The sequence below is a fragment of the Lentzea sp. NPDC042327 genome (genome assembly GCF_040647275.1).
Taxonomy (GTDB): Bacteria; Actinomycetota; Actinomycetes; order Mycobacteriales; family Pseudonocardiaceae; genus Lentzea.
Map to the genome: position 1 here is coordinate 1 of NZ_JBEZBX010000002.1, position 452,662 is coordinate 452,662.

A 452,662-nucleotide genomic window follows, 5' to 3' on the forward strand; every position below is an offset into this window, starting at 1 on the left:
CCGACCCCGCGTTCCCTTCCGGGGAACGCGGGGCCCCCGCGTGCCGTTTCGAGGGGCACGCGGGGACCTTTCGTGCTCCAGGAGAGTACGAAAGCTCCCCGCGTGCACTCGTTTCGAGGGGAGCGCGGGTGGGGCTTGAGGGGGGTCCGCTGTCGTGGGCGGATGGACAGTCGTGCGGCGATCCTGCTGAGAGCGGCGGAGATCGCGTCCGTCGACGGGCTCGAAGGAGTCACGATCGGGCGGCTCGCGGTCGAGCTCGGCATGAGCAAGAGCGGGGTGTTCTCGCACTTCGGCTCCAAGGAGGAGCTGCAGCTCGCGACCGTGCACACGGCGTCGGAGATCTTCGCGCACGAGGTCGTGGTCGCCGGCGGCTCGGTCCTCGACCTGTGCGGGCGCTGGCTCGACTACTCGAAGCGGCGCGTCTTCCCCGGCGGCTGCTTCTTCGTGGTCACGCGCTCGGAGTTCGCGGCCAGACCCGGCCGCGTGCGCGACGCGCTGATGCTGTTCCACCTGCGCTGGGTGTCACTGCTGGAACGGCTGTGCGGTGACGCGCAGCTGGCGTTCGAGGTCGACGCGCTGCTGACGGCCGCCGACCGGTTCGCGGTGCTCTACGACGACGCCTCGGCGTACGAGAGGGTGCGGTTGGCGTTGCGCGCACGCCACACCATGCCGATCGGCACGGAGATCAGCATCGCGACGCCCAGGGACAGCAGCATCGCGAGCCAGGCCTCATCGATGATCTGACCGCCGATGTAGCCCACGGTGGCGGGGTAGAGGCTCCACACCACGGACCCGACGGTCGCGACCGGCAGGAAGCGCCGCAGCGGCCACTTCAGGGCCCCGGCGAGCATCGCGCCGACGATGCCGCCCGCCGGCAGGAACCGCGCCACGACCAGGATCGTCTCGCCCCTGGTCGCCAGCTGGTCGGCGGTCCACACCACCATCGCCCGCGCCTTGGCGTTCTTGTTCACCTTGTCGAGGGCCCTCATGCCCATCCGGCGGCCTGCGGTAAAGTTGATCATGTCGCTGGCCAGGCAGCCCGCGGCGGCCACGGCGATCACCAGGTACAGCGGAACCTCACCGGACGCGGCCAGGACACCGGCGCCGATGAGCACGGCCTCCGTCGGTGCCAGCGGCACGACGGCGACCAGGAACAGCACGACGAGACTGGCGGCTGCGGTGCTCATGATCTGTGAACGTACGTGACGCGGCTGAACAATCCCGACCTGGGTGTTTCTTCAGCCCGCCCACAGGGTGGAAGTCGATCTACACTCTCGCGTGCCCTTCACCCTCGCCCATCCCGCCGCCGTCCTGCCGTTGCGCCGGTTCCTGTGGTTCCCGGGGCTGGTGGCGGGGGCGGTCGCGCCCGACCTGGGCTACTACCTGCCGGTGCTGCCGACGCACGACGTCCCGGGCGGCTCGCTGGCGGCGGTGGTGTTGCTGCTGGTCGGGCGGTTGCTGCTGCCGTCGGTGCTGGCGTTGTCGCCGGAGCCCGTGCGCACGAGGGTGCCGCACCCCGGCCCGTTGCGCCGGCCACTGCGGTGCGGGCTTTCCGTGGTGGCCGGTGTGCTGACGCACCTGGTGTGGGACGCGGTCACGCAGACCGACGGGTGGTTCGTGCAGCGGTGGGACTGGTTGACCACGTCGGTCGTCGGCCCCCATCGGCTCTACAACGTGATCGGCTACGTGTCCTCCGCAGGGGGCATGCTGCTGTTGGGCTGGATGGCCGCACGGTGTCCGAAGGGGCATGACTGGCGGGCATGGTCCGGGATTTCCCGGTCCATGTTCCGGGCGCTGATCGCCGTCGCAGTCGTGGTCGGCGCGGTCTGGTCGTTGTCCGATCCGGTCAGCCAGGTCAGCGCGTATGACTGGGTGCGCGCGCTGCTGGTGGGCGGTATGCAGGGGCTGGGCGCCGGTCTGCTGCTCAACGCCGTGGCGTGGCGGTTCGCCGAGTCATCGCATGACAGGCGATGACTGCTCGGTTCCGCCGGTGAAGCGCTGATCTGTCACGCGTTCATCCGGCACTTCTGCCGTTGACCTGTGTCTTCGAGCACGTCTAACCTCCGACCTTAATAGGAAAGCTTGTTTACCAATCCTTCGCCGCCACCCTTGCCCAGGAGGACGAAGTGATCAGAAAGCACACCAGAACAGGTGTCGCCGTCGCAGTGTTGGCGCTGGTGATTCCGCCTCTGGCGGCATCAGGACCGGCGCAGGCGGCCGACTCGCTGCTCTCGGCGAACAAACCCACCACCACCTCCTCCACCGAGGCCGAGACCTTCGGCGGAGCCAACGCCGTCGACGGAGATCCGACCACCCGGTGGGCGAGCCTCGAAGGCGTCGACCCGCAGTGGGTCGCCGTCGACCTGGGTGGCGCCGCCACCATCTCCAAGGTCAAGCTCACCTGGGAGGCCGCGTACGCCTCCGAGTACAAGATCCAGACGTCGAGCGACGGCTCGTCGTGGAGCACCAAGAAGACCCTGACCGGGCAGAACGGCGGCGTCGACGAGACGGCGCTGAGCGCGTCCGGCCGGTACGTGCGGATCTACGGCACGAAACGCGGCACGGCCTACGGCTACTCGCTGTTCGAGCTCGAGGTCTACGGCAGCTCGGCGAACGGCGACGTGACCGCGCCGACCGCGCCGTCCGGGCTGACCAGCACCGGCACCACGTCCAGCTCGGTCGGCCTGCAGTGGACCGCGGCGACCGACAACGTCGGTGTGACCGGCTACGAGGTGCTGCGCAACGGCAGCGTCGTCGGCACGCCCACCGGCACCACGTTCACCGACACCGGGCTGGCCTCCGGCACGGCGTTCACCTACACCGTCAAGGCGCGCGACGCCGCCGGCAACCTCAGTGCCGCGAGCAACGCGGTGCAGGCGACCACCCGGCCGCCGGCACCCGGCGACACCATCACGGTCGTCGCCGCCGGTGACATCGCGTCGCTGACGAACACCGAGCACTACGAGACCGCGAAGCTCATCGACCAGATCAAGCCGAACCACATCCTCACGGTCGGCGACAACCAGTACGACAGCGGCACGCTCACCGAGTTCCGCAACCACTACGACAAGTCGTGGGGCCGCTACAAGAGCATCACCCACCCGGCGACCGGCAACCACGAGTGGGAGGACAACCTCAACGGTTACAAGTCGTACTTCGGCGCTCAGGCCTACCCGGCCGGCAAGCCGTACTACAGCTGGGAGGCCGGCGACTTCCACTTCGTGTCGTTCGACTCCCAGAAGATGTACGACACCGGTGCCGACTCGACGCAGCTCGACTGGCTGAAGGCCGACCTCGCCGCGAACACCAAGGCGTGCGTCGTCGGGTACTGGCACCACCCGCGGTTCAACTCCGGCGAGTACGGCGACAAGTCCAAGATGTCGGCGCTGTGGAACGTCTTCGCCGACGCCAAGGCCGACCTGGTGCTCAGCGGGCACGACCACCACTACGAGCGGTTGAAGCCGCTCAACAAGAGCGGTGCGGTCGACGAGGCCAACGGCCTGCGCTCGGCGATCATCGGCATCGGCGGCGACTACCTGTACGACGCGGTCAAGCCGCGCACCGGGGTCGAGAAGTGGTTCGCCGACACCCACGGCGTCGTGAAGTTCACCCTGTCCGGTCGCTCCTACTCGTGGGAGGTCATCGACACGGCGGGCCGGGTGCGCGACAAGGCCGGTCCCTTCACCTGTCGCTAGTCGCACCTGGCTGTTGATCGGAGGCCGTCGTGTACATCGCAACCGCAAGACAAGCCCCGGCTTCGGGCGGCACCGGCAGGATCGCGGGGAACGTCCTCGCGCTGGGCGCGGTGTCCCTGCTCACGGACGTCTCGTCCGAGATGGTCACCGCGATCCTGCCGCTCTACCTCGTGCTGGGACTGGGGTTCTCCCCGCTGCAGTTCGGTGTGCTCGACGGCATCTACACCGGTGTGACCGCACTGGTGCGCGTCGTCGGCGGTCATGCGGCTGACCGCTGGCAACGCCGCAAGTTCGTCGCGGGCCTCGGCTACGGGATCTCGGCGCTGGGCAAGCTCGGCCTGCTCGCCGCCGGGACCTCGGCCACCGCGATGGGGCTCGTGCTCGCCGGTGACCGCACCGGCAAGGGCCTGCGCACCGCGCCGCGGGACGCGCTGATCACGTTGAGCAGCGAGCCCTCGGCGCTCGGCCGCGCCTTCGGCGTCCACCGCGCCATGGACACCGTCGGCGCGTTCCTCGGCCCGCTGGTCGCGTTCTGCCTGCTGTGGACGCTGCCCGCGCGCTACGACGTGGTGTTCGTCGTCAGCTTCTGCTTCGCCGCACTGGGTTTCCTGGTGCTCGTGCTCTTCGTCCGCGACCACCGCGACGTGCTGCCCCGCGTGGCGGTGTCGCTGCGGAACGCCTTCGGGCTGTTGCGGTCCAGGCCGTTCCGGCGGGTCTGCCTGGTCGCGTGCGGGCTCGGGTTCCTGACGCTCGGCGACGGTTTCGTCTACCTGTTGCTGCAGAAGAAGCTCGACGTCGAGCTCGCCTACATCGCGTTGCTGCCCCTCGGCACGGCCGGCGTGTACCTGCTCGCCGCCGTGCCACTGGGGTCGCTGGCCGACCGGGTCGGGCGGTGGCGGATCTTCCTCGCCGGCCACCTCGCCCTGCTCGGTGCGTACGCGCTGCTCGCGGGCGCGTCCGGGATCACCCTGCTGGTCGGCGTCCTGCTGCTGCACGGGGTGTTCTACGCGTGCACGGACGGGGTGCTGATGGCCGTCGCCGGGCCGATGGTCCCCGACGAGCTGCGCACCTCCGGTCTGGCCCTCCTGCAGACCGGCCAGGTCCTCGCCCGTGCCGCCTCCTCCGTCCTCTTCGGTGCACTGTGGACGTGGTTCGCGTGAGGAGGGTCCTGATCGTCATCGCCGCCGTGGTCGTGCTCGGCGCCGGTGCCACCGCCTACGCCCTGCGCACTCCCGGCGAGATCTCCGTTGCCGTGGAACGGGGTCCGGTCGAGCTCTCGTCCGGCCGGCTGCTGTTCGTGGACGAGGCGAGCGGCAAGGTGGCGTCCGTGCCGCTGACCGACCCGTCCGGTCCACGACGGGTCAGCTCGTTGTCCTGCAAGCGCTTCTACACCTCCGGCGGCCGGGGGCTGTGCCTCGCGGACGCCGCGGGCCCGTTGCCCGGTGCGACCGCGGTGTTCGTCGACCGCGGCCTGACCGAGCGCCGGCGCGTGGAGGTCGACGGCGTGCCCAACCGCGCCAAGCTGTCCGCGGACGGGCGGATGGCGTCGTGGACGACGTTCGTCACCGGCGACTCGTACGCGCAGGCCGGCACGTTCTCCACCCGCACCGCGATCTTCGACCAGGAGACCGAGGTGTACGCCAGCAACGTCGAGGGCACGAGCGTCGCCGGCATGAAGACGACCAACGACATGAACTGGTGGGGCGTCACGTTCGCCGCCGACGACCGCACCTACTTCGCCACGATGAGCACCGCCGGCAAGACCTACCTGGTGCGCGGCGACTCGACCGACGAGTCCGCGACAACGCTGCGGGAGAACGCGGAATGCCCGTCGCTGTCACCGGACGGCAAGAAGGTGGCGTTCAAGAAGCGCGTGCCCGGCGACGGCGCGCGACCGTGGCGCCAGCACGTGCTCGACCTGACCACGATGGTGGAGACACCGCTGGCCGAGACCCGCGGGATCGACGACCAGGTCGTGTGGCTCGACGACGACACCATCGCCTACGGCCTGCCCGGCGAGGGCATCTGGGCCGTGCCGGCGAACGGGGAGGGCGCGCCGCGGCAGCTGGTGCCGCACGCGTCCTCCCCGTCCGTCGCTACCGGTTAGCGCGGTTGACGGCGCTGACGATCGCGCGGAACGACGCCGCCACCGTCGACGAGTCGATGCCCACGCCCCACAGCACGCGGTCGCCCACGGCACACTCCACGTAGGCGGCCGCGCGGGCGTCGTCACCGGCGGACAGCGCGTGCTCGGCGTAGTCCATGACCCGCACGTCGTACCCGATGGACGCGAGCGCGTCGACGAACGCGGCGATCGGGCCGTTGCCGGCCCCGGTGATCTCGTGCTCCTCGCCGTCGATCAGCAGCACGGCGGTGATCTCCTCGCGCCCGCTGCCGTCCGACGACGCCCGGTGCCGCAGCAGGTGCAGCGGGACCTTGCCGTGCAGGTACTCCTCCGCGAAGGCGTCCCACATCTCCTTCGGGCCGATCTCGCCGCCCTGCGTGTCGGTGACCTCCTGGATCACCCGCGAGAACTCGATCTGCAGCCGGCGCGGCAGGTCCAGGTGGTGCTCCTGCTTCATCAGGTACGCCACACCGCCCTTGCCGGACTGCGAGTTGACCCGGATGACGGCCTCGTAGTTGCGGCCCACGTCCTTCGGGTCGATCGGCAGGTACGGGACCTCCCACGGGTACTCGTCGACGTGCTGGCCCGCGTCCTTCGCGTCGGCCTCCAGCGCCTCCAGGCCCTTCTTGATGGCGTCCTGGTGCGAGCCGGAGAACGCGGTGAACACCAGGTCACCGCCGTACGGGTGCCGCTCGGCCACCGGCAGCTGGTTGCAGTACTCGACGGTCCTGCGGACCTCGTCGATGTCGCTGAAGTCGAGCTGCGGGTCGATGCCCTGGCTGAACATGTTCATCGCCAGCGTCACCAGGCACACGTTGCCGGTCCGCTCGCCGTTGCCGAACAGGCAGCCCTCGATCCGGTCAGCACCGGCCAGGTATCCCAGCTCCGCAGCGGCGACGCCGGTGCCGCGGTCGTTGTGCGGGTGCAGGCTCAGGATGATCGAGTCGCGGCTGTCCAGGTTGCGCGACATCCACTCGATGCTGTCCGCGTAGACGTTCGGCGTGGCCATCTCGACGGTGGCGGGCAGGTTGATGATCAGCGGCCGCTCCGGCGTCGGCTGGATGACCGCGGTGACCGCGTTGCAGACCTCGAGCGCGTAGGACAGCTCGGTGCCGGTGTAGGACTCGGGCGAGTACTCGTAGCGGAAATCGGTCTCCGGGTAGCCCGCCTCCTGCGCCTTCGCGAACTTCGCGGCGTCCACGGCGATCTTCTTGATGCCCTCGCGGTCGCTGCGGAACACCACCCGCCGCTGCAGGATCGACGTCGAGTTGTAGAAGTGCACGATCGCCTTGCGAGCCCCGCGCAGCGACTCGAACGTCCGCGCGATCAGCTCCTCGCGGCACTGCGTCAGCACCTGGATCGTCACGTCGTCCGGCACCGCGCCGTCCTCGATGATCTCCCGGACGAAGTCGAAGTCGGTCTGGCTGGCCGCCGGGAACCCGACCTCGATCTCCTTGAAGCCCATCCGCACCAGCAGGTCGAACATCTTCCGCTTGCGCGCGGGCGACATGGGGTCGATCAGCGCCTGGTTGCCGTCGCGCAGGTCGACCGCGCACCACAGCGGCGCCTTCTCGACGCGCTTGGCCGGCCAGGTGCGGTCGGGTACGTCGACGACCTCCACCACCTCGTGGAACGGGCGGTAGCGGTGGAACGGCATGCTGCTGCCCAGCTGCGGGTTCCAGGGGGGCTGCGTCGACGGGGCCGGGCGCGCGGGCTGGCGGATGCGGCTCGAACCGGAGGTGTACGCGTCAGGTGAGGCAGACATTTCGGGGTAGCTCCTGCTGGTCGTGAATCAGACGACCGGCGGCAACGCTGAGTCCCGCGACGGGGGGCCGGTCTGGATCAGACCCCGTCACGGCAGCGAAGCAGGAGGGAACGCCACACGCCGAACAGAGTAGCCATAGGGGAGGGGGAGATGGAACTCGACGACCGGATCGTGGGACGTGGCTGTTCGGCGCGGCGTACTTCCAGCCTGGCGAGGCGGCTGTTCCCGGGGCTCCGGCTCGACCGAAGCCCGCGCCGGTCGGCCCGTGCGTCCGTCCAGCTCAGCGCAATGACCCTGTCGGTGCAAGCGAGTACGGTCGAACGCAGGGGCGCCGAAAACAAAGGGGACCCCTGCGCAAGCCTGCGGTTTGAAGCAACACAAACCCGGGAAGTTTTCAGGTATGTCCAGATTACGTACGACTAGTGGCCGCGGCACGGCTTCACGCGTGATCAGCGGCATCGGTGCGGTCTTCGCGATCATCGAGGTCCTGTACATCCTCATGATCGTGCTCGGCGCGAACCAGGCCAACGCGTTCTTCCGGTTTGTCGGCTCCCTCGCGGAACCGCTCGCCCTGTTCTTCCCCGGTCTGTTCGCCACGGGCAACTACAACGTCGATGTCCTGCTCAACTACGGACTCGCCGCCGTGTTCTGGCTGGTCGTCACCGGCCTGCTCGCCCGCGCGGTGTCACGCTACTGAAGAGTAGATTCCTGACCCATGCGTACGCGCGTGGTCGGAATCGTCGCAGGGATCTTGAGCTGGGTCGGCCTCGCGCTGGCGGTGGTGCTCGTCGTTCACGTCGTGCTCACCGTCGGCGGGGCCAACCCGGAAAATCCCATCACCAGCACCGTCAAGGCGATTGCCGAGCCGGTGTCCTTGGCGTTCAGGAACCTGTTCGAGCCGAGTGATGCGAAGCTGCGGACCATCGTCAACTTCGGGTTGGCGGCGATCTTCTGGCTGGCCGTTCGAGCGATCGTCCTCAAACTCGTGAGGCGTCTCGGCTAGCGTTTGGCCATGGCGCGCGACGACTTCTGCGACAACTGCGGCACCGCGTACGCGGACACGTCCGCATACCCCCGCAAGTGCCCCCGCTGTGCGCACATGGTGTGGGCGAACCCGTCGCCGGTCGTCGTGCTGCTCGTGCCGGTCAAGGACGGGCCCAGGACCGGGTTGCTCACGGTGCGGCGCGCCATCCCGCCGGTCGGGCAGCTGGCGTTCGTCAGCGGGTTCATGGAGCGCGGCGAGTCGTGGCAGTGCAGTGCGGCGCGCGAGCTCGAAGAGGAGGCCGGCGTCAGCGTCGACCCCGGTGAGCTGCGGCCGTTGCACTTCGTGTCCACGCCGGACGGCGGCACGGTGCTGTTGTTCGCCACCGCGCCCGCCATCAACGCCGAGGACATGCCGCCGTTCGTGCCGAACGAGGAGGCGTCCGAGCGGAAGGTCATCTTCGAGTGCGAGCCGTTGGCGTTCCCGCTGCACAACGAGGTCGCCACGAAGTACTTCTCAACCGAACAGTGACTCGCCCCAGGTGCCGGTGAACACCGTCTCGGACAACGGCAACCGCTGGCGTTCCCGCTGTTCGCGAGCCTGGAGGTCCTCCGGCAGGTCCGCGAGGTCCCCGATCCGGCCCACGGCCATCGCCACCAGCGGGCGCACGTCGGCGGGCATCGCGAACGCGGTGTGGGTGGCTTCCCTGTCGAAGCCGCCCATCATGTGCGTGACCAGGCCCAGGTCGACGGCCTGCAGGGCGATGTTCTCCATCGCGAGACCCAGGCCGAACTCGGCGTTCGGGATCGGTCCGCGGTCGTCGGTCGTGAGCACGCAGCCGACGAGCAGCACGGAGGCGCGCACCGCCCACGTCTGGTTGCCGGGGCGCAGGGTGTCGAAGACCTTGTCGAACGTCGGGGTGCCGCGGTGGCCCACGACGAACCGGGCGGGTTGGCTGTTGCCGTGCGACGGGGCCCAGCGGGCGGCCTCCAGCAGCACGCGCAGCTCGTCGTCGGACACGGTGGCGTCAGCGGAGAAGGCGCGAGGGCTCCAGCGCTGCGAGATCAGCTCGTTCATCAGATCGCATAGTCCCAAACGGCGAGCGCGTACGCACCGAACCAGGCGCTGAACAGGACGGTCACGCCGAGCACGGTCACGAGGGTGGACAGCCGGCGGCGCGCGAGGACCAGGGCCAGCGGCACCAGCAGCGTGAACGCCGGCAGCAGCAGGCGGGCCTTCGAGTTCATCAGGCCGTTCGAGCCGAGGTCCATGACCAGCACGCCGATGCCGTAGACGACCAGCGGCCACTCCAGGCGGCGCTGGAAGGCGTAGGCGACCAGGGCGATGGCCAGCACCAGCAGCCAGACCGTGCCGATCTCCAGGGCCGAGCGCGGTTCGCCGAGGTGTTGCAGGGCGAACGTCCAGGTCGCCTCGCCGCCGTCGAACTTCGAGCCCCAGCCGCGTTGCTGCACGCCGAACCAGCCGGCGAGGTCGCCGGTGCGGACGGCCACCCAGCCGAGGTAGCCCAGCAGGCCGACCGGGGCGACCAGGCCACCGGCCCACGCCCGCCAGTCGCGCCGGTCGCCGAGGACCGCGACCAGGGCGGCCAGGCAGACCGCCGCGATCAGCGCGCCCGCGGTCGGGCGGACCAGGCCCGCGGCCGCGCAGCAGACACCCGCCACGACCCACTGCCTGCGCACCACGCCGACCAGCGCCCACACGGCGAACGCGCAGAACGTGGCCTCGGAGTAGGTCATCGACAGCACGATGCCCATGGGGGAGGCGGCGAACAGCGTGACCAGCACCAGACCGGCACGCGAGGAGCCGGTGCGGACCGCGCGGCCGAGCACGAACAGGCCGTACGCGCAGAACAGGCCGCTGATCAGGCTCACCGCGAACGCCGCGCCCTGCACGCTCACGCCCGGCAGGCCGTCGACCCACCTGACCAGCGCCGGGTAGCCGGGGAAGAACGCGAGCGGGGTCTCCGCCGACCGCTTGCCCGCCGCGTCGACCAGGCGCATCGGCACGCCGTTGTAGCCGTGCTCGGCGATCGCCAGGAACCACTCGCCGTCCCACGAGCCCAGCTCGCCGGCCACGGTCATCCGCGTGCCGCCGCGGCTGTTCTGGTGGTCGACCATCCAGCCGAGCACGACCAGGCCGAGCTGGCGCACGAAGAGGTAGATGAGCGCCGGGGCGACCCACAGCGCGGCGGGGTGTCTCAGCAGTTCGCCGACGCGGGGTCGCGGAGCGCGTTCGGGCATCGAGGGAGAAGCCTCCACCACATCGACTGACGACACCCGGACAGAGTAGTCACGCGCATCACGGCTCCAGAGTCTCACCAGGTGGTCCGGGTAGGCTGCCTACGACGTGCGGTTTTAGTCGCGTGTGAGGGAGGTTGGGTCGGTGGCGCTCGTCGTCCAGAAGTACGGCGGTTCATCGGTGGGAAGTGCCGAGCGGATCAAACGCGTGGCCGAGCGCATCGTCGCGACCAAGAAGGCGGGCAACGACGTCGTTGTCGTCGTGTCGGCCATGGGCGACACGACCGACGAGCTGCTCGACCTCGCCCACCAGGTCGCCCCGGTGCCGCCGGTGCGCGAGCTCGACATGCTGCTCACCTCGGGTGAGCGGATCTCGATGTCGCTGCTCGCCATGGCGATCAACACGCTGGGTGCCGAGGCGCGGTCCTACACGGGCTCGCAGGCCGGCGTGATCACGACGTCCGTGCACGGCAAGGCCCGGATCATCGACGTGACGCCGAGCCGGATCCAGGACGCGCTCTCGGACGGGGCGATCGCGATCGTCGCCGGGTTCCAGGGCGTGAGCCAGGACTCCAAGGAGATCACCACGCTCGGTCGCGGCGGCAGCGACACCACGGCGGTGGCGCTCGCGGCGGCGACGAAGGCCGACGTGTGCGAGATCTACACCGACGTGGACGGCGTCTACACCGCCGACCCGCGCATCGTGCCGAACGCGAGGAAGCTCGACACGATCACCTACGAGGAAATGCTCGAGATGGCCGCCTGCGGCGCGAAGGTGCTGATGCTCCGCTGTGTGGAGTACGCCCGCCGCTACGGCGTCCCCGTGCACGTCCGTTCGTCGTTCAGCAACAAGACCGGAACCATCGTGTCCGGTTCAGTGGAGGACGCTTCCGTGGAACAGGCGATGATCACCGGCGTCGCGCACGACCGGTCCGAAGCCAAGATCACCGTTACCGCCGTCCCCGACCACCCCGGCATCGCGGCCAAGATCTTCCGGGTGGTGGCGCAGGCGGAGCTCGACATCGACATGGTCGTGCAGAACGTCTCGCAGGCCGCCTCCGGCCGCACCGACATCACGTTCACGCTGTCGAAGGACGACGGCCCGCGTGCGGTGGCCGCACTGGAGAAGGCCCGCGGCGAGATCGGGTTCGACCAGGTCCTCTACGACGAGCACGTCGGCAAGGTGTCGCTGATCGGCGCGGGCATGCGCTCGCACCCCGGTGTCACGGCCACGTTCTGCGAGGCGCTGGCCACGGCCGGCGTCAACATCGACATCATCTCCACCTCGGAGATCCGCATCTCGGTCATCTGCCGCGACACCCAGCTCGACGACGCCGTGCGCGCCCTGCACGACGCGTTCGACCTGGGCACCGACGAAGAGGCCGTCGTCTACGCAGGGACTGGCCGATGACCGCCCCCGTGCTCGCGCTGGTGGGCGCGACCGGTGCCGTGGGCACCGTGATGATCGACATCATGAACACCCGCTCCTCCGTGCCGTGGGGCGAGATCCGGCTGATCGCGTCCGCGCGCTCGGCGGGCAAGAAGATCAACGTGCGCGGCCAGGAGCTCACGGTCGTCGCGCTCTCGCCGGAGGCCTTCGACGGCGTCGACATCGCGATGTTCGACGTGCCGGACGAGGTCTCGGCCGAGTGGGCCCCGATCGCCGCCGAGCGCGGTGCCATCGCGATCGACAACTCCGGCGCGTTCCGCATGGACGCGGACGTGCCGCTGGTCGTGCCCGAGGTCAACGCGGACCAGATCGACAACCGCCCGCGCGGCATCATCGCGAACCCGAACTGCACGACGCTGTCGATGATGGCGGCGCTCGGTGCCCTGCACCGCGAGTTCGAGCTCAAGGAACTCGTCGTCGCCTCCTACCAGGCGGCGTCCGGTGCGGGCCAGTCCGGCATCGACCGCCTGTACGCCGAGATCAGCGCGCTGGCCGGCAAGGAGGCGGGGGTCGTCGCGGGTGACGTGGCGCAGGCGCTGTCCGCCGCCGGTCTGTCCGCCGAGGACTCGCCGTTCCCGGCCCCGCTGGTGCTGAACGTGGTGCCGTGGGCGGGTTCGGTGAAGGACGACGGCTGGTCGTCGGAGGAGCTGAAGGTCCGCAACGAGGCCCGCAAGATCCTCGGCATCCCCGACCTGAAGGTCTCCGCCACCTGCGTGCGCGTCCCCGTCGTGACCACGCACTCGCTGGCCGTCCACGCGACGTTCGCCCGTGAGGTCACCGTCGAGGCGGCGCACAAGATCTTCTCCGAGCAGCCGACCATCGTCCTCGTCGACGACCCGGCGGCGGGCAAGTTCCCGACGCCCGCCGAGGTCGTGGGCGGCGACCCCACGTACGTGGGCCGCGTGCGGCAAGCGCTGGACTTCCCGAACACGCTCGACTTCTTCGTGTGCGGCGACAACCTGCGCAAGGGCGCCGCGCTGAACACCTACGAGGTCGCGGAAGAGCTCGCGAAGCGCCTCTGAGCCGACGTGGAGGGCCCCTGTCACCCGAGCCGACTCCGGTGACAGGGGCCTTCTGCTGTCCGAACGGGACCTGAGCCGCTGCAACGACCCGGACCCACCGCGCAGGCGGCCGGGGAGTGGTTCCGCCGCCACCCGCCCACCTAGGGTGGTCGGCATGGCGGAGAGCGACGAGCAGTACGACGCGCTGGGGGCGGTCTACGAGCGCGCCAAGCACATCCCGACCGGACTGGCCGAACGCGCCACGCTGCTGTCGGCCGTCGGGGACGTGCGCGGCCGGAGCGTGCTGGACGTGGCCTGCGGCACCGGGTTCTACCCGCGGCTCTTCCACGACCTCGGTGCGACGCGGATCGTGGGCGTCGACTCGGCCGGTGAGATGGTCGGCTACGCCCGGTACGTCGAGGACCGCGAGCCGCGCGGCATCACCTACGCCCAGCACGACGCCACGAACCTGCCGGTGCTCGGCGAGTTCGACGTCGTCACGGCCGTGTGGCTGCTCGGGTACGCCGACGACGTGCGCGCGCTCGACGTCATGATCGACAACCTGACCGCGAACCTCGCGCCCGGCGGGCGGATCGTCGTCGTGGTGCCGAACCCGGACGGCGACTGGGACCTGTTCGCGCAGTACGGCCGCTACGGCTACGAGATCACCCGCACCGGGCCGATGGACGTCAAGCAGCCGGTCTGCGTGCACGTGCTGGGCGACCCGCCGTTCGACTTCGACTCCTTCTTCTGGGAGCGCGGCGTGTTCGACGAGGCGTTGCGGCGTGCTGGGCTCGCGGACGTGACGCGCCACCCCGTCGTGCTGCCGGACGACGACCGCGGCGCCGAGTTCTGGGAACCGCTGCGGACCTCGCCGAGCTTCGCGGTCTTCAGCGCGGCGAGGGGCGAGTCGTGATCGTCCTGGCGGTCGACCTGGGCACCACGGCCACGAAGGTGGTCGCGGTGGACGAGCAGGCGCGCGTGGTCGCCTCGACCGAGCGCAGATATCCCATGCGCACCAGCGGTCTTGAGGCGACGCACGACCCGCTGGTGGTGCTCGCGGCAGCGTTCGACGCGCTGCGCGAGCTGGCCTCCGACGACGTGCGCGCCATCGCGTTGACCGGCGCGATGCACACGATCATGGGGCTGGACGCGGACCTCAGGCCCGTCACCGAGTCGCTCAGCTGGGCCGACAACCGCGCGGTCGAGCAGACGGAACGGTTGCGCGGCACCGAGGAGGGGCGCGAGCTGCACCGGATGACCGGCGCGCCGATCCACTCGTTCACGCCGCTGATGAAGCTCGCCTGGTTCCACGAGAACGGCGTGCGGGCCGCGAAGTGGTGCGAGATCAAGGACTTCGTGCACCTGCACCTGACCGGCGTGCTGCTGAACGAGCACTCGTCCGGCTCCGGCACGGGCCTGATGGACATCCACTCGCTGCAGTGGCACGCGCCGTCGCTGGAGTTCGCCGGGGTCACCGCGGACCAGCTCCCGCCGCTCGTCGACCCCACGCACGCCACGCCGTTGACCGCGGAGATCCCGGGACTGCGCAAGGGGATTCCGGTCGTCGTCGGCGGTGGCGACGGGCCGTTGGGCAACCTCGGCGTCGGCGCGGCCACGCCCGGCGCGGGGGCGGTGTCGCTCGGCACCTCGGGTGCGCTGCGGGTGGCCCAGCTGGGACCGGGCATCGACGACCAGGGCCGCACGTTCAGCTACGCCATCGCCGAGGGGCTGTGGGTGCGGGGCGGGGCGATCAGCAACGGCGGCGTGGTCGCGCAGTGGGCGTCCGAGACGTTCGGCGTCCCGGTCGGCGACCTGCTCGACCAGGCGCTGCACGCCGACTCCGACGGGCTGGTGGCGCTGCCGTACCTGCTCGGCGAACGCGCGCCGTGGTGGGACCCGACCGCGCACGCCGCGTTGCTCGGCCTGCGCCGCGAACACACGCCGGCGCAGATCACCAAGGCCCTCGTCGAGGGCGCCTGCCAGCAGCTCGCGCTCGTGCTCGACGCCGTTCCGCTGGTCGAGTCGATCCGGATCACCGGCGGGGCGTTCCGCGCGCAGGTCTGGGCGCAGGTGCTGGCGAACGCGCTCGGGATGCCGTTGCACCTCACCGAGGACAGCGGCGGCTCGGCCGTGGGCGCCGCGCTGCTGGCGTGGCGGTCGCTGGACGTGATCGAGTCGCTGACCGTCGACCTCGTGCGGCCGATCAGGACGATCACGCCGGACCCGGACGCGATCACGCGGTACGCGATGGCCCGGCCGTTCGTGGCGAAGGCCTACCGGGCGCTGGAGGACCTCTACTCCGTGTGATCTTGAGTACATCAAGAAAACGCGCTGTTAAATCATTAGCCAGGCAAAGTAAGCATGGGGTGTGAACCTCGCCCCGTTCAAACACGTCCTCGCGCTGCCCAGGGTCCGCCCGCTGGTGCTGTTGATGTTGTTTGCGCGGATGCCGTCGGCGGCGACCGGCGTGATCCTCACGTTGCACGTCGCCGTCACGCTGGACAAGGGCTACGGCGCGGCCGGCCTGGTCGGCGCGGCCGGCACCGTCGGCATGGGGCTGGGCGCCCCGCTGATGGGCAAGCTGATCGACGAACGCGGCCTGCGCACGATGCTCGCGCTGAGCGTCACGGCGTCGGGCACGTTCTGGCTGGTCGCGCCGTTGATGTCGTACTGGGTGCTGCTGGCGGCGTCGTTCGCCGTGGGCCTGCTCAGCGTGCCGATGATGTCGGTCGGCCGGCAGATCGTCACCGCACTGGTGCCGGTGGCGCAGCGCCGGGTCGCGCTGTCGCTCGACTCGATCTCCGTCGAGCTGTCGTTCATGGCCGGTCCCGCGCTCGGGGTGTTCGTGGCGACCCGGTTCTCCACCAGCGCGGCGCTGGTCTCCATCGGCATCTCGATCCTGGTCGCGGGTGTCCTGCTGTACGCGGCGAACCCGCCGATGGTGCACCAGGACGAGGTCCTCGACGGCCCGAAGCCGCGGGTGCGGGAATGGCTGCGCGGTCCGGTCGTCGGGGTGTTCGTGGTGTGCGCGGGTGCGACGCTCTGCCTGGTGGGCATGGAGGTCTCGACGATCGCGAGCCTGGAGCACGCCGGCAAGCAGAGCTGGCTCGGGGTCGCGTTCTTCGCGATGTGCGCGTCGTCGATCACCGGCGGCCTGGTCTACGGCGGCGTGAAGCGGACGCCGAGCGTGCTCGTGCTGCTGGCGTTGATGGGGCTGTTCGAGATGCCGGTGGGACTGGGCGACGGCAGCGTGCTGTGGCTGTGCCTGCTGCTCATCCCGATGAACCTCATGTGCGCGCCGCTGATCGCGGCGTCCGGCGAGCACATCAGCCGGCTCGCCCCGGCCACGGCACGCGGGCTCGCCATGGGGTTGCAGGGCTCGGCGTTCACCATCGGCAGCGCGATCGGCTCACCGCTCGCCGGCGTGGCGATCGACCACGGCGGCGCACCGCTCGGGTACGTGGTGGTCGGCGCGGGCGGGCTGGCGGTGGCGGGGATCGGCTGGCTGCTCGCCCGGCGGCGCGACCGCGTGCCGGCCTGACGAAGGCCCCTCCGCGGAGGGGCCTTCGCGTTCTCAGGAGGTCAGCTTCGCCTTCACCGCGGCGGCCACCCGGCCACCCTCGGCGCGACCGGCCACCTCGGCGTTGACGGCCTTCATGACCTGACCCATCTGCTTCGGGCCGGGCGTCTCACCGGACTGCTCGGCCAGCGCGGCCACCGCCCTGTCCACAATGGACGCGATCTCGGCGTCGTCGAGCTGCTTCGGCAGGTACGCCTCCAGAACGGCGAGCTCGGCCCGCTCCAGCTCGGCCTTCTCCGCGCGCCCCGCACCCGCGAAGGCCTCCGCGGCCTCCTTGCGCTTCTTGGCCTCGCGCATCAGCACCTTCACGACCTCGTCGTCGCTGAGCACACGGGCCTGCTCGCCCGCGACCTCCTCGTTCGTCACCGCCGTGAGGGCCATGCGCAGAGCGCCGGCCGTGACCGTCTCCCTGGCCTTCATGGCCGCAGTCAGGTCGTTCTGCAGCCGCGTCTTCAACTCCGCCATGGCGCAGAACGGTACCGCCCGCCGGATGCGGCGCCGATCGAGTTATCCGTCTTCCGTACCCTTGACACGTGAACAAGCTCGGCCGCGCGCTCCTCGCCACGACCGCCCTCGGCACCGCGACCATCGCGTACGCGGCGGGAATCGAGAGAAGGCACTGGACCCTGCGCACCGCGACGGTCCCCGTTCTCGCCCCCGGCGCCAAGCCGATGAGGGTGTTGCACATCTCAGACCTGCACATGACCCCGAACCAGGTCTCCAAGCAGCGCTGGGTCGCCGCGCTGAACGACCTGGACCCGGACCTGGTCGTGAACACCGGCGACAACCTCGCCCACAAGGACGCCGTCCCCGCCGTCCTGCGCGCACTGGGCCCCCTGCTGGACCGCCCCGGCCTCTTCGTCTTCGGCAGCAACGACTACTACGCCCCGCGGATGAAGAACCCGGTCCGCTACCTGCTGCCCTCGGCCAAGACCAAGCGCATCCACGGCGTCACCCTCCCGTGGCGCGACCTGCGCGCCGGGATGATCGAACGCGGCTGGCACGACCTCACCCACGTCCGCCGCTCCATCGAGGTCGCAGGCCAGACCGTGTTCGCCGCGGGCCTCGACGACCCGCACCTCAAGCGCGACCGCTACGCCGACATCGCCGGCACCCCGGACCCCAGGGCCGCCCTGCGCCTCGGCGTCACGCACTCCCCGGAACCCCGCGTCCTCGACCCGTTCGCGGCCGACGGCTACGACTTCGTGATGGCGGGCCACACCCACGGCGGCCAGCTCCGCGTCCCGTTCTACGGCGCCCTGGTCACGAACTGCGAGCTCGACCGCGGCCGTGCCCGCGGCGTCTCCCGCTGGGGCTCCCACATGTGGATGAACGTGTCGGCCGGCATGGGCACCTCGCCCTACGCCCCGGTGCGTTTCTGCTGCCCTCCGGAGGCCTCGCTGCTGACCCTCGTTCCGAGGCCGGTCATGCCTGGTCAGGGCCGTAATGAGGGGGTCCGATTCGGAGCTGGGAAGAACATGATGTAGAGTTCTACTCGTTCCCACCGGGGTGTGGCGCAGCTTGGTAGCGCGCTTCGTTCGGGACGAAGAGGTCGCAGGTTCAAATCCTGTCACCCCGATGAAGATAGATACAGGTCAGCCCCTGTCCACAGCAGACGTGGACAGGGGCTGATTTGTGCTTCAGGGCCTCTCCTAAACGGTTTGGGAGAAATTTGGGAGAACAACTCTCCAAGAGGTCACTTCGGTGGGGCGCGGAAGCATCTTGAGAGGCGCTCAGTAAGCGTCGTGAACCGTAAGGCCCATCAGCCTGCTCATCGACGGGCCGTACGGCCGCACCTGGGCCCCACAGCGCGGGACCCAAGCTAGAAGATCGCTCCCTGACCGTGCGCTGGTGGCTGCTCGACCGAGAGCCCAGGAATCATGTCAGCGATCTTCAAAATCCCGCCGTCCCACGTGTAGAGCTTGGGACACTTCCACGCCAGAGCCACCGCAACAACGCAGGCGTCGGCGCCCTTCAGGTTGTGATCCGTCGCCAGACGTGCGGCCTGTCCTGCAACGCGTTCGGTGATGTCAGCGACGAGGTACTCGCTGTCTTTGATCCACTGCTGTGCGAGCGCGATCCTCCGCTTGCGCTCGGCCGCTCCGCCCTCATCACCTCGTATCTGGCCAGCGCCAGCGATCTCAGCGATCACCAGAGCTGGCAACAGAACGCGGTGCTGCTGGCCGTCGAGACGAAGGATCTGGACGGACCTGGCGTGCCGATCTGTGTCGGTGGGAGCAAGCACATCGACGATCACGCAGCTGTCGACCACCACGAGCGGTGGTGGTGGTTTAGCCACGCTGCCGCCCAACCCAATCCACGGCGTCCATTCCTTCTGTCCAGTCAGAACCGAACAAGCCGATCACGTCGTCCAGAGATACCCGCGACTCGGGAGTCTCTAGCGAGGTCAGACCTTCCAGGGCGATGGACTCGACCTGGTCGTGAATGTTTCGCGTGACTCGGCCCCAGGCTTCGACTTCCTGGTCCAACGCGCCCCGCACGTCGGCCGCTAGCGCACTCGGGAAGGTGACGGTCACGATCTTGCCGGTTCGGTAGTCGCGGAGCGCGGCTGTGTGCTGGTGGCCGTTGTACCGGTACAACTCGCCACGAACAGAGCCAAGCGAAGGCGCTGGAGGTTCGATGCTCTCTCGCGCGTGCAGCGCCAGCTGCTCATCGAGCGGCGCAAGCGCGTCATCGATCTGTAGCCAGATCCCTTCAACACCTGCACGTTTCCGTACCTGGTCGAGCTCCAAGAGGCCGGCCACAGTCTCGATCGACCAGCCTCGCGGAACCACGGCCTCATGGAACAGATCCCGAAGCCCATCGCGCATCACGCCAGCAACGCGCTCTGAAGCTCGGATTCCGATCTTGGCGCTACCTACGGAAAGGCTGCTGATAGCGAGCGGTGTCGGCTCATCCTGCGGAAGGCTCCGGAGGACCTTGTCCAACGCAACGATCGCTTCGGCGACTGCACGAGGGTCGATCTGTCCGTGCGGACCCTTCAATTCCAGATTGATCACAGCTCCGTCTTCTGCTGCCTCTGATCCCACGTTGACCTCCCCTCAGCTTCCGCATCCTCATGTCCAGGATGGCACCACTACAGGCCGGTGAACCTATCGATACGTGCACGCACGTTTGTTACTTCGGCCACCGGATCACTCAGACGGGCTATCTACTGCACGGTCCTGGCCACAGTGTCGTCCGCCCAGCCTGGTTGGACAACCTCCCTTTCATGATCGAAAAGCAAGCCCTACGGCAACAGCAGCGCGCCATAGGGAGCCAACGGCCCTGATCTTCAAAGTGAAGGTTCCAGCAGGTCAGGGTCGTCTTGTTGCGTCCGACGTCAGCACGCGCCCTACCGTCACAGAAATCCTGTCGATTCCCCCAAAGGCGTGAAGCGACGGCCTCAAGTGGTCCTGAGAAGCTTGCCAAGCGCCACAATCGGAGACCTAGGGTTCATCGCCCGTCGTAGCTCCAACGCCTCCTTCCAGACCTCTGTGAGGTCCGCCATGAGCCGATCCCGCATCGTCTGCGTCACGTGCGAGTGCGCCCCCGCACGGTGCTGTCCAGATGCCCCATGCGCTCGTCCTGGAGCGGCCTGGGCACTCCGAGCTCCACGAGCAGCGTCTTGTGCGTGTGGCAAAGACCGTGCGGCGTGAGGCTGGCCGCCACAGGCAGCCACCTTGCGTTCGCACGAGCTCTCGGCGCCGACCGCCGGCGGCTGCTGCGGGCCTCGCTGGGACACGGTCTGATGCGCAGAGTCGAAGGTCCCGCACTTCCCGGAAAAAAGTAGTGACTCCACGCTCAAACATCACACGATCGGGCGACACGTATCGACACGGACGGCCGCAGCAGTCACCGTGAGTTCACGGTCACAGCGCCATCGTTCCAGGTCAAACATGCGGAACGGCCACGTAGCGTTAGCCCCTACGAGTGAAGGTTGACGATTCAAGTCACGTTGCGTAACAGGCGCCAAGATCGACGCGACAAGCTGGACGACGTGTTCGGCACTTGTTGAACAAATCGGGAGACGCTCCATGAACTCCGCCACCGCTGCGAAACCCCTTCACAAGTCGTGGCTCGTCGTAGCCGCCAAGACCGTTGTCGTGCTGCAAGCGCTGGCGATCGTGTACCTGCTGACGTCGGTGTGGGTGACCGTCGCCGTCGTCGCCGCTGTCGTCGTCGTGTTCGCGGCGGTCAAGGCGCTCGGCCGGGCGTCGAAGCAGGTCGACCGGATCTTCGAGGAAGAGCTCGGCTGAGCCGTGGGACCGGCGCTAGCTGAGGAACCCCCGCGCGGGCAGTCCCTCGGGGAACCGCTCCAGCGCCACGCCCGCCGCGGCGGCCAGCGCCTCCAGTGTCGACGTCTCCGACTCGGACGCGGTGTGCGGCACCGCCCAGTAGCACCCGGTCGCCCCGATGGGCAGCGGCCGCAGGATCGGCGTCACGACCAGGCTCCGCACGAACGTCGGCCGGTACGCCTCCTGCGGGATGCGCGCGTCGAACCGGATGTCGGTGATCACGACGGTCTTGCGGTTCAGCATCGCCCAGCCGCTGATGCAGTTCGCGGCGGGGAAGCGCTGGCCCTTCCACAACGGGCTCATCGAGTCCTCGTCCGCGTAGTAGCAGAGGTCGCCGTCCAGCAGCACGAGGGTCGCGCCGTGGGAGCGCAGCAGCGAACGGGCCGTCGTGCGGACGATCCGCTGCACTTCCTCCAACGAGGTCGCCTGGTCGAGCAGCTCCGTCGTGTCGGGCATTCGTCAACGTTAACGCGCACGAAGCCGCGCAGCCAGGGATTCCGGTCCCGCCGGACCGCCCCTGACCTAGTGTTGGGTTGTGACGACGCACCCCGCTCCAGAGGTTCCGGACCAGCTCTTCGACGACCCCGCCGCGGAGACCACGTGGCGCGAACGGTTCACCGCACCCCGGATGAGCCTGCCCGGCTGGGCCGATGACGCACCCGACCGCGCGCTGTACCTGTCCAACGCGAGCGGGGTGTGGGAGATCTACTGCTGGGACCGCGCCACCGACGAGCACCGCAGGGTCACCGACCGCCCGAACGGCACGTCGCACGGCACGCTGAACCCGGACGGCACCGAGATCTGGTGGTTCGACGACCACGACGGCGACGAGTTCGGCGTCTGGGTGCGCGAGCCGTTCCACGCCGACGGCAGCAAGGCCGAGCCCGCCGTGGAGGGCGTGACCGCCGGCTACCCGGCGGGGCTGGAGATCGGCCGCGAGCTCACGGCCGTCGCCGCATCGACCGACGACGGCACCACCGTCTGGCTGGCCCGCGGCGACCGCACCGAGGTGGTCTACCGCAACGAGAACGACGCCGGTGTCACCGCGCTCGCCAAGGACGAGTCGCTGGTCGCCATCGCGCACTCCGAGCACGGCGACAACCGGCACATGGCGTTGCGCGTGCTCTCCACCGCGGACGGTTCCACCGCGGCCGAGAAGTGGGACGGCAAGGGCAAGGGCCTCGACGCCGTCTCGTTCAGCCCGGTCCGCGGCGACCAGCGCCTGCTCGTGCTGCACGAGCGCCGCGGTCGCGAGGAGCTGCTCGTGTGGGACGTCGCCGCCGACACCGAGCAGGAGATCGTCCTCGACCTGCCGGGCGAGGTCGCGGCCGACTGGTACCCGGACGCCTCGGCGTTGCTGATCGTCCACACGCACCACGCGCGCAACACCGTGCACCGCTACGACCTCACGACCGGTGAGCTGTCCACCCTGGACACCGCGCCCGGTGTGATCGGCTCGGCCGGCGTGCGCCCCGACGGCACCGTCGAGTACTCCTGGTCGTCCGCGTCGAACTCGACCGTGATCCGCGCGCTGTCGGCCGACGGCACCGAACGCGTCCTCGTCGAACCCGCCGGCTCCCGCCCGGCCACGTCGCAGCCGCTGGAGGACGTGTTCGTCGGCGACGTCCACGCGCTGGTCTCCCGCCCGGCGGGGGAGGGCCCGTTCCCGACCGTCTTCATGGTCCACGGCGGCCCGCACTCCTCCGACGAGGACCGCTTCTCCGCCTACCGGGCCGTGTGGCTCGACGCGGGCTTCGCGATCGTCCACGTGAACTACCGCGGCTCCACCGGGTACGGCTCGAAGTGGCGCGACGCCATCGAGGGCCGCCCCGGTCTCACCGAGCTGGAGGACATCGCCGCCGTCCACGACTGGGCCGTCGAGTCCGGTCTGGCCGACCCGGCGCGGGTCGTGCTGAACGGCGCCTCCTGGGGCGGCTACCTGACGCTGCTCGGCCTCGGCACCCAGCCGGAGCGCTGGGCCGTCGGCATCGCGGGCGTCCCGGTGGCCGACTACCTCGCCGCCTACGAGGACGAGATGGAACCGCTGCGCGCCTTCGACCGCGCGCTCTTCGGCGGCTCCCCGGAGGACCTGCCCGACCTGTACCGCGAGTGCTCGCCGCTCACCTACGTCGACCGGGTCACCGCACCGGTGCTGGTCCTCGCGGGCGAGAACGACCCCCGCTGTCCGATCAGGCAGATCGACAACTACCTCGACGCCCTCGCGGAGCGCGGCCACACCTACGAGATGTACCGCTACGACGCGGGCCACGGCTCGCTGGTGGTCGCCGAGACCATGCGCCAGACGGCCGCTGAGGTGGACTTCGCCCGCCGCCACCTGGCGGGGTAGCCGCGGAACGGGGCCCTCCCGCCACGGTGGGAGGGCCCCGCCCGGGCCGGGAAATCACCTTGCCCGCGGGGTGACGATGTGGGGGTGAACCTCGCCCCCTTCCGGACCGTCCTCGCGCTGCCCGGTGTGCGGTCGCTGATGCTGCTGGTGCTGCTCGCGCGGATCGCCCCGACGGCGGCGGGTGTCACGGTGACGCTGCACGTCGTGACCTCGCTCGACAAGGGGTACGCGGCGGCGGGTGCCGTCGGGTTCGCGACCATGGTCGGCATCGGGCTCGGGTCGCCGCTGATGGGGCGGTTGATCGACCTGAGGGGTCTGCGGACCACCCTGGCCGTCAGCGCGGTCGTCGAGGGCGCGTTCTGGCTGACCGCGCCGATGATGAGCTACTCCCTGCTGCTGCCGCTGGCGTTCGCCAACGGGTTGTTCTCGGTGCCGGTGATGTCGATCGGCCGGCAGGCCCTCACGGCACTGGTGCCGGAACCGCAGCGCAGGCCCGCGTTCTCCCTCGACTCGATCTCCGTCGAGCTGTCGTTCATGGTCGGGCCGGCGGCGGGCGTGCTGCTCGCGACGAAGTTCTCGACCGGCCTGGCGCTCGTCTCCGTCGGCGTGGCGATCGTGCTCGCCTGCGTGCTGCTGTACGTGGTGAACCCGCCGCTGGTGCACGAGGACGAGGTGAGCGCGGAGCCGGCGCCGCGCTGGCAGGAGTGGCTGCGCGGGCCGATGGTCGCGGCGCTGATCATCCCGTTCGGGGCGACGATGGTGCTGTCGGGCATGGAGCTCGCCGCCATCGCCAGCCTGGAGCACGCCGGCCGGCAGAGCTGGCTCGGCGTGCTCTTCGTGGTGATGTGCGCGGCGTCGGCGTTCGGCGGGCTCGTCTACGGCGGTCTGCGGCGCGTGCCGGGAGGCGTGGTCCTGCTCGCGGGCATGGCGGTGCTGGAGCTGCCGGTGGGTCTCGGCGACGGCAACGTGGCGCTGCTGGCCCTCGCGCTGGTCCCGATGAACCTGCTGTGCGCGCCCACGATCGCCGCGTCGAGCGAGCAGATCAGCAAGCTCGCGCCCCCGTCCGCGCGCGGCGTGGCACTCGGCCTGCAGGGCTCGGCGTTCACGTTCGGGGTCGCGGCGGGACAACCGCTCGCGGGCCTCGCCGTGGACCACAGCGGGCCCGCGCTCGGGTTCGTCGTCGCGGGGCTGGCCGGACTGGTGGTCGCCGGTGTCGGCTGGCTGCTGAGCAGGCAGCGGACCGGCGACCGCGGTCAGGCCGTCTCGGCCACGTCCTGAGCGGAGTTCGCGAGGGCCAGGCCGGTCCGCAGCGCTCCGACGGCCTCCGACACGGCCTCGCGGAAGATCCCGCCGACGCCGAGCACGTTCGCGAAGCCGTGGAACAACCCCTCGTGCCGGCGCAGGACCACCGGAACGCCCTCGGCGGCCAGTCGTTCGGCGAACGCCTCGCCCTCGTCGCGCAACGGGTCGTAGCCCGCGGTCGCGACGTAGGTCGGCGGCAGCCCGGACAGGTCGTCGGCCAGCATGATCGACAGGCGCGGGTCGTGCCGGTCGCGGCCGCCGGAGCTGTACTGGTCGAGGAACCAGTCCATCTTCTCGTCGGTCAGGAAGAACCCGTTGCCGAAGACCTCCCGCGACCGGCGCCGCACCGACGCGTCCACGCCGGGGTAGAAGAGCAGCAGGAACGCCACGTCGACCTCGGCGCCGTGCGCGGTCACCGCGGCCAGGTTGCCGCCCGCGCTGTCCCCGCCGAGCGCGATCCGGCGCGGGTCGACGCCCAGGTCCTCCGCCTTGGCCACGGCGTAGCGCAGCACCTCGGACGCGTCGTCGGCCGCCGCGGGGAACGGGTGCTCCGGCGCGAGCCGGTAGTCCGCGGCCAGCACCCGCACGCCCGCCTCCCGCGCGAGGAACCGGCACAGGTTGTCGTGGCTCTCCAGGCTGCCGGTCACCCAGCCGCCACCGTGGTAGAAGATCAACAACGCGGAGCCGGGAGCCAGCCCGGCTGGCGTGTAGAGCCGCCCGGCGAACTCCCCGATCGCGAGGTCGCGGGTATCCACACCGGTGATCTTCCGACCGGAGACGAGCTTCGAACTCAACTCCAGGTCTAGTCGGCTCTCCGATGCTGTCCTCGTGCGCCACCCGGTGCCGGACAGCTGCTGGAGGCGCAGCAGCAACTGGGCCTCGGGGTGCAGGTCCTGACCGTCCAGCCGGATCGGGCGGCCGGCGATCAGGCGGCGCACGGGAGCGGGCAGACCGAACGCGAAGCGCAGGGCGCCGGCCAGGACGCCGGCCCGGAAGTTCGACATGTGGTGCACGTTACTCGCGAGTAGTGCTGGATCTCCAGGTATCTGGAGGTGGAAGGATCGACGTCATGACGGTGACGGTGGTGGGCATCGGCGGCTCGATCAGGTCCGACTCGCAGTCCGAGCGGGCGCTGAGGGTCGCACTCGAGGGTGCCCGCGAGCTCGGCGCGCGGACCATCCAGTACAGCGGCCCCGAGCTGGTGCTGCCGTTCTACGACCCGTCCGTGCCGGAACGCACGGACATCGCGAGGAAGATGGTCGAGGACCTGCGCAGGGCCGACGGCGTGATCCTCGTGTCGCCCGGCTACCACGGCACGGTCTCCGGCCTGGTCAAGAACGCCCTCGACTACATCGAGGACCTGCGCGACGACGACCGCCCCTACCTCGACGGCCGCGCGGTCGGCACGATCACCGCCGCCTACGGCTGGCAGGCCGCGGTCAACACGCTCGCGGCGGTCCGCTCGATCGTGCATGCGCTGCGCGGGTGGCCCACGCCGCTGGGCGCCGCGATCAACTCCGCGCAGGTCAAGTTCGACGGCGACGGCTCCTGCTCGGACTCCGACGTCGACCGGAACCTGCGGGTCATCGGCCGCCAGGTCGTCGAGTTCGCGCTGCGCCACGCGTCACCCGTTGACGTGAACTGAGTCACCATCGGGCAGATAAGTCGTGCGCGATGCGTTCTCCCCGGTGGAAGCAACGTCCACTGACTCAAGGGAGAGCGGAATGGAAGCGCTGTACACGGCTGAGGCGACTGCTTACGGCGAAGGCCGCAACGGCGAGGTGCGCTCCTCCGACGGTGTGATCGACGAGGTCCTGTCGGTCCCGAAGGAGATGGGCGGCCCCGGCGGGGACGCGACCAACCCGGAGCAGCTCTTCGCGGCCGGGTACTCGGCGTGCTTCAACTCCGCCATCGCAGCCGTCGCGCGCGCCGGGAAGGTTCAAGTTGCGTCCTCCGAGGTAACCGCCAAGGTGGGTATCGGATCCAACGGGGCCGGCGGCTTCCAGCTCGCCGTCGAGCTCGCGGTGAAGATCCCCGGACTCGACCAGGCGGTCGCGGAGAAGCTCGTCGAGCAGGCCCACCAGGTCTGCCCGTACTCGAACGCGACGCGCGGCAACATCGAGGTGGCGCTCACCGTCACCGTCTGAGGAGGCGCGTTCAACAATGGCCAAGAACCCGATCACCAGCCCGCTCCCCGACGCCGACCGTGACGCCGTGGGGGCAGTGCTGCAGGCAACGCTCGTCGACCTCGTCGACCTGTCCCTGATCGGGAAGCAGGCGCACTGGAACGTGATCGGCAAGAACTTCCGCAGCGTCCACCTGCAGCTCGACGAGCTGGTCACCGCGGCGCGCACCGCCGCGGACCAGGTCGCCGAACGCGCGGCCGCTCTCGGCGTCACCCCGAACGGCACGGCGAGGACCATCGCCGAGTCGTCCGGCGTGCCCGAGATCGAGACCGGCTGGCTGAAGGAGGACCAGGTCGTCACGGCGATCACCAACTCCCTGGGCAAGCTCATCGCCCGCATGCGCTCCCGCATCGACGAGACCGACAAGCCGGACCTCGTCACCCAGGACCTGCTGATCGGCATCACGCAGGAGCTGGAGCAGGCGCACTGGATGTGGCAGGCCCAGTCCGCCTAGGACGCAGCCGGACGAAGACGACCAGGGCCCTCCCGCTCGAACGGCGGGAGGGCCCTGTCGGCTACCTGCGGGGTGGTCCACCCGGCTCGGTGGGCAGGGTGATCGGCGGCCCCGGGTTCGGGTCACCGGGACTCGGCGGCTGACCGCTCGTCGGTTCGGTCGGCACCGGCGGCGGCACGTAGCCGGACGAGACCGACAACGTGATCACCGTGCCGCGCAACGCGTTGCCGCGCGGCGACTGGCTGACGACGGTGCCCTTGGACTGCTCGGAGTTGACGGTCTGCTGGCTCGTCTTGTAGCCCGCCTGCTCCAGCACCCGCACCGCGTCGTTGACCTGGCGGCCGACGACGTCCGGGATCTGGATCTCGCGGCCGCCCTTGAGGTAGCGCTGCTCGACCGGCGCGAGCTGCGACACCGGCAGGTCGCCGTGGACCTTCGACATCGTGTCGAACCACGTGCGGGCCGGGACGGTGCCGCCGAAGATGTTGCCGTTGCCGCACAGGCGGGGTGCGCCGCCGACGCAGATCGGGCGCGGCGCGGTGCCGTCGTTGAACGTCTGCACCGCACCGGCGAAGTCCGGGGTCGCGCCGATGAACGCGGCCGACTTGTACTCCTCGGTGGTGCCGGTCTTGCCGATCATCGGGCGGGTCCACTTGAACGCGCGGGCGGCGGCCGCGGCCGTGCCGTTGCCCAGGTCGTCCTTGCTCATGCCCATCGCCAGGCCGTTGGCCAGGCCCTCGTTGACGACCTGCTCGCACGGCGCCTCGTTGACCGGCACGGGCTTGCCGTTGCGGTCGAGCACCTTCGCGAGCGGGGTCGGCGGGCACCACTTGCCGCCGGACACGATGGTCGCGGCGACGTTCGCGAGCTCCAGGGTGGACACCGGGGCGGGCGAGAGGGTGAACGAGGCGTTGCCGCCGTTCTGCTTGTAGAACTCGGTCTGCGAGATGCGGTTCTGCTTGTCCTTGGCCTTCGGGTCCGGCCGCATGCCCTGCAGGTTCGTCGCCATCGTGTCGCGCATGCCCAGCCGCGACGCCATGTCGACCACGGCGTCCATGCCGGTCTGCTCCTCGAGGATCACGAAGCCGGTGTTCGGCGAGGTCTGCAACGCCTGCTGCAACGACATCGACGACGGGTAGCTCGAGTCGAAGTTCGACAGGCAGTACCAGCGGGTGCTGGGCTCGCCGGTGCTCGGGCAGCGCTGGGCACCGCCCTTGAAGACCCGCGAGGTGTAGGACGTCGGCGTCGCGATGGTGTTCTCGATGCCCAGGCCCTTCTCCAGCGCCGCGGCGGCGGTGAAGACCTTGTAGACGGAGCCGGCGCCGAACTTGTTCTCCACGCCGCTGGGCAGGTCGAACGTCGTCTGGTTCAGGTCGGCCTTCAGGCCGTAGTCGCGGTTGGCCACCAGCGCGAGCACGTCGTGGCGCTCCTTGCCGGGCTTCACGACGGCCATGGTGTTCGCGATCCCGGGCGTGCCCTTGGCGACCCCCGCCTCCGCCGCCGCCTTGGCCTGCGCGGTGATCCCTCTGTCCAAAGTGGTCTGGACGGTGTAGCCGCCGGTGCGCAGCTGTTCTTCGCTGAAACCCGCGCGTTGCAGGTAGTTCACGACGTAGGAACAGAAGAAGCCGTTTTCCGGTCCGGCGCCCACACAACCGTTCGGCGGGGTGCGCACCGGGTTCGCCAGGCCGAGGCCTTCCTTCTTCGCCGCCTCACCCGCGTCGCGCGACAGCTTGTCGTTCTCGACCATCCTGTCGATCACTTTGTTGCGCCGCTCCAGCGCTTTGTCCGGATACGCTTCGGGGTCGAGCGCTGACGGGCTGTTGACCATTCCGGCGAGCATCGCGGCCTGGGGAACCGTCAACTTGTCGGGCGTGGTGTTGAAGTAGGCCTGGGCGGCCGCCGCGATCCCGTAAATGGTCGAACCAAATGGGACGACGTTGAGGTAGCGGGCGAGGATCTCCTCCTTGCCCAGCTTCCGCTCCAGCTGCAGGGAGATCCGGGCCTCGCGCATCTTGCGCGCGATGGTCTGCTCCTGCGCCTTGGCCTGCTCCAGCTTGTTGTTCCGCGCCACGACGTGGACCAGGTAGTTCTTGACGTACTGCTGGGTCAGCGTGGACGCGCCCTGCGTCACGGCGCCGCTGACCTGGTTCGTCAGACCGGCGCGGATGGTGCCCTTCCAGTCCACGCCCTGGTGCTCGTAGAACCGGCGGTCCTCGACCGAGATCAGCGCCGCCTTCATGGTCGGCGAGATCTTCTCGGGCGGTGTCAGGACTCTGTACTGGTCGTACAGGTAGGCGATCGGGGCGCCCTCCCTGTCGGTGACCGTCGTGATCAGCGGTGGGTCCGTGGTCACGAGGTCGGCGGAGATGCTGTCCACGGTGTCGCTGGCCCGGTTCGACACCAGACCGGTCGCGCCCACGACTGGGAACAGCATGCCGGCGAGGAGAACCCCAGCCAGCAGGCACAGGCCGAGCATCTTGAGCACGCCATTCCTGACTCGCACGCGCCTCAGCGTACGCCGTACACGAACGGGTGAAGGTGATCAGTAAGGGCCGTTACTCAGCATGAGTAGACATACGCAAGACAGGTAACAGTCGGGTGACCCAGGCTTGGAAGGGGAACCGAACGGCACTACAGTCCGTCAACGTCCAAGGAATGCAGTCGTAGCTCGAACGCTACGGCATCCGTGGCAGGGGTGTGGCGGATTTCCACATTTGGACAGCACTGAGGAGTGGGGGATATGAACCAGGGGGATTGGCGTATCAACGCTTCGTGTCGTGATGAGGAGCCGGATCAGCTCTTCGTGCGCGGTGCGGAGCAGCGCAAGGCGAAGCTCGTGTGCCTCGGTTGTCCGGTGCGCATGGAATGCCTGGCCGAAGCGCTCGACAACAGGATCGAGTTCGGTGTCTGGGGCGGCATGACGGAGCGTGAACGACGCGCTCTCCTGCGTCGCCGTCCCGACGTGACGTCCTGGTACGAATTGCTCGACAATGCGCGCCAGGAACACCACGAGGACACGCGGGTCGGCTAGTTCCGCGGCTCCGCACAAAAGATCAACGAGGCTCTACTCCCCGGCGAGCCGGCGGCCGATCTCGCGCAGGCCGTCGAGGTCGTGCACGTCCGCGGGCAACGCGGGCACGCCGACCAGGGCGACACCGGGGTGGGCACGCGTGAACCGGGCCAGCAGCCGCTTCTCCCGATCGGCGACCGCCACCCGGTCCGCGTGCAGCCGGAGCACCGCCGCCGCGAGCGGCGCCTCACCGGAACGGTCGAGGTCGTCCGCCGCGGCGTGGGCCTTCGCCGCGGGCAGGTCCGCCGCCAGCACGGGGTGGGTCCTGTTCGCGACGAGCCCGCACAACGGCATGTTCTCCGCGCTGAGCCGCTCCACGAAGTAGCTGGCCTCGCGCAGCGCGTCCGGCTCCGCCGCCGCCACCACCACGAAACCGGTGCCCGGCGAGCGGAGCAGCTCGTACGTGCGCTGGGCCCGTTCGCGGAACCCGCCGAACATGCTGTCGAAGGCCTGCACGAACGTCGACGCGTCCTGCAGCAGCTGGCCGCCGACGATCGTCGACACCGCGCGCGTGAACAGGCTGAAACCGGTGCCGACGATCTTCAACAGGCCCCGGCCGCTGGCGCGCGCCGGTGCCGAGAGCATGCGGATGAACCTGCCGTCGAGCACAGTGGACAGCCGCTGCGGCGCGTCCAGGAAGTCGAGCGCCGACCGGCTCGGCGGGGTGTCGACGACGATCAGGTCCCACTCGTCCGCGGCCACCAGCTGGCCCAGCTTCTCCATCGCCATGTACTCCTGCGTGCCGGAGAACGACGACGAGATGGTCTGGTAGAAGGGGTTCGACAGGATCTGGTCGGCCCGGTCGCGCCCGGCGTGGGTCAGCACCATGTCGTCGAACGTCCGGCGCATGTCCAGCATCATCGCGAACAGCTCGCCCTTGGGCTCGAAGCCGTCGACGACGACCTCGCGCGGGTGGTTGTCGAGCTCCCGCAGCCCGAGCGACTGGGCCAGCCGGCGTGCCGGGTCGATCGTCAGCACCACCACGCGCCGGCCCCGTTCGGCCGCCCGCAGCGCCAGCGCCGCCGCCGTCGTCGTCTTGCCGACACCACCCGACCCGCAGCACACGAGCACGCGCGTGGCCGGGTCGTCGAGCAGCGGGTCGAAGTCGAGCCTGTTCACCGCACACCCGCCGCGACCAGCACCTCGGCCAGCTCGTAGAGCGCGGCCACGTCCACCCCGTCGGTCAGCTCCGGCAGGTCGAGCGTCGGCAGGTCCGACTCGCGCAGCAGCTCCATCGCCTCCTGCTGCGAGCGCACCCGGATGGCGTGCTCGACGGTCTCGTCCACCAGGTCGTCCAGCGTCTCCTCCGCGAGGTCCAGCCCCGCCGCCACGAGCCCGGCGCGCACCCGTGCCGCGTCCACCCTGCCGTCCGCCGCCGCGGGCAGCGACCTGGCCGGCAGCCGCGTCGGCTGCACCCGGTTCACCAGCACCGCGCCGGGCCGCAGGTCCGCGGCGTCCAGCTCGGCGACCGCGTCGAGCGTCTCGCGCACCGGCATCTCCTCCAGCAGCGCGACCAGGTGCACCGCCGTGTCACCGGAGTGCAGCAGCCGCACCACGCCCTCGCTCTGCCCCTTGATCGGCCCGACCTTCGCGAGGTCGGCCATGGCCTTCGTGACGTCCAGGAACTTCACCACCCGGCCGGTCGGCGGCGCGTCCAGCACCACCGCGTCGTAGCAGTGCCTGCCGCCGTCGCCGGTGCGGTTGACCGTCTCCTTCACCTTGCCGGTGAGCAGCACGTCCCGCAGGCCGGGGGCGAGGGTGGTCGCGAACTCGATCGCGCCCATCTTGCGCAGCGTCCGGCCGGCGAAGCCGAGGTTGTAGAACATCGCCAGGTACTCCAGCAGCGCGGCCTCGGCGTCCACGGCGAGCGCGTGCACCTCACCGCCGCCCGGCGCGGACGCGATGCGCTCCTCGGAGTAGGGCAGCGGGGCCCGGTCGAAGAGCTGGGCGATGCCCTGCCTGCCCTCCACCTCCACCAGCAGCACCCGGCGGCCCCCGGTGGCGAGCGCGAGCGCCAGCGCGGCCGCGACCGTGGTCTTCCCGGTGCCGCCCTTGCCGGAGACCACGTGCAGACGGGCTCTGGTCAGCTCCTCGGTCCACGACGTCACCCGTCCAGACTATGTGTGAATCCGGCCGGACGTGGATCGGTCGGTCAATCGACCAGGGTGAGGAAGAGAACGGCCATGGCGGTCGCCGCGACCAACGCCCACGCCACGACCGACGGCAGGAAGAACGCGATGCCCAGCGTGACGAGGGCCACGACCACGAGCCCGATCAGCCCGGCCTGCCGGACCTGCACCCGCTGGCTGTGCTTGCGGTCCCGCACCTGGGCCATGGCGACGAGCACCAGCACCAGCCCGCCCACCGCGAACGCGCCGGTGGCGATGACGCGCCAGGTCTCCATGTGATCAAGGTAGCCCGATCGGCCGGAACCGCGCAGAGGTCGTTCGGGTGGCGGGTTAGGCTTCCGCGCATGACGAAGTGGGAGTACGCGACCGTTCCGCTGTTGATCCACGCCACCAAGCAGATCCTCGACCAGTGGGGCGAGGACGGCTGGGAGCTGGTCACCGTGCTGACCAACCCCACCGGTGAGCAGCACGTCGCGTACCTGAAGCGGGTGAAGGCATGACCTGGTCCGCTCGCCTCGACGAGCTCGGCATCGAGCTCCCCGGCGTCGCCGCCCCGCTCGCCGCCTACGTCCCGGCCGTGCAGAGCGGGTCCTGGGTGTTCACCTCCGGCCAGCTGCCGTTCGTCGACGGCCAGCTCCCGGCCACCGGCAAGGTCGGCGCCGACGTCTCCCCGGAGGAGGCCAAGGCCTACGCCCGGACGTGCGTCCTGAACGCGCTGGCGGCGGTCCACGACCTCGTGGGCGTTGACTCGATCAAGCGGATCGTGAAGGTTGTTGGCTTCGTCGCCTCCGCGGAGGGCTTCACCGGTCAGCCCGGTGTCGTGAACGGGGCGTCCGAGCTGCTGGGGGAGATCTTCGGTGACGCGGGCAAGCACGCCCGTTCCGCCGTGGGCGTCGCCGAGCTGCCGATCGGTGCGCCGGTCGAGGTCGAACTGGTCGTCGAGGTCTGAGTCTCCCGGTCCCCGTCCCGGGTTTCCGCTGAAGGGTGTGACATGTCGGACACGTGCCACGAACTGCTGCTGCGGCTCGCCGGACGCATTCCGGACGACCTGCTCTGGCGGTACCGGGACTGGGCGGCCTCGGACGCGTACGCGGTGCTCGCGCGGTCGTTGCCGCGCACGTTGCTGCACGGGCGCATCCCGCTGACCGACCACGAGATGCGCCTCCTTCAGGACGCGCTCGTGCCCTACGGGGCCGAGCCGGGAGCCGTCAGTTCGGTCAAAGGGCTGGACGAACTGCCCCCCACCGACTACACCTTCTCCCCGGAATCACCCGATCGGGTGCCGATGGGGGATTCCGCGACCGTCGTGCTCGGTGCCACGCTGCGAGGCCGCCACGGGGTCGGTGAGGTCCGTTCCTGCTGGCGCATCGGCCCCGAGGGGGTCAACCGCGTCCTGCTGGTGGCGGCCACCACCGGTCACGCGAGGCTGACCGGCGAGCTGCAGCGCGTGCTGCGGGCGCTGGGCGAGCCCGACCCGTGCGTCGAGGTCGTGCCGTCCGGTCTGGACCTGCCGCCCTACCACCGGGCGGCGCTGGCGGCATCGGAGCTGGTATGCGCCGGCGCCGAGTCCGAGGAGCACCTGGTGCTCAGCTAAGGAGAGTTGCCGTGACGAACGACGGTGTCGGCCTGCCGGTCCGTCTGCACGATCTCCTGCTGTCGATGGCCGGGCGCGTCGACGACGACGCCCTGTCGAAGGCGCGCGAGTTCCTCGCCGTCGGAGAGCTGGACCGCGCGGTCGAGCTCCTCGTCGGCACGCTCCTGGCAGGCGGCATCCCCGTGCTGCCCGACGAGCGGGCCGCCATCACGTGGGCGCTGCACGAGGTGCGTTCCGACGCGAGCCTGACCGACCGCATGCCGGTCGTCGAGGTGCTGCCGTTCATCCGGCACCGCTTCACCTCCGACTCCGACCCGGCGGCGGACCTCGGCCCGCTGCTGTCGCGCGCGGTGTCGGTGCTGCCGGACGTGCGCGCGGTGCGCTGCGTCTGGCGTTCCTCGCCGGCCGGGGCCACCCCCGGTCCGCTGCCGCAGCGGGTCGTGCTCGTGGACGTGGGTCCGCAGGGCTTCGCGCCCGCGACCGCGTACCGGGTCGACACGGTGCTGCGCAAGGCGGGCATCCGGGCCGCGGTCGAGGTGCTGGCCGTCGGCACGCAGCTGGGCGACTACCACGCCTCCGCCGTGACGTCCTCGCGTCCGGTGCCCATCTCCGGGGCGCAGGTGGCGTCGATGCCACCACCGGCACCCGCGGGCGTGGGGCACGAGCCCACCTGGTTCGACCAGTCGGAAGAACTTCCCGCTCCGGCGCCGGTGGCCGAGCCGACACCGGCGCCGGAGCCAGTGGTGGAGGAGTCCGGCTCACGTTTTGCCCGCACGCCGTCCCTGGAGGGGTCGCAGCCCTTCCCGCCCAAGCCCGTGAAGCGGATCTCCGTGGCCCCGGCCGAGCCGGAGCCCGAACCGGAGCCGGAACCGGTGGTGGAGCTGGAACCGGTGGTGGAGCTGGAGCCGGTGCCGGAGGCGTTGCCGGAGCCCACCCCGATCAACCGGGCCGAGGTCACCATGGAACTGCGCGGCGACGAGCTGGCGGCCCTGCAGGCCGCGCTGGCCGAACCGCCCGCGGAGTCGTCCGGTGTGGACGCGAACCTCAGCGAACGCGAACGCGCGTTGCTGCAGCAGCTGCACGAGGAGCTGGCGCAGCGCGAGCAGTCCGGCGCGAAGACGTCCGACGCCGGTCGCTGGCAGATCGACCGGTCATCGGCGCGTCAGTCGGCGTTCGGGGCCACGAACAACGGGCACCAGCAGCAGTGAGGGCGACTCGTGCTCCCGGGGCGGACGTCACGCCCCGGCCTTGCGCCGCGCCAGGTCGATGACCTTCTGCAGGTGCAGGCCGCGGCGCACGTCGCACTCGTGGGTGGTGGTGCCGCTGTGCACCATCGCCACGAAGTCGTCGAGCAGGTTCGTGTAGCAGTCGGAAGTGGACGTGTCGCGGCCGTTCAGCGTGCGGTGGCCGTTCGGCCCGAACACGGTGAAGTCCGTGAACGGCGGCTGCAACGGCAACGACAGGGTGAGCGTCAGCGTGCTCGTCGCACCGCCCGCGTGCTGCAGGATCAGCTGCCACAGCCCGGTCTCCGACACGTTCGCCGCGAGCACGTCGGTGATCTCGCCCAGTGCCGCGTCCAGCAGGTCGAACGCGTGCGGGCCGATGTCGTCGAGCGCGCCCCTCTCGTGCCGCCACGGCGAGTTCGAGAACGGCCCGTCGAGCAGCGCGCCGGTCAGCCAGCGGCCGTCCGCGCCGGTCCAGCCGCCGGTGCGGTGCAGCTGCCTGAGCAGCTCCTTGGTCTCCGGGGCGTAGCGGCGGGTCAGCACGACGAGCGACGCCACGTCCGCGTCGCTCACGGCCTGCGCGAGCCGCTCGGCCACGTCCGCGGACTCGGCGATCGGCTTCTCCAGGACGACGTGCTTGCCCGCGTTCGCCGCCGTGATCGCCATCGGCGCCTGCACGCCCGGCGGCACGCAGAACGCGACTGCGTCCACAGTGGACAACATGTCCTCGTAGGACTCGAACGCCTCGGTGCCGTGGGCGTTCGCGAGCCGGTGCGCCGCCTCGGGCCTGCGGGCCCAGACGCCGGCGAGCCGGGTGCCGGGGTGGTTGGCGAGACCGGGGGCGTGGACCATCTCCGCCCACGGTCCGGCACCGACGAGTCCTACGCGCAGCTGTTCGTCCACTTGCCCATCCTGCCTCAGAGGTAGCTGGCCCTGGGGACGAAGATCTCGCCCCCGTTGTCGAACTTGAGCCGCAGGCCGTCGGGCGTGCTCTCGCGGTCGGGGTCGTGTTCCCACCCGGCGGGAACGGTCACCACGTGACCGCGGTCGGGCGTGGGCCCGAGCCAGATCTCGTAGCCGGTGCCGCCGACCACGCGCTCGACCTTCTTCACGTACACGCCGGGGGACTCGGCGGTCGGGTCGACGCTGATCACGGTCGTGCGGTCGGGCAGGAACAGCAGGACGGCCGTCACCGCCGTCAACCCCGTTCCCACCACCACGCCGAACAGGACCAGCAGCATCTTCACCAGGCAGCCGGAGACCTTCGTCGCCATCACACCATCCTCACGTCAGCGCGGTCGTACGCTCGGAGGATGCCCGAGGACATGACCTTGCCGGGAAACCTGGTACCCGCGGCGCCGGTTGCCCAACCCGTCGAACCCCGTGACGCGGTCACCGTGGTGCTGCTGCGCGACGGTGCGGCCGGGGTGGAGGCGTTCCTGCTGCGGCGGGTGAAGGGGATGGCGTTCGCGGGCGGCATGACCGTGTTCCCCGGTGGTGGCGTGGACCCGCGCGACGCGGACACGTCGGTCGCGTGGGCCGGTCCGCCGCCGTCGTGGTGGGGGTCGGTGTTCGGGGTGGACGAGTCGCTCGCCCGCGCGTTCGTGTGCGCGGCGGTGCGGGAGACGTTCGAGGAGTCCGGTGTGCTGCTGGCGGGGCCGTCCCCGTCGACGGTCGTCGCGGACGCCTCGGTGTACGCGCAGGCCCGGCAGGACCTGGTCGACCGGAAGGTGTCGCTGGCGGAGTTCCTGGCGGCCGCCGGGCTGGTGCTGCGGGCGGACCTGCTGCGGCCGTGGGCCAACTGGGTGACTCCGCGCGAGGAGCCGCGCCGCTACGACACGCGGTTCTTCGTCGCGGCCCTGCCGACCGGTCAGCACGCCGACGGCGCCACGACCGAGGCGTCCGACGCGGCCTGGCAGACGCCCGCGGAGGCGGTCCAGGACGCCCAGGAGGGACGCCGCATGCTCATGCCGCCGACCTGGCGGACGCTGGACGAGGTCGGTGCGCTCGGCTCGGTCGCCGCGGTCATGGCCGAGGAGCGCAGCGTCGAGAAGATCATCCCCAAGCTGATCCGCGACGGTGACGTGGTCAGGGTGGTGCTCGGATGAGCGGGTCGCCGTTGATCGGGGCCCGTGCCGAGCACCCGCTGTACGGGCAGCTGCGCCAGGTCACCGCGCACGCGGCCGTGCTGCTGGCGGACAACCCGTCGCCGATGACGCTCGACGGCACCAACACGTGGCTGCTCAAGGCGCCGGACGCCGGGTCGTACGTCGTGGTCGACCCCGGTCCGCTCGACCCCGCGCACCTGGAGCGCATCGCGGCGGTCGGGCCGGTCTCCGAGGTCCTGCTGACCCACGGTCACCCCGACCACTCCGAGGGGGCGCGCTCGTTCGGAGAGCTCGTCGGGGCACCGGTGCGCGCGCTCGACCCGACGTTCGTCTTCGGGTCCGAGGGCCTGGTGGACGGTGACGTCGTCACCAGCTCCGGTCTGGAGCTGCGGGTGCTCGGCACACCGGGGCACACCAGCGACTCGCTGTGCTTCGTGCTCGACGGCGAGGCCGTGCTGACCGGGGACACGGTGCTGGGCCGCGGCACCACGATCGTCGCCCACCCCGACGGGAAGCTCGGCGACTACTTCGAGTCGCTGAAGGTGCTGGCGGACCTGCCGCCGGACACCGCGGTGCTGCCCGGCCACGGCCCCGAGCTCGCCGACGCCGGCGAGGCCGCGCGGGCCTACCTGGCGCACCGGACCCAGCGCCTGGAGCAGGTGCGCCGGGCCGTGGAGGCGCTGGGCGGCTCGCCCACGCCCCGGCAGGTCGTCGAGGTCGTCTACGCCGACGTCGACCGGGTGCTCTGGCCGGCCGCGGAGTGGTCGGTGCGGGCCCAGCTGGAGTACCTGCGCACCGGGTGAGACGCCGGTGCTCACGCGTCCTGGTCGCGCTCGTGCTCGCGAAAATTGTCAGGGGTGCTCGCTAACGTCCCTGCCATGGACCTCACCGCCACCACAGCCGAGCTCGCCGGCGCCGTCGCCGAGGTGGCGCGGCTGCTGCCCACCCGCGTGCTCGACCCCGTCCTCGCCGGCGTCCGGCTGCGGGCCTCCGCGACGGGGGTGGAGGTGGCGGGCAGCGACCACGAACACGCGGTGAGCCTGACGAAGCCCGCGTCCGCGCACACCGAGGGGGAGGTGCTGGTGCCCGCGAAGGCGCTCGCCGCCACCCTCCAGGCCCTCGACGAGCCGCAGGTCCGCCTGCGCGTCGAGGGTTCCCGGCTCGCGGTCCGCACCGGCCAGGCCCGCTTCGCCCTGCCGTTGCTCGACCTGCACGACCACCCCGGCATCCCGGCCCTGCCCCCGTTGCAGGGCACCGCGGCCGCCGAGCACCTGCGCGTCATCGCCGCCGTGGCCGGTGCCGCCTCGAAGGACGACGCACTGCCGATCTTCACCGGCATCCGCGTCCAGTCCGACGCCGAGCACCTGCACGTCATGGCCACCGACCGCTACCGCATGGCCTACGCCAAGCTCCCGTGGCAGTCCGCCGGCTCCGTCGACGTCCTGGTCCCCGCCAAGGCCCTCGCCGAAGCCACCCGCCAGGCGGAGGGCCCCGTCGCCCTGCACGCCGACGCGGACCGCATCGGCCTCGCCTGGCACCACAACTCCCTCTCCACCGCACTCCTGGCCGCCCCGTTCCCGGACGACCGAGCGCGCCGACTCCTGGAGACCACCATCGACAGCACCGTCCTGGTAGACGCCGACGCCCTGTCCCGCGCCGTGCGCCGCGCCACCCCCTACGGCGGCCCCCACCAGGCCGTCACCATCCAGGTCGAGGACAGCGAGCTGCGCGTCAAGAGCAGCGACCCGACCTCCGGCGAGGCCGAGGAGTTCGTCAAGGCCACCGTCGAGGGCGACCGCCTCACCAAGACCTTCCAGGCCCGCTACCTCGCCGACGCCCTGAAGGCCTTCGCGGGCCGCCGCATCGAACTCCGCATCCAGGACGGCCTCCGCTCCACCGTCCTGACCTCCCCGCCCGGCGAGGACGGCGTGGAGCTCACCTACCTGGTCGTGCCGATGCGCTCGGTGGCCTGACGGCGCCGTCAGGCCACCGAGCGCAGGGGCTTGAGCGCGGGCGCGGGGGCGCAGGCACGGGGACGCGAGCGCGGGGCGTGGAGGCGCGGGCGTAGGGGCAGGGCACGACGAGCCCGGTCCGTTGGCGGTCGTGCGACGCTGCGGGGCCGCGGTCCAGGGTCGGCGCCACTCAGCGCGTCCTGGGACGCGCTCTGCTCGTCCTGGGGGTGCGGCGCGCTCACCCTGGAGTGCGGCCTGCCCACCCTCGGTGGCGGCGGCCCGCCCGCCCTTCCCGCTCTGCCCCGCCCTGCCCCACCTCGCTCCGGCCTGCCTCGCTCCGGCCTGCCTCGCTCCGGCCTGCCTCGCTCCGGCCTGCCCGCCTGTTCCCGGCCTGCCCGTCCCCGTCCCCAGGCGTTCCCGGCCCGCCCGCCCCCGTCCCCAGGCGTTCCCGGCCTGCCCGTCCCCGGCCCGGGCGTCCCCGGCCTCGGCCTGCCCCGCCCCCGGCCCTGCCCGCCCCCGCGCAGCAGGCCCGCACCCTCACCCGGCCACCATCCGTCCCAACACCCCCCGAAATGCCGAAAGGCACGCCGTCCCCGGCGTGCCTCTCAACCACAACCTCCAGCCCCGCTCCGGGGACCCGTCCACCCCTCAGCGGGCCACGAGCTCCATTTCCGACCGCGCCGGCAGCGCATCCCCGGCCGGAACCCCGCGCCGCACGGTCTCGCGCAGCGCCCACACGGCCGCGGCGATCAGCAGACCGGCCACGCCGGAAGCGAGGAACGCGGGCCGCGTGCCGAAGTGCTCGATCAGCTGACCGGACAGGCCCTGTCCGATGGCGAGGCCGACGGTCACCGAGGTGATCACCCAGCCGAACGCCTCCGCAGCCATGCCGCTGGGCGTGACCTGCTCGATCGCGGCGGAGTGCGCGGTCGACTGGGGCGTGATCAGGGTGCCGACCACGAACAGCGCCAGGCCCAGCCCCACCAGCGACGCGGGGATCGCGAGCAGCAGCGACAGCAGGCCGAAGCCGCCGAGCAGCACCGGCAGGCGCAGGTGCATCGGGCGCGGCCACGGGCGCATGCCGTAGAGCACGCCGAAGATCACCGAGCTGATCGACCACAGCGACAGCATCAGGCCGCCCATCGCGGCGTGGCCCGTCGCCTTCGCGAAGGCCGGCACCGCCACCTCGACGAAACCGATGGTCACGCCGAAGCCGAGCGCGGCCAGCGCCACCGTGCGCATGCCGGGGTAGGCGAACGCACCGAGCAGCGGCCGCGGGGCCTGGACGACCGGGCCCCACTCGCGCACGACCGGGTTGGTCGCGAACCACAGCGCGCCGACGACCATCAGCACCGAGCCGACGACCACGCCGGTGCCCGCCCACGGCGCCGCCAGCAGCAGGCCCGCGAGACCCGGTCCGAGGATGAAGAAGACCTCCATCGAGATGGCCTCGTAGGCGTAGCCCGCCATCCGCGTCGGGCCGGCGGGGACCATCCGCTCCCACAGCGCCCGCGACGCCGAGCCCACCATCGGCTCGGTCGCGCCGACGCCGAGGGCCAGCGGGACCAGCAGGAGCACCGGCAGGCCGGCCTCGACAGCGATCACGGAGGCGGTCACGAAGAGGGTGAAGAGCGCGGTCACGGTCATCAGCGGGCGGGTGGGACCGAAGCGGTCCATCAACCGGCCCTGCACGACCGAGCCCATCGCCACGCCCACCAGCGCCGCCGCCGACACCAGACCGGCGACCGCGAACGAACCCGTGGCGCGCTCCACGTAGAGCAGCAGCGAGAGCCCGACCATCGCGATGGGGAGGCGGGCGAGCAGGGACGCGACCACGGGGCCGCGCATGCCGGGGGTCGTCAGGGCAGCACGGTAGTCGGACAGGCGGGCAGAGTGGGACATGTGTACCAGTATGACAAAGGTGGTACGGAAGTACCAGTTTGGGTGCGCGGTGTCACCACGGTTGCGGTTCGGTCACAGGAATGGGATGACCGGGTGAAAGATGCAGCCAAAACCACCCGGAAGAGGTCCCTGAGGGTGAAAAGGCTTGAGTCCCACGGTAGGGGCCGTGCGAAAGTTGACTCGTCGATCGAAAGACCAACCTCCGGCCAGAGGGTCGGGGCCTGCGCGCCGGAGGGTGGGAAGGCACGGTTCGTCGGGGGATGGGCCGTGCAGCACAAAGGACCGGTGCGCCACGTCGGGGGTGGCGCCCGGTCCTTTGTCCGTCGAACTGCTGAAGTCCTAGCGTGCGCGGCGCGCCAGGCGCTCCGGGTCCAGGATCAGCACGCTCTTGCCCTCCAGTCGCAGCCACCCGCGGTGCGCGAAGTCGGCCAGGGCCTTGTTCACGGTCTCGCGGGACGCGCCGACGAACTGGGCGATCTCCTCCTGCGTCAGGTCGTGCGTGACGCGGAGCAGACCGGCCTCCTGCGAGCCGAAGCGCTGCGCGAGCTGCAGCAACGCCTTGGCGACGCGGCCGGGCACGTCCGTGAAGATCAGGTCGGCCAGCATCGAGTTCGTCCTGCGCAGCCTGCGGGCCAGTGCCCTCAGCAGCTGCTCGGCGATCTCCGGCCGGTTGGTGATCCACTGACGGAGCGCGGGGCGGTCCATGGACACCGCGCGCACCTCGGTCACCGTCGTCGCGGTCGACGTGCGGGGGCCGGGGTCGAAAATGGACAGTTCACCGAACATGTCGGAGGGCCCGAAGATCCCCAACAGGTTCTCGCGGCCGTCCGGCGACTTGCGGCCGATCTTCACCTTGCCGGACTGGATGATGTACAGGCGGTCGCCCGGCTCACCCTCCGCGAAGATCACATGGCCACGCGGGAACTCCACCGTCTCCAGGGTCTGCGCCAGCGCCTCTGCGGCTGCCGGGTCAACTCCCTGGAAGATGCCCGCTCGCGCCAGGGTCTCGTCCACCTCGTCCCTCCTAATCGACGCGACGGCACGCCTACCACCATCTTTGGTGGAGTCAGCGCCGTGCCGCCGATCACTGCGTTGCAGTCTAAGGGCTGTGTAGTGGATCGCCGTTCGGCTCGCCGTCTCGCTGGGAACAACTCGACTGACTCGATCCAGAGCCCAACGAACCAGTCTACGCCATTCGGGTGCCTGGCCGGCACCCGCCCGCTAGCGGACGCGCTTGCGCACGCTGCCGCGACCGCGGCGGCGCAGGCGGAACAGCTCCAGCGCGCGACCGATGCCGTGTCCGTAGAGCGCCTTGACCTCGTCGGGCCGGGCGGACTCCAGGAACTCCTCGACCTCGTTCTCCTGCACGGCCACGTGCCGGAGCTTCGCTTCCACGCGCTCCATGAAGAGCGCGAAGAACATGATCACGATCGGGACGACGATCACAAACCAGGCAGTCATGATGCTCCGCAGTCTGGCGCATGGGGGATTCGAGCACGGATCTAGGGGGTGGTCGCGGCGTGTTGACTACTCTGGATCAGTGCCCGCAACCAAGAAACCGGAAACCAAACTCGGCCTGACCCGCAGGGCCCGCCGGATGGTGCGCACGCTTGCCGAGGGATATCCCGACGCCCACTGCGAGCTGGACTTCACCACGCCGCTCGAACTGGTCGTGGCAGTCGTGCTGTCCGCGCAGTGCACCGACAAGAAGGTCAACGAGGTCACTCCCGCGCTCTTCGCGAAGTACCCGACGGCCGCCGACTACGCCGGAGCCGACCGGGTGGAACTCGAGGAGATGATCCGCCCCACCGGCTTCTACCGGAACAAGGCGTCATCCCTCCTGGGTCTCGGTGCCGCTCTCGTGGAGCAGCACGACGGTGTGGTTCCCGGCAGCATGGAGGAGCTGGTCAAGCTCCCCGGTGTAGGACGCAAGACGGCCAACGTGGTTCTCGGCAACGCCTTCGATGTGCCGGGGCTCACAGTCGACACCCACTTCGGCCGGCTCGTGCGCCGCTGGGGGTGGACCGAGGAGGAGGACGCGGTCAAGGTCGAGTACGCGATCGGTGAGCTGATCGAGAAGCGCGACTGGACCATGGCCTCGCACTGGATCGTCTTCCACGGCCGCCGCGTGTGCCACGCCAAGACCCCCGCGTGCGGGGCCTGCCTGCTGATGAAGGACTGCCCGTCGTACGGCCTGGGTCCCGAGGACCCGGTGAAGGCCGCGAAGCTCGTGAAGGGCGACGAGAAGCCGCACCTGGTCGAGCTCGCCGAGCGGGTGCGGGCCGGTGAGAAGCTGGTGGGGTGAACAACCGCACCCGCTGGCTGGTCCTCGTGCTCGTCCTCGGCGTCGCCGGGGTCGTCGCGCTGTGGCCGCGCGATGACGCGCGGGAGCAGCCCGTCCGGTCGAACCGCCCGCCGCAGGACGTGGTGGCGTTGCGCGCGCAGGCCCAGCTGCGGCCGTGCGTGCCGGGCGGTGCGGGCGGCGTCGGCGTGACGTGCCTGCGCGACGGCACCCGGACGGACCTCGCGCTCAAGGGCCCGCTCCTGATCAACTTCTGGGCGACCTGGTGCCAGCCGTGCCAGAAGGAGCTTCCGGTGCTGGACGCCTACGCGGAGCAACCGAACGCCGTCCCGGTCGTCCCAGTTCTAGTGGAGAGCACCGAGGCCGACGGCCTGGAGCTGCTCGCCAAGCTGGGCGTGCGGCTGCCGTCGGTCCACGACGAGGCGGACGAGCTGCGCAAGCGGGTGAAGGCGCCGATCACGTTGCCGGCCACGTATTACATATCAGCGGACGGCGCGGTCCGGTTGATCACGGACCCGCCGGTGTTCACGGCGCCGGAACAGGTGGAGAAGGCGGTGCGATGAGCGAGGCGACCGAGCTGGGAGCAACCGGGCTGGGAGCGACCGAGCTGCCGGACTGGATGCAGCGGCTCGTCAAGGCGACCGAGGAGATCGACGCCACGGCGTTCACCCGGATCAAGCCCCCCGCGTCCGGCGGCAGGCCCGCGGCGGTGCTCATGCTCTTCGGCGACAACGCCGACCACGGCCCGGACGTCCTGCTGCTGCGCCGCTCGGACACGCTGGGCTCGCACCCCGGTCAGGTCGCGTTCCCCGGCGGGGCCGCCGACCCGACCGACGACGGACCCGTGGCCACCGCATTACGCGAGGCTTACGAGGAGACAGGTGTACTTGGGACAGGAGTGAGACCACTGGTCGTGATGCCGGAGCTGTACGTGCCGGTGTCCGGTTTCGTGGTCACCCCCGTGCTCGCCTACTGGGAACAGCCGAGCCCCGTCGCCCCCGTCGACCCGGCCGAGACCGCCGCCGTCGCACGGGTGCCGGTCGCACACCTCGCCGACCCTGCCAACAGGTTCCGGGTGCGCCACCCCGCGGGCTACGTCGGAGCGGCCTTCTCCGCGCCGGGCATGCTGGTGTGGGGCTTCACCGCGGGACTGCTGAACGGCCTGATCGCACTCGGTGGCTGGGAACAGCCGTGGGATGCGACCGATGTGCGCGACCTTGAACTAGCGTTGCGCGCTACACAGTGAGGCGGAGGTAGTCGGTTGAACTGGGTTGACCTGCTCGTGCTGGGCCTTGCCGCGATCGCCGCGGTGTCGGGGGCCAGGCAGGGCATGGTCGTCGCGCTGCCCGCGTTCGTCGGTGTGCTCGTCGGCCTGATCCTCGGCACCCAGATCGCACCGATGCTCGTGTCCCAGTTCGAGAACGTGGTGACCAAGGTCGTCTTCGCGGTGGGCATCGTCGTGCTGCTGGTGGCGCTCGGCGAGACGATCGGCGTCTACATCGGCCGGACGATCAAGGCGCGGGTCAACGCCTCCCCGTTGCGCGGCGCGGACAACGCGCTGGGCGCCATCGTGCAGGGCATCGTCGTCTTCGTCGTGGCCTGGATGATCGCCCTGCCGCTGACCTCGGTCGCGGGCCTGCCCGACCTGACCGCGTCGCTGCGCAACTCGGTGATCCTCGGCAAGGTCAACGAGACCATGCCGCAGGCCGCTCGCGTGCTGTCCGACGACCTGCAGAAGCTGTTCGACGTCTCCGGCTTCCCGCAGGCGATGGACCCGTTCAACCGCACCCCGCTGAAGGACGTCAGCCCACCCGACCAGGCGCTGGCGAGCTCCCCGGTGGTGAACCGGCTGAAGTCCTCGGTGCTGAAGGTCCGCGGCCGTGCCCCGTCCTGCTCCCGCGCGCTGGAGGGCACCGGTTTCGTGATCGCCCCCGAGCGCGTCATGACCAACGCCCACGTCGTCGCCGGCACCAACGAGGTGACGGTCGAGGTCGGCCGCGGCCAGTTCGACGCCACCGTCGTCCTCTACGACCCCAAGGTCGACGTCGCCATCCTCGCGGTCCCCGACCTGGAGGCCGCGCCGCTGCAGTTCCGCTCCGACGAAGTGCAGGCCGGTGAGGACGGCATCGTGCTGGGCTACCCCCTCGACGGCCCCTACCTCGCCAAGTCCGCCCGTGTCCGCGAACGCATCCCGCTGCTGCGCGGCCCGGACATCTACGACGCGCAGACCGTGACCCGCGACGTCTACACCGTCCGCGCCGAGGTCCGCTCCGGCAACTCCGGCGGCCCCCTGGTCGACCCGAACGGCCGGGTGATGGGCGTGGTGTTCGGCGCGGCGGTCGACGACCCGGAGACCGGGTTCGTGCTCACGGCGCAGCAGGTCAAGGAGATTGTGCAGAAGGCTCCGACGCTGACCCGGCGGGCCTCCACGCAAGGTTGTGCCTCGTAGCGATCCCGTCGAGCACGTAGCCGAGGCCGATCTCGAACCTGTGCGCGGGATCGGTGTCACTCGACTCGTGCATGACCCTGGCGAGCGTCGGGAACCGGCCGGTGGCGAGCATCCGCTGCATGTAGGGGCCGGACGCGCGCTGCCACTGCTCCTCGGTCATGCCGCTGGACCGTTCCGCGCGCAGTTCGGTGATCTCGCCGCGGACGGCCCCGAAGACGTACGCCATCACCGCGCCGACCGCGCCGAGCACCTGGTCGATGTCGTCGAACCGGACCGTGGCGAGCGTGGTCTCCAGGTGCGTGAGCGCGTTCGGGCCCTGGTGCGGGCGGTTGCTGAGCAGGTCGATGAACCACTCGTGCCGCTTCGTCGCGTCCCGGATGCCGTGCGCGACGTGCCGCAGACCCTCGCGCCAGCCGGCCGATGACGGCGGCGGCGTGATCTCGCCGTAGACCTCGTCGACCATGAGGTCGAGCAGCTCGTCCTTGGTCTCCACGTAGCCGTACAGCCGCATCGGGCCGGCGTTCAGGGCGGCGGCGACCTTGCGGAACGACACCTCGTCGAGCCCGCCCGCGTCGGCGAGCCTGATCGCGGCGCTCACGATCAGGTCCCTGCTCAACGGGGTCGGCGACGGCTTGCCGGACGGCTCCGGCCGCTCCCACACGGGTTCGTTCGACATCGGACTGGACAATACAGCGTCTCTTGCCGATACAGTGTATTGACAGATACGGCGTATCGGAGGGTGGGTGTGATGAGGACGCAGGTCGTGGTGGTCGGGGGCGGGCTGGCGGGTACCTCGGCCGCGTTGTTCCTGGCGTGGCGCGGGGTGGACGTGGTGCTCGTCGAGAAGCACCCCGGCAGCTCACCGCACCCGCGGGCGGTCGGTTTCAACGCGCGGGTCGGTGAGCTGCTGCGGGCGGTCGGCATGGGGGACGAGCTGCCGCGCAGCCGGATGACCAGGGGTTTCGGCGTGCGGCGGGTGCGGGCGGAGAGCCTGGTCGGGAAGAAGTACGACGAGACGTTCTGGACGCCACCGGCTCAGCTCACGGACGTCGAGCACTCGCCGGTCAGGGGCGTCGGCGCGGCGCAGGACGTGATGGAGCCGATCCTGCGCGACAAGGCGCGCGCGTTCGGCGCGGACATCCGGATGAGCACCCGGATGCTGGAGTTCTCCCAGGACGACGACGGCGTCACGGCGGTCGTGCAGGGTGACGGGGAGCCGTACGAGATCCGCGCCGACTACCTCGTCGCGGCCGACGGCCACCGCAGCCCGATCCGCGAACAGCTCGGCATCACCCGCACCGGTCGCGGATACATGCACACGTCGCGCAGCGTCTTGTTCCGCGCACCGCTGGACGAGTACCTGAAGGACGGCATCGGCCAGTTCGTGATTGACGACGTCGGCTTCCTCACGACCTACGGCGACGGCCGCTGGGTGCTGATGCTCGACGACCGCGAGTACACCGAGCCGGAGCTGCGGCAGAAGGTCTTCCAGGCCATCGGCCGCGACGACCTCGACGTCGAGGTCATCACCACCGGCCGGTGGACCATCAGCGCGAACGTCGCCGACCGGTTCAGCCGGGGCAGGGTCTTCCTCGCCGGCGACGCCGCGCACACGTTGCCGCCCAGCCGCGGCGGGTTCGGGGCGAACGTCGGCATCGAGGACGCGCACAACCTCGCCTGGAAGCTCGCCGCCGTGCTGGACGGCACGTCACGACCGTCCCTGCTGGACACCTACGACGCGGAACGGCGGCCCGTCGCGACCCTGTGCCACCAGCAGATCTTCGCGCGCAACGACGGCCACAACCGCGGCGGTGAGCCGGAGGACGCGCCGCTGTACGACAACGACGCCATGCACTTCGGCGTGCTCTACCGCTCGGCGGCGGTGCTCGGGGCGGGCGAGGAACTGCCGCCGGCCCGGCTCCCCGAGCAGTGGAACGGCCAGCCCGGCACGCGCGCCCCGCACCTGTGGATCGAGCCGGGGAAGTCCACGTTGGACCTGTTCCAACGCGGCTGGGTGCTGGTGGCGAACGACGCGCTGTGGGCGGACGCGGCCGAACCGCTGGGCGTGCGGTACGAACCCGTCGAGGCGCTCGACGCGTTCGGGCTGTCCGGCAAGGGTGCGTCGCTCGTCCGCCCGGACGGCTACATCGCCTGGCGCGCGACCGAGCTGCCGGACGACCCGGCGGCGGAGCTGGCGGCGGCGTTCAGGACGACCTCTGCAGGAACTCGGTGAGCAGGCGGCTCGTGGTGTGCGGCGCCTCCTGGTTCGGGAAGTGCCCCACCTCGGGCAGCGAGCGGAACTCCGAGCCGGGACCGAGCCACGGCAGGGACGCGCGGGCTGTGGACTCCAGCACCACCGCGTCCAGCTCGCCGTGGATCTGGAGCACCGGCACCGGCAACGGCTTGTCGACCGCCTCGGCGAAGCGGCGGCCGTCGCCGCGCAGCTGGGACCGCACGGCCCAGCGGTAGTACTCCATCGCGCTGTGCGCCACGCCCTGCACGAGCATCGCCTGCCGGCAGCGGCGGACGACCTCGTCGAACTCCGGTGCCGACCGGTACTTCGGGCCCGACCACGCCGACAGCAGCTTGGCCACCTGCAGGCCGTTCTCCCTGGTCAGCAGGCGTTCCGGGTAGAGCGGGAGCTGGAACTGCAGCACGTGCCGGTTCAGCCGGCCCGGTCGGCGGAACGTGCGGCGCAACGCCAGCGGGTGCGGGGCCGACAGCGCGGACACCGACGACACCAGCCGCGGGTGCATGGCGCCGGCCGTCCACGCCAGCAGGCCGCCCCACGCGTGGCCCACCAGGTGCGCGCGTGGGGCGCCGAGCGCCTTGACCAGACCCGCGATGTCACCCGCGAGGGTGAACCCGTCGTACCCGCGCGGGGGTTTGTCCGAGTCGCCGTAGCCGCGCAGGTCGACGGCCACGGCGCGGTAGCCGGCCTCGGCGAGCGCGGTCAGCTGGTGCCGCCACGACCACCAGAACTCGGGGAACCCGTGCAGCAGCAGCACGAGGGGTCCCTCGCCGAGCTCGGCGACGTGCAGGCGGATGCCGTTGGCCGAGACGTCGCGGTGCGTCCACGGCCCCGCGACCCGCACCACCGACGGGTCGGGTTTGCGGCTCAGTTGTCGTCGCCCCTGCCGTGAGAGTCACGGTTGCGCAGTGCGGCCACGGTGTCCTTGGCCGCCGCGATCGACCGCTCCGGCGCCCTGATCTTGCGGACCTTCCGGTAGCCGAGGAACGCGAACAGCCCCGCGGTGACGAGCATCAGCAGGAAGGTCAGCCCGAAGCCGGCCCAGGCGTACCAGCCGAACCACTCGGTGAACCCGAAGCCGAGCGCCATGAACAAGAAGAACAGGCTGAACAGCAGCACCGTCAGCGCGACGATGAAGAAAACACTGCCCCTGAGCGCCTTCTTGACCTCGGCGGCGAGCTCGCCCTTCGCGAGCTCGACCTCTGCTCTGACCAAAGTCGACACGTGCGCGGTCGCGTCGCGGACCAGGCCGCCGATCGAGGCCTCGGCCGCGGGGTCGTCAGCGGTCAGCGGAATCGACGCGATGTGCTCCCTGGTGGTCACCCGGACATGGTGCCATGCGCCCGGCTCCGGCGAATGAGCAACACCGCCGCGAGCAGCGACGCGATCATCGAGGCGAGCAGGACGGCGGCCTTCGCGGTCTCCGGTTCCGGCAGCGACAGCTCCGCGATCAGCAGGCTGACGGTGAACCCGACCCCGCCCAGCGTCGCCACCGCCACGATGTCGCGCGGCCCCGCCCCGGCCGGCCAGACCGCCGCCTTGAACCACACCGCGAGCGCCGACGCCCCCACGATCCCGATCACCTTGCCGACGACGAGCCCGACCACCACACCGATCGCGATCTTGTCCTCGAAGAGCTTGCCGAACGCCTCCGCGCCGACCGGCACACCCGCCGCGAACAGCGCGAACACCGGTACCGCCACGCCCGCCGACCACGGCTGCAACCGGTGTTCGAGGCGCACGGCCGGTGCGTGCTGCTCGTACGGGTCGCGCTTGACCCGCGTCAGCAGCGCGAGCGCGACACCGGCGATCGTGGCGTGGATGCCCGACTCGTGCATGAACCACCAGGTGGCCAGCGCGATCGGCACGTACAGCAACGGCGTGGTGATCCTCTTGTGCTGGAGGAACCAGTACAGCGCCAGCAGCGCCACCACGGCACCCGCCGCGAGCAGGTTGAACTGCGCCGTGAACAGGACAGCGATCACCACGATCGCGCCCAGGTCGTCGACCACCGCGAGCGAGAGCAGGAAGACCCGCAGGCTCGACGGCAGTCCCGACGCCGTCAGCGCGAGCACCCCGAGCGCGAACGCGATGTCCGTGGCCACCGGGATCGCCCAGGCCTTCTCGATCCCCGGCTGCCCCCACCCGATCGACAACGCGATCAGCGCCGGCACGACCATGCCGCCGACCGCCGCGATGATCGGCAGGGCCGCGGCCTTGATGTTCGAGAGCTCGCCGACGACGAGCTCGCGCTTGAGCTCAAGGCCGGCCACGAAGAAGAAGACGGCCAGCAGACCGTCCTTGGCCCAGTCGCCGACGGACAACGGCCCGAGGTGCAGGTCGCGCAGCCCGAAGTAGGCGGGTGCCCACGGCGAGTTGGCCCACAGCAGGGCGATCGCGGTGGCGCCGAGCAGAACGGTGCCACCGACGGTCTCGGTGCGGAGGTAACGGGCGAACTCGGCGACGACGGCCTTCTTGCGCGACACGGGGCTCCCAGGGCGGTCTGCGGGCACGACAAATCCTCGTGCCGACCAGACTTCCCGGCTCACCCTGCCGCAACCTTAACGCGAACGGGCGTCCCCCGAAGAGGACGCCCGTCACGTTTGCGCAGATCAGTATCAGTCCTCCGACTTGCCCGACTGCAGGCCCGCCGAGATCAGGTCCATCACCGACGAGTCCGCGAGCGTCGTCACGTCGCCGACCGCGCGGTTCTCCGCCACGTCGCGCAGCAGGCGGCGCATGATCTTGCCCGAGCGCGTCTTCGGCAGCTCCGGCACGACCATGATCTGCCGCGGCTTCGCGATCGGGCCGATCTCCTTGGCCACGTGGTCGCGCAGCGCCTTGATCGCCTCCGCGCCACCGGCGTCGGCACCCGCGCCACCGCGCAGGATCACGAACGCCACGATGCCCTGGCCGGTCGTGTCGTCGGACGCGCCGACGACCGCGGCCTCGGCCACGGTCGGGTGCGACACGAGCGCCGACTCGACCTCGGTGGTCGAGATGCGGTGGCCCGACACGTTCATCACGTCGTCGACGCGGCCGAGCAGCCACAGGTCGCCGTCGGCGTCGTACTTGGCACCGTCACCGGCGAAGTAGTAGCCCTGGTCCTTGAAGCGCGACCAGTACGTGTCGCGGTAGCGCTCGTCGTCGCCCCAGATGCCGCGCAGCATCGACGGCCACGGCTCGTCGAGCACCAGGTAGCCACCGCCGCCGTGCTCGACCTCGACACCCTCGTCGTTGACGACCTTCGCGCCGATGCCGGGCAGCGGGCGCTGCGCGGAACCGGGCTTGGTCGCGACGACACCGGGCAGCGGCGAGATCATGATCGCACCGGTCTCGGTCTGCCACCACGTGTCCACGATCGGCGCCTTGCCGCCACCGACGTTCTCGCGGTACCACATCCACGCCTCGGGGTTGATCGGCTCGCCGACCGAACCCAGCACCCGCAGCGACGACAGGTCGTACCTGGCCGGGATGTCCGCGCCCCACTTCATGAAGGTGCGGATCAGCGTCGGCGCCGTGTAGTAGATGGAGACGCCGTACTTCTGCACGATGTCCCAGTGCCGGCCCTCGTCCGGGGTGTTCGGCGTGCCCTCGTAGACGACCTGCGTCACGCGGTTCGACAGCGGTCCGTAGACGATGTAGCTGTGGCCGGTGACCCAGCCGATGTCCGCGGTGCACCAGTAGACGTCGGTGTCCGGCTTGAGGTCGAACACGTTGTGGTGCGTGTACGACGCCTGCGTGAGGTAGCCGCCGGACGTGTGCAGGATGCCCTTCGGCTTCCCCGTGGTGCCCGAGGTGTAGAGGATGAAGAGCGGGTGCTCGGAGTCGAACGCCTCCGGGGTGTGCTGGTCGGACTGCGCGTCCACCAGCTCGTGCCACCACACGTCCCTGTCGGTCCACGCGACCTCGGTGTCGGTGCGCTTGACGACGACGACCTTCTCCACCGACGGCGCGCCCGCGACGGCCTCGTCGACGGCCGGCTTGAGCGGGGCCGGGTTGCCGCGGCGGTACTGGCCGTCGGTCGTGATGACGAGCCGGGCCTCGGAGTCCTGGATGCGGGTGCGCAGCGCCTCGGCGGAGAAGCCGCCGAACACGACGTTGTGCAACGCGCCGACGCGGGCGCAGGCGAGCATCGCGAAGATCGCCTCGGGGATCATCGGCATGTAGATCGCGACGCGGTCCTGCGCGCCGATGCCCAGCGAGGTCAACGCGTTCGCGGCCTTGGAGACCTCGCGCTGCAGCTCGTCGTAGGTGATGGTGCGGGAGTCGCCGGGCTCGCCCTCCCAGTGGATCGCGACCTGCTCGCCGTGGCCGGACTCGACGTGGCGGTCGACGCAGTTGTAGGCGACGTTGAGCTTGCCGCCCACGAACCACTTCGCGAACGGCGCGTCCGACCAGTCGAGCACCTGGTCCCACTTCGTGTCCCAGTGCAGCCGTTCCGCCTGCTTCGCCCAGAACGCCTCGCGGTCGGCCTTCGCCTCCTCGTACAGCGCGGGCTGTGCGTTCGCCTGTGCCGCGAACTCGTCGGAAGGCGGGAACGTCCTGCTCTCCGTGAGCAGGTTGTCCAGGGCGTTGCCCTGGCCTGGCGACTGCGTCATGGTGCGAGACCTCCTGGAAAGTCCAGACCTGTTCGGGATGCGGGTACTGACCGTAGTGCGAGCCAGCTCACTCCAACAGGCTCCTCCCCTGAAAGGTTCAGACCAATCTTGGGAGGTTGGTTACACGGCTGTCACTGTGTAACCCGTTTTGTCTGGTCCAGGCACGTGTGGCGCGTTGAACGGGCGAAGTTGCGCGCTCAACGGTCGCCCAGTGAGCTGGGTCACGCGTTTCACCTGGTCAGGTACTCTGCGCGACCGTGACCGATCCCCTCGCCCCGCTGCTTTCCCTGCCCGGTGTCGCAGACGCCGCGAACGCGGCCAAGGACGCCGTTTTCCAGGTGCACCGCCATCGGGTGAACCTGCGCGGCTGGGCCACGACCGCGGCCGAGGCGTCCGTCCGCGCGGCACGGGCGTCGGCGGCGCTGGAGGGCGGCCCGACCGAGATCCCGGAGTCCGGCGAGGTCTCCGACCCGGTGCTCGCGGGCTCGCTGCGGATCGCGGAGGCGCTCGGCGGCCTGGTCGCCGTCTGGCAGCGCGCACCGCTGCAGGCGCTGGCGCGGCTGCACGTCCTCGCCGCGGCGGACCTGACCCCGGAGGTCGGCCGGCCGCGCGTCGCACAGGACGTGTCGCAGCGGCTCGACCTGCTCGGCTCGCTCGTCACCGGCGGCACCTCGGTGCCCGCGCCCGTGCTCGTCGCGGTCGTGCACGGCGAACTGCTCGGCCTGGCCCCGTTCGACGTCGCGAACGGCGTGGTGGCCCGCGCCGCCGCCCGGCTGACGTCGATCTCCACCGGCCTCGACCCCAAGGGCCTCGGCGTGCCGGAGGTGGCGTGCCTGCGCCGGTCGGCGGAGTACGAGGCGGCGTCCGTGGCGTTCGCGTCGGGCGAACTGGAGGGCCTGGCGCAGTGGATCCTGTTCGTGTGCTCGTCGCTGGAGGCGGGCGCCCGCGAGGCCAGGAGCATCGCGGACGCCGCGCTCACCGGATGACGTCGGCCAGGACCTCGGCGGCCCGCACCGCGTCCTCGTCGGTCACGTAGAGCGGCGCGAACCCGAACCGCAGGACGTCCGGCGGCCGGTGGTCGCCGATGACACCTCGCGCGATCAGCTCGTCCATCACGGCCTTGGCGTCCGGGCAGCGCACGGAGATCTGGTTGCCGCGCCGCTCCGGCGTGATCACCTCCAGGTCCGTGAGCTCCTCGACCCGCTCGCGGAACACCGCGGTGAGCCGGAGCCCGCGCTCGCGCAGCTCGGCGAGGTCCACGTCGTCCCACACGTCCAGTGCCGCGTCGAGCGCCAGCATCGACAGGATGTCCGGCGTGCCGACCCGTGCCCGCGCGATGCCCGGATCGGGCTCGTAGGACGACTTCATGCCGAACGGCTCGCGGTGCCCGTTCCACCCCGACAGCGGGTTCTCGAACGTGGCCTGCTTCGCGTGCGGCACGTAGATGAACGCCGGCGAGCCGGGCCCGCCGTTGAGGAACTTGTAGGTGCAGCCGACCGCGAAGTCGACTTGGAGCTCGTCCAAGGCGATCGGCAGCACGCCCGCGCTGTGGCAGAGGTCCCACACCACCTGCGCGCCGGCCGCGTGCACCTGCTCGGTGAGCGCCTTCATGTCGTGCAGCTCGCCGGTGCGGTAGTCGACCTGGTTGAGCAACACCACCGCGGTGTCCCCGGTGAGGTCCAAAGAGGACGGATGTGCGGCCCGGACCTTGAGGCCCGTCAACGAGGCCACGGACTCCGCGATGTAACCGTCGGTCGGGAACGTCGCCTCGTCGACCACGACCTCGCCGCGCTCGGTGCCCTTCACCGCACCCATCAACGCCTTGAACACGTTGACCGACGTGGAGTCGCCGACCACGACCTGCCCCGGTGCGGCCCCGACCAGCCGGCCGATCCGGTCACCGATCCGTTGCGGCGCCTCCCACCAGCCCTCGGACCACGACCGGATCAGCCGCGTTCCCCACTGGTGCGCAACGACCTCCTGCATCCGGGCGGCGACGTGCCTCGGCGGTGCGCCGAGGGAGTTGCCGTCGAGGTAGATGACGCCTTCGGGGAGGTCGAACAGCTCACGCTTCACTGAGGTCTCCAAAGCAGAAGCCCGATTGGTTCGGGAAAGTGGGGTCCGGGCAACCATCCGGATCGTCTCCCGCTGTGACGAATGCAGTACGCTGTGTTTCGTGCGAACGGCGTACAAGTGCCGGGCGTATCCGAGTGCAGAACAGATCACCGGGCTGGTCCGCACCTTCGGGTGTGTCCGCCTGGTGTGGAACAAGACTTTGAGCGAACGGCAGAGCCGTTACCGTCTGCATGGCGCTTCCACCTCGTATCGAGAAACCGATGCTGCTTTGACCCGGTGGAAACGCACTGAGGAGCTGGCCTTTCTGAGTGAGGTGTCCTCCGTTCCGTTGCAGCAAACCCTGCGTCACCAACATGCGGCATTCGCGAACTTCTTCGCGGGACGCGCCCGTCGTCCGAGGTTCAAGTCTCGAACCGGTCGTCAGAGTGCGCACTACACCCGGTCGGCGTTCCGCATGCGCGAAGGTGTCCTGACCCTGGCGAAGACCAACGCGTCCTTGGCATTCGTCTGGTCGTACGACGAGGTGGACTTGGCCACTCTCGATCCCACGACGGTGGTGGTCTCTCGAGATTCCGATGACCGCTGGTATGTGACATTCGCAGTCGAGGCGGATGTGCGCGCACCTGTCGCGTCGACGGTGTGCGAGGTCGGTGTTGATCTCGGCGTCACGAACTTCCTGGTGACCAGTGACGGCGAGCGGATCGCCAATCCGCGGCATTTCGCCCACAAGGCGCGGAACTTGGCCCGGTACCAACGCCGGATGGCTCGGTGTCGGCCCGGCAGCAACAACAGGCGCAAGGCGAAGGTCAAAGTCGCTCGTGCTCATGGCAAAGTCCGCGACAGTCGCAAAGATTTCCTGCACCGCACCACGACCGCACTTGTGCGCAAAGCCGCTCTGATCGCCATCGAGGACCTGTCGATCGGAAACCTGATGCGCAACCGCCGGCTTTCCCGCGCTATCGCCGACGCGGGCTGGGGCGAGTTTCGGAGACAGCTGGAGTACAAGTGCCAACGTGCCGGCCGCACGTTGGTGGTGATCAACCGTTGGTACCCGTCCAGCAAGACCTGTTCCACCTGTGGTCACCGGCTCGTCGAGCTGGAGCTTTCCACCCGGCACTGGACGTGCCCGACCTGTCGCACCCGGCACGACCGGGACCACAACGCGGCGAAGAACATCCTTGCGGCTGGTCGAGCCGTAGCCCGGGCAACGCCGGGCGATGCCTGCGGAGCTGATGTCAGACGGCAAGGGGTTTCCCCTCCGCGATCAGCGGTGAAACAGGAAGCCCGTGCCGCGAGGCACAGCGCTTGAGCGCTGTCCGCCTCACGGCGGGTGGGAGTCCGCGTCCCTGGGACGAGGGCGAAGTCAAACGTAGCTCCTCGCGGTCCACAGCTCCGGGAACACCGCTCGTTGGGTGCGCTTCTCCAGCCATGCAACACCGGCGGACCCACCCGTGCCCACCTTCGCGCCCATCGAACGGCGGGTCGCGAGCAGGTGGTCGTAGCGCCAGCGCGCGAACTCCTCCGCGATGTCGGTCAGCGCCTCGCCGAGCTCCAGCAGGTCGCGGTCGTCGCCGCGGTAGATCGCCGCCCACACCTGCTCCACCTCGGCGGACGGCTCGTAGGCCTTGGTGAGGTCGCGGTCGAGCACCTCGGCGGGGATGCCGAAACCACGGCGCTTCAAGGCCGCGAGCACGTCGTCGTAGAGCGACGGCTTCGACAGCGACTCCTCCAGCTGCGCGTGCATCGCGGGCACGGCGCGGTGCGGCACGAGCATCGACGCCGACTTCTCGCCGAGCAGGAACTCCACCTCGCGGTACATGCCGGACTGGAAGCCGGAGCCCTCGCCCAAGGCGTCGCGGAAGGAGTTGAACTCGGTCGGCGTCATCCGCGCGATCGGGCGCCACGCCGCGGACAGCGCCTGCAGGTGCAGGTCGGAGCGGCGCAGCGTGCGCACGGCAGCGCGCAGGTCGTCGGCGCGCAGCTCGGTCTGGGCCTGGCGCCACTCGAAGCAGAGCAGGCCGAAGTACAGCTCCATCACCTGCGTGATGACCAGGAACGACATCTCACGGGGATCTTTGGACCACTGCTGTTGAAGGGTGTGCAGCACCGACGCGTGCACGTAGTCCTCGTACGGCGTGGTGCCGCCGAAATCCAGCTTGGGGGACACGGGGCAGCTCATGCCCTCAATCCTGGCTCGAAGTGCGCGTCACCTGAATGGGCGTCGAAAGGCGTTCGACGCGAATCTCTGCCAATCGCAAAGCGGAGAGCCGAGTAGCTTTGCGTTCATGTTGGACGACGTGGACAAGGCCCTGTTGGAGGCGCTCCAAGAGGATGCGCGCCTGTCGTACAACGAGCTGGCGCGGCGGGTGCACGTGTCGCCGCCGACGGTCGCTCAGCGCGTGCGGCGGTTGGAGAACATGGGTGCGATCACCGGTTATCGCGCCGTGGTCGACCCGACTGTCGTGGGGCGTCCGGTCGTCGCGTTGGTGCGCATGAAGTGCTACGGGCCGCGGTGCATCACCGTGCACCCCGAGCTGCTGGACGACCTGCCGGAGGTCGTGGAGGTCGTGCGGCTCACCGGTGACATCTGCTCGGTGGTGAAGGTCGTCACCACGTCCATCCTTGAGCTGGAACGCCTGCTGGTCCGGTTGGCGTCGCACGGTGAGACGTCCAGCGCAATGGTGCTGTCCACGCCGATCCCGTGGCGTCCGGTGCTGCCGGGATAAGTGGAATCTCAGATTCAAATTAAGCTAGCCTCGGTCGGGTGAGGCTGACGAAGAGCACGGACATCGCGCTGCGGATCGTGATGAGGCTTGCCGTCGTGGACGGCTCGGAGCACCCGACCACACGGGACGTCGCCGCGGTCATGGGCGTGCAGTACACCCATGCGGCGAAGGTCGTGGCGCAGCTGCAGCACCTCGGTGTCGTGGAGGCGCGACGCGGCCGGGGCGGTGGCCTGACGCTCACCGCGCAGGGCCGGGCCGTGTCGATCGGCCGGCTGATGCGCGAGCTGGAAGGCGTCGGGGACGTCGTGGACTGCGAGGGCGAGCTGCGGTGCCCGCTCAGCTCGGCCTGCCGGTTGCGCCACGCCCTGCGCCAGGCGCAGGAGGCGTTCTACGCCTCGCTCGACCCGTTGTCCGTCGGAGACCTCGTCGCCCGGCCCACCGGTCCGGTTCTGCTCAGCCTGGGGCTGAAGTGAGGAGCACGTCGATGCTGTCGGAGAAGTCCGCCGAGCTGGTCGAGGCCACGTTGCCCGCGGTCGGCGCCGCCATCGGCGAGATCAGCACGCTCTTCTACCGGCGCATGTTCGCCGAGCACCCGATCCTGCTGCGGGACGTGTTCAACCGCGGCAACCAGGCCAACGGCACCCAGGCCCAGGCGCTCGCCGGGTCGGTCGCGGCCTTCGCGTCCGGCCTGCTCGCCGGGCAGCGGCCCGACGCGATGCTGCGCCGCATCGCCCACAAGCACGTCTCGGTCGGCGTCACGCCCGGTCAGTACGCGGTGGTGCACAAGCACCTCCTCGGTGCCGTCGCCGAGGTCCTGGCCGTGTCGGACGAGGTCGCCGCCGCCTGGAGCGAGGTCTACTGGCTGATGGCCGACACGCTGATCGGCCTGGAGCGGTTCCTGCCCACGGGCCAGCAGGACCACCGGGTGATCGCCCGCTTCCAGGAGACCGACGACGTGGTGACGTTCGTGGTCAGACCGGTCGACGGGCCGGTGCCGGCGAGCCAGCCCGGTCAGTACGTGTCGGTGCAGGTCCCGCTGCCCGACGGTGCCCGGCAGATCCGCCAGTACAGCCTTTCCGGGCGCACCGACGACGCGTTGCAGTTCTCCGTGAAGCGCGACGGCGAGGTGTCGAACCACCTGCACGACCACGCGCCGGTGGGCAGCACGCTGCGGCTGAGCCAGCCGGCCGGTGACGTGACGCTCCAGCCCGGCGACGGCCCGGTGCTGCTCGCCTCGGCCGGCATCGGCTGCACGCCCATGATCTCGATGCTCGCCGAGCTCGCGGCCACCGGCTCACCGCGGCGGGTCATCGCCGTGCACGGCGACCGCGACCAGCTCAGCCACCCGTTCCGCGCCGGTCTCGGCCAGCTCGTGGCGAAGCTCGCCGACGGGCAGGCGCACGTCTTCTACGAGCGGCCGATCGGGGAGTGGCCGGCCGAGCGGACCGGGTTCGTCGACCTGAGCGGCATCGAGGTCCCGCCGGACACGACCGCGTACCTGTGCGGGCCGGTGCCGTTCCTGCGCGCGGTGCGGGCCCAGCTCCTCGTCGCAGGTGTCACCGACGTCCACTACGAGGTGTTCGGGCCGGACCTCGTGTCAGCCGGCTAGCCGGTCCAGCGCGTCGCGGACGTGGCCCTTGCTGTCCTCCAGCGCGGCGGCCGCCCGTTCGGTCGGCACCCCGGACAGCAGGTGCACCAGCGCGACCTTGAGGTCACCGGACGAGTCCACGAGCGCCTTCTCGCAGGCGTTCTCGGGCAGTCCGGTGGCCTCGTGCAGAATCCGGATCGTCCGCCCGCGCAGCTTGGCGTTGGTGGCGCGCATGCTGACCATCAGGTTCGAGTAGGTGCGACCGAGCTTGACCATCACCGCCGTCGAGAACGAGGTCAGCACCAGCTTCTGCGCCGAACCCGCCTTCATCCGCGTCGACCCGGCGATCGCCTCCTGCCCGGTGTCGAGCGCGACCAGCACGTCCGGTGTGATCGGCACGGCGGCGTTGTTGGAGATCAGCACCGTGTGGGCGCCGAGCGCCTGCGCCTCCTGCAGCGCACCGATCACGAACGGCGTGCGCCCGGACGCCGTGATGCCCACGACCAGGTCCCCGGCGGTGGCGTGGCGGCGGATCTGGGCGGCGCCGGAGTGGTCCTCGACCTCCTCGACCGCGCGGACCAGCGCCTCCGATCCACCGGCGTGGTGGGCGACGAACCAGTCGGACGGCGCGTTGAACGTGGGCACCAGCTCGGCGGCGTCCAGCGTGGCCAGCCGCCCGGAGGTGCCGGCGCCGACGTAGTGCACCCGGCCGCCGGCCGAGATCGCGGCGACGCCGAGGTCGACCGCGCGCGCCAGCTCCGGCAGCACCGCGGCGACCGCGGCGGGGACCGTGCGGTCCTCGTCGTTGATCATCCGCAGCACGTCGATCGTGGGAACCCGGTCGATGTCGGCCGTGCGCGGGTTCCGCCCTTCGGTCGGAGACTCCACGTGCACCACCACACCGTTCCGGGGCGAGGTCATTTAGTCGTCTCCCGCGGCCGCCGGCGTCCGTCCGGTCTGGCTCCGAGCCGGTGGCCGGACACCGCCTCGTAGGTCGCCTCCAGCGCCGTCTTCGCCGTGTCCACGTGGTGCTGGGCGACGCCGATGAACAGGCAGTCGATCACGGTCAGCTGGGCGATGCGGCTCGCCATCGCACCCGAGCGGAACGTGGTCTCGCGCGCCGCCGTGGTCAGCACGTGGTCGGAGACCTCGGTGATCGGCGAGCGCGGGAAGTTCGTCAGCGCCACGGTGGTGGCCCCGGTCTCGCGGGCCACGCGCAGCGCCTCGACGGTCTCCGAGGTGGAGCCGGTGTGCGAGATGCCCACCGCCACGTCCGCCTCGGTCAGCACCGCGGCCGAGGTCAGCGCGATGTGCGTGTCGTTCCACGCGAAGCAGGTCAGCCCGATGCGGTGCAGCTTCTGCTGGAGGTCGAACGCCACGAACGCGCTGGCGCCGAAGCCGTAGACGTCCACGCGGCGTGCGCCCGCGACGGCCTCGACGACCTTCGCGAGCGACTCCACGTCCAGCTGTTCCGCCGTCTCCTCGACGGCGCGGGCATCGGCGAACGCGACCTTGCCGACGACCTGGCGGAGGTCGTCGCCGGGGCCGATGTCGCCGCCCATGTCGTGGTTGGCCCTGGCCTGGCTGCGGGCGGTGTCCGCGGCCAGCGCGATGCGCAGCTCCGGGTAGCCGCCGACGCCGATGGCCTTGCAGAACCGCGTCACCGTGGTCTCGCTGGTGCCCGCCTGCTCGGCGACCTCGGTGATGCTGCGGTGAGCGACCGTGGCCGGGTTCTCCAGCACCACCTTGGCGACGCGCTGCTCGGCGCGCGCGAGACCCGGCAGCAACGACCGGATCTTCACCAGCGGACTGGACTCGGCACTGCTCTCAGTGGACACGTGGGAAACTTACTAACCGCCACCCCCAGGGTCAACGGAGTGTGTCCGAAAGTCACCCTCTCGGCCAGCCGTTCAGCGGACGTCGGGCTTCTTCCTGGTCGACACCGCGATCCGGTTCCACGAGTTGATCGTGAAGATGAGGGCGATGAGCTGCGCCAGCTCCTCCTCGTCGAAGTGCTGCGCTGCCCGCTCGTAGACCTCGTCGCTGACGTACTCGTGGCTGCTCAGGACGGTGATGGCCTCGGTGAGCCTCAGCGCGGCCTGCTCTTTTTCGGTGTAGACGTCGCCCGCCTCCTCCCACGCGTTGAGCAGGTAGATGCGGGCCTCGGTCTCACCGCCCTTCCGTGCGTCGACGGTGTGCATGTTGAGGCAGTAGGCGCAGTGGTTGAGCTGCGAGGCGCGGATGCGGACCAGCTCGGCGAGCTGCTCGTCGAGGCCCTCGCGGGCAGCGGCGTCGAGGGCGATCATGGCGCGGTAGACCTTCGGCGCCTTCTTGGCGAGGTCGATTCGGTTCGTCATGTGGACAAAACTAGGGCGCTCATTGGCCCTCGACATGGTGCAATCTGGTCGTGGAATCGTGGGCCAATCTTGACTTCCACCTCGACCTGTCCGGTCCGGGTGGGGTGCGGCAGCGGTTGACGGCGTCGCTGCGGGACGCGGTCCGGTCCGCGCGCCTGCCACCGGGAACGCGGCTGCCGGCCTCCCGCTCGCTCGCCGCCGACCTGGGGATCGCGCGCAACACCGTGGCCGAGGCGTACGCCGAGCTGGTGGCCGAAGGCTGGCTGACCGCTCGGCAGGGCTCGGGAACCGTTGTCGCGCAACGGGTCGCGCCGCCGCCGCAGGTGGTGCGCCGGGTCGTCGCCGACGACGTGCGGTACGACCTGACCGTCAGCACGCCCGACATCACCGAGTTCCCGCGGGCGGAGTGGGTCCGCTCGACGCGGCGGGCGCTGATGGCGGCACCGGCGGAGGCGTTCGGGCCCGGCGACCCGCAGGGGCGGATCGAGCTGCGGACGGCGCTCGCGGAGTACCTGGCGCGGGCGCGGGGCGTGCGGGCCGACCCGGAGCGGATCGTGGTGTGCTCAGGCTTCGGCGGCGCCGTGCAGATCTTCGACCGGCTGCTGGCGCCGCCGGTGGTCGTGGAGGAGTACGGGCTGGGGTTCCACCGGTCGCTGTGGACGTCGACCGTGCCGTTGGCGGTGGATGACCACGGCGCGAACACCGAACAACTGCCCGACGAGCTGCGCACCTGCGTTCTGACGCCCGCGCACCAGTTCCCGTTGGGCGGCCCTTTGCACCCACGGCGGCGCGCGTCGGCGGTGGAGTGGGCACGGCGCGTGAACGGGCTTGTGCTGGAAGACGACTACGACGGCGAGTTCCGCTACGACCGGCAGCCCGTCGGGGCGGTGCAGGGCCTCGACCCCGAGCACGTGGTCTACCTGGGGACGTCCAGCAAGGCGCTCACGCCCGCGTTGCGGATCGCGTGGATGGTGCTGCCGGACCGGTTCGTCGACCCGGTGCTCGCGCTGAAGACCAGCCGCGAGCAGCACATCAGCATGCTGGACCAGCTGACGCTGGCCGACTTCCTGGCGTCCGGGTCGTACGACGGCCACGTGCGCCGGATGCGGTTGAAGTACCAGCGGCGGCGCGCCCGGCTCGTGGAGGCCGTCTCGCCGTACGTGGAGATCTCCGGCATCGCGGCCGGGATGCACGCCGTGCTGGACACCCCGCACGAGACGGCCATCGTGCAGAAGGCGCGCGACCTGGGCGTGAAGGTCAGTCCGCTGTCGTGGTTCCGGCATCCGTCGAGCACCGACGACCGGACCGGGGTGGTCATGAGCTTCGGAGCGCCCGCGTTCCCACGGGCGCTCGACACGTTCGCCTCGGCGCTAGCGGCGTGCTGCTGACCAGCCCTCGGCGGTGACGTTGCCGCGTGCGTGGACGTAGACGCCACGGCCGTTGTACTGACCGGCCTTGGTGTAGACGAACCTCGTCTTCTTCTGTTCTGTGGCAATCCATCGGCGCTCAGTGGTGGTGATCGTGCGGACGTCCTGCCACGCCGTGCCGTCCCAGTGCTGGACGGTCAGGCTGTCGCCCTCGTCGACGTCCACGAACACCTCGACCGGGCGGTCCGCGGTGAGCGTGCCGCCGGAAGTCGTTGCCCGCCACTGCTTCCCACCCGACTGCACGGCGAGCGCACCGGCCAGCCCGTCGGCGACGGCGCGGCGAGCGGGGTTGACGCTGCCCCAGTCGCGGGACGGGTGCACGCGGTTCGTCAGCAGGATCGCGATGCTGCGCGAGGCCTTGTCGATCACGAACGACGTGCCCGTGTACCCGGTGTGCCCCGCGGTGCCGGGACCGCTCAACGCGCCCATGTACCAGCGCTGGTCGAGCTCGAAGCCGAGGCCGTGGGCGTTGCCGGGGAACTGCGGGGTGAAGTTCGTGAGCATCAGCTCGACGGAGTGCTCGCTGAGGATGCGCCGGCCGTCGTACGTGCCGCCGTTGAGAACGGTCTGACCGAGGACGGCGAGGTCCCGGGCCGTGCTGAACACGCCGGCGTGACCGGCCACTCCGCCGAGGGACCACGCGTTCTCGTCGTGCACCTCACCGCGGACGATGCCGCGCGGCGGGGAGACCTGGAACTCCGTGGCGGCCGTGCGGTCCTTGTCCCGCGGGTTGTAGCCGGTGTCCGCCATGCCGAGCGGCCGGGTGATGCCGTCGCGCACGGCCTCGTCGAGCCTCTTGCCGCTGACCCGGTGGACCAGCTCGCCGAGCGTGATCAGGTTCAGGTCGGAGTACACGTACGTGCTGCCGGGCGTGGACTTCGGCTGCACGTCCATGACGCCCTTGATGCGGCTCGGGACGTCCGGGAACCGCGACCACAGCGGGATGAACGGCTCCAGGCCGCTCGTGTGGGTGAGCAGCTGCTTGACGGTGATGTCCTGCTTGCCGTTCACGCCGAACTCGGGCAGGTAGTGCGCCACCCGCTGGTCGATGTCGACCCGGCCCCGCTCGACCTGCTGGATCACCGCGATCGACGTGAAGAGCTTCGAGATCGAGGCCAGGTCGAAGATCGTGTCCTTGCGCATCGCGACCCGGTCGGCCTCCGGCAGCTCGGTCTGCTGGTCCCGGTACAGGACGGCGTACCCGGTGCGGTCGTGCGTGACGACCTTGCCGTCGTGCACGTACAGCGTGACGGCGCCGGGGAACAGCGGCTTGCCGTTCGCCTGCGGCCGGGTGAAGTCGCGGACCTGGCGCAGGGCGGTGTTGATCGGCTCCGGGTCGAGGTGCGCCCAGTACGGGTTGGACGGGCGCAGCGTCGTCCGCTCGTGCGCGAAACCGTCCTGCGGCTGGTCGAAGTGGCCGGGGATGGCGACCGTCACGAGTGCGACGGCCAGTGCGGGGATGAGCATGGCGTCCTCACCGGTAGCGCAGGTAGGGCAGGCGGGTGCGGCGGAACTGCTGGAGTTCCGGCTGCCAGGCGCCCACCACGTCGTCCGCGGTCGCCCCGGCGTCGATCATCGTGCGCAGCCGGTCGGAACCGCTGAGCTTGTCGATCCAGTTGTCCGGCCGCCACGCGAACACGCCCGGGTACAGCGACTTCGCGGTGACGAGCATGGCGACGGCCGCCCTGATGGCGTCGAACTCGCGCGGGTCGGTCACGGACACGGTGACGCCGCCGCAGGTCTGGCCCTGGAACTTCTGGAACGTGGGGGAGAAGTGGGTCTCGCGGAACCGGACACCCCTGAGGTCCATCGCGTTCAACGCCTCGGCCCAGCGCCAGTCGACGCCGGGAGCGCCGACCGTCTCGAACGGGCGGGTGGTGCCGCGACCCTCGGACAGCACGGTGCCCTCGAACAGGCAGGTACCGGGGTAGACCAGGGCGGTGTCCCGCGTGGGCATGTTCGGGCTGGGCGGCACCCACGGCAGGCCGGTGTCGAGCTGGTCGCGCCGCCAGTCGCGGACGTCGACCACCTCCAGGCGGGTCTTGACGCCGAACTCGCCCACGTAGAAGCGGCCCAGCTCGCCGACGGTCATGCCGTGCTGCTGCACGATCGGCTTCAGGCCGACACCGGTGGCGTACGCGGGGTCGAGCTGCGGGCCGTTCGCCCTGCCGCCGATCGGGTTCGGGCGGTCGAGGACGACGAAGTCCAGGCCCGACGCGGCCTGCATCGCCGTGTAGAGCGACCAGATGTAGGTGTAGAAGCGCGCGCCGACGTCCGCGATGTCGAAGACGACCGTGTCGATGCCGGCCTTGGCGAACATCGCCGCGAGCTTGGTGGCGTTCGCGCCGTACGCGTCGTAGACCGGGATGCCGGTGCGCGGGTCCTGGTAGTCGCCCTCGGAACCACCGGCCTGCGCGGTGCCGCGGAACCCGTGCTCCGGACCGAACACCGCCGTCGGCTTTGCGTCGTGCGCGACCATCGAGTCGACGATGTGCGTCTGGTCCGTGAGCACGCCCGTCGGGTTCGTCAGCACGCCGACCTTGCGGCCCTTGAGCTTGCGCCAGCCGTCCTGCGCCAGCCGCTGCGCGCCGGTCGTGAGCCTGCGGTCGGCGGCCGCGGACCCGGTGGTGGCGAGGGGGACGGACAGGGCCGCGCCGGCTGCGAGGAAGTGCCGTCGCCTCACCAGGGCACCCCGTGCCCGAACGGGTAGGGGGTCGGGCCGGGCACCGCGACGGGCAGCTTGCCCTGCGGCTTGGCCTCGCCGAGCAGGACCTTCGCGAGCGACTCCATCGACACCGCCGTGGTCGAGTAGGTGGCGAGCCACGTCTTCGCGTCGGTGTGCGCGACGTCGTACGGGTTGCCGGTGGCCACCGCGACGACCGGCTTGCCCGTGGCGACGAGCTTGGCCAGCAGGTCGAGCTGGGCAGGGCGGGTGCTCAGGTTGTTGGTCAGCACGACGATCTTGTCGGCGCTCGCGGCCGCCGTCAGCGCCTGCTGGGTCTGCGCCGGTGTCGGGCTCGTGGCGGTGACGACCTTGGCGGCTTTGAGCCTGGTCGCGAGGGCCGCGACCGGTGCGTCGCCGGTGCCGACGACCAGGGGAGCGGTGGCCTGCAGCGGGAGCGCCTGGCCGTCGTTGCGGACCGCGGTGATGGTGCGGTCGGTGATGAGCTGGGCCCTGGCGGCGTTGGAGCCGACGACCCGGTCGGCCGCGTCCGCGTCGACCTGGGCGTTGAGCATGACACCGCGCAGGAGCTTCATCTTCAGGATGCGCAGCACGCTCTGGTCGATGCGCCGCTCGGAGAGCTCACCGCTGCGCACGGCGGCGATGACGCTGTTGATCGCGAGACCGAGGTTCGGCGGCATCAGCAGCTGGTCGACGCCCGCCTTCAGCGCGAGCACCGGGATCTCGGCGTCGGAGTGCAGCTTGCGGACACCGGCCATCTCCAGCGAGTCGGTCACGACCACTCCGTCGTAACCGAGCTCCTCGCGCAGCAGACCGGTGATGACCCGCGGCGAGAGCGTGGCCGGGTTGCCGGACGGGTCGATCTGCGGCACCTGGATGTGCGCGGTCATGATCGAGTCGACCTTCGCGGCGATGGCGGCCTTGAACGGCGGCGCGTCGATCTCCCGCCACTGCTCCAGCGTGCGGTTCGAGACCGGCAGGCTGGTGTGGCTGTCCTCGGACGTGTCGCCGTGACCGGGGAAGTGCTTGGCCGTCGCGGTGACCGAGGTGGGGCTGAACCAGCGCTGCTCGTAGCCCTCGACCTGGGCCCTCGTCATCTCGGCCGCGAGCTTCGGGTCGCTGGAGAAGCTGCGCACGCCGATGATCGGGTTCGCCGGGTTGGAGTTGACGTCGGCGTCCGGCGCGAAGTTCTGGTTGATGCCCATCGAACGCAGCTCGGCCGCGGTGATCCGCGCGGCTTCCTCGGCGTCCTCCGCCGACCGGCCCGCGCCCAGGGCCATGTTGCCCGGCAGCTGGCTGAACGGCGGGCCGATGCGCGTGACGAGACCCATCTCCTGGTCCGTCGAGATGAGCAACGGGACGCTGCTCGCCTTCTGCAGGCCGTTGGAGAGCTGCGCGATCTGCCTGGGGGTGTCGATGTTGTCGCGCGAGGAGTTGTTGAAGTAGATGACGCCACCGGGGTGGTACTTGCGCACCACCTCCGCGGGCGTGTCGACGCCGAAGTCGGTCCGGTTCTTCGGGTGAGCGACGTCGGCTGCCTGGCCGTTCACGAACGTGACGAACAGCTGGCCGACCTTCTCCTCCAGCGACATGCCGCCCAGCGTGATCACCGAAGCGTCCGCTCGCGGTACCGGCACGAGCGTGAGCATCGCGGTGGCCAGGGTGAGCGCGGCGATTTTCCGCACGGTGTCGTGCCTCCCGGTGATCTTCCCACGAGATAACAGGCCTGTTATGCAAGTTAGTGACGCCAAGCCTATGGGTCAACGGGAGCGCATTCCGGCGACGCGCCGAGTTCTTCACAGGGTCCGCGCGGAGCTTTCACACAAAAGCAGACGGGGCACCCCACGAATGGGGCGCCCCGTCTTCAGCGCGGGCTTGCGAGTTACCAAGCGTGCAACTCGTGTCGTACAACCCTGGCCTCGGCGTCCGGCGTCCCGGTACGCAGGCCCTAGACGACAAGCCTCCCGCGGCGTGCTGCGCGTGGGTACTCGAAGTCCGCGCACGGAGCTCCGCCGGGGTGGAGTCTGGCTCCTCTTCGCCAGGTCCCTGGCCGACCCGAGGTCCGCACCACCTATTTAAGTGCGTGGGCCCGGTCACAGCAAGGGCTCGGAAGGGTGCACCGGTCAAGCCACGTTCAGTAGTGAAAGCACTGGCGTTCCAGCGTTTCCGCGGTCGTGCCGACGTCCGGGTACCGCTGTCGGGGCAGACGTGTGCACCCACGCGGGCACCACGTGTGCGCGCCGTTGCCGCTACTGCTCGGTACGCGTCCCGATGGCTGTTCTTCGGGTCGCGAGCCTTGACTAGTCGCCCTTGCGCTTGCGCCGGAGGCCGTACCAGGCGGCTCCCGCGGCGGCGACGGCACCGAGGCTGATGGCCGTGACCGCGACCGTCCTGCCCGACGGGGTGGGGATGCGCGAGCGCAGGCTCACCGGGTCCGAGAACACCTGCACCGGCCAGTCCTTCTGGACGGCGATCCGGCGCAGGCCGCGGTCCGGGTTCACCGCGTTCGGGTGACCGACGACCTCGAGCATCGGGATGTCGCTCACCGAGTCGGAGTAGGCGTAGCAGGTGGCGAGGTCGTACCCGCGTTCTGCGGCGAGCTGCTTGATGGCCACCGCCTTGTTCTCGCCGGCGCAGTAGAAGTCGACGTCACCGGTGTAGCGGCCCCCGTTCACGACCATCCGGGTGCCGACGGAGTGGTCCGCGCCGATCAGCTGTGCGATCGGGGCGACCAGTTCCTCGCCCGATGCGCTGACGATGACGACGTCGTGGCCCTCCGCCTTGTGGTCGGCGATGAGCTGCGTCGCCTCCTTGTAGACCAGCGGGTCGACGATGTCGTGCAGGGTCTCGCTCACGATGCTGCGGATCTGCTCGACGTCCCAGCCCGCCGCCAGCGCCGTGATGTGCGCGCGCATCCGGTCCATCTGGTCCGCGTCCGCACCGGCCAGCATGAACACGAACTGGGCGTACGCGCTCTTCAGCACCGCTCGGCGGTTGATCAGCCCCTCCTGGAAGAAGGGACGGCTGAACGCCAGCGTGCTCGACTTCGCGATCACGGTCTTGTCGAGGTCGAAGAAGGCGGCGGTCCGGCTCATGGGACTCAGCTTAGGTGTACTGGTCAGTAGGCCGTTCGGGCGGCATTTCGCCGGTGGACAAAACGGTGTTGCCGCACGGTTACCGAAACTTGCCCCACGGCTGTAGCGGAAGTTGCGCGCGGCACTGGCGCATGGGGATACAGTAGGAGAGTCCGGTTCGACGGACGGGTTCAGTCCGACCCCCCGGGACTGAACCATTGACGACCCCCGTCCCTCCCCCCTGGCGGGGGTCGTCCCATATCCCGGGCACGTTTCCCGGTGACCTCGACTGGACCTCTGCGGCCACCGCGGCCCGACCTCCCAGCGTCGCACACACCCCCGACAGTTCCGGGCCCGCCGACGCCTGAAGATCGCGACTTGTCCACATCCCGCGATTCGTCCACATCTCGATCTTCACCCCGTTGTGTCGTTCATCACGACCGACGACCGTTCATCCCATGACCCACCCCCTCGCCCTGCTCACCGACCCGCACCTGCTCGACGAGGTGCTCCGCCTCGCGGCAGCCGCCGACTGCCCGCTGTCCTGCGCGCCGGACGTCCCCGCGCTGCGCCTGTCCTGGCACTTCGCACCGCTGGTGGTCCTCGACGCCGCAGCACTGCCCGCCTGCGTGGCCGCCGACCTCCCGCGCCGCCCCGGCGTCGTGGTCGTGCACGGCGGCGACCCGCCATGGCCCCTGGTCGTGGCGGTCGGCGCCGCCGCGCTGCTGGAGCTCCCCACCGAGGCCGAGGCCCTCGTCACCCTGCTCACGGACGTCCGCGACGGCCCGCCCTCGGACGCCGGCCGCGTCCTGTCCGTCATCGGCGGCCGCGGCGGCGCCGGCGCCTCCGTCCTCGCCACCGCCTGCGCCCGCGAGTCCGCCACCACCGGCACCGAGACCCTGCTCGTCGACTGCGACCCGCTCGGCGGCGGCCTGGACCTGACCCTCGGCGCCGAGTCGGCCACCGGCGCCCGCTGGCCCTCCGTCCACTGCTCCGGCGGCCGCGTCCCCATGTCCTCCCTGCGCGCCGCCCTGCCCACCACCGGCGCACTGAGCGTCCTGTCCTGCGACCGCACCGCCGAACCCCCGGAACCACAGGCCGTGTCCGCGGTCCTCGACGCGGCCCGCCGCTCCGGCTGCACCACCGTCTGCGACCTCCCCCGCCACCCCACCCCGGCCGCGACAGCCGCCCTCTCCCGCACCGACCTCGCGGTCCTGGTCGTCCCCGCAGAGCTCCGCGCCACCGCCGCCGCCACCCGCGTCGCCACCCTGCTCCGCACCCACGGCACCCCCACCCGCCTGGTGGTCCGCGGCCCGTCCCCCTCGGGCCTGTCCGCCCCCGACATCGCCGCCGCCGTCGGCCTCCCCCTGCTCACCCAGATGCGCCCCGAACCAGGCCTCCCCGCCGCCCTGGACCGCGGCCACCTCCCCCGCAACCCCAAGGGCCCCCTCGCCACCACGGCCCGCCTGATCCTGCAGTCCCTCCACCCCTGAAAGGCCGTCCCCGATGCCCCGCCTCCACCTCTCCCTCCGCATCCGCACCTACGCCCGCATGCTGCTGAACCTCGCCCTGTACGGCCGCACCACCAAACCCCCGTACAAATTCGTGAAGCCCCCACCCTGACCCGCCCCCGCCGCGCCTTCGCGAACCGCCGCACACCAACGCTTCCGCGCCGCAGAGCGCCGCCCTGCCCGCGGCCGCCTCCCCGCGCGTGGGCGGCGCGCGACCAAGGCCGTTCTCGCACGCCACCAACCGCCTTTCCCGCGTTGGCAACGCATCCAGCCGCCAACCGCACCGGCCTACGCCACACCCACCGTCCCGGCACCGCACACCGCGCGCCAAACCCTCGCCCTGCACCGGCTCTCGCCCGCTGCCCGCCACCCGTCCTCGCGCCTCACCCCGCCCTCGTCTCACCCTGCGCCGCCGTCGACCTCCGCATCGCCCGCTCCCCGCCAGTCCGCTCCCCGCCACTCCGCCACTCCGCTTCCGCCACCCGACCTCCGCCCTCGCTCCGGCCCTCGCAACCCCGCCCCGCGCCCCTGCCCTCGTCTCACCCCGCGCTCCGCCGACCTCCGCGTCGCCCGCTCCGCGCCACCCACCCCGCCCTCTGCCACTCCGGCCCCCGTCACCCAGCCCGCCCCTGCCATCCGCCCCGGCTCCTGCCACCCAGCCCAGCCCTCGCCATCCCCGCCCACTCCCGCCGTCCCGCACCACCCACCCAGAAGGAGCTCCCCATGACCCGCTTCCTCGCCTGGTGCTCCGAAACCTGGCTCCGCCTCACCCACCGCGCGAACGAGATCCCGTACGGCCGCCACGCCCACCGCCCCGGACCGGCGACCCCGGCATGACCACCCTCATCGACCGCGTCCGCCACCGCCTCGCGGGCACCGACGCCGAGATGACCGCCGCGGTCGTCGCCCAGGCGGTCCGCTCGGAGGCGGGCGGCGTCCTCGCCGACGCGGATGTCCTGCAAGCGCTGCAGGTCCTGCGCCAGGAGTTCAGCGGCACCGGCCCCCTCGACCCGCTGCTGGCCGACCCCGGCACCACCGACGTCCTGGTCACCGCACCCGACCAGGTCTGGGTCGACGGCCCGGACGGCCTGCGCCGCACGGCCGTCGTCTTCCCCGACGAGGACGCCGTCCGCCGGCTCGCCCAGCGCCTCGCGGTTGCCGCAGGTCGGCGGCTGGACGACGCCTCGCCGTGCGTCGACGGCTGGTTGCCGGGCAGCGGGGTGCGCATGCACGCGGTGCTCCCGCCGATCGCCGACCACACCTGCCTGTCCCTGCGCGTCCTCCGCCCCGCGACCCACGACCTCCAAGCGCTGCAAGACCTCGGCACGTTCGACGCGGAGATCGCCGGGACGCTGAAGGCCGTCGTGCGCAGGCGGATGGCGTTCCTCGTGGTGGGCGGCACCGGCTCGGGCAAGACGTCGTTGCTGTCCGCGCTGCTCGGGTGCGTGCCGCCGAACGAACGGATCGTGTGCGTGGAAGACGCCGGCGAGCTGCGCCCGGATCACGAGCAGTTCGTGCGGCTCGTCGCACGCCCGCCGAACGTCGAGGGCGCGGGGGAGGTGACCGTTCGCGAGCTGGTGCGCGAGGCGTTGCGGATGCGGCCGGACCGGATCGTCGTCGGCGAGGTCAGGGGCGCGGAGGTGCGTGAGCTGCTCACCTCGCTCAACACCGGCCACGAGGGTGGCGCGGGGACCCTGCACGCCAACTCACCGGCCGAGGTGCCCGCCCGGCTCGAAGCGCTGGGAGCGCTGGCGGGGCTTGACCGCCAAGCGCTGCACAGCCAGGTCACCGCGGCGGTCCGGCTCGTGTTGCACATGCGCCGCTGCGACACCGGCGAACGACAACTGGCCGAGATCGGCGCCTTCAGCCGTACGGAGAACGGACTCGTCGTCCATCCACTGTGGACGAAGGAGCACGGGTGGAAGGAGAAGCCGTGGTAGGCCTGCTCCTGCTCGCGACGGCACTGCTGGTGTGGCCGCACGTCAAGCCCATCAGACGGCTGAGACCCGCTGCCGCCCGCGGAGTCCCGGTGCCGAAGTGGTTCTGGGTGCTCGCCGCAGCCGTGGCGGTCTACCTGACCACCGGCCTCGGTGGCCTGCTCGCCGCGGCGGTCGTCGCCGTCACCGTCGGGCGGATCGTCAGGCGCATCAGACGAGAGCGCTCCCAGAACGCCGCGACCGAGGCGTTGAGCAACGGACTCGGCGGCGTGGTCGACGAGCTCAGGGCCGGGGCCCACGCGGCAGCGGCAGCGGAGGGCGCCGCCCAGGACACGCCCGCGCCGGCGAACGAGGTGCTGCGGACCGCGGCTGCCGCGTCCAGGCGGGGCGGTGACGTCGAGAGGGCGTTGCGGGAGCTGGACCAGCCGCTGCTCAGAACCGCGGTGGACCAGCTCGCCAGGGCCTGGCGCGTCTCCGCCCGGCACGGGGTGGCGCTGGCCGACGTGCTGGACGCGACCAAGGCGGACCTGGACCGGCGCCTGGCCTTCGCACGGCAGGTGCGGGCCCGCATGGCAGGCCCGCGGGCGAGCGCGCTGGTCCTGGCCGGGCTCCCGGTGTTCGGAGTGCTGCTGGGCGAGCTCAGCGGAGCACGACCGCTCGGCGTCCTCACCGGCACCCCGGCCGGTCAGGTGCTGCTCGTCGCCGGCGCGGTGCTCCTGGCGACCGGCCTGTGGTGGACGAAACGGATCACCGAGCCATGACCTACCTGCTCCTGGCCCTCGCGGTGCTCGTCGCACCTCCGCCACGACGTCCCCTCGACCGCCTCCGGCCACGGGCCAACGACCCGCCACCCGCACCGCGCAAGGCCGACGGGCCGTTCGAACGGGCCGCCGCCTGGGACCTGCTGGCCGCGTGCCTCAAAGCCGGGTTGCCGGTACCGACGGCCATCGCGGCGGTCCGCGTCGACGGGCTCGGCCGGGTCGCGGAGCTGCTGCGGCTCGGTGCGGACCCGGTCACGGCGTGGGCGACGGCGCTCGACGACCCCGCGACCGCGGCGTTGGCCAGGGCCGCGCGCAGGACCGCGCGGTCAGGGGCGGCACTCGCGCAGCAGGCCGCCGAGCTGGCCGAACGGACGCGCGCCGATGCCGTCGACCAGGCCGAGGCGAAGGCGCAGCGGGCCGCGGTGGCCGTGGCCGCGCCGCTCGCACTGTGTTTCCTGCCGGCCTTCCTGTGCCTCGGCGTGCTGCCGGTGGTGCTGGGGCTGGCCGGCCAGATCCTCCACTAGAAGGGCGAACGAGATGGAACTGCTCAAGGACGACAGCGGCATGAGCACGGTCGAGTACGCGATCGGCACGCTCGCCGCGGCGGCGCTCGCGGGTGTGATCTACGCGGTCGTGACGAGCGACTTCGTGCAGGACCTGTTGCAAGGGCTGATACAGCGTGCGCTGTCGGCGGTCTGACGACCGGGGCATGGTCACGGTGGAAGCCGCGGTCGCGGTGTGCGCACTGCTCATCGCCATGGGACTCGCGGCCGCGAGCCTCACGGCGGTGATCGAGCAGATCCGGTGCACGGACGCGGCGCGCGAGGCGGCGCGGTTGTCGGCGCGCGGCGAACGGCAGCGCGGGGTCCAAGCCGTTGCGCAGATCGCACCCGGTGCCACGGCGGAGTTCCAGGACGAGGGCGATGCCGTGCGCGTCTTCGTGCGGCAGCGGGGACCGTTGGGCGTGCTGCTCACCGCGACCGCGTTCGCCGTCGTGGAGCCGCGGTGAACGGCGGGACGAGCGGCGAACCGCTTGGCGGTGAGCGCGGATCGGCTGCGGTGAGCGGTGTCATGGCGATGTTGCTGCTGGTCGTCGTCACAGCGGCGGGTGCGCAGTTCGGCGCGGCGGTCATCGCACGGCACCGGGTGACCGGCGCCGCCGATCTGGCCGCCCTCGCGGCTGCCGCTCGTCTTGCCGAAGGTGATCAGCACGCGTGTGAGCAGGCGGAACGCGTTGCGCGGCAGAACGGTGGCGAGCTCGGCTCGTGTGCGGTGAACGGGTGGGAGGTGGTCGTCGAGGTGTCGGCGGCTACGCCGTTCGGCCCGGTCAGTGCTCGGTCGAGAGCAGGTCCGGCTGAAGATCAGAGCGTTTGGAGCACGACGAGCGGTCGTTCATCGGCGGTGAGCGGACTCACACCCGTGCCTGGACATGCTGAACGGTGATCGAACCAATTGTTGACAGTTCGGTTCCCCGTTCAGCCGAAGCACGCTCGCCGTGCCGTACCGACCAGTTGTCGAGGCGGGGGTTACCAAGCCCGGCCCCGGTGTCGTTAGTTGTAGTGGCGGCACCGACGCGGTGTCCTACGAACACCGGCACCACGTCGATGTCGAGCCAAGAGCCTTGGAGGCGAAGGAAGATGGACTGGTCGGACAGCTGGCGCGGGGCCTTCCGCATCGAACTGCGTGCGGAGGCCGTGAGCCTGGCGTACCGCGGCTGGCCCGTCCTGCCCGGCACGTACCCGGCCGGTTCCGAGCAGGGTGTGACGCAGTGGGCGGGCCGCAGCGGGCTCGAGCTCCACGGACCCATCCCGGTCCACCGCGACTGGGTCGACCGCGTCGGCACCCGGTCCGACCAGGTCGCCACCTGGTGGGCGGGCCGTTCCTACAGCCTCCTCCTCGCCACCGGCCACGCGGTGGACGCGATCGAGGTCGGCACCGACCTCGGCCGCCGCGCGGCCGTCGCACTGCGGTCGATCAGCGTTCCCGTGCCGATCGCCGCGACCCCGTCCGGCCGGTGGATGTTCATGGTGAAGTCCGGCTCGAAGCTGAACGCCGAGCTGGCCAACAACTCGGACGTCCACCTGTACGGCCAGGGCGAGTACATCCCGCTGCCGCCCACCCCGATGGCGCACGGCGTCGTGCACTGGCGGGTCAAGCCGTCGATCTGCGGCTGGAACCTGCCGGACGCGCACGTCGTGCAGGACGCGCTCGCCGAGGCGCTGCACGCCCCGGCCCGCTTCCAGCTCGAAACCGTCTGACACACAACTACATGTAGAGCCCGGCCGTGCTGGGTGTCGTCGTGGACTCTCCCCGACAACCCCGAAGGCGATGCCCTGCACGGCCGTTCCACCAAGCCCGATCCGACGACCTGCCTCCGCACCCGCACTTCGGGGGAGGTCGCAGGAGAGGGCAGAAAAGCCGAACACGCACCCCGAAGGACAGCCTCCCGCAGCACGACCGGACCGAGGAACGTTAGTGGCAGAGCACCTGCACTGCCGCGATCGGCGAAGCCGGCTCCTCCCCGGAGTTCGTCCCACAGCAGTCGACACCGTCGCCTCCCGCGTGTCCTGCTCGGACGGACAACCAGATTCCGCCGATGTTCCACGGAATCCGGTCGAGATGCGGTAGCAGGCGGGAACACAGTGTTCGGCACGTGGAGAGCGCGCGCCGCGGGTACCCGTGAGCCCGCGGCGCGCGCCCACGAAGCAGGCAATGCTGCTCACCGCTGACGCGGTTTCGCCGCAGCTCGCAGTGCCTGTTGCGGGGGCGACCCCGCAGACCCCGCGGGAAGCACTACAACAGGAGCTCGCAGCAGGCCGCGAAGGCGAAGGTCTGCTCCAGGCTCCCCGGACGAGGAACCGCGTCGGCGTCCCAGCCGAGGTCCCGGTCCGCCAAGACCTGCTCGATCAGCGGGTGCCACCGCTGATCGAGCATTTTCAACCCCCACAGCAGCGCGCCGCGCTTCGACTCCACCTCCCCGGTGTGGATGGTGTAGAGCGTCCGGCAGTACGCGGCGACGATGTAGCGCTGTGTCCAGGCGTTGCCCATCGGGGCCCAGCCGCGGATCCCCTCCAGCACGTGCGGCAGCGCGGCGCGCATCGACGACCGCAGCGCCTCGGGCGGGACCTCGTCGACCAGCGACTCGATCGGCGGGCCGTCCAGCACGATGCCGTGGTTGCGCAGGATCCACCGCGCGTGCGGCGAGTTGCAGTGCAGGTCCCACTCCAGTGTGCGGCTGCCGTGGTCGTTGAACAGCCACGGAACGCCAAGACCGGCGACCGACCGCAGCGAGTCGACGTCGGCGTACGAGCCCTCGATCTCCGTCGACCAGCGGCCCGGCCGGGTGGGGATCTCGTCGTGGAGGACCCGCAGACCCTCCAGCGCGGCACCGGACGGCAGCTCGGTGCAGGCGATGATGAAGTCGCAGTCGGAGTGGACGTCCCCGGCGCCGAGGGCGAACGAGCCCTGGACGTAGGCGCCCACGTAGGTGGGGCCGAGGATGGTGCGCACCGACGCGACGAAGTCGTCGAGCAGTGCGTCGAGGTCGGCAAACGGCGTGAACAAGGCAGACTCCAAGGAACCCGTGGCGAGAAGGGGGACGGGCGCGGCAGAGCGTCGCGTCGGCCGCGCGGGAGGGCACGGCGGAGCGGCTCACCAGCCGCGCACGTGGAACGGTGGAGGTCCGGGTCGTCCGCGCCGGTGGGCACGGCAGCGGTCCACCCGCACGCGTGGCACGCAGAGCGTCGAGCTGTCCGCGCCGGAGAGCACGGTCAAATGGTCCGCCAGCCGCGAGTAGGACGGCGAAGCGTCGAGTCGGCCGCGCCAGAGGGCACGCCGGAGCGGTCCACCAGCCGCGAGTGGCACGGCGAAGCATCAAGTCGGCCGCGCCGGAAGGCACAGCGGAGCGTCGAACCGGCCGCGCCGGAAGGCACGGCGCAGCGATCCACCCGCGCATGGCACGGCGGAGGTCCGGACTCGGCCGCACCTAGAAGCGGCGGGTCCGATCAGTCGCGTTGCAGCTACCTGCGTTCACACCAACACCGTAGCCACGAGCGACGGCACCGGTCAGGTGATTTTCCCGAGCACCACGTCCAGCACCAGCACCGCTCCGGCCTTGTCCAGCGGGTCGTTGCCGTTGCCGCACTTGGGGGACTGGACGCACGACGGGCAGCCCATCGGGCACGTGCAGGCCTTGATCGCCGCGCGGGTCGCCGACAGCCAGGCCCGCAGCGCCGAGTGGCCGCGGTCGGCGAAGCCCGCGCCGCCGGGGTGGCCGTCGTGGACGAACACCGTCGGCATGCCGGTGTCCGGGTGCGCGGCCGTCGACACGCCGCCGATGTCCCACCGGTCGCAGGTCGCGAACAGCGGCAGCAGGCCGATCGCCGCGTGTTCGGCGGCGTGCAGTGCGCCGGGGGTCCGCTTCGCTTCCACGCCCGCGGCGAGCAGCAGCGACTCGTCGACGGTGTACCAGACCGCACGGGTTCGCAGGGTTTGCTCGGGCAGGTCGAGCGGGATCTGGTCGAGCACCACGCCCGAGGGCAGCCGGCGCAGGTAGCCGACGACCTGCGTGGTCACCTCCACCTCGCCCAGCGACACCGTCACACCGCCGAACTCCTGCCGCTCCACCTCCCGCACGACGGTGATGTCCACGCAGTCGCGCGGCTGGGTCGTCCACTCCGGGTCCTCGCGGTGCACCAGCGCGAGACCGCTGTCGAGGTCGAGCTCGTCGACCACGTACGAGCGGCCCTGGTGCAGGTAGACGGCGCCGGGGTGCACCTGCCAGCTGGCCGATCCCGGGTCGACGGTGCCGAGCATCCGGCCGGAGTCGGCCTCCACCACCGCCACCTGCTCGCCGCCGGAACCGCGGATGTCCACCCCGGCGTGCGGCCGGTCGTGCGAGGCCCAGTACCAGCCGGCGGGCCGTTTGCGCAGCAGCTTCTCCGCCACCAGCTCGGCCAGCACGGACTCCGCCAGCTCGCCGCCGAAGTCCGGCAGGCAGTCCCGCGTCAGCGGCATCTCGGAGGCCGCGCAGGCCAGCTGCGGCCCGAGCACGTACGGGTTCATCGGGTCCAGCACGGTCGCCTCGACCGGCCGGTCCAGCACCGCCGCCGGGTTGTGCACCAGGTACGTGTCCAGCGGGTCGTCCCGCGCCACGAACACGACCAGCGCGCTGTCACCGGACCGCCCGGCGCGACCGGCCTGCTGCCAGAACGACGCCAGGGTGCCCGGGAAACCCGCCACCACCACGGCGTCCAGCCCCGCGATGTCGACGCCCAGCTCCAGCGCGTTCGTCGTCGCCACGCCGAGCAGGTCGCCCGTGGACAGCGCCTTCTCCAGCGCCCGCCGCTCCTCCGGCAGGAACCCGCCCCGGTAGGCGGCCACCCGCGCGGGCAGCTCACCATCCACTTCGGACAGAATCCGCTGGGTGCCCAGCGCCGTCAGCTCGGCACCGCGCCGCGAGCGCACGAACGCGAGCGACCGCGCACCCTCCACCACCAGGTCCGCGAGGATCCGCGACGTCTCCGCGCCCGCCGACCGCCGCACCGGCGCGCCGTTCTCGCCCTCCAAAGAGGTCAGCGGCGGCTCCCACAACGCCACCGTGCGCGAGGCACGCGGTGAGAAGTCGTCCACGACAGCGGACACCGGCACGCCCAGCAGCCTTTCCGCCGAAGCGGAAGGATCAGCCACAGTGGCCGATGCCAAAACGAAGATCGGGTCCGCACCGTATTTGCGGGCCACCCGCCGCAGCCGCCGCATCAACAACGCCACGTGCGAACCGAAAACACCTCGGTAGGAATGGCACTCGTCGATCACCACGTACTTCAGCCTGCGGAAGAACCGCAACCATTTCGGGTGCTGCGGCAGGATTGAGCGGTGCAGCATGTCCGGGTTGGTGAAGACCCAGTTCGCGTGCGCCTTCACCCAGTCCCGTTCGGCCATCGGGGTGTCACCGTCGTAGGCCGACGCGCGCACCCCCTTGATCCCCAGCTCGTCGAGCGAGCGGAGCTGGTCCGCGCCAAGGGCTTTGGTGGGGGACAGGTACAGCGCGGTGGCCCTCGTGTCCGCCAAAAGAGTGGAAAGCACCGGCAGTTGGTAGGCGAGCGACTTGCCCGACGCGGTGCCCGTGGCGAGCACCACGTGCCGCCCGGACCACGCCAGCTCGGCCGCCTCGACCTGGTGCCGCCACGGCTCGCGCACCCCCGTCTCCGCGAACGCCTCGACCACCGCCGAGGCCGCCCACGACGGCCATTGCACGTGATCAGCCCGCCGCAACGGGAGATCGCGCGCGTGCGTGAGGGGCGACTCCCCGGCGGGCGTGCCCGCCAGCACCCGGTCCAGCAACCGGCGTCCCTGATCCACCACGACCCGAGCTTCGCATACACCACCGACAGTCCGGACCGGGTCGCGGTCGACTTCCAGCGCGGATAACGGTGTGTGCACGCTTCGGGACGGTTCGTTGCCTTGTTGCAACCAGCCCCTAGACTCCCCGCTCATCGCATCCAATGAGGGATGCGTCACGTCGCGCTGGGCGGCTGGTCTGCCTTGGCGCTGCACATGGCAACTCACCAGGAGGACGGATGTCCCGGCAATTCCTCGCGGAGGGCCTTGAGCTCTCCGGAGGTGATCGCGGCGTCGTAGCCGTGGTCGCCGTGGTCGCCCTGGCTGCTCTCGCCGTCGGGTACGTGCTGCTCAAGGAGGTGCTGGCCGCCGGCCAGGGCACCGACAAGATGCAGGACATCGCCAGGGCGGTTCAGGAGGGCGCAGCGGCCTACCTCAACCGGCAGTTCCGCACGCTCGGCATCTTTGTCGTGATCGTGTTCGTGCTGCTGTTCGCGCTACCGGCAGATGATTTGGCCGAACGAATCGGCCGATCTTTGTTCTTCATCGTCGGTGCCGCGTTCTCGGCGATCATCGGCTACCTGGGCATGTGGTTGTCCACGCGCGCCAACGTGCGTGTCGCCGCCGCCGCGAACGAAGAAGGCGGTCGTGAAAAGGCGACGCGCATCGCGTTCCGCACCGGCGGCGTGGTCGGCATGACCACGGTCGGCCTCGGCCTCTTCGGCGCGGCGCTCGTCGTGCTCGTGTACGCCGGTCAGGCCCCGAAGGTCCTGGAGGGCTTCGGTTTCGGTGCCGCGCTGCTCGCGATGTTCATGCGCGTCGGTGGCGGCATCTTCACCAAGGCCGCCGACGTCGGCGCCGACCTGGTCGGCAAGGTCGAGCAGGGCATCCCCGAGGACGACCCCCGCAACGCCGCGACCATCGCGGACAACGTGGGCGACAACGTCGGTGACTGCGCCGGCATGGCCGCGGACCTCTTCGAGTCCTACGCCGTCACCCTGGTCGCGTCGCTGATCCTCGGCACCGCCGCGTTCGGTGTGCAGGGCCTGCTGTTCCCGCTGATCGTCCCGGCGATCGGCGTGCTGACCGCGGTCATCGGCGTCTACACGACCAAGGCGAAGGTGGGCGAGAACGGCCTCTCGGCCATCAACCGCTCCTTCTACATCTCCGCGGTCATCTCCGCGGTGCTGTGCACGATCGCGGCCTTCACGTACCTGCCGAGCTCCTTCGCCGACCTCAACGGCATCTCCGACGCGATCAAGGGCACCAGCGGGAACCCGGCGCTGATCGCGTCCGTCGCGGTGATCATCGGCATCGTGCTGGCCGGCGTCATCCTCTGGCTGACCGGCTACTACACCGGCACCGAGCACAAGCCGGTGCAGGAGGTCGGCAAGACCTCGCTGACCGGTGCGGCCACCGTCATCCTGTCCGGCATCTCGGTCGGTTTCGAGTCGGCCGTCTACACCGCGCTGGTCATCGGTGCCGCCGTCTACGGCGCGTTCCTGCTGTCCGGTTCGGTCGTCGTCGCGCTGTTCGCGATCGCGCTGGCCGGTTGTGGTCTGCTGACCACCGTCGGCGTCATCGTCGCGATGGACACCTTCGGCCCGGTCTCGGACAACGCGCAGGGCATCGCCGAGATGTCCGGTGACGTGCACGGCGAGGGCGCGCAGATCCTCACCGAGCTCGACGCCGTCGGCAACACGACCAAGGCCATCACCAAGGGCATCGCGATCGCGACCGCCGTGCTCGCCGCGACGGCGCTGTTCGGCTCCTACAAGGACGCGATCGACCAGGCCGTGCTGAAGATCGGCAACGAGATCGGCTCGCTGCCCATCTCGTTCACCAACGTGGTGTTCAGCCCGAACGTCCTCGTCGGCGTCGCCATCGGCGCGGCCGTCGTGTTCATGTTCTCGGGCCTCGCGGTCAACGCCGTGACGCGCGCCGCCGGTGCCATCGTGTTCGAGGTGCGCCGCCAGTTCCGCGAGAACCCGGGCATCATGGACTACTCGGTCAAGCCGGAGTACGGCCGCGTCGTCGACATCTGCACCAGGGACTCGCTGCGCGAGCTCGCGACCCCCGGTCTGATGGCCGTGCTCGCCCCGATCGCCGTCGGCTTCGGCCTCGGCGTCGGCCCGCTGGCCGGCTACCTCGCCGGCGCCATCGCCACCGGCACGCTGATGGCGGTGTTCCTGGCCAACTCCGGTGGGGCGTGGGACAACGCGAAGAAGCTGGTCGAGGACGGCAACCACGGCGGCAAGGGCTCCGAGGCCCACGCCGCGACCGTCATCGGCGACACCGTCGGTGACCCGTTCAAGGACACCGCCGGCCCGGCCATCAACCCGCTGATCAAGGTCATGAACCTGGTCTCGGTGCTGATCGCCCCCGCCGTCGTGACGTTCTCCATCGGCCCGGACGCGTCCGCGCCGCTGCGCATCGCGATCGCGGTGGTCGCCACCGTCATCATCATCGGCGCGATCATCGTGTCGAAGCGCCGCGGAACGGCGATCGCCGACTCGCCCGCGGAGGCCGTCAGCAACGGCGCCGCGTAGTTCCACCGCCGGTCGGGGTACGTTCGGGTGTCCACCGACGTACCCCGACCGAGGAGTTACGACATGAGGCGCAGCCTCGTCGCCACTACCGCAGTTGCCGCCATCGCGCTGGCCGGGTGCACCAACGGCGGCAACTCCGGCACGTCCACGCCGACCAGCGGCCAGCCCGACGCCGCCGCCGTCACCTACATGGACAAGGTCTGCGGCGCGGCGTCCGCGTTCGCCAAGGTCGACAAGACGGCGCCGAAGCTCGACGCGGGCGACCCCGCCAAGCTCAAGGCCGAGATGGCCGCCTACATGGGCCAGCACGCCGACGCGTTCACCAAGTCCGCCGCCGACCTCAAGCAGGTCGGGCCGTCGCCCGTCGCGGGCGGTGACGAGGCCGTGACGAAGATGTCGGAGACCTTCACCGCGCTCGGCACGCTGTTCGCCGACGCCAAGGTGAAGATCGAGCAGGCGGACGCCAACGACGCCACCGGCGGCCTGCAGGCGGCGGGAGAGGCGATCTCCAAGCTCTCCGAGCTCGCCGACCCGCTGAGGGACCTCAAGGCCGTTCCCGAGCTGCAGAAGGCCGCCCAGAGCGCGCAGAAGTGCCAGGAGATGCAGCGGCTCGGCGCCGCCCCCACGGGCTGAGCCCGACCTGTGCGGCACCACCGCCCGGAGTAGCTTGCGGCCCATGACCCGCTCCACCGCACGCGCAGTCCTCGCCGTCGTCACGAGCCTGGCCCTGGCCTCCTGCACCGGCGGCACCCCCACGTCCACGCCCGCGGCGCCCACCGAGGCCGACGTCGTGGCGTGGCTGGACCAGGTCTGCGGCGCCGTCGGCGGCACGACGAAGGCCATGGCGGGGGAGCCGTCCATCGACCTGAGCGACCCCGCGAAGCTCAAGGCCGGGCTCTCGGGCTGGCTGACCACCCAGATCACCGCCGCCGACCGGTCGGTGAACGACCTGAAGGCGCTGGAGGACGGACCGCACCCGAAGGCGAAGGAGCTGGTCGGGGCGGTGGAGAACAGCACGGGGGAGTTCAAGGCGGTGCTCTCCGACACCAGGTCGAAGATCGACTCCTCGTCCGACGCGACCGCGGTGGTCACCGCGTTCACCGAACTGATGACCAAGGCCGCCGCGTTCGAGAACACCGGCGCCGACGTGCGCAAGCGCTTCGAGGACAGCGGGCTGGCCGAGCCGATGAAGAAGGCGGGCAAGTGCGAGGAGCTACCCCGGTGACCCGGACCAGGCTGGTCACGGCGGTGCTGGCCGCCGCGGCGCTGCTGACGGCGTGCGGTTCGGACGAGGACAAGCCCCTCACCGACGCCCAGGGCCGGTGGGTCGACGCGTTCTGCGGCGGTGTCCTGCCCGGTCTGAGGGCAGGGCAGGAGCTGCAGGCCCAGGACCCCGCCGACCCGGCCGCGGTCAAGGCCGCCTACCTCAAGCTCGTCACCGCGAACGCCGCCGCCCTCACCGACGCGGTGCGGGAGCTGACCGAGCTCGGCTCACCGTCGGATGAACTGCGGGACGTCCACGACGGCACGCTCAGGTACTTCACCGAGTCCGCGAAGTCCTACGAGGCGGCGAAGGACCCGATCACCGTGCTCGCCGCGGACGCCGGGTTCTGGGACGACGCCGAGCAGGTGCTGGCGAGGACGTCGCAGGTCAGCACGCCCGAACAGCTGCGGGCCACGTTCGACGCGCTGGAGCGGTCGCCCAAGTACGCGGCCGCCGTCGGCCGGTCGCGACCGTGCTCCGAGCTGAAGGCGAAGCAGTAGTCCAACCGGTGTGGCCACGCGTGCGCCACTGGTCACAGTCGAACGCCTGTTCTACTCTGTGGGCCGTGGTGGGGCAGCTGTCCTTCTTCTCGGCCGAGGCGCGCACGCCGGCCAAGGCGGACCTCGCCGGCTTCCTCTGCGGGCCGGGGCAGGCCGTCAGCTTCGCACGCGGCACAGCGGCCCGCGTGTACGTCGAACTGCGCGACGAGTGGCGCTACCGGCCCCTCAAGCAGGCCTGCGACGAGCGCGGCGTCACCTCCGAGCTGTGCGTCGACGACGAAGGCACGCGCTTCGTCCGCACGCCGTTCCGCACCGACCTCACCCCGCTGGCCGCCCACTGGCTGAACGGGACCGCGAAGACGGTGCCCGCCGGCTTCGAGCTGAACGGGGCGGTGCTCCGGGTCTGGGCACTGGCCGCCGGCAGCTGGTCGGAGTCGGCCTACCTGCTCGGTTTGGACCCCAACGCACCCCAGACACACGCACCGTTGCAAAATGCCCTGCTCCAGTCCGGACTTCCGTGCACCCTGGTAGGGGCACCGGCGCTGCGGGTAACCGGCCGCCGACGGCTCGCAAGGCTCGCTGAGCTGGTCGGAAGCCCTCCCCACGGGGTGGCGATGAGCACTTGGCCGGCGGCCTGAGCGGGGCAGTCCGGCGGGGTTGTGTCACTCTGTCTCGTCGAACAGGCGTCGCAGAAGACATGACGGATGGTGTGCTTTTCGGCCGGCGCTGGGCAACACTGGCGGGCCTGGGAACGGGTTTGGAAGAGAGCGGGACGGCGTGGCTGGATCGACACGGACGAGAAAGAGCAGCGGAGGAGCGGGTGGCACCCGACGACTTGTGATCGTCGAGTCGCCCACGAAGGCGCGCAAGATCGCGTCCTACCTCGGCGCCAACTTCGTCGTGGAGTCCTCCAGGGGACACATCCGGGACTTGCCGCGCGGTGCCGCCGACGTGCCCGCCAAGTTCAAGGGCCAGGCCTGGGCCCGGCTCGGCGTGGACGTCGACCACGACTTCGAGCCGCTCTACGTGGTGTCCGCCGACAAGAAGTCGCTGGTCACCGAGCTCAGGGAAGCCCTGAAGGAAGTCGACGAGCTCTACCTCGCGACAGACGGTGACCGCGAGGGCGAGGCCATCGCGTGGCACCTGCTGGAGACCCTGAAGCCCAAGGTCCCGGTGCGCAGGATGGTGTTCCACGAGATCACCGAGTCCGCGATCCAGGCCGCCGCCGCGAACCCCCGCGACCTGGACCAGGACCTGGTCGACGCGCAGGAGACCCGCCGCATCCTCGACCGCCTCTACGGCTACGAGGTCAGCCCCGTGCTGTGGAAGAAGGTCATGCCGAAGCTCTCGGCTGGCCGCGTGCAGTCGGTGGCGACGCGCCTGGTCGTGGAGCGCGAACGCGAACGGATGAAGTTCGTCTCCGCCGGCTACTGGGACATCTCGGCGGTCATGGACGCCGGTGCCGACGCCACGCCGCGTCAGTTCGGCGCCCGCATGGTGGCGCTCGACGGCACCCGCCTCGCGACCGGCCGCGACTTCGGCTCCGACGGCAAGCTCACCGGCAAGGCCGACGTGGTCGTGCTGGACGAGGCGCAGGCCCGTGCCATCGCCGCCGGCCTGGAGCAGGCCCCCGTCCGGGTCGCCTCGGTCGAGGAGAAGCCGTACACGCGCAAGCCGTACGCGCCGTTCATGACCTCGACGCTGCAGCAGGAGGCGGGCCGCAAGCTGCGGTTCTCCGCCGACCGCACGATGCGCACCGCGCAGAAGCTGTACGAGAACGGCTACATCACCTACATGCGCACCGACAGCACGACGCTGTCGGAGACCGCGATCAACGCGGCCCGCACGCAGGCCACGGACCTGTACGGCGCGCAGTACGTCGCCGACAAGCCGCGCCAGTACACCCGCAAGGTCAAGAACGCGCAGGAGGCCCACGAGGCGATCCGGCCCGCCGGTGAGGTGTTCCGCACGCCCGGCCAGGTGGCCTCCGAGCTGGACTCCGACGAGTTCAAGCTCTACGAGATGATCTGGCAGCGCACGATCGCCTCCCAGATGGCCGACGCGCGCGGCAACACGACCAGCGTGCGGATCGTCGGCAAGGCGGCGACCGGCCAGGAGGTCACCTTCGCCGCCTCCGGTCGCACGATCACGTTCGCCGGCTTCCTCAAGGCCTACGTCGAGACCGTCGACGCCGAGGCCGGTGGCGAGTCCGACGACGCCGAGTCGCGGCTGCCGCTGCTCGCCAAGGACCAGGCGCTGACGATCGCCGAGCTGTCCCCGGACGGCCACACGACCTCACCGCCGTCGCGCTACACCGAACCGTCGCTGATCAAGACGATGGAGGAGCTCGGCATCGGCCGCCCCTCCACCTACTCGTCGATCATCAGCACGGTCCAGGACCGCGGCTACGTGTGGAAGAAGGGCGCGGCGCTGGTCCCGTCCTGGGTGGCGTTCGCCGTGGTCGGGCTGCTGGAGGTGCACTTCGGCCGCCTGGTCGACTACGACTTCACCGCCGCGCTGGAGGACGAGCTCGACGGCATCGCCGCCGGTCGCCAGCAGCGCACGACGTGGCTGTCCGGGTTCTACTTCGGCGGCAGCGTCGGCCCCGACGGCTCGATCGGCCGCTCCGGTGGCCTGAAGAAGCTGGTCGGCACGGGCGTCGAGGACATCGACCCGCGCGAGGTCAACTCGATCCCGCTGTTCAGCGACTCCGAGGGCCGCACGGTCGTGGTCCGCGTCGGCCGGTTCGGGCCGTACCTGGAGCGCGAGGTCGACGGTGCCGCGCAGCGCGCGAACCTGCCAGACGACCTGCCGCCGGACGAGCTCACCGCGGAGATCGCCGAGAAGCTGTTCTCGACGCCGCAGGAGGGCCGCTCGCTGGGCACCGACCCGGTCTCGGGCAACGAGATCGTGGCCAAGGAGGGCCGCTTCGGCCCGTACGTGACCGAGGTGCTGCCCGAGCCGGAGGAGAGCACGCCGAAGTCGAAGCTGCCGAAGCCGCGCACCGGCTCGTTGTTCAAGTCGATGTCGCTGGACACGATCACGATCGACGACGCGCTGAAGCTGCTGTCGCTGCCGCGGGTGGTCGGCAAGGACCCGGAGACGGGCGCCGAGATCACCGCGCAGAACGGCCGCTACGGCCCGTACCTCAAGAAGGGCACCGACTCGCGGTCGCTGGCCGACGAGTCGCAGATCTTCACGGTCACGCTCGACGAGGCCCTGAAGATCTACGCCGAGCCGAAGAAGCGCGGCCGGGCCGCCGCCGCGCCGCCGTTGCGGGAGCTGGGCAACGACCCGGTGTCCGGCAAGCCGATGGTGATCAAGGAGGGCCGCTTCGGCCCGTACGTCACCGACGGCGAGGCGAACGCGTCGCTGCGCAAGACCGACAGCGTCGAGTCGATCACCGACGAGCGCGCGGCCGAGCTGCTGGCCGAGAAGCGCGCCAAGGGCCCGGTGAAGAAGAAGGCACCGGCCAAGAAGGCGACGACGGCGGCGAAGAAGCCGGCGGCCAAGAAGGCCCCGGCGAAGACGAAGAGCTGACGTGACGGGGGTGGCGGGTGCCGAGCTCTGACTTCGGTCCGGACGGGACGCAGGCCCCGCCGCCACCCCCGCTGTTCCCCGACCCGCTCGCCGGGCTGGTGACGGCCGACACGTGGGTGGCACCCCAGTGGTCCTCGCTGCGGACCGCGTCGTTCTCGTCACGTGTGGCGGTGCCGACACCTCCCGATCCCACCGAGCAGGTGCGGCAGGCCGTCCAGGCCCAGCTGGAACAGGAGCGGCGGCGCCCGCAGAGCCGCCGGCCACGACCGGGGCAGCAGGCCGCGCAGTGGCCGCAAGTGCCTGCCGCACAGGCGCAGCAGCCCGTGCAGAAGCCCAACACCGCCGCTACCGTGGTCGGCTGCATCGTCGTCCTCGGCTTCTTCGTGCTGGTGCTCGTGAGCGTCCTCGGCGCGATCTTCAGCGGATAGTGACCTTTCGACGCCGAGAGTCCGGCGTCGTCACCCACTACATCCGGTTACCCTGATCGCACCCGCACGGGCGAGCAGAGGTGACTGAGATTCAGGACGCGGACACACCAGCGACGCAGGCAGACCCGGCCGGGTCCGCCCAGTCCAGCGTGTCCACGGTCCACCGGCTGCGGTCGGTGCTCGCGATCCGGCCGTTCCGCCGGCTCTGGCTCGTCACCTACCTGTGCAGCGTCGGTGACTGGCTGTCACTGCTCGCGTTGACCGGTCTGGTCTCCGAGATGCTGAACAGCTACCAGTGGCAGTCGTTCGCGCTGTCGCTGGTCGTGCTGACCCAGCTGCTGCCCGGCATCCTGTTCGCCCCCGTCGGCGGGGTGCTCGCCGACCGCTTCGACCGCCGCAAGGTCATGGTCGTCTGCGACGTCCTGCGCGGGTCGCTGTTCATCTCGATCGCGCTGATCGGGTCGCCGATCTGGCTGTTCGTGGCGAACTTCCTGGTCGGCTGCTGCGCGATGCTGTGGATTCCGGCCAAGGAGTCGGCAGTGCCGAACCTGCTGCGCCGGCCCGACCAGGTCGAGTCGGCCAACCAGCTCGGCCTCGTGATGACCTACGGCATCTCGACCATCAGCGGGTTCGGCCTGTACTCGCTGATCGCGGGCGTGCCGGCGTACCTGAACCTGCAGGGCGGCGACCTCGAGTTCCGCATCGCGACCATCGCCGTGATCATCAACGGCCTGCTGTACTTCACCTCCGCCGTCCTGATCGCCACCCGGCTGCCGGAGCTGTCCGGCCGGGCCGCGCGGCAGAAGAAGGAGGTCGACGCCGACAAGCCGGGCTTCGTCGCGATGTTCCGCGAGGGGGTCAGGTTCGCCGCCGCGACGCCGCTGGTCCGCGGCCTGGTGATCGGCATGATCGGCGCGTTCGCCGCGGCCGGTGTCGTGATCGCGACGGCGAAGCTCTACGCGACCTCGCTCCTCGGTGGCGCGTCGACGTTCGGCCTGCTGTTCATGGCCGTGTTCCTCGGGCTCGCGGTCGGCATGGCGACGGCACCCCGGTTCGCGCGCAGGCTCGCCTACAACCGGCTGTTCGGCGTGACGATCGTCGGCGCGGGCGTCACGTTGACGCTGGTCGCGCTGGCCCCGAGCCTGTGGCTGGCGCTGCTGATGGTGTCGCTGGTCGGCCTGTGCGCCGGCGTGGCGTTCCTGACCGGTCTCACGATCGTGGGCTCGCAGGTCGAGGACGAGATGCGCGGCCGCACGGTGGCGTTGATCCAGTCGTTGCTCAAGGTCGTGCTGTTCGGTGCGTCGGCCGGTGCTCCGCTGCTGGTCGCGGTGCTGCAGAAGCGCACGGTCAGCATCTTCGGCCACCCGATGGAGGTCGACGCGACCCGTCCGGTGATGCTCGGTGGCGCGGTCATCGCGATCGTGCTCGGTCTCGTCGCCTACCGGCAGATGGACGACCGTCGCGAAGAGCGCGTGCTGTCGTCGTTGTTCGCCGCCATCCGCGGACGCTCGCGCACCAAGGGCCTGCTGATCGCCGTCGAGGGCGACACGCGTCAAGACACATCCGTGCAGGCCCGTCGGCTCGCGGCCGCTCTTCGCGTCGAGGGGTTCGAGGTACTGCTTGCCGCCGACCCCGAACACGACGAACGCCGTCTGCGCACGATGCTGTCGTCCGCCGAGCTGGCCGGCGTGCGCGCGCAAGCCCTCGTCGCCGCCGCCGTGCGCGCCGACGTCGTCGAACGGCAGGTGCGTCCCGCGCTGGACGAGGGGTCCATCGTCGTGATGGAGCGCTACGTCGACTCGCCCCTGGCGCACTTCAGCGCGACCGGCACCCTGGAGCACCAGGAGCTCGAAGGCCTGGTCGAGTGGGCCACCGGCCGCCTGCGCCCGGACCTGACGATCCTGCTCGACCGCCCGGTGTCCGACGGCAAGGCGATCGGCCTGGAACAGCACTGGCGGGTCCAGCGCCTGCTCAGCGAGATGGCCGCCGCGAACCCCGACCGCTACCTGGTGGTCGAGACCGACGGTGACGCCGACACGACCGCGCACCGCGTCCACACCGCCGTGCTCCCGCTGCTCGCGTCCCGCAAGAAGGTGCCCGCGGAAGCCCCCGCCCCGACGTCGTGACCGGCCCGGCCGCTGGGAGACTGCACCCATGAGCGTGTGGGACGAGGTGGTCGGCCAACCCGACGCGGTGGCAAGCCTGTCCGCGGCGGCCGAGGCAGCCGCCACGATCGTCGCCGGCGGCACCCCGGCACCCGGCGTGATGACCCACGCCTGGCTCTTCACCGGCCCACCCGGCTCCGGCCGTTCGTCCACGGCCCGTGCGTTCGCTGGCGCGTTGCAGTGCGTTGTCACCGATGACCGTCCAGGCTGCGGTGAGTGCACCGGCTGCCGCACGACCCTGCACGGCACCCATGCCGACGTGCGCGTCGTCATCACCGAAGGCCTCTCGATCTCCGTGGCCGAGATGCGTTCCCTCGTGCAGATCTCCGCCCGTCGCCCCACGTCCGGCCGTTGGCAGGTCGTCATCATCGAGGACGCCGACCGCCTCACCGAGGGCGCGGCGAACGCGCTGCTGAAGGCCGTCGAGGAACCCCCGGAGCGCACCGTCTTCCTGCTCTGCGCCCCCTCCGACCACCCGGAGGACGTCTCGATCACCATCCGCTCGCGCTGCCGCCTCGTCCCCCTCGGCTCCCCCCGCCCCCCGGCCATCGCCTCAGCACTGGAAGTCATCGACGGCGTGTCCCCTGAGATGGCCTCCTGGGCCGCCTCCGTGTGCGGCGGCCACGTGGGCCGCGCCCGCCGCCTGGCCGTCGACCCCGAAGCCCGCGAACGCCGCGAGGCCGTCCTGCGCATCCCCTTGGCCCTGCGCAAACCCGCCGACGTCTTCACCTGCGCCGACGAGCTCATCAAGGCGGCCGAGGAAGACGCCACCACCGCCAACGAGGCCCGCAACGAGGCCGAACGCACCGCCCTGGAAACCGCCATGGGCGCCGGCGGCACCGGCAAGGGCACCGCAGCCGCCACCCGCGGCGCGAAGGGCGCGTTGAAGGACCTCGAAAAGCGCCAGAAGTCCCGCGCCACCCGCACCCAGCGCGACTCCCTCGACCTCGCCCTGGTCGACCTCGCCGGCTTCTACCGCGACGCCCTGGTCACCAAAACCGGCTCCGAGGCGTCCCTGATGCATCCCGACCGCGCCACCGACTCGCGCACCGCCGCCGCCCAGTGGTCGCAGGAGTCGATCCTGCGCCGCCTGGAGGCCGTGCTGTCCTGCCGGGAGGCGATCGAGGTGAACGTGAAGCCGCGCATCGCGATCGAGGCGATGGTCACCACGCTGCACCGCGGCTGACGCGCGGTTCTGGGGTGCCGCTGGCCCGCCCCAGCAGGTGCACCCGACTCCGCCACGCCAGCGTCAGTTCGGAACACGACGCGGCCGGCGTCGGACCGGGAGCGCCGCCACCACCACGACCCCGACGAGCAACAACCCGGCCCCGGTCCAGAACAGCGGAACCGACTGGTACGCGGCGTTGGTGTAGGCGAGCGGCGGTGCCTTCTTGGGCGGCGCCGCCGCACCACCCGGCTCCTGCGGAGCGTTCGTCTGCGGCGGCTGTGACGTTCCGCACACCACGCCGCCCTGCGGTGCCGCGGCGCGGACGATCTGCTCGCCGAGCGAGATCTGCGCGAGCGCGGTGGGCAGGTTCGGGAGCTTCAGCTTGTCCGTCGGCAGGAGCTGCACGTCGAGCATCCGCGCGGTCGCGCCGAGCTGGTAGCCGGTGAAGCCGTTGCCGGAGAAGGCGGCCTTCTTCTCGGTCAGGCCCGCGATCTGCAGCTTCACCACGACCAGGTCGAGCAGCAGCGGCACGTCCAGCACCGGGTGGGCGGCGTCGAGGGTGCCGAGGTCCTTGCCGTTCTGGCTGACCTTGAGCACCGGCGCGGTGTAGCTGATCGTCGAGGTCTTCTCGTCGCCGGTCGCGGTGGCGGTGAGCGTCGGCGGGGTGACCACGTCGATCTTCAGACCGCCGGCGAGCTCGATGCTGACCGCCCGCATCGTCGACGTGGACGCGACGGCCTTGTTCTTGCTGCCCGGCAGGTCGACGAGCCGGACGGCGGAGCTCGCCTCGAACGTGTCCGGGATGCTCACCAGCCCGGTCTTGGGCGCCAGCGGCACCTCGGCGGGCAGCGCGCTCAGCACCTGCAACCCGGCCAGCGACGTCGTGGCCGTGGCGAGCGGGCTGATGCACGGCCCGACCTCCTCGTCCCACCGCGCCTGCACGCTGCCGTTGAGCACGCTCAGCTTCGCGAGCGGCGTCTCCGGGATCGGCAGGCCGCCCTTCGTGGGCTGCGGGTTGTCCGGAATCGCCGTCTGCACCAGCGTTCCCGGCGTCTGCGGCGCCCGACCGGCCACCGCGAACCCGAACGGGTTGGCCTGCGTGACCACGCGTTCCGTCGCCAGGAACGCCTCGGTGTTGACCTGCGCGCTCGACAGCCCCAGCCCGAGCTCGGTCACCGACTGCTTCGGCAGCTGCTCACCGAACCCCGGCAGGATCGTGCTCGTCGGAACGCCCTGCGGCCCGAGCCGCACCACCGCGAGCCCCGTGCCCGCGTCACCGACCGCGTGCGCCAACGGCTGCGGCCCGTTCGGCGACGACGCCGGCGGCTGGTTCGGGTCCCTCGGCCCCGGCACCGGTGTGGTCGGCGGCTGGGCGAGTGCCGGCCCTGCGGCGAGTGCCAGCAGCAGACCGGCCAGCGGCACGGAGAACGAGCGACGCATGAACCACTCCTCGACGCGGACTAGGAGACGGTGACCTCGGTCACGGTCAGTTCAACGATGCCGACCCCCGTGAGTGACGGGTCCACGGGTCAGCTATAGTTATCGCGTCTCGCCGCCTTAGCTCAGTCGGCCAGAGCGGCTCACTCGTAATGAGCAGGTCATCGGTTCGATTCCGATAGGCGGCTCGGTGAGACGGAAGGGCCAGGTCAGTTCGCTGACCTGGCCCTTCTGCTGTTCCAGTGCCTATCCCAGCACGTCCAGCACCCGGCACATGTCGTGAAACCCCTCCACGCACGCCTCCGCCACGGCCCGGTGCCGGTGTTCCGTCCGGGCGAACTCCAGCAGGAAGTACGGGTCGAGGTCGTCCGGACGGTCCACAAAGGCCTCCACGACCACCCCGGTCACCAGGTTCTCGAACCGGCAGTGCTCGCCGTGCTCGTGCACCGACCACGCCTCGTCCACGGCGTCGGAGGCCAGCGCCACGACCAAAGCCCGTGTGGTGGCGCGGAAGTCGGCGATCAACGCCTCCACGGCCGGCCGCAGCAGGGTGAGCTCGTCGTCGGAGATGAGCCGCAGCACCAGGAGTTGGCGTTGCCCGCCGATCACCGCGACGTCCGGTGGCAGCACGGCGCGCAACGCGGACGCCGCCTCGGTCGCCGCCTGCAGGCCCGCGGTGAGCGGGATGCGGAACGGGTGCCCGCGGGTCAGGTCCACGGGCGGCACCTTAACCGCAGGTCGCCAGCGCCTTCTCCAACGCCGATCGCTCCGCCGGTGCCACCGTCAGGGCGTAGGCGGTCTTCACCGTCACGTAGATCCGCCCGTACGAGCACGCGTAGGCCGCGTTGGGCGGCATCCACTCGTCGGGCGTCTTGTCGCTCTTCGACTGGTTGACCTTGCCCGAGGTCGCCACGAGGTTGCGCAGGTCGTTCGCCGCCGCCACGCGCTTCTCCGCGGGCCAGGCCGCTGCTCCGCTGCGCCACATCTCGGCGAGCGGCACCACGTGGTCGATCTGGATCGAGGACACCTTGGTCACCTGCGAGCCGGTGTAGGGGTCGTCCAGAGTGCCGGACTGCACGCCGCAGCGGCCCGGTTTGCGTTCCACGGCGGTCAGGTCGCGGGCGAGGACCTGGCTGCGCTGGTCGCAGCCGTCGCCGTCCACGTCGGACCAGGGCCGGCCGAACACGCAGGCGCCGGGGCAGTCGCGGTCGTAGCCGCGCAGCGTTCCCGGTGCGCCCGCCGGCAGCGAGGCGAGCGAGGTGCGGGCCGTGGCGGCGTCGAGCGTGCCCTCGGGCACTCGGTCGACCTGAGCCGAGGTGGGGAGCGCTGCACACCCGGTGAGCAGGAAGATGAGCAAGATCCACCGCATGGGGTGGGCATACCCGCCGCGCGTGGCGGTCATGGCGGCCCATCGGCCTAAATCCCGGGGACGAATGGGTCGCGACGACGCCCGGGCTGCTCGACGAAGTTGTGCGGAAGTGGGTAGAACGGCAGGCATGAGAACCGCCGTGGCGGCCGCCGCCCTGCTCCTGCTCGTCACCTCGTGCTCGAGCGAGCCGGAGCTGCCGCCGCGCGAGCTGCCCCCGGTGGGTGCCGTGTTCGACTACCAGATCGGCGGCGCCTACCAGCCGGACGTGCCGGTGAAGATCGTCGTGCGGGACCGCAGCAAGACGCCGGACGGGCGGCGCTACAACATCTGCTACCTCAACGCCTTGCAGACGCAGCCAGAGGGCATGGAGGGCGGGCTGGGGTGGTGGCGGCAGCACCACGCCGACCTGCTCGTCAAGAAGCAGGACGGTCAGCCCGCCATCGACGCGGAGTGGTCCGAGGGCATCCTCGACATCTCCACCGAGGACAAGCGCGCCCGCATCCTGGAGATCCAGAAGAAGTGGATCAAGGGCTGCAAGCAGTCGCTGTTCAAGGGGATCGAGCCGGACAACCTCGACTCGTACACGCGCTCGGACGGGGCGTTCGACCTCGGCGCCACCAAGGAGTTCATGAAGGGCTTCGTGCGGTACGCGCACGAGCAGGGGCTCGCGGTGGCGCAGAAGAACACCGCCGAGCTGGGGACCGCGGGCAGGCAGGAGATCGGCTTCGACTTCGCGATCACCGAGGAGTGCCAGGTCAACGACGAGTGCGGGCGCTACGCCGAGGCGTTCGGCGACAACTTCATCCAGATCGAGTACACCGACGACGGGTTCCGGAAGGCCTGCGCCGATCGCGGCGGACGGGTCTCCGTCATCCGCCGCGACCGGAACGTCGTGCCGTACGGGCACGGCGACTACGTCTACGAGCTCTGCCCGCCCGGGGTCTGAGCCAGGAACGCCTGCCACTTCTCCGCCTGGCCGGTCGCATCGCCGAACAGGTGGTGGCCGACCGCGTTGGTGCCGTGGAAGCGGTAGAGGCCGTCCTGCCCGCGCACGCCGAGGAACCTGTGCGCGTCGTGGCGCACCACGTAGTCCACGACGCCGTGCACGCCGAACGGTTCGAGGGAAACCTCGTCGCCGACCTCCGCGTTCTCCGGGATGCCGAGCGCGCGCATCAGCACCGGCCAGTTGTCGGCGCCCTCCGGCTGCGGCGGCCACTGCGCGAACACGTACGTGCCGGGCCGGCCCGCGAAGTGCCGCACGTACTGGGCCAGCGTGAACAGGTACATGTCCCAGCCCTTCGACTGCTGGTCCACGAACTCGTCGCCCCAGCCGTCGCCGAGGATGCCGCTGTGCACGAACCGCAGCACGGTCGAGCCCTGCTCACGGCCCTCGACCAGGAACTCCATCGCGTGGAACGTGCCGTCCTCGCCCTTGTCGCTGGAGTAGGCGAGGTGCTTGCCCGGCTCCCAGGCCGTGATCGTCGAGCTCTCCTGGAAGAAGCCCAGGTCGAGCGACATGCGGCCGCCGAGGCGCCCGTCGACGGTGTGCGGGCCCATGAACCACGAGTCGATGCCGGGTCCGGTCGCGATGGCGTCCCAGACCTGCTCGGGGGTTCCCCCGACCTCGACTTCCTTGCTGATCTCGAACTCGCGGGTCACGACTCCTCCTCCTTGGCGCTGACGCTCGGGTGCAGGGCGACCACGATCCGGTGTGGACGGCCCTCTTCTGCCTGCTCGTCGTGGTACTTGGCGACCAGGTGCGCCACGCAGCCCGCGAGCTCCTCCGCGAACGCCGCCCGGTCGGCCGCCGTGGCGAACCGGACCTCGCCGTCGAGCGCGAACGTGGCGAGCCGCTTCTTCGCCTTCGTCGCCCCGGTGAGCAGGGTTCCGACGTCGCGCACCAGCCTGGCCGCGACGGCGAGCAGCCACCGCGCGGACAACCGGTCGGGTGAGCGAGCTGGGTCGGGCTGCACGGCCGCGAGCGCGGTCGGGGAGATGACGTAGGACGCCGCGGTCGCCTGCAGCAGGCGTTCGTTGACGTTGCCCTTGCGCCGTTCCTCGACCAGCTCCACCAGGCCGTGCTGCTCCAGCGTGCGCAGGTGGTAGTTCACCTTCTGCCTGGGCAGACCCACCTTCGCGGCGAGCATGGTCGCCGATCCGGGTTCTGCCAGCTCCGCGAGCAGCCGCGCCCGCACGGGGTCCAGCGACACCTCGGCCGCGGACGGGTCCTCGATCACCGCCACATCGAACATGCACCCACGGTCGCACCGAAAACAAAATTAGTCAAGAACGGTCGTGCTGTCGGTGACTTTGCTCCAGCCGGGTGGCTTTGGGACCGGTGCCGTAAGCGATGTCTCGATTGGTCGTTGCTCGTTCACAACCTCCAGGGAGACAAGATGACCATGATGCTCGTCCTGACCGTGCTCGCCTTGCCGTTCGCCCTGAACGCCGCGAACGTGGGCAGGCGCAGGTGGATCCGCAAGCAGGGCGTGGCCAGGGTGCGCGCCGGGCTCACCGCGTTCCACGCCGAGCTGGCGCGCCAGGGCCTCAGCCACTCCTCAGGGCGCTGAGCACGTCCCCCGACGGGGACAGCCGGGTGACGACGTCGCCGTAGCGGTCCAGCAGCGCGGCCGCGACGCCCTCCGCGGACGACCCCACGACGGCGAACTCCGCCAGCACGTCGTCCGTGACCAACGCGCTCATCTCCGCCCACTGCTGCCGCCGCGACATCCGGTGCAGCTCCTCGTGCAGCTCGCCCCAGCCGTGCAGGTCCAGCACCGCCCTATACGCGGGCGTCGACCCGTAGAACGCGATCTGCCGCTTGACGTCGGCGATCTCCTCGTCGGTGGTCGCGGCGAACACCGGGCCGCTGATCTCGAAGCCCTCCAACGACTTCCCGGCCTTGGCGCGGCCGCGTTCGAGAGCGGGCAGCGTCACCTCGCGCAGGTAGCGCGGCGTCGTGAAGTTGTGGCACAGGAAGCCGTCGGCGACCTCGCCGGCCACCTCCGTCATCCGCTCGCCCACGCCCGCCAGGTAGATCGGCGCGGTGCCGTGCGGGTTCGGACCGGGGTTGAAGAACGGCGTCATCAGCGCGTGCGTGTAGAACTCGCCGCGGAACGCCAGCCGCTCGCCGGTCTCCCACGCGTGCCAGATCGCCCGCAGCGCCAGCACGAACTCCCGCATGCGCGCGGCGGGCCTGCTCCACGGCATGGAGAAGCGCTTCGTGATGTGCGCCTCGACCTGCGAGCCCAGACCGAGGTTGAACCGGCCGCCCGACAGCAGCCGCAGGTCGTTCGCCGTGGTCGCGACGGTCATCGGGTTGCGCGCGAACGCCACCGCGATGGCCGTGCCCAGCTCGACCCGCTCGGTGGCCGCGGCCGCGCCGGCGAGCGCGAGGAACGGGTCGTGCTTGGTCTCGGCGAGCCAGAACCCGTCGTAACCGCGGTCCTCCGCCCGCTTCGCGATCGTCCCCGCGTCGCCGGGGGTGTAGTCGACAGCGCTCCAGTCCAGCTTCATACCGGCGAGGTTATTGGCCGTGGGCCGCGGTGCGCGTTATCGGCGCGGTGCTTCGCAGGCGATGCCGTTGCGGTTGCCGTCGAGCTCGACCCGGTAGCCGGGCTGACCCCAGGGGATCGGCGCGGCACCGGCCCGCCAGGCGTCCTCGCAGGAGGCGAAGAACACCGGCTTCGGCTTGGGCGTTGTCGTCGTCGGCCCGGGAGCCGGCGCGGGCGGTGGCGGCGGTGGGGGAGGAGGCGGTGGCGCGGGCGTCTCGGTGACGTCCCTGCCGTTGCACGGCGGGCCCCAGAACCCGAGCGTGCCCTTCACGGCCGCCGCCTCGGCCTCCTTCATCGCCGCCGTCGCGGACGCCGTCGCGCGGCCGGCGCCGTTGCCCAGCGCGAGCAGGGCGTAGTCGGTGCCGTCGGAGAGGGTCAGCGCACGCGACTCGGGGTCGAAGCGCACCTGCTGATCCAGCAGCATGCGCGCGGCGAAGTCGCTCGCCGCCCTCGCCCAGCACGCGCCGGGCGAGGCGAGACCGCCGACCTCGACGGTCCTGCCGTCGGACAACGTCACCGCGTGCCCGTTGACCACGGTCTGGACCGTGAGCTCCAGCTTGGCCGGCGGGACCGACGCCGTGGTGGTGACCGGCACGTCGACCGGCACCGCCACCGGAACCGGACGCGCGTGCTGCGCGTTGCCCGTGCACCCCGCGCACAGGGCGGCAAGCAGCACTCCGCCCGCAGTTCTCCACCCCGACATGGGGGCGAATATGCACCCGGCCCGGAGTGTGGCCAAGGTTACGTATTCCGCCGCGATCGGTTCACGCGGAGACCGTTTCGAGACCTGGAACCGCGCAGGTCAGCTTGTGCGGACCGGCTTGAGCGTCCAGACGACGACCATCTCGCCGGTCGTGACGCCCTCGGCGTTGGTGATCGTGACGGTCACCGGGAACTCCGGGCGGGTGCCGCCGTCGAGCTCCGCGAGCACCTCGTCGGCGGAGCGGCCGAGCACCGCCTCGGCCTTGAGCGGGCCCATCGCGAGCTTCCTGTACGCGATGTCCGCGCGGGCGACCAGCGGCGTCGCCTTGGCCATGTGCTGGGCGAACGCGGCCATGACGACGGCACCGGAGGCCGTCTCACCGAGGCCGAACATCATCGCGGCGTGCGGGCCGCCGACGTGGTTGCGCAGCGTCTCGTCGTCGGGCAGCGACGCGACGACGCGCGTGGCGGAGACCTCGTCGAAGTCGATGCCGGTGGTCTTCACGTACGGCACGGCCTGCTTCATGGCGTCGGCGATGAACGAGACGTCTTGGCTCATGAGCACGGATGCTACTCGCGAGTAACCCACTCGGCTACCCGCCAGTAACCGGACATACCACACTTTCCTGGGGTGTGACTCGAAACTCGCTTGCACATCGGCGTACCGAGATGGATGCTTGTAGCGAGCAACTAGTTGGGTGATACAAGCAACGAGGTGGGCGATGTCAGATCCGGGCGGGTGCGTCAACGGCGTCACCGGTGTCGGCGTCGATCCCGAGCACGAGCTCGCGGACCGCGTCGGCATGGCGATGGTGCGGCTGAACAAGATGCACGCCCAGGTCTCCCACCAGATGGCGAAGCAGGGGATGGACAAGTCCGCCTTCGTGCTCCTCGCGACGCTCTCCGGTCTCGGTGAGTGCCGTTCGAGCGCGCTCGCGGAGGCGGTGCTCTCCGACCCGTCCACGGTCAGCAGGCAGGTCGCCGGGCTGGTCAAGGACGGGCTCGTCGAGAGGCGTGCTGACCCGGCTGACGGCCGGGCCAGTGTTCTCGCGGTCACCGGAGCGGGCCGCGAGCTGATCTTGAAGCGACGCCGGATGCGCAACGAGGCGCTCGAGCAGGTGTTCGCGGACTGGGCCGACGAGGACTTCAAGGGCTTCGCGGACCTGTTCGAACGCTTCGTCCACGACTACGAGCGCACGATTCCGGCGCTTATGACCGAACGCGGGACGGGGACCCGCGCAGGAGGGGAAGACCAGTAATGTCAACGACAACCGATGCGACACCCACGCCAGGGGTTTCCCTGACGCATCGCCAGATCATGACGATCCTGTCCGGTCTGCTGCTGGGCATGTTCCTCGCGGCGCTGGACCAGATGATCGTCTCCAGCGCCATGAAGACCATCGCGGACCAGCTGCACGGGCAGACGCTGCAGGCGTGGGCGACCACCGCCTACCTGATCACCGCGACCATCACGACCCCGTTGTACGGCAAGCTGTCCGACATCTACGGGCGCAAGCCGATGTACCTCGCGGCGATCTCGCTGTTCCTCGTCGGCTCGCTGCTGTCGGGCATCGCGACTTCGATGTACGAGCTGGCCGCGTTCCGCGCCGTGCAGGGCCTCGGCGCCGGCGGTCTGATGTCGCTCGCGTTCGCGATCATGGCGGACATCATCTCGCCGCGGGAGCGCAACAGGTACTCGGCGTACTTCATGGCCGTGTTCGGGTCGGCCAGCGTGCTCGGCCCGGTCATCGGCGGCGTGTTCGCCGGTCTCGACACCTTCATCGGCGTCACCGGGTGGCGCTGGGTGTTCCTCGTGAACGTGCCGATCGCGCTGCTCGCGCTGTTCGTCGTCGGCCGCGTGCTGAACATCCCGCACAAGCGCGTCGACCACCGCATCGACTTCGGTGGCGCGGCCGCGCTGACCGTCGGCCTGGTGCCGCTGCTGATCGTGGCCGAACAGGGCCGCGAGTGGGGCTGGGCGTCCGCCACGGCGATCACCATGTACGTGGTCGGCGTCCTGGGCCTGCTGGCGTTCGTGTGGGTCGAGAACCGCATGGGCGACGAGGCGCTGCTGCCGATCCGGATGTTCCGCAACCACACGTTCGCGCTGGGCAACACGATCAACTTCGTGCTCGGCGTCGGCATGTTCGGCGGCATGGTCTCCATCCCGCTGTACCTGCAGATCGTGAAGGGCGTCTCGCCGACCATGTCCGGTCTGATGCTGCTGCCGATGACGTTCGGCATCATGTCGGCCACCGCGACGGCCGGCCGGATCACCTCGAAGACCGGGCGCTACAAGATCTTCCCGATCATCGGTGCCGGCCTGATGTCGATCGCGCTGTTCCTGTTCAGCACCATCGGCACCGACACGCCGAACTGGCTCGTGATGGTCTACATGTTCATCATGGGCGCGGGCCTGGGCCAGTGCATGCAGACGCTGCTGCTGGCGATCCAGAACGACGCCGAGCCGCGTGACATGGGCGTGGCGACGGCCTCCGCGACGTTCTTCCGCCAGATCGGCGGCACCGTCGGCACCGCGGTGTTCCTGTCGATCCTGTTCAGCACGGTCGGCGACAAGATCGCGTCCGGACTGCGGTCGGCGATGCAGACCGAGGCGTTCAAGTCGGCGCTGGCGCACAACCCGGAGTTCGCGAAGTCGCTGCAGAACGCAGGCGGGTCCGGTGTGGACATCAACAACACCGAGTTCCTGAACAACCTCGACCCGGTGCTGGCGCGGCCGTTCCTCGACGGCTTCTCCGGTGCGATCGACACGGTCTTCATGACCGGCGGGATCGTGATGGTGGCGGCGTTCGTGCTCGTGTGGTTCCTGCGCGAGAAGCCGCTGTCGAACAGGTCGGGCCTGGAGCGCGTCGCCGACGCGGAGTCCGTGGCCGTCTAGGGACGCGAGAACGAGAAGAGGGGCCGCGCTGATCCAGCGCGGCCCCTCTCCCGTGCGTGCCTCAGTGGCCCTCGCCGTGCGCCTCGGCGTCCTTCAGACGCTGGTAGGAGCGCTTGATCTCGGCCTCGGCCTCGGTGCGGCCGACCCAGGTCGCGCCCTCGACGCTCTTGCCGGGCTCCAGGTCCTTGTAGACCTCGAAGAAGTGCTGGATCTCCAGGCGGTCGAACTCCGCCATGTGGTGGATGTCGCGCAGGTGCTCGTGCCGCGGGTCGTCGGCCGGCACGCACAGGACCTTGTCGTCGCCGCCCTTCTCGTCGGTCATGCGGAACATGCCGATGGCGCGGGCCTTGATCAGGCAGCCGGGGAACGTCGGCTCCTGGACGAGAACGAGGGCGTCCAGCGGGTCGCCGTCCTCACCCAGGGTGTCCTCGATGAACCCGTAGTCGGCCGGGTACTGCGTAGACGTGAACAACGTGCGGTCGAGGCGGATGCGACCAGTCTTGTGGTCCACCTCGTACTTGTTGCGCACGCCCTTGGGGATCTCGATCAGGACGTCGAACTCCACTGGTCCTCGCTCATGTAGCCCATTCGTGACGCCACTAGTGTGGACCACGACGCCCTGTCAACCCTCATCGGAGCCGCGGCTGGCGGGTGTGAGATTGCCCGTACCGAGCTGACGGAGGCCCTTGTGCCGGACGACCCCCAGTGGCCGACCGACGACGACGACACCATCCCGGAGTCGCCGGCCACCACCGTTCCGTCGCAGGTCACCACACCTTCACCCGAGCGCCCGACGCTCGCGCTCCCGGTGGCCCCGGTGCTCACGGCACCGTCCACTCCGGAGCCTCCGTCGTCCTCCCCGCTGCCCTCCGCGGACTCTGCCCCTGTCGAGGCGTCTTCTGCTGGTTCCGACCCGGCTGACGGGCCTGCGACCTCAGCGAACGGCGGTTCAGCGGAACCATCGGGTGAAAATCCGAGTGGTGATGCTCACGACGGGATTGGTCTGAACGGTCGCGAACCGGCTTCGACCTCGTCTTCCACGCCTGCCGACGCTGCTGCGGACGCCGTTCCCGAGCAGAGCACCACCGCGCTCCCGGTCCCCGTCGCGGAGGAGCCCTCCCCTCCGGAGCCGGACTCCCCGGAACCCCCGGAAGCCTCGGAACCCGAACCGCCCGCCGAGGCCGAGCCCGACACCGCCGCCGACCCGGACGCCGAGCCCGATCCCGCCTCGCAGGCCCCCACGACCCCGGAGCCGGAACCCGCTGCGCAGCCGGCCGCACCTGAGTCCGCCGAGCCAGAGCCCGCTCCCGCCGTTGACGCCGAGCCCCCGGCACTGCCCGACGGCGCGACGATCCAGGTCCCGCTCCCCACCCCGGACGGCGCGACGGTCCAGGTCCCCCTCTCCGTCATCCCGCCCGCACCTGCCGACCCACCGCGCGCAACCCCGGTGCGCGTCACCCCGTCCAAGGACGGCGACGGCGCACCCCGCGTCGAACCCGCGCCCACGGTCGAACCGCCCAGCGACCAGACCCGCGTGGTCCCCAAGCCGACCACCGCGGAACCGGAGCAGGACGAGCAGCTGTCCCGCTCCGGCCAGTTGGAGCTCGGCCCCCCGCCCCCGGCTGAGCCCTCGCCCGCCGAGTCCCCGCGCACCGAGCAGACCCGTCCGGAACAGCCCCGCACCGAGCAGCTGCGGTCGGAACCGGCGCGTCCGGAGCAGTCGCGTCAGGACCAGAACCAGCCGGATCAGCGCCGCCAAGACCAGCAACAGGGACAGGCACGGCCGGGCCAGGCCCGTCCTCAAGGCCGTCCGGACCAGGGCCGACCCGGTCAAGCCCGCCCAGGCCAGCCCCACGTCGGCAACCCCGCACCCGGCAACCCCGCACCTGGCCAATCCGCGCCCGGCCAGCCGCGCGGAGGCCAGTTCGGCCAGGGCCAGGGACGCCCTGACCAGCACCGGCCGGGTCAGCAGCCCCGCCCCGGCCAGTACCGCCCTGACCAGCGACCGGGCCAGCGCACCCCCGACCAGCCGTGGCCCTCCGCTCTGCGCCAGGAGCCTCAGCGTCAGGAGCCGCAGCACCAGGACCCGCCCACCCGGCAGAACCTGCGTCCGGTCAACCAGCGCCAACACCCGACGCCACCCCAGCAGCGCCACGACGCCGCCCACCCGGCGACCGTCCGCCTGGCCCCGGTGAAGCCGGCCGAACCGCGAGAAGAAGAGCCAGAAGCCCTCCCCGGCTACGACGAGGAACCCGAAGACCGCCTCAACGACACCAAGAACACCAAGAACACCCAGGACGACCAGCCGAAGAAGAGCCGCAAGCCCCTGGCCGTCGTCCTGGCCCTGGTGGTCGTGGCGGCCCTGGCCGGCGCCACCGTCTACGCGGTCAACGAGCTCGGCGGCACCGAGGCGGTCGAGACGAAGCCGCCGGCCGCGCCGGTCAACGTCCAGCCGCTGGTCAAGCCCATCAGCGCGCAGGGACCGGCACCGACTCCGCAGGGGATCAGGCAGGCACTGGCCGGTCCGGCGGCCAGTGGTGCGCTCAGCCCGCTGACGGGCAGCGTCGTCGACCCCTCCGCGGGCACCGTCCTGTGGCAGCAGGGGGACACGACCCCGGCGACGCCCGCGTCGAGCCTCAAGGTGCTGACCGCGGCGGCCGCGTTGCTGGAGCTGGACCGGACCGCCCAGCTCAGCACCAAGGTGGTGCAAGGGTCGGAGCCGGGCACGGTGGTCGTGGTCGGCGGGGGTGACCCGACGATCTCGGCGACGCCGGGCAGCAGCGTCTACCCCGGCGCGGCGTCGTTGGACGACCTGGTCAACCAGGTCAAGGCCAAGGGGCCGGTCACCAAGGTCCTCTACGACCTCGGGCGGTACGCGGGCGAGCCGATGGGGCCGCAGTGGGAGACCGCCGACATCGCGGGCGGGTCGGTCACGCCGATCGTGCCGTTCATGGTCGACGGTGGGCGGCTGGACCCGAAGAAGGTCGACGGGGCCCGCACGCCGACGCCCGCTCAGCAGGCGGCGGACGCGTTCGCGGCCAGGCTCGGGGTCACGGCGGCGGCGGGTGCGGCACCTCCGGGGGCGCAGACCGTCGCCGAGGTGAAGTCGGCGCCGGTGGAGCAGCTCGTCGACAACATGATGCAGATCTCCGACAACGTGCTCACCGAGGCCATCGCCAGGGAGCTCGCGATCAGGACGGGCAACGAGCCGTCGTTCGCGGGTGGGGTGAAGGCGGTCAGGGACGTGCTCACCAAGCACGGGTTCGACCTCACCGGGGCGAACTTCGTGGACGGCAGCGGGTTGTCGGCGACGAACAAGATCCCGGCGAAGCTGCTGACCGACGTCCTCACGGCGGCCGCGAAGCCCTCCATGGACGACAAGACCGCGAAGCTGCGGCCGTTGCTCACGGCGTTGCCGGTGGCCGGTGGCAGCGGCACGCTGGCCGGGCGGTACGACGGGGCCGCCGCGCGCGGCAAGGGCTGGGTGCGGGCCAAGACGGGCACGTTGACGGCCGTCAACGCGCTCGCCGGTGTCGTGGTCGACGTGGACGGGCGGGTGCTGGTGTTCGCGTTCATGTCCGGCAACCCGGGCAATCCGGACACCGAGGTGCGGCCGGCGCTGGACGTGCTGGCGGCGGCGTTGCGAGGCTGTGGCTGTTCGTAGCGGGGCGTGCGCAGGTAGCGTCGGCGGGGTGAACGGCGCGACGGAGGCAGAGCTCGGCCCGGTGGACTGGGAGCTGGCGGTGGCGACCGCGACCCGGCTGGTGCGGCCCGGTCCGGTGGTCGGCAGAGACGAGGCCGGGCACGTCGTCGGCCGGTTGCGCGAGCTCGCACCGCAGGCCGAGGTGCACGTCCGGGAGCTGACCGGGCTCGGTCAGGGGCTGCCGTTGCTGCCGGGTGAGGTCGTGGACCGGCCCGCCTGGGTCAAGGCGGCCGCGCAGGGCCTGGAGGCGCTCACGGCTCCGGCGATGCCGCGGCAGACGGGTGCGATGGCGGCGGTCCTCGCGGGCACCGCGGGCGTGCAGGCCGGTGTGGTGCTGTCGTTCCTCAGTTCGCGGGTGCTGGGCCAGTACGACCCGTTCAGCCCGAGCGACCAGCTGGCCGGGCGGCTGCTGCTGGTGGCGCCGAACATCGTGGGCGCGCAACAGGCGCTGGACGTCCCGGCGGACGACTTCCGGATGTGGGTCTGCCTGCACGAGTGCACGCACCGGCTGCAGTTCACCGGGGTGCCGTGGCTGCGCAGGTACTTCGCGGAGCAGGTCACGACGCTGCTGTCCACAATGGACGAGGACAGGGCGCCGCTGCCGGAGGTCATCCGCGACTTCCGCACGAAGCTGCGCGCGGGCGACGGTCCGATCGGGCTGATCGAGCTCGTCCAGTCACCGCAGCAGAAAGCGGTGCTGGACCGGCTGATCGCACTGTCCACTTTGCTCGAAGGCCACGCCGACCACGTGATGGACGCCGTGGGCGAGGCGGTCGTGCCGTCGGTGTCGACGATCCGCAGCCGCTTCACCGTGCGGCGCAAGGGCGGCGGCCTGCTCGACCGGGTCCTGCGCACGCTGCTCGGCGTCGAGGCGAAGGTGCGGCAGTACGCGGAGGGCGCGGCGTTCACCGAGTACGTCGTCGAACGCGTCGGCATGGACGGCTTCAACGCCGTCTGGACCAGCGCCGACACCCTCCCGACCCGCGCGGAGATCGCCGAGCCGATGACCTGGCTGCGCCGCGTCTCCCCGTGAGCGCGGCCTCGTGAACGGCCCGGTCTCCGAGGTCAGGGCCGCTGTCCGGCGGTTCCTCGACGAGGTGCGCCCGGACGGCGTGACCGTCGCCGTCTCCGGCGGCGCCGACTCGCTCGCACTGGCCGCCGCGACCGCGCGGCTGGTCCCCGGTGCGCGGGCCGTGGTCGTCGACCACCGGCTCCAGCCCGGCTCGGACGAGGTCGCGGCACGTGCGGCGGGCATCTGCGCCGACCTGGGGTTGACGGCACGCGTGGCGCCCGTCGACGTCACGGGTCCCGGCGGTCCCGAGGCGGCCGCGCGCAGGGCCCGGTACGCCGCCCTCAAGCCGGAGAACGGCGTCGTGCTGCTCGGCCACACGCTGGACGACCAGGCGGAGACGGTCCTGCTGGGCCTCGGCCGCGGCTCCGGTCCACGCTCGATCGCCGGCATGCGCGCCTATGACCCGCCATGGGGCCGACCGCTGCTGAACGTCTCCCGCGCGACGACGCGTGCCGCGTGTGTGGAGCAGGGCATCGAAGTGTGGGACGACCCACACAACAACGATCCGTCGTTCACCCGTGTGCGCCTGCGGGCGGAAGTGCTGCCACTGCTCGAAGACGTGCTGCAAGGCGGTGTCGCGGGGTCGTTGGCGCGCACTGCGGCGCAGCTCAGGGAGGACTGCGACGCCCTCGACGAGCTGGCGGAGGCCTTTGCGGGCGACTGCTGCGCCGTGGCCGACGTCGCGGAGCTGCCGGCGGCACTGCGACGCAGAGTGCTCAGGTCGTGGCTCCTCGACGAAGGCGTGCCGGAACTGTCCGATTCGCACCTGCGCCGGGTGGACGCACTGGTGAGTGAATGGCGTGGTCAGGGCGGTGTCTGGCTACCCGGCGGCTTTGTCGCGCGCCGTGCGCATGGCAGGCTCCAGGTGGAACCGGAGTCTTAACCAGAGGAGACCTCTCCGTGTACGACGGCGACATCGCATCCGTGCTCATCACCGAGCAGGAGATCAGCGACAAGGTCACCGAACTCGCCAAGCAGGTCGCTGACGATCACCCAGAAGGTGACTCCGACCTCGTGCTGATCACCGTTCTCAAGGGAGCGGTGATGTTCATGGCGGACCTTGCCCGCGCGCTGCCCGTCCCGGTGCAGCTGGAGTTCATGGCCGTGAGCTCCTACGGCTCGTCCACCTCGTCGTCCGGCGTGGTGCGCATCCTCAAGGACCTCGACCGCGACATCGCCGACCGCAACGTCGTGATCGTCGAGGACATCATCGACTCCGGTCTCACGCTGTCGTGGCTGCTCAAGAACCTCCAGTCGCGCCGCCCGCGCTCGCTCGAGGTGTGCACGCTGCTGCGCAAGCCCGACGCGGTCAAGGTCGAGGTGCCGGTGAAGTACGTCGGTTTCGACATCCCCAACGAGTTCGTCGTCGGCTACGGCCTCGACTACGCGGAGCGCTACCGCGACCTGCCCTACATCGGCACGCTGGACCCGAAGGTCTACTCCAGCTGAGCCGCAACGCACGCGGGGAGCCTTCGTACTCGTCTGGAGTACGAAAGCTCCCCGCGTGCGTTCAGCGGCTCAGCAGTTCGGGCGGCAGCGGCGCTGGGAGACGGCGTCCAGCAGCACGCCGCGGATGTCCTCGGGGTTGGGTGCCTGGTACGCCTTGCCGCCGGTCGCGGCCGCGATGGCCCGCAGCGCGTCCATGTCGGCCTCCTGGCCGAGCCCGACCATGATGATCGGCACCGGGCGCGCGGGGTCCGACTCGCGCTTCAGGGTCTCGATGAGCGAGGCCGTGCTGATGGACGAGATGTCGTCGTTGCGGCCGTCGGTCATCAGGACCACGGAGTTGACCTTCGACGGGTCGTAGCCCGCCAGCACGTGGCGGAACGCGGCGAGGGTGGTGTCGTTCAACGCCGTGCCGCCGCCGACCAGGCCGTTCAGCTGCGAGGCCCCGGCCTCCAGGCGTTTGCGGCGGGCGACGCCCTGCAGCGGTTCGCCGAGCGGGCCGACGGGGACCAGCTCGATCCAGTCCTGCGGCGGCTTCTTGTCCGTCGAGAACGCCCACAGGCCGATCTGCGTGGTGTCGGGCAGCATCGACAGCGCCGTCATCGACGCCTCGGTCGCCGCCTCCACGCGGGTCTTGCCGTTGGGACCTTTCTCGATCATCGAGCCGGACACGTCGACCACGGTCAGCATGCGCATGTCGAGGCTGATGGCGCCCCACGTGCGCAGCAGCTCGGAGACCTGGTCGGCGCCCGGCGTCTCGATCAGCTTCACGTCACCGGCCTGCACGCCCTCGACCTGCGTCGACCACTTCGCCGGCGCGGCACCGGAGGTGGTGCGGAAGCCGGCCTCGCCGAAGCGCTTGACCGTCTCCGCGGAGCGCAGCACCCGCTCGAACTCGGCGGCGGCCTCGCCGGTGCCGTCCTGCTCGTTCTGCCGCGACACGCGCACCAGCGGGTAGTCGAACGACAGCGTGCCCTCCCGGGGCGGTGCGCCCAGGACGGCGTTCTTCTTCACGGTGCGGTTGTTCGCGACGACCGACTGCTCGGTCGCGGCGAACAGCGGTGCCTTCTCGGCGTCGGTGGTGACCTTGCCGAACGCGTCGCGCACCGACGGGATGGCGGTGCGGCCCACCCTCAGCAGGGTGCTGACCAGCTCCGGCTTCGGCGTGCCGTCGGCGTTGCCGAGCAGGGTGCGGATGACGAAGAGGGTCGCGAGGCCCTCCGACGTCATCGTGGGGTCGCTCATCGAGACGGTGACCTTCGGGTCGATCACCTTGGTCCAGGAGACCGGGGAGATCGGGTAGCCGATCTTGCCCATCGTCGTCTCCGAACCGGCCACCACCAGCGGAGAGGACGCCAGCGAGGGCTTGATGTCCAGCTTCGGGGCCTCGGGACCGGTCTCGGCCGACTGGCGCTGGGCCTCGGCCGCCCACATCGAGGAGTCGGGAATCCACAGGGAGTGCGGGTTGATCTGCGCGGTCGGCAGCTCGTGCGCCACGTCGGCCGCGTTGCGCGACTCGACCTGGACCTGCACGCACCGGCCGTTCACGACCGGCTGGGACCGCTGGTAGTCCTGTGCGGCCGCGTTCACCACGTCGAGGGCCGCGGGCGTGACGGCGATCTTGAGCGGCAGGGCGCCCGCGCAGTCGGGGCCGCTGGTCACGCGCAGTGCCACGACCGTGACGCCGGCCGCCGCGATCACACCGAGCAGGGCGCCCACGGGGAGGGCGACCCTCCGGAACAACCCGGGGGACGTATGGCGAGCTGACATACGGTTACTTACCTTCGGTCACGTGTTCACTCTTTCGAGTGGCGGGGGAACACTCGGGGGATGCATGAGGATGACATGTGACCCCTAAACGTAATGAGATGGCGTGACCTGCGTCACTCGTCTGGTCGGCCGCACTTGTTCCGGGTGAACCAAACAGCGTGAACATGCGTGGCAGCGGTCACGCGCGGGAACCCAGCGGCGGGCAAGACCGTTGGTTGTCCAGTACCCGACCAGCGGGCGGTAGGCTGGTCGGACGCGGTATGTGGGTCTTCCACTGCCCGACGCGCAAGTCAGGGAGGGTCGAGGCCGCCCGCCGGCCGTAAGTGCATGGACCGCAAGCGCCTGCTTCGCAACCCGCTGCTGTGGATCGCTGCGGTGTTGCTGCTCTACTTCGTCTTCACCGTGCTCTTCGACGACTCACGGGGCTACCACCAGGTCAAGACGTCTCAGGCACTGCAACAGGTGCGTGAGGGCAACGTCAAGGAAGCCACGATCGAGGACAAGGAGCAGCGTCTCCGGCTGACCCTCAAGGACGGCTCGACGTTCGAGAACAGCAACCGCCTGATCACGCAGTTCCCGGCGAGCTCGACGGACGAGATCTTCACCATCCTCGACCAGGCCGGCAACAAGCCCGTGGTGGAGACCAAGGTCAGCCAGGAGTCCATCCTGATGCAGATCTTGATCTACCTGGTGCCACTGGGTCTGCTGCTGCTCCTCCTGATGTGGATGATGAACAACGCCCAGGGCGGCGGGAACCGCGTCCTGAACTTCGGCAAGTCCAAGGCCAAGCAGCTCTCCAAGGACATGCCGAAGACGACGTTCGCGGACGTCGCCGGCGCCCAGGAGGCCGTCGAGGAGCTCGAGGAGATCAAGGACTTCCTCCAGAACCCCGGCCGCTACCAGGCGCTGGGCGCCAAGATCCCCAAGGGCGTGCTGCTCTACGGCCCGCCGGGAACCGGCAAGACGCTGCTCGCACGGGCCGTCGCCGGTGAGGCGGGCGTCCCGTTCTACTCGATCTCCGGTTCGGACTTCGTCGAGATGTTCGTCGGTGTCGGTGCCTCGCGTGTGCGCGACCTGTTCGAGCAGGCCAAGCAGAACGCGCCGTGCATCATCTTCGTCGACGAGATCGACGCGGTGGGCCGCCACCGCGGTGCCGGTCTCGGCGGCGGGCACGACGAGCGCGAGCAGACCCTGAACCAGCTGCTCGTCGAGATGGACGGCTTCGACTCGCGCGGCGGGATCATCCTGATCGCGGCGACGAACCGCCCCGACATCCTCGACCCCGCCCTGCTGCGCCCCGGTCGCTTCGACCGCCAGATCCCGGTCTCCGCGCCGGACCTGAAGGGCCGCAAGCAGATCCTGCGGGTCCACTCCAAGGGCAAGCCGCTCGCCGACGACGCCGACCTCGACGGGCTCGCGAAGCGCACCGTCGGGTTCTCCGGCGCCGACCTGGCGAACGTGATCAACGAGGCGGCACTGCTCACCGCGCGCCAGAACGGCACCACCATCACCGGTGCCGCGCTGGAGGAGTCCGTCGACCGCGTGATCGGCGGTCCGGCCCGCAAGAGCCGGATCATCTCCGAGAAGGAGAAGAAGATCACCGCGTACCACGAGGCCGGGCACGCCCTGGCCGCGTGGGCCATGCCGGACATCGACCCGGTCTACAAGGTCACGATCCTCGCCCGCGGCCGCACGGGTGGCCACACCCTCTCGGTGCCGGAAGAGGACAAGGACCTGATGACCAGGTCCGAGATGATCGCGCGGCTGGTGTTCGCACTGGGTGGCCGCTCCGCGGAGGAGCTCGTCTTCCACGAGCCCACGACGGGTGCGTCCAACGACATCGAGCAGGCGACGAAGATCGCCCGCGCGATGGTCACCGAGTACGGCATGAGCGCGAAGCTCGGCGCCGTGAAGTACGGGCAGGAGCAGGGCGAGCCGTTCCTCGGGCGCTCGGCCGGCCGCCAGGCGGACTACTCGCTGGAGGTCGCGCACGAGATCGACGAGGAGGTGCGCAAGCTCATCGAGGCCGCGCACACCGAGGCGTACGAGGTGCTCAACACCTACCGCGACGTCCTCGACGACCTCACGCTCGAACTGATCGACAAGGAGACCCTGCACCAGAAGGACCTGGAGCGGATCTTCGCCCGCGTCGAGAAGCGGCCGCGCATCACCCAGTTCAACGACTTCGGTGACCGCACGCCGTCCGACATCCCGCCGGTCAAGACCCCCGGCGAGCTCGCCAAGGAACGCGGCGAGCCGTGGCCGCCGGTCGTCGAGGACGTCATCGAGGAGGAGCTGCAGCAGGAGGAGCCCGCCGCTGCGGCGCCGACCGAGGAACTGCCCTCGCCGAACGGTGCCAACGGTGCGAACGGCGTGCACCAGCCGGGTCAGCCGGCCGGGTCGGGCCCGCCGCACTACGGCGCCCCGCCCGGGTGGACACCGGCGACCGTCCCCGGCCAGCCGCACAACGTCTGGGAGCCGCGCAAGCCGCAGCCAGACCAGGACGAGCGGCAGTGACCGAGCACCACCGGCTCGACGCAGACGCCGGCCTCACCCACGACGGGGAGGCCGGCGTCTCCGCGCGGCGGGCCTTCGACCAGGCCCGTGCCGAGGCCGCGGTGCGTGAGCTGCTGATCGCGTGCGGTGAGGACCCGGAGCGCGAAGGCCTCCGCGAGACCCCCGCTCGGGTGGCGCGTGCCTACCGGGAGTTGTTCGCCGGGCTCTACACCGACGCGGACAGCGTGCTCGCGAAGACGTTCGACGAGAGCCACGAGGAGCTCGTCCTCGTCACGGACATCCCGATGTTCAGCTTCTGCGAGCACCACCTGCTGCCGTTCCACGGCGTCGCGCACGTCGGGTACATCCCGAACGAGCACGGCCGCGTGACCGGGCTGTCGAAGCTCGCCCGGCTCGTCGACCTCTACTCGAAGCGCCCGCAGGTGCAGGAGCGGCTGACCTCGCAGGTCGCGGACGCGTTGGTGCGCAAGCTCGAACCGCGCGGCGTGATCGTGGTCGTCGAGGCCGAGCACCTGTGCATGGGCATGCGCGGTGTGCGCAAGCCCGGCTCGCGCACGACGACGTCGGCGGTGCGCGGGCTGCTGCGCACGTCGGCCTCGACCCGCGCGGAGGCGATCGAGCTGATCAGGGGCCGGTTGCGGTGAGCGGTCTGCCCCGCCCGGACCGATGTGTCGTGATGGGCGTCCTCAACGTCACGCCCGACTCGTTCTCCGACGGCGGCCGCTACCTCGACCGCTCGGACGCGGTGAAGCACGGGGTCGCGCTGCACCAGCGCGGCGCCGACCTCGTCGACGTCGGCGGCGAGTCGACCCGGCCGGGCGCCGCGCGCGTCGAGCCGGCCGAGGAGATCGCCCGCGTGGTGCCGGTGATCCGGTCGCTCGTCGCGGAGGGCGTGCCGGTCAGCGTGGACACGATGTGGGCCTCCGTCGCCTCGGCGGCGCTGGAGGCGGGCGCCTCGATCGTCAACGACGTCTCCGGCGGCCTGGCCGACCCGGAGATGGTCGAGGTCGTCGCCGACGCTGGAGTGCCGTACGTGCTGATGCACTGGCGTGGGCACAGCACGGAGATGGACTCGTTGGCGCGCTACGACGACGTGGTCACCGACGTGCGCTCGGAACTGCTTGAGCGCGTGGAGGCGGCGTTGGCGGCGGGTGTCGCCGAGTCGTCGATCGTGCTCGACCCCGGTCTCGGGTTCGCGAAGCTCGGCGACCACAACTGGGAGCTGCTGCACCGCCTCGACGAGCTGGTGGACCTGGGGTTCCCGGTGCTGGTGGGCGCGTCGCGCAAGCGGTTCCTCGGCACGTTGCTGGACAACCGCCCGCCGGACGGCAGGGAGGACGCGACCGCGGCGGTGTCCGCGCTGGCCGCGTTCAACGGGGCGTGGGGAGTGCGGGTGCACGACGTCGACCGGACGCTGGACGCGGTCGCCGTCGCCGGAGCGTGGAGGCGGGGACATGGCTGACCGGATCGCGTTGACGGGCCTGCGGGTCCGCGGCAACCACGGCGTCTTCGAGCACGAGAAGCGCGAGGGCCAGGAGTTCGTCGTCGACATCACGCTGTGGCTCGACCTCAGCACGGCGTCGAGGACCGACGACCTCAAGGAGACCTACCACTACGGCGAGCTCGCCGAGATGGCCGCGGCGATCGTCGGCGGCGAGCCGCACGACCTCATCGAGACGGTCGCCGGCAAGATCGCCGACGCCGCGATGACCGACACCCGGCTGCACGCGGTCGAGGTGACGGTGCACAAGCCGTCCGCGCCGATCCCGCTGACCTTCGACGACGTGTCGGTGACGATCCGCAGGTCACGCCGGCTCGCCGCGCCGCTCAAGAAAGACGCGCAATGACCCGCGCGGTCCTGTCGATCGGCTCGAACCTGGGCGACCGGTTCGCGTTCCTCAGGTCGGTGGTGGACGGCCTGCGCGAGCACGTCGTCGCGGTGTCGCCGGTGTACGAGACGGCCGCGTGGGGCGTGGAGGACCAGCCGGACTTCCTCAACGCCGTCGTGGTCGTCGAGGCGGACGACGTCGACGAGTGGGGCTGGCTGCGCCGCGGCCAGGCGCTGGAGAACGCCGCGGGGCGCGTGCGGGAGCAGCGCTGGGGACCGCGCACGCTCGACGTGGACGTGGTCACGGTGGACGGCGTGACCTCCGGCCACCCGGACCTCCTCCTGCCGCACCCCGGCGCGTTCGAACGCGCCACGGTCCTCGTGCCGTGGCTCGACGTCGAACCCGGCGCGGTGCTGCCGGGGCACGGACCCGTTGCGGCGCTGGAGTTCTCGACCGAGGGCGTGCGCCGCCGCGACGACCTGGTGCTGACTTCCGGTTGGATGGACGCGTGAGGTTCACCCGTCCCCGCGACCTGGCGACCGTCGTGGTCATCGCCGGTCTGCTGGCGCACCTGTTCCTGCGACTCGCCTACGACACCCTGCCGCCGCTGCCGCGCGCGGCCGGGTCGACGTTGCTCGCGCTCGCCGCCGTCGAGGTGTGGTTCGCGTTCTCGCTGCGGGCCCGGATCGAACGCCGCCAGGGCGCGCGCCCGGTCCAGCCGCTCACCGCCGCCCGCGCGGTCGCGCTGGCGAAGGCGTCCTCGGTCCTCGGCGCGTTGATGTTCGGCGTCTGGACCGCCTTGCTGATCTACGTGATCCCCGTCCAGGACTCGTTCGCCGCTGCCGGGAATGACCTGTTCGCGGCGGTTGTCGGGATGGTCAGCGCGGCCGCTCTGACCGCTGCGGCGCTGTGGCTGGAGCACTGCTGCAAGACGCCGACGGAGGGTTCCGGGAACGATTAGACACCGGTGCGCAGGTCTCAGTCGGATAACTAGGCGGTACCGTAGTGCGCATGACCGGACGCGGCGCGTCGATCGACGACGAGCAAGAAGATCACGGTCGTGGCTCCGGGCGGTTGCTGTTGGTCGCAGCGCTGGCGCTCGCCCTCGTGGCCGCGGCGGTGCTCGTCCTGAGCGACAGCGCCCGGATGCTGCGCCTCGCCGTGGTGGCCGCGCTGTGGGCCGCACTGGTCGGTGCGTTCCTCGCGGCCAAGTACCGCAAGCAGGTCAGCGAGCGCGACGACGAGGTGGCCGACCTCCAGAGCGTGTACGAGCTGGAGCTCGAACGCGAGGTGGCCGCCCGCCGCGAGTACGAGCTGGAGATCGAGGCCGAGACCCGCAAGCGGATCGAGGAGGAGTCGCGCGCCGACATCGAGGCGCTGCGCGCGGACCTCAGGGCGTTGCGGGAGAACCTCGAAGGCCTGCTGGGCGGTGGTGACGTCCTGGTCGAGCGCGTGGCGTTGCGCGCGGAGTCGACCCGCCTGCGCGCGCTGGCCGGTGACGGTTCCCGGCTGAGCTCCGGTTCGGAGAAGCGGATCATCAACGCGATCAACGCCGCCAAGCCCGCGGTGACCGCGTCGGCGGAGAAGCCGTCGGAGCGCACCGAGCTGATCGAACGCGTGGCGCACGACGCCAAGGTCCAGCCGCCGCGCCGCGAACCCGCCCGCCCGGAACCGGCCAGGCCGGAGCCCACCCGCACCTCGCCGCGCCCGCAGCCGGCCGCCGCCCGCCGTGAGCCGGCCAAGGCCGTGAAGCAGGAAGCCGGCCGCTCGGCCCCGCAACGCGCCGGCAGCGCCGCCGCCGCGGTGTCGGCCCGGCTCGGCGCCCAGCAGCAGCCCCCCAAGCCGACCGCGCAGCCGGTCCAGCGCACCGAACGGGTGCCGCGCCCCCAGCCGCAGCCGGCCCAGGCGCAGGCGCAGCGCACGGAAGCGTTGCAGCGCCCGGAGAAGCCGCCGGTGAAGAAGACCCCCGCCGCGGAGCCGCGCACCCCGGAGGCACCGCGGTCGCGGGTCGCCGAGCGCACCGAGATCGTCGACCCGAAGTCGCTGACCGGCCGCCGCCGCGCCGACGAACGCGCACCCGAGCAGGACAGCGGCTCGTGGGAGACGCTGCAGCCGGACGAGCCGCCGAGCGGCAAGCGCCGCGCGGCGTCCGCGTCCGCCTCCGCGTCCGCCTCCGCCTCCGAGGAGTCCTCCGCGTCGCTCCCGCCGGCACGTGGTCAGTCCAGCCGTCGCACGGCCTCCGAGGACTCGTTCGTGTCGCTGCCGCCGGTGACCCGGCGCGGACCGGAGGAGCCGGCCACCCGCACGCCGGCGCCGACGGGTCGTCGTGCCGCCGAGGAGTCGTCCGCGCGGCTGCCCGCGGTGGCCACGGGCCGTCGTGCCGCGTCCGAGGAGTCGTCGGCCAGCCTGCCCGCGGTCTCCGGTGGCCGCAGGGCCGCGCCGGAGGACCCGTCGGGAGCGCACGCCGACGGCAAGTCGGTCAGCGAGCTGCTGGCGTCACTCGGCGGCGGGGACGCCCCGCGCCGCCGCCGTCGCCGCGACGACTAGGCAGGTCGCCGGAACCGCCGTGCCAGGGCCGTCTACTTGTCGATGTCCCCGACGATCACGGCGAACGAGCTCAGCACGGCCGGCAGGTCGTCGACCGACGTGCCCGGCAGCAGCGCGGACAGCGCCTGGACGTTGTTGAACGACGGCGTGCGCAGCTTGAGCCGCCACGGTGTCTTCTCGCCGCGGGACGACAGGTGCACGCCGGACGTGCCCAGCGGCGCCTCGACGCGGGTGTAGACCGAACCCTCCGGTGCCTTGATCGCCTTGGGCAGCCGCAGGTTCACCGGTCCGGCCGGCAGTGCGTCCAGGCAGGACCGCGCCAGCCGCAGGGAGAGCCGCACCTCGTCGAGCAGGCACCGCACGCGCGCCGCGGCGTCGCCCTCGGTGCGCACCACCGGCGTGACCGCCAGCGAGCGGTACGCGGGCAGCGGGTCGTCGCGGCGCAGGTCGAGGTCGACCCCGCTGGCCCGGCCGATCGGCCCGGTCACGCCGTACTGCAGCGCGTCGGCGAGCGGCAGGACGCCGAGTCCCTCCAGCGCGGAGAGGTCGACCTCCAGGTCCTCCACTGTGGACAGGAAGTCGGCCACCCTGCCGGTCCAGCCGGCCGGCACGTCCTCGCGCAGGCCGCCGATCCGGTTGAACATGAAGTGGATGCGCCCGCCCGACGCCTCCTCCATCAACGCCTGCACGCCCTCGCGGTACGCGGCAGCAGCCGGGCACAACGGCGTCAGGAACACCATGTGCGCCATCAGCCTGTTGAGCTCGCACAACAACACGCGCAGCCATTGGGCTCGTGCGGGGACGTCCATTCCGGTCATCCGCTCCACGGCCAGCGCGACCGCGAGCTCGTTGCAGAACGCCGACAGCCAGTCGTGCCGGTTCGCGAGCGTGAGGACCTGGCGGTAGTCGCGGACCTCGAACAGCTTCTCGGCGCCGCGGTGCAGGTGGCCGACGAGCGGGGTCGCGGCGGTGATCACCAGGTCCGGCGTGACCGTGAGCCGCAACCGGTAGGCGCCGTGGGCGGACGGGTGCAGTGGGCCCAGGTCGACCACGCGGTCCACGCCCAGGTACTGCGCGCCCGCGCCGACGCCGACGGTGATCTGCTCGCTCACACCGGCAATGGTTTCACGACCGCGTGACCGCGAAGAGGAAGCACCCGTGCGACAGGCTGCGCACCTGCACCGCCTCGACCGAGGGAGTGTTCAGCAGCCCCTCCACCGCGCTGTCGAACCCGCCCGGCTCGACCAGGACACCGTCCTCGATCTGCCCGGCCGCGTTGTACGCCCGCAGCACCCGGGAGTTGTTCAGCAACCCGGCGGGCAGCCGGTCCGGCGCAGCGCCGCCGGGGCAGTCGACGTGCGTGAAGACCGGCCCGACCTCCTCGTACGGGCCCTTGCCCGCGGCGGGGGAGTAGCGGAACAGCCAGACCGGCTCGTCCGGCGCCGACTTGCGCAGGCAGCACCGCAGCGGAACGCCGGGTTCGGAGGCGCGGTACTCGCGGCCGGGATCGGACAGGGCAGCTGCTGGGGCGACGGTGTGGATTCGCATTCCCGCAACGATCGTCGTCAGACGTCGGCGGTGCTGGCGGGTATCGGACGCCAGGGCGGCAGTTCCGGCAGCAGGTCCGCCACCGCGACACCGCGGCCGTGCAGCAGCCACCCGAACGCGCCCAGCCCCGCCGGGTCGCGCAGCTCCGCGATCCGGCCCGCCCGCGCCACCGACTCCAGCCACTCCCAGCCCGACCCGGTGACCTCACCGGTCAGCCCCAGTGCGGCAAGCGCGTCCCGTTGCGACACCAGCACCCGGTCACCGCCGGCCGCCTCCGCGCACGCGTCGAGCGCCACGTGCGCGGTGATGTCGCAGGAGCCGTCGAACACCGGTGGCACCTGCCGGCCGGCGCGGTAACCCGTCAGCGTGAACCGGCGGGACGACACCAGGTGCCCGTAGTCGACCGCCAGCGCCGCACCGCGCACCCGCGAGACCGCCGCGGCCCAGGCGGCGTCGCGGGGCGCCCCGACCTCCGCCTGCTCACCGTCGGCCAACGGCCACCACCGCGCGATCCACGGGTCGTCGCTCGGCCCGGTCACCACGGGGCACGGGATCGCGTCCAGCCACTCGTGCCCGACCAGCAACCCGGTGCACGACGGCACCTCCGCCGTCCACCGCACCCCCGGCAGCTCCACCGGCGGACCGAGCTCGACCGCCGTCACCCGCAGCCGCGCGGCCAGCGACCCGGCCGCCAGCCGCCGGACGGCGAACGCGAGCTCGCCGCCGCCCGCACCGACGTCCACGAAGTCCACGACCGGGGGAAATCCGAGCGCCGCGTCCACGCGTGCGAGCAGCACCAGCAGCGCCTCCGCCAGCTCCGGCCCGACCAGCACAGACGTGCGGAAGTGCGCGGACGGCTTCTCACCGCGGGTGAAGAAGCCATCGGGGCCGTACAGCGCGGCGTGCCAAGCGGCTTCCGGATCGAACACCGGACAAGTGTGCATCTAAGGTCATTTCTCGTGAACGACGCCGACCTCTCGCCGACGCCGGGCCGCAAGCGCATCGAACAGCGCCGCTGGACCGTCCTGTTCCCCGTCGTCGGGCTGATCGCCCTGGCCGCGGCGGGTCTCGTGCTGTTCGCGCTCGGGTCGACGAGCATCGGGCTGGAGCCGATCCTCGTCGGTGCCGCCGCCGCGCTGATCCCGGTCGCGTTCGTGGTCAGCGCGTTCCTGTGGATCGACCGGTGGGAGCCGGAACCGGCGAAGATGCTGCTCTTCGCGTTCTTCTGGGGCGCGTGCGGCGCGACGATCAGCTCGCTGGTGTTCAACCAGACCTCGCGCGTGGTCGGCGACATCCTCACCCACGGCGGTGGCGGCGACTTCACGCTGCTCATCGGCGCGCCGGTGGTGGAGGAGGCGACCAAGGCGGCCTTCCTGATCGCCGTCTACCTGCGGCGCAGGCACGAGTTCGACGGCGTCGTCGACGGCATGGTCTACGCGGGCATCACCGCGGCGGGCTTCGCGTTCACCGAGAACATCTGGTACTTCGGCCGGATCTTCGCCCAGCAGGGCTTCGGCGACCTGGAGGGCGGTGTGGTCGCGCTGTTCCTGCTGCGCGGCGTGCTCTCGCCGTTCGCGCACCCGCTGTTCACGTCGATGACCGGCATCGGCGTCGGCATCGCGGCGAGCTCCAGCAGGGCCGCGACCCGCGTCGTCGCGCCGATCGCCGGGTACCTGGCCGCGGTCGGCCTGCACGCGGGCTGGAACGCGATGACCAAGGTCGAGACCGGGTCGGCGTTCATCAACCTGTACTTCCTGGTCATGGTGCCGCTGTTCGCGGGCGCGGTCGCGATCGTCGTGTGGCAGCGCCGCCGGGAGCAGCGGATCGTGGCGGGCCAGCTCGCGGCGATGGCGCAGAACCGGTGGATCGCGAACAGCGAGGTCGCGTTGCTGGCGAGTCTCAACGGCCGCAGGAACTGGCTGCGGGCGGTCAAGCGCAAGTCCGGTGACGCCGCGGCCAGGTCCGTGCGGAACTACCAGGTGGCCGTCACGGAGCTGGCGTTCCTGCGGCACCGCATCGAGCAGGGCACCGCCGGACAGAGCGCCGAGAGCCGGCACGGCGTGCTGCTCGACACGCTGCACGCGGCCAGGTCCGCCGCCCGCGGGTGAGTCCGGTCACCGCCCGGCCACGCGCCGGGACGTGCGGGATTACCCTCGGCGGCGTCGTCTGGTACCCGAACCGGGACTGGAACGTCAGAAGGAGTTAGTCGCATGGACGCGACCCCTCGTCCGGCCAGGCTCGCCGTCGGCGTCATCTCGGCCGGCCGGGTCGGCTCGGTGCTGGGCGCCGCGCTGGCCAGGACCGGTCACGTGGTCGTCGGCGCCGCCGCCGTCTCCCGGGCCTCCCTCGCCCGCGCGGAGGAGCTGCTGCCCGGCGTCGCCATCGCCGACCCCACCGAGGTCGCTCAGCGCGCCGACCTGGTGCTGCTGGCCGTCCCGGACGACGAGCTGGCGGGCTTGGTGCGCGGACTGGTCGCCACCGGCTCGTTGCGCGCGGGGCAGATCGTCGTGCACACCAGCGGCGCCCAGGGCGTGGCCGTGCTCGAACCCGCCGCCGAGCTGGGCGCGCTGACGCTCGCGCTGCACCCCGTCATGACCTTCACCGGCCGGTCGGAGGACCTCCAGCGGATGAGCTCGGCGTGCGTCGGCGTGACCGCTGCGGACGGCGACGAGGTGGCGTGGAGCGTCGGCGAGGCGCTGGTCGTGGAGATGGACGCCGAACCGGTGCGCGTGCCGGAGGCCGTCCGCCCGCTCTACCACGCCGCGCTGGCCCACGGCGCGAACCACCTGATCACGCTGGTCCGCGACGCCGCGGACCTGCTCACCAACGCGGGCGTCGCCAACGCCGAGCGCCTGCTCGGGCCGTTGCTGTCGGCCGCGCTCGACAACTCGCTGCGCCACGGCGACCGGGCCCTCACCGGTCCGGTCGCCCGCGGCGACACAGGTACCTTGCGCAAGCACCTCACCGTGCTGGCCGAGCAGGCACCCGACACCCTGCCCAGCTACCGCGTGCTCGCCCGGCGCACCGCCGAGCGGGCCGAACGCTCCGGGCTGCTCAAGCCCGACGCGGCCGACGACGTTCGCACCACTCTCGAGGACTGACGTGACCAAGCCCCTGACCAAGGACGACTTCCGCCCCGACGACGTCACGGTGCACCGCGACCCCGCGCGGCTGAACCGGGTCGTGCGCGCGCTGCGCAACGCCGGACGCAACGTGGCACTGGTGCCCACCATGGGCGCCTTGCACGCCGGGCACCGGCAGCTGATCCGCGAGGCCCAGGTCATGCAGAACACGGTGGTCGTGGTGTCGATCTTCGTGAACCCGCTGCAGTTCGGCGCGAACGAGGACCTCGACAAGTACCCGCGGCAGTTCGAGTCCGACGTGGACATCTGCCGCGCGGAGCGGGTCGGGCTGGTCTTCGCGCCGTCCGTCGAGGACATGTACCCAGAAGGTGCCCAGGTCACCGTGCACCCCGGTCCGCTCGGCGACGAGCTGGAGGGCGCGGTCCGCCCCGGTCACTTCGCGGGCGTGCTCACGGTCGTCGGGAAGCTGTTCAACATCGTGCAGCCCACGTACGCGGTGTTCGGGCAGAAGGACTACCAGCAGCTCCAGCTGATCCACAAGATGGCGCGCGACCTGAACTTCCCGCTCGACGTCGTCGGCGTGCCGACGGTGCGCGAGCACGACGGTCTCGCCCTGTCGTCGCGCAACGCCTACCTGAGCCCCGAGCAGCGCCAGCACGCCGTGACGCTGTCGGCCGCCCTGACCGCGGGCGCGCACGTGTCGGCGCAGGGCGCGGACGCCGTGCTCAAGGCCGCGCACGACGTGCTGGCGCAGGTGCCGGAGGTCGAGCTCGACTACCTGGAGCTGCGCGGGGTCGACCTCGGTCCCGCGCCGGAGAACGGCGACGCGCGGCTGCTCGTGGCGGCCCGCGTCGGCACCACCCGCCTGATCGACAACATCGCGGTGTTGCTCGGCGAAGGCGACGAGTAGGGGGATGGCCATGTTCCGCACGATGCTGAAGTCCAAGATCCACCGCGCCACGGTGACGCAGGCCGACCTGCACTACGTGGGTTCGGTGACGGTCGACGAGGACCTGATGGAGGCCGCCGACCTGCTCGCCGGCGAACAGGTTGCGATCGTCGACGTCACCAATGGCGCGCGCCTGGAGACCTACGTCATCCCCGGTGAGCGCGGCACGGGCGTGCTGGGCATCAACGGTGCCGCCGCGCACCTGGTGCACCCCGGTGACATCGTCATCCTCATCGCCTACGGGCAGATGGACGACGCCGAGTCCCGCACCTACAAGCCGCGCGTCGTGTTCGTGGACGCGGACAACAAGGTCGTGGACCTCGGCACCGACCCGGCGCACGCCCCCGAGGGCTCCGGACTGGTGAACGGCTCCACGAGCGCCCCGTCATCTGAGACCGTTGAGGCGACCGCGCTGGACGCGTTGATCCAGGCCGAGAACCTGAAGCAGGAGATCTCCTAGTGCTGCTCGCCATCGACGTCGGCAACACCAACATCGTGCTCGGTCTCTACGACGGCGTGGGCGACTCCGCGCCGCTCGTGCGCGACTGGCGGATGCGCACCGACGCCCGCATGACCGCCGACGAGCTCGCGCTGACCATGCGCGGCCTGCTCGGCGAGTACGCCGACAAGATCACCGGCATCTCCGCGCTGTCCACCGTGCCCGCGGTGCTGCGCGAGCTGCGGGTGATGCTCGGCCGCTACTACGACACCGTGCCGAAGGTGCTGGTGGAGCCGGGCGTGAAGACCGGCGTGCCGCTGCTCGTGGACAACCCGAAGGAGGTGGGCTCCGACCGCGTGATCAACACGCTGGCCGCGCACCACCTCTACGCGACCTCGTGCGTCGTGGTCGACTTCGGCACGTCCACGAACCTCGACGTGATCTCCTCGCGCGGCGAGTTCCTGGGCGGCGCGCTGGCGCCCGGCATCGAGATCTCCGTCGACGCCCTCGCCGCGCGCGCGGCCCAGCTCCGCAAGGTGGAGCTGGTCCGCCCGCGCAACGTCATCGGCAAGAACACCGTGGAGTGCCTGCAGTCCGGCATCGTCTACGGGTTCGTCGGCCAGGTCGACGGCCTGGTGCGGCTGATCACCCAGGAGCTCCAGCAGACCGACCCCGGACCGGTCACGGTGATCGCGACCGGTGGCCTGGCCCCGCTGGTCGTGGCGGAGTCCTCGACGATCGCGCACCACGTGCCCGACCTGACCCTGCTGGGGCTGCGCCTGGTGTTCGAGCGCAACCTCGTCAGCCGCTGACGACCATCCGTGTCACGTCCGTGAGCATGGGGACGTCGAACGGCCCATTCGACGTCTCCGGCCGCGAACGCAGGAACGCGAGCATCTTCTCGTTGACCGCTTCGCGTTCCTCGGCGCTGACGACCAGCATCCGCGAATGGGTGTTCATGGTGGCGATGAGCGCCTCCGGTGAGTCGCGGTGCTGTGCGTGCTGGAACACCTGCCGCTCGGGCGTGCCGAACAACGGGTGCGCCAGGAGGCCCGTGGGCTCCTGGCGGTTCATCTCGATGCTGTTCGCCGACACCTGCTCGAACTCCGCCACCCATTCGACCGACGTGTCCGGCTCGTTCCACATCGCCGCCACCACACCGCCGGGCCGCAGCACGCGGGCGATCTCCGGCATCGCCTTCGCGTGGTCGAACCAGTGGAACGCGGTCCCGACCAGCACCGCGTCGACCGTCTGGTCCGGCACCGGGATGTGCTCGGCATGGCCGGGCAACGCGCGCACGTCGTGCACCCGGCGCACGAGCTCCGACAGCATCTGCTCGTTGGGCTCGACCGCGGTGACGCAGTGGCCCTCCGCGACCAGTCCCGCGGTGAGCTTGCCGGTGCCGGCGGCCAGGTCCAGGACGTCCAGGCGCCTGTCCTGTGCCAGCGGCTCCAAAGCCCACCGGATCGCCGCCAAGGGGTAGTCCGGCCGGTGTTCGGCGTAGGCCTCCGCCTGCGCGCCGAACGAGTCAGCTCGCCTCGCGTGTAGATCCATCCGTCCAACTTAGTGACCGGCCCGGTGCCCGAAATGGTCCGGTCGGGTTCCCCGCGTCACGCCATCCCGCCGCACGCCCGCCCTCTCGCGCTCCACGCTGGTCACGCGGGAGTCCTGCGTTCCCCTCACAGGCACGCGGGAGTCCTGCGTTCCCCTCTCCGGTCACGCGGGGGCCCTACGTACCCCTTTCCGGTCACGCGGGGGCCCTGCGTACCCTCAGAGCGCACGAAAGCTCCCCGCGTGCACTTCGCAGGTTCCGGGATGCGGAAAGCGCGGCTCAGCGAGCAGAGACGTGGGGGTGAGGCCTCTGCGGTTGCATTCCCCGTGGGGGCAGAGCTCGCGCGTCGGTTCCTCGTCGATCTCGGGATCGGTGGCGAGCTGGTGCAACGGGTATCCGGTTCGCCCTGACCTCCCGCCCTTCCGTACCCTTCTCGGCGTGAGTGAGCAGCCGAAGCAAAACCCCGTGACCAGCGAAGAAGACCTGCCCGAGCAGATGCGCGTGCGCCGGGAGAAGCGTGCGCGGCTGCTCGCTTCCGGCAAGGAGCCGTATCCGGTCGAAGTCGGGCGCACGCACACGTTGCGCGAGATTCGCGAGACGCACCCGGAACTGGAGCCCGACACGCAGACCGGTCAGGTCGTCGGTGTGACCGGCCGGGTGATGTTCCTGCGCAACACCGGAAAGCTGTGCTTCGCCACCCTGAGGGAAGGTGACGGCACCGAACTGCAGGCGATGCTGAGCCTCGCCGGTGTGGGTGAAGAAGCGCTTTCCGAGTGGAAGAGCGACGTGGACCTCGGCGACCACGTTTTCGTGCACGGCGAGGTCATCAGCTCGCGCCGCGGTGAGCTTTCCGTGATGGCCGACGCGTGGCAGCTGACGTCGAAGTCGTTGCGCCCGCTCCCGGTCGCGCACAAGGAACTCGGCGAGGAAACCCGCATTCGCCAGCGTTACGTCGACCTGATCCTGCGGCCCCTCGCGCGTGACACCGTTCGGACCCGCGCGAACGTCGTCCGTTCCTTGCGGGAGTCGTTCCACCGGCGTGGTTTCCTCGAAGTCGAGACGCCGATGTTGCAGACGCTGCAGGGCGGTGCGTCGGCGCGTCCGTTCATCACGCACTCGAACGCGCTCGACATCGACCTGTTCCTGCGCATCGCGCCGGAGCTGTACTTGAAGCGCTGCGTGGTGGGCGGGATCGAGAAGGTCTTCGAGATCAACCGCAACTTCCGCAACGAGGGTGTCGACTCGTCTCATTCGCCCGAGTTCTCGATGCTGGAGTACTACGAGGCGTACGCGACCTACGACACGAACGCCGTGCTGACCCGCGAGCTGATCCAGGAAGCCGCGGAAGCGGTGACGGGCTCGCAGATTGTCACCCTCGCCGACGGCACGGAGTACGACCTGTCAGGCGAATGGCGGACGATCAGCATCTACGAGTCGTTGTCCGAAGCCGTCGGTGAGGAAATCACCCCCGAGACGCCGGCCGAGGTGCTCCGCAAGCTTTGTGACCGCCACGAACTGGAGGTCAACCCGAAGTTCGGGCACGGCAAGCTGGTCGAGGAGCTGTGGGAGCACCTGGTGTGCGACTCGCTCTACCTGCCCACGTTCGTGCGCGACTACCCGGTGGAGACGTCGCCGCTGACCAGGCAGCACCGCACCAAGCCGGGTGTCGCCGAAAAGTGGGACCTCTACGTCCGCGGATTCGAACTCGGCACCGGTTACTCCGAACTGGTGGACCCGGTGATCGAGCGGGAACGCCTCGAAGCGCAGGCCCGCCTTGCCGCGGCCGGCGACAACGAGGCCATGCCGGTCGACGAAGACTTTCTGCGATCACTGGAGTACGGAATGCCACCGAGTGGTGGTGTCGGAATGGGGATCGATCGGCTGCTGATGGCACTGACCGGGCTGGGTATCCGAGAGACCATCTTGTTCCCGCTCGTTCGCCCTGAATGAGTAACTTTTCGCGAGTCGATAGGTGCAATGCGGCACCTGTGCGCTAACCTGCGTCCGCAGGGCATTAGTTGGCGTGCGGGTGACCGCGCATTCGGGGTCCAGGAGGATACGCATGGCGCAGAAGGTCACGGTGACCCTCGTCGACGACCTGGACGGCTCCACTGCGGAGGAGACCGTCGAGTTCGGGCTGGACGGTGTCAGCTACACGATCGACCTTTCCTCGGGCAATGCGGGCAAACTGCGGGACGCCTTGTCCGACTACGTGGCGGGTGCCCGCCGCGCGGGTGGTCGCAAGCGCACCGGCACTGGACCCGGCCGTCCGGCGAGCGTGAAGGCGCGTCCGGCATCGGCTGACCGCGAGCAGAACCAGGCCATTCGCGAGTGGGCCCGCAAGCAGGGCATGAAGGTGTCGGACCGGGGTCGCATCCCGGCCGAGGTGCTCGACGCCTACCACCAGCAGGGCTGAAATTCGGTAAAGCACGAAGGGGTTCCGGGGCGCATTCCCGGAACCCCTTCGTGCTATTTGAGTGACCACTCAACTACTTCCGGGGGACGCTGGTGTGACCCGTCCGGGAACCGGTGCTGTCCAAACGACTTTCTCGGTTCACGTTCGGATGAGCCGAGAACGTTTCCGTGGAATATTCTTCCTCGATCGTCCGACGGCCGTTGTTCCGCTGTTCTCGCCTGGGCGTTCTGCGGGGCGTGCGTCCGCGTGACGAGGGCAACGGGACTGCGCGGCCGACCGCCCGGTCGGTTCGGTTAGGCTTACCTCTCCTTGAGGAGTACAGGAGGGTGGGCCTTGGGTCGTAGGTCGTCGGGCCTGCTCTTCCTGCTGGTCGTGCTGGTCGCCGTGGCGCTGGTGAGCATCGCGGTCGGCTCGAAGGACATCCCGCTCTCCGCCGTGTGGCACGGGCTGTTCACACCGACCGGCGTCGAGGACGACGTGATCGTCCGCGAGCTCCGCGTCCCGCGCACCCTGATCGGCATCGCCGTCGGGATCGCGCTGGGCGTCGGCGGCGCGTTGATGCAGGGCCACACGCGCAACCCGCTGGCGGACCCCGGCATCCTCGGCGTCACGCACGGCGCCGCGCTGGCCGTGGTGCTGTCGATCTTCCTGTTCGGCGTCTCGTCGCTGTACGGCTACATCTGGTTCGCCTTCGCCGGTGCCATGGTCGCGAGCGTGCTGGTCTTCGTGCTCGGTTCGGCCGGGCGTGCGGGTCCATCGCCCGTGACGCTGGCGTTGGCCGGTGCCGCCGTATCGGCGCTGATGAACGGTCTGGTGTCGGCGATCGTGCTGCTCGACCAGCAGTCGCTCGACGCGTTCCGGTTCTGGCAGCTCGGCGGGATCGCCGGCCGCGACCTGTCGGTGCTGACGCAGGTGCTGCCGTTCCTGCTGGCCGGTCTGGTCGTGGCGGCGTTCAACGCGCCGGGGCTCAACGCGCTCTCGCTCGGTGAGGACGTGGCGCGGTCGCTCGGCGTGAACGTCAGCCGCACCCGGTCGCTGGGCATCCTCGCGATCACGCTGCTGGTGGGCGCCGCCGTCGCCGCGTGCGGGCCCATCGGGTTCGTGGGACTCGTCGTGCCGCACATCGCGCGTGCGTTCACCGGGCCGGACTACCGCTGGATCCTGCCGTTCTCGGCGGTGCTCGGCGCGGTCCTGGTCTTAGTGGCCGACGTCGTCGGCCGCGTCGTCGCCCGTCCGTCCGAGGTGGAGGTCGGTGTGGTGCTGGCGCTGCTCGGCGCCCCGTTCTTCATCTTCCTGGTGCGCCGCAAGAGGCTGGTGAAGATTTGACCGCCACCGCGCTGAGGGTCGGGGCCACCTCGTTCAAGCTCCGCCGCCGCCCGCTGCTGGTGGTGGCGTGCGCCCTGGTCGTGCTCGCGGCCCTGTTCGTCGCCGACATCATGATCGGCGACTTCCCGCTGACCGCCGCGCAGGTCGTGGACACCCTGCTGGGCGGTGGCTCGCGCCGCGACCAGTTCGTGGTCTTCGAGCTGCGCATGCCCCGCGCGCTGACCGGCCTGCTCGTCGGCGCCGCGCTCGGCCTGTCCGGCGCGATCTTCCAGGCGATCGTGCGCAACCCGCTGGCCTCACCCGACATCCTCGGCGTCACCTGGGGTGCGGGTGCCGGCGCGGTCTCGGTGATCACGTTCGCTGGCTCGCTCGGCGTGGTGACCGGCAGCGCCGCGTCGATCGGCGTGCCGCTGGCGGGTCTGCTCGGCGGCCTGACCGCGGGCCTGCTCGTCTACGCGCTGGCGTGGCGCAAGGGCATCGAGGGCTTCCGGATGGTGCTCGTCGGCATCGGCGTCACCGCCGTGGCCGGCAACTTCACCCACTACCTGCTGACCGTCGGCGACGTCCAGGACGCCGGCCGCGCGATGGTGTGGATCACCGGCTCGCTGAACGGCCGCGGCTGGGAGCACGTCGTCCCGGTGGCGCTGGCGCTGGCCGTGCTGGTCCCCGTCGCCCTGGTCGGCGGCCACGTCCTCGGCGCGCTGCAGTTCGGCGACGAGACCACCCGCGGCCTGGGCATCCGCGTGAACCCGGCCCGCTCGTTCCTGATCGTCGTCGCGATCGTCCTGGCCTCCGTCGCCACCGCCGCCGCGGGCCCGATCACGTTCGTCGCGCTGGCCACGCCCCAGATCGCCCTGCGCCTGGCCGGCACCGCCCAGCCCCCGTTGTTCGGCTCGGTCGTCATCGGCGGCGCCCTGGTCATGCTCTCCGACCTGGTCGCACGCACGATCTACCGCACCGAGCTGCCCGTCGGCGTCGTGACGGCGGTGCTCGGCGCCCCCTATCTGATGTACCTGCTGGTTCGGAGCCGCCGGGAGGCGCGGGTATGAGTGTGCGTCTTGAGGCCACGTCGCTGTCGGTCGGTTACGGCGAACGGCTGGTCGTCGACTCGTTGGACCTGGCGGTGCTCGGCGGCACCGTGACGGCCGTGATCGGCCCGAACGGCTGCGGCAAGTCCACGCTGCTGCGCGCACTCGGCCGGTTGCTGCCCGCCCGGTCCGGCGCGGTGCTGCTGGACGGCAAGGCGATCGACTCGATGCCCACGCGCGAGGTGGCGCGGGTGCTCGGCATGCTGCCCCAGGCGCCGTCCGCCCCCGAGGGCCTGACCGTCGCGGACCTGGTCGCCCGCGGCCGGCACCCGCACCAGTCCTGGTACCGGCAGTGGTCCTCGGACGACGCGGCCGCCGTCGACGCGGCCCTGGAGATGACCGGCATCTCCGACCTGGCCGACCGCACCGTGGACGAGCTGTCCGGCGGCCAGCGGCAGCGGGCGTGGATCTCGATGGCGCTCGCCCAGGGCACGGACCTGCTGCTGCTCGACGAACCCACCACGTACCTGGACCTGGCGCACCAGATCGACGTGCTCGACCTCGTGCAGGAGCTGCACGCGTCGATGGGGCGGACCATCGTGATGGTGCTGCACGACCTCAACCTGGCGGCGCGGTACGCGGACCACGTCGTCGCCATGCGCGGTGGGCGGATCGTGGCGCAGGGAACGCCCGCGGAGGTGCTGACCGAGGAGATGCTGCTGGAGGTGTTCGGGCTGGACGCGCGGGTCGTCGAGGACCCGGTGGCCGGAACGCCGCTGGTGGTGCCGGTCGGGTCACGTCACCGCCTGCCGTAGCGCCTGCGGCGGTGCCTCAGGCCGTAGCGCCGCCCATCGGGTGGGGGCGGCGCTCAGCTCAGCTCGTGCGCGGGCAGGCCGTGCACGGCTCGGCGTCCGGCAGCACGTAGTGGAAGCAGCAGGAACGGCGGCGGCGCTTCCAGCCCTCGTCCGTCAGGTGCAGCGTCGACGCGGAGATGAACGGGTCGAGCTTCTCCGGCAGGAGCAGGGCCGCGTCGGTGACGCCCGCGGTCTCGTCGCCGCACACCCGGCCCGCGGCCCAGGGGCCGTACTCCAGCATGTCCGTCGCCGCCGCCCACAGGGTGCGGCGGCCGAAGCGGACCACCTGGCCGAACGACGTCACGAACTGCGCGGCGTGCGCGGCGTAGCGGGCGCGGAACAGGGCGGCGAGCGCCGCCTCGTTCGCCACGACGGTCGCGGCCGGGTGGTTCGAGGCCGGGTCGTCGGGCAGGCAGGCGAACTCGTCGGAGAGCAGCGCGATGCCGTCGGGGTGCGGGCGGCCTTCCTGGGCGATCCGGAACGCGACGTCCGCGGGCTTGAGGGACGGGATGCGGCGGACGGTGTGGAAGAGCAGGCTCGCGAGGTAGGCGGGGACGTGCAGGTACCAGCCCATCACGTAGCCGGCGGTCGCGCGGTCGTCCGACTCGCCGTGCTGCTCGACCATCCACTCGGCGAGGTCCTTGCGCCAGAGGTCGAAGCGCGACGGCTCGGCCACCAGCTCCGAGCAGATCGTCCAGTCCGACGGGGGGACTCCGAAGCGGATCTCGGTTCCCACGTCCAGGCGGGCGACGGATTCGGCCAGTGGCGTGAACGCACGCGGGTTCTGCTGTGAGACCCTCGCAGGTACGGTCAACGCGCAAGTCCAATCTCAGCGAATGAGGCTTGCCTAACCTTACCTAAAAGGTACCCGATCGCGCCCCCTGAGGTGGGCCCGGTCACAGCAGCGTCGCTCAACGGGGGGTTGTTCGCGCTCAGCGGACATCGCCCGATCTGTGGAATCCGCTGGGCCCGACCTGCGTTGATGCTGATGTCAGAGTTCCACGGACGCGACTGTCCGCTGACGGGAACCACAGGCCTCGGTACCGCCCACTACAGTGGAGCCACGGTGCCGCGCTCACCAGGGTAGATCGGTGGAGCCGAGGACCGCCGACGCAGCAGTCAGGGAGTGCGAATGTTCGAAAGGTTCACCGACCGCGCGAGGCGGGTGGTTGTCCTTGCCCAAGAAGAGGCACGGATGCTCAACCACAACTACATCGGCACCGAGCACATCCTCCTGGGTCTGATCCACGAGGGTGAAGGTGTCGCCGCCAAGGCGCTCGAGTCGTTGGGGATCGCGCTGGAGGGCGTCCGCCAGCAGGTCGAGGAGATCATCGGCCAGGGCCAGCAGGCCCCGAGTGGACACATCCCCTTCACCCCACGCGCGAAGAAGGTCCTGGAGCTGTCGCTGCGCGAGGCGCTGCAGCTCGGACACAACTACATCGGCACCGAGCACATCCTGCTCGGCCTGATCCGCGAGGGCGAGGGCGTTGCTGCGCAGGTCCTCGTGAAGCTGGGCGCCGACCTCAACAGGGTGCGGCAGCAGGTGCTGCAGCTGCTGTCCGGCTACTCGACGGAGAAGGGCTCGTCGGAGGCCCCTGGCCGCGGCGAGGGCACCCCGTCGTCGTCCCTGGTCCTCGACCAGTTCGGGCGCAACCTCACGGCTTCGGCCCGTGAGGGCAAGCTCGACCCGGTGATCGGGCGCACCAAGGAGATCGAGCGGGTCATGCAGGTGCTGTCCCGCCGCACCAAGAACAACCCGGTCCTCATCGGCGAGCCCGGCGTCGGCAAGACGGCCGTCGTCGAGGGCCTGGCGCAGATGGTCGTCAAGGGCGAGGTGCCCGAGACGCTCAAGGACAAGCAGCTCTACACGCTCGACCTCGGCTCGCTGGTCGCGGGCTCGCGCTACCGCGGTGACTTCGAAGAGCGCCTGAAGAAGGTCCTCAAGGAGATCCGCACGCGCGGCGACATCATCCTGTTCATCGACGAGATCCACACGCTCGTCGGCGCGGGTGCCGCCGAGGGCGCGATCGACGCGGCGAGCATCCTCAAGCCGATGCTGGCCCGCGGTGAGCTGCAGACGATCGGTGCCACCACGCTCGACGAGTACCGCAAGCACGTCGAGAAGGACCCCGCGCTGGAGCGCCGCTTCCAGCCGATCCAGGTGGGCGAGCCGTCGCTCGAGCACACCATCGAGATCCTCAAGGGCCTGCGCGACCGGTACGAGGCGCACCACCGCGTCTCCATCACCGACTCCGCGCTCGTCGCCGCCGCCACGCTGGCCGACCGGTACATCAACGACCGGTTCCTGCCGGACAAGGCGATCGACCTCATCGACGAGGCGGGCGCCCGCATGCGCATCCGCCGGATGACCGCGCCGCCGGACCTGCGCGAGTTCGACGAGAAGATCGCGGACGTGCGTCGCGACAAGGAGTCCGCGATCGACGCGCAGGACTTCGAGCGCGCCGCCAAGCTGCGGGACGCGGAGAAGCAGCTCCTGGGCCAGAAGGCCGAGCGGGAGAAGCAGTGGAAGGACGGTGACCTGGACGTCGTCGCGGAGGTCGACGACGAGCAGATCGCCGAGGTCCTCGCCAACTGGACCGGCATCCCGGTGTTCAAGCTCACCGAGGAGGAGACCACGCGTCTGCTCCGCATGGAGGACGAGCTGCACAAGCGGATCATCGGCCAGGTCGACGCGGTCAAGGCCGTGTCGCAGGCGATCCGCCGCACCCGCGCCGGCCTGAAGGACCCGAAGCGCCCCTCCGGCTCGTTCATCTTCGCCGGCCCGTCCGGTGTCGGTAAGACCGAGCTCTCGAAGGCGCTCGCGAACTTCCTGTTCGGCGAGGACGACGCGCTCATCCAGATCGACATGGGCGAGTTCCACGACCGGTACACCGCGTCGCGGCTCTTCGGTGCCCCTCCCGGTTACGTCGGCTACGAAGAGGGCGGCCAGCTCACCGAGAAGGTGCGCCGCAAGCCGTTCTCCGTCGTGCTCTTCGACGAGATCGAGAAGGCCCACCAGGAGGTCTACAACACGCTGCTCCAGGTGCTGGAGGACGGCCGCCTGACCGACGGTCAGGGCCGGACGGTGGACTTCAAGAACACCGTCATCATCTTCACGTCGAACCTGGGCACGTCGGACATCAGCAAGGCCGTCGGCCTCGGCTTCACCTCGGGTCAGGACACCGCGTCCAACTACGAGCGCATGAAGAACAAGGTCAACGACGAGCTGAAGAAGCACTTCCGGCCCGAGTTCCTCAACCGCATCGACGACATCATCGTCTTCCACCAGCTGACTCAGGACGAGATCATCAAGATGGTGGACCTGATGATCGCCCGCGTCGAGACGCAGCTGAAGAACAAGGACATGGCGATCGAGCTGACCGACAGGGCCAAGTCCCTGCTGGCCAAGCGCGGCTTCGACCCGGTGCTGGGCGCCCGCCCGCTGCGCAGGACGATCCAGCGCGAGATCGAGGACACCCTGTCGGAGAAGATCCTGTTCGGCGAGATCCAGCCGGGCCAGATCATCATCACCGACGTCGAGGGCTGGGACGGCGAGTCGGACCAGCACGACAAGGCGAAGTTCGTGTTCCGCGGCGAGGCCAAGCCCACCCGCGTGCCGGACTCGCCCCCGGTCGACCTGACCGCCTCCGCCGCTGCCACCGAGCAGCAGGACGCGCCGGCCGCCGAGAACGAGTGACCTAGCACCACTAGCACCACCGGCACGACCCGAACCGGCCCCCAGGCACACCGCCTGGGGGCCGGTTCGCGTTCGGAGCCGGTGGCCGCGGTCACTCGACCGCGTGGATTTGCCCGTTTCGCCGCCTCGGTGTGCGGCCGCTGCCAGACTGCTGAGCACCGCTGACCCGAGAGTGTTGAGGAGCGTCACGGCAGTGTCGGCCGAGTTTGATCAGCTTGTCGCTCAGTTCGAGCGGTTCCAGGCCCAGATGCACCGCGTGGACCAGCAGTTCGCCGGCATCGGCGAGATGCAGCAGCAGCTCACCGAGCTGGAAGCCGTCGCCACCTCGGCGGACAGGGCGGTCACCGTCGTGGCCGGCCCGTCGGGGTCCATCAGGGACATCCGCCTCACCGACCTGGCCATGCGCCGCCCACCGCACGCACTGGCCGCCGAACTGATGTCCACGCTGCAGAAGGCCGTCGCCGAGGCAGCCCGTCGGCAGGCGGGCATCGTCGAAGGCGCGCTGGGCGATGACATGCACCTCAAGGACCAGGTGCTGGAAACCCAGGCGCAGCTCTTCGGCATGTTCAAGGAGGACCTCGTCCGCGCCACCGCCGAGCAGGACGCGGCTGCGGCCCAGCAGCCGCCCCAGCCGACTCCTCCCGCACCGCCCGTGCCGCCGCGCGCGCCGGTTCCGCCGCCCGTGCCGCAGGCGGGACAGGTCCGGCAGCCGCCACCACCGCCACAACGCCGGCCTGCGCAGGAGTCCCCGGAGGACTTCTCCGACCAGAACGTGCTGCGCGAGGACTCGTGGCAGTCCCGCTCGCAGCAACCACCTTCGCCGGCGCCACCGAAGCAGGGCGGCGGCTACCTCAACCTGTACGACGATGAGGACGGACGATGAGCGGCTTCGACGTCAACCCGGCCGAGCTGACCGCGTTCGCCGGGAAGCTCGACGGTTACCGCAGCGCCGCGAGCGAGCTCGCCGGTCTGGTCGGCCAGTCGGACGTGGGCGGCAAGTCGTGGGGCGTGATCGGCCTGTTCGTCAAGGACGAGTACACGCAGATGCTGAACGACCTGAACGAGCTGTTCAAGGACATGCAGAACGGTTTGCAGTCGGGCGCCGACAAGTTCCGCGGCACCGCGCAGGGCTACCAGGACCAGGAGGACGCGTTGATGCAGATCTTCGACGGGCTCCAGGTCGAGATCGACAGGGGGTAGGCGCGGCATGGCGGAAGAAACCTCGAACGTCAGCGAGGGCGCGCAGAACCTGACCGGCAGCGTCGAGATCACCGTCGGCGAGAAGACCACGGGTGAGAAAGCACTCGAGGCGACGCCGTTCGTCGGCAGCTACCTCAAGACGTCCGAGGCGTTCGAGAAGCGTGGCGAGGCCGGTGGCGCGAGCACGCTGGCGTCCGAGGGCAGCGCGCTGCTCAGCTCGGTCGGCTCGGCGGCGCAGGGCATTGCGATGGACCCGATCGGCTGGCTGGTCGGTCAGGGGTTGAACTTCCTCATCAGCGTGGTCCAGCCGCTGGAGGATGCGATCCACTTCGTCAGCGGCGACGGCCCGGCGCTGTCGCAGGCCGCCGACAACTTCGGTGCCATCGCCCAGGGTGTCGCCACCCTGCGGGAGAACTTCGACGAGGACCTGTCCAGCTCCGTGCAGACCTGGGGCGGGGAAACGGCCGACATGGCCGCGACCAGGCTGGGTGAGTTCGCGAGTGGCATCAGCGGTGTCGCGGGCCAAGCCGGCGAGCTCGCCCAGATGCTGACGATTTCCAGCATGATCATGCAGATCATCGAGGACATCATCAAGGCGATCCTCACCGAGCTGATCACCTGGTTGATCCTCATCTGGGTCCCGGCGCTCGCCGCCGCCGCACCCAGCTTCGGTGCCTCCACCGCGGCGGCAGGTGCGGCCACCGGTGTGCGTGTCGCGTCCACCGCCGGGCGGGTGTCGCGCATCGTGGCCAAGCTGCGCCAGTTCCTGCAGAAGATCATGGAGTTCCTGCGCAACGTGGGCAGCCGCCTCAAGAACGTGCGGACCGCGTTCCAGAAGTCCATGGCGGACAAGAAGGCCGGTGTCGCGACCGCCGACAAGAACCTGGAGCGCCTCAGCCCGTTCGCGGTGCACCGGCAGTGGGGCGACAAGCTCAACAGCTCCAAGGGCGACGTGGGGGAGCGGATGAAGCACGGTTTCGGCAAGTCGATGGTGGAGGCCGTGGGTGGTGAGGCGCTGGCCCAGGTCAACCCGTCGCACGAGAAGGGCCTGCGCAACATCGCCGCGGTGGAGAAGGCAGCCGAGAACGACCAGATCGGCACAGACGAACCGAAGCACCGGATCCAGGGTTACCTGGACCTCTGACCACGCTGGGGGAGCTGGACGCATGAAACCGTGGGAGCTCAAGCTCGGGCTGTTCGTCCTGATCTTGGTGGTGCTGCTGGCGCTGATGTTCTGGTGGAGGTGGCGGGTCGCCAGGAGGGAAGCCGCCGACCACGCCGCCGACCTGGCCAGGTTCGCGGCGATGATGGGCGGGACCGCGTCGGGTCCTGGCGAGGACGTGAGCGCCTGGTCCGCCGGGCTCCTCCGCCCGTTCGCCCACGAGTACGGCAGCGTGATCGCCTGGCTGGGACGCGTTTCCGACTCGCGGTTCGAGCACGCGTTGGACTTCGAACGACACGGGTGGCGCATCCGGGTGACCGAGGCGTCGATCGAGCTGCAGGACCCGACCAACGCCGACGTCGCGAACACCCATCACGAACGCCGTGTCGAGGTGGCCACGTCCGAGCTCCCGCCGCTGAAGCTGGTGGTCCGCTCCCCGGGTGGGGGCGGAGGGGCGCGGAACTGGGCTGGTGAGGCGCCTCGACCGGTCGCGGACGGTGGGTCTCGGGAATGGCGTGAACTGACGCTTCCCGCGGGCCTGGACCGGGCTTTCGCAGCCCTCACCGGTGACCCGCACCGAGCGGCCGCGATGTTCGTCCCGGAGGTGGTGCAGCGGTTGCTCGCCGAGGCCGGTGCGGACGACTTCCACAACCTGACGCTGGAGGGCGGCATCGCCTACTCGGTGCTGCCCGGCCAGATCGACCCCGAGCGCCTGCTGCAGGAGGTCGACGCGATAACCGGTCTGCTGCAGCGTTTTCCGGGTGTGAGACCGAGGAACCCCGCTTCTGCCGCATGAGCACACCGACGTCGTCGGATGCGCAGAAGAGCATCCAGTCCTCGGCTCCCGTTCGTCCCCCTGAGAGTTGGTGTTGAGATCAGGATGCACGAGGGGCCTGACAGTTCCGCGAGGCAACGCAACCGTGCCACCGGCCGTCCCCCGAACGTGGACACCCGGATCGAGCTCAGGCAGCCCAGGAACGGCTTCACCACGTTCGTGCTGGTCATCTGCGCCGTCGCGTTCGTGGCGGCGGCGTTGGTGCGGCTGCTGGGCATCGACGGCACCCGGTACATGATCGCCACGACGGCGCTGACGCCGTACATCACGGTGGCGGGGTTGGTCATCGGGTTGTTCGCGTTGTTCCGCAAGCGGTGGGTCGTGGGGCTGACGATGACGTTGGTGGCCGTCGTGCTGGTCGCGAACGTGGTGCCGCGGGCGTTCTCGGACCCGCGGCCGAACGTGGTCGGGCAGGAGGTCCGGCTGATGACGTCGAACCTCCTGGTGGGCCAGGCGGACGCCGAGTTCGTGGTCGCGCAGGTCAAGGCCCGCCGGATCGACGTGCTCGCGATGCAGGAGCTGTCGCCCGCGATGGTGCGGGACCTCCAACGCGCCGGGCTCGACCAGGTGCTGCCGAACCAGATCCTCATCCCGGAACCGGGCGGGTCGGGCTCCGGCATCGCGTCCCGGTTCCCGCTCACCCGGCGCGACCTCACGCCGCCGGGCACGTTGCGGCAGGCAGGGGCACTGGTCGACCTGCCGGGTGCGCAGGACATCGAGGTGGTGTCGGTGCACCCGCTGCCACCGGTGGTCGACGAGGGGCCGGAGCCGTGGCAGCGCGAGCTGGCCGGGCTGCCGAGCCCCGACTCCACCGGCTCGATGCGGGTGCTCGCGGGCGACTTCAACGCCACGCTGGACCACGTCGGCATGACGCGGTTGCTCAACAAGGGCTACGTCGACGCCGCCGACCAGGTCGGCAAGGGGCTGGTGCACACGTGGCCCAGCCAGAGCGGCATCTGGCCACCGCCGGTCACGATCGACCACGTCCTGGTGGACCCGCGGTGTCCCGTCGACACCGTGGACGTGTTCGACGTCCCGGGCAGCGACCACCGCGCCCTGGTTGCACAGTTCGTTGTACCGCGCTAGCGGGTTGTCGGTACAACGACGGCATGAAGATCCTCGCCACCGCGGCTCTGCTGGGGGGCTTGCTCGCGCCCGCTCAGGCCGAGGAGACCGTCAGCTGCCAGGCTCCCGACCCGTTCGACATGCGCGTCCAGGAGCACTACGACTTCGCGTTGCTCTACAAGACGCAGTGCGCGTCCAAGCAGAACTGGGACCGCACCTTCGCCGACGTCACCATCGCGACGGACCGGGTGTCCGTCACGGCCTCGACGGCGCTGGCCGGTGCCATCGCCTCGGTGCGCCACGGCGGCCGGGAGTACATCGGCAGCGGCGGCCACGGGTCGGCGTTGCAGTGGGCCGTTCGCCCGTCGGTCGCGAAGCTCGGCCAGAACGACGGCCGGCCGCACACCACCGAGTGCTACAACCCGACCCAGGCCGGCAGCCAGAAGGACGACCACGACGAGCCGCCGCCGTTCCACGGCCCCTCCACCAGCGCGCTCACCCGGTTCGAGAAGACCGGACCCACCAGCTACGCCGCCGCGAGCCGGCTGGCGATGTACGTGCCGCTGGGGGAGCGCAGCAAGTTCGACTCGTGCGACCCGGCGCACTACCAGGACCCCGCTCCCGTCGCCGGTGAGGCGGTCAACCCGATGCCGCTCGGGCTGTCGCGGTACTGGCTCAACCCGGACGTGGACGTGCGGGACAACGTCATCCGGCTCGGCGCCGGCCTGCACGTCGAGGACGCGGAACCGGCGGCGCACCTCGGCGAGGTCTACACGACGGTCGTCGCGTACACGCTGAAGGACTTCACCCGCCAGTACACCTACGTCGACGGCGGGGCGGTGCCGTTCGTGGACGACTGGGACCACAAGAACCGCCCGCTGCTGCGCTGCACCGAGGGCGGTGAGCACTGCCTGGGCCTGTACTGGCAGCGCAGCCGGTTCCCGCAGGGCACGGCCTACGCCTACCAGGCGAGCGTCGAGCCGAACGAGTACACCGCGTGGGGCGGCTCGTACACGGTCGAGGTGACGTTCAAGACCACCGGGCAGCGGCACGCCGCACTGGAGGCCTACGCGGCCGTGGGCACCCAGCAGGAGGTCATCGCGACCCTCGACCGATTGAGTCGCGAACTGCCGTGAGGGCTTCGAGGGCGTTCATCGGCAACGAGACGCCCCGGCCGTGCCTGACCTCCGGCTCGCGCGGGTTGATCCTGACCAGCGCACCGGAGGCGGCACTGGCCAGCTCGGCCTGCCGCCGCACGGTCGGCACCGCGGTGCCCGCACCGATCTCGACCACCACCAGCCGCCGCTGCTCCCGCCGCCACCGCGCGAGCGCGTCGAGCTGCGCCTGGCTGCGGTGCGGCACCCAGCCCCAGTCGCCGAACATCAGGATGTTCGGCCTGGCCAGCCCGCCGCAGTTCGGGCACGTCGGCAACGGGTCGAGCGCGCGCATCGACTCCGGGTCGACCTCGACGTCGAACGAGCACTCCCAGACGTCGTCGCAGCACGGTTCCACGCACTGCGCGTGGTGGATCGACCCGTGCACCTCGGCGACGTCGGTGAACCCGGCCCGCTGGAACTGGCCGTCCACATTGGACGTGAAGACGCGCGCACCCCACGACCGCAGGATCGCGAAACCCTCGTGCGGCACGGTGTCGCGGTACAGCGCGAGCCGGTGGCCGTAGAACCCCCACGCGAGCGCGGGGTCGTCGGCGAAGTGCGCCGGGTCGGCGAGCTCCTCGAACCGCAGCCCGAGCCGCTCGTACGGCGGGTAGGCCCGCCAGAACCCCTCGGTGCCGCGGAAGTCGGGCAGCCCGGAGTCCACGCCGATGCCGGCACCGGCGCAGACGAGCACCGCGTCCGCGCCGGCGACCAGCTCAGCGGCTCTCTCGACGGAGGCGCTGTCCACCGCGGTCACTGCTTGGGCTTGCTCCCGAGCACGACCTCGAACTCCAGCAGGTCGGCACCGGACGACACGGGACGCGCGCGCTCACCGGAGTGCGCGGCGGCACCGGCCTGCCCGTCGCGCCACGCGACGAAGTCCTCGTGCGTCTCCCAGTGCGTGACGACGAAGTAGCGGTCCTCGCCCGCGACCGGCCGCAGCAGCTCGAAGCCGAGGAACCCCGGCTGCTCGTCGACCGCGCCGAGACGGGCGGCGAAGCGCTTCTCGAGCTCGGGGCCGTTGCCCTCGGGAACCTTGATCGCGTTGATCTTCACGACTGCCATGCCACCCACACTAGCGGCGGAGTACGCCGGGCAGCAGGTACTGATCACCCGGAATGCCCGAGTCGTGGAACCACGCCTGGAAGAACCCGTCGAGCTGCTGCCCGGACGCCTTCGCGACGTGGTCCTCGAACTGCGGCCAGGACGCGTTGCCGTCGCGGTGCTGCGCGGTCCACGAGCGCAGCGCCGGGAAGAACACGTCGTCACCGACCTGCCTGCGCAGTGCGTGCAGCGCGAAGATGCCCTTGTCGTAGACGCCGCGGAACTCGTTGCCCTGGCCCATGTCGTAGAGCTTCGGCGACCAGAACCGGGTGCTGCCGCGCTTCTGCTCCAGCTCGCGGCGGTAGCGGTCGTCGAGGTCCTCGCCCTCGTGCTCGGCCCACAGCCACTGCGAGTACGACGCCAGGCACTCGTTCAGGCAGATGTCCGCCCAGCTCCGCAACGTCACCGAGTCGCCGAACCACTGGTGGGCGTTCTCGTGCACGACGGTCTCCAGGTCCGCCCAGGCCGCGTAGATCGGCCGGGTCTGGGTCTCCAGCGAGAACCCGATCTGGTCGGCGACCCAGATGCTGCCGGCCGCGCGCTGCGGGTACGGGCCGAACTTCGACTCCAGCAGCGCGAGGACCTCCGGCAGCCGCGCCTGGACCGGCTTCTTCTGCGCGGACGTGCCGGGTGCGTAGGCGTCGACCACCGGCGTGCCGCCGGGCAGCTGCGAGCGGACGATCTCCCACCTGTCGATGGCCACCGTGACCAGGTACGTCGCCAGCGGCGTGTCCTCCTGCCAGCGGAACGTGGACCAGCCGCCGTCCTTCGTCACCTCGCCCTCCAGGCCGTTCGACACGACCGACCAGCCGTCCGGCACGCGGGCGGCGACCTTCAGCGCGGCCTTGTCGCGCGGGGTGTCGTTGGCGGGGAACCACGTCGTCGCCGAGTGCGGCTGGCCCGCGGCGAACGCGCCACCGGTGGACGAGACCTGCCAGCCGCTGCGGCCCAGGGAAGCGTCGTTGATCGTGGTCGGCTTGCCGCCGTAGGTGACGGCGGTGACGAACTGCCCGCCCTTCGCGACCGGGGCGGACGGCGTGATCACGAGCTCGTGGTCGCCCTCCCGCGCGAACTTCGCGGGCCGACCGCCGACCTCGACCCCGCTGACGTCGAGGCCCTCCAGGTCGAGGTTGAACCTGGCCAGGTCGTCCGTCGCGGTCGCGGTGATCGTCGCGACGCCGTCGAGCCGCTGCGAGCCGGGGTCGTAGGTGATCGCGAGGTTGTAGAGCCGCACGTCGTAGCCGCTGTTGCCGTCCGCCGGGTAGTAGGGGTCGCCCGCACCGGCGCCCGCCTCCACCGCGGCCTGCGGTGACGTGTCCTGGCGCTGCTGCTGCTGCGCGGGGTCACCGCCGGGTGTGCGGAACACGACCAGCAGACCGGCGACGAGCACGACCAGCACGAGGGCGACGAGGTACGGACGGGCCTTCATGCGTTAATCATCCCTGTGTCGGTGGTGGAGTTCGGCGGAACGGGGCGGGGCGTCCTGCTGTTGCACGGCCTGATGAGCAGGGCCACGGCCTGGTGGCCGGTCGCGCAGTGGCTCACACCGCACGGCCGCGTGGTCGGGATCGACGCGCGGGGGCACGGCCGAAACCCGCAGCGGGGCCCCTACCGCACCGAGGACTTCGTCGCCGACGCCGCGGCGGCGATCGAGCGGCTCGATCTCGCACCCGCCGTCGTGATCGGGCACTCCATGGGCGGGCTGCACGCGTGGTGTCTCGCGGCGGCCCGTCCTGACCTGGTCAGCGCGATTGTGGTCGAGGACTTCGCCCCGGACAACAGGGGCCGCACGACCGACGAGTGGAAGTGGTTCTTCGACGCCTGGCCGGTGCCGTTCCAGTCGCTCGCGCACGTGACGTCGTTCTTCGGCGCGCCGGTGTTCGCCGAGTACTTCGAGGAACGCGAGGACGGCTGGCACCTGATCGCGGCGATGGACGACCTCTACGAGATCGCCGCCGAGTGGGGCACGCGGGCGTACTGGGACCAGATCGCGGCCGTCCGCTGCCCGTCGCTCGTCATCGAGGCGGGCCAGGGCGGGCAGCTGCCAGGGCAGATGGCGGCGGCGGCGCGGTCGTGCGGCGGGCAGTACCTCCACGTCCCCGAAGCGGGGCACCTGGTGCACGCCACCGCTCCGTGGGTCTACCGCGGTGCCGTGGAAGCCTTCTTGAGCACGTCGACCTCACCGGTCTGAGTGTCCACGACCGACACCTCGCGGACCTTCGCGCGGATCGGCTCGACCGGGAACACCTCGGCGAACGCCGACCGGATCGCCGCCTCGCCGACACCGTGCACGAGCGTGCAGTGGGGGACCCAGTTGCCCGGCAGGTAGTAGGCGCTGGGGTTCTTCACGTTGCCGGCCAGCACGTCGTGGATCGCCGAGTGGACGGCCAGCAGCTCGGCGTCGACGACGGCGGCGAGCATCAGCACGTTGTCGACCGCGGCGAACGTGCCCAGGTGGTGCAGCCACAGGTCCGGCAGCCAGAGCCGTTCGAGGTCCTCGCGCAGCTCCTTGCGCACCTTCTGGCCGATGGTCGTCGCCGCCGCGTAAGTGAGGTGCGGTGGGAAGCCGGGTGTTACGCCGATGCGTCGTTGCAGGTCGCGAACCTTCTTGTCCGCGTCGTCGTCGAAGAACGCCACCAGCGCGTGCATCAGTGCTCTCCCGGCAGCGCGAACAGGCCGTCGCGGGTCTGCTCGACCAGGCCGTCGTCCAGCAGCGAGACCAGGCACTTCTCCCGCTGCGTGACGTCGTTCCAGACGAGGTCGAGCTGGATCTTGGGCACCGGGCCGGGTGCGCCGCGCAGCACGTCGAGCAGCTTGCCCCGCACCTGCCGGTCGGTGCCGGCGAACTTCTGCACCTTCTTCTCCGGCCCGGCGTAGGCGGGCCGCCCGGCCAGCTGCCACGCGCACTCCGCGTACAGCGGGCAGTCGGCGCACTTCTGGTTCTTCGCCGTGCAGATCAACGCGCCGAGCTCCATCAGGGCGGCGCTGAACACGGCGGCGTCGTCCCGGTCCTCGGGCAGGATCGCCTCGACGTCCCGCAGGTCTCGCTTGGTCGACGGCGGCCCCGCGTCACCGGCACCGTGCACAGCGCGCGCGACGACCCGGCGGACGTTCGTGTCCACGACGGCGCACTTCTGCCCGTACGCGAACGTCGCCACCGCACGGGCCGTGTAGCTGCCGATGCCCGGCAACGACTCCAGCGTCTCGATGTCCGACGGCACCACGTCGCCGTGGTCGCGCGCGATGGCCGTGGCCGCCTCGTGCAACCGCAGCGCGCGCCTCGGGTAGCCGAGCTTGCCCCACATCCGCAGCACCTCGCCCTGCGACGACGCGGCCATCGCACTCGGGACCGGCCACTTCGCCAGCCACTCGTGCCAGATCGGTTCCACGCGGCTCACCGGCGTCTGCTGCAGCATGATCTCGCTGATCAGCACACCCCAGGCGGTGCAGTCGGGTCGGCGCCACGGCAGGTCGCGGGCGGCGGTGTCCCACCAGCCCAGCAGCAACTCGTGATTCATCGCCCGCCATTGTCGCAAACGCACGCGGGGAGCTTTCGTACTCTCGTGGTGCACGAAGGCTCCCCGCGTGCCCCTGGATGTCACGCGGGGGCCCCGCGTTCCCCTGGATGTCACGCGGGAGTCCCGCGTTCCCCTCAGGGAAACGCGGGGGCCCCGCGTGGCACGGGGTCAGGCGGCGGCGGTCTCCGTGGCGTCGACCTCGCGCAGCTCACCGGTGTGCACGTCGTAGACGAACCCGCGGACCTTGTCGGTGTGCGGGATGAACGGGCTGCGCCGCAGGCGGGCCATCGACCCGCGCACGCTCTGCTCGACGACCTTGAACGCCTCCACGGCCCAGGTCGGCCGCAGGCCGGTGTCGGACTCCAGCTCGTCCTTGAAGTCGTCCTCGGTGACCATTTCGAGGCCGCAGTTCGTGTGGTGCACCAGCAGCACCTCACGCGTGCCGAGTTTGCGCTGGCTCAGCGCCAGCGAGCGGATCATGTCGTCGGTGACGACGCCGCCCGCGTTGCGCAGCACGTGCGCCTCGCCCTGCTTCAACCCGAAGATCTCGAACACCCGGATGCGCGAGTCCATGCAGGTCAGGATCGCCACCTGCAGGGACGGCCGCGCGGAGGAACGGTCTCCGGGAACCACGTTCCCGAGCTCGTAGTTCCGCTTGAGCAGTTCGTCGATCGCGGTCATGACTACCCTCCATGGCCTACCGGCGGACCCCCGCTCGATGGAACTTCAGCGAGCGCGCGTTCACAAGGGCTTTCCGGCAATATCACGTTCACCGGATCGAGCGACGCTCGCCTACGCCTGGATTCCACGTCACCCCGCTACGTTCGGGCCGTGATCGAGCCCACAGCACCACTCTCGTCCTCGGTGTACTGGCGCCGCCGCATCGCCGCGATCGGCGCGGCGCTGGTCACGCTGCTGCTCGTGATCTGGATCGTCGGCCTCTTCGGCTCCGGCCCCGACCAGCCGGCTCAGCCCACCAACGCCGCGGCCGCCTCGGCCTCCACGCCACCGCCGACGATGTCGGAGGCCGGTGCGGCGTCCTCCTCGACGACCCCGCCGCCCGCGGTGAGCACCCCAACAGCCGCGCCGCCTCCGCCGCCCGGCCCGCCGCAGCCGTGTCCCGACGACGCGGTCGTGGTGGTCGCGAAGGTCGACAAGCCGGTCTACAGCGGCGGTGACCAGCCGGAACTGTCGATGGACGTGGTCAACAACGGTCCGGCGCCGTGCATCAAGGACATCGGCCGCGAGCACCGCGAGCTGACCGTGCTGACCGCCGACGGGCACACGGTGCTGTGGTCGAGCAACCACTGCCTCGCCGCGACGGGCAGGGAGGTGCGGGTGCTGGCACCGAAGGAGGTCTTCAACTTCGGCACGAAGTGGGCCGCCTCGACCTCGCAGCCGGGGTGCGGACCGCACACCCGGCTGGGCGCCGGCGACTACCTGCTGGTGGCGAAGCTGGCCGGGAAGGCCAGCCAGCCCACCGTGTTCCGGCTGGGGAACTAGGCCCGGCTCACGGGCCGAACCAGCGCTCCTCCGCCCCGCCCCGCGGCGGGCCCGACGTGTTGCCGATCATCAGCTCGGTCGCGAGGTTCACCGACCGCGGCCGGGACCGCTCGTTGGCGTCGAGCAGCAGCTTGCCCGCCGCCCGCCCCTTCTCCAGCACCGGCTGGCGCACGGTCGTCAGCCCGGCCTCCTCGGCCCCGCGAATCCCGTCGAACCCGGTGACCGTGAGGTCGTGCGGCACCCGCAGCCCGCGCCGGGCCGCCTCGGTCATGGCACCCAGCGCCAGCACGTCCGAGGTGCAGATCAACGCCGTGACCTGCGGGTCCCGGTCGAGCACCTGGGCGGCACCGGAGGCACCGGACGAGGGGTTGTGGTCGAACCGCTCGACCACCGGCACCTGCGACCAGTCGACACCGGCCTCGCTGAACGCCTCGGCGAGACCGGAGAGGCGGTTGCGCTGCACGTGGAAGTGCGCGGCGTGCTGGCGGTCCGGCGTCACGAACCCGTCGTTGCGGTCGCGGGCCAGGCGCATGCACACGACGCCGATCCTGCGGTGCCCCAACGAGATCAGGTGCTGCGCGAGCTCGTACATCGCCCCGCGGTCGTCGATGCCGACGCGGTCGACGGTGCCGAGGTCGGGCTGGTCGCAGACCACCGTGGGCACCGGCCGCTCCAGCACGGCCGCGAGGTGCGGGTCGTCGTCGGGCACCGAGTAGACGACGAAGCCGTCGACGCCGGCGCGGTGGACGGACGCGACGTCCTCGCGTTCGGGGTTGGCGGGCACCAGCAGAAGGCCCGTGCCCGCGTCCTCGCACGCCAGCGCGAGGCCTTCGAGGAAGCCGATCGCCGCGGGGTCGCGGAAGGCGTAGGAGAGGTTCTCGGTGAGCAGCAGGCCCACCGCCCCCGCCTTGCGGGTGCGCAACGAGCGCGCCACAGGATCCGGGCCGGGGTAACCCAGCCTTCGGGCCGTGTCCAACACCCGGCGACGCAGCTCGGGGGAGAGCTGGTCGGGACGGTTGTACGCGTTGGACACCGTTGTCCGGGAAACGCCCAGCTCAGCGGCCAGGGAGGCCAGCGTCGCAGGACGTCGCACATGCATAGACCGCGCCATGAAAGGACCGTAACGGTTCAGAACCAATTCGTGAAGTCAGGGTGACCGGCGTCCCTCAAATGACGCATCCGCGCTGGTCGTCCCATCTGGCTTGTTCAGAATTTGGTCCAGACCAATATCCCCCGCCGGGTGTCTCACCTCGGGGCCGCTGACGACTCCCGCACGACCAGCCGCGGCCGGAACACGCGCGTGTAGTTGTCGTTGCCCTGCCTGCGCCGATCCGGGTCCAGGCGCTGCACGAGCTCGTCGATCGCGGCCGCCGCCATCTCCTCGATCGGCTGCGCCAGCGTCGTCAAAGCGGGCGAGGAGTAGGCAGCCAGCGGGATGTCGTCGAACCCGACGACGGACAGCCGATCGGGTACCGCGATCCCCCGCTGGTGTGCCTCGCGCATGACGCCCAGCGCCATGTGGTCCGACGAGCAGATCACCGCGGTCGGCGCCACCGTGTCGAGCAGCTGCGCCACCGCCTCGCCACCGCCCTCGGCGCTGAACGGCCCGTGCGCCACGTACTCCGAGCCCGCCGGCAGGTGGTTCTCCTCCAGGGCGGCGGCCCACCCGGCGCGCTTGAGCCGTGACGGCAGCGACCGCGCCGGCCCCGACACGAACCCGATCCGCTCGTGCCCGAGGTCGATCAGGTGCTTGGTGGCCAGGTAACCGGCCATCTGCTCGTCCACCGTCACGTCGGGCACGTCCAGCGCGGGCGTGGCGCCGTTCAGGAACACCATGTGCACGCCGTCGGCCAGCAGCTTCGCGTAGTAGCTCGGCCGCGGGGCCTGCCCGAGCGGGACCTCGACGTTGGTGATCTCCGGTGACACGAACACCATGCCCTCGACCCCGCGGGCGAGCAGCATCCGGACGTACTCCTCCTCGCCCATCGGCGCGCCGCTGCGGGTGTTGCACAGCAGCGAGGAGTAGCCCAGCCGCGCGGCGCGGGTCTCCAGCGCCTCCGCGAACGCCGGGAACACCGGGTTCGACAGCTCCGGCACCAGCAGGCCGATCACGCCCGTGCGCTGCAACGCGCCGAGTCCGCGCGGGGTGTACGGCATCTCCGCGAGCACCGACAGCACCCGCTGGCGGGTCTCGTCGTTGACGCCCGCCCGCCGGTTCAGCACTCGGCTGACGGTCGAGATGGACACCCCGGCTGCCCTGGCGATCTCGGACAGTCCGGACACGTTGCCTCCCTGCTCAGCTTGGGTCGGCGCAAGCCTGCCGTGTCCAGAAAAATTTTGCAATGACGGTTCACGGGACGGGGCCGTTACGGCTTGGTTACGGTCGACGTCTTGACCTGACCATGGTTCGGGTAGTGAAATCGCCCGCAACATTCTCGCAAAACCTTGCAACACCTCGTCTCGCTCGGAGTCGAGGCCCCAGCTGGAGGGAACGGCAGCAACGATGCGACGGACAACCCTCGTGACCGCCATGGCGACGGGTGTCGCCCTCGTGCTCACCGCCTGCGGAAGCGGCGGATCGAGCAGCAACAGCGGATCCGACTCGGGCGAAGTGACGTTCTGGGACACCAGTGGCCCCAACGAGAGCCCCGCGTTCGCCAAGATCGCGAACGACTGCGCCTCGAAGGGCGGCTACAAGGTCAAGGTCGAGACGCAGGCGTTCGACACGGCGCTCGCGAACTACAAGACCGCAGCCCAGGGCGGCCAGGGCCCCGACGTCTTCCGCGCCGAGGTCGCCTGGGTGCCGCAGCTCGCCAAGCTGGGCTACGTCGCCGACCTCTCCGACACCGACCTCGCGAAGGACACCGGCGACTTCCTGGAGGCCCCGCTGGGCTCCACGAAGTTCGAGGGCAAGACCTACGCGGTGCCGCAGGTGACCGACTCCCTCGCGCTGCTCTACAACAAGAAGAAGCTCGCCGACGCGGGCGTCGAACCGCCGAAGACGTGGGACGAGCTCAAGGCAGCGGCCGCCAAGCTGGGCGGCGAGAAGGCGTTCTTCCTCAACAACGACGCGTACTACGCGCTGCCGTTCATCTACGGCGAGGGCGGTGACCTGGTCGACGCCTCCGCGAAGAAGATCGTGGTCAACTCCGAGAAGAACGTGAAGGCGCTGCAGACCGCGAAGGGCCTGCTCGACTCGAAGGCCGCGTTCACCTCGCTCGACGCCGGCAACTCCTACACCACGATGCAGGCCGCGTTCTCCAGCGGCGACGCCGCCATGGTGATCAACGGCCCGTGGGCGGTGGCCGACTACCTCAAGGGCACCGCGTTCACCGACCCGGCCAACCTCGGCATCGCGCCGGTCCCCGGCCCGACCGCGGGCAAGGGCAGCGCCCCGGTCGGCGGCCACGACTACACGATCCGCCAGGGCACCAAGGCGAAGCAGTCGTCGATCAAGTTCGTCCAGTGCATGGCGTCGGCCGAGTCGCAGGCCGCCATCGCCAAGGAGCTGGGCCTGCTGCCGACCCGCAAGTCGGCCTACCAGAACGCCGACGTCAAGGCCAACGCCGTCGTCTCCGCGTTCGAGCCGGTCACCAAGGTCGCGCACGAGCGCGCCTGGATCCCCGAGGGCGGCCAGCTGTTCGACCCGCTGAAGATCGCCTACGCCGACGTCCTCGCCGGCAAGAAGGAGCCGAAGGCCGCTCTCGACGACGTCGCCAAGGCGTACAAGGAGCAGGTCGTCACCGAGTACTCGATCGGCTGATTGGTGTTGGACGGCCGGGGCCTGCCGCCCCGGCCGTCCGCCTGGGGTTCGGAGGAGATCGGTGCGTCGGTTCCTGGACCGGTACTGGTACGCGTATGCGATGGTGCTGCCGGTCGTGGTGGTCATCGCGGTGTTGGTGCTCTACCCGCTCGCGCAGGGCGTGTTCTTCACCTTCACGAACATCAACGAGGGCAACATCGCCAACCCGGTCCTGGACCGGCCCGCGTCCTACGACGTGGTGGGCTTCAAGAACTACCTCAACGTCCTGTCCGGCGGCGACTCCTACGGCGCCTTCTGGGGCACGCTGGTCCGCACGCTGATCTGGACGTTCGCCTGCGTGTTCTTCCACTACACCATCGGCCTGGGCCTGGCGATGCTGCTCAACCGCCAGGTGAAGGGCCGCTCGCTCTACCGCGTGCTGCTGATCCTGCCGTGGGCCGTGCCCGCGTTCATCAGCGCGTTCGCCTGGAAGTACATGTTCAACGCGCAGTACGGGATCATCAACCAGGTCCTGCGCGCCGTCGGCCTGCCCGACCCGGTCTGGCTCGGCCAGTCCGACTGGGCCCTCGTGTCCGTGATCATGGTCAACGTCTGGCTGGGCACGCCGTTCATGATGGTGGCGCTCCTGGGCGGCCTGCAGTCGATCCCCGGCGACCTCTACGAGGCGGCGGAGATGGACGGCGCGACGCCGTGGCAGCGCTTCCGCCACGTGACCCTGCCCGGCCTGCGCTCGGTGTCGTCCACGGTGATCCTGCTCGGCATCATCTGGACGTTCAACATGTTCCCGGTGATCTACCTGGTGGCGGGCCCCAACCCGAACACCCGCATCCTGGTGACCTACGCGTTCGAGCGCTTCTTCTCCGGCGCGTCCCGCGACTACGCCATCGCGTCGACCTACGGCGTGCTGATCCTTTCGGTGTTGTTGGTGTTCGCCGCCGTCTACCGGCGGGCACTGCGCAAGCAGGGCGAGGTGTGGTGACGTGACGCTCGATGCTTCGTCCCTCCAGGTGGTCAAGGCCCCCGAACGCCGCCTGAGCCGGTCGGACCGCTCCGCCGGGTCCTCGATCCTGTTGCACGCCACGCTGATCACCGCGTCGGTCATCTCGGTGTTCCCGATCTTCTGGGTGTTCGTCACCTCGTTGAAGCCCGACGCCCGCGCCGTCGAACCGACGCCGAAGCTGTGGAACGAGTCCTCGTTCGACAACTACAGCCGCGTGCTGGCCGGCGAGAAGGGCGACTTCCTCGCCTGGTTCGGCAACTCCGTGGTGATCGCACTGCTGACCACCGTGCTCGGCGTGTTCATCTCGGCCACCGCCGGCTACGCGGCCTCGCGCTTCCGGTTCCCCGGCAAGCGCGGCCTGATGATGTCGTTCCTGCTGGTGCAGATGTTCCCGTTCGCGGTCCTGATCGTGCCGCTCTACAACATCCTGATCGCGTTGGGGCTCAACGGTTCCACCATCGGCCTGGTGCTCGTTTACTGCACCACCGCGGTGCCGTTCTGCACGTACATGCTCAAGGGCTACTTCGACACGGTCCCCGCCGACATCGACGAGGCCGGCCGCGTGGACGGCTTGTCGCCGTTCGGCGTGTTCTGGCGGCTGATCATGCCGCTGGCCAAGCCGGGCCTCGCGGTGACGTCGTTCTACGCGTTCCTCACGGCGTGGGGCGAGGTGGCGTTCGCGTCGGCGTTCCTGTCGGCGGCGGACGAGTCGAAGACCCTGGCCGTCGGGTTGCAGGTGTTCGTGCAGCAGAACCGCACCGAGTGGGGCCACCTCGCGGCCGCGTCCATCCTGGTCGCCATCCCGGCGATCGTCGTGTTCTACCTGGTGCAGCGGTTCCTGGTGACCGGGCTCGCGTCCGGTGCCGTGAAGGGCTGACCGCGGGCGGCGCGTGAGAGCGCGCTCATCCATGCTGTCGGACGTAAGCGCTTGCGTTGCGAACTCGCGCAACGCAAGCGCTTACGGCCATTCCCGTAAGCGCTTGCAATGCATAACGTCGCGCCCAGACAAGCGGTGAAAGGTGCGTCACATGGCAGAGGTGTCCTACGTCAAGGCGTCGAGGGTGTTCTCCGGCAACCCGCCGGTGCGCGCGGTCGACGAGCTGTCGCTCGAGGTCGCTGACGGCGAGTTCCTGGTGCTCGTCGGCCCGTCCGGTTCCGGCAAGTCGACGGCGCTGCGCATGCTCGCCGGCCTCGAGGACATCGACGAGGGCGCCATCCACATCGGCGGCAAGGACGTCACGAACGTCCCGCCGAAGGGCCGCGACATCGCCATGGTGTTCCAGTCCTACGCGCTCTACCCGCACATGACCGTCGCCGAGAACATGGGCTTCGCGCTCAAGCTCCGCGGCGTCAACAAGACCGAGATCAAGGCGAAGGTCGAAGAGGCCGCCAAGATGCTCGACCTCACCAAGTACCTGGAGCGCAAGCCGAAGGCGCTCTCCGGTGGTCAGCGCCAGCGCGTCGCCATGGGCCGCGCCATCGTCCGCGAGCCCTCCGTGTTCCTCATGGACGAGCCGCTGTCCAACCTGGACGCCAAGCTCCGCGTCGAGACCCGCGCCAACATCGCCGCCCTCCAGCAGCGCCTCGGCACCACCACGATCTACGTCACGCACGACCAGGTCGAGGCCATGACGATGGGTCACCGCGTCGCCGTGCTCAAGGACGGCCTGCTGCAGCAGTGCGACACCCCGCGCGCGCTGTACGACCGCCCGGCCAACGCGTTCGTCGCGGGCTTCATCGGCTCGCCGGCCATGAACCTCAAGACCGTGCCGATCACGTCCGAGGGCGCGAAGCTCGACGGCGTCATCGTGCCGCTCTCGCGTGACGCGATCGCCGCCGCCGGTGGCCTGGACGAGGTCACCTTCGGCATCCGCCCCGAGGCCCTCGGCATCGTGCCGTCGGGCGAGGAGGGCATGGAGATGACCGTCGAGCTGGTCGAGGAGCTCGGCGCCGACGCGCTCGTGCACGGCGCCGTGAAGATCGGCGACTCGTCGCAGCGCTTCGTCGTCCGCGTCGACGGCCGCACGCCGCCCACCCTGGGCCAGCACGTCAAGGTCGCCGTGCGCGACCACAGCGAGATCCACCTGTTCCACCCCGAGACGGGCGACCGTCTGGAGGCGTGAGTCACACGCGAAGGCCCCCGGCGTGACCGCCGGGGGCTTTTTCATGTCGTAAGCTGAACTCGACAACGGTTTCCATTACCTGATCGAGGGACGGCGTGATGACTCTCCGCAACGCTCTGGTCGGCACTCTCGCCGTCGTGAGCCTGGCAGCCTGCGGCACGACCACGCCGGCCGCGGACAACGGCAAGATCAAGGTGGTCACCTCCACCAACGTCTGGGGCAGCGTCGTCGCCGCCGTCGGTGGTGACGCGGTCGAGGTCAAGGCGCTGCTGGAGGACCCCGGCGCCGACCCGCACTCCTACGAGAGCAAGCCCGCCGACGCCGCACTGGTCAAGGACGCCAAGCTCGTCGTGTTCAACGGCGGCGGCTACGACGACTTCTTCGCGAAGCTGATCACCAGCGACGCCACCAAGAAGGTCGAGGCGTTCCCGCTGCGCGAGCACAGCCACGCCGAGGAGCCGGCCACCTCCACCGCCACCACGACCTCCGAGGCGCCCGCCGCGGACGACCACGGCCACGAGCACGGCGAGAACGAGCACGTCTGGTACGACCTGCACACCGTCCAGGCCGTGGCCGAGGCCGCGGCGAACGAGCTGAGCGCGCTCGCACCGGACAAGAAGGCGACGTTCGAGAGCAACACCCAGAAGTTCACCGCCGCGCTGGAGGACCTGGAGAAGAAGGTCACGGGCGTCGGCGCCGGCAAGAAGGTCGCCGCCACCGAACCGATCGCCCACTACCTGCTCGACGAGGCCGGCGCCGAGGACGCGACCCCCGAGGCGTTCAGCAAGGCCGTCGAGGAGGAGTCCGACGTCCCCGCAGCCGCGCTGGCCGAGATGAACCAGCTGGTCGAGGGCAAGAAGGTCAACGTGCTGGTCAACAACACCCAGACCGAGAACAACGTCACCAAGCAGCTCGTCGAGAAGGCCAAGGCGGCCGGTGTGCCCGTCGTCGAGGTCACCGAGACGTTGCCCGCGGGAACGACCGGCTACCTTGACTGGATGAGCAAGCAGGTGGACGCCCTTTCGCAGGCGCTCAAGGCATGACCGCGATCTCGCTGCGCGGCGCCCGGCTGTCCTACGGGGACAGAGTGCTGTGGGACTCCCTCGACCTCGACGTCGAACCCGGTGAGTTCCTCGCGGTGCTCGGCCCGAACGGCTCCGGCAAGACGAGCCTGATGCGCGTGCTGCTGGGCCTGCAACCGCTGTCCTCGGGCACGGTCGAGGTCAACGGCGGCAACCGCGCCATCGGCTACATCCCGCAGCAGCGAGCGCTCGACCAATCCATGACGCTGCGCGGCCGCGACCTCGTCGGCCTGGGTCTCGACGGCTACCGCTGGGGCCTGGGCGTACGAGGTCGCGCCGCCCGCCGCATCCGCGTCGACGCGGCCATCGAGTCCGTGGGCGCCACCCGCTACGCCGACTCCCCGATCGGCCTGCTGTCCGGCGGCGAACAACAACGCCTGCGCGTCGCCCAAGCCCTCGTCGGCGACCCCACCGTGATGCTCTGCGACGAGCCACTCCTCTCACTCGACCTCGCCAACCAGCGCGTGGTGAGCGAGCTGATCGACAAACGCCGCCGCGAAGCCGCCACCGCCGTCCTCTTCGTGACGCACGAGCTGAACCCGGTCCTGCCACTCGTGGACCGGGTCCTGTACCTGGTCGGCGGCCGCTTCCGCATCGGCACCCCGGAAGAGGTCATGACCTCCGCGACCCTGTCCGAGCTGTACCGCACACCGGTCGAGGTCGTGCGCGTGCGCGACCAGATCCTGGTCGTCGGCGCCGGCGCCTGCGAGGAACAGACCCACCACCTGTCGGCGGGGGCCGCGTCGTGACCGCCTCCTCGTCCTCCACCCGTTCGTCGGCGGGAGCCGCGTCGTGACCTTCTTCGACCTCCTCGCCCTGGACTTCGTGCAGACCGCCCTGATCGCCGCCGCGGTCCTCGGCCTGGTCGCGGGCGCACTGGGCCCGTTCATCGTGACCCGCAAGATGGCCTTCGCCGTCCACGGCACCTCCGAACTCGCCTTCACCGGCGGCGCAGCGGCCCTGCTGCTCGGCGTCGGCGTCGGCTACGGCGCACTGGCCGGCTCGATCATCGCCGCGGTGCTCCTCGGTGTGCTGTCCCGCCGCGAGAGCGACCGCGACTCGGTGATCGGCGCGATCCTCGCCTTCGGCCTCGGCATGGGCATCCTCATGCTGGCCCTCTACAAAGGACGTTCGTCGAACAAGTTCGGCCTGCTGGTGGGCCAGATCGTCGGCGTCGACTCGACCGACCTGCAACTGCTGGTGATCTCCTCCGCAGCCGTCCTCGCCGTGCTGGCGGTGATCTACCGCCCCCTGTTCTTCGCTTCGGTCGACCCCGACGTGGCCGTCGCACGCGGCGTGCCGGTCCGCGGCCTGTCGATCGTGTTCGCGGTGCTCATAGGCGTCGCGACGGCGCTGTCGGTGCAGGTCGTGGGCGCTCTGCTGGTGCTGGCCCTCATGATCACCCCCGCCGCGGCGGCCATGCGGCTGACCGCGTCACCGGTGCGGGCGATCGTGCTGTCCGTCGTGTTCGCCGAGGTCGCCGCGGTGGGCGGAATCCTGCTGTCGCTGCAGCCCGGGCTGCCGGTGTCGGCGCTCGTCACGGCGGTGAGCTTCGTGATCTACCTGGTCTGTCGTGGGATCGGGGCTGTGCGGACCGGGGCTTCGCGGGCTGCGTGACAGGCCGCGGGCTGTCGCTCGGACGGGTGAATCCTGTCCGGATTTGCCTCGATCGTCGTCTGGTAGATGTCCGGAAAGCATGGTCGTCTTCGCCCCGTGAGGAAGGAAGCGCGGGGGAGGCGGCAGGGGAACGTGGGGTTCTCATGGGAACGAGAATCAGCGAGTGCTGAGGGTTCGGCGGGCAGGGCAAGGGTGATCGGGTCGCGCGGTCCGGGGCCGTGGGCATGAGGTCGCGGGCATGGGGTCGCGGGCGTGAGGGCGTGCCACTGGGCACGAGGCGCCATGGGTGTGAGACGCCACGGGCATGACGGCTGCCCCGAGCTCAGGCGGTCTCGGCCCAGACCGTGGTTGCTCGGACCGTGGTGTGCTCGGACCGTGCCTCGCCCGGAGCGCGCAGGCACCCGGCGAAGCGGCGACCCAGCCCGAACGCGGCTCAGGCCGAACGTGACGTGATGGGCTTCGTGACGTCGTCCGCCCGAGGAGCCGGCATCAACCGCGGCGGAATGTCCAGCCCGGCCACCCGGACCTGGTTGCGCCCGTTCTCCTTGGCCTTGTACAGGGCGGCGTCCGCGGAGTGCTGCGCGGTCGCCATGTCCGGGCCGTTGTCCGGGATGACGGCCACGCCGATGGACGCGGAGATGGCGCGCAGCGAGTCGCCGTCGGGTTCCGAGGGCTGGATCTCGCGGCCGTAGAGGGTCACCACGTTGCGGTGCTTGTCGGTGGTCGGGACGGCGAGACGGCCGATGGCCTCGCGGATGCGTTCGGCGATCGTCACGCCCTGGGCGACCGGGGTGTCCTTCAGGGCCACGACGAACTCCTCGCCGCCGTCGCGGCCGGCCACGTCGCCGGGGCGGAGCTTTTCGCGCAGGATGCGGCCGACCTCGGCCAGGACCGCGTTGCCCGCGGGGTGGCCCCAGGTGTCGTTGATGCGCTTGAAGTGGTCGAGGTCGATGACGAGGACGGTCATCGGGACGCCGTCGAGGCGGCAGCGTTCGGCGAGGCGGCCGGCGTACTCGGCGAGGCCGTTCGTGTTCAGCAGGCCCGTGCGGTAGTCGGTGTGCGCGTCGGCGGCGAGGCGTTGGTGGAGCTGTTCCTGTTCGCGCAGGAGTCGTTCGAGATGCGTGCGGCGCTCAGCCGCCCGGGACAACAGTGCGTTCACCAAGATCACGGGGACCACCAGCAGCAGGGGGCCGACCCAGTGGGAGGTCATGAGCATGCCGAGCATCGCGCCCGCGCCGAGCGTGCTCATCTCCAGCATGTTGTCGACGCGGGAGCCGAGGAACTCGAAGACCTTCGAGTTCGGGGTCACGATCTTGAACGCGACCGCCACGGTCATCACCTGGACGAACCAGTACACGAGGGCGGCTATCGCGAGGACCAGGACCAGGCCGAGGTCGGTGGGCACGTTTCCGGTCGCGGCCAGCGAGACACCCGAGAGGTGCACGAGCGCCCACGACAGCAGGGTGGAGGCCAGCATGGAGGCGGTGCCGAAGACGAAGCGGTACGGCTGGCGGCGGGCGATCGGCTGGATCAGGATGCGCATCCAGATCGTGGCGACCACCGCGAGGCCACCGGGCAGGGCGACCGCGGCTGCGAAGGTCCAGACCGATGTCAGGTCGATGTGGGGACCGGAGGCCTCGTTGCGGCGGGCCTCCTCGGCTCTGCGGACGATCGTCAGGTGGATCGTGATCGCGGCGATCAGCGCGCCGAAGCGCAGCCAGTCCGTGGTGGCGACCGGGGTGAGATTCGTCAGCAGCCAGATGGCGGCGCCGGTGACCGCGGCTTCGAGCACGAAGAAGTACGCGATCGCGCTGGGCGCAACGGTCCAAAGGTCCCAGTTGCGAATCGGAGTCAAGCCGAGTGCCCGCGATCGCCCGCGATCAGTCAAACTGTTCTTCACCACGACCCCCTACGCTCATGACACATCATGAGCAAGCCGCTGCTGACCCGGTCGTAGACCACCGCGCTGCTGCTCGTCGCAACGAGGAGGTGTCTTGCCATGAGCAACCGTGACTTCTGAACACCACCCTCCTCAATGCTTCCGCCCGGAACCTCCGCGTTTGAGGTGCCTCCTCGATCGGGATATCGCTATTGGTGACCGTTCTGTTTCAGATTGCCACCGTCTTGCTGTCCGCGCGACGCCGCGCCCGGCGCCAGGCGAAGGTGGCCTGTGTCGCCAGCAGCAACCCGATGCCCCCCGCGCCCGCGATCGTTGCTGTGATCGAACCGACCGAATGGGCGACGACACCGGCCAGTGCCATTCCGCCGCCCTGGCTCGAACGCAGTGCCGCGCGCCCAATGCCATAGGCCCTTCCGCGGTACTGGTCGGGAAGTAGTCGCATCCACGCCGAACGAGCGGGTGTGTGATAAGCCCCGCCTATACCGGCGATGACCAACAAAACGATCGTCCACGTCAGGTTCGGGTTGAACGCGAACATGATCAACGGCGCCAGCGACAGGATCGCGAGCGGGCCGATCAGGCGTTCCCGCTTGGCCGGGTCCCGCACGATGCGGAACAGCAACGCCACGCCGAGCACGTTCGCGGCCGGCTCGATCGCGAGGATCAGGCCCACCGCCCACACCGCGTCCAGGCTGGCCGCCAGCGGCACCGCCAGGCCTTCGGGGACCATCGCGAGCCCGGCCAGCAGCCGGACGCCCAGCAGGGTCCTCAGCCGCGGCTCCGTCACCATCAACGTGAGCACGCCGCGCGGCTCTTCGTCGTCCTTCTTCTTGCGTCCCAGCGGGTCCGCGGCAGGGCGGTGCTCGACCGACACCTGCACCAGGATCGCCAGGGCGGCGAACGTCACGGCGTTGATCGCCAGCGCGATGCCGGGGTTCGTGTGGGCGACGAGGAAACCTGCGGCGGCGAGCCCGGCCATCTGAGCGATGTCCACGGACGTGCCGAAGAGCGCCACACCGTCGTCGTAGCGCTTGGCCGGCAGCACGTGCGGGAGGCTCGCCTCCTGGGCCGCCAGGTACGGCGAGGAAATCGCCAGCACCACGACCAGCAGCACGATCATCGCCCACAGCGGCATGCCGGGAATCGCCATCGCGGCCATGAGCACGGCCTGCATCCAGGCCGTCGTCACCATTACCGTGCGTCGCGGGAACCGGTCGGCGACCCAGCCGAGCAACGGACCCGAAATCAGCGGCGGGAAGAGCGTCAACGACCAGGTGAGCGCGGTCCACGCTGCGGATTGTGTTCGTTCGAACACGAGCAGCGACAATGCGACCGCGGCGAGTTGGTCACCGGCAGTCGAAGCGGTGGAGCCGATCCACATGGCGCGGAACTCACGCAAACCCACGAGCTCGCGGAGCGCGCCTCGGGTCGTCATGCGTGTCCTCGGCGCGTCGCGGCCCGGCCGTGGCGAATCAGCTCGTCCTGATTCGTTCTACGCCGAGTCACGTCGCCCCCGCCGGTGGTAATCAATTCCTATCGACAATCACGGTAGAAGCTGCCTGACCGTTCAACGTCTGTCCTACCACAGTGTGTACCTAAACGGAGCAGGCCAGTTACCTAAAGTAGTTACAATAGCGAAACGCAGGCCTGATCTTCTTCACAGTTGACCTCGGATTCGCCTGGTTGGAGCCCAAATGGTCACGCAACGTGTCGCGTGGTGCCAATCGGTCCTCACCGGCTCGGCCAACCGGTGCAATCAGCTCCAACCGTCGTCCGCCGACTCCCGGCGGGTGCGGCAACAAAGGAACAGATGCGAAGGTACCCGCGCTCGGGAGTACCCGCGTAATAGGCCACGCCGATTGTCATCGCGGTCACCCGCAAGTGGCTGGCAACAGTTAAACGAGAACGTTTTCCCGCTCGCGGTCCGGCGTGGGTCCGCGAGCGGGAAAATGATCATTGACGTCGACTGCCGAGCCGTCTTTTCGTGACGTGGCAGGGACTTGCGTCAGCCCTTGGCCGCGACCCGGCGACGGCGCGCCACTTCCGCGAGCACCACTCCGGCGGCGACGGAGGCGTTCAGCGACTCCACACCCGTGGCCATCGGAATGGACACCGTCTGGTCGCAGGTCTCCTTCACGAGACGCCCGAGACCGCGACCCTCCGAGCCCACGACGACCACCAGCGGACCGGTCGCCAGTTCGAGGCCGTCGACGTCCACGTCGCCGTCCGCGTCGAGCCCGACGATCATCAGACCGGCCTCAGCCCAGTCACGCAGGGTGCGCGTCAGGTTGGTGGCCATCGCGATCGGCAGCTTCGCCGCCGTGCCCGCGCTGGTGCGCCAGGCAACCGCGGTCATCGACGCGCTGCGCCGCTGCGGCAGCACCACGCCGTGGGCACCGAACGCCGCCGCGGACCGCACGACCGCACCCAGGTTCCGCGGGTCCGTCACACCGTCCAGCGCCACCAGCAACGGCGGCTGGGTGGAGCGCTGCGCCTGCTCCAGCAGCTCGTTCGGCGTGGCGTACTCGAACGGCGGCACCTGCAGGCCGAGGCCCTGGTGCATCGCGCCACCGGTGATCCGGTCGAGCTCACCGCGGGCCACCTCCAGCACGGAGATGCCCCGGTCGGCGGCCAGGCGCACGGCCTCGGCCACGCGGTCGTCCGCGTCGATGCCCAGCGCCACGTACAGCGCCGTCGCGGGCGTGCCCGCACGCAGGCACTCCACGACGGGGTTGCGGCCGGCCACGGTCTCGGCCTGGGCCTTCTCGGTCTTCTGGCGGCGCTGCGTCTTCACCGCGTCGCTCTTCGCGACCGCCTTGGCCCGCTTGTAGGCGGGGTGGTTCGGGCGGTCCGTCGCCTTCGGGGTCGGACCCTTGCCCTGCAGCCCCTTGGACTTCTGCCCGCCGGAACCGACGACCGCGCCCTTCTTCGAGCCCGGATTGCGCATCGCGCCCTTGCGCTTGGAGTTGCCAGCCACGGAAGTCAGTCGTCCTTCAAAGTCCACTGCGGACCGTCGGGGGTGTCCTCGACGGCGATGCCCGCCTCGTCCAGCTGTTCGCGCAACGCGTCAGCGCGCGCGAAGTCCCTGGTCTTGCGGGCTTCCTGGCGCTCGACGAGCAGTCGATCCACCAGCGTGGTCAACGCCTGCCGCATGCCGGTGTCGGCGGACGACGCGTTGTTCCACTTCGGCGACAACGGGTCGACGCCGAGGATGTCGGCCATCCGGCGGACGCACTCGGCGGCCTCGCGGGCCGTGGTGTCGTCGCCGTCGGCGAGCGCGGTGTTGCCCTGGCGCACCTTGTTGTGCAGCGCGGCGAGCGCCTGCGGGGTGCCCAGGTCGTTGTCCATGGCCGCCACGAAGTCGGGGCACAGGGGACCCGCGAGGTCGATCGGGCCGAGCCTCTCCACCGCGCGGCGCAGGAACGACTCGACGCGCCGGTACCCGGTCACCGCGTCCTGCAGCGCGTCCCCGGAGTACTCGATGTTCGACCGGTAGTGCGGGCCGACCAGGTAGTAGCGCAGCTCGGCCGCGCTGACGAGCTTCAGCATCTCCGGGATCGACACCACGTTGCCGAGCGACTTCGACATCTTCTCGCCCGACATCGTCACCCAGGCGTTGTGCATCCAGTAGTTCGCGAAGCCGTCACCGGCCGCGCGCGACTGCGCCTGCTCGTTCTCGTGGTGCGGGAAGATCAGGTCCAGCCCGCCGCCGTGGACGTCGAAGGTGCTGCCCAGGTACGTCGTGGCCATCGCGGAGCACTCGAGGTGCCAGCCGGGCCTGCCGTTGCCCCACGGCGTCGGCCAGGACGGCTCACCGGGCTTCGCGGCCTTCCACAGCGTGAAGTCGCGCGGGTCGCGCTTGCCGCGGACCTCGGTCTCGCCCTGCTGCTGGTCGTCGATCTTGCGCCCGGACAGCGCCCCGTACTCGGGGAACGAGCGCACGTCGAAGTAGACGTCGCCGTCGACGTCGTAGGCGTGGTTCTTGTCGATCAGCCGCTGCATCAGGTCGACCATCTGCGTGACGTGCCCGGTCGCGCGCGGCGCGTACGACGGCGGCAGGCAGCCCAGCGCGTCGTAGGCGCTCTCGAACGCGAGCTCGTGCGTGTACGCCCACTCCCACCAGGGCCGGTCGTTCGCCGCGGCCTTGGTGAGGATCTTGTCGTCGATGTCGGTGACGTTGCGGACCAGCGTGACGTCGGCGCCGTCGCGCCCCAGCCAGCGCCGCAGCACGTCGAAGTTCAGGCCGCTGCGGACGTGCCCGATGTGCGGGACGCCCTGCACGGTCGCCCCACACACGTAGATCGACGCCGTTCCGTTGACCTGCGGGTGGAACTCCCGCATGCTCCGGCTCGCGCTGTCGTAGATGTGGAGGCTCACACGGGAATGGTACGGGCCACATCCAGGAGCGCAGTGGGCCGGTCACTCGTCGGAACCGGATTGACGAGCCGGAAGGAGCAACCGACGGCTTCCGCTCCGCCGTCCGCCTCAGCGCTGTCGCCGACCATCACGGCGTTCGCCGGCGCGACGCCGAGCCGTTCGCAGGCGGTGGTGAAGATCTTCGGGTCCGGCTTGACCACGCCCTCCTCGTAGGAGAGCACGAACTCGTCCACCAGGTGCGTCAGCCCGTGCAGCTCGAACACGGACCGGATGTCCCACCCGATGTTGCTGACGACCGCGACCGGCACGTCGACCAGGTGCTCCAGCGTCGCCTTCACGTCCGGGTAGGGCCGCCACGACTCGGGCGAGATGAGCTGCTCGTAGAACGCCTCGGCGTCCGGCACGAGCGCGTCGCGCAGCACCTTCACGTGGACCCAGCGGTGGACCTCGGGGTCGAGGTCGCGGCGGAACCAGGCGTCGGCCAGCTCGGGGTCCACGCCGTCGGCGATCCCGACCGGTGCGGTGAGCGCCCGCATCAGGTCGCCGTTGGACTCCAGCCCGGGGTGCTCGAGCCGGAAGAGCGTGCCGGAGAAGTCGAAGAGAGCGGCGCGGATCGTCACGCCGCGACTCTACGTGCCGCCGGGCTAGTTGGTCTGGACCTTTGTGAGCTCTGCCTCGACCTCGGCCGGGTCGTAGTCGATGGTCAGCCGCAGCTCACCGGACCCGCGCGCGTCCGCGAACCGGCGCACGAACTCGTCGATCTGCGCCAGCGGCTGGTCGGCGAGCCGCGCGGTCGCGGCGTAGAGAGGGCGGAACTTCTCCGGCGTGGCGGTGCCGCGCAGCTCGGCGGCCCAGGTCAGCAGGTTGTCGTAGACCTCGACGAACATCGTGGCCAGCCGGGTGATCTTCTCCTCGTCGCCCCTGTGGCCGTTCGCTCCGAACGCCAGCAGCTGCCGCTGCGGGGACAGGACCTCGGCGATGGCGTTGATGATGTTGTCGAACGCGCGCGTGCGGGCCGCGAAGTAGTCGAGCGCCTCGGTGTCCGTGGTGAACGTGCGGACGTTCCTCGCGAACGCCATGTCGTGGTCGACCCGCTTGCTCTGCAACCCGCGCAGACCCGCGCGCACGGTGTCCGCGAACAGGGCGTACTCCCAGCCCTCCGCCCGCTGCGGCGGGGTGGCGGTGCCGAGCTTCCTCGCCACCATCTCGGCGAGCCGCCGGGGGGTGACCCTGGCGGCGTCGAGGTAGCCGACACCCGTGCGCAGGCCGGGCAGCTCCGTGGCGTCGAAGCGCACCGGCAGCACGTACTCGTCGTCCTGGGTCATGGCCCGGTCGAACGCGCTCTGGCGCTCGTGCTTGGTCCACATCTTCGCCGCGTAGTGCCGCGAGACGAACATGACGCAGAAGCGGGACTCCTTGCGGTAGACCTCGTCGAGGTACTCGGTGAGGTTCTTGCCCCACAGGTCGACCTGCTCGTCGTCGTCGTAGAAGACCTTGACGCCCAGCTCCTTGAGGTGGCGGGCCACCTCGTCGACGTAGGTGCGGTCCTCGCCGGCGAACGACAGGCAGACGTCGTACTTGGTCACCGCGCGAACTCTAGTGGTGGGAACCATCACGTCCGGCGGGAAGTTCTCCGTTCATGAGCCCGGGCTACCTCTTCGCGCTGTCCCTGCCGGCGTTGGTCGCGGCCCTGTTCGTGTTGGCGGTGGTCGAACGGGTGGTGCGCCGCAGGAAGGGCACGCCGATGGCCACCGCGGGCATCGGGGAGCTGGGCGCGACGTTCGAGCCGGGCAAGCGCGACGAGGTCGAGTTCCGCAAGGAGGAGCGGCAGCTGCGCGACGAGGAAGGCGACGCGGCGCCGCCGAGGAGCCGGGTCGACCTGGACGGCGGCACGGCCGTGCTCAGGCTGCCGGACTAGGGGACGGGCACCAGCAGTGCCGTGGCGATCGCCGCGATGCCCTCGCCGCGGCCCGTGAGGCCCAGGCCGTCCGTCGTGGTGCCGGCCACCGACACCGGGCCGCCGACGGCCGCGGACAGCGCGTCCTGCGCCTCCTCGCGGCGCTTGCCGATGCGCGGCGCGTTGCCGATCACCTGCACTGTGGCGTTTCCCACACGGTATCCGGCCTCCTCGACGAGCCGGCGGACCTCGGTGAGCAGCACCACACCGTGGGCGCCCGACCAGCGCGGGTCCGACGTGCCGAAGACCGCGCCCAGGTCGCCCAGGCCAGCGGCGGAGAGCAGCGCGTCGCACAGCGCGTGGGAGGCGACGTCACCGTCGGAGTGGCCCGCGCAGCCGTCCACGCCCTCCCACAGCAGCCCGGCGACCCAGCACTCACGGCCTGCCTCGATCGGGTGGACGTCGACGCCCTGGCCGATTCTCACTCTCGTTCCCCCGCGAACAGTGCCGCCGCGACCGCGAGGTCGAACGGCGTGGTGATCTTCATGGCGTGCGCGTGGCCGGGAACCGTGTGGACCTCGCCACCGTTCTTCTCCACAAGACCTGCGTCATCAGTCGCGGCGACACCGGAGCCATAGGCAGCTTTGAGAACGTCGACGCGGAAACCCTGCGGGGTCTGCACGACCCGCAGGCCGGCACGGTCGGGCGTGGAGACGACCACTCCGACCTCGTCCACCTGTTTGATCGTGTCGGCGACGGGCAACACCGGGACGACGGCGTCGTGACCGTCGCGCACAGCGGCCACGACCCCGGCGATGACCTCGGGAGGGGTGAACGCACGAGCGGCGTCGTGGACGAGCACGATGGAGGTGTCGGGCACCACGCGGAGCGCGTGGTCGAGGGCGAGGCGCACCGAGTCGGTGCGTTCGGAGCCCCCTGAAAGCACGTGCACCGCCCCGCCGGCCGGGGCCAGCGAGGCGGTAGCGGTGTGCACTTGGTCCACATCGGACGGTGGAGCTGCGATGACGACGTGCTGGACCTGACCCGACGCGAACAGGCCCTGAACGGCACGGGTCAACAGCGGTGTTCCGTTGACCGGTACCAGCGCCTTGGGCATTCCGTAGCCCAGGCGCTCACCTCGCCCTGCCGCAGGCACGAGCGCGACAACACTCATGTGCGGCGTTATCCGATGCTCAGTGTGTTCTGCCGAGAACTACGAGGCCGTGGCGAGAACTTCGTCGAGGAGGACCTCGGCCTTGTCCTCGTCGGTGCCCTCGGCCAGCGCCAGCTCGCTGACCAGTATCTGCCGCGCCTTCGCCAGCATCCGCTTCTCGCCGGCGGACAAACCGCGATCCTTCTCGCGCCGCCAGAGGTCGCGCACCACTTCCGCAACCTTGTTCACGTCGCCGGAGGCGAGCTTCTCAAGGTTGGCCTTGTACCGCCGAGACCAGTTGGTCGGCTCCTCGGTGTGGGGAGCGCGCAAGACCTCGAAGACCCGGTCGAGTCCCTCCTGGCCGACAACGTCACGCACGCCGACGATCTCGGCGTTGTCAGCGGGAACCCGAACGGTGAGGTCGCCCTGCGCCACCTTGAGGACGAGGTACTTCTTCTCCTCGCCCTTGATAACGCGGGTCTCGATTGCTTCGATGAGAGCGGCACCGTGGTGCGGGTAGACGACGGTCTCTCCGACCTTGAAAACCATGTGTCCTCTGCCCCTTTCGCTTCCTCCATCCTAACACGTCCGGCAACCCTTCCCACGCCGCTCGATGATCCGTTAGCGCTGGTCAGGGCCGCGCGGGGGGTTGACAAACCACCTGTTCGCGTGCAACGTAGCGGCCACACAAGATCGATTGGCACCACGTCGAGTCGGCTTTCCGGGCCCCGGTTAGGCTCTTTGCCTGGTGGTTGTTCCCTAGGAAGGACGCTGGAGCCGTGAACTCAGGAGTGTCTCGCCGGATGATCGTGACGGCAGCGCTGGCCGCGGGCCTCGGCCTGGTGGCGGTCGGCTGCAGCGCCGGTCAGATCACCCAGACCGACACCCAGGTCGCCGCCGTCGACGGTGCGAGCGGCAACGCGGGCCCGATGGCGGTCCGCAACGCCATGCTGGCCTTCCCGCCGGACGGCAACCGGTACCGCGAGGGCGAGGACGTGCCGCTGACGTTCGTCATCGCGAACACCGGCAACGACCCGGACAAGCTGCTGTCGATCAAGTCAGAGGCCTCCGGGTCCGAGCTGGAGATCGTCGGCAGCAAGGACGTCCCGGCCCAGTACGCGCTGCGCGCCGAGTACGACGCGTCCCACGCGCCGTCCAAGACCTCGTCGCCGTCCTCGTCGTCGCAGTCGTCCTCGTCGGTGTCGCTGACCCCGTCGTCGGGTGCGCCGTCCTCGGGTGCGCCGTCGACCACCGGCTCGCCGTCCTCGGGTGCCCCGACCTCCGGTTCGGTCGCGTCCTCGTCGGTCGCGTCGTCCTCCGGCAGCCCGTCGGGCTCGTCGTCCGTGTCGCCGACCTCGTCGTCGGCCGCGCACGACCAGTCGCTCGAGGTGCTGCAGATCCGCTGCACGCTCAAGAAGCTGAACAGGGACGTGACCGCCGCGCAGACGGTGAAGCTGACGTTCCTGTTCGAGAAGGCCGGTTCCGTGACGCTGGAGGTGCCGGTGGCGCCTTCGGACCACAAGCGCGTCAGCGAAGGCCACGACGGCGGCCATTGAGTCGCTGCTGAACGCCGAAACGCCGCTCCGGGCCTGCCCGGGGCGGCGTTCGCGTTCCGGGGGCTCTCAGCGCGCCTGGAGCATCGGGCGGAACCGGTCGCGGTAGGCCCACGCCAGCCCGATCTCCGCGGCGACGACGACGAGCGCCGTCACGAGGCCGCTGGGCTCCAGGAACACGTGGAACAGGAAGATGTTCACCACGACCGGAGCGAGCAGCGCGAGCGCCAGCGGCACGAACCGGCCGACGACGAGCAGCAGGCCCGCCACGAGCTGCGTGGCCGAGGTCAGCTGCAGCATGTAGCCCGTCTCGTAGAGCGCCCCGCTGAACTTCACCCCCGCCTCCGCGAGCGTGCTGGGATCGGGTGCGGGCATGAAGTTCAGGAACCCGTTCAAGCCGGTCGTGGTGTAGAGCAGGCCGATCAGCACGCGGGTGACGGCGGTGGCGTAGCGGCCGGCGTTCACCTTGGTGGCGGGGCGGGTCGCGGTGGTGGTGGTCATTGCGGTCTCCTCGGTGGCTGTCGGGTCCTTCCACTGATGCGTCGAACGGCCACCACTCAGGATCGACAAGCCTGCAGAAGAATCTTGGAAGTTTCTTCTGCAACCCCCTCTGAGCTGGGTCTTCCGGTTTCTGTCGGTGCCGTGCTCTACCGTTCGACCCGTGGCGAAGACAGCGCGGCCGATCTTCCGTTGTGCCGAGTGCGGGCACGAGGTGGCGAAGTGGTTCGGCCGCTGCCCCGAGTGCCAGGCGTGGGGCAGCATCGAGGAACGCGGCACCGCGTCGGTGACCCGCGTGGTGGCCGGCGCCCCGACGTCGACGGCCCGCCCGATCGGCGAGGTGGACATCGAGTCCGCCCGCGCCCTGTCGACGGGCGTGAGCGAGTTCGACCGGGTCCTGGGCGGCGGCCTGGTGCCCGGCGCGGTCGTGCTGCTGGCGGGTGAACCGGGCGTCGGCAAGTCGACCCTGCTGCTGGAGACCGCGCACCGCTGGGCCGAGTCCCACGGCCGCTGCCTCTACGTGACCGGTGAGGAGTCCGCGGGCCAGGTCCGCCTGCGCGCCGAACGCACCGGCAACCTCCACCCCGAGATGTACCTGGCCGCCGAGTCGGAGCTGAGCGCGCTCCTGGGCCAGGTCGACGCGGTGAAACCGGCGATGCTGATCGTCGACTCCATCCAGACCATGTCGACGGTGAGCGTGGAGGGCGTGCCCGGCGGCGTGACCCAGGTCCGCACCGTCGCGTCCGGCCTGATCGCCATGGCCAAGGAACGCGGCCTGCCCGTGGTCCTGGTGGGCCACGTGACGAAGGACGGCTCGGTGGCCGGCCCCCGCGTCCTCGAACACCTCGTGGACGTGGTCCTGCAGTTCGAAGGCGACCGCCACTCGTCCCTGCGCCTGCTGCGCGGCATCAAGAACCGCTACGGCGCCGCCGACGAGGTCGGCTGCTTCGAGCTGCGCGACGACGGCATCGTCGGCGTCCCCGACCCCTCCGGCCTCTTCCTGACCCGCCGCGAGAAGGCCGTGGAGGGCACCTGCGTCACCGTCATCGTCGAGGGCAAGCGCCCCATGCTCGGCGAGGTGCAGGCCTTGGTCGCCAAGACGAACCTCCCCGCACCCCGCCGCGCGGTGAGCGGCCTCGACTCGGCGCGCATCTCCATGGCCCTCGCGGTCCTGGAGAAGCGCGGCAAGGTCAACCTGTTCCAGAAGGACGTGTTCACGGCGACCGTCGGCGGCATGCGCCTGGTAGAACCCGCGGCCGACCTGGCCGTCGTCCTGGCCGTGGCCTCCGCGGAACGCGAGATCGCCCTCCCCGCGGACCTGGTGGTCCTCGGCGAGGTCGGCCTGGCCGGCGAGATCCGCCGCGTGAACGGCGTCGGCAAACGCCTCCAGGAGGCCGCGCGCCTCGGCTTCAAGAAGGCCCTCGTCCCCCCGGACCACGGCCCCCTGCCCGACGGCGTGCGCGCGCTGGTGGCCAACGACCTGGTGTCGGCGCTGGAGGTGCTGGGCCTGAACCGCCGTCGCAGCGGCGGTGGCGGTGGCGGCAAGGACAAGCCGGAGGACGACGACTAGCCCCGCAGCCAACCGCACCGCTGAGCGTTTCGCGGGCGCGGCGTTCAGGGTTCCTCGGGCGGGGCCGCGCAGGAGGCGGGGTTGTCCACTGCAACACGACCACCCACCGCAACCACCGGCCTACGCCGAACCGGCATCCGTCACCGCAACCGGGGGACGCCATCACCCCCACCCACCCGGGGTGATCGAATACCCCCGTGCTGGGGAGACACGACCACGAGGTCGGCGAGCTGCTGCGCCTGGCCGCCGCGCAGGTGCCCGCCGACGTGCGGTCCGAGGACCTGCTCGACTACCTCGACCACGAGGAGTGGGACCTGGTCCTCGACCTCCTGGGGGACCACCCCGGCAACACCTGGCAGACGCCGCGCTTCTGGGCCCTCCTCGCGGAGGCGGCGACGGAGCTGGACCAGGACGAGGCCTGGTTCCAGTGGCGGTGCGTGGAGTCGATCCAAGGCCTGTTGCGGGTGCAGCTGACGCTCGCGCACGACGCGGAGCCCCTGGAAGCGCGCAACCAGCGCCCGACCTGGGACCTGACCGGCGACGAACGGGTCGCCGCGCTGTGGATCGAGTCCAAGCCGACGTTGTACGCCGGGGAACGTGCCACGGCCCGCCTGCGCCCGTTCGTCCCCACGGCCTGGGCGCACCTGGCGAAGGGGGACCGGATCTCGCTGCTGGGCCGGTCACCGGGGACGGCGACGGTCATCGAAAAAGTGCCGCCGCGGCCGTAGGAGCACGACCGCGGCGGCACTTGCGAAGAAGATCCCCTACTGCGACAGCAGCTGCGCGCACCTGATCAGGCCGAGGTGCGAGTACGCCTGCGGGTGGTTGCCCAGCGAGCGTTCCGCGATCGGGTCGTACTCCTCCGGCAGCAGACCGGTCGGGCCGGCCGCGGCGACGATCTGGCCGAACAGCTCCTCGGCCTCGGTGCGCCTGCCGGTGAGCAGGTACGCCTCGATCATCCAGGCGGCGCAGAGGTGGAAGCCGCCCTCGTCGCCCGGCAGGCCGTCGTCGCGGTGGTAGCGGTACACCGTCGAGCCGGAGCGCAGCTCTGCCTCGATGGCGGTCACCGTCGACTGGAACCGCTCGTCGGCCGGGTCGATCAGGCCGGACAGGCCGACGAACAGCGAGGCCGCGTCGAGGTCGTCGCCGTCGTAGGCCGTGGTGAACGACTGGACCTCGTCGTTCCAGCCGTTCTTCAGCACGTCGGTGGCGATCGTGTCGCGCAGCGGCACCCAGGACGGGTCCAGCTCGCGGCCGAACTGCTCGCCGAGCTTGATCGCGCGGTCGATGGTCAGCCAGCACATGACCTTCGAGTACACGTGGTGGCGCGGCGCGTGCCGTTCCTCCCAGATGCCGTGGTCGGGCTCGTGCCAGCGCCGCGACACCGCTTCGGCCATGGCCTGGACCATCGTCCAGTCAGCGTCCGACAACGACCCGCGGGCCGAGGCCAGCTGCACCACCAGGTCGACGACCGGGCCGAACACGTCGAGCTGCACCTGCTGGTTCGCGAGGTTGCCGACGCGCACCGGGCGGGAGCCCGCATAGCCGGGCAGTGTGTCGATCACGGCCTCGGCGCCGAGTTGCGTGCCGTGCAGCGTGTAGAGCGGGTGCAGGCGCTCCGGGCCCGGGATGGTCTCCAGGACGCCGTGCAGCCAGCCCAGGAAGCCGTCGGCCTCCGCGAACGAGCCGACCGACACCAGCGCGGCGGCGGTCATCGCGCCGTCGCGCAGCCAGCAGTAGCGGTAGTCCCAGTTGCGGACGCCGCCGAGCTCCTCCGGCAGCGACGTGGTCGCCGCGGCCATGATCGAGCCGGAGTCCTTGTGCACCAGACCGCGCAGCGTCAGCGCCGAGCGCAGCACGAGGTCCGTCTGCACCTTCGGCAGGTTCAGGCCCGCCGCCCAGTCCGACCAGTAACCGGCCGCGCGGTCGCGGCGGACCGACTCGCCCAGCGCGTGCTCGGAGATGTCGTCGGTGCCGCAGCGCAGCTCCAGCAGCACCGGGGCGCCCTCGCGGGGGCGGACCACGGCGCGTGCGGTCTCCTGCACGCCGTCCGAGGTGATTTCCCAGTCGACGCCGGGGGAGCGCAGCACCATCGGGTCGGAGGTGCCGACCACGCGCAGGCCGTCGCGTTCGCGGATGAACCTGACCGGCACCTGGCCGAACTCCGGGCGCGGGGCGAACGTGATCACCGCGTTCGTCGAGCCGGAGATGCGCCGCACCAGGTCGGTGCGGTGCGAGGCGAGGTCGTGCTCCAGGTAGTCCGTGACCAGCAGGCGCGACCAGCGGGTCTCCACGATCATCGTGCCCGGCAGGTAGCGCTGGCCCAGCGGCAGCGACCCGTGCTCCGGCTTGATCGAGAAGTGGCCCGCGGCCGGTCCGCCGAGCAGGTCCGCGAAGATCGCGGCCGAGTCGGGCTCCGGGTGGCACAACCAGTTGATCTTGGCGTCCGGGGTCACGAGGGCCACGGAACGCTCGTTGGCGAGCATGGTCAGGCGCTCGATCGGCACGGCCTGGTCGCCGTGCAGCCACGCGCGCCGTTCCTCCAGCAGGAACGCCAGCACCGTGGCCACGTCGGACGGGTCGTCGACCAGGTACTGGGCGAGCGACTCGCCGGCGCCGACGCGGATGCCCACGTCAGGGCCGGTCAGGCGGGCGAACGCCTTCTCGTCGGTGACGTCGTCACCGAGGAAGATCGCGGCGGTCGCACCGACCTGGTGGCGCAGGATGTCGAGGGCGTGGCCCTTGTTGGTCTCGACGACGGCCAGCTCGATGACGGCCTTGCCCTCGGTCACCTGCACGCCGTCCCACGTGCACGGGCCGGAGCGCACGGCGTCGAGGACGGCCTCGCCGATCTCCTCGGACGCGGCACGGCGGACGTGCACGGCGACGGAGGCCGGTTTGACCTCCAGCTGCACGCCCTCGTGACCGTCGACGATCTCGTCGAGCTCGGCCTCGATGCGCCGCAGCAACGCCTTGGCGTCGGCGTCGAGCGCGTGCACGAAGCCGACGTCGAACTCGGAGCCGTGGGACCCGACGAGGTGGACCTCGCCGGGCAGGCGGGACAGGGTGGCCAGGTCGCGCAGTGCGCGACCGGAGATCACGGCCGACGTCGTCTCGTGCAGCGACGCGAGTGAACGCAGCGCGTTCACCGACTCCGGCAGCGGACGGGCCGCCTCCGGGTCGCTCACGATCGGCGCGAGTGTTCCGTCGTAGTCGCTTGCGACCAGCAGTCGCGGGGTACGGGCCAGCTGCACGATGGCGCGGCGCAGGTCGGCGGGGAGGGCCTCGGCGGTCAACGCCCCTCCTGGAGCACTCGATGGGTCAAGGGGATCTGAAAGGATTCAGACCGAGGTCTGCGTGCCCAGCGCCTCCAGGAACGACCTTGCCCAGCGGTCAACGTCGTGGGTGAGGACTTGGCGGCGCAGCGCGCGCATCCTACGGCGGCCTTCGGCGGGATCGATGTCGAGGGCGGCCTGCAATGCGTTCTTGACACCGTCCAGATCATGGGGGTTCACCAGGAACGCACTGGTCAGTTCAGCGGCTGCACCGGCGAACTCGCTGAGCACCAGAGCTCCACCAAGATCATATCGGCAGGCCACGTACTCCTTGCAGACGAGGTTCATGCCGTCCCGAACGGGCGTGACGACCATGACGTCCGCCGCGCTCATGAACGCGACGAGCTCCTCGCGGTTCACCGACTGGTGCAGGTAGTGCACGACGGGCTTGCCGACCCGCCCGAACTCGCCGTTGATCCGGCCGACCGACTGCTCGATGTCCTTGCGCATCGTCACGTAGTGGTCGACCCGCTCCCGGCTGGGCGTGGCCAGCTGGACCATCGCGACGTCCTCCGGGTCGACCCGGCCGTCCGCGATGAGCTCGTAGAGGGCCCTGATCCGGACGTCGATGCCCTTGGTGTAGTCGAGCCGGTCCACGCCCAGCAGGATGCGCTTCGGGTTGCCGAGGTCCTCGCGGATCTGCTTCGCGCGGGCCTGGGTCTCCTTCTTGCGCGCGACCGCGTCGAGGCCGGCGCTGTCGATGGAGATCGGGAACGCGCCCACGCGCACCGTGCGGTCACCGACCTGGACCACACCCGGCCGGGTGCGCACGCCGACGGTGCCGCGGCTCGGCTCCAGGCCCACCAGGCGCCGGGCCAGCCACAGGAAGTTCTGCGCGCCGCCGGGCCGGTGGAAACCGACCAGGTCGGCGCCGAGCAGTCCGCGGATGATCTCCGTGCGCCACGGGAGCTGCATGAACAGCTCGACCGGCGGGAACGGGATGTGCAGGAAGAAGCCGATCTTCAGGTCGGGCCGCTGCTCGCGCAGCATCGCCGGGACCAGCTGCAGCTGGTAGTCCTGCACCCACACCGTCGCGCCCTGGGCGGCCACCTTCGCGGTCGCGTCGGCGAACCGCTGGTTGACCTTCACGTAGGCGTTCCACCAGTGCCGGTGGAACGCCGGCTGCGCCACGACGTCGTGGTAGAGCGGCCAGAGGGTGCCGTTCGAGAACCCCTCGTAGTAGTCCTCGACCTCCTTGGCCGACAGCGACACCGGGTGCAGCAGCAGGCCGTCGTCCTCGAAGGGCGACACGTCGGCGTCGGCGACCCCCGGCCAGCCGACCCAGGCGCCGCTGTGTGAGCGGAGGAACGGTTCGAGCGCGCTGACCAGCCCGCCGGGGCTGTGCTTCCACCGTTCGGTTCCGTCGGGCAAGCGCTCCAGGTCAACCGGCAGCCGGTTGGCCACGACTACGAATTCCGCCCCGTTCTCGCCAATGTCCATGCTCACATTTCTGAGGCTAGTGCGGCCGCGCTCCCTCGGCGTGTCGTGTAACCCCCGTCACAGCGGGTTTCACTCCAACCGACGCTTCGTGGGTTTGAGCGGACCGGACATGCGCGGACCAGCGAACTTGCGCTCCAAACGGCCCAGTCCGGTGCGCACCGGCTGCGCCAGGTACTCGCCGAACACCACCCCACCGGCCAGGGCGAGAGCAATGCCACTCGCGAAGACGAGCGTGCTCAGCCCGGCCGGGTCGCCCTCCGCGGTCAGCTGGAACAGGCCGCGGTAGGTGGTCCAGCCCGGCAGCAGCGGCACCACGCCCGCCTGCACCACGACCAGCGTCGGAATGCGCAGCCTGCGGGTCATCGTCGCGCCGCCGAACCCGGTGATCGCGGCCGCCACCGCCGACGCGAGCAGCGCGTCCACCCCGAAGCTCGTGGCGAGGCCGTAGGAGGCCGTGCCGATCGCACCGGACACCGCGGCGGCCACCAGCGCACGCGGCCGGGCATAGCAGGCGAGCGCGAAGAACGCACTGGTCGCCGCGCCTGCCGCGAACTGCATCGGCACCGCCGAGATCAACGCGGGCAGCGGGTCGCTGAGCCGGATGGGCAGCCCGAAGTGGACGGCCGTGCGGATGGCCAGCGCGACACCCGCGATCAGACCGGCGCTGAGCAGCACGGTCTCGACGGTGCGCCCGGCGGCCGTGACGTTGTAGCCGGAGATCGCGTCCTGCACGGTGCTGACCAGCGCCAGCCCGGACAGCAGCACCACGATCCCGACCGCGACCAGCAGACTCGGCCGCACCGCGGGCAGCAACCCGGTCCAGTACACGGTCAGCGCGGCACCCGTGGCGAGCGCGCCGCCGACCAGCTGCTGGAAGAAGAACGGCAGCGCGCGCCGGTTCAGCACCCGGCCGACCCGGTCGATCACGGCCGTGACAACGGCCGCGGTGATCACGAGCGACAGCCCGCCGCCGACCAGGAACGCGACCGAGGCCGCCATGCCGGCCCACGCGGCCGTGGCGACCCAGCGCGGGTACGGGTGCGGGGCGTTGGTGATCTGCTCGAGCTCCGAGTGCGCCTCCTCGATCGGCCCGAGGTTGCGCACCAGGTGCTCGACGGCGGCGAGCCGGGTGTAGTCAAGGCTGCGCTGCCGCACGACGCGGACGGCGGTGATCGGTGGTGCGGCCGTTCCCCGGTGGCACGACACGCTGATGGAGGTGTAGATCACGTCGACCTCGGTGTGCGGGAGCCCATAGCTCTCCGTGACCGAGAGGATCGTGGCTGTCACGTCCGCCGCGCCGGCTCCGCTGGCCATCTGGACCTCGCCGATCTTGAGAGCGAGATCGAGTACCAGGTGAACCGTGGTGTCGTCGGGCAATGAGGGACCGTGCAGGTTGTTCGGGTAAATCGCGCGCACCTCCGTCGTGTGATCGTGGGAAGTTCTCGTGCCGTTGCTGTGGCGTCGGCCACCTCCGATCGGGCGACCCGAAAAGGAGGACATGATCACTGTCCGTTGGTTACCCTCCTGACCTGGTCAAGGCGAGCGGTTCGGCGCTTTGCGCCACTCAGTTGGTTGGTCCGCCTCCGGTCGGAGCAATCCGATCACACTGAGAGCAGACCGTTCGCCGCAGGTAGCTCCCGCAACGGGCGCTTACGATGTTCGCGAACACGAGCCAGGCCGGCGTAGCTCAATCGGCAGAGCACTCGCCTTGTAAGCGAAAGGTTAGGGGTTCGATTCCCCTCGCCGGCTCTTCGACAACGGGGGTTCGCCCAGGTGGGCGGGCCCCTGTCGCATTCACGGGAGGCACTTCACCGGCTATTGCGAGCGGGTTCGGTAATGGCTCCGGCACACAGCGTGGCGAACCGCCGATTGCGGTTCCGCATGCCGCCGACGGCCTGGTCCGTTCGCCAGTTCGGCGCCCGGTGTGCCTTCGGGGCGCGGGACGGGAATGGCGAGATCGGCCGCAAGACTGATCCTGTTCACCGGTGAACAGGCCGTGACCGCCCATTCATGTCCTGCTCCGTCCTACTGGGACGTGACATTGTGAGCATCATGTCCTACCTCGCGGATAGCGCGCGCTACGACCAGATGACCTACCGGCGCACGGGACGCAGCGGCCTCAAGCTGCCCGCCATCTCCCTCGGCCTGTGGCACAACTTCGGCGGCGACCGGCCGTACGAGTCCGGCCGGGGCATCGCGCGCAGGGCGTTCGACCTCGGTGTCACGCACTTCGACCTCGCCAACAACTACGGACCTCCCTACGGCTCCGCGGAGATCACGTTCGGGCAGATCCTGAAGGACGACCTCCGGCCGTACCGCGACGAGCTCGTCATCTCCACGAAGGCCGGCTACGACATGTGGCCCGGCCCTTACGGCGAGTGGGGCAGCCGCAAGTACCTGCTGAGCTCGCTCGACCAGTCGCTGACCCGCATGGGACTGGATTACGTCGACATCTTCTACTCGCACCGGTTCGACCCGGAGACGCCGCTGGAAGAGACCATGGGCGCGCTCGTGTCCGCGGTGCAGCAGGGCAAGGCGCTCTACGTCGGCATCTCGTCGTACTCGCCGGCCAAGACCCGCGAGGCGGCCGAGCTGCTGCGCAGCGCGGGTGTGCCGCTGCTGATCCACCAGCCGAGCTACTCGATGCTCAACCGCTGGATCGAGCCGGAGCTGCTGGACACCCTGGAGGAGGTCGGCGCCGGCTGCATCGCGTTCTCACCGCTCGCCCAGGGCATGCTGACCGACCGCTACCTCGACGGCATCCCCGAGGGCTCGCGCGCCACGCAGGGCAAGTCGCTGTCCACGGACCTGCTCTCCGAGGAGAACCTCGGCCGCATCCGGTCGCTCAACGAGATCGCGAAGTCGCGCGGCCAGTCGCTGGCGCAGCTCGCGCTGACGTGGACGATCCGCGACCCGCGGGTCACCTCGGCGTTGATCGGCGCTTCGTCGGTCGAGCAGCTGGAGCAGAACCTCGCCGCCCTGCAGGCCCCGCCGCTGACCGACGACGAGCTCGCCGAGATCGACAGGTACGCCGTCGAATCGGGCATCGACCTCTGGGCCCCTTCGTCACAAGCCGAATGATCCCCCGGCACGCGGGACTCCCGCGTTCCCCTCTGGGGCACGCGGGACTCCCGCGTGCCCCTCTGGGCCCCGAGCTCCCAGGCCGAGTGACCGAACCGCACGCGGGGAGCTTTCGTACTCTCTGAGAGTGCGAAAGGGCCCCGCGTGCCGTCAGCGGTGGCGGGGGAGGCGGATTGTGAAGATGGTCGAGCCGGGGCGGCTGGCGAGGGTGATGGTGCCGCCGTGGGCGTGCACGAGCGACTGGACCACGGCGAGGCCGAGGCCGGAGCCGCCGCGCTGGCGGGTGCGGGAGTCGTCGACGCGGTAGAACCGGTCGAAGATCCGCGCCTGGTCCGCCTCCGGAATTCCGGGGCCGGTGTCGGAGACCCTGATCACCGCCGAGCCGCCCTCCGCCGTCACCCGCAACGACACCAGCGTGCCGGGCGGGGTGTGCACGGCCGCGTTGGTCAGCAGGTTGTCGAGCACCTGCCGCAACCGGGTCGGGTCGGCGGCCATGGTCACCGTGTCCGCGTCGACCTCCAGCCCGTGCGTCGGACGGGCCGCCCGGAACGCGTCGGCGGCCGCGTCCGCCACGACCGCCAGGTCCAGCTCCTCGACGCGCAACGGCGGTTCGGTCGCCGCGGAGTCCAGGCGGGCCAGCAGCAGCAGGTCGTCGAGCAGCACGCTCATCCGCGCCGCCTCCGACCGCAGCTTCTCCAGGTGCTGCTCGCGTTCGCCCGGCTCGTTGGCCGCCGCGTACCGGAAGAGGTCCGCGTAGCCGCGCAACGACGTCAGCGGCGTGCGCAGCTCGTGCGAGGCGTCGGCGATGAACCGGCGCAGCCGCTGCTCGGCGGCCGTGCGCGCGGCCAGCGACGAGTCGATGTGCGCCAGCATGGTGTTGAACGCCTCGCGCAGCTCCTCGACCTCGACCCCGCCGCCGGCGCCGTTCACCCGCACCGCCAGGCGGTTCGAGTCGGTCAGGTCGTGCGAGGAGATGTCGTGCGCGGTGTCGGCCATGTCCGACAACGGCCGCATGCCCTTGCGGATCAACGCCTGACCGCCCACGACCAGCGCCACCAGCGCGGCCAGGAACGCGATCACGCCGACCGTGATGAGCTGCGACAGCGTGCCGTCCCTGTCGTCCATCGGGGCACCGCTGACCAGCACGATCTCGTCCTTGACGATCTGGCACGCGCGCAGCCGGAACTTGCCGTCGCCGCGCAGGTACTCGGTCTCGAACGTGTCCCCGTTCAGGGCCTTCCTCGCGAGCGCGTCGAACTCCGCGCGGTCGGCGGGCTGCTGGTCACCGGGCTGGGGCCGCAGCTCGCCGTCCTGCTTCACGTAGACGACCGCGTACCAGTCCGGCGGGATCTTGCCGACCCGCCAGTGCGCCTTGACCTCGTTGGCAGCGCCCTGCTGGCTGATCGCCATCTGGTCGTCGAGCCGCCGGTCGAGGAACGTCTGCATCGAGGCGACCATGACCCAGCCGACGATCACGAACACCGTGAGCGCCAGCGCGCCGAGTGCGAGTGCGAGGCGGGTGCCCAGCCGCCACCGGCTCAGCGGCTTCATTCCGCTGCTCGGCGCAGCACGTACCCCACGCCGCGCACGGTGTGGATCAACGGTTCGCGGCCGTCGTCGAGCTTGCGGCGCAGGTGTGAGATGACCAGCTCGACCACGTTGGACCGGCCGCCGAAGTCGTACTCCCACACGTGGTCGAGGATCTGCGCCTTGGTCAGCACGGCGGGGGAGCGCCGCATCAGGTACCGCAGCAGCTCGTACTCGGTCGGCGTCAGCGTGACGAGCTTGCCGCCGCGGCGGACCTCGCGGGTGTCCTCGTCCAGCACCAGGTCGGCGACCTTCAGCACCGACCGCTTCCACGACGGCCCGGTGGAGCGCCGCAGCACCGCCCGCAGCCGGGCCATCAGCTCCTCGACCGAGAACGGCTTCACGAGGTAGTCGTCGCCACCGCGGGTGAGGCCCGCGACCCGGTCCGCGGTGCCGTCGCGCGCGGTCAGGAACACCACCGGCACCATCGCACCGGCCGACCGCATCCGGTCCAGGACCGTGAAGCCGTCGAGGTCGGGGAGCATCAGGTCGAGCACGACGATGTCCGGCTGGAACTCGGCTGCCGTTCTGAGCGCGTCCTCGCCGTTGTGCGCCGTCGAGGCCGTCCAGCCCTCGTAGCGCGCGACCGTCGCGACCAGGTCAGCGATGTGCGGCTCGTCGTCCACGACGAGCAGTCGAACCGAGTTGCCCTTGTCCACGTGCTCATGGTGCGTCACCTGGTGCCCCGCCCGCTCGATCGACAGGAAGTCGACAGCCCGGGCAAAGCGGGGCCACAGCTCGGACGCTGAGGATCGAGGAAGACCACCGAGATCGACGAGACCGCCCGACCGAGGAGCCCACCGTGACGACCACCCTGCAGCCTCCCGCGCGGCCGGCCGCTGCCGGGCGTGCGACGCCGCACAAGGCGCTGGCCAAAGCCGGCCTCTACGTCTTCCTCCTGGCCAACGCGGCGTTCGTCACCTACCTGTTCAACGCGGCCGGTGTCGGCTCGAACAAGCTGGTCAACCTCGGCCGGCTGACCGGGCTGTACGGCGCGCTCGCGATGGCGTTCCAGCTGCTGCTGATCGCACGGCTGCCGTGGCTCGACCGGCGGCTCGGCATGGACAAGCTCACCTCGTGGCACCGCTGGGTGGGCTTCACGATCTTCTGGATGCTCGTCGGGCACCTGACGTTCATCGCCTTCGGCAACGCGGGCCCGGACGGCCCGGTCGCGGAGGTCGTCCGGCAGGCCACCGAGCTCGAAGGCATCCTCCGCGCGCTGGTCGCGTGGGTGGTCATCATGGTCGTCGGCGTGGTGTCCGCCCGGTTCGCCCGGCGCCGGATGGCCTACGAGACCTGGCACTTCATCCACCTCTACACCTACGTCGCGATCTTCCTCGCGTTCACGCACCAGGTCGCGGTCGGCAGCACGTTCCGCAAGTCCGAGCTCGCCACCGCCTACTGGTGGGCGCTGTGGACGTTCGCGATCGGCGCCGTGGTCGCCGGCCGGCTCGTGCTCCCGCTCTGGCGCAACCGGCGCCACCGGTTCCGCGTCGCCGCCGTGGTGCCCGAGGCGCACAACGTCGTCTCCGTCTACGTCGAGGGCAGGGACCTCGACCGGCTCGGTGCGAAGGCGGGCCAGTTCTTCCTGTGGCGCTTCCTGACCAAGGACCGCTGGTGGCAGGCCAACCCGTTCTCGCTGTCCGCGGCACCGAACGGCAAGTACCTGCGCCTCACCGCGAAGGCGCTGGGCACCGGCAGCGCCGACCTCCGCAACGTCCGGGTCGGCACCCGCGTGTTCGCCGAGGGCCCGTACGGCGCCTTCACGACCATGCACCAGACCAGGCCGAACGCGCTGCTCGTCGCCGGTGGCGTCGGCGTCACGCCGATCCGCGCGCTGCTGGAGGAGATCAGGGGCCACGTCGTGGTGCTGTACCGGGTGAGCGACCCGCGCGAGGCCGTGCTGCTGCGCGAGCTCGAAGGCCTCGCCCGCTCCAGGGGCGCGGTGCTGCGGCTGGTCACCGGTTCCTCCGGGACCACCACCGCCAACGGGCCGCTGCTCGGCCCGGAGAACATCGCCGCGCTGGTCCCCGACGTGGCCGACCGCGACGTGTTCATCTGCGGCCCGAACGGCATGACCGACGCCGTCGTCCGCAGCCTCGACGAGCTGGGAGTGCCGTCGGGTCAGGTCCACGCCGAGCGCTTCGCGCTGGCCGACTGAGAGGGTTGGACGTGAAGAGGGCGATCCCCGCACTGGTGCTCAGCGTCGCCGGACTCGTGCCGGTGTGGCTGTACCAACCCGGCGCGGCGCACGAGGGTGAGATCAACGAGGCCGCCGCCGCACCGGAGACCCCGGCGCAGGGCCAGGCCCCGCCGACGACGACCGCACCCCGGTCGACCGCGCCGCAGACCGGGGCGCCCAGGACCTCCGCCGCCGCCGCGCCGACGACCCAGCCGCAGCAGCAGGACCAGGTCAAGACCGTCTCCGGGCCCGCGGTGCAGACCGACGAGGGCACCGTGCAGGTCCAGGTCACGTTCCAGGGCACGAGGATCACCGACGTGAAGGCGGTGCGGGCACCCAACTCCAACCCGACCAGGACGGCGCTGCCGATCCTGCGCCAGGAGGCGTTGAAGGCCCAGAGCGCCGACATCGACACGGTCTCCGGTGCCACCGCGACCTCCGAGGGCTACAAGCGGTCGCTGCAGGCCGCGCTCGACTCGGCGAGGTAGGGGTGCGAACCCTGCGACGCGTCGAGCAGATCATGGGCCTGCCGATCTCGGTGGACCTGCGCGACGGTGACGACGAGCTGGCCGAGCTGGTGTTCGCCTCACTGCGGGATGCGGACGCGCGGTTCTCGCCGTTCAAGCCGGACAGCGAGGTCTCGCGGCTCGACCGGGGCGAGCTCACCGCGCGGGAGCTCACCCCCGACCTCGTCGAGGTGCTCGACCTGTGCGACTGGTATGAGACCTCGACCGGCGGCGCGTTCACGGCGCGGGTGCCGGGCCGCGGCCTCGACCCGTGCGCGGTCGTGAAGGGCTGGGCCGTGCAGCGCGCCGCCGACCTGCTGCGGGCCGCCGGGGCCGGGCGGTTCTGCATCAACGCGGGCGGCGACGTCGTGGTCGCCGGCGAGCCGGAACCCGGAAAGCCTTGGCGCGTCGGCGTTCGGCACCCCGACCAGGCCGACGCGCTGTGCGCTGTGCTCGGCGTGCGCGACGGAGCCGTTGCCACGTCGGCGTTGTACGAGCGCGGGCAGCACATCCTCGACGGCCGCACCGGCGAGCCGGTGCGCGGGTTGCTTTCGGTCACAGTCGTCGCGGCCGACCTGGCGATCGCGGACACCACCGCCACCGCGGCGTTCTCCCTTGGGAGAGAAGGGATCGAGTGGGCTGCCGCGCAGCCGGACTGCGAGGTGCTCGTCGTCGACGAAGATCGGCGGGTGCACCGGAGTCCTGGACTTCCGGTACACATCTGTTAACATCCCGGCACAACGGGGCTTTGATCTCCGGGGCACATTTCGTTGATCAAGAGCTGACGCGGGGCTCGCGCTCGGGGTGAGACCAGGCCAGCTGTCGACCAACACTCGTGCGAAACGGTCTTGGGTACGCGCTATTCGGGAGCGCGCACCCAAGACCTTTTCTGTGTTCGTCGGCGCTCGCTCGCTCGCGCGGCGAGTTCGTCGAGAAGCCGGTCGTCCGCCCGACTCGCTCGCACCGAAATGGGCTTCGCCGATTCCGGCACGAGCGGGTGACCGGACGACCGGCACGAACTCGCACAACGTTTCCGGTCAGACGTAGCGGTGTTCGTCGAACTCGGCGTTCACCGCGGACCGGCCGAGGTCGCGGCCCATCGCGTCCAGCACGTCCACCAGCTCCAGCCCGACCAGCCAGTCCCGCGGCAGCGCGTCGGTGCCGTGCAGCGCGCCGAGGACGTTCCCGGTCAGCGCCGCCGTCGCGTCACTGCCGCCGGAGTGGTTGGCCGCGGCCCGCATCGCGTCGACGAACTGCACCGGCTTCGGGTGCGTCAGCACGGTGTAGACGGCGATGGCCAGCGCCTCGGGGCCGGTCCAGCCGCTGCCGAGCCGGTCGACCCGCACCGGGGTGGCGCCGTCGTGTTCCTCGGCCAGCACGACCGCGCGGGTCAGCACCGTCGCCGTGTACGTGTCGTCGCGCAGCACCCGGCCGATGACCTGGTCGATCGCCTCGCGCAACGGGCGGCCCTTCACCGCGAGCAGGTGCACCAGCAGCGCCAGCGCGCCACCGGAGACCCAGCCGCCGGTGCCGCCGTGGGTGAGCGCCGCGAACCGGCAGCCCAGGTCGTAGGCGATGGCCGCGGACGGCGCGAAACCGGCGGGCGCGGTGCGGGTGACGCCGTTGCAGCCGGAGGACTCGTTGTGCGGGTTCTCCGGAGTGGACGGTGTCTCGGCGGCCAGCGCGCGCAGGCACGTCAGACCGGGCGAGCGGCTCTCGTAGAGCCGTTCGTCCGCCAGCAGCCCCACCGCGTTGTGCTCGGGGGCAGGTTGCTGCTGGGTGACCAGCCAGCGCCGGTAGCTGTGCCAGACCATGTCCGACGGCTGCCACTCGCCGGTGTGCTTCCCGCGCACCCAGGCGCGCAGGTACCCGTCGGCGGTGAAGAGCGTCAGCTGGGTGTCGTCGGTGACCAGGGCGGGCTTCGGCGGCGCCAGTACGCCCTCGGTGCCGTGTTCGCGCTGGATGTCCGCCCAGCCCAGGTACTGCACCGGTGCGCCGAGCGCATCGCCGAGAGCGCCGCCGAGCAGGCACCCGGCGCCGCGGTCAACCACGGAGTTCGGATCTCGCGGCACGGGTGAACAGTAGCGTCCCGCCGACTCGGGCCGCACTTGTATCTGAGACCAGCGGCGGCCCACCTGTACAAGCAACGAGGTCAGGAGCACTTGAGGGAGGGGCATGCGGAGCAAAACCGGACTCGAGTTCGGCGTGCTCGGTCCACTCCAGGTGCTCGCGGACGGCCGGGTGGTCACGCTCGGCCGCCGCGGCATGCGCGGTCTGCTCGCGATGCTGGTGGTCGAGGCGAACCGACCTGTCTCGATCGACCAGATCGTGGACGCGCTGTGGACGGACGCGCCGCCGGCCACGGCCCGCACGATCGTGCACGGCTACGTGTCACGGCTGCGCAGGGTGCTGGAGGAGGCCGACCCGTCGGGCTCCGCGAAGATCCGCACCACGCCGACCGGGTACCAGCTGACCGTCGACCCGTGGCGCCTCGACCTGCACCGCGCCCGGCAGCTCGTGGCGTCGTCGCGCGGCAAGCCCGCCGCCATCAGGGCGGGCTTGCTGCGCGAGGCCCTCGGGTTGTGGCGCGGGCCGGTGCTGGCGGACGTGCCGGGCGACCCGCTGACCTCCGACCTGGAGGAGCTGCGGCTCTCGGCGCTGGAGGAGCGCATCGAGGCCGAGCTGGAGCTGGGCCGCCACCTGGAGCTCGTCGGCGAGCTGCGCGGGCTGTGCACGGAGTTCCCGTTCCGCGAACGGCTCGTCGCGCACAGCATGCGCGCCCTCTACCGGTCCGGGCAGCGGGCCGACGCGCTGGAGGCCTACCAGCGGTTCCAGCGCCGCGCGGTGGACGAGCTCGGCCTCGACCCCGGACCAGAGCTGCGGCTGCTGCAGGAGCAGGTGCTGCGCGACGACCCGGCGCTCAGCCTCCTCGGCGCGGTCGACAGCCGGCCGGTGGCGCCCCGCGCGGGCATCGTCGCACCGGCGCTGCTGCCCGCGTCCGCGTCGCGCCTGTTCGGCCGGGACGACGACCGCAGGTGGCTCGACAACGTCTGCGCGACCAGGAACCTGCTCGCGACGACGGTGGCCGTGCTGACCGGCCCGCCCGGCGTCGGCAAGAGCGCCCTCGCGATCACATGGGGGCACGAGAACAGCGAGATGTTCCCGCACGGCGTGCTGTTCGCCTCGCTCGGCGACGCCGAACCCGGCGAGGTGCTGACCCGGTTCCTGGTGGCGCTGGGCGTGCCCGCCGACGGCGTTCCCGTCGCCGTGGAGGACCGCATCGGGCTCTACCGCTCCCTGCTCAACCGCCGCCGCGTGCTCGTGGTCCTCGACGACGCGACCGGGTTCGACCAGGTCCTGCCGCTGCTGCCGCCGGGCTCCGGCTCGGTGGTGCTGGTGACCTCCCGCAGCCGGATGGAACGGCTCGTCGTCACCAACAGCGCGCGGGTGCGCAAGCTCGGGCCGTTGGCCGAGGAGGCCGCACGCGCACTGCTCGACGACGTGCTCGGCCGGCCGCTGTCGACGGAGGACCCGGTCGCCGCGCGCAAGCTCGCCGAGCTGTGCGGCGGTCTGCCGCTGGCGCTGCGGGTGGCCGCGGCCAAGCTGGTGATCAGTCCTGGGTGGACGGTCGAGGAGCTGGTGGGGGAGCTGGCCGACGACGGCCACCGGATGCGCGGCCTGGACCTGCCGGAAGCGGGCGTGGGGGTGTCGCGGGCGCTCGACCTGTCGACCCGCGACCTGCCCTCCGAGCTGAGCCAGGTGTTCACCTCCGTCGGCCTCGCGCCCGGCCGCTGGATGTCCTCGCACGCCGTCGCCGCGCTCACCCGCATCCGGGTCGAGTCGGCGCGGGACCGGCTGGAGCGGCTGGTCGAGGTCAACCTGCTGGTCGAACCGTGGCCGGACGGCTTCACGATGCACGAGCTGGTGCGCCTGTACGTGCGCGGCTCCGGCCGCGCGGACGTGGACTCGTTGCGGCGCCTGGTGAACTACTACCTCGTCGCCTGCGACCACGTCCGCCGCGCCATCCGGCCGGCCCGCGACGGCCTGGACTTCGCGCTGGGGGACAACGGGTCCACGTCGCTGCCCGGCTACGACGACCCGGTCGCGTGGTTCGACCGGGAGTGGCCGAACATCGTCGCGGTCGTGCACGCCGCCGCCGAGTCCGGCCTGCACGACCAGGTCTGGCAGCTGGTCCGGATGCTGCACCCCTACGCGACCGTGCGCGCGTTGACCGGCGAGTGGCTCGCGCTGGTCGGTTTCGGCACGGCCGCCGCCGAGGTCACCGGCAGCCGGCTCGGCCAGGTCCTCATGCTCGACACCACCTACGTCACGAACGCCCGGCTGGGCCGCCCGGTGCTGCTGCCCGACGCCCGCCGCGCCCACCGCCTGGCCACCGAGCTGGGTGAACGCCAGTACCTCGTGCTGACGCTCGCGCAGCTCGCGGACGTGCTGTTCCGGCTCAAGCAGCACGACGAGGCACTGCTGCACTTCTGGGAGTCCGTGCAGCTCGCGCAGCAGTCCGGTGACCTGGTCGGCGAGGGCCACGGCCTCAACAACGTCGCCCAGGTCGAACAGGCCCGCGGCCGCGTCGACGTCGCCCTGCGGCACCAGGCGCACGCCGTGGACGTCTACCGCCGCTCCGGCGACCAGCCCGCACTCGTCGACGGCCTCGCGAACCTCGCGGAGCTGCACCTGCAGGCGGGCCACCTCGACGACGCGGAGGCACTGGCCCGGCAGGCCGTTGACCTCGCCGCCGCCGCGGCGATGACCTACACCGAGGGCTTCGCCAGGCAGGTGCTGTCCGGGGTGCTGCTCCAGCGCTCGGAATGGGGTGCGGCCTCAGCGGAGCTGACCGCGGCGCTGCGGCTGTTCGCGCAGGTCAACTCGGCCCGCGTGGTGGAGGTGCGGGCCGCCCTGGACGCGTTGTCGTCCGAGGTTTAGCGGGCGTTTAGTCGACTGGTCCCAAAAAATGGGATGTTGGACGTGCAGGCCGCCGAGTGGGGGAATCACCGAGGGGGCGGCGCCTGCACCGAAGAGGGCCGACCGGCATTCGGGGGAGAGTGCCGGTCGGCCCTCGACGTCACTGCAGGTTCTCCTCGGAGCAGCGGACCAGCGGCAGCAGCTCCGGCCGCTTCGGCGCCAGACCGTCCCCCATGGACTCCCCGCGCAGCTGCCGCCCGATCCACGGCACGACGTGCTCCCGCGCCCACTTCAGGTCGGCCTTGCGCTGGGTCACCCAGTCCGCCTGCTCCAGCACCGGCCACGGCACGTTCCACGCGTGGTCGTCCGCGAGCCCCAGCACCTCGTACGCCTTGAGCGCCACCCGCTGGTGCCCCTCCGGTGACAGGTGCAGCCGGTCCGCGCTCCACGCGCGACGGTCGTGCAGCACGTGCATCGCCCACAGGTCCACCATCCGGCAGTGGTACCGCTCGGCGATCGACCACAGGTGCGTGTTGTAGATCGCGATCTTGCCCCGGATGCTGCGCAGCAGCGGGGTCGACCGCGTGTCGAACCCGGTGAAGATGACGACGTCGCTCCCGGCGGCCCGCAGGTCGGCGACGGCCACCTCGTACACCTCGGCCAGCGCGTCCGGGTCGCTGTTCGGCACGAGGATGTCGTTGCCGCCCCCGCAGAACGTCACCAGGTCCGGCTTGAGCGAGATCGCGAGCGGCACCTGCTCGTCCACGATCTCCTGCAGCATCTTGCCCCTGATCGCGAGGTTGGCGTACCGGAACTCCGGTGCCCGACGGGCGATCATCCCCGCCAACCGGTCCGCCCACCCGAGATAGGTGTCCCCTGGACCGGGATCGTCCATCCCCTCGGTGAAACTGTCCCCCAGGGACACCAGACTGTTCCAGCGCAGCACAACAACCCCCTTTCACCCGCGGCTCCCGTTCGCGGCGACTGGTCAGCATGCACAACCGGCCACCGGTTACGCCACCGTCGGTTGCGGCAGCCCGGGACTCGACGCAGTGGGTGAAGATCCTTTTACCACTCGATCGAGCGAAGCTTGAGGCGGTTCAGGGGGATTCGTCTCTTCCGGTCGCTAGCTTCTGCCGGGTGCGTTCGGTTTTGCCGCTTCCGTCCGTCTCCCTGGGTGTCGCACTCATCACAGCCGCGATCTTCGCCGCAGCGGTGCTGAACCCGGCCCAGGAGACCGCCACACCCCCGTCCGCCCCGGAGGCCGCCGCACCGACCGAGGGCGGCACCCGGCCGCCGATGGAGTTCACGCCCTCACCGGCCGCGACCACGCGGCCCGCTCCCGCACAGCCCACCACCGCCCGGCGTGCCCCCGCGCGGCCCGTGACGCCGCCACCGCACTCCAACCCCGTGGTGCGTCCCGTGGCCCCCACCGCGCGCAGGGCCGTGCCCACCGTGCTGCCGTCGGTGGTGCTGCCGCCGCTGACCTCCCCGCCCGTCGCGCCTTGGCGGCGGACACCGGCTCCGTCGCGGCGCTGACCGTTCCCGCGGCCGGAGCCGGGAACGACGACGGCCCCCGCGGCGACATCGGCGCGTGACGCCGCTGCGAGGGCCGTGGGCCTTCCCGAGGAGAAGCGCCGCCGCCGTTGTCAGCTCCCCCTCGGGAAGGGGTCTTGGGACCGTCTCAGGGGGCGCCGCCGCCGGTCCGCCCCCTGAGACGGGGTCTAGTGGCCGCCCACCGCGACCGCGGAGTCCACCGCGGGCAGGTGGTCGTCGTACGCCGACCGCAGCCGCAGCTCCGCACCCGGTGAGGCGCCGATGGTGTCCAGTCCGAGCAACGCCGCCCCGACGACCGGCGGCAGGTCCACGACCCGCACCTGCGCGAGCGGCGCCACCTCCAGCACCCGCGACCGCACCGGCCCGAGCACCGCCTCACCGGTGCCGGTCATCACGCCGCCGCCGAGCACGACGTCGACGGGTTCGCCGAGCAGGTCGAGCTTGCGCAGCGACACCGTCGAGAGCAGCACGATCTCCTCGACCAGGCGGTCCACCACGGCCTGCGCCACGGCGTCACCGCCGCCCGCCACCTCGAACAGGATCGGGCAGAGGACGTGCGGGTCGAACTCGACCTCCTGGAAGTGCAGCTTCTCGACCACGGCGGCGATCGACCGCTCGCCGTAGTGCGCGAGCAGCGCGGGCAGCAGCTCCGTGCCGGCACCGCGACCGTCCTCTGCGCGCACCGCCAGCCACAGCGCCTGCTCACCCAGGTGACCGCCACCGCCCCAGTCACCGGAGATCTGGCCCAGCGCGGGGAACCGGTGCGTGCGGCCGTCGGCCGCGACGCCCACCGCGTTGATGCCGGCACCGCACACGACCGCGACACCGACACCGGAGGCCGTGCCGGAACGCAGCAGCGCGAACGTGTCGTTGCCGACGACGACGGACTGCGACCAGCCCCGCTCGGTGATCGCGCGGGTCAGGTCCTCCTCCTCGCGCGGCAGGTCCGCGCCCGCCAGGTAGGCGGCTGTGTGCGTGGCGATCGGTTCGTCGGGGTCGAGGCCCGCCAGGGCCGCGGCCTCGCGTGCCAGACCTTCGAACACGTCGAGTCCGCGTTTCATGCCGACGGTCTGCGGCGGCGCACCCGGCCCGCGCACCTGCGCGAGCACCCTGCCGTCCGCGTCGACCAGCAGCACAGCGGTCTTGCTGTTGCCGCCGTCGATCGCGAGCACCCGGTCCGTCATCGTCGTCAGGCTCCCTTCACCCACGGGAGCAGATCGCGGTTCTGCGCGATCAGCTCGTCGGCCAGCCGGTCCGCGATGGCGTGCTGGCCGATCAGCGGGTGGGCGAGCAGTGCGTTCGCCACGCGGTCGCGGCCACCGCGGACCGCGGCCTCCAGCGCCAGGTGCTCGTAGGCGGTCACGTGCGAGATCAGGCCGGAGATCGAAGGCTCCACCGGCCGCACCGGCAACGGCGTGCCACCACTGCCGTCCACAGTGGACGACACCTCGATCACGGCGTCGTCGGGCAGGAACGGCAGCGTGCCGCGGTTCTGCACGTTCACCACGTGCCTCTCGGCACCCGCGCCACCGGTCAGGGCGTGCACGAGCTGCACGGCGGCCTCCGAGTAGTACGCGCCACCGCGCTGCGACAGCTGCTCCGGCTTCGTCACCACCGACGGGTCGCCGTAGACGTCGAGCAGCTCCTTCTCCACCGCGGCAACGACCTCCGCACGCGGCGGCGAGTCGAGCTGCTTCTTCACCACCGCGTCGTGGTTGTAGAAGTAGTTCAGGTAGTACGACGGCACCATGTTCAGCCGCCGCATCAGCGCACCGTCGATGCCGATGTGCTCGGCCAGCCCGTCGACGTGGTCGGCGAGCAGCTCCGGCAGCCGGTCCACACCGTCGACGAAGACGCCGCGTTCCCACGTGAGGTGGTTCAGGCCGACGTGCTCCAGCTCCACGGTGGCCGGGTCCACGCCGAGCAGCGCGGACGTCCAGCGCTGGAACGTGATCGCCACGTTGCACAGGCCGATCGCCTTGTGACCCTCCTGCAGCAGCGCGCGCGTCACGATCCCGACCGGGTTCGTGAAGTTCACGATCCACGTGTCGGGCCCGGCGATGCGCCGCACCCTGTCCGCGATGTCCAGGACCACCGGCACGGTCCGCAGGGCCTTCGCGAGGCCTCCCGCGCCGGTGGTCTCCTGGCCGACGCACCCGCAGGTCAGCGGGAACGTCTCGTCCGAGGCCCGCGCCGTCTGCCCGCCCACCCGCAGTTGCAGGAGGACAGCCGACGCGCCCTCGACGCCTTCTTCGAGCGACGAGGTGGTGCGCACCTTCGCCGGGTGTCCCGCGTGCTCCAGCAGCCGCTGGCTGAACGGGCCGACGAGGCCGAGGCGGTGCTGGTCCGGGTCGACGAGGACGATCTCGTCCACCGCCAGGCTGGTGCGACGGCCGGCGATGCCGTCGATCAGCTCCGGTGTGTAGGTGGACCCGCCACCGACGACGGTGAGTTTCATCCCTTGACCCCCGTGAACGTGATTCCCTTGACGAAAGACTTCTGGGCGAAGACGAAGAGGACGACGGCCGGGACCATCGTCAGGAACGTCACCGCCATCGACGAGTTCCACTGCACGATGTGCATGCCCTTGAACGTGGCCAGCGCCAGCGACAACGTCCACTGGTCCTTCACCTCGCCCGTGTAGAGCAACGGGCCGAAGTAGTCGTTCCAGGTGAAGAGGAAGCAGAACAGCGCGGTGGCCGCGATGCCCGGCTTCGCCATCGGCACGATGATCCGCACCAGCGCCTGGAACTCCGAGCAGCCGTCCACCCGTGCCGCGTCCACGTAGGACTGCGGGATCGTGAGCATGAACTGGCGCAGCAGGAAGATGCTGAACGCGTCGAACAGGAAGTACGGCACGATCAACGGCCACAGCGTGCCCGTCAGGCCCAGCGACGACCACGTGTCGTACAGCGGCACGGCCACGACCTGCGGTGGCAGCATCATCGCGCCGATGACCAGGATGAACGCGACGTTCCGGCCGCGCCACTGCAGCTTCGCCAGCGCGTAGGCGGCGGGGATCGACGAGATCAGCATGCCCGCGGTCGCGAGCAGGGAGTACGTGAGGCTGTTGACCAGGTACTCCAGCAGCGGTGCCTTGTCGAAGACCTCGACGAAGTTCTCCCAGTGCCACTCGCGCGGCCACAGGTTCGAGGTGAACGCCTGGTCGTCCGACATCACGGCGGTGAGGAAGACGAACACGACGGGCGTGGCGAACATCAGGCCGAGCGCGAGACCGATCGCGTGGGTCGCGACCCAGTTGAGGAAGCCCCCGACGTCGCGCTTGCGGCGCGGCTGCTCCGGTTCCGCGGTGACGTCGACCGGCGGTGTGGCCAGTGTGGCGGTCATGCTCCCGGACCCCCTTCCTCAGCCGTGGAGTTCTTGCGCATCCGCTGGACCAGCACGATGGTCACGGCGAACGAGATGATGAACAGGACCGTGGCCATCGCGGCCGCGTAGCCCATGTCGAAGTAGCGGAAGCCCTGCGTGTACAGGTAGACCGGGAACGTCAGCGTGGAGTTGTCCGGGAACCCGAGGTACTTGGTCGACCCCGTCGCGTCCGCAGCGCCCGAGCCGGCCGACCCCGCGACGACCGCCTGCGTGAAGAGCTGCAGCGCGAGGATCACCGAGTTCACGATGCCGAAGAGCAGCACGGGGGAGATCGTCGGCAGCGTGACGTGCCACCAGCGCCGGACCGGGCCCGCGCCGTCGAGCTCGGCGGCCTCGTACTGCTCCTGCGGCACGTCGAGGATCGCGGCCAGGATGATGATCATCAGGTCGCCGGAGATCCACAGCATGATCGCGGTGATGCCGGGCTTGGCCCACGCCGGGTCCGAGAACCACAGCGGCGAGTCCAGGCCGAACCAGCCGAGGACGCTGTCCACCGGGCCGCCGTTGGGGCGCAGCACCATGAAGAACACGAGTGTCGCGGCCACCGGCGGCGCCAGCGAGGGCAGGTAGCAGAGCGTGCGGATCAACCCGACGCCCGACTTCAAGCGAGCGATGACCGACGCCACGCCCAGCGCGAACACGGTCCGCGCGACCGTGAGCACCACGACGAACCACAGCGTGTTCGTGATCGCCTTGACCAGCAAGGGGTCCTTGAACATGAACGCGTAGTTGTCGAGGCCGTTGAACTCCGGCGGGTTGATCAGGTCGTACTTCGTGAACGAGAACACGACCGTGGCGATCAGCGGGTAGCCGAAGAACAGGACGAAGCCGATGAGGGCCGGGGCCATGAACCCGAGCACGGCCAGACGGTGGCGGGCACGGGCCCGCCCCTTGCCGGGGGCGGGCCGGGCGCCGAGCGTGGCGGTCATCTCGTGGACCCCTACTTGCCGCTCTTGGCGATCTGGTCGTCGATGTTCTTGTCGACCTCCTTGAGGCCCGCCGCCAGGTCCGCGACCTTGCCGGACTGGTAGGAGACCGAGAAGTCGGTGACGGCCTTGATGTGCGCGTCACCGATGGGGGTGACGGGGTTGCCCTTGAGCTTGTCGCTCCTGGCGAGCTCGATGAACGTCTTGAACTGCTCGTCCACCTGGAGCTTCGGGCTCTCCATGGCGGCCTTGGTGCTCGGCACGTTCTTGATGGCGTTGGACAGGTCGACGATCGTGTCGGTGTCGAACGTCAGGTGCTTGATCAGCTCCCACGCGGCGCCGGGGTTCTTGGCGCCCTTGGGGATGCCCATGATCGTGCCGGTGGTGAACGCCGTGCCGTAGTCGGCGGGCTTCCACGTCGGGAACGGGGCGGTGCCGAACTTGATCTGCGGTGCCTGCGCCTTGAGGAACGCGGTGCGGTACTCACCGTCGATCATGATCGCGATCTTGCCCTGGTGGAACGCGTGGTCGGCCGAGTACTCCTGGCCCAGGCCCGCGCGGAAGCGCTCGAGCGCGTCGTAGCCGTAGAAGTCGACGAGCTTCTTCTGGAACGTCATCATCTCGGTGAAGCCGGGCGAGGTCGAGAGCGCGGACTTGCCGTCCTTCTCCCACTCCGCGCCGAACGACGGCGCGAGGATGGTCGGGCGGTTGGCGTAGAAGCCCATGGTGGGCAGGTAGCCCGCGACCTCGATGTCGCCGTTGGGCGCCTTCTTGGTCGCCTTGACGGCCGCGTCGTAGAGCTCGTCGAGCGTCTTCGGCGGGTTCGTGACGCCGGCGTTCGCCAGCAGGTCCTTGTTGAAGTACATGGCGTACACGTCGGTGAGCATGGGCATCGCGCAGCGGTTGCCCTTGTACTCGGTGTACTCCTGGACCGCGGGGGAGAGCTGGTTCAGGTCGACCTTGTCGCGGTCGATGTAGGCCTTCAGCGGCTGGAACGCGCCGGAGGAGCAGAACTGGCCGATGTTGTCGGTGGTGAACGACAGCGCGACGTCCGGCGTGTTGCCCGACCGGATGCCCGCGGTGATCTTGTCGTCGTCCTGCGAGCCCTCGTGCTTGATCTCGATGTTCGGGAACTTCTTGTTGAACGTCTTGAGGGCCTTCGTGACTTCTTCGAGCTCGCGGTCGGAGTAGTTGCTCCAGACCGTGAGCGTCAGCTTGTCGTCCTTGCCGGGAGCAGCTGCGGCGTCGGAACCGGCGCCGCCACCCTTGCCCGCCGCACATGCGGTGAGGGTCAGCGCTGCGGCGACACAGAGCAAGGCAGCACGGGTGTGCTTGCGCATGTGCACTCCTTCTCGATCAACGTGGGGACCCGGCGACCACGGGGCCGCGGAATGGTGCGGTGGTGGCTGCCGGCAGGCCGAACACCTGCTCGCGCGCGACGGCCAGCGCCGAGTGCAGTGCGCCGGAGCGCACCGGCTTCCCGGTCACCAGCGCCAGCTGCACAGGGGTCCTGGGCACCACCAGTTGCCGCAGCTCCGCGGCAACGAGGTCGTTCAACGTGGTTCCGCCTGCCTGGGCGATGTCGCCGGACAGCAGGACGAGCTCGGGGTCGAGCACCGCGACGACACCGGCCACACCCGTGGCGATGCGCCTGGCGAGGTCGGCCAGGAACTCACGGCCCGCGGGACCGGCGGCCAGCGCCTTGCGCACGGCACCGTGACCGTTGCGCGCGGCGAGCCCGTGGGCCTTGGCGAGCTTGCAGATCGAAGCACTGCTGAGCAGTTCGCCGTACGTGCCGCCGGAGCGGTCGGTGTCGGTGTCGGCGGTCGCGCGGTCGGGGATCATCAACCCGTCGATCTCGCCGGCGCCACCGGAGGCGCCGCGCAGCAGCACCCCGTTGATCACGACGGCGGCACCGACGAGGTCGGCCGGCCAGATGACGACGAAGTCGCGCACCTCCGTGGCCCGCCCGGCGACCATCTCCTCCAGTGCGACGAGGTTGACGTCGTTCTCGACGCTCACCGACGTCCCGAGCCGCTCGCGCAGCCGGCCGGGCACGTCGAAGCCGTTCCAGCCGGGCAGGTGCGGTGCGTGGGCGAGCTCGCCGGTCGCGGGGTTCACCGCACCCGGACAGCCCACCACGACGTGCAGCAGCTCCTCGGGACCCAGACCGGCCTGCGCGCACGCGGTGCCGACCGCGTGCGCGAACGCCTCCACGACGCCGTGCTTGGCGGGCATCGGCGCTTTGTGCTCGGTGAGCACGGCACCGGAGATGTCCGCGATGGCGACGTCGACCGACTCGGGGGTGAGGTCGACGGCGGCGATGTGCGCGAGGGTCCCGTTGACCGACCACAGTTGGGCCCGCGGCCCCCGCCCGCCCCCGCGCAGTCCGTTGCGGACGACGGTGTCGGCGGTTTCGAGCCGGGTGAGCAGCTGTGCGGTCGCCGGCTTGGAGAGACCGATGAGGCCCTCCAACTCCGACCGGGTCAGCGACCCGTTGCGCAGCAGAGCCTCGATGGCTGCGCGGTCGTTGATCTCCCGCAGCAGTCGTGGGCTTCCGGCACGCATTGGGGCAGCTCCTGTCTGTTAACTTTCCAGACGATTTCGTGGAGACGGTAGTGACCTGGTTCACCGCGGTCAATCCCCGATACAGCTCCGTTACCTGACTTAGGCTGACCTAAGGCAGTCTGGGAACATGACCGACGTGCGCCAGGAGTCGCTCGCATCACTGCTCGGAGGCCGAGGCGGCGCCCTCGACGCCTCCCTGCCCCCACTGGCGTTCGTCGCGGGCTGGCTCGTCTGGGGCCACTCGATCGGAGCAGGCGCTGTCGCCGCGGTGCTGTGCGGCGTCGTCATCGGCGTCATCCGCTTCGTGCGCGGCGAGAAACCCCGCGCCGTGGTGCTCTCCGTGCTGCTGGTCGTGGCCGCGGCCCTGATCGCCCTGTACACGGGCCGCGTCGAGGACTTCTTCCTGATCCAGCTGCTGTCGAACGTCGCGTCGGCGCTGGCGTGGGCCGGGTCGACAGCGGTGCGCTGGCCGTTGCTCGGCGTGGTGGTCGGCACCCTGCTGGGGCAGAAGACCCGGTGGCGGCGCGATCCTGCCCTTTTGCGCGCCTACTCGATCGCCTCCTGGCCGTGGGTCGCCCAGTACGTGCTGCGCGTGGCGGTGTTCACGCCGCTGTGGCTCGACGCCCAGGTGTTCTGGCTCGCCACGCTGCGCGCGGCGCTGTCGTGGCCGTTGCAGGTCGTGTGCATCCTGGTGTCGGGGTGGGTGCTGCGGAAGGCGCTGCCTTCGGGGCATCCGGGGTTCCGGCACCCGCAGGTGCCGGAACCGGGTGCTCAGCCGGGGTCGGGCAGTGACCGCGCCCGCAGGTAGGACGCGTGGAGCGGCTCCGCGCTCCGCACGACCTTCCCGGTGGGGGTGCGCGGGAGCGCGTCCATCACGTGGATGTGCCGGGGCAGCTTGAACTCGGCGAGCCTCTCCGCGCACCACTCCGACAGGGCGCGCGCGGTGAGCGTCGTGCTCCGGGTGCTCACGTAGGCGCGGATCTCCGGCTGGCCCAGCGCGATGGCCTCGGTCACCTGCGGGTGCCCGCACAGGACCTTCTCCACCTCGGTCAGGTCGACGTTGAAACCGCGCACCACGACCAGCGAGTCGGAGCGGCCGAGCAGGCGCAGTTCGCCGTCGGGCGTGAACTCGCCCCGGTCGCCCGTGCGGAACCAGCCGCCGGAGAAGCGCGACGGGCCGTCCTCGGACAGGTAGGGGGTGGCGGGCAGCGCCACCTCGACCAGGCCGTCGCGGACCCGTGCGGTGACGCCCGGCATCAGCGGGCCGACAGACGGGCGGACCGTACCGCCGACGGCCATGGTCAGCGCGCCGGTCTCGGTGGTGCCGAAGCACTCGCCGACCGGGATGCCGTAGGTGGCCTGGAAGCGGGAGGCGACGTCCTGCGGCATGAGCTCGCCGCCGGCGAACGCCCCGCGGGCCGTGCGCAGCGCGGAAGGATCGGGGGAGGCGGCGAGCAGGTCGAAGTGGAACGGCTGGCCGGTGACGAAGTCGACCTCGAAGTCCCGCGCCTGCCGGAGGATCGCCGCCGCGGTGGGCCTTTCCGCGAAGACGAGGTGCACGCCCGCCGCCAGCGAGTGCAGCAGGCCGCCGACCATGCCGAAGCTGTGAGCGGGGGAGTTCAGCAGCAGCAGGCGTTCACCGCGGCGCACCATGCCCTCGGCGGCCTCGAACCGCGCGACCTCGTCCGCCAGCGACGACGTGCTGCGCCCGATCACCTTCGGCCGGCCCGTCGAGCCGGAGCTGAACTGGACCAGCGGGTGGTCGGTGGCGGCGGGCAGGCCGTCCGCGCGGGTGGTCACCAGGTCGTACCGCTCCTGGAAGCCGGAGGCGGCCGCACCGCTCGGGTGCACGAGGAACTCCGGGCGGGTCAACGAGTGCAGGACGTCGGTCTCGGCCGGCGTCAGGCGGTGGTCGATCGAGATCACCTGCGCACCGGTGCTCCACAACGCGAGCACGGCTTCGAGCTGGCTGAAGCTCGGCGGCACCTGGACGGCGACCGCGCTGCCCTCCCCGATTCCCGCAGCGGCGAAACGACGGGCCTGAGCGGTGACATCGGCGCGCAACAACCCGTGCGTGACCGTGCTGCGGTGGCTGAGGAACGGCACCTCGTCGCCGTGGCGGTGCAGCAGGTCGGTGATGAACGCGCGCATGTCAGGACTCCTTGCAGAACTCGCCGATCGGCAGGCCCACGTGCCGTTGCTCGGTGGCGACGTGGCCGAGGAGCTCGTCACCGGGTCGGAGCTCGGTCACGTTCAGCACCTTGCCACCGGGGCCGAGGACGCGGACGTGCCAGTCGTCCTGGACCATCAGGTCGACCACGACGCCCTCCGGTGAGCGTGCGGTGATCGTGAGCATCGGGCGGGACTCCAGCTTGGCGCGGCCCACGGTCAGCTCGCGGGTGCGGCCGTCGGCGTTGACGGCGAGGACCTTGCTGCCGGACCGCAGCTCGGACAGGTAGTTCGTGCGGTTCGCCGGCCCGAGGACGTACGAGTGCAGCGCGCCCGCGTTGACGCGGAACGGCCGCGTCGGCATGTACGGCAACGGGTGCGTCTCGCTGCAGCACAGCACGAAGCCGGACGAGAAGGAGCCGACGAGGATGCCCTCGTCCTCGGCGAAGTGCGAGGCGGTGTCGACGCAGACGCGGTCGCCCAGACCGTTGTGGGTCAACGCCTCCACGGTGAGCGTGGTCAGCGTCAGCGGCGGGGACGTGGCTTCGAGCAGCCGGGCGAGCTTGAACACGTCGGTGGCGTCGGCGGGGGCCATCAGGACGCCGTCGGAGCCGTGTTCCAGGCATTCGAGGACGATCGCGGCCTCCACGAGGTCGGAGACCACCGTGACCAGCTTGCCGGGGGCGCCGTGCGCGGCCGCGATCACGATCTCCAGGGGGATCTTGGTCGGGTCGGTGAACGTGACGACGGTGTGGTCCAGGCGCTCCGCCGCGGCGCAGGCGAGCTTGAGCGTGCGGTCGTCGCCGACCGTGACGGACGCCGACCGCGTGGGCAGCCGGTCGAGCTCGTCCTGCTCGTCCACCGGCACGACCACGAGGTGCGGGCTCTCGACGGGCTCGTTCGCCAGCAGCACCCGCGTGATCGTGGGAGGGAGGTCGTCGAGCAGCGCGGGATCGTCCGCGACGACTCCGGCCACGCGGCTGTGCACGGCGGCGTCGACCACCGCGGTGCGCTGCGCTTCCGGGACGGTTCTGAGGTCGATCCAGGCGAACTTCACCGGTTCTCCAAGGCTGTCAGTGCGTCGATGAGGCTGGTGTCGGTGGGCGTGTGCACGATCGCCGCGAGCTCCGCGACGAGCTGCATCGGCGTCGGTGAGGCGAAGACCCGCCGTCCCACCGCGAGGCCCGCGCAGCCGGCGGCCATCGCGGCGCGCGCGTGTCCGGCGAGGCTGTGCGAGGAGGCGGCGCCGCCCGCGACGAGCACGGGGAGCGGGCAGTTCGCGACGACGTCCGCCATGTTCTCCGCCGGGTGCGCGAGGTTGGTCTTGACGATGTCCGCGCCCAGGTCCGTCGCGATGTTGACGACGTGCGCCAGCAGGGCCGGGTCGCGCGGGTCTCCGATGCGCGGTCCCCTGGCGTAGATCATCACGACCAGCGGGACGTTCCAGGCGTCGCACGCCGCCGCGACCGTGCCCAGGTCGGCCAGCTGACGCGCCTCCGTGTCGGAGCCGATGTTGACGTGCACGCTCACCCCGTCGGCACCGAGCCGCAACGCCTCGTCGACCTCACCGACGAGCACCTTGGCGTTGACGTCGGCCATGTGCGCGGTGCCCGCGCTGAGGTGCACGATCAACCCGCAACCGCCGAGCACGGCCGGGTCGATGGTGCGCACGCGTCCTTTGTGGACTATGACCGCGTCGGCGCCGCCCTGCACGACGGCGCTGATCAGGTCGTGCCACCGGTCCCTCGGCACGACCGGGCCGTCCGAGACGCTGTGGTCCAGCGGTACGAAGAGGTACCTGTCGTCTTGCTGACGGGAAAGGCGTCGCAGCCGCAACGCTTTCCTCATGGCCTCACCCCTGGTGTCATCCGGTGGTCGACAGCAGCCTGAGGCAGCCGGTGCGCGCAGCGGTAGGTGTGAGGTTCCGATAACTCCCGGTTTATCGGCCGAACGGAGCAATCCGAGGGTCGGCGCGGGCCGCAGAAAGGTCATTTGGTGACACCCGCGTGGCCGTGTTTGTCGCTCCTCCACTGCCCTAGGCTTCGTCAGTGCGAATGGAGCTCAGACATCTGCACGTGGTGCTCGCCGTGGCGAGTGCGGGCAGCATCACCAGGGCCGCCACGCAGCTGAAGATCGCGCAGGCCGGACTGACAGCCCAGGTGCGCAGGATCGAGGCGAGCCTCGGCGGGCCGTTGTTCCTGCGTCGCACCGACGGCGTCGAGCTGACCGAACTGGGCCGCCACGTCGTGCTGCGGGCTCAGGACCTGGTCGAACGCTTCGACGACCTGATCGTCACCTCGCACCGGCTGGTGCGGCGGGGTGACTCGGGCATCCGGCTCGGTGGCGTGGCGGGGTCGCCCACCGGGCTGCTCGTCGGGGCCGTGCGCGAGGTGCTGCCCGGCTTGCCGCAGACCACGCACGTCGAACGCGGCGGCGACACCGTGCTCGAGCTCGTGTGCACGGGCGAGCTGGACCTGGCCCTGGTGGTGGAGTTCCCGCGCAGCCCACTGCGGTTTCCCGAAGCGATCGGCCTGCGCGGTGTCGTGACGGAACGCATGTTGATCGGCGTCCCGGTGGGCCACCGGCTGTCGGGCCGCAGCGAGGTGCGGCTGTCCGAGCTGGCAGGGGAGGAGTGGGTCGTGCCGGACGAGAACCACGGCGGTCGGCTCAACCTCGAACAGGCCTGCGAGGCCGTCGGGTTCACGCCCCGGTGCGCGCACTTCGGTGCCGATGCCGCGGTGGCCGCCGACCTGGTGCGGTCGACCGGTGCCGTGGCGGGGTTCTTCCCCGGCCAGGACGCGCCGGGCGTGCTGCTCAAACCGATCACCGGCAACCCGCTGTACCGCCGGATCACGCTGGTGTGGAACGACGACGCCGCCGAGCACGTGGACGACGTGCACGCCGGGCTGCTCCGGGCCTACCGCGAGCGGACACCGCACTCGGGCAGGCTGCTGGCCTCATGACCGGCTGGGTCGCGGCGCGTCCGGGCCCAGCACGTCCACCGCCGCCAGCCAGGCCGCCCCCACGGCCCCTTCCGTCGCCATGATCACCTGCGCACCGCACCGCCCCTGCAGCTCCTGCTTCAGGTGCACCCCCACCGGTGTCTTGATCAACGAACCCACCAGCACGATCGGCGACGTGTCCTCCGGCGCGCGCACCGCCGAGGCCATGTCCGCCAGCAACCGCGCCGCCGACGCCACGATCGACAGCGCCGCCGGGTCCCCGTGGTGGTAGGCGGCCGACACCAGCGGGGCGAAGCGCGCGAGGGCGATCGGTGGCGAGGAGTTCACCGCGGTGATCAACGCACCGCGCCCGCGCACCCCCGCCGTCGTCAGCACCGCGGTGGCCAGCCCCTCCAGCGGCGCGTCCAGGTCCAGCAGGCGCACCGTGGCGCGGACGGCCTCGCGGCCCAACCAGAACGCGGAGCCGTCGTCGCCGAGCAGCCAGCCGTAGCCGCCGGACTGGCCGACCATGCGGTGGTCCACGATGCGGCCCGCGATGGAGCCCGTGCCGGCGACCAGCACGGTGCCGTCGGCGGAGGAGGTGCCCGTGGCGAACGCCGCCTCGCAGTCGGTGACCACGCGCATCGGGCAGTGCAGGCCCGCGCGTTCCCAGGCCTCCTCGAACAGGGCCGACACCGCCGGGTCCGACATCCGGGAGGCGCCTGCCATGCCCAGGACGCCGGAGCGGACGCGGCGGGTGTCGAGGCCGTCGAGGGCCTCCTTCAGGGCCTCGCCGATGTGGGCCGCGGCGAGGGCGGGTGGGTGCGAGTTCGGGTTCGCGCCGCCGGCGAGGCCCTGGCCCAGCCGGGCGCCGCCGAGGTCGAGCACCACTGCCCTGGTGGACGTGCCACCGGCGTCCAGACCGACCACGAGATCCATGACGAACGAGTATGCCGAGGTCAGGCCACCGGTGGCACGCCCAACCGGGTGTCACCCGGCCAGTGCGCGGTCACCCGTCGCGTTGTGGTGGAAGAACACCAGGGTGCCCGGCGGAACTCGATCACCCGGATGGACCACAGTGGACAGTGAAGGGACCTCGGTCCCGTAGGCGAAGACGGCAGGCTCGGTCACGTCCACGAGCTCGTCGGCGTCGGCGGGCGCGGGGTAGCGGCTGGCCACCGCCACCGTGTACGTCACCGGGCCGGTCGGCAGCACCGAGCGCGACACCGGCAGCACCACCACGTCGCTGTCGAAGAGGTTGGTGTCGGTGGAACCGGCCAGGCCGTTGAGGGGCTGTTCGTCCACCACCTCGTCAGAGGCGACGTCGGTCGTGCGCGCGAGCCACACGTCCGCCGTCACGGTGCCGTCCGCGCCCTCCTGCTTGACCGCCTCGGTCAGGAACTCCTTGCCGCCCACCGTGAACCGCACCCGCGGCCGGGTGTTGCCGCCCTGGTTCTGCCACGTGTCCCAGGTCGCGACGCCGAACGCCAGCAGCTCCGGCGTCGCGGTCGCGCCGGCGTACCGCAGGTCGGCGCCGCGGGCCGTCCGGTTCGCGGTGCAGCCGTCGCGCACCTCCGGGGTGCACGCGGGCAGCCGCGGTGAGCGCGCACCCAGTTCCAGCACGGTCATGCGCGCGACGAACTCGCCCTGGTCCAGGCCCTGCCCGGTGACCCGGCCGGACGACACCGACAGCCGCGACACCGGCTTCGGCGCCGCGTAGACCGGGACCTGCAACGACCGGTCGCCGGTGAACCGCACGAGCCCGGACGCCTCCGCCAGGAACTGCCGGCCGTCGGCCAGCGACACGCTCGGGTCCGGTGTCTTGCGCAGCGCCGCCGGGTTCGTGATCCGCAGCTGCACCCGCACGGGCGCCGACCCGCCTGCGGGCACCACCACGAACGGCGACACGGAGAACGCCACCCCCGGCACCTTCGTGATCGGCTCGTAGAACGGGTTCAGCCGCACCGGTTCCGTGCCCTTGTTGACCACCCGCAACGTCCGCGTGGCCTGCACCGGCCCGTCCACCTCGACCGTGCCGAACGACGCGTCGCCCAGCACCAGCACGTCCGCGCCGAGCGCCGCCAGCCCGTCCACCCGGCCGGAACCGACCCGCATCGGCGCCTCCCGCACGCCGGACGCGGACCGGACCACCCCGGAGGCCGTGTTCACCAGCGCGGCGCGGATCTCCTCGACCGTCCACCGCGGATGCGCCTCGCGCAGCAGGGCCGCGATGCCCGCCACGTGCGGCGACGCCATCGACGTGCCACCCATCGACACACCGTCCGAGGCGGTTCCCGAGGCCGCGGAGAAGATCGTGTCACCGGGGGCGGCCACCGAGATCGCCGACCGCGACCGCGACGACGAGGGCGTGATCGTGTCCTCGATCTCCGGCGTCACCGACGGCACCGCGCGCTTCAGCGACGACGCCAGGCGCACCGTCAGCGTCCCGGCCTCCAGCGCGGGCCGCAGCGCCGTGGCCGCGGCCGCCGTCAGCTGGAACGCCGGGATGTGCGCGTTGCCCGCGATGCCGGCCGCGAACGCCGGCAACGTCGTCGGCAGCAGCACCCCGGCCGCGCCGGCCTGCCACGCGTTGTCCGTGCGCGGACCGGAACCGCAGGCGCGCGTCGCGTCGTCGTCGTCCCACTCCAGCCAGACGAGCTTGCCGGCCAACGGCTCGCTGATCGGCTCGCAACCGTCCACACCGGACTTCAGCCGCACCACCGGCAGCGTCAGGTCGATCGGGTCCTTGTAACCGATGCTGTACTGGCCCGGCCACCGCTGTCCCAGCGCCTCGACGCCGTCGAGCACCTCGCCCGCGTCCCTGCTGTTCGCCACGGAGATCACGCCCGGTGCGTTGCCCGGCGACCCGGACACGTCGTAGAGGTCGCCGCCGTTGCCCGCCGCCGCCACCACGACCACGCCGTGCTCGACCAGCTTGCGCACGAACAGCGAGTCGGGGTCGTCCGGTGCGCCGAAGTTGCTGCCCAGCGACAGGTTCACCACGTCGAGCTTGTCGGAGAAGTCGCCGTCACCGTTCGGGTCGAGCGCCCAGTCCAGCGCCTTCGCGGTCAGCTCGGTGGAACCCCGGCAGCCGAACACCTTCAGCGCGTACAGCAACGCCCGCGGTGCCGTTCCCGGCCCGATCCGCATCGAGTCGAGGTCGACCGACGAGTACGAGCCGCGGTAGGTCGAGCCGTCGGCGTTCACGCCGAACCCGGCCGCCGTGCCGGCCACGTGCGTGCCGTGGCCCTGGCAGTCCAGCGGGTCCGCGTCCGGCACCGGCGGGGCCTTGCCCGCGGTGTAGGCGTCGCCCGCGAAGTCGTACCCGCCGACCACCTTGGCCGTCGGGAACGTGCCGCCGCCGAAGTCCGCGTGCCGGTAGTCGATGCCCGTGTCGATCACGCCGATCCGGACGCCCTCGCCGAGGCGGCCGAGCGACCGCCAGACGTCGGAGGTGCGGGTGAGCCGGACGGCGGAGGCGTTGGACGGCTCCTTCGGGACCATCCGGTGGACCGCGCGGACCTCGGGCATCCGCGCCAGTTCCGACAGGTGGGAACGGCCGACCGCGAGGACGACGCCGGGCACCGCGTTGGTCGTTCGCGCAACCTCCTTCCCGCCGGACCGGGACACGACCCGCGACACGTGCTCCGAGATCCGCTCCCGTGCGGAACGCGCCTGAGAAGCGTCCCTCGACTCGACCGCCGGGGCCGAGGTCAGCTCGACGAAAACGGTTACATCCGGCGGCGAAGCAATGGGTGTCAGCAGCGCGCCCACCAGGAGTGACGCGATGGCCAAATTCATGATCAACCTCTCCTAGTCATCGGACGACTTCACGTCAGGGCCTAGACGCGAGTGCCTCGGCAGGGCTATACATCCGATGTATTCGTGCGGTGTGAGCAGAGGAGGAACCGCCGTGCAGCTTCTGCGGCTCGGACCGGTCGGCGCTGAACGTCCCGCGGTGAGGACCGGCGACGGGACGACGTACGACCTCCTGCCGATCACCCCCGACATCGACGGCGGCTTCCTCGCCGACGGCGGTGTCGCCCGCGTCCGCGCCGCCCTCGACGCGGGCGAGCTCCAGGCGCTCGACACCGAGGGGGTGCGGGTCGGAGCGCCGCTCGCGCACCCCGGCAAGATCATCTGCATCGGCCTCAACTACCGCGACCACGCGGAGGAGACCGGCGCCGACATCCCCGGCGAACCCGTGGTGTTCCTCAAGACGCCGGACACGGTCGTCGGACCGTACGACGAGGTGCTCGTGCCCCGCCGGTCGGTGAAGACCGACTGGGAGGTCGAGCTCGGCGTCGTCATCGGGCGCACCGCCCGCTACCTGGAGTCCGAAGAGGACGGCCTGGCGTGCGTCGGCGCGTACGTGCTCTCGCACGACGTCTCGGAACGCGAGTTCCAGATCGAGCGCGGCGGCACCTGGGACAAGGGCAAGAACTGCGAGACGTTCAACCCGCTCGGCCCCTTCCTCGTGCCCGCAGACGAGATCGCCGACCCGCAGGACCTCGCGATGCGGCTCTGGGTGAACGGCGAGCTGAAGCAGAACTCCACCACCAAGAACATGATCTTCCCGATCGCGGAGGTCGTGCGCTACCTCAGCCAGTTCCTCGTCCTTCGTCCGGGTGACGTCATCAACACAGGTACACCCGCTGGGGTGGCGCTCGGCCAGCCCGAGCCCAAGCCGTACCTGCGCGCCGGCGACGTGGTCGAGCTGGAGATCGAGGGCCTCGGCAAGCAGCGGCAGACCCTCGGGCAGGCCTGAGCCCATGCCCACGATCACCGCACTGGACGTGCTCGACATCCGCTTCCCGACCTCGCGCGAGCTCGACGGCTCCGACGCGATGAACCCCGACCCCGACTACTCCGCCGCCTACGTCGTGCTGCGCACCGACGACGGACCGGAGGGCCACGGCCTCGCGTTCACCATCGGCCGCGGCAACGACGTGCAGGCCGCCGCGATCAAGGCACTGGCCCCGCACGTCGTCGGCAAGGCCGTGCCGGAGACCGCACAGGCGCTGGGCGAGCTGTACTTCGAGCTGATCGGCGACTCGCAGCTGCGCTGGCTCGGCCCGGAGAAGGGCGTGGCGCACATGGCGATCGGCGCGGTCGTCAACGCCGCGTGGGACCTCGCCGCCCGCCGCGCCGGGCTGCCGGTCTGGCGGTTCCTCGCCCGCATGACACCCGAGGAGGTCGTCGGGCTCGTCGACTTCCGCTACCTCTCCGACGCGCTGACACCGGACGAGGCGCTGCGGCTGCTGCGCGCGGTCGAGCCCGGCAAGGCCGAACGCGCGGAGTCCGTTGCCCGCGACGGATACCCGGCCTACACGACGTCACCGGGCTGGCTCGGCTACTCCGACGAGAAGCTCGCGACGCTCGCCCGCCAGGCCCTCGCCGACGGCTTCGACATGATCAAGCTCAAGGTCGGCGGCAGCCTCGACGACGACGTGCGGCGGATGAAGCTCGCCCGCGAGGTCGTCGGCGACGAGGTGCGGGTCGCGGTCGACGCGAACCAGCGCTGGGACGTCGGCACCGCGGTCAGGTGGATGCGCGAGCTGGCACCGTACGACCCGTACTGGATCGAGGAGCCCACCTCACCGGACGACGTGCTGGCCCACCGCGCCATCGGCGAGGCGCTCGCCCCGATGAGGATCGCCACCGGCGAGCACGTGCAGAACCGCGTGGTGTTCAAGCAGCTGCTGCAGGCCGGTGCGATCGACGTGCTGCAGCTCGACGCCTGCCGGGTCGCCGGTGTGAACGAGAACATCGCGATCTTGTTGCTGGCCAAGAAGTTCGGTGTGCCGGTGTGCCCGCACGCCGGCGGTGTCGGCCTGTGCGAGCTGGTCAGGCACCTGTCGTTCTTCGACTACGTCGCCGTCTCCGGTGAGGTCGGCGAGCGGGTGATCGAGTGGGTCGACCACCTGCACGAGCACTTCCTCGACCCCGCCGTCGTCGAGAACGGCCGCTACCTGGCACCCACGGCGCCGGGGTTCTCCGCGCAGCTCAAGGACGAGACGCTCGTCGACTACGCGTACCCCGGAGGTCCCGTGTGGACGGAACTGGAGCACGCGGATGACTGACTTCGAAGGCCTCGTCGCCGTAGTCACGGGCGGTGCGTCCGGCATCGGCCTCGCCACGGCGACCCTGCTGAGCAGCAGGGGAGCGACCGTCGCGGCGCTGGACCTCAACCCGGACGTGCCCGAGCCGCTCACCGGCATCCGCGCGGACGTCTCCGACGACGAGAGCGTGCGGGCCGCCGTCGACGAGGTCGTGCGGCGGTTCGGGCGCCTCGACGTGGTCGTGAACAACGCCGGCATCGGCGCCCAGGGCGACGTGGCCGGCAACTCCGACGAGGAGTGGCTGAAGGTCCTGAACGTCAACGTCCTCGGCATCGTCCGCGTCACCAGGGCCGCGCTGCCGCACCTGCGGAACTCGCCGGCAGCGGCGGTCGTGAACACCGGCTCGATCGCCGGGTGGTCGGGGCTGCCGCAGCGCGCCCTCTACTCGGCCAGCAAGGGGGCGGTGCACGCGGTGACCCTCGCGATGGCCGCCGACCACCTCCGCGAGGGCATCCGCGTCAACGCGGTCGCCCCCGGCACCGCGGACACCCCGTGGGTGGGCCGCCTGCTCGACTCGGCACCGGACCCGGCCGCCGAACGGGCCGCGCTGGAGGCCCGCCAGCCGCACGGCCGGCTCGTCTCCGCCGACGAGGTCGCGGGTGCGATCGCCTACCTGGCGAGCCCGCTGTCGGGTTCCACCGCCGGCACGGTCCTCGCCGTCGACGGCGGCATGTACGGCTTGCGCCTGCGTCCCCAGCAGCAATGAAAGGCAGCTCAACGATGAAGCGTCGCAACCTCACCGCCGCGGTGTGCCTCGCCCTCGCCGGTGCCCTGACACTGTCCGCCTGCGGCGGTGGCGGCGCCGGCGGTGCGGGAGCCGGTGGCGTCGGCCCGATCGGCGCCGACCACCCGCGCGCCGACACCGACTTCTGGAACTCCTACATCAAGTACTTCCCGGAGAAGGCCAAGGACCTCGGCGTCAACCTGCTCAACCCCACCAACTCGCAGAACAAGGTCGAGAACCTCGTCGCCAACGCCCAGTCACTGCAGTCGCAGGGCGCCAAGGCGATCATCATGGCCCCGCAGGACACCGGTGCCATCGCGTCCACCCTGGACCGGCTGGAGAAGGCGAACATCCCCGTCGTCACCGTCGACACCCGCCCGGACAAGGGCAAGACCTACATGGTCGTGCGCGCGGACAACAAGGCCTACGGCGAGAAGGCCTGCAAGTTCCTCGGCGAGAAGCTGGGCGGCAAGGGCAAGGTCGTCGAGTTCCAGGGCGCGCTGTCGTCGGTCAACGGCCGCGACCGCTCCGAGGCGTTCGCCGCCTGCATGAAGGAGGACTTCCCCGGCATCACCGTGTTCGAGGAGCCGACCGACTGGGAGGGCGCCAAGGCGTCCGCGGCCCTGCAGACCCGGCTGAACCAGCACCCGGACATCAACGGCATCTACCTGCAGGCCGGCGGCGCGTTCCTCACCCCGACGCTGCAGGTGTTGCGGCAGAAGAACCTCATCGTCCCGCCGACGGACCCCAAGCACATCTTCATCGTCTCCAACGACGGCATCCCGCAGGAGCTGGAGGCGATCCGCAAGGGCGAGATCGACGCGACCGTCTCCCAGCCGGCCGACCTCTACGCGCAGTGGGCGCTCTTCTACGCCAAGGCCGCGGTCGAGGGCAAGACGTTCCAGCCGGGCAAGACCGACCACGACTCGACGATCGTCGACACCGGCGGCGGCCGCATGGAGGACCAGCTCGCGGCACCGCTGATCACCAAGGACAACGTCGACGACAAGGCCTTCTGGGGCAACCAGATCGGCGGATGAGCGAGCTCGCAGCCACCGCGCGTGGCGTCACCAAGCGGTTCGGCCGCACCCTCGCCTTGGACGACGTGGGCATCGAGGTCCGCGCCGGTGAGTCGCACGCGCTCGTCGGGCGCAACGGCGCCGGCAAGTCGACGCTGGTCTCCGTCCTGACCGGCATGCAGGTACCGGACGCGGGCGAGGTCGCGTTCTTCGGCGAACCAGCGCCCCCGGTCGCCGACCGGGCGGCCTGGCGGCGGCACGTCGCGTGCGTGTACCAGAGGTCGACGGTCGTGCCGGAGCTGTCGGTCGCCGAGAACCTGTTCATCAACCGGCAGGACCTCGGCGGCGGGCTGATCAGCTGGAAGAGGCTGCGCCGCGAGGCGGCCGAGCTGCTGGAGACCTACGACGTGGCGGTCCACCCGGACGCGCTGGTCTCGGCACTGACCGTCGAGCAGCGGCAGCTCGTCGAGATCGCACGGGCGCTGTCGATCGGCTCGCGGTTCGTGATCCTCGACGAACCGACCGCGCAGCTCGACGGCCCGGCGATCGAGCGGCTGTTCGCGCGGATGCGGTCGTTGCAGGCCAAGGGGGTGACGTTCCTGTTCATCTCCCACCACCTGCAGGAGGTCTACGAGGTCTGCCAGACGGTGACGGTCTACCGCGACGCGCGGCACGTCGTCACCGCACCGGTCGCGGAGATGTCGAAACCCGCCCTCATCGAGGCGATGACCGGTGAGGCGGGCGGGCTGAACGTGCCCAGCGGCGCCGACCGGCCGTCGTCGGCCGAAGCCGTGCTGACCGTGTCGGCGCTGAGCGGTGACGCGTTCTCGGACGTCACGCTGTCGGCGGCGCGCGGCGAGGTGATCGGCTTGGCCGGCAGCGCGTCGTCGGGCAAGCACGAGTTCGCCGAGACCGTGTACGGGCTGCGCAAGCCGTCCGGGGGAGCGATCTCGGTGGACGGAACCGCGGTGCGCGGCGGTGACGTGCCGTCGGCCCTGAAAGCCGGAATCGGTTGCGTGCCACGGGACCGGCACCACCAGGGGCTCGTGCTCGACCTGTCGATCGCGGAGAACGCGACGCTGAGCACCGCCGGCGCGTTCGTGTGGCCGCGGGCCCAGCGGGCGGCGGGGGCGACGGCGATCGCCTCCTACGACGTGAAGGCCGCGGGACCGGACCAGCCGGTGTCGGACCTGTCCGGCGGCAACCAGCAGAAGGTCGTGATGGCGCGGGCCCTCGCGGGCGACCCGGCTGTGCTGGTGCTGATCAACCCCACCGCGGGGGTCGACGTGAAGTCCAAGGAGTCGCTGCTCGGCGTCGTCGACGCACAGGCACGCCGGGGCAAGGCGGCGATCGTCGTGTCCGACGAGCTCGACGACCTGCGGGTCTGCGACCGTGTTCTGGTGATGTTCCACGGCCGGGTGGTGCGGGAGTTCGCCCGCGGCTGGCGCGACCAGGAGCTCATCTCTGCCATTGAAGGAATGAGTGCGGAATGACCAAGGCCATGACTCCGCCCGTCCCGGCGCCCACACCGCCGGGGAAGCAGAAGTTCCAGTTCGCGCGGTACCAGGACCTGGCGCTGGTCCCGGTGATCGTGCTGCTGCTGGTCGTCGGCTCTGTCCTGTCGCCGATCTTCCTCACCTCCGGCAACCTGATCGCCGTGCTGACCCAGCAGAGCGAGCTCTCGCTGCTGGTGCTGGGCCAGGCGATGATCCTGGTCGTCGGCAAGATGGACCTGTCGCTCGAGTCGACCGTCGGCCTCGCGCCCGCGCTGGCCGTCGCGTTGATCATTCCGGCGTCGTCCGGCGGCCTCGGCGTCGGCCTGGCGGCCTGGCTGGCACTGCCGCTGTGCCTGCTGATCGGGGTCGTGATCGGCGGCCTGAACGGGTTCCTCATCCTCAAGGTCGGTCTGTCCGGGTTCATGGTGACCCTGGGCATGCTGACCATGCTGCGCGGCCTGCAGCTCGCGATCACCGAGGGCAAGTCGCTGATCGACGTGCCGGAGTCGTTCCTGTACCTGGGTTCCACGACGTGGCTCGGGCTGCCGGCGGCGGTGTGGATCTGCATCGTCTGCTACGCCGCGGGGATCTTCGTGCTGAAGTACCTGCGCGCCGGGCGGTCGCTGTACGCCATCGGCGGCAACTCCGAGGCGGCACGCGCGGCCGGCATCCGGGTCGACCGGGTGGTGTGGCTGGTGCTGGTCATCGGCTCGGTGCTCGCGGTGGTCGCGGGCATCCTGATGACCGGGCGCCTCGGTTCCGTCGCCGCGACGCAGGGCGAGGGCATGATCTTCCAGGTCTTCGCGGCCGCGGTGATCGGCGGGATCTCGTTGCAGGGCGGCAAGGGCACGCTGTTCGGCGCGCTGTCGGGCGTGCTGATGCTGGGGCTCGTGGAGCAGATCCTGCGGCTGCAGGGCGTGTCCGGGTTCTACATCAAGGCCTCGTACGGCGCGGTGATCATCCTCGCGCTGATCGTGACCAGGTTCGCCACCGGCCAGAAGCAGGAGTGACGCCCGTGAAGGTGCCCGTTTCCCGTCTCGGCTTCGGTGCCGCGCCGATCGGCAACCTCTACCGTGAGGTGTCCGACGCCGAGGCCTTCGGCGCGGTCGAAGCCGCCTGGCAGACCGGTGTCCGCTACTTCGACACAGCGCCGCACTACGGCCTCGGCCTGTCCGAACGCCGCCTCGGCGTGGCGCTGTCCGGCCGCCCGCGTGACGGGTACGTGCTCTCCACGAAGGTCGGGCGGGTGCTGGAACCGTTCGACGGCACCGGGATGGACGACGAGGGTTTCGCGGTGCCGCGCCACTTCCGGCGGATTCGCGACTACTCGGCCGACGGTGTCCTGCGGTCTCTTGAGTCCTCTTTGGAGCGTCTGGGGACCGACCGGGTGGAGATCGTCTACATCCACGATCCCGACGAGCACTGGGACGCGGCGTTCGGCGAGGCGTACCCGGCGCTGGAGTCGTTGCGGTCGCAGGGGGTCGTGGGTGCCATCGGCGTCGGCATGAACCAGTGGGAGATGCCGGAGCGGTTCGTCCGCGAGACCGACATCGACGTGGTGATGCTGGCCGGCCGGTACACGCTGCTGGAACAGCACTCGCTGCCCACGTTCCTGCCGCTGTGCCTTGAACGCGGCGTGTCCGTGGTGGCGTGCGGTGTCTTCAACTCCGGCTTGCTGTCGAAGCCGGTCGTGCCGGCGGACGCCAGGTACAACTACGAGGAGGCGCCGCCGGAGCTCGTGGCCCGCGCCCGCGCCATCGCCGAGGTGTGCGGGCGGCACGGCGTGACGCTGCCCGAGGCGGCGATCCAGTTCGCCCTCGGCCACCCCGCCGTCGTGTCGGTCGTGATCGGCGCGCGCACGGCCGAGCAGATGACCGCGAACAGCGCGTACTTCTCGGCGTCGATCCCGGCCGGGGTGTGGGAGGAGCTGAAGTCCGCGGGCCTGCTCGGTGCCGAGGTGCCCACGCCGTGACCGGGTCCGCGCCCCCTAGGCGAACAACGCCTTCAGCTCGTCGACCAGCCGCGGCGTGGCCTCGGCGAGCGGCTCCCGCACCGGACCCGCGGGCAGCCCGAGCAGGGTGAGCGCCGCCTTGACCGCCACGGCACCCGGCTCGCGCGTCATGATCGCGGTGATCACCGGCAGCAGCGCCTGGTGCCGGCGCAGCGCCTCCTTGTTGTCACCCTCGTCGTAGGCGTCGAGCATCGCCTTGATCTCGTTGCCGACGACGTGCCCGACGGTGCTGACCGTGCCGACGCCACCGATCGAGTACAGCGGCAGGATCAGCTCGTCGTTGCCCGAGTAGTAGTCGAGCCCGGTCTCGGCGATGACCCTCGCGGTCGCCAGCAGGTCGACCTTGCAGTCCTTCACGCCCACGATCCGCGGGTGCTCGGCCAGCCGCAGCAGCGTCTCGGTGTCGATCGCGGTGGCCGTGCGACCGGGGATGTCGTAGAGCAGCGCCGGCAGCCCGGACGCGTCCGCCACCCGCCGGAAGTGGTTCTCGACGCCCTCCTGCGTGGGCTTGCTGTAGTAGGGCGTCACGACCAGCAGCCCGTGCGCGCCGTTCTCCTCAGCCTGCCGCGCGAGCTCAATGGTGTGGCGGGTGGAGTTGGTCCCCACACCCGCGATGACGTGCGTCCGGTCACCGACCGCCTCGCTGACGGCCCTGATGACCCGCGCCTTCTCGCTGTCGGTGGTGGTCGGCGCCTCACCGGTCGTCCCGTTGACGACCAGCCCGTCCGCACCACCCCTGTCGACGAGGTGCGCCGCCAGCTCCTGCGCACCCCCGAGGTCCAGGTCACCGTCAGGGGTGAACGGGGTGACCATCGCTACCAGCACTCGTCCGAACATGCCTCCAGCGTGGCTCTAGTTTTCGCGAAGTTCCAGTTAGAAGTTCTGCCCGGAACGTTAAGCTGAGCTTTGTGTTGGACGTACGGCGCTTGAGATTGCTCCACGCCCTGTCGGTCCACGGCACGGTCACCGCGGCCGCCGAGGCCCTGCACGTGACCTCGCCCGCGGTCTCCCAGCAGCTCGCCGCACTGGAACGCGAGGCCGGCGTGGCCCTGGTCGAACGGGCGGGCCGCCGGCTGACGCTGACCCGCGCCGGCCACGTGCTCGCCGCGCACACCCAGCTCGTCCTCGACCAGCTGGCAGCGGCCGAAGCCGACCTCGCCTCCCTGCGCACCTCGGTCTCCGGCGTGGTCCGCATCGGCGCGTTCGTGTCGGTGGCCGCGTTGCTCCCACGCGTGATCCAGCTGCTGCGCTCGGCACACGGGTCCGATGTGGACCTGTTCGTGCACGAGATGGAACCCGAGTCGTCACTGCCCGCGTTGCGGCGCGGCGACGTCGACATCGCCGTCATCCACTCGTACAACATCATGCCGCGCACGCTGCCCGAGTCCTGCGAGTCGCACGAGATGTTCGTGGAACCGGTGAACGTGGCCCTGCCGCTGTCAGACCCGTTGGTGCAGCAGGATTCTGTGGACCTCGCACTGCTGGCGGACCGCCCGTGGATCATGCCGCGCACCGACGCGTCGTGCCACGAGCTGACCCAGCGGGCCTGCGGTGCGGCCGGGTTCGTGCCGCGGGCACAGGCCTACTGCGACGACTTCGGTGTCATGTGCGGGTTGGTCGAAGCCGGTCTCGGGGTGGCGTTGGTGCCCTCGGTGGCGCGGCGGCCCGGGGTGGCGTTGCGGCCGTTGAAGCAGCAGGTGTTCCGCACGGTGTCGGCGGTGGTGCGCAAGCGGGCGGACGGGCAACCGGCGGTGCGGGTGGTGCTGGAGCAGCTACGCCAGGTCTGACAGCCACTGCTCGACGCCGGCCACGTGCACCGTCGACCAGCTGCGCGCCAGCTCCGGCTGGTGTGCCGCGAGCGCGTCCACGATCGCGCGGTGCTCGGCGACCGTGCGGTCCACGGCGTTCGACTGGGTGATGCCGCGCCAGATCCGCACCCGGACCGTGGGACCGGCGAGGGTGTCGAGGAGCTGCGCGAGGTAGGCGTTGCCGGAGCACTGGGCGATGGCGCGGTGGAACTCCAGGTCGTGCTCGACCAGCTCCTCGACGGACTTCGCCTGCTCCGCGGCGTCGCACAGGGTCCGCAGCTTCACGACCTCGTCCGGGTCGATGCGCTGGGCGGCCATCGCGGCCGCGGCGGGTTCGAGGATGCGGCGGACCTGGAGGACCTCCAGCACCGAATCTTCGCCGCGGTGCAGGTCGAGCACGAACGAGAGCGCGCCCAGCAGGTCGTCCGCGCGCAGCGACGAGACGTAGGTGCCGTCGCCCTGGCGGACGTCGAGCACCCGGACGAGCGACAGCGCCTTCACGGCCTCGCGCAGCGAGTTGCGCGAGAGACCGAGGCGTTCGGCCAGGTCAGCCTCCCGCGGGAGACGGTCGCCCGGCTTCAGCTCGCCGGACACGATCATCTCCTTGACGCGCAGGATCGCATCGTCAGTGACTGCCACAGCACCCTCAACTCGTCGTAGACCTCGGATGTCTGACACCAGTATGCGTCACCTCCGATCACCCACACGGGTCCCGGTAAACATGACGCTCATTCACTCACTGTTTTGTGGGATGGTTATCTACTAACGACACGTGACGCGGACCCCCGTTGTCGCCATAATGGTCTGGACCATTCAAGGAGGGATCTTGGACGCCGTTGTCGCAGCACCGCGCGCTTTGCTCGGTCGCACGATCGTCGGTCCTGCCTCGGTGCGGATCAGGGACGGCCGCATCGTCGAGGTGACCACCGGTGAAGCTCCACCCGGCGCGGAGGTCCTATCCGACGGCCTGCTCACACCGGGTCTGGTCGACGTCCAGGTGAACGGCGCCGTCGGCGTCGACTTCGCCGAGGTGGACGCCGCCGGCATGCGCTCGGTCGCAGCAGCACTGCCAGCCACGGGTGTGACCCGCTTCCTGCCCACGTTGATCACCGCACCGGTCGACGTGGTCATCCGCCAGGCCCGCGCCGTGCTGGCCGCCTCGGCCGCACTGCCCGACGGGGTGGGCGCACGTCCCCTCGGCGTGCACCTCGAGGGGCCGTTCCTGTCACCGAAACGGGCGGGCGTGCACGACCCGTCGTTCATGGTCGAGCCCGGTCCCGACCAGATCGACGCGCTCCTGAACGACGACGCCCTGCGCAGGGCGCTGCGCATGGTGACCCTGGCACCCGAACAGCCCGGCGGCTTCGAGGCGATCCGCCGCCTGGTCGACGCCGGGGTGCTCGTGGCCGTCGGCCACTCCGATGCCACCGGCGAACAGACCCGCGCCGCCGCCGACGCGGGTGCCCGCATGGTGACGCACCTGTTCAACGCCCAGCGCCCCCTCGGCCACCGCGAACCCGGCGTACCCGGCGTCGCCCTGGTCGACGACCGCTTCACGCTGGGCCTGATCGCCGACCTGGCCCACGTGGGCCCGGACGTGTGCCGCCTCGTGTTCAACGCGGCCGGCGCACGGGTGGCCCTGGTGACCGACGCCGTGGCCGCGGCGGGCATGCCCCCTGGCCGCTACCACCTCGGCGGCGCGGACGTCCTCCTCACCGAGGACGGCGTGCCCCGCTCCCCCGAGGGCACGATCGCGGGCTCGGCGCTGACGCTGGACCGCGCCGTGCGCAACATCGTGTCCGTCGGCGTACCCGCGGCGGACGCGCTGGCCTCGGCGACGATCGTGCCGGCCGAGGCGATCGGCGAGTCCGGGCTCGGGCGGCTGGCGCCGGGGGCCGTGGCCGACCTCGTGTGGTGGGACGACGAGCTGCGGCCCAGGAAGGTGTGGGTCGACGGGGAGGTCGTGTTCGACGCCGCGGTGCCGGTTGCGCCTGTTGCTCCCGTCGGGGCGGTGGGGTACGCGACCGCTGGACAGTAGGCCCGGTTCGTAGCGGCTGGGTTCGTGGGGCTGAGGGGGATCGTCTGCTGAGGCGGCGGTCCCCCTGGCCGTTTTCCGGGCCGGTTTCGAGGCGTGGAGCTCCGGCGCTTCTCACCTCCGGCGCTCCTCACCTCCGGCTCGACCCACGGGCAACGCCCCCTCCGCGCGCTTCCATACCTGCGGGCGCAGGAACGGGTGTGTTTCGGACACCTACAAGACGAGCCCAGGCGTGGATCAGGACAAGCTTCACCCGTTCGAGTGGCGCCGACCAGGTCCCAAGCACGAAAAGGCCGCCCGGAGCGAAAGCCCCGGACGGCCGATCGAGCCAGCAGAACGAAGAACCCCTAGAGGGTGCGCGTCACCTTGTTCAGCCCCCGCGGGCTGTCCGGGTCACCACCGCGCGCCAGGGCCAGGCCGTGGGCCAGGCGCTGCACCGGCAGGATCTCCAGGACCGGTGCGACCTCCTCGGCCGTCTCCGGGATGGCGATCGACAGGGTCGCGCCGACCTTCTCGGAGGCGGAGCCCACGGCGACCACGTCGGCGCCGCGCTGGTGGACCACGTCCAGGGCGTCGCGCAGTGAGTCGCCGCCCTTGCCCAGCGAGGTGATCGCGAGGACGGCGGTCTCGCCGTCGACGGCGGCCACCGGGCCGTGCAGGAGGTCGGCGCCGGAGTAGGCGCGGGCGGCCAGGTAGGAGGTCTCCGCCAGCTTCAGGGAGGCTTCCAGGGCCGTGGCGTAGGAGTAGCCGCGGCCCGTGGTGAGCACGCGGTCGACGAAGCGGTAGCGGCGGACCGCCTCATCCACGGTCGGGGTGGAGGCGTCCAGCGTCACCTGGGCCAGGTCGCCCAGGGGGGCCGCTGCCGCGCCGTTGCCGCCGCGGACGGCGTCGATCAGCAGGTACAGGGCCAGCAGGGTGGCCGAGTAGGTCTTGGTGGCCGCCACCGCGTGTTCGACGCCGGCCGAGACGTCCACCGAGAGCTCGGCGGCCGCGTTCAGCGGGGAGGTGGCGGTGTTCGTCACCGCCACGGTGAGGGCGCCGCGGCGGCGTGCGGAGGCGGTGACCTCCAGCAGGTCGGGGGAGCCGCCCGACTGCGACACCGTCACCAGCAGCACGTCGCGCAGGTCGGGCTCCGCGCCGTACAGGGTCGTGGTGGACGCGGAGACCAGGCCCGCTGGCAGCTGCAGCAGGATCTCGGTCAGGTACTTCGCGTAGATGGCCGCGTGGTCGCTCGAACCGCGCGCCGCGAACAGCACGAAACGAGGTGCGCGCTCCCGGATGACGGCGGCCACCTCAGCCACTGACGACCGGGACGCGTAGAGGGACGAGAAGATCGACGGCTGGGCCGCGATCTCCGCGGCCATGTGCTGGCCGGGCTGGGGCGTGGTCATGTCGTGCCTTTCAGGATCAGCTCGGCCGCGGCCCGGAGGCTCACCCGAGAACCGCCGTGGGTGTCGATGCGGGCGACGCTGCCCAGGTCGGGACCCGGCACGCCGGTTTCGACGTGCACCACGTCCAGGCCCAGATTAGTTAAGTTAGTTACCAGTTGTCGAGCGCTGGTGTGGCGGTGGGCGTCGCGCGTCACCACCACGATCGTGCGCTTGCCGGCGGCGCTCGCAACTTCTTCGGCCGAGATGTCGCGGGCCGCGATCACCTCGGTGCCCGGCAGGACCTCGCTCAGGTACGGACCGAGGCCCCACGGGACGTCGCCGACCGCGATCGACGGGTCCACCACCAGGTCGACGACGACCGGGTCCGCACCGACACCAACGCGACCGCGGACCGAGACAGCGCGTCGAGCGGCCGTGAGGCCGATCTCGGCGTCGTGCGCGTCCACGGTCGACGGCGGCAGGCCGAGTGCCAGCGACCGGGCCGCTGCCTGGGTCAGGCGCTCCTCCGACAGCTCACCGGACCGCACCGCGGCGACGATCGAGTCGATCAGCCACTGGATCTCCGCGTCGTCGAGCGGGATGCCGCCCAGGCACAGCGCGTCGACGCCCGCGGCCAGTGCCTTCACCGCACCCACCGCCAGGTCGCCGCCGACGGCCTTCATGTCCAGGCCGTCGGTGATCACCGCGCCAGTGAAGCCGAGCTCGCGGCGCAGCAGGTCGATCGCGTGCTTGTTCAACGTCACCGGCGCGCTGCCCCACTCGGGGATCACGAGGTGGCCGGTCATGATCGACCGCACCCCCGCGTTCACCGCCGCGCGGAACGGCACCAGCTCGACCTCGCGCAGCTGCTGCTCGGTGCGCGGCAGCACCGGGAGCTGCTCGTGCGAGTCCTCAGTGGACGCACCGTGACCGGGGAAGTGCTTGGCGCACGCCGCGACACCGACGGCCTGCAGGCCCTCCACCCACGCGGCGACGTGCCGTGCGGCGAGCACCGGGTCCGAGCCGAACGCCCGCACGCCGATGATCGGGTCGTCGAGCGTCAGCACCAGGTCCGCCGACGGCGCCAGGTTCAGCGAGATGCCGCACCGGGCCAGCCGCGCGCCGATCGAGGCGGCCACGGACCGGGTCAGGTCGAGGTCGTCCGCCACGCCCAGGGCGTAGTTGCCGGGCACCTCGGACCCGTGGCCCGCGTCGAGGCGGGTGACGTCGCCGCCCTCCTCGTCGATGCCGATCACCACGTCCGGCCGCGCCGAGCGCAGCTGCGCGCACAGCGAGGTCACCTGGTCGTCGGAGACGACGTTGCGGCCGAACAGGACCACCCCGCCGAGACCGTCAGCGACCCGCCGCACCAACCAGTCGGGGGCGGTCGTTCCGTGAAAACCGGGCAGCAGAACGGCAGCGGCCAACTGATCCACGCGTCATCCCTTCACTGCACCGGCGGTGACGCCGGCGACCATCTTGCGCTGGACGATGAGGAAGAACACCAGCGCGGGCACCGTGAACAGCACGGAGGCGGCCATCGCGCCACCCCAGTCGGTGCCGAACGCCGTCTGGAAACCGGACAGCCACACGGGCAGCGTCTCGCTGTCCTGGCTGCGGATCAGCACCTTGGCGAACAGGAACTCGTTCCACGCCGTGATGAACGCGAACACCGAGGTCGCCACGAGACCGGGGCCGAGCAGCGGCAGCGTCACCTTCTGGAACGCCTTCCACCGGCCGCAGCCGTCGACCATGGCGGCTTCTTCGAGCTCGATCGGGATGCCGTTGACGAACCCGCGCAACGTCCACGCGCAGAACGGCAGCGTCACCGCGAAGTACACGAGGACCAGCGACGACAGGTGTTCGTAGAGCTGCAGGTCCCGCATCATCAGGAACATCGGGATCAGCAACGCCTCGAACGGCGCCATCTGCGCGACCAGCATCAGCAGCACGAAGCCCTTGCGGCCGCGGAACGCGAACCGCGACATGGCGACCGCCGCGGTGATGCCGACGACGATCGCGGCGAGCACCGCGGTCAGCGTCACCAGGAGGCTGTTGCCCAGCGACGACAGGAACCCCGGCTTCGTCCACGCGGTGACGAAGTTCGTGAACGTCACCGAGAGCGGGATCAGGTCGTAGTCCGACGTGATCGTCGAGCCCTTGGGCTTCAACGCCGTCGTGATCATCCAGTACGTCGGGAAGAGGAAGAACAGGGCCAGCACGAGGCCGACGACGTTGGCCGCGGACTTCTTGAGCATCAGATCTTCCCCTCCTCGGTCTGCAGCAGCTTGCGCAGGTACTGGAACGTGATCAGGCCCAGGATGACCATCATCAGCACGGAGATCGCGGCCGCGACGCCGAAGTGGCTCTTCGCGATGCCCTCCAGGTACTGCAGCACCGGCAGCGTCGTGCTCTGCCCGCTGGGACCGCCCTCGCGGAACACCCAGATCTGGGCGAAGACCTTGAAGTCCCACAGCGTCGACAGGAACGTCACCATCATCAGCAGCGACTTGATCTCCGGCCACGTCACCGCGCGGAACGTCTGCCACGGGGAGGCGCCGTCGATGCCCGCCGCCTCGTAGAGGTCGCGCGGGATGCCGATGAGCCCGGCGTACAGGGAGAAGGCGAGGAAGGGGATCGCCTGCCAGACGATCAGCAAGCCGACGACGGACAGCGTCGACGAGCCGGAGGAGAACCACGAGTAGCCGGCGAACGAGTCGAACCCGAGCTGCACCAGCGTCTTGTTCAGGATGCCGTAGTTCTGGTCGAACATCCACTGGTACACCGTGGTGGACGCCAGGATCGGCATCGCCCACGCGCAGAGCATCGCGATCTGCAGCGCGATCCGCACCCACGGCGTCAGCACGCGCATCAGCAGGGCGATGCCCAGGGCCGCGCCCACCGACGTCACGACGACGGACACGGTGAACACGACGGTGCGCAGCGAGACTTCCCAGAAGCGCTCGTCCTGCAGCACGGTCGCGTAGTTGTCGAGGCCGGTCCACACGATCTCGCCGCGGACCAGCTCACCGAGGTTGAGCTGGCGGAAGCTCGTCACGAACACCGAGACGACCGGCCAGCCGATCAGCCAGAGGATCGCGAGGAGTGCGGGGGCCAGCAGCAGGTAGGGCAGCGCCCGGTCGAAGGCGCCGCCCCGGTGGCGGCGCTTGCGCGCCCCACCCGTCACGGCAGGCGGCAGCGCCGGCGGGATGTTCCCGGCCGGCGCTGCCGTTTCGGTCGTCTTGACGGCCGTCATCTCGGCTGGGCTATCCCATGGCCTTGGTGACGGCGTCGCTCGCGTCCTTCGTCGCCTGGTCGAGCGACTTCGCACCCGTCAGGTACGCGGTGAGCGCGTCCTTCAGCGGGTTCTGGCCCGCCTCGACGGCCGCCCACTTCGGCGTCACCGGGGTGACCTTGCCGTTGGGGGACGAGGCCGCCATGGCCTTGCCGATCGCGTTGGTCTCGAGCTTCGCGGTGTCCTTCGAGGTACCGGGGACCGCGCCGCCCTCGGCGAGCATGTCCTGGTACTTCTTCGACGACAGCAGCGCCAGGTACTTCTTCGCCGCGTCCGCGTTCTTGCTGGACGCCGGGATCGCGAGGTTCGAGCCGCCGAGGAACACGGGCGCGGCGGAGCCGGCCTTCTTCGACGGGATCGGGAACGCCGAGGTCTTGTCCTTCAGCTCCGGCTTGGCCTTGACGGCACCGGCGAGCTCCCACGGGAGACCGACCATCATGCCGACGTTGCCCGTGCCGAAGACCTCCATCTGCTGGGGCTTCGCCTCGTCGATGTCAGCCGGGACCTTCTTGACGGCCGAGGCGTCGTACAGCGCCTTGTAGGCCTCGAAGCCCGCCTTGGCCTGCGCGGAGTCGAGCGTGCTCGTCCACTTGCCGCCGTCCTGCTTGGCGACGTCGCCGCCCTCGTCCCAGATGAGCGAGAGCAGGAAGTACCAGGACTGACCCGGCAGGTACAGGGCCTGGAAGTCCGGGTTGGCCGCGTTCGCGGCCTTCAGCTTGGTGATCGCGTCGATCCACTCGGCCCGCGAGGTCGGCGGCTGCGCGATGCCGGCCGCCTGGAACAGGTCCGTGCGGTAGATGACGGTGCGGTTCGCAGCGTAGAACGGCACACCGTACTGCTTGCCGTTCATCGTGAGCGAGTCCTTGAGACCGCCGAGCCACTCGGCGTCGTTGAACTGCTTCGCGTCCGCGGTGAGGTCGGCCAGCGTGCCCTGGTCGGCGAAGCTCGCCGTCTGGGTGTTGCCGAGCTCGATGACGTCCGGGGGCGTGCTGCTGGCCAGTGCCGTGGTCAGCTTCTCCTGGATGCCGGTCCACTTCTGGACCTCGTACTTGACCTTGACGCCGTTCGCGCTCTCGAACTCCTTGTTCAAGGCGTCGGTCAGAGTTGCCGGCGCGGAGCCGTCCATGAGCCACACGGTGATCTCTTTGGACTCCGTGCCGCTACCGCTGTTCGTGCTCGTGCCACATCCGGACACGGCCACTGCCAGTGCGGCGGCACCAGCAGCGAGTCCTCTCCAGCCCTTCACAGTCGCGCCCTTTCAGCAAGCCCGGCCCCTCGGCCGGAACGCCCAAGTGGTGTAGACCAATGCGGAACAGCGTGTGCCGCGTCACCCCTCCTGTCAAGCGCGTTGCCAAAGCGTTGCGGAGTCCTCGGACCTTTTTTGAGTCGAATGGCGGGGGTTCGGACGCGCAGGAGGACCCGGACAGGGCATCCTTGTGGGGCGTGACATGGAGTGCGAGGAGGAGGCCATGCTGGAGACGACGCCTGCATCAGGCGTGGACGCCAGGACGCGTGCGCAACGCGAACCCAAGTACTGGGGTCTCAAGCGGCACCTGCTCGACCTGCTGAGGGCGCTGCCGCCCGGTTCACCCATCCCCACGGAACGGTCGCTGGCCGCGGAGTTCGACGTCTCCAGGACCACGGTCCGCCAGGCGCTCGCCGAGCTGACGGTCGAGGGGCGGCTGCTCCGGGTGCAGGGCAAGGGCACCTTCGCGGCCGAACCGAAGGTCGCCCAGAGGTTGCAGCTGTCTTCGTACACAGAGGACATGCGCGCCCAGGGCCGCGTGCCGTCGTCCAAGCTCATCGAGGCCTCGGAGATGCCGGCGGAGGCGGAGCTCGCCCGGTACCTGGGCGTGCGTCCCGGTGCCAAGGTGCTGCGCCTGCACCGGCTGCGCCTGGCCGACAACGAGCCGATGGCCATCGAGACGACCCACCTCGCGCTGGGCCGGTTCCGCGGCCTGCGCCGCTACCTGGCGCCCGGTGCCTCGCTGTACCAGGTGCTGTCCGACCGGTTCGGCGTCGAGATGGGCCACGCGGAGGAGACGATCGAGACGGCGCTCGCCTCGCCCGAAGAGGCAGAGTTGCTCGGGGCGGACATCGGCCTGCCGATGCTGCTGCTGTCGCGGCACTCGTTCGACACCGAGGGCAACCCGATCGAATGGGTGCGCTCGGTCTACCGGGGCGACCGCTACAAGTTCGTGGCCACGCTGAACAGGCCGTCTTGATCGGCGGGGCATGATCGCCTGGGGCACGCCGCGCGCCCGCGCGGTGCTGGCCACGACGATCCTCGGCTCCGGCATGGCGATGCTCGACGGCACGATCGTCAACGTCGCCCTGCCCCGCATCGGCGCCGAGCTCGACGCGTCCGTGACCGACCTGCAGTGGATCCTCAACGGCTACCTGCTGGCGCTGGCCTCGCTGATCCTCGTCGCCGGCTCGCTCGGCGACCGCTTCGGCCGCCGCCGCGTCTACGTGACCGGCGTCGTCTGGTTCGGCGTGGCGTCACTGCTGTGCGGCGTCGCCTGGAACGTCCCGGTGCTGGTCGCGGCCCGTGTGCTGCAGGGCGTGGGCGCAGCGCTGCTCACGCCCGGCGCGCTCGCGATCCTGCAGTCGTCGTTCAACCGGGAGGACCGCTCGCGTGCGATCGGCGCCTGGTCGGGCCTGTCCGGCGTGGCCACGGCGATCGGCCCGTTCGTCGGCGGGCTGCTGGTGCAGGCCTGGTCGTGGCGGCTCGCGTTCCTGGTCAACCTGCCGGTGGCGGCACTGTGCGTGTACCTCGCGCTGCGGTCGGTGCCGGAGTCGCGCGACGAGACGGCGGGGCACCCCCACTACCTCAGCGCGGTCGTCGGAGCCGCGGGGCTCGCGCTGCTGACCGGCGGCCTGGTCGAGCAGTCCTACCCGGTCGCGGCCCTCGGGCTGGTGGCCATGATCGCGTTCGGCGTGGTCCAGGCGCGCTCGCACGACCCGCTGGTGCCGCCGGAGCTGTTCCGCGACCGCACGTTCCTGGTCGCGAACCTGCTGACGTTCCTGGTCTACGCGGCACTGGGCGGCGTGATGGTGCTGCTCGTGCTCCAGCTGCAGGTGTCGCTGGGCTACTCGCCGACGGCGTCGGGCCTGGCCAGCGTGCCGATCACGATCATCATGCTGCTGGCGTCGTCGACCTCGGGCAAGATCGCCCAGCGCTTCGGCCCGCGCGTGCAGCTCGTCGCAGGCCCGATCGTCGTGGGCCTCGGCATGCTGCTGCTGCGGGGCGCCCAGCCCGGCGCGGGCTACCTCACCGGCGTGCTGCCCGGCGTGCTGGTGTTCGGCCTCGGCCTGGCCGCCGTGGTCGCGCCGGTCACCGCGACCGTGCTGGCCTCGGCACCCGACCACCACGCGGGCGTCGCGTCGGGCGTGAACAACGCCGTGGCGCGCACCGGCAGCCTGCTCGCGATGGCCGTGCTGCCGGCCGCCGTGGGCATCACGGGCGAGGGCTACGCGGACCCCGCGGTCATGACCTCGGGCTGGCGGATGGCGCTCGTGCTGTGCGCGGTGGCGGCCATCGTCGGCGGCCTGCTCGCGCTCGGCGTGGACAACCGGGTGCTGGCCACCGACCACGAGCAGCCGGACAACCCGCACCCCGGCGACTGCCTGCACTGCGGCGTCGAGGGACCGCCGACGCACATCCGCTCAGGTGGCGAGAAAGCGAGCCAGTAGCGCGGGGTCGACGTTGCCGCCGGACACGACGGCGACCCCGCCCCCGCCCCCGCCCAGCCTGGCCTGGGCGGCCACGGCGACCGCACCGCTCGGCTCCGCGACCAGCCTGGCCCGCCTGGCCAGGTCCGCCACCGCCGCGAGGATCTCGTCCTCGGTCACCGTCACCACGTCGTCGACGTACCGGCTGATGTGCGCCCAGGTGAGCTCGGACGGCTCGTCGCGCAACGCGTCGGCGATCGTCTCCGCACGGGCCACGGGGTCCCAGCGCACCAGCTCACCGGCCCTGAACGAGTCCGCGACGTCCGCCGCGAGCGCCGGCTCAGCGCCGACCACCCGGACGTCCGGCTTGATCGCCTTCACGGCCGTCGCCACACCGGAGATCAGCCCGCCACCGGACATCGGCACCACCACGGTGTCCACCGACGGCAGGTCGGCGAGGACCTCCAGCCCGATCGTGCCCTGACCGGCGATCACGTCGGGGTGGTCGAACGGCGGGATCAGCACCGCACCGCGTTCGGCGACGAGCTCCCGCGCCCGCTGCACCCGCTCGGTGATCCCGACGATGAACACCTCCGCGCCCAGCGCCCGCGTCGCCGCGACCTTCACCTCGGGCGTGTTCGACGGCATCACGATCGCCGCGGGCACCCCGTGCAGCCGGGCGGCGTAGGCGACGGCCTGCGCGTGGTTGCCGCTGGAGTAGGCCACCACGCCGCGCGAGCGGTCCTCCAGCAGCGCCAGCGCGTTGAGCGCACCGCGCAGCTTGAAGGCGCCGATCGGCTGCAACGACTCCGGTTTCAGCCACCCCCGGCCGAACGGCAGCAGGGGCGTGCGCACCACGTGCGGTGCGATCCGCTCCGCCGCCGCCAGGACGTCTGGGAGCGCGATCATCCGAGGATCGACGCGAGCAGGGCCGGTTCGACGTTGCCGCCCGACACCACCGCGACGGTCTTGCCCTCCGGCAGCGACCGGTTCAGGTGGGCCGCGACGACGGTGGCACCGGACGGCTCCGCCACGGTCCGGGTGCGGCGCGCGATCTGCCGCACGGCGTCGCGGATCTCGTCCTCGGACACCGTGACGATGTCGTCCACGTACTCCTTGATGTGCGCCCACGTCAGCTCCGACGGCTCCGCGCGCAGGCCGTCCGCCGACGTGCGGGCGCGGTCGTGCGCGTCCCACCGCACCAGCTCGCCCGCCTTGAGCGACGCGGCCGAGTCACCGGCCAGCTCCGGCTCGACACCGATCACGCGGGCGTTGGGGCACAACGCTTTCACGGCCACCGCGACACCGGAGACCAGCCCGCCGCCGCTCACCGGCACCAGCACCGTCGCCACGTCCGGCAGGTCCTCGCAGATCTCCAGGCCGACCGTGCCCTGCCCGGCGATCACGTCGAAGTGGTCGAACGGCGGGATCAGCGTGGCCCCGCGCTCCTCGACCAGCTCCGCCGCGCGCGACTCCCGTTCGGTGATGCCGACGACGAACACCTCGGCGCCGTGCGCGCGCGTCGCGTCGATCTTGAGCTGTGGCGTGTTCTCCGGCACCACGATCGCCGCCGTCATGCCGAGCGTCTTCGCCGCGTAGGCGACCGCTTGCGCGTGGTTACCGCTGGAGTACGCCACGACACCGCGCGCACGTTCCTCAGAAGGTATGCGGGACAACGCGTTCACCGCGCCGCGCTGCTTGAACGCGCCGATCGGCTGGAGGTTCTCCGGCTTGATCCACAGCGAGGAGTCGAAGGCCAGCAACGGGGTGCGGACGACGTGGGGGGCGATCGCGGCGGCGGCCGCGCGGATGTCCTCGATGGTCACCAGGCGCATGTGTCGATGATGCACGTCACCGGCGCACAACCGGTGAACTGTGCCCAACGTCCCACGTGTGTCATGGCTGATAAGGAGAAGATCACCCCCGTCAAGCTCGTCGCGAGCGTGCTCGCCGCCGTCACCGCGGCCGTGCTGAGCCTGCGCCTCAACGTGGTCGGCACGATCATCGGCGCGGTCCTCGCGAGTGTCGTCACCACCGTGGGAGCGGTGCTCTACCAACGGTCCATGGAGCGCGAGAAGCGCTGGCAGGTCGTCGCCGTCGGCGGTCTGCTCGCGTTCGTCGTCGCGGTCCTCGCCGTCACGAGCGTCCAGCTCGTCTCCGGCACATCCGGCGGCACCGGTCCGGCGGAGCAGAAGGTCGAGCCGTCGACGTCCGCGGAACCGCAGAAATCGGTCAACCGCACCGAAAACAACCCGCCGCCGGCCACCGAGACGGTCACCGTCTCACCGCCTCCGGGCACGTCCGGACGGTCGTCCGCCGAAAGCACCACGACCACTGCGCCGACCACCACGACGACAGGCTCGCCACCGCCCGCTGACGGCTCGACGCCTGTTCCAACGGGCGACCCCATTCGGTGATCACGTCACTACGTTGAGCGATAGTTAACTGTCAATTGCTACGCACCGCAGTTGATCTGTCGTGAGCTGTGACACACTTCGTCCACAGTCGGGTTCGGGCGTCATAGATAACAGGCCCGTAACGTCACTCGAACGGGCGAAAGTTTAGCTCCGAAAGAGACCGAAGGAGGGCGCGATGAGGCTCGTGGAAGGACCACTGGAGCGCAGTGCCCTCGGCCGAGAGGCCACGCGGAAGGAAGTGGGAGGGGTGGGGCGACCCCTGCCGCCGCCCCACCACCCGTCCCCCTAGAGCCCCCGAGAGAAGGTCCCTGCAACCGATCTCTCGGGTTCCCCTGCACCCGAAAGTGAGGGAGACGTCTTGATGAACCGCACGAGTGCGGCCCGTGTAACCGGTGCCGTTCTGCTCGCCACCGGAGTCGTGACTGCTCTCAGCGTACCGGCGTTTGGTGCGCCTGCCGCGCCGGTTGGCGGAACTGGTTCCGATACGGAGAGCTACCCGGCCGAGTTGCTCCAAGCGGTCGAGCGTGATTTGGGCCTGAACGCTGACCAGGCACGCGTCCGGTTGGCCTCTGACCTCAAGTCGAGCGAGATCGCCGAGCAGGCGAAGAGCTCGCTGGGCGACGCGTTCGGCGGAGCGTGGATCGACCAGGCGACCGGCAGGCTGACCGTTGCCGTGACCAAGTCCGGACTCTCCGTGACCGGCGCGGACACCAAGGTCGTGAAGAACTCGCTCACGCAGCTCAACGGGACCAAGTCGGTCCTCGACCTGATGAGCGCTCCCCAGTCGATCGCCAGCTGGCGCGTCGACGAGAAGTCCAACAGCGTCGTGGTCGAGGTCAACAAGACCAAGCGCGACGCCGCAGCGGAGCAGTTCATCGCCACCGCGAAGTCCGTCGGCTCGACCGTCACGGTCGAGGAGGTGACCGAGAACGCGACCCCGCTGTACGACCTGCGCGGTGGCGACGCCATCTACATGGGCAGCGGCGGCCGCTGCTCCCTGGGCTTCTCGGTGACCGGCGGCTTCGTGACGGCCGGCCACTGCGGCACCACCGGCACCTCGGTGTCCGGCTACAACCGCGTCGCGGCCGGTTCGTTCGCCGGCTCGGTCTTCCCCGGCAACGACATGGCGTGGGTCCGCACCAACTCCAACTGGACCCCGCGTCCGTGGGTGAACCGCTACAACGGCACCAACGTGACGGTGCAGGGCTCGACGGTGGCGGCCATCGGCGCGCAGATCTGCCGTTCGGGCTCCACGACCGGCTGGCGCTGCGGCACGGTCCAGGCCTACAACTCGACCGTGAACTACCCGCAGGGCACCGTCCGCGGCCTCACCCGCACCAACGCGTGCGCGGAGCCCGGTGACTCCGGTGGCTCGTGGGTGGCGGGTTCCGGCTTCGGCCAGGCCCAGGGCGTGACCTCCGGCGGTTCCGGCAACTGCACCTCCGGCGGCACGACCTACTTCCAGCCGGTCAACCCGATCCTGTCGCGCTGGGGCCTGACCCTGACCCGCGGCTAGGAGCTGCTCGCTAGCTGAACTGGACAGACCGTTTCGAGAGCCCGTACCAGAAGCCTTCAACGCTGGTACGGGCTTTCTCGTCGCTCGCGGCGCCCAGCGCGACGAAGAGCGGCGCGAAGTGCTCGGTCCGCGGGTGCGCGATGCCGGCCGCGGGCGCCTTCACCTGGAAGTCGAGCAATGCGTCCACGTCACCGCTCGCGAGCTGCCGGTGCGCCCAGTCGTCGAACTCCCGCGACCACGACGGCGGCGCGTAGTCCGGTCCGGCCGGGAAGTTCACGCAGCTCAGGTTGTGCGTCATGAACCCGCTTCCGACGATCAGCACGTTCTGCTCGCGCAACGGCGCCAGCTTCCGGCCGATCCCGTGCAGCGCGCGCGGGTCCAGCGTCGGCATCGACAGCTGCAGCACGGGCACGTCCGCGTCCGGGAACATCTCCTTGAGCGGCACGTAGGCGCCGTGGTCCAGCCCGCGCCGCTCGTCCTGCTCGACGTGGCCGCCGAGCAGCTTGCGCACGTCCTCGGCCAGCTCCGGCGCGCCCGGTGCCGCGTAGGTGACCTCGTAGTAGCGCTGCGGGAAGCCCCAGAAGTCGTAGACCAGCGGGACGGTCGTGGTGGCGCCGATCGTCGTCGGTGCCTCCTCCCAGTGCGCGGAGACCACGAGCACGGCCTCCGGGCGCGGGAGCGTGGCGGACCAGTCCCTCAGCTCTCTGGTCCACGTGGCGTCGTCGGCCAGCGGGGGAGCCCCGTGGCTCAGGTACAGCACAGGTGCGCTCACGCCGTCGAGCGTACGCCGTTTTGTTCAAATTTCAACGATCAAGTTCAATTTTGAACGACCTGGCGGCGGCGCGCGGGTCCTCGGCGTCGGTGATGGCCCTGACCACGACCACCCGCGTGGCACCCGCGGCCATGACCTCGTGCAGGTTCCCCAGGTCGATGCCGCCGATCGCGAACCACGGCCGCCGCGAGCGGGTGGCGCGGACGAGGTCCAGCCCCGGAGCCGGGCGACCGGGCTTCGTCGGCGTCGGCCAGCACGGACCGGTGCAGAAGTAGTCGACGCCCGGCTCGCCGGCCGCCGCCCGCATCTGGTCCACGTCGTGCGTCGAGCGGCCGATCACCGGGCCGTCGCCGATGATCCGGCGGGCCAGCGGCACCGGCAGGTCGTCCTGGCCGAGGTGCAGCACGTCGGCGTCCACGGCGTGCGCGATGTCCGCGCGGTCGTTGACGGCCAGCAGCTTCCCGTGGCGTTCAGCGGCTTCGGCGAGCACCTCGATCGCCGCGAGCTCCTGCCTGGCCTCCAGCGACTTGTCCCGCAGCTGGATGACGTCGACACCGCCGGAGAGGGCGGCGTCCGCGAACTCGGCCAGGTCGGGCCGGTCCGGGGTGCAGAGGTAGAGCGTCGCGTCGGCGAGTCGTTGCCTGATCAGGTTTCCGTCGAGTCCTGGCACGCACGCACGTTAACCGTTATGTTGAAGGCGGTCCGCACGGGAGCCTGGAGAAGACCGGGCTGAGAGGGAGCGTGGTTCGCTCCGACCGTCGAACCTGATCCGGGTCATGCCGGCGCAGGGAGCGTGAATGCCTTGAGCACTGTGGAAGTGACCGTCGTGGGCGGCGGTGTCATCGGCCTGTCCGTCGCGCTGTTCGCGGCACGGGCCGGCTACTCGGTCTCCGTGTCCGACCGCGGTTCCCCGCACGCGGGTTCGCGGGTCGCGGGCGGCATGCTCGCACCGCTCACCGAGGCGTGGCCGGGCGAGGAAGCCGTGGTGGCGCAGGGGGTCGAGGCGCTCGTGCTGTGGCCGGAGTTCGCCGCGTCGATCGGCGTGGAGCTGTTCACCGCGGGCACGCTGGCGGTCGGCACGTCCCCCGGCGACCTCACCGACCTGCGGCACGCGGGGGAGCTGCTGACCTCGCGCGAGATCCGCGCGTTCGAACCGTCGCTGGGCCCCGCCGTGCGCGGTGGGGTGCACACGAGCGACCTCGCCGTCGACAACCGGGCGCTGCTCTCCGCGCTGGAGAAGGCGTGCGCCGAGGCCGGGGTGCGGTCCGATGTGGACGGCCGGGTCCGCGTGATCGCGGCCGGTGCGTGGAGCGCGGGGCTGCACCCGGCGCTGCGGGACGTGGTCCGGCCGGTCAAGGGCGAGATCCTGCGGCTCACCCACCGCCCCGGCGCGCTGCCACCGCCCCGGCACACGATCCGCGCGCTCGTGCAGGGCCGAGCCGTGTACCTGGTGCCGCGCACCGACGGTGTGGTCGTCGGCGCCACCCAGTACGAGGCCGGTTTCGACACCGACGTGACCGTGGCGGGCGTGCGGGACCTGTTGCGCGACGCGGAGGTCGTGCTGCCCGGCCTCGCCGAGTACGCGCTGACCGAGACCGCCGTCGGGTTCCGCGCGGGCAGCCCCGACAACGTGCCGGTCGTGCGGTGGCTCGAACCCGGCGTGATCGCCGCGACCGGCCACCACCGCAACGGCCTGCTGCTCGCCCCCCACACCGCACGCGAAGTGCTGCGGTTGCTCGAAGGAGGAACGTCGTGAAGGCGAAGGTGAACGGCACCTTCCGCGAGCTGTCCGACGGCACGTCGGTGGCCGCGGTGGTGTCGCTGGTGGGAGCGCCGGCCGCGGGCGTGGCCGTGGCGCTCGACGGTGTCGTGGTGCCCAAGGCGTTGTGGGACAGGACGATCGTGCCGGACGGCGGCGTGGTCGAGGTGCTGACCGCGGTCCAGGGAGGCTGACGTGGACGACCCGCTCGTCATCGCGGGCAAGGAGTTCCGCTCCCGCCTCATCACCGGCACCGGCGGTGCCGCGAACCTGTCCGTGCTCGAACGCGCCCTGGTGGCGTCCGGCACCGAGCTGACCACCGTGGCGATGCGCCGGGTCGACGCCGCCGGCCAGACCGGTGTGCTGGAGCTGTTGCGGCGCCTGGGCATCGAGGTGCTGCCGAACACCGCCGGCTGCCGCACCGCCGCCGAGGCCGTGCTGACCGCGCAGCTCGCCCGCGAGGCACTGGAGACGAACTGGGTCAAGCTGGAGGTCGTGCACGACGAGGAGACCCTGCTGCCCGACCCGGTCGAGCTGCTCGACGCCGCCGAACGGTTGGTGAACGACGGTTTCGTCGTGCTGCCCTACACCAACGACGACCCGGTGCTGGCGTTGAAGCTCCAGGACATCGGCTGCGCGACCGTGATGCCGCTGGGTTCGCCGATCGGCACCGGCCTCGGCATCCGCAACCCGCACAACATCGAGCTGATCACCGCCCGCGCCACCGTTCCGGTCGTGCTGGACGCGGGCATCGGCACCGCCTCCGACGCCGCGCTGGCCATGGAGCTCGGCTGTTCGGCGGTGCTCCTCGCCACCGCCGTCACCCGTGCCGGTGACCCGGAGCTGATGGGCGCCGCGATGCGCTGTGCCGTCGAGGGCGGCCGGCTCGCCCGGCTGGCCGGTCGCATCCCGCAGCGCTTCTGGGCGCAGGCCTCGTCACCGGGAATCTGAACGGCCCAGGCAGTCGGTACCTCTCCTCCTCGGCGTTCGGGAACGGGGCCGTTCCCGAGGTCGTCTCCCTTCGCACGCGATAAAGCCGCGGTGGTGAACGCGCAGCCGCTACCGTGGGTGCACACGTGTTGGGGGATGATTGACCATTGCTGATTTCCGTCGAGGAGGACGACTAGCCGTGACGGCCCCCATTGACGCCGAGGTCGAGGACGCGACCGCGCGCCTGTACCTGGCGATCGGCCGGCTGGCCCGGTTGCTGCGCCGCACCGGATCGCCCGGACTCGGCCCCGGCGCGGTCTCCGCGCTGGCGACCCTCGCCCGCTGCGGCCCCATGCGCCTCGGTGACCTGGCGACGAAGGAGGGCGTGGCCCCGCCCACGCTGTCCCGCATCGTCGCCGCGCTGGTCGAGGCCGGGTACGTGAAGCGCGAACCCGACCCGCAGGACGGCCGCGCCTGGCTCGCCACCCCCACGCCCGAGGGCGAGACGATGGTGTCCGGTGTGCGCTCCGCACGCGTGCGCGAGCTGCAACGCCGCATCGAGCAGCTCACGCCCGAACACGTCTCGGCCCTGGTCAACGCGCTGGACGCGCTGGAAACACTGGTCGGCGAAGAGTCGAAGTAGCGCCGTCGGTCCGCAACTCGACGAAATCGATCGTCACCGAGCCCGTTTTCGGTGCCCTCGCCGGGATAACCTCGCGGAGATCCTTCCGGCGAACATTGGGGCCACCGCATGAGTCGCCCGGTCGCGGTGCTGGACATCGACGGAACCGTCGCTGACGTCCAGCACCGCCTTCACCTGCTCAGTTCGGACTCGCCCGTCAGGTGGGCGAACTTCTTCGACGCGGCGGGAGGCGACGGGCTGCTGCGGCAGGGCGCGGCGCTGGCCCACAGACTGGCGGTGGACCACGACATCGTGTGGCTCACCGGCAGACCCGTCCGGATCGCGGAGCTCACCCGGCGCTGGCTCGCCGAGTACGGGCTGCCGGCCGGCACGCTGCTGATGCAGCGGGAGGGGGACCGGCGACCCGCCCAGGTGGTCAAGCTCGAACGGCTCCAGGAGATCCGGCACCGCCGCACGGTCGTCATGGTCGTGGACGACGACCCGCGCGTGGTGAGCCACCTCCGCGAGGCCGGCCTGCCCGTCCACCACGCGTCGTGGTCGCACTGGACTCCGACGCAGGCCAACGAGGGCTGAGTCCCCACCCGGTCACCGGGACGGGTCGGCCGAGGCGGCGAACAGGTCGTGCAACGCCCGGTTGAAGGCGTCGAACTCCGCGACCAGCACCTCGCGCGTCTGCGCCGGCACGTCCGCGGCCATCGCCACCAAGGCGGGGGTTGGCCACCCTGCACACCGTGCTGCAGGCGGAGCACCTGGCCCGCGACGACGAGATCACCGAACGGTTCCGCCGCCGCAACCGGCTCCTGCGCGGCCACTTCGCCAAGACGCTGGGCGAAGCGGCCGCGACGGAGCTCATCGCGTTCCTCGAAGGAGCGCTCACGGTCTGGTTGCTCGACCCCGAGCAGACCGACCTGCGGGCGATGTGCGCCCGCTACCTGTCCAACCTCCACAGCGGCGACACCGGCCCGACCCCCGAACCCAGGGGGTAGGCCGCCGCCACGGACCTCACGATGAAGTCCTTGCCGAACCGCACCGCGTCCGGCACCGAGGCCCCGTGCGCCAGCGCCGAGCTGATCGACGACGCCAGCGTGTCACCGCTGCCGTGCGTGTTCTCGGTGTCGTAGCGCGGGCCGGGCAGCTCCACGAACTCGCGGCCGTCGTACAGCAGGTCCAGGCACTCCGGGTCGTCCCACATGTGGCCGCCCTTGACCAGCACCCACTCCGGTCCCAGCTCGTGCAGCGCTTCCGCCGCAAGACGCTGGTCCGCGCGGTCCTTCACCGCGATACCGGTGATCAACCGCACCTCGTCGAGGTTCGGCGTCACCAGCGTCGCCCGCGGGAACAGCAGGCCCTTCAACGCCTCCAGCGCCGAGTCCGCCAGCAGCTGGTCGCCGTGCATCGACGCCGACACCGGGTCGACGACGAACGGCACACCACCGCGGCCGATCCCGGCCGCGTCCAGCGCCGGCGTGATCGCCTCGATGATCGCCGCCGACGCCAGCATCCCGGTCTTCGCCGCCTGCACCCCGATGTCGGAGGCCACCGACGCGATCTGCGCAGCCACGACGTCGGGCGGGATCTCGTGCACCCCCGTGACGCCGAGGGAGTTCTGCACGGTCGCGGCCGTCAGCGCCACGCACCCGTGCACCCCGCACGCGAACATCGTGCGCAGGTCCGCCTGGATGCCCGCACCACCGCCGGAGTCGCTCCCGGCGATGGTGAGGGCCCTCGGAGGTGTCACGAAGTCTCCACCACGGGCAGGTAGACCTTGTTGCCGGTGCCGGCGAACTCACCGGACTTCTCCGCCATGCCGGCCTCGATGGCCTCCACAGTGGACAGCCCGCGTTCCTCGGCGTAGCGCCGCACGTCCTGCGTGATCTTCATCGAGCAGAACTTCGGCCCGCACATCGAGCAGAAGTGCGCCGTCTTCGCCGGTTCGGCGGGCAGCGTCTCGTCGTGGAACGAGCGGGCCGTGTCCGGGTCCAGCGAGAGGTTGAACTGGTCCTCCCACCGGAACTCGAACCGCGCCTTCGACAGCGCGTCGTCCCAGTCCTGCGCGCCGGGGTGGCCCTTGGCCAGGTCCGCGGAGTGCGCCGCGATCTTGTACGTGATCACGCCGGTCTTCACGTCGTCCCGGTTGGGCAGGCCCAGGTGCTCCTTGGGCGTGACGTAGCAGAGCATCGCGGTGCCCAGCCAGCCGATCTGCGCCGCACCGATCGCCGACGTGATGTGGTCGTAGGCCGGTGCGATGTCCGTGGCCAGCGGCCCGAGGGTGTAGAACGGCGCCTCACCGCACCACTCCTCCTCCAGCCGCACGTTCTCGGCGATCTTGTGCATCGGCACGTGGCCGGGGCCCTCGATCATCACCTGGACGTCCTTGGCGCGGGCGATGTGCGTCAGCTCGCCCAGGGTGCGCAGCTCCGCGAACTGCGCCTCGTCGTTGGCGTCCGCGATCGAGCCCGGCCGCAGGCCGTCACCCAGCGAGAACGTCACGTCGTAGGCCCGCAGGATGTCGCACAGCTCCTCGAAGTGCGTGTAGAGGAACGACTCCCGGTGGTGCGCGAGGCACCACGCGGCCATGATCGACCCGCCGCGCGACACGATGCCGGTGACGCGCTTGGCCGTGAGCGGCACGTACCGCAGCAGCACGCCCGCGTGCACGGTCATGTAGTCGACGCCCTGCTCGCACTGCTCGACCACGGTGTCGCGGTAGATCTCCCAGGTCAGCGCCGCTGGGTCGCCGTTGACCTTCTCCAGCGCCTGGTAGATCGGCACCGTGCCGACCGGGACGGGGGAGTTGCGCAGGATCCACTCGCGGGTCTCGTGGATGCGCTTGCCCGTGGAGAGGTCCATGATCGTGTCGGCGCCCCAGCGGGTCGCCCACACCATCTTCTCCACCTCGTCCTCGATCGACGACGACACCGCGGAGTTGCCGATGTTCGCGTTGATCTTCACGAGGAACTTCTTGCCGATGATCATCGGCTCGGCCTCGGGGTGCTTGCGGTTCAACGGGATGACCGCGCGCCCGATGGCCACCTCGGCGCGCACGAACTCCGCGTCGAGGTTCTCCCGCGCCGCCACGTAGCGCATCTCCGGGGTGATGATCCCGGCCTTCGCGTACGCGAGCTGGCTGACGGCTCCGTTGATCGGTTCCCGTGCGGCGACCCACCCCGACCTCAGGTCGGGTAGTCCACTGTGGACGTCGATGGTCGCGTTGTCGTCGGTATACGGACCGGAAGTGTCGTACAGATCGACATGCTCGCCGTTGGTCAGCTCGACCCTGCGGTGGGGCACGCGGATGTCCGGGGACACCTCGCGGTACACCTTGCGCGAGCCCGAGATCGGGCCGGTGGTCACACTGGGCTTGACCGAACGGTCGTCAAGTGCCGTCACGACATTCCTCCCTACGCCGGCATTACCCGGTCAGGTTCAGGCGGTCGGTGACACCGGCACGACGGCCAGTCACCCTCTCAGCCCGCTCAGGCGCGAGCTCCCGCGTTGTGTTCAGTTGTCGAGACCCGACCATAGTCACGGTGCGCCGCGGCTGCCAAGGCCGCCTTTTGCCCCTAATCTTCTCCCCGTGGCTGATCACCAGCCGTTCCCGCCCGGCGCGCGGCGCGGTCAACGTCCCGCTGTCGTCTCCGCATGCCCTTCGTGCGGTGAGCTCGCGGGTCGCGGCTACCCCGACTGCGGGTTCTGCGCCGAGCTGCTCGACCAGTTCTGGCTCGCGGACTGGGAGGAGCTGCGGACGTCCTCGCAGCTCGCCGACCGGGAGCTGGCCGAGCTGGTCACCTCCGCCGACGTCGGCGTGTACCCCTGGACCTGCGTCGACTGGGCGATGACCCTGCTCGCGTGCTCCCGCTGCGGTGCCGAGCTCGGCACCGGGCCGGTCGAGTGCGTGCGCTGCGCGGTCACCGAGGAGCGCCGGTGGAACTGGGACCACACGGCGCACCCGGCGACCATGAGCGCGAACGAGCACCTGCTGCGCGTCGCGCGGTCGGTCCTGCGCGCCCCGCACCGCAAGCGCTCGGCCGTCGTGCAGGCGTGGAAGCTCGTCCTGCCGTTCCTCATCGTGGGCGAGGTGATCGACTTCGGCCGGCTCGACCGCGTCCGCGCCCACGTCCTGGCGGGTGGCTACGAGCCGCTGGCCCGCTGCCACACCCTCGCTGAGCTGGCCGGACTCCCCGAGCTGTTCTGGCGCCGCGGCGGCCCGACGTCAACGCGGGTCGAGTACCAGCCGGACTCCGAGCGCCAGCAGCACGCCGCCCGACAGCTTCTCCAGAGCCGTGCGCACCCGCGGCCGGGCGAGCCAGCCGCGGACGGCGTGCAGGACCGCGACGACGACCAGGTACCAGACGGTGTCGACCACGACCCAGCCGGCGGCCAGGAGGAGCAGAACCCCCTGGCCGGACTCCCCGGCCGGCGCGAACTGCGGTAGGAACGAGATCGCGAACACGCCCAGCTTCGGGTTCGCCAGGTTGACGACCAGCCCGCTGCGGAACGCGCGGCCGGGCGGTGGCGCCTCGGTCGGCAGGCTCCTGCTGACCAGCGCTTTCACGCCCAGGTAGACCAGGAACACCGCGCCGCCGATCCGCAGCGCGTGGTAGGCGATCTCCGACGCCGTGAGCAGCACCGACAGGCCGAGCGCCGCGGCGACGGCCCAGCACGCCACCCCGACCTCCATGCCGAACACCGTCGCCAGTGCGGCCCGCCGCCCGTGCACCGACTGTCGCAGGACCACGGCCGTACCGGGTCCTGGCGACAGTGCGATGAGGAACGAGGCCGCGACGAAGGCGACGATGTTTTCCAGTGGCATGCCCCTGATGGTCGCCGACGGCCGCAAGCCGGTTTCTTGACCTGGAGCGCGCTCCAGGTTGTTCGCTGACCGGCATGACGGATCTGGGGAAGCTGGGTTTCGGGACGTGGGCCATGGGTGGCCCGTACTCCTTCGACGGCGAGCCGGTCGGCTGGGGACCGTCCGACGACGCGGAGTCGGTCAGGGCGCTGCGGCGGGCGCTGGACCTGGGCGTGACGCTCTTCGACACCGCCGACACCTACGGCTGCGGCCACTCGGAGACACTGGTGGGGCAAGCGTTTGCGGGCGTCCGCGACCAGGTCGTGATCGCCACCAAGTGGGGGTTCACGTTCGACGCGGAGACCCGCCGGATGACGGGGACGGACGGATCGGTCGGGCACCTGCGCCGTGCCGTCGAGGGGTCGCTGCGGCGCCTGGGCACCGACCGGATCGACCTGTACCAGCTGCACATCGGCGACCTGCCGCTCGACCAGGCGGCGCTGCTGCGCGACGAGTGCGAGGCGCTGGTCGCGCAGGGCAAGATCCGGTCCTACGGCTGGAGCACCGACGACCCGGAACGGGCCAGGTTCTTCACCGAGAAGCCGCACGGCATCGCCGCGCAGGCCGACGTCAACGTGCTGTTCGACAACCCGGAGATGTACGCGGGGGAGTACGCGGTCCTGTGCCGCCGTCCGCTCGCGATGGGTCTGCTGGCACGCGAGACGTTCGACGTGCTGCCGGCGGACGACGTGCGCGTCACCAACCCGGCGTGGCTGCGGTTCTTCGTCGACGGCCGCCCGTCACCGGAGTACTTCCGGGCCCGCGAGGCGGTCAGGGACGTGCTGACCTCCGGCGGCCGGACGCTGGTCCAGGGCGCGCTGGCGTGGTTCTGGGCGCGTTCTCCCCGGCTCGTCCCCATCCCGGGGGTGCGCACGGTGGCGCAGGTCGAGGAGAACGCGGCCGCACTGCGGTTCGGCCCGCTGACACCGGACGAGCTCGCCCAGGTCGAGTCCGTCCTGCGCTAGTCCGTCCTGCGTCAGTCGGTTTCTTCGTCGTCGAAGTAGTCGGGGTCGGCGGGGTCCCAGGACAGGCCCGGCTGGCCCCACTCGTTGTCGCGCAGCATCCGCTTCGACTCCCTCTTGTACCGGCCGACGAGGCGGTCGATGTAGAGGAAGCCGTCGAGGTGGTCGGTCTCGTGCTGGAGGCAGCGCGCGAAGAACCCGGTGCCCTCGACCTCGAACGGCTGCCCGTCGAGGTCCTGGCCCGTGCACTTCGCCCACCGGGCGCGTCCGGTCGGGTACGCCTCGCCGGGCACCGACAGGCAGCCCTCGAAGTCGTCGTCCGGGTCCGGCATGGTCTCGGGGACCTCGGAGGTCTCGATCCGCGGGTTCACGATCACCCCGCGGTGCTGCACGCCCTCGTCGTCCGGGCAGTCGTACACGAAGACCCGCAGGTCGACACCGATCTGGTTGGCGGCGAGCCCGACTCCGCGAGCTGCTGCCATCGTCTCGAACATGTCGTCGACGAGCGTCTTCAGCTCGGTGTCGAACTCGGTGACCTCACGCGTGGGGTTGTGAAGTACGGGGTCACCAGCGATCACGATGCGGTGCACGGCCATGGTCAGACTTTAAGCCGTCCAAAACTGTCGGTGTCGCGCGGTAGGTTGGAACGATCACGTGATTAGATTGCCCGCACCTGATTGGTGTGGCGACCGTGGGGAGCCAGATGGATCACGCCGAGACGCTTTCCTCCGCTGACGGGCTGACCAGCCGCGAGCGCACCATGCTCGCGTTCGAAAGCCAGTGGTGGAAGTACTCGGGGTCCAAGGAACAGGCCATCAGGGAACTGTTCGACATGTCCGCCACCCGCTACTACCAGCTGCTGAACGGCCTGATCGAGTCCGAAGCCGCGTTGGCTGCCGACCCGATGCTGGTCAAGCGGCTGCGGGGCGTCCGGACAGGCCGCCAAAGGGTTCGCGCCCGCGCCAGGAGCACCGAGGACTGATGACCTCCCCCGAGTCCGCAAGCCCGTCGCGCCCGGCCAAGGCCGCCGGGTTCGCCCTCCTCGGCGTCGCCGCCGTGGCCGCCGTGATCGGAGTCGTGAGCCTCTTCGGCGGCTCCGACGACACACCACCGGCCGCCGCCTCCGGCACGCCGACACCCCCGCCCTCCTCCGCCCCGTCGGAGCCCCAGTCGAGCGCCCCGGCCCAGTCGTCGTCGGCGACACCCCCGTCGTCGTCCGCACCCGCGGTCACGACGACCGCGGCACCGACAGCGCCCCCGATCACCACGTCCGCCGCGGCGCCGCCACCCCCGGTCACCCCGCCCGGCGTCGCCAAGTCCCCGGTGCGCGTCTACAACAACAGCACCGTCGCCGGCCTCGCCGCCCGCGCCTCCGACGAGGTGCGCGCGAACGGCTGGCAGGTCGCCGAGACCGGCAACTACTCGGGCGGCACCATCCCCACCACGACCGTGTACTTCCGGCCGGGCACCGACGAGGAGGCCTCGGCCAAGGAGCTCGCCGCCGTGCTCAAGGCCCGCGTCGAACCCCGGTTCACCGGCATCGACCACGCGGCGCCCGGCATCATCCTGATCGTGACGAACGACTACCGGGGGCCGTCCGGCAGCAAGTAGAGCAGCCGGCGCCAGGCTTCGGCGGAGAACGCGAGCACGTCACCGCTCGCGTTCTTCGAGTCACGCACCAACGCTTCCTGGGCCAGCGAGACCTCCACACAGTCACCGTTGATGTCGGTGTTGCTGTAGGAACTCTTACGCCAGGTCCGTTCGGTGGTCATCGCGGTCCTCTCGAAGTGCACTGACGTACTCCGCCAGCTTGCGCTTCGATTGTTCCGCATCCAAGGCCACGGTCTCCAGCCGCTTGAAGAGCTGCTTCGCGTGCGCGACAGCCGTCTGGCTCTGCGCGAACACGTTGGCCACATCGCTCTCGGTGTAGACGACGGGTGATGCCTTCTCAAACTCATACAGGGCGCACTTCGTCGAGAAAGCCAGATCCTTGGCCTCGGCCGGCACGACGCGAAGCATGTGGGTGTTGAAGAGCAAGCGCAGGTACTGATCTTCCCTGGTGCGGATGTCGCCCACCAGCATCTGCAACGCAAGCTCGTGGATGTAGAACATGAACTCCGCATGGAGTGGGCGGCGCAGGATGGTCTGTCGTTCGATTCGCAATCGCGCGAATTTCTCGACGATCTCCTTCGTGTGCAGCCCGTTCACCGAAAGGAGGGCTTGCGCCGTGCCTTCCGTCTGGACGAGACCGTGCGGCGTCAAGACGTCGTACGCCGTGATCTTCGTGGCCAGCGCCTCCGTCATCACCAGCGTCCGGAGGTTGTCCGAGACCTGGGCGAAGTAGGGGTCGAAGGCGTTGTGGTACCGACTCCTGAACTCTTGCAGGTACTCCAGGTTCTTCCCGCACGCCGTCATGATCTGTGCGAGGTCGACGTCGCTCGCCCGCGCCTTCCCGTGCTCGATGTTGGACACCTTGCTCGGGTCCCACCCGAGATGAACGGCGAACTGGCGGCCGTTCATCTTGGTCGTGGTCTCACGCAACAGCCGCAGCTCGTCGCCCAGGTCTCGGCTGAGCGCGGTGGAAGTGGTCGCAGACATGCTTCTGGACGCTATGACGTGCAATTAGTCCATGCCACTGGCTCGTTCGGGTGAAAACGTCAGCGTGCCGCCGCGTACGCCGCCAGCCCGGCGAGCTGTACCGGGTCGAGCGACGGCCGCACGACCTGGCGGGCCTTGGCCAGGTGCGCCTGCGTGACCTCCGCGGCCTCCAGGGACTCGCGCATGGCGGTCAGCGCCGCCTCGCGCACCAAGCCCGCGCAGTCGGCCGCGGAGTACATCTCCAGCTCCTTCGCCAGCTCGGCGAGGTCGACGTCGGCGGCGAAGGGCGTGTTCTTGGAAGCCGCCTTGAGGATCTCCGTGCGCGCGTCCGCGTCGGGAGGCGACACGTACACCAGCCGCTCCAGCCGGCCGGGGCGCAGCAGGGCCGGGTCGATCAGCTCAGGCCGGTTCGTCGCGCCGATGACCACGACGTCGCGCAGGGGTTCCACCCCGTCCAGCTCGGTGAGCAGGGCCGCCACCACCCGGTCGGCCACGCCCGCGTCCGAGGACTGGCCGCGGCGCGGTGCCAGTGCGTCGACCTCGTCGAGGAAGATCAGTGCCGGTGCGGCGTCCGCGGCGCGGCGGAACAGCTCGCGCACGGCGCGTTCGGACTCGCCGACGAACTTGTCCATCAGCTCGGCGCCCTTGACCGTCAGCACGTTCAGCTGGCCGGAGCCCGCCAGCGCGCGCACCAGGAACGTCTTGCCGCAACCGGGCGGCCCGTACAGCAGGATGCCGCGCGGCGGCGACACGCCGAGGCGCGCGAAGGAGTCCGGGTAGCGCAACGGCCACAGCGCCGCTTCCGTCAGCGCCTGCTTGGTCTCGACCATGTCGCCGACGTCGTCGAGGGTCAGGCCGCCGGTCTGGATGGTGTCGGAGGCGGACATGGAGATCGGCCGCACCGTGCCGAGCGCGCCGAGCAGGTCCTCCTGCCCGACCCGCGGCTCGTCGACGTTGCGCTGCCGCAGCGCCGCCCGCACCGCCGCCTCCCTGCGCAACGCGCACAGGTCGGCCGCCACGAACCCCGGCGTCTTCTCCGCCACCGCGCGGAAGTCCACATCGGACTCCACCGGCACGTCCTTCATGAGCACCCGCAACAGTTCCGCGCGGGTGGCCCCGTCGGGCAGCGGCAGGCTCAGCTCGCGGTCCACCAGGTCGGGCACCCGCAGCCGCGCGTCCACCGACTCGGCGCGCGCCGACGTGACGACCAGCGCCAGGTTCGGCCGCGACACCGCCGTCCTCAACATCTCCAGCACGACCGTCGCCACCGGCGGTGCCACCGCGGGCAGCAGCGCGTCGATGTCCGTGATCAGCAGCACCGTCGGGTGCTCCGGCACCGCCGAGATGGCGTCACCGAGCTGCTTGGCCATCGCCCCGGGCTCCAGCACCGCGATGCTGGGCGCGGCCAGCTCCACCAGCTCCGCCTCGACACCGGCCGCGACCGCCCGCACGAGCGTCGCCTTGCCGACGCCCTCCGGCCCGCTGACCATGGCCGCGAGCCGCGCCTGCGCCCCGAGCCTGGTGAGCAGCTCCGGCTGCCGGAACATCAGCTCCAGCCACTCGGTCAGCGTCCTGGCCTGCTCCTTCTGCCCGACGAGGTTCGCGACGGGCAACGCCTCGTGCTTCTCCTGCACCACCACCGGCGTCACCTCCTGCGCCGGCGCCTGCGCGGACCGCCACCCGACGACGCTCGACGGCCGCACCGCCACGGGCCCCGCCGGGTCGGTGGACGTGATGGTGATCAGCTCGTTGGTCCACGTCATACCGATGGCGTTGCTGAGCTTGCGGCGCGTCTCGGACACGTTCGCCTCGGGCGGCGGCGCGAGGTCCTGGGGGAGCAGCGACACGTTGTCCCCGACCGTCAACACCTTGCCCGTCAACGCCATCCGCACGTGCTCGGGCGTCAGCGCCGTCGTCGCCAGCCGCGACCCCGCCACCGTGATGCTGCGCGCCGCCTCGACCTTCACCGGCGCGACCACGATCTCCGCACCTTCGACCACGCCGAGGTTGGTGAGCGTGACGTCGTCGACCAGCACCACACCCGGCGGCTGCTCACCGGCCGCCGCCAGCGCCGCGCTGACCCGCGCACCGGTCAGCCTGACCGCGTCCCAGGCCCGCAACCCGAGCGCGTCGAGCACCTCCGGGTGCAGCCTCACGACACCGCGACGGGTGTCCAGTGCGGACGGGGACAGACGAGCCGTCAGCGTGATCACGCCCCGACTCTAATGCGCCCGCCGACCGTCCACGGGGCGAAGCGCCTCGACCTCGCGGTCAGAACAGCGGAAAGCCCCGCGGGCGCGAACTCCCGCGGGGCTTCCCCGAACTCCTCACCCGGCGATCACGGCTTCTGCTGCCGCCGCAACCCCAGCCGCCGCCACGACCGCCGCCGTCCCGCCGGCGACGCCCCGTCGGCCACACCGGAGTCACGCCGAGGCCGCCGCACAGCCCGCATCGCGGCCCCGGCCACCCGGCCGCGCAACGGCTGCCGCAACCCGAGCCGCCGCGCCGCCACCCCGTGCGCCCGCCGGATCGCCCGGCGCTCCACACCGGTCACGGTCCACGCCTCGGGGTGCTTCGACAGCCACAGGTACCGCCGCACCGAGTACGGCAGGTGCGCCAGGTACACGACCATCGCGATGATCAGCGCCACCAGCGGGAACGTGATCACCGCGGCCGCCAGCAACGCGATCAGCACCAACGACGGCGCCACGAACCGAGGCGGCACCTTCACGGTCTTCACGGACAGGGTGGGAATCCGCGACACCAGCAGCAAGGCCACCACCACGGTCCACACCCCGACCGCGACCGGCGAGTTCCACCAGCCGTCGGTGCGGACCTGCTCCTCGATGATCAACGGGAGCAGCAGCAACAGGCCACCGGCGGGCGCCGGCACGCCCACGAAGAACTCCTTCGCGAACGGCGGCTGTTCCTTCTCCAGCAACGTGTTGAAGCGGGCCAGGCGGACCACCATGCACACCGCGAAGATCAGCGCGATGACCCAGCCGGCCCGGTTGCCCTCGAACTTCCACAGGTAGATGGCCAGCGCCGGCGCCACCCCGAAGGAGATGGCGTCGGCCAACGAGTCCAGCTCCGCGCCCATCTTCGACGTGGCGTCGAGCATGCGCGCGATGCGGCCGTCGAGCCCGTCGAAGACCGCGGCGGCCGCGATGGAGGCGATGGCTGCGCCCCACATGCCGACGTTCGCGAAGTGCACCGAGGACAGGCCGGCGCACATGGCGAGGACCGTGATCGCGTTCGGCAGGAGGCGAACGCCGGGCCCGCTGGGAGCCATCAGGCCTCCGGGAGCTCGGCGAGGACGGTCTCCCCGCCGATGGTGCGCTGACCGGCCTCGACCAGGACGCGGGAGCCGCGCGGCACGTAGGTGTCGACGCGCGAGCCGAAGCGGATGAGGCCGTAGGTCTGGCCGCGCTCGACCTTCTCACCGTCGGCGACGTGGCAGACGATGCGGCGGGCGACCAGGCCGGCGATCTGCACGAAGATCAGGTCGTGGCCCTCGGTCGTGCGCATCCACACCGTGTTGCGCTCGTTCTCCTCGGAGGCCTTGTCGAGGTCGGCCGAGAGGAACTTGCCGGGGTGGTAGGAGACCTGGACGACCTCACCGTCGGCGGGGATGCGCTGCACGTGCACGTCGAACACCGACAGGAACACGCTGACGCGGGTCATCGGCTGGTCACCGAGCCCGAGCTCCTTGGGCGGCACGGTGTCGACGACGTGCGAGACGGTGCCGTCCGCGGGCGCGATCGCGATGTTCGACCGGGCCGGCGTGACGCGCTTCGGCTCGCGGAAGAACCAGGCCACCCACGCCGTGAGCACGGCGCCGACGACGCCGAGGCGCTTGTTGAAGCGACGCAGGACGAACGTGAGGACCGCCGCGCCGGCCACGAACGGACGTCCGGCCGGGTTCATCGGCGGAACGATCCCGCGCGCGAGTTCGAGGAAGTGGGAGACGGGCTTTTCGCTGCTCATCGTGGTGTGGGATTCCGTAGCTTCCGTGGATGTCGGGCGGCAACACGCTACGCCAACACGCCAAACCGCCCACATGGACTGCCGAGAAAACAAGTGGCCGGTAGCCCCGTGCATCCCCCGACGAATGCACGGGCCCACCGGCGCCTCAAGCCAGTGTAATCCCGGTCACAGGGCGTCAACAACGCCGTGCGGTGAGCGTTCCGTCACAGTCCGTCGACGCCGAGCGCCCGCAGCCGCGCCCGCAACTCGCCCACCCGCGCCGGGTCCCGCACCGCCGGTGCGACCAGGTCTTCGGAGTGCACCGCAGCTCCGTCCGCCATCCGCACGACGGGGATGCCGCCCCAGTTGAGTTCCAGCACGCCCCGCCCGGTCGTCACGAGCTGGTCCGCGACCGCGCAGGCGAGCAGTTCCGTCACGCTCTCCACGGCCGCCTCGTGCACCTGCTCCTCGCTGAGCGAGCCGTCCACCGGCCGCCCGGTCAGCCGGTGCAGCTCGGCGCGTTCCAGGCACGCCAGCACGTCCCGCAGCGTCTCGCCGACCCCGCTGACCCGCCCCGCGTGCCGCAGCGCGTCCGCGTACCGCCTGACCAGCGCCGGACCGGTCAGCGGCGCCAGCTCCTCCCACGAGATCGGCGGCCCCTGCACGTCGAGCAGCGCCGCGAACGCCTCCAGCGGCGTCCCGTCGAGCAGCTCCCAGGCGGGCCGTTCGTCGACCGGCACCGAGTCGGCGGCCGTCATCGCCGCGACCCGCTCGCGCACCGGCGGGTGGCTGTCGAACACCGACGTCGGCTCCTGCTCGGCCAGCACCGCCTCCAGCGCCCGCAGCTGGTGCACCCGCCGCGGGTGCCCCAGGTAGGCGCGGAAGCCCTCCAGCAACGGCGGCGTCCGCCCCGCGAGCCCCGCGAGCACCACGTACCAGCGCAGGTAGTCGCCCCAGCCCGCGCCGACCGGCCCGATCCGCAGCAACGCCCGCCGCGCCGCCGCCACCCCGGCCGCGGCCACCGACACCTCGTCGGCGAACCGCTCGTGCCGCCGGCTCTCCGAGGCCACCACCAGCGAGTACAGCCGCGCCCACCCGTACAGCAGCCGCATGAAGTCGCCCTGCTCGACGGCCAGCTCCAGCGCGAGCTTCGCCCGGAACCGCACCGCCGACACCCGCGTGTGCCCGCCGCCGTAGTGGCCCAGCTCGTGCGCCAGCACCGACCGCAGCTCACCGACCGACAGCCCGGCCACCAGCGGCACCCCGAGCTGCAGGTACCGCGTGCCACGCCGTTCCCACACGCCCGCGTTCGGCTCCGGCACCAACCGGACGTCGTCGGGCGAGCGCGTCCCGGCGAGCGCAGCCAGCTCGTCCACGTGCCGCCACAGCTCCGGGTGCGCGGCCCGGCCCAGCGGCACACCGGTCGGCTCCGGCCGCGCGTACACGGCCCGCACCACCGCCCACAGCAACGGGAACCCCACCGCGGCCGCGATGAACCCGACCCAGCCGCCGCCCTGGAAGTCCCCGATCCGGAACCGCCACACCGACAGCGCGACCAGCCCCGCCGTGACCGCCGCGCCGAGCACGAAGAACCCGGCGAGCAGCACCAACGCCAGCACAGACCGCACAACCGCCACCGGATCGCCCGCTACCGCAGGTGCCGGACGGTGACCTCGTCGCCGGCCGCCAGCTCCGTGACGTCCTCCGGCACCTCGATCAGGCAGTTCGACAACGCCAGCGCCGACAGCAGGTGCGAACCCGGCCCCCCGACCGGCGTGACCACCTCGCCCGACGCCGGGTCGTACGCGCCCCGCCGGAACTGCGTCTTCCCGGCCGGTGACGTGAGCGGCGACGAGATCCGCGCGCGTGCGGTCAGCCGGTCGGTGCGGGTGTGGCCCATGGACGCCAGCAGCGCGGGCCGCACGAACACCTCGAACGACACCTGCGCGCTCACCGGGTTGCCCGGCAGCGTCAGCACCGGCACGCCCTCGTACCGGCCGGAGCCCTGCGGGCCGCCCGGCTGCATCGCGACCCTCGTGAACTCGACGTCGTGGCTCGCGAAGGCGTCCTTGACCACCTCGTACGCGCCCGCGCTGACCCCGCCGGACGTCATGATCACGTCCACCGACCCGAGGTGGGGCGCGAGCGCCCGGTGGAACGCCTCCACGTCGTCGGGCACGAACCGCAGCCGCACCGCCACGCCGCCCGCGTCGCGCACCGACGCGGCCAGCATCATGCCGTTCGACTCGTAGATCTGCCCCGGCCGCAACGGGGTGCCCGGCTCCACCAGCTCCGTGCCCGTGGACAGCACCAGCACCCGCGGCCGCCGCCGCACCGGCAGCTCGGGCAGGCCCAGCGCGGAGGCCAGCCCCAGCTGGGCAGGGCCCAGCACCGTTCCGGCGACCAGGACCGGATCGCCCTCGCGCACGTCGTCGCCCGCCACCCGGATGTTCGTGCCGGGTGCGACGGTCGCGTTCACCTGCACGTGCTCGGTGCCCGCGTCGGTCCACTCCACCTGGACCACCGCGTCCGCTCCCGGCGGCACCGGCGCGCCCGTCATGATCCGGTGGACGGTGCCGGGCTCCACCGGCCGCACGTCCACCTTGCCCGCCGGGATGTCGTCGGAGACCGGCAGGCGGACCGGGACCTGAGCCAGGTCACCGGAGCGGACGGCGTACCCGTCCATCGCGGAGTTGTCGAACGGCGGCAGGGACACCGGCGCGATCACGTCCGCGGCGAGGACCAGCCCGAGACACTCCTCGAGCGGCAGCTGCAGGACCGGCATCTGCCCGACGAGCGAGGCGACGCGCTGGCGGTGTGCGGCGACAGAGGTGGGGGACACGACTGCATACTGCCAAGGTCGCGGAGGCCGTGACGATCTCCCGGCCCACTCGTGGACCGGTTCAACCCCTGGGGGTGCACAGCGTGCAGGTCCGGACCCGGCACACACCGAGCTTCGGCGTGGCGAGACTCGTGCTCGCACCCGCGGAGATGGTGCTGGTCGAGCCGCAGTCGGTGCTCGCCACGAGCTACGGGCTCGCGGTCGAGCCGAAGGGCGGCGCCGTCACGCTGTGCACCGCCGGCGCCGAGGGCGGCTGGGTCGACGTCGCACCGGCGCTGCCCGGCGAGCTGCACACCGTCGACCTCGACGGCAGCAGCGGCTGGTGCATCTCCCGGCTCGGCTGGATCGCGTCCGGCAGCGCCGTGGTGATGAACCCGCAGGCGCCCCCGTTGCAGGCGCTCTTCGGCGGCGTCGAAGGATTCCTGAACTACGCACGTGGACAGGGGACGGTGCTGCTCGGCTGTTCTGGCGCACTCGACCTCGTGACCCTCGGCGAGGGTGAGGCGGTCACCGTGGACACCGATCACGTGCTCGCTTTCTCCGACACCGTGCAATGCCGGCTCCGCGCGTTGCCACCCGAGGGCACGCAGAACGTCCGTTCCGGTGAGGGCCTGGTGTTCGACTTCGCCGGTCCCGGTGCCGTCCTCACCCAGACGCGCGGACCCCGCCGGCTCGCCACCTGGTTGCGCGCCAACGGAGTCAGCTCGCGTTCATGACTCCGTAAGGAGGTATCCGAGTGAGTTTTCTTCTCCTAGCGTTGCGTTCTGCGCTTTGCGTGATCTGAAGGAGGACGCCTTGGCTCTCGGTACCGTCAAGTGGTTCAACTCCGAAAAGGGATACGGCTTCATCGCAACCGACGACGGGCCCGACGTGTTCGTGCACTACTCGGCGATCCAGATGGACGGCTTCCGGACGCTCTCCGAGGGCGACCGGGTGGAGTTCGAGGTGCAGGCCGGCCGGGACGGGCGCAGCCAGGCCTCGGACGTGCGCAAGGCGTAGAAGTCACTGTTTGAGCAACCCCGAGCAGCGCGATCCCGGCGGGCGTTAGGCTGCCTCGCGTGTCTGAGGACCTGAGCGGGCGGCGGATCGCGCACTACCGGATCGACGGTGTGCTCGGTCGCGGTGGCATGAGCGTGACCTACAAGGCCACGGACGTGAGACTGGGCCGGAAAGTCGCGCTCAAGGTCATCGGTGAGCACCTCGCACCCGACGCGGAGTTCCGCGAGCGGTTCGTCGACGAGGCGCGCAACACCTCCGCCATCGACCACGCGAACATCGTGCCGCTGTACGACTTCGACGAGGTCGACGGCCTGCTCTACATCGCGATGCGGCTGGTCGACGGCCAGGACCTCGCGGGCCACGTCAAGGAGGGGCCGCTCACCCCAGCCCGCACCCTGACGCTGCTGGCCCAGGTCGCCGAGGCGCTCGACATGCTGCACGGCAAGGGCCTCGTGCACCTCGACGTGAAGCCGGCGAACGTCCTCGTGACCACCAAGGAAGGCGTCCGCGAGCACGTCTACGTCGCCGACTTCGGCCTCACCCGCCGCGGCGCCACCGGCCACCGCACCCGAACAGGTGATTTCCTCGGCTCGCCGACCTACGCGGCGCCGGAGCACCTGCGCGGCGAGCCCGTCGACGGCCGCACCGACCAGTACGCGCTCGCGTGCATGCTCTTCGCCTGCCTGTCCGGGCGCCCGCCGTTCCAGGGCGGTGTGCAGGAGGTCATCCAGGGCCACCTCGCCCAGACCGTGCCCCCGCTCTCGCAGCTCGTCGCGCTGCCGCCCGCCATCGACGACGTCATCCGCCGCGGCACCGCGAAGGAGCCGGCCCAGCGCTACTCCAGCTGCGCCGAGCTGATCGCGGCCGCACGCGTCGCGCTCGCCGGGGTCGCGCAGGGATCGAGCCCCGCTCAACTCGGGCCGCACTCCGGCTCGATCCCCGTGCAGTCGCCGCTGTCCGGTCCGACGCCGGTGCAGCAGCAGGGCGGCTACCAGGGCGGGTACCCGCAGCAGCAGCAGCAGCAGCAGCTGTCCGACCCGGTCCGCCTGCGGCCGCCGAACCAGGTGGGCGTGAGTGCGTTCAACGCCACGTCCAAGGAACGTCCCACCTGGCTGGCGCCGGTCATCGCGGCCGCGGTCGCGATCGTGGCGATCGTCATCGTGGTGATCATCCTGTCGCCCGGTGACGAACCGGCACGTCAGCCCAAGACCAACTCCTCGCCCACGCTCAACGTCGGCGACGACCCGACCTCGCGCAAGCCGCTGCCGACCTCCGTGCCGGTGCGCACGACGGGCTGACGCTCCACCCCGGCTGCTTGCACTCGCCGTGCCCGAGTGCTAAACACGTCTTAGCACTCGGCTCAGTCGAGTGCCAAAGAAGTGAGGCTGGGAAGGTGAGGCCCCCTTCGCGGGGTCGTCCGTCGCGGGCACCGAACCTGGCCAAGCGAACCGTGTTCCGCTGTGGGCTTTGCCGGCCCGCAGTGGCCCAGAATCCACAAAGGCGGAGGAACACACCGCAATGGCCAAGATGATTGCGTTCGACGAGGACGCCCGCCGCGGTCTCGAGCGGGGTATGAACACCCTCGCTGACGCCGTCAAGGTGACGCTCGGCCCGAAGGGCCGCAACGTCGTGCTCGAGAAGAAGTGGGGTGCGCCGACGATCACGAACGACGGCGTCTCCATCGCGAAGGAGATCGAGCTCGAGGACCCGTGGGAGAAGATCGGGGCCGAGCTCGTCAAGGAAGTTGCGAAGAAGACGGACGACGTCGCTGGTGACGGCACCACGACCGCGACCGTTCTCGCCCAGGCCCTGGTTCGCGAGGGTCTGCGCAACGTGGCCGCCGGCGCCAACCCGCTCGGCCTCAAGCGCGGCATCGAGCAGGCCGTCGAGGCCATCGCCGAGCAGCTCCTGAAGAACGCCAAGGAGATCGAGACGAAGGAGCAGATCGCTGCTACCGCGTCCATCTCCGCCGCTGACCCCACGATCGGCGAGCTCATCGCCGAGGCGATGGACAAGGTCGGCAAGGAAGGCGTCATCACCGTCGAGGAGAGCAACACCCTCGGTCTCGAGCTCGAGCTCACCGAGGGCATGCGCTTCGACAAGGGCTACATCTCCGGTTACTTCGTGACCGACCCCGAGCGCCAGGAAGCGGTCCTCGAGGACCCGTACATCCTGCTGTTCGGCTCCAAGATCTCCACGGTCAAGGACCTGCTCCCGCTCCTGGAGAAGGTCATGCAGGGCGGCAAGCCGCTGCTGATCATCTCCGAGGACGTCGAGGGCGAGGCCCTGGCCACGCTGGTCGTCAACAAGATCCGCGGCACCTTCAAGTCCGTCGCCGTCAAGGCCCCGGGCTTCGGTGACCGCCGCAAGGCCATCCTCCAGGACATCGCCACCCTCACCGGTGGCCAGGTCATCACCGAGGACGTCGGCCTGAAGCTGGAGAACGCCGACATCTCGCTGCTGGGCAAGGCCCGCAAGGTCGTCGTCACCAAGGACGAGACCACCATCGTCGAGGGCTCGGGCGACGCCGACCAGATCCAGGGTCGCGTCAACCAGATCCGCGCCGAGATCGAGAAGTCGGACTCCGACTACGACCGCGAGAAGCTCCAGGAGCGCCTCGCCAAGCTCGCCGGCGGCGTCGCCGTCATCAAGGCGGGCGCGGCCACCGAGGTCGAGCTCAAGGAGCGCAAGCACCGCATCGAGGACGCCGTCCGCAACGCGAAGGCCGCCGTCGAGGAGGGCATCGTCGCCGGTGGTGGCGTCGCGCTCCTGCAGGCCGCCGAGGCCGCGTTCGAGGGCCTGAAGCTCACGGGCGACGAGGCCACCGGTGCGAACATCGTCAAGGTCGCCGTCGAGGCGCCCCTGAAGCAGATCGCCGTCAACGCCGGCCTCGAAGGCGGCGTCGTGGTCGAGCGCGTCAAGTCCCTGCCCGCGGGCGAGGGCCTCGACGCCGCGACCGGCGAGTACAAGGACCTGGTCGCCGCCGGCATCATCGACCCGGCCAAGGTCACGCGCTCCGCGCTGCAGAACGCCGCGTCCATCGCCGCGCTGTTCCTGACGACCGAGGCCGTCGTCGCGGACAAGCCGGAGAAGAACGCCGCTCCGGCCGCGCCGGACGCCGGTGGCATGGACTTCTGAGTCCAGCCGCTGCTGTTCCACCTCGGAAGGCCCGGTCCCGCTTCGGCGGGGCCGGGCCTTCCGGCATTCCGGGGAGTCGGTGGTCAGTAGACCGGTTCGGTGACCTGCCACTCGACGCACGTCGGCCGGGAACCGGTCCGCTGGAACTCCAGGAGGGCGTCCCGGACCTGGTCGAGCCGGATCGCGGCGTTCCGGGGGAACTCCGTCTTGTTGTCCTTGTCGACATAGAGGGTCGGTACGGCTGCCGGAGGTTCAGCACCCCGAGTCACCCAGTAGCCGATCTCGTCAGTGGTGCTCTCGGGGTCCGGGCCGACGAAGTGCAACGCGCCGAACCCGTGCCGCGCGTCCAGCTTGAACATCCGGTCCGGGATCTCGAGGACCCCGAACTTCGGCAGCTCCCTCGCGGCGATCTGTGCCGGGTGCGGTTGCGGGTGGTTCGCGACGTGGGTCAGGACTTCGTCCAACTCCGCCGCGGTGGCGACGGCGACGGGCTCGTCGGCGCGGTTGTCGCCGTGGTAGTACCAGAATTCGAGCGTGTAACTCACCGCACGTCCTTTCCGCGGAACTCCCGCGACCGTACTGGGTCGTGCACGGTCAACGTCTGCCCCGGCCCGAGCACGTGGGGGAGCAGCCGGGAGCAGGACAGGACTCCGTTGCAGAGTTCGTTGTTGACCACCAGTTCGACGCGGTTCATGCCGCTCTGCCGCATCCGCCAGGCGACCTTCACCTCGACGTGCTTGGACGCCTCCACGCTCGCACCAGGGCGTCCGATGCCGAGATCGACCAGGTGGTCGTTGATGCGGTCGTGCTCCCCATCCGGTTCACGCCCGCTCTGCACCAGGTCGGTGCGGCCGTCAGAGGACCGGTAGACGCCGCTCGTCCGGTACCAGGGCAACCCGGCTCGCGTGCCCGCAACCCACGACTGCACGGCTGCCGGCGAGGCCGGTTCAGGACGGCTGTGGACCTCGAACCGGGCTCGGATTCGCGCGAGTCCCTCCAGAGCTGCTCGCAGCTCGCGAACTCGTTCGGCGACACCGTCCTGGACGGCTTGGAAGGACGCGATGACAGCGGCGGCATCGTCTTCGGCCGTGGTTCCGGCCAGCGCGGCCAGCAACTGAGACCGGCATTCGTCGACGAGGGCGGACGCCCGCGACAACGTGCTGATCGCGGCTTCGCTCTTCTGCACGGCCTGGGTGAGAAGTGCGGCGACTTCACCGAACGTGCTCGGCACGCCGCCACCTCCCGCCGCGCGGGTCAGGGCCGCGAGTCACCGCCCCAGTTCAGCACCCCGGTGCGGGCGCGGCACGCCCCCGAAACCCCCTACCGCGCCAATCCCTGCAAAACCGTTCCCCGCACCGAAAACGGCTCAAAGCATGATCGTCGGCGTGACCACGGTCCGCCCCGGTTCCCCGTGCGAGTTCACCAGGTGCACGAGGATCTGCGTGGTCCCGGCCGGAACGTCCGGCAGCACGAACCGCCCGCCGTCGTCGGCACGGGTGCACGACGACTTGTGGTCGGCGACGCGCACCTCGACCGTGTGTTCGCCGGCGGGGACGAGCCAGCCGTCGATGCGGTGGCGGGAGCCGGTCGACGTGAAGTTCACCATCAGCGTCAGGTTGTCGACGGTGAACGTGATGGTGCCGGTCTGGCCGCCGCGCACGCCCGCGAAGGAGCCTGCGCGTTCCCAGCGGGCCACCTCCACGTCGAGGTCCTCCAAAGCGATCGCGAACTTCACGCGGTCGACGAGGTCTGCGGGAGGTGGATCGAGTTCGTCGACCAGCCTGTTCAGCTCGGAGAGGACTGCGGTGTCCTCAAGGCCCCTGCGGTCGTCGCGCGGGTCGATCTCGTTCACCGCGATCCTCCTTCCGTTTCCAGGTAGTTGCGCAGCAGGTTCAGGCACCGTCCCCTGGTCGGACCGATGCTGCCGTGGGGCATGGCGAGTGCTTCGGCGACTGCTCGGTACTCGGCGCGACCCGCGAGCACGGTGAGCCGGAGCAGTTCCTGGCACTTGGTGGTGAGCCGGCCGAACGCGAGCCACAGCCTGCGGTCGCGGTCGTCCATCAACGTCACGTCCTCTGGCAGGCCGGTGTCGGACTCCAGCTGTTCGGCGTACTCGTCGGACAGGTGGGTCTCGCGCTTGTTCGGCGTCCAGGTGCGGCGTGCTTCACGCCTGGTCGTCACGACCAGGTAGCCGACCAGGGCGCGCGGTTCCTTGATGGTGTCGATCTTGCGGAGGAAGGCGAGCCACACCGTTTGCACGACGTCCTCCGCCGCGGTGCGGTCGAGGCCTTGGCCGCGGGCGACGTGCCACACCAGCGGGGTCAGCTCGGCCACGAGGACGTCGAGTGCGTTGCGGTTGCCTTCGCGTGCGGCGGCGACGCAGACCGCATGCCGTTCGGTGCCTTCCAGCCCGTCCCACGGCGTTCGGTCATCCGCCGTGTGCAGCTCGTCCACGCAGCACCTCCGATCGGCCGCCACGTCAGCGCCGTTCGCCAGGTCAGGAGGCGTCGACTGGGCGGTAGATACAAAATTCACTCAATTGGAGCAGTCTCGCCCATCGTCCGCCCTCATCTTCCCCTGGGTGCACCAGCGGCCCGTGATTCCCCCTCCGCATCACGGGCCGCCCTGGTGGGAGCCGCGCCGGCCGGCACCCCTCGAACCGGCTGACGCTCGCTCCACGTCCTGTCGCTCACTGAACAAGAGCGGCGAACCAGGACCCAGATACGCACTCCGACGCGGGGATGCGAGAAATCGCTCCCGGATTTCCGAAAGCACATCGACTTGCGCACTATGGTCTAGACCATGCCGATTCTCGAAGTCATCGCACTCGACGCAAGGGACGCCGTTGCTGCTCAGGAGGGCGGCGCGCACCGCCTGGAGCTGGTCGCCGACATGGCCGCGGACGGGCTCACGCCGTCTGTCGCCACCTTCACGGAGGTGCGGAAGGCGTGCGACCTGCCCATCAGGGTGATGCTGCGCGACCGGAACGGGTTCGCGCCCGGCGACCTGAGGCAGCTGCGCCGGACCGCCGCCGAGCTGCGGGAGGCGGGTGCGACCGAGTTCGTCCTCGGGTTCCTCGACGCGGAGGGCGAGATCGACGAGGGCGTCACGCTCAACCTCGCCGCCGAGCTGGAGGGCTGCGCGTGGACGTTCCACCGCGCGCTCGACAACTCGAACGACGTGCGCAAGGGCTGGCAGACCGTCGCCGGCCTCGGCTGCGACACCGTGCTCGCCGCCGGTCACCGCAAGGGTGTCGAAGCGGGCAGGGAGGTCCTGAAAGAGCTGGTCAACGCCCAGCCGCCCACGCTGCTGGTCGGCGGCGGCCTCCAGCCCCACCACGTCGCGGAGCTCCTCGAAGCGGGCATCACCGCGTTCCACGTCGGCAGCGCCGTGCGGCCGGGCGGGTGGGACGAACCGGTCGACCCGGCATCAGTTCGGCAATGGATCAACCGTCTGGTCTAGACCCTTAGCGCGGACCGTTCTAGTCTCACGTTGCTTCCTGTGAAATGGCTGTTGCACTATATGCAATGCGGAGGGCGCGATGAGGCTGAAGGCACTCGTGGCCGTGCTGGGCGTGGGCGCGGTGGTCGCCTGCGCTCCGGTGCAGTCCGGACCGGCGAACACGACGGGGGACGAGAAGACCGGGCAGCTGCGGGTGTGGCTGTTCGACGAGGTCAACCGCGGGCCCAAGGAGGCGGTGGTCAAGGAGGCCGTCACCGAGTTCCAGGGCAAGCACAGCGGCGTGACCGTCGACGTGCAGTACATCCAGGTGTCCAGCCGGGCGGAACGGTTCAAGGCCGCCTTCAGCGACCCCAAGAGCGCGCCGGACGTGGCGGAGTTCGGCAACACCGACCTCGCCGGCTACGTCTCCGCGGGCGGCTTCTCCGAGCTGGACCTCAGCGCGTGGAGCGAGTCCAAGGACCTGGTGCCGACGATCCTCGACACCGCCAAGGTCGACGGCAAGACCTACGGCGTGCCGTGGTTCGTCGGCGTCCGCGCGCTCTACTACCGCACGGACGTCTTCTCCGAGCTCGGCCTCAAGCCGCCGGCGACGCTCGACGAGATCGCGACCACGGCCCGTGAGATCCGGCAGCGCAAGCCCGAGCTGATCGGCATCTCCGCCGGCGGCAAGTACCTGTTCGCCGCCCTGCCGTTCATCTGGGCCAGCGGCGGCGAGATCGCCAAGTCCGACGGCGGCAAGTTCACCGCCGCCGTCGACAGCGCGGAGGCCAGGGCCGGTGTCGCGAAGTACACCGAGCTGATCAAGGACGACATCTGCCCGCCGGCCACCTGCGCGGGCAACGGCGGTGACGCGAGCGTCGAGGCGTTCCGCGCGGGCAAGGCGGCCATGACCATCGGCGGCGACTTCAACCGCAAGTCGGTCGACGCCTCCAGCGCGGCCGGCAAGTACGCCGTCGTGCCGCTGCCCGGCAAGACCGCGGGCTCGATCGCGCCCGCGTTCGCCGGCGGCAACCTGCTCGGCGTCATGAAGGGCACCCAGCGCAAGACGCTCGCGACCGAGTTCACGCAGCTGCTCGCGTCGAAGGAGTACCAGCAGAAGATGTACGCGGCGATGGGCAACCTGCCGACGTTCACCGACGTGCAGAAGCAGGTCGCGGACTCGGACAAGTTCCTGGAGCCGTTCACCAAGACCCTGCAGGCCGGCACGAAGTTCGTCCCCGTCACCCCGGCGTGGGCGAAGATCGAGGCGCAGACCGTGCTGCCGACGATGATCCAGGAGGTCGTCACCGGCGCGAAGAACGTCGACACGGCCACCGCCGACGCCGCCAAGACGATGAACGCGGCCTTCACGTCGTGAGCATGACCGCCAAGGGCCAGGGGCGGACCGCGTTCGCCTACCTGGCCCCAGCGCTGCTGGTGCTGGGCGGCCTGCTGGCCTACCCGATCTACCAGCTCGTGCTCATCTCGCTCTTCGACTACGGCCAGGAGCAGGTGAGCGGTGGTGCGCCGCTGGAGTTCCTGGGCCTCGGGAACTACCAGAGGCTGCTGGGCGACCAGCAGTTCTGGACCGTGCTCGGGCAGACCGTCGCCTTCGCGGCGGTCTGCGTGGTCGGCACCCTGCTCGTGGGCGCCTTCCTCGCGATCCTGGCCACGCGGGTCAGGACGTGGGTCCGCATGACGTTGTTCCTGGCGGCGCTCGGCGCGTGGTCCACGCCCGCCGTCGCCGGCTCGACGATCTGGCTGTTCCTGTTCGACGCGAACTTCGGGTTCGTCAACGAGGTCCTCGGCATCCAGGGCTTCTCCTGGACGTTCGACAGGTGGACCGCGTTCGGGCTCGTCGCCGCCCAGGTGATCTGGTGCTCGTTCCCGTTCGTCATGGTCACGCTCTACGCGGGCATCAAGGCGATCCCCGGTGAGGTGCTGGAGGCCGCGGCGCTCGACGGCGCCTCGGCGTTCCGCACGGCGTGGAGCGTCATCCTGCCGCTGCTGCGGCCGATCATCCTCGTGGTGACGATCCAGTCGATCATCTGGGACTTCAAGATCTTCACGCAGATCTACGTGATGACCAACGGCGGCGGCATCGCCGGGCGCAACCTCGTGCTCAACGTCTACGCCTACCAGCAGGCGTTCGCGGCGTCGGAGTACGGGCTGGGCGCCGCCATCGGCGTCGTGACGACCGTGCTGCTGCTGGTGGTCACGCTGTTCTACCTGCGCGCACTGCGCCGTTCCGGGGAGGCCCTGTGAAGCGCTGGCTGACCGAGGGCTTCGTCCTCGTCATCGCCGCAGTCGTGGCGTTCCCGCTGTTCTGGATGGTGCTGAGCGCGTTCAAGCCGGAGGACGAGATCATCTCGGCCGACCCGGTGCCGTGGACGACGCGGCCGACGCTCGACAGCTTCACGCGGGCGCTCACGGTCGCGAACTTCGGGCGCTACTTCGTGAACAGCATCGTCGTGGCGCTGATCGTGGTGGCGCTGAGCATCCTGATCTCGTTCCTCGCGGCGACCGCGCTGACCCGCTTCCGGTTCCGCAGCCGCACCACGCTGCTGATCATGCTGCTGGTCGTGCAGATGGTGCCGGTCGAGGCGCTGACCGTGCCGCTGTTCTTCCTGATGCGGTCGGTCGGCGACACCGTGCCGGTGTTCGGCCTGAACCACCTGGGCTCGCTCGTGCTGGTGCACCTGGCGTTCAGCCTGCCGTTCGCGATCTGGATGCTGCGCGGCTTCGTCGCCGCGGTGCCGGTGGAGCTGGAGGAGGCCGCCACCCTGGACGGCGCCTCGCGGTTCCGGTTCCTCTGGCAGGTGCTGTTCCCGCTCGTCGCACCCGGACTGGTGGCGACGTCCGTGCTGTCGTTCATCCACGCCTGGAACGACTTCCTGTTCGCCAAGACGTTCATCATCTCCGCTGTGGAGAACCAGACCCTGCCACTGGCTCTCCAGGTCTTCGTCAAACCCGACCAGAACGATTGGGGCGCGATCATGGCGGGCTCCACCCTGATGACCATCCCTGTGCTCGTCTTCTTCATCTTCGTCCAGCGCCGGCTCGTGTCCGGTCTCGCCGGGGCGGTGAAGGGATGAACCTGCTGCCACGTCCGGTGTCCTATGTGGATGGCGGAAGACTCGTCGACTACAAGGGCTGGGAGACCGTGCTCGTCGACGGTCCGCCCGGCGGCTACCGGTTGCTCTCCTCCGACGACGGCGTGCTGATCGAGGCGCACGACGCGGCGGGCGAGATGAACGCGCTGCAGACGTTGCGGCAGCTGCTCGGCCCCGGCGCGTTCCGCGCGGCGGGCGACAAGCCGCGGGTCATCCCGGCCTGCGAGGTCGTCGACTTCCCGCGGTTCGCGTGGCGGGGCGTCATGCTCGACGTCGCCCGGCACTTCCTGCCCAAGCGGGAGGTGCTGCGGTGGGTCGAGCTGCTGTCCGTGCACAAGCTCAACGTCCTGCACCTGCACCTCACCGACGACCAGGGCTGGCGCTTCGAGGTGAAGGCCTTCCCGAAGCTCACCGAGGTCGGCTCGTGGCGGGAGGACTCGCGGTTCGGCGACCGGCGCTCGGGCGGGCTGACAGGCCGTCCGCACGGCGGTTTCTACACCCAGGACGACCTGCGCGAGATCGTCGCGTACGCGGCGGCCCGGCACGTCACGGTGGTCCCGGAGATCGACATCCCCGGCCACTCGCAGGCGGCGATCGCGGCCTACCCGGAACTGGGGGTGCACGGCGGTGGCGTGTGGACCGACTGGGGCATCAACGAACGCGTGCTCAACACCGAGGAGTCCACAGCGGACTTCTACCGGGTGGTCTTCGACGAGCTGATGGACGTGTTCCCCGCGGAGGTCATCGGGCTCGGCGGCGACGAGGCACCCGGCCACGACGGCGAGCTGGTCCGCGAGATCGCGCGGCACCTGGTGCGCAGCGGGCGGCGGCCCTACGGCTGGGACGAGGTCCTCGACTCCGCCCCGCTGCCGGCGGGCACGGTCGTGGCGTCCTGGCGCGGCGTGGAAGGCGGTGTCACGGCGGCCCGCGAGGGCCACGACGTGGTGATGTGCCCCGAGGAGTTCGTCTACCTCGACTACCGGCAGTCCGGCTCGGACGACGAGCCCATCCCGGTGGGCACGGTGACGACGCTGGAGGACGTCTACGCGTGGGAGCCGGTCCCGGCCGAGCTCACCGGTGACGAACCGGGGCGCGTGCTGGGGGCGCAGGCGAACATCTGGACCGAGCACCTCGACTCGGCCCGGCGCGTGGACTACGCGGCGTTCCCGCGCCTGGCGGCGTTCGCCGAGGTCGTGTGGTCACCGGCGGAGAAGGACCCGGAGTTCGTGCGGCGGCTGCGCGAGCACCACCTGCCGCGGCTCGACGCCCTGGGGGTGGAGTACCGGCCCCTCAACGGTCCCCACCCCTGGCAACGGCTACCCGGCGTTCCCGGTTTTCCACGGTGATCACATCGCGGCGTCTTCCTCGGGCATGAGGATCCACGCGGCGACGTAGAGGACGGCGCCGGTGCCGAAGCCGAGCAGCGTGGCGGCGACCAGGACGATCCGCAGCAGCGCGGCGTCCACGCCGATCATCTTGGCCACGCCGCCGCAGACACCGGCGACCATCTTGTCGCTTCGGCTGCGCCGGAGCTTCTTGACCTTCGTCGTCGCTTCGTCGAGCACGTTGTTGTTCATGGCTCAAGAATCGTCGGTTCCGGGCGGTCGCACATCGGTGACCACCCGGAACCTGACCCTGAGTCGTACTCTGGGGGTCATGGACTCCCCGGAGGCGGTACGCCGTGCGTGATGTCCTGTTCGAGCTGGCCGACCGGGTCGCGAACGGCGAGACCGTCGGCGTCGGGACGGTGGTCGCGACGTTCAGCTCGGCACCCCGGCCGGCCGGTGCGGCGATGCTCGTGACCGGGGACGGCCAGGCGATCGGCAGCGTGTCCGGCGGGTGCGTCGAAGGGGCCGTCTACGACCTCGCGCAGACGACCGGCGAGCCGGTGCTGCAGCGCTACGGCGTCAGCGACGACGACGCGTTCGCCGTCGGCCTGACGTGCGGCGGGATCATCGACGTCTACGTCGAGAAGATCAACGCGGAGACGTTCCCGCAGCTCGGCGAGGTCGTGGACACCGTTCGCGCCGGGGAACCCGTGGCCGTCGCGACCGTCGTCGAGCACCCGGACCGCATCGGGCAGCGGATGGTCATCTGGCCCGATCGCCGCTCGGGCACGCTCGGGTCGTCCCGCGCCGACGACGCCGTCACGGACGACGCGCGCGGCATGCTCGCGAGCGGGCGGTCCGGCGTGCTCCGGTACGGCCCGGACGGCCAGCGCCGCGGCGAGGGCATGAGCGTGTTCGTGAACTCGTTCGAGCCGCCGCCGCGGATGCTCGTGTTCGGTGCCATCGACTTCGCCGCCGCCATGGCGAGGCTCGGCGCGTTCCTCGGCTACCGGGTGACCGTGTGCGACGCACGGCCCGTGTTCGCGACCCGCACCCGTTTCCCCGAGGCCGACGAGGTCGTCGTCGCGTGGCCGCACAGGTACCTGCGGGCCGAGGCGCCCAAGCTCGACGAGCGGACGGTGATCGCCGTCCTCACGCACGACCCGAAGTTCGACGTGCCGCTGCTGGAGGTCGCGTTGCGGCTCAAGGTCGGCTACGTCGGCGCGATGGGTTCCCGCCGCACGCACGAAGACCGCCTGCGGCGGTTGCGGGAGGCGGGGCTGACCGAGGGCGAGCTCGGCGCGCTGGCCTCGCCGATCGGCCTGGACCTGGGCGCCAGGACACCGGAGGAGACCGCGGTGTCGATCGCCGCCGAGGTCATCGCCCTGCGGTGGAGGGGAACCGGCCGCCGGCTCGTGGACCTCGGTGCACCGATCCACCACTGAACGGCCCGGCGATCGCCGAGGTCAGCGGCGAACTCGCCGGCCAGTTCGCGGAACACCTGGCGAGCACGGCGGCTTCCGGGGATGCTGACGAGGTGGCGCAACAGCAGCATCTCCGAGTGGTTCCCGACGAGCCGATCGACCTGATCGACACGGCAGGCGTTCCGGCGTTGAAGCGCGTGCTCCCCGTCGCGGCCGGTGTACTGGCCGTCGTGCTGTTACTGGCCCTGCGACGCAGGCGGCAGCGCTGAAGCGTGCTCACCGGTGGCCGGCCCTCGTGCTGGCCGCCGGTGTCGCGCTGTCCGGGTGCACCGGCTCACCGGTCGTGCTCACCTCGGCCCCGGTGCCACCGTCGTCCCCCTCACCGGTCCCGCCGCCGGCCCGCTCGTTCACCCTCACCGCCGGCGGCGACGTGCTGGTCCACCCGGCGCTGACCGACCAGGCGGTCGCCGACGGCGGTGCCGCGGGCCGCGACTTCCTGCCGTTGTTCTCCGGCATCCGCGACACGCTCAAGGCCGACCTGTCGCTGTGCCACCTGGAGGTGCCGCTGGGCAAGAAGGAGGGCCCGTTCTTCGGCTACCCGTCCTTCCTCGCCCCGCCGGAGGTCGCGAAGGGCCTGGTCGACGTGGGCTACGACGCGTGCTCGACCGCCTCGAACCACACCCTCGACCGCGGCGTCTCCGCGATCACGACGACGCTGGACGCGATGGACGCGGTGGGGCTCAAGCACACCGGCTCGTACCGCACGCAGCAGGAGTCGGCCACACCCCTGATCCTCGACGCGAACGGCGTGAAGGTCGCCCAGCTGTCGTTCACCTACGGCTTCAACGGCATCCCGCTGCCCCAGCCGTGGCGCGCGAACCAGATCGACGCCGACAAGATCCTCGCCGACGCGCGGGCCGCCCGCGCCGCCGGAGCCGAGGTCGTCGTGCTGTCCGTGCAGTGGGGCAACGAGTACCAGCACGCCGTCACCGCCGAGCAGAAGGCACTGGCCCGCCGGCTGCTGGCCGACCCGGCACTCGACCTGATCATCGGCACGCACGTGCACGTCGTGCAGCCGTTCGAGAAGATCGGCACCAAGTGGGTCGCCTACGGCCTGGGCAACGAGGTCGCCCGGCACGCGGAACCCCGCGGCGTCACCGAGGAGGGCGTGGTCGCCCGCTTCCGCTTCGAGCAGGGCCCGGCCGGCTGGTCCGTCACCGAGGCCTCCTACACCCCGACCCTGGTGGAGCTCGGCCCGCCGATCCGGCTGGTGGACCTGACGCGGGTGCCCGCGACGGAACGGCGGACGCAGGCGGTCAGCCGCACCGAGGAGATCGTGTTCAGCCTCGGCGCCAACCAGCACGGGCTGGTCAGAGGGAAGCCCTGACCCGTTCGAACCGCTCGGTCCAGCGCTAAGATCCGAATGTCGGTTCGGGAGGAGGTGCGGTTGTGGTCGACAAGCTCCACGATCCGTTGTTGACGCCGAAAGAGACCGCGAGGCACCTGCAGATTCCTCGATCGACGCTTGACCGGTGGTTGCGTGAAGAAGCAGATGGCGCTCCACTGGTCCACCGAGTCGATCCTGATCGGCGTGGCTGGCCGTCAGTGCCTTTCGTGGCCGTGGTGGAGGCATACGTCCTCCGGTCGCTGCGTGATCTCGGGCTTCGAATGAACAAGATCCGAGACGCGGCCGAGGCCGTGCGCCGGGAGTTCGACACCCCGTACGCGCTGGCAACTCGCAAGATCGCGACCGAGGGTGTCGACATCTTCTTGGAGTACGCCGACGGAGACATCGCACGCGTCGGTGATCAGCAGAGACCGATTCGCGATTTGTTGAAAGCACACATGAAATACATCGGGTGGGACACCGGCGACGGGTTGGCGGCGTCGCTCAGGTTGAGGCAATATCCCGATGTCGCTCCTGTGATCATCGATCCCCGCTTCGGCTGGGGAGCCCCGGTGATCGAGGCCAACCACGTGCCGGTCAACGCGATTGTCGACATGTGGCTCGCCGGCGACTCCCTGAAGGAAGTCGGATACGAATACGACCTCACTCCGGAACAAGTCGAATCGATCTGCCGAGCCGCCCAACGTGTCGTCGCCTGAATTCTTCCTGGACAGAAGCCTTGGCCGAGGGGTCGCCGAAGGTCTTGCTCGTCTCGGGTGGACCGTGCACCGCATCACCGATCACTTCCCCGATGACGCGCAGTTCACCGCGGACGACGAGTGGTTGGAGTACGGACTGGACCGGGGCTGGGTCCCGTTGTGCAAAGACGGGCGGATCAAGGGGCGGCCACCTGAGCGGCGGCCTGTCGAGGACAGGCTGGCGGTGCTCTTCTACCTCGACAACCAGCAGCTCCGCCGAGACGAGATGATCAGCAGGTTCCACAACGCGCAGGCCGCGATCCACCGCGCCGTGACGCGGGGCGGCCCGGCGATCTACGCGGTGAAGGAGGACGGCATCAGGCGCACCTGGCCGTGAGGTGCGCAGCCCGTGGAGTCAGAGGGAAGCCCTGACCCGGTCGAACCGCTCGGTCCAACGCCGGTCCACGACCTCGAACTCGCCGATCCGGTCCGGCACCGGCGCCTTCGCCGGCACGCGCAGGTAGCCGTTCTCCGGCTTCAGCGACTCGCTCGTCACGTCGCCCTGGAACAGCTCCACCGTGGCGAGCCCGCACGCGTGGTCGAGCTCGGGCAGTGCCGCGGCCAGCGCGATCCCCGCGGCCATGCCGACCGACGTCTCCAGCGCCGACGACACCACGCACGGCAGCCCGCACGCCTCGGCGATCTCCAGCGCCCTGCGGACGCCGCCGAGCGGCGCCACCTTGATCACCGCGATGTCCGCGGCGCCCGCGACGGCCACCTTGAGCGGGTCCTCTGCCTTGCGGATCGACTCGTCGGCGGCGATCGGGACGGTCGTCCTCCTGCGCACCTCGGCCAGCTCGTCGAGCGTGCGGCACGGCTGCTCCACGTACTGCAGGCCGCCGGCCGCGCGGTCCATCGCCTTGATCGCCCTGACCGCCGTGTCGACGTCCCACAGCATGTTCGCGTCGACCCGGACGTGGCCCTGCGGCCCCAGCGCGTCCCGGACCGCCTCAAGCCGCGCGCAGTCCTCTTCGAGCGTGCTCTCGGCGACCTTCACCTTGGCCGTCGCGCACCCCGACCTCGTCACGATCTCGTGCGCCCGCTCCGGACCGACGACCGGCACGGTGCAGTTGACCGGCACCCTGTCCCTGAGCGGCCGCGGCCACCCCTCGTACGCCGCCTCCAGCGCGCACCGCAGCCACGGCGCCGCCTCCTCGTCGTCGTACTCCTCGAACGGGCAGAACTCACCCCACCCCGCCGGCCCTTCGACCAGCACGCCGGTGCGGGTGGTGATGCCGCGGAACCGGACGTTCATCGGGATCGAATAGACGTGCACCGCCCGATTCAACCGCACCGGCGCCCCTCCAGCGAATGCCCGCCGCCGCGCAGGTGCACCGTCCCCACCGCCTGCACGGCGAGCAACGTGCACACGATCTGCCTGACCGCGTTCCGGCTCAGCAACGACACGTCCGTCGACACCGTGACGTCCAGCCCGCTCTCCACCCGGTCGACCGTCGCGGGCGCCGCGTCGAACGGCACCTCCGTGCTCAGCCCGCGCTGCTGCTCGTCGCCGCTGGGCCCCTGCGCGAGCAACGCCACGACGTCGCGGCCGGTGAGGCTGCCCTGGTCGCGGGCGACGGGCACGACCTGGCCGGCCGCGACCCAGTAGACGGACGGGGAGGGGTTCTCGACGGGACCGCTCGGGGCCTGCAGGCCCGGGATGACGCCGGTGGGGCGGATGCCGCAGGAGGCGAGGACCGCGACCGCGAGCACGGCCAGGATCGTCGGCGCGAGCTTGCGCAGGCGTCCCCTCGCAGGGGACCCCCGTTTTCCATTCTTCCAGCCGGCACCGACAGTTTTCGGGCTCACACCGGACTCCCAGTCGGCGGCTCCCCGGCTCACGCCGCACCCCCGGCCCGCAACGGCTCCCCGACCGGCAGCCGCAGCGTGAACACCGCACCCCCACCGGGCCGGTTCGCCGCCGTCAGCGTGCCACCGTGCAACCGCGCGTTCTCCCATGCAATCGCGAGCCCCAGCCCGCTGCCCTCCGACCGCCCCCGAGCCGAGTCGGCCTTGTAGAACCGCGCGAACACGTGCGGCAGCACCTCCTCCGCCAGTCCGGGCCCGGAGTCCGCCACCTCGATCACCAGCCACGACCCGTCGACCGCCAGCCGCACGGTGACGGGCGGGGCGCCGTGCCGCACCGCGTTGCCCACCAGGTTCGCCACGACCACGTCCAGCCGCCGCGGGTCGAGCCGGGCGCGCACCCCGTCGGGCAGGGTGGCGGTCACCTCGAAGCCGCGCAGCCGCAGCGTCGCCCGCACGACCTCGGCCACGTCCACGTCGTCGAGTGCCAGCGCGGCGGTGCCCGAGTCGAAGCGGGTGACCTCGATCAGGTCGTTCACCAGCCGCGTCAGGTTCTGCGTCTCCCGGTTCACCAAGCGCGCCGCCTGCCCGGCCACGCCCGGCAGTGCCGCGGTCTCCGCGTCCAGCACGTCCGTCACCGCCGTCATCGCGGCCAGCGGCGTCCGCAGCTCGTGCGACACGTCGGCCACGAACCGGCGGGCGTCGGCCTCCATCCGCCGCAGCTCGCCGACGTGGTGCTCCAGGGAGGCGGCGGTGCTGTTGAACGTCGAGGCCACGTCCGTCAGCTCGTCCCTGCCGCGCACCGGCACCCGTGCCGACAGGTCGCCCTGGCCGAGCTGGAACGCCGCCATCCGCAGCGCCCGCACCGGCCGCAGCACGCCCTGCGCGGCCAGCAGGCCCAGCGCCAGCGCCAGCACGAGGCCCGCGCCGCCGATCAGCCACGCGTTGCGGGCCAGCTCGTCGATCACCTCGGCCTCGCTGGTGAACGGGCGCAGCGCGTAGACCTCGATGCCGGACTCGCCACCGCCGGACACCCGCAGCTGCATCCCGATGACCAGCCACACCCGGCCCGCGTGCGACACGCGCTGCCAGCCGACGTAGCCGAACGACACGTGCCTGCGCAGCTCCGGCGTGATCACCGAGGGGTTCATCGAGCCCGCCGTGACGCCGTGCGCCGTGGCCAGCGCGTCGCCCTCCCGGCCGGACACGCGGGCCGCGATGCGCTCCAGGACCAGCGCGTCCACCGGGCGGGCGGGCAGCGGGTAGAGCTGCTCGACCCGGTTCGTGGTCTCGGTGACGGCCCGGTCCTGCGCGCGTTGCACGATCGCGTCGCGGGCCCGCACGTACCCGGCGCCCGCGACCGCCACTGCGGTGAAGACGCTGATGAACGCGAACGAGAGCAACAACCGCAGGCGCAGCGTCACAGCGGTCCGAACCGGTACCCGAAGCCGCGCACGGTCTGCACGTACACCGGTGCCGCCGGGTCGTCCTCGACCTTCGAGCGCAACCGCTGCACGCACGCGTCGACCAGCCGCGAGTCACCGAGGTAGCCCTGGTCCCACACGCTCTCCAGCAGCTGCTGCCGCGACATCACCCGGCCCGGCGCCGCCGACAGCTCCAGCAGCAGCCGCAGCTCCGTCGGCGCCAGCGCCACGGGCCGGCCGAGCCGGGTGACCACGAGGCCGTCGCGGTCGATCGTCAGGTCGCCGTACCGCTCGGTCTGCACGCTGGGCTGGCTGACCGCGAACCGCCGCAGCACCGCCCTGATCCGCGCCTCCAGCACGCGGGCCTGCGCCGGCTTGGCCACGTAGTCGTCCGCGCCCGCCTCCAGCCCCGCGACCACGTCGATGTCGTCGTTGCGGGCGGTCAGCATGATGATCGGCAGGTCGCCCGCGGCCCGGATGCGGCGGCACACCTCGAACCCGTCCACGCCCGGCAGCATCAGGTCGAGCACGACCACGTCCGGGTTGTCGCCCCTGGCCAGGAGGTCGAGGCCCTCCTCGCCGGTGCGCACCGCCGTCACCGCGTGGCCCTGGTAGGTCAGGGCCAGCGACAGTCCTTCCCGGACCGCCTCGTCGTCCTCGATCAGCAGTACGCGCGGCATGTCCTCCAGCCTTCCGGACGGGTCTCATGAGGACGTCCGTGCGACGTCATCGTTGCGCAACGACCGCACGGGCGCAGCGGGCGCAGTGGGCGCCGATCAGTCCAGTGCGGCGGTGTGGCGCAGCTGTTCGGGGGTCGGGTCGGCCCGCAGCACGGCGAGCGCCGCCGCGAACCGGTCGAAGCGCCGGTCCAGGTCGGCGAGCTCGCGGGTCGGTTCCGCGACCAGCGCGGCCCGGCCCGGCTTCGCGGGTGCCAGTGCGAGCGCGGCGCGGACCGGCACCGAGCGGCGCAGTGCCACCAGCAGCGTCCACAGCCGCCGCTCGACCAGCGCCACCCGCACCGGGTCACCGGTCACGGCGAGGAAGTCGGTGCGGGCGGCGGTGGCGCGGCGGAGCTGTTCGGGGCACGTGAAGTCGGTGGACCGGACGACCTGGGCCTCGGGTGCGGCGGCGGCGAGCGACCGCTCCGACCGGAACCGGCCGCGGGGCGGGGGTGCGGCCGGGTTCCACATCCACCAGGTCGTCATCCGACCAGGTCGTCCGCGTCGACGATCTTGTACGCGTACCCCTGCTCGGCCAGGAACCGCTGCCGGTGCGCCGCGTACTCGGTGTCGAGGGTGTCCCGCGCGACCACCGAGTAGAAGTGCGCCTGCCGTCCGTCGCCCTTGGGCCGCAGCAGCCGGCCGAGGCGCTGGGCCTCCTCCTGGCGCGACCCGAAGGTGCCGCTGACCTGCACCGCCACCGACGCCTCCGGCAGGTCGATGGAGAAGTTGGCGACCTTGGACACGACCAGCGTGCGCAGCTCGCCCCGGCGGAACCGGTCGAACAGCTCCTCGCGCTCCTTGTTCTTCGTCGACCCCTTGATCACCGGTGCGTCGAGCTCCTCGCCCAGCTCGTCGAGCTGGTCCAGGTAGGCGCCGATCACCAGGGCGGGCTCGCCGGGGTGCCGCTCCAGCACCCGCCGGACCACCGGGATCTTCGTCCGCGCCGTCGAGCAGAGCTTGTACCGCTCCTCCGGCTCGGCCGTCGCGTACAGCAGCCGCTCGTTGTCCGTGAGCGTCACCCGCACCTCGGTGCACTCCGCGGGGGCGATCCAGCCCTGCGCCTCGATGTCGCGCCACGGCACGTCGTACCGCTTCGGCCCGATCAGCGAGAAGACGTCGCCCTCCTGCCCGTCCTCCCGGACGAGGGTGGCGGTGAGCCCGAGCCTGCGCCGCGACTGCAGGTCCGCGGTCATCCGGAACACCGGCGCCGGCAGCAGGTGCACCTCGTCGTAGACGATCAGGCCCCAGTCGCGCGAGTCGAACAGCTCCAGGTGCTTGTACTCGCCCTTCGACCTGCGCGTGATCACCTGGTAGGTCGCGATGGTGACCGGCCGGATCTCCTTGCGCTCACCGGAGTACTCGCCGATCTCCTCCTCGGTGAGGCTCGTGCGCGCGATCAGCTCCCGCTTCCACTGCCGCCCAGCCACGGTGTTCGTGACCAGGATCAGCGTGGTGGCCTGCGCCTCGGCCATCGCCGCCGCGCCGACCAGCGTCTTGCCCGCGCCGCACGGCAGCACCACGACCCCGGAGCCACCGGCCCAGAACGCCTGCGCCGCGAGCCGCTGGTAGTCGCGCAGCTTCCACCCGTCCTCGGCGAGCTCGATCGGGTGCGCCTCCCCGTCGACGTAGCCCGCCTGGTCCTCGGCCGGCCAGCCGACCTTGAGCAGCAGCTGCTTGAGCCGGCCGCGCTCGCTGGGGTGCACGATCACGGTGTCGTCGTCGATGCGCGCCCCGAACATCGGCGCGACCTTCTTGTTCCGCAGCACCTCTTCGAGCACCGCGCGGTCGGTGGTGGCGAGCACCAGGCCGTGCGCCGGGCTGTTGCTCAGCACGAGCCGCCCGAAGCGCCCCATCGTGTCCACCACGTCCACCAGCAGCGGCTGTGGCACCGGGTACCGGCTGAACCGCACGAGCGCGTCCACCACCTGCTCCGCGTCGTGCCCGGCCGCGCGGGCGTTCCACAACGCCAGCGGCGTCACGCGGTACGTGTGCACGTGCTCCGGCGCCCGCTCCAGCTCGGCGAACGGCGCGATGGCCGTTCGCGCCTCATCGGCCAGCGGGTGGTCTACCTCAAGCAGCAGCGTCTTGTCCGACTGCACGATCAGGGGGCCATCGGTCACCTGCCCAGTCTCCCTGACGGTGCCAAATGCGCTGCTGTCGCCATCACGGCGGACGCGGGAGCGGGCAACTGTGAGCCGACACACCGAGCCAACACCCCGTGTCGTACGTTCTCGCGCATGAGCACCGAGTCGACTGATCCCGTCGAGCCCAGCGCGCAGCCACCCGCGGCCGAGGCGGAGTCCGACGAGTCGCCCAAGGGCAAGAACAGCTGGCTGAAGTTCGTCATCGTCGGCGTGCTGGCGGTGGTGCTGGTCGGCGGTGGCGTGTTCGTGTTCACGCAGATGGGCGGCCTGAACGCAGGCGACTGCGTGAGCGCGTCGCCGCAGGACGTGGACAAGCCGGACGGCGAGTGGAACGTCAGCTCGCAGGGCTGCGGTGACCAGGAGGCCACGCACAAGGTGGCGAAGGTGCTGGGCAACGCGGACGACCCGTGCCCGGACGAGGGCATCTACGAGCCGGTCAAGTCGGGCGGGGACTCGCTGTGCCTCATGCCGAACCTGGCCGAGGGCAACTGCTACACCTCCAGCGACGACGGCGCCTTCAAGAAGGAGGCGTGCACCGTCGAGTCGCCGGTGAAGATCGTGAAGAAGGTCGACGGGCTGCCCGAGGAGGGCACGGTGTGCCCGGAGGGCTCCAGCGAGCTGCGGTTCAGCGAGCCCGCGTCGGTCTACTGCATGGGTGTGCACGAGAACGCCTGATCCGGTGATCAGCCGGCTCGGACGGCTGCCGATACCCAGGCCATGAAGAAGGTCGGCCTGGGTGTCGCTGCCGTCGTCCTGCTCGCGTTCGGCGGCCTGCTGGTCGTCGACCAGCTCCAGTCCGGCCCGAGCGCGCACGTCGGCGACTGCGCGCGGATCTCCGGCGGTCAGGACGACCCGGTCTACCAGGCGCTGGCGTGCGACGAGGGCGGCGCGACCGTCAAGATCGCCAAGATCCTGCCGCGCGACGACGACAGCTGCCCGTCCGGCGGCATGGACTACTCGACGTTCACGGGCGAGTCGACCTTCTGCCTGATGCCCAACTTCCACGAGGGCGCCTGCTACGGGCAGGACCGCGAGACCGGCATCGCCCAGGTCGACTGCGCCACCAGGGACTCGGTCCGGGTCGTCAAGGTGCTCACCGGCAGGACCGACCGCTCTGCCTGCGGGGATGCGCGCGCGGCGGTGTTCCCGGAGCCCGCCACGACGTTCTGCCTCGAACGCGGCGACAAGCAGCCGTAACGTTTTCGCAAAGCGCCAGCGGTGTCCGCTTCCGCCTGGCAGCCTCTGCTCCGGCCTTGTCGGGGGGCACGGGCCGCCCGAGGTTGAGCGGAAGCGAGAGAACAGCACATGAGCACGGAGCAGGTTGCGCCCATCGCAGGGCCGCAGCCCGAGGCGAAGAAGCCGAGCGTTCTGAAGAAGATCCTCGGTTACGTCGTCGGTCTGGTCGTCGCGGCCGTCGCGATCTACGCGTTCAACTACTTCACGAACGACGACGCGCAGGCGAAGGTGGGGGACTGCGCCCACATCACCGGCACGACGAACAACCCGGACTACAAGGCGGTCGACTGCGCGTCCGCCGAGTCCAACTACGTCGTCGGCCAGGTGTCCGGGGTCTGCAAGGGCGACTACGTCGAGTACAGCCACTCGCAGCGCCGCGGCCCCAAGACCAAGCTGTGCCTGGCGCCGGTGCTCGTCGAGGGCACCTGCTACGCCGACGACGGCGACAACGTGAACCCCAAGGTCGTCGGGTGCGCGGAGACCGCCACGTTCAAGGTCACCAAGGCGGTCAAGGACGCCGCCGCACCGGAGTGCGCGGAGGGGGAGAAGGCCTACGCCTTCCCCGAGGCCAAGCTGAACTACTGCATCGGCACGCCCGCGTAGCAGCAGGCCGGACCACGGGGGAGACCGGAGTCGCGACCGCGCGGCTCCGGTTTCCCTTTTGCGCGCCCCCGTCGGAGAGGAACCCAGTGACGACGCCCCACCACCCGCAGCAGCCGGGCCCGTACGGCCCGCCTCCCGGCGGCCAGCCCCCGCAGCCCTACGGCCAGCAGCCGTACGGGCAGCAGCAGCCCTACGGTCAGCAGCCCTACGGCCAGCCCGTCCACGGTCAGCAGCCGCCGCCGGGCTACGGAGCCGGCCCCTACGCGCAGCCCGGTCCGTACGGCCCGACCTCCGGTCAGATGCCACCCGGTCAGATGCCGCCCGGCATGCCCGGCCAGCCGATGCCGTACGCCCCGCCGCCCAAGTCCGGCGGTGCCGCGGGCAAGGTCATCGGCGCCGTGTTCGTGGTGCTCGTGCTGGTCGGCGGGTTCATGGTGCTGCGCGGCGTGTTCGGCAGCAGCGAGCCGTCGGCCAAGCCGGGCGACTGCGCGAACATGACCGGCACGACGATCAGCCCGAACTACAAGAAGGTCGACTGCGGGTCGCCCGAGGCGAACTACATCATCGCCAAGGCCTCGAAGGACACCTCCGACGCGTGCCCGAGCAAGGAGTACGCGTCCTACCACCAGTCCGGCCGGCGCAAGGAGACGCTGAAGCTGTGCCTGGTGGAGAAGCTCGAAGAGGGCCGGTGCTACGAGGACCCGATGGCGGGCATCAGCCTCGCGGGTCCGAAGGCGATCGACTGCTCCAAGGGGCAGAACAGGTACTCGACCCAGAAGTCCTACAAGGTCGACAAGGTGGTCAGGCAGGCCTCCGCGGACTGCGGCGAGAGCACGCCCGTGTCCTACGCCGAGCCGGCGCCGGGCCTGACCTACTGCCTGAGCGCACTCGCGGAGAAGTGACCGAACGACGGAGGGCGGGTCACCGGGGGTGACCCGCCCTCCGCCGCTGGGAGAAGCGCTAGTTGATCGTGCCCGGTGGCAGCAGCTGCTGCACGTCCAGACGACCGGACAGCACGTCCTCGGTGTCCATCATGTCCGCCACCCGCTGGAGCCGGACGGGGTTCAGCGACAGCGGGAACGTGCCCACCGACACGAGCGCCGCGGTCGGCGCGTCCACGTCGGCGTAGGTGGTCAGCGAGTCCTGCACGGCCAGCTTGTTGGCCTGCGCGCGCTGCTGCGCCTCGCGGAGCACCTCGCGGAACGCCTTGAGCGTCTTCGGGTTCGCCTCGGCGAACTTCTTGGTGGACGCGTACCCGGACATCGGGAAGTCCAGTGTCGGGCCGCGCGCGGTGTCGGTGAGGATCTTCGCGCCGATGTTGCGCTGCGCCTTCGTGATGAACGGCTCGATCATGAACGCCGCGTCGACCTTGCCCGACTTCAGCGCCTCCTCCATCGCGCCGAAGGGCATCGGGCGGAACTGGATCTTGCCCCGCTCGACCGCGGCGGTGCCGAGCACGGCCTTCGTGGTCAGCGAGCCGATGTCGGTCTCGCTGTTCACCGCGATGATCGGCGACGGCCGCTTGCCGGGGTCGTCGTAGTCCGAGTTGGCGGGCGTGACCAGCGCCATCGAGTTCGGGCCCGCCTGGTAGGCCTCGCCCTGCAGCTGCAGCTCGCGGTTCTTCTCCGTGGTCGAGGCGACGGCCGAGAAGAAGCTGACGTGCGTCGCCCACGTGAGGTCGAGCGTCGTGTCGAGCTGGCCGATGGCCTCGGACTCGTTGGTCTGCGGGACCAGCGTGACCTGCAGGCCGTACTTCTCGAACAGCTTGTCGGTCAGCGCGATCCGCAGCGGGGCCACGTCGACCACCTGCGCGACGCCGATGCGCAGCGCGGTGCGTTCCAGGTCCGCGCCACTGCCGCTCGACGAACTTCCGAAGAGGCTGCAGCTCGCGGTCAGAACGCATGTCATGAGCACTGCGACAAGCCGCAGAGCGTTGGCTCGGGTAGCCATGGCACCTCTCGCCGGTTGGCCTTGAGTAGCATCAAGTTGATCAGTGAGTGTCGCCACAGGCCGGCCGTCCGCAGTCCCAACAGGGCGTTCGGACGGTCATGAGGCATGCCGACAACCGGGGATGTTAACCACCTGAACGTATGAAACGACACCCCGTCTCGACACGGTGAGTGCTTCTGGAGACTTCCCCCGAGCGGGGGCTGACCATTACGCTCCCGGCCGGGTGGCACAGGTCGTGTAGACCGGGGTGTCTGTGGACGGGGTAGGGCGCCTCAGCGGGCGAACGACCTCTGTGCTGCAATTCCGCCCGTTTGACGAGTCCATGCTCGGTCCTGGGGAGAGACCGGGACACTGCTGCTGGAAGAGGAAGCCCAGAGTGGCCCGACGTGAGAGAGGTCCCAGCCAGTTTGGCGTGGGTGACACCACACGCTCCGAAAGGCCCGAATCGGGTGACGGACTGGCTGCACAGGGTGACGGCCTGCTGACTGCGACACCCGCCGTGGTGAAGCGGGACGTCGGAACCGGCCCCGGACCTGCCCGATCCGCGGGCTGGCGCCTGCGCAACTGGCGGCTGCGCACGAAGCTGCTCGCCGTCCTGCTCATCCCGACGATCTGTGCACTCGCCCTGGGTGGCTTGCGCGTCCGCACAGACCTCCAGGACGCGACGGAGTTCAACAACCTCGCGAACCAGATCCGCCTCGAGACGGCGGTCGCCGACCTGGTGCAGCAGCTCCAGCGCGAGCGCGACCTCTCGGTCAGCTACGTCGCCTCGAACAGGAAGCTCGACCGGGTCGTCCTGGACCGCCAGCTCCGCAGGGTGAACGACACCAGCCAGACGTTCAACAACCGGATCTCGGAGCTCGGCTCCGACATGAACCCGGCCGCCGTCGAGCGCTTCCAGGTCGCCTTCAAGCAGCTCGACCGCCTCAACAGCCTCCGCAACTCGGTGCGGGAGACGCTCTACCCCGCCGAAGCCGTCCAGCGGACCTACTCGGAGTCCATCGAGACGCTGATCAGCCTCGGTGAGCAGACGATCTCCGAGATCAACGACCCCGAGCTGGTGCGCCTGCACCTGACGACGAACGCCATCGCGCGCATCAAGGAGCAGGAGTCGCTCAAGCGGGCCATCCTCCTCGACGTCTTCCAGCGCAAGGCGTTCACGCCGTCCCAGCTGCGCTCCCTGCAGGCCGCGGACGCCGAGCTCGAAGCCGCCCGCAACGACTTCCGCAAGGCGGCGACGCCGGAGCAGGCCAAGATCTACGACGACACCGTCACCGGCCTGATCGTCGACACCGCGAACGACATGCAGGAATCGGCCATCAACCAGCAGGCCGGCACCAAGGACTTCACGACGCTGACGTCGGAGAAGTGGGACATCGCCGCCACGCTGACGGTCAACCTGACCCGCGACGTCGAGAACCTGCTCCTCGAACAGCTGCAGGACCGGACCGACGAGCTCACGGGCGCCGCACGCACCCGTGCCTACGTCGAGTCCGGCGTCGTGCTGGCGGTCCTCGCGCTCGCACTGCTGATGGCGTTGTTCGTCGCCCGCTCGATCCTCAGCCCGCTGCGCACGCTGCGCCGCACCGCCCTCGACGTCGCCGACCACGGGCTCCCCGACGCGGTCGAGCGCATCCTCGCCGACCCGAACCCGGAGAACGCGGCGAAGACCGCCGTCGAGCCGGTGCCGGTGCACACCCGTGAAGAGGTCGGCCAGGTGGCGCGCGCGTTCGACGCGGTGCACGGTGAAGCGGTGCGGCTGGCCGCCCAGCAGGCCCTCCTGCGCGACAACGTCAACGCGATGTTCGTCAACCTCTCCCGCCGCTCTCAGGCCCTGGTCGAGCGCCAGCTGAACCTGATCGACCGGCTGGAGCAGGACGAGCAGGACCCCGACCAGCTGGCCTCGCTGTTCGAGCTCGACCACCTCGCCACCCGCATGCGGCGCAACTCGGAGAACCTGCTGGTCCTCTCGGGCACCGACCTCTCGCGGCGGCTCACCCGCCCGGTCCCCGCGGCCGAGGTGCTCGGTGCGGCGGTCTCCGAGGTCGAGCAGTACGCCCGCGTGCAGGTCGGCCAGACCCCGGACCTCACGGTCCAGGGCCGCGCCGTCAACGACCTCGTGCACCTCATCGCCGAGCTGCTGGACAACGCCACGGCGTTCTCCGACCCGGTCACCAAGGTCACCGTCCGCACGGCGAAGACCCGCAAGGGCGAGCTGGCGATCGAGATCCAGGACCGCGGCGTCGGCATGGGCGACCAGGAGATCATCGACGCGAACGAGCGCCTGGCGGACCCGCCGGACGTCGACGTCGCCGTCTCCCGCCGGATGGGCCTGTACGTGGTCGCGCGGCTCGCCAAGCGCCACGACATCAAGGTCCGCCTGCGCGGCAACGAGGACATCGAGGGCGGCACGACCGCGCTCGTGATCGTGCCGGAGACGCTCATCGCGACGCCGGGCCAGCCGATGCCCGCCGCCCCGCCGTCGGGCTCCGGTGGCCTCGCCTCCGCGTTCGGCATGCAGCCGCAGGCGGAGCTCACCACCGAGTTCGGCGGCACGGCCCACACCGGTCCGACCGACTTCGGCCACACCGCGGCCCCCGCCACGACGACCACGGCCAGCAGGGCCAGCGGCATCGCGGGTGCGTTCGGCGGTGCCACCGGGGCCGTGCCGCGCATCGATGACTCGAGCCCGAGCATCCCGGTCAGCTTCGTGCCCAGCTCGCTCACCGACACCGGTGCGGGCGCCACGGCGGTGCCGGTCTACCAGGACCCGCCCCCTGCGGAGGACGTCACGCCGTCGGAGCGCTGGCGCCGCGACCAGCTCGCCGCGGTGGAGCCGGAGGGCTCGTTCGGCGAGCCGACGCTCTTCACGGCCTACGAGGACCGCGACGAGGAAGACGGCGAGATCTCCTTCGAGCCGGGCTACGAGACGACGCAGTTCGTCCCGATCCCGCCGGTGGACGAGCCGCCGTCGACCAACGGCGTCTCCCGCGCCCCCGTCGAGCCCGAGCTCGCGCACCGCAACGGCACCTCGGAGCCGTCGCGCAGGGCGATCGAGCACGACCTGGACGCCCCGACCGAGCGGCTGCCGATCTACGAGGCGGTCCTCTCGCAGTGGTTCCAGGCCATCGGCAGCGAGACGTCGGCGTCCACCGCCCAGCCGGTTCCGCCCGCGGCGGCCGGCGGGCCCGCGGCACCCGCGGGCAAGGTCGAGGCGAAGCTCAACGGCTCCAGCGCCGGCGGCGTCGAGTACATCGACGAGCCGCCGACGACCCCGCCTCTCTCGGACGGACCGGAACCGGAGCTCCCGACCCGTACCCGCAAGCCCGTCCCGGCGGTGGCACCCACCACCACGTCGGCAGCCGGTCTGCCCGTGCGCAAACCGCGCGCGAAGGTGCAGCCGCCGGTCGAGGAAGCAGTAGTCGCCCCCGCCGAGCAGGAGCGAGTTGTGGAACCGGAGCCCGTTGTGGAGGAGACTCCAGCGGCGGTACCCACTTCCGAGTCGGCTTGGCAGTCGCCTGCCGACGAGGGATGGCAGGCGGCTCAGGCGTTGTTGAACAAGACGCCGGAGTCGAAGACAGCGGCAGGATTGCCGAAACGGACACCGAAGGCTCAGCTCGTGCCAGGATCTGCGGCACCCACGCCGCAGGCCGCGTCACAGACAGCGCAGCGCCCGCCGCTGCCGCCCCGTTCCGCCGATGCGGTGCGCGGGCGCATGTCGAGCCTGCAAAGTGGTGTCCGGCGAGGCCGGCACGCATTGATCGAGGCATACGCTGGTGACCAGTCGAGCCGGCAGAACGAGGAGCAGGAGTGACGACCGCAGCGCAGCCAGGCAGCTTTGGTTGGCTTATCACCGACTTCGTGCGGAGGGTGCCCGGCGTGGCACATTCCGTCGTGGTGTCCGCGGACGGGCTGTTGCTCGCGGGGTCCCAGGGGCTGCCCCGGGACCGTGCAGAGCAGCTCTCCGCCGTCGCGTCCGGGCTGGTCAGCCTCACACAGGGTGCTGCCCGCTGCTTCGAGGCAGGCGGGGTCAACCAGACCGTCGTCGAGATGGAGCGGGGATACCTGTTCCTCATGTCGATCAGTGACGGCTCATGCCTTGCCGTCCTGGCGGCACCCAACTGCGACATCGGCCTCGTGGCCTACGAGATGACGCTTTTGGTCGAGAGAGTCGGTCAACAACTCACCCCGGAGCTGCGCGCGCAGCTCCAGGGTGTGGTCCGCCGCTAGACCTCACTGGTAGTACAGGGGTGAGATGAGATGGCTCGGAGACCTGGCGCCGGTGGTCGCCGCTTGGGTAGGAACTTCAACTACCAGGAGTGGGCGGCTGGTGGCTTTCAGTTCGAGGAGCCCGACGCGCCTCCCCCAGACCCAGAGGAAGCCGAGGACGCACCCCACGATGAGCGGGTTACAGGGCAAGGGCTAGGCGATATGTCTCAGCGTGAGGTGGATGACTCGTCGTCGTACCCGTACGACGACGTGCCGAACCGGTTCGACATAGACGGCGGGTACGGCACCGGGTTGTTCGGTGGCCCCGGCGCGGACCTGTTCGGCCAGCACGAGATGCCGGAAGCGGTGCCCGAACAGCTGCCGTACACCACCGGGCCGCAGCCGGTGTACAGCACCGGCGCACAACCGGCGTACAGCACCGGTGCACAGCCCGCTGTGCGGCCGGAGGAGAATGCGTCTGCGGACTCGGGTTCACTGGTGCGGCCTTACACGCGCACCGGTGGACGCACACGACCCGACTACGACCTCGCGATCGAGGCGCTGATCTCGACCAGCGAGCGTGGCCTCGAACGGGATGCCGCAGTACTTCCCGAGCACAGGTCGATCTGCGGGCTGTGTGTGGACACGCGGTCGGTGGCCGAGGTCGCGGCACTCCTACGCTTGCCTCTTGGCGTCGTGCGGGTGTTGATCGGCGACATGGCAAGCATGGGATTGGTTTTGATTCACCAGGGCGGTCTGGTCGTGGGGGACCGGCCTTCCATGGAATTCCTGGAGAGGGTGCTCAGTGGGCTTCGCAGGCTCTAGTCCCCAGGGCGCCGAGGGCGCACGGAAGCCGACTACGTCCGCCAAGATCGTCGTGGCGGGTGGCTTCGGTGTTGGCAAGACGACGTTCGTCGGCTCGGTGTCCGAGATCGTCCCGTTGACCACCGAGGCGGTGATGACCGAGGCCAGCGCGGGGGTGGACGACCTCTCCGCCACGCCGAACAAGGTCACCACGACGGTCGCGATGGACTTCGGCCGCGTGTCGCTCGACAGCGACCTGATCCTGTACCTCTTCGGTACACCGGGTCAGCACCGGTTCTGGTTCATGTGGGACGACCTGGTGCGGGGTGCCATCGGCGCCATCGTGCTGGTCGACACCCGCAGGCTCGCGGACGCGTTCGCCTCGATCGACTTCTTCGACGACCGGCAGCTGCCGTACGTCGTGGGCGTCAACTGCTTCGACGGCCTCCTGCACCACAGGCTGGAGGACGTGCGCGAGGCGTTGACGATCGACGAGTCGGTGCCGATCGTGACGTGCGACGCGCGGAACCGGCAGTCGACCAAGCAGACGCTCATCACGCTGGTGGAGCACGCGATGCGCCAGTGGATGTCCGTCCGCGCCGGCTGATCCCCGCAGCCTGAACGACTCGAACGAGGCGGGCCCCACCTCCGGGTGCGGCGCTCGCCTCGTCGTCGTGTCCGGGATCAGTCAGTCCTCGTCCACCAGGGCGGCGGACGTGACGCGGTGCAGGGGGAACCGGAGCACCTCGCCGTAGCTGTGGTCGTAGCCCTCCAGCACGCCGCCGCCGACGACGTGCGGTTCGATCACGCGCTGCGCCGCCGTGCCGTGCGAGTCGACGAACCCGACCAGCACGCTGCGCCGCGCCCGTGCCGCCTCCTGCAGCAACGACAGCGTCGCCGACGGCCCGGCACCCAGGTTCCCGGGAACGGCGACGCGCTGACCCCGTGGCGTCGCCGCCGCGCGGTCACCGGCGCGGACCAGCTTCACGAGCTCGCCCAGCCGTTCGTCGGCGGGCACGGCCGGTGTCGCCGGTTTGCGCGCCGAACGCTGCCTCGGCGTGGTGCGCCGTCCACCCGGCCGCAGGTCCAGCACCTGCCCGTCGGGGCCCTCCGCCGCCGGGGCGAACCCGGCCGAGCGCAGCCCGTCCAGCACGTCCGCCAGCGGCAGCGGGCTCACGAGCACGGTCGGTGCGATCCGGCGCAGCTCAAGCCTCCCCGCCTCCGGGTGCGCCAGGACCTCGCTGACCAGCACCGGGTCGTCGCAGCGCAGGAACGACCCCGCGGCACCGCCGCGCAGCCGCCCGTGCCGGCGTGCGGCGTCGTCGACCAGGTAGGTCAGCGACTGCGGCACCGGGGTGCGCGAGCGGAGCTTGAACAGCTCGTGCAGGTCGTCGGCGGTGCGGCCCGCGTCGAGCGCGCGGCGGACCGTGGTCTCGCTGATCCGGTAGACAGTGGCGCTGCCCGCCGACTCGACGTCCGCGACCAGGGCCAGCTCGTCGGCCAGCTCCGGTTCGAGCCGGCCGGGCGCGACCACGGTGAGGTCGGCCTGCACCAGCACGTGGTCGAGCGGGTCCGGCAACGCCTCGGCGAGCGCCTTCGCTGCGGGCCCGGCGCCCTCGTCGAGCAGCACGCGGCCCGCACTGGTGACCGCACCGAGCGCGAGCACGCCCACGGCGGTGCCCTCCTCGACGGTCCAGCGCACCAGCTCGTCGCGTTGCCGTCCGCCCCGGCGCGGTGCCCGCCAGGCGAGCAGCGCGGCGAGCTCCGCGGCACCGCCGATCGCGGTGCCCTTCGGCAGCGCGGCGAGGCTGTCGAGCACCCAGCGGCGGTCGCGGGGCGCCTGGGCGCGGCGGATCTCGTCGGCGAGCGGGGTGAAGAGCTTGTCCTTCTCGTCGCGGCGGCCGACGAGCGCGGGCAGCCGCGGCAGCTCCAGCCAGGCGTGCGCGAGCGTGGCCCAGCGGACCTCGGTGGTCGCCGCGAGCCACACGTCGGCCTTGGTCGTCGGCACCCACTCCGGTTCGGTGGACTCGGTGTTCGCGGCCAGGTCGGCGCCGACCACCAGCTCGATCAGCAGGGCGGCGCGCTGTTCGTCGACACCCAGGTCCTTGGCGGCCCTGCGCAGGTCCCGCACGCCCAGCCCACCCGTGCGCAGCACCGCGGGCGGTTCGACCGACCAGCTCGCGAGCAGGTTCTCGACGTGCCGCACGAGCTCCAGCGCCTCACCGCCGCCGGTGGCGTCGACGTTCGCCGGGGCGACGGTGCCGGTGCGCGGCTTCGGCTCGGTCACCTGGACCGGCCCGAGTGGACGGTCGCCGCGCAGCCGCAGCGCGATCTCGCGGGGCAGCTCCACCGTGCCGGGGTCGCGGCGCAGCAGCAGGCCGCGGGCGAGCAGCCGCTGGACCGGTGTCTCCGCCTTCTCCAGCGGCACGACCCGTGACGCGTCCTTCGTGTCGCCGATGGGCGGACCGGCGGCGAGCTTCTGCAGCACCCGCTGCTCGCCCTCGGTGATGCCGTCCAGGTCGTAGGTCTGCCCGGTGGCCCGGCCGAGCCCCGCCGGGTACGTGCCGAACGCCTCCCGCGTGACCGGGGGCAGCGACAGCGCCTCGTCGTCGCCCCAGACCAGCGCCAGCGACCGCAGCCGGGCGAGCGCCTGCTTGAGCGGCTTCGGCTTCACGTCCGGCCCGAGCACCCCCGCGAGTGTGGGCAACGCCACGGGCGCCGTGTCCGCGCCCACGACGACCAGGCCCTCCAGCACCGCGAGCGTGAACGTGTCGAGGTCCTCGCAGGCGCGCGCGATCGACGCCCTGGTGCCGACCCTCGTCGCGAGCACGGACATGTCGGCTGGTGGGGGCGTTGCCAGGTCGGGACGGGCGCGCAGCAGTGCGACGAGCGCGTTGTCGTCCTGGCCGCGCAGCCAGTCGGCCAGAGTGATGCCGGACATTCTCACCACGGTATATGGGCCGCTGGAGATCTCCTCGTCCTCTGTCACACTTGTGGCGTCATCTGGCACCACCGAGGAGGAGAACGTGGCGAAAGGACGCCCTGAACGGGTCGACCCGCACTGGCCGGAGGGCCCGGAAGGCGGTCACCCCGTCACCGAGCTGACCAGCGACCTGCAGGGCGCGCTGTCGCCGTTCGGCACGGTCACGTTCCCGCTGCCGGTCGAGGACCTCCCGTACACGCACCCGGTGACCGAGATCAACAAGTCCTGAGTGGATTGTCAGACCGGTCTTAAAACTCGCCGAGTCGGGTGAGTACCGCAAAGGGGCCGGGGATAGGCTCGTTTCCCGCTTGAGCAGCACTTCGTGGGAGGAATGACGATGCCGGTCCCCGGCCCTGGTTACTCGATCACCGTTCGACTGGAGGCGCCGCCGTCAGCGAGCGCCGCGGGTGACCTCACCTCGGCCGTCGGCCGCGCGGGCGGCGTCATCACGGCGTTCGACGTCGTGGAGTCGCACAACGACCGCGTCGTCATCGACCTCACCTGCAACGCCCTGTCGGCCAATCACGCCAAGGACATCACCGACACGCTGGAGACGTTGCCCGGCATCGTCGTCCGCAAGGTGTCGGACCGCACGTTCCTCGTGCACCTCGGTGGCAAGATCGAGATCTCGTCGAAGGTCCCGCTGCGCAACCGCGACGACCTGTCCCGCGCGTACACCCCCGGCGTGGCCCGCGTGTGCGAGGCGATCGCGAAGAACCCGGACGACGCGCGCCGCCTGACCATCAAGCGCAACACCGTCGCCGTGGTCACCGACGGCTCCGCCGTGCTGGGTCTGGGCAACCTCGGCCCCGCCGCCGCCCTGCCCGTGATGGAGGGCAAGGCCGCGCTGTTCAAGAAGTTCGCCGGCGTCGACGCGTGGCCGGTCTGCCTGGACACCCAGGACACCGAGGAGATCATCCGCGCGGTCGAGCTCATCGCCCCCGTGTACGGCGGCATCAACCTCGAGGACATCTCCGCACCGCGCTGCTTCGAGATCGAGGCCCGGCTGCGCGAGAAGCTCGACATCCCGGTCTTCCACGACGACCAGCACGGCACCGCGATCGTGGTCGTCGCCGCGCTGCGCAACGCCCTGCGCGTGGTGAACAAGGACATCAAGGACTGCCGCATCACCGTCTGCGGCGTCGGTGCGGCCGGGTCGGCGATCATCCGCCTGCTGCTCGCGCAGGAGCCCGGCGACATCATCGCCGTGGACGTCGACGGCATCGTGCACCGCGACCGCCCCGGCCTGGACGCGAACCTGAAGTCCATCGCCGCCTCGACGAACAAGGGCAACCAGTCCGGCCGCCTGCACGACGCGCTGGTCGGCTCGGACGTGTTCATCGGCGTGTCGGCCCCGAACCTCTTCGGCGCCGACCAGGTCGCGACGATGGCCAAGGACGCCATCGTGTTCGCGCTGGCCAACCCGGACCCGGAGATCGACCCGATGGAGGCCCAGCAGCACGCCGCCGTCGTCGCGACCGGCCGCTCGGACTTCCCGAACCAGATCAACAACGTCCTGGCGTTCCCCGGCGTCTTCCGCGGCCTGCTCGACGCCCACGCGAAGACCATCACCGACGCGATGCTGCTGGCCGCCGCCCAGGCCATCGCCGACGTGGTCGACGGCGACCGCCTGAACGCGTCGTTCATCGTCCCGTCGGTCTTCGACAACACCGTGGCCCCCGCGGTGGCCGAAGCCGTCCGCAAGGCCGCCAACGCCTGACCCCGCCCCTCTTTCCGGTCACGCGGGAGTCCTACGTTCCCCTCTGGGGCACGCGGGGCCCCCGCGTGCCCGGCGTGCCGGGCGTGGCGGGCGGGGCGGGGCGGGCGGAGGGGCCTTGGGCAGGGGGCGCGCACTTCGTGCGGGCTTACGATCGCGGTATGACCAAGCAGTTCACCCACCTGGACTCCCACGGCGCGGCCCGCATGGTCGACGTCTCCGGCAAGGAGCAGACCACCCGCACGGCCGTGGCCACGGGCGTGCTGCAGACGACCGCCGAGGTGGTGGCACTGCTGGGCGCGGACGGCCTCCCCAAGGGCGACGCGCTGGCCACCGCCCGCATCGCCGGCATCATGGCCGCGAAGCGCACCTCGGAGCTCGTTCCGCTGTGCCACCCGATCGCCCTGTCGTCCGTGGCGGTGGACCTGGCGCTGGCCGACAACTCGGTCCTCATCACCGCCACGGTCCGCACCACCGACCGCACCGGCGTGGAGATGGAAGCGCTGACCGCGGTCTCGGTGGCCGGCCTGACCCTGCACGACATGGTGAAGTCCGTGGACCCGGCCGCGACCATGAACGCGGTCCGGGTGGAACGCAAGGAAGGCGGCAAGACCGGCCTGTGGGAGCGCCCGTGAGGAAAGCAGTGGTCATCACCGCCTCGAACCGGGCGGCCGCCGGCGTCTACGCCGACCGCAGCGGCCCCCTGATCACCGCCTGGCTCACCGACCGCGGTTTCACCGCCGGTGACCCGGTGGTCGTCCCGGACGGCGACCCGGTCCGCGACGCCCTGGCCGCGGCCGTGGCCGACGGCGCCGACCTCGTCATCACGACCGGCGGCACCGGCATCAACCCCACCGACCGCACCCCGGAGGCCACCCGCGCGGTCCTCGACCACGAGATCCCGGGCCTGGCCGACGCCATCCGCATGGCGGGCTGGCCGGAGGTCCCCGGCTCGGTCCTGTCCCGCGGGGTGGCCGGGGTCGCCGGCCGCACCCTGGTCGTCAACCTGCCCGGCTCCACCGGCGGCGTCCGCGACGGCCTGGAGGTCCTCGCCGAGGTCGTCGACCACGCCCTGGACCAACTCCGCGGAGGAGACCACAGATGAGCGTCGTGCTGCGCGCCACCGTGACCGAGGAACCGCTGTCGGTGGAGGAACACGCCGCCCTGGTGACCTCCGACCGCGCCGGTGCGGTCGTCACCTTCTCCGGCGTGGTCCGCGACCACGACGGCGGCCGCTCCGTCCTGGAGCTGGAGTACCACTCCCACCCGTCCGCCGCGGACGTGGTCGCCGAGGTCGTCGCGTCACTGGCGGACCGCTACGAGGGCGTCCACGGCATCGCCGTCTCCCACCGGGTCGGGCCGCTGAAGATCGGCGACGTGGCCCTCGCGTGCGCCGTGGCGGCGGAGCACCGCAAGGAGGCCTTCTCGCTGTGCGCGGACCTCGTGGACGAGGTCAAGGCGCGGTTGCCGGTGTGGAAGCGGCAGGTGTTCTCGGACAACACCGATGAGTGGGTCAACTGCCCCTGATCGGGTGCAGATTTCCGCAACGCACGTGAGCCGCTCGGAGGGCGGTCGGCGCTCGCAATGAGGCTGCCGGGGCCGAGCGAGGCTGCCGCTCGGGCGCGGTCGGCGGGATGGGCGCGGCTGCCGCTCGGAGTGTGGTGGGCGAGGCCGCCGGAGCCGAGCGAGGCGTCTCTCGCCGGACAACGCGTGGGTCCGTGCCCGTCCATCTCACGCCCGTGCCCGTCCGACGCGAACAGGGACCTCACCGCCGGGGGGTCGCGGTGAGGTCCCTGTTCTTGCATCAGCCCGTCACGGGCCAACGACGTTCGACGCTCAGAGCGCCAGCTTGTGACCGGGGAAGATCAGGTCGGGGTTCGTCAGGAACCCCTTGTTCTTCTCCACGATCGCCTGCCACCCGCCGCTGACCTTCTGCTCGTCAGCGATCTTCGACAGCGTGTCGCCCGCCTTGATCTCGTAGGTGCCGTTCGGGTTCGACTTCGAACCCGCGACGACGACCGGGGCGACCGGCGTGGCGGCCTGGCGCTGCTGGGGCTGCACCTGGCGCTGCTGCTGCTGCTGCGGGGCGGGCGCGGCTTGGCGGGCCGGAGCCGGGGCGGTCTGGCCGCCGAGGCCCTTCACGCCGCAGGTCGGCCAGGCCTTGTAGCCCTGGGTCTGCAGGACGCGCTCCGCGATGCGGATCTGCTCCTCGCGCGACGCCTGGGCGGGGTTGCCCTGGCCTCCGTGGCCTTGCCACGTCTGCATCGAGAACTGGAGGCCACCGTAGTAGCCGTTTCCGGTGTTGATGGACCAGTTGTTGCCGCTTTCGCACTTGGCGACGGCGTCCCAGTCCATCGAGGGGGCGGCGTTGGCGGTGCCAACGGCCAGGCCCAGAGGGGCACCGGCGATGATGCCGGCGACCGCGACCTTGGCGATGGTGCGAGCTGCGGAACCCTGCTTGCCCTGCGTGCCACGGTTGAAAGCCATGTGCCTCTCGGTCCACCACACCTGCGTCAGCAGCTCGGGTTCGGGGCCCGGTGTGCTCCTGCGTCCCAGTCCAGCGGTGTCTCTCGCTCGGGGTATGTCCGGGGAACCGTGTGGACTGGGTTCGGTGCTCGGTTCTCCGGTGGTGCTCTCGGCCGGTTCGGGGCCAGCCGAGATGTGACCGTACGTAGCCCATGGCGGCACCGCCAAACGGAACCGACCGTGATGCGCGTCACAGTAACGGTTCGGTTTATTGTCTGAAATCTATAAAACCGCAGCTCAGGAGCGCCGTTATCGGTCTGTTTCCAATCCGAGATCGACCGAGATCTTTCACGGAAAGTGAGTCGTGGCTCACGACCACTAGGCCATCGGAGACGTCCTCCTCACGGTGGGAGGACGCCCCTGCGATCAAGTGGGCGGTGGAGGCGAGCAGACTGCGCGCACTCCTCGATGCACCCGTTCGGCTTACAGCTCGTCCGCCGCCCGAGGCGCTCGCCGGCCGGGCCGCCGTGTTCCCGGTCTCGACTCGCACGCCCGACTCGCGCTCGTGCGCGGACGCCTCGACGATGCACTGGTGACCGAGATCAAGTCCGTCGAGCTCGCGCAGGAGGCGCACAGCGCCGAGGACGAGGCGGAGCGCGCGGGCCCCGCGCTCGTGGCCGAGACCGGGTGCCGTTCCCGGGAGGAGGACCTCGACCGCGCATGACCAGGCTCGACCTGCTCCGCTCCGCACTCGCCGCCCGTCCCGGCCAGCCCGTCCCGTTCGACGAGCTGGTCGTCACCGTCTGGCCCGATGACCGGCCGGCGAACCCGAAGGCGGCGCTGCGCAACCTCGTCCGGCGCCTGCGCGCCACCGAGGCCGTGGTCACCGAACCGCACGGCTACCGCCTGGTCGTGCGCAGGCCCGGTCCGCGCCAGCTGCCCGCCGACCTGCCCGACTTCGTCGGCCGCGCACCGCAGATCGCCGCCGCGCTGGCCGCCACGGCCCCCGTCCTCGCGATCACCGGCCCGCCCGGTGTCGGCAAGACCTCGCTCGCCGTCCACGTCGCGCACCGGCTGCGGGCCGGCTTCCCCGACGGGCAGCTGCACGTGAACCTCCGCGCGTTCTCCGCGAGCGAGCCGGTGACGGTCGAGCAGGCGCTCGCCCGGTTCCTGCGCGCGCTCGGCGCCGAACAGGTCCCCCTCGCGCCGGACGCGCAGCTCGCGCTCTACCGGGAGCTGACCGCGGGGCTGCGGCTGTTGGTGGTGGTCGACAACGCCACCGCCGACCTGGTCACCCCGCTGCTGCCCGCCGGCGCGGGTAGCCGGGTGATCGTCACGAGCCGCACCGACCTGCCGGAGCACGAGCAGATCCGGCTCGACGTGTTCGACGACGCCGAGGCCGACGCGCTGCTCACCAACATGCGCGTCGACGGCGCTTCACCCGACCGCGCCGAGCTCGTCGGCTGGTGCGCCCACCTGCCGCTCGCGCTGCGCATCGCCGCCGCGCACCTGACCGACCGCCACCTCGCCGACTACCTGGTCGACCTGCGCGGCGAGGGACGGCTGGACGCGCTGGAGATCGAGGGCGACGCCGCGGTGCGCGCCACGTTCGAGCTGTCCTACCTGGCGCTGCCCGACCGCGCCCAGCGGCTGTTCCGGCTGCTCGGCCAGGTCCCCGGCCCCGACTTCGGCGTCGAGGCCGCGACCGCGTTGCTCGGCTCGCCCGCCGCCGAACCGCTGGACCAGCTCGTGGCGGCGAACCTGGTGCAACGCGCGCAAGACCGCCACAGCCTCCACGACCTGCTGCGCGCCTACGCACTGCGTCTGGGCGATGCCTCGCCGACCCGGCTGTTCGCGTACTACCTGCTCAACGCCGACCGCGCGGGCCGCACGCTGAACCCGGAGCTGCACCGCCTGCCGCTGCCCGAGCTGCCCGCCGACCTGCCCGCCCACGACCTGGGCACCATGGCCGACGCGCTGGCCTGGCTCGACACCGAACGCCAGAACGTCGTCGCCGCCGTCCTCGCCGCCGCCGACCGGCCCGTCGCCTGGCAGCTCACGGACGCGATGCGCGCCCACTTCCTGCACCACTCGGCGGACGTCGTCGACTGGCGCACCAGCGCCCGCGCCGGCCTGCGCGCCGCCCGCACCCTCGGTGACCAGCGCGCGGAGGCGACCATGCACGGTTCGCTCGGTCTCGCGCACTGGCGGTCCGGCGAGTTCGCCGAGGCACTGCCGCAGTACACCCGCGCCGTCGCGCTGGCCCGTTCCCACGGCGACCACGCGGCGCTGAGCTCGCTGCTGACCAACCTCGGCATCATCCACTGGGAGCTCGGCCACCTCGCGGAGGCGGTGGCGGCGATGGAGGAGTCCCTGACCCTCGACCGCAGCCCGAACGCCCTCTACAACCTCAGCAGCATCCTCGTGGACCTCGGCCCGCTGGACCTGGCCGTCGCCTACGGCGAGGAGGCGCTGGAGATCTCCCGCGCCTCCGGGCTCACCGCGGGCGTCGCCTACTGCCTGCAGGGCCTCGCCTCCGTCTACCTCTTCCCCGGCGACCTGGAGACCTCCGAGCGGTACCTCGCCGAGGTCGCCACCCTCACGACCCCGGAGCTGGGCCCGCACTTCCCGAGCCGCAGCCGGGAGACCCACGCGTTCCTGCGCCTCGAACAGGGCCGCTACGCCGAGGCGGAACGCGACGCGCGCGCCGCCGTCGACCTGGCCGTGGCCGGTGCCGACGACACGAACGAGGCCGACGGCCGCATCACCCTCGGCATGGCGCTGCAACGGCAGGGCCGCGTCGAGGAGGCCCTCGCCGAGCACGAGCAGGCCCTCGCCATCGCCCGCAAGGCGGGCTTCGCCAGGGGAGAGGTGCAGGCGCTCGCGGGCCTGGCCGCCGACCACCGCGCCGCCGGCGACCTGGCGTCGGCACTGCGCTGCGCCACCGAGGCCGACGACCGCGCCGAACGCGCCCAGCTGCGGGTGCGGCAGGTGCAGGTCGTGGCCGAGCTGGTGGAGGTCCACCGGGAGCTCGGGGACTTCGAGGAGGCCGAACGCCAGCGGCTGCGCGGGCTGGAGCTGGCGCGGGTGACCGGGCGGAGGTCGTGGGAACGGCGGCTGACGCAGCCGGTGGACCCCCGCGGCTCGGGCGACGACGCGGGTCAGCCGCCCGCGAACGGCGGCAGCACGTCCAGCTGAGCCCCGGCCCGCACCGGCACCGACGTGTCCCGCACGGCCACCCCGTCCAGCAGGAAGCTCGACGCCGCCAGCACCTTGCCGAGCCGTTCGCCGTGGCGTTCCCCGATCGCGCTGACGACCACGGCCACGCTCGGCGAGCCTTCGAGCACGAGGTCCTCGTCCGAGACACCGGCCGCAGCGCGCGCACCCGCGAAGTAGCGGACCTTCACCGCGGTGGTCACCGTCATCCTCCGATAGCGCTCATGGGCCGGTCGGGCTGGCTGAAGCCCGCGTCGTTGATGCCGTGACCGGCCGCCTTGCCCCACATGGTGGCGCGCCAGGCGTCGGCGACGGCGGAGTCGGGGGAGCCGTCGCGCAGCAACGCGCGCAGGTCCGTTTCCGACCGGCTGAACAGGCAGTTGCGGACCTGGCCGTCCGAGGTGAGCCGGGTGCGGTCGCAGGCGGCGCAGAACGGCCTGGTCACGGACGCGATCACGCCGACGGTCGCGGGGCCGCCGTCGACCAGCCAGCGCTCGGCGGGGGCGCCGCCGCGCGGGACCTCGGACGGGGTCAGGGTGAAGGCCTGCGACAGCATCGCCAGGATCTCGTCGGCCGTGACCATGTTCGTGCGGGTCCAGCCGTGCTGCGGGTCGAGCGGCATCTGCTCGATGAACCGCAGCTGGTAGCCGTTCTCGACGCAGAACCGCAGCAGCGGGACGGCCTCGTCCTCGTTCATGCCGCGCAGCAGCACGGAGTTGACCTTCACCGGTTCCAGGCCTGCCTCGCGGGCGGCGTCGAGGCCGTCGAGCACGTCGGTGATGCGGTCGCGCCTGGTCAGCGTGGCGAACCGGTCGGGGTCGAGGGTGTCGAGCGAGACGTTGATGCGGTTCAGGCCCGCGTCCTTCAGCGACTTCGCGCGGCGGGAGAGCCCGATGCCGTTCGTGGTCATCGACATCCGCGGCCGGGGCTCCAGAGCGGCGGTCGACGCGATCACGTGCTCCAGCCCGCGGCGCAGCAACGGCTCGCCGCCGGTGAACCGGATGTCGGTCACGCCCAGGTCGACCACGGCGATCCGGATGAGCCGGACCAGCTCGTCGTCGGTGAGCAGCTCGTCCTTCTGCAGCCAGTCGAGGCCCTCGGCCGGCATGCAGTAGGTGCAGCGCAGGTTGCAGCGGTCGGTGAGCGAGACCCGCAGGTCCTTGGCCACCCGCCCGAACCGGTCGACGAGCAGCGGCGTGTCCGGACGTGCGGACACGTCGGGGGTGCCGCGCACCACGGGTAGTCCCAACTCCACTGCTGTCACCTCATTCAGCTTAATGAACAACCTCTTGTAGGTACCTCCACAACGGAGGTTTCTCACGTTCCGCCCGGTTGGAGCACATCCACGACCAATTGTCTTAGCGGCTAAGATGTTCCACATGGAACCTGAAGTGCTGGAGAGGTTCACCTGGTACATGCGGGAGCAGAGCGCGCTCACCGTCATGTTCCACACGAAGGTCGCCGAGCAGATGGGCCTGTCGGCGACCGACGAGAAGTGCATCGACCTGGCGATGCGGGCCGAGGGGCCGCTGACAGCCGGTCGGCTCGCCGAGCTCTCCGGCCTGTCCACCGGCGCCGTCACCGGTGTCATCGACCGCCTCGAACGCGCCGGGTACGTCCGCCGGGTCCGCGACCCGCACGACCGGCGCAAGGTCCTCGTCGAGGTCACGGTGGGCGACGTGGAGAAGTTCGGCGAGCTCTTCGCCAACGCCTACCACAGCCTCATCGAGGTGCTCGGCCACTTCGACGACGCCGAGCTCGCGGTCATCGAGCGTTATCTCAAGCTCCAGATCGAGACGTTCCGCAAGCGCGTGATCGATACTTAGACCATGTGGCACTACTTGATGGACATGGACGGCGTTCTGGTGCACGAAGAGCACCTGATCCCCGGCGCTGACGAGTTCGTCGGAGAGCTGCGCGCCTCCGGCACCCCGTTCCTCGTGCTCACGAACAACTCCATCTACACGCCACGCGACCTGCGCGCCCGGCTGCAGCGGACCGGCCTCGACATCCCCGAGTCGTCCATCTGGACCTCGGCGCTGGCCACCGCGCGGTTCCTCGACTCGCAGCGCCCGAACGGCTCGGCGTTCGTCATCGGCGAGGCCGGTCTCACGACCGCGCTGCACGAGATCGGGTACGTGCTGACCGACCGCGACCCGGACTACGTCGTGCTCGGCGAGACCCGCACCTACAGCTTCACCGCGATCACCAAGGCCATCCGCCTGGTCGAGGAGGGCGCGAAGTTCATCGCGACCAACCCCGACGCGACCGGCCCGTCACGCGAGGGCTCGCTGCCCGCGACCGGTGCCGTGGCGGCGTTGATCGAGCGCGCCACCGGGCGTGAGCCGTACTACGTCGGCAAGCCGAACCCGCTGATGATGCGGTCCGCCCTGCGCGCGCTGGGCTCGCACAGCGAGAACGCCCTCATGATCGGCGACCGGATGGACACCGACGTCCGCTCCGGCCTGGAGGCGGGCCTGTCGACGATCCTGGTGCTCTCCGGGATCTTCACCGCCGAGCACGCCGAGATGTACCCGTACCGCCCGACGCGGGTGCTCAAGTCGATCGCGGAGCTCGTCGGTCACTCCCAGGACCCGTTCGGCGACTGGACTGACCACTGACGCGCGAGGGTTCATCACCTATCGTCGCGGAGGTGGACACGGATCGCCGTCCGATGCACGTCGTGGGTGACGTGCACGGGCACCTCGCCGAACTGATCAGGGCACTGCACGTCGCCGGGCTGTGCGACGAGGAGGGGCACTGGACCGGCGGTGCGGCCGAGCTGTGGTTCCTCGGCGACTTCGTGGACCGCGGTCCCGACGGCGTGGGCGTGATCGACCTGGTCATGCGCCTGGGCGAGGAGGCGGCCGAGGCGGGTGGCTCGGTCAACTCGCTGATCGGCAACCACGAGGTGCTGCTGCTGGGCATGCACCGGTTCGGTGACGAGCAGGTGCCCGACAGCCTCGGGCCGCGGTCGTTCGCGCGCAGCTGGCTGCTCAACGGCGGGCTGCGCAGCGACCAGGACCGGCTGACCGAGGCGCACCTCGAGTGGCTCACGACCCGGCCGGTGCTCAAGCTGCGCGCCGACCACCTGCTGATGCACTCCGACACGGTCGCCTACCTCGAATGGGGGTCCTCGATCGAGGAGGTCAACGAGGCCGTCCGCCAGGTGCTCAAGGGCGACGACCTCGTCGAGTGGTGGGAGTGCTGGCGCAAGATGACGACCAGGTACGCCTTCCGCGGGCCGCAGGGCCCGGAGATCGCCGACGAGCTGCTGGCCACGTTGGGCGGCAACAGGATCGTGCACGGGCACAGCGTCATCGCCGACCAGCTCGGGGTCATGCCCGAGCAGATCGACGGGCCGCTGGTCTACGCCGACGACAAGGTGCTGGCGATCGACGCCGGCCTCTACAGCGGCGGGCCGTGCCTCGTCGTCCCCTTGCCGTACACCGGGGCCTGACTACGGTGGGCGGATGACCGCCAGCTACTCCTCGGGCACGTCCACCGCCCCGCTGCTGGGCGACACCATCGGCGCGAACCTCGCCGCGACCGTCGAGCGCTTCGGCGACCGCGAGGCACTCGTCGACAGGGCGACGCGCCGCCGGTGGACCTACGCGGAGCTGGCGGCCGAGGTCGAGCGGGTCGCCGCCGGTCTCACGGCGCTGGGCGTGCGCAAGGGCGACCGGGTCGGCATCTGGGCACCGAACTGCGCGGAGTGGGTCTTCGTGCAGTACGCCACCGCCCGGATCGGCGCGGTCCTGGTCAACGTCAACCCGGCCTACCGGGTGCACGAGCTGGAGTACGTGCTGAACCAGGCGGGCATCCACACGCTGGTGTCCGCGCGGTCGTTCAAGACCTCCGACTACGCCGGGATGGTCGACGAGGTGCGGCCGCGCTGCCCGCAGCTGCGGCACGTCGTGTTCCTGGACGATCCGCGGTGGAGCGCGGCGGAGCTGCCCGAGGTCGAGCTGGACCGCGACGACCCGATCAACATCCAGTACACGTCCGGCACGACCGGGTTCCCCAAGGGCGCGACCCTGTCGCACCACAACATCCTCAACAACGGCTACTTCGTCGGCGAGCTGCTCGGCTACACCGAGCAGGACCGCATCTGCGTGGTGCCGCCGTTCTACCACTGCTTCGGCATGGTCATGGGCAACCTCGCGGCGACCAGCCACGGCGCGTGCGTCGTGATCCCGGCACCCGCGTTCGACCCGGCGGCGACCCTCGCGGCGGTGCAGGAGGAGCGCTGCACCTCGCTCTACGGCGTGCCGACGATGTTCATCGCGATGCTCGACCTGGTCGACGGCTACGACCTCTCGTCGTTGCGCACCGGGATCATGGCCGGCTCACCGTGCCCGGTCGAGGTGATGAAGCAGGTCGTCGAGCGCATGGGCATGGGCGAGGTGTCCATCTGCTACGGCATGACCGAGACCTCGCCGGTGTCGACGCAGACCCGCGCCGACGACTCGCTCGACCGCCGCGTCGGCACCGTCGGCCGCGTCGGGCCGCACCTGGAGGTCAAGATCGTCGACCCGGTCACCGGTGCCACGGTCCCGCGCGGCACGCCGGGCGAGCTCTGCACCCGTGGCTACTCGGTGATGCTCGGCTACTGGAACGAGCCGGAGAAGACCGCGGAGGCCGTCGACGCCGCCGGTTGGATGCACACCGGCGACCTCGCCGTGATGGACGACGACTCGTACGTCACCATCACCGGCCGCATCAAGGACATGGTCATCCGCGGCGGCGAGAACGTCTACCCGCGCGAGGTCGAGGAGTTCCTCCACGCGCACCCGGACGTGCTCGACGCCCAGGTGGTCGGCGTGCCGGACGCGAAGTACGGCGAGGAGCTCGTGGCGTGGGTGCGCCTGCGCGAGGGCGCCGCGCCGCTGACCGCCGAGGCGGTGCGGGAGTTCTGCGCCGGCAAGCTCGCCCACTACAAGATCCCGCGCTACGTGCACGTCGTCGACGAGTTCCCGATGACGGTCACCGGCAAGGTGCGCAAGGTGGAGATGCGCGCGAGGTCGGTGGAGCTGCTCGGGCTGAACGACGGCGCCCGGCACGCCTGAGGCCGTCCGCGGGTCACGGGACCTCGACGATCTCCTTGCCCAGCGGCACCAGCGAGACCTTGACCAGCTTGAAGTTGGCCACGCCCAGCGGGATGCCGATGACCGTGATGCACAGCGCGATGCCGGTGACGACGTGGCCGATGGCGAGCCACAGCCCGGCGACGAGGATCCAGATGACGTTGCCCAGCAGCGAGCCCGTGCCCGCTCCCGGCTTCTCGACGACCTCGCGGCCGAACGGCCACAGGGCGTAGTTCGCGATGCGGAACGACGCGATGCCCCACGGGATCGTGATGATCAGGATGCAGCAGATCAGACCGGCGACCGCGTAGCCGACGGCCATCCAGAAACCGGCGAGCACCAGCCAGATCACGTTCAGGATGAGGCGCATGACTCCAATCTAAGCTGATCGGCATGACGTGGGGTGTGATCGCAACGGGCGGCATCGCGCATGCAGTGACCGCTGACATGCTCAAGGCGGGTGTCCAGGTGGGTGCCGTGTCCTCTCGGGACGTCGCGAAGGCCGAGCAGTTCGCGGAGAAGTTCGGGATTCCGCGCGCCTACGGCGACTACCACGAGCTGCTCGCCGACCCGGACGTCACCGTCGTCTACGTGGCCACCCCGCACGGCCAGCACCACGAGGTCGTGCTCGCCGCCCTCGACGCCGGCAAGAACGTGCTGTGCGAGAAGGCCCTCGCGCTGACGGTCGCGCAGGTCGAGGAGATGGTCGACCGGGCGAGGACCACGCAGTTGTTCCTCATGGAAGCGATGTGGACGCGCTTCAACCCGTTGATCCGCAAGGTCGTGGAGGCCGTCGGCGCCGGTGAGATCGGTGAGGTGCGGCTGGTCCGCGCCGACTTCGGGTTCCGGCACGCCTTCGACGCGAACGACCGGCTGTGGGCCAAGGAGGCGGGCGGCGGCTCCGTCCTCGACCTCGGCGTCTACCCGGTCTCCCTCGCGCACCTGCTCCTGGGCGTTCCCGGCACGGTCCACGCGCACGGCGGCCTCGCACCGAGCGGCGTGGACGCCGACGCGGGCATCCTGCTGGGCTACGAGAACGGCGCGCACGCGTTGCTGGGTTGCTCGCTGACCGCCGACACCGGCGCCGGCGCCGCCATCATCGGCACCGAGGGGCGCATCGACATCCCCGAGGCCTTCTACAACCCCACCAGGGTGCTCATCAACGGCGTCGAGCACACGGCCGAGGACGGCGGCTACACGCACCAGATCCGGTCGGTCGACGACTGGGTCGCGATGGGGTTCGTCGAGCACGCGGACATGACGTGGAACGACTCGGTGGAGATCATGCGCATCATGGAGACCGCGCTCGGTCAGCTCGGTGTGTCCTATGCGGACGTCGTCAGGTAGATCAGCGCCGCGTTCAGCACGACGACGGCGAAGGCGACCGCCCACGCCGCGACGGTGACCGCCCGCCGGTTCGTGAACCCGCCCATCACGGACCGGCGCCCGGTCAGCCACACCAGCGGCACCAGTGCGAACGGGATGCCGAACGACAGCACCACCTGCGACAGCACCAACGCGAACGTCGGGTCCACTCCGGACGCCAGGACCACCAGCGCCGGCACCAGCGTGACGAGTCGCCTGGTCAGCAACGGGACCCGCACGCGCAGCAGCCCGTCCATCACCACCGCACCGGCGTAGCACCCGACCGCGGTGGAGGCGAACCCGGACGCCAGCAACCCGAGCGCGAACAGCAACGCGACCCCGCCGCCCAGCGCGGCACCGACCGCCGCGTGCGCGCCTTCGAGCGTGCCGACGTCCTCCCCGCCCTGCAACGCGGACGCCGCCAGCAGCAGCATCGCCATGTTCACCGCACCGGCCAGCACCATCGCGACGACCACGTCGACCTTCGTGGTGCCGAGCAGCGCCGGGTTCTTGCCGTGCCGGTCCCGTGCCAGCGCCGAGTGCAGGTACACCGCGTGCGGCATCACGGTCGCGCCGAGCATGCCCGCCGCCAGCAGCACGCTGTCCGCGCCGGCGAACCGCGGCACCAGGCCGGTGACCGCGTCCGGCACCGACGGCGGTGCCACGAACAGCCCCGCCACGAACCCGACGGCGATCACGACCAGCATCGTCGTGACGACCCGTTCGAACGGCTTCTGCCCGCGCCGGTCCCGCACCAGCAGCAGCACCGTCGACACCACGCCGGTGATCACGCCGCCGAGCAGCAGCGGCAGGTCGAACAGCAGGCGCAGCGCGATGGCACCGCCCAGGACCTCGGCCAGGTCGGTCGCCATCGCGACCACCTCGGCCTGCCCCCAGTAGGCGAGCCGCGCCGGCCGCGGCAGGTGGTCCCGCACGGCCTCCGGCAACGACTTCCCGGTGACCAGGCCGAGCTTCGCCGACAGGTACTGCACGAGCCCGGCCATGACGTTCGCGACGACGAGCACCCACACCAGCAGGTACCCGTACGTCGCGCCCGCCGCGGTGTTCGTGGCCACGTTGCCGGGGTCGACGTACGCGACCGCGGCGACGAACGCCGGACCGAGCAACGCCGCGCCCGCACGCAGGCGCGCCCCGACAGCGACCACCGGACACCTCCCCTTGTTGCCAGATTATGGCAACAAGGGGAGTCAGGCCTCCAGGGTCAGGCGCGCGACCGTGATCACGGCGTCCATCGCGCCGTCGAGGTCCCCGCTGGGCATCAGCAGGTGGCTCAGCGCGAGCCGCACGGTCGTCTCCGCCGTGAACCGCACGTGCTTGCCGGGGAAGTGCTCGGTGAGGTGCCGCTCGACCACCTCGGTGGCCTGGAACAGCACGGGGTGGCCGCGGATCGTGAGGAACGGCAACAGGTCCTCGGCGTCCTGCCCGGTGAGCACCGCCGAGGCCAGCCGGTCCTTCTCGGTCTGCTCGAACGTGAACCGGAACGCCAGCCGCATGGCCCGCCACGGGTCGGGGTCCTGCCGCAGCCGCTGCGCGATGCCCGCCAGGTACTCCTCCGTGCGGTGCGCGGCAACGGCCTGGACGAGCCCCTCCTTGTTGCCGAACTCGTTGTAGACGGTCTGCCTGCTCACCCCCGCGCGACTGGCCACCTCGATCATGCGCAACCCGTGGAACCCGTGTGCCGCCAACAGGTCGGCGGCCGACTCGATCAGGAGCTCGGTGATGTCGCTCACACGGACAGCTTTACACAGTTACGGATTTTGTAAAGACGTAGAGTCGAGTTCTGTGCCTCTCACCGTGGGTTTCGACCTGGACATGACGCTCATCGACCCCAGACCGGGCATGGCCGCGGTGCTGAACGAGGTCGGCGCCCGCACCGGCCACGACCTCGACGGCGAGCACTTCGCGGCGAACCTCGGCCCGCCCCTCGACATGATCTACCGCGACATGGGCGTGCCGGAGGAGGAGATCCCGGAGCTGATCACGTTGTTCCGCGCGCTCTACCCGGACGTCGTGATCCCCGCGACCGTCGCGCTGCCGGGGGCCTCCGCCGCGCTGGCGTGCGTGCGCGAGCTCGGCGGCGAGACCATGGTCGTCACCGGCAAGTACCGCAAGAACGCCGCACTGCACCTGGAGGCGCTGGGCTGGGAGGTCGACCACCTCTACGGCGAGCTGTGGTCCACCGGCAAGGCCGAGTCGCTGAAGCTGCACGGCGCCGCCGTCTACGTGGGCGACCACGTCGGCGACATGCGCGGTGCGGCCGCGGCGGGCGCGGTGGGCGTGGGCGTGGTGACCGGGCCGTGCAGCCGGCAGGAGCTCGTCGAGGCGGGCGCCGCCGTCGTGCTGGCGGACCTGCGCGAGTTCCCGGAGTGGCTCAGGACCTCCGGCGTGACTTCCTGATCACCGCGACGATCCCCAGCCCGAGCCCGATCGCGGGCAGGTAGGTGGCGGCGACGTTCAGCCACACGGGCAGGTCGCCGTGGCCGGTGAGGAACAGCGCGAAGACCACCACGATCGCCAGTACGCCCACGGCGAACAGGCCGATGGCCAGCGGCATCAACTTCGGAGCGGTCATACCGCCAGCGTAGTCGCGCTAACGGAGGTGCCTTCCCCAAGGTCTTCTGGCTACTCTGGTGGGACGCGTCCTGGGTACGCCCCCGGGGCGCGTTCGTTGTGCAAGAGCAAGGGAATGGTGAGCGCGGTGCCGACCGGCAAGGTCAAGTGGTACGACACGGAGAAGGGCTTCGGGTTCGTCACCCAGGACGGTGGCGAGGACGTCTACGTCCGCAAGTCCGCACTGCCACCCGGCGTCGAAGGCCTGAAAGCCGGCCAGCGCATCGAGTTCGGCATGGCCGAGGGCCGCAGAGGACCCCAGGCGCTGTCCGTGCGCCTGGTCGACCCCGCGCCGTCCGTCGCCGAGGCCCGTCGCCGCCCTGCCGAGGAGCTGCACGGCCTGATCGAGGACATGATCAAGCTGCTGGAGAACAAGGTCCAGCCCGACCTGCGCCGCGGCCGCTACCCGTCGGACAAGAAGAGCATGAAGCTCGTCGCCGAGGTCGTGCGGGCGGTGGCGCGGGACCTCGATCCGTAAAAGGATCGGCGTCATGTCTGACGCGGATCGGATCGTCGAGTTCCTCTACGAGGTCGGCCAGCTGAAGCGCCTGCCCAGGGCGGGGTGGTTGTTCGCCGGGGTCCAGCACCCCGAGTCGGTCGCCGCCCACTCGTTCCGGGTGGGCGTTCTGGCGTACGCGCTCGCCGTGCAGGAGGGCGCGAACGCCGACCGGGCGGCGACGCTGGGCCTGTTCCACGACGTGCCCGAGGCGCGCACCGGCGACATCCCGTACGTCGGCAAGCTGTACCTGGGCGTGAAGGTGCCGCCGGAAGCCGTTGCGCGCGACCAGGTCCAGCACCTGCCCGCGCCGCTGGCCGCGCACGTCGAGGCGCTGGTCGCCGAGCACGAGGCCGCGAAGGACATCGACCACACGCCCGAGGCGCGCTGCTCCCGTGACGCCGACAAGCTCGAACTGCTGCTGCAGGCCCGCGAGTACCAGGCCGCCGGTGTCGCCAAGATGGAGCGCTTCATCCAGACCATGCAGGAGTCGGTGGTCACCGACACCGGCAAGGCGCTGCTGGACAGCGCTCTCCGCATCGCTCCCAGCGAGTGGTGGGAGGCGTTCGGCCGCCGTTAGGGCACGGCAGGGGTCAGGACGTCACCTCGACTGCCCAGTAGCCGCGCAGCAGCGGCTGACCGGTCTCCAGCACCGCGGCGGCCGCCTCGTGGATCTCGATGCCGAGCAGCTGGTCGGTCTTGTCCGGCAACGACAGCGTGTACGTGAAGTTCTCGCCCTTGCCCAGCAGGCCGGTGCCGGTGGTCTGCTCCTTGCCCGCCGCGTCGCGGTACAGGAACACGGCCTCCCACAGCCCGTCGGCGAGCTGGCCGTCGACCGAGATCTGCACGACCTTGCCCGCGGGGACCTTCAGCTTCGCGGGCTGGCTGCGCTCCGCGCAGTTGTCGCCGCCGAGGTCGCAGTACACCGCCGGCTCGACCTGGATGGTCTTGCCGTTCGCGTGGAACGTCACCTCGGGGTAGTGGCGGGGGAGCGAGCACCCCGTCAGCGCGAGCAGTCCAACGACCAGGGCAGCAGCAAGTCGACGCACGTCAGGCAGCCTACGGGGTGGCTCCGGCCGGCCTGCGGACGAGCCGGTGCAACGAGGTCCCGTTGCGGTACATCCAGGTCTGCGCCAACCCCAGCGCCAGCAGCACCGCCACCACCAGGAACCCGATCCAGAACGTCGGCGGCAACAGCACGCCCAGCGCACCGCCGAACACCCACGCCAGCTGCAGGATCGTCTCCGACCTGCCGAACGCCGACGCGCGCGACTCCTCCGGCAGGTCGTCCTGGATCACCGCGTCCAGGCTGATCTTGGCCAGCGACGAGGCCGTGGCGCCCAGCAGGCCCACGATCGCGGCGGTCACCAGGCCCGGCAGCGCGGCGGCGACGACCGTGGCGGCCAGCGCCGTGCCGACGCAGCCCAGCACCACCTCGTCGGGCTTGCCGAACTGCTGGCGCGCGCCGATCGCGTTGCCCAGGAAGCTGCCGATTCCGGCGGCACCGGCGATCACGCCCAGCAGCAGCAACTGCCGGACCGCGTCACCCTCGGTCTGCTCGCGCACCACGAACGCGGCGAACAACGTCAGGAACCCGGTCAGCACCCGGATGGAACCGTTGCCCCACAACGACACCACGATGTGCCGCGACATCGGCCGCCGCGCCGGGTTGCGGGAGCGCAGCGCCGCGGGCACCTCGCCCTCGGTCACCTCGACCCACGACGGGATGCGCATGCACAGCACCGCGTTCGCCAGGCACAGCACCGCCGTGAACCACAGCGCCCCGGGCGAGCCGAAGATGTTCGCGAAGCCCGCCGCGAACGCACCGAACACCGCGCCCGCCGCGAGCCCGAAGACGGTCATGCGCGCGTTGGTCTTCGACAGCGTGATGTCCGGCGGCAGCACTCGCGGCGTGATCGCGGACTTGAGCACCGTGAACGACTTGGACAGCACCATGCTGCCCAGCGCCGCCGGGTACAGCAGCCAGTTGTCGAAGTTCAGCGCCATCACGACCGACAGGCCGATCCGCAGCACGCAGGACGCCGCCAGCGCGAGCCGCCGACCACGCTGGACCTTGTCCAGCAACGGACCGATCACCGGCGCGACCAGCGCGAACGGCGCGACGGTGATCAGCAGGTACAGCGCGACCTTCGTCTTGGACTCCGCGCTCGCCGCGGAGAAGAACAGCGTGTTCGCGAGCGCCACGGCCATCGCCGCGTCGGCCGCGTAGTTCATCATCACCGCGTAGGTGACCGACGACATGCCGGACTTCCCGGCACCGTCGGCGTGGGCCGCGCGCCGGAACGCCGCGACCGCCTGCTGCGACAGCTGCTTGGAGCGGAACCACGCGACGCGGGTGACCGTGAGCTTCTTCGGCGGCTTGGGCGTCGGGGTGGTCTGCTGGTCGGAGTTCGGCAGCGGCCGGGTGCTCTGCGGGCGCGGCGGGGGCTCGAACCCGTGCCCGGACCCCTGCCCGGACGGCGTTGCGCCGCGCGACCGCGGCCGGTACTCGTCGTCCTGCCACGGGTAGCGCTTCGGAGCCGGCTCGTCACTCCACCCGCGGTCGCCCGTCACACCGTCAATCCTGCCCCATTCAGTGGAAGCGCACCCGGAAGACGGTGGGCCAGTTCTTGCCTGTGACCAGGAACTCGTCAGTGCCCGGGACGTGCGCGATGCCGTTCAGGACGTCGACGTCACCCTGCGGCTTCAACGAGGACAGGTCGTAGGTCTTCGTCACCTTCCCGTCGGCCGGGTCGATGCGCACGATCTCGTCGGTCTTCCACACGTTCGCCCACACCTCGCCGCCGACGCACTCCAGCTCGTTGAGCTGCGCGAGCGGTTTGCCGTCCCGCGTGACCCGCACGCTGCCGGTCTCGGCGAACGTCTTCGGGTCGCGGAAGGTGAGCTGCGCGCTGCCGTCGCTCATGACCAGCCGGGACTGGTCGTGGCAGATGCCCCACCCCTCGCCGTCGTAGGACACGCGGCGGATCTCGTCGAACGTCTTCCGGTCGCGTTCGATCGCCACGCCGTTGCGCCAGGTGATCTGCCAGATGGTGTCGCCGACGACCGTGATGCCCTCGCCGAAGAGCTCCTGCGGCAGGTCGACCTCCTTGCGCACCTCGCCGGTCGCCGGGTCGAGCGCCCGCATCGACGACTCGCCCTCCAGACCGGTGCCCTCGTAGAGGACGCCGTCGACGAGTTCCAACCCCTGGGTGAACGCGGTTGTGTCGTGCGGAATCTTTTGCAGGACTTCTACCTGCGGTTTTGTTTCCTGCTGGGCCGAACAGGCGGCGAGAACCGCGACGAGGACCAGCCAGACGGGTGAGCGCACCCCACGGAGGGTGGCACGAGTTTTCGTCCCCGCGAAGTCCTGCGGCACAATTCAGCTCGTGAACGCCACGCAACTGCTCGCCGACGCCGTTGACCTCGCCCGCGCCGCCGCGCAGGAGGAAGCCGGGTTGGACCGCGTCGGTGCTCATGTGGGGGTGTCCGCCGAGGACGAGTTCTCGGTGACGCACCTCTTCGAGGCCGAGCACGCGGGCTACCGCGGCTGGAACTGGGCCGTGACCGTCGCCTGCGCGGGCGAGGGTTCCCCGGTGTCGGTCAGCGAGGTCGTGCTGCTGCCCGGCCAGGACGCGCTGGTCGCCCCGGAGTGGGTGCCCTGGAGTGAACGGGTCCGCGCCGGTGACCTCGGCGTCGGCGACCTGTTCCCGGCCCGCGAGGACGATCCGCGACTGGTCTCCGGCCACGTCCAGTCCGACGACCCGGCCGTCGAGGAGGTCGCGCTGGAGATCGGCCTCGGCCGTGAGCGCGTGCTGTCCCGCGAGGGCCGGCTCGACGCCGCCGACCGCTGGCTCGCCTCCGACTTCGGCCCCCGCTCTGACATGGCCCGCTCGGCGCCCGCGCACTGCGGCACCTGCGGCTTCTACACCCGCGTGGCCGGTGCGTTCGGCGCCGCGTTCGGCGTGTGCGCGAACGAGATCGCGCCGGCCGACGGCCACGTCGTGCACGTCGAGTACGGCTGCGGCGCGCACTCGCAGGTCGAGGTCGACATGAGCCCCATGGTCCCGGTCGCCGACCTGGTCTACGACGACGCGCAGCTGGACGTCTCGGAGTGACCGACCCGTTCGGCACCGAGGCCCTGCGCACCTCGGTCCTCGCGGCCTGGCGCGGCTCGCCCACCCGGTTCCGCGAGGACGCGAACGCGGAGGAGGACCTCCGCATCGGCGGCTACCGCGACCGCCTGCTGGTCGAGCTGGCCCAGAACGCCGCCGACGCCGCGGGCGAGACGCCGGGTGTGCTGAGGATCACCCTCGTCGACGGGGAGCTGCGCGCGGCCAACACCGGTGCGCCGCTGACCGCCGCGGGCGTGGCGGCACTGGCCTCGCTGCGGGCCTCGGCCAAGGAGTCGGGCGTCGGGCAGTTCGGCGTCGGGTTCGCGGCCGTGCTGGCCGTCACGGACGCGCCGCGCGTGGTCTCGGTGTCCGGTGGTGTCGAGTTCTCCGCCGCCCGCACCCGCACGGAGGTCCCGGAGCTGGCCGCCGAACGCGGCGGTGACGTGCCGGTGCTGCGGCTGGTGTGGCCGTGCGACGAGCCGGTGCCGGACGGGTTCACGACCGAGGTCCGGCTGCCGCTGACCGTCGAGCTGTCGCTCGACGACCTCGCCGCCGAGGTGCCGGACCTGCTGCTGGCGCTACCGGGGCTGCGCCGCGTCGAGATCGGCTCCCAGTCGTGGGAGCGCTTCGTCACCGCCGACGGCGTGGTGACCGTCGGGACGGCGCGCTGGCTGGTCGAGCAGGTCTCCGGTGAGCTGCCCGCCGAGCTCGTGCAGGGCGTGGAGCACCGTCCGCAGTGGACCGCCACGTGGGCGTACCCGCTGGACGAGCCGCTGGGCGAGGACGTGCTGCACGCGCCGACCCCGACCGACGAGCGCCTGTCGCTGCCCGCCCGCCTGATCGCGACCGTGCCGGTCGAGCCCTCGCGCCGCCGGGTGCTGCCCGGTGCCGCCGCGTGGGCGGTGCTGGAGTCGGCCGCGGCCCTGTACCCGCGGCTGGTCGCCCGCGTTCCCGCCGTCGAGCGCACGGCACTGGTGCCGCTGCCCGGTTTCCCGCTGTCCGAAGTGGACGACCGGCTGCGCGCGGCGGTGCTGCGGGCGTTGCGCTCGGCCGAATGGCTGCCGCTGGCGTCGGGCGAGTGGATCGCCCCGGCCCGCGCCCGCGTCCTGGACGTCGGCTCCGAGGAGCTCGTCGAGCTGGTCGAGGACGCCCTGCCCGGCCTGCTGGACGCCGAGCTGTCCGCTCCCGTGCACGCGAAGGCGCTGGCCGCGCTGGAGGTCCCGCGCGTCTCGATCGCCGAGGTGGTCGCCGCGCTGGCGGGCATCGATGGCGACCCCGGCTGGTGGCACGACGTCTACGCCGCCCTCGCACCGCTGGCCGAGGTCGACCCGGACGTGCGCGAGGCCCTGCAGTCGCTGCCGGTGCCGCTGGCCGACGGCCGCACCGTGACCGGCCCGCGCACCACCCTGATCGCCGACGAACCGCTGCCCGGCCTGCGCGTCGTGCACCCGGACGCCGTGCACCCGCTGCTGGTCCGCCTGGGCGCCGTCGAGGCGGGTGCCACCGAGCTGCTGGCCGACCCGTCGCTGCGCGAGAACGTGGCGCGGTCGCTGGAGGACGCCGAAGCGGGCCTCGACGCCGACGACCTGATCGACACCGTGCTGCGCCTCGTCGACCGCGCCGCCCTGCGCGCCGGTGAGGAACCGTGGCTCGGCGCACTGGCCCTGCCCGACGCCGCCGGCGAGTGGCACCGCGCCGACGAGCTGCTGCTGCCCGACTCGCCGCTGGTCGGCGTGCTGGAGTCGGACGCGTTCCCGGTGCTGTCGAAGGAGGTCGCCGACACCTACCCGCGCACCGCGCTGGTGGCCCTCGGCGTCGTCGACGGCTTCACCCTGGTGGTCGACGACGAACCGGCCGGCCCAGACCACGACCTGGCCGACGAACAGGCCTGGTGGACCGCCGGCCCCGACGAACCGGCACGCGTCGTCGCCGTCCGCGACCTCGACCTGGTCGCCGACTGGCCTGCGGCACTGCGCCTGCTCGCCGCCGACCCGGTGACCTGGCGCGCCGTCACCGAACCCGACGGCTACACGGGCTGGTGGATCGCCCGCCACGCCACGCTCGCGGGCCGCGCCCCGCAGGAGTACCGCCTGCCCGGCGCCACGGCCCTGGAGGGCCTGTTCGACGTCGTGCCGGACCTGGAGCTCCCCGACCACGTGCTGCGCGCCGCCGGCGTCCGCTCCCGCCTGGAGATCCTCGACGACGACGATGCCGAGCTGGTCCTGAGCCGCCTCGCCGACCCCGGCCGCACCATCGCGGACGCCGTGGTGCTCCGCGCCCACGCGGCACTGCCCGACGGCGACTTCGCACCCCCCGCACGCGTCCGCGTGCTGTCCGGCGAGGTCGTCCCGGCCGACGACGTGGTGGTCCTGGACCACCCGTGGCTCCTGGGCGTCGTACCCGCGTCCCGCGTCCTGCTCGCCGAGGGCTCGGAGGAGCTCGCCGACCTGCTGGACCTGGCACTGGCCTCCGAGGAGTTCGACGGCTCCCCCGACCACGTCGGCGAGATCGTGCAGTGGCACGACCTGGCGGCCGTGCGGATGGCCTGCGAACTGCTCGAAGTGCCGTTGCCCGACGGTGTCGTGGTGGTGCACGAGCAGCTGCTGGTCGACGGTCAGCGGGTGGACTGGTGGATGGCGGACGTCCCGCACGCGGCCGACACCCCGGAGGGCCTGGCACGGGCGCTGGCGTGGGTGACGCAGCGGTGGGAGGACCGGCACACGTTCGCGGCGCTGATCACCGAACCGACGGCGGCGACCCTGCTGGGCTGAGCTGGCCGGGCTGAGCAGCTGGGTGGGCTGAGCTGAGCTGGGTGGAGCTGACGCGGCTGGAGCTGACCGGCCGGGTTCGACCCGGCCGCCTCAGGCCGCCACGTCGGCCGCTTCCGCCGCCGGAGTTCCCTCCCGGGCCGGTCCGCGCCGCCGCAGCCGCGGTCGGCCGATGTCCCCGCGGCGCACCAGGATCACCCACGCGGTCACCGTCACCAGCACCGACAGGACCCCGCCGACGATGATCGGCGCGCGGCCGTTGACCTCCCCGAGCCACCCCATCAACGGCCCGCCCACGGGGTTGCCGCCCAGGAACACCAGCATGTAGATGCCCATGACCCGCCCGCGCATCTCCGGTTCGACGGCGAGCTGGACGGTGGCGTTCGCGGTGGTGTTGAAGGTCATCATCGCCACGCCGACCGGGATCATCATCAGGCCGGTCAGCAGCATCGTCGGCATCAGGCCGGACACGACCTCCAGCGCGCCGAACACCACACCGGACCCGATGAACACCGACATCCGCGGGGTCTTGCGCCGGGCGGCGACCGTCGCGCCGGCCAGGGTGCCCACCGCGATCAGGGTCGACAGCAGGCCGTAGGCGTCGGCGTCGCCGCCGAAGACGTTGCGGGCCATGATCGCCAGGGTCAGGTAGAAGTTGAAGCCGAACGTCGAGATGAAGAACACCAGCAGCATCACGGTCATCAGGTCCGGCCGGCTGCGCACGTACCGCAGCCCGGACAGCAGCTGGCCCTTGGCCCGCGGCACCGGGTCGGAGCGCAGCAGCTCGGAGGTCCGCATCAGCCACACGCCGAGCACCACGCCGACGAAGCTGACGGCGTTCGCGACGAACACCCAGCCGGTGCCGATCGCGACGATCGCGAGGCCCGCGACCGCCGGGCCGATGATCCGGGCCAGGTTGAACATCATCGAGTTCAGCGCGACGGCGTTGGTCAGCGACTCGCGGCCGACCATCTCCACGACGAACGACTGCCGCACCGGCGTCTCCACGGCGGAGAAGCAGCCGAGCAGGAAGCACAGCACGTACACGTGCCACAGGGCCACGACACCGGTCACGTCCAGCAGGCCCAGCGCCAGCGCGCACAGGCCGAGCGCCGACTCCAGCCACAGCAGCAGCTTCCGCTTGTCCATGCGGTCGGCCAGCACACCGCCCCACATGGACAGCAGCAGGACGGGCAGGAACTGCAGGGACGCGGCGATGCCGAGCGCGACGGCCGACCCGTCGGTCAGCTCCAGGACCAGCCAGTCCTGGGCGACGCGCTGCATCCACACGCCGACCAGCGAGATGATCTGCCCGGAGGCGTACAGGCGGTAGTTGTGGATGCGAAGTGAGGAGAACATCCCGGTACGCCGAGGTGACGAGGTCTCCGCTCCACCACCCGCGTAACCCGACACGTCCTTACTGCCCCGCCATCCTGTCGATGATCTCGGCCGCCCTGGAGAGCAGCTCGCGTTCCTCCGGCCGCAGCTCGGCCAGCCGCTTGTCCAGCCACGCCTCGCGCGCGGTGATCTCGTCCTGGAGGTAGGACAAGCCTTCGCCGGTCAGCTCGACGATCGCTTGACGGCCGTCGGTGGGGTGCGGGCTGCGCGTGGCGAAGCCGAACTCCTCCAGCGCCGCGATCACCCGCGTCATCGACGGCGGTTGCACGCCTTCCTTGGCCGCGAGCTCACCGGGCGTCAGCGGTCCGCACTTGTGCAGTGTGGACAGCGCGGACACCTGGGTCAGCGACACCGCCGAGTTGGTGCGCTGCGCGCGCAGCCGGCGGTTGAGGCGGACGACGGCAAGCCGGAGCCTGCTCGCCAGACCGTGCTCTTCGTTCGCCACGTAGTTAGCATACCTCACGAAAATGGTTTCTCGCCGAACGTCAGGACAGCAGGGCCTGGATCGGGCCCAGTGCGAAGTAGACGACGAACGCCGCCGACACGACCCACATCAGCGGGTGGACGCTGCGGACCCGGCCGGTCAGCGCCTTGAGCAGCACGTAGCTGACGAAGCCCGCGCCGATGCCGTTCGCGATCGAGTAGGTGAACGGCATGACCACGATCGTGAGGAACGCGGGCAGCGCCACGGTGAAGTCGCTGAAGTCGATCTCGCGGATCTGCATCATCATCAGCGCGCCGACGACCACCAGCGCCGGTGCGGCCGCCTCGATCGGCACGACCTCGTAGAGCGGCGTGAAGAACATCGCCAGCAGGAACAGCACGCCGGTCACGACGTTCGCGAGACCCGTCCGCGCGCCCTCCGCGATGCCCGACGCCGACTCGATGTAGACGGTGTTCGACGAGCTCGACGCCGCACCACCGGCGACCGCGCCCAGACCGTCCACGAACAGCGCCTTGCTCACGTTCGGCAGCTGGCCGTCCTCGTCGATGAGGTCGGCTTCCTTGCCGAGGCCGGTCATCGTGCCGACGGTGTCGAAGAAGTCGGTCAGCACCAGCGTGAACACGATCAACGCCGCGGCCAGCGCGGGCAGCCGCGTCCACGCGCCGAACGACACGTCACCGAGCAGCGACAGGTCGGGGACGCCGAAGACCTGGTCGGGCAGCGCCGGGTAGCCGAGGTTCCAGCCCTTGGCGTTGGTGCCGGCCGACGGTCCCGCCTTGACGACCGCCTCCAGGACGATCGCGAAGATCGCCGTGCCGACGATGCCGATGAGGATCGCGCCCTTCACCTTGCGCGCGAACAGCACGCCCGTGACCACCAGGCCGACCACGAACACCAGCGTCGGCCAGCTCGCGATCGACCCGTTGATGCCCAGCCCGACCGGCACCGTCGTGTTCGCCGCGTCCGGCAGCCTGCGCACGAACCCGGCGTCGACCAGGCCGATGAAGGTGATGAACAGGCCGATGCCCACCGCGATGGCGGCCTTGAGCTCGTTCGGCACGGCGTTGAACACGGCCGTCCGCACGCCCGTGAGCACGAGCAGCAGCACCACCAGGCCGTTGACGAGGACGAGTCCCATCGCCTCCGGCCAGCTGACCTTCGCCGCGACGCTGACCGCCACGAACGAGTTGATGCCGAGCCCCGTGGCCAACGCGAACGGGTAGTTCGCGACCAGTCCGAAGAGGATGGTCATCACACCGGCGACCAGCGCCGTCACCGCCGCGACCTGCCCGACCGGCAGGATGTTGCCCAGCACGTCCGGGTGCGCGCCGGGTCCCGTCGGGGCGAAGCTGCCGATGATCAGCGGGTTCAGCACCACGATGTACGCCATCGTGAAGAACGTCACGACACCGCCGCGCACCTCCCGCGCCACGGTGGACCCGCGCTCGGAAATCTTGAAGAACCCGTCCAGCATCTGGTCTCCTAACCCCGTGTCCGAACGCGACCCCGCCCCCAGCCCGCCGCCGCTGCCGCACCGGCTGGCCGATCCCGTGCCCGTGGTGCTCGGGGGGACGGCGCTGTGGTTCCTCGGTTTTCTCGTGGTGCTCGTCGTCGACCGCTCGAACAGCACCCTGCTCTGGACGACCCTGTGCGGCGGTCTGCTCGGGATCATCGGGTACGGAGTCTTCTACTGGCAACGCGGGGCGGCGAGGCGCGGATCACGCGGGGCGCAGCAGGGCCTCGACGACGCCTAGTCCGGGACTAGCTCGCGCCCAGCGACCGCAGCAGGAACTCGGTCAGCCCGTCGAGGTACCCGTCGTCCACCGGCGCGTGCCGCACCACCAGCCGCCAGTAGATCGGCCCCGCCAGCACGTCCAGCGCCACGTCGACGTCGAGGTCGGCTGGCAGCTCCCCGCGGTCCACCGCCCGCGTCAGCGTCACCGACGCGATGTCGCGCCGCGGCTGTCCCACGCCGACGGCGATGGCGTCCGCCAGCACCGGGTTGCGCCCGCCCTCGGCGATCAGGTCCGGCAGGATCGCCGAGATCCGGTGGTGCGCCAGCCAGTCGTGCACGGCCTGCAGCATCGCGCGCAGGTCAGCTCGCAACGTGCCGGTCTGCGGCACCTCGGCCGCGGGCACGCTCAGCTCCGCCAGTACGGCGATCACCATGTCCTGCTTGGACGGCCAGCGCCGGTACAGCGCGCTCTTGCCGACGCCTGCGCGTTTGGCGACGGCCTCCATGGACAGCCGGCCGTAGCCGGACGCGGCCAGCTCGTCGAGCACCGCCTCGGAGATCGCGGCGGTGACGTGCGGTTGCAGGACGGCTGCTCCGGTGGGGGCGCGTTTGGTCACGCCCTCAGTGTGGACGATACGGTCCCGTCCCGTCTAATGTAGGACGAGACGAAACCGTATCGTCCTATCCGGAGGGGCGTCGTGCTGGACCGAGCGCTTGACCTGTTGATCAAGAAGGACATGGCCGGGTTCGCCGGGCTGTGGGCCGAGGACGGGCGGATGGAGTTCCCGTTCGCGCCGGAGGGCTGGCCGAGGGAGGTCACCGGCCGGGCGGGCGTCCGCCACTACATGCGCGACTACCCGAAGATGATCGACGTCAGGGAGGTGCTCTGGCAGCGGGTGCACCGGACGGCCGACCCGGCGGTGACCGTGGCGGAGTTCGACCTCGGGGGAGAGCTCGTGGCCTCCGGCAAGCCGTTCCGCAACCGCTACGTCGTGGTGATCACCGAGCGGGACGGGCAGATCGCCGAGTGGCGCGACTACTGGAACCCGCTGGCCGTCGAGGAGCTCTCGTGACCGTCCTCGTCATCGGCGGCACCGGCACGACCGGCAGCCGCGTCGCACAACGGCTCGAAGACCCGCGCATCGCCTCGCGCCGCACCGGGTTCGACTGGTACCGGCCGGAGACGTTCGCGCCCGCGCTGGAGGGCACCGACGCCGTCTACCTCGTCCCGCCCGTCGGCGAGATCGACCCCGCGCCGCACGTCGAGCGGTTCCTCGCCGCATCTGGTGACCGCAGGGTCGTGCTCCTCAGCTCGTCCGCGCTGCCGGACGACCCGAACGCCCGGCTGGTGCGGCAGCTCCCGGAGTGGACGGTCCTGCGCCCCTCGTGGTTCATGCAGAACTTCCTCGGCGACCACGCGGTCGCGCAGGGCGTGCGGCAGGGCGAGATCGTCACCGCCACGGGTGACGGGCGGGTCGCCTTCGTCGACGCCGGCGACATCGCCGCCGTGGCCGTCGCGGCGCTCACCGGAGACGCGCACAACACCGAGCACGTGCTGACCGGTCCGCAGGCGCTCGGGTACGCCGAGGCGGCCGCGATCATCACCGAGCAGACCGGTGTCCGGGTTCGCCACCGCTCGATCCCCGCGGCCGAGCTGGCCGAGCGGCTCGGGCAGCACCTGCCACCGGAGTTCGCCGCGTTGCTCGCCGCGCTGGACGAGGCCATCGCGGGCGGCGCGGAGGACCGGGTGACCAGTGCGGTCGAGGACGTCACCGGGCATCCGCCCAGGTCGTTCGGGGCGTTCGTGGCCGCGCACCGCGACCGGTGGTAAATCCCGTGCATGGTCATCACCACTGACTGGGTCCGGCTGCTGGTCGTCTGCCTCGTGTTCACGGCCGCGGCCGCCGGCGTCGCGTGGGCGACGGGGCTCACCAGGCCCGCGCCGTTCGTCAAGGCCGCCGTCCGCGCCGTGCTCCAGCTCGCCGCCGTCAGCGCGGTCATCACGGTCGTCCTGACCCACCTGGGGCTCACCGCCGCGTTCCTCGTCGTGATGGCCACGGTGGCGACCGCGACGGCCGCCGCGCGCACCAAGACCGGCTGGCAGGGCGCCTGGGTCGGGGTGGCCGTCCTGATCGGCACGGTTCCCGCGCTGGGCCTGCTGGTCGGGCTGGGGCTCGTGCCGGTGAAGGGCATCGCCCTGATCCCGATCGGCGGCATCCTCATCGGTGGCGCCATGACCACCACGATCCTGGCGGTCAGGAGAGCGCTCGACACGCTCAGGGACCGGCACGGCGAGTACGAGGCGGCGCTGGCGCTCGGGTTCGCCGAGCCGGTGGCGGTCCGGTTCCTCGTCCGCCAGCCCGCCGCCGAGGCGCTGCTGCCGCCGCTCGACCAGACCAGGACGGTCGGGCTGGTCACCCTCCCCGGCGCGTTCGTCGGCATGCTGCTGGGCGGGGCACCGGTGTGGCAGGCGGGCGCGTTGCAGCTGCTCGTGCTGCTCGCCCTGCTCGCGGTCGAGGTGGCAGCCGTCGCGACCGTGGTCGAGCTGGTCGCGCGGGGTCTGGTGCGGAGGACTTCCCAAGAAGGAGAAGTTAGGCTAACCTAACTATCGTCGCTTCGTGGTGGGAGCGGCAGTCAGTTCGGGAACGGACGAGGCCCCCGCTCTGGGCAGAGCGGGGGCCTCGTCGTGTTCGGCAGCGGGGGCTTGTCGGAGCATCCACCGCCGAAGCGTCAGGGCAGCAGCAGGCCGTTGCGGCCGGTGCGCGCCGCCTCGAAGCGCGCGGAGACGTCCTCCCAGTTGACGACGTTCCACAGCGCGCTGATGTAGTCGGCCTTGAGGTTGCGGTACTGCAGGTAGTACGCGTGCTCCCAGATGTCGAACGCGAGCAGCGGCGTGACCGCGATCGACAGGTTCGAGTGGTGGTCCTTGAGCTGCAACGTGATCAGCTTCTGGGCGATCGGCTCCCACGCGAGGACGCCCCAGCCGGAACCCTGGATGGACGACGCGGCGGCGTTGAGCTGCGCGCGGAACTTGTCGAACGAGCCGAAGTGCTCGTCGATGGCGGCGGCGAGCTCGCCGACCGGCTTGTCGCCGCCGTTCGGGCTCAGGTTCTTCCACCACACCTGGTGCAGCGCGTGGCCGGCCAGGTGGAACGCGAGCGTCGTCTCCAGTCCGACGATCGACCCGAAGGCCTCCTTGTCGCGGGCCTCCTCGATCTGCTCCAGCGTGTCGTTCGCGCCCTTCACGTAGGCCGCGTGGTGCTTGCCGTGGTGCAGCTCGTTGATCTCGCCGATGATCGCCGGCTCCAGGTCGCCGTAGTCGTAGTCGAGATCCGGCAGCACGTACTGGGCCATGTCATCTCTCCAATTGCAATCTCTTGGTTCTTGCAATCTACTAGCAACAAGGTCCAGTTAACCAGTTGCCGCGGCCGGTAGCGTCGTGAGCGTGTCCGTGCTGACAGCCAGGAAGATTTCGCTGTCGTTCGGTCCGAGGACCGTGATCTCGGAGGTTGATCTCGATGTTTCGCCTGGTGACCGCGTCGGCCTGATCGCACCCAACGGTGTCGGCAAGTCCACGCTGCTCCGCCTGCTCGCGGGGGAGCTCCCGCCGGAGACCGGAACCGTCTCGGCCACCGGGACGGTCGCGCACCTGACGCAGGAGACCCTCCCCGTGGCCGGGGAGTCCCTGCGCGACCACCTCGCCCGCCGCACCGGCGTCGCGCCCGCGGAGGCGTGGCTGCAGCGCGCGGCCGAGCAGCTGGCCGCGGGCGGCGGCGCGGACTACCCGGACGCGCTCGACCACTGGACCGCCATCGGTGCCGGTGACTTCGACGACCGCGCGGAGGCCGTGTGCCAGCGCCTCGGCCTGCCCGCCGACCTGCTCGACGGCCGTGCGCCGGACGAGCTGTCCGGTGGCCAGCAGGCGCGGCTGCGGCTGGCGGCGGTGCTGCTCACGCGCGCCGACGTGCTGCTGCTCGACGAACCGACCAACGACCTGGACGCCGACGGGCTCGACCTCCTGGAGGCGCACGTGAACGGCCATCCGGGCGCGGTCGTGCTCGTCAGCCACGACCGGGAGTTCCTGGCGCGCACCACGACCGAGATCGCCGAGCTCGACGAGTTCACCCACGGCCTCACCGTGTTCGGCGGCGGCTGGGACGCCTACGTCGAGGAGAGGGCGAACGCGGAACGGCGTGCGCACGAGGAGTACGAGAGCTACACGGCCCAGCGCGACTCGCTCGTGCAGCGGTCGCGGCAGACCAGGGAGTGGTCGCGCAAGGGCGCCCGCCGGGCCACGAACGCCAAGGCGCTGAACGACGAACCGGACCGCAACGTCCGGGCCGGCCGCAAGCGCGCCGCGGAGTCGCTCGGCGCGAAGGCGTCCGTTGTGGACCGGCGGCTCGCGAGGCTGGAGGAGGTCGAGGAACCCCGCGAGGCCTGGGAGCTGCGCCTCACCCTGCCGAGCGCGGGACGGGGCAGCTCGGTCGCGTTCACGCTGCGCCAGGCCGTCGTGAGCCGCGGCGACGTGACGCTCGGACCGGTCGACCTCACGATCGGCGCGGGGGAGCGGTGGCGGATCACCGGCCCGAACGGCACGGGCAAGTCGACGTTGCTGGGCGCCCTGCTCGGCCGCATCCCGCTCGTGAGCGGCGAACGCTCGATCGGGCCGGGCGTCGTCGTCGGCGAGGTGGACCAGCTGCGCGCCGAGTTCAGCTCCGGCACGCCCGTGCTGCGGATCGTCGCCGACGCGACGGGCCTGGAGGACGTCGAGGTGCGCACGCTGCTGGCGAAGTTCCGGGTGGGCGCGGACGCCGTGCTGCGCCCCGCCCGTGAGCTCTCACCGGGCGAACGCACCCGCGCGGGCCTGGCGCTGCTGCAGGCGCGCGGGACGAACTGCCTGGTGCTCGACGAGCCGACCAACCACCTGGACCTGCCGGCCATCCAGCAGCTCGAACAGGCCCTGGACACCTACGAGGGGACGTTGCTGCTGGTGACCCACGACCGGCGGCTCGCTTCGGCCGTGCGGGTGGACCGCGAGATCAACGTGCGTGACCTCCTCACGTTTCCACGCGCTAAGGGTGGAAGATAGGAGCATGACCACCGAGGAGGACTGGCCGGTCGAACAGACCTGGTCGATGCGCAACACCCACTGGCACGCCTATGTGGAGCACACTTCGCTCGACCACGCCTCTCCTCGCCAGGTCCGCCTGGAGCGCACGCCGGAGGAGGTGCTGACCTCGCCCGCCGAGGTGGCCGCCTGGCTCGAGGTCAACCTGCGCAGCGCGACGCGCCCGGAGGAGACCGGCAAGAAGCGGGTGAAGGACGAGCGCGACTTCACCGACTCCAACCGCGTGCACGCCTCGCTGGCCTCGCGCGGCGAGTCGATCTACACGGGGGTGAAGGGCGAGCTGACCCTGGCCGTCGAGGCCGTGACGCCGGAGGAGTGCCGGATCTCGCACGACGGCGCCGACGTCGCGCCGCTGAAGGCGGGCCGCCGCCGCTAGTCGATGCGGTGCTCGTGGCCGGCGGCGCCGTTGACGCCGGCCACAGGGGACGACCGGTGCGGACCTACCCGACGTGCCACGAGTGCACGGGCTCGCCCGCGTGCATCAGCTCCATGTACCGCTTGAGCATCCCGGACAGCGCGGCCTCCCGCGACATGCCGCGTTCCTCCAGCAGCGCAACGGTTTCCCGCTGCCACGACGACCCGGTGCGGCGGGCGAGGCAACGCTGCTCGATCACGCCGAGGTAGCGTTCGCGAGCTTCGTCGGAGACACCGCAGTCGCGCAGCCCCTCGTGCGCCATCGGCAGCAGCCGGCGCAGCACCAGCTCGTCCGGCGGGATCCAGCCGATGCCCGGCCAGTACAGCTGGGCGTTCATGCCGTGGCGTGCGCCGGTGTAGAGGTTCTCCTCGGCCGCCTGGAACGACATCTGCGTCCACAGTGGACGTTCCTGTGCGGTGAGCGCGCGCTGGGTCCCGTAGAAGAACGCGGCGTTCGCCATCGTGTCGAGGACCGTCGGGCCCGCCGGCAGCACCCGGTTCTCCACGCGCAGGTGCGGCACGCCGTCGACGACGTCGTAGACGGGCCGGTTCCAGCGCCAGATCGTGCCGTTGTGCAGGCGCAGCTCGGAAAGCCGTGGCGCACCACCGGCTTCGAGGCTCTCGATCGGGTCCTCGTCGTCGGTTTCCGGCAGCAGGCTGGGGAAGTAGCGCACGTTCTCCTCGAACAGGTCGAAGATCGACGTGATCCACCGTTCACCGAACCACACGCGCGGGCGGACGCCCTGGTTCTTGAGCTCGTCCGGGCGCGTGTCGGTGGCCTGCTGGAAGAGCGGGATGCGCGTCTCGTGCCAGAGCGCCTTGCCCAGCAGGAACGCGGAGTTCGCCGCGATGGCGACCTGCACCCCGGCCAGGCACTGCGCCGCGTTCCAGTGCGCGGCGAAGTCGGTCGGTTCCACCTGCAGGTGCAGCTGCACCGACGTGCACGCCGCCTCGGGCAGGATCGACTCCGCGTAGGTCAGGAGCTTCTCCGGGCCCTTGCCCGGCATCGCCGGGCCTTCCATGTGCAGCACCATCTCCTCGCCGCGTGCGGCGAAGATGGTGTCGTTGAGCAGCGCGTACCTCGGGCTCTCCGAGAGCCACTTCCGGTCGAAGTGCCGTTCCCTCAGCGTGGGCAGCACACCGATCATGGCGAGGTTGGCGCCGACGTCGTTGGCCTTGGCGTCGGCGTTGTCGAGCGAGGTGCGCAGCTCCTCCTCCAGGCCGAGCATCTCACCGCCGGCCAGCTCGCGCGGCGGGACGTTGATCTCCAGGTTCTGCTGCCCCAGCTCCAAGGTGTAGGAGGGGTCGTCGATCTTCTCGAGCACCTCGGAGTTCGTCATCGCCGGCCGCATCGCGTCGTCGACGAGGTTCAGCTCGATCTCGAGACCCATCTGCTGACGGGGAAAGGAGAACGTGTCTTCTGCGAGCATCGTCGCCAAGGCGTCCAGACTCCGCTGCATCTTCGAGCGGTAACGCTGACGATCGTCTCTGGTGAACGTGCGGCTGGACACTTCACTTCCCATGCCGCTACCCCTTCGCTCGGCGCCGGTGGGCGCGGGCCAGGCGGAACGCCCAACTTGACACAGCGGTAACCTCGTTGACATCGCCCAAATCGGTGCTCTCTGTCACGTCGGGGTAACAACCAGCGATCATCCCCTGGTCGGGCGTGCGGCGTTCCGCCCTCCGGACTACCCGGCCTGTTCCACGACGAGCCGGGTGCAAAACTTCCCGCGTGGCAACAGTGATCGAGATCAACGACCCCGCGGACCCCCGGCTGGACGACTTCCGCGACCTGTCGACGGCCGACCGCAGGCCCGACCGGCCGGGTGGGCGCGGTCTCGTGATCGCCGAGGGCGTGGTCGTGGTGGAACGTCTGCTGGCCTCCCCGTACCCCGTGCGCGGACTGCTCGGCGTGCGCCGCCGCGTTGAGGCGCTCGACCTCTCTGAGCTGGACGTTCCTGCTTACGTGACGTCAGCGGAGGTTATGGCGTCGGTCGTCGGTTTCCACTTGAACCGCGGTGTGCTGGCCGCCGCCGACCGCGCTCCCGCCGTGGACCTGGACACCCTGACCGACGGCGCCCAGCGCCTCGCCGTCCTGGAGGGCGTCGGCGACCACGAGAACCTCGGCTCGATCTTCCGCAACGCCGCCGCGCTCGGCATCGACGGCGTCGTCCTCGGCCCCGGCTGCAGCGATCCCCTCTACCGCCGCAGCGTGCGCGTCTCGATGGGCCACGTCCTGCGCGTCCCGTTCGCTACCACGGATCAGTGGCCCGTGACGCTGAACATGTTGAGGCAAAAGGGTTATACAGTTGCCGCCCTCACGCCACGCCCCGCTGCCCTGCATCTTGCAGACGCCAATTTGCGCGGCCGCCGCGTCGCCGTCCTCCTCGGCTCGGAGGGCCCGGGCCTCACCGACGAGGCCATCGCTGCGGCCGACCTCGCCGTCCGCATCCCGATGTCGTCCGGCGTGGACTCCCTGAACGTGGCCACCGCCGGCGCCGTCGCCTTCTACGCGCTCCTCTAGAGCAGCGTCAGGATCAGCACGACCCAGGCCACCAGCACCCCGGTGACCACGCCGTAGGACACCCACCGCCACACCGGCACCTTGCGGCCGAGCCACACACTCGGCGCCAAGCCACCCACCACCAGCACGTTGGCGATGAGCGCCAGCCACCGGCTCGTCTCACCCAGCCCGAGCGACAACGACACGACCGTGACCGTGACGATGGCGGCCGTGATGAAGCTGACCGTCAGCCCCGTCCCCCACGGCGTCGGCTCCGGCTCTTCCTCCCGGTCCTCCACCACCGTCTGCACGGTCTGCTCCGCCACCGCCTCCTCGGGCGCGTCGACGCTGACCTGCTCGCCGCTCACCGGGTCCGTGTACCGCACCGGCGTGTTCATGACCGCCGCGAGTCTGCCCGCGAGCTGCTTGCCCCGCCGCGCGACCAGCGCACTGGCCACCCCGTCCGCAGGCGTCTCGGTCCGCACGACGGCATCGGCGACCTTCGCCCACTCGTGCAGTGCCTCGGCCAGATCAGCGCCGAGGGGCAGGCTGTGCGGGTCGACCTCACGCTCGCCGGTCTCGTCCTCCCCGGCGAGCACGGCGCGGCCGTCCCGAACTCGCAACTCCACGAACCCCTCCTCCGGTGGTTACGTCGCAGAACCTATCGGACGGGGGAGGGCGGGGAGAACGATCGACCGCGCTGTTCGATGGAAGCCGGCCGCTTTCCGCCTGGTGACACCGGCGGAGCCGGTTGAGCGAAGCGAGACGGACCGGCATGGTCCGGGCTCAGCCCAGTCCTGGTGGCAACGCGGCAGGCGACGGGCCCACCCCGGCCCTGCTCTCAAGGCGACAGCCGGGGGCTCCTGGCCCACCGCAGGCGACCGCCAAGGCCTTCGAACGCCGCCCGCCAGGCGGCCCAGCCGCCGTCGTGGGATCGCGTTCGCGCCAGATCCCCATTGGCGCGAACGCGACCCAGGCCGCTACGCGAGCGAGTCGCGCCAGGCCGTGTGCAGGGCCGCGAACCGGCCCCGCTCACCGATCAGCTCCGCGGGGGAGCCGTCTTCCACCACAATGCCACCGTCCACGACCAGGACGCGGTCGGCGATCAGGACCGTGGACAGGCGGTGGGCGATGATGAACGCGGTCCGGTCGGCCAGGACGGTTTCCAGGGCGGCCTGGACGGCGCGTTCGGTCGGGACGTCCAGCGACGATGTTGCCTCATCGAGGACCAGGACCGCGGGATTTGCCAGGAAGGCGCGCGCGAAGGCGACCATCTGGCGTTGGCCCGCGGAGAGGCGGCCGCCGCGTTTGCGCACGTCGGTGTCGTAGCCGCCGGGGAGGGCTGCGATGAACTCGTGTGCGCCCACCTCCGCTGCCGCTGCCTCGATCTCGGCGCGGGAGGCCTCGGGGCGGCCGAGGGCGATGTTGTCGGCGACCGAGCCGGAGAACAGGAAGTTCTCCTGGGTCACCATCGTCACCGCGCGGCGCAGGTCCTCGTCCGCCAGGGAGCGCAGGTCCACGCCGTCGAGCTGCACGGCGCCCGCCGACGGGTCGTAGAAGCGGGCCACGAGCTTGGCCAGGGTGGTCTTGCCGGCACCGGTCGCGCCGACCAGTGCCACGGTCTGGCCGGCCGGCACGTCCAGCGTTAACTTCGGCAGCACCATCCGCGCGGAACCGGGGTAGGTGAACTCCACGTCGGCGAACCGGATCGCGCCGCGTGCGTGCGGCAGGGCCACCGGGGACGCGGGTTCCGGCACCGACGGTTCCTCCTCCAGGACACCGGAGATCTTCTCCAGCGCGGCCGCGGCCGCGGAGTAGGAGTTCGCGAACATCGCCAGCTCGTCGAACGGGTCGTAGAAGCGGCGCAGGTACAGGGTGAACGCGGCGAGCACGCCCAGCTCCAGCGAACCGGACGTCACCCGGTACGCGCCCCACGCCAGCACCACGGCCAGCGACACGTTGCCGATGACGCGGATCGTCGCGGTGAACGCGGCCATCACGCCCAGCGCGTCGGTGTTCGCGTCGCGGTACCGGGCGTTCAGGCCCGTCATGATCTGCTCGTTGCGCGGCTGGCGGCGGAACGCCTGCACCGCGCGGATGCCGTTCATCGACTCGACGATCTGCACGATGATCTTGGCGATGGCACCGCGGGTGCCGCGGTAGGCCTCCATCGAACGGCGGCGGAACCAGCGCCAGATCAGGTACGCGGGCAGGAAGCCCGCCAGCACGACCGCGGCCAGCGGTGCGTCGAGCCACAGCAGGACGACCGCGATGCCCACCACGGACAGCGCCGCGTTGAACAGGCTGTCGAGGCCCTCTTCGAGCAGGTCCTGCATCGCGTCGACGTCGCTGGTCAGGCGGGAGATGACCTTGCCGGACGTGTACGACTCGTGGAAGCTGACCGACAGCCGCTGCGAGTGCCGGAAGATCCGTCCGCGCAGGTCGAGCAGCAGGTCCTGGCCGACCCGGCCGGACACCCGCAGGAACGCCCAGCGCAGGAACGTCATCAGCACCGCGCACATCGCGTACCCGGCGACGCACCACACCAGGATCGACGTGCCGCCGTCGACGGCGGCCGGGATGCCCTTGTCGATCGCCGCGGCGATCAGCAGCGGGCCCGCGAGGTTCGCGAGGTTGCCGCCGACGACCGCCGCGACCGCGACCGAGGCGCGGCCGACGTGCGGGCGCAGCAGCGAGCCGAGCAGCCGCCGCGACCGGGCCTGCAACCGCAGCCCCGTCGAGTGCGACAGCTCCTCGATCTCCTCGGCGGCGACGCCGCGCCACTCTTCTTCCCGCTGTTGCTGCACGACCACGTCGCTCACGACGCCACCTCCTCTTCCACCAGTTCGTCGTCCGTGCTGGACAGCAGGCGCCGGTACTCGTCGTTCGTCTCCAGCAGCTCCCGGTGCGACCCGACCGCGGCGATCCGGCCGTCGACCAGCAACGCCACCCGGTCGGCCAGCTGCACCGTGGACGGGCGGTGGGCGACCACCAGCGCCGTCACGCCGTGCAGCACCCGCCGCAGCGCCGCCTCGACCTCGGCCTCGGTGTGCACGTCCAGCGCCGACAGCGGGTCGTCCAGCACCAGCACCGCCGGCCTGCCGACGACCGCGCGGGCCAGCGCCAGCCGCTGCCGCTGCCCACCGGACAACGACAGCCCCTGCTCACCGATCCGCGTCGCGAGCCCCCACGGCAGCGCGTCCACGAACTCCTCGGCCTTCGCCACCCGCAACGCCTCGCGCACCCGGTCCTCGTCGACGTCCGGCACGCCCAGCGCCACGTTCTCGGTCACCGACGCGGAGAACAGCACCGGCTCCTCGAACGCCGTGCCGACCACTCGCCGCAGCTCCTCCAGCGACAGGTCCCGCACGTCCACGCCGTCGATCGTCACGCGGCCACCGGTCACGTCCGCCAGCCGCGGCACGAGCGCCGTCAGCGTCGTCTTGCCCGACCCGGTCGCGCCGACCAGCGCCAGCGTCTCGCCCGGCCGCAGGTCGAGGTCGACACCGGCGAGCACCTCGCGGCCGTCCTCGAACGCGAAGCGCACGTCCTCGAACCGCACGTGCCCGCGCACCGGTTCCGGCAGCGACACCGGCCGCTCCGGCCCGCTGATCGTCACCTCGACGTCGCGGACCTCCCAGTAGCGCTCGGCGGCGGCCGCCGCCTGGTTCGTCTCGGCGAGCAGCCAGCCGATCGAGTCGATCGGCCACCGCAGGTACGCGCTGACCGCCACCGCCGCCACCAGCGCACCGACGGTCAGCCAGCCGTTCACGATGCCGACCGCGCCGACCGCGAGCATGCCCGCGATGGAAAGCTCCGGCAGCACGATCAGCACCGACCACAGCGCGGCCAGGATCGAGATCTTGTTCAGCTCGGTCCCGCGCAGCTCACGGGCCTGCGCCAGGAACCGCTTCGAGAGCTCCGGGCCGCGCCCGAAGGCCTTCAGCACCCGGATGCCGAGCACCGACTCCTCGACCGTCGTGGTCAGGTCGCCCGCCTGGTCCTGCGCCTTGCGCGCGACGACCTTGAACTTCGCCTCGAAGAAGTACGAGATGACGATCAACGGCAGCGCGCCGCACAACGACACGACGACCAGCCACGGCGACAGGAACGCGATGATCCCCATGCCAATGACGATGACCACGGAGTTGACGATCAGGAACACGATCGCGAACGCCACGAACCGCCTGATGGTGCTCAGGTCGTTCGTGGCGCGGGACAGCAGCTGACCGGACTGCCACCGGTCGTGGAACGAGACCTGCAACCGCTGCAGGTGCCGGTAGAGGTCGGCGCGCATGGCGGCCTCGACCTCGGCGGCGGGTCGCGCCGCGAGCTTGCGCCGCACGTAGAACAGGCCCGCCTCGCCGAGCCCGAGCACCAGCACGCCCAGGATCAGCCACGGCAGGACCGCGGTCTCCTTGTTCTGGATGGGTCCGTCGACGATGCGCTGGGTGAGCAACGGGATGCCGAGCCCACACAGCATCGCGAGCATCGTCGCCGTCAGCACGACGGTCATCCGCGCGCGGTACGGCCGCACGTACGGCCACAACCTCCGCAACGTCCTGATCGTCGTGTTTCGTTGATCGCTCACGCGATGAGCCCCCTCTTGGTGTTCCTCGACAGTACGAAGGAGCACCGACACTCAGCATCCGGTTTTTCGCTGCCCCGACCCTCCCGGCTCGACATAGGTCGAGGTCAAGGGCACGATGACCACCATGACGCGGTTTCTGCGCACCCAGCAGACGATGGCGTTTCCACACGGACGGCTCATCGCATCACGCGATGGGGTGAACTACGTCCTGGCGCCCGACGGCTGGGACCACCTCGGCGGCCAGCGCCCGAAGCACGCGGCGGTCCTCTCCCGCGAGGAGGCGGAGGACTGGTGCGAGCGCGAGGGCTGGGACCTGCACCTGCTGGACGAGGTGCCTACGCCTTCTTGAACGTGAACAACGCCACGAGCCCGTAGGCCACGGCCGCGAGCAGCGCCTCGGCGTGGTGCCGGTTCGAGAACCACGCGAGCAGCGGCTCGTGCACCTTGAGGTACAGCCCGATGCCGAGCAGCACCGGCCCGAGCAGGATGACCGGCCACACCGGCCGCACCCCGAACACCCACAGCACCGGGCCGGCGAGCACGAGCGACGACACCAGCGCGAGCGGCAGCCCGACCAGCACCAGCAGCAGGAACTCCGACATCGACTGGCTGTCGAGCCACGACTTGAGCACGCCGCCCTCGTAGGCCCACGTCCAGCCGAGCACCAGCCCGGCGCCGACGGCCATCGACAGGACGACGCGCAGCAACAACCGGCGCCCCGCCTTGCCCGTCTTGCCCGCGGTGCTCTGTTCTGTCACGCCTGCCACCGTAATCGCTCGTGGGGACCCGAAAAACCTGCCGACGGGTACCCCTGGCAGTGGCCGTCCCACACCTTTCAGCTGTGTGACTCCACGGGACGTCTCGATGTGAAGAGCGCCGCGAGCGCGTAGGCCACACACGGCACGAGGATCAACGCGGTCTCGGCGTACTGCGGGTAGGCGTGCTTCGAGAACGTCCGCGCCATCACCAGCGACACGACCACCACGACCCACAGCCCGCTGCCGATCCCGGTCGCCCACCAGCCGCGCTCCTGCCGCCCCAGCCGGAACCCGCCGGCGATCAGCACACCGGCCACGAACGTCCAGAACGCGAACAGCACCGGGATCGCCGCGAACACCAGGTAGGCCGGACCCCTGGACGGAAGCTGGTGCAGCGTCACCAGAAAACCCGCGCCGACGACCGCTCCGGTCACCGCCCCACGACCACGCGCACCACCATGCGCCCAGGACTACCTGATCAAGCACCTGGTCAGGCCGTTGTGCACGGAACCTCCACAACACCTTCACGACCGCGGCGGGGTGGTGAGCACCGCGGCCAGCGCGAAGAACACGGCGAAGATCGGCACGGCCGCCCAGAAGAACCCGAGCGCGAAGAACACCGTCGTCGCCACGGCCATGACCACCGCAGGCACGGCCAGCCACGGCCGGGCCAGCTTCACCGCGCGCAGCGCGAGCCACCCCAGCACCGACGCCACGACCGTGAACACCGGCACGGTCATGACGGCGGTGCCGAGGCACCCGTAGTCGTCCTTCGTGCAGACGGCGCCGGACGCGATGAGTCCGAACACCCCCCACCAGACCAGCCCGAGGAGTGCACCCACTCCGGCAGCCAGCGCGACACGACGTCCCATGACGGCGTCGGCCCTTCAGTCAGCGGTTCGACCGCACGCCGAGTAAAACGTCTTCCCACGACGGCACGATGGGGTGGTTCTTCTTCCCCCTCTTGGGCGGAGCGTCCTTGCGGACCGGCTTCTCCGCCGCGGGTGCCTCTGGTTCCGCCACCGCGGTGGCGGGGGAGTCCGTCGCCTGGGCCGGAACGGGCTCCGGCTCGGGCAGGTCCTCCTGCGCGGGCTTCTCCACCACCGGTGCCGGCGGTGCGGGTGCGACCGGCTCGTCCACCACGGGACCGGGGCCGATGATCACCGGAGCCGCCTCCAGCGCCTGCCGGGCCAGCTGCGTCACCGGCCGCACCGTGCGCAGCGTGCGGTTCGGGTTCGGGTCCATCAGGTCGACCGCGGCCTCGTCCAGCGCCGTGACCGTGCCGCCCTGCGCACCGGGGTGGAACGCCCAGTGCGCGCGGTTGTCCGAACGACCGGTCTTCCAGTGCAGCTGCACGATCCAGCGGCCGTCGTCACCACGCCACGAGTCCCACGACGTGTCGCTCAGGTCGTGGCCGCGCAGCCCGAAGGAGTGCGCGACGACCTCGCCCAGCGTCTGGACGTCCGGCCCGTCCTCGCGCACCGGGTGCGCGCGCTGGGCCATGTCGGCCGTGCGCGACCGCTCCAGGAGCACGGGGTAGGCGAAGCGCTCGACGCGGTGCGTGGGCAGCCCGGCGGCAGCGGCGACCTGCTCGATCGACTCGCCGGCGCGGATGCGGGCCTGGATCTCGCGCGGCCGCATCTGGGCCTCGCCCGACTCGATCTGCATCTGGCCGAGACGGGCCAGGTCACCGCGCAGTGCCGCCCGCAGGCGCTCGTCGGCGGGGAGCTTGAAGCGCTCGCCGCGGTTTTCGGGGTCCTCGAGGATGACGGACTTGCCGTCCTCGTCGAGCCCGATGACTCGCAGCGCTCGCATCGTGGCCTCCCTGAATCTGCACCTCGCCAGCGAAGAACGTTAAGACAACGAGCCGCCAAGAGGTGGGAGACTCGCCGATATCTTTACGTGATCTTGCCAGTTCACGGGCCCTGCCGCACGCCGGTTTCCGGAAGGTTCACCTGGACCACCAGCCCTCCTCCCCCGTTCGGACGAGCTTTCGCCGAGCCGCCGTGCGCCTTCGCCACGGACTGCACGATCGACAGCCCGAGGCCCGATCCGGCCGTGCCCGTGCGGTCGCGCAGACGTCGAAAGGGCTCGAACAAACCGGGTACCGCCTGCGCAGGCACGGTGGGACCGGTGTTCGCGACGACGAGGTCTTGATCAAGCTCTACCGTGACGGACCCGCCCGGCTCGTTGTAGAGCACCGCGTTGCGCACCAGGTTGCCGACGAGCTGGGCAAGTAGGACGGGGTCGCCGTCGACCAGATACCTGCGTGTCCGAACCGCAAACGTGACCTTTTTCTCGGCGGAAAGTGCCGCGCACGCCTCGATTTCGTCCTCCACGACCTCGTCGAGCCACACCAGCTCACGCGTGGTGAGCCCGCGGTCGCTCCGCGCGAGCACCAGCAGCCCGTCGATGAGCTTCTCGCTCCGCTCGTTCGTGTCGAGCAGGTGCGCGCCGAGCCTGCGCGTCTCCTCGGTGACGTCCGGGTCGGCCAGCGCCACCTCGATCAGGGTCCGCTGCACGGCCAGCGGGGTGCGCAGCTCGTGCGAGGCGTTCGCGACGAACCGCTTCTGGCTGTCGAACGACGAGGCGAGCCGGTCGAGCATGCCGTCGAAGGTGTCCGCGAGCTCCTTGAGCTCGTCCGGCGGGCCCTCCAGCTCGATCCGCTGGTCGAGCCGGGTCGCCTCCAGCCGGTGCGCGGTCGTGGTGATCTCGTGCAACGGCGCCAGCACCCGCCCGGCCACCACCCAGCCCAGCCCGGCGGCCAGCACGGCGGCGACCACCAGCGCGATGGCGGACTGCCACAGCACGGTGCCCATGACGTCGGTCTTGACCGCCGCGGCCGTCATGACCACGGCGTCCGCGGGCAGCCTGGTCACGTCCACCGTCTGCTGCACCGGCTCCACCTCCAGTGGCCGCGTCACCATCCCCTGCGTGGCCAGCGCGACCCCGTCGGCGGGCAGGAACCAGTCCGCGAGCAGCCAGTAGTTCAGCCCGACCAGCGCGACGCCCGCGATCAGGAACACCCCCGCGTACCAGGCCGTCAGCCTGGTCCGCAGCGTCACGGGCCGAACCGGTAGCCGGCACCGGGCACGGTCTCGATGACCTGCGGTGCGCCCAGCTTGCGGCGCAGCGTCATCACCGCCACCCGCACGGCGTTGGTGAACGGGTCGGCGTGCTCGTCCCACGCCTTCTCCAGCAGCTCCTCCGCGCTCACGACGGTGCCCTCCGCCCGCATCAGCACCTCCAGCACCGCGAACTCCTTGGGTGAGAGCGGCAGGAACCGCCCGTCCCGCGACGCCTGGTGCCGCGGCAGGTCCAGCGTCACGCCCGCGCGTTCGAGCACCGGCGGCAACGCGGGCCGCGCCCGCCGTCCCAGCGCCTGCACCCGTGCCACCAGCTCGGCGAACGCGAACGGCTTGGTCAGGTAGTCGTCGGCACCGAGCCCCAGTCCGGCGACCCGGTCGTCCACCTCGGCCGCCGCGGTCAGCATCAGCACCCGCGCCTCACCACCGCGGGCGTGCACGGCCCCGCACACCTGGTCGCCGTGCACCAGCGGCAGGTCCCGGTCGAGCACCACCACGTCGTAGGCGTGCACGCCCACGCGTTCGAGGGCCGCCTCCCCGTCGTAGCAGACGTCGACCGCCATCGAGAACCGGCGCAGGCCCTCGGCGACCGTGTCCGCGAGCAGCCGTTCGTCCTCGACCACCAGCACACGCATGCCGCACAGTCTCCGCGAACGGGGCATAAGCACTGGATAAAGCCTTTCGCTTAACGCCGTCGAATGACGTCCTCCGTAGACCTGTCGCCATGAAGACCACCACCGCTGTGCTGCTGGGGCTGCTCCTCGCGTTGAGCGCCTGCGGGACGGAAGAACAACCGGCCGCCCAGAACGACCAGAAGAGGGGCGACATGGTCGAGTTCGCCCAGTGCATGCGGGAGAACGGCATCAACATGCCGGACCCGCAGGACGACGGCCGCGTCGGCATCGCGATCGGCGGCGAGGACGGCGTCGCACTCGACCAGGACAAGATGAAGACCGCCCACGAGGCCTGCAAGCAGCACCTGCCCAACGGCGGCGAGCTCAAGCCGCCGTCGCCCGAGGAGCAGGACAAGCTGCGCCAGCAGGCGAAGTGCATGCGCGACAGGGGCTACAACTGGCCGGACCCGCAGTTCGAGGGCGGCGGCCCCACCGACACGATCGAGCTCCCCGACCTGGAGAACGACAAGGTCAAGCAGGACATGAAGGACTGCGGCCTCGGTGAGGGCATGGTCGCGGCGAGGCCCGTCGGATGACCCGCCGCATCAACAGGAAGGTCGTCGTCGCCGCGCTCGTCGCCGCGGTGGTGCTCGGCACCGGCGGGGTCGTGGTCCTCACGAGGGTCGCGGCCGACCAGGCAGGCGCCGCACCGCTGCGGAACGACCCGGCGAAGACGGTGCCGGTGAAGCGGACGGACCTCGCCGACCAGCAGCAGCTGACCGGCCAGCTCGGCTTCGGTGCCGAGCGCGGTCTGGCGAGCCGGAAGGGCGGCACCGTCACCGGGCTGCCGAACCAGGGTGCCGTCATCGAGCAGGGCAAGCCGGTGTTCCACGCGGACGCCAAGCCGGTGCCGCTGTTCTACGGTTCGTTGCCGCTCTACCGCGACCTCGAACAGGGCATGTCGAACGGACCCGACGTCAAGGTGGTGGAGGAGAACCTCGCCGCGTTGGGGTACAAGGACTTCGGCACTCCGGATGAGAAGTTCACCTACTACACCGCCACGGCGTTGAAGAAGTGGCAGAAGGCCAACGGCCTGGAGCAGACCGGGAAGCTCGGCACCGGCGACGTCGTCGTCCAGCCGGGCGCCATCCGGGTCGCGGCGCTGACCGCCCAGCTCGGCGCCCCCGCCGGCGGTGACCTGATGAAGGTCACCGGCACCGAACGCGCGGTCACCGTCGAGCTGGACACGGCCAAGCAGCGCCTCGCCAAGCAGGGCGAGAAGGTCGAGCTGTCGATCACCGGCGGCAAGCCCACCACCGGCACGATCACCGGCATCACCCGCACGGCGGGCGACCCCAACCAGGGTCAGAAGGCCAAGATCGTGCTGACGATCTCCGTCGACGACCCCGCTGCCGCGGAAGGCGTCGAGACCGCCAACGTCACGGCGCTGTTCACCGTGGCGAAGAAGCAGGACGTCCTGGCGGTGCCGATCGGCGCGCTGCTCGCGTCGGCCGAGGGCGGCTACGGCGTCGTCACCGACGACGGCAGGACCATCCCGGTCACCGTCGGCATCTTCGCCAAGGGCCAGGTCGAGGTCCAGGGCGACGGCCTGCGCGAGGGTGTGAAGGTGGTGACCACCGAGTGATCACCGTCGACCGCGCGAGCCGCACCTACCCCGGTGGCGTGCAGGCGCTGCGCGACGTCTCCCTGACCGTCGGGGGCGGGGAGATGCTCGCCATCGTGGGACCGTCCGGTTCGGGGAAGTCGACGCTGCTGCACCTGATGGGCACGCTCGACAAGCCCACGACGGGCCGGGTCGAGATCGACGGCCACGACATCTCGTCGTTGTCGGACAACGCGCTCTCGGCGCTGCGGGCCCGCACGATCGGGTTCGTGTTCCAGCAGTTCTTCCTCACGGACGGCTTGTCCGCCATCGAGAACGTGGCCTCCGGCCTCGTCTACGCCGGCGTGCCGCGCTCGAAGCGGCGTTCGATGGCGATGTCCGCACTGGACCGGGTCGGGCTGATCCACCGGGCGCTGCACAAGCCGCACGAGCTCTCCGGTGGTGAACGCCAGCGGGTCGCGATCGCGCGGGCCGTGGTGAACACGCCGAGAATCCTGCTGGCCGACGAACCGACCGGCAACCTGGACACGAAGAACGGCGCGGGCGTGCTGGAGCTGCTGGACAGCCTCAACTCCGACGGCACGACGATCGTGATGATCACCCACGACCGGGACATCGCGGCGTGGGCACCGCGCCGGGTCGAGGTCCGCGACGGGGTGGTCGTGTGATCGACCTGCTGCGCCTCGGGTTCTTCGGCATGAGGACCCGCCCGGTCCGCGCCGTGCTGTCGGCACTGGGCATCGCGATCGGCATCGCCGCCGTCGTCGCGGTCGTCGGCATCCCCGCTTCCAGCGCCGCCGCGTTGCGGGAGGAGATGTCCAGGCTGGGCACCAACCTGCTCACCGCCGCACCCGGCCAGGACTTCTTCGGCCAGGACGCGAAGCTGCCGGAGACCGCGGTGCCGATGGCCAGGCGGATCGGCGCGGTGTCGGCGGCGAGCGCGACGGGCAAGATCTCCGCGAGCGTCCGCAAGAACGACCTGGTGCCCGCCAGCGACACGCTCGGGTTGCAGGTGCAGGCCGCCGAACAGGACCTGCTCGCGGTGCTGCACGCCGAGGTCCGCGCCGGCCGGTGGCTGTCGCCGGGGGAGAAGTCGGTGGTGCTCGGGGGCACCGCGGCCGCGCGCCTGGGCGTGCAGGAGCCCGGTGTGCAGCTGTGGATCGACGGCCAGTGGTTCACCGTGGTCGGCATTCTCGGCCCGCTGCCGCTCTCGCCGGAGATCGACCGTTCGGCGCTGGTCGGCTGGGAAGCGGCCAAGGAGGCGTTCGGGTTCGAGGGCAACGCCGGCACGGTCTACGTGCGCACCACACCCGACCAGGTGGACGACGTCCGCAGGCTGCTCGGCCCGACGCTGAACCCGAAGCAGGCCAACGAGGTCAAGGTGTCGCGGCCCTCGGAGGCGCTGGAGGCGCAGAAGCTCGCGGAGAGCTCCTACAACGCCCTGTTCCTCGGTCTGGGCGGGGTCGCGCTGCTCGTCGGCGGTGTCGGCGTGGCGAACACGATGGTGATCTCGGTGCTGGAACGGCGCAGGGAGATCGGGCTGCGGCGGGCGCTCGGGGCGACCCGGCGGCAGATCCGGTGGCAGTTCCTCACCGAGTCGGTGCTGCTGTCCGGCCTCGGCGGGCTGGTCGGCGTGATCGTGGGTGTCGCGGTCACGGCCGGGTACTCGATCAGCCAGCGGTGGCCGGCGGCACTGCCGTGGCCCGCCCTGCTCGGCGGAGTGGGCGCCGCGATCCTCATCGGCGCGATCTCCGGGCTCTACCCGGCGGTGCGGGCCGCCCGCCAATCCCCCACCGAGGCCCTCGCCTGAACGCACGCGGGGACCTTTCGTACTCTCCGAGAGTACGAAAGCTCCCCGCGTGCGCTGTCAGAGCTGGCCGACGACCCAGTCGATCGCCTGGGTCAGGGTCGTGACATCGCTCGGCTCGATGGCCGGGAACATCGCCACCCGCAGCTGGTTCTTGCCGAGCTTGCGGTACGGCTCCACGTCCACGATCCCGTTGGCGCGCAACACCTTCGCCACGGTGGCGGCGTCGACGTCGTCGGAGAAGTTGATCGTGCCGACGACCTGCGAGCGGTCAGCGGCCTTCTCGACGTACGGCGTGGTGTACGCGGTCTTCTCGGCCCACGAGTAGAGCCGGTCCGACGAGTCCTTGGTGCGCGCGACGGCCCAGTCGAGGCCGCCGTTGCCGTTGATCCAGTCGATCTGGTGCGCCAGCAGGAACAGCGTGGCCACCGACGGCGTGTTGTAAGTCTGGTCCTTCGTGGAGTTGTCGAGCGCGGTCGGCAGCGACAGGAACTCCGGCACCCAGCGGTCCTTGAGCTCCTCGACGCGCTCCAGGGCCTTCGGCGACATCAGCGCGAGCCACAGGCCGCCGTCGCTCGCGAAGGACTTCTGCGGCGCGAAGTAGTAGACGTCGAAGTCCTCTGCCTTGACCGGCAGGCCACCCGCGCCCGACGTGGCGTCGATGGCGATCAGCGCCTGCTCGGAGCCCTCGATGCGGGTGACGGGCATGGCCACACCGGTCGAGGTCTCGTTCTGCGCCCATCCGACCAGGTCGGCGCCCTCGGCGTAGAACAGCTCCGGCGCCGTGCCCGGCTCGGCCTTGGTGACGAGCGAGTCCTTCAGGAACGGCGCCGTCTGCGTGACCTTCGCGAACTTCGACGAGAACTCACCGTTGGTGAAGTGCTGCGCCGTCTCGCGGACCAGCCCGAAGGACGCCGCGTCCCAGAACGCCGTCGTGCCACCGTTGCCGAGCACGACCTCGTACCCGTCGGGCAGCGCGAACAGCTCGCGCAGACCGGACCGCACCCGGCCCACGAGGTTCTTGACGGGCTTCTGCCGGTGCGACGTCCCGAGCAGGGCCGCACCCTCGGTGGCCAGGGCCTGCACGGCCTCCGGGCGCACCTTGGACGGTCCACAGCCGAAGCGGCCGTCGGACGGCTTGAGGTCGGCGGGCAGCACCAACGAGGTCGGATCGGCGGTCTGGGTCATGTGGTCACGCCTCCGGGGCGGTGAGTCTTCTAACGGACCTGACCGGCGCCGTTGCCGGAGTTCACAGTGTTGCAGGCCGGTGGCCGGCAGGTGACAGGCGGGTGTCCTGGGTCACTGCCGGAAGCCGCCCGGCGTGCGGTGGGGCCGGGGAGCTCGGCGCGTCACCGCAGCATCCCGCGCTCCATCGCCGTGGTGACCGCCGCGGTCCGGTCGGACACCCCGAGCTTGTTGAACACGCGCAGCAGGTGCGTCTTGACCGTGGCCTCGGAGATGAACAGCGCCCGTCCGATCTCGACGTTCGACAGGCCCTTCGCGACCAGCCGCAGCACCTCGGCCTCCCGCGCCGACAGCGGCGGGGTCCGGACCTGGCCGACGACCTTGGCGACCATCGACGGCGCCAGCACCGTCTCCCCGCGCGCGGCGGCGCGGATGGCGGCGATCAGGTCCTCGGTCGTCGAGTCCTTCAGCAGGTAGCCCGACGCGCCCGCCTCCACCGCGCGGAGGATGTCCGAGTCGGTCTCGTAGGTGGTCAGCACGAGCACGCGCGGGCCCGTCCCGACGATCCGGGCGGTCGCGGCCACACCGTCCATCTCCGGCATGCGCAGGTCCATCAGCACGACGTCCGGGAGCAGCGCCGCGGCCTGGGAGATCGCCTCGGCACCGGAACCGGCCTCACCGACCACCTCCAGGTCCGCGGCCACGAGCATGCCGCGCAGGCCCTGCCGCACCACCGGGTGGTCGTCCACCAGCAGTATCCTGATCACAGCGGCACCTCCACGAGCACCGAGGCCCCCTCGTCCGACGACAGGGACAGCCTGCCACCCACCTGCTCCAGCCGGGCGCGCATGCCCCGCAGGCCGAAGCCCTCCGGTGCGTCGCCGAAGCCGCGGCCGTCGTCGCGGACCTCCAGCGACACGCCGTCGGCGTCGAACCGCAGCACGACGTCCACCCGGGACGCACCGGAGTGCCGCAGCACGTTGGTCAGCGCCTCCTGGGCCGTCCGCAGCAGCACCACCTCCACCGACGTCGGCAGCGCCACCGAGTCGCCGATCACCCGGAACGCCGACGGCAGCGCCGCACCGGTCACCAGGCGCCGCAACGCGTCCTCCAGCGACGAACCGTCCAAAGGCGACGGTGCGGTGGAGGCGACCAGTGCCCGTGCCTCGCGCAGGTTCTCCCGTGCCGTGGCCAGTGCCAGCTCCACGTTCGGCTGCGCGCCCTGCAGCAGCGTGATGATCGACGTGAAGCCCTGCGCCAGCGTGTCGTGGATCTCCGCCGACCACCGGGCCCGCTCGGCCTCGATGGTCAGCGCCTCGATGCGGTGCAGCAGCTCACCGCGTTGCGCGTTCTGCCGCGAGATCTGGCTGATCGCCCACCCGAAGGCCTGCGAGAAGCCGATGATCAGCAGCGCGGCCGGCCAGGGCAGCGCGGGCACGGCGCCCGCGGCCCAGGTCAGGATCTGCGGCGTGAACACGAACACCGCCATCGGCAGGAACGCCCACGCGGTCGGCAGCACCATGTAGATCTGCGGCACCAGGCCGAACAGCGCGAAGGTCGCGTTGCCGCTGAACCACACCGCCGGCGCGAACGTGGCGAGCGAGCCGGCGGCGTAGACGAACCCGTGCCAGTCCTCGTGCCCGCGCCGGACCAGCTTGCGGCCGTAGAACAGGAACCACAGCGCGTTCAGTCCCAGCAACCCCGCCGCCGTCAGGCGGTCGGCGAGGGTGTTGTTGTCGATCAGGATGAGGACGAGCGCGGTGGCCTGGGTGACCGCGAAGAGCACGTACCAGGTGATCAGCGACTGCCGTTCGTCCACCTGAAGGTCCGGCTGACCCCCACCAGGCCCACCAGCGTCCACGCCCCGAGCACCAGGGCGGTCCTGCCGAGCTCCCATGATCCCGCCGCCTCCATGACCGCGTAGTTCTCGTCCAGAGCGAACACCGAGCGGAAACCCTGGCACACCCACTTGAGCGGGAAGAACGACCCCACCGTGCGCAGCGACTCTGGCAGCGCCGACTGCATGATGAACACGCCGCTGAGGAACTGCAGCACGATGTAGGGCAGGTTCAGCACGCCCGCCGCGCTGCGGGTCGAGGTCGCGATCGAGCTGAGCGCGACACCGATCAGCGAGCACGAGACGACGCCGAGCACGAACACCCACGCGAACGTGCCCCACTTCGCCGCGGTCGACGGCAGCTCCAGGTCGAACCGCAGCACGCCCACCGCGACCAGCAGCACCGCCTCGAACAGGCTCGTCACGAAGACCAGGACGATCTTGCCGATGAAGTAGGACGTGAACGGCATCGGCGTGCCGCGCAGGCGCTTGAGGGTGCCGTCCTCGCGGTCGGCCACGACGCTCATGCCGAGCCCGACGAACGAGGTCGAGATGATGCCCGCGCCGATCATGCTGGCGGCGAACATCTGCGCGGCGGCCGGTTCCTTCACGTAGACGGTGCCGAGCAGCAGCATCAGCAGTGCCGGCAACGACACCGTGAAGATGAGGTTCTCCTTCTGCCGGAAGAAGTCCCTCAGCTCGGCCGCACCCCTCGCGAGGCCGAGCCGCAGGGTTCCGGGAAGCACGGCGGTGGTCATTTGATCAGCTCCAGGTAGACGTCCTCCAGCGACGGCCGGGTGACGGTGAGTTCGGCGAGCTCGCCGTGGCGGGACAGCTCGGCGACGGCCTTGGTGGGTTCGGAGGTGCGGATCTCGGTGTAGCCGCTGTCGGACAGCCACCGCACGGTGGCGTCGGCGTGTGCGCGGCCGCCGAGCGTCCGCGGCGTGCCCTCGGCGACGATCCGGCCGCCGGCGAGCACGGCCACGCGGTCGGCGAGCGCCTCTGCCTCGTCGAGGTAGTGCGTGGTCAGCAGGATCGTGGTGCCCTCGGCGGCCAGCAGCCGGACCAGGTCCCAGAACTGGCGGCGCGCCTCCGGGTCGAACCCGGTGGTCGGCTCGTCCAGGAACACGAGCTCCGGCCGCCCGATGATGCCGAGCGCCACGTCCAGCCGGCGCCGCTGACCCCCCGACAGCGTGCCGGCGCGGGCCTTGGCCTTCTCGGTGAGCCCGACGAGGTCGATGACCTCCTCCGGGTCACGCGGGTTCGCGTAGAACCCCGAGTAGTGCCGCACGGCCTCGCGGACGGTGAGGTTCGCGGCGTCGCTCGCGCTCTGCAGGACGATGCCGAGCTTCGAGCGCCACACCCGCCCCGCCTTCGCCGGGTCGCCGCCGAGCACGCTCACCTCCCCGGCGTCCCGGTCGCGGTGCCCCTCCAGGATCTCCACGGTCGTCGTCTTGCCGGCGCCGTTCGGCCCGAGGACCGCGAACACCTCACCGCGGGCGACGTCGAGGTCCACCCCGGCCACCGCCCGGTGCCCCCCGTAGGCCTTCTCCAGCCCTCGCACTCGAATCGCGTTCATGCCACAAATCCTGCTTCTCCACCCCCTCCGGCCGGGACGACCGCCCCGCCGACCCCGGTTGTCCACCGGTCGGTGGACACGGCGGCACGCGGGGCCCTTTCGTGCGCTCCTGGTGAACGAAAGCTCCCCGCGTGCGTTCATGTTTCGGCGAGGTTTCCACTGTGCGGTAAACGGCTTTCGAGTGGTAGAACGAAGCTGTGCACCTGACGCCGCATGAACGGGACAAGCTCCTCGTGCACGTCGCTGCCGACGTGGCGCGGCGGAGGCTCGAACGCGGAGTGCTGCTGAACTACCCCGAGGCCGTCGCGCTGGTCACCGACCACGTGCTGGAGGGCGCGCGGGACGGGCGGACGGTCAGCGAGCTGATGGAGAGCGGCCGCACGGTGCTCGCACCGGAGCAGGTCATGCGCGGGGTGCCGGAGATGATCGACTCGGTGCAGGTAGAGGCGACGTTCCCGGACGGCACGAAGCTCGTCACGGTGCACCACCCGATCGCGCCGTCCGCCGGTCCCGCCCCGGGCGAGGTCGTCGTCGGCAGCGAACCGGTCGAGCTCAACCCGGGCCGGCCGCGGGTCGCGCTCACCGTCGTCAACGCCGCCGACCGGCCCGTGCAGGTCGGTTCGCACTTCCACTTCGCGTCGGTCAACGCCGGGCTGGAGTTCGACCGGGAGGCCGCTTTCGGCTACCGGCTGGACATCCCGGCGGGCACGGCGACGCGCTTCGAACCCGGCGTCGAGCGCGAGGTGTCGCTCGTTCCGCTGGCCGGCCTGCGGATCGTCAGGGGGTTGCAGCGGTGATCGACCGGGAGCGCTACGCCGAGCTGCTCGGCCCGACCGTCGGCGACAAGATCCGGCTGGCCGACACCGACCTGTTCATCGAGGTCACCGAGGACCTGAGCCGCGGCACCGGCTCCGGCGACGAGGTGATCTTCGGTGGTGGCAAGGTGGTCCGCGAGTCGATGGGGCAGGGGATCGCCACCCGTGCCGAGGGCGCGCCGGACCTGGTGATCACCGGTGCCGTCGTGCTCGACCACTGGGGTGTGGTCAAGGCCGACGTCGGCGTGCGGGACGGCCGGATCGTCGCGATCGGCAAGGCGGGCAACCCGGACACGATGGACGGCGTCCACCCCGACCTGGTCATCGGCCCGTCGACGGAGATCCTGTCCGGCAACGGGAAGATCCTCACCGCGGGCGGCATCGACTGCCACGTGCACTTCATCTGCCCGCAGATCGTGGACGAGGCGCTGGCGTCCGGCCTGACCACGCTGGTCGGCGGCGGCACCGGCCCTGCGGAGGGCACGAAGGCCACCACGGTCACGCCGGGCGCCTGGTACCTCGACCGGATGCTGACGTCGATGGACCACATGCCGGTCAACGTCCTGTTGCTGGGCAAGGGGAACACGGTCTCCGAGGAAGCGCTGCGCGAACAGCTCAGGGGCGGCGCCGGCGGGTTCAAGCTGCACGAGGACTGGGGCACCACGCCCGCCGCGATCGACGCGTGCCTGCGCATCGCCGACGAGTCCGGCGTCCAGGTCGCCATCCACACGGACACGTTGAACGAGGCCGGCTTCCTGGAGTCCACAGTGGACGCCATCGGTGGCAGGTCGATCAACGCCTACCACTCCGAGGGCGCGGGCGGCGGGCACGCACCGGACATCATCCGGGTCGTCTCGCTGCCGAACGTGCTGCCGTCGTCGACCAACCCGACCCGCCCGCACACCGTCAACACGCTCGAAGAACACCTCGACATGCTGATGGTCTGCCACCACCTCAACCCGTCGGTGCCCGAGGACCTGGCGTTCGCCGAGTCGCGCATCCGCCCGACCACGATCGCCGCCGAGGACCTGCTGCACGACCTGGGCGCCATCTCGATGATCAGCTCCGACTCCCAGGCCATGGGCCGGGTCGGCGAGGTCGTCATCCGCACCTGGCAGACCGCGCACGTGATGTCGAAGCGCCACACCCTCGACCCGAACCTGCGGGCCCGGCGGTACGTCGCGAAGTACACGATCAACCCGGCCATCGCGCACGGCATCGCCGACGAGGTCGGCTCGGTCGAACCCGGCAAGCTCGCCGACCTCGTGCTGTGGGAACCGAAGTTCTTCGGCGTGCGGCCGTCAGTCGTGCTGAAGGGCGGCTTCATCGCGTGGGGTGCCATGGGTGACGCGAACGCCTCGATCCCGACGCCGCAACCGGTGTGGGCGCGGCCGATGTTCGGTGCCACGGCCGGTGCCGCGTCGAGCGTCTTCTTCGTCGCACCGGAGGCGGTCGAGGCCGGTATCGGCGACCGGTACGCCCGGCGGGTGCTGCCGGTGGAGAACACCCGCTCGGTGTCCAAGGCGGACATGGTGCTGAACGACGCGCTGCCGGACGTGCGGGTCGACCCGGACAGCTTCGCCGTGCACGTGGACGGCGAGCTGGTGGAACCGGCACCGGTCGCCGAGCTGCCGATGGCCCAGCGGTACTTCCTGTTCTGATGCTGACCGCGCTGATCCTCGCCGACTCCCGCTTCCCCGGCGGCGGGCACGTGCACTCCGGTGGCCTGGAGGAGGCGGCCACCCGGCGGCTCGTGCACGACGAGCCGTCGCTGGAGTCGTTCCTGCGCGGGCGGTTGCAGACCGCGGGGCTGCTCGCGGCCGGGTTCGCCGCCGCCGCGGCCCGCGGTGAGGACCTCCCGACGCTGGACGCCGAGCTCGACGCCCGCACGCCCTCGCCCGCCCAGCGCGCGGCGTCGCGGGCGCAGGGCCGCGGCATGCTGCGGGCGGCCCGGCGGGCGTGGCCGTCCGCGCGCCTGCGCGACCTGCCGCCGGACCCGCACCAGCCGCTGGTCATCGGCGTGCTGGTCGACGACCCGGTCGAGGCCGCGCTGACCTGCGCCTACCTCGCCGTCAGCGGACCGGCGTCCGCGGCGGTGCGGCTGCTGGGACTCGACCCGTTCGGGGTCAACGCGATCGTGGCGGCGCTTCCGGTGGAAGAGGTCGCCGCGCGGGCCGCGAAGGAGCTGCCCGCGCTCGGTTCACCCGCCTTGGACCTCTTGGCGGAGGCTCATGTTCGACGTGAAGGGGTGCGTCTCTTTGGGAGCTGACCACGGTCCTGACCCGCACGACCACCACCACGGCAAGGCGCCGCGCATCGGCATCGGCGGCCCCGTCGGCAGCGGCAAGACCGCGCTGACCGCCGCGCTGTGCCGTGCTCTCGGCGCGCAGCTGGAGCTCGCGGTGGTCACCAACGACATCTACACGACCGAGGACGCCGACTTCCTGCGCCGCGCGGGCGTGCTGGACCCGGCGCGCATCGAGGCCGTGCAGACCGGGTGCTGTCCGCACACCGCGATCCGCGACGACATCACCGCGAACCTCGACGCCGTCGAACGCCTGGAACACCGGTTCACCGGCCTCGACCTGGTGATCATCGAAAGCGGCGGCGACAACCTGACCGCCGTGTTCTCCCGCGGCCTCGTCGACAGGCAGATCTTCGTCGTGGACGTGGCCGGCGGCGACAAGGTGCCGCGCAAGGGCGGCCCCGGCGTCACGACCGCCGACCTGCTGGTGATCAACAAGACCGACCTCGCCCCGCTGGTCGGCGCCGACCTGGACGTGATGACCTCCGACGCGCACCGGATGCGCGGCGAGCTGCCGGTGATCGCGCAGTCGCTGGTGGAGACACCGGACGCGCCCGAGGTCGCGAAGTGGGTGCTGGCGCAGCTGTGAGGGCGTCCGCGCGGTTGGTCGTCGAGCTCGACCGGCACGGCAACAGCGTCGTGCGCGTCCTGCGCTCCCAGGCGCCCCTGACGCTGGTGCCGCACCGCCGCGCCGGTCCGGTCGCGCTGGTGCACCTCGTCAGCTCCGTGACGTCCCCGCTCGGCGGGGACGCCCTGGAGCTGGACGTCGCGGTCGGTCCCGGTGCCGCGCTGGACCTGCGGGGCGTGGCGGCGACGCTGGCGCTGCCCGGCCCGTCCGGTGCGGAGTCGTCCTCGGTCGTGCGGTTCACGATCGAGGGCATTGCCCGGTACCTGCCGGAGCCCACGGTCGTGACGGGCCGCGCGCGTCACACCGCAGTGGTGGAGGCCGAATTGGACGGTCACGCGGTGTTGTCGTTGCGCGAGGTGCTGGTGCTCGGCCGCGTCGGCGAGAAAGCCGGTGTGCTCTCCACGTCGGTGCGCGCGACCCGGTGCGGCACGCCGTTGTTGCACCAGCAGCTCGTCGTCGGCGACCCGGCGGTCGACGCGTCCGCGGCCGGGCTCGCCGGCAAGCGCGTCCTGGGCAGCCAGGTGCACCTGGACGCCGTCGAGCGCCCCGCTGACGGCGGTGAGTGGTGGAACGTCGTGCCGTTGGCGGCGGGCGGATCCCTTGCCACCGCACTGGGTGAAGACGTGGTCACCGTCACACGTGTGCTCGACGCCATCTGACTCGATCACGTATTCGATCCAGATCCGTTCAAACCACGGACAGTCACTGTTCAGGTGGTGGTCATCACCGCGCAGGCGGTTTCGGGATCGGGTCGCCGTGCGTATGGTCGCGGGTCCAAGGACCACGAGTTCTGCGCTGTGCTGGGAGGTTCGCCGATGACGGAGACCACGAACATCGCTCTGCCCGCGATGCGCGTGTCTTATGAGCAGGGCTCGCTCGCCGAGTCGGAGCTTGCCGCCACCTGGCACGAACAGCTCCAGCTGTGGCTCGACCACGCTTCCCGCGCCGGTCTGGCGGAACCGAACGCCATGGTCCTCGCGACCACCGACACGCAGGGCCGCCCGTCCTCGCGCACGGTGCTGCTCAAGGGCCTCGACGAGCGCGGCGTGGTGTTCTTCACCAACTACACCTCGAACAAGTCGCACGACCTGATGGCGACCCGCTACGCCTCCGCCACGTTCCCGTGGTTCGCGATGCAGCGCCAGGCGCACGTCCGCGGCACGGTCGAGAAGGTCGGGCCCGTCGAGACCGCCGAGTACTGGAACTCGCGGCCGCGCGGGTCGCAGATCGGTGCCTGGGCCTCGCCGCAGTCGCGCGTGGTGGCCGGCCGTTCCACTTTGGACTCGGCGCTGCACAAGATCGAGCGGCAGTTCGCCGACACCGAGCAGATCCCGGTCCCCCCGCACTGGGGCGGCTGGCGGGTCCGGCCGGAGGAGGTCGAGTTCTGGCAGGGCCGCCGCGACCGGATGCACGACCGGCTGCGGTTCCGCCTGGGCCGCGACGGCTGGCAGGTCGAGCGAGTAGCGCCGTAGTCCGCGGCGCGAGGCTTTCGCGAGGGGGCGTCTCCTGTGGGCGGGAGGCGCCCTTTCGCATGGCCTTGACACACTGTCGCGGAACCTGGTGGCGGCCTCACACGTCCTCAGGCTGACCTAAGCGCCCAAACCACCCCTCGGCATACTGGGCGCTCAGCCACAGCGAACTACGAGGTGTGACTTCACGTGTGCGGAGTGCTCGGACTCATCTGCCCCACCGAAGCCGGCGCCGGCTCGGCGCGCGGCTCAGTGGCCGCCGCACTGCGCTGCCAGCGGCACCGCGGTCCTGACGAGAGCGACACCTGGGCCGACGCGGAGGTCGTCTACGGGTTCAACCGGCTCGGCTTCATCGACCTCGACCACTCGCACCAGCCGCTGGTCTGGGGCCCGCCGGAGAACCCGGCGCGGTACACGCTGAACTTCAACGGCGAGATCTACAACTACAAGGAGCTGCGGGCCGAGCTGGCCCTGCGGTTCGGCGCGCAGTTCCGCACCCAGGGCGACGGCGAGTCGATCGTCGCCGCCTACCACTACCTGGGCGCCGACTCGGTCAAGCGGCTGCGCGGCATGTTCGCGTTCATGATCTGGGACGCGCAGGAGCGGGTGGTCTTCGGCGCGCGCGACCCGTTCGGCATCAAGCCGCTGTACTGGGCGTCCGGGCCCGGCGGGGTGGCGTTCTCGTCGGAGAAGAAGAGCCTGCTGCAGCTCACCGGCACCCTCGGCATCAGCCAGGAGCTCGACCAGACCGCGCTGCAGCACTACCTGGTCCTGCAGTACGTGCCGGAGCCCGAGTCGCTGCACAGGGCGATTCGCCGCGTCGAGTCCGGCACCTCGTTCCGCGTCACGCCGGGCGGGCCGGTCCTGTTCAACCGGTACTTCAAGCCGGTGTTCGCGCCGCGGCCGGTCAACGGCGAGCACGAGGCCGAGGCACTGCACGAGCGGATCGCCGAGGTCATGCGCGACTCGGTGGCCAAGCACATGATCTCCGACCCGGACGTCACGGTCGGCGCGTTCCTGTCCGGCGGCATCGACTCGACGGCCACGGCGACGCTCGCGAAGCTGCACAACCCGAACCTCATCGCGTTCACCAGCGGCTTCGACCGCCAGGGCTACTCGGAGGTGGACGTCGCGGCCGAGACGGCGGCGGCCATCGGCGTGCGGCACGTGGTCCGCACGGTGTCGCCGGACGAGATGATGAACGAGCTGCCGCTGATCCTCTGGTACCTCGACGACCCGGTCGCGGACCCGGCGCTGGTGCCGCTGTGGTTCATCGCGCGGGAGGCCCGCAAGTACGTCAAGGCGGTGCTGTCCGGCGAGGGCGCGGACGAGCTGTTCGGCGGGTACGTGATCTACCACGAGCCGCTGTCGCTGTCGCCGTTCGAGAAGGTGCCCGGCGGTGTGCGCAAGCTGATGGGCGCGGTGTCGAAGTCCATTCCGGAGGGTGTGCGGGGCAAGGACCTGCTGCGGCGCGGCTCGCTGCGGCTGGAGGAGCGCTACTACGGCAACGCCCGCAACTTCAGCGACGCGCAGGTCCGCGCCGTGTTCCCCGGCTACGTCGAGGGCGTCGGCTTCCAGGACGTGACCGCGCCCTGGTACCGCGAGTCGGAGGGCTGGGACCCGGTCGCGCGCATGCAGCACATCGACCTGTTCACGTGGCTGCGCGGCGACATCCTGGTCAAGGCCGACAAGGTGACCATGGCCAACTCGATCGAGCTGCGGGTGCCGTTCCTCGACCCCGAGGTCTTCCGGGTGGCCGCCGAGGTGCCGCTGGAGCAAAAGCTCACCGAGGGCACGACCAAGTACGCGCTGCGCAAGGCGCTGGCCAAGATCATCCCTCCGCACGTGCTGAACCGGCCGAAGCTGGGCTTCCCGGTGCCGATCCGGCACTGGCTGCGCGCCGAGATGTACGACTGGGCGCGTGGGATCATCGCCGACTCGCAGACCGGCCACCTGCTCGACAAGAACGCCGTGCTCGACCTGCTGGCCGAGCATAGGTCGGAGCAGTTCGACCGGTCGCGCCAGCTGTGGTCCGTGCTGTGCTTCATGATCTGGCACGGGATCTTCGTCGAGGGCCGGATCAGTCCGAAGGTGCCGGAGCCGGTGTACCCGGTCCGCCTCTGACGAGTGGTCTTGGTGACACCTCACGTGAAGTGCTTGTTAGTTGTCATAGGCTAACGAAGTGGCCACTGTGGGGAGAAGCGCGCGCTCGACGTTCGTGATCGACACGCGACCGTTGAAGATCGTCGCGTACCGCCGGTTGTGGCTCTCCACGATCGTCACGGCGGTGGGCTCCCAGCTCACCGCCGTCGCCGTGCCCAAGCAGGTCTACGACCTCACCGGCTCGTCCGCGTGGGTCGGCATCGCCGCGGGCGTGGCGCTGGTGCCGCTGCTGGTCTTCGGGCTGTGGGGCGGCGCGATCGCGGACACCGTCGACCGGCGCAAGCTGCTGCTCGTCACCAACACCGGCATCGCGGTCTCCTCCGTGCTGCTGTGGGTGCAGGCCGCGCTCGACGTCCGATCAGTGTGGCTCGTCATCGCGCTGCTCGGCCTGCAACAGGTGTTCTTCGCGGCCAACGCGCCCGCCCGGTCGGCCTCCATCGCCCGGCTCGTGCCGGCGGAGCTGCTGCCGTCGGCGGGCGCGCTCGGCTCGACGGTCATGCAGTTCGGCGCCGTGCTCGGGCCGTTGCTCGCCGGCGCCCTGATGCCCGTCGTCGGACTGCCCACGCTGTACCTCGTGGACGCGATCGCGCTCGTCGTCACCGTCTACGCGGTGTGGAAGCTGCCGCCGATGCCCCCGCTCGACGGCGTGGTGCGGCGGGCCGGGCTGAAGGACGTGCTGGCCGGCTTCGTCTACCTGTGGGCGCAGAAGGTGCTGCTCGCGTCGATGCTGCTGGACATCATCGCGATGGTGTTCGGCATGCCGCGGGCGCTGTTCCCGGAGATGGCGCAGCACACGTTCGGCGACCCGCCCGGCGGTGGGTTCGCCCTCGGCGTGCTGTTCGCCGCCATCCCGATCGGTGCCGTGCTGTGCGGGCTGACGTCCGGGTGGATCGCGAACGTCGGCAGGCACGGCGTCGCGGTCACCGTGTCGGTGGTCGCCTGGGGCGTGGCCATCGCCGGGTTCGGGCTCTCCGGCAACCTGTGGGTGGCGGCGGCGTTCCTCGCGTTGGCGGGCGCGGCGGACATGGTGTCGATGGCGTTCCGCGGCGCGATCCTGCAATCGGCGGCCACGGACGAGATGCGCGGCCGCATGCAGGGCGTGTTCATCGTCGTCGTGGCGGGCGGCCCGCGGATCGCCGACCTGCTGCACGGCACGGGCGGTGCGGCGTTCGGCACGGCCGCGGCGGTCACGGCCGGCGGCGTGCTGGTGGTCGTGGCGACCGTCGTCGCGGTGCTGCTGCTGCCCGCGATCTGGCGCTACCGCGTCAGTTCCGCTGGCTGACCACGGCCGGCACCGGGTCCACGACCCGCGCCGACGTGCCCCAGTCGGTGAACCTGGCGTCGTCGACGATCGTCGCCTGGCCGAACTGCCGGGAGACCTTCAACCGGGTCGGCAGACCGGCCCGGTCGAAGTCCAGCTCGGCGACCGACGCCTGCACGCCCTGGTCGAGAGCGATCTTGACCTCGTTCTTCAGGAAACCGTCCGGCAGCGCGTCGTAGGCCTTCCGGTGGTCGATGTCCACCGTGTACAGCGTGCGGTCGCCGAACTGGCCGGACAACCGCACCACACCGCCGGCCGCGATGATCGGCAGGTGGTACCGGGTGAACACGGCCTCCTGGTGGACCAGGTCGTAGAAGCCCAGCATGGTGTCCGTGAACTCGTCGGTGTCGGCGCGGGTGAGCTTCACCCACGGCTTGTCCGCGGGCAGCCCGAACACCGGGGGCAGCTCGACGTACGCGTTGTCCTCGCTCGTGGACACGTAGTGCAGCTTCTGCGGCGCCCCACCGGTCTGCACCGGTCGCTCGGTCGTGGCCTCGACGTCCGCGCCGTCACCCGCCGTGAGCCGCACGACCCCCGACGCCGACGCGACGGCGCCACCGCCCACCGGCGCGGTCACCGTGAAGCGGTAGGAGGTCTTCTCCGACACGGCACGGGTGGTCGCCGACACCAGCGAGGCGATGTCCTCGTGCACCACGGCGGTGGGCCCCGGAGCGGCCGGCGGCGGGGAGGAACAGGCCGCCAGCACCGCGGTCGAGATCAGCAGGACCGCGCGCTTCATCGCGACACCCCCAGGTCGGAACGAGTCCGGTCGATTACACCATACGGGTGAGGAAAGCAGTCATCAGTGCTGGTCGTCACACCGAACCGGCACAATTCCACGGCATGGCTGAAGCGACTCCACAAACGGAACAACCGGGGCTGCACCGGGCGATCGGGCCCAAGCTGCTGTTGTTCTTCGTCGTCGGCGACATCCTCGGCACCGGGATCTACGCGCTGACCGGCAACGTCGCCGGCAAGATCGGCGGCGCGCTCTGGTTGCCCTTCCTGCTCGCGTTCGTCGTCGCGTTCCTGACCGCGTTCAGCTACCTGGAGCTGGTCGGGAAGTACCCGAGAGCCGCGGGCGCCGCGCTCTACACCAACAAGGCCTTCAAGATCCACTTCCTGACGTTCATGGTCGCGTTCGCGGTCATGTGCTCGGGCATCACGTCCGCCTCCAGCGCCGCCCTCGCGTTCGGCCGCACCTACCTGCGGCAGCTGCTCGTGGAGTTCTTCGACATCGCGCTCAGCCCGGAGTCGCTGGTCATCACCGGCATCGCGATCGTGTTCATCGCGGCGCTCGCGATCATCAACTTCCGCGGCGTGTCCGAGTCCGTCAAGGCCAACGTGGTCCTGACCTGCATCGAGCTGTCCGGCCTGATCATCATCATCGCGATCGGCGCCTACGCGGTCATGGTCGGCGACGGCGACCCCTCGCGGCTCACCGAGATCCACACGCCGTCCGGCTCCAACGTCCTGCTCGCGGTCACCTCGGCGACGGCACTCGCGTTCTTCGCCATGGTCGGCTTCGAGGACTCGGTGAACATGGCGGAGGAGTGCCGCGACCCGGTCCGGATCTTCCCGCGCGCGATGCTGTGGGGCATGGGCATCGCCGCCCTGATCTACGTCCTGGTCGCGATCACGTCGTCGCTGCTGATCCCGTCCGACGAGCTCGCCAAAGCCGGCTCCGGCGCGTTGCTGAAGGTCGTCACCGTCGGCGCACCCGGCTTCCCGCTGTGGGTCTTCGCCCTCATCGGCCTGCTCGCCGTCATCAACTCGGCGCTGATCAACATGCTGATGGCGTCCCGCCTGCTCTACGGCATGGCCAACGAGAAGATCATCCCGAAGTTCTTCAGCGCCGTGCACCCGTTCCGCCGCACGCCGTGGATCTCCATCGTCTTCACCACCGGCATCGCGGTGATCCTGGTGTCCACGGCCGACATCGGCAAGCTCGGCGGCACGACCTCGTTGCTGCTGCTCGTCGTCTTCACCATCGTCAACATCGCGTGCCTGGTGCTGCGCAAGGAGAAGTCCGAGCACAAGCACTTCCGCGCACCCACCTGGGCGCCGGTGCTGGGCGCCATCACCTGCGCGTACCTGGCGCTGCCGTTCACGTCCGGCCGGCCGTGGGACGACTACAAGATCGCCGGCTACCTGCTGCTCGCCGGCCTGGTGCTCTGGGGCATCAACCGGGTGCTGCACGGCAAGGTCGACATCAGCCCGGAGAACCTGTCGAAGTGACCGGTTCGGCACGAGGAACCGGTCGGGCCCGCCCGACCGGTTCCGCTGCCTTTGTCGCACCCGAGCGCGCGGACGGCCGTCATCCCAGCCTGGCCAGCTCGACCGGGTCGTGCGCGCAGAACACCTCGACCTCACCGGTCGCCTTCAGCTCCCGCAACCGCTCCACATTGGACAGCCGCTGCACCCGGATCGTCTCCGTCTGCCTGGCGGTCATCTTGAGCGCGAAGATGCTGCTCGGCGGCGTCTCGACCTCACCGCGGTAGAAGTAGGCGTCCCCGGCGTGCAGCAGCCAGCCGTCGTCCGACCTGACCGCGATGCCGCTGTGGCCGCGGGTGTGCCCGACCAACGGCACGATGAGGACGTCCGCGGGCAGCCCCGGGATGTCGCGGACCGCCTCGAACCCGAACCACTCCTCGCCGGTCGCGTGGTGCGTCCGGAACGTGACCCCCTCGCGCTGCGCCTTCGGGAACCGCATCTTCTCCTTGGTCGTGCGCGGGTTGGTCGCGGCCTCCAGTTCGGTGTCGAGCACGTGCACCGTCGCACCGGGGAAGTCCCGCAGCCCACCCGCGTGGTCCATGTCGAGGTGCGTGAGCAGCACGTGCCGCACGTCGCTCGCCCGAAACCCGCGCTTCTCGACCTGGCTGACCGCGGTCTCGTTGACGTCGAGCAGCGGCCGCAGCAACCGCCGGCTGAGCCCGTCGATGGTCTGCGCCGGGTCCTTCACCTCGTGCGTGCCGAAGCCCGTGTCGACCAGCACCAGCCCGTCGTCGGCCTCGATCAGCAGGCAGTGCGCCACGAGCCCGCCGGGCACCAGCGGCGGCCGCATCGAACCGCAGTTGAGGTGATGGACCTTCATGGGCAATTCCTTCCGTTGGCCCCGTAGGCTTCAGCCTCATGTTGGGGATCTCGTACGAGGGTGCCACCGCTGTGATCACGACTGTAGGCGCGGGCCTGCGGTCCTTCGAGGTGAACGGCGTCCCGTACGTGGAGACGTTCGGCCCGGACGAGAAACCACCGATGTCCGCCGGCGCAGTCCTCGTGCCCTGGCCCAACCGCACAGCCGGCGCCTGCTGGACCCTCGACGGCGAGGTCCAGCACCTGGAGGTCACCGAACCGGCCCGCGGCAACGCCATCCACGGCCTGGTCCGCCGCCGCCCCTGGTCCGTCCTCGAACACACCGGCTCCCTGGTGACCCTCGAAACGGTCATCGACCCCCAGCCCGGCTGGCCCGCGGCCCTGCGCACCACCATCTCCTACGCCTTGGACGACAACGGCCTGACCATCGCCCACCACGTGACGAACGTCGGCGAGCTCGCCACCCCCTTCGGCGTCGGCACCCACCCCTACCCCCGCGCTGGGAACGCTTCCACGGACTCCTGCACGCTCACCCTGGCGGCCACGACGGTCCTCCCCCTGGACCTCGAGCGGATGGTGCCCTCCGGCCCCGCCGTACCCGTCGAGGGAACCTCCTACGACTTCCGCGCCGGCCGCCCACTGGCCGGGGTCCAGCTCGACACGCCGTTCGGCGGCTGCGAACCGGGCCGCGACGGGCTGGTGCGGCACTCGCTCGCCGGTGACGGCTGGGGGGTCGAGCTGTGGGCCGATCCGGACTTCCGGTGGGTGCAGGTGTACACGCCGGAGGCCTATCCGGGGCGGGGACGGGCGGTGGCCGTTGAGCCGATGACCTGTCCGCCGGATGCGTTGAACTCCGGGGTGGATTTGATCTGGGTGGCTCCGGGGGAGTCCTGGGGGGCTCGGTGGGGGATTCGGCCGCTGTGACTCGCTGAGGGTGGCTGTTCCTGGGGCTCCGCCCCAGACCCCGGCACTCCCGAAGAAGCCGCCGGCGCCGTTCGCAGGTTGATGACACGCCTGTTGCTTTGTGCGGCTGCCGGTTGCGTTGCGGTGTGCGTCTTCCCCGTCGAGCGCTTCGGAGCGCGCCAGACCTGGGCAGGACGATCGGAGCGCTAGACGGGGAAGCCACCCACCGCGGAACCGCCCGAGGAAAGCCCTTCACGCCTCGCCTCCGGCTCGATCACAAGCCGATCCCCTGACGCTTCCCGCTATGCGGCTCTTACCCGGCGGCTCCCGCCGTGCGGCTCACGCCTGGCCCCTCACCCCACCATCCCCCGGCGCACCCCAGCCCGTTCCCCGGCCGCGAGTCCCGCGCACCCCCGCCACGGCTCCCCACCCGATCCCCACGCACCCCCCGACGCGCCTCCCCAGCGCGCCCCAACCCCCTCCTTCCATCGCACCCTCACCTCCACCCCTCGACGCGATCCCCGACAACGTGCCGTGCGCCCCTCCCGCGCTTCCTTGTCTGCGGGCGAACGAACCACCTGCATCCGGACATCCCAACAGACGCCCAGGCGTGCAAATCAGGACAACCTTCACCCGATCAGGTCACTGCACGCGAAACGCAAGCAAAGCGGGAGCGAGCCACGAGGGCGGACTGGCCCGAGCGGCGTCCAACCGTTAGCGTTGCTAACCATGAACATCGCGATCACCGGGGGCTACGTCGTGCCGGTCGACGGGGAGCCCGTCGAAGGCGGCACTGTTCTGATCCAGGACGGGAAGATCGTCGCCGTCGGCGCCGACGTCGACATCCCGGACGGGGTGCGGGTCGTCGACGCGGACGGGGCCTGGGTGTTGCCGGGCTTCGTCGAGGCGCACGGGCACATCGGCGTCCACGAGGAGGCCGAGGGGTGGGCCGGGCAGGACACCAACGAGATGACCGACCCCGTCGGGGCGCGGATGCGGGCGCTCGACGCGATCAACCCCGCCGACATCGGGTTCGCCGACGCGCTCAGCGGGGGTGTCACCACCGCGGTGATCAAGCCGGGGTCGGGCAACCCCATCGGCGGGCAGACGGTCGCGATCAAGTGCTGGGGGCGCACGGTCGACGAGATGCTCGTCAAGGAACCGGTCAGCGTGAAGAGCGCGCTCGGGGAGAACCCGAAGCGGGTCTACGGCGACAAGGGGAAGCTGCCGTCCACGCGGCAGGGGGTCGCGGCGGTCATCCGCGACGAGCTCACCAGGGCGCAGGACTACCTGGCGAAGAAGGCGGAGGCGGAAGCGGACGGCAAGGCGTTCGACCGCAACACCACGCTGGAGGTCCTCGGCAAGGTGCTCACCGGCGAGCTGCCGTGGTGCCAGCACGCGCACCGGGCCGACGACATCGCCACGGCCATCCGGCTGGCGGACGAGTTCGGCTACCGGCTGATCCTCAACCACGGCACCGAAGGCCACCTGATCGCGGACCTCATCGCCGAGAAGCAGATCCCCGTGATCATCGGTCCGCTGTTCACCACCCGGTCCAAAGTGGAGCTGCGCAACCGCGGGCTGCGCAACCCGGGCATCCTCGCGCGGGCCGGGGTCGAGCTCGCCATCACGACCGACCACCCCGTCATCCCCATCCACTTCCTGGTGCACCAGGCCACGCTGGCGGTGAAGGAGGGGCTCGACAGCGACGTCGCGCTGCGGTCGATCACCACCAACCCCGCGCGGATCATGGGGCTGGACGACCGGGTCGGGGCGCTCAAGCCCGGTCTCGACGGTGACGTCGTCATCTGGTCGGGGGACCCGCTCGACGTGATGAGCCGCGCGCTGCACGTCTACATCCAGGGACGCGAGGTCTACGCGTTCGACGAGCGCAAGGGCGAAGGGACCGTCGCCGATCCCTTCTACCGGGAGAACCAGGGCTAACGCAGGCCGCGGCCGATCACGAGGCGCTGGATCTGGTTGGTGCCCTCGAAGATCTGCAGCACCTTGGCCTCGCGCATGTAGCGCTCGACCGGGAAGTCGCGGGTGTAGCCGGCGCCGCCGAGGACCTGCACGGCGTCGGTCGTCACCTTCATCGCCGCGTCCGTGGCGACGAGCTTGGCGATCGACGCCTGCTGGCGGAACGGCAGACCGGCGTCGCGGCGGCGGGCGGCCATCAGGTACGTCGCCCGCGCCGACTCGACGGCGGCGGCCATGTCGGCGAGCAGGAACTCCAGGCCCTGGAACTCGATGATCGGGCGGCCGAACTGGGTGCGGGACTTGGCGTACGCCACCGCCTCGTCCAGTGCCGCCTGGGCCAGGCCGACCGCGCAGGCCGCGATGCCGAGCCGGCCGGAGTCCAAAGCGGACAGAGCGATCTTCAGGCCGTCGCCCTCGGCGCCGATCAGGCGGTCGGTGCCGAAGCGCACGCCGTCGAACGACAGCTGCGCGGTGATCGAACCGGTGAGACCCATCTTGCGCTCGGCGGGCGCGGCGGACAGACCGGGCGCCTCACCGGGGGCCAGGAAGCAGGAGATGCCGCGGCCGGCGTCGGGGGACGTGCGGGCCATCAGCGTGTAGAAGTCGGCGGCGCCGGCGTGCGTGATCCACGCCTTGGTGCCGTTCACGACGTACTCCGAGCCCTGGCGCACCGCGCGGGTCGACATCGCGGCCGGGTCGGACCCTGCCTGCGTCTCCGACAGCGCGTAACCGCCGAGCAGCTCGCCTTCGAGCATCTCCGGCAACCAGCGGTCCTGCTGCTCGCGGGTGCCGAACGTGGCCAGGCCGTAGCAGGACATCACGTGCACGGAGAGGCCGACGGCGACCGTCATCCACGCGGAGGCGACCTCCTCCAGCGCCTGCAGGTACACCTCGTAGGGCTGCGCGCCGCCACCGAACTCCTCGGGGTACGGCAGGCCCAGCAGACCGCTGCGGCCCAGCAGCCGGAACGCCTCGCGGGGGAACTTCTCGTTCTCCTCCGCGTCCGCCGCGTGCGGCTTCAGCTCGTCCCGCGCGATCTCCTTGACCAGCGCGATCAGGTCTTCGGCCTCTTGGGTGGGGAGCAGCCGCTCGGCGGGCATCGTCGACCTCCGGTGTGTACTGGTAGCTGTACTGTAGGACGTACCGCAGTACACCTGCCAGTCAGTGTGGCAAGGTCGTCACATGACGCGGGCTCTCACGCAGCGGCAGGCCGAGCTGCTCTCCCGGTTGGAGGTCCTCTTCCTCGACGAGGGCTTCGGTCACCTCACGCTGGACGACATCGCGGGCAGGCTGCACTGCTCGAAATCCACCCTCTACGCGCTCGCCGGCAGCAAGGAACAGCTCGCCGTGCGGGTCGTCGGCCGGTACTTCAAAGGCGCGGCCGAACGCATCGAGAAGCGCATCGCGGGCCTCCACGACGTGCGCAAACGCATCGGCAGCTACCTCGCTGCCGCCGCGGAGGAGCTGAACAGGGCCTCGGCCGCGTTCATCGCCGACGTGTCCGACTTCCCGCCCACGCGCGCCACCTACGAGCGCAACGCCCGTGCCGCCGCCGAGCGCATCAAGGCGTTCATCCAGGACGGCGTCGAGCTGCACGTGTTCCGCGAGGTGCACGCCACGTTGTTCGCCGAGATGGCCGGTCTGCTCATCGAGAGCATCCAGACGGGGGTCCTCACGAAACGGGCGGGTGTTTCGGATGCCGAGGCGTTCACCGCACTGGGGGAACTGCTGTTGGATGGTCTGCAGAGGACCGGGGCCGGCCAGAGGGAGTAGGACGCTGTGATCGTGGTTGCTGGTGAGGCACTGGTCGACATGGTGCCGGTGGGGGACGACGAGCTGGCGCCGCTCGCGCCCAAGCTGGGGGGCGGCCCGTACAACGTCGCCGTCGCGCTCGGGCGGCTCGGTGTGCCGACGGGTTTCCTGTCGCGGGTGTCGGCCGATCACTTCGGCGAGCAGCTCGTGAAACGGCTGCACGCGTCGAACGTGGGCACGGACCTCGTCCAGCGCGGGCAGGAGAACACCACCCTCGCGGTCGTCGGTCTCGCGGACGACGGCAGCGCGCGCTACTCGTTCTACGTCGACGGCACGGCCGACCGGCTCGTCGAGGACCCCGGCCCGCTGCCGGAGGGCGTGAAGGCCGTGTCGTTCGGCACGCTGAGCCTCGTCCTGGAACCCGGTGCGAGCGTCTACGAGACGGTGCTGCGGCGGGAGAGCAAGCGGCTGCTGACCGTTCTCGACCCCAACATCCGGGCAGGCCTGATCGACGATCCGGGCGCCTACCGCACGCGGTTCACGTCGTGGCTGCCCGATGTCGGGCTGCTGAAGGTGTCCGTCGAGGACGCTCAGTGGCTCGCCGAGGACGGCGACGTGATCGAGATCGCACGCACCTGGATTTCACAGGGACCCGCCGCCGTCGTGCTCACCAGGGGTGGTGACGGTCTCTCCGTGATCACCGCCACGGACCGGGTCGACGTGCCGCCGGTGGAGGTCGACGTCGTCGACACCATCGGTGCCGGCGACACCGTGCAAGGCGCCCTGATCGCGTGGCTGCACGACCACGACGCGTTGTCCGCCGAGAAGGTCCGCGCGCTGTCCGCGGAGGAGTGGACCAGCGCGTTGACCTACGCCGGTGCGGCCGCCGCGATCACATGTTCGCGTGCGGGCGCCGAGCCGCCCTTTGCGAGCGAACTCACCGCCGCGTTGGGTGGATAAAGCGCCGAACCGGACTACCGTGGGGGAGCCGCGCTAGAAACCTGCATCGCGGATGTGATGCCGGTCCCATCTCACAGAATCGGTTCACACCGCTGCTGCGAGGCGGGCCTTCCGCCGACTAGCGTGGATGAACTTGAAGACTCAGATCCCAACGGGGTGGTCCGAGACGACGGCAGTCCGCGCGGGCTGCCGCCACCCCGTCCGAGCGTTGAGAGGGACTTGAATGCCCGACGCGACGACTGCGCCGAACGACACCCAGACCGTCGCGCTGCGCCACGGGGGCGGAGAGCTCGAGATGAAGGTGGTGCCGGCGACCGAAGGCGCGTCCGGCATCGAACTCGGCAAACTGCTGTCGACGACCGGTCTGGTGACCCTGGACACCGGTTTCGTCAACACGGCCTCCTGCTCCTCCGAGATCACCTACATCGACGGTGACGCGGGCATTCTGCGTTACCGCGGGTACCCGATCGAGCAGCTGGCCCAGCGTTCGAACTTCGCCGAGGTCTCCTACCTCCTGATCTACGGCGAGCTTCCGACCGCCGCGCAGCTCGAGGACTTCACCTCCAAGATCAGCCGCCACACGCTGCTGCACGAGGACCTCAAGCGCTTCTTCGACGGCTTCCCGCGTGACGCGCACCCGATGCCGGTGCTGTCCTCCGCGGTCTCGGCCCTGTCGACCTTCTACCAGGACTCGCTGTCGCCGTTCGACGCCAACCAGGTCGAGATCTCCACGATCCGCCTGCTGGCGAAGCTCCCGACGATCGCGGCCTACGCCTACAAGAAGTCGGTCGGCCAGCCGTTCCTCTACCCGGACAACTCGCTTGGCCTGGTGGAGAACTTCCTGCGGATGACCTTCGGGTTCCCGGCGGAGGCCTACGACCTCGACCCGGACCTGGTCCGCGCGCTCGACCTGCTGTTCATCCTGCACGCCGACCACGAGCAGAACTGCTCCACGTCGACCGTGCGCCTGGTCGGCTCCTCCGAGGCGAACCTCTTCGCGTCCATCTCCGCGGGCATCAACGCCCTCTTCGGCCCGCTGCACGGCGGCGCGAACAGCGCGGTGCTGGAGATGCTGGAGAAGATCAAGGCCGACGGCGGCGACGTGGCGTCGTTCGTCAACAAGGTCAAGAACAAGGAGGACGGCGTCCGCCTGATGGGCTTCGGCCACCGGGTCTACAAGAACTACGACCCGCGCGCCGCGATCATCAAGAAGACCGCCGACGAGATCCTCAACAAGCTCGGCGCCGACGACCAGCTGCTCGACATCGCGAAGCAGCTGGAGGAGACCGCTCTCGCGGACGACTACTTCATCTCCCGCAAGCTCTACCCGAACGTGGACTTCTACACGGGTCTGATCTACCGGGCGATGGGCTTCCCGACGAAGTTCTTCACCGTGCTGTTCGCGCTCGGCCGGCTCCCCGGCTGGATCGCGCACTGGCGCGAGATGATCAACGACCCGGCCACGAAGATCGGCCGCCCGCGGCAGATCTACACCGGGCCGACCGAGCGCGACTTCATCCCGATGGAGAACCGCTAGTCACCCACCGCTTCACCCGTGCGGGGTGCGCCTGTCATGCAGGCGCGCCCCGTTCGCCTTAGCGTCGGCTGGTGAGCTCTTCCCCCTCGATCGTCTGGTTCCGCCGCGACCTGCGGACGGCCGACCACCCGGCCCTCCTCGCCGCCGCCGGGCGTTCTCCCCGCGCGCTCGGGTTGTTCGTCCTGGACGACCGGTTGCTGAAGCCGTCGGGGCAGCCGCGGATCGAGTTCCTGCACCGCTGCCTGCACGCGCTGAACGACCAGCTGGGCGGCCGGCTGATGGTCGTGCACGGCGACCCGGTGAAGACGGTCCCGCGCATCGCACAGGAGATCGGCGCGGGCAGCGTCCACGTCTCCGCGGACTACGGGCCGTACGGGCGGCGCCGCGACGAGGCCGTCGAGGAGGCGCTGGGCGACGTCGAGCTCGTCCGCTCCGGCTCGCCCTACGCCGTCGCACCCGGCCGGGTGCTCAAGGGCGACGGCACGCCGTTCAAGGTCTTCACGCCGTTCCGCAACGCCTGGCTCGACCACGGCTGGCGCGCGCCCGCCGACACCGGCGCCTCCACTGTGGACTGGCTTGAACCGCCGCACAGCACCGCGATCCCGAAGACCACCGAGAAGCTGCCGGACGCCATGCGGTTGTGGGAGGAGTTCCGCGACGAACGACTGCCGGACTACGACAAGACCCGCGACCGGCCCGACCTCGACGCCACGAGCCGGCTGTCGGCGTTCCTGCGGTGGGGCGTGCTGCACCCCCGCACGCTCCTGCGGGACTGCGACGGCACGTACCGCAGCGAGCTCGCGTGGCGCGAGTTCTACGCGGACGTGTTGTGGCACAAGCCGGAGACCGCGCGGCAGAACCTCGACCGCAAGTTCGACCGGATGGTGCACGACGACGACCGGGAGCTGTTCGAGGCCTGGAAGCAGGGGCGCACCGGCTACCCGATCGTCGACGCCGGCATGCGCCAGCTGCTCGCGGAAGGCTTCATGCACAACCGGGTGCGCATGATCGTCGCCAGCTTCCTCGTGAAGGACCTGCACCTGCCGTGGTGGTGGGGTGCGCGGCACTTCATGGAGCACCTCGTCGACGGCGACCTCGCGTCGAACCAGCACAACTGGCAGTGGGTTGCCGGCTGCGGCACGGACGCGGCGCCGTTCTTCCGGATCTTCAACCCGATCACGCAGGCCAAGAAGTTCGACCCGGACGGCGCGTACGTCCGCAGGTACGCGCCCGACTCGGCGGACCTCACGCCGATCGTCGACCACGCGGTCGAACGCCAGGTCGCGCTCGACCGCTACCAGGCCATCAAGTCCTGAACGCCTCGCGGAGCTTGACGCGAGCGCCGGTCCGCAGCACGGCGTTCGCGTAGACCTTGCCGCCCAGCCACGTGATCACCGCGATGGCCACCAGCGCCAGCACCACGGCCAGCACCACCTGCCAGGCGGGGGCGACGCCCAATGCCATCCGGCCCGGCATCAGGATCGGGGCGAACGGCGGCAGCAGCGACAGAACCGTCACGGTCACCCCGGACGGGCTGCCGATCATCAGGTTGATGCCGGCCACGAACGCCACGATGATCGTCATGCTGATCGGCGTCAGCACCGACTGCAGCTCCTCCTGCCGCGACACCAGCGACGCGGCGGCCGCGAACACCGTGGCGTACAGGAAGAACCCGAGCAGGTACCAGAGCACGCCGGTCGCCAGCGCCGTCACGCCCACCGCGCCGACGTCGACCACGTCGAACCCCGACGACAGCGCGAGCCCGACCGTGGAGATCACCAGCAGCTGCAGCAACCCGACCGCGCCGAGACCGATCACCTTGCCCAGCAACAACTGCCACGGCCGCACGGTCGCGAGCAGGATCTCCACGACCCGGCTCGACTTCTCCTCGACCACGCCCTGCGCGACCATGGTTCCGTAGACCAGCAACGAGTAGTACAGCAGCGCGGCCACTACCAGCCCGATGGCGAGGCGCTGACCTTGTTGCGAGTCAACGGGTTCCAGCGCTGTCACGCCCACCCGCACGTTGGCGAGGTTCTCCGCGACCTGCTGCGGGGTGATGCCCGCCTCCGCGAGCTGCGCGACCAGGACCTGTTGGCGCAGCACGTCGTTGAGCGCCGTGGTCAGCACCGAGTCGCCGGAGCCCTTGACGATCATCTTCAGCTCCGGTGGCGCACCGGTCACCAGCGCGTCGAGCGCGCCGTCGCGGACCAGCTGCTCGGCGTTGGCGTCGGTGGTGACGTCGCGCGTCTCCAGCTCGACGCCGAACGACATCGCCTTGTCCCGCAGCGGTTCCGCGAGCTGCGTGGCCTGGCCGGACAACCCGACGACGCTGCGCTGGTGGTCGTCGAACAGCACCGACTGCAGCACCACGTACCCGGCGAGCACCGCGATGATCACCGCGGTGCCGATGAGGAACGACCTCGTGCGCACCTTCGTGACGAACTCGCGCCGCGCCACCAGTCCGACCGCCCTGGCGGATGTCATGCGGTCCTCTCCCCGGTGGTCACGACGTTGCGGAAGAGCTCGGTCAGCGCCGGGCGCTGCCGGGAGAACTCGTGCACCGGACCGGCCGACAGGGCCGCGTGCAGCACGGCCTGGTCGTCGGTGCCGTCCACGAGCTCCAGCACGCAGCGCGTCCCGTTCTCCTCGATCACCCGCACGCCGTCCAGCGTGGCAGCCCAGTCGGTCGTCGGCGATTCGACGACCAGGCGCGGCACCCCGCCCGAACGCAGCTCGTCCACGGTGCCGACGGCGACCATCGCACCCTCGCTCACGATGCCGACCCGGTCGCACAGCCGTTCCACCAGGTCGAGCTGGTGGCTGGAGAACACCACGGGCACCCCGGCGGAGGCCTTCTCGCGCAGCACACCGCTCATCACGTCCACCGCGACCGGGTCGAGCCCGGAGAACGGCTCGTCGAGCACCAGGACGTCCGGGTCGTGCACCAGGGCCGCGGCGAGCTGCACGCGCTGCTGGTTGCCGAGGCTGAGCCGCTGCACCTCGTCGGTGCGCCGGTCGCGCAGCCCGAGCCGGGCGATCCAGTTCTCGGCGTTGCGGTGCGCCTCGTTCGTGCCCAGGCCGTGCAGCTCGGCCAGGTAGACGAGCTGGTCGAGGACCTTCATCCGCGGGTAGAGCCCGCGTTCCTCCGGCATGTAGCCGATCCGCCGCCGGGTGTCGAGGTCGACGGCTCTGCCGTTCCACCGCACCTCGCCGGAGTCGGCGGCGAGCACGCCCAGCGCGATCCGCATGGTCGTGGTCTTCCCGGCGCCGTTGCTGCCGACGAACCCGAAGAGCTCGCCCGCACGCACGTCGAACGACATGTCCCGCAGGGCGACGACCTCTCCGTAGCGCTTGGAGACCGCGTCGATCTCCAGCACCCCCTCAGGCACGGTGCACCCCTTCGTTAGCCCGGATGGCGGTAATCGGACTCAAAGTATCGATGAGCAGGGAACGGGTGAAACGATACGGGCGTCTACGGCGAATCGAACGAACGACTGATTCACTCAACGGGGGTGACCATGCAGCCCATCGAGCCCGACCAGTGGCTCGCCCAGTACGGGGCGAAGATCGAGCAGGCCAAGCAGCAGGCCGAGCAGGCCCGCGACCAGCTCGGAGGCGTGGGCGGGAGCGCCAGCTCGCCGGACGGGATGATCACGGTGACCGTCAACGCCACCGGCGTGTTGACAGATCTCCGCATCAAGCCGGAAGCCCGCGGCATGGACCCCGGTCAGATCGCGTCCGAGATCCTCACCGCCTCGGCGAAGGCCCAGCGTGAGGCGTCCGGGCGGGTGGTGCAGATCATGACCGACTTCGTCGGCGAGAGCCCGGCCCTGGACTTCGTGAAGCAACAGATGCCGAACGGATACAAGGGCGACGGAACCGACGAGGACGAACCGAAGTCGGAGTTGGAGCGCAAGGACACGCGGCCCGACGACGAGTACTTCACGAACCCGCCCGACGTCATGGCCTGAGTGCAGGAGGGGGTTAAGGCATGAGCCAGTTCAATCTCGATCTCGACGAGCTCAGACGCCACGCCGCGAGCGTGGAACGGCTGACCGATCGGATGCGCAAGGCCACCGAGACGTGTGATCCGGGTGCTCTCACGACCGAGGCGTTCGGCGTGTTCGCGGGCTTCCTGGCCTCGCACATCCTCAAGACCGCCGGACTGTCGCAGGACGGTCTCGGCAAGGCCGCCAACTCGCTGATGGACATGGGCATCGGGCTCAAGGAGACCATCGAGCAGTACGAGCAGGTCGACCTCGACAACATGTTCGGCTTCACCGGAAAGGGCCGAGGATGAACGCGCCCGCCACCCAGGCCGCGGGAACCGACCCGCAGCAGCTGATCAGCACCATTTCGAGCACCTACTCCGCGATCGAGCGCGGTGACTGGGTGCAGGGCGGTCTCGGCATCGCCAACACCGCGATGGGCATCGTCGGCATGGCGTCGAACCCGCTCAGCGGCTTCCTCTCCGCCGGTTTCAGCTGGGCCATCCAGCACGTCGACTTCCTGCGCGAGCCGTTCGACGTCCTGCTCGGCAACCCGGAGGCCATCGGCAAGATGGCCGGGTCGTTCCGGTCGGCCGGCAAGCAGGTCCACGACATCGCGGCCGAGTACAAGAAGATCTGCGTCGAGCAGACCCGCGAGTGGGAGGGCAAGGCCGCCGACGGCTACCGCGCGGCCGCCCAGAAGCACGCGGGCGGCCTGGAGTCGCTGGCCAAGGCCGCCGACGGCATCGCGGGTGCCGTCGAGGGCGCGGGCCAGCTGGTCGGCACCGTCCGCAAGATGATCATGGACATGATCAGCCAGGCCGTGTCCGACATGGTCATGAAGATCATCCAGTGGCTCGCGGCCTCGTTCCTCACCTTCGGCGCGGCCATCGCGGGCGCGATCTCCGACATCGTGACCACCGCGGTGAAGTACGCGAAGAAGCTGGCCGACTTCCTGCAGAAGCTCTCCGGTTCGCTGCAGAAGCTGATGAAGCTGGTCCAGAGCGTGCAGAAGATCGCCCAGACGGCCGAGCAGGTCATCAACGCGATCTCCGCGATGGCGCACAAGGGCGCCGGCGGTGGCGGCGGTGGCGTGACCCGCCCGTCCTCCGGCGGCCTGGGCATCGACGCGGGCCACCTCGACCGGGTGTCCGGCGGCGCGAACGGCCAGTACTCGCACGACCAGGGCGGCTACCGCGGCGGCCCCGGTGGCGGCAGCGGCGGTCCGCAGGTCCAGCCGGTCTACAACCCCGGTGGCGTCCCCGTCGGCGCGGGCGGCGGCAACACCGGCACGTCCGGCACCGGCGGCCCGGTGGTCCGCCCGCCGTACACGCCGCCCGGCCAGGGATCGGGCGGCGGTCAGTGGGTGCCCGGTCCCGGCGGTGGTTCCGGCGGTTCCGGCGGTCAGTGGGTGCCCGGACCCGGTGGCGGCTCCGGCGGCTACCCCGGTTACCCCCAGGGACCGGGTGGCGGCTCCGGCGGCTACCCCGGTTACCCCCAGGGACCCGGTGGCGGCTCCGGTGGCACCGGCAGCCAGGGTCCCGGCCGCTGGGTCCCCGGTCACTGGGAGTACGACCAGACGACCACGGCCGGTGGCAACACCGGGACGAGGCCGCCGTCGATCGGCACCCCGAGCACGGGTGACTGGTACCGGCCGGCCGTCGAGCACCCGGCGTCGCCCGCATCGTCCACGTCGGCGCACTCGGCCACGTCCGCGGCGGGCGGTGGCGGCGGTGGCGGCGGCATCCCCAAGGGCATGGGTGGCGGAGGCGGCGGCATCCCCGCCGGTGCCTTCGGTGGCGGCCCGGGCGGTGGCGGTGGCACGGGTGCGACCGCGATGCAGCACGGTGGCGCGGCCGGTGTCATGCCGACCGCCACGGGTGGCGTCGGTGGCGCTGTTCCCGCCGGTGGTGGCGGTGGCGGCGGTGGTGGTGCCGCGGGCGGCATGATGGGTGGCGCTCCGATGGCCGGTGCCGCCGGTCAGCAGGGCGGCTCCAACGAGCACAAGCGGAAGGTGCGGATCGAGGGCGACGCCCTGGTCGACCCGCCCAAGGCCGCGAAGCCCGTCATCGGCGAATAACCCGCGTTCCTCGCGCTGAGGGCGTCTGCGAGTACCACCGACTTCGTGTCGGTAGTACTTGCAGACGCCCTTTTCACACGGTGGCGAGGAGTTTCGCGATCTCCGGCTCCGCCCTGGCGCGGTCCGCGGGCACCAGGCCGATGCGGGTGCGCCGGTCGAGCACGTCGTCGGCGGTGAGCGCGCCCTCGTGTCGGACGGCGTGCAGCACGTCCGCCTCCGTCACGCCGGGAGCGATCGGCGTGGTCGGGTGCGGCCGGTCGTCGACCAGGCGGATGTCCTTGGTGCGGCACGGCATCCGGGTCAGGCCCGTCGCGTTCACCGCGTCCGCCGCCATCCTGCGGTAGGTGGTGAGCTTGCCGCCGACGATCGTGAGCACGCCGTTCGGTGCCGTGAGGACGGTGTGGTTGCGCGACAGGTCGGCCGAGCGGCCCTCGGCCTCCAGCAGCGGCCGCAGCCCCGCGTAGCTGCCGATCACGTCCTGCCTCGTCAGCTCCCGCCGCAGCACATGGGAAGCGGTCCGCAGCAGGAAGTCCACATCGGACTCGGGAACGACCGGCACGTCCGGGACGTCGTCGACCGGCTCATCGGTGAGACCCAGGTAGGCGCGGCCGTTCGGCTGGGGGAGCAGCAACGCGTACCGGTTGCGCTCACCGGGGACCGGGATCGTGACCGCCGTCCCCGCGAGACCGACGCCCTTCGCGTCGACCACCAGGTGCGAGCCCCTCGACGGCGTGAGCCGCACCGGTGCGAGCGTCCCGGCCCAGACACCGGTGGCGTTGACCACCGCCCTGGCCCTGACCGTGAACGCGGTGCCGGTGAGCGTGTCCACCGCCTCGGCACCGTCACCCTCCAGCGCGGTGACCTTCGCACGGGTGATGATCCGCGCGCCGTGCCCCGCCGCGGTCCTGGCCAGCGCGACGACCAGCTGGGCGTCGTCGGTCAGCTGGCCGTCGTAGCTGAGCAGGCCGCCGAGGAGGTTGCGCGGGCTCAGCCCCGGGACCAGCGCCAGCGCCTCGTGCCGGTCCACCCGGCGCGGCCGCGGCAGGACCCGCGCGGACGTGCCGGCGGCGATGCGCAGCGCGTTGCCCGCCTTGAGCCCGGCCAGGACGAGGTTGTTCGCCTTGTCGTGCAACGGGAACAGCATCGGCAACGTGCGGGTGAGGTGCGGTGCCGTGCGCGTCATGAGGATGCCGCGCTCGACCGCGCTCTCGTGCGCGAGCTTCACGTCCCCGTTCGCCAGGTACCGCAGCCCGCCGTGCACGAGCTTGCTCGACCACCGCGACGTCCCGAACGCCAGGTCGTGCGCCTCCAGCAGCACGGTCCGCAGCCCGCGCGAGGCCGCGTCGAGCGCGACCCCCGCGCCCGTGACCCCGCCGCCGACCACGAGCACGTCGACGACCTCCCGTTGCGCCGCCTCCAGGTCCTCCTGGCGGCGGGCGGCGTTCAGCGACGTGTTCACGGCTTCAGCGCCCCGTCCAGCTGCCGGGCGAGCTCGTCCAGCAGCGAGGCGGGGTCGAGGCCCGACGTCGCCGGCCGCGTCGACAGCACCATGCCCTGCGTCGTCAGCAGCACCACGCGGGCCTGCGTCTTGGCGTCGCCGAACCGGATCGACCCGTCGAGGTGCCCGGCCTCGATCTGCGCGACCAGGAACTCCTCGACCAGCCGCTGCGTGCTGCCCAGCCGCTCGACCAGGTACGGCAGCATCAGCTCGGCGTCGAGCTGGAGCACCCGCTGCATCAGCGGGTTCGCGCCCAGCAGCCGGATCGCGTCCACGGCCCGGCTGACCAGCTGCTCACGGGCGTTGCCGCGCCCCTGCGTCCGCTCCAGCAGCGCCGCGAACTCGCGCGTCATCAACGCCCGCACCAGGTGGTCCACGTCGGGGTACCGCCGGTACAGCGTCATGCGGCTCACGCCTGCCCGTTTCGCGACGTCGGTGAGGGTCGTGCGGCGCACCCCCACCTCCAGCACGCACTCGCGGGTCGCGTCCAGCAGGTCCTCGTCGGTGTGACGTTGAGACGTCATATGTAACACTGTAGCAGTGACTAGGGCCCGCTGGACCACCGAGACCACACCGCTGCCGCCGCACGCGCTGGCCTGGCTGAGCGCCCGCGTGGGCCTCGGCGACCCCTTCACGCCCGCCCCGGTGCAGGCGCCGCCGTCCGCGCTCTCCGAGGACGCGTTCACGGCCCTGGAAGCCGTGTGCACGATCAGCGTCCTGCCCGCCGACCGCCTCGGACACGCCGGCGGCCTCTCGTACCTCGACCTGCTGCGCCACCGCGGCCACGGCGACCTGCCCGTGCCCGACGCCGTGGTCGTCCCCGCCTCTCCCGAGGAGGTCTCCGAGGTCCTGCGCGTCTGCGTGGAGCACGACGTGGCCGTGGTCCCGTTCGGCGGCGGCACCTCGGTCGTCGGCGGTGTCGAGGCCCTGCGCGGTCCCAAGGACGCGGTCGTCGCCCTGGACCTGGCCGGACTCGGCTCCCTGGTGTCGGTCGACCCGGTCTCCCGCGTGGCCGTGCTCCAGGCGGGCGTCACCGGCCCGGAGGCCGAACGCCTGCTCGGCGAGCACGGCTTCACCCTCGGCCACTTCCCGCAGTCGTTCGAACGGGCCACGATCGGCGGTTTCGCGGCCACCCGCTCCGCCGGCCAGGCCTCCTCGGGCTACGGCCGCTTCGAGGACATGGTCGAGTCGGTCCGCATCGCCACCCCCGCCGGTGAGTGGGTCGTCGGCACCGCACCGGCCTCCGCCGCAGGCCCGGACCTGAAACAGCTGGTCATCGGCTCGGAGGGCCAGTTCGGCGTGATCACCGAGGTGTCGGTGCGGGTGCGCCCCAAGCCGAACGGCCCGCGTTACGAGGGCTTCGTGGTCGACGGCTGGGAGGCGGGCGTCGAGCTCGTGCGCACGCTGGCCCAGAACGGCGCTCTGGCCGACATCACTCGTCTGTCCGATGAGCACGAAACGGAGGTCGCGCTGGCGTTGGCCGGTAGCAAGGCCTCCGTGGTGACGCGCTATCTGCGCCTACGGGGAGTCCGCAACCCGTGCCTGGTCATCCTGGGCTGGGAGTGCCGTTCGCGGTCGGCGACCATGAGCTCGTTGAGCGGCCACCGCGTCGTGCGCCTCGGCCGCGCCATGGGGGCGTCCTGGCTGCACGGCCGGTACAACGGGCCGCGCCAACGCGACGCACTGCTCGACGCCGGTGTGGCCGTGGAGACGCTGGAGACCGCCACGCACTGGTCGCGGGTCTCGCAGCTGCGGGACGCGGTCCGGGAGGCCCTGCTGGGCGAGCTGGGGGACGCGGTGGTCATGTGCCACATCTCCCACGCGTACGAGACGGGTGCCTCGCTGTACTTCACGGTGCTGGTGCCGCGCGACCTCGCCGACCCGGTGGGGCAGTGGGCGCGGGCGAAGGTGGCGGCGTCCGAGGCGATCTCCCGGCTCGGGACCATCACGCACCACCACGCGGTCGGACGGGACCACCGGCCGTGGCTGGAGCACGAGATCGGCGCCATCGGCGTCGGCGTGCTGCGCGCCGTGAAGACCCGCCTCGACCCGACCGGCATCCTCAACCCCGGCAAACTGCTGCCGCTGTGAACGCACGCGGGGCGCTTTCGTGCTCCAGAAGAGTACGAAAGCGCCCCGCGTGCACTCGAAATCAGAACTTCACGAGCATCTTTCCGGTGTTGTCGCCGCGCAGCATGCCCAGGAAGGCCGCCGGGGCCTGCCGGACGCCGCCCTCGACGACGGTCTCGCTGTACTTCAGCTCCCCGGACGCGATCCACGCCCCGACCTCGGCCACGAACTGCGGCTGCAACGCCTTGTGGTCACCCACGAGCATGCCGCGCAGCGTCAGCCGCTTCGCCAGGACCTGGATCAGGTTGCGCGGGCCGGTGGGCGTCCCGGCCTCGTTGTACTGCGAGATCGCACCGCACATCGTGATGCGCCCGTTGAGGTTCAGCGCGCCGATCGCGGCTTCCAGGTGCTCGCCGCCGACGTTGTCGAAGTACACGTCGATGCCGTCGGGTGCGGCGGTCGCGAGCTGCGGTGCGACCGGGCCGTCCTTGTAGTTGAACGCGGCGTCGAAGCCGAGCTCCTCGACGAGGTACTCGACCTTCTCGGGGGAGCCGGCCGAGCCGATGACGCGGGAGGCGCCCTTCAGACGGGCGATCTGGCCCACGAGCTGGCCCACGGCACCCGCGGCGCCGGAGACGAAGACCGCGTCGCCCTCCTTGAACTCCGCGGTGGTCAGCAGGCCCGCGTAGGCGGTCAGCCCTGGCATGCCGAGCACGCCCAGGTAAGCCGACAGGGGAGCGACGGACGGGTCGACCTTCACGGCGTGCGTGCCGGCGACGACGGCGTACTCGCGCCAGCCCAGGCCGTGCAGGACGTGGTCACCGACCGCGAAGCCCTCGGCGTTCGAGGCCACGACCTCGCCCACCGCACCGCCGTCGAGGGGGGCGCCGACCTGGAACGGGGGCACGTACGACTTCACGTCGTTCATCCGGCCGCGCATGTACGGGTCGACGCTCATGAACACGTTGCGCACCAGGACCTGCCCCTCGCCCGGCGTCGGGATCTCCACCTCGGCGATCTCGAAGGTGTCCTCGGTCGGCCAGCCGGTCGGGCGGGACGCGAGCCGGACCTCGAGTGCGGTGCTGGTCATGGTCGAACCATCTCCATCCAGAGTCGTGTGAACGTCGGTACCTCGCACAACGCCCCGTAAACGGATAAAGATTCCACTTTGTGAGCTAGGTCGCAGGCAGCAGGGTCGTCACGTCGCGGTACGCGAACCCCAGCTTGCGGTACAAGGCGATGGCCGGCTGGTTGGAGTTCTCCACCAGCAGCGCGCAGGTGCCGTACAGGTCGAGCAGCGCCGACGCCACGAACTGGCACACCCGCAGCCCCAGGCCGCACCGCGCGTGGGAAGGGTGCACCGCCACGCCCATCATGAAACCGACGTCCACCGACGACCACGCCTCCGCGGCCGTCGCCACCAGCGCGTCGTCCTCGACCACACCGGCCCAGCGGCGCACGCCCGGTTCGCCCGGCCACGCCCACGACGACGGCAACGCCTTGCGCAGCAACGGTTCCACCTCGTCGTCCGAGGACAGCCAGCCCACGCCGGGAGGAGCGGCCAGCGAACCGGAGCGGTCCATCCACCCGAACGGCCCGTCCTCCACCCACGGCTCAGGCATCAGCGTCCGCACCTCCGCCGCCACCGACCGCTCCAGCATGGGCCGCAACGAGACACCGCGCCCGTGCGCCGCCAGCAGCGACGCCACGCCCTCGCTGGGACCGGACAGCACCAGCCTGCGCCGGCGCGTCAGGCACGGTGCGTGCACGGCGACCGCGCCGCGGTGCTCCCAGGCCGCACCGCCCGCCGACAACGCCTGAGCGGCCCACCGGACCAGCGGGTCCGCGCAGGCGTCGAGCACGTCGGCGGTGGTGCGCAACCGGCGCACTCAGTCCTTCTGCTTGCGGCGCAACAGGGTGCGCTTGGCCAGCGCGTTCTCCAGCGCCTGGTAGGCGAGGTCCATCCGCTCGTTGTACTCGCTCTGCGGCCGGGGCTGCACCGACTCGTCCGGCAGCGGCGGCGTGGTCATCTGCAACCAGCGCTCGTTCCACAGCTGCTCGACGGCCTGCTCCCAGTGCAGCGCGGCACCCATCCGCACCACCCGCTCGCGGTCGCGGACCTCGGCGATCTGCCGCTGCGTGGCCGCGATCCGCTCGGCCAGCTCGGCGCAGCGCACCTCGTCGAGCTTGCGCTGGCGTGCCGCCGCTTCCGTGGCGATGGCGATGATCTCCTTGTAGCGCTCCACCGCGGACAGCGCCGGCGCCTCGACCACCTCCTCGCTCTGGCGTTGAGCCGGAACCGACTCGAACATCGCCGTAGTCATCGGGTTCATGACACCTCACCTGTGTCGAACGGGATGATCACCTGCGGTCGCGAGTGCTCGAACCGGTCGAAGAACAGGCCGCGCCGCGGTCGTGGCGACCACGCCATCACCTGTTCCGGTCCGAGCGACAGCAGCTCCTTGCCCTGGACGTCGAACGCCACCCAGGCGCCGATGTCGTCGTACACACCGGGCGGAAGACTCGACTTCAGCCGCTGCACACCGCGCCACCAGCCCAGCACGTGCGTGCGGTGCTCCGGGCCGTGCTTCAGCACCGCCCGCAGGCTGTCCACACCGGACGACCGCGTCGCCGGGTCCTTCTGCTCCAGCAGCGTGAGCGCCGCGTCGACGCCGTACAGCACCAGGTAGTGCGGTTTCAACGGCGCCTCGGCCTGGCCCGTGCCGATCGACTGCAGCCGGGCCGCCGTCTGGTCCAGCACCTCGCGGATGCGGTCGATCTGGACCACGTCCGCGTCGTGCCCGTCGTGGCTCAGGCGCTTCATCAGGTGGAGCGCGGAGGGCATCGCCTCCTCGACCAGGCAGGCCAGCGTGAACACCGCCTCGTGCGGGTGGTGCTGGCGGCCCAGCGACGCGGCCGCTCCACCGAGCACCGCGGCCGCGTCCTGGACCACGGAGCCGATCACCGCGATGTTGCGTCCCGGCGTGCGGGCGAAGCGCACCTTCGCCGCGCTGCCCGCGACGTCGATGACCTGTCCGAGGAGCACCGTGGGCGATGCGTCGCCCGGTCGCAGGTCGAGGAAGTCCGGTGTCGCGTCCAGCAGCGGGACCTTGCTGCCGTCGAACAGGCCGGGTGCCTGGCCGGGTTCGCGCCGCCACAGCTCGGACTGCAGGAAGTCCATGGTGCCCTTGGACGTCGAGTCCGGGATGCGCGCGATCTCGTTGCCCGGCTTCACACCTGACTCGTGGTTGATCACCGCGTGCCAGCGCGGCAGCTCCACGGCGGCGTCGTTCTGCGGCTCGGCCAGCACCCGGCGGGCCTTCGGCAGCGCGATGCGGACCGTGAACTGCTCGAAGATCGCCGACTTGCCCCAGAACCCCTCGATGCCCGAGACGTCCTGCGACGACAGCACCAGGTGGATGCCCTGCGACCGGCCGCGCCGCGCCACGTCCTCCAGCAGCTGCGTGGCCGCCGCCGTGACCTGGTCGCGCTCGCCGAACAGGTACTGGAACTCGTCGATCACCGCGACGATCCGCGGCCACCGGCCGCCGGGGTCCTCGACCCGCAGGTGTTCGAGCTTCGTCACCTCGTGCTGCTTGGCCGCGTCCGCGCGCCTGCGCATCTCGTCGGACAGGAACTTCAGCAGCGCCACGCCGAACTCGCGGTCGGTGTTGACGTTCACGCCGACCAGGCGCGCGTGCGGCAGCCACGACGGGTCCTTGCGGCCCGGCGCGAACTGCGCGAACGACACGCCTTCCTTGAAGTCCAGCAGGTACAGCTCGAGCTCGTCGGGCGAGTAGCGCGCGCACAGCGAACCGAGCATCGCGTAGAGGAAGTTCGTCTTGCCGGAGCCGGAGGGCCCGCCGATCAACGCGTGCGGCGAGGTGTCGCCGAGCTGCACGCAGACCTGCTGGCCGTCGTCGAACCCCACGGGCGCAACGACTCCGGCCGCCGAGTTCTCCGTCCACGGACGCTCCGGCAGCAGGTCGCCGAACTTGCCCATCCGCGAACGGCGTTCCTCGCGCTTGTCCGCGATGGCGGCACATGCGCGCGGCACCAGCGTCCGCGGCAGCGCGGGGTCCAGCGTCACGGTCACGTGCTTGCCGGTCATCGTGCAGGTCGCGGTTCCGTCGCCGCGCAACGACACCGTCTCCACCGGCGAGTTGACCGTGATCGGGATGTCCACGATGAACAGCTGCACGCCGCACGCCAAACCGTTGCGCGCCACGCGTTGCAGCTGCTGCTGGTGCTCTTCCCGCAACGCCTTGCGGTTGCCGAACAGCACGGCGATCCGCCACGGCTCGGTGCGCCGGCCCTCACCGCTGACCGACCGCACGGTGAGGTGCCCGTCGACCAGGACCTTGGTGTGCACCTGGCGGATGTGCTCGGACAGCTCGTCGAGCAGTTCGTGCAGGCGCGCAGGGTCGTGCACCGTCAGCAGACCGGCGCGGGTCAGCGGGTACAGCCCCGGCAACGACCCGGTCAGCTGCCCGACGTCCCACACGTGCACGTGCACCAGACCCGGCTGGAAGTGCGAGAGGACCCGCAGCAACAGGTTCTCCACCAGCGTGTCCGCGAGCTGGCGGCTGTCCGGTGTGGACGCTACGTGCAGGTGCGACTGGTCCAGCAGCGGCACGGCGACCGGGAACGGCTGGGCCTCCGGCGCGGAGGTGACCACGCCGGTGCCGATCCGCCACAGCTCCGGCACGCCCTCGCTGCCGTCGTGCGCGCCCGGCGTGCCGAGCCACGACTCGTGCGGCCACGACGCCGGTCCGGCGGCGACCGAGCTCACCAGCGCGGTCAGCTGGTCGGGCCCGGTCGCGGACCACTCGTGGTAGGACTGCTGCCAGTCGTGCCTGATCTGGTCGAGCCGCTCGGCGAACTCCGGCATGGACAGCGGGGCCTGGCGCGGGTGCCCGGTCCGCTTCTCGTCCACGGTGAGGAACGCGGTCACGTCGGCGAGCGCCGCGTCCCGCAACGCCCGGTCGATGCCCACGCCGCGCACGGTGAACTCGACGATGTCCTTCGCGTGCTCCGTGGCGAGGGCGCGGTGCTCCCGTGCCACGGAGCCCAGCGCGGCCGCTACGGCGCGCTGGAAGTCCGCGAAGGCCTCCTCGATCCGGCGCCGCCGGTCGTCCCGCCTGCTCATCACAGCTCCACGGTGAGTCGTTGGATGCGCTCGAGGGTTCCCACCATCAGCTCCAGCTGTTCGGGGAATCTTTCCTTCGCACGCACGAACTCCGCTGGAAGCAGCGACTCGTGGTGGTTCTCGCTCGACTCGGCGAGGATGGCGACCGCCTCGTCGAGACCGTCCTGCGCGCTGCGCACACTGCGGTACGCCTCGCGCAGGATCTCGCTCGCCTGCTCGAGCGCGGCGCGGACCTCGCCGATCGATGCCATCAAAGCCTGCTGTTGATGCCCTCGGCCCCGGAGATGCCGGCGCCGAGGTAGTTCTGCAGCTCGCTCACACCGGAGACGACCTGCTGGAACTGCGCGTTCGTCGTTTCGACGTCCGCCTGCACGGAGCCCTGGGTGACCGATGTCAGCAGCTGCTGCGCGTCCTCGGCGAGATCGGCCGCCTGTTGGAGGGCCGACTGGCTTTGGCTCGCCTTGTCGATCGCCTGGGCAATTGCGGCACGGACCTCTTCGATGCTGGCCATGTCGACTCCCGAACCCTCCCGGAACAGGGTGGTCGCACGGCCACCCCAGTAGAGATTGTGCCCAGATTTTCACAGTTCATAACGAAGATCGGCTAACCGGGTGGATGCCTGAATGCACTCGAACGGGCCTTGCTTTAATGATCAGTTAGCCGCGTCACAGAACCCTTGCCCCGAACGTGAAGTGACGCTCTCGCACGCCTCACGTCCCGTGGTCGCCGCACCCCGCCGGCCGGGTGACTCACGTCTTTCTTCCAGGTGACCTGTCACGCGGAGTGCCTGCCCCGAACGGGTCATCGCCGGCCCACGCCTCGACCAGCACGCGCTCTGCCCCCGGCACCAGCCCGTTGATCAGCTCGGGCTCGTCGAGCACCGTCCACGCCGTCGGTGGCTCGCACGCCACCCGCGGTGTCGTGAACCCGTCGCCCAGCCCGCGCACGAACGTCCGCACCGCTCGCGCGAGCGCCGCGGACACGTTGTGCGTGGTCTTCTCGGCGCTGGGCTCGGTGATGACCACGGCCCAGCAGTTCGGTTCCTCGTCCGAGCAGTCCCTGGCGTCCAGGACCCGCGCGCCGGTACGGCTGCTGAGCGCGTCGCACGCTGCCCGCGCCTGGTGCTCGTCCGCCGCCTCGACCACCACGGTGATCAGCAGCACGAGGTCGTCATCGCTCATCTCGGGCGTGATTGTCCCCCAGCGCGGACGGAGTCCCGGTACCGGGCCGCTTGCGCCGTACGGATGATTGTGGCCCCCTGCGCGCGCATCGTTAGCGTGGAAGACCCACTTCATAGGCCGATGGGGTGAGAACTTCCGCCGGGACGAACGGCGGCGGGCTCACCGTGCCGGAGCACGACGAGCCCGTCGCCGGTTCCTCAGACCGCGTAGAACGCGCTGATCGTGATGTGGCCGCCCGAGCACACCGGTCCGAACGTCCACGGCACGCTCAGCGGCGCCGTCTCGTTCGGCGGGATGGCCGCGACCTTCGACGGCTCCGGCTGGCACGCACCCTGCACCGGCTCGGAGCCGGCGGGCACGACACCCCAGTGCAGGTTCGCGGCGGCCTTGGCACCCGGCGCGAGGTTCAGCGGCTTGGGGCCGGGATCGGCCATGCGCTCCAGCTTCGTCGGCACCGCTCCGGCGCCGTTCTCCAGCTGGAAGCCGCTGTAGCCGTTCAGCGTGCACGGCTGGGAGCCGGTGTTCGTGACGACGAACTTGCCGTACCGGTTGCCCGCGCCCGCGTCGGTGGGTTCCACCGCGCCCTTGAGCACGGTGGCGTTGCAGCGGTTCGAGACCTCGCCGCCCGCGTTGCCGACTGCCGTGGACGGTGTGGCCGATGAGTTCGAAGAGCTCGAAGAGCTCGACGTGGACGGAGCCGCGGTCGGCAGCGTGCCCGATCCGACCTCCGCGCTTCTGTCGCCGCAGGCCGTCACGGAAGCGAGCACCAGCAGGCTGCAAGCGATCAACCGTCGGGTCATGGGTGCACCTCCTACCAGTGAGGATGTGCCCATTCACCAACTAGCTCACACAACCTGCCGGAAATTCACCGGATCTGGTGGACGTCCCACCCGTCGGGCAGCTCGGCGAGCCCCTCCACGGCGGCGGTCCACAGGTACGTCCAGGCGATCCGGCCGTCGGGCAGCACGACCCGCACCCGCCGGTAGTCCGCGCCCTCGTACTCGTCGAGCTGCGGCAGCGCCACCTCGGGCGACCGCAGCCGCAGCACGAAGCCGGGCACGCCCAGGCCGGCGCCGGGCCGCAGGGCCGGGTAGCCCAAGCCGGTGTCGAGCAACCTGCCGGGCAGGTGGGTCTCCTCGGAGTCCACGACGTGCGGCTCCATCAGGTGCCAAGCGCTTGCCCCCGGCTGGAGCGTGCCGTAGGCGAAGAGCAGCTCCGGCCAGTCGTCCGCCGACGGGTCGCCCTGCACCTCGGTCACGTCCAGGCCGTCGGTCGGCGCAGGACGGCCGCCGAGGTGGAGGGCGTGCCGCTGCGAGAGGTTCGAGCACGGCACCATGCGCCCGTTGACGAGGATCGGCATGCGCTTCTTCGAACCGGCCGTGTAGGCCAGAACGCTGTCGACGACACCGCCGTTGTAGAGCACCACACGGCCCGTGTGCAGGCGTACAAGGCGATAACGCAGACCGCGGCCCTCGCAGCGGTCCAGCACGCGCAGCTGCTCGGGCGTGGCGAACCAGACCGAGTGCTCCTCGACGACGCCGGGAGCCGCTGCCAGGGTGGCCGGGCGCTGGCCATCGCGCGCACGCGTGCCATCGGCCCACACCGCGGAGATGCCCTCGCAACGCGCGCGCAGCACGACCGCGGGGCCTTCGAGACCCAGTTCCTCGCGGAGCCAGGTGACCTTGCTGGGGTTCGCGTTGGAGCCGTAGCCGAGCACCGGCATCCGGGCCGCGAGGGGCGGTTCACCTCGGCTGATGAGCCATTGGTCCAGATCGATGTCATCCGGCTCGACCCGCCATCCCGACTCCATCGTGAGGTCCGGTCGCACTGGCCAGCCCGTTTCGTCGACGTGGACGAAACAGTGGTCTGGACGAGTGCCCGGATAGGGCTCCGCCGGATGGCTTTCGTCGGTGAACGGTTGGGCCATTGGTCCATTGTGCCAAGGATTCGCTCGGTTTGCCGCCCCCAGATCGTGACCTATCCGATCTCTACTGCCGACGGAGGGCGGTTAAGTGAGAACGTTCACTGCGCAAACGGGTGACTGACCCGATGTCTGTGGCGAGATGTTCCGGTGAAGCTCAGGAGGCGTCATAGCTTTCCTGCGCTTCGGCCACCTCGGCGCTGTTCGCGGAGATCCACGAGGCGAGCGCCACGAGGTGGACGGCCGCGCCCTTGCCGAGCGGTGTGAGGGTGTACTCGACGTGCGGCGGGATCACCGGGTGGACCTCGCGGTGCACGAACCCGTCGCGCTCCAGCGTCCGCAGCGTCTGGGTGAGCATCTTCTCGCTCACGACCTCCAACTCGCGGCGCAGGTCGCTGAAGCGCCAGGACGCCCCGTCGAACAGCGCCTGCAGCACGAGCACGCCCCACTTGCTTGTGACGTGCTCCATGACCGCCCGCTCGGGACAGATCGTGACCTGCATGCTCACCTCCGGGTAAGTACCCCACTCAGAAGTAGGTACTTTCCACAGGTTAGCGCTAACCATAACGTCGACGCCATGACGATCCTCATCACCGGCGCGACCGGTCAGCTCGGCGGCGGCGTCGTCCGCCACCTCCTCGCCCGCACCGACGAGCAGCTCGTCGTGTCCGTGCGCGACCCGAAGAAGTTCGACGTCCCCGGCGTCGAGGTCCGCCAGGGCGACTTCGACCGCCCCGAGACCCTCGACTTCCGCGGCGCCGACCGGCTGCTCATCGTCTCGGCCGACGCGCACGACTCCGACGTGCGCATCCAGCAGCACGCCAACGCCGTCGCCAAGGCCGTCGAGCACGGCGTGGGCCACGTCTTCTACACGAGCATCACCGACGCCGACACCTCCACCGTGGGCGCGGCCGTCGTGCACAGGGCCACCGAGGAGATCATCCGCGACTCCGGCCTGACCTGGACGTTCCTGCGCAACGGCATGTACCACGAGAACTACCTCGGCCCGCTGTCCGCCGAGACCGTCGCCGTCTCCACCGGCGACGGCCGCATCGCCAGCGCCGCCCGCGACGACTACGCCCTGGGCGCTGCCGTCGCGCTGAGCACCGAGGGCCACGAGAACCAGACCTACGAGCTCACCGGCTCCACCACCTGGTCGTTCCCCGAGCTCGCCGGCGACCGGTTCCGCGACGTCAGCGACGAGGACCTGATCGCGGCCGGCGTGCCCGCGTTCGCCGTCGACTTCTTCACCGCCATCCGCAACGGCGTGTTCGCGCAGGTCCGCCCGGACCTGGAAAAGCTGATCGGCCGCCCCACCACCCCGATCGCGGTCTAGGGACGGCGCAGGAACGCGCGCCAGGCCGGGGTGCTGAAGACCAGCACCTCACCGGTCGGGTTCTTCGAGTCGCGGACGAGCGCGTCGTGGCCGAGGGACACCTCGACGCAGGCGCTGTCCTCGCTGCCGCCGCTGTGGCTGCTCTTACGCCATTCGCGGTCCTCGCTCATCGACACCCTCTCGCGGCAGGCTGATGTACTCCATCAGCTTCTGCCGCGATTGTTCCTCATCCAGGGCGACCTGCTTCAAGCGATCGAAGGTCAACCTGATCCGCGCGATGGCTCCGGGTTCCTGGACGAACACCTTCGCGAGGTCCGAGTCGTTGAACGCGACCGGCAACGCCTTCTCGAACTCCCAGAGGATCAGTCCCGTCGAGATGGCGGGTACGTCGGCAGGCACGATCCGGATCAGTCGCACGTTGAAGAGCAGGTGGAGGTACTGCTCCTCCATGACCTGGTCGTCGCCGAACCGCTGCCGCAGGGCCAGCTCGTGGATGTAGAACAGGCAGTCCGGCCGGTCGTGCCGCCGCAGAACCGCCTGGCGATGACCCCGGATCTGCACGAGGGCCGGGATTCGCTCCTCCACGACGAGTCCGGAGTGCCGGTAGAGACCATCCGCGTACCTGTCGGTCTGCAGGAGACCGGTGATGGTCAGCACGTCGTAGGCGGTGATCGTCGTCGCGCTCGCCTCAGCCATGGCGACCGTGCGCAGGTTCTCCGGCACCAGCACGATGTAGTCGTCGAACGCGCGTCGGTAACGCTGCTTGAAGTCCTCGAAGAACGGCAGGTCCTTGCCGCACATCATCAGGAACTGGATGAGGTCGACCTCGCTGGGCCGCACCTTGCCGTTCTCGATGTTGGACACCTTGCTCGGGTCCCAGCCGAGTCGGACGGCGAGGGCGCGGCCGGTGAGGTTCGTGGTGGACTCGCGCAGCTTCTTCAGCTCGTCGCCGAGGTCCCGGCTGTACGCGGTGGACGGGGTGGTGGGCGCCATGACCATGGACGCTATGACTAGGACTTGTTCCACGGTACGGACTCATCCGGGTGAAAACGGTCTACGTGAACTCGGGGTGCGCCTCCGGGTGCGAGTCCCACCACTTGCGGTACTCCGGGTTGCGGTCCAGCACCGAGCGGTAGGCGTCGGCGGCGCACGCGAACACCTCGTGCGCCCGTCCCGCCACCGGTGAGTCCCGGCGGGTCGCCACGAAGATGTCGACCATCAGCGGCACGCCGCGCAGCCGCCGGATGACGATGCCGTCGCCGGTGCGCGACGGGGCCGCCGCGAACGAGACGGCGCCGCTGGCGACCAGGCCGCGGGCCATGCCCGCGTCGCCGGTGTGGTGCGTCAGCCGGGGCACGAACCCGGCGTCCGCGCAGGCCTGGAACATCTGCATCCGGTTGCCCTGCTGCTGGGCCGGCGGGGTGACCCAGTCGCGGTCGGCGAGCTGGGCGAGGTCGATCTCGTCCTGCTGTGCCAGCGGGTCGTGCTCGGAGACCGCGACGAACGCCGGTTCGGCCACGAGCCTGCGCAGCTCGATGCCCGCCAGGTCGCGCGAGGGCATGCCGTCGAAGAACTCGAACAGCGCCACGTGGATCTGGCCCGCCTCCAGCATGTCCACGACCTCCGCCGACGAGATGCGAGCCTCCGCGCGCACGTCGGCGTTGAGCTGGCGCAGGTTCTCCACGAGCTTCGCGAAGTACAGGAACGAGACGCTGCCGAAGAACAGCGGACCCCGGCGGTCGGCCTCCCTGGTGGTGCTCATCAGCTGCGCCATCTCGTCGAGCACCAGCCTGGCCGTGCCCAGCACGCGCCGGCCCAGGTCGGTGGGCACGCAGCCGTTGCGGGTGCGGTCGAACAGCTGACCTCCCACGAGCCGTTCGACGGTCCGCAGCTGGGCGGACAGCGCGGGCTGGGTCAGACCCAGCCGCGTGGCCGCCCTGGTGACGCTGCCCTCCTCGGCGATCGTGCGGACCGCTCGGAGGTGGCGGAGCTCCAACTCGGGCATAAAGACCTTGTATCCCGGTTCTGTATGAGCCGCCACCCTTCTAACGGGTCATAGTGGTTGCGCGATCTTCCGGCCCGGTGCTTGCGGCAGCACCGGGTCCGGCGCGGGAGGGTGCGCACCCCTTCGGTTCGACGCTGCTGCCGGGCACCCTGCAAGGCGCGGCAGCAGCGTCGGGCCCTCGCGGTCCCTTGCAGGGGAGCGCACAGCCGGTCCCTGGAACCGGGACCGGCTGTGACGGCTCGTGGTGTCAGGAAGAGGGGATGACGACGGCGGCGCCGGTCACCGACACCCGGCGGTCGGCGCGCGTGGCGTCGACCTCCAGCCGGGACGGGCGGCCCATGTCCTCGCCCTGGCTGATGACGAACCGCTGCGGCCCTTCGAGGTCGCGCAGGTAGCCGCCGAACGCCGCGGCGGCCGCGCCCGTGGCCGCGTCCTCCACGACACCGCCCACCGGGAACGGGTCGCGCGCGTGGACCAGCTCCGGCGACTCGCGCCAGAACAGGTGCACGGTCGTGAGGTCGTGGTCGAGCATCAGGTCGCGCAACGCGTCGAAGTCGTAGTCGAGGTCCGCCAGCTGCTCGCGGCTGCGCACCGGGACCAGCAGGTGCCGCGCACCGCCGAAGCCGACGTGCACCGGACCGTCGCCGACCTCGCGGTACCGCAACGCCTTCAACGCCCGTGCGACGAGCTCGGGGTCCGCCTCCTCGGTGCTGGTCGGCACGCTCGTGAGCGTCGCCGTGCCGTTCGCCGTCTCGACGGTCACGTCGCCGGCGAGCGTGTGGAACGTCAGCGGCCCGTCCCCGATCCGCTCGGCCAGCGCGACGGACGTGGCGATGGTGGCGTGCCCGCAGAACGGCACCTCGGCCCGCGGGCTGAAGTACCGGACGACGAACTCGCGGTCCTCCGCGCCCGGGAACAGGAACGCGGTCTCCGAGTAGCCCACCTTCGCTGCGACGGCGAGCATCTCGTCGTCGGTCAGTTCGGTCGCGTCGAGCACGACACCGGCCGGGTTGCCGCCCGCCGGATCGGTCGTGAACGCGCTGTACCGCAGTACCCCCGTGTCGCTCATACCCCGGTCCAACGCGTAGCCGTGCTGAAGTCTTCCGAACACGTACCGGCTGGTGAAGTAGGTCAGCCCGGCCTTCTCCAGCACCCGGCCGGAGGCGGTGTTCTCGGCCTGGTGAGCGGCGACCACCCGGTCCTTGACCGCCAGCGCCTTGTCCCGCAGCAGCGCGGCGACCTCGGTGGCGACGCCGCGGCCCCAGTGCTCGGGCGCCACCCAGTAGCCGATCTCGACCTCACCCGGCGCGTCGAGCATCTGCGCCAGCCCGACGACCTCGCCGTCCTCGACGACCGCGTGCAGGCCGAAGCCGTGCTCCTCCCAGTGCCGCAACGCCTGCTCGTGCCGCTGCGCCACGTACTCCGGCGACCACGGCCGGCCGTTGCCGACGTACTCGGTCATCCGCGGGTCGGCCCCCCACCGCAGCATGTGCTCGAAGTGCTCGTCCCGCCACCGCACGAGTTCCATGCCGACCATGGTGCCCCACCCGCCGAATCGGTCAGGGCAGTTGCGGCAGCAGCCCCTCGCAGCTGCGGACGACGACCTGCGCGGCCCGGCGCTGGTCGTTCGGCGCGTGCACGTCGGCGGCCCGCGCCTGCCACCGCACCAGCGCGTCGAGCAACGCCTCGCGCTGCTCGCGCGGGTCGGCGTCGTAGTCGAAGCCCAAGCGCGCCAACGAGTTGGTGCCCTCGGCGCCGACCAGCCGCATGGCCTCGGCCTGCACCTCGGCCGGCAGCCTCGTGCGCCCGGACTGCAGTGCCGCGACCAGCCGCAGCTCGCGGAAGTCGTGGGCGGAGGCCACCACGCGTTCGAGGTCGGCCATCAGCTTGCGGGCGGCCGGCCGCGGTTCCACCCGGAACAGCACGTCCAGCGCCAGCAACGCCGAGCGGGCCTTGAGGATCTCCCTGCGTTCGGTGAAGTGCACGGCGATCGAGTCGCGCAGCTCGCCCAGGCCGCTGCGCTGCACGAGCTGGCCGGTGAGCTTCACCTGCGTGTCGAAGCCCTGCCGGATGAGCGCGATGACCAGCCGGACCCCGAAGATGCCGAACCGGCCCAGCAACGCCTGGCGCACAGCGGGTTCCATCGGCACCGGGAACACCTCGCCGACGAACCGGTCCGCCGACAGCAGGTGGTCCTCCAGCTCCTCGCGGCCCAGCGCCGACAACGCCCGCAGCGCCGCGAACTCGTCCTCCCGCAACGTCCTGCCCGCCACCGCGAGCAGCCCGGCGACCGAGACCACGTTCTGGCACAACGGTTGCACCGCGACGTCCCTGCGGTAGCGGCGGGCGATCTGCTTGGCCGACGACAGCGCGTCGATCCGCCCCGCGCCGATCTCGTCGGCCCGCGCGAGCACCGCGACCGTGTGCACGGCGGCGGTGCGGGCGATCGGGTGGTCGTTGGCGGCCTGGAGGAACTTCAGGTCGTCGTCCTGCACGTGCCGCATCAGGTACAGCAACGCGTCGGCGTCGCCGAGCACCTGCTCCGGGGCCGCCGACGCCGGCGTGTCGATCAGGACCACGTCCCGCAGCGACCGCGAGGGCCACTCCACGACGACCCGGTCCGGCCGGTCGAACTGGCCGACCTCCACGTGCCGGCGGTGGTTGCGCCCGGTCACCGCGACCTCGTGCGGACGGCCGGGCCCGGCGAACACGTGCGCCCGCGCCTGCGCCCCGCCGCGGTACCAGACGAACGAGTCCAGCGGCGCGAACTCGTCGCCGACCAGCGCGTTGACGACGGTGGACTTGCCGATCCCCGGCCGGCCGGCCACCGCGATCCGCACCGGTTCGGTGTAGCGCTCGACCTGCGAGCGCAGCCAGCCGGTGGCGCGCGGGCTGTCGCGGTAGACGGCGGAGGCCTCCTGCAGCATCGACCAGACGACGCGGTCCAGGGTCACGCCGACAGCTCCATGACCGGTCCGCCCAGCGCCTGGACCCGCTTGTAGAGGCTGACGAGCTTGTCGAGCTCCTTGCGGCCCTCGCGCAACCGCCGCTCCCGTTCGGTCTGGTCGTCCTGGATGGCGCGCTTGGCGCTGCGGGCCGACTCCAGCAACGTCTCCTGGAGCTCCTCGGCCAGGGTGCTGAAGTGGGTGCGCAGCGCACGCTGGATGTGCCGGCCGGAGTCGCGGACGTCCTTGGAGAACTTGACGAAGAAGTCGTCGACGTGGCGCTGCGCCGCGGCCTTCGCGGCGGCCTGGCGGCGCTTGAGCCGGGCGTCGCTCTCGTCGAGGATCGACTTGCCGCCGAACAGCGCACCGGCGCCGAGCGAGACCACGTTGATCAGCGGCATCCCGGCCAGCGAGGTGACCAGACCGAACATCAGCAGGCCGCCGTAGGAGCCGCGCAGACCGGTGAAGAGCTTCTGCGACACCGAGAACGGCTCGATCTTCGGCTTCTCCAGCCGGCTGACCGGCTCCAGCAGGTCGTCGGGCAGCACCGAACCGGGGAGCAGGTCCTCGCGGTAGACGGGGAAGTTCTTCGCGACCTTCGCGGCCACCCACTCCGCGCGTTCCATCAGCCAGGCGAAGTTCGTGGTGGCGGCCTCGTTGAGGTTGTCCTCCAGCCACTGCTCGAACTTGTCCCAGCCGATCGCGGGGTCGGCCTCGTCGTAGGTCTTGTCGACCTCGCGCAGGATTCGGCGGGTGCGGTCGCGCAGGTCGTACTCGACGTCGGAGATCAGGTCGGCCATCTCGTCGTTGAGCACGTTCTGCCAGCGCGCCGACCGGCGGCGCAGCTCGTCGACCCGGCGCTGCGCCTCCTGCAGCGTCGCGACCGTGTCCGCGGTGCGCGCCGAGTCGTGCGCCGTCAGCTCCTCGCGCAGCGGCGTCACCAGCTGCGTCAGCGCGGAGGACGCGACCACGGCGACGGCGCGGCGGGCCAGCAGGTCGGCGGAGGCGACGATGTCGCGCTGCACGCACGCCAGCAGGTCGGGGAAGCCGGACTCGGCGTTCAACCCCTGGTCACCGGTCTTCGCCGCGCGCAGCCGCAGCGCCGACGACACCGGGATGAGCTTCGCCGGGACGCCGGCGCGTTGCAGCAGCGCCCTGTTGCGCTCCACGACGGCCCGCCAGCTCGGCACCAGGTCGATCTTCGTGACGACCACCGTGACGTTCGGGCAGGCCTGCATGACCTTCTTGAGCAGCGTCATCTCGGCGCCGGTCAGCTCACCGGTCGCGTCGGACACCATCAGCACCGCGTCGGCCTGCACCAGCGTCGCGAACGTGCTGGCGGTGTGCGCTGATCGGGTGTCACCCACCCCGGGGGTGTCGATGAGGACCAGGCCGTTGTCGAGCAGCGCCCGCGGGATGCCGACCTCGGCCCGCACGACCTCGCGCGCCTGCGGCGTCGACACCTGCTTGGTGACCTGCTCGATCGGCACGGCGATGCGCTCGGTCGGCGCGTGGAAGATCGAACCGCCGGCGGAGGCGTTGCGGACCAGCGCGGCCGAGGGCGTCTCGGCGTGCTGCACGTAGGTCGGCACGGTGGTCGTGATGTCGTCGCCCACCGCGCAGACGGGGGCGTTGATCAGCGCGTTGACGAGCTGGCTCTTGCCCTGCTTGGACTCGCCGACGACCAGGACGCGCAGCCTGGGGTCCAGCTGCTGGGCCCGCTTCTCGCGCAGCCGGGCCTCCAGGTCGGGCCGCCGGTGCGTGACGCAGGCGCCGATCGTCTCGTCCAGCACGTCGAGCCAAGGCGGTGCCATCACGTGACGCATAGTGCCGTGTTCACCCCCCTGGGTGAAAGCCTGGAGTGCACAACCGGGTGCCGACCGGCGCGATGCGGCCGGTCGGCGCAGCCGGGTGACGTTGCTCACCGGCCGCCCGCCGGGACCGGAGAAGCAGAACCGGCCCTGTCCGCGGGGGGACAGGGCCGGTTCCTCGTGCGGGAGGGGGAGAAGATCAGCCGAGCAGGCCGTCGAGGCCGAGGTCGCCGACGACCGGCACGCCGTGGGTGACGTGGCCGACGGTGTCGGTGACGCCGCCGAGCACGTTGCCGACGCCCGCGGTGTCACCGGCCAGGCCGGTCGCGCTGTGCGCGACACCGGTGGCGGTGCCGACGACGCTGCCCGCGACGCCCTGCGCGGAGACGACGGTCTCGGTCGAGTGGACGTTCAGCGCGCCGTGCGACAGGTCGTCGAGGCCGGACACGCCGAGCACGTTGCCGAGGCCCGCGTCGCCGCCGCCGACGGTGCCGAGCAGGCCGTCGGCCAGGCCGGTCACGCCGCCCAGGTGGCCCACCACCGAGTCGGTGCCGGGGACGACCGAGGAGACGGTGTCCAGCGCGGCCGAGTCGATCGTCGAGACGCCGGTGTCGGCCACGTCGAGGACGGAGCCGGTGAGCGGGGAGGTGGTCTGGTCGAGCACGCTCGCCACGTCGCCGACGGCGGAGAAGTCGCCGTCCAGGCCGATGTTGGTCGAGGTGTACTCGCCGAGCGTCCGGTTGGCGGCGATGATGTTGAGACCGTTGCCGTCCGCGGCCAGCACGCCGGCCGACGAGGTGTGGATGTCGCTGAGGGACAGGCCCGACGAGGTCAGCTGAGACGCGACGGCCTGCAGCTGGCTGATGGCGCCGAGCGGACCGTCCGCGAGCAGCTCGTCGGCCGGCAGGTCCAGGTCCACACCGTCCACGGCGGGCAGGCCGTCGACGTCCGGGACCAGGTCGAGGACCAGCGGGATGACCTCCTGGACGTCCACGGCGGTGATGTCGGCCAGGCCGGCCTGCTCCAGGCAGCCCTGGGCGTCCGCCGCGAACGCGGCCTTCAGCGCCGGGTCGCTGAGCAGGTTGAGCACGAAGTCGTGGAGCGTGCCGGGCGACGACATCATCGAAGGATCTCCTGGTGGAAGCACGGGTCGGGGTCTGGCGGCTGGCTGTCGCAGAACGTAGGAGAACCGGCCCGTCTCGAACATCGGGGATAACTCCCAGTGAATCCCCGTTCCCCGATGGGGTGACGCTCGTTGACCCCCTAAGGGGTTAGGGGCATCGCTTGAGCGTGCTTCCTTCACCCGTGTAGGTACTGGTCGCTGCTGCGAACAGGTGAGGAAGAGACGTGTCGTACGTACTCGGAGTCGATGTGGGCACCACCCGCACCACGGCTGCCGCGTGCCGTCTCGAGGGCGGCCGGGACGCCGAGATCGCCCTGGTCGTGCCCTCGTTGCTGCAGCTCACGGACGCCGGGACGTTCTCGGTCGGCGACGTCGACCCCGGCGGCTGGCTCGCCTCCGGGTTCGCCCGCCGGATCGGTGACGCGGTGCCGTTCTCGCTGGGTCCCGAGGTGGTCCCGGCCGAGGAGCTGACCGCGTTGCTCGTCCTGTGGGTCGTCAGCGAGGTCGTCGCCCGACAGGGTGAACAGCCCCGGCACGTGGCCGTGACTCACCCGGCCGGGTGGGGCCCCTATCGCCGGGGGCTGCTGCACGCCGCCCTGCGGCAGGTCGGGCTGCCCGAGGTGACGCTCGTGCCGGAGCCGCTGGCGGCCGCGGAGAACCACGCCGTGCTCGCCCGCGTCCTGCCCGGCTCGACCCTGGCGGTCTTCTCGCTCGGCAGCCACGCGTTCTCCGCCTCGGTCGTGCGGCGCACCCCGGGCAGGACGTTCGAGCTGCTCAACCACGTCGACGCCGTCGACCACCCGGCCGGCGCCGACTTCGACGACGTGCTGGCGGCGCTGGTGCGCGGCCGGCTCGGCAAGGACGCGTTCGTGTCGGCCGCGGAGTGCGAGGCGGCGAAGCGGGCGTTCGGGCCCGCGGTCGTGGTGGCCGGCGCCGAGGTGACCCGCGACGAGTTCGCCGAGGAGCTGCGGCCCGCGGTGGACCAGCTGGTCAGCACGTTCGTGCGCGCGGTCGGCGCGGACCGGCCGGAAGCGGTGCTGATGGTCGGTGGGGCGGTGCGGACACCGGTGATCGGTGACGCGCTGTCCGCGACGGTCGACTGCCGGGTCCTCGCCGAGGCCGCCCCCGAGCACTCGGTCGCGAAGGGTGCCGCCGTCGCCGCGCGGCTCGTGGTCGTCGGCCCCGAGGCCGAGCCGGAGCCGAGCGACACGTCCGTGCTCGTGCACACCCGCGAGGCGTCCCTGCGGTTCCCGGTCGGCGAGGTCCAGAAGCCCGACGACGAGGAGTTCACCGCACCGCCGCCGCGCCCGCCCGTGGACGTCCCGCCGCTGGAGCTGCCGCCGCCGCGGTCCAAGCGCGTGACGCGGGTGCTGAAGCCGACCGGTCGCCGGTCCGGCTCCCGTTCCGACTGACTTCCCCCCACAGAAGAGGATGGCCGTTGAGCGTGACCACGCGAGCCCGACTGGTGCTGGACGACTCCACCAGGGGTGTCCTCGACCGGATCAACGACGCCGCGCCGGGCACAAGCCTGCGCGTGGTCGTCGCGGCGCCCGGAGGTCACGGCAAGACAGCGTTCCTCGGTGAGATCGGCAACCCCGCGGTCCGCGTGGTCGACGACGCCCACCTGCTGGACGACGCCGCGTTGCGCGCGCTGGCCGCGGAACCGTTGCTGGTGCTGGCTTACCGGCCGTGGCCGCGCCGTGCCGTGCTGGCCGAGCTGACCCGTGGCGCGGTCGTGGTGCCGTTGGCGCCGTTCTCGAAGGACCAGGTCCGCGAGCTCCTGCACGCCCCGCGGCCGGTGGTCGACTTCGTCCACGCCCAGACCGGCGGCGTGCCCGCGTACGTCGAACGGCTCGGTGCCGCCTCCGAGGTCACCGCCGAGGTGCTGTCGGCGTTCCGCGGCGACCTCGACTGGCTCGACCCGGACCTGCAGAAGTTCCTGCTGGCCGCGGAAGCCGGTGCCGCCCAGCGCCTCGACCTGCTGTCGGCGTTGCTGGACAAGGACTTCGACGAGGTCAGCGACATCATCGAGGCCGCACGCGCCACCGGCCTGCTCGCCGAGGACGGCACCCTGCTGCCGCTGGCGCAGCGCGCGGTCGGCGCCCTGACCCGCACCGAACGCCGCATCGCCGTCCGCCAGCGCCTCGCCCAGCTGCAGCTCGACCGCGGCGGCCCGGTCCTCGACCTGGTCCGCCCGCTGGTCGACACCGGCATCGGCGGCCCGGTCTTCGCCGCGGCCGCCCGCGAGGCCCTGTCCTCCGACCCGGCACTGGCCGCGCGCCTGTTCAAGGCCTCGACCGGCGGCGGTGTCGTCCCCTCCGACACGGCCGCCCAGTGGGCCACCGCCTCCGCGATGGCGGGCGACCTCGACTCCGCCCTGCGCCTGGCCGACCAGGTGATCAGCGCCCCCGACTCCCCGCACCGCCGCACCGCGGCCGAGGTGGCCGCCGTCGCGCTGGCCCACCGCGGCCAGCTGGCCCGCAGCACCGAGCTGTTCCGCTGGGCCGCCACCCCCTACGCCGCGGCGTTCGCCGGCATCGGCGCCCTCGGCACCGGCACCCCGTCCGACGACACCCCCGCCCAGCCCCCGACCCTCCTGGGTGGCGCCGCATCCCTGATGCTGCAAGGCGTCCGGCAGTCCGTCTCCGGCTCCGAGACCGCCGCACTGTCCACTTTGGTCCGCGCATCCTCCCTGCTCGAACCGGCGGGCGGCGCCGTCCTGCTCCCCGACAGCCCGGCGTCGCTGGCCGCGCTGGTCGCCCTGCACTGCGGCGAGCCGAACGTCGCCGAGTCCGTCCTCGACCGCGCCGTGGAGGCCGGCACCGGCGGCGTCCTGATGTCCGTGCGCCACCGGCTCCTGCAGGCCTGGCTGCACATGCTGCGCGGCAACCTCGCCGTGGCCCGCGAGACCCTGATGTCCGTCCGCGGCACGTTCGAGCCCCGCGACTGGATCTTCGCCGTGGCCCTGGAGGTGGGCGTGGCCCGCCGCAACAGCGACCTCGCCACCCTGCGCCGCACCTGGGAGCAGGCCTGCGAGGCCGTGCTCCGCCACCCCGTCGACCTGTTCTCCCTGCTGCCGCTGGGCGAGTTCGCCGCGGCCGCCGCCCGCCTGCGCGACCAGGACCGCCTCGCCCCGCACCTGTCCCAGGCCCTGGCACTGCTCCAGTCGCTCGGCACCCCGCCCCTGTGGTCCACGCAGCTGCGCTGGAGCCTGCTGCACGCCGCGATCATCGACGACGACCTCACCTCCGCCGAGGAACACGCGGCGGTGCTGGCGGCGTCCCGCGACCACAGCCGTTACTGCGCGATCATCTCCACCGCGGCCGAGAGCTGGCTCGACGTCGTGGCCGGCGAGGTCGACGCCGACCGCGTGGAAGAGGCCGCCCGCAGCCTGCACGCCGTCGGCCTGTGGTGGGACGCCGCGCGCCTGGCCGGTCAGGCGGCGATCCGCACCTCCGACCGCCAGGCGATGGTCCGCCTCCTCGACTGCGCCCGCCTGCTCCAGGGCCGCCCGGTGTCCGCCCGCCGCGCCGAGGCCGACGCCCCCGTCGTGGTCGAGGACGCCGGGAAGCTGAGCGAACGCGAGCGCGAGGTCGCAGGGCTGGTGCTGGAGGGGATGACGTACAAGCAGGTGGGGGACCGGTTGTTCATCTCGGCCAAGACCGTCGAGCACCACATGGCGCGGATGCGGCAGCGGCTGGGGAGCACGAGCCGCAGCGACCTGCTGGCACAGCTGCGGCACATCGTGGGGTGAGTGGCTGCTGGGTGGAGTGCCCAGGAACTGCGTTGCTCGAGTGACAATCAACTGGGCTGCCGTAAGGAGCTTTGCGCGGCAAAAGTGCTGCTGGTTTTCTGTAGCCGACGAGGGAATCTGTGATACGAAGGCGGCTCAGTCATCGAATATTGTTCGACGATGGCTTGCTAGTTGTCTCTCTCGGGGAGAATTTCTTAGAAGCTCATTCACGGCAAGCGGCACGACCAGGCTCTCTTCAGGGTATTCGTGTCGCCGCAGGATGACGACCCTCTGGTCGAGATGATTGAGACGAGTTCCTCGATGGGGAGGTCAGGCTCGGTCACGTCAAGCAGAATGGGCCGTCTTCATGGTCCTCACTTGACTGGGTGATCTGCGACTGTGCACATACGACATCATTCGCTCGACAAGTTGTAAAGGCCTCAGCGCAGGCTCGTCGCCGCCAAAAACTGTCGGTGAGCTGGATCCGCAGGTCGCCGACGACGCCGCTGAGTAAGTCAGAGCGCCAGCTTGGTGGGGCCGATGCAGAATCTCAGTGAGGCTGACACGCTACGCGAGCTGGACCTGACCTTCACGGGCGAGCCACAACCGAATGTTCCAACCTCCCACATTACGGGCAGCCGCAGCGCCATGGTCGGGTTGCCGCTGGTTCAAGAGCGCCTCCTGCATCCTGAGGGAGCCGCCGCGCGCAGAACCCTTGTCGGCCAGGTTCGCTCGCTCGCAAGGCAGGCGTCAACACACGACGACGACCATGAGGAGACGACGACGACCATGAGGAGACGGCGATCGCTCTGAGCGATGACGTATGTGGACGGACGCGGAAGGTCCACATACTACTGAGCGGTGAGGGCTACACCTCGGCCATTTTGCGCATACCAACAACCTGCCCTTCACCATCACGGGCAACCTCGCGTTCGCGCGTGGCGCGTGGCGGCTGCGTGGACCGGTCGAAGTTGACTCGAGCCACTTGCAACCTCGCCGAAGCTGAGCGGCCTTCGGGTCTAAATGGGAGAAAACCGCAGGTCAGCGGTTGTGTGCCCTCGGTTGCAGACGGGGTTCATCGCCCTCCCCATCCTGTGTTAGATGATATTAGTTCTTGACATCAGCACCTTGCATGGGTTGAGCTCGTACCAGCAGTCGCCCGGTTGTCGGGCAACTCGGACTTCAGAAGGAGAGCTAGCGTGGGGCGTGTCCGCGGCTCGGTTCTTTCGCTCTTCAGCGGGGCGGGAGGTCTGGACCTGGGGCTTGAGGCTGCTGGCTTCAAGACGGTGGCTTGTCTGGAGATTGACCAGACCTGCCGAGACACGCTGAGGCTCAACCGTCCCAAGTGGAAGCAGCTGGACTGCAGTGACGTGACGGAAGCGGCCAAGACGCTCGAGCCGAAAGACCTCAGGCTGAAGGTGGGCGAGCTGGACCTCATCGCTGGTGGCCCACCGTGTCAGCCGTTCTCCATGGCTGCGCAGTGGGCGAACACCGGCCGCCTGGGCATGAAGGACGATCGTGCCCAGACTGTGGTCGCCATGTTGGACCTGGTGGAGAAGTTCCTGCCGAAGGCACTGCTGATTGAGAACGTGGCTGGCTTCCTTCGCGGTGAGATCTCGGCGTCTCCCTTCATCAACGAGCGCCTGAAGAAGATCAATGCAGACCACGGCACCTCGTACAAGCTGGTCCCGCGGGTGGTGGACGCCGCTGACTACGGCGTGCCACAGCGTCGCAACCGCGTGATCGCGGTCGCTGTCAAGGATGGTCGAGAGTTCAGCTGGCCCGAGGCGAACTATGCGGACAACCCGGTTCGAGCTTGGGATGTGCTGGCAGACCTCAAAGAGGATGATCTCCCGGTTGGTCAAGGAACATGGACGGAGCTGCTGCCCTCCATCCCTGAGGGTGGCAACTACCAGTACCTCACGTCTCGCGGTGCTGGGGATGAGCTGTTCGGCTATCGCACGCGCTACTGGTCGTTCCTGCTGAAGCTCGCGAAAGACCAGCCTGCGTGGACGCTCTCCGCGAGCCCTGGACCCTCGACAGGGCCGTTCCACTGGGACAACCGTCCGCTGACCTCGCGGGAGTGTCTGCGGCTGCAGAGCTTCCCTGATGACTGGAAGTTGGCGGGCAACCACCGTCAGCACGTGAAACAGGCTGGGAACGCCACGCCGCCGTTGCTCGCAGAGGTGGTTGGTCGTGCTCTCATCACCCACCTCTACGGCGAGCCACCCAAGAGGAAGAACTTGAAGTTCCTGAGGAAGCACGTCAAGGGCGAGGTGCCCGAGGCGGTACCTCCTGCGCCGGTGCCGGCTCGCTTCCTCGGCTTGGTCGGAGCCAAGAAGGCACACCCAGGTGAAGGGCAGGGTCCGTCACCACGGCAGAAACCCGTCGCCACCGACGAGCCGATGGATACCGTCCTTGTGGGGAGTTCGGTCAGCGAGCTCGCGAACGGACTGCGAGCAGTAGTGCCCATAGACCGCTCAGCTCGCCGAGCGCAGCGGGGGCTTCAGCCGCTGTGGTGAGCTCTGACGTGAAGCGGACGTTTGAGACTCCGCTCGGGAACGGCGGGCTGACCTGGGGAATGTCCTCCGCTCTGTAGAGGCGCAGGTTCTCGGCAGCCGCTTGCATATCGAAGCGCGTGTCATCCGCTTCGGCGATGCGCGGACCAACGAGCGTCATGACTTGGCGATGCAGCTTGTCGCCCGCCTCCTTGGCATCTCCCAGCCTCACTGCAGTTCGCTGGTACAGCTCCAGGACACTAGGCCCTCTGTCGCTCTGGTCGAGAACCAGGCTGGCAACGAGAACCTGTGATGCGGGCGCGAGCTGCGACGCGGAGAACGTGTGTTTGCGCTCCGCGTGGGTTGATGCTTTGACCTCAACCTGGTAACCGCTGTCGGTGAAGTCGTAACGGCTGGTGCTGTCCGAGTGCCATGCGGTAGTGGCGAACACCGGGTCGGCGATCTCGTGCAGCAGGAACAGCTCTGCCCAAATACCTGTCATGTTCTTGTTCGCAGCTGAGTCGAAGCTGCGGAAAAGCTCGTTGAGCCAGGCCACCTGGTCATTGAGCGCATCAGCTCCGAGATCACCGACCCGCTCGAGCAACGCTGGCAGCAACCGCAGGAACCAGTCCTGCACAGCTCGGTCGTGAGCGACGCATTCCAGCACCGAGTACGCAGCGGGTTCCTGGCTTTTGAGGAGTCGGAGCACCCGCCCGTGACGGAGCCGAATGTTCGCGTAGTGCCTGTCTGGCAGGGAGATGCCCAACTTGGTCAACTCGGAGATGATTAGAGCGGGCATCCCGTCGCGTGTCTTGGCCAGCCGGATGTGCGGACCAACTAGTTGCTCCGTTGCGTACGACGTGGCAAACGTGTTTTCGGCTGGCAATGTGAGCCGGTCGAAGACACGTCGTATGTCCACGTAGGTCAGGGTCATCACGTCTGCCGGCGGTAGCTGCGCATGTCCTCAGGTAGCCAGGCGGTGAGCATTGGGCACCCACGATGCAGGTAACCGCCTGGACCAGTGAGGCTTACACCATCCGCAGTCAGGTCCATGTCGTGCAGCTGGATCGTCAGCAGGTCGTCGCTGTGCTGCGGGATGCCTTCACCGCCGGCCCTGAACTCACGGTCGCCGGGGTAGAACCGGAGGGACGCCGGATCGCGGTCATTGCCTCGACCTTGGAAGATCTGGCTCACTCTTCCATTACGGGTAGAACGGCGTGCGCGGCGTTCAGGGCGCATGTCGACTACGATGCCGACCGCATCTGGTTCCTCGTCTCTGAGATGAGCGATCAAGTCCTCGATGACAGCGTGGTCAACCTCGTCACCGCCGAAAAATCGATAACTGCTGATGAAATCAGCGAGTTGCTTCAACGGCACCTCTGCGAAACGGTGCTTCCGCGCCGGTTCTCCGTTCGGGGGAGTCCAGCCCATCTGCCAGGTCTGCACGGAGTCGCGAAGATCTTGCACCAGCGCGGCGTTCCTGGCAGCTTCGTCAGCTTCGTCAGCACAAGGCAGAGTGGTCTGGCTCAGCCATTCAGCTACTGGTCGCATCCGGAACCACTGGCTGGTCCGGCGGCACAGGCTGAGGCCGGGGTCGAGCCAGAACATGCGCGACCACGCCGTCATGGGCAGACCCTTCGCGATGTGGTTCCGCACTGAACGCCACAGGGTCGTCTCATGTCGGGCGAAGAGGGCGTAATGGTCCTCGTACAGCCCGCGCGGCAACCAAATTCGGCAGTAGGGGAGGTAGTCGCGGCGATAGCCGAAGAACCGGCCCCGTTGCATCAGCACGTCGACCTGTCCGGTACCCGGCCCACGCGACATCCAGGTGGTCGTGAGCCCCTGGAATGCAAAGCCGCGCTGAAGAACATCACCGCCGACGAAGATCCACGAGGATGTGTCCTCCCAACCGATGTCCTCTGCCGCCTTCCGAGAGTTGATCACGCGAATCTCGGTGTCGTGGAGGCGCTGAAGAAGCTTGCTCGTCAGATCGTGAAGTACGACCTGCGTCGTAGACACAGTCTCGTCGAGCACGCCAAGTGTTGCTGTGACCTGCTCGTAGAACTCCTCGGCGAGGTAGCTTTTTGGCTTCAGCAACGCATGCTCCGCTGACCGGCGCAGCCAGGTGACGATGTTCTGGACCCAGCGCTGAGCGAGCTCGTGAGACGGTGTGAGGCGGTGCGGGTGCACCAGCATGCTCCGGGTTTTCGGGTTTCCACCGTCTGTCAGCTCCTCCAACGCAGAACCGACGAAGAAGAAGCGAATCGCATCTTTCAACGACACCGGTGGCTGATCCGACTGCTGGTCCACAGCAGCCACATCATCGGGCGGGATCTCAACCCAGTAGGTCGTCTTGTCAGGCGGGAAGAATTCCTCAGCTCCGCAGTATCCGGCTCCTGGAGGAAGGAGTTCGCAGAAGTCCGGTGACAGGTTCTCAGTGAGTTCGACGAGCAGGTTGGCTTGAGGGGTTGCCGTGTACTGGATGAAGGCGTGCCTGTCGAACAGGTCGGTAAGTCTGTTGATCGCAGTGTTGGTTGTGGTCGGGCCGGCGAGCCGGCCATTCCTCCGCGCATGCGCGGAGTTGTCCAGGCTCGCTTCGTCTGCCTCGTCATCAATGATGAGAACGGGCTGCCGACGTAGCTCCTCAGCTTGGGTGGAATTTTTGAGCAAGGCCACAAGCCGGTGGATACCCTCCTCCGCTGATGACCCTGCACCCGCACGAGTGCGCTTTAGGATTGTCACCACGAGAGTTCTGGGCACCACTGGCGACAATGCTGTCTGGAGGGTCGCGTCGAAGTCGAGGTCGTTCGCGCCCGGTTCGAAGTTGAACACCTTCCAGCTTCGGTCACCGCGTGAAAGCTTGCTCACCACCTGGCGGTAGGTCTGGCTCTTCAGGATGTTCTTGGTTCCCGACAGCAGGATGATCAGGCGGTACCCGTTGTCACTCGCAAGGGCGGACAGAGCGAGGAACGAGTTGGTCTTTCCCGACTGAACCTTGCCGATGACAAGTCCAGTGGAGCGGCCGTCCTCCTGAGGAGGGCTGCATTGGCCCAGGACTCTGGGAGTGAAGCTGCGGAGTTGTTCCTTGGCGTCGTCAGGTAGGCCTGATGCTTCCAAGAAGCGTGCGAAGTTGGACCCGTCAATCCGCGGGTTCCATCGCCATAGCGCTGCGTGTACGCCATAGGGGTTGTTCGATTCTTCGACCAGCGTCTCCACGGGTGACTACCTCCTGCCAAGGCTTCCGGACATGAGCCGGTTGAGCTGGTCAAGCATGTACATGGGCCCGTCCACGCCAGCTTCGCGCGCCGTCACAGCGGTGAGCCCGATCCCAGCGGCGACGCGGAGAACTGCTTCTGACTCGACTGCGTCGCGCTCACCGAAGTTGCGCATGAACTGGTGGTTGAGGCTGATCTCGACGATGAGGCGTTTGGGAGATGGAGCTGTGGTGGCCGGAATGTCCTTGAGTGAGATCCAGTCGTCGCCACGGTCTACGAGACGGAGCACGATCTCCCAGGTCGTGCCATCAACCGACGTGGTGAGGACTTGTTCAGCGGCCAAGCCGTCGATCCGGGCGTTGTTCGTTGCCGGAACCAGAGGCGTGAGCTTGGGGGCAGGCTGTACCGGAGCCTTGAGGCGTTCCGGAAGCTCGTGCTTGACAGCTTTCTCGAGCGCTGGGCCCATGGAGCCGAGAGCTTTTACAGCTGCTTGACGTTGCTGTGGCGTCACCTCACGTGCGCGGTATCCCTCCGCCTGCTTGAGCAGCGGGAGGGGCTCACTGTCGAGGTGTTGCCTGAGCTGCTCGACCAGCTCCTCTTCGGACGCCTGCCAGACGAAGCCGTTCTTGCTGTAGGTCACCTTGACGTCGTCGAGGTGCAGCTCACCGAAAACACGCTGGCTTCGGAAGCTGTTGCCTTGACCGAAAATCTCTGTCGGACGCCATGGGTCATCCTCAAGCCCTGTGATCACGCGATTGCGGCGGAACAAGCTGAAGCCGGCCCCGTTGGCGCGACCGATCTTGCGGACCGCAGCGAACCCCGTCACACGTTCACCGCTGCTGAGCACGAAGTCAAGTTCTTTGCGCCACTCCACTGCGTCAACACCGCTACGGTAGAACGGAGCGCGTAGCACCTCAGGTTCCTCGTACTGGAGCGTCTCGCCGTCGTAGGTCAAGATCAACGATCCATTCCGGATGAAGTGGCGGTAGATGCTGCGCAAGTGGTCGCGAACTTTGCCGTGAGTCTTGGTCCGGATGGGGTTGCGCAGGTCTGACAGCACAATCCTGGTGCCGTGGTCTTCTGCGGGAACCCGAACTTCGGTCACTTCAAGGTCTTGCAACCCCTTGTTGACGATGTCGGGGAAGTTGTACTCAACTGTTCGTTCGACCTCCTCGCCGAAGGCGGTCGTGGTGATCTGCACCCTACCGGCGAACCATGCAGCTGCGCTCTTCATGCCGATGCCGTACACGGATAGGCCACTGGCGTCGGGAGGCGGGGTGCCTACTTCGAACGCGGAGGCGAACCGCGCAAGCGGGATGCCACCTGCGTCGTCCTTCACGATGATCTTGCCGTCGGACCCGCTGCTGGTTTGGATCGTGACGTGCACAGGGGCTGCGAGGTTGTGTCGCTCCCAGAGGTCTAGTGCGCTCTGGATCGAGTTGTCGACGAACTCCGCCAACGCGAACCACTGCTTGTAGTCGACCGCCTCGAAGACGCCGAATACCCCCACTTGTGGACGAATAGGGACACGCACTGTGGAGCGGATCCTTTCCTTAGCTGAACGAAATGCATAGGCAGCTTGGTGAGACCCACGCTCCGCTTGTGCACCGCAACAGCATTGGCTCAGAAGGTATCTCTATCCTACGCAGCGCCGCGACGGTAGGATTTTCGGCAACTTCGGAGGTGGAGGTTGGGCAACGAGGCTGGCAGGTGGGTCTCGACCACCGCTGGGACCCATCTTCGCGGCAGGCGCAAGGTGGACACTGAACCTGAGATGATGCTCCGTCGCGCTCTGCATGCGCTCGGTGCCCGGTTCCGTCTGCACCGCAAGCTTGCGCCAGGTTGCACACCGGACATCGTCATGCCATCTCGACGCATCGCGGTGTTCGTCGATGGCGACTACTGGCACTCCTGCCCCGCGCACGGGCGCAAGACGGCTTTCACCGGGCCCAACGCAGATCTATGGCGGGAGAAGATGCGGCGCAACCGTGAGCGCGATGAGCGCAGCTCCAGGTTGGCTGTTGAGGCTGGCTGGCAAGTTGTCCGGATGTGGGAGTGCGTGGTGAGGCGAGACCCAGAGAAGGCGGCACGCGCTGTGCTGCGCGGACAGTCTCTTCCACCTCGTTAGCGTGGGGTTGCCCTCAAACTGCAGCCGCTTCGACTTACCTTCCTTATTCCAAGGCTTGTGACATGACCCGATCGAGAGGCGGCCACTCCGTCGATCGCATGTGAGAATTGCTCCGATCGAGCGCCGCAAGCCGGTGACCCTGCGAGGTCGTTCCTCGCCCGAAGGGGCGAACGCCGCCGTGCGGCGGGACGATGTGGTTTGCTGGCGGTAGGCTTCCGCACCGTTGCTCGTCGAGCAGGTCAGGTGGAACGATTTTGCCGAGCCAGGACGACGCGAGATCGTCACGCCCGCCGGGACGTGACGAGGTGGCGCGCGACTGGGCCCGCGAGGTCAGCCGGACCTCCTACATCCCCCTGTCCTCCGCGAAGCTGGCGGAGGAGCTGCGCGAGCTGGTGAACCTGATCGCCGAAGCGCTCGCCGGGGACGCGAAGACCGCCGCGCGGGTCGGCACGCGGCTGGTGGAGATGCACTGCGTCGGCGCGGACAGCCTGCGCAGGTCCGTCGAGGTGCTGGCCGGGTTCGTGGCGCACGAGACGGAGGACGCGCACAAGAGCGCGTTGGTCATCGGGGAGATGTCCGCCGGGTACACCGATGCGATGCAGGCGTTCGTGCTGGAGCAGCAGGAAAGCGTCAGCCAGGCGATGTTGCGCGCGACCCGGGCCGCGCAGCTCGACCTGCGGGCGAGCGAGGAGCGGTTCGAGGACATCTTCGCGCACTCGTCGACGGGGATCGCGATCGTCGGCCTCGACGGGCGGCTGGAGCGGGCCAACGAGGCGCTGTGCACGATCCTGCGGCGCGAGGAGGTCGGCGGGATGACGCTCGGCGACCTCATCGCGCCGCCCGACCTGCCGTTGGTCGAGAACGCGCTGGCCGGCCTGCGGTACGGGCGGATGCGGCGGGTCCAGGAACGACCGCGGCTCATCGACCGCGACGGCGAGCACTTCCGGGTGCTGCTCGCGGCGACCGTGCAGAAGGACGCGGAGGACACCCCGCGGCACTACGTCGTGATGATCGACGACGACAGCCAGCTCACGTTGCTCGGCGGGCGCTTGCAGTACCAGTCGCTGCACGACGCGCTGACCGGGCTGCCGAACCGGCAGTACCTCACGACGCGGCTGGAGTCGTTGCTGCACAGCGACATGGAGCACGGCGTCACGCTCTACCACCTCGACCTCGACGCGTTCGCCGTGATCACCGACGGGCTCGGACGCGAGATCGGCGACCGGGTGCTCAAGCTCGTCGCGGAACGGCTGAGCGCCGTCTTCGCCGGCGAGAAGGCCATGGTGGCGCGGCTGGAGGGCGACGAGTTCGCCGTGCTCGTCGAGAACGGGCCGGACACGCCGGACGTCGACAGCACCATCCGCACGATCGAGCACGAGCTGGCCGAACCCGTCTACTTCACCGGGCACGGCGTCGCGGTGTCGGCGTCGATCGGCGTGCTGCCGCGGCTGCACCCCGGCGGCCACCCGGCCGAGGTGCTGCGGGCGTCGGACATGACGCTCAGGAGGGCCAAGCGCAGCGGGCGCCGGCAGTGGGGGCTGCACGACGCGACGCTCGACAAGCGGGAGCAGGAGGAGTTCGCGCTCGCCGCCGTCATGCCCGGCGCGTGGGAGAGCGGCGAGATCGACGTCGTGTTCACCCCGGTCATGCGGCTCGACGGCGCGGCACGGGTGTGCGTCGAGGCCGAGCTGCACTGGCGGCACCGCGACGCCGGGCTGATCCCGCACGAGAAGTGCGTGTCGATGGCCGAGCACACCGGGTTGATGCTGCCGCTGGGCGAGTGGATGTTGCGCAGGGCTGCGGAAGCGGCGTGCGGGCACGACGAGGTGCTCGCCGTGTGCCTGACCGAGGGCCTCGCGAACAGCCCGGACCTCGTGCGCGACGTGCGGCGGGTGCTCGCGGACACCGGGCTGCCCGCCGGCCGGTTGCTCCTCGGCTTCCCGGTGCGCGTGCTGGCCGCGCAGGACAGCGAGGCCGCCGACAACCTGGAACTGTTGTCGGACATGGGAATCCACATCGGCGCCCGTGACTTCGGGGGATCGACCGCGGAGATCGAGCTCGTCCGCTCGCTCGGCGTGATGGCGGTGCGGATGACCGGCCGCAGCCGCACATCGGACGAGCTGGTGTCGCGCGTGCTCAGCGACGTCATCGGGTTCGTGCACGAGGCCGGTGGGCTGGTCGTGGTCGACCCGGTCGAGGACGCCGAGCAGCGCGACTGGTGGAGTGGTCTGGGAGCCGACGCGGGGGTCGGCCCGGTGTTCTGCCGGGAACCGGTTACGAGCTGGCCCGCCGCGGGCTGAGGTGCACGAGGACCAGCGCGAAGCCCGCGACGGTCACCATGCGCAGCGCGGCGCCGATGCCGTTCCAGTCCTTCGACTGCCACATCGCGAACCACTCGCCGCCGACCGTGATGAACCCGCCCAGGAACAGCGCCACGACCATCAGCAGGCCCGCCGACGCGAAGCTGCGCGCGCTGTCGTCGCGGTTGCGGGCGTACGCGACGGTGCCCGCGGTCAGCAGGAGCGCGGAGACCGCCTCCCACGCGATGATCGCGACGTAGACCAGCGTCACGACGGCGGAACTGGTGATGGCCCGCCACTTCAGCCCCTCGCCGAACGTGGTGTCCATCGCGAGCACGTGCTGCACGAACGCCTCGTTCGTGCCGTAGTCCGTGACGTTGCCGATCACGACGAGGACCATGTTCAACGCGATGAACCCAACGGTCACCGCGACGACCGCGCGCAAGCTGCCGACCCGAGCAAGTAAACGCATGGCGCGGACAGTAACCGATAGGGTGCGGGCGGTGAGCCGTGTTTGTGTCGTCTCCCACCGGCTGGGCGGGTTCGACGGCGTCAGCGTCGAAGCCGCGAAGTGGGCGCACGCCTTCGCGGTGCTCGGCTGGGACGTCACGCTCGCCGCCGGTCACTTCGCCTCGGGTTCCGGGGTCGTCGTCCGCGGCCTGTGGGCCGACCGGCCCGGCGGTGACCCGCCACCCGTCGACCACGCCCTGATCCGTGAGCTCTGCGCGACGCACGACCTGGTGGTGCTCGACAACGCCGGATCGCTGTGGAGCGCACCGGAAGCCTCGGTGGCGTGGGAAGAGCACGCTCTCGCGGCCCGCGTTCCGGTGGTCCTGCGCCACCACGACCCGGCGTGGCAGCGCGTCCAGCTGCGGCCGGTCGACGGTGACGTCGTGCCGCTGCACCACCCCGCGCACCTGCACGTGCTGATCAACTCGTTGACAGAGCGGGAGTTCCGCGCGCGCTGGCCCTCGGTGCACACCAGGGTGGTGCACAACCGGGTCGACGTCGCCGGCCTCGCGCACGGCGACCGTGACGGCACCCGCGCCGCCCTCGGTGCCGCACCCGGCGACTACCTCGTGGTGCACCCGGCCCGCGTCGAGGGCACGTCCAAGAACATCCCCGGTGCCGTCGACTTCGTCCGGCGCCTGTCCGCGCGCCGCCCGGACGTCCGCTACTGGCTCACCGACGACGCTCCCTGCCCTGCCGCGGACCGGCTCCCGGGTGTGCTGCGCGGGCGCGTCGCGAACCAGGCCGACCTCTACGCGGCCGCCGACCTCGTGCTGCTGCCGTCCACCTGGGAGGGGTGGGGGCTGCCCGTCTGCGAGGCCGCGGCGGCGCGGAAACCCGTTGTGGCAGGGCCTTATCCGGTGCTGGACGAGATCCGCGCGCTCGGCCTCACCGTGTTCGACCCCTCCGACCTCGACGGTCTGCTCGCCGCCACCGACGCCGTGCTCGACGCCAACTTCGCGGCAGTGCAACGACATCTGGACCTGCGCGAGCTGCCGCGCGTGCTGGCGGGGCTGGTGGAGGACGCCGTCCGGCTCAGCACGGGTCCCTGAAGTCCATCTGCGGCAGCTTCTCCTGCCACACCGCGGGGGTGAGCGCGCCGCGCGTGGCCGTGCAGATCCGGTCGACCTGGTGCGGCACGTCGAGGTCCCACAGCCGCACCACGCCGTCGGCGTTGCCGGTGGCCAGCAACCGGCCCTGCGTCGAGAACCGCACGTACGGCTCGGACGTCCAGTCGCCGGTGATCTGCTGACCGGTGAAGAACGGCTTGGCCGGGTCGCTGATGTCCCACAGCCGGAACGACTTGTCCGCACTGCTGCTCGCGAGCAGCCGGCCGTCCGCGCTGACCGAGATCGTGGTGATCACGCCCGTGTGCCCCCGCAGCTCGCTCACCAGCCGCGGGTGCTCGCGGTCGCGCACGTCGTAGAACCGGATCACCCGGTCCTGCCCCGCGGTGATCAGCGTGCCCCCGTCCGCGGTGAAGACCGCCTTGTGCACGATCTGCGGGTCCTGGATCGGCGTGCCGATCAGCCGCGCCCGCGTCGGGTCGCTCACGTCCCACAGCCGCACCGTCCGGTCGCTGCTCGCCGTGGCGACCGTGCGGCCGTCGGGGCTGAAGTCCATGCCGTTGACGTACGCGTCGTGCCCGGTCAGCGGTTCGCCCAGCGGCACGGGGTGCGCCGGGTCCGCGGCGTCCCACAGCCGCACCGAGTTGTCGTCCTGGCTGGTCAGCAGCACCGTCCCGGCCGGGTCGAACCGCGCGGCCGTGGCGAAGCGGGTCGGCAGCAGGACCGGTTCGCCCAACGGCCGCGGGCGGCTCGGGTCGGCCACGTCCCACCGGCGCACGGTCTGGTCGCCCGCCGCGGACACGAGCACCTTCCCGTCCGGCCGGAACGCCGGAGGGCCGACCGAGCGCTCGTGGCCCAGCAGCGGTGGTCCCGCCGGTTTCGGGTGGTGCTGGTCGGACAGGTCCCACAGCCGCACCGTCTTGTCCGCGGACCCGGTCGCCAGGAGCCGGCCGTCCGGGCGGAACGACGGCTCGCCCACCCGCGCGGTGTGGCCGAGCAACCACTCGCGCGGCAGTGACCACAGGTTCGCGCCGCTCTCCTGCGACCCCGTGGCGAGCGTGGCGCCGTCCCCGCTGAACCCGACGGCGAACAGGGACCCGCCACGCCCGGTGAGCGGGCGCCCGAGCGGGTTCGGCACCGCGGGGTCGCTGATGTTCCACAGGCGCGCGGTCGCGTCGGCGCCCGCGGAGGCGAGCACGGGCTCGGCGGGGCTGAACTTCACCGACCACACGGCCTCGGTGTGCCCGGCGAGCGGCAGACCGACCGGTTCCTGCGTGGCCGGGTCCCACAGCCGCACCGTCTTGTCCTCCGAGCCGCTCGCGAGGAGCTTCCCGTCGCCGCTGAACGCCACCGAGTGGATGCCGTCGCGGTGGCCGGTCAGCGGCTTGCCGGTCCTGGTCCCGGTGGCCACGTCCCACAGCCGGATCGTGGAGTCGTCGCCGGCGGTGGCCAGCGTCCTGCCGTCCGGGCTGAACGCGAGCGAGCGCACCGCGGCGCTGTGGTCGCGCAGCGGTTCCCCGACGGGTTTGGCGTTCGCGGGACTGCTCACGTCCCACAGCCGCGCCGACCGGTCCTCGTTCGCCGCCGCGAGCAGCCTGCCGTCGGGGCTGAACTCCAGCAGGTAGGTGGGGCCGTTGCCGGTCTCGATCGTCTTGAGCGCCCGGGGCGAGCCGGGGTCCGCCACGTCCCAGAGCCGGATCGTCGCGTCCTGGCCGGTCGTCGCGAGCACCTTGCCGTCGGGGGAGAAGACCGCGGAGCTCAGCCAGTCCTCGTGCCCGCTGATGACCGCGACCTGCCGTGGGCGGCTGCGGTCCCGGACGTCCCACAGCCGCGCGGTGCGGTCGTAGCTCGCGGTCGCGAGGAGCGTGCCGTCCGGGCTGAACGTCGTCAGGTAGACCGCGCCGGTGTGCCCGAGCACCGGCACCGCGAGGGGCACCTGCTGGGTGGCGAGCACCTTCGCGGCCACCGCCTGGTCGTCCGGGCGCATCCGGTGCGCCACGAGCAGCAGCTGCGCCGACAACGACACGTCCGTCGTCGCCAGCCGGTCCGCCTCCGCCACGACCTGGCGGTACTGGGCGTCGTTGCGCTGCTGCACGCTGATCACCGCCGCACCCGCCGCGATCAGCGCGAACACCGCCACCAGCGCGACGGCACTGCGGCGCAGCCAGGTGCTCTTGCGGTGCTGGCGCTCCGACGTGTGCACGAACTCCCTGGCGAGCACGGTGACGTTCCGCTGCTGCCGCACGCCCTCCAGCCGGGCCCCGCGGTAGAGCATCGACGAGTCGCGGTCGTGCGCGGACCAGGTGGCCGCGTCCTCCTCCAGCCGCTGCCGGGTCAGGTTGCCCGCGCGGTCCTCGTCGATCCAGCCGCGCAGCCGCGGCCACGCGTGCAGCAGCGCCTCGTGCGTGATCTCCACGCTGCCGGCGTCGAGCGTGATCAGCCGGGCCCTGGCCAGCACCTCCAGCGCGCGTTCGGTCGCCGGCAGGTTCGTGCTCGCCTCCAGCAGGCCGTGGCGGCTGGAGCGGCGCCGGGTGTCCTGGGTGTCGTCGCCGACCCTGACCAGGCGCAGGAGCAGCTGCTTCGCCGCCTGCTGGCCCGGGTCGTCGAGGTCGGCCCAGGCCCGTTCGGCCGTCGTGGCGACGGCACCCTGGATGCCGCCGGCCGCCCGGTAGCCCGCGATCGTGAGCCGGCCTGCCTGCCGGCGCTGCCAGGTGACCAGCAGGGCGTGGCTGAGCAGCGGCAACGCCCCCGCGTCGTAGGCGTCCTTGCCGCGCCGGTTCTGGGCGCCCAGGTCGCGCAGCATGAGGTCGACCAGGCCCGCTTCGAGCTGCAACCCGGCGGCCTTCGCCGGGTTCGTGACCGCGTCGCGCACCTCGGCCGCCGACATCGCGCCGAGCACCATCTGGTTGCTCTGCAGCGCCTCGGCGAGCTCGGGGAAGTCGAGGCAGCGGGCGTAGAAGTCGGCCCGCACGCCCAGCACGACCGCCGTCTTCTGCGCGGCCGCGTGCAGGGCCTGCACGAACACCCGCAGCCGGTTCGCGTCGCCGCCGAGCGTGAACGCCTCCTCGAACTGGTCGACGACCACCACCCGCTCGCCGACCGCGATCTGCACCTCCTGCGCGAACTCGACCAGCGCGTCCGAGTCGGCGGCGGCTTCGAGCACCGCTATCAGTTCCGGCAGCTGGAGCGCGAGCTCCTTCAACGGATCGGTGCCGGGGGAAATCACCACCGCCTCTTTGCGGAGGCGGGGCAGCACGCCCGCTTTGATCAGGCTCGACTTACCGGCACCCGACGCGCCGACGAGCATTGTCAGACCGTTGTCGTTCATCCGGGCGAGAAGTGCGTTCGTCGCTCGTTCCCGCCCGAAGAACCAATTCGTGTCCTGCGGTCCGAATGCGCTGAGACCCATGTAAGGGCACACCGCGTTTTCGTCCTGAGGGGGTGTGTCCGCGTCACCCACCGGGCTGGCGAGCGCCTCCTCCCAGAGCGTGCGCCAGACCTCGACGTCGTAGAGCCCGTCGACCGCGGGCTGCGGCCGGCGCTTGCGCGCCTCGCCGGTGAGGACCTCCAGCACGGCGCTCAACCCGCTGAACCTCGCCGGCACGTTCCGCCCGCGCCGCCAGTCGCTGACCCGCTGCGCCGGCACGCGGACCGGTCTGCCCTGTTCGTCCGTCCGGCGGGCGCGGGTCACCGACTCCGTGACCCGCTTCAGCGGCGGGTCACCTGCCTCCGCGTACAGCAGCGCGAAGCGCTCCGCGAAGACGCCACGGGGTCCCAATCGCCCTCCACCTCGTCCGGACCGGAAAACGCACACCACCCGCCTGAGCTGCGGCGCACGCGCCGGACGGGCCCTTCCGAACCCACCCTAACGAGATGGTCTGACAACCTCGACCGCACGTCCTTTCACGAGACCGGGAGACCGTCACAGTGGTAGCGGCTAGCTGGGGAAGATCTTCCACGGCTGAGGAGCGCTGGGGGTCTCCTCAGCCGTGGCCTCGACCGAGTGAGTGGCAGGGTGCTGCCTGCTAGTCAGGCGGCCGTCCAGAGCGCGTCGGCCTCCGGCTGCTTCGGCTGGACCCGGTTGGGGTCGGGCAGGTACTGCTCGACCGGCAGCGTCACGTAGCCGATGCTCCCCGGTCGCAACGCCGTGAGCTTGCCGGCGAGGCCCGCCAGCGCGCTGATCGATCCGAGCTCCGCGTCCGTCACGATCGACCTCGTCATGACGTCGGCGAGCTCGAACGTCCGCTGCGGGCTGCCGAGCCAGTTCTCGTCCGCGAGTTTCTGACTGAGTGCGGTCAGGAAAAGCTGCTGGTTCTTTATCCGGTTCAGGTCGCTTCCGTCCCCGATGCTGTACCGGGTCCGCACGAATGCGAGTGCTTGGGTTCCGCTCAACCTGTTCGGCCCGGCCGGAACGCGCAGTCCGCTCTTGTCGTCGTCGATCGCCTCGGGCAACGTGATGTCGACTCCGCCGAGGCGGTCGACCACGTCGCGGAAACCGTTGAAGTCGATCTGCACGAAATGGTCCATCCGCAGATTGCTCATCTGCTCGACCGTCGCGACCGTGCACGCCGCCCCACCCGTGGAGAAGGCGCTGTTGAACATGGCGATGCGCGCCGGCGGGTGGTCACCGCACCGCGGCCGCGGCACCATCGTGTCGCGCGGGATGCTGATCACCCTGGCCGCGTCGCCCCTGGCGTTCAGCCGCACGACCATGGCGGTGTCGGACCGCCCGTCGTCCCTGCCGATGAGAAGGACGTTGAGCGGCCTGCCCGGCGTCGACGGCGTCTGCGTGGGTCGCGGCGGCCGGGCGTTGCCGCTGAGCTCCTCGGCGAGGTCGACGGTCTGGAGGTTGCCCTCAAGCCGGGCGTAGGACCCCCAGACGACGACGCCCGCCGCGATGACCGCAGCGGCCCCCGAGACCACCAGCCATCGTTTCCAGTGGACGTTCACACCCCCAACGGTCCCGGCACTTTGTCCGGACCGGGTAGGGGATTTGTCAGGGTTGTGTCACAGCCTCGCGGAGCCCGTCCGTGCCGATGGCGACCACCTCGCCTTCAGGTAGTACAAAGCGAGGGCATCGTCAATGCCGCGACCCGCGTCGACGATGATCCGATCACGCCACTGGGGGCACCGATGACAATCCGCAAAGCCGTGGTCTCCGACGCACCCGCCGTCGCCGCCGTCCACGTCGACTCGTGGCGGACCACCTACCGCGGCCACATGCCCGACGACGTCCTCGACGCCCTGTCCGTGGAGTCGCGCACCTCCATGTGGGAACGCCTGATCCCCTCCGGCACCGTCTGGGTCGCCTTGGCCGACGACGAGGTGGTGGGCTTCGCGAGCGCCGGCCCGTCCCGCGAACCGGACGCCACCCACGAGCTGTACGCGATCTACTTCCTGGAGTCCGCCCAGGGCACCGGCCTCGCCCACCCCTTGGCCGCCGCAGCACTGGAAGGCCTCCCGGACACCATCGTCTGGGTCCTCGCCGGCAACCAGCGCGCCCGCCGCTTCTACGAACGCCTCGGCTTCACCCCCGACGGCACCACCCGCCGCGAAACCCTCGGCGACGCCGTGCTCGACGAGGTCCGCTACCACCGCGCATGACCACGATCTTCCATCCGCCCAGCAGGGAGCCGCCGTGGTGTTCCGCCCCGTGTTTCGCCGCGCCCTTGAGTCCCGCGAAGCCGACATCGCGCGCAAGGTCTTCGGCGACGCCCTCGACATCAGCGCCCTCACCCTCGCCGAAGGCGGCCTCCTCGGCGCCTTCGGTGTCGCCCGCACCCTGCCCCGCCTCGTGACGTTCCCCAGGGGAATCCTCACGTCGCCGCAGAACCAGGCCCGTTACGAACGCTGGCTGGTCCACGAACTGACCCACGCCTACCAGTACCAGCACGGCCGCAGCGTCCTCAGCCTGCTGCCGACGGCGTTCGCGGGGTTCTTCGTGAAGGGGCTCTACGACTACGGTGGGGTCGAGGGGCTGCGGGGGAAGACGTTCGAGGAGTTCAACTCAGAGCAGCAGGCCAACATCATGGCCGACTACTACTACCTCAGCACTTATGAGCCTGGGCGGGATGTTTCCGCTTATGAGCCGTACGTCGACTTCGTGCGGTCGCAGGTGAGGTGATCCGTCTTTGGCGGGAAAAGATCAAGCTCCGACCGCGTTGCCGCTGGTCAGAGCTTGATTTCACCCGGCGAAAGGTGGTGCCCCAGGCAGGATTCGAACCTGCGACACGCGGTTTAGGAATGTGCTTATCGGGCGAGGAAGATGGCTCTACCTGCGGCGATGCCGTCGCAAACACTCGCACCATGCGCCGCGTGGTCTCGGTTTGGCCACAGTTCGCACCACGACCCGCACCACGAAGTCAGGCGACGACAGCGAGCACGTGTTGGCGTTCCTGGATTGACTCGTGGAACTGGTCGCCGACGTGCAGCAGCGCTACCGCAGGATGCGCGAGCTGGACGACCTGAAGTGTCCTGAGTCGAAGGTGACGCCCGACATGTCGTGTGATCCATCCTTGGACATGCCGATCACGGCCCTGTTCGTGGATGAGCTTCAAATCCCGCTGGAGGACCGTACTCCCGTTGAGGTGCAAGGGAAGAGGCTCACAGCGGGGGAGTACATTGGCGAGTTGCTGACGTGGCTGGCGAAGTAGGCGCCGGCCGCTGGACTGATCTTGGTGCTCGCGACGCAGCGACCGGCCGCCAAGACCCTTCCGACCAGGCTGCGCGTGGTGCTCGGCTCGCGGTTCACGTTGCGCGTCATGGACTACCGGGACAGCAACATCATTCTGGGCGAGCAGATGAACCCACACGGCTACGACTCCAGCCGTCTGCCCTCGCGCAAGGGCGTGGGCGTCCTGCGACCGGACGGGGAGACCCAGGCTGGGGCCGAAGTCCTCGCGCTGACCGTGCGGACGTTCTACATGCCCAACGAGGACTGGAGGGAGATATGCCAACGCGGACGGGCGTTGCGCGAGGGCCGAAGGAACGCTCACCGGACACGCGGTAGGACAGGAAGCACAACCGATGCTCGACCACGCGGCCGTAGCGAAGGCCGTTGGCAGCGCTCCGACGCCCGCTGAAGCGGAGCGGGCCGACGAGATCGAGTTGCCCGAACCACTGGCGTCCGTTGTGGACTATCTCACCGAAGAGGCTGCCGCTCGACACGGGACCGGGTGGCCACAGAGACGGCGTGAAGCAGGTACGTGGCTACGCCGTCGCCGACATTCGCGCGTCGGTCGAACGTCTCCGCGAAGCGGCCGCGCTCGACGGTGAGGTGATCGACGATGACGACCGCTGACCCGTCACAACCCGTCCCAGGCACCCGTCACCCCGTTACACACCCTGTGACAGGTTCGAAAGCAGCATCTAGCAGCGTAAACGGGCCGCCGTGACGGTATGGCATGTGACGGGTGACCCCGTCACATGGCCCTGAAACGGCCGTGTGCCACACCATCTCGACGCAGGTGTGACGCATGGTCAACCCGTCACCACCGCAGCGTTCTGACTCCCCTAGTTGGCGCGTGGCCAGCGATTGCGGCCCTGAGCGCTAGGCCAGCAGACGCTTGAGCGCTTTGGTGAGGCCGACGCCCTTGGTGTGGCTGAGCAACCGTTTTCCGGGTTCGAGGTCACCCCAGTTTTGGCTGCGAGCCTTGGTAGTCGAGTAGTGGCGCTTCTCGAAGTCCATGGCTTCCACGTAGCTTGTGCTGAGGTCACGCACGGCGTGATCGTGGGTGAAGAAGAACGTATTGCGGCCGTGAGCCGTGTTCATGTTCTCCGTCTCGATCAGGATGACCTTCTTTAGGCTGCCGTCCGCGAGCAACACAACGAAGTGCTCTTCATGGCTGGTCTCCTGATTGGTGTGAGCCCGTGTTTTCGTCGTGTGTTCGATGTGGTGGTTGCGTCGTTCAAGAACCCAGTGACGCCCAACTACATCAATCCGTTTACTGACCGCGACCTGCTCGCTCTTGCGCTCCGTCTTGGTGAACAGACCAAAGGGGCCGTGTTTCACTTCGATCAGCTTGATCTTGGTCTCGTACTCCGTCGTGGTGTAGGAGATGCCCTGCTCGGCAGGCGTACGTGTTTCTCGAGCAACACGCTGTGCGAAGGCCCGAATGCGGGGCCAATCGATGATGGATGCGTTGTACGCCTGCCGATCGGGCATCAGATCACTTGCCGCTCGTGGTGGGCCGGTTGCTCTGGTCGACACCCTGTTCGGTGTCGTCCTTGATCTTGTCCCGAATCCTGCGGGCCTCTGCGTCGGATTCCGCCATGTCCTGGATGCTCTTGATGATCGCGGGTGGTTCCGGGGGAGTGTTCATGGCCATTGGAGTTCTCCAGAGGGCTTGTGGATTGAGACTGACAGTGGGATTAATCGGACTAGGTCTGGCCTGCGTTACTGTGTAACGGAAACTCGTGCGCATACGATGATTGAAGGACTAATTGGAGGTTCGATCACTGAAAACTGGATAGGGGCTGTATTTTGCTGTTTTACGTAGCAAAGCCCGTCGCAAAAAGTGTCATGAAACGATCGTGGCACCGGTTGGTGCGGTGTCCTTGATGTGCTGCGCCGCCCGGTAGAGGTGTCCGGTCGTCACAGCGGCCGGGAGCGCAGCCGACGTCAGCCGCTCGAACGACTCCACGTCCTCGAACGGAGGTGAGACGGAGCCCCGGAGGCTGACGGCTTCGGTGGTATCAGCTGTCAACCGGGCTGACGGTTCACGGTGGCGCTTCAGGCTGCATTGCGCTCAGTCGTGGTGCGACCGTACGCCCGGCTCGCACCACGAAACGGGCTGTAGATCGACTTCAGTCCCGGCTAAAGACCAAGGGCTCCGACCTGTTTTCACTGGTCAGAGCCCTTAGTTTCACCCGGCGAAAGGTGGTGCCCCAGGCAGGATTCGAACCTGCGACACACGGTTTAGGAAACCGATGCTCTATCCCCTGAGCTACTAGGGCTGGCGTGAGCAGTCTAGCGGTCCACCGCCACCGAGTTGACCAGGCCCCCGCCTCGCAAGGCCATCACGCTCGGTAAGGGACCGAACGAGTTGGGTGCGGCCGTTCGAAGGAAGTGAGGCAGGCCACCTTCTCCCGACGGGATGCGTCGGGTACGCAGAGGGCGTGAGCAGACCCTGGCCCGACTTTCGTCCTGGCCCGCTGGGGGCCGTCCGGTCCTGGTGGCGGCGGCGGGTGCCGAACCGGCGTGACGACTACACGTACGTGCCGCCGGCGAGCAGTCATCAGCAGGAGTTCGAGACGCCGTTGCCCAGTGCGGTGTACGGGTTGGACTTCCTGTTGAAGATGAACGTCGTGTGGCGGTTCGACCTGGCCACCGGGTTGCGGCACAACTCGCCGAAGAGTGCTGCGATCCACCACGTGGTGCAGCGGGCCACGGAGATCAGTTCGTCGCGGATGTTGGTGCACCACGCGGCGTTGCAGGTGCACCTCGGGGACGAGTTGGCGCGTGAGCAGCAGGTGCCGGGGACGCACGTGTGGGCGCGGGCCGAGCAGGTCAAGGTCGAGGTGGACGACGGGGACCTGGAGATGGCGCGCAAGCACATCGAGTTGTTGCGGAGCTCGACGTTCAAGTTGGCGGAGCGGGACATCGAGCGGCAGGAGATCCGGTACCTGCGTGACGAGGTGCTGACGGACGTCGGGACCGCGACGATCTGGTGGTTGCAGCGCAACGGGTACCGGGTCGAGGAAGCGGTGAAGCTGTCGGACGAGCTGGCGCAGCTGGTGCGGATCGCGCAGCAGCAGCCGGCCAAGCACTGGGCGGAGTCGCTGATCAGCAGCGTCGAGAGGGCGTTGCCGGAGCTCGGGGACCAGCACCGGGTGGAGTTGCAGCAGCACCTGGCCAAGGCGTTGAGCGTGTACGGGGGCAGCCGGATCGCCACCGAGTTCGCCGACCAGGTGGGGTTGCCGGCCGGGGAGCAGGACGACGGTGTCCACAACGGACACAACAACGGGCATAAGTAGAGGCCGCCGACCCCTGGGGGTGGATCGGCGGCCTCATCTCGAAGGCCTACGAGCTGTAGACCTCAAGTTCGTACAGGGAGTATCCGTACCGAGTGGCCCGGTGGGTACCGGTCATCCGGAGGTGCCTCGCGTCCTGTGGCGTAAACGCTACGACATCGGAGCCGCCGTCGCCACTACTTGTCGCGAAAACGTTGCGCCAGTTTGTCCCGTCGCTGGACAGCTCGATGCGGTAGCCGGTGGCGTAGGCCGATTCCCATTGCAACACAGCGCGACCGACCCGTTGCACAGAGCCGAGATCGACCTGGATCCATTGGTCGTCGCTCCAATCGCTGGCCCAGCGCGACTGCGGGTTTCCGTCGACCACGTGCTGTGGCGGGAGGGTGTTCCAGCCGGTCTCGTGCGATGACGCGGTGGCCGTCGCGGAGGTGGCCAGGTTGGTGATGTTCTGGCCGCGGCGGGACGGGAACTGCACGACCTGCTGGTAGGTCGGGCGGTTCTGCCAGTGGATCTTGTCCTGGGTGATGCCGCCCATCGCGCGGTGGATGATCGTGTCCGCGCACCACTGGTTGCCCGCGGCGCAGTCGGCGTCGCCGGGGTAGACCTGGGTGGCGGGCTTGGCCGCGGCCTGCTTCAGGGAGTCGACCAGTGCCGTCCGGCAGCCGGACAGGGTGCCGCCGCCGCAGTAGGTCTGCGGGAACGCGCCCTGGACCGGGTCGCCGAGGACCTTGCGGAGGTCCTTGTCGACGAAGCCCCACCAGCCGTACTGGAACGAGGAACCCTTGTGCGGGGCGGCGCCATGGGTGTCGGACGGGGCCTCGTCCACCTGGATGGCGCCGACCAGGGCGGTGTACAGGTCGGTGCCGAGGGACGGCTGGAACTGCGCGGCGACCAGCAGCGGCCACCACGCGTCCAGCACGCGGATCGCGTCGGTGTGGGCGTAGGTCTTGCTGCCCTTGCTGGTCTCCTTGCGCAACGAACCGGAGCGCTGCCAGTCCTTCAGCTGCTGCACGACCGGGGCGAGCGCCGGGTCGACCGGTGCGGACTCGACGACGCGCAGCAGTTCGGGCAGCACCTGTTCGGCGCGCAGGTCGGCCACCGCGGCCTCGGCCATCGCCTTCGTCAGCGCCGCCCGCGTGACCTTCTGGCCGGAGGCGATCAGCGCGCGGACGCGGCCGTCGAGCAGGTCACCGCGGTGCACGGCGCTGTGGCCGAAGCCGCCGAACGTGAAGTCCTTGGCCTGCTTGTTGTTCCACGAGATGTAGTAGTCCTGGTTGATCGAGTTCGGGTGGCCGGCGAACGGCATGTACTGCGCGGTGTTCTCGTCGCCGTCGAAGCCCTGCCACTCGAACTCCGGGCGGCCCCACACCGGCAGGTTGGGGTCCACAGTGGACTTGCGCACCGGGTTCAGGCCCGAGTTGAAGTACGCCGTGTCCTTCGAGTCGACGTAGAACCAGTTGAACGCGTACCCGATCCGGTCGGCCGCCCGCTGGAAGTCGGTCGCCGACCGGATGGCGGTCGGGTCGTTGAGCTCCTGGAAGCCGATGATCGAGTCGACCTCGTGCAGGTAGGTCGAGCGCAGCGTCGTGTACGCCACGACCTTGCCGCCCACGGTGGCGCGGCTCGCGACCAGGCCGTACTTGGTCCGCCACATCACCAGGGTGTACGAACCGGCCGGCGTGCCGTCCGCGACGGTCGGCTTCCACGCGTTCTTGCGCTCCAGCCGCTCCATCGGCAGGCACGCGCCGCGGTACAGGTAGTGCGAGGACGCCTTGGAGGGCGCGGAACCGTCCGGGTTGCACAGTTCCACGGCGTAAGTGTCGACGATGTCCTGACCCGCCGAGGTCGCGCTCCACGAGTAGTCGACGCCGCGGCCGAGCTGCACGTACATCGAGACGCCCGCGAACGACACGCCACGCGAGCGGATGCCGGGGCCGTTGAGCTCCTGCAGCATCAGCAGCTGCGGCGCGAAGTACCCGGTCTGCGGGCCCCACACGGCGACCGGGTTGCCGGAGTCGGTGTGGGCGCCGGACACGGCCAGCGCGTTCGACATGCCGTGCTTCTTGTTCAGCAGGTCCGCCGGCAGCACGCCGTCCGCGAAGATGCCGGAAGCCTTCTTCAGCTCGTCCGGTGCGGGAACGGAGACCGCGGCACCCGTTCCGCCCACCTCGTCGTAGATCATCCGCTCCGGGGTCAGGCTGCCCGCGTCCGGGAGTGCCACGCCCGCGGGGGACGCAGGGGAGGCCGCGTACGGGAACGACTGTCCGTTGTGGAGGGTCAGCACGGCCTCGGGGTCGTTCTGCGCCCGGAACGCCTTCCACACCTGCTCGCCGACCGCGGCGCCGTAGCGGTTCTGCGCGGCCAGCTTCACCAGCGCCGACTGCACCTCACCGCCGCCGCCCGCGCCGAACAGGCCGCCGACGACCGCGGCGATGGCCACCATGTCGGTCGACTTGAACGGCTGGATGTCGTTCCAGTTCGTGATCGCGTCCGCGTGGCCGGTCAGCACGTACTCGCCGGGGAAGTTCCGCGCGCTGATCGCCTGGGTCAGGTAGGCGTTGATGCCGGCGATGTAGTCGTTGACGTCGGCCAGCGCCTGCCGGCCGCGGTCACCGCCCTTGGCCGCGGCGGTGTCGATCTGCTTCTGCAGGTCCGCCTCGGTGTAGGGGATCTGGTTGTAGAACGACTGCTCCAGCACCCGGTTGCCCGGCGCGCCGCCCGCGAAGCCGCTGAGCTGGCCGCGGCCGAGGTGGCGGAAGAGGTCCATCAGCCACATCCGGTCCTGGCCCGCCGCGTAGCCGGCGCCGAACATCGTGCCGGAGCGGGTGGTGCCGGTGATGTGCGGCATGCCGATCTTCTTGTCGCGCACGATCGTCACGTCCGCGCGCGGCTTGACGGTGCTCTCGACCTGGTCGGCGGGCACGCCGAACGACGCGTCGTTGAAGAAGTCGGTCAGCTGGGCGTTGGACAGGCCGCCGTAGCCGGCGACGAGGGCGTCGTACTTGCCGAGCTGGTCGGCGGAGTGCGCGGGCCGGGTGCCGAACGCCTTGTGGGCGAGGATCTCGGCCAGCGTCGCGTGGCCGTTGTTGCCGGGCGGCAGGACGTCGCCGCACTGGCCCAGGCAGTAGTCGTCGGCGGTGAACGTGGGCGCGGGCGCCGCCTGGGCGGGTGCGCCGGGGACGATGACGAGGGAGGCGGTGACGGCGGCGGAGGCCAGCAGGGACGTCACCGGGTTGGCTCTCCGCATCCGCGAAGCTCCTCTCCGTGCAGGGCTGATGTGGCGCAGATTACTTTCTGCCACGCCTATTGCGAAAGACCTTCGCATTTCTGGAACTGCTTCCAGATGCGCTGTATCGATCACGTATGCGACGAAGATCAGCATGATCCGCCGACGCACGCTCTTGACATCCCTCACCGCGACCGCCGCCGTCCCGGCCCTGTCCGTCACGCCCGCGACCGCGCAAGCCCCTGTTCAGATCTATTCCTGCGCCGACTGGGGTGCCCGCCCTCCGGGCGAAGGCATCGAGGTGGTGGTCCGAAAGCCGGAACGCATTGTGATTCACCATTCAACTTCCCCGAACCTCGACAACCAGTCGATAGGCCGGGCCTATGAGCACGCGCAGTGGATTCAGAACCTTCATATGGACCAAAACGGCTGGGTCGACTCAGGTCAGCACTTCTCGAACAGCCGCGGCGGGTTCGTCCTGGAGGGGCGGCACGGCAGCCTCAACGCCCTCGAGCTCGGCGACCGCATCGTGGTCGGCGCGCATTGTCCAGGTCAGAACGACTGCGCCATCGGAATCGAGAACGAAGGCCTCTACGTGGACGTCTCCCCACCGCTGGCGCAGTGGGATTCACTGGTCGCCTTCTGCGCGCACCTGTGTTTCCGGTACGGCATTCCAACAGGTGAGATTTTCGGCCATCGGGACTTCATGGTCACTCAGTGTCCAGGTGATGCCCTCTATGCCCTGCTGCCGCGCCTACGCAGCGAAGTCACCGCGCTATTCCGGTAACTGTGAACGCCTCCCGCCATCTCGAAAAACGGTTACCACATGATGAGATAACTGAGAATTAACGTGACCTTCGGCGGTTGTACGCGAAGATCACGGCTCATGAGGGAGCACGGAACGCCAATGCGGGAGGCGTCGTGATCAAGGTTCTGCTGGCCGACGACGAGGACCTCGTCCGTTCTGGCCTTCGCATGATCCTGAGCAGTGTCGGGGACATCGAAGTCGTCGCCGAATGCGATGACGGGCACCTGGTGGCCGACCTGGCGCGCCAGCACCGTCCCCACGTGGTCCTGCTCGACATCCGGATGCGCACCTCGGACGGACTCGCGGCCCTGCGGCGGCTGCGGACCCTGCCGGAACCACCACGGGTGTGCATCCTGACCACGTTCGACGTCGACGAGTACGTCTCGGAGGCGTTGAGACTCGGGGCCTCCGGGTTCTTGCTCAAGGACACCGAACCGGAACAGCTCGTGAAGGCCGTGCGCGACCTCGCGCGCGGGGGAGCGGTGCTCGACCCCGGTGTCGCGGCCCGCGTCCTGGCCGCGGTCGCCGACGGTGAGCGGATGGCCGAGCCGGCCCGCCGGTTGCTGGCGTCGCTGTCGGAACGCGAGCGCGAGGTGCTCGTGCTGATCGGGCAGGGCATGTCGAACGCGGAGATCGGTGGCACGCTGCACCTGTCGGAGGCGACGGTGAAGGGCTACGTGTCGTCGGTGCTCGGCAAGATCGGCGCGGTCAACCGCGTGCAGGCCGCCCTGGTGGCCTACCGAGGTGGGCTGATCGCCTGAGGACGGGCTGGGCCGGGCTCCCGCACGGGGCCCGGCTCAGCCACCGGAAACGATCTCCTGCACCTCGTCGGCGGAGGGCTCGACCTCGACCCGGTTGCGGCCGTGCCGCTTGGCCCGGTAGAGCGCCATGTCCGCTGCCGCGAACAGCTGGTCGAGCTTCGCGGGACCGGCCGCCACGCCGATGCTCACGGTCGGGCGGCGGACCGCGCCGAGCACCATGGTCCAGTCGTGGCCGTCGACGGCCGCGCGGATGCGTTCGGCCACGGTGGGGCCCACGTCCATGTTCGGGCCGGTGTCGCCGAGCAGCACCACGAACTCGTCGCCCGCCCAGCGGGCGACCAGGTCGTCGGAACGGCACTCGCGACGCAGCAGCGCGGCGATCTCGCGCAGGGCGGCGTCGCCCGCGGCGTGACCGGCGTCGTCGTTCACGCCCTTGAACCAGTCCACGTCCACCAGCACCAGCCACGGAACCCGGCCGCGGGCCGCGGTCGACTCCAGCAGTGCCTGCGCCGCGCGTTCCAGGCCCAGCCGGTTGGCCAGGCCGGTCAACGGGTCGCGGGCCGCGGCTTCCTGGGCGGCCACCGCCAGGCGTTGTGCCTGGACGGCCACCCGGCGTTGTTCGAGCGCCTGGCCGAGTCCCTCCTGGAGGGTCTCGGTGGCGGTGCGGGCCGCGGTCATCGACCGGCGCAGCGCCTCGGCCTCCCCGACGGAGTCGCCCAGTGCGTGGCAGATGTCGGCGAGCTCGGTGGAGAAGCGCAGCAGCAGCGAGGTGTCGTTGATGCGCTCGGCGTTCGCCACCGCGCGGGCGGCGAACGTGCGGGCCTCGTCCAGCACGTCCTTCTCGCGGCGGACCACGGCGAGGACCCAGTTGCCGACCGAGATGCCCCACAGGTCGGCGGCGTCGAGCGCCAGGCGCAGCGTCTCCTCGCCGAACTCGTCGGCCTTCTCCAGCTGGCCGACGCCCGCGAGGGAACGACCGCAGGCGCCCATCAGGGCACGGCGGATCTTCTCGTCCTTCACCAGCCCGAGGCCTTCCTCCAGGTGGGCGAGGGCCTCCTCGAAGATCGCCGGTGCGGCGGCGGGCGGACCGGAGCAGGCGCGGAAGTTCAGCGAGCCGCCGAGGCGCTGCAGGCAGCGCGCCAGGGTGTCGGTGTTGCCCGCGCGGCGGGCCACCTGCACCGACAGCCGCAGCATGTCGAGCGATGCCCGGCGGTTGCCGATGCCCTCCATGAGGTAGCCCAGGCCGGCCATGGTCTCGGCGACGGCGGGGCTGTCTGCGCGGTCGGTGTCGAGGTCGGTCCAGCCCTCCGCGGCCAGCTCCAGTGCGAGGGGGATGCGGCCGAGGCGCCACGCCATGACCGCGCGGTTCACCAGCACGGCCGACCGCACCCAGCGGTCTGCTCCGGGGGACACCTTGGTGACCACCTCGTCGAACAGGCTGTTGGCCTCCGGCTTGCGGCCAGCGTCGAGCAACGCGCGGACCTCCCGGTCCAGCCGCGGTACCTCGCCCGCTACCAGCGGATCGCGCTGCTCCACTCGTTCATCGACTCCGTTCCGACTCGCCGAGCGGCCCGCACAGGCTACCGGGTCGGTCGCGCCCCGTACCGATCGTGGTGCAGGACGTCATCGAGGGGTAGGCGGTTGCGCCAACCGTGACGTTCCAGATCAGGCGTGTCGGGCAGTGATCGGACCGGACCCACGCACAGCCACGCGACCGGGCGGACCCTCGTGGGGATGCCCAGCAGTCGGCGCAGCACATCCTCCCGGTAGAAGCTCACCCAGCCCACACCGAGGCCCTCCTCGGTGGCGGCGAGCCACAGGTTCTGGATGGCCAGGCACACCGAGTACAGCCCGGCGTCGGCGATGGCGTGCCGGCCGAGCACCGCGGGTGAGCCGCGGTCGGGGTCGTAGGTGACGACGATGCCCAGCGAGGACTCCAGGACGCCCTCGACCTTGATGCGGGAGAACGTCTCGGCGCGCTCGGCGTCCAGCGAGGCGGCGAACACGCTGCGCTCGGCCTGCACGTGGTCGCGGAACGCGCGGCGCACGGAGTCGTCGCGCACCAGCACGAAGTCCCACGGCTGGGAGAGCCCCACGCTGGGGGCGGCGTGGGCGGCGGTCAGCACGCGGCGCAGGACGTCGGGCGGGATCTCCGCACCGGTGAACTCCGCGCGGGTGTCGCGGCGGCGGTGCACAGCTTCGTACAGGTTCATTCGCGTGATCGTGCCTCACACGAAAGCACCAACTTCACACCGGAGAGGTGGCGCCGATCTCAACTTCGCGATATGGACCACGGATGACGAGAATGGCAGGTGGTTATGGCTCCGCCCTGGGTTTCGGCGCCGGGGTCGGTGTGACCGCGTTCACCGGTGCCTGGCCGGTGCTGGCGCTCGCCGGGCTGGCCGCGGTCGTGGTGGTCGTGTCGCTGCGCACGACGGTCCTCGGTGCCGCGCTGGCCGCGTTGCAGTGCTGGGGTCTGTACGCGACCTTCCTGGTCGGTGTTCGGGGCGATCTCACGGTCGACGAACACACGACCTGGGTGCTCGCGTTGCTGGTGCAGCTCGCCGCGCTGGCCTTCCTGGCCAGCGCGGCGATCCGCGTCATCGCCCTTGTGACGGGTACGGCAGCAAAGCCATCTCCCGTGCGTTTTTGACCGCGGTGGCGACCTGGCGCTGCTGCTGCGGCGTCAGGCCGGTCACCCGGCGCGACCGGATCTTGCCCCGGTCCGAGATGAACTTGCGCAGCAGCGCGACGTCCTTCCAGTCGACGACCGCCACGCCCTCCCTCGCGAGCAGGTTCTGCCTGCGCTTCGCAGGCCGCGGCGGCTTCACCAGCTGGCCTTCGACACGCCGGGGAGCTCACCGCGGTGGGCCATCTCCCGCAGCCGCAACCGCGACAACCCGAACGCGCGGAAGTAGGCGCGTGGCCGTCCGTCCACGACGTCCCGGTTGCGCAGCCGGGTCGGCGACGCGTCCCGCGGCAGCTTCTGCAGGCCCCGCAACGCTTCCGCGCGCGTCTCCGGGTGCCGCAGCATCTCCTTGAGCTCGGCGCGGCGGGACGCGTGACGTGCCACGACCTCGCGCCGGCGCCGGTCGGCCGCGATCTTGGACTTCTTCGCCATCAGCGCTCCTCCTTGAAGTCGACGTGCTTGCGCGCCACGGGGTCGTACTTGCGCAGCACCAGCCGGTCCGGGTCGTTGCGGCGGTTCTTGCGGGTCACGTAGGTGAACCCGGTGCCCGCGGTCGACCGCATCTTGATGATCGGCCGGACGTCGTTGCCCTTCGCCATCAGACCTTCACCCCCTGCTTGCGCAGCTGGGCCACCACGGCCTCGATGCCGCGCTTGTCGACGGTCTTGACGGCCTTCGTGGACAGCGTCAGCGTCACGAACCGGTTCAGCGACGGCACCCAGTACCGCTTGCGCTGGACGTTCGGGTTCCAGCGCCGCCGCGTCTTGCGGTGCGAGTGCGAGACGCGGTTGCCGAAGCCGGGCTCACGGCCCGTCAGCTGGCAGCGCATTGCGTACCTCCCAGGTCGGAACAACACAGATTGAAACGACATTCGTTTTCAACTACGGTAGCGCACATGGAAACCGTTGTCGTCATGGTGGCGGGGCTGGTCGAGCACGACGTGGCCGTGCGGGTGTGGCGCGACCGGCCCGGATCGGTGCTGGTGCGGCACGTCGCCACGCCCACCGCGGTCCGGCGCTGGGTCGACGGCGTCGCCACCGAGGTCGACCTGCTGCACGGCTGCGTGTCCTGCACCGTGCGCGACGACCTGAAGGCGCTGCTCGAAGCACTCCGAGGTCACACGGTCGTGCTGCACCTGGACCCGTTGCTGGAACCGGACGTCGTGCGCCGCGACCTCGACGTGGACGTCGAGTGCGTGATCACCGTGCTGGACGCGGCGACCTGGCTGGACGACGCGCTGGGTGACGCCTCGGTGGTCAGCGACCAGCGCACGGTCGCCCAGGTCGTGGTCGCGCAGGCCGAGGCCGCCGACGTGCTGGTGCTGAAGGGCGACGCGGACGACCGCACCCTCGCCGTGCTCGACCGGCTGGCTCCAGGCGCGCACCGCTGCACGCCCGACACCGTGGAGGTCAGGCGCGGCACCAGGCCGCGGATGATCCCGCTCGTCCCCGAGTGCGGCGTCTCCACGGCGGTCTTCACCGCCGACCGCCCGTTCCACCCGAAGCGGCTCGACGACGCGCTGGACGCGTTGCTCGACGGCACGGTCGTGCGCTCGCGCGGCCGGCTGTGGGTCGCCGACGAACCGGACACCGCGCTGCACCTGGAGTCCGCGGGCGGTGGCCTGCACGTCGGCACCGGCGGGCCGCGCGAGGGCAGGACCACCCAGATCGTGGCGATCACCGTGGGCGAGCCGGACGGCATCACCGCGGCGTTCGCCGACGCACTGCTCACCGACGACGAACTGTCCTTCGTGGACTCGATCAGGAAGTTGCAGACATGAAGCCCGGCATCCACCCCGACTACCACCCGGTGGTCTTCCAGGACGCGTCCACCGGAAGGACATTCCTGACCCGCTCGACCGCCACCTCGAACCGGACGGTCGAGTGGGAGGACGGCAACACCTACCCGTTGCTCACCGTCGACATCACCGCCGACTCGCACCCGTTCTGGACGGGCACGCAACGGCTCGTCGACACCGCGGGCCGGGTCGAGAAGTTCAACCGCCGCTACGGGAAGCGTGAGCGCTGATGGCCGTTCCCAAGCGCAAGACCTCGCGTTCCAACACCCGCCACCGCCGTTCGCAGTGGAAGGCCACCGCACCGGACCTGGTACGCGTCAAGACGTTGGACGGCAAGGAACTCCTCGTCCCACGCCGTCTCGTCGCCGCCTACAAGCGCGGACTCCTCTAGTGGGCCAGCTGGGTCGTCCCGTCCGGTGAGTCGCGCCACTGGACGAACGGGCGATCCAGCCTCCACCGCGTCCCGTCGTGGTCGAGCACGCGGTGCTCGCACGTGTCCGGGTTGGACAGCGACTCGAACAGGTCGATGCTCCAGTCGAAGAACCTGCGGCACAGCAACCTGATCGTCAGCCCGTGCGACACGACCAGCACGGTCTTCGGGTGCTCCTCGTCCTCGTGCATCCGCACCGTGAGGCCGTCGAGGAACGCCGCCACGCGGTCGTCCACGTCCGCGCCGGACTCGCCGTTGGGCAACCGGAAGAAGAAGTGCCCGAACGCGTGCCGCTGGTGCTTAAGCACCTCCTGCTGCACCGGGTCCTGGAGGTTGCCCCAGTCCTGCTCGCGCACCCGCGGCTCGGTGACGACCCGCTCGGTGTCGAGGCCCAGCAGCTCGAACGTCCGCCTCGTCCTGCGGTACGGCGACACGTAGGCCGCGACCGGTTCGTCGCCGGCCAGCGCCCTGATCACCGGGCCGGCCGCGCGGGCCTGCTCCTCACCGGTCTCGGTCAGCGGCAGGGCGTGGTCGGGGATGCGGCAGTAGGCGAGCTCGTCGACGTTGCCGAGGCTCTGGCCGTGGCGCAGCAGGATGATCCGCACCTCTCCATCGTGCCCTGCGCCCGCGGGTGCCGTCGGCGTTACAGTGCTCGGCGAGTCGAGGAGGAAGCCGTCACATGATCAAGTACATCGCGCTGTACAAGAGGCCCGCCGACCCCGAGGGCTTCGACCAGAGGTACTTCGAGTCGCACCTGCCGATCGTCGCCTCCGTGCCCGGATTGGTGCGGGCCGAGGTCGCGAGGGTGCAGCAGGTGTTCTTCACCGGATTCCTGGGCGACACCGAGCCGCACCTGGTCGCCGAGATGTACTTCGAGTCCGCCGAGTCGATGAGGGCCGCCGTGCAGACGCCGGAGTGGGCCTCGTCGGGCGCCAACCTCGCCGAGATCGGCGGCATGGAGCTCGTGGCGATGTTCAGCGCCGAGGTGGTCGAACGGTGAAGGCCGTCGTCATCGGCGGCGGCACGATGGGCGCCGGCATCGCCCACGTGCTGCTCGCGGGCGGCCACGAGGTCACGCTGGCCGAGGCGGACGCCGAGCGGGCCGAACAGGGCGCGCGCACCGTCAAGCGGTCGCTCGACAAGGCGCAGGAGAAGGGCAAGCTCGCGGACGCCGGCGCGGTGTTCGCGAACCTGAGCACCGGTGAGCTGCCCGCGGACGCCGAGCTGGTCGTCGAGGCCGTGCCGGAGAACGTGCCGCTCAAGCAGCAGGTCCTCGGCAACGCCGCCCGGCGGTGCCCGGACGCGGTGCTCGCGTCCAACACCTCGTCGCTGTCGATCGCCGAGATCGCCGCGGGACTGCCCGGCGAACGCGTGCTGGGCATGCACTTCTTCAACCCCGTCCCGGTGCAGCAGCTCGTCGAGCTCGTCCACCACGACGGCGTCGACCCCGCCACCGTCGCCAAGGTGCGGACCTGGGCCGAACAGCTGGGCAAGACCGTCATCGAGGTCAGGGACTCGCCCGGCTTCGCGACGTCCCGGCTCGGCGTCGCGGTCGGCCTGGAGGCCATCAGGATGCTGGAGGAGGGGGTCGCCTCCGCGGCCGACATCGACACCGGCATGAAGCTCGGCTACCGCTGGCCGATGGGCCCGCTGGAGCTCACCGACCTGGTCGGGCTCGACGTGCGGCTGGCCATCGCCGACCACCTCGCGGCCCAGCTCGGACCGCGCTTCGCGCCGCCGCGGCTGCTGCGCGACAAGGTGGCGGCCGGTGAGCTGGGGCGCAAGACCGGCCAGGGCTTCTTCACCTGGTAGAGAGGTGCCCGTGCACATCCGTGAGTACGGCGAGGACGACCTGGACGCGGTGTTCCGGCTGCGGAGGGTCGCGTTCAACTCGACCGAGCGGCCGGAACGGCTGGTGCGCCCCGGCACGCACGGCCTGGTCGCCGAGGTCGACGGCCAGGTCGCCGGCGTCCTCGGCATCGGCGCGTACGCCCAGTTCTACGGCGGCGCCGCGGTCCCCATGGGCGGGATCGGCGGTGTCGCCGTGGACGGGTCGTTCCGCGGCAGGGGCGTCGCGGGCGCGCTGCTCGACGCGGCGCTGGGCGTCATGCGGGAGCAGGGCCAGGTCGTCTCCGCGCTGTACCCGACCGTGCCCGCGCTCTACCGGGGCTTCGGCTGGGAACGCGCGGGGCGCTTCGAGTGGGTCGAGCTGCCGATGGACCGGGTGCTCTCGATCCCCGGTCCTGCCGAGCGGGTCCCGGCGCGGCCCGCGCGGGAGAGCGACCTGGCGGCGATCCACGAGTGCTACCTGGAGGTGGCGCGGACCGTTGACGGCCTCGCCGACCGGCGGCCACCCCGGATCGACCCGGCCGAGGTGCTGGAGCTGGACGTCGTCACCGTGCTGCCGGGACCGGACGGGCTGCGCGGCTACCTCACCGCCAAGCGCGAACCCGGCGACGGCATGGGCCGGCTCAAGGTGTTCGACCTCGTCGGCGCCGACCTCGACGCCCAGCTGACGCTGCTCGCGTCGCTGAAGTCGTGGGCGGGCACGCTGGAGGCCGTCGACCTGCGGATCGTGGACCCGGCGACGGTCGACCTGCTCGGCGCGACCCCGGTGCGCCACTCGGTGCTGACCTCGACCTGGATGCTGCGGGTCGTCGACCTGCCCGCCGCCGTCGCCGCACGGGGCTGGTCGTGCACCGGCGACCCGGCCGCGGACCTGGCCGTGGACCTGGAGGTCGTCGACCCGCGGGCGCCGTGGCACGCCGGACCGTGCCGGATCGTCGCCTCGGACGGCGTGGTGCGGGTCGAACCGGGCGGGTCGGGCGCGGTGCGGGTGCACGCCCGTGCGCTGGGACCGTGGTTCTCCGGCCTGCAGAACACGCACGCGCTGCGGCGGGCCGGGCTGCTCGAAGGCGACCCGGCGGACGCGGTGGCGCTGGACCGGCTCGTCGGCTCGGCGGGCGTGCCGCGGCTGGCCGACTTCTTCTGACGGCGCCGTTACCGGCCGTCCCGCATGTCACTCGTCGCCCGACCGCCCCCATCGGGTGACAATGGCGGCATGTCTGGGGAGATCAGGCGTGCGCAGTGGTACCCGAACGGGCACCCGCTGTGCCGGGACCGGGAACCGGTGGCCGCCGCGCGGGACCTGCTCGACGAGCACTTCGCGCTCGCACGGGCCGCGTTCCTCGGTGGCAGTGCCGCCGCCGGTGACTACACACCGAACTCCGACCTCGACCTCGTCGTGATCATCGACGGGCTGCGCGGCGCGTACCGGGAGACGTTCGTGCACCGCGGCTGGCCGGTCGAGCTGTTCTGCCACACCGTCGAGTCCTTCCTGGACTTCGTCGCCCGCGACACGAAGGAACGCCGCCCGCCGCTGCTGTACATGTGCGCGGAGGGGCTGATGATGCTCGACGCGGACGGCACCGGCGCGCGGCTGCGGGCCGAGGCGCGACTCCTGCTCGACGCGGGCCCGCCGCCGCCGACCGTGACCGAGCTGGAGGACCGCCGCTACGCCGTCACCGACATGCTGGAGGACCTCGTCTCCGCGCGGGACGACGACGAGCTGCTGTTCGTCGCGGCGAAGCTGCTGACCGGCGCGGGCGAGCTGGCGCTGGTGGTGCGCAACCGGTGGCTCGGCCACGGCAAGTGGCTGCTGCGCCGGCTGCGCGACGCGGGCGAGGGCGAGCTCGTGGACGCCTACCGGGCGCTGGCGCGCGGCGGTGACCCGAAGTGGTTCGCGCAGTGCGTCGAACGCGTGCTGGCCGCCGCGGGAGGGCGGCTGGAGGCCGGTTACCGCAGGGAGGCGCCACCCCGGTGACCACGTACCCTTCTCGTCCGTGCTGCTCACCGCACTCGAGCTGATCGGGATCGCCGTCTTCGCCGCCTCCGGCGCGCTCGCCGCCGTGCGGGCCAGGCTCGACGTGTTCGGCGTCGTGATCCTGGCGCTCACCACGGCGCTGGGCGGCGGCATCGTGCGCGACGTCCTGCTCGGCGTGCACCCGCCCACGAGCCTGCGGACCTGGCCGTACCTGCTGGTCGCCGGCGTGACCGGGGTGCTCGTCTTCTGGTTCAGCCCGCAGGTGGCGAAGCTGCGGCGCTCGGTGCTGGTGCTCGACGCCGTCGGCCTGGGGCTGTTCGTCACCTCCGGCACGACGACCGCGCTCACCCTCGGCGCACCCCCGTACGCGGCGTGCCTGGTCGGCATGACCACCGGCATCGGCGGTGGCGCGTTGCGCGACTTGCTGCTGCGGGAGATCCCGTTGGTGCTGCGGCGGGAGATCTACGCCGTCGCCGCGCTGGCCGGAGCGGTGGTCGTGGCGGTCGGCGAGTGGGCGCGGCTGCCGAAGGGCCTGGTCGCGCTGGCCGGTGCGGTGCTGATCATCACCGTGCGGCTGGTGGCGCTGTGGCGGAAGTGGAACGCCCCCGTCGCGCGGGGCCTGGACGGCTGAGCGGCGGCTAACGCCGAACTCACACCCGCTGTTGAGGACCTTCTCAGGCGCCTCTCAGTTCCCTCGGCAAGACTGACCCACATGCGCATCCTCGTTGTCGATGACGATCGGGCGGTCCGGGAGTCGCTCCGGCGCTCGCTGCAGTTCAACGGCTACCAGGTCGAGACCGCCGGTGACGGCATGCAGGCACTGGAGTCGGTGACCGCCGCCAGGCCGGACGCGATGGTGCTCGACGTGATGATGCCGCGCCTCGACGGGCTCGAGGTGTGCCGCAGGCTGCGCAGCACCGGTGACGACCTGCCCATCCTCGTGCTCACGGCGCGGGACGCGGTGAGCGACCGGGTGTCCGGTCTGGACGCCGGTGCCGACGACTACCTGCCCAAGCCGTTCGCGCTGGAGGAGCTGCTCGCCCGGCTGCGGGCGCTGCTGCGGCGGGCCACCCACGACACCGAGGCCGCGTCCGGCTCCGCCGCCGTGCTGAGGTTCGCCGACCTGGAGCTCGACCCGTCCACGCGGGACGTGCGCCGCGGCGAGCGGCCGATCAGCCTGACCCGCACCGAGTTCGCGCTGCTCGAGCTCCTGCTGGCGCACCCGCGCCAGGTGCTCACCCGCGGCCGCATCCTGGAGGACGTGTGGGGATACGACTTCCCGACCTCGGGCAACGCGCTGGAGGTCTACGTGGGCTACCTGCGCCGCAAGACGGAGGCGGAGGGCGAGCCCCGGTTGATCCACACGGTGCGCGGGGTGGGCTACGTCCTGCGGGAGACGCCTCCGTGATCGCCGAACCCCAGGGACGGCTGCAACGGGCGTCGCTGCGGGCTCGGGTCACCTGGCTGGCGGCCTTCTGCGTCGCCGGCGCGGTCGCACTGGTGTCGTTCGGCGCGTACATGATCGTGCGCAAGAACGTCTACGACGCCCTGGACGAGAGCCTGCGCGAACGCGCCGTGGCCGTCGTCAACGGCGTGGCGATCAACGACGCCCAGGTGACGACGTACCCGGCGGCGTTCCTCGCGGCCGGTGACGTGCGGATGGGCCTGCTGTCCGGCTCGACCGGGACGTTGCGCTACCCGGAGAACTCGCAGGAGCCGCCGAACGCACCGCAGGCGCGCGAGGTCGCGCAGGGCCTGCGCAGCGACTTCCTGTGGACCGACTACAAGACGGACACGCGGGCGATCGCCGTCGGCTACCGCAACGGCTCGGCGATCGTGATCGCGCAGTCGCTGGAGCCGCAACGCGCCACGCTCGCGAAGCTCAGCATCGTGCTGCTGCTGATCGGCGGTGCCGGCGTGCTGCTCGCGGCCATCGCGGGCACGGCCGTGGCACGCACCGGTCTGCGGCCGGTGCAACGGCTGACCGAGGCCACCGAACGCGTCGCGAACACCGGTGACCTCACGCCGATCCCGGTCTCCGGCGACGACGAGCTGGCCCGGTTGACGCACAGCTTCAACGCCATGCTCGGCGCGGTCGCGGAGTCGCAGGAACGGCAACGCCGCCTGGTCGCCGACGCGGGCCACGAGCTGCGCACCCCGCTGACGTCGATGCGCACCAACCTGGAGCTGCTGCTCGCGTCGGAACGCCCGGATTCACCCACGTTGTCCGAAGAGGACAAGCGGGAGATCCAGTCCGATGTGCGCGCTCAGCTCGACGAGCTCACCACGCTCATCGGTGACCTGGTCGAACTGGCCCGTGAGGACGCACCTCAGGTCGTGCACGAGCCCGTCGACCTCGTGGAGGTCGTGGAACGGGCGCTGGACCGCGCCCGCCGCCGTGCCTCCGGTGCCGTCACCTTCGACGTGCGGCTGCAACCGTGGACACTTCTGGGTGATTCGAGTGCGCTCGAACGCGCGGTGCTGAACCTCCTCGACAACGCGGTGAAGTTCAGCCCCTCGGGCTCGGCGGTGCGGCTGGAGCTCCGCCAGCTCGGCGACGGCAGTGCCGCGGTGGAGGTGGCGGACGCGGGCCCCGGCATCGCGGATGCCGATCTACCTCACGTTTTCGAGCGGTTCTACCGTTCGTCGGAGGCGCGCACGCTGCCGGGTTCCGGGCTGGGGCTCGCCATCGTGAAGCAGGTCGCGCAACGGCACGGCGGCACGGCCACCGCGGGCAGGGCGCCCGAGGGCGGTGCCCTGTTCACGTTGCGCCTACCCGGACGTCCGTAAGGTGGGGGTGTGAGTCATCGCGTGAACGACGATTCTTCGTCGACCTGGGAGACGACCCCGCCGGCCGGGGACGGTCCTGCCGAGCCCACGTCGCGCTTCTCCACGTCCGCGTCCCGGTCCTCCGCGCAGTCGTCGTCGTCCTCACCCGACGACGACTCGACGCCGGGGTTCTCGAAGAAGAAGCCGAAGAAGAAGCAGCCGTTCTGGAAAGAGCTGCTGGTCATCTTCGGCGTGGCGCTGCTGCTGACCGTCGTCATCCAGACGTTCATCGCGCGCGTGTTCGTCATCCCGTCGGCCTCGATGGAGACGACGCTGCACGGCTGCACGGGCTGCGTGAACGACAAGGTGCTGGTCGAGAAGATCACCTACCTGTTCCGCGACCCCCAGCCCGGTGACGTGATCGTCTTCCGCGGCCCGCCGAACTGGACCGGCGGCAAGCAGCCCCCCGGTTTCGTGCAGGGCACGCTGCAGGACCTCGGCTCGATGGTGAACCTCTCCGAGCCCAGCGGCACCGACTTCATCAAGCGCGTCATCGCCGTCGGCGGGCAGACCGTCGAGTGCTGTGACGACAAGGGCCGCGTCCTCGTCGACGGCAAGCCGCTGGACGAGCCGTACATCAACTTCGGTCCCGGCCCGAAGCAGCAGGAGACGTTCGAGAAGGTCACCGTTCCCGCGGGCAAGCTGTGGGTGATGGGCGACAACCGCAACAACTCGTCCGACTCGCGCAAGCACGGCGACCCGACGCCCGCCGACGGTGCGATCCCGATCGACAACGTCGTGGGCAAGGCGCGGGTGATCGTGATCCCGGTCAGCCGGTGGGGCACCATCTCGGACCACAACCCGCAGACCGGCGGCAAGTAGTCCGCACACGACAACGCCCCCGAGCCGATGGCCCGGGGGCGTTGCGCGTTGCCCGGTCAGCCCTTCGTCGACCCCAGCGTGAGGCCGCCGACGAACTGCCGTTGCAGCACGAAGAACACCACCAGCGTGGGCAGCGCGACCAGCAGAGAGCCGGCTGCGACGAGGTTGTTGTCGGTGAAGAACGTGCCCTTGAGGTTCTGCAGCGCCGAGGTGACCGGCATCTTGTCGCCGTCCTGGATCAGCACCAACGCCCACAGGAAGTCGTTGTAGATCCAGGTGAACTCCAGCGTCGCGAGCGCGGCGAGCACCGGACGGCACAGCGGCAGGGTGAGCTGCCAGTACTGCCGGAACACCGACGCGCCGTCCACGCGGGCGGCCTCGGTCAGCTCGTACGGGATGGTCTTCATGTAGTTCGACAGCACGAACGTGCAGAAGCCCATCTGGAACGCGATGTGGATCAGGATCACGCCGAGCGGGGAGTCGATCAGCGACTCGCTCTCCGACAGCCACGCCGGCAGCTCGATCAGCCGGTACAGCCGCCACAGCGGCGTCACGATCACCTGCTGCGGCAGCAGGTTGCCCGCCGTGAAGACCATCAGCAGCGCGATGTTGAACTTGAAGCTGAACCGGGACACGCCGAACGCGACCATCGAGCTGAGCACCAGCGTGACGACCAGCGCCGGGACGGTGATCAGGAACGTGTTCCGGTAGAAGTGCGGCAGGTCGCCGACCTCCCACGCCTTGGCGAAGTTGTCGAGCGTCAGCGACTTCGCGATGGAGAAGTAGCCGTTGACCGACGTGTCGTCGTAGGTGCGCAGCGAGGCGTAGACCGCCCACAGCAGCGGCGCCAGGGTCACCAGGCAGGTGAGGACCAGGAACACGTGCAGTGCGACCCGCGCGGGGGTCACCGGGTGCTTCTTCACGGCCGGCACCGAGGGCCGTTCCAGCGTGGCCGTCACGTCCGGTTCTCCTTGCTGAACACCTGGTACAGGTACGGGATGATGACGCCGAGCGAGATCGTCAACAGGATCACCGCGACCGCGGAGCCGCGGCCGATGCGGGAGGCCTCGCCGATGATGTTGTCGGTCACCAGCACCGACAGCAGCTCCAGTCCGTTGCGGCCCTTGTTGATGACGTAGACGATGTCGAACGCGCGCAGCGCCTCGATCACCGTCACGACGGCCACCACGATGTTGACCGGCTTCATCACCGGGAAGGTGACGCGGAAGAACGTCTGCGCCGCCGACGCGCCGTCCAGTGCCGCGGCCTCCTTGAGCGCCGGGTCCACCGCCTTCAGGCCCGCCAGGTACAGCAGCATGATGTAGCCGGTGTGCCGCCACGCCGCCGCGACGAGCACCGCGTACAGGTTGATGTCCGAGTCGCCGATGAAGTCGACCGGGTTGTCCCCGAGCCCCAGCAGCGAGTTGAGCAGGCCGCCGTCGGGCGTGTAGATCAGCTGCCAGATGAAGCCGACCAGCGCGAGCGACAGCACCATCGGCATGTACAGCGCGCTCTGGTAGACCCGGCTGAACCGCAGCTCGCGGTCGAGCAGCACGGCCAGCAGCAGACCGGCGCAGGTCGGGACGACCAGCAGGAACGCCAGCCACACCAGGTTGTGCTGCACCGCGGGCCAGAACCGCGGGTACTCGGTGAAGATCTCGGCGTAGTTCCCGACACCGATCCACTCGATGTCCTCGAAGCCGCCGATGCCGTTCCACTTGCTGAACGACAGCGCGACCGAGCCCAATGCCGGGACCCACACGAACATGAGGTGCACGAGCGTGGGGATGCCGAGCATGAGCGCCAGCACCAGCTTGTCCGTGCCCGCCAGCGCGGTGGCGCGCTTCCCACGCCGGCGAGGCGGCGGCCCGCTGGGGACCACCGCCTTCGGCTTCTCCTGGACCGCGGTCACTTGAAGATGTTCTTCGCCTGGTCGGCCATGCCCTTGAGCACGGAGTCGACGCTGTTCGGGTCCTTGATGAACGCGATCAGCCCGTTGGTCGCCGCCTCGCTCGCGAAGCCGGGGTCGGTGTCGCGGTCGAGGAACTGCGTGATGTGCTTGGCGTTCTTGATGGTGTCCGCCACCTTCTTCTGCAGCGGGCTGTAGCTCGCCTGGTCCGCCTTCTGGTTGGTCGCGACCGCGGTCGGGTCGGCCTTGAGGTAGGCGAGCTGCGGTTCGGCGGAGGACAGGTACTCCAGGAGCTTGAGCGCGCCCTCGGAGTTGGCCGGCTTCTTCGCCATCAGGTAGCCGTCGATCGGCGCCTCGACCGTGTCGGTGCCGTGCGCGGGGTTGATCTCCGGGAACGGGAAGAAGTCGAGGTCGGCCTTGTCGGCGTCGGGGAACTGCTGGCCCACGAACGCGCCCAGCAGGTACATGCCGGACTTCTTCTGCTGCAACGTCTGCGCGGCTTCCTGCCACTCGCGGCCGAGCGCGTTCTCCTGGTGGAACGGCAGCAGCCGCTTCCAGGTGTCGAAGACGTCCTTGACCCGCTTGTCCTGCCAGTCCTCCTTGCCGGCCAGCAGGTCGACGTGGAACTGGTAGCCGTTGATGCGGAAGTTGAGCTGGTCGAACGTGCCCATGCCCGGCCAGCCCTGCTTCTGCGCGAAGGCGATCGGGATCAGGCCGTCCGCCTTCATCCTCGTGGACAGCGCCACGAGCTCGTCGAGCGTCTTGGGCACCTCGTAGCCGCGCTCCTGCCACAGGCTCTTGCGGTAGAACATGCCCCACGCGTACTGGGTGAACGGCACGAAGTACTGCTTGCCGTCGGTGCCGGTGGAGGCCTGCTTGAGCGCGTCGGAGTAGTTGCCGCCGACCTTGCCCCACAGGTCGCTGAGGTCGCCGGTCAGGCCCTGGTCGGCGAAGAACCGCATCCGGTAGCCGGCGAACCACGCGAGCACGTCGTCCGGCTTGCCCTGCAGGTAGTTGTTGATCTGCTCCTGGTACTGCTCGTGCTGCTTGGTGTTGATCGTGACCGACAGGCCGCCCGAGCTCGCCTCGAACGCCTTCAGCGCCGCGGTGATCGCGTCCTTCGGCACCTGGTCGCTGAGGTTGTTGCCGAACGTCACGACCTTCGAGTCCGCACCGGAGCCCGAGCCGCCGCCGCAGGCCGCGAGGCCACCGGTGGCGGCGACACCCGCACCGGCCAGCATGACGCGCAGCATGGTGCGCCTGCCGAAGTGCGGCAGGGGAGTGGAACCCGACGCGTACCGAACCATCATCGCTCCTACAGGTGACACTCGCTCGTGCGAACCGAACAGGACTCCAACAAAGTTGCGCACAATGTGGTCCCAGCCACACAGCATGTCAAGTCCCGTTACGGAGCTGTTAAACCAGTGCACACGCAGTGCACGCGCTGTGTCCGGACCGTTCCCGGTACTCGTTGCGGTCAACCGCCGAACAGAGCCAAACGCGAAGTGTTGTTTGCTTGTGTTGACGTTGGGGGTTGTTGTCGGCCACGCTTGCCGCCGTGACGACTTGGCCCACGGGCATGCCAGGCCTCGGCTGGGGTGCCGACTACAACCCCGAGCAGTGGCCGGAACACGTCTGGGCGGAGGACGTCGAGCTCATGCGCGGGGCCGGGGTCAACCTGGTCAGCGTCGGGATCTTCTCCTGGGCGAAGATCGAGGTCAGCAAAGGTGAGTACCGGTTCGGCTGGCTCGACCGGGTGCTCGACCTGCTGCACGACAACGGCATCCGCGCCGACCTCGCCACCGCCACCGCCGCACCCCCGCCGTGGCTGACGACCGAGTACCCCGAGATGCTCCCCGTCCGCGCGGACGGCGTGCGGCTCTCGCACGGCTCACGGCAGGCCTACTGCCCGTCGTCGCCGGTCTACCGCGACCGGGCGACGGCGCTCGCGGCCGAGATGGCCGGGCACTACCGCGACCACCCGGCGCTGGCCGCGTGGCACGTCGGCAACGAGTACGGCTGCCACGTCAACCGCTGCTACTGCGACACGTGCGCGGCGTCGTTCCGCGAGTGGCTGGCCGCCCGCTACACGCTCGACCAGCTCAACGACGCGTGGTCCACGGCGTTCTGGAGCCAGGGCTACACCGACTTCGCGCAGGTCCTGCCGCCGCGGGTGACGCCGACGTTCGCGAACCCCGCGCACGTGCTCGACTTCGACCGCTTCAGCGACGACGCGCTGCTGGAGCTCTACAAGGCCGAGCGCGACGTGCTGCGGATGATCACGCCGGACGTGCCGGTCACGACGAACTTCATGGTCAACTGGACGTTCGGCGCGCTGGACTACTGGAAGTGGGCGCGCGAGGTCGACTTCGTCTCCAACGACCACTACACGCAGGCGGAGTCGCCTGACCGGCACGTCGAGCTCGCGATGTCCGCCGACCTCACCCGCGGGCTGGCCGGCGGCAGGCCGTGGCTGCTGATGGAGCAGTCGACGTCGGCGGTCAACTGGCAGCACCGCAACATCGCGAAGCTGCCCGGCGAGATGCGCCGGCACTCGTTCCAGCACGTCGCGCACGGCGCGGACGGGACGCTGTTCTTCCAGTGGCGGCAGTCGCGCGGCGGCAGCGAGCGCTACCACTCGGCGATGGTCCCGCACGCCGGCCCGGACACCAAGGTCCACCGCGAGGTCCGCCAGGTCGGCGCGGAGTACGCGAAGCTGGCCGACGTCGTCGGTTCCACTGTGGACGCCGCGGTGGCGGTGCTGTTCGACTTCCAGTCCGGCTGGGCGCTGCGCCAGGACGCGCACCCCACCGCCGACTTCGACCACTGGCAGCACGTCCTGGGCTACTACAGGGCGCTCTGGCAGGCCGGCGTCACCGTCGACTTCGTCGCACCCGGCACGAACCTCTCGAAGTACGCCCTGGTCGTGGTCCCGGCGTTCTACGCGGTGTCCGACGCGCACGCGGCGGTGGTCGCGGACTACGTGGCCGGCGGCGGTCATGTCCTGGTGACCTACCTGTCCGGGGTCACCGACGAGCACACGCGGGTGCGGCTGGGCGGCTACCCCGGTGCGTTCCGCGACGTGCTGGGCGCGTACTCGGAGGAGTTCTTCCCGCTGCGGCAGGGGGAAACCGTCTCGCTGACCGACGGGTCGACCTGCTCGTTGTGGACCGAGCACCTGCACACCCGCAGCGCCGAGGTCATCGCCTCCTACGCCGACGGGCCGCTGCCGGGCGTCGCGGCGGTCACGCGGAACGCGTTTGGGAACGGCGTCGCGTGGTACGTCGCATGTGACCTCGACGAGGCAGGTCTCCGCCGAACGGTGGAAAGCGCGCTTTCCGGTGCGGGGGTCGCGGTGTCACGGACCGGGATCGAGCTCGTGCGGCGGCACGGGGCCGTATCGTGGCTCTTCGCCGTCAACCACACCGACACCGACGCGGAGATCGAGGCGTCCGGTGTCGACGTGGTGTCCGGCACGCAGGTCTCCGGGCGCCTCACCGTGCGGGCCGGGGACGTCGTCGTCCTCAGGGAAGAGGTGTGAGGTGCTGGCACGTCAACGGCAAGCGGTGATCCTGGAAGAGGTCAGGCGGACGGGAGCGGTGCGCGTCAGCGACCTGGTCGTCCGCCTCGGCGTCTCCGACATGACCGTGCGCCGCGACCTCGACGTGCTCGCCTCCCGCGGACTGGTGGAGAAGGTCTACGGCGGCGCCACCACGGTGGTCGGCCGCTCGACCGACGAGCCCGGGTTCGAGGCGAAGTCGGTCCGGCAGCTGCCGGAGAAGGAAGCGATCGCGGCCCAGGCCGCGGGCCTCGTGCGGCCGGGGACCGCCATCGGCCTGTCCGCGGGCACCACGACGTGGACGTTGGCCAGGTTCCTCGACGACATCCCCGACCTGACGGTCGTCACGAACTCGATCCGGGTCGCGGACGTGCTGCAGCAGAGCGGGCGCACCGACCGCACGGTGGTGCTCACCGGTGGCGTGCGCACGCCGTCCGACGCGCTGGTCGGCCCGGTGGCCGTGCAGGCGCTGCGGTCGCTGCACCTGGACGTGGTGTTCCTGGGCGTGCACGGCATGGCCGAGCGCTCCGGCTTCACCACCCCGAACCTGAACGAGAGCGAGACGGACCGCGCGCTGGTCGACGCCGCGGGCCGGGTCGTGGTGGTCGCCGACCACACCAAGTGGGGCACCGTGGGCATCTCCACGATTGCCGATCTCGACGAGGCGGACGTGCTGGTGACCGACGAGGGTCTGCCGGACGCCGCGCGCGCAGTGCTCGCCGAGCAGGTGGGCGAGATGGTGCTGGCCCATGTACCGGGAAGTGGCGAGGAGTTGGCGTGAGGCGTACCGCGGGGAAGCTGGCGGACGGCCGGGAGATCATCTACTTCGACGACAGCGCTGAGGCACCACCGCGGGTCGCGGCGGACACGCGGGACCTGCCCGCGACCCAGCCGATGTCCGAGGTGCGGCTGGACCCGTTGACCCGCGAGTGGGTCGCCATGGCGGCCCACCGGCAGACGCGGACCTACAAGCCGCCGGCCGACCTGTGCCCGCTGTGCCCGTCGACACCGGGGCGGCCCACCGAGATCCCCGAGGCCGACTACGACGTCGTCGTGTTCGAGAACCGGTTCCCGTCGCTGGCGCAGAACGTGCCGGACGTGCCGTCCACTGTGGATGGCGAGGAGCTGTTCGTGCGCGCGCCGGGGCGTGGGCGGTGCGAGGTCGTGTGCTTCACCTCGGACCACGGCAAGTCGTTCGGCGAGCTGTCCGAGTCGCGCGTGCGGACCGTCGTCGACGCGTGGGCGGACCGCGTCGCCTTCTTGTCAACGTTGCCAGGGGTCGAGCAGGTCTTCCCGTTCGAGAACCGCGGCGAAGAGATCGGCGTGACGCTCTCGCACCCGCACGGGCAGATCTACGCCTACCCGTTCGTGACGCCGCGGACCGAGCGGATGCTCTCGGCGGCGCTGGACTACCACGAGCAGCACGGGCGGCCGTTGTTCGGCGACGTGCTGGAGGCGGAGCTCCGCGCGGGCACGCGGGTGGTGGAGGAGTCGGCGCACTGGGTGGCGTTCGTGCCCGCCGCGGCGCGGTGGCCGGTCGAGGTCGTGCTGGCACCCCGCCGCCAGGTGCCCGACCTGGCCGCTCTGTCCTCTGTGGAGCGTGACGACCTGGCCGCGCTGTACCTGAAGGTGCTGCACCGCCTGGACGCGCTCTACGACCGGCCGCTGCCCTACATCGCGGCCTGGCACCAGGCGCCGGTGAACGCCGGTCGCGCGGAGATGTGGCTGCACCTCCAGGTGTTCTCGGTGCTGCGGACCAAGGACAAGCTGAAGTACCTCGCCGGCTCCGAGTCCGGCGAGGCGGTGTGGATCAACGACGTGACGCCGGAGCAGATCGCGGAGCGGCTGCGCGCGCTCTGAGGAACCCTCACGGACCTCAAAGGCTGGTTTAAGGCTGCTCTCAGGACGGCACCCGACACTATGGGTATGACCGAGAGCAACGAGCCAGCGCAGCAGCCGGACGAGTCCCGCTCCGTGCCGCCGACCGCCGGTCACCCCGACTCCGGTGCGCGGGAGCAGGGCCCGCAGCCGCCGGAACCCGGCCAGCCGGATCCTTTGCAGGGGGGATCCGGCCAGGCCGGGACAACTTCTCCACCGGCCCAGCCGCAGGTGCACGCACCTGACGCGGGCCAGGCGCAGCTCGGCGGGTCCGGACCCGGCCGGCAGCAGTTCCCGCCCACCGGGTCCGGCCAACTTCCCCCGGCGCACCCGCTGGGGCTGGGGAGCACCACCGCGCAGTTCGACACCCCCGGTCAGCCGGGTCCGTTCAGCCCTCCCGGTCAGCACGGCCAACCCGGTGAGCACGGTCAGCCGGGCCAGCCGGGTCCGTTCGGCCCGCCCGGTGAGCCCGGTCAGCCCGGGACCGGTGCCTTCTACCTCCCGCCCGGCTACCAGTCGTCGGTGCCGAACCGCCCGAAGGGCCGCGGCAAGGTCGTGGCCGGTGTGGCGGCGTTGATGCTGCTGGTCGGCGGTGCCTCCGGCGGTGTCGGCGGCTACCTCGGGTACACGTTCGCCAACGAGTCGTCCGCGGTGAGCTCGCTCGACACCCCGCGCCCCGCCTCGCAGACGAGCAACGCGGCCCCCGGCTCGGTCGAGGAGGTCGCGGCGAAGATGCTGCAGTCCGTCGTGCAGATCCAGGTCGTCACGCGGTCCGGTGCCGGCGAGGGCTCCGGGTTCGTGATCTCCAGCAACGGTCAGGTCGTGACGAACAACCACGTCATCGAGGGCGCGGCGAGCGGCGGCAGCATCAAGGTCGTCTTCCAGGACGGCAAGACCGCCACCGCCAAGATCCTCGGCCGCGACCCCAGCTCCGACATCGCCGTGATCCAGGCCGACGGCGTCTCCGGCGCCCCGGTCGTGCAGCTCGGCAACTCCGGTGACCTGAAGATCGGTCAGAGCGTCGTCGCCATCGGCTCGCCGTTCGAGCTGTCCGGCACCGTCACGTCCGGCATCGTCAGCTCGCTCAACCGGCCGGTCTCCGCCGGCGGCGACGCCCGCAACTCGCAGGCCACCGTGCTGAACGCCATCCAGACCGACGCCGCGATCAACCCCGGCAACTCCGGCGGCCCGCTGGTGAACATGCAGGGCCAGGTCGTCGGCATCAACAGCGCCATCTACAGCCCGAACTCCGCGGGCGGCCAGGCCGGTTCGGTCGGCATCGGCTTCGCCATCCCGATGGACCAGGCCCGCCGCACGATCGACGAGATCGTGAAGACCGGCAAGCCCAAGCAGACCGTGCTCGGCGTCGAGGTCCGCGAGGCCCAGGACGGCGGTGCCCAGATCAGCAAGGTCACCTCCGGCGGTGCCGCGGAGCAGGCCGGCCTGAAGGAGGGCGACGTCATCACCAAGTTCGGCGACCGCCGCATCGACAGCTCGGACACCCTCGTGGCCGCCGTCCGCTCCAAGGCGCCCGGCGACAAGGTGACCGTGACGCTGTCGGACGGCAAGACCGTGGAAGCCACCCTCGGCGGAGTCGAGGTGGGGTAGGTCGGGGGCACGCCCGGCTCGGACAACCGCCCGTCCGAGCCGGGCGTGACGACCCGGAGGCCACATCTGCACGCACCTGCCCCGCGCGCAGATGTGGCCCCCTTTTTTCAGGTCACGCGGGAGTCCCGCGTGCCCCACAGGGGAACGCGGGACTCCCGCGTGACCTGATTACGGAGTGCTGACGGGTGCGGGTGACGGGGTCGTTCGTGGCCTAGCGTGGTGACGTGGTGGAACGGGTGCTGGTCGTCGAGGACGACACGACGGTGCGGGACGTGGTGCGCCGGTACCTCGAACACGCCGGGTACGAGGTGGAGCTCGCCGGCGACGGGGAACAGGCGTTGCGGGTGCTCGCCGTGCGGGAACCGGACATCGTGGTGCTGGACCTGATGCTGCCCGGCATCGACGGCCTCGAGGTGTGCAGGCGGATCCGCGAGCGCGGGGCGACACCGGTGGTGATGCTGACGGCGCTGGGCGAGGAGGAGGACCGGATCGCCGGGCTGCAGATCGGCGCGGACGACTACGTCACGAAGCCGTTCAGCCCGCGCGAGCTGGCGTTGCGCGTGAGCTCGGTGCTGCGAAGGGCCAACCGCGCCTACGAACCGCGCACGGTCCGCGACGGCGACCTCGTGCTCGACCTGGCCGCGCACACGGCGACGTTGAACGGCATGCCGTTGCAGCTGACGACCCGCGAGTTCGACCTGCTGGCGTTCTTCATCGGCAACGCCGGCCGCGCGTTCGGCCGCGCCGAGCTGCTGGAACGCGTGTGGGGCTGGCAGTTCGGCGACCAGTCGACCGTGACCGTCCACGTGCGACGGCTGCGGGAGAAGATCGAACAGGACCCGGCACGGCCCGTGCGGCTCAGCACCGTGTGGGGCGTCGGCTACCGGTACGACCCGTGTTCGACCGGCTGAGCCGCGTCTCGCTGACGAGCGCGATGACCGTCATGGTCATCGTGCCGGTCGTGGCGACCATCGCGGGCGTGCTGATGGTCAGCGGTTTCATGTTCACACCGATGCTGACGGCGACCCTGTTGGCGTGCGCGCTGGTGGCCGTCGTGACGGTGCCGTTCTCGATCATGCTGGGCCGCGCCATCGCCCGCCGCAGCGTCTGGGAACGCGAGGCGGAGGCCCAGCGGCGCCAGCTGGTGGCGTGGATCAGCCACGACCTGCGCACGCCCCTGGCGGGCATCAGGGCCATGACGGAGGCGCTGGAGGACGGCGTCGTGTCCGAACCGGGCGAGGTCGCCGTCTACGCGAAGCAGATCGCCCAGGAGGCCGACCACCTGTCGAAGATGGTGGACGACCTGTTCGAGCTCTCCCGCATCACCGCGGGCGCCCTGAAGCTCACGCTGCACGACGTGCGCCTGGCCGACGTGGTGAGCGACGTCGTGGCCGCCTCCGCTCCGGTGGCCGCGCTGAGGGGCGTGGAACTGCGCGCCGACGCCCGTGAATGGCCGGTCGTCCGCGGCACCGAACCGGAGCTGATGCGGGTCGTGCGCAACCTCGTGTCGAATGCGATCCGCCACACCCCGCAGGGCGAGGCGGTGGCCGTGCAGGTCGATGTGGACGGACCCGACGCGGTGGTGCGGGTCGACGACGCGTGCGGCGGCATCCCCGCCGACGTGCTGCCGCAGGTCTTCGACGTGGGCTTCCGCGGCGCCGTCCACCGCAACCCGGTGGGCGCGGGCCTGGGCCTCGCGATCGCCCGCGGCCTCGTCGACGCCCACCACGGCCGCATCGGCGTCGAGAACCACGGTCCTGGCTGCCGCTTCGAAGTCCGACTCCCGCTACGGTGATCGGTATGGAACGCAGCGCGCAGCGCCTTGGCCGCGCTTTGGTCGTGATCGTGGACGACCGGGTGGCGCACGGCGAGCAGGACGACAGCTCCGGCCCCCTCGTCACCGAACTCCTGGAAGAAGCCGGCTTCATCGTCGACGGCACCGTCGCCGTCGAGGGCGAGGTCGTCGACATCAGGGCCGCCCTCAACACCGCCGTCATCGGCGGCGTCGACCTGGTGGTCACCGTCGGCGGCACGGGCGTCTCACCCCGCGACGTCGCCCCCGACGCCACGCAGGGCGTGCTCGACCGCCCCATCCACGGCATCGCGGAAGCCCTCCGGGCCTCCGGCCTGGCCGCAGGAGCGGTCGACGCGGGCATCTCGCGCGGCCTCGCCGGCGTGTCGGGCAGCACGCTGGTCGTCAACCTGGCCGGGTCGCGCTCCGCGGTCCGCGACGGCATGGCGACCTTGTCGTCGCTGGTGCCCTACGTGATCGAACAGCTGTCCGGGCTCGACGAAGAGTGAAGTAGCAGTGGCGGAGCAGGGAACACGGGCAGCCGATGACGGCGACGACGCGGACCGGCGTCGGCGGCGGCGTCGGCTGGCCGAGGTGTTCGGGGACGTGCTGCCGGAGACCACGTCGGACGAGCGCGGGGAGACCGGCGGGGACTCCGAGGTCTGGTACCGGGAGAACCGGCCGCCGCACCACGGCGGTTGAGGCCGGGGCGCCTCGGCGCTCCGGCCGGTGAACGCAGCGCGTCCCGCCCTCGCACCGCACCCCGCCCGACCTCGGTACCCGAACCACCGGCGGGTGCGCTGAACCAGCGCCGCCTCGCCCGCACGGCGCTCGCCCCCGCACGGCGCTTGCCCCCGCACGGCGCGTGAGAGGTGGGTGGGCCGGCCGCCGTCGGGACGGCGGCCGGTGGGGACTCAGATCGCCGGGTCGCGGCGGTCGCGGACGGGAGTGGTCGGCGGCTGGCTGGCCTGGGCGGCCAGGAGGTCGCGGATCTCCTTGAGCAGTTCGACGTCGGTGGGCTCGGCCGGGCCGCTCTCCTCGCCCCTCTTGCGGCGCTCCTGGATCTTCTTGATCGGCAGCACCAGCACGAAGTAGACGACCGCGGCCACGATCAGGAAGTTGATGACGGCGTTGATGAACGAGCTCAGGTCGATGAAGGTCGAGTCCTTCAGCGCCTGGGTGTCGGTGCGCAGGGAGAAACCGAGGCCCTTGGTCTCCGCGCCGCCGAACACGTTGATCAGCGGCTTGATGATGCTCGTGGTGAACGCGGTGACGATCGCGGTGAACGCCGTGCCGATGACCACGGCCACGGCCAGGTCGACGACGTTCCCGCGCATCAGGAAGTCCTTGAAACCCTTCAGCATCAGCGGAGAGTAACGGCTAAGGCGTGCTCCAGTGATGCCGCGGCCACGCGCGTCGCGTTTCGTCTCGGCAACGTCAGGACGACGACCTGGCCCCTCGTCTCGCGGACGGAGGCGTCCGAGGCGAGGACCTCGCCCTCCGCGGACACGACGTCCACGCGGTCCTGCACCCGCACCACGGCGGCGAGCTCCTGGTCAGCGACGCGGACGGCCACGGAGGCGAGGTCGGGTGGACCGGTCGCGAGGGCGAAGTCCGTCAGCGGGACGCCCGCGCGGGTCGGGGTGGACAGGGTGCGACCGATCACCGCACCGGGTGAGGGGAACGACCCCGGTAGTGGGACGGACAGCGGCTGCACGCGGACGTCGGAGGGGCCGAGCGGCACGCCGGCGGGCAGGTCGCGGGTCGCGACGACCGCGGGGTGGCCCACGTCGGGCCAGAAGAACGTCGAGAGCGCCAGCAGGGTCAGCCCGAGCGCCAGGAGACGGCGCCAGAACGGCGGGACACCGCGGCGGAGCAGCGAGCGGAGGCGGTCGGACGGGGTCGGGGACAGCGTCATGCCCTCGACGGTAGGACCGGCGAGGGCATGACGGAGGTGTCGAGCCGCGAGGTTGTGGACAACTCGCGATCTTCAGGAGGCCGCGGCCGCCGGGGAGCTCGTCGAGGACTTCGCGGAGTTCGAGGAGGACGCCGTGGACGACGACGACGAAGACTCCGTGGACGAGGTCGAGGTCGACGAGGCGGCGGGGGCCTTGGTCGACGAACGGCTGTCCGTGCGGTAGAAACCGCTGCCCTTGAAGACCACACCGACGGCACCGAACAGCTTGCGCAGCTTGCCCGAGCACTCCGGGCACTCGGTGAGGGAGGCGTCGCTGAACGACTGCACCGCCTCGAACCGGTGCTCACACGCGGTGCAGGCGTACTGGTACGTAGGCACTGGGTTCGCTCCTAGATCTGGCACTCGACCGTTGTGAGTGCCAACACGATTTTCGCCCAGGACCTTCCCCGAGCGCAAACACCACAGGTCAACGTCACAGCCAGCGCAGGCCCGCGGCGGGCGTCAGCACGCCGTTCATCCGCACGTCGTGGGGTTCCGCGGGCACCGACTCCAGCACCTCCGCATCCCTCACCACGGCCACCAGCGGCGCGGTGACCAGCGGCAACGACCGGTCGTAGTGCCCCTTGCCCTTCCCGAGCCGCACCCCGTCCACCGACACCGCGAGCGCGGGCACGAGCACCAGCGCGGCTCCAGCGATCGCCGAGGCGCCGAGCCGGGGCCCGGTGGGTTCGAGCAGCCGCAACGCCGCCGGGGCGAGGTCGGCGGGACCGGTGTGGACCGCCCAGTCGAGCGGCGAGTCACCCGTCACGACCGGCAGCAGCACCCGGCACCGCAACCCGTCGAGCCACGAGGCGTCACCGGGCTCCGACCCGACCGGCAGGAACGCGCACACGGTCTGATCGGGCCCCACCTCCAGCCGGGCCACGTGCGCGGCCAGCGCGGCGGCCTCACGGGCGCGCACGTCGGCGGGCACCGCGCGGCGCTGCGCCAGCAACCGCGAACGCAGGGTGGCCTTCCGGTCACGAAGATCGGACGTCATGGTGGGTATCCCCCGGTATGTCGTTAGCATCGCAGCCCATGAGCAGCGCTTTCCACACCGCCATCGTGCCCGCGGCCGGCCTGGGCACTCGCTTCCTCCCCACGACCAAGGCCGTGCCGAAGGAGTTGCTGCCGCTCGTCGACACCCCCGCCATCGAGTACGTGGCCAGGGAGGCGGCCGGTGCGGGTGCCACCAGGCTCGTGATCGTGACCTCGCCGGAGAAGGCGTCGGTCGCCAACTACTTCGACGAGAACCCCGAGCTCGAGCAGACGCTCGCCGACCGCGGCAAGCCCGAGCTCGTCGAGAAGATCCGGCGTGCCCCTCAGCTGATCAAGGCCGAGACCGCGATCCAGGAGCAGGCCCTGGGCCTCGGCCACGCGGTCGGCTGCGCAGAGGCCAACCTGACCGGTGAGGACGAGGCCGTCGCGGTGCTGCTGCCCGACGACATCATCCTGCCCACGGACGCGCTCAAGAAGATGGCACAGGTGCGCGAGGAGAAGGGCGGCAGCGTCCTGCTGGCGTTCGACATCCCGCGCGAGCAGATCTCCGCGTACGGCGTGTTCGACGTCCGCGACACCGGCTCCGACGACGTCAAGCAGGTCGTCGGCATGGTCGAGAAGCCGAAGCCGGAGGAGGCGCCCTCGACGTTCGCCGCCGCCGGGCGCTACCTGCTCGACCGGGCGATCTTCGACGCGCTCAAGCGCATCACCCCCGGTGCGGGCGGCGAGCTGCAGCTCACCGACGCCATCGCGCTGCTGATCAACGAGGGGCACCCGGTGCACGTCGTGGTCCACCGCGGTGGGCGACACGACCTCGGCAATCCCGCGGGATTCCTGCGGGCTGCGGTTGACTTCGCACTCAACACCCCGGAGTACGGACCCGACCTGCGCGAGTGGTTGCGGGAACGCCTCGACAAATCCTGATCAACACCATTCTGGGCGCGAGGACCAATCACATGAGGTCAGTGGACGAGCAGCTCGCCCGGGTGATCGCGGCCGCGGTGCGGCCCGCGCCGGTGCGGGTGGCGATCTCCGAGTCGCAGGGCCTGCTCTGCGCCGAAGAGGTCGTGGCGGAACGCGCGTTGCCCGGTTTCGACCAGGCGGCGGTGGACGGGTACGCGGTGCGCAGCGTGGACGTGTCCGGTGCGAACGCGGACCCGGTGCAGCTGCCGGTCGTGGGGGAGATCCCCGCGGGCTCCCGGCAGCCGCGCAGGCTGCAACCCGGCCAGGCGGTGCGGGTCGCGACCGGTGCGCCGCTGCCCACGCTGGCCGACGCGGTGGTGCCGCTGGGCTACACCGACGGCCACCACGCCAAGGTCACCGTCAACCGCAGCGTGCCCTCCGCCGGGTTCGTCCGCCGCACCGGTGAGGACGTGCAGACCGGTGACGTCGCGGTGCGCCGCGGCGCGTCCATCGGGGCCGCCCAGGTGGGCCTGCTGGCCGCCGTCGGCCGCAACAAGGTGCTCGTCCACCCGCGCCCGCGGGTGTCGGTGATCTCGCTCGGCGAGGAGCTCGTCGACGTCGACCGCACGCCCGGCCAGGGCCAGGTCTACGACGTGAACTCGTACGCGCTGGCCGCCGCCGCCCGCGACGCGGGAGCCGAGGTCAGCCGGGTCGGCATCACGTCGGCCGACCCGCGCCGGCTGCGCGAGGTCGTCGAGGGCCGGCTGCTGCTGTCCGAGATCGTCGTCATCGCCGGTGGCGTGGGCGGCGCGATCGGCGACGAGGTCAGGGCGGCGCTGTCGGAGCTGGGCGACATGGACGTCACCCGCGTCGCCATGCACCCCGGCTCCGCGCAGGGCTTCGGCCGGCTCGGACCGGACGCGGTGCCGACGTTCCTGCTGCCGGCGAACCCGATGAGCGCGCTGGTCGTGTTCGAGGTGCTGGTCAGGCCGCTGATCAGGGCCGCGCTCGGCAAGAAGAACCCGTACCGCCGCGCGGTGTCGGCCCGCCTGCTGTCACCGCTGCAGTCGACGAAGGGCCGCCGCGGATTCCTGCGCGGCCAGCTGCTGCGCGACGCCGACAACGGCGAGTACCTGGTGCAGCCGCTGGGCACCTCCGGGTCGCACCTGCTCGCCTCCCTCGCCGAGGCGAACTGCCTGGTCATGGTCGACGAGGACGTCACGGACGTCTCCGCCGGCGAGGAAGTGCGGGTCAGCTTCCTGGCCCAGAGGAGTTGATGAGCGCCTTCGCCGATCTCGGACGGCACCCCGGCTGGCCCGTCCGGCTGGGGCCTCTCGACGTGCGCGCGGGAACCGTCGTTCTGCGCGGCCCGCGGCTCTTCGACGGCGCGCGGTGGTCGCGGCTGCGCATCCGCGACCGCGAGTACCTGGAGCAGTGGGAACCGACCGCCGTGGAGGGCTGGGACGAGCGCAACGCCGTGCTCTCCTGGCCCGCCCAGTGGTCGACGCTGCGCTCCACGGCCCGGCGCGGCACCACCCTGCCGTTCATGATCCTCGTCAACGGCGAGGTGGCCGGCCAGATCACCGTCGGCAACATCGTCCGCGGAGCACTGCGCTCGGCCTGGATCGGCTACTGGGTGGCCGCCGACCGGGCGGGCGGCGGCGTCGCGACGGCCGCCGTGGCGTTGCTCACGGACCACGCCTTCCGCGGGGCTGGTCTGCACCGCCTCGAAGCGACCGTCCGGCCCGAGAACGGGCCCTCCTTACGGGTGCTCGCCAAGTCCGGGTACCGCGAGGAAGGCCTCCTCAAGCGTTATCTGGATGTTGCCGGGCAGTGGCGTGACCACCTCTGCCTGGCCCTCACGGCCGAAGAGGTCCCTGATGGCCTAGTGCGCCGTTTGGTCGCACGCGGAGAGGCCCGTCTTCCCTGACATCCGCTTCCGTTCGTCCTAATCGCTTCACCCGAAAGTGGGTGATACACCACACTTTGGTACGCACCGCGCTCGGCGAGCCTCCGACACAGGTGTGACTGTTGTGACTAGCGTGGTGACAGCACCACGCGTGGGCCGGGGGAGGTGAACGGGGAATGCCGAGTTCGCTGATCATCGTTGCGCTGGTAGTGGCGTGGCTGGTCGTCCTCGTCCCCATGGTGGCCCGCAAGCGCCAGGAGAGTGCGCGCAGCGTGGGGGAGGAGTACGACGCCATGCCCGACGCCGAGTACGACGACATCCACGACATCGACGACGACTACTTCGACGAGGAGGAGTACGTCGAACGCCCGTTCCGGCGTGGCCGCGGTGGCTACGACCCGGAGACCGCCGCGCTGGTCGCGCAGGCGAAGTACGCGTTCCGCCGCAGAGTCGTGGCGTTCCTGCTGGTCGCCGCCGTGGCGACCGGTGTGGTCGCCGGCGTCTTCTGGACGCCGCTCTGGTACGCCCACGCGGGCCTCGACCTCCTGCTGGCCGGCTACCTGACGTACCTGCGCCGCCAGGTGCGGATCGAGGAGGAGATCCGCGCCCGCCGGCTCGCCCGCCTGCAACAGGTCCGCCGCCGCCGTGCGACGGGCCCGCAGCAGCAGACCCCGGCCGTCGAGGCGGACGCGCCGGTGGTCGTCGAGGCGCTGGAGACCACCGAGGTCGAGGTCGTCGACGTCGCCGAGGTGGCCGACGACCTCCCGGCGCTGCCGCCGTTGCCGCGCTACGAGCACCACGTGCTCCCGGGCACGATCCCGGTCGACTCCGACGACGAGGACCCGGTGTTCGTCGAGCTCGACGGAGTGGAGTCGCTGCGGTACCGGGGCGCTGTCGGGGCATAGGAGGGGGGTGGTGAAACACCTCTTTCCGCCCTGCTATAGTTCTCTCGTAACACCGCAAGGGGCTGTAGCACAGTTGGTAGCGCGTCTCGTTCGCATCGAGAAGGTCAGGGGTTCGATTCCCCTCAGCTCCACGCAAGAAGAAGTCCGGTGGTCACCACGACCACCGGACTTCTTCTTTTTGTCCTGAATGGACGTTCGGTCCACTGGGCCTTTTGAGTGACACGGGTAACACCGGATGCGGGGCTTCGCGATGTGACGGCCATGACCGCCGCACGCGCCCTCTGGCGACAACTGCCGAAGAACCCCCGCATCCTCCTGGTCGCCATCACGGCCGTGTCCCTGATGGTCGTCGCGAGCTGTGGGCAGGAACCCGCCGACCTCGCCGGTTCCACGTCCACGTCGAACACGACGACGACCACGACCACCACCACGACGACGACCACGACGACGCCGCCGCCGGTGACCGTCGCGTCCGTTGTGGACGGTCGCACGGTGGCGTTGTCGGACGGCAGCAAGGTGGTCGTCGCCGGGCTGGCCGTGCCCGGCGAGTGCTGGGCGGCGGCGTCGGCCGAGTTCGCGACCAAGACCTTGGTCGGCAAGCCGGTGAAGGTGTCGGGGCTGCGGCTGCTCCTGTCCGACGGCAACGACTACTCGGTGCTCGCCGTGAGCCAGGGCGCCGCGCGGGCGCTGGCCGAGGCCGACACGGCCGTCCAGCAGGCGCAGGCGGTCGCGAAGCAGGCCGCGCTGGGGTTCTGGGGCCCGTCGTGCGGCGGCCTGGACGTGAAGCCCGCTCCGCAACCCGTTGTCCCGCAACCGGTCGCCCCGCAGCCCGTGGCGCCCCAGCCCGTCGCACCCCAGCCGCAGCCGCAACCCCAGCCGCAGCCGGCGCCCGCTCCCGCGTACTACGCGAACTGCGCAGCGGCCAGGGCGGCCGGCGCGGCGCCGCTCTACCGCGGCCAGCCGGGTTACCGGTCCGCACTCGACCGGGACAACGACGGCGTGGCGTGCGAATAGCGCAAGGACACGGGCGTCCACAGGCGTAATGCCCGCGGCCTTTTCGCCTATACAACGGTCATAGCCCCCGATCCGGAAAGGCCGTGCCCGTGAGTGACACGCCGCAGGACAAGGTCACCGTCATCTCGCCGGATGCCCTCGCGCAGATGAAGCCGTTCCCGCTGCACGGCGACGAAGGGCTGCAGAACCGCATGCTGTGGAGGTCACCCACCGGCGACACGGTCGTCGGCCTGATCCAGATGGCACCGGGCGCACGGGACGCCGGCCACGTCCACCCGACGGCCGCGCAGCACACGTGGGTCGTCGACGGCACGGTCAGCATCGGCGGCGTCGAGGCCACGGCCGGTTCCTACGCCGTCGTCCCGCCCGGTGTCGACCACGAGACGGTCGCGGGTGACCAGCCGGTGACGATGTTCTACGTCTTCCAGCCGTTCGCGCCGAAGCACGACCACGGGCACTGACCCGTCCGGTGTGGACTCGGAACCCTGAGTCACCTGCGGTACAACGTTTCCGGGCTCACCCGCCCGTGGGGTGAAGCTGGTCGGCGAACGCGCCGGTCGGGGCTAGGTTGGTCTCATGGAATCGGTGGTCGCCGCCTTATTACTCGGGGCCGCCACCTCCGGCGGGTCACCGGCGTCAGCCACGACCCCGCACGCGAGGTGAGCGGCCGCCCACCCCACGGTCGTGCCCGGCGCGACGGCGGTCGAGGCGCGGGTGCTGGTCGGTAGCACGGCCGGCGAGCCCGTCGTCCTCCGCGCCGCCCTCGCCGCCCGCACCCACGGCCCTGCACCGCGACTCGCGGGCCGGGGGACGGGAACCGAGCCCGGTCGCCCGCCTCGAACCGGCCCGCGCTCCCGGACGGGCGCCTCGCCCCACACGCCAGCCGTGACGCGTCGAGGACGGACATCCCACCTCGCACGCCAGCCGTGGCGCGTCGAGGACGGGCGCCTCGCCTCGCGCACGCCACCCCGCGCACGCCAGCCATAACGCGTCGGGACGGGCACCTCACCTCGCACGCCGCGGTCGACGCACCCGGCTGCTGGTCGAGCACGAGGTCTACGACGGCTGAGCCCGGCCCTTCTGCACCTTGCACGCGATGCGGAAGATCCGCTGGATCTCCGAGCGCTTGGCCGGGTGCTGGAAGCACACCGCGTCGACCGCGTCCCTGCGCCGCCACCACGACAGGTCCGGCGCGATCAGCCGGGTGAGCCGGACGAGCTCGGCCGCCTTCACGGCGTCCCACCGGGCGTGCAGTGCCAGCTCCCCCAGGTGTTCGAGCACGTAACCGCCGAACTCCTCGTCCGCGAGCACGTGCTTGAGCAGGTCCCTGACCTGCTTCGGGAACGCGCGGCCGAACTCGACGAAGTACTCGTGGCGGGTCCGGTAGATCCCGGAGACCCAGAGCCCCAGCACGAGGGAGATCGGCTGCAGGCCGGTGCGCCGGTAACGCCCCGCGGTCCAGGACACCACCGTGTCGAGCGCGATCCCGCGGATGTCCTCCTCCACGAGCATCGCCAGCACGGCGAGGACCACCTCGCGCTGCGGTGTGTACTGCTCGGACTTGCCGATCTCGGTCAGCTTCGCGAGCGCGGTGGTGAGGTCCCGGCGGCCGAACGCGGACGAGTACACCCGAGCCGCCGTCGACTTCTGGTAGGCGCTGTCGGACCTGACCCACTTCTCCAGCGCCTTCTCGGCGAGCGGCTGGACCACGACGTCGTCCATCAGCACCTCCAACGCCCGCGCCGCCAGCCCGCGGCGGCCGTAGTGCCGTTGCAGGGCGAGGTTCTCGACGATCGCCAGCGGCTCGTGGGCCGGAACGGTCCGCACCACCTCGCACACGGCCTGGGCACTCTCCTCTTTGAACCGGTCGAGCGCGGCGTCCGCGGACATCCAGTCGCGCAGGACCTGGTGGGCCGCCGGGTACTGGCGCCACATGTGCTTGAACACGCCGCGCGCCCAGTCGTGGCGTTCGAACCGGACCGTCTCCTCGAACATGTCCTTGTGCTTCGGGTGGGCGCGAACCTCGGTCGTCGCCCTGATCTCCCGCAGCAGCTGGTCCTTGGGCTTGTGGAGCACGCAGCACGGCCGCAACCTGCGGCCCTCGGCGAGCCGCGCCTTCCTGATGTCCATGTCCAGCGCCCAGGCCCGGTCCATGACGTGCTCGTAGGGCTGGTTCTCCAGCACAGCGACCGCGAACGAGTAGGCGTGCGCACGGACGTCCAGCTCCTCGAACCACCGCGCGACGGCCGCGGTGACCTCCTCCCGCAGCGACGCGAGCGCCTCCGCGACGGGCAGGCCTTCCTCGTGGATCTGCACGGCGAGATCCGCTGCGCGCACGGCCTTGTCCGGCGAGGCGCCGTCCAGCGCGGGAGCCAGCTCGTCCTTGAGCGTCTGCATCTCCGCCTCGCCGGCGTGCCCGCGCCGGCGCAGCTCCGCCTGCGCGACCTCGACCGGTGCCGGTGCGGTGAGCAGGACGGCGTCCTTCGCCGCACCGGCGGGTACCTGGCCGAGGTGGTCCAGCAGGACCACGAGGTGGCAGCCCGCGTCCTTCAGGACGTCGCGGCACTGGGAGAAGTCCTGGTCGGTGAACGGCCGGTCGCGGCTGTCCCGGACGTCCAGCACGACACCGGTGCCCGGTTCCAGCTCGGTGGCCCGCAGGGTGCCCAGCGTGCGGGACCGGTTCATGTCGGCGATCCGCGCGACCCGCAGCTCGTAGGCCAGCAACCGGCGGGCGGCGAACGTGCGCCCGGTGCCCGGACCGCACAGGACGACGACGTTGTCCCTGCGCAGCGCGGCGAGTGCCGACGCGAAGCCTCCCGGCGGCACGAACTCGCGCTGCACGTCCTCGATGTCTTGAGGCGCCGCGTAGCGCACGATGAGATCGGCTTGTGGCTTGATGATGGCGGCGTAGTAGTTGACGTCGCCGGCCACGTCCCCGGTCTGCATCCCGTGCATGTCGCCGTGCGAGACGTTCGACATGCGCCGGACGTCGTCCGGTGACAGCGGCGCGGCGTCGGCCGGTACTTCCTCCGCGGCCGGCTGCGGCTGGTCCTTCTTCTCCTCGCTCACGGCCGGTGCCCCGCGTACAGCGTGACCCCGCCGTGGATGTCGCCCGCCTGCACCCCGTGGTTGGTGCCGTGCACCGTGTTCACCACCCGCGCCGCGCTCTCCGGCGGCGCGGGCGTGGTGGTCAGCGCGGTCAGTGCGCGCGGGTCGAAGCCGGGCACGCGCACCCACGCGGTGTGCCGGTACTCCTTGTTGGCCACCGGGAGCGGGCCGAACTCGGCGCGCCGGGCCAGGCGGGTGTGGTTGCCGCTGAAGGCGGTGTCGAGGGCTTCCGCGGAGACGATGAGGCCGGTGTTGGCGGTCTCCTCGCCGCCCTCTTCGCGGCAGCGGGTGAGCAGGGCCTTGAACTCCCTGGCGTCCAGGAGCCGGGTGTGGGTGATCCTGGCCTGGTAGAAGCCGCCGTCCGCACCGACCGGACCGGTGTGGACGGCCGCGCGCAGGCGGACCTCCGGCTTGCGCCAGCGGTTGTGCTCGGTGGTGAGCTGGTCGAGGTGAGCGGCCGCGTCGACGGCGGCGCCCAGCAGCTCGCTCGGCAGGACGAGCAGGGCGCCGTCGCCGGGTGACTCGACGGCGAGCACGTCCGACCGGTCGATGCCCGCGGCCGAGAGGGCGGCGTGCAGCAGCTCCGAGACGGTGGTGGGGACTGCCGCCAGCAGGTGGGGCGGCAGCTGTGCCGAGCCGATGACGTCGACACCGAGCAAGGTGCGGTGCTGGGGAACGGGGTTCAACTCACTGCCTCCGAGGTGCTCGCGCCCGAACTGAGCTGTCGAGTCTGGCGGCTCGCGGCGGTGGCCATCCCCGGAAAACCGGGACAACAAGTTGTCAGTTCCCGCGGTCCGCTTTGGCAATGAAATGTCCCAGCCGGTCCGGGTCCGGCAGCCAGAACCGCAGCCGGCCGGTGTGCAGCAGACCCTCGGACCGCAGTGCCTTCAACGTCTCCTGGACGTGCTGCACCGACGCCGCGACCGCCTGGGACAGCTCGTCCTGGCTCAGTCCGCGCAGCTCCAGACCTCCGCCGTCGACCTCCTCGCCGAACGCCAGGGCCCACCGCAGCAGGCAGAGCGCCACCCGCTCCGGCACCGGCCGCACGAGCAGCCGCTGGAGCTCGTCCGCGTTGCGCTGGCGGTCGCGTCACGTCTGGTCGACCAGGCGCTGCACGTCCGGGTTCGTCGCCCGCAGCGCCACGAACCGGCTGCCGGCCACGTGCCACGCCGAGCCTGCGGCGAGCGCGATCACGTGGGCGCTGCGCGGGACGCCGCCGGTGACGCCCAGCTCGCCGAGCAGGTCGCCGCGGCCGAACAGGCCGGTGATCGGCTCCCGGTCGCCCGCCGTCGGCAGCACGACCTTGACCAGGCCCGAGTCGAGCAGCAGCACCTCGTCGCTGCGCTCACCCGCGTTGATCAGGTGCTCGCCCGCGGCGAACGGCCGCAGCGCACCCGCGGTGCGCAACGCGCCGCGTCCGCGGGCTGCCGAGGGATCCGCCACGGTCGTCCATCGTGCCCGGCTTAATCCGTTGGAGTCCATACGACCGGCTGCCATGATTCCGCGATGCAGCCGCAAGCCTTCGTCGTCTGGGCGCACAGCAGCCCCGGCTGGGACGCCGCCCGCGTCCAGGCGTGGCGGGACACCGTGCACGCGTTCGCGCAGCTGCTGCACCGCCTCGGCGTGGACGCCGACCTCGACCTGTTCAACCAGCACCTGCCCGTCGACTGGTCCACGTACTGCCTGCAGCGCATGGAGGACGCGGACCGGATCGTGGTCGCTGTGTCGGCGGGGTGGCGGCTCGCGTTCCGCGGTGACAGCCCCATGAGCGCCGGTGCCGAGTACGAGCTCAAGCACCTGCGCGGCATGCTCATGCGCAAGCCCGAGGAGTTCAAGCGCAAGGTCGTCGTCGCGGTGCTGCCGGGCGCGAGCGTCGACGACATCCCGTTCGCGCTGAACTGCGTGCCGCACTTCCGCGTCGACCCCTCGGTGCCGTCGACCGCCGTGGAGCTGGAGCACGTCCTGCACGGGCGGCCGATGTACCGCAGGCCGCGCGCGGAGCCGCGGGTCCGCGAGCTGGCGCGGGCAGGTGATCCCGGCGTGGCCGCGGAGCTGCTCGGCACCACCGTGTTCCTGCCCGACCCTGGGGAGCCGGGGCTGGTCACCACGAGCGTCGACGGCTACGAGAAGGCAGTGCTCGTGTTCACCGGGCTCGACCGGCTCGTGGCCTACCGGCGGGCGAAGGAGCTGCCGTGGGAGGACCGGTGGCTGGAGGTCGAGGGCGCGGAGCTGCTGCCGTTCGTGGCGTCGGCGCGGCTCGCGGTCGTGGTCGACGCGGGCGCCGCGGAGGAGGAGACCGTCTTCCTGTCCAGTTCGGACGTCGGCGCGCTCATCAGGTAACAGGTTGGTATCGTTCAGCGTCAAACTTCCGGTGTGGAGGGTGCCGTGCGGGGGTTCGAGGTCGACCCGGCCGAGCTGAGAGCGCTCACCGGACCGCTCGCGAGGGCGGTCGAGCAGGTCGCGGAGCAGGCGGTCCACCCGGACGGCGAGGTGGACGGGCGGCGCGGTGAGCTGTTCGCGGCGCTGAGCAGGTTCCGCGGTGCGGCCGGCCACGCGACCGGCGTGCTGGGCGGCGACGCCGACGAGACCGTGCACCGGCTGAGGGACACCGCTCGGTTGTACGAGCAGGTGGACACCCCGCCGGCGTGACGCTCCCCGACGAGTTCCACTCCCTGCGGACCGTCCAGGAGTGGCTGAGGCGGATGCGCGACGAGAGCGCATCGGCCGCGGCCGCGCACGCCGCCGCGACGGCACCGGCGTGGCGCGGGGCGGCGAGCGAGGCGTTCGACGACTACCGGCACCGGGCGCGGATGAGGTGGCTCGACACGTCCGAGGCGTTCGGGTCCGCGCACGACGCCGTCGAGGCCTACCTGCACACGGTTGCCGAGGTCGTGCGGCTCGGCCTGGGCGCCGACGGCGAGCTGCTCGACCGGCTCGACCAGCAGCGGGCCGGGGAGGAACGGCTGGCGGTCCGCGCGGTCGACCGGGCCGCGGAGGAGCTGTGGAACGTCCGGTCGGAGCTGCCGGTGCTGGTCGCGCCGCCGTTCGTCCCGCTGGTGCCGCGCCCGGCCGTACCACCACCACCCGTGCCCGCCGCTCCGGAGCCCGCCGCCCAGCCGGGGCCGGCGAGGTCGCGTGCCGCGGACTTCATGGCGAAACCGCACGTGGAGGGGGTCCTGACCTCGCTCGCCCTGGCCGCGCGGTACCGGCACTGGCTGCGCAGCAACTGAGCGGCGATTCCACACCGCAGGTCGTGGCACGTGACGCTTCCGAGTCGCAAACCGGCTCCAACCGTGATGAGCCGCCGTTCAACGGACAAGGCCGCGGACACGTCCTAGAGGGCAGAAGAGCGCATTTCTCGCGAGGTCCGGCCAGGTGCGGGAGGTGCAACGCAGTGGACGCGATTTTGGTTGCTGTGGCGTCGGCCGCACACCGATCACGCACCGTAGGCTGAATCGGCACCTAGGCTGGGGATGATCGCGGAAGGGGTGGTTCGAGTCGTGGGGCTCGCGGAGTCCTTGCTCACGTGGCTGCACGGTTTCGTGGGCGCCAGCGTCTGCCCCGGTGACTGGGTGTGGACCACGACGGCGCTCGGTGCCGTTCTCGGCCTTTTCCCCACCGTGGCCGCGTTGCTCGCCATCGCGGTGCGCCGGGTGGTCGGCAACTCCTACGGCGCCGTGACGGGCGCCGTCTTCGCCGTGCTCGGCGTCGCCGGCACGCTGGTGCTGCCGTGGCTGATCCTGCGCGGCACCGTGCAGGGCCTCGGTCAGCGCACGATCGCCGGGTCCGACTCGCTCGACCAGGCGACCTGCTTCGGACAGTTCTCCCAGGGCGCCTACCTCGTCGACGGCACGCCGTCGATCCTCGGCGTGTTCCGCGCGCCGGGCGACGAGTGGCTGTTCCTGGTCGCCGCCGGAATCACGATCGTGCTCGGCCTGCTGTGCCTGCTGTTCGTCATGCTGCAGGCCGGGTCGGCGTTCCGGCTCGGGCCCAACTGGCCGCGCCGGGTGTTCTGGCCGCCGTTCCTGGTGCTCCTCGCGTCCACGTCGGCACTGCCCGTGACGCTGGTGGGGCACGTCCTGCTCGGGTTCTTCCCGATCGCGGTGATCGGGTCGATCGTCGTGCGCATCTTCGGGTTGACTACCGCCATGCTGAATCGCCCCGGCCGTGACCGGTCCCAGGACCGCAACGCGAACCAGGCGCCACCCCAGCCGGTGGCGCGCAACACCGCGCAGCAGCCCTCTCAGCAGCCCCAGCTGCCGCAGAAGAAGGCGGCGACCAAGCCGATCACGGCCGCCCAGCAGCAGCCGCCGCCCTACCAGCCGGCACAGGTGCCGAAGTACCAGCCGGCGCCGATGAACCGGCCGATGCGCCCGGTGAACCAGCCGCCGCCCCCGCCGCAGCAGTACCCGCCGACGCGGGTGGCCGAGGTGCTCCAGCAGCCGTCCCAGGCGAACCCGCAGCCACCGCAGCCGTCCCGGCCCGCGGTGCTCGCGGACACCCCCGGTCCGCTGCCGTTCGGCCCCGGCGCCGCGAACGCGGAGTCGCCCGCACCGGTGCAGAAGTCGGGCAAGGTGTGGAACCCCGGCAACGGCCGGTTCCGCCGCGTCCGCCAGCTCGGCTCCGGCGGCTTCGGCACGGTCTGGCTCGCCGTCGACGAACAGCTCGACCGCACCGTCGCCGTGAAGCTCGCGCACGCCCCGGACAACGACACCGAGCAGCGCATGCTCCGCGAGGCCCGCGCACTGGCCGCGGTCCGCCACCCGAACTGCGTGCGGGTGTTCGACATCGTCCAGGACCCGGACGGCCTCGCGCTGGTGATGGAGTACATCGAGGGCGCGTCGCTGTCCGAGACGGTCATGAAGAACGGCCTGATCGACGACAAGCTGGCGGCCCGGCTGTGGCTGAACATGGCCGACGCCCTCACCTCCGCCCACACCCGCGGCGTCCTGCACCGCGACGTGAAGCCGTCCAACGTCATCGTCGACGTCCAGGGCACCGCCCACCTGATCGACTTCGGCATCGCCCGCTCCAAGGGCGACAGCACCCTCACCGCCACCGGCATGATGGTCGGCACCCCCGACTTCCTCGCGCCGGAGACGGCACGCGGTGAGGCCGCGTCCCCCGCCTCGGACTCGTGGCAGCTCGCCGCCACCGTGTCCTACGCCCTCACCGGCCATCCGCCGCGCGGCTCCCGCGAGAACCCGATCTCCTCGCTGATGGCCGCCGCCCAGGGCGAACCGGTGACGAAGCTGCCGCAGAACAGCGCCCACGCGCGGCTGCTGCTGGCGGCGATGGACCCGGAACCGGGCCGCCGCCCGACGCTGGCGCAGGTGCGCGGCGAGATGGCGCAGTTCCTGGAACGGGCCGGGATGAGCAAGGAGGGGCCGGTCACGAAGTTCATCAGCAAGCCGGGACCGCCGCCGACGAAGCACATGCCGATGTAGGCGAACCGGGTGAACCCCTCGCGGGGCGGTAACGGTTGTTTCGTCGCCAACGACCTAGGCGGTGGTCCACCCGCGAAGCCCCGGCATCGGAGCACCACCGCGATGCCCCGCGAAGAGTGGTGAGGCGGTTTCCGCCGATCGCCTCACCACTCACCCGCGCACCGGCCGCGACCGCTCAGCGCCAGCTGGGCAGCCACAGCTGCTGCTGCCACATCTCCGGCGTGATCGGGTTGCCGTTGAGGATCGGCCACAGCCACACGAAGTTCGCCACCACGATGCCGACGTACAGCGCCACGACCAGCAGACCGGTGCCGCGGCGTTCGGAGCCCGCGCGCGCACGGCCGAGGACCTCGCCCAGCGCCAGCACGATCAGCAGCACCAGGAACGGTGCCATCGGCGTGACGTAGAAGAAGTACATCTGCCGGTCGAGGTTGAGGAACCACGGCAGCAGGCCCGCCAGGTAGCCGACGAGCACGCCGGCGTAGCGCCAGTCCAGGCTGCCGACGGCCCGCCAGATCGCCCAGCCGATCGCCGGGAACGCCACCCACCACAGCGCCGGGGTGCCGATCAGCATGATCGCGCCGAGGCACGAGGCCTGGCCGCAGCCGGTCACCGAGTTGTCGTAGTAGTAGAGCATCGGGCGCAGGCCCATCGGCCACGTCCACGGCTTCGACTCCCACGGGTGCCGGTTGGTCTCCGAGGTGACCAGCTCGACGTGGAACTTGTAGACGTTCTTCGCGTTGTACCAGAGCGACTGGAGCACGTCCGGGACGTAGCTGATGTCCTGCACCTTCGTGCCGACCACGTGCCGGTCGATGCCGGTCTCGCTGGCCATCCACGGGAACCACGTCACCAGGTACACCAGGACCGGGATCGCGACCAGACCGCCCAGCGAGGGCAGGACGTCCTTCGCGATCGACCCGAGCCACGGCTCCTCGACGCCGGCCGCCCGCCGCGCCAATGCGGTCCAGACGACCGTCAGCAGGCCGAACGCCGCGATGTACCAGATGCCCGACCACTTGATGCCGCACGCCAGGCCGAGCATCACGCCCGCGCCGAAGCGCCACCAGCGGAAGCCCAGCCACGGGCCGAAGGCCGAGTTCGTCACGAAACCCTCGCGCACGGCGACCGCGAGCCGTTCCCGCACCTGTTCGCGGTCCACGACCAGGCAGCCGAACGCGGCGACCACGAACAGCGCCAGGAAGATGTCGAGCATGCCCATCCGGGACTGGACGTGCGAGACGCCGTCCGCGATGAGCAGCACGCCCGCCAGCGCGCCCAGCAGGTCCGAGCGGGTCAGGCGGCGGGCGATCCGCACGATCAGCAGGATCGTGATCGCGCCCGCCAGTGCGGAGGCGAACCGCCAGCCGATGCCGTCGTAGCCGAAGAGAGCCTGGCCGATGGCCATGAGCTGCTTGGCGAGCGGCGGGTGGACGATCAGCTCGTAGCCGGGGTTGTCCTCGTAGCCGCCGTTGCGCAGCACCTGCGCCGCCTGCGGCACGTAGTGCTTCTCGTCGAAGATCGGCGTGCCCTTGTCCGTCGGGTACCCGACGTTCCAGAACCGCACGACCGCGCCGATCAGCGTCACGGCGATCGTGACCAGCCACCCGCGCAACCGGTTGCCGTGCGGAGGTGGGTCGAGGGCCGCCGCGCGGTCCGTCCGCGGTTCCTCCGCGACGGCGGCGGGCGCCTCTCCTGGCTGCACGAGGACTGTCACGTCGCCGATCGTAGGGTGAACCACGTGAGTCCTGTATCCGGTTCAGGCCGTCTGGTCCTCGCCGCTACTCCGCTCGGCGACATCCGCGACGCCTCCGCGCGCCTGGTGGAGGCGTTGGCGACGGCGGACGTCATCGCCGCGGAGGACACCCGCAGACTGCACAGCCTCGCGGCGGCACTGCAGGTCAAACCCTCCGGGCGGGTGATCAGCTTCTACGACCAGGTCGAGCAGGCGCGCCTGCCGGGGCTCCTCGAGTCGCTGCACGGCGGCGAGACCGTGCTGCTCGTGACGGACGCCGGCATGCCGTCGGTGTCCGATCCCGGCTACCGGCTCGTCGCCGCGTGTGTCGAGCAGGACATCACCGTCACGTGCCTGCCGGGGCCGTCCGCGGTCACGACGGCGCTGGCGCTGTCCGGGCTGCCGAGCGACCGGTTCGCGTTCGACGGGTTCCCGCCGCGCAAGTCCGGTGAGCGCAAGCGCTGGTTCGCCCCGTTGGCCACCGAGCAGCGCACCGTCGTCTTCTTCGAGGCCCCGCACCGGCTCGCGGACACGCTCCAGGACGCCGTCGAGGTGCTCGGGCCCGGCCGCCGTGCCGCCGTGTGCCGCGAGCTCACGAAGAAGTACGAGGAGGTCGTGCGCGGGTCGCTGGCCGAGCTCGCCGAGTGGGCCGTGGACGGCGCACGCGGCGAGATCACCGTGGTGCTCGGCCCCGCTCCCGTGGCGGACACGCCGGACCTCGACACGCTCGTCGCCGAGGTCAGGCAGCGCGTCGCAGACGGGGAGCGGATGAAGTCGGCCGCCGCCGAGGTCGCGGAGGCGGCCGGGATCAGCAAGAAGACGCTCTACGACGCGGCGGTCAGGTCAAGCTGACCTGCCTTTTCAGGGGAACGCGGGACTCCCGCGTTCCCCTGGGGGAAACGCGGGGCCCCCGCGTGCCTCAAGCTGACTCCCGGTTGAACGTGCGGATGCCGTAGAGCACGCCGGCCACGACCAGCAGCGCGACCGAGATCAGCCCGTACGTCACCGTGCCGGGGTTGAAGATCGACCGCTCGGCGTCCACGACGTGCGCCAGCGGGTTGACCCGCGACAGCCAGTAGAGCCACTGCGGGCCGTTCGACATGGGCAGCAGCACGCCGCTCAACAGCATCAACGGCACGATGGACGCCGACAGCACGGACGCGAAGACGTACTCCAGCTTCACCTTCAACGCGATCGCGTACGACACCGAGCCGATCGCGACGCCGAGCAACGCCACCAGCCCGAGGCCGAGCAGCACCTGCCCCGCCGACGCCCGGAAGCCGAACAGCATCGCGGCCAGCATGATCAGCAGGCTCTGCACGACCAGCAGCACCACGTCCTTGCCGACCCGCCCGACGAGCAGCGCGACCCGGCTGACCGGGGTGACCCGCAGGCGTTCCATCACGCCCGTGCGCACCTCCGGCAGCAGCGAGAAGCCCGCGTAGGCCGTGCCGAACAACGCCATCTGCACCAGCAGGCCCGGCACGAACCACTGCCAGCCGCCCTCGCCCAGCAACGGCCCGAAGAGCCCGAGGTAGAGCAACGGCTGGGCGATGCCGAAGACCACCGCCACGGGGTTGCGCAGCACGGGCAGCATCACCCGCCAGAACACGAGCCAGGTGTCACGCAGCATTGCTGTCCTCCCGCAGTGAGCGGCCGGTCATGGTCAGGAACACGTCGTCGAGCGTCGGCCGGTGCACCTGGACGGAGTGCAGCTCGACACCGATGTTGTCGAGGTCCTTCAGCAACGACGGCAGCGCGCGGTCGCCGTTCGGGATGCGGAAGCTGACCTTCTCGCCGTCCACGGCGGCGTCGGCGAACTTGGTCGCGACCAGCGCGGCCTGCGGCGTGCCGAGCACGACCAGGTCGCCGGAGACGCGGTGCTTCAGCTCGTCCGGCGACCCCTCGGCGACGATCGCGCCCTGGTCGATGACGAGCAGCCGGTCGCTGAGGTGGTCGGCCTCGTCGAGGTAGTGGGTGGTCAGGAAGACCGTCACGCCGTCGGCCCTGAGCTGCCGGATGTGGTCCCACAGGTTGCGGCGGCTCTGCGGGTCGAGCGCGGTGGACGGTTCGTCGAGGAACAGCAGCCGCGGGTCGTGCAGCATGCCCATCGCGAGGTCGAGCCTGCGCTGCTGGCCGCCCGAGAGCGTGCCTACGCCGCGCTGCTCCAGCCCGGTCAGGTCGAACCGTTCGAGCAGGCCGGCGACCTTCCTGCGGGCGTCGTGCCGGGAGAGGCCGTAGAACCGGGCCTGGAGCTCCAGCTCGTCGGCGACCCGCTGGTCCAGGCCCGCGCCGGGCTTCTGGCCGACGTAGCCGATGTTGCGGCGCACGCCCGCCGGGTCGGTGAGCAGGTCGTGTCCGGCGACGAGCGCTTCGCCCGCCGTGGGCCGCAGCAGCGTCGTGAGCATGCGCAGCGTCGTCGACTTGCCGGCGCCGTTGGGTCCGAGGAACCCGACGAGCTCGCCCTCGGCGACGTCGATGTCGACGCCGCGCACCGCGTCCACCGGACCGGCCTTCGTGGTGAAGCGGCGTGCGAGGCCGCGTGCCTTGATCATGCCGGAACCCCCTCTAGTCAAGTTTGACCAGAGGCTAGTCGGGACTATTCAAGTTTGACTAGTCCCGAAGTTCGTACGCACCGGCCTCCAGGCGTTCGATCAGCTCCCGAGTCCACCGGACCTGACCTTCGAGGTGGACGAGCCACAGTCGAAACAGCTCGCTGACGTGCGCCGGCTTGCCCATCTCCGGCATCGAGGTGATGCCGTGCCGGGTCGGGGTGAGCTGCCCCTCCAGGCCTGCGAGGCGGTTCTTCAGCAGCACGACGGCCTGCTTGCGCGGGACGAGGGTGAGCATCGCGACGCCCGCGGACACCTCGTCGTTGCCGGCGGCCGGGTTCGCGAGCGCGTGCGCGAGGAGGTCGTCCAGCTCGTGCTCACCGGACGGCGTGATCCGGTAGGAGGTGCGGGCGGGGCCCTCGCGGGACTCGGTGCCGACCGGTTCCAGCAGTCCGTCCTTGGCCAGCGACTTCAGCGCGTGGTAGATCGAACCTGGCTGCACGTTCGCCCAAGACTCCGCAGACCACGACTGCAGCTCACGGCGCACCTGGTAGCCGTGCGCCTCGCCGACGAGCTTGACCACGCCGAGCACCAGCATCCTGGTCGCGGACAAACCGACCTCCCATGCAGTGAAAAGCGGCTGGCACCGCCTCCGTAGGCTATGCACATGAGTGCCTCCGTACTGACCGCGGTGGCCTGGCCTTATGCCAACGGCCCCAGGCACATCGGTCACGTCTCCGGTTTCGGTGTCCCGTCCGACGTCTTCTCCCGCTACATGCGAATGTCCGGACACCGGGTGCTCATGGTCAGCGGCACGGACGAGCACGGCACGCCCATCCAGGTGCAGGCCGAGAAGGAGGGCCTGACGGCCCGCGAGCTCGCCGACAAGTACAACCGCGTCATCGCCTCCGACCTGCAGGGCCTCGGCCTGTCCTACGACCTCTTCACCCGCACCACCACCGGCAACCACTACCAGGTGGTGCAGGACCTGTTCTCCGCGCTGTGGAAGAACGGCTACGTCATCCCCAAGGTCGAGATGGGCGCCATCAGCCCGTCGACCGGCCGGACGCTGCCCGACCGCTTCATCGAGGGCACCTGCCCGATCTGCGGCTACGACGGCGCGCGCGGCGACCAGTGCGACAACTGCGGCAACCAGCTCGACCCGATCGACCTGAAGAACCCGCGCTCGCGGATCAACGGCGAGACGCCCAAGTTCGTCGAGACGGAGCACCTGTTCCTCGACCTGCCCTCGTTCATCGAGTCGCTGGGCTCGTGGATGGGCACGCGGTCCGAGTGGCGCCCGAACGTGCTCAAGTTCTCGCAGAACCTGATCAAGGACCTGCGGCCGCGCGCCATCACCCGCGACCTCGACTGGGGTGTGCCGATCCCGCTCGACGGGTGGAGCGACCAGCCGATGAAGCGGTTCTACGTGTGGTTCGACGCCGTCATCGGCTACCTGAGCGCGTCCGTCGAGTGGGCACGGCGCACTGGGAACCCCGACGCCTGGAAGGAGTTCTGGACCGGTGACGCCCAGGGCTACTACTTCATGGGCAAGGACAACATCGTCTTCCACTCGCTGATCTGGCCGTCGCTGCTGCTGGGCCAGAACGGCGCGGGCGACAAGGGCGGCGAGCCCGGCCGGTTCGGCACGCTGAACCTGCCGACCGAGGTCGTGTCGTCGGAGTACCTGACGATGAGCGGCTCGAAGTTCTCCACCTCGCGCGGCACCGTGATCTACGTCGGCGACTTCCTGAAGGAGTTCGGGCCGGACGCGCTGCGGTACTTCATCTCCGTCGCGGGTCCCGAGAACCAGGACACCGACTTCACCTGGGAGGAGTTCGTCCGCCGGACCAACTTCGAGCTGGCGAACGAGTGGGGCAACCTGGTCAACCGCTCGATCTCCATGGCGCACAAGAACGTCGGCGCCATCCCGAAGGCGACCGCGCTGACCGACGCCGACCACGAGCTGCTGCGCCAGTCGAAGGCGGCGTTCGACACGGTCGGCGCGCACCTGCGCCGCTCGCGGTTCAAGCAGGCCTCCGGCGAGGCCATGCGCGTGATCTCGCTGGCGAACAAGTACCTGTCCGACCAGGAGCCGTGGAAGCTCAAGGACGACCCGGACCGCCGCGACTCCGTGCTGCACACGGCGTTGCAGGTCGTGCAGGACGCGAACACGCTCATGACGCCGTTCCTGCCGCACTCGGCGCAGCAGGTGCACGAGGCGCTGGGCGGCACGGGCGTGTGGGCCGCGCAGCCGTCGATGGACGAGGTCACCGACCTCGACGTGCCCGACCGCTCGTACCCGGTGCTGACCGGTGACTACGCGGGCGAGCAGGCGAAGTGGGAGTCGACGCCGAT

Annotated in this window: 451 protein-coding genes, 5 tRNA genes, 1 pseudogene and 2 riboswitches (1 of these 459 cut by a window edge); of the genes and pseudogenes, 251 read left to right on the forward strand and 206 right to left on the reverse strand. The window is 70.6% G+C overall.

All coding sequences use genetic code 11. The features are described 5' to 3' along the window. Positions 1-162: 162 nt before the first annotated feature. Positions 163-744 (forward strand): helix-turn-helix domain-containing protein, encoded by a 582-nt coding sequence (locus AB0A63_RS03745; protein WP_360385006.1) that lies wholly within the window; start codon positions 163-165, stop codon positions 742-744. A 20-nt stretch (positions 745-764) separates the two neighbouring features. Here AB0A63_RS03745 and AB0A63_RS03750 read toward each other — a convergent pair. After that, a pseudogene (locus AB0A63_RS03750) lies at positions 765-1,187 on the reverse strand (VTT domain-containing protein); the annotation flags it as partial. A gap of 91 nt (positions 1,188-1,278) precedes the next feature. Here AB0A63_RS03750 and AB0A63_RS03755 point away from each other — a divergent pair. The 4 genes from AB0A63_RS03755 (at position 1,279) to AB0A63_RS03770 (ending at position 5,802) form a co-directional block, all read left to right on the forward strand. Next, positions 1,279-1,974 carry a DUF4184 family protein gene (locus AB0A63_RS03755; protein WP_360385008.1) on the forward strand — a complete coding sequence of 232 codons (696 nt, stop codon included), beginning with the start codon at positions 1,279-1,281 and terminating at the stop codon, positions 1,972-1,974. Positions 1,975-2,177: 203 nt separating this feature from the next. Continuing rightward, positions 2,178-3,695, forward strand: a complete 1,518-nt coding sequence (locus tag AB0A63_RS03760) for a discoidin domain-containing protein (protein WP_360385010.1) — start codon at positions 2,178-2,180, stop codon at positions 3,693-3,695. 29 nt (positions 3,696-3,724) lie between these two features. After that, a complete protein-coding gene (locus AB0A63_RS03765; RefSeq protein ID WP_360385012.1) occupies positions 3,725-4,855 on the forward strand; it encodes an MFS transporter in 1,131 nt (376 codons plus the stop codon). Beyond that, entirely contained in the window at positions 4,852-5,802 is a 951-nt protein-coding gene (locus AB0A63_RS03770) for a hypothetical protein (protein WP_360385014.1), read from the forward strand. Before AB0A63_RS03765 ends, AB0A63_RS03770 begins: the two co-directional genes overlap by 4 nt. On the opposite strand, the gene leuA is transcribed toward AB0A63_RS03770, so the two are convergent. After that, positions 5,792-7,585 (reverse strand): 2-isopropylmalate synthase, encoded by a 1,794-nt coding sequence (leuA, locus tag AB0A63_RS03775; RefSeq protein ID WP_360385016.1) that lies wholly within the window; start codon positions 7,583-7,585, stop codon positions 5,792-5,794. The two genes, AB0A63_RS03770 and leuA, sit on opposite strands and share 11 nt — an antisense overlap. Positions 7,586-7,985: 400 nt before the next feature. Here leuA and AB0A63_RS03780 point away from each other — a divergent pair, with 400 nt between their 5' ends. The 3 genes from AB0A63_RS03780 to AB0A63_RS03790 are packed head-to-tail and all read left to right on the forward strand — an operon-like array spanning position 7,986 to position 9,098. Continuing rightward, complete coding sequence (locus tag AB0A63_RS03780; protein WP_360385018.1) at positions 7,986-8,282, forward strand: hypothetical protein; 297 nt, start codon at positions 7,986-7,988, stop codon at positions 8,280-8,282. An 18-nt stretch (positions 8,283-8,300) separates the two neighbouring features. Then, entirely contained in the window at positions 8,301-8,588 is a 288-nt protein-coding gene (locus AB0A63_RS03785) for a hypothetical protein (RefSeq protein WP_360385020.1), read from the forward strand. A 9-nt stretch (positions 8,589-8,597) separates the two neighbouring features. Then, complete coding sequence (locus tag AB0A63_RS03790) at positions 8,598-9,098, forward strand: NUDIX domain-containing protein (RefSeq protein ID WP_360385022.1); 501 nt, start codon at positions 8,598-8,600, stop codon at positions 9,096-9,098. Here the strand turns inward: AB0A63_RS03790 and AB0A63_RS03795 are convergent. Together AB0A63_RS03795 and AB0A63_RS03800 are read right to left on the reverse strand one after the other, a co-directional pair. Further along, complete coding sequence (locus AB0A63_RS03795; protein WP_360385024.1) at positions 9,084-9,644, reverse strand: nitroreductase family protein; 561 nt, start codon at positions 9,642-9,644, stop codon at positions 9,084-9,086. The genes AB0A63_RS03790 and AB0A63_RS03795 overlap by 15 nt on opposite strands. Beyond that, positions 9,644-10,864 (reverse strand): hypothetical protein, encoded by a 1,221-nt coding sequence (locus AB0A63_RS03800; RefSeq protein WP_360385026.1) that lies wholly within the window; start codon positions 10,862-10,864, stop codon positions 9,644-9,646. The genes AB0A63_RS03795 and AB0A63_RS03800 overlap by 1 nt, the downstream gene beginning before the upstream one ends. A gap of 106 nt (positions 10,865-10,970) precedes the next feature. Between AB0A63_RS03800 and AB0A63_RS03805 the strand changes: the two genes are divergently transcribed. The 5 genes from AB0A63_RS03805 (at position 10,971) to AB0A63_RS03825 (ending at position 16,820) form a co-directional block, all read left to right on the forward strand. Then, the gene (locus AB0A63_RS03805) at positions 10,971-12,236 is read left to right on the forward strand and encodes an aspartate kinase (protein WP_360385028.1); all 1,266 of its coding nucleotides are present in this window, start codon (positions 10,971-10,973) and stop codon (positions 12,234-12,236) included. Further along, positions 12,233-13,297 (forward strand): aspartate-semialdehyde dehydrogenase, encoded by a 1,065-nt coding sequence (locus AB0A63_RS03810; RefSeq protein ID WP_360385031.1) that lies wholly within the window; start codon positions 12,233-12,235, stop codon positions 13,295-13,297. The genes AB0A63_RS03805 and AB0A63_RS03810 overlap by 4 nt, the downstream gene beginning before the upstream one ends. 154 nt (positions 13,298-13,451) lie before the next feature. Further along, a complete protein-coding gene (locus AB0A63_RS03815; protein WP_360385033.1) occupies positions 13,452-14,192 on the forward strand; it encodes a class I SAM-dependent methyltransferase in 741 nt (246 codons plus the stop codon). Next, positions 14,189-15,586: a gluconokinase gene (locus tag AB0A63_RS03820; protein WP_360385035.1), complete on the forward strand. Its 1,398-nt coding sequence runs from the start codon at positions 14,189-14,191 to the stop codon at positions 15,584-15,586. The genes AB0A63_RS03815 and AB0A63_RS03820 overlap by 4 nt, the downstream gene beginning before the upstream one ends. Before the next feature lie 61 nt (positions 15,587-15,647). Next, positions 15,648-16,820, forward strand: a complete 1,173-nt coding sequence (locus tag AB0A63_RS03825; RefSeq protein WP_360385037.1) for an MFS transporter — start codon at positions 15,648-15,650, stop codon at positions 16,818-16,820. 33 nt (positions 16,821-16,853) lie between these two features. On the opposite strand, the gene AB0A63_RS03830 is transcribed toward AB0A63_RS03825, so the two are convergent. Then, positions 16,854-17,324, reverse strand: a complete 471-nt coding sequence (locus tag AB0A63_RS03830; RefSeq protein WP_360385039.1) for a GatB/YqeY domain-containing protein — start codon at positions 17,322-17,324, stop codon at positions 16,854-16,856. A gap of 68 nt (positions 17,325-17,392) precedes the next feature. Here AB0A63_RS03830 and AB0A63_RS03835 point away from each other — a divergent pair, with 68 nt between their 5' ends. Both AB0A63_RS03835 and AB0A63_RS03840 read left to right on the forward strand, forming a co-directional pair. After that, positions 17,393-18,346, forward strand: a complete 954-nt coding sequence (locus AB0A63_RS03835) for a metallophosphoesterase (RefSeq protein WP_360385041.1) — start codon at positions 17,393-17,395, stop codon at positions 18,344-18,346. A gap of 18 nt (positions 18,347-18,364) precedes the next feature. After that, positions 18,365-18,438: transfer RNA gene (locus AB0A63_RS03840), tRNA-Pro, on the forward strand. 243 nt (positions 18,439-18,681) lie between these two features. Here AB0A63_RS03840 and AB0A63_RS03845 read toward each other — a convergent pair. Then, the gene (locus tag AB0A63_RS03845; protein WP_360385043.1) at positions 18,682-19,134 is read right to left on the reverse strand and encodes a PIN domain-containing protein; all 453 of its coding nucleotides are present in this window, start codon (positions 19,132-19,134) and stop codon (positions 18,682-18,684) included. A gap of 16 nt (positions 19,135-19,150) precedes the next feature. Continuing rightward, the gene (locus tag AB0A63_RS03850) at positions 19,151-19,879 is read right to left on the reverse strand and encodes a hypothetical protein (RefSeq protein ID WP_360385045.1); all 729 of its coding nucleotides are present in this window, start codon (positions 19,877-19,879) and stop codon (positions 19,151-19,153) included. Between the two features lie 1,017 nt (positions 19,880-20,896). Between AB0A63_RS03850 and AB0A63_RS03855 the strand changes: the two genes are divergently transcribed. Then, positions 20,897-21,118: a hypothetical protein gene (locus tag AB0A63_RS03855; RefSeq protein WP_360385047.1), complete on the forward strand. Its 222-nt coding sequence runs from the start codon at positions 20,897-20,899 to the stop codon at positions 21,116-21,118. Positions 21,119-21,133: 15 nt separating this feature from the next. Here the strand turns inward: AB0A63_RS03855 and AB0A63_RS03860 are convergent, their stop codons facing one another. Beyond that, a complete protein-coding gene (locus AB0A63_RS03860) occupies positions 21,134-21,613 on the reverse strand; it encodes a GAF domain-containing protein (RefSeq protein ID WP_360385049.1) in 480 nt (159 codons plus the stop codon). Positions 21,614-21,692: 79 nt separating this feature from the next. Here AB0A63_RS03860 and AB0A63_RS03865 point away from each other — a divergent pair, with 79 nt between their 5' ends. Together AB0A63_RS03865 and AB0A63_RS03870 are read left to right on the forward strand one after the other, a co-directional pair. Continuing rightward, positions 21,693-23,504: a prolyl oligopeptidase family serine peptidase gene (locus AB0A63_RS03865; RefSeq protein ID WP_360385051.1), complete on the forward strand. Its 1,812-nt coding sequence runs from the start codon at positions 21,693-21,695 to the stop codon at positions 23,502-23,504. Between the two features lie 84 nt (positions 23,505-23,588). Next, positions 23,589-24,782, forward strand: a complete 1,194-nt coding sequence (locus AB0A63_RS03870) for an MFS transporter (RefSeq protein WP_360385054.1) — start codon at positions 23,589-23,591, stop codon at positions 24,780-24,782. Here AB0A63_RS03870 and AB0A63_RS03875 read toward each other — a convergent pair. Further along, positions 24,758-25,810 carry an alpha/beta hydrolase gene (locus AB0A63_RS03875; protein WP_360385056.1) on the reverse strand — a complete coding sequence of 351 codons (1,053 nt, stop codon included), beginning with the start codon at positions 25,808-25,810 and terminating at the stop codon, positions 24,758-24,760. The genes AB0A63_RS03870 and AB0A63_RS03875 overlap by 25 nt on opposite strands. A gap of 65 nt (positions 25,811-25,875) precedes the next feature. Here AB0A63_RS03875 and AB0A63_RS03880 point away from each other — a divergent pair, with 65 nt between their 5' ends. The 3 genes from AB0A63_RS03880 (at position 25,876) to AB0A63_RS03890 (ending at position 27,446) form a co-directional block, all read left to right on the forward strand. Beyond that, the gene (locus AB0A63_RS03880) at positions 25,876-26,451 is read left to right on the forward strand and encodes an NAD(P)H-dependent oxidoreductase (RefSeq protein ID WP_360385058.1); all 576 of its coding nucleotides are present in this window, start codon (positions 25,876-25,878) and stop codon (positions 26,449-26,451) included. 79 nt (positions 26,452-26,530) lie between these two features. Continuing rightward, positions 26,531-26,953 (forward strand): organic hydroperoxide resistance protein, encoded by a 423-nt coding sequence (locus AB0A63_RS03885; RefSeq protein ID WP_325512784.1) that lies wholly within the window; start codon positions 26,531-26,533, stop codon positions 26,951-26,953. 16 nt (positions 26,954-26,969) lie between these two features. Next, on the forward strand, positions 26,970-27,446 hold the full coding sequence (locus AB0A63_RS03890; protein WP_360385060.1) for a DNA starvation/stationary phase protection protein: 477 nt from the start codon (positions 26,970-26,972) through the stop codon (positions 27,444-27,446). Between the two features lie 61 nt (positions 27,447-27,507). Here the strand turns inward: AB0A63_RS03890 and AB0A63_RS03895 are convergent, their stop codons facing one another. Next, positions 27,508-29,949 carry a penicillin-binding protein gene (locus tag AB0A63_RS03895; protein WP_360385062.1) on the reverse strand — a complete coding sequence of 814 codons (2,442 nt, stop codon included), beginning with the start codon at positions 29,947-29,949 and terminating at the stop codon, positions 27,508-27,510. 237 nt (positions 29,950-30,186) lie between these two features. Here AB0A63_RS03895 and AB0A63_RS03900 point away from each other — a divergent pair, with 237 nt between their 5' ends. Beyond that, complete coding sequence (locus AB0A63_RS03900; protein WP_360385064.1) at positions 30,187-30,477, forward strand: WhiB family transcriptional regulator; 291 nt, start codon at positions 30,187-30,189, stop codon at positions 30,475-30,477. Between the two features lie 33 nt (positions 30,478-30,510). Here the strand turns inward: AB0A63_RS03900 and AB0A63_RS03905 are convergent, their stop codons facing one another. The 3 genes from AB0A63_RS03905 to AB0A63_RS03915 are packed head-to-tail and all read right to left on the reverse strand — an operon-like array spanning position 30,511 to position 32,920. Then, on the reverse strand, positions 30,511-31,635 hold the full coding sequence (locus tag AB0A63_RS03905; RefSeq protein ID WP_360385066.1) for an ArsA-related P-loop ATPase: 1,125 nt from the start codon (positions 31,633-31,635) through the stop codon (positions 30,511-30,513). Further along, the gene (locus AB0A63_RS03910; RefSeq protein WP_360385068.1) at positions 31,632-32,624 is read right to left on the reverse strand and encodes an ArsA-related P-loop ATPase; all 993 of its coding nucleotides are present in this window, start codon (positions 32,622-32,624) and stop codon (positions 31,632-31,634) included. The genes AB0A63_RS03905 and AB0A63_RS03910 overlap by 4 nt, the downstream gene beginning before the upstream one ends. A gap of 44 nt (positions 32,625-32,668) precedes the next feature. Beyond that, complete coding sequence (locus tag AB0A63_RS03915) at positions 32,669-32,920, reverse strand: hypothetical protein (protein ID WP_360385070.1); 252 nt, start codon at positions 32,918-32,920, stop codon at positions 32,669-32,671. A 69-nt stretch (positions 32,921-32,989) separates the two neighbouring features. Here AB0A63_RS03915 and AB0A63_RS03920 point away from each other — a divergent pair, with 69 nt between their 5' ends. From AB0A63_RS03920 to AB0A63_RS03935, 4 genes are read left to right on the forward strand one after another with little or no spacing between them, the layout of a single operon-like run. After that, a complete protein-coding gene (locus tag AB0A63_RS03920) occupies positions 32,990-33,145 on the forward strand; it encodes a DUF4177 domain-containing protein (RefSeq protein ID WP_086668176.1) in 156 nt (51 codons plus the stop codon). Continuing rightward, a complete protein-coding gene (locus tag AB0A63_RS03925) occupies positions 33,142-33,594 on the forward strand; it encodes a RidA family protein (protein WP_360385072.1) in 453 nt (150 codons plus the stop codon). Before AB0A63_RS03920 ends, AB0A63_RS03925 begins: the two co-directional genes overlap by 4 nt. A 42-nt stretch (positions 33,595-33,636) precedes the next feature. Beyond that, positions 33,637-34,239 (forward strand): hypothetical protein, encoded by a 603-nt coding sequence (locus AB0A63_RS03930; protein WP_360385074.1) that lies wholly within the window; start codon positions 33,637-33,639, stop codon positions 34,237-34,239. An 11-nt stretch (positions 34,240-34,250) separates the two neighbouring features. After that, positions 34,251-35,447, forward strand: coding sequence for a hypothetical protein (locus tag AB0A63_RS03935; RefSeq protein WP_360385076.1), 1,197 nt, complete (start codon positions 34,251-34,253; stop codon positions 35,445-35,447). 27 nt (positions 35,448-35,474) lie between these two features. Here AB0A63_RS03935 and AB0A63_RS03940 read toward each other — a convergent pair whose 3' ends face one another. Both AB0A63_RS03940 and AB0A63_RS03945 read right to left on the reverse strand, forming a co-directional pair. After that, positions 35,475-36,365 (reverse strand): Gfo/Idh/MocA family oxidoreductase, encoded by an 891-nt coding sequence (locus tag AB0A63_RS03940; protein WP_360385078.1) that lies wholly within the window; start codon positions 36,363-36,365, stop codon positions 35,475-35,477. Between the two features lie 14 nt (positions 36,366-36,379). After that, the gene (locus AB0A63_RS03945) at positions 36,380-36,736 is read right to left on the reverse strand and encodes a hypothetical protein (RefSeq protein WP_360385080.1); all 357 of its coding nucleotides are present in this window, start codon (positions 36,734-36,736) and stop codon (positions 36,380-36,382) included. Between the two features lie 51 nt (positions 36,737-36,787). Here AB0A63_RS03945 and AB0A63_RS03950 point away from each other — a divergent pair, with 51 nt between their 5' ends. The 3 genes from AB0A63_RS03950 to dnaN all read left to right on the forward strand — a co-directional run bounded on the left by AB0A63_RS03950 (position 36,788) and on the right by dnaN (position 39,543). Next, positions 36,788-37,570: an NUDIX hydrolase gene (locus tag AB0A63_RS03950; RefSeq protein WP_360386592.1), complete on the forward strand. Its 783-nt coding sequence runs from the start codon at positions 36,788-36,790 to the stop codon at positions 37,568-37,570. Beyond that, a complete protein-coding gene (locus AB0A63_RS03955; RefSeq protein WP_360385082.1) occupies positions 37,567-38,373 on the forward strand; it encodes an MBL fold metallo-hydrolase in 807 nt (268 codons plus the stop codon). The genes AB0A63_RS03950 and AB0A63_RS03955 overlap by 4 nt, the downstream gene beginning before the upstream one ends. A gap of 75 nt (positions 38,374-38,448) precedes the next feature. Next, positions 38,449-39,543, forward strand: coding sequence for a DNA polymerase III subunit beta (dnaN, locus tag AB0A63_RS03960; protein ID WP_360385084.1), 1,095 nt, complete (start codon positions 38,449-38,451; stop codon positions 39,541-39,543). Positions 39,544-40,170: 627 nt separating this feature from the next. On the opposite strand, the gene AB0A63_RS03965 is transcribed toward dnaN, so the two are convergent. The 3 genes from AB0A63_RS03965 to AB0A63_RS03975 all read right to left on the reverse strand — a co-directional run bounded on the left by AB0A63_RS03965 (position 40,171) and on the right by AB0A63_RS03975 (position 42,885). Further along, on the reverse strand, positions 40,171-41,424 hold the full coding sequence (locus AB0A63_RS03965) for an MFS transporter (RefSeq protein ID WP_360385086.1): 1,254 nt from the start codon (positions 41,422-41,424) through the stop codon (positions 40,171-40,173). Positions 41,425-41,763: 339 nt separating this feature from the next. After that, entirely contained in the window at positions 41,764-42,438 is a 675-nt protein-coding gene (locus tag AB0A63_RS03970; protein WP_030469453.1) for a Crp/Fnr family transcriptional regulator, read from the reverse strand. Between the two features lie 207 nt (positions 42,439-42,645). Continuing rightward, positions 42,646-42,885 carry a hypothetical protein gene (locus AB0A63_RS03975; RefSeq protein ID WP_109630982.1) on the reverse strand — a complete coding sequence of 80 codons (240 nt, stop codon included), beginning with the start codon at positions 42,883-42,885 and terminating at the stop codon, positions 42,646-42,648. Between the two features lie 136 nt (positions 42,886-43,021). Here AB0A63_RS03975 and nth point away from each other — a divergent pair, with 136 nt between their 5' ends. Genes nth through AB0A63_RS03995 form a run of 4 tightly spaced genes read left to right on the forward strand, consistent with a single transcriptional unit; the run spans position 43,022 to position 46,175 of the window. Next, a complete protein-coding gene (gene nth, locus AB0A63_RS03980; protein ID WP_360386595.1) occupies positions 43,022-43,729 on the forward strand; it encodes an endonuclease III in 708 nt (235 codons plus the stop codon). After that, complete coding sequence (locus tag AB0A63_RS03985) at positions 43,726-44,289, forward strand: TlpA disulfide reductase family protein (RefSeq protein ID WP_360385089.1); 564 nt, start codon at positions 43,726-43,728, stop codon at positions 44,287-44,289. The genes nth and AB0A63_RS03985 overlap by 4 nt, the downstream gene beginning before the upstream one ends. Then, on the forward strand, positions 44,286-44,972 hold the full coding sequence (locus AB0A63_RS03990; protein WP_360385090.1) for a CoA pyrophosphatase: 687 nt from the start codon (positions 44,286-44,288) through the stop codon (positions 44,970-44,972). The genes AB0A63_RS03985 and AB0A63_RS03990 overlap by 4 nt, the downstream gene beginning before the upstream one ends. Positions 44,973-44,987: 15 nt before the next feature. After that, on the forward strand, positions 44,988-46,175 hold the full coding sequence (locus AB0A63_RS03995) for a MarP family serine protease (protein WP_360385092.1): 1,188 nt from the start codon (positions 44,988-44,990) through the stop codon (positions 46,173-46,175). Here AB0A63_RS03995 and AB0A63_RS04000 read toward each other — a convergent pair. Continuing rightward, the gene (locus AB0A63_RS04000; RefSeq protein ID WP_360385094.1) at positions 46,108-46,851 is read right to left on the reverse strand and encodes a TetR/AcrR family transcriptional regulator; all 744 of its coding nucleotides are present in this window, start codon (positions 46,849-46,851) and stop codon (positions 46,108-46,110) included. The two genes, AB0A63_RS03995 and AB0A63_RS04000, sit on opposite strands and share 68 nt — an antisense overlap. A gap of 72 nt (positions 46,852-46,923) precedes the next feature. Between AB0A63_RS04000 and AB0A63_RS04005 the strand changes: the two genes are divergently transcribed. Next, complete coding sequence (locus AB0A63_RS04005) at positions 46,924-48,408, forward strand: FAD-dependent oxidoreductase (protein WP_360385096.1); 1,485 nt, start codon at positions 46,924-46,926, stop codon at positions 48,406-48,408. Here AB0A63_RS04005 and AB0A63_RS04010 read toward each other — a convergent pair. From AB0A63_RS04010 to acs, 4 genes are all read right to left on the reverse strand, one after another. Continuing rightward, on the reverse strand, positions 48,380-49,297 hold the full coding sequence (locus AB0A63_RS04010) for an alpha/beta hydrolase (protein WP_360386597.1): 918 nt from the start codon (positions 49,295-49,297) through the stop codon (positions 48,380-48,382). The two genes, AB0A63_RS04005 and AB0A63_RS04010, sit on opposite strands and share 29 nt — an antisense overlap. Continuing rightward, entirely contained in the window at positions 49,294-49,749 is a 456-nt protein-coding gene (locus tag AB0A63_RS04015; RefSeq protein WP_360385098.1) for a phage holin family protein, read from the reverse strand. Before AB0A63_RS04015 ends, AB0A63_RS04010 begins: the two co-directional genes overlap by 4 nt. Further along, the gene (nhaA, locus tag AB0A63_RS04020) at positions 49,746-50,912 is read right to left on the reverse strand and encodes a Na+/H+ antiporter NhaA (RefSeq protein WP_360385100.1); all 1,167 of its coding nucleotides are present in this window, start codon (positions 50,910-50,912) and stop codon (positions 49,746-49,748) included. The genes AB0A63_RS04015 and nhaA overlap by 4 nt, the downstream gene beginning before the upstream one ends. Before the next feature lie 132 nt (positions 50,913-51,044). Next, positions 51,045-53,027, reverse strand: coding sequence for an acetate--CoA ligase (gene acs, locus AB0A63_RS04025; RefSeq protein WP_360385102.1), 1,983 nt, complete (start codon positions 53,025-53,027; stop codon positions 51,045-51,047). A gap of 257 nt (positions 53,028-53,284) precedes the next feature. Here acs and AB0A63_RS04030 point away from each other — a divergent pair, with 257 nt between their 5' ends. After that, on the forward strand, positions 53,285-54,013 hold the full coding sequence (locus tag AB0A63_RS04030; protein WP_360385104.1) for an oxidoreductase: 729 nt from the start codon (positions 53,285-53,287) through the stop codon (positions 54,011-54,013). Here the strand turns inward: AB0A63_RS04030 and kynU are convergent. Next, a complete protein-coding gene (kynU, locus tag AB0A63_RS04035; protein WP_360385106.1) occupies positions 54,003-55,160 on the reverse strand; it encodes a kynureninase in 1,158 nt (385 codons plus the stop codon). The genes AB0A63_RS04030 and kynU overlap by 11 nt on opposite strands. Positions 55,161-55,203: 43 nt before the next feature. On the opposite strand from kynU, the gene AB0A63_RS04040 reads away from it, so the two are divergent. Beyond that, positions 55,204-56,412 carry an RNA-guided endonuclease TnpB family protein gene (locus AB0A63_RS04040; protein ID WP_360385108.1) on the forward strand — a complete coding sequence of 403 codons (1,209 nt, stop codon included), beginning with the start codon at positions 55,204-55,206 and terminating at the stop codon, positions 56,410-56,412. Positions 56,413-56,466: 54 nt separating this feature from the next. Here AB0A63_RS04040 and AB0A63_RS04045 read toward each other — a convergent pair whose 3' ends face one another. Continuing rightward, complete coding sequence (locus tag AB0A63_RS04045; RefSeq protein WP_360385110.1) at positions 56,467-57,282, reverse strand: tryptophan 2,3-dioxygenase family protein; 816 nt, start codon at positions 57,280-57,282, stop codon at positions 56,467-56,469. Positions 57,283-57,388: 106 nt separating this feature from the next. On the opposite strand from AB0A63_RS04045, the gene AB0A63_RS04050 reads away from it, so the two are divergent. From AB0A63_RS04050 to AB0A63_RS04060, 3 genes are read left to right on the forward strand one after another with little or no spacing between them, the layout of a single operon-like run. Then, complete coding sequence (locus tag AB0A63_RS04050; protein WP_355559845.1) at positions 57,389-57,829, forward strand: Lrp/AsnC family transcriptional regulator; 441 nt, start codon at positions 57,389-57,391, stop codon at positions 57,827-57,829. Between the two features lie 38 nt (positions 57,830-57,867). After that, entirely contained in the window at positions 57,868-58,302 is a 435-nt protein-coding gene (locus AB0A63_RS04055) for an Rrf2 family transcriptional regulator (RefSeq protein ID WP_360385112.1), read from the forward strand. 11 nt (positions 58,303-58,313) lie between these two features. Beyond that, positions 58,314-59,438 carry a globin domain-containing protein gene (locus tag AB0A63_RS04060; RefSeq protein ID WP_360385114.1) on the forward strand — a complete coding sequence of 375 codons (1,125 nt, stop codon included), beginning with the start codon at positions 58,314-58,316 and terminating at the stop codon, positions 59,436-59,438. On the opposite strand, the gene AB0A63_RS04065 is transcribed toward AB0A63_RS04060, so the two are convergent. From AB0A63_RS04065 to AB0A63_RS04075, 3 genes are all read right to left on the reverse strand, one after another. Beyond that, the gene (locus tag AB0A63_RS04065; protein ID WP_360385116.1) at positions 59,427-60,338 is read right to left on the reverse strand and encodes an N-acetylmuramic acid 6-phosphate etherase; all 912 of its coding nucleotides are present in this window, start codon (positions 60,336-60,338) and stop codon (positions 59,427-59,429) included. The two genes, AB0A63_RS04060 and AB0A63_RS04065, sit on opposite strands and share 12 nt — an antisense overlap. Beyond that, positions 60,335-61,255 carry a MurR/RpiR family transcriptional regulator gene (locus AB0A63_RS04070; RefSeq protein ID WP_360385118.1) on the reverse strand — a complete coding sequence of 307 codons (921 nt, stop codon included), beginning with the start codon at positions 61,253-61,255 and terminating at the stop codon, positions 60,335-60,337. The genes AB0A63_RS04065 and AB0A63_RS04070 overlap by 4 nt, the downstream gene beginning before the upstream one ends. Before the next feature lie 72 nt (positions 61,256-61,327). Further along, the gene (locus AB0A63_RS04075; protein ID WP_360385120.1) at positions 61,328-61,774 is read right to left on the reverse strand and encodes a carboxymuconolactone decarboxylase family protein; all 447 of its coding nucleotides are present in this window, start codon (positions 61,772-61,774) and stop codon (positions 61,328-61,330) included. A gap of 50 nt (positions 61,775-61,824) precedes the next feature. On the opposite strand from AB0A63_RS04075, the gene AB0A63_RS04080 reads away from it, so the two are divergent. Next, positions 61,825-63,162, forward strand: coding sequence for a PLP-dependent aminotransferase family protein (locus AB0A63_RS04080; protein ID WP_360385122.1), 1,338 nt, complete (start codon positions 61,825-61,827; stop codon positions 63,160-63,162). Here AB0A63_RS04080 and AB0A63_RS04085 read toward each other — a convergent pair. From AB0A63_RS04085 to AB0A63_RS04100, 4 genes are all read right to left on the reverse strand, one after another. Further along, entirely contained in the window at positions 63,145-64,668 is a 1,524-nt protein-coding gene (locus AB0A63_RS04085; RefSeq protein ID WP_360385124.1) for a serine hydrolase domain-containing protein, read from the reverse strand. The genes AB0A63_RS04080 and AB0A63_RS04085 overlap by 18 nt on opposite strands. Positions 64,669-64,675: 7 nt before the next feature. After that, complete coding sequence (locus tag AB0A63_RS04090; protein ID WP_360385126.1) at positions 64,676-65,884, reverse strand: DUF1343 domain-containing protein; 1,209 nt, start codon at positions 65,882-65,884, stop codon at positions 64,676-64,678. Further along, a complete protein-coding gene (locus AB0A63_RS04095) occupies positions 65,881-67,533 on the reverse strand; it encodes a glycoside hydrolase family 3 protein (RefSeq protein WP_360386600.1) in 1,653 nt (550 codons plus the stop codon). The genes AB0A63_RS04090 and AB0A63_RS04095 overlap by 4 nt, the downstream gene beginning before the upstream one ends. A gap of 651 nt (positions 67,534-68,184) precedes the next feature. Further along, complete coding sequence (locus AB0A63_RS04100; protein WP_360385128.1) at positions 68,185-68,979, reverse strand: HAD-IB family hydrolase; 795 nt, start codon at positions 68,977-68,979, stop codon at positions 68,185-68,187. A gap of 437 nt (positions 68,980-69,416) precedes the next feature. Here AB0A63_RS04100 and ssd point away from each other — a divergent pair, with 437 nt between their 5' ends. The 8 genes from ssd to AB0A63_RS04140 all read left to right on the forward strand — a co-directional run bounded on the left by ssd (position 69,417) and on the right by AB0A63_RS04140 (position 75,425). Further along, on the forward strand, positions 69,417-70,451 hold the full coding sequence (gene ssd, locus AB0A63_RS04105; protein WP_360385130.1) for a septum site-determining protein Ssd: 1,035 nt from the start codon (positions 69,417-69,419) through the stop codon (positions 70,449-70,451). 851 nt (positions 70,452-71,302) lie between these two features. Further along, the gene (locus AB0A63_RS04110) at positions 71,303-72,409 is read left to right on the forward strand and encodes a TadA family conjugal transfer-associated ATPase (protein WP_360385132.1); all 1,107 of its coding nucleotides are present in this window, start codon (positions 71,303-71,305) and stop codon (positions 72,407-72,409) included. Beyond that, positions 72,403-73,167 carry a type II secretion system F family protein gene (locus AB0A63_RS04115; protein ID WP_360385134.1) on the forward strand — a complete coding sequence of 255 codons (765 nt, stop codon included), beginning with the start codon at positions 72,403-72,405 and terminating at the stop codon, positions 73,165-73,167. Before AB0A63_RS04110 ends, AB0A63_RS04115 begins: the two co-directional genes overlap by 7 nt. Continuing rightward, a complete protein-coding gene (locus tag AB0A63_RS04120; protein ID WP_360385136.1) occupies positions 73,164-73,691 on the forward strand; it encodes a type II secretion system F family protein in 528 nt (175 codons plus the stop codon). Before AB0A63_RS04115 ends, AB0A63_RS04120 begins: the two co-directional genes overlap by 4 nt. 13 nt (positions 73,692-73,704) lie before the next feature. Further along, entirely contained in the window at positions 73,705-73,866 is a 162-nt protein-coding gene (locus tag AB0A63_RS04125; RefSeq protein ID WP_360385138.1) for a DUF4244 domain-containing protein, read from the forward strand. A 10-nt stretch (positions 73,867-73,876) separates the two neighbouring features. Beyond that, complete coding sequence (locus AB0A63_RS04130) at positions 73,877-74,176, forward strand: TadE family type IV pilus minor pilin (protein ID WP_360385140.1); 300 nt, start codon at positions 73,877-73,879, stop codon at positions 74,174-74,176. Next, a complete protein-coding gene (locus tag AB0A63_RS04135; RefSeq protein WP_360385142.1) occupies positions 74,173-74,610 on the forward strand; it encodes an Rv3654c family TadE-like protein in 438 nt (145 codons plus the stop codon). Before AB0A63_RS04130 ends, AB0A63_RS04135 begins: the two co-directional genes overlap by 4 nt. Before the next feature lie 194 nt (positions 74,611-74,804). After that, positions 74,805-75,425, forward strand: a complete 621-nt coding sequence (locus AB0A63_RS04140; RefSeq protein WP_360385144.1) for a bifunctional DNA primase/polymerase — start codon at positions 74,805-74,807, stop codon at positions 75,423-75,425. A gap of 535 nt (positions 75,426-75,960) precedes the next feature. On the opposite strand, the gene AB0A63_RS04145 is transcribed toward AB0A63_RS04140, so the two are convergent. Beyond that, on the reverse strand, positions 75,961-76,731 hold the full coding sequence (locus AB0A63_RS04145) for an aminoglycoside adenylyltransferase domain-containing protein (protein WP_360385146.1): 771 nt from the start codon (positions 76,729-76,731) through the stop codon (positions 75,961-75,963). 501 nt (positions 76,732-77,232) lie between these two features. Then, positions 77,233-79,530: a DEAD/DEAH box helicase gene (locus tag AB0A63_RS04150; protein ID WP_360385148.1), complete on the reverse strand. Its 2,298-nt coding sequence runs from the start codon at positions 79,528-79,530 to the stop codon at positions 77,233-77,235. A gap of 215 nt (positions 79,531-79,745) precedes the next feature. Here AB0A63_RS04150 and AB0A63_RS04155 point away from each other — a divergent pair, with 215 nt between their 5' ends. The 9 genes from AB0A63_RS04155 to AB0A63_RS04195 all read left to right on the forward strand — a co-directional run bounded on the left by AB0A63_RS04155 (position 79,746) and on the right by AB0A63_RS04195 (position 91,138). After that, positions 79,746-82,055, forward strand: a complete 2,310-nt coding sequence (locus tag AB0A63_RS04155; RefSeq protein ID WP_360385150.1) for a sodium-translocating pyrophosphatase — start codon at positions 79,746-79,748, stop codon at positions 82,053-82,055. Between the two features lie 63 nt (positions 82,056-82,118). Beyond that, positions 82,119-82,688, forward strand: a complete 570-nt coding sequence (locus tag AB0A63_RS04160) for a hypothetical protein (protein WP_360385152.1) — start codon at positions 82,119-82,121, stop codon at positions 82,686-82,688. A 43-nt stretch (positions 82,689-82,731) separates the two neighbouring features. Continuing rightward, on the forward strand, positions 82,732-83,280 hold the full coding sequence (locus AB0A63_RS04165; protein WP_360385154.1) for a hypothetical protein: 549 nt from the start codon (positions 82,732-82,734) through the stop codon (positions 83,278-83,280). Continuing rightward, positions 83,277-83,819, forward strand: a complete 543-nt coding sequence (locus tag AB0A63_RS04170; RefSeq protein ID WP_360385156.1) for a hypothetical protein — start codon at positions 83,277-83,279, stop codon at positions 83,817-83,819. The genes AB0A63_RS04165 and AB0A63_RS04170 overlap by 4 nt, the downstream gene beginning before the upstream one ends. 65 nt (positions 83,820-83,884) lie before the next feature. Next, complete coding sequence (locus AB0A63_RS04175; RefSeq protein WP_360385158.1) at positions 83,885-84,457, forward strand: hypothetical protein; 573 nt, start codon at positions 83,885-83,887, stop codon at positions 84,455-84,457. Between the two features lie 139 nt (positions 84,458-84,596). Further along, entirely contained in the window at positions 84,597-87,359 is a 2,763-nt protein-coding gene (topA, locus tag AB0A63_RS04180) for a type I DNA topoisomerase (protein ID WP_360385160.1), read from the forward strand. Positions 87,360-87,376: 17 nt separating this feature from the next. Continuing rightward, positions 87,377-87,787 carry a hypothetical protein gene (locus tag AB0A63_RS04185; RefSeq protein ID WP_360385162.1) on the forward strand — a complete coding sequence of 137 codons (411 nt, stop codon included), beginning with the start codon at positions 87,377-87,379 and terminating at the stop codon, positions 87,785-87,787. Between the two features lie 80 nt (positions 87,788-87,867). Beyond that, entirely contained in the window at positions 87,868-89,913 is a 2,046-nt protein-coding gene (locus AB0A63_RS04190) for an MFS transporter (RefSeq protein WP_360385164.1), read from the forward strand. Positions 89,914-89,941: 28 nt separating this feature from the next. Next, positions 89,942-91,138 carry a DNA polymerase III subunit delta' gene (locus tag AB0A63_RS04195; protein ID WP_360385166.1) on the forward strand — a complete coding sequence of 399 codons (1,197 nt, stop codon included), beginning with the start codon at positions 89,942-89,944 and terminating at the stop codon, positions 91,136-91,138. 63 nt (positions 91,139-91,201) lie between these two features. Here AB0A63_RS04195 and AB0A63_RS04200 read toward each other — a convergent pair whose 3' ends face one another. Further along, positions 91,202-92,560: a hypothetical protein gene (locus AB0A63_RS04200; RefSeq protein WP_360385168.1), complete on the reverse strand. Its 1,359-nt coding sequence runs from the start codon at positions 92,558-92,560 to the stop codon at positions 91,202-91,204. A gap of 111 nt (positions 92,561-92,671) precedes the next feature. Between AB0A63_RS04200 and AB0A63_RS04205 the strand changes: the two genes are divergently transcribed. Beyond that, positions 92,672-92,745 (forward strand) — tRNA-Thr (locus AB0A63_RS04205). A gap of 58 nt (positions 92,746-92,803) precedes the next feature. Here the strand turns inward: AB0A63_RS04205 and AB0A63_RS04210 are convergent. Then, positions 92,804-93,274 (reverse strand): hypothetical protein, encoded by a 471-nt coding sequence (locus tag AB0A63_RS04210; RefSeq protein ID WP_360385170.1) that lies wholly within the window; start codon positions 93,272-93,274, stop codon positions 92,804-92,806. 10 nt (positions 93,275-93,284) lie between these two features. After that, a complete protein-coding gene (locus AB0A63_RS04215; RefSeq protein WP_360385172.1) occupies positions 93,285-93,926 on the reverse strand; it encodes an HNH endonuclease family protein in 642 nt (213 codons plus the stop codon). Between the two features lie 127 nt (positions 93,927-94,053). On the opposite strand from AB0A63_RS04215, the gene AB0A63_RS04220 reads away from it, so the two are divergent. Then, positions 94,054-94,872, forward strand: coding sequence for an endo alpha-1,4 polygalactosaminidase (locus tag AB0A63_RS04220; RefSeq protein WP_360385174.1), 819 nt, complete (start codon positions 94,054-94,056; stop codon positions 94,870-94,872). Here the strand turns inward: AB0A63_RS04220 and AB0A63_RS04225 are convergent. Next, positions 94,845-95,585, reverse strand: a complete 741-nt coding sequence (locus AB0A63_RS04225) for an SRPBCC domain-containing protein (protein WP_360385176.1) — start codon at positions 95,583-95,585, stop codon at positions 94,845-94,847. The two genes, AB0A63_RS04220 and AB0A63_RS04225, sit on opposite strands and share 28 nt — an antisense overlap. After that, positions 95,582-96,178: a helix-turn-helix domain-containing protein gene (locus AB0A63_RS04230; protein ID WP_360385178.1), complete on the reverse strand. Its 597-nt coding sequence runs from the start codon at positions 96,176-96,178 to the stop codon at positions 95,582-95,584. Before AB0A63_RS04230 ends, AB0A63_RS04225 begins: the two co-directional genes overlap by 4 nt. A gap of 144 nt (positions 96,179-96,322) precedes the next feature. On the opposite strand from AB0A63_RS04230, the gene AB0A63_RS04235 reads away from it, so the two are divergent. Next, positions 96,323-96,496, forward strand: coding sequence for a hypothetical protein (locus tag AB0A63_RS04235; RefSeq protein ID WP_360385180.1), 174 nt, complete (start codon positions 96,323-96,325; stop codon positions 96,494-96,496). Here the strand turns inward: AB0A63_RS04235 and AB0A63_RS04240 are convergent. The 3 genes from AB0A63_RS04240 to AB0A63_RS04250 form a co-directional block, all read right to left on the reverse strand. Continuing rightward, positions 96,474-97,442: a TIGR03617 family F420-dependent LLM class oxidoreductase gene (locus AB0A63_RS04240; protein ID WP_360385182.1), complete on the reverse strand. Its 969-nt coding sequence runs from the start codon at positions 97,440-97,442 to the stop codon at positions 96,474-96,476. The genes AB0A63_RS04235 and AB0A63_RS04240 overlap by 23 nt on opposite strands. Positions 97,443-97,478: 36 nt before the next feature. Continuing rightward, positions 97,479-98,183 (reverse strand): excalibur calcium-binding domain-containing protein, encoded by a 705-nt coding sequence (locus AB0A63_RS04245; protein ID WP_360385184.1) that lies wholly within the window; start codon positions 98,181-98,183, stop codon positions 97,479-97,481. Positions 98,184-98,282: 99 nt separating this feature from the next. Beyond that, positions 98,283-98,741 (reverse strand): DUF4442 domain-containing protein, encoded by a 459-nt coding sequence (locus AB0A63_RS04250; RefSeq protein WP_360385186.1) that lies wholly within the window; start codon positions 98,739-98,741, stop codon positions 98,283-98,285. A gap of 163 nt (positions 98,742-98,904) precedes the next feature. Between AB0A63_RS04250 and AB0A63_RS04255 the strand changes: the two genes are divergently transcribed. Both AB0A63_RS04255 and AB0A63_RS04260 read left to right on the forward strand, forming a co-directional pair. After that, the gene (locus AB0A63_RS04255; RefSeq protein WP_360385188.1) at positions 98,905-99,441 is read left to right on the forward strand and encodes a MarR family transcriptional regulator; all 537 of its coding nucleotides are present in this window, start codon (positions 98,905-98,907) and stop codon (positions 99,439-99,441) included. A 59-nt stretch (positions 99,442-99,500) separates the two neighbouring features. Continuing rightward, entirely contained in the window at positions 99,501-101,081 is a 1,581-nt protein-coding gene (locus AB0A63_RS04260; RefSeq protein WP_360385190.1) for an MDR family MFS transporter, read from the forward strand. 61 nt (positions 101,082-101,142) lie between these two features. Here AB0A63_RS04260 and AB0A63_RS04265 read toward each other — a convergent pair whose 3' ends face one another. After that, complete coding sequence (locus AB0A63_RS04265) at positions 101,143-101,646, reverse strand: inorganic diphosphatase (RefSeq protein ID WP_360385192.1); 504 nt, start codon at positions 101,644-101,646, stop codon at positions 101,143-101,145. Positions 101,647-102,528: 882 nt separating this feature from the next. Between AB0A63_RS04265 and dacB the strand changes: the two genes are divergently transcribed. From dacB to hpt, 4 genes are read left to right on the forward strand one after another with little or no spacing between them, the layout of a single operon-like run. Continuing rightward, entirely contained in the window at positions 102,529-104,745 is a 2,217-nt protein-coding gene (gene dacB, locus AB0A63_RS04270) for a D-alanyl-D-alanine carboxypeptidase/D-alanyl-D-alanine-endopeptidase (RefSeq protein WP_360385194.1), read from the forward strand. A gap of 28 nt (positions 104,746-104,773) precedes the next feature. Then, positions 104,774-105,817 (forward strand): zinc-dependent metalloprotease, encoded by a 1,044-nt coding sequence (locus AB0A63_RS04275; protein WP_360385196.1) that lies wholly within the window; start codon positions 104,774-104,776, stop codon positions 105,815-105,817. Positions 105,818-105,827: 10 nt separating this feature from the next. Next, a complete protein-coding gene (gene tilS / locus AB0A63_RS04280) occupies positions 105,828-106,739 on the forward strand; it encodes a tRNA lysidine(34) synthetase TilS (protein ID WP_360385198.1) in 912 nt (303 codons plus the stop codon). Positions 106,740-106,756: 17 nt separating this feature from the next. Next, positions 106,757-107,305: a hypoxanthine phosphoribosyltransferase gene (hpt, locus tag AB0A63_RS04285; protein ID WP_030472607.1), complete on the forward strand. Its 549-nt coding sequence runs from the start codon at positions 106,757-106,759 to the stop codon at positions 107,303-107,305. 69 nt (positions 107,306-107,374) lie between these two features. On the opposite strand, the gene AB0A63_RS04290 is transcribed toward hpt, so the two are convergent. Further along, the gene (locus AB0A63_RS04290; protein ID WP_360385200.1) at positions 107,375-109,021 is read right to left on the reverse strand and encodes a substrate-binding domain-containing protein; all 1,647 of its coding nucleotides are present in this window, start codon (positions 109,019-109,021) and stop codon (positions 107,375-107,377) included. Positions 109,022-109,399: 378 nt separating this feature from the next. Between AB0A63_RS04290 and ftsH the strand changes: the two genes are divergently transcribed. The 7 genes from ftsH to AB0A63_RS04325 are packed head-to-tail and all read left to right on the forward strand — an operon-like array spanning position 109,400 to position 115,965. Further along, on the forward strand, positions 109,400-111,589 hold the full coding sequence (gene ftsH / locus AB0A63_RS04295) for an ATP-dependent zinc metalloprotease FtsH (protein ID WP_360385202.1): 2,190 nt from the start codon (positions 109,400-109,402) through the stop codon (positions 111,587-111,589). Beyond that, positions 111,586-112,233, forward strand: a complete 648-nt coding sequence (gene folE, locus AB0A63_RS04300; RefSeq protein ID WP_360385204.1) for a GTP cyclohydrolase I FolE — start codon at positions 111,586-111,588, stop codon at positions 112,231-112,233. The genes ftsH and folE overlap by 4 nt, the downstream gene beginning before the upstream one ends. A gap of 32 nt (positions 112,234-112,265) precedes the next feature. After that, a complete protein-coding gene (gene folP / locus AB0A63_RS04305; RefSeq protein WP_360385206.1) occupies positions 112,266-113,051 on the forward strand; it encodes a dihydropteroate synthase in 786 nt (261 codons plus the stop codon). Next, the gene (gene folB, locus AB0A63_RS04310) at positions 113,044-113,436 is read left to right on the forward strand and encodes a dihydroneopterin aldolase (RefSeq protein WP_360385208.1); all 393 of its coding nucleotides are present in this window, start codon (positions 113,044-113,046) and stop codon (positions 113,434-113,436) included. The genes folP and folB overlap by 8 nt, the downstream gene beginning before the upstream one ends. Next, complete coding sequence (folK, locus tag AB0A63_RS04315) at positions 113,433-113,930, forward strand: 2-amino-4-hydroxy-6-hydroxymethyldihydropteridine diphosphokinase (protein ID WP_360385210.1); 498 nt, start codon at positions 113,433-113,435, stop codon at positions 113,928-113,930. The genes folB and folK overlap by 4 nt, the downstream gene beginning before the upstream one ends. After that, complete coding sequence (locus AB0A63_RS04320) at positions 113,927-114,379, forward strand: DUF3180 domain-containing protein (RefSeq protein ID WP_360385212.1); 453 nt, start codon at positions 113,927-113,929, stop codon at positions 114,377-114,379. Before folK ends, AB0A63_RS04320 begins: the two co-directional genes overlap by 4 nt. A gap of 50 nt (positions 114,380-114,429) precedes the next feature. After that, on the forward strand, positions 114,430-115,965 hold the full coding sequence (locus tag AB0A63_RS04325) for a DUF6779 domain-containing protein (RefSeq protein WP_360385214.1): 1,536 nt from the start codon (positions 114,430-114,432) through the stop codon (positions 115,963-115,965). A gap of 32 nt (positions 115,966-115,997) precedes the next feature. On the opposite strand, the gene AB0A63_RS04330 is transcribed toward AB0A63_RS04325, so the two are convergent. The 3 genes from AB0A63_RS04330 to AB0A63_RS04340 are packed head-to-tail and all read right to left on the reverse strand — an operon-like array spanning position 115,998 to position 118,442. Continuing rightward, positions 115,998-117,077, reverse strand: a complete 1,080-nt coding sequence (locus tag AB0A63_RS04330; RefSeq protein ID WP_360385216.1) for an NADH-quinone oxidoreductase subunit D — start codon at positions 117,075-117,077, stop codon at positions 115,998-116,000. Positions 117,078-117,090: 13 nt separating this feature from the next. Then, entirely contained in the window at positions 117,091-117,513 is a 423-nt protein-coding gene (locus AB0A63_RS04335; protein ID WP_360385218.1) for a DUF1203 domain-containing protein, read from the reverse strand. 17 nt (positions 117,514-117,530) lie between these two features. Continuing rightward, positions 117,531-118,442 carry an SAM-dependent methyltransferase gene (locus AB0A63_RS04340; RefSeq protein ID WP_360385220.1) on the reverse strand — a complete coding sequence of 304 codons (912 nt, stop codon included), beginning with the start codon at positions 118,440-118,442 and terminating at the stop codon, positions 117,531-117,533. 30 nt (positions 118,443-118,472) lie between these two features. Here AB0A63_RS04340 and AB0A63_RS04345 point away from each other — a divergent pair, with 30 nt between their 5' ends. From AB0A63_RS04345 to AB0A63_RS04365, 5 genes are all read left to right on the forward strand, one after another. Continuing rightward, on the forward strand, positions 118,473-119,621 hold the full coding sequence (locus AB0A63_RS04345) for a PrsW family intramembrane metalloprotease (protein WP_360385222.1): 1,149 nt from the start codon (positions 118,473-118,475) through the stop codon (positions 119,619-119,621). A gap of 102 nt (positions 119,622-119,723) precedes the next feature. Next, on the forward strand, positions 119,724-120,614 hold the full coding sequence (locus tag AB0A63_RS04350; protein ID WP_360385224.1) for a DUF2520 domain-containing protein: 891 nt from the start codon (positions 119,724-119,726) through the stop codon (positions 120,612-120,614). A gap of 1 nt (position 120,615) precedes the next feature. After that, positions 120,616-121,506 carry a pantoate--beta-alanine ligase gene (gene panC, locus AB0A63_RS04355; protein ID WP_360385226.1) on the forward strand — a complete coding sequence of 297 codons (891 nt, stop codon included), beginning with the start codon at positions 120,616-120,618 and terminating at the stop codon, positions 121,504-121,506. Between the two features lie 10 nt (positions 121,507-121,516). Further along, positions 121,517-122,005 carry an aspartate 1-decarboxylase gene (gene panD, locus AB0A63_RS04360; RefSeq protein ID WP_360386602.1) on the forward strand — a complete coding sequence of 163 codons (489 nt, stop codon included), beginning with the start codon at positions 121,517-121,519 and terminating at the stop codon, positions 122,003-122,005. Then, entirely contained in the window at positions 122,005-122,796 is a 792-nt protein-coding gene (locus AB0A63_RS04365; protein WP_360385228.1) for a type III pantothenate kinase, read from the forward strand. Before panD ends, AB0A63_RS04365 begins: the two co-directional genes overlap by 1 nt. Here the strand turns inward: AB0A63_RS04365 and AB0A63_RS04370 are convergent. Continuing rightward, a complete protein-coding gene (locus tag AB0A63_RS04370) occupies positions 122,786-123,538 on the reverse strand; it encodes a class I SAM-dependent methyltransferase (protein WP_360385230.1) in 753 nt (250 codons plus the stop codon). The two genes, AB0A63_RS04365 and AB0A63_RS04370, sit on opposite strands and share 11 nt — an antisense overlap. A gap of 493 nt (positions 123,539-124,031) precedes the next feature. Here AB0A63_RS04370 and lysS point away from each other — a divergent pair, with 493 nt between their 5' ends. From lysS to AB0A63_RS04395, 5 genes are all read left to right on the forward strand, one after another. Beyond that, positions 124,032-125,486, forward strand: a complete 1,455-nt coding sequence (lysS, locus tag AB0A63_RS04375; protein WP_360386605.1) for a lysine--tRNA ligase — start codon at positions 124,032-124,034, stop codon at positions 125,484-125,486. 112 nt (positions 125,487-125,598) lie between these two features. Further along, on the forward strand, positions 125,599-125,952 hold the full coding sequence (locus AB0A63_RS04380; RefSeq protein WP_360385232.1) for an Lsr2 family protein: 354 nt from the start codon (positions 125,599-125,601) through the stop codon (positions 125,950-125,952). A gap of 333 nt (positions 125,953-126,285) precedes the next feature. Then, a complete protein-coding gene (locus AB0A63_RS04385) occupies positions 126,286-127,278 on the forward strand; it encodes an iron ABC transporter permease (RefSeq protein ID WP_360385234.1) in 993 nt (330 codons plus the stop codon). Further along, a complete protein-coding gene (locus AB0A63_RS04390; protein ID WP_360385236.1) occupies positions 127,275-128,327 on the forward strand; it encodes an iron chelate uptake ABC transporter family permease subunit in 1,053 nt (350 codons plus the stop codon). Before AB0A63_RS04385 ends, AB0A63_RS04390 begins: the two co-directional genes overlap by 4 nt. Then, positions 128,324-129,121 (forward strand): ABC transporter ATP-binding protein, encoded by a 798-nt coding sequence (locus tag AB0A63_RS04395; protein ID WP_360385238.1) that lies wholly within the window; start codon positions 128,324-128,326, stop codon positions 129,119-129,121. The genes AB0A63_RS04390 and AB0A63_RS04395 overlap by 4 nt, the downstream gene beginning before the upstream one ends. A gap of 58 nt (positions 129,122-129,179) precedes the next feature. Here AB0A63_RS04395 and AB0A63_RS04400 read toward each other — a convergent pair whose 3' ends face one another. After that, positions 129,180-129,974, reverse strand: a complete 795-nt coding sequence (locus AB0A63_RS04400) for a (2Fe-2S)-binding protein (RefSeq protein WP_360385240.1) — start codon at positions 129,972-129,974, stop codon at positions 129,180-129,182. Between the two features lie 318 nt (positions 129,975-130,292). Here AB0A63_RS04400 and AB0A63_RS04405 point away from each other — a divergent pair, with 318 nt between their 5' ends. The 7 genes from AB0A63_RS04405 (at position 130,293) to AB0A63_RS04435 (ending at position 138,255) form a co-directional block, all read left to right on the forward strand. Continuing rightward, positions 130,293-132,857, forward strand: a complete 2,565-nt coding sequence (locus AB0A63_RS04405; RefSeq protein WP_360385242.1) for an ATP-dependent Clp protease ATP-binding subunit — start codon at positions 130,293-130,295, stop codon at positions 132,855-132,857. Between the two features lie 247 nt (positions 132,858-133,104). Beyond that, positions 133,105-133,740, forward strand: coding sequence for a YbaB/EbfC family nucleoid-associated protein (locus AB0A63_RS04410; RefSeq protein ID WP_360386607.1), 636 nt, complete (start codon positions 133,105-133,107; stop codon positions 133,738-133,740). After that, positions 133,737-134,057: an ESX-1 secretion-associated protein gene (locus AB0A63_RS04415; RefSeq protein ID WP_360385244.1), complete on the forward strand. Its 321-nt coding sequence runs from the start codon at positions 133,737-133,739 to the stop codon at positions 134,055-134,057. The genes AB0A63_RS04410 and AB0A63_RS04415 overlap by 4 nt, the downstream gene beginning before the upstream one ends. A 7-nt stretch (positions 134,058-134,064) precedes the next feature. Beyond that, positions 134,065-135,201, forward strand: a complete 1,137-nt coding sequence (locus AB0A63_RS04420; protein WP_360385246.1) for a hypothetical protein — start codon at positions 134,065-134,067, stop codon at positions 135,199-135,201. 22 nt (positions 135,202-135,223) lie between these two features. Further along, positions 135,224-136,015 (forward strand): hypothetical protein, encoded by a 792-nt coding sequence (locus AB0A63_RS04425; RefSeq protein ID WP_360385248.1) that lies wholly within the window; start codon positions 135,224-135,226, stop codon positions 136,013-136,015. A gap of 147 nt (positions 136,016-136,162) precedes the next feature. Then, complete coding sequence (locus AB0A63_RS04430) at positions 136,163-137,140, forward strand: endonuclease/exonuclease/phosphatase family protein (RefSeq protein WP_360385250.1); 978 nt, start codon at positions 136,163-136,165, stop codon at positions 137,138-137,140. 23 nt (positions 137,141-137,163) lie between these two features. Continuing rightward, positions 137,164-138,255: a hypothetical protein gene (locus AB0A63_RS04435; protein ID WP_360385252.1), complete on the forward strand. Its 1,092-nt coding sequence runs from the start codon at positions 137,164-137,166 to the stop codon at positions 138,253-138,255. Here AB0A63_RS04435 and AB0A63_RS04440 read toward each other — a convergent pair. The 3 genes from AB0A63_RS04440 to AB0A63_RS04450 are packed head-to-tail and all read right to left on the reverse strand — an operon-like array spanning position 138,215 to position 140,809. Next, positions 138,215-139,024 (reverse strand): Sir2 family NAD-dependent protein deacetylase, encoded by an 810-nt coding sequence (locus AB0A63_RS04440; protein ID WP_360385254.1) that lies wholly within the window; start codon positions 139,022-139,024, stop codon positions 138,215-138,217. The genes AB0A63_RS04435 and AB0A63_RS04440 overlap by 41 nt on opposite strands. Positions 139,025-139,029: 5 nt before the next feature. Next, a complete protein-coding gene (locus AB0A63_RS04445; RefSeq protein ID WP_360385256.1) occupies positions 139,030-139,341 on the reverse strand; it encodes an antibiotic biosynthesis monooxygenase in 312 nt (103 codons plus the stop codon). 10 nt (positions 139,342-139,351) lie between these two features. After that, positions 139,352-140,809: a M1 family metallopeptidase gene (locus AB0A63_RS04450; RefSeq protein ID WP_360385258.1), complete on the reverse strand. Its 1,458-nt coding sequence runs from the start codon at positions 140,807-140,809 to the stop codon at positions 139,352-139,354. A gap of 15 nt (positions 140,810-140,824) precedes the next feature. Between AB0A63_RS04450 and AB0A63_RS04455 the strand changes: the two genes are divergently transcribed. Next, the gene (locus tag AB0A63_RS04455; RefSeq protein ID WP_360385260.1) at positions 140,825-141,571 is read left to right on the forward strand and encodes an alpha/beta hydrolase; all 747 of its coding nucleotides are present in this window, start codon (positions 140,825-140,827) and stop codon (positions 141,569-141,571) included. Here AB0A63_RS04455 and AB0A63_RS04460 read toward each other — a convergent pair. The 3 genes from AB0A63_RS04460 to AB0A63_RS04470 form a co-directional block, all read right to left on the reverse strand. Beyond that, positions 141,520-142,029: a 2'-5' RNA ligase family protein gene (locus tag AB0A63_RS04460; RefSeq protein WP_360385262.1), complete on the reverse strand. Its 510-nt coding sequence runs from the start codon at positions 142,027-142,029 to the stop codon at positions 141,520-141,522. The two genes, AB0A63_RS04455 and AB0A63_RS04460, sit on opposite strands and share 52 nt — an antisense overlap. After that, entirely contained in the window at positions 142,029-142,898 is an 870-nt protein-coding gene (locus tag AB0A63_RS04465) for an A/G-specific adenine glycosylase (RefSeq protein WP_360385264.1), read from the reverse strand. The genes AB0A63_RS04460 and AB0A63_RS04465 overlap by 1 nt, the downstream gene beginning before the upstream one ends. Positions 142,899-143,066: 168 nt before the next feature. After that, positions 143,067-143,579, reverse strand: coding sequence for a carbonic anhydrase (locus AB0A63_RS04470; RefSeq protein ID WP_360385266.1), 513 nt, complete (start codon positions 143,577-143,579; stop codon positions 143,067-143,069). A 150-nt stretch (positions 143,580-143,729) separates the two neighbouring features. On the opposite strand from AB0A63_RS04470, the gene AB0A63_RS04475 reads away from it, so the two are divergent. After that, the gene (locus AB0A63_RS04475) at positions 143,730-144,401 is read left to right on the forward strand and encodes a hypothetical protein (RefSeq protein ID WP_360385268.1); all 672 of its coding nucleotides are present in this window, start codon (positions 143,730-143,732) and stop codon (positions 144,399-144,401) included. A 7-nt stretch (positions 144,402-144,408) separates the two neighbouring features. Here AB0A63_RS04475 and AB0A63_RS04480 read toward each other — a convergent pair whose 3' ends face one another. Next, on the reverse strand, positions 144,409-145,512 hold the full coding sequence (locus tag AB0A63_RS04480; protein WP_360385270.1) for a LacI family DNA-binding transcriptional regulator: 1,104 nt from the start codon (positions 145,510-145,512) through the stop codon (positions 144,409-144,411). 134 nt (positions 145,513-145,646) lie between these two features. Then, complete coding sequence (locus tag AB0A63_RS04485) at positions 145,647-146,684, reverse strand: LacI family DNA-binding transcriptional regulator (RefSeq protein WP_360385272.1); 1,038 nt, start codon at positions 146,682-146,684, stop codon at positions 145,647-145,649. 220 nt (positions 146,685-146,904) lie between these two features. Between AB0A63_RS04485 and AB0A63_RS04490 the strand changes: the two genes are divergently transcribed. The 7 genes from AB0A63_RS04490 to AB0A63_RS04520 all read left to right on the forward strand — a co-directional run bounded on the left by AB0A63_RS04490 (position 146,905) and on the right by AB0A63_RS04520 (position 153,986). Next, positions 146,905-148,164 carry an extracellular solute-binding protein gene (locus tag AB0A63_RS04490; protein ID WP_360385274.1) on the forward strand — a complete coding sequence of 420 codons (1,260 nt, stop codon included), beginning with the start codon at positions 146,905-146,907 and terminating at the stop codon, positions 148,162-148,164. A 100-nt stretch (positions 148,165-148,264) separates the two neighbouring features. Next, positions 148,265-149,143, forward strand: coding sequence for a sugar ABC transporter permease (locus AB0A63_RS04495; protein ID WP_360386610.1), 879 nt, complete (start codon positions 148,265-148,267; stop codon positions 149,141-149,143). A gap of 1 nt (position 149,144) precedes the next feature. After that, on the forward strand, positions 149,145-150,041 hold the full coding sequence (locus AB0A63_RS04500; protein ID WP_360385276.1) for a carbohydrate ABC transporter permease: 897 nt from the start codon (positions 149,145-149,147) through the stop codon (positions 150,039-150,041). Positions 150,042-150,192: 151 nt separating this feature from the next. Beyond that, on the forward strand, positions 150,193-151,287 hold the full coding sequence (gene ugpC, locus AB0A63_RS04505; protein ID WP_360385278.1) for a sn-glycerol-3-phosphate ABC transporter ATP-binding protein UgpC: 1,095 nt from the start codon (positions 150,193-150,195) through the stop codon (positions 151,285-151,287). A 98-nt stretch (positions 151,288-151,385) separates the two neighbouring features. After that, positions 151,386-152,330, forward strand: coding sequence for a zinc ABC transporter substrate-binding protein (locus AB0A63_RS04510; protein ID WP_360385280.1), 945 nt, complete (start codon positions 151,386-151,388; stop codon positions 152,328-152,330). Beyond that, positions 152,327-153,118, forward strand: a complete 792-nt coding sequence (locus tag AB0A63_RS04515; protein WP_360385282.1) for a metal ABC transporter ATP-binding protein — start codon at positions 152,327-152,329, stop codon at positions 153,116-153,118. The genes AB0A63_RS04510 and AB0A63_RS04515 overlap by 4 nt, the downstream gene beginning before the upstream one ends. A gap of 43 nt (positions 153,119-153,161) precedes the next feature. Further along, positions 153,162-153,986 carry a metal ABC transporter permease gene (locus AB0A63_RS04520; RefSeq protein WP_360385284.1) on the forward strand — a complete coding sequence of 275 codons (825 nt, stop codon included), beginning with the start codon at positions 153,162-153,164 and terminating at the stop codon, positions 153,984-153,986. A gap of 433 nt (positions 153,987-154,419) precedes the next feature. Here the strand turns inward: AB0A63_RS04520 and AB0A63_RS04525 are convergent, their stop codons facing one another. From AB0A63_RS04525 to AB0A63_RS04550, 6 genes are all read right to left on the reverse strand, one after another. Then, entirely contained in the window at positions 154,420-155,841 is a 1,422-nt protein-coding gene (locus tag AB0A63_RS04525; RefSeq protein ID WP_360385286.1) for a GGDEF domain-containing protein, read from the reverse strand. 253 nt (positions 155,842-156,094) lie between these two features. Beyond that, a complete protein-coding gene (locus AB0A63_RS04530; protein WP_360385288.1) occupies positions 156,095-157,321 on the reverse strand; it encodes an MFS transporter in 1,227 nt (408 codons plus the stop codon). Positions 157,322-157,891: 570 nt separating this feature from the next. After that, positions 157,892-158,863, reverse strand: coding sequence for a 23S rRNA (guanosine(2251)-2'-O)-methyltransferase RlmB (rlmB, locus tag AB0A63_RS04535; RefSeq protein ID WP_360385290.1), 972 nt, complete (start codon positions 158,861-158,863; stop codon positions 157,892-157,894). Positions 158,864-158,868: 5 nt separating this feature from the next. Then, a complete protein-coding gene (gene cysS, locus AB0A63_RS04540) occupies positions 158,869-160,263 on the reverse strand; it encodes a cysteine--tRNA ligase (RefSeq protein WP_360385292.1) in 1,395 nt (464 codons plus the stop codon). Continuing rightward, positions 160,260-160,883: an HAD-IA family hydrolase gene (locus tag AB0A63_RS04545; protein WP_360385294.1), complete on the reverse strand. Its 624-nt coding sequence runs from the start codon at positions 160,881-160,883 to the stop codon at positions 160,260-160,262. The genes cysS and AB0A63_RS04545 overlap by 4 nt, the downstream gene beginning before the upstream one ends. 24 nt (positions 160,884-160,907) lie before the next feature. Next, a complete protein-coding gene (locus AB0A63_RS04550) occupies positions 160,908-161,849 on the reverse strand; it encodes a TIR domain-containing protein (RefSeq protein ID WP_360385296.1) in 942 nt (313 codons plus the stop codon). A 53-nt stretch (positions 161,850-161,902) separates the two neighbouring features. Between AB0A63_RS04550 and AB0A63_RS04555 the strand changes: the two genes are divergently transcribed. Then, positions 161,903-162,181, forward strand: a complete 279-nt coding sequence (locus AB0A63_RS04555; protein ID WP_360385298.1) for a DUF6191 domain-containing protein — start codon at positions 161,903-161,905, stop codon at positions 162,179-162,181. On the opposite strand, the gene ispF is transcribed toward AB0A63_RS04555, so the two are convergent. Genes ispF through AB0A63_RS04570 form a run of 3 tightly spaced genes read right to left on the reverse strand, consistent with a single transcriptional unit; the run spans position 162,178 to position 163,862 of the window. Further along, positions 162,178-162,645, reverse strand: coding sequence for a 2-C-methyl-D-erythritol 2,4-cyclodiphosphate synthase (ispF, locus tag AB0A63_RS04560; RefSeq protein WP_360385300.1), 468 nt, complete (start codon positions 162,643-162,645; stop codon positions 162,178-162,180). The two genes, AB0A63_RS04555 and ispF, sit on opposite strands and share 4 nt — an antisense overlap. Continuing rightward, positions 162,642-163,334: a 2-C-methyl-D-erythritol 4-phosphate cytidylyltransferase gene (ispD, locus tag AB0A63_RS04565; protein ID WP_360385302.1), complete on the reverse strand. Its 693-nt coding sequence runs from the start codon at positions 163,332-163,334 to the stop codon at positions 162,642-162,644. Before ispD ends, ispF begins: the two co-directional genes overlap by 4 nt. A 39-nt stretch (positions 163,335-163,373) precedes the next feature. Then, positions 163,374-163,862, reverse strand: a complete 489-nt coding sequence (locus AB0A63_RS04570; RefSeq protein ID WP_065915127.1) for a CarD family transcriptional regulator — start codon at positions 163,860-163,862, stop codon at positions 163,374-163,376. 254 nt (positions 163,863-164,116) lie between these two features. On the opposite strand from AB0A63_RS04570, the gene AB0A63_RS04575 reads away from it, so the two are divergent. Beyond that, the gene (locus AB0A63_RS04575; protein WP_360385305.1) at positions 164,117-164,869 is read left to right on the forward strand and encodes a hypothetical protein; all 753 of its coding nucleotides are present in this window, start codon (positions 164,117-164,119) and stop codon (positions 164,867-164,869) included. A gap of 66 nt (positions 164,870-164,935) precedes the next feature. Here AB0A63_RS04575 and AB0A63_RS04580 read toward each other — a convergent pair whose 3' ends face one another. Further along, positions 164,936-165,367 (reverse strand): hypothetical protein, encoded by a 432-nt coding sequence (locus tag AB0A63_RS04580; RefSeq protein WP_360385307.1) that lies wholly within the window; start codon positions 165,365-165,367, stop codon positions 164,936-164,938. Positions 165,368-165,527: 160 nt separating this feature from the next. Here AB0A63_RS04580 and radA point away from each other — a divergent pair, with 160 nt between their 5' ends. Next, positions 165,528-166,934, forward strand: a complete 1,407-nt coding sequence (radA, locus tag AB0A63_RS04585) for a DNA repair protein RadA (RefSeq protein WP_360385309.1) — start codon at positions 165,528-165,530, stop codon at positions 166,932-166,934. A gap of 197 nt (positions 166,935-167,131) precedes the next feature. Further along, positions 167,132-167,662 (forward strand): hypothetical protein, encoded by a 531-nt coding sequence (locus AB0A63_RS04590; protein WP_360385311.1) that lies wholly within the window; start codon positions 167,132-167,134, stop codon positions 167,660-167,662. A gap of 36 nt (positions 167,663-167,698) precedes the next feature. Here AB0A63_RS04590 and otsB read toward each other — a convergent pair whose 3' ends face one another. From otsB to AB0A63_RS04605, 3 genes are all read right to left on the reverse strand, one after another. Beyond that, positions 167,699-170,230 (reverse strand): trehalose-phosphatase, encoded by a 2,532-nt coding sequence (otsB, locus tag AB0A63_RS04595; protein WP_360385313.1) that lies wholly within the window; start codon positions 170,228-170,230, stop codon positions 167,699-167,701. Positions 170,231-170,275: 45 nt separating this feature from the next. Next, entirely contained in the window at positions 170,276-171,709 is a 1,434-nt protein-coding gene (locus tag AB0A63_RS04600) for a trehalose-6-phosphate synthase (RefSeq protein WP_360386613.1), read from the reverse strand. 69 nt (positions 171,710-171,778) lie between these two features. After that, on the reverse strand, positions 171,779-173,125 hold the full coding sequence (locus tag AB0A63_RS04605; RefSeq protein ID WP_360385315.1) for a threonine/serine exporter family protein: 1,347 nt from the start codon (positions 173,123-173,125) through the stop codon (positions 171,779-171,781). Between the two features lie 260 nt (positions 173,126-173,385). Here AB0A63_RS04605 and AB0A63_RS04610 point away from each other — a divergent pair. Next, positions 173,386-173,458, forward strand: a tRNA-Thr gene (locus AB0A63_RS04610). Between the two features lie 303 nt (positions 173,459-173,761). After that, the gene (gene mgrA, locus AB0A63_RS04615; RefSeq protein ID WP_360385317.1) at positions 173,762-174,790 is read left to right on the forward strand and encodes an L-glyceraldehyde 3-phosphate reductase; all 1,029 of its coding nucleotides are present in this window, start codon (positions 173,762-173,764) and stop codon (positions 174,788-174,790) included. Positions 174,791-174,940: 150 nt separating this feature from the next. Here the strand turns inward: mgrA and AB0A63_RS04620 are convergent, their stop codons facing one another. Beyond that, entirely contained in the window at positions 174,941-176,341 is a 1,401-nt protein-coding gene (locus tag AB0A63_RS04620; RefSeq protein WP_360385319.1) for a HAMP domain-containing sensor histidine kinase, read from the reverse strand. Next, the gene (locus AB0A63_RS04625; RefSeq protein ID WP_360385321.1) at positions 176,338-177,036 is read right to left on the reverse strand and encodes a response regulator transcription factor; all 699 of its coding nucleotides are present in this window, start codon (positions 177,034-177,036) and stop codon (positions 176,338-176,340) included. The genes AB0A63_RS04620 and AB0A63_RS04625 overlap by 4 nt, the downstream gene beginning before the upstream one ends. Positions 177,037-177,191: 155 nt before the next feature. Between AB0A63_RS04625 and AB0A63_RS04630 the strand changes: the two genes are divergently transcribed. From AB0A63_RS04630 to AB0A63_RS04640, 3 genes are read left to right on the forward strand one after another with little or no spacing between them, the layout of a single operon-like run. Next, positions 177,192-178,538 carry a ferredoxin reductase family protein gene (locus AB0A63_RS04630; RefSeq protein WP_360386616.1) on the forward strand — a complete coding sequence of 449 codons (1,347 nt, stop codon included), beginning with the start codon at positions 177,192-177,194 and terminating at the stop codon, positions 178,536-178,538. Positions 178,539-178,549: 11 nt separating this feature from the next. Next, on the forward strand, positions 178,550-179,047 hold the full coding sequence (locus tag AB0A63_RS04635) for an FMN-binding protein (RefSeq protein WP_360385323.1): 498 nt from the start codon (positions 178,550-178,552) through the stop codon (positions 179,045-179,047). A gap of 2 nt (positions 179,048-179,049) precedes the next feature. Then, entirely contained in the window at positions 179,050-179,793 is a 744-nt protein-coding gene (locus tag AB0A63_RS04640; RefSeq protein ID WP_360385325.1) for an FAD:protein FMN transferase, read from the forward strand. 309 nt (positions 179,794-180,102) lie between these two features. Here the strand turns inward: AB0A63_RS04640 and AB0A63_RS04645 are convergent, their stop codons facing one another. Then, entirely contained in the window at positions 180,103-181,137 is a 1,035-nt protein-coding gene (locus AB0A63_RS04645; RefSeq protein WP_360385327.1) for an ADP-ribosylglycohydrolase family protein, read from the reverse strand. A 103-nt stretch (positions 181,138-181,240) separates the two neighbouring features. On the opposite strand from AB0A63_RS04645, the gene AB0A63_RS04650 reads away from it, so the two are divergent. Further along, positions 181,241-184,006, forward strand: a complete 2,766-nt coding sequence (locus AB0A63_RS04650) for a BTAD domain-containing putative transcriptional regulator (RefSeq protein WP_360385329.1) — start codon at positions 181,241-181,243, stop codon at positions 184,004-184,006. Between the two features lie 139 nt (positions 184,007-184,145). Here AB0A63_RS04650 and AB0A63_RS04655 read toward each other — a convergent pair whose 3' ends face one another. Continuing rightward, a complete protein-coding gene (locus tag AB0A63_RS04655) occupies positions 184,146-184,880 on the reverse strand; it encodes an SGNH/GDSL hydrolase family protein (protein ID WP_360386619.1) in 735 nt (244 codons plus the stop codon). Positions 184,881-185,125: 245 nt separating this feature from the next. On the opposite strand from AB0A63_RS04655, the gene AB0A63_RS04660 reads away from it, so the two are divergent. Further along, positions 185,126-185,524 (forward strand): hypothetical protein, encoded by a 399-nt coding sequence (locus AB0A63_RS04660; RefSeq protein WP_360385331.1) that lies wholly within the window; start codon positions 185,126-185,128, stop codon positions 185,522-185,524. Between the two features lie 185 nt (positions 185,525-185,709). Here AB0A63_RS04660 and AB0A63_RS04665 read toward each other — a convergent pair whose 3' ends face one another. Genes AB0A63_RS04665 through AB0A63_RS04690 form a run of 6 tightly spaced genes read right to left on the reverse strand, consistent with a single transcriptional unit; the run spans position 185,710 to position 192,426 of the window. Beyond that, the gene (locus tag AB0A63_RS04665; protein ID WP_360385333.1) at positions 185,710-186,726 is read right to left on the reverse strand and encodes a BadF/BadG/BcrA/BcrD ATPase family protein; all 1,017 of its coding nucleotides are present in this window, start codon (positions 186,724-186,726) and stop codon (positions 185,710-185,712) included. 5 nt (positions 186,727-186,731) lie between these two features. Beyond that, a complete protein-coding gene (locus tag AB0A63_RS04670) occupies positions 186,732-188,000 on the reverse strand; it encodes a 6-phospho-beta-glucosidase (RefSeq protein WP_360385335.1) in 1,269 nt (422 codons plus the stop codon). Beyond that, the gene (locus AB0A63_RS04675; protein WP_360385336.1) at positions 187,997-188,890 is read right to left on the reverse strand and encodes a carbohydrate ABC transporter permease; all 894 of its coding nucleotides are present in this window, start codon (positions 188,888-188,890) and stop codon (positions 187,997-187,999) included. Before AB0A63_RS04675 ends, AB0A63_RS04670 begins: the two co-directional genes overlap by 4 nt. Further along, positions 188,887-189,861 carry a sugar ABC transporter permease gene (locus AB0A63_RS04680; RefSeq protein WP_360385338.1) on the reverse strand — a complete coding sequence of 325 codons (975 nt, stop codon included), beginning with the start codon at positions 189,859-189,861 and terminating at the stop codon, positions 188,887-188,889. Before AB0A63_RS04680 ends, AB0A63_RS04675 begins: the two co-directional genes overlap by 4 nt. Before the next feature lie 11 nt (positions 189,862-189,872). Beyond that, entirely contained in the window at positions 189,873-191,198 is a 1,326-nt protein-coding gene (locus AB0A63_RS04685) for an ABC transporter substrate-binding protein (RefSeq protein WP_360385340.1), read from the reverse strand. A 16-nt stretch (positions 191,199-191,214) separates the two neighbouring features. After that, positions 191,215-192,426, reverse strand: coding sequence for an ROK family protein (locus tag AB0A63_RS04690; protein WP_360385342.1), 1,212 nt, complete (start codon positions 192,424-192,426; stop codon positions 191,215-191,217). 127 nt (positions 192,427-192,553) lie between these two features. On the opposite strand from AB0A63_RS04690, the gene AB0A63_RS04695 reads away from it, so the two are divergent. Beyond that, on the forward strand, positions 192,554-193,234 hold the full coding sequence (locus tag AB0A63_RS04695; RefSeq protein ID WP_360385344.1) for a DUF3159 domain-containing protein: 681 nt from the start codon (positions 192,554-192,556) through the stop codon (positions 193,232-193,234). Here the strand turns inward: AB0A63_RS04695 and AB0A63_RS04700 are convergent. Genes AB0A63_RS04700 through AB0A63_RS04710 form a run of 3 tightly spaced genes read right to left on the reverse strand, consistent with a single transcriptional unit; the run spans position 193,198 to position 196,443 of the window. Beyond that, on the reverse strand, positions 193,198-194,577 hold the full coding sequence (locus tag AB0A63_RS04700) for a class I adenylate-forming enzyme family protein (protein WP_360385346.1): 1,380 nt from the start codon (positions 194,575-194,577) through the stop codon (positions 193,198-193,200). The two genes, AB0A63_RS04695 and AB0A63_RS04700, sit on opposite strands and share 37 nt — an antisense overlap. Position 194,578: 1 nt before the next feature. Then, positions 194,579-195,652, reverse strand: coding sequence for a 3-dehydroquinate synthase II (locus AB0A63_RS04705; RefSeq protein WP_360385348.1), 1,074 nt, complete (start codon positions 195,650-195,652; stop codon positions 194,579-194,581). Then, complete coding sequence (locus AB0A63_RS04710; RefSeq protein WP_360385350.1) at positions 195,649-196,443, reverse strand: 2-amino-3,7-dideoxy-D-threo-hept-6-ulosonate synthase; 795 nt, start codon at positions 196,441-196,443, stop codon at positions 195,649-195,651. Before AB0A63_RS04710 ends, AB0A63_RS04705 begins: the two co-directional genes overlap by 4 nt. A gap of 206 nt (positions 196,444-196,649) precedes the next feature. On the opposite strand from AB0A63_RS04710, the gene AB0A63_RS04715 reads away from it, so the two are divergent. Next, a complete protein-coding gene (locus AB0A63_RS04715) occupies positions 196,650-197,558 on the forward strand; it encodes a LysR family transcriptional regulator (protein ID WP_360385352.1) in 909 nt (302 codons plus the stop codon). Here the strand turns inward: AB0A63_RS04715 and AB0A63_RS04720 are convergent. Continuing rightward, complete coding sequence (locus tag AB0A63_RS04720; RefSeq protein WP_360385354.1) at positions 197,553-198,476, reverse strand: BadF/BadG/BcrA/BcrD ATPase family protein; 924 nt, start codon at positions 198,474-198,476, stop codon at positions 197,553-197,555. The genes AB0A63_RS04715 and AB0A63_RS04720 overlap by 6 nt on opposite strands. Positions 198,477-198,527: 51 nt before the next feature. Then, a complete protein-coding gene (locus AB0A63_RS04725; protein ID WP_360385356.1) occupies positions 198,528-201,338 on the reverse strand; it encodes a S8 family serine peptidase in 2,811 nt (936 codons plus the stop codon). Positions 201,339-201,450: 112 nt separating this feature from the next. On the opposite strand from AB0A63_RS04725, the gene AB0A63_RS04730 reads away from it, so the two are divergent. From AB0A63_RS04730 to AB0A63_RS04760, 7 genes are read left to right on the forward strand one after another with little or no spacing between them, the layout of a single operon-like run. Beyond that, the gene (locus AB0A63_RS04730) at positions 201,451-202,305 is read left to right on the forward strand and encodes a fumarylacetoacetate hydrolase family protein (RefSeq protein ID WP_360385358.1); all 855 of its coding nucleotides are present in this window, start codon (positions 201,451-201,453) and stop codon (positions 202,303-202,305) included. Positions 202,306-202,309: 4 nt separating this feature from the next. After that, positions 202,310-203,620 (forward strand): enolase C-terminal domain-like protein, encoded by a 1,311-nt coding sequence (locus AB0A63_RS04735; RefSeq protein WP_360385360.1) that lies wholly within the window; start codon positions 202,310-202,312, stop codon positions 203,618-203,620. Continuing rightward, positions 203,613-204,365, forward strand: coding sequence for an SDR family oxidoreductase (locus tag AB0A63_RS04740; protein WP_360385362.1), 753 nt, complete (start codon positions 203,613-203,615; stop codon positions 204,363-204,365). Before AB0A63_RS04735 ends, AB0A63_RS04740 begins: the two co-directional genes overlap by 8 nt. Positions 204,366-204,379: 14 nt before the next feature. Next, positions 204,380-205,423 (forward strand): sugar ABC transporter substrate-binding protein, encoded by a 1,044-nt coding sequence (locus AB0A63_RS04745; RefSeq protein ID WP_360385364.1) that lies wholly within the window; start codon positions 204,380-204,382, stop codon positions 205,421-205,423. After that, complete coding sequence (locus AB0A63_RS04750; RefSeq protein ID WP_360385366.1) at positions 205,420-206,895, forward strand: sugar ABC transporter ATP-binding protein; 1,476 nt, start codon at positions 205,420-205,422, stop codon at positions 206,893-206,895. Before AB0A63_RS04745 ends, AB0A63_RS04750 begins: the two co-directional genes overlap by 4 nt. Further along, positions 206,892-207,908, forward strand: a complete 1,017-nt coding sequence (locus AB0A63_RS04755; protein ID WP_360385368.1) for an ABC transporter permease — start codon at positions 206,892-206,894, stop codon at positions 207,906-207,908. The genes AB0A63_RS04750 and AB0A63_RS04755 overlap by 4 nt, the downstream gene beginning before the upstream one ends. A 5-nt stretch (positions 207,909-207,913) precedes the next feature. Then, positions 207,914-208,870, forward strand: a complete 957-nt coding sequence (locus AB0A63_RS04760) for an aldo/keto reductase (RefSeq protein WP_360385370.1) — start codon at positions 207,914-207,916, stop codon at positions 208,868-208,870. 15 nt (positions 208,871-208,885) lie between these two features. Here the strand turns inward: AB0A63_RS04760 and dapA are convergent, their stop codons facing one another. Further along, entirely contained in the window at positions 208,886-209,746 is an 861-nt protein-coding gene (gene dapA / locus AB0A63_RS04765; RefSeq protein WP_360385372.1) for a 4-hydroxy-tetrahydrodipicolinate synthase, read from the reverse strand. 89 nt (positions 209,747-209,835) lie between these two features. On the opposite strand from dapA, the gene AB0A63_RS04770 reads away from it, so the two are divergent. Continuing rightward, positions 209,836-210,696: a LysR family transcriptional regulator gene (locus AB0A63_RS04770; protein WP_360385374.1), complete on the forward strand. Its 861-nt coding sequence runs from the start codon at positions 209,836-209,838 to the stop codon at positions 210,694-210,696. Here the strand turns inward: AB0A63_RS04770 and AB0A63_RS04775 are convergent. Continuing rightward, a complete protein-coding gene (locus AB0A63_RS04775) occupies positions 210,682-211,356 on the reverse strand; it encodes a FadR/GntR family transcriptional regulator (RefSeq protein WP_360385377.1) in 675 nt (224 codons plus the stop codon). The two genes, AB0A63_RS04770 and AB0A63_RS04775, sit on opposite strands and share 15 nt — an antisense overlap. Positions 211,357-211,543: 187 nt before the next feature. Here AB0A63_RS04775 and nagA point away from each other — a divergent pair, with 187 nt between their 5' ends. Beyond that, positions 211,544-212,755, forward strand: coding sequence for an N-acetylglucosamine-6-phosphate deacetylase (nagA, locus tag AB0A63_RS04780; RefSeq protein ID WP_360385379.1), 1,212 nt, complete (start codon positions 211,544-211,546; stop codon positions 212,753-212,755). A gap of 344 nt (positions 212,756-213,099) precedes the next feature. Here the strand turns inward: nagA and AB0A63_RS04785 are convergent, their stop codons facing one another. The 5 genes from AB0A63_RS04785 to AB0A63_RS04805 are packed head-to-tail and all read right to left on the reverse strand — an operon-like array spanning position 213,100 to position 218,663. Next, positions 213,100-214,143, reverse strand: a complete 1,044-nt coding sequence (locus tag AB0A63_RS04785; RefSeq protein WP_360385381.1) for an SIS domain-containing protein — start codon at positions 214,141-214,143, stop codon at positions 213,100-213,102. Next, positions 214,140-215,558 carry a glycoside hydrolase family 3 N-terminal domain-containing protein gene (locus AB0A63_RS04790; RefSeq protein WP_360385383.1) on the reverse strand — a complete coding sequence of 473 codons (1,419 nt, stop codon included), beginning with the start codon at positions 215,556-215,558 and terminating at the stop codon, positions 214,140-214,142. Before AB0A63_RS04790 ends, AB0A63_RS04785 begins: the two co-directional genes overlap by 4 nt. 3 nt (positions 215,559-215,561) lie before the next feature. Then, positions 215,562-216,380, reverse strand: a complete 819-nt coding sequence (locus tag AB0A63_RS04795) for a carbohydrate ABC transporter permease (protein ID WP_360385385.1) — start codon at positions 216,378-216,380, stop codon at positions 215,562-215,564. Beyond that, entirely contained in the window at positions 216,380-217,378 is a 999-nt protein-coding gene (locus AB0A63_RS04800) for a sugar ABC transporter permease (protein ID WP_360385387.1), read from the reverse strand. The genes AB0A63_RS04795 and AB0A63_RS04800 overlap by 1 nt, the downstream gene beginning before the upstream one ends. 10 nt (positions 217,379-217,388) lie before the next feature. Further along, positions 217,389-218,663: a sugar ABC transporter substrate-binding protein gene (locus AB0A63_RS04805; protein WP_360385389.1), complete on the reverse strand. Its 1,275-nt coding sequence runs from the start codon at positions 218,661-218,663 to the stop codon at positions 217,389-217,391. Positions 218,664-218,886: 223 nt separating this feature from the next. Here AB0A63_RS04805 and AB0A63_RS04810 point away from each other — a divergent pair, with 223 nt between their 5' ends. Both AB0A63_RS04810 and AB0A63_RS04815 read left to right on the forward strand, forming a co-directional pair. Then, complete coding sequence (locus tag AB0A63_RS04810; RefSeq protein ID WP_360385391.1) at positions 218,887-219,642, forward strand: GntR family transcriptional regulator; 756 nt, start codon at positions 218,887-218,889, stop codon at positions 219,640-219,642. Between the two features lie 10 nt (positions 219,643-219,652). Continuing rightward, positions 219,653-221,113: an MFS transporter gene (locus AB0A63_RS04815; protein ID WP_360385393.1), complete on the forward strand. Its 1,461-nt coding sequence runs from the start codon at positions 219,653-219,655 to the stop codon at positions 221,111-221,113. Here the strand turns inward: AB0A63_RS04815 and AB0A63_RS04820 are convergent. Both AB0A63_RS04820 and AB0A63_RS04825 read right to left on the reverse strand, forming a co-directional pair. Further along, positions 221,087-222,001 carry a threonine/serine dehydratase gene (locus AB0A63_RS04820; protein ID WP_360385395.1) on the reverse strand — a complete coding sequence of 305 codons (915 nt, stop codon included), beginning with the start codon at positions 221,999-222,001 and terminating at the stop codon, positions 221,087-221,089. The two genes, AB0A63_RS04815 and AB0A63_RS04820, sit on opposite strands and share 27 nt — an antisense overlap. Continuing rightward, a complete protein-coding gene (locus AB0A63_RS04825) occupies positions 221,998-222,927 on the reverse strand; it encodes a threonine/serine dehydratase (RefSeq protein ID WP_360385397.1) in 930 nt (309 codons plus the stop codon). Before AB0A63_RS04825 ends, AB0A63_RS04820 begins: the two co-directional genes overlap by 4 nt. 63 nt (positions 222,928-222,990) lie before the next feature. Here AB0A63_RS04825 and AB0A63_RS04830 point away from each other — a divergent pair, with 63 nt between their 5' ends. Together AB0A63_RS04830 and AB0A63_RS04835 are read left to right on the forward strand one after the other, a co-directional pair. After that, entirely contained in the window at positions 222,991-223,509 is a 519-nt protein-coding gene (locus AB0A63_RS04830) for a hypothetical protein (RefSeq protein WP_360385399.1), read from the forward strand. A gap of 562 nt (positions 223,510-224,071) precedes the next feature. Beyond that, entirely contained in the window at positions 224,072-225,025 is a 954-nt protein-coding gene (locus AB0A63_RS04835) for a S1 family peptidase (protein WP_360385401.1), read from the forward strand. Positions 225,026-225,035: 10 nt separating this feature from the next. Here AB0A63_RS04835 and AB0A63_RS04840 read toward each other — a convergent pair whose 3' ends face one another. Continuing rightward, positions 225,036-225,797, reverse strand: coding sequence for a class III extradiol ring-cleavage dioxygenase (locus AB0A63_RS04840; protein ID WP_360385403.1), 762 nt, complete (start codon positions 225,795-225,797; stop codon positions 225,036-225,038). 31 nt (positions 225,798-225,828) lie between these two features. Continuing rightward, complete coding sequence (thiE, locus tag AB0A63_RS04845) at positions 225,829-226,467, reverse strand: thiamine phosphate synthase (RefSeq protein WP_360385405.1); 639 nt, start codon at positions 226,465-226,467, stop codon at positions 225,829-225,831. Positions 226,468-226,493: 26 nt separating this feature from the next. Continuing rightward, positions 226,494-226,605: riboswitch (TPP riboswitch) on the forward strand. 3 nt (positions 226,606-226,608) lie between these two features. Here thiE and AB0A63_RS04850 point away from each other — a divergent pair. From AB0A63_RS04850 to AB0A63_RS04875, 6 genes are all read left to right on the forward strand, one after another. Continuing rightward, positions 226,609-227,553, forward strand: a complete 945-nt coding sequence (locus AB0A63_RS04850) for an FAD-dependent oxidoreductase (RefSeq protein ID WP_360386622.1) — start codon at positions 226,609-226,611, stop codon at positions 227,551-227,553. Further along, the gene (thiS, locus tag AB0A63_RS04855; protein WP_360385407.1) at positions 227,550-227,750 is read left to right on the forward strand and encodes a sulfur carrier protein ThiS; all 201 of its coding nucleotides are present in this window, start codon (positions 227,550-227,552) and stop codon (positions 227,748-227,750) included. Before AB0A63_RS04850 ends, thiS begins: the two co-directional genes overlap by 4 nt. A 1-nt stretch (position 227,751) precedes the next feature. Then, complete coding sequence (locus AB0A63_RS04860) at positions 227,752-228,507, forward strand: thiazole synthase (protein WP_360385409.1); 756 nt, start codon at positions 227,752-227,754, stop codon at positions 228,505-228,507. Between the two features lie 178 nt (positions 228,508-228,685). Continuing rightward, entirely contained in the window at positions 228,686-229,129 is a 444-nt protein-coding gene (locus tag AB0A63_RS04865) for a MarR family transcriptional regulator (protein ID WP_237048146.1), read from the forward strand. Positions 229,130-229,237: 108 nt separating this feature from the next. After that, complete coding sequence (locus AB0A63_RS04870) at positions 229,238-229,702, forward strand: hypothetical protein (RefSeq protein WP_360385412.1); 465 nt, start codon at positions 229,238-229,240, stop codon at positions 229,700-229,702. Between the two features lie 158 nt (positions 229,703-229,860). Further along, positions 229,861-230,115 carry a hypothetical protein gene (locus AB0A63_RS04875; protein ID WP_360385414.1) on the forward strand — a complete coding sequence of 85 codons (255 nt, stop codon included), beginning with the start codon at positions 229,861-229,863 and terminating at the stop codon, positions 230,113-230,115. Here the strand turns inward: AB0A63_RS04875 and thiD are convergent. From thiD to AB0A63_RS04890, 3 genes are all read right to left on the reverse strand, one after another. Continuing rightward, positions 230,058-230,867: a bifunctional hydroxymethylpyrimidine kinase/phosphomethylpyrimidine kinase gene (thiD, locus tag AB0A63_RS04880; protein WP_360385416.1), complete on the reverse strand. Its 810-nt coding sequence runs from the start codon at positions 230,865-230,867 to the stop codon at positions 230,058-230,060. The two genes, AB0A63_RS04875 and thiD, sit on opposite strands and share 58 nt — an antisense overlap. Beyond that, positions 230,864-232,519 (reverse strand): phosphomethylpyrimidine synthase ThiC, encoded by a 1,656-nt coding sequence (thiC, locus tag AB0A63_RS04885; RefSeq protein ID WP_360385418.1) that lies wholly within the window; start codon positions 232,517-232,519, stop codon positions 230,864-230,866. The genes thiD and thiC overlap by 4 nt, the downstream gene beginning before the upstream one ends. Then, positions 232,509-232,633, reverse strand: a riboswitch (TPP riboswitch). (Overlaps the previous gene by 11 nt.) Positions 232,634-233,342: 709 nt before the next feature. Further along, complete coding sequence (locus AB0A63_RS04890) at positions 233,343-233,942, reverse strand: LysE family translocator (protein ID WP_360385420.1); 600 nt, start codon at positions 233,940-233,942, stop codon at positions 233,343-233,345. A 74-nt stretch (positions 233,943-234,016) separates the two neighbouring features. On the opposite strand from AB0A63_RS04890, the gene AB0A63_RS04895 reads away from it, so the two are divergent. Next, positions 234,017-234,946 carry an aldo/keto reductase gene (locus tag AB0A63_RS04895; protein ID WP_360385422.1) on the forward strand — a complete coding sequence of 310 codons (930 nt, stop codon included), beginning with the start codon at positions 234,017-234,019 and terminating at the stop codon, positions 234,944-234,946. A gap of 11 nt (positions 234,947-234,957) precedes the next feature. Here AB0A63_RS04895 and AB0A63_RS04900 read toward each other — a convergent pair whose 3' ends face one another. Further along, a complete protein-coding gene (locus AB0A63_RS04900; RefSeq protein WP_360385424.1) occupies positions 234,958-235,539 on the reverse strand; it encodes a peptide deformylase in 582 nt (193 codons plus the stop codon). A 107-nt stretch (positions 235,540-235,646) separates the two neighbouring features. Here AB0A63_RS04900 and AB0A63_RS04905 point away from each other — a divergent pair, with 107 nt between their 5' ends. Together AB0A63_RS04905 and AB0A63_RS04910 are read left to right on the forward strand one after the other, a co-directional pair. After that, complete coding sequence (locus AB0A63_RS04905) at positions 235,647-235,925, forward strand: DUF3263 domain-containing protein (protein WP_360385426.1); 279 nt, start codon at positions 235,647-235,649, stop codon at positions 235,923-235,925. Further along, positions 235,925-236,554 carry a LytR C-terminal domain-containing protein gene (locus AB0A63_RS04910; protein ID WP_360385428.1) on the forward strand — a complete coding sequence of 210 codons (630 nt, stop codon included), beginning with the start codon at positions 235,925-235,927 and terminating at the stop codon, positions 236,552-236,554. Before AB0A63_RS04905 ends, AB0A63_RS04910 begins: the two co-directional genes overlap by 1 nt. Here AB0A63_RS04910 and AB0A63_RS04915 read toward each other — a convergent pair. The 7 genes from AB0A63_RS04915 to glp (AB0A63_RS04945) all read right to left on the reverse strand — a co-directional run bounded on the left by AB0A63_RS04915 (position 236,527) and on the right by glp (AB0A63_RS04945) (position 244,349). Next, positions 236,527-236,715, reverse strand: coding sequence for a DUF397 domain-containing protein (locus tag AB0A63_RS04915; protein ID WP_360385430.1), 189 nt, complete (start codon positions 236,713-236,715; stop codon positions 236,527-236,529). The genes AB0A63_RS04910 and AB0A63_RS04915 overlap by 28 nt on opposite strands. Next, positions 236,690-237,541, reverse strand: coding sequence for a helix-turn-helix transcriptional regulator (locus AB0A63_RS04920; RefSeq protein ID WP_360385432.1), 852 nt, complete (start codon positions 237,539-237,541; stop codon positions 236,690-236,692). Before AB0A63_RS04920 ends, AB0A63_RS04915 begins: the two co-directional genes overlap by 26 nt. A gap of 59 nt (positions 237,542-237,600) precedes the next feature. Continuing rightward, entirely contained in the window at positions 237,601-239,754 is a 2,154-nt protein-coding gene (locus tag AB0A63_RS04925) for an AAA family ATPase (protein ID WP_360385434.1), read from the reverse strand. A 125-nt stretch (positions 239,755-239,879) separates the two neighbouring features. Beyond that, a complete protein-coding gene (gene pssA, locus AB0A63_RS04930) occupies positions 239,880-240,833 on the reverse strand; it encodes a CDP-diacylglycerol--serine O-phosphatidyltransferase (protein WP_360385436.1) in 954 nt (317 codons plus the stop codon). After that, positions 240,833-241,528, reverse strand: a complete 696-nt coding sequence (locus AB0A63_RS04935) for a phosphatidylserine decarboxylase (RefSeq protein WP_360385438.1) — start codon at positions 241,526-241,528, stop codon at positions 240,833-240,835. The genes pssA and AB0A63_RS04935 overlap by 1 nt, the downstream gene beginning before the upstream one ends. Positions 241,529-241,731: 203 nt before the next feature. Next, positions 241,732-243,135, reverse strand: a complete 1,404-nt coding sequence (locus tag AB0A63_RS04940; RefSeq protein ID WP_360385440.1) for a M48 family metalloprotease — start codon at positions 243,133-243,135, stop codon at positions 241,732-241,734. 20 nt (positions 243,136-243,155) lie between these two features. Then, positions 243,156-244,349, reverse strand: a complete 1,194-nt coding sequence (gene glp / locus AB0A63_RS04945; protein ID WP_360385442.1) for a gephyrin-like molybdotransferase Glp — start codon at positions 244,347-244,349, stop codon at positions 243,156-243,158. Positions 244,350-244,432: 83 nt separating this feature from the next. Here glp (AB0A63_RS04945) and AB0A63_RS04950 point away from each other — a divergent pair, with 83 nt between their 5' ends. From AB0A63_RS04950 to groL, 4 genes are all read left to right on the forward strand, one after another. Next, positions 244,433-245,065, forward strand: a complete 633-nt coding sequence (locus tag AB0A63_RS04950) for an AIM24 family protein (RefSeq protein ID WP_360385444.1) — start codon at positions 244,433-244,435, stop codon at positions 245,063-245,065. 79 nt (positions 245,066-245,144) lie between these two features. After that, entirely contained in the window at positions 245,145-245,348 is a 204-nt protein-coding gene (locus AB0A63_RS04955; protein ID WP_360385446.1) for a cold-shock protein, read from the forward strand. A 59-nt stretch (positions 245,349-245,407) separates the two neighbouring features. Then, positions 245,408-246,646 carry a serine/threonine-protein kinase gene (locus AB0A63_RS04960; RefSeq protein ID WP_360385448.1) on the forward strand — a complete coding sequence of 413 codons (1,239 nt, stop codon included), beginning with the start codon at positions 245,408-245,410 and terminating at the stop codon, positions 246,644-246,646. 220 nt (positions 246,647-246,866) lie between these two features. Beyond that, positions 246,867-248,486: a chaperonin GroEL gene (groL, locus tag AB0A63_RS04965; RefSeq protein ID WP_360385450.1), complete on the forward strand. Its 1,620-nt coding sequence runs from the start codon at positions 246,867-246,869 to the stop codon at positions 248,484-248,486. Between the two features lie 83 nt (positions 248,487-248,569). Here groL and AB0A63_RS04970 read toward each other — a convergent pair whose 3' ends face one another. The 4 genes from AB0A63_RS04970 to AB0A63_RS04985 all read right to left on the reverse strand — a co-directional run bounded on the left by AB0A63_RS04970 (position 248,570) and on the right by AB0A63_RS04985 (position 250,940). Continuing rightward, the gene (locus tag AB0A63_RS04970; protein WP_360385452.1) at positions 248,570-249,031 is read right to left on the reverse strand and encodes an Imm1 family immunity protein; all 462 of its coding nucleotides are present in this window, start codon (positions 249,029-249,031) and stop codon (positions 248,570-248,572) included. Continuing rightward, on the reverse strand, positions 249,028-249,717 hold the full coding sequence (locus AB0A63_RS04975) for a DddA-like double-stranded DNA deaminase toxin (RefSeq protein WP_360385454.1): 690 nt from the start codon (positions 249,715-249,717) through the stop codon (positions 249,028-249,030). The genes AB0A63_RS04970 and AB0A63_RS04975 overlap by 4 nt, the downstream gene beginning before the upstream one ends. Before the next feature lie 135 nt (positions 249,718-249,852). Further along, entirely contained in the window at positions 249,853-250,338 is a 486-nt protein-coding gene (locus AB0A63_RS04980) for a carboxypeptidase regulatory-like domain-containing protein (protein ID WP_360385456.1), read from the reverse strand. Next, positions 250,335-250,940 (reverse strand): sigma-70 family RNA polymerase sigma factor, encoded by a 606-nt coding sequence (locus AB0A63_RS04985; RefSeq protein WP_360385458.1) that lies wholly within the window; start codon positions 250,938-250,940, stop codon positions 250,335-250,337. Before AB0A63_RS04985 ends, AB0A63_RS04980 begins: the two co-directional genes overlap by 4 nt. A gap of 348 nt (positions 250,941-251,288) precedes the next feature. Here AB0A63_RS04985 and AB0A63_RS04990 point away from each other — a divergent pair, with 348 nt between their 5' ends. From AB0A63_RS04990 to AB0A63_RS05010, 5 genes are all read left to right on the forward strand, one after another. Further along, positions 251,289-251,948 carry a copper homeostasis protein CutC gene (locus AB0A63_RS04990; protein WP_360385460.1) on the forward strand — a complete coding sequence of 220 codons (660 nt, stop codon included), beginning with the start codon at positions 251,289-251,291 and terminating at the stop codon, positions 251,946-251,948. A gap of 79 nt (positions 251,949-252,027) precedes the next feature. Beyond that, a complete protein-coding gene (locus AB0A63_RS04995) occupies positions 252,028-253,305 on the forward strand; it encodes an extracellular solute-binding protein (protein ID WP_360385462.1) in 1,278 nt (425 codons plus the stop codon). 2 nt (positions 253,306-253,307) lie between these two features. Beyond that, positions 253,308-254,192 (forward strand): sugar ABC transporter permease, encoded by an 885-nt coding sequence (locus AB0A63_RS05000; protein WP_360385464.1) that lies wholly within the window; start codon positions 253,308-253,310, stop codon positions 254,190-254,192. Beyond that, positions 254,189-255,022 (forward strand): carbohydrate ABC transporter permease, encoded by an 834-nt coding sequence (locus AB0A63_RS05005; RefSeq protein ID WP_360385466.1) that lies wholly within the window; start codon positions 254,189-254,191, stop codon positions 255,020-255,022. The genes AB0A63_RS05000 and AB0A63_RS05005 overlap by 4 nt, the downstream gene beginning before the upstream one ends. Next, a complete protein-coding gene (locus tag AB0A63_RS05010; protein ID WP_360385468.1) occupies positions 255,019-256,386 on the forward strand; it encodes a beta-N-acetylhexosaminidase in 1,368 nt (455 codons plus the stop codon). The genes AB0A63_RS05005 and AB0A63_RS05010 overlap by 4 nt, the downstream gene beginning before the upstream one ends. Here the strand turns inward: AB0A63_RS05010 and AB0A63_RS05015 are convergent, their stop codons facing one another. Then, positions 256,387-256,617 carry a PspC domain-containing protein gene (locus AB0A63_RS05015; RefSeq protein WP_360385470.1) on the reverse strand — a complete coding sequence of 77 codons (231 nt, stop codon included), beginning with the start codon at positions 256,615-256,617 and terminating at the stop codon, positions 256,387-256,389. A gap of 104 nt (positions 256,618-256,721) precedes the next feature. Between AB0A63_RS05015 and AB0A63_RS05020 the strand changes: the two genes are divergently transcribed. From AB0A63_RS05020 to AB0A63_RS05040, 5 genes are all read left to right on the forward strand, one after another. Further along, positions 256,722-257,813 carry an XdhC/CoxI family protein gene (locus AB0A63_RS05020; protein ID WP_360385472.1) on the forward strand — a complete coding sequence of 364 codons (1,092 nt, stop codon included), beginning with the start codon at positions 256,722-256,724 and terminating at the stop codon, positions 257,811-257,813. A gap of 116 nt (positions 257,814-257,929) precedes the next feature. Next, a complete protein-coding gene (locus tag AB0A63_RS05025; RefSeq protein ID WP_360385474.1) occupies positions 257,930-258,061 on the forward strand; it encodes a hypothetical protein in 132 nt (43 codons plus the stop codon). A gap of 26 nt (positions 258,062-258,087) precedes the next feature. After that, the gene (locus tag AB0A63_RS05030) at positions 258,088-259,179 is read left to right on the forward strand and encodes a CapA family protein (protein WP_360385476.1); all 1,092 of its coding nucleotides are present in this window, start codon (positions 258,088-258,090) and stop codon (positions 259,177-259,179) included. A gap of 62 nt (positions 259,180-259,241) precedes the next feature. Further along, positions 259,242-259,898, forward strand: a complete 657-nt coding sequence (locus AB0A63_RS05035; protein ID WP_360385478.1) for a DUF433 domain-containing protein — start codon at positions 259,242-259,244, stop codon at positions 259,896-259,898. Then, positions 259,885-260,274 (forward strand): hypothetical protein, encoded by a 390-nt coding sequence (locus tag AB0A63_RS05040; protein WP_360385480.1) that lies wholly within the window; start codon positions 259,885-259,887, stop codon positions 260,272-260,274. The genes AB0A63_RS05035 and AB0A63_RS05040 overlap by 14 nt, the downstream gene beginning before the upstream one ends. Positions 260,275-260,292: 18 nt before the next feature. Here the strand turns inward: AB0A63_RS05040 and AB0A63_RS05045 are convergent, their stop codons facing one another. The 6 genes from AB0A63_RS05045 to AB0A63_RS05070 form a co-directional block, all read right to left on the reverse strand. Then, positions 260,293-261,213, reverse strand: coding sequence for an o-succinylbenzoate synthase (locus tag AB0A63_RS05045; protein WP_360385482.1), 921 nt, complete (start codon positions 261,211-261,213; stop codon positions 260,293-260,295). Positions 261,214-261,221: 8 nt separating this feature from the next. After that, positions 261,222-261,746 carry a hypothetical protein gene (locus tag AB0A63_RS05050; RefSeq protein WP_360385484.1) on the reverse strand — a complete coding sequence of 175 codons (525 nt, stop codon included), beginning with the start codon at positions 261,744-261,746 and terminating at the stop codon, positions 261,222-261,224. 29 nt (positions 261,747-261,775) lie between these two features. Continuing rightward, positions 261,776-263,167 carry a HAMP domain-containing sensor histidine kinase gene (locus AB0A63_RS05055; RefSeq protein WP_360385486.1) on the reverse strand — a complete coding sequence of 464 codons (1,392 nt, stop codon included), beginning with the start codon at positions 263,165-263,167 and terminating at the stop codon, positions 261,776-261,778. Beyond that, entirely contained in the window at positions 263,164-263,847 is a 684-nt protein-coding gene (locus AB0A63_RS05060) for a response regulator transcription factor (RefSeq protein WP_360385488.1), read from the reverse strand. The genes AB0A63_RS05055 and AB0A63_RS05060 overlap by 4 nt, the downstream gene beginning before the upstream one ends. A gap of 96 nt (positions 263,848-263,943) precedes the next feature. Further along, on the reverse strand, positions 263,944-264,372 hold the full coding sequence (locus AB0A63_RS05065; RefSeq protein WP_360385490.1) for a hypothetical protein: 429 nt from the start codon (positions 264,370-264,372) through the stop codon (positions 263,944-263,946). After that, the gene (locus tag AB0A63_RS05070) at positions 264,369-266,009 is read right to left on the reverse strand and encodes a DNA repair helicase XPB (protein ID WP_360385492.1); all 1,641 of its coding nucleotides are present in this window, start codon (positions 266,007-266,009) and stop codon (positions 264,369-264,371) included. The genes AB0A63_RS05065 and AB0A63_RS05070 overlap by 4 nt, the downstream gene beginning before the upstream one ends. A 117-nt stretch (positions 266,010-266,126) precedes the next feature. On the opposite strand from AB0A63_RS05070, the gene AB0A63_RS05075 reads away from it, so the two are divergent. The 4 genes from AB0A63_RS05075 to AB0A63_RS05090 all read left to right on the forward strand — a co-directional run bounded on the left by AB0A63_RS05075 (position 266,127) and on the right by AB0A63_RS05090 (position 268,774). Then, positions 266,127-266,708 carry a hypothetical protein gene (locus AB0A63_RS05075; RefSeq protein ID WP_360385494.1) on the forward strand — a complete coding sequence of 194 codons (582 nt, stop codon included), beginning with the start codon at positions 266,127-266,129 and terminating at the stop codon, positions 266,706-266,708. Positions 266,709-266,750: 42 nt separating this feature from the next. Next, complete coding sequence (locus tag AB0A63_RS05080; RefSeq protein ID WP_360385496.1) at positions 266,751-267,230, forward strand: hypothetical protein; 480 nt, start codon at positions 266,751-266,753, stop codon at positions 267,228-267,230. 108 nt (positions 267,231-267,338) lie between these two features. Beyond that, a complete protein-coding gene (locus AB0A63_RS05085) occupies positions 267,339-267,872 on the forward strand; it encodes a hypothetical protein (RefSeq protein ID WP_360385498.1) in 534 nt (177 codons plus the stop codon). 86 nt (positions 267,873-267,958) lie between these two features. After that, complete coding sequence (locus AB0A63_RS05090; RefSeq protein ID WP_360385500.1) at positions 267,959-268,774, forward strand: hypothetical protein; 816 nt, start codon at positions 267,959-267,961, stop codon at positions 268,772-268,774. Positions 268,775-268,832: 58 nt separating this feature from the next. Here AB0A63_RS05090 and AB0A63_RS05095 read toward each other — a convergent pair whose 3' ends face one another. Beyond that, complete coding sequence (locus AB0A63_RS05095) at positions 268,833-269,780, reverse strand: ABC transporter substrate-binding protein (RefSeq protein ID WP_360385502.1); 948 nt, start codon at positions 269,778-269,780, stop codon at positions 268,833-268,835. A gap of 544 nt (positions 269,781-270,324) precedes the next feature. Between AB0A63_RS05095 and AB0A63_RS05100 the strand changes: the two genes are divergently transcribed. Genes AB0A63_RS05100 through AB0A63_RS05115 form a run of 4 tightly spaced genes read left to right on the forward strand, consistent with a single transcriptional unit; the run spans position 270,325 to position 275,442 of the window. Continuing rightward, a complete protein-coding gene (locus tag AB0A63_RS05100; RefSeq protein WP_360385504.1) occupies positions 270,325-273,636 on the forward strand; it encodes a nitrate- and nitrite sensing domain-containing protein in 3,312 nt (1,103 codons plus the stop codon). Beyond that, the gene (locus tag AB0A63_RS05105; RefSeq protein WP_030470879.1) at positions 273,633-274,052 is read left to right on the forward strand and encodes a roadblock/LC7 domain-containing protein; all 420 of its coding nucleotides are present in this window, start codon (positions 273,633-273,635) and stop codon (positions 274,050-274,052) included. The genes AB0A63_RS05100 and AB0A63_RS05105 overlap by 4 nt, the downstream gene beginning before the upstream one ends. 30 nt (positions 274,053-274,082) lie before the next feature. Further along, positions 274,083-274,856: a DUF742 domain-containing protein gene (locus AB0A63_RS05110; RefSeq protein ID WP_360385506.1), complete on the forward strand. Its 774-nt coding sequence runs from the start codon at positions 274,083-274,085 to the stop codon at positions 274,854-274,856. Beyond that, positions 274,837-275,442 carry an ATP/GTP-binding protein gene (locus tag AB0A63_RS05115; RefSeq protein WP_030470877.1) on the forward strand — a complete coding sequence of 202 codons (606 nt, stop codon included), beginning with the start codon at positions 274,837-274,839 and terminating at the stop codon, positions 275,440-275,442. The genes AB0A63_RS05110 and AB0A63_RS05115 overlap by 20 nt, the downstream gene beginning before the upstream one ends. Before the next feature lie 81 nt (positions 275,443-275,523). Here the strand turns inward: AB0A63_RS05115 and AB0A63_RS05120 are convergent, their stop codons facing one another. Further along, positions 275,524-277,776, reverse strand: a complete 2,253-nt coding sequence (locus tag AB0A63_RS05120) for a helicase-associated domain-containing protein (protein ID WP_360385508.1) — start codon at positions 277,774-277,776, stop codon at positions 275,524-275,526. A gap of 85 nt (positions 277,777-277,861) precedes the next feature. Here AB0A63_RS05120 and AB0A63_RS05125 point away from each other — a divergent pair, with 85 nt between their 5' ends. The 5 genes from AB0A63_RS05125 to AB0A63_RS05145 all read left to right on the forward strand — a co-directional run bounded on the left by AB0A63_RS05125 (position 277,862) and on the right by AB0A63_RS05145 (position 281,062). Beyond that, positions 277,862-278,047 carry a hypothetical protein gene (locus tag AB0A63_RS05125; protein ID WP_360385510.1) on the forward strand — a complete coding sequence of 62 codons (186 nt, stop codon included), beginning with the start codon at positions 277,862-277,864 and terminating at the stop codon, positions 278,045-278,047. Positions 278,048-278,155: 108 nt separating this feature from the next. Next, a complete protein-coding gene (locus AB0A63_RS05130; RefSeq protein WP_360386624.1) occupies positions 278,156-279,538 on the forward strand; it encodes an NAD-dependent malic enzyme in 1,383 nt (460 codons plus the stop codon). 158 nt (positions 279,539-279,696) lie between these two features. Further along, positions 279,697-280,170, forward strand: coding sequence for a cyclic pyranopterin monophosphate synthase MoaC (gene moaC / locus AB0A63_RS05135; RefSeq protein WP_360385513.1), 474 nt, complete (start codon positions 279,697-279,699; stop codon positions 280,168-280,170). Further along, a complete protein-coding gene (locus tag AB0A63_RS05140) occupies positions 280,167-280,640 on the forward strand; it encodes a MogA/MoaB family molybdenum cofactor biosynthesis protein (RefSeq protein WP_360385515.1) in 474 nt (157 codons plus the stop codon). Before moaC ends, AB0A63_RS05140 begins: the two co-directional genes overlap by 4 nt. Further along, on the forward strand, positions 280,637-281,062 hold the full coding sequence (locus AB0A63_RS05145; protein ID WP_360385517.1) for a molybdenum cofactor biosynthesis protein MoaE: 426 nt from the start codon (positions 280,637-280,639) through the stop codon (positions 281,060-281,062). Before AB0A63_RS05140 ends, AB0A63_RS05145 begins: the two co-directional genes overlap by 4 nt. Positions 281,063-281,371: 309 nt before the next feature. Here AB0A63_RS05145 and AB0A63_RS05150 read toward each other — a convergent pair whose 3' ends face one another. Then, positions 281,372-282,022, reverse strand: a complete 651-nt coding sequence (locus AB0A63_RS05150; protein WP_360385519.1) for a transglycosylase family protein — start codon at positions 282,020-282,022, stop codon at positions 281,372-281,374. Between the two features lie 571 nt (positions 282,023-282,593). On the opposite strand from AB0A63_RS05150, the gene AB0A63_RS05155 reads away from it, so the two are divergent. Beyond that, positions 282,594-282,725, forward strand: a complete 132-nt coding sequence (locus AB0A63_RS05155) for a hypothetical protein (protein ID WP_360385521.1) — start codon at positions 282,594-282,596, stop codon at positions 282,723-282,725. After that, positions 282,722-285,199 (forward strand): tetratricopeptide repeat protein, encoded by a 2,478-nt coding sequence (locus AB0A63_RS05160; protein ID WP_360385523.1) that lies wholly within the window; start codon positions 282,722-282,724, stop codon positions 285,197-285,199. The genes AB0A63_RS05155 and AB0A63_RS05160 overlap by 4 nt, the downstream gene beginning before the upstream one ends. Here AB0A63_RS05160 and AB0A63_RS05165 read toward each other — a convergent pair. Continuing rightward, entirely contained in the window at positions 285,163-285,426 is a 264-nt protein-coding gene (locus AB0A63_RS05165; protein WP_360385525.1) for a MoaD/ThiS family protein, read from the reverse strand. The two genes, AB0A63_RS05160 and AB0A63_RS05165, sit on opposite strands and share 37 nt — an antisense overlap. Further along, positions 285,423-286,451: a GTP 3',8-cyclase MoaA gene (gene moaA / locus AB0A63_RS05170; protein ID WP_360386626.1), complete on the reverse strand. Its 1,029-nt coding sequence runs from the start codon at positions 286,449-286,451 to the stop codon at positions 285,423-285,425. The genes AB0A63_RS05165 and moaA overlap by 4 nt, the downstream gene beginning before the upstream one ends. A 145-nt stretch (positions 286,452-286,596) precedes the next feature. Between moaA and AB0A63_RS05175 the strand changes: the two genes are divergently transcribed. Genes AB0A63_RS05175 through AB0A63_RS05190 form a run of 4 tightly spaced genes read left to right on the forward strand, consistent with a single transcriptional unit; the run spans position 286,597 to position 290,286 of the window. Then, the gene (locus AB0A63_RS05175; RefSeq protein ID WP_360385527.1) at positions 286,597-287,043 is read left to right on the forward strand and encodes a MarR family transcriptional regulator; all 447 of its coding nucleotides are present in this window, start codon (positions 286,597-286,599) and stop codon (positions 287,041-287,043) included. 3 nt (positions 287,044-287,046) lie between these two features. Continuing rightward, positions 287,047-287,838, forward strand: coding sequence for an HAD-IIA family hydrolase (locus tag AB0A63_RS05180; protein ID WP_360385529.1), 792 nt, complete (start codon positions 287,047-287,049; stop codon positions 287,836-287,838). A 53-nt stretch (positions 287,839-287,891) separates the two neighbouring features. Next, entirely contained in the window at positions 287,892-288,677 is a 786-nt protein-coding gene (locus tag AB0A63_RS05185; protein ID WP_360386629.1) for a metallophosphoesterase, read from the forward strand. Positions 288,678-288,690: 13 nt separating this feature from the next. Then, a complete protein-coding gene (locus tag AB0A63_RS05190; RefSeq protein ID WP_360385531.1) occupies positions 288,691-290,286 on the forward strand; it encodes an AMP-binding protein in 1,596 nt (531 codons plus the stop codon). Between the two features lie 13 nt (positions 290,287-290,299). Here AB0A63_RS05190 and AB0A63_RS05195 read toward each other — a convergent pair whose 3' ends face one another. Beyond that, positions 290,300-290,674 (reverse strand): YccF domain-containing protein, encoded by a 375-nt coding sequence (locus AB0A63_RS05195; RefSeq protein WP_360385533.1) that lies wholly within the window; start codon positions 290,672-290,674, stop codon positions 290,300-290,302. A gap of 23 nt (positions 290,675-290,697) precedes the next feature. Between AB0A63_RS05195 and AB0A63_RS05200 the strand changes: the two genes are divergently transcribed. Next, positions 290,698-291,651 carry a Gfo/Idh/MocA family oxidoreductase gene (locus AB0A63_RS05200; protein WP_360385535.1) on the forward strand — a complete coding sequence of 318 codons (954 nt, stop codon included), beginning with the start codon at positions 290,698-290,700 and terminating at the stop codon, positions 291,649-291,651. On the opposite strand, the gene AB0A63_RS05205 is transcribed toward AB0A63_RS05200, so the two are convergent. Together AB0A63_RS05205 and AB0A63_RS05210 are read right to left on the reverse strand one after the other, a co-directional pair. Further along, positions 291,630-292,835 carry an Nramp family divalent metal transporter gene (locus tag AB0A63_RS05205; RefSeq protein WP_360385537.1) on the reverse strand — a complete coding sequence of 402 codons (1,206 nt, stop codon included), beginning with the start codon at positions 292,833-292,835 and terminating at the stop codon, positions 291,630-291,632. The two genes, AB0A63_RS05200 and AB0A63_RS05205, sit on opposite strands and share 22 nt — an antisense overlap. A gap of 42 nt (positions 292,836-292,877) precedes the next feature. Then, positions 292,878-293,420 carry a TetR family transcriptional regulator gene (locus tag AB0A63_RS05210; RefSeq protein WP_360385539.1) on the reverse strand — a complete coding sequence of 181 codons (543 nt, stop codon included), beginning with the start codon at positions 293,418-293,420 and terminating at the stop codon, positions 292,878-292,880. A gap of 52 nt (positions 293,421-293,472) precedes the next feature. Between AB0A63_RS05210 and AB0A63_RS05215 the strand changes: the two genes are divergently transcribed. Next, positions 293,473-294,087, forward strand: coding sequence for an HAD hydrolase-like protein (locus tag AB0A63_RS05215; RefSeq protein ID WP_360385541.1), 615 nt, complete (start codon positions 293,473-293,475; stop codon positions 294,085-294,087). On the opposite strand, the gene AB0A63_RS05220 is transcribed toward AB0A63_RS05215, so the two are convergent. After that, positions 294,062-294,262, reverse strand: coding sequence for a hypothetical protein (locus tag AB0A63_RS05220; protein ID WP_360385543.1), 201 nt, complete (start codon positions 294,260-294,262; stop codon positions 294,062-294,064). The genes AB0A63_RS05215 and AB0A63_RS05220 overlap by 26 nt on opposite strands. A gap of 126 nt (positions 294,263-294,388) precedes the next feature. Between AB0A63_RS05220 and AB0A63_RS05225 the strand changes: the two genes are divergently transcribed. Continuing rightward, the gene (locus AB0A63_RS05225; RefSeq protein WP_360385545.1) at positions 294,389-294,778 is read left to right on the forward strand and encodes a cold-shock protein; all 390 of its coding nucleotides are present in this window, start codon (positions 294,389-294,391) and stop codon (positions 294,776-294,778) included. Between the two features lie 13 nt (positions 294,779-294,791). After that, a complete protein-coding gene (locus AB0A63_RS05230) occupies positions 294,792-295,376 on the forward strand; it encodes an HD domain-containing protein (protein WP_360385547.1) in 585 nt (194 codons plus the stop codon). A 13-nt stretch (positions 295,377-295,389) separates the two neighbouring features. Here the strand turns inward: AB0A63_RS05230 and AB0A63_RS05235 are convergent, their stop codons facing one another. From AB0A63_RS05235 to AB0A63_RS05245, 3 genes are read right to left on the reverse strand one after another with little or no spacing between them, the layout of a single operon-like run. Beyond that, the gene (locus AB0A63_RS05235) at positions 295,390-295,845 is read right to left on the reverse strand and encodes a DUF2771 family protein (protein ID WP_360385549.1); all 456 of its coding nucleotides are present in this window, start codon (positions 295,843-295,845) and stop codon (positions 295,390-295,392) included. 10 nt (positions 295,846-295,855) lie between these two features. Beyond that, entirely contained in the window at positions 295,856-297,370 is a 1,515-nt protein-coding gene (locus AB0A63_RS05240) for an MFS transporter (protein ID WP_360385551.1), read from the reverse strand. Positions 297,371-297,389: 19 nt separating this feature from the next. Next, entirely contained in the window at positions 297,390-298,127 is a 738-nt protein-coding gene (locus tag AB0A63_RS05245; RefSeq protein ID WP_360385553.1) for a glutaminyl-peptide cyclotransferase, read from the reverse strand. Positions 298,128-298,185: 58 nt separating this feature from the next. Between AB0A63_RS05245 and AB0A63_RS05250 the strand changes: the two genes are divergently transcribed. Together AB0A63_RS05250 and AB0A63_RS05255 are read left to right on the forward strand one after the other, a co-directional pair. Continuing rightward, positions 298,186-298,914: a DUF3027 domain-containing protein gene (locus AB0A63_RS05250; protein ID WP_360385555.1), complete on the forward strand. Its 729-nt coding sequence runs from the start codon at positions 298,186-298,188 to the stop codon at positions 298,912-298,914. Continuing rightward, entirely contained in the window at positions 298,911-301,682 is a 2,772-nt protein-coding gene (locus AB0A63_RS05255) for a hypothetical protein (protein ID WP_360385557.1), read from the forward strand. The genes AB0A63_RS05250 and AB0A63_RS05255 overlap by 4 nt, the downstream gene beginning before the upstream one ends. A gap of 90 nt (positions 301,683-301,772) precedes the next feature. Here the strand turns inward: AB0A63_RS05255 and AB0A63_RS05260 are convergent, their stop codons facing one another. The 3 genes from AB0A63_RS05260 to AB0A63_RS05270 are packed head-to-tail and all read right to left on the reverse strand — an operon-like array spanning position 301,773 to position 304,996. Beyond that, complete coding sequence (locus AB0A63_RS05260; RefSeq protein ID WP_360385559.1) at positions 301,773-303,038, reverse strand: MFS transporter; 1,266 nt, start codon at positions 303,036-303,038, stop codon at positions 301,773-301,775. 58 nt (positions 303,039-303,096) lie between these two features. Then, positions 303,097-303,522, reverse strand: a complete 426-nt coding sequence (locus tag AB0A63_RS05265; protein ID WP_360385561.1) for a MarR family transcriptional regulator — start codon at positions 303,520-303,522, stop codon at positions 303,097-303,099. A 40-nt stretch (positions 303,523-303,562) separates the two neighbouring features. Then, positions 303,563-304,996, reverse strand: a complete 1,434-nt coding sequence (locus AB0A63_RS05270; RefSeq protein WP_360385563.1) for an NCS2 family permease — start codon at positions 304,994-304,996, stop codon at positions 303,563-303,565. A gap of 16 nt (positions 304,997-305,012) precedes the next feature. Between AB0A63_RS05270 and AB0A63_RS05275 the strand changes: the two genes are divergently transcribed. Continuing rightward, complete coding sequence (locus AB0A63_RS05275) at positions 305,013-305,276, forward strand: DUF2530 domain-containing protein (protein ID WP_360385565.1); 264 nt, start codon at positions 305,013-305,015, stop codon at positions 305,274-305,276. 7 nt (positions 305,277-305,283) lie between these two features. Here AB0A63_RS05275 and AB0A63_RS05280 read toward each other — a convergent pair whose 3' ends face one another. Further along, positions 305,284-305,874 carry a TetR/AcrR family transcriptional regulator gene (locus tag AB0A63_RS05280; protein ID WP_360385567.1) on the reverse strand — a complete coding sequence of 197 codons (591 nt, stop codon included), beginning with the start codon at positions 305,872-305,874 and terminating at the stop codon, positions 305,284-305,286. Positions 305,875-305,955: 81 nt separating this feature from the next. On the opposite strand from AB0A63_RS05280, the gene AB0A63_RS05285 reads away from it, so the two are divergent. From AB0A63_RS05285 to AB0A63_RS05295, 3 genes are read left to right on the forward strand one after another with little or no spacing between them, the layout of a single operon-like run. Further along, positions 305,956-306,330 carry a nuclear transport factor 2 family protein gene (locus tag AB0A63_RS05285; RefSeq protein ID WP_360385569.1) on the forward strand — a complete coding sequence of 125 codons (375 nt, stop codon included), beginning with the start codon at positions 305,956-305,958 and terminating at the stop codon, positions 306,328-306,330. After that, a complete protein-coding gene (locus tag AB0A63_RS05290) occupies positions 306,327-307,088 on the forward strand; it encodes an ergot alkaloid biosynthesis protein (protein WP_360385571.1) in 762 nt (253 codons plus the stop codon). The genes AB0A63_RS05285 and AB0A63_RS05290 overlap by 4 nt, the downstream gene beginning before the upstream one ends. A 9-nt stretch (positions 307,089-307,097) precedes the next feature. After that, positions 307,098-307,862, forward strand: coding sequence for an ABC transporter permease (locus AB0A63_RS05295; protein WP_360385573.1), 765 nt, complete (start codon positions 307,098-307,100; stop codon positions 307,860-307,862). Positions 307,863-307,987: 125 nt separating this feature from the next. On the opposite strand, the gene AB0A63_RS05300 is transcribed toward AB0A63_RS05295, so the two are convergent. Further along, a complete protein-coding gene (locus AB0A63_RS05300) occupies positions 307,988-308,611 on the reverse strand; it encodes a superoxide dismutase (protein WP_360385575.1) in 624 nt (207 codons plus the stop codon). Between the two features lie 91 nt (positions 308,612-308,702). Between AB0A63_RS05300 and AB0A63_RS05305 the strand changes: the two genes are divergently transcribed. After that, on the forward strand, positions 308,703-310,346 hold the full coding sequence (locus AB0A63_RS05305; protein ID WP_360385577.1) for an ABC-F family ATP-binding cassette domain-containing protein: 1,644 nt from the start codon (positions 308,703-308,705) through the stop codon (positions 310,344-310,346). Between the two features lie 4 nt (positions 310,347-310,350). Beyond that, entirely contained in the window at positions 310,351-310,761 is a 411-nt protein-coding gene (locus tag AB0A63_RS05310; protein ID WP_360385579.1) for a hypothetical protein, read from the forward strand. Positions 310,762-310,825: 64 nt separating this feature from the next. Here the strand turns inward: AB0A63_RS05310 and AB0A63_RS05315 are convergent, their stop codons facing one another. Then, positions 310,826-312,322, reverse strand: coding sequence for a glutamate--cysteine ligase (locus AB0A63_RS05315; RefSeq protein WP_360385581.1), 1,497 nt, complete (start codon positions 312,320-312,322; stop codon positions 310,826-310,828). Between the two features lie 209 nt (positions 312,323-312,531). Here AB0A63_RS05315 and AB0A63_RS05320 point away from each other — a divergent pair, with 209 nt between their 5' ends. After that, positions 312,532-313,323 carry an RNA methyltransferase gene (locus tag AB0A63_RS05320; protein ID WP_360385583.1) on the forward strand — a complete coding sequence of 264 codons (792 nt, stop codon included), beginning with the start codon at positions 312,532-312,534 and terminating at the stop codon, positions 313,321-313,323. On the opposite strand, the gene AB0A63_RS05325 is transcribed toward AB0A63_RS05320, so the two are convergent. The 3 genes from AB0A63_RS05325 to AB0A63_RS05335 all read right to left on the reverse strand — a co-directional run bounded on the left by AB0A63_RS05325 (position 313,320) and on the right by AB0A63_RS05335 (position 317,893). After that, positions 313,320-313,931, reverse strand: a complete 612-nt coding sequence (locus AB0A63_RS05325) for a DUF2537 domain-containing protein (RefSeq protein WP_360385585.1) — start codon at positions 313,929-313,931, stop codon at positions 313,320-313,322. The genes AB0A63_RS05320 and AB0A63_RS05325 overlap by 4 nt on opposite strands. 351 nt (positions 313,932-314,282) lie before the next feature. Next, positions 314,283-316,124 (reverse strand): ABC transporter ATP-binding protein, encoded by a 1,842-nt coding sequence (locus AB0A63_RS05330; RefSeq protein ID WP_360385587.1) that lies wholly within the window; start codon positions 316,122-316,124, stop codon positions 314,283-314,285. Continuing rightward, positions 316,121-317,893, reverse strand: coding sequence for an ABC transporter ATP-binding protein (locus AB0A63_RS05335; RefSeq protein ID WP_360385589.1), 1,773 nt, complete (start codon positions 317,891-317,893; stop codon positions 316,121-316,123). The genes AB0A63_RS05330 and AB0A63_RS05335 overlap by 4 nt, the downstream gene beginning before the upstream one ends. A gap of 124 nt (positions 317,894-318,017) precedes the next feature. Between AB0A63_RS05335 and AB0A63_RS05340 the strand changes: the two genes are divergently transcribed. Further along, positions 318,018-318,242, forward strand: coding sequence for a hypothetical protein (locus AB0A63_RS05340; RefSeq protein ID WP_360385591.1), 225 nt, complete (start codon positions 318,018-318,020; stop codon positions 318,240-318,242). On the opposite strand, the gene AB0A63_RS05345 is transcribed toward AB0A63_RS05340, so the two are convergent. From AB0A63_RS05345 to AB0A63_RS05370, 6 genes are all read right to left on the reverse strand, one after another. Then, positions 318,229-318,651 (reverse strand): hypothetical protein, encoded by a 423-nt coding sequence (locus AB0A63_RS05345; protein ID WP_360385593.1) that lies wholly within the window; start codon positions 318,649-318,651, stop codon positions 318,229-318,231. The two genes, AB0A63_RS05340 and AB0A63_RS05345, sit on opposite strands and share 14 nt — an antisense overlap. Positions 318,652-318,728: 77 nt before the next feature. Further along, positions 318,729-319,085, reverse strand: a complete 357-nt coding sequence (locus AB0A63_RS05350; protein WP_360385595.1) for a hypothetical protein — start codon at positions 319,083-319,085, stop codon at positions 318,729-318,731. A 90-nt stretch (positions 319,086-319,175) separates the two neighbouring features. Then, the gene (locus tag AB0A63_RS05355) at positions 319,176-319,523 is read right to left on the reverse strand and encodes a hypothetical protein (protein ID WP_360385597.1); all 348 of its coding nucleotides are present in this window, start codon (positions 319,521-319,523) and stop codon (positions 319,176-319,178) included. Between the two features lie 19 nt (positions 319,524-319,542). Further along, the gene (sepH, locus tag AB0A63_RS05360) at positions 319,543-320,466 is read right to left on the reverse strand and encodes a septation protein SepH (RefSeq protein ID WP_360385599.1); all 924 of its coding nucleotides are present in this window, start codon (positions 320,464-320,466) and stop codon (positions 319,543-319,545) included. A gap of 101 nt (positions 320,467-320,567) precedes the next feature. Beyond that, complete coding sequence (locus AB0A63_RS05365; protein WP_360385601.1) at positions 320,568-321,716, reverse strand: HAMP domain-containing sensor histidine kinase; 1,149 nt, start codon at positions 321,714-321,716, stop codon at positions 320,568-320,570. Further along, entirely contained in the window at positions 321,713-322,372 is a 660-nt protein-coding gene (locus AB0A63_RS05370) for a response regulator transcription factor (RefSeq protein WP_360385603.1), read from the reverse strand. The genes AB0A63_RS05365 and AB0A63_RS05370 overlap by 4 nt, the downstream gene beginning before the upstream one ends. 89 nt (positions 322,373-322,461) lie before the next feature. Between AB0A63_RS05370 and AB0A63_RS05375 the strand changes: the two genes are divergently transcribed. From AB0A63_RS05375 to AB0A63_RS05390, 4 genes are read left to right on the forward strand one after another with little or no spacing between them, the layout of a single operon-like run. Next, a complete protein-coding gene (locus tag AB0A63_RS05375) occupies positions 322,462-322,947 on the forward strand; it encodes a hypothetical protein (RefSeq protein ID WP_360385605.1) in 486 nt (161 codons plus the stop codon). After that, the gene (locus AB0A63_RS05380) at positions 322,944-323,996 is read left to right on the forward strand and encodes a peptidoglycan-binding domain-containing protein (protein WP_360385607.1); all 1,053 of its coding nucleotides are present in this window, start codon (positions 322,944-322,946) and stop codon (positions 323,994-323,996) included. The genes AB0A63_RS05375 and AB0A63_RS05380 overlap by 4 nt, the downstream gene beginning before the upstream one ends. Then, positions 323,993-324,643: an ABC transporter ATP-binding protein gene (locus tag AB0A63_RS05385; protein ID WP_360385609.1), complete on the forward strand. Its 651-nt coding sequence runs from the start codon at positions 323,993-323,995 to the stop codon at positions 324,641-324,643. The genes AB0A63_RS05380 and AB0A63_RS05385 overlap by 4 nt, the downstream gene beginning before the upstream one ends. Positions 324,644-324,672: 29 nt before the next feature. After that, entirely contained in the window at positions 324,673-325,785 is a 1,113-nt protein-coding gene (locus AB0A63_RS05390) for an ABC transporter permease (RefSeq protein ID WP_360386632.1), read from the forward strand. Positions 325,786-325,842: 57 nt separating this feature from the next. Here the strand turns inward: AB0A63_RS05390 and serC are convergent, their stop codons facing one another. The 5 genes from serC to AB0A63_RS05415 form a co-directional block, all read right to left on the reverse strand. Further along, entirely contained in the window at positions 325,843-326,970 is a 1,128-nt protein-coding gene (gene serC, locus AB0A63_RS05395) for a phosphoserine transaminase (RefSeq protein ID WP_360385611.1), read from the reverse strand. Positions 326,971-327,131: 161 nt separating this feature from the next. Then, positions 327,132-327,734 (reverse strand): response regulator transcription factor, encoded by a 603-nt coding sequence (locus AB0A63_RS05400; protein WP_360385613.1) that lies wholly within the window; start codon positions 327,732-327,734, stop codon positions 327,132-327,134. Further along, positions 327,731-328,786: a sensor histidine kinase gene (locus AB0A63_RS05405; protein WP_360385615.1), complete on the reverse strand. Its 1,056-nt coding sequence runs from the start codon at positions 328,784-328,786 to the stop codon at positions 327,731-327,733. Before AB0A63_RS05405 ends, AB0A63_RS05400 begins: the two co-directional genes overlap by 4 nt. Beyond that, positions 328,765-329,562: an ABC transporter permease gene (locus tag AB0A63_RS05410; RefSeq protein ID WP_360385617.1), complete on the reverse strand. Its 798-nt coding sequence runs from the start codon at positions 329,560-329,562 to the stop codon at positions 328,765-328,767. Before AB0A63_RS05410 ends, AB0A63_RS05405 begins: the two co-directional genes overlap by 22 nt. Beyond that, positions 329,559-330,383, reverse strand: coding sequence for an ABC transporter ATP-binding protein (locus tag AB0A63_RS05415; protein WP_360385619.1), 825 nt, complete (start codon positions 330,381-330,383; stop codon positions 329,559-329,561). The genes AB0A63_RS05410 and AB0A63_RS05415 overlap by 4 nt, the downstream gene beginning before the upstream one ends. Positions 330,384-330,580: 197 nt before the next feature. Here AB0A63_RS05415 and AB0A63_RS05420 point away from each other — a divergent pair, with 197 nt between their 5' ends. From AB0A63_RS05420 to AB0A63_RS05455, 8 genes are all read left to right on the forward strand, one after another. Continuing rightward, entirely contained in the window at positions 330,581-331,180 is a 600-nt protein-coding gene (locus AB0A63_RS05420) for an urease subunit gamma (RefSeq protein WP_360385621.1), read from the forward strand. After that, positions 331,180-332,859: an urease subunit alpha gene (locus AB0A63_RS05425; protein WP_360386634.1), complete on the forward strand. Its 1,680-nt coding sequence runs from the start codon at positions 331,180-331,182 to the stop codon at positions 332,857-332,859. Before AB0A63_RS05420 ends, AB0A63_RS05425 begins: the two co-directional genes overlap by 1 nt. Next, on the forward strand, positions 332,856-333,467 hold the full coding sequence (locus tag AB0A63_RS05430; RefSeq protein ID WP_360386636.1) for an urease accessory UreF family protein: 612 nt from the start codon (positions 332,856-332,858) through the stop codon (positions 333,465-333,467). The genes AB0A63_RS05425 and AB0A63_RS05430 overlap by 4 nt, the downstream gene beginning before the upstream one ends. Then, positions 333,430-334,092, forward strand: coding sequence for an urease accessory protein UreG (gene ureG, locus AB0A63_RS05435; RefSeq protein WP_360385623.1), 663 nt, complete (start codon positions 333,430-333,432; stop codon positions 334,090-334,092). The genes AB0A63_RS05430 and ureG overlap by 38 nt, the downstream gene beginning before the upstream one ends. Continuing rightward, a complete protein-coding gene (locus AB0A63_RS05440; RefSeq protein WP_360385625.1) occupies positions 334,089-334,790 on the forward strand; it encodes an urease accessory protein UreD in 702 nt (233 codons plus the stop codon). Before ureG ends, AB0A63_RS05440 begins: the two co-directional genes overlap by 4 nt. Before the next feature lie 156 nt (positions 334,791-334,946). After that, positions 334,947-335,603, forward strand: a complete 657-nt coding sequence (pdxH, locus tag AB0A63_RS05445) for a pyridoxamine 5'-phosphate oxidase (protein ID WP_360385627.1) — start codon at positions 334,947-334,949, stop codon at positions 335,601-335,603. A 186-nt stretch (positions 335,604-335,789) separates the two neighbouring features. After that, positions 335,790-337,724, forward strand: a complete 1,935-nt coding sequence (gene asnB / locus AB0A63_RS05450) for an asparagine synthase (glutamine-hydrolyzing) (protein WP_360385629.1) — start codon at positions 335,790-335,792, stop codon at positions 337,722-337,724. Between the two features lie 97 nt (positions 337,725-337,821). Then, on the forward strand, positions 337,822-339,045 hold the full coding sequence (locus tag AB0A63_RS05455; protein ID WP_360386639.1) for an MFS transporter: 1,224 nt from the start codon (positions 337,822-337,824) through the stop codon (positions 339,043-339,045). Here AB0A63_RS05455 and AB0A63_RS05460 read toward each other — a convergent pair. Beyond that, complete coding sequence (locus AB0A63_RS05460) at positions 339,029-339,823, reverse strand: hypothetical protein (RefSeq protein ID WP_360385631.1); 795 nt, start codon at positions 339,821-339,823, stop codon at positions 339,029-339,031. The genes AB0A63_RS05455 and AB0A63_RS05460 overlap by 17 nt on opposite strands. Before the next feature lie 104 nt (positions 339,824-339,927). On the opposite strand from AB0A63_RS05460, the gene AB0A63_RS05465 reads away from it, so the two are divergent. Continuing rightward, on the forward strand, positions 339,928-341,322 hold the full coding sequence (locus AB0A63_RS05465) for an APC family permease (RefSeq protein WP_360385633.1): 1,395 nt from the start codon (positions 339,928-339,930) through the stop codon (positions 341,320-341,322). Positions 341,323-341,401: 79 nt separating this feature from the next. Here the strand turns inward: AB0A63_RS05465 and AB0A63_RS05470 are convergent, their stop codons facing one another. Continuing rightward, positions 341,402-342,178, reverse strand: coding sequence for an MBL fold metallo-hydrolase (locus AB0A63_RS05470; RefSeq protein WP_360385635.1), 777 nt, complete (start codon positions 342,176-342,178; stop codon positions 341,402-341,404). Between the two features lie 38 nt (positions 342,179-342,216). Here AB0A63_RS05470 and AB0A63_RS05475 point away from each other — a divergent pair, with 38 nt between their 5' ends. Both AB0A63_RS05475 and AB0A63_RS05480 read left to right on the forward strand, forming a co-directional pair. Then, complete coding sequence (locus AB0A63_RS05475; protein ID WP_360385637.1) at positions 342,217-343,101, forward strand: aldose 1-epimerase family protein; 885 nt, start codon at positions 342,217-342,219, stop codon at positions 343,099-343,101. Between the two features lie 708 nt (positions 343,102-343,809). Continuing rightward, positions 343,810-345,024: an amidohydrolase gene (locus AB0A63_RS05480; RefSeq protein WP_360385639.1), complete on the forward strand. Its 1,215-nt coding sequence runs from the start codon at positions 343,810-343,812 to the stop codon at positions 345,022-345,024. Here the strand turns inward: AB0A63_RS05480 and AB0A63_RS05485 are convergent. After that, the gene (locus tag AB0A63_RS05485) at positions 345,021-346,160 is read right to left on the reverse strand and encodes an acyl-CoA dehydrogenase family protein (RefSeq protein WP_360385641.1); all 1,140 of its coding nucleotides are present in this window, start codon (positions 346,158-346,160) and stop codon (positions 345,021-345,023) included. The two genes, AB0A63_RS05480 and AB0A63_RS05485, sit on opposite strands and share 4 nt — an antisense overlap. Positions 346,161-346,242: 82 nt before the next feature. On the opposite strand from AB0A63_RS05485, the gene AB0A63_RS05490 reads away from it, so the two are divergent. The 4 genes from AB0A63_RS05490 (at position 346,243) to AB0A63_RS05505 (ending at position 350,625) form a co-directional block, all read left to right on the forward strand. Further along, the gene (locus AB0A63_RS05490; protein WP_360385643.1) at positions 346,243-346,833 is read left to right on the forward strand and encodes a TetR/AcrR family transcriptional regulator; all 591 of its coding nucleotides are present in this window, start codon (positions 346,243-346,245) and stop codon (positions 346,831-346,833) included. Between the two features lie 6 nt (positions 346,834-346,839). Continuing rightward, complete coding sequence (locus tag AB0A63_RS05495) at positions 346,840-347,772, forward strand: carbohydrate kinase (protein ID WP_360385645.1); 933 nt, start codon at positions 346,840-346,842, stop codon at positions 347,770-347,772. A gap of 223 nt (positions 347,773-347,995) precedes the next feature. Further along, a complete protein-coding gene (locus AB0A63_RS05500) occupies positions 347,996-349,309 on the forward strand; it encodes a citrate synthase (protein ID WP_360385647.1) in 1,314 nt (437 codons plus the stop codon). A gap of 68 nt (positions 349,310-349,377) precedes the next feature. Further along, the gene (locus AB0A63_RS05505) at positions 349,378-350,625 is read left to right on the forward strand and encodes a deoxyribodipyrimidine photo-lyase (RefSeq protein ID WP_360386642.1); all 1,248 of its coding nucleotides are present in this window, start codon (positions 349,378-349,380) and stop codon (positions 350,623-350,625) included. Here the strand turns inward: AB0A63_RS05505 and AB0A63_RS05510 are convergent. After that, a complete protein-coding gene (locus AB0A63_RS05510; RefSeq protein ID WP_360385649.1) occupies positions 350,615-351,796 on the reverse strand; it encodes an ABC transporter permease in 1,182 nt (393 codons plus the stop codon). The two genes, AB0A63_RS05505 and AB0A63_RS05510, sit on opposite strands and share 11 nt — an antisense overlap. Then, the gene (locus AB0A63_RS05515; protein WP_360385651.1) at positions 351,793-352,701 is read right to left on the reverse strand and encodes an ATP-binding cassette domain-containing protein; all 909 of its coding nucleotides are present in this window, start codon (positions 352,699-352,701) and stop codon (positions 351,793-351,795) included. Before AB0A63_RS05515 ends, AB0A63_RS05510 begins: the two co-directional genes overlap by 4 nt. A gap of 129 nt (positions 352,702-352,830) precedes the next feature. On the opposite strand from AB0A63_RS05515, the gene AB0A63_RS05520 reads away from it, so the two are divergent. The 3 genes from AB0A63_RS05520 to AB0A63_RS05530 are packed head-to-tail and all read left to right on the forward strand — an operon-like array spanning position 352,831 to position 355,381. Continuing rightward, complete coding sequence (locus AB0A63_RS05520) at positions 352,831-353,283, forward strand: YbaB/EbfC family nucleoid-associated protein (RefSeq protein WP_360385653.1); 453 nt, start codon at positions 352,831-352,833, stop codon at positions 353,281-353,283. Positions 353,284-353,303: 20 nt separating this feature from the next. Then, a complete protein-coding gene (locus AB0A63_RS05525) occupies positions 353,304-353,612 on the forward strand; it encodes a hypothetical protein (protein WP_360385655.1) in 309 nt (102 codons plus the stop codon). Continuing rightward, complete coding sequence (locus AB0A63_RS05530) at positions 353,609-355,381, forward strand: hypothetical protein (protein WP_360385657.1); 1,773 nt, start codon at positions 353,609-353,611, stop codon at positions 355,379-355,381. The genes AB0A63_RS05525 and AB0A63_RS05530 overlap by 4 nt, the downstream gene beginning before the upstream one ends. A gap of 73 nt (positions 355,382-355,454) precedes the next feature. Here AB0A63_RS05530 and AB0A63_RS05535 read toward each other — a convergent pair whose 3' ends face one another. Together AB0A63_RS05535 and AB0A63_RS05540 are read right to left on the reverse strand one after the other, a co-directional pair. Then, positions 355,455-356,840 (reverse strand): glycerol-3-phosphate dehydrogenase/oxidase, encoded by a 1,386-nt coding sequence (locus AB0A63_RS05535; RefSeq protein WP_360385659.1) that lies wholly within the window; start codon positions 356,838-356,840, stop codon positions 355,455-355,457. Then, complete coding sequence (locus AB0A63_RS05540; RefSeq protein ID WP_360385661.1) at positions 356,837-357,403, reverse strand: TetR/AcrR family transcriptional regulator; 567 nt, start codon at positions 357,401-357,403, stop codon at positions 356,837-356,839. Before AB0A63_RS05540 ends, AB0A63_RS05535 begins: the two co-directional genes overlap by 4 nt. Positions 357,404-357,419: 16 nt before the next feature. Here AB0A63_RS05540 and AB0A63_RS05545 point away from each other — a divergent pair, with 16 nt between their 5' ends. Then, a complete protein-coding gene (locus AB0A63_RS05545; RefSeq protein ID WP_360385663.1) occupies positions 357,420-358,970 on the forward strand; it encodes an FAD-binding oxidoreductase in 1,551 nt (516 codons plus the stop codon). Positions 358,971-359,031: 61 nt separating this feature from the next. Here the strand turns inward: AB0A63_RS05545 and AB0A63_RS05550 are convergent, their stop codons facing one another. The 10 genes from AB0A63_RS05550 to AB0A63_RS05595 form a co-directional block, all read right to left on the reverse strand. Next, a complete protein-coding gene (locus tag AB0A63_RS05550; protein ID WP_360385665.1) occupies positions 359,032-360,039 on the reverse strand; it encodes an NADP-dependent oxidoreductase in 1,008 nt (335 codons plus the stop codon). Between the two features lie 85 nt (positions 360,040-360,124). Further along, positions 360,125-360,838 (reverse strand): GNAT family N-acetyltransferase, encoded by a 714-nt coding sequence (locus AB0A63_RS05555; RefSeq protein ID WP_360385667.1) that lies wholly within the window; start codon positions 360,836-360,838, stop codon positions 360,125-360,127. Then, the gene (locus AB0A63_RS05560; protein WP_360385669.1) at positions 360,839-361,282 is read right to left on the reverse strand and encodes a hypothetical protein; all 444 of its coding nucleotides are present in this window, start codon (positions 361,280-361,282) and stop codon (positions 360,839-360,841) included. It abuts the gene before it with no gap. After that, the gene (locus AB0A63_RS05565) at positions 361,279-364,098 is read right to left on the reverse strand and encodes an FtsK/SpoIIIE domain-containing protein (RefSeq protein ID WP_360385671.1); all 2,820 of its coding nucleotides are present in this window, start codon (positions 364,096-364,098) and stop codon (positions 361,279-361,281) included. Before AB0A63_RS05565 ends, AB0A63_RS05560 begins: the two co-directional genes overlap by 4 nt. Next, complete coding sequence (locus tag AB0A63_RS05570; RefSeq protein ID WP_360385673.1) at positions 364,098-364,349, reverse strand: hypothetical protein; 252 nt, start codon at positions 364,347-364,349, stop codon at positions 364,098-364,100. The genes AB0A63_RS05565 and AB0A63_RS05570 overlap by 1 nt, the downstream gene beginning before the upstream one ends. Beyond that, positions 364,349-364,609: a hypothetical protein gene (locus tag AB0A63_RS05575; protein ID WP_360385675.1), complete on the reverse strand. Its 261-nt coding sequence runs from the start codon at positions 364,607-364,609 to the stop codon at positions 364,349-364,351. Before AB0A63_RS05575 ends, AB0A63_RS05570 begins: the two co-directional genes overlap by 1 nt. A gap of 238 nt (positions 364,610-364,847) precedes the next feature. Then, positions 364,848-365,279 (reverse strand): hypothetical protein, encoded by a 432-nt coding sequence (locus tag AB0A63_RS05580; protein ID WP_360385677.1) that lies wholly within the window; start codon positions 365,277-365,279, stop codon positions 364,848-364,850. A gap of 197 nt (positions 365,280-365,476) precedes the next feature. Then, positions 365,477-366,079 (reverse strand): DUF4232 domain-containing protein, encoded by a 603-nt coding sequence (locus AB0A63_RS05585; protein ID WP_360385679.1) that lies wholly within the window; start codon positions 366,077-366,079, stop codon positions 365,477-365,479. 65 nt (positions 366,080-366,144) lie between these two features. After that, a complete protein-coding gene (locus tag AB0A63_RS05590) occupies positions 366,145-367,107 on the reverse strand; it encodes a gamma-glutamylcyclotransferase family protein (RefSeq protein WP_360385681.1) in 963 nt (320 codons plus the stop codon). A gap of 250 nt (positions 367,108-367,357) precedes the next feature. Further along, positions 367,358-367,702: a helix-turn-helix domain-containing protein gene (locus AB0A63_RS05595; RefSeq protein WP_360385683.1), complete on the reverse strand. Its 345-nt coding sequence runs from the start codon at positions 367,700-367,702 to the stop codon at positions 367,358-367,360. A 75-nt stretch (positions 367,703-367,777) separates the two neighbouring features. On the opposite strand from AB0A63_RS05595, the gene AB0A63_RS05600 reads away from it, so the two are divergent. Then, on the forward strand, positions 367,778-368,536 hold the full coding sequence (locus AB0A63_RS05600; RefSeq protein WP_360385685.1) for an SDR family oxidoreductase: 759 nt from the start codon (positions 367,778-367,780) through the stop codon (positions 368,534-368,536). Here AB0A63_RS05600 and AB0A63_RS05605 read toward each other — a convergent pair. From AB0A63_RS05605 to AB0A63_RS05635, 7 genes are all read right to left on the reverse strand, one after another. Continuing rightward, positions 368,533-368,706, reverse strand: coding sequence for a DUF397 domain-containing protein (locus tag AB0A63_RS05605; protein ID WP_360385687.1), 174 nt, complete (start codon positions 368,704-368,706; stop codon positions 368,533-368,535). The two genes, AB0A63_RS05600 and AB0A63_RS05605, sit on opposite strands and share 4 nt — an antisense overlap. Beyond that, a complete protein-coding gene (locus AB0A63_RS05610; RefSeq protein WP_360385689.1) occupies positions 368,681-369,529 on the reverse strand; it encodes a helix-turn-helix transcriptional regulator in 849 nt (282 codons plus the stop codon). Before AB0A63_RS05610 ends, AB0A63_RS05605 begins: the two co-directional genes overlap by 26 nt. Positions 369,530-369,590: 61 nt before the next feature. Further along, complete coding sequence (locus AB0A63_RS05615; RefSeq protein WP_360385691.1) at positions 369,591-370,541, reverse strand: LysR family transcriptional regulator; 951 nt, start codon at positions 370,539-370,541, stop codon at positions 369,591-369,593. 247 nt (positions 370,542-370,788) lie between these two features. Then, positions 370,789-372,069: a PhzF family phenazine biosynthesis isomerase gene (locus tag AB0A63_RS05620; RefSeq protein ID WP_360385693.1), complete on the reverse strand. Its 1,281-nt coding sequence runs from the start codon at positions 372,067-372,069 to the stop codon at positions 370,789-370,791. A gap of 31 nt (positions 372,070-372,100) precedes the next feature. Continuing rightward, the gene (locus AB0A63_RS05625; RefSeq protein WP_360385695.1) at positions 372,101-373,495 is read right to left on the reverse strand and encodes a GTPase domain-containing protein; all 1,395 of its coding nucleotides are present in this window, start codon (positions 373,493-373,495) and stop codon (positions 372,101-372,103) included. Continuing rightward, on the reverse strand, positions 373,492-375,300 hold the full coding sequence (locus AB0A63_RS05630; RefSeq protein WP_360386645.1) for a dynamin family protein: 1,809 nt from the start codon (positions 375,298-375,300) through the stop codon (positions 373,492-373,494). The genes AB0A63_RS05625 and AB0A63_RS05630 overlap by 4 nt, the downstream gene beginning before the upstream one ends. A 196-nt stretch (positions 375,301-375,496) precedes the next feature. Further along, positions 375,497-376,420 carry an IniB N-terminal domain-containing protein gene (locus AB0A63_RS05635; protein ID WP_360385697.1) on the reverse strand — a complete coding sequence of 308 codons (924 nt, stop codon included), beginning with the start codon at positions 376,418-376,420 and terminating at the stop codon, positions 375,497-375,499. 224 nt (positions 376,421-376,644) lie between these two features. Between AB0A63_RS05635 and AB0A63_RS05640 the strand changes: the two genes are divergently transcribed. From AB0A63_RS05640 to AB0A63_RS05650, 3 genes are all read left to right on the forward strand, one after another. Then, a complete protein-coding gene (locus AB0A63_RS05640) occupies positions 376,645-377,832 on the forward strand; it encodes an Hsp70 family protein (RefSeq protein ID WP_360385699.1) in 1,188 nt (395 codons plus the stop codon). A 32-nt stretch (positions 377,833-377,864) separates the two neighbouring features. Further along, entirely contained in the window at positions 377,865-380,174 is a 2,310-nt protein-coding gene (locus AB0A63_RS05645) for a LuxR C-terminal-related transcriptional regulator (protein WP_360385701.1), read from the forward strand. A 1,178-nt stretch (positions 380,175-381,352) separates the two neighbouring features. Beyond that, positions 381,353-382,675, forward strand: coding sequence for a DNA cytosine methyltransferase (locus tag AB0A63_RS05650; protein WP_360385703.1), 1,323 nt, complete (start codon positions 381,353-381,355; stop codon positions 382,673-382,675). Here AB0A63_RS05650 and AB0A63_RS05655 read toward each other — a convergent pair. From AB0A63_RS05655 to AB0A63_RS05665, 3 genes are read right to left on the reverse strand one after another with little or no spacing between them, the layout of a single operon-like run. Next, complete coding sequence (locus tag AB0A63_RS05655) at positions 382,587-383,585, reverse strand: PD-(D/E)XK motif protein (RefSeq protein ID WP_360386648.1); 999 nt, start codon at positions 383,583-383,585, stop codon at positions 382,587-382,589. The genes AB0A63_RS05650 and AB0A63_RS05655 overlap by 89 nt on opposite strands. Further along, entirely contained in the window at positions 383,585-385,867 is a 2,283-nt protein-coding gene (locus AB0A63_RS05660; protein ID WP_360385705.1) for a Z1 domain-containing protein, read from the reverse strand. Before AB0A63_RS05660 ends, AB0A63_RS05655 begins: the two co-directional genes overlap by 1 nt. Positions 385,868-385,873: 6 nt before the next feature. Continuing rightward, positions 385,874-387,376: an ATP-binding protein gene (locus AB0A63_RS05665; protein WP_360385707.1), complete on the reverse strand. Its 1,503-nt coding sequence runs from the start codon at positions 387,374-387,376 to the stop codon at positions 385,874-385,876. A gap of 180 nt (positions 387,377-387,556) precedes the next feature. Between AB0A63_RS05665 and AB0A63_RS05670 the strand changes: the two genes are divergently transcribed. Both AB0A63_RS05670 and AB0A63_RS05675 read left to right on the forward strand, forming a co-directional pair. Beyond that, positions 387,557-387,994 (forward strand): very short patch repair endonuclease, encoded by a 438-nt coding sequence (locus AB0A63_RS05670; protein WP_360385709.1) that lies wholly within the window; start codon positions 387,557-387,559, stop codon positions 387,992-387,994. 305 nt (positions 387,995-388,299) lie between these two features. After that, positions 388,300-390,294, forward strand: coding sequence for a diguanylate cyclase (locus tag AB0A63_RS05675; protein ID WP_360385711.1), 1,995 nt, complete (start codon positions 388,300-388,302; stop codon positions 390,292-390,294). Here AB0A63_RS05675 and AB0A63_RS05680 read toward each other — a convergent pair. Beyond that, entirely contained in the window at positions 390,269-390,766 is a 498-nt protein-coding gene (locus AB0A63_RS05680; protein WP_360385713.1) for a DUF2165 domain-containing protein, read from the reverse strand. The genes AB0A63_RS05675 and AB0A63_RS05680 overlap by 26 nt on opposite strands. A 31-nt stretch (positions 390,767-390,797) precedes the next feature. Here AB0A63_RS05680 and AB0A63_RS05685 point away from each other — a divergent pair, with 31 nt between their 5' ends. Further along, a complete protein-coding gene (locus AB0A63_RS05685) occupies positions 390,798-391,856 on the forward strand; it encodes a glycosyltransferase family 4 protein (RefSeq protein WP_360385715.1) in 1,059 nt (352 codons plus the stop codon). Here the strand turns inward: AB0A63_RS05685 and AB0A63_RS05690 are convergent. Together AB0A63_RS05690 and AB0A63_RS05695 are read right to left on the reverse strand one after the other, a co-directional pair. After that, positions 391,840-395,649, reverse strand: coding sequence for a hypothetical protein (locus tag AB0A63_RS05690; RefSeq protein WP_360385717.1), 3,810 nt, complete (start codon positions 395,647-395,649; stop codon positions 391,840-391,842). The genes AB0A63_RS05685 and AB0A63_RS05690 overlap by 17 nt on opposite strands. 251 nt (positions 395,650-395,900) lie before the next feature. Then, positions 395,901-396,821, reverse strand: a complete 921-nt coding sequence (locus tag AB0A63_RS05695) for an LCP family protein (RefSeq protein ID WP_360385719.1) — start codon at positions 396,819-396,821, stop codon at positions 395,901-395,903. 183 nt (positions 396,822-397,004) lie between these two features. Here AB0A63_RS05695 and AB0A63_RS05700 point away from each other — a divergent pair, with 183 nt between their 5' ends. The 4 genes from AB0A63_RS05700 (at position 397,005) to AB0A63_RS05715 (ending at position 398,953) form a co-directional block, all read left to right on the forward strand. After that, positions 397,005-397,475, forward strand: a complete 471-nt coding sequence (locus tag AB0A63_RS05700; RefSeq protein ID WP_360385721.1) for a GNAT family N-acetyltransferase — start codon at positions 397,005-397,007, stop codon at positions 397,473-397,475. Between the two features lie 34 nt (positions 397,476-397,509). Then, entirely contained in the window at positions 397,510-397,995 is a 486-nt protein-coding gene (locus AB0A63_RS05705) for a hypothetical protein (protein ID WP_360385723.1), read from the forward strand. Positions 397,996-398,278: 283 nt separating this feature from the next. Continuing rightward, complete coding sequence (locus AB0A63_RS05710) at positions 398,279-398,524, forward strand: hypothetical protein (RefSeq protein WP_360385725.1); 246 nt, start codon at positions 398,279-398,281, stop codon at positions 398,522-398,524. Between the two features lie 24 nt (positions 398,525-398,548). Continuing rightward, complete coding sequence (locus AB0A63_RS05715) at positions 398,549-398,953, forward strand: hypothetical protein (RefSeq protein WP_360385727.1); 405 nt, start codon at positions 398,549-398,551, stop codon at positions 398,951-398,953. A 467-nt stretch (positions 398,954-399,420) separates the two neighbouring features. Here the strand turns inward: AB0A63_RS05715 and AB0A63_RS05720 are convergent, their stop codons facing one another. From AB0A63_RS05720 to AB0A63_RS05730, 3 genes are all read right to left on the reverse strand, one after another. Continuing rightward, on the reverse strand, positions 399,421-400,035 hold the full coding sequence (locus AB0A63_RS05720; RefSeq protein ID WP_360385729.1) for a hypothetical protein: 615 nt from the start codon (positions 400,033-400,035) through the stop codon (positions 399,421-399,423). Positions 400,036-400,039: 4 nt separating this feature from the next. After that, on the reverse strand, positions 400,040-400,192 hold the full coding sequence (locus AB0A63_RS05725) for a hypothetical protein (RefSeq protein ID WP_360385731.1): 153 nt from the start codon (positions 400,190-400,192) through the stop codon (positions 400,040-400,042). A gap of 558 nt (positions 400,193-400,750) precedes the next feature. After that, positions 400,751-400,826 (reverse strand) — tRNA-Arg (locus AB0A63_RS05730). A gap of 162 nt (positions 400,827-400,988) precedes the next feature. Here AB0A63_RS05730 and AB0A63_RS05735 point away from each other — a divergent pair. Beyond that, the gene (locus AB0A63_RS05735; RefSeq protein ID WP_360385733.1) at positions 400,989-401,846 is read left to right on the forward strand and encodes a hypothetical protein; all 858 of its coding nucleotides are present in this window, start codon (positions 400,989-400,991) and stop codon (positions 401,844-401,846) included. A gap of 46 nt (positions 401,847-401,892) precedes the next feature. Here AB0A63_RS05735 and AB0A63_RS05740 read toward each other — a convergent pair whose 3' ends face one another. Next, positions 401,893-405,090 (reverse strand): penicillin acylase family protein, encoded by a 3,198-nt coding sequence (locus tag AB0A63_RS05740; protein ID WP_360385735.1) that lies wholly within the window; start codon positions 405,088-405,090, stop codon positions 401,893-401,895. A 133-nt stretch (positions 405,091-405,223) separates the two neighbouring features. Here AB0A63_RS05740 and AB0A63_RS05745 point away from each other — a divergent pair, with 133 nt between their 5' ends. Both AB0A63_RS05745 and AB0A63_RS05750 read left to right on the forward strand, forming a co-directional pair. Next, complete coding sequence (locus tag AB0A63_RS05745; RefSeq protein ID WP_360385737.1) at positions 405,224-405,856, forward strand: peptidoglycan recognition family protein; 633 nt, start codon at positions 405,224-405,226, stop codon at positions 405,854-405,856. 134 nt (positions 405,857-405,990) lie between these two features. Further along, the gene (locus AB0A63_RS05750; protein WP_065914918.1) at positions 405,991-406,638 is read left to right on the forward strand and encodes a response regulator transcription factor; all 648 of its coding nucleotides are present in this window, start codon (positions 405,991-405,993) and stop codon (positions 406,636-406,638) included. Positions 406,639-406,674: 36 nt separating this feature from the next. On the opposite strand, the gene AB0A63_RS05755 is transcribed toward AB0A63_RS05750, so the two are convergent. Together AB0A63_RS05755 and bluB are read right to left on the reverse strand one after the other, a co-directional pair. Next, complete coding sequence (locus AB0A63_RS05755) at positions 406,675-408,174, reverse strand: tetratricopeptide repeat-containing diguanylate cyclase (RefSeq protein WP_360385739.1); 1,500 nt, start codon at positions 408,172-408,174, stop codon at positions 406,675-406,677. A gap of 44 nt (positions 408,175-408,218) precedes the next feature. Next, on the reverse strand, positions 408,219-408,851 hold the full coding sequence (gene bluB, locus AB0A63_RS05760; protein ID WP_360385741.1) for a 5,6-dimethylbenzimidazole synthase: 633 nt from the start codon (positions 408,849-408,851) through the stop codon (positions 408,219-408,221). A gap of 83 nt (positions 408,852-408,934) precedes the next feature. On the opposite strand from bluB, the gene AB0A63_RS05765 reads away from it, so the two are divergent. Beyond that, positions 408,935-409,291 (forward strand): hypothetical protein, encoded by a 357-nt coding sequence (locus AB0A63_RS05765; RefSeq protein ID WP_360385743.1) that lies wholly within the window; start codon positions 408,935-408,937, stop codon positions 409,289-409,291. Here AB0A63_RS05765 and rpsR read toward each other — a convergent pair. The 4 genes from rpsR to rpmB are packed head-to-tail and all read right to left on the reverse strand — an operon-like array spanning position 409,239 to position 410,156. Further along, the gene (gene rpsR, locus AB0A63_RS05770) at positions 409,239-409,472 is read right to left on the reverse strand and encodes a 30S ribosomal protein S18 (RefSeq protein ID WP_360386651.1); all 234 of its coding nucleotides are present in this window, start codon (positions 409,470-409,472) and stop codon (positions 409,239-409,241) included. The genes AB0A63_RS05765 and rpsR overlap by 53 nt on opposite strands. After that, positions 409,466-409,759, reverse strand: coding sequence for a 30S ribosomal protein S14 (rpsN, locus tag AB0A63_RS05775; protein WP_360385745.1), 294 nt, complete (start codon positions 409,757-409,759; stop codon positions 409,466-409,468). Before rpsN ends, rpsR begins: the two co-directional genes overlap by 7 nt. Continuing rightward, entirely contained in the window at positions 409,759-409,926 is a 168-nt protein-coding gene (gene rpmG, locus AB0A63_RS05780; protein ID WP_065914914.1) for a 50S ribosomal protein L33, read from the reverse strand. Before rpmG ends, rpsN begins: the two co-directional genes overlap by 1 nt. Beyond that, positions 409,926-410,156, reverse strand: a complete 231-nt coding sequence (gene rpmB, locus AB0A63_RS05785; protein WP_360385748.1) for a 50S ribosomal protein L28 — start codon at positions 410,154-410,156, stop codon at positions 409,926-409,928. Before rpmB ends, rpmG begins: the two co-directional genes overlap by 1 nt. A gap of 66 nt (positions 410,157-410,222) precedes the next feature. Between rpmB and AB0A63_RS05790 the strand changes: the two genes are divergently transcribed. From AB0A63_RS05790 to rpmF, 3 genes are read left to right on the forward strand one after another with little or no spacing between them, the layout of a single operon-like run. Further along, positions 410,223-411,107, forward strand: a complete 885-nt coding sequence (locus tag AB0A63_RS05790; protein WP_360385750.1) for a GTP-binding protein — start codon at positions 410,223-410,225, stop codon at positions 411,105-411,107. After that, positions 411,104-411,355: a type B 50S ribosomal protein L31 gene (locus AB0A63_RS05795; protein WP_360385751.1), complete on the forward strand. Its 252-nt coding sequence runs from the start codon at positions 411,104-411,106 to the stop codon at positions 411,353-411,355. The genes AB0A63_RS05790 and AB0A63_RS05795 overlap by 4 nt, the downstream gene beginning before the upstream one ends. Then, positions 411,355-411,516, forward strand: coding sequence for a 50S ribosomal protein L32 (gene rpmF, locus AB0A63_RS05800; protein ID WP_360385753.1), 162 nt, complete (start codon positions 411,355-411,357; stop codon positions 411,514-411,516). Before AB0A63_RS05795 ends, rpmF begins: the two co-directional genes overlap by 1 nt. On the opposite strand, the gene AB0A63_RS05805 is transcribed toward rpmF, so the two are convergent. Further along, complete coding sequence (locus AB0A63_RS05805; protein WP_360385755.1) at positions 411,513-412,160, reverse strand: histidine phosphatase family protein; 648 nt, start codon at positions 412,158-412,160, stop codon at positions 411,513-411,515. The two genes, rpmF and AB0A63_RS05805, sit on opposite strands and share 4 nt — an antisense overlap. Before the next feature lie 74 nt (positions 412,161-412,234). Between AB0A63_RS05805 and AB0A63_RS05810 the strand changes: the two genes are divergently transcribed. The 8 genes from AB0A63_RS05810 to lepB all read left to right on the forward strand — a co-directional run bounded on the left by AB0A63_RS05810 (position 412,235) and on the right by lepB (position 419,029). Next, on the forward strand, positions 412,235-412,555 hold the full coding sequence (locus AB0A63_RS05810; protein WP_360385757.1) for an EthD family reductase: 321 nt from the start codon (positions 412,235-412,237) through the stop codon (positions 412,553-412,555). Beyond that, positions 412,552-413,367, forward strand: coding sequence for a 3-hydroxyacyl-CoA dehydrogenase family protein (locus AB0A63_RS05815; protein WP_360385759.1), 816 nt, complete (start codon positions 412,552-412,554; stop codon positions 413,365-413,367). The genes AB0A63_RS05810 and AB0A63_RS05815 overlap by 4 nt, the downstream gene beginning before the upstream one ends. A gap of 10 nt (positions 413,368-413,377) precedes the next feature. Continuing rightward, positions 413,378-414,547: a GNAT family N-acetyltransferase gene (locus tag AB0A63_RS05820; protein WP_360385761.1), complete on the forward strand. Its 1,170-nt coding sequence runs from the start codon at positions 413,378-413,380 to the stop codon at positions 414,545-414,547. A gap of 69 nt (positions 414,548-414,616) precedes the next feature. Beyond that, on the forward strand, positions 414,617-415,378 hold the full coding sequence (locus tag AB0A63_RS05825) for a nucleotidyltransferase domain-containing protein (protein WP_360385763.1): 762 nt from the start codon (positions 414,617-414,619) through the stop codon (positions 415,376-415,378). 19 nt (positions 415,379-415,397) lie between these two features. Beyond that, entirely contained in the window at positions 415,398-416,009 is a 612-nt protein-coding gene (locus tag AB0A63_RS05830) for a trimeric intracellular cation channel family protein (RefSeq protein WP_360385765.1), read from the forward strand. A gap of 81 nt (positions 416,010-416,090) precedes the next feature. After that, the gene (locus tag AB0A63_RS05835) at positions 416,091-416,786 is read left to right on the forward strand and encodes a response regulator transcription factor (protein ID WP_360385767.1); all 696 of its coding nucleotides are present in this window, start codon (positions 416,091-416,093) and stop codon (positions 416,784-416,786) included. Beyond that, entirely contained in the window at positions 416,786-418,168 is a 1,383-nt protein-coding gene (locus AB0A63_RS05840) for a HAMP domain-containing sensor histidine kinase (protein WP_360386654.1), read from the forward strand. Before AB0A63_RS05835 ends, AB0A63_RS05840 begins: the two co-directional genes overlap by 1 nt. Before the next feature lie 9 nt (positions 418,169-418,177). After that, a complete protein-coding gene (gene lepB / locus AB0A63_RS05845) occupies positions 418,178-419,029 on the forward strand; it encodes a signal peptidase I (RefSeq protein ID WP_360385769.1) in 852 nt (283 codons plus the stop codon). A 56-nt stretch (positions 419,030-419,085) separates the two neighbouring features. On the opposite strand, the gene AB0A63_RS05850 is transcribed toward lepB, so the two are convergent. From AB0A63_RS05850 to AB0A63_RS05860, 3 genes are read right to left on the reverse strand one after another with little or no spacing between them, the layout of a single operon-like run. Further along, positions 419,086-419,988, reverse strand: a complete 903-nt coding sequence (locus tag AB0A63_RS05850; RefSeq protein WP_360385771.1) for a carbohydrate ABC transporter permease — start codon at positions 419,986-419,988, stop codon at positions 419,086-419,088. Continuing rightward, the gene (locus tag AB0A63_RS05855; protein ID WP_360385773.1) at positions 419,985-420,941 is read right to left on the reverse strand and encodes a sugar ABC transporter permease; all 957 of its coding nucleotides are present in this window, start codon (positions 420,939-420,941) and stop codon (positions 419,985-419,987) included. The genes AB0A63_RS05850 and AB0A63_RS05855 overlap by 4 nt, the downstream gene beginning before the upstream one ends. Further along, the gene (locus AB0A63_RS05860; protein WP_360385775.1) at positions 420,938-422,248 is read right to left on the reverse strand and encodes an ABC transporter substrate-binding protein; all 1,311 of its coding nucleotides are present in this window, start codon (positions 422,246-422,248) and stop codon (positions 420,938-420,940) included. Before AB0A63_RS05860 ends, AB0A63_RS05855 begins: the two co-directional genes overlap by 4 nt. 248 nt (positions 422,249-422,496) lie before the next feature. Here AB0A63_RS05860 and AB0A63_RS05865 point away from each other — a divergent pair, with 248 nt between their 5' ends. From AB0A63_RS05865 to AB0A63_RS05900, 8 genes are all read left to right on the forward strand, one after another. Continuing rightward, positions 422,497-424,479, forward strand: coding sequence for a beta-galactosidase (locus AB0A63_RS05865; protein ID WP_360385777.1), 1,983 nt, complete (start codon positions 422,497-422,499; stop codon positions 424,477-424,479). A gap of 1 nt (position 424,480) precedes the next feature. Further along, a complete protein-coding gene (locus tag AB0A63_RS05870; protein ID WP_360385779.1) occupies positions 424,481-425,278 on the forward strand; it encodes a DeoR/GlpR family DNA-binding transcription regulator in 798 nt (265 codons plus the stop codon). Continuing rightward, positions 425,275-426,357, forward strand: a complete 1,083-nt coding sequence (gene galT, locus AB0A63_RS05875; protein WP_360385781.1) for a galactose-1-phosphate uridylyltransferase — start codon at positions 425,275-425,277, stop codon at positions 426,355-426,357. Before AB0A63_RS05870 ends, galT begins: the two co-directional genes overlap by 4 nt. 66 nt (positions 426,358-426,423) lie before the next feature. Further along, complete coding sequence (locus AB0A63_RS05880) at positions 426,424-427,983, forward strand: trypsin-like peptidase domain-containing protein (RefSeq protein WP_360385783.1); 1,560 nt, start codon at positions 426,424-426,426, stop codon at positions 427,981-427,983. A gap of 224 nt (positions 427,984-428,207) precedes the next feature. Then, positions 428,208-428,894 carry a response regulator transcription factor gene (locus AB0A63_RS05885; protein WP_360385785.1) on the forward strand — a complete coding sequence of 229 codons (687 nt, stop codon included), beginning with the start codon at positions 428,208-428,210 and terminating at the stop codon, positions 428,892-428,894. Positions 428,895-428,917: 23 nt separating this feature from the next. Then, positions 428,918-429,778 carry a HAMP domain-containing sensor histidine kinase gene (locus AB0A63_RS05890; protein WP_360386657.1) on the forward strand — a complete coding sequence of 287 codons (861 nt, stop codon included), beginning with the start codon at positions 428,918-428,920 and terminating at the stop codon, positions 429,776-429,778. Between the two features lie 5 nt (positions 429,779-429,783). Further along, a complete protein-coding gene (locus AB0A63_RS05895; protein ID WP_360385787.1) occupies positions 429,784-430,284 on the forward strand; it encodes a molybdenum cofactor biosynthesis protein B in 501 nt (166 codons plus the stop codon). Positions 430,285-430,291: 7 nt separating this feature from the next. Then, complete coding sequence (locus AB0A63_RS05900) at positions 430,292-430,477, forward strand: hypothetical protein (protein ID WP_360385789.1); 186 nt, start codon at positions 430,292-430,294, stop codon at positions 430,475-430,477. A 212-nt stretch (positions 430,478-430,689) separates the two neighbouring features. Here AB0A63_RS05900 and mscL read toward each other — a convergent pair whose 3' ends face one another. From mscL to AB0A63_RS05920, 4 genes are all read right to left on the reverse strand, one after another. After that, the gene (gene mscL, locus AB0A63_RS05905) at positions 430,690-431,139 is read right to left on the reverse strand and encodes a large-conductance mechanosensitive channel protein MscL (RefSeq protein WP_360385791.1); all 450 of its coding nucleotides are present in this window, start codon (positions 431,137-431,139) and stop codon (positions 430,690-430,692) included. Next, positions 431,139-431,693 (reverse strand): SAF domain-containing protein, encoded by a 555-nt coding sequence (locus AB0A63_RS05910; RefSeq protein ID WP_360385793.1) that lies wholly within the window; start codon positions 431,691-431,693, stop codon positions 431,139-431,141. Before AB0A63_RS05910 ends, mscL begins: the two co-directional genes overlap by 1 nt. 72 nt (positions 431,694-431,765) lie before the next feature. After that, positions 431,766-432,071: an FmdB family zinc ribbon protein gene (locus AB0A63_RS05915; RefSeq protein WP_360385795.1), complete on the reverse strand. Its 306-nt coding sequence runs from the start codon at positions 432,069-432,071 to the stop codon at positions 431,766-431,768. Between the two features lie 94 nt (positions 432,072-432,165). Beyond that, positions 432,166-432,732, reverse strand: a complete 567-nt coding sequence (locus tag AB0A63_RS05920; RefSeq protein ID WP_360385797.1) for a 5-formyltetrahydrofolate cyclo-ligase — start codon at positions 432,730-432,732, stop codon at positions 432,166-432,168. A gap of 38 nt (positions 432,733-432,770) precedes the next feature. Here AB0A63_RS05920 and AB0A63_RS05925 point away from each other — a divergent pair, with 38 nt between their 5' ends. From AB0A63_RS05925 to AB0A63_RS05955, 7 genes are all read left to right on the forward strand, one after another. Continuing rightward, on the forward strand, positions 432,771-433,655 hold the full coding sequence (locus AB0A63_RS05925) for a UTP--glucose-1-phosphate uridylyltransferase (protein ID WP_360385799.1): 885 nt from the start codon (positions 432,771-432,773) through the stop codon (positions 433,653-433,655). Between the two features lie 32 nt (positions 433,656-433,687). Further along, positions 433,688-434,911 carry a gephyrin-like molybdotransferase Glp gene (gene glp, locus AB0A63_RS05930; protein ID WP_360385801.1) on the forward strand — a complete coding sequence of 408 codons (1,224 nt, stop codon included), beginning with the start codon at positions 433,688-433,690 and terminating at the stop codon, positions 434,909-434,911. Then, the gene (locus AB0A63_RS05935; RefSeq protein WP_360385803.1) at positions 434,911-435,564 is read left to right on the forward strand and encodes a GNAT family protein; all 654 of its coding nucleotides are present in this window, start codon (positions 434,911-434,913) and stop codon (positions 435,562-435,564) included. Before glp (AB0A63_RS05930) ends, AB0A63_RS05935 begins: the two co-directional genes overlap by 1 nt. A gap of 155 nt (positions 435,565-435,719) precedes the next feature. Then, a complete protein-coding gene (gene glpR, locus AB0A63_RS05940; protein WP_360385805.1) occupies positions 435,720-436,448 on the forward strand; it encodes a gephyrin-like molybdotransferase receptor GlpR in 729 nt (242 codons plus the stop codon). Between the two features lie 58 nt (positions 436,449-436,506). Continuing rightward, positions 436,507-436,579: transfer RNA gene (locus AB0A63_RS05945), tRNA-Ala, on the forward strand. Between the two features lie 130 nt (positions 436,580-436,709). Further along, positions 436,710-437,462 (forward strand): excalibur calcium-binding domain-containing protein, encoded by a 753-nt coding sequence (locus AB0A63_RS05950; protein ID WP_360385807.1) that lies wholly within the window; start codon positions 436,710-436,712, stop codon positions 437,460-437,462. An 89-nt stretch (positions 437,463-437,551) separates the two neighbouring features. Further along, the gene (locus tag AB0A63_RS05955) at positions 437,552-437,923 is read left to right on the forward strand and encodes a cupin domain-containing protein (protein WP_360385809.1); all 372 of its coding nucleotides are present in this window, start codon (positions 437,552-437,554) and stop codon (positions 437,921-437,923) included. 595 nt (positions 437,924-438,518) lie between these two features. Here AB0A63_RS05955 and AB0A63_RS05960 read toward each other — a convergent pair. The 4 genes from AB0A63_RS05960 to AB0A63_RS05975 all read right to left on the reverse strand — a co-directional run bounded on the left by AB0A63_RS05960 (position 438,519) and on the right by AB0A63_RS05975 (position 442,013). Beyond that, positions 438,519-440,531, reverse strand: coding sequence for a hypothetical protein (locus AB0A63_RS05960; protein ID WP_360385811.1), 2,013 nt, complete (start codon positions 440,529-440,531; stop codon positions 438,519-438,521). Further along, complete coding sequence (locus tag AB0A63_RS05965; protein WP_360385813.1) at positions 440,528-441,256, reverse strand: hypothetical protein; 729 nt, start codon at positions 441,254-441,256, stop codon at positions 440,528-440,530. Before AB0A63_RS05965 ends, AB0A63_RS05960 begins: the two co-directional genes overlap by 4 nt. Positions 441,257-441,350: 94 nt before the next feature. Continuing rightward, positions 441,351-441,608 (reverse strand): helix-turn-helix domain-containing protein, encoded by a 258-nt coding sequence (locus AB0A63_RS05970; protein ID WP_360385815.1) that lies wholly within the window; start codon positions 441,606-441,608, stop codon positions 441,351-441,353. A 51-nt stretch (positions 441,609-441,659) separates the two neighbouring features. Continuing rightward, positions 441,660-442,013 carry a cyclic nucleotide-binding domain-containing protein gene (locus tag AB0A63_RS05975; RefSeq protein WP_360385817.1) on the reverse strand — a complete coding sequence of 118 codons (354 nt, stop codon included), beginning with the start codon at positions 442,011-442,013 and terminating at the stop codon, positions 441,660-441,662. A gap of 63 nt (positions 442,014-442,076) precedes the next feature. Here AB0A63_RS05975 and AB0A63_RS05980 point away from each other — a divergent pair, with 63 nt between their 5' ends. The 4 genes from AB0A63_RS05980 to AB0A63_RS05995 all read left to right on the forward strand — a co-directional run bounded on the left by AB0A63_RS05980 (position 442,077) and on the right by AB0A63_RS05995 (position 446,017). Next, complete coding sequence (locus AB0A63_RS05980) at positions 442,077-442,910, forward strand: hypothetical protein (RefSeq protein WP_360385819.1); 834 nt, start codon at positions 442,077-442,079, stop codon at positions 442,908-442,910. 45 nt (positions 442,911-442,955) lie between these two features. Next, complete coding sequence (locus AB0A63_RS05985) at positions 442,956-443,219, forward strand: hypothetical protein (protein WP_360385821.1); 264 nt, start codon at positions 442,956-442,958, stop codon at positions 443,217-443,219. Then, on the forward strand, positions 443,216-443,800 hold the full coding sequence (locus tag AB0A63_RS05990) for a hypothetical protein (RefSeq protein WP_360385823.1): 585 nt from the start codon (positions 443,216-443,218) through the stop codon (positions 443,798-443,800). The genes AB0A63_RS05985 and AB0A63_RS05990 overlap by 4 nt, the downstream gene beginning before the upstream one ends. 243 nt (positions 443,801-444,043) lie before the next feature. After that, complete coding sequence (locus AB0A63_RS05995) at positions 444,044-446,017, forward strand: serine/threonine-protein kinase (protein WP_360385825.1); 1,974 nt, start codon at positions 444,044-444,046, stop codon at positions 446,015-446,017. Positions 446,018-446,192: 175 nt separating this feature from the next. On the opposite strand, the gene AB0A63_RS06000 is transcribed toward AB0A63_RS05995, so the two are convergent. Beyond that, the gene (locus AB0A63_RS06000) at positions 446,193-447,734 is read right to left on the reverse strand and encodes a phospholipid carrier-dependent glycosyltransferase (RefSeq protein WP_360385827.1); all 1,542 of its coding nucleotides are present in this window, start codon (positions 447,732-447,734) and stop codon (positions 446,193-446,195) included. 24 nt (positions 447,735-447,758) lie between these two features. On the opposite strand from AB0A63_RS06000, the gene rsmI reads away from it, so the two are divergent. Further along, on the forward strand, positions 447,759-448,604 hold the full coding sequence (rsmI, locus tag AB0A63_RS06005; RefSeq protein WP_360385829.1) for a 16S rRNA (cytidine(1402)-2'-O)-methyltransferase: 846 nt from the start codon (positions 447,759-447,761) through the stop codon (positions 448,602-448,604). Between the two features lie 67 nt (positions 448,605-448,671). Here rsmI and AB0A63_RS06010 read toward each other — a convergent pair whose 3' ends face one another. Genes AB0A63_RS06010 through AB0A63_RS06020 form a run of 3 tightly spaced genes read right to left on the reverse strand, consistent with a single transcriptional unit; the run spans position 448,672 to position 450,917 of the window. Further along, positions 448,672-449,385: an ABC transporter permease gene (locus AB0A63_RS06010; RefSeq protein WP_360385831.1), complete on the reverse strand. Its 714-nt coding sequence runs from the start codon at positions 449,383-449,385 to the stop codon at positions 448,672-448,674. Then, positions 449,375-450,307 carry an ATP-binding cassette domain-containing protein gene (locus tag AB0A63_RS06015; protein WP_360385833.1) on the reverse strand — a complete coding sequence of 311 codons (933 nt, stop codon included), beginning with the start codon at positions 450,305-450,307 and terminating at the stop codon, positions 449,375-449,377. The genes AB0A63_RS06010 and AB0A63_RS06015 overlap by 11 nt, the downstream gene beginning before the upstream one ends. Positions 450,308-450,365: 58 nt before the next feature. Then, complete coding sequence (locus AB0A63_RS06020; RefSeq protein WP_360385835.1) at positions 450,366-450,917, reverse strand: PadR family transcriptional regulator; 552 nt, start codon at positions 450,915-450,917, stop codon at positions 450,366-450,368. 54 nt (positions 450,918-450,971) lie between these two features. Here AB0A63_RS06020 and metG point away from each other — a divergent pair, with 54 nt between their 5' ends. Beyond that, positions 450,972-452,662: the 5' portion of a methionine--tRNA ligase gene (gene metG / locus AB0A63_RS06025; protein WP_360385837.1), read on the forward strand. Its footprint extends 103 nt past the window's final position; 1,691 of the gene's 1,794 nt are visible here — the first part of the coding sequence; its start codon is at positions 450,972-450,974; its stop codon lies off the right edge, out of view.

Coding starts and splice junctions, on each gene's coding strand:
- AB0A63_RS05570 (WP_360385673.1), bottom strand. CDS start 364,349: ATGGCATCGATCGGCGAGGTCCGCGCCGCGCTCGAGCAGGCGAGCGAG.
- rpmG (WP_065914914.1), bottom strand. CDS start 409,926: ATGGCGAAGGGCAACGACGTCCGGCCGATCATCAAGATGCGGTCGACC.
- AB0A63_RS05635 (WP_360385697.1), bottom strand. CDS start 376,420: ATGATGTCGTCGCCCGGCACGCTCCACGACTTCGTGCTCAACCTGCTC.
- AB0A63_RS05485 (WP_360385641.1), bottom strand. CDS start 346,160: ATGCCCGCCGAGCGGCTGCTCCCCACCCAAGAGGCCGAAGACCTGATC.
- AB0A63_RS04050 (WP_355559845.1), top strand. CDS start 57,389: ATGTTGGACGACGTGGACAAGGCCCTGTTGGAGGCGCTCCAAGAGGAT.
- AB0A63_RS05680 (WP_360385713.1), bottom strand. CDS start 390,766: ATGCGTTTACTTGCTCGGGTCGGCAGCTTGCGCGCGGTCGTCGCGGTG.
- AB0A63_RS05880 (WP_360385783.1), top strand. CDS start 426,424: ATGACCGAGAGCAACGAGCCAGCGCAGCAGCCGGACGAGTCCCGCTCC.
- AB0A63_RS04675 (WP_360385336.1), bottom strand. CDS start 188,890: ATGACCGCCACACTGGCCACACCGCCGGTCGACGTCACCGCGGAACCG.
- AB0A63_RS04735 (WP_360385360.1), top strand. CDS start 202,310: ATGCCCACGATCACCGCACTGGACGTGCTCGACATCCGCTTCCCGACC.
- AB0A63_RS04785 (WP_360385381.1), bottom strand. CDS start 214,143: ATGACCACGCCCCAGCCCGGCCAGCACATGGCCGCGGAGATCGCGGCC.
- pssA (WP_360385436.1), bottom strand. CDS start 240,833: ATGGCTCCCAGCGGGCCCGGCGTTCGCCTCCTGCCGAACGCGATCACG.
- AB0A63_RS03920 (WP_086668176.1), top strand. CDS start 32,990: ATGACGAAGTGGGAGTACGCGACCGTTCCGCTGTTGATCCACGCCACC.
- AB0A63_RS05470 (WP_360385635.1), bottom strand. CDS start 342,178: ATGAAGGTCCATCACCTCAACTGCGGTTCGATGCGGCCGCCGCTGGTG.
- AB0A63_RS04075 (WP_360385120.1), bottom strand. CDS start 61,774: ATGACGAACCGAATCGACCTCGCCAAGAAGGCGCCGAAGGTCTACCGC.
- ugpC (WP_360385278.1), top strand. CDS start 150,193: ATGGCAGAGGTGTCCTACGTCAAGGCGTCGAGGGTGTTCTCCGGCAAC.
- kynU (WP_360385106.1), bottom strand. CDS start 55,160: ATGGTTGCCCGGACCCCACTTTCCCGAACCAATCGGGCTTCTGCTTTG.
- AB0A63_RS04005 (WP_360385096.1), top strand. CDS start 46,924: ATGAGGACGCAGGTCGTGGTGGTCGGGGGCGGGCTGGCGGGTACCTCG.
- AB0A63_RS04650 (WP_360385329.1), top strand. CDS start 181,241: ATGCGGAGCAAAACCGGACTCGAGTTCGGCGTGCTCGGTCCACTCCAG.
- AB0A63_RS05600 (WP_360385685.1), top strand. CDS start 367,778: ATGACGATCCTCATCACCGGCGCGACCGGTCAGCTCGGCGGCGGCGTC.
- ftsH (WP_360385202.1), top strand. CDS start 109,400: ATGGACCGCAAGCGCCTGCTTCGCAACCCGCTGCTGTGGATCGCTGCG.
- AB0A63_RS05605 (WP_360385687.1), bottom strand. CDS start 368,706: ATGAGCGAGGACCGCGAATGGCGTAAGAGCAGCCACAGCGGCGGCAGC.
- AB0A63_RS05390 (WP_360386632.1), top strand. CDS start 324,673: ATGAGGACCCGCCCGGTCCGCGCCGTGCTGTCGGCACTGGGCATCGCG.
- AB0A63_RS04920 (WP_360385432.1), bottom strand. CDS start 237,541: ATGTCTGCGACCACTTCCACCGCGCTCAGCCGAGACCTGGGCGACGAG.
- AB0A63_RS03950 (WP_360386592.1), top strand. CDS start 36,788: ATGACCTTGCCGGGAAACCTGGTACCCGCGGCGCCGGTTGCCCAACCC.
- AB0A63_RS04380 (WP_360385232.1), top strand. CDS start 125,599: ATGGCGCAGAAGGTCACGGTGACCCTCGTCGACGACCTGGACGGCTCC.
- AB0A63_RS04820 (WP_360385395.1), bottom strand. CDS start 222,001: ATGATCGCGCTCCCAGACGTCCTGGCGGCGGCGGAGCGGATCGCACCG.
- AB0A63_RS04395 (WP_360385238.1), top strand. CDS start 128,324: ATGAGTGTGCGTCTTGAGGCCACGTCGCTGTCGGTCGGTTACGGCGAA.
- AB0A63_RS04900 (WP_360385424.1), bottom strand. CDS start 235,539: ATGGCCGTGCACCGCATCGTGATCGCTGGTGACCCCGTACTTCACAAC.
- AB0A63_RS06015 (WP_360385833.1), bottom strand. CDS start 450,307: ATGATCAAGGCACGCGGCCTCGCACGCCGCTTCACCACGAAGGCCGGT.
- AB0A63_RS05615 (WP_360385691.1), bottom strand. CDS start 370,541: ATGCCCGAGTTGGAGCTCCGCCACCTCCGAGCGGTCCGCACGATCGCC.
- rpmB (WP_360385748.1), bottom strand. CDS start 410,156: ATGCGCTGCCAGCTGACGGGCCGTGAGCCCGGCTTCGGCAACCGCGTC.
- AB0A63_RS04165 (WP_360385154.1), top strand. CDS start 82,732: ATGACCCGCTCCACCGCACGCGCAGTCCTCGCCGTCGTCACGAGCCTG.
- panD (WP_360386602.1), top strand. CDS start 121,517: ATGTTCCGCACGATGCTGAAGTCCAAGATCCACCGCGCCACGGTGACG.
- AB0A63_RS05180 (WP_360385529.1), top strand. CDS start 287,047: ATGTGGCACTACTTGATGGACATGGACGGCGTTCTGGTGCACGAAGAG.
- AB0A63_RS04795 (WP_360385385.1), bottom strand. CDS start 216,380: ATGCTCAAGAAGTCCGCGGCCAACGTCGTCGGCCTCGTGCTGGCCCTG.
- AB0A63_RS04720 (WP_360385354.1), bottom strand. CDS start 198,476: ATGGATCTCGTGGTCGGTCTGGACGCCGGTGGCACGTCCACCAGGGCA.
- AB0A63_RS05095 (WP_360385502.1), bottom strand. CDS start 269,780: ATGACATGCGTTCTGACCGCGAGCTGCAGCCTCTTCGGAAGTTCGTCG.
- AB0A63_RS04425 (WP_360385248.1), top strand. CDS start 135,224: ATGAAACCGTGGGAGCTCAAGCTCGGGCTGTTCGTCCTGATCTTGGTG.
- AB0A63_RS05980 (WP_360385819.1), top strand. CDS start 442,077: ATGCAGCCGCAAGCCTTCGTCGTCTGGGCGCACAGCAGCCCCGGCTGG.
- glp (WP_360385801.1), top strand. CDS start 433,688: ATGAGGTCAGTGGACGAGCAGCTCGCCCGGGTGATCGCGGCCGCGGTG.
- AB0A63_RS05530 (WP_360385657.1), top strand. CDS start 353,609: ATGAACGCGCCCGCCACCCAGGCCGCGGGAACCGACCCGCAGCAGCTG.
- AB0A63_RS05130 (WP_360386624.1), top strand. CDS start 278,156: ATGCCGGTCCCCGGCCCTGGTTACTCGATCACCGTTCGACTGGAGGCG.
- AB0A63_RS05295 (WP_360385573.1), top strand. CDS start 307,098: ATGGTCATCACCACTGACTGGGTCCGGCTGCTGGTCGTCTGCCTCGTG.
- AB0A63_RS05220 (WP_360385543.1), bottom strand. CDS start 294,262: ATGACCGCTCCGAAGTTGATGCCGCTGGCCATCGGCCTGTTCGCCGTG.
- AB0A63_RS05075 (WP_360385494.1), top strand. CDS start 266,127: ATGAGCACCGAGTCGACTGATCCCGTCGAGCCCAGCGCGCAGCCACCC.
- AB0A63_RS04240 (WP_360385182.1), bottom strand. CDS start 97,442: ATGAAGCTGGACTGGAGCGCTGTCGACTACACCCCCGGCGACGCGGGG.
- AB0A63_RS05550 (WP_360385665.1), bottom strand. CDS start 360,039: ATGACCAGCACCGCACTCGAGGTCCGGCTCGCGTCCCGCCCGACCGGC.
- AB0A63_RS05925 (WP_360385799.1), top strand. CDS start 432,771: ATGAGCAGCGCTTTCCACACCGCCATCGTGCCCGCGGCCGGCCTGGGC.
- AB0A63_RS04230 (WP_360385178.1), bottom strand. CDS start 96,178: ATGTTCGATGTGGCGGTGATCGAGGACCCGTCCGCGGCCGAGGTGTCG.
- AB0A63_RS05725 (WP_360385731.1), bottom strand. CDS start 400,192: ATGAACACTCCCCCGGAACCACCCGCGATCATCAAGAGCATCCAGGAC.
- bluB (WP_360385741.1), bottom strand. CDS start 408,851: ATGAACCTGTACGAAGCTGTGCACCGCCGCCGCGACACCCGCGCGGAG.
- AB0A63_RS03945 (WP_360385080.1), bottom strand. CDS start 36,736: ATGGCGACGAAGGTCTCCGGCTGCCTGGTGAAGATGCTGCTGGTCCTG.
- AB0A63_RS03815 (WP_360385033.1), top strand. CDS start 13,452: ATGGCGGAGAGCGACGAGCAGTACGACGCGCTGGGGGCGGTCTACGAG.
- AB0A63_RS04120 (WP_360385136.1), top strand. CDS start 73,164: ATGACCTACCTGCTCCTGGCCCTCGCGGTGCTCGTCGCACCTCCGCCA.
- AB0A63_RS04195 (WP_360385166.1), top strand. CDS start 89,942: ATGAGCGTGTGGGACGAGGTGGTCGGCCAACCCGACGCGGTGGCAAGC.
- AB0A63_RS03860 (WP_360385049.1), bottom strand. CDS start 21,613: ATGCCCGACACGACGGAGCTGCTCGACCAGGCGACCTCGTTGGAGGAA.
- AB0A63_RS05195 (WP_360385533.1), bottom strand. CDS start 290,674: ATGCGCCTCATCCTGAACGTGATCTGGCTGGTGCTCGCCGGTTTCTGG.
- AB0A63_RS04905 (WP_360385426.1), top strand. CDS start 235,647: ATGGATCACGCCGAGACGCTTTCCTCCGCTGACGGGCTGACCAGCCGC.
- AB0A63_RS03915 (WP_360385070.1), bottom strand. CDS start 32,920: ATGGAGACCTGGCGCGTCATCGCCACCGGCGCGTTCGCGGTGGGCGGG.
- AB0A63_RS03795 (WP_360385024.1), bottom strand. CDS start 9,644: ATGAACGAGCTGATCTCGCAGCGCTGGAGCCCTCGCGCCTTCTCCGCT.
- AB0A63_RS04160 (WP_360385152.1), top strand. CDS start 82,119: ATGAGGCGCAGCCTCGTCGCCACTACCGCAGTTGCCGCCATCGCGCTG.
- AB0A63_RS04220 (WP_360385174.1), top strand. CDS start 94,054: ATGAGAACCGCCGTGGCGGCCGCCGCCCTGCTCCTGCTCGTCACCTCG.
- AB0A63_RS04600 (WP_360386613.1), bottom strand. CDS start 171,709: ATGGACATTGGCGAGAACGGGGCGGAATTCGTAGTCGTGGCCAACCGG.
- AB0A63_RS03745 (WP_360385006.1), top strand. CDS start 163: ATGGACAGTCGTGCGGCGATCCTGCTGAGAGCGGCGGAGATCGCGTCC.
- AB0A63_RS05150 (WP_360385519.1), bottom strand. CDS start 282,022: ATGGCTTTCAACCGTGGCACGCAGGGCAAGCAGGGTTCCGCAGCTCGC.
- AB0A63_RS05795 (WP_360385751.1), top strand. CDS start 411,104: ATGAAGCCCGGCATCCACCCCGACTACCACCCGGTGGTCTTCCAGGAC.
- mscL (WP_360385791.1), bottom strand. CDS start 431,139: ATGCTGAAGGGTTTCAAGGACTTCCTGATGCGCGGGAACGTCGTCGAC.
- AB0A63_RS05630 (WP_360386645.1), bottom strand. CDS start 375,300: ATGGCACCGCCTTGGCTCGACGTGCTGGACGAGACGATCGGCGCCTGC.
- AB0A63_RS04415 (WP_360385244.1), top strand. CDS start 133,737: ATGAGCGGCTTCGACGTCAACCCGGCCGAGCTGACCGCGTTCGCCGGG.
- AB0A63_RS04670 (WP_360385335.1), bottom strand. CDS start 188,000: ATGAAACTCACCGTCGTCGGTGGCGGGTCCACCTACACACCGGAGCTG.
- AB0A63_RS05860 (WP_360385775.1), bottom strand. CDS start 422,248: ATGATGGTTCGGTACGCGTCGGGTTCCACTCCCCTGCCGCACTTCGGC.
- AB0A63_RS05175 (WP_360385527.1), top strand. CDS start 286,597: ATGGAACCTGAAGTGCTGGAGAGGTTCACCTGGTACATGCGGGAGCAG.
- AB0A63_RS05085 (WP_360385498.1), top strand. CDS start 267,339: ATGAGCACGGAGCAGGTTGCGCCCATCGCAGGGCCGCAGCCCGAGGCG.
- dnaN (WP_360385084.1), top strand. CDS start 38,449: ATGGACCTCACCGCCACCACAGCCGAGCTCGCCGGCGCCGTCGCCGAG.
- mgrA (WP_360385317.1), top strand. CDS start 173,762: ATGTCCTACCTCGCGGATAGCGCGCGCTACGACCAGATGACCTACCGG.
- AB0A63_RS05230 (WP_360385547.1), top strand. CDS start 294,792: ATGTCTGACGCGGATCGGATCGTCGAGTTCCTCTACGAGGTCGGCCAG.
- rpsN (WP_360385745.1), bottom strand. CDS start 409,759: ATGGCGAAGAAGTCCAAGATCGCGGCCGACCGGCGCCGGCGCGAGGTC.
- AB0A63_RS04935 (WP_360385438.1), bottom strand. CDS start 241,528: ATGAGCAGCGAAAAGCCCGTCTCCCACTTCCTCGAACTCGCGCGCGGG.
- AB0A63_RS05790 (WP_360385750.1), top strand. CDS start 410,223: ATGGAAACCGTTGTCGTCATGGTGGCGGGGCTGGTCGAGCACGACGTG.
- AB0A63_RS03885 (WP_325512784.1), top strand. CDS start 26,531: ATGGAAGCGCTGTACACGGCTGAGGCGACTGCTTACGGCGAAGGCCGC.
- AB0A63_RS04725 (WP_360385356.1), bottom strand. CDS start 201,338: ATGAATTTGGCCATCGCGTCACTCCTGGTGGGCGCGCTGCTGACACCC.
- AB0A63_RS04325 (WP_360385214.1), top strand. CDS start 114,430: ATGACCGGACGCGGCGCGTCGATCGACGACGAGCAAGAAGATCACGGT.
- AB0A63_RS04125 (WP_360385138.1), top strand. CDS start 73,705: ATGGAACTGCTCAAGGACGACAGCGGCATGAGCACGGTCGAGTACGCG.
- AB0A63_RS04140 (WP_360385144.1), top strand. CDS start 74,805: ATGGACTGGTCGGACAGCTGGCGCGGGGCCTTCCGCATCGAACTGCGT.
- AB0A63_RS05060 (WP_360385488.1), bottom strand. CDS start 263,847: ATGCCGCGCGTACTGCTGATCGAGGACGACGAGGCGGTCCGGGAAGGA.
- AB0A63_RS05270 (WP_360385563.1), bottom strand. CDS start 304,996: ATGCTGGACGGGTTCTTCAAGATTTCCGAGCGCGGGTCCACCGTGGCG.
- AB0A63_RS05825 (WP_360385763.1), top strand. CDS start 414,617: ATGTCTGGGGAGATCAGGCGTGCGCAGTGGTACCCGAACGGGCACCCG.
- AB0A63_RS05560 (WP_360385669.1), bottom strand. CDS start 361,282: ATGAACCCGATGACTACGGCGATGTTCGAGTCGGTTCCGGCTCAACGC.
- AB0A63_RS03975 (WP_109630982.1), bottom strand. CDS start 42,885: ATGACTGCCTGGTTTGTGATCGTCGTCCCGATCGTGATCATGTTCTTC.
- rpmF (WP_360385753.1), top strand. CDS start 411,355: ATGGCCGTTCCCAAGCGCAAGACCTCGCGTTCCAACACCCGCCACCGC.
- AB0A63_RS05720 (WP_360385729.1), bottom strand. CDS start 400,035: ATGCCCGATCGGCAGGCGTACAACGCATCCATCATCGATTGGCCCCGC.
- AB0A63_RS04495 (WP_360386610.1), top strand. CDS start 148,265: ATGGTGCTGCCGGTCGTGGTGGTCATCGCGGTGTTGGTGCTCTACCCG.
- AB0A63_RS03880 (WP_360385058.1), top strand. CDS start 25,876: ATGACGGTGACGGTGGTGGGCATCGGCGGCTCGATCAGGTCCGACTCG.
- AB0A63_RS05000 (WP_360385464.1), top strand. CDS start 253,308: ATGACCGCCAAGGGCCAGGGGCGGACCGCGTTCGCCTACCTGGCCCCA.
- AB0A63_RS03780 (WP_360385018.1), top strand. CDS start 7,986: ATGTCCAGATTACGTACGACTAGTGGCCGCGGCACGGCTTCACGCGTG.
- AB0A63_RS03785 (WP_360385020.1), top strand. CDS start 8,301: ATGCGTACGCGCGTGGTCGGAATCGTCGCAGGGATCTTGAGCTGGGTC.
- AB0A63_RS05565 (WP_360385671.1), bottom strand. CDS start 364,098: ATGAGCAGGCGGGACGACCGGCGGCGCCGGATCGAGGAGGCCTTCGCG.
- AB0A63_RS05310 (WP_360385579.1), top strand. CDS start 310,351: ATGACCACCGAGGAGGACTGGCCGGTCGAACAGACCTGGTCGATGCGC.
- AB0A63_RS05315 (WP_360385581.1), bottom strand. CDS start 312,322: ATGGGAAGTGAAGTGTCCAGCCGCACGTTCACCAGAGACGATCGTCAG.
- AB0A63_RS04680 (WP_360385338.1), bottom strand. CDS start 189,861: ATGACCGCCACGCTCGGCGCCCGGCCCGCCCCCGGCAAGGGGCGGGCC.
- AB0A63_RS04710 (WP_360385350.1), bottom strand. CDS start 196,443: ATGAGGAAAGCGTTGCGGCTGCGACGCCTTTCCCGTCAGCAAGACGAC.
- AB0A63_RS04200 (WP_360385168.1), bottom strand. CDS start 92,560: ATGCGTCGCTCGTTCTCCGTGCCGCTGGCCGGTCTGCTGCTGGCACTC.
- AB0A63_RS04410 (WP_360386607.1), top strand. CDS start 133,105: ATGCACCGCGTGGACCAGCAGTTCGCCGGCATCGGCGAGATGCAGCAG.
- nth (WP_360386595.1), top strand. CDS start 43,022: ATGGTGCGCACGCTTGCCGAGGGATATCCCGACGCCCACTGCGAGCTG.
- AB0A63_RS04830 (WP_360385399.1), top strand. CDS start 222,991: ATGGCTGATAAGGAGAAGATCACCCCCGTCAAGCTCGTCGCGAGCGTG.
- AB0A63_RS04065 (WP_360385116.1), bottom strand. CDS start 60,338: ATGACCTCGCCCCGGAACGGTGTGGTGGTGCACGTGGAGTCTCCGACC.
- AB0A63_RS04690 (WP_360385342.1), bottom strand. CDS start 192,426: ATGCGTGCCGGAAGCCCACGACTGCTGCGGGAGATCAACGACCGCGCA.
- AB0A63_RS03855 (WP_360385047.1), top strand. CDS start 20,897: ATGAACTCCGCCACCGCTGCGAAACCCCTTCACAAGTCGTGGCTCGTC.
- AB0A63_RS05740 (WP_360385735.1), bottom strand. CDS start 405,090: ATGCGGAGAGCCAACCCGGTGACGTCCCTGCTGGCCTCCGCCGCCGTC.
- AB0A63_RS04235 (WP_360385180.1), top strand. CDS start 96,323: ATGACCATGATGCTCGTCCTGACCGTGCTCGCCTTGCCGTTCGCCCTG.
- AB0A63_RS06010 (WP_360385831.1), bottom strand. CDS start 449,385: ATGCTGCGTGACACCTGGCTCGTGTTCTGGCGGGTGATGCTGCCCGTG.
- AB0A63_RS05950 (WP_360385807.1), top strand. CDS start 436,710: ATGACCGCCGCACGCGCCCTCTGGCGACAACTGCCGAAGAACCCCCGC.
- AB0A63_RS05765 (WP_360385743.1), top strand. CDS start 408,935: ATGACGAGAATGGCAGGTGGTTATGGCTCCGCCCTGGGTTTCGGCGCC.
- glpR (WP_360385805.1), top strand. CDS start 435,720: ATGCCGAGTTCGCTGATCATCGTTGCGCTGGTAGTGGCGTGGCTGGTC.
- AB0A63_RS05810 (WP_360385757.1), top strand. CDS start 412,235: ATGATCAAGTACATCGCGCTGTACAAGAGGCCCGCCGACCCCGAGGGC.
- AB0A63_RS05835 (WP_360385767.1), top strand. CDS start 416,091: ATGCGCATCCTCGTTGTCGATGACGATCGGGCGGTCCGGGAGTCGCTC.
- AB0A63_RS03890 (WP_360385060.1), top strand. CDS start 26,970: ATGGCCAAGAACCCGATCACCAGCCCGCTCCCCGACGCCGACCGTGAC.
- AB0A63_RS05110 (WP_360385506.1), top strand. CDS start 274,083: ATGGCTCGGAGACCTGGCGCCGGTGGTCGCCGCTTGGGTAGGAACTTC.
- AB0A63_RS05380 (WP_360385607.1), top strand. CDS start 322,944: ATGACCCGCCGCATCAACAGGAAGGTCGTCGTCGCCGCGCTCGTCGCC.
- AB0A63_RS05500 (WP_360385647.1), top strand. CDS start 347,996: ATGCCCGACGCGACGACTGCGCCGAACGACACCCAGACCGTCGCGCTG.
- AB0A63_RS05490 (WP_360385643.1), top strand. CDS start 346,243: ATGACGCGGGCTCTCACGCAGCGGCAGGCCGAGCTGCTCTCCCGGTTG.
- AB0A63_RS04250 (WP_360385186.1), bottom strand. CDS start 98,741: ATGAGCCAAGACGTCTCGTTCATCGCCGACGCCATGAAGCAGGCCGTG.
- AB0A63_RS04700 (WP_360385346.1), bottom strand. CDS start 194,577: ATGCGCGCGTTCATCACCGACCTGCTGCACCGCCACGGCGACGAGGTG.
- AB0A63_RS05480 (WP_360385639.1), top strand. CDS start 343,810: ATGAACATCGCGATCACCGGGGGCTACGTCGTGCCGGTCGACGGGGAG.
- AB0A63_RS04755 (WP_360385368.1), top strand. CDS start 206,892: ATGACCAAGGCCATGACTCCGCCCGTCCCGGCGCCCACACCGCCGGGG.
- AB0A63_RS04095 (WP_360386600.1), bottom strand. CDS start 67,533: ATGCTCACGCTCGTGCCGGTACCGCGAGCGGACGCTTCGGTGATCACG.
- AB0A63_RS04465 (WP_360385264.1), bottom strand. CDS start 142,898: ATGAATCACGAGTTGCTGCTGGGCTGGTGGGACACCGCCGCCCGCGAC.
- AB0A63_RS05620 (WP_360385693.1), bottom strand. CDS start 372,069: ATGGAACTCGTGCGGTGGCGGGACGAGCACTTCGAGCACATGCTGCGG.
- AB0A63_RS05375 (WP_360385605.1), top strand. CDS start 322,462: ATGAAGACCACCACCGCTGTGCTGCTGGGGCTGCTCCTCGCGTTGAGC.
- AB0A63_RS04915 (WP_360385430.1), bottom strand. CDS start 236,715: ATGACCACCGAACGGACCTGGCGTAAGAGTTCCTACAGCAACACCGAC.
- AB0A63_RS05540 (WP_360385661.1), bottom strand. CDS start 357,403: ATGACGTCTCAACGTCACACCGACGAGGACCTGCTGGACGCGACCCGC.
- AB0A63_RS04800 (WP_360385387.1), bottom strand. CDS start 217,378: ATGACGGCCGTCAAGACGACCGAAACGGCAGCGCCGGCCGGGAACATC.
- AB0A63_RS05580 (WP_360385677.1), bottom strand. CDS start 365,279: ATGAGCGATGACGACCTCGTGCTGCTGATCACCGTGGTGGTCGAGGCG.
- AB0A63_RS03900 (WP_360385064.1), top strand. CDS start 30,187: ATGAACCAGGGGGATTGGCGTATCAACGCTTCGTGTCGTGATGAGGAG.
- moaC (WP_360385513.1), top strand. CDS start 279,697: ATGACCAAGCAGTTCACCCACCTGGACTCCCACGGCGCGGCCCGCATG.
- AB0A63_RS04750 (WP_360385366.1), top strand. CDS start 205,420: ATGAGCGAGCTCGCAGCCACCGCGCGTGGCGTCACCAAGCGGTTCGGC.
- AB0A63_RS05995 (WP_360385825.1), top strand. CDS start 444,044: ATGATCGCGGAAGGGGTGGTTCGAGTCGTGGGGCTCGCGGAGTCCTTG.
- AB0A63_RS04685 (WP_360385340.1), bottom strand. CDS start 191,198: ATGCGCAAGCACACCCGTGCTGCCTTGCTCTGTGTCGCCGCAGCGCTG.
- folK (WP_360385210.1), top strand. CDS start 113,433: ATGACCCGCGCGGTCCTGTCGATCGGCTCGAACCTGGGCGACCGGTTC.
- AB0A63_RS04085 (WP_360385124.1), bottom strand. CDS start 64,668: ATGCTCATCCCCGCACTGGCCGTCGCACTCGTGACGGTCGCCATCCCC.
- leuA (WP_360385016.1), bottom strand. CDS start 7,585: ATGTCTGCCTCACCTGACGCGTACACCTCCGGTTCGAGCCGCATCCGC.
- AB0A63_RS05585 (WP_360385679.1), bottom strand. CDS start 366,079: ATGACCCGACGGTTGATCGCTTGCAGCCTGCTGGTGCTCGCTTCCGTG.
- AB0A63_RS03925 (WP_360385072.1), top strand. CDS start 33,142: ATGACCTGGTCCGCTCGCCTCGACGAGCTCGGCATCGAGCTCCCCGGC.
- AB0A63_RS04695 (WP_360385344.1), top strand. CDS start 192,554: ATGACCGACGTGCGCCAGGAGTCGCTCGCATCACTGCTCGGAGGCCGA.
- AB0A63_RS05520 (WP_360385653.1), top strand. CDS start 352,831: ATGCAGCCCATCGAGCCCGACCAGTGGCTCGCCCAGTACGGGGCGAAG.
- AB0A63_RS04515 (WP_360385282.1), top strand. CDS start 152,327: ATGACCGCGATCTCGCTGCGCGGCGCCCGGCTGTCCTACGGGGACAGA.
- folB (WP_360385208.1), top strand. CDS start 113,044: ATGGCTGACCGGATCGCGTTGACGGGCCTGCGGGTCCGCGGCAACCAC.
- AB0A63_RS04420 (WP_360385246.1), top strand. CDS start 134,065: ATGGCGGAAGAAACCTCGAACGTCAGCGAGGGCGCGCAGAACCTGACC.
- pdxH (WP_360385627.1), top strand. CDS start 334,947: ATGACGGAGACCACGAACATCGCTCTGCCCGCGATGCGCGTGTCTTAT.
- AB0A63_RS05475 (WP_360385637.1), top strand. CDS start 342,217: ATGTTGGGGATCTCGTACGAGGGTGCCACCGCTGTGATCACGACTGTA.
- AB0A63_RS04620 (WP_360385319.1), bottom strand. CDS start 176,341: ATGAAGCCGCTGAGCCGGTGGCGGCTGGGCACCCGCCTCGCACTCGCA.
- AB0A63_RS05065 (WP_360385490.1), bottom strand. CDS start 264,372: ATGACGACCTGGTGGATGTGGAACCCGGCCGCACCCCCGCCCCGCGGC.
- AB0A63_RS04255 (WP_360385188.1), top strand. CDS start 98,905: ATGTCAGATCCGGGCGGGTGCGTCAACGGCGTCACCGGTGTCGGCGTC.
- AB0A63_RS04490 (WP_360385274.1), top strand. CDS start 146,905: ATGCGACGGACAACCCTCGTGACCGCCATGGCGACGGGTGTCGCCCTC.
- AB0A63_RS04655 (WP_360386619.1), bottom strand. CDS start 184,880: ATGGACGATCCCGGTCCAGGGGACACCTATCTCGGGTGGGCGGACCGG.
- AB0A63_RS05185 (WP_360386629.1), top strand. CDS start 287,892: ATGCACGTCGTGGGTGACGTGCACGGGCACCTCGCCGAACTGATCAGG.
- ureG (WP_360385623.1), top strand. CDS start 333,430: ATGTTCGACGTGAAGGGGTGCGTCTCTTTGGGAGCTGACCACGGTCCT.
- AB0A63_RS05415 (WP_360385619.1), bottom strand. CDS start 330,383: ATGAACGCGATTCGAGTGCGAGGGCTGGAGAAGGCCTACGGGGGGCAC.
- AB0A63_RS05700 (WP_360385721.1), top strand. CDS start 397,005: ATGACAATCCGCAAAGCCGTGGTCTCCGACGCACCCGCCGTCGCCGCC.
- AB0A63_RS04510 (WP_360385280.1), top strand. CDS start 151,386: ATGACTCTCCGCAACGCTCTGGTCGGCACTCTCGCCGTCGTGAGCCTG.
- AB0A63_RS04435 (WP_360385252.1), top strand. CDS start 137,164: ATGAAGATCCTCGCCACCGCGGCTCTGCTGGGGGGCTTGCTCGCGCCC.
- AB0A63_RS04580 (WP_360385307.1), bottom strand. CDS start 165,367: ATGACCACCACCACCGCGACCCGCCCCGCCACCAAGGTGAACGCCGGC.
- AB0A63_RS05890 (WP_360386657.1), top strand. CDS start 428,918: ATGACCGTCATGGTCATCGTGCCGGTCGTGGCGACCATCGCGGGCGTG.
- AB0A63_RS04350 (WP_360385224.1), top strand. CDS start 119,724: ATGGACGCGACCCCTCGTCCGGCCAGGCTCGCCGTCGGCGTCATCTCG.
- serC (WP_360385611.1), bottom strand. CDS start 326,970: ATGACCCAGACCGCCGATCCGACCTCGTTGGTGCTGCCCGCCGACCTC.
- AB0A63_RS05410 (WP_360385617.1), bottom strand. CDS start 329,562: ATGACCACCGCCGTGCTTCCCGGAACCCTGCGGCTCGGCCTCGCGAGG.
- AB0A63_RS04470 (WP_360385266.1), bottom strand. CDS start 143,579: ATGACCGCGATCGACGAACTGCTCAAGCGGAACTACGAGCTCGGGAAC.
- AB0A63_RS05895 (WP_360385787.1), top strand. CDS start 429,784: ATGGAACGCAGCGCGCAGCGCCTTGGCCGCGCTTTGGTCGTGATCGTG.
- AB0A63_RS05910 (WP_360385793.1), bottom strand. CDS start 431,693: ATGACGCTGTCCCCGACCCCGTCCGACCGCCTCCGCTCGCTGCTCCGC.
- AB0A63_RS03790 (WP_360385022.1), top strand. CDS start 8,598: ATGGCGCGCGACGACTTCTGCGACAACTGCGGCACCGCGTACGCGGAC.
- AB0A63_RS04260 (WP_360385190.1), top strand. CDS start 99,501: ATGACGATCCTGTCCGGTCTGCTGCTGGGCATGTTCCTCGCGGCGCTG.
- AB0A63_RS05655 (WP_360386648.1), bottom strand. CDS start 383,585: ATGACCCTGACCTACGTGGACATACGACGTGTCTTCGACCGGCTCACA.
- AB0A63_RS05935 (WP_360385803.1), top strand. CDS start 434,911: ATGAGCGCCTTCGCCGATCTCGGACGGCACCCCGGCTGGCCCGTCCGG.
- AB0A63_RS05010 (WP_360385468.1), top strand. CDS start 255,019: ATGAACCTGCTGCCACGTCCGGTGTCCTATGTGGATGGCGGAAGACTC.
- AB0A63_RS05920 (WP_360385797.1), bottom strand. CDS start 432,732: ATGACGTCCGATCTTCGTGACCGGAAGGCCACCCTGCGTTCGCGGTTG.
- lysS (WP_360386605.1), top strand. CDS start 124,032: ATGCGCGTGCGCCGGGAGAAGCGTGCGCGGCTGCTCGCTTCCGGCAAG.
- AB0A63_RS04405 (WP_360385242.1), top strand. CDS start 130,293: ATGTTCGAAAGGTTCACCGACCGCGCGAGGCGGGTGGTTGTCCTTGCC.
- AB0A63_RS04895 (WP_360385422.1), top strand. CDS start 234,017: ATGACGGATCTGGGGAAGCTGGGTTTCGGGACGTGGGCCATGGGTGGC.
- AB0A63_RS05525 (WP_360385655.1), top strand. CDS start 353,304: ATGAGCCAGTTCAATCTCGATCTCGACGAGCTCAGACGCCACGCCGCG.
- AB0A63_RS05015 (WP_360385470.1), bottom strand. CDS start 256,617: ATGAACAACAACGTGCTCGACGAAGCGACGACGAAGGTCAAGAAGCTC.
- AB0A63_RS04445 (WP_360385256.1), bottom strand. CDS start 139,341: ATGGCAGTCGTGAAGATCAACGCGATCAAGGTTCCCGAGGGCAACGGC.
- AB0A63_RS04370 (WP_360385230.1), bottom strand. CDS start 123,538: ATGGATCTACACGCGAGGCGAGCTGACTCGTTCGGCGCGCAGGCGGAG.
- AB0A63_RS04245 (WP_360385184.1), bottom strand. CDS start 98,183: ATGTCGGGGTGGAGAACTGCGGGCGGAGTGCTGCTTGCCGCCCTGTGC.
- AB0A63_RS05165 (WP_360385525.1), bottom strand. CDS start 285,426: ATGACGGTGACCACCGCGGTGAAGGTCCGCTACTTCGCGGGTGCGCGC.
- AB0A63_RS04100 (WP_360385128.1), bottom strand. CDS start 68,979: ATGAGCCGGACCGCCGCCTTCTTCGACCTCGACAAGACCGTGATCGCG.
- AB0A63_RS04825 (WP_360385397.1), bottom strand. CDS start 222,927: ATGCGCCTGGTGACCATCGAGGACATCCGCGCGGCCGCCGCCGCGATC.
- AB0A63_RS05595 (WP_360385683.1), bottom strand. CDS start 367,702: ATGCAGGTCACGATCTGTCCCGAGCGGGCGGTCATGGAGCACGTCACA.
- AB0A63_RS05355 (WP_360385597.1), bottom strand. CDS start 319,523: ATGGGACGTCGTGTCGCGCTGGCTGCCGGAGTGGGTGCACTCCTCGGG.
- AB0A63_RS04480 (WP_360385270.1), bottom strand. CDS start 145,512: ATGGCGCGGTCTATGCATGTGCGACGTCCTGCGACGCTGGCCTCCCTG.
- AB0A63_RS04460 (WP_360385262.1), bottom strand. CDS start 142,029: ATGCACGCGCTGGTGGCGTTCTTCGACGACGACGCGGACAAGAAGGTT.
- AB0A63_RS03875 (WP_360385056.1), bottom strand. CDS start 25,810: ATGTCGAACTTCCGGGCCGGCGTCCTGGCCGGCGCCCTGCGCTTCGCG.
- AB0A63_RS03965 (WP_360385086.1), bottom strand. CDS start 41,424: ATGTCCCACTCTGCCCGCCTGTCCGACTACCGTGCTGCCCTGACGACC.
- AB0A63_RS04575 (WP_360385305.1), top strand. CDS start 164,117: ATGATCGTGACGGCAGCGCTGGCCGCGGGCCTCGGCCTGGTGGCGGTC.
- AB0A63_RS03955 (WP_360385082.1), top strand. CDS start 37,567: ATGAGCGGGTCGCCGTTGATCGGGGCCCGTGCCGAGCACCCGCTGTAC.
- AB0A63_RS04715 (WP_360385352.1), top strand. CDS start 196,650: ATGGAGCTCAGACATCTGCACGTGGTGCTCGCCGTGGCGAGTGCGGGC.
- AB0A63_RS04990 (WP_360385460.1), top strand. CDS start 251,289: ATGCCGATTCTCGAAGTCATCGCACTCGACGCAAGGGACGCCGTTGCT.
- AB0A63_RS05160 (WP_360385523.1), top strand. CDS start 282,722: ATGACCAGGCTCGACCTGCTCCGCTCCGCACTCGCCGCCCGTCCCGGC.
- ispD (WP_360385302.1), bottom strand. CDS start 163,334: ATGAGTGTTGTCGCGCTCGTGCCTGCGGCAGGGCGAGGTGAGCGCCTG.
- sepH (WP_360385599.1), bottom strand. CDS start 320,466: ATGCGAGCGCTGCGAGTCATCGGGCTCGACGAGGACGGCAAGTCCGTC.
- AB0A63_RS04555 (WP_360385298.1), top strand. CDS start 161,903: ATGAGCCCGGGCTACCTCTTCGCGCTGTCCCTGCCGGCGTTGGTCGCG.
- AB0A63_RS04000 (WP_360385094.1), bottom strand. CDS start 46,851: ATGTCGAACGAACCCGTGTGGGAGCGGCCGGAGCCGTCCGGCAAGCCG.
- AB0A63_RS03930 (WP_360385074.1), top strand. CDS start 33,637: ATGTCGGACACGTGCCACGAACTGCTGCTGCGGCTCGCCGGACGCATT.
- AB0A63_RS05465 (WP_360385633.1), top strand. CDS start 339,928: ATGGCTGAAGCGACTCCACAAACGGAACAACCGGGGCTGCACCGGGCG.
- AB0A63_RS04740 (WP_360385362.1), top strand. CDS start 203,613: ATGACTGACTTCGAAGGCCTCGTCGCCGTAGTCACGGGCGGTGCGTCC.
- AB0A63_RS04890 (WP_360385420.1), bottom strand. CDS start 233,942: ATGCCACTGGAAAACATCGTCGCCTTCGTCGCGGCCTCGTTCCTCATC.
- AB0A63_RS05370 (WP_360385603.1), bottom strand. CDS start 322,372: ATGCGTGTGCTGGTGGTCGAGGACGAACGGCTGCTCGCGGACACGGTC.
- AB0A63_RS05340 (WP_360385591.1), top strand. CDS start 318,018: ATGACGCGGTTTCTGCGCACCCAGCAGACGATGGCGTTTCCACACGGA.
- acs (WP_360385102.1), bottom strand. CDS start 53,027: ATGACGCAGTCGCCAGGCCAGGGCAACGCCCTGGACAACCTGCTCACG.
- dapA (WP_360385372.1), bottom strand. CDS start 209,746: ATGTTCGGACGAGTGCTGGTAGCGATGGTCACCCCGTTCACCCCTGAC.
- AB0A63_RS04155 (WP_360385150.1), top strand. CDS start 79,746: ATGTCCCGGCAATTCCTCGCGGAGGGCCTTGAGCTCTCCGGAGGTGAT.
- AB0A63_RS05300 (WP_360385575.1), bottom strand. CDS start 308,611: ATGGCCCAGTACGTGCTGCCGGATCTCGACTACGACTACGGCGACCTG.
- AB0A63_RS04745 (WP_360385364.1), top strand. CDS start 204,380: ATGAAGCGTCGCAACCTCACCGCCGCGGTGTGCCTCGCCCTCGCCGGT.
- AB0A63_RS03990 (WP_360385090.1), top strand. CDS start 44,286: ATGAGCGAGGCGACCGAGCTGGGAGCAACCGGGCTGGGAGCGACCGAG.
- AB0A63_RS04665 (WP_360385333.1), bottom strand. CDS start 186,726: ATGACGGACCGGGTGCTCGCGATCGACGGCGGCAACAGCAAGACCGCT.
- AB0A63_RS04995 (WP_360385462.1), top strand. CDS start 252,028: ATGAGGCTGAAGGCACTCGTGGCCGTGCTGGGCGTGGGCGCGGTGGTC.
- AB0A63_RS05120 (WP_360385508.1), bottom strand. CDS start 277,776: ATGTCCGGCATCACTCTGGCCGACTGGCTGCGCGGCCAGGACGACAAC.
- AB0A63_RS04910 (WP_360385428.1), top strand. CDS start 235,925: ATGACCTCCCCCGAGTCCGCAAGCCCGTCGCGCCCGGCCAAGGCCGCC.
- ssd (WP_360385130.1), top strand. CDS start 69,417: ATGACCCACCCCCTCGCCCTGCTCACCGACCCGCACCTGCTCGACGAG.
- AB0A63_RS04815 (WP_360385393.1), top strand. CDS start 219,653: ATGATCGCCTGGGGCACGCCGCGCGCCCGCGCGGTGCTGGCCACGACG.
- AB0A63_RS05460 (WP_360385631.1), bottom strand. CDS start 339,823: ATGAAGCGCGCGGTCCTGCTGATCTCGACCGCGGTGCTGGCGGCCTGT.
- AB0A63_RS05080 (WP_360385496.1), top strand. CDS start 266,751: ATGAAGAAGGTCGGCCTGGGTGTCGCTGCCGTCGTCCTGCTCGCGTTC.
- AB0A63_RS04870 (WP_360385412.1), top strand. CDS start 229,238: ATGAGTCGCCCGGTCGCGGTGCTGGACATCGACGGAACCGTCGCTGAC.
- folP (WP_360385206.1), top strand. CDS start 112,266: ATGGGCGTCCTCAACGTCACGCCCGACTCGTTCTCCGACGGCGGCCGC.
- AB0A63_RS05200 (WP_360385535.1), top strand. CDS start 290,698: ATGACGTGGGGTGTGATCGCAACGGGCGGCATCGCGCATGCAGTGACC.
- AB0A63_RS04215 (WP_360385172.1), bottom strand. CDS start 93,926: ATGCGGTGGATCTTGCTCATCTTCCTGCTCACCGGGTGTGCAGCGCTC.
- AB0A63_RS04810 (WP_360385391.1), top strand. CDS start 218,887: ATGCTGGAGACGACGCCTGCATCAGGCGTGGACGCCAGGACGCGTGCG.
- AB0A63_RS05575 (WP_360385675.1), bottom strand. CDS start 364,609: ATGGCCAGCATCGAAGAGGTCCGTGCCGCAATTGCCCAGGCGATCGAC.
- groL (WP_360385450.1), top strand. CDS start 246,867: ATGGCCAAGATGATTGCGTTCGACGAGGACGCCCGCCGCGGTCTCGAG.
- AB0A63_RS04045 (WP_360385110.1), bottom strand. CDS start 57,282: ATGAGCTGCCCCGTGTCCCCCAAGCTGGATTTCGGCGGCACCACGCCG.
- AB0A63_RS05190 (WP_360385531.1), top strand. CDS start 288,691: ATGACCGCCAGCTACTCCTCGGGCACGTCCACCGCCCCGCTGCTGGGC.
- AB0A63_RS05745 (WP_360385737.1), top strand. CDS start 405,224: ATGATCCGCCGACGCACGCTCTTGACATCCCTCACCGCGACCGCCGCC.
- AB0A63_RS04335 (WP_360385218.1), bottom strand. CDS start 117,513: ATGCGAATCCACACCGTCGCCCCAGCAGCTGCCCTGTCCGATCCCGGC.
- AB0A63_RS05145 (WP_360385517.1), top strand. CDS start 280,637: ATGAGCGTCGTGCTGCGCGCCACCGTGACCGAGGAACCGCTGTCGGTG.
- AB0A63_RS04060 (WP_360385114.1), top strand. CDS start 58,314: ATGCTGTCGGAGAAGTCCGCCGAGCTGGTCGAGGCCACGTTGCCCGCG.
- AB0A63_RS03810 (WP_360385031.1), top strand. CDS start 12,233: ATGACCGCCCCCGTGCTCGCGCTGGTGGGCGCGACCGGTGCCGTGGGC.
- AB0A63_RS04530 (WP_360385288.1), bottom strand. CDS start 157,321: ATGACGACCCGAGGCGCGCTCCGCGAGCTCGTGGGTTTGCGTGAGTTC.
- AB0A63_RS04450 (WP_360385258.1), bottom strand. CDS start 140,809: ATGAAGGCCCGTCCGTACCTCGTCGCCCTCGTGCTGGTCGTGCTCGTC.
- AB0A63_RS03830 (WP_360385039.1), bottom strand. CDS start 17,324: ATGGCGGAGTTGAAGACGCGGCTGCAGAACGACCTGACTGCGGCCATG.
- AB0A63_RS05510 (WP_360385649.1), bottom strand. CDS start 351,796: ATGACATCCGCCAGGGCGGTCGGACTGGTGGCGCGGCGCGAGTTCGTC.
- AB0A63_RS04130 (WP_360385140.1), top strand. CDS start 73,877: ATGGTCACGGTGGAAGCCGCGGTCGCGGTGTGCGCACTGCTCATCGCC.
- AB0A63_RS05260 (WP_360385559.1), bottom strand. CDS start 303,038: ATGTTCTCCTCACTTCGCATCCACAACTACCGCCTGTACGCCTCCGGG.
- AB0A63_RS04110 (WP_360385132.1), top strand. CDS start 71,303: ATGACCACCCTCATCGACCGCGTCCGCCACCGCCTCGCGGGCACCGAC.
- AB0A63_RS05610 (WP_360385689.1), bottom strand. CDS start 369,529: ATGGCGCCCACCACCCCGTCCACCGCGTACAGCCGGGACCTCGGCGAC.
- AB0A63_RS04570 (WP_065915127.1), bottom strand. CDS start 163,862: ATGGTTTTCAAGGTCGGAGAGACCGTCGTCTACCCGCACCACGGTGCC.